This window comes from Micromonospora sp. WMMD1155, from assembly GCF_029581275.1.
Lineage (GTDB): Bacteria > Actinomycetota > Actinomycetes > Mycobacteriales > Micromonosporaceae > Micromonospora.
Genome location: NZ_CP120742.1, coordinates 4,320,105 through 4,781,477, shown reverse-complemented (window position 1 = coordinate 4,781,477; position 461,373 = coordinate 4,320,105). Strand labels below are relative to the sequence as shown.

The 461,373-nt window shown below is 72.4% G+C and carries 416 protein-coding genes, 2 tRNA genes, 1 other RNA gene and 4 pseudogenes (2 of these 423 running past the window's edge); 162 read left to right on the top strand and 261 right to left on the bottom strand.

Going from position 1 to position 461,373, the window contains the following annotated elements:
* The 3 genes in view from O7617_RS22070 to O7617_RS22060 are tightly spaced (at most 2 nt apart) and all read right to left on the bottom strand, a layout consistent with a single transcriptional unit that may run on beyond the window.
* A protein-coding gene (locus O7617_RS22070; protein WP_282257855.1) for a prenyltransferase/squalene oxidase repeat-containing protein crosses the window boundary here: on the bottom strand, positions 1–1,166 show its 5' portion. Its footprint begins 448 nt before the window's first position; the window shows 1,166 of its 1,614 coding nt (coding positions 1–1,166); it begins with the start codon at positions 1,164–1,166; the stop codon falls past the left edge of the window.
* Positions 1,163–2,065, bottom strand: coding sequence for a terpene synthase (locus O7617_RS22065; RefSeq protein WP_282257854.1), 903 nt, complete (start codon positions 2,063–2,065; stop codon positions 1,163–1,165). The genes O7617_RS22070 and O7617_RS22065 overlap by 4 nt, the downstream gene beginning before the upstream one ends.
* Before the next feature lie 2 nt (positions 2,066–2,067).
* The gene (locus O7617_RS22060) at positions 2,068–3,357 is read right to left on the bottom strand and encodes a cytochrome P450 (RefSeq protein WP_282264832.1); all 1,290 of its coding nucleotides are present in this window, start codon (positions 3,355–3,357) and stop codon (positions 2,068–2,070) included.
* Positions 3,358–3,819: 462 nt separating this feature from the next.
* Between O7617_RS22060 and O7617_RS22055 the strand changes: the two genes are divergently transcribed.
* Positions 3,820–4,068: a DUF2630 family protein gene (locus O7617_RS22055; RefSeq protein WP_088988578.1), complete on the top strand. Its 249-nt coding sequence runs from the start codon at positions 3,820–3,822 to the stop codon at positions 4,066–4,068.
* A 103-nt stretch (positions 4,069–4,171) separates the two neighbouring features.
* Here the strand turns inward: O7617_RS22055 and O7617_RS22050 are convergent, their stop codons facing one another.
* From O7617_RS22050 to O7617_RS22040, 3 genes are all read right to left on the bottom strand, one after another.
* Complete coding sequence (locus O7617_RS22050; protein WP_282257852.1) at positions 4,172–5,104, bottom strand: RIO1 family regulatory kinase/ATPase; 933 nt, start codon at positions 5,102–5,104, stop codon at positions 4,172–4,174.
* Positions 5,105–5,609: 505 nt separating this feature from the next.
* Positions 5,610–6,254, bottom strand: a complete 645-nt coding sequence (locus O7617_RS22045; protein ID WP_282257850.1) for an HAD family hydrolase — start codon at positions 6,252–6,254, stop codon at positions 5,610–5,612.
* Positions 6,255–6,319: 65 nt separating this feature from the next.
* Complete coding sequence (locus tag O7617_RS22040; RefSeq protein ID WP_282257849.1) at positions 6,320–7,180, bottom strand: carbon-nitrogen hydrolase family protein; 861 nt, start codon at positions 7,178–7,180, stop codon at positions 6,320–6,322.
* A gap of 77 nt (positions 7,181–7,257) precedes the next feature.
* On the opposite strand from O7617_RS22040, the gene O7617_RS22035 reads away from it, so the two are divergent.
* The 6 genes from O7617_RS22035 to mug all read left to right on the top strand — a co-directional run bounded on the left by O7617_RS22035 (position 7,258) and on the right by mug (position 11,693).
* Positions 7,258–7,830: a TetR/AcrR family transcriptional regulator gene (locus O7617_RS22035; RefSeq protein WP_030337284.1), complete on the top strand. Its 573-nt coding sequence runs from the start codon at positions 7,258–7,260 to the stop codon at positions 7,828–7,830.
* 81 nt (positions 7,831–7,911) lie between these two features.
* Complete coding sequence (locus tag O7617_RS22030; protein ID WP_282257848.1) at positions 7,912–8,835, top strand: TIGR04222 domain-containing membrane protein; 924 nt, start codon at positions 7,912–7,914, stop codon at positions 8,833–8,835.
* Positions 8,832–9,650 (top strand): DUF692 domain-containing protein, encoded by an 819-nt coding sequence (locus O7617_RS22025; RefSeq protein ID WP_282257847.1) that lies wholly within the window; start codon positions 8,832–8,834, stop codon positions 9,648–9,650. The genes O7617_RS22030 and O7617_RS22025 overlap by 4 nt, the downstream gene beginning before the upstream one ends.
* Complete coding sequence (locus tag O7617_RS22020; RefSeq protein WP_282257846.1) at positions 9,647–10,186, top strand: hypothetical protein; 540 nt, start codon at positions 9,647–9,649, stop codon at positions 10,184–10,186. Before O7617_RS22025 ends, O7617_RS22020 begins: the two co-directional genes overlap by 4 nt.
* Positions 10,177–10,938 (top strand): SDR family oxidoreductase, encoded by a 762-nt coding sequence (locus O7617_RS22015; protein WP_282257845.1) that lies wholly within the window; start codon positions 10,177–10,179, stop codon positions 10,936–10,938. Before O7617_RS22020 ends, O7617_RS22015 begins: the two co-directional genes overlap by 10 nt.
* Before the next feature lie 143 nt (positions 10,939–11,081).
* Positions 11,082–11,693, top strand: coding sequence for a G/U mismatch-specific DNA glycosylase (gene mug, locus O7617_RS22010; protein WP_282264831.1), 612 nt, complete (start codon positions 11,082–11,084; stop codon positions 11,691–11,693).
* Between the two features lie 19 nt (positions 11,694–11,712).
* On the opposite strand, the gene O7617_RS22005 is transcribed toward mug, so the two are convergent.
* From O7617_RS22005 to O7617_RS21990, 4 genes are all read right to left on the bottom strand, one after another.
* Entirely contained in the window at positions 11,713–14,256 is a 2,544-nt protein-coding gene (locus O7617_RS22005) for a DUF6493 family protein (RefSeq protein ID WP_282257843.1), read from the bottom strand.
* 147 nt (positions 14,257–14,403) lie between these two features.
* Positions 14,404–16,380: an ABC transporter ATP-binding protein gene (locus tag O7617_RS22000; RefSeq protein WP_282264830.1), complete on the bottom strand. Its 1,977-nt coding sequence runs from the start codon at positions 16,378–16,380 to the stop codon at positions 14,404–14,406.
* 114 nt (positions 16,381–16,494) lie between these two features.
* The gene (locus O7617_RS21995) at positions 16,495–17,262 is read right to left on the bottom strand and encodes an enoyl-CoA hydratase/isomerase family protein (protein WP_282257842.1); all 768 of its coding nucleotides are present in this window, start codon (positions 17,260–17,262) and stop codon (positions 16,495–16,497) included.
* 46 nt (positions 17,263–17,308) lie between these two features.
* Positions 17,309–17,536 carry a helix-turn-helix domain-containing protein gene (locus O7617_RS21990; protein WP_007462679.1) on the bottom strand — a complete coding sequence of 76 codons (228 nt, stop codon included), beginning with the start codon at positions 17,534–17,536 and terminating at the stop codon, positions 17,309–17,311.
* Between the two features lie 216 nt (positions 17,537–17,752).
* On the opposite strand from O7617_RS21990, the gene O7617_RS21985 reads away from it, so the two are divergent.
* Positions 17,753–17,968, top strand: a complete 216-nt coding sequence (locus tag O7617_RS21985; RefSeq protein ID WP_282257841.1) for a hypothetical protein — start codon at positions 17,753–17,755, stop codon at positions 17,966–17,968.
* An 83-nt stretch (positions 17,969–18,051) separates the two neighbouring features.
* On the opposite strand, the gene O7617_RS21980 is transcribed toward O7617_RS21985, so the two are convergent.
* Positions 18,052–19,656 carry an ABC-F family ATP-binding cassette domain-containing protein gene (locus tag O7617_RS21980; protein WP_282257840.1) on the bottom strand — a complete coding sequence of 535 codons (1,605 nt, stop codon included), beginning with the start codon at positions 19,654–19,656 and terminating at the stop codon, positions 18,052–18,054.
* 264 nt (positions 19,657–19,920) lie between these two features.
* Between O7617_RS21980 and O7617_RS21975 the strand changes: the two genes are divergently transcribed.
* On the top strand, positions 19,921–20,844 hold the full coding sequence (locus O7617_RS21975) for a neutral zinc metallopeptidase (protein ID WP_282257839.1): 924 nt from the start codon (positions 19,921–19,923) through the stop codon (positions 20,842–20,844).
* Between the two features lie 53 nt (positions 20,845–20,897).
* Here O7617_RS21975 and O7617_RS21970 read toward each other — a convergent pair whose 3' ends face one another.
* The 13 genes from O7617_RS21970 to O7617_RS21910 all read right to left on the bottom strand — a co-directional run bounded on the left by O7617_RS21970 (position 20,898) and on the right by O7617_RS21910 (position 31,133).
* Positions 20,898–21,263 (bottom strand): SgcJ/EcaC family oxidoreductase, encoded by a 366-nt coding sequence (locus O7617_RS21970; protein WP_282257837.1) that lies wholly within the window; start codon positions 21,261–21,263, stop codon positions 20,898–20,900.
* A 2-nt stretch (positions 21,264–21,265) separates the two neighbouring features.
* Positions 21,266–21,577: a muconolactone Delta-isomerase family protein gene (locus O7617_RS21965; protein ID WP_282257835.1), complete on the bottom strand. Its 312-nt coding sequence runs from the start codon at positions 21,575–21,577 to the stop codon at positions 21,266–21,268.
* A gap of 72 nt (positions 21,578–21,649) precedes the next feature.
* Positions 21,650–22,303, bottom strand: a complete 654-nt coding sequence (locus O7617_RS21960) for an acVLRF1 family peptidyl-tRNA hydrolase (protein ID WP_282257834.1) — start codon at positions 22,301–22,303, stop codon at positions 21,650–21,652.
* A gap of 37 nt (positions 22,304–22,340) precedes the next feature.
* Complete coding sequence (locus tag O7617_RS21955) at positions 22,341–22,973, bottom strand: LysE family transporter (protein WP_282257833.1); 633 nt, start codon at positions 22,971–22,973, stop codon at positions 22,341–22,343.
* A gap of 413 nt (positions 22,974–23,386) precedes the next feature.
* Complete coding sequence (locus O7617_RS21950) at positions 23,387–23,995, bottom strand: TIGR03086 family metal-binding protein (RefSeq protein WP_282257832.1); 609 nt, start codon at positions 23,993–23,995, stop codon at positions 23,387–23,389.
* Positions 23,996–24,187: 192 nt separating this feature from the next.
* Positions 24,188–24,652: a metal-sulfur cluster assembly factor gene (locus O7617_RS21945; protein ID WP_282257831.1), complete on the bottom strand. Its 465-nt coding sequence runs from the start codon at positions 24,650–24,652 to the stop codon at positions 24,188–24,190.
* Between the two features lie 185 nt (positions 24,653–24,837).
* Positions 24,838–25,311 carry a Fe-S cluster assembly sulfur transfer protein SufU gene (sufU, locus tag O7617_RS21940; RefSeq protein ID WP_282264829.1) on the bottom strand — a complete coding sequence of 158 codons (474 nt, stop codon included), beginning with the start codon at positions 25,309–25,311 and terminating at the stop codon, positions 24,838–24,840.
* A 2-nt stretch (positions 25,312–25,313) separates the two neighbouring features.
* Positions 25,314–26,648, bottom strand: coding sequence for a cysteine desulfurase (locus O7617_RS21935; protein WP_282257830.1), 1,335 nt, complete (start codon positions 26,646–26,648; stop codon positions 25,314–25,316).
* A 20-nt stretch (positions 26,649–26,668) separates the two neighbouring features.
* Positions 26,669–27,442 carry a Fe-S cluster assembly ATPase SufC gene (gene sufC, locus O7617_RS21930; RefSeq protein WP_282257829.1) on the bottom strand — a complete coding sequence of 258 codons (774 nt, stop codon included), beginning with the start codon at positions 27,440–27,442 and terminating at the stop codon, positions 26,669–26,671.
* Positions 27,442–27,768, bottom strand: coding sequence for a non-heme iron oxygenase ferredoxin subunit (locus tag O7617_RS21925; protein ID WP_282257828.1), 327 nt, complete (start codon positions 27,766–27,768; stop codon positions 27,442–27,444). The genes sufC and O7617_RS21925 overlap by 1 nt, the downstream gene beginning before the upstream one ends.
* Positions 27,768–28,913, bottom strand: a complete 1,146-nt coding sequence (gene sufD / locus O7617_RS21920; protein WP_282257827.1) for a Fe-S cluster assembly protein SufD — start codon at positions 28,911–28,913, stop codon at positions 27,768–27,770. The genes O7617_RS21925 and sufD overlap by 1 nt, the downstream gene beginning before the upstream one ends.
* An 88-nt stretch (positions 28,914–29,001) precedes the next feature.
* Positions 29,002–30,432 (bottom strand): Fe-S cluster assembly protein SufB, encoded by a 1,431-nt coding sequence (gene sufB / locus O7617_RS21915; RefSeq protein WP_282257826.1) that lies wholly within the window; start codon positions 30,430–30,432, stop codon positions 29,002–29,004.
* Positions 30,429–31,133 (bottom strand): ArsR family transcriptional regulator, encoded by a 705-nt coding sequence (locus tag O7617_RS21910; RefSeq protein WP_282264828.1) that lies wholly within the window; start codon positions 31,131–31,133, stop codon positions 30,429–30,431. Before O7617_RS21910 ends, sufB begins: the two co-directional genes overlap by 4 nt.
* A 200-nt stretch (positions 31,134–31,333) precedes the next feature.
* On the opposite strand from O7617_RS21910, the gene O7617_RS21905 reads away from it, so the two are divergent.
* Positions 31,334–32,284 carry a COX15/CtaA family protein gene (locus O7617_RS21905; protein WP_282257825.1) on the top strand — a complete coding sequence of 317 codons (951 nt, stop codon included), beginning with the start codon at positions 31,334–31,336 and terminating at the stop codon, positions 32,282–32,284.
* A 410-nt stretch (positions 32,285–32,694) separates the two neighbouring features.
* Here O7617_RS21905 and O7617_RS21900 read toward each other — a convergent pair whose 3' ends face one another.
* From O7617_RS21900 to O7617_RS21890, 3 genes are all read right to left on the bottom strand, one after another.
* Positions 32,695–33,615, bottom strand: coding sequence for a hypothetical protein (locus O7617_RS21900; RefSeq protein WP_282257824.1), 921 nt, complete (start codon positions 33,613–33,615; stop codon positions 32,695–32,697).
* A 13-nt stretch (positions 33,616–33,628) separates the two neighbouring features.
* On the bottom strand, positions 33,629–33,964 hold the full coding sequence (locus tag O7617_RS21895) for a hypothetical protein (RefSeq protein ID WP_088988554.1): 336 nt from the start codon (positions 33,962–33,964) through the stop codon (positions 33,629–33,631).
* Between the two features lie 388 nt (positions 33,965–34,352).
* Positions 34,353–35,306 (bottom strand): heme o synthase, encoded by a 954-nt coding sequence (locus O7617_RS21890; protein ID WP_282257823.1) that lies wholly within the window; start codon positions 35,304–35,306, stop codon positions 34,353–34,355.
* Between the two features lie 266 nt (positions 35,307–35,572).
* On the opposite strand from O7617_RS21890, the gene tkt reads away from it, so the two are divergent.
* From tkt to pgl, 6 genes are all read left to right on the top strand, one after another.
* Positions 35,573–37,711 (top strand): transketolase, encoded by a 2,139-nt coding sequence (tkt, locus tag O7617_RS21885; protein WP_282257821.1) that lies wholly within the window; start codon positions 35,573–35,575, stop codon positions 37,709–37,711.
* 15 nt (positions 37,712–37,726) lie between these two features.
* On the top strand, positions 37,727–38,902 hold the full coding sequence (gene tal, locus O7617_RS21880) for a transaldolase (protein WP_282257820.1): 1,176 nt from the start codon (positions 37,727–37,729) through the stop codon (positions 38,900–38,902).
* Between the two features lie 67 nt (positions 38,903–38,969).
* On the top strand, positions 38,970–40,619 hold the full coding sequence (locus O7617_RS21875; RefSeq protein ID WP_282257819.1) for a glucose-6-phosphate isomerase: 1,650 nt from the start codon (positions 38,970–38,972) through the stop codon (positions 40,617–40,619).
* A gap of 158 nt (positions 40,620–40,777) precedes the next feature.
* Positions 40,778–42,292 carry a glucose-6-phosphate dehydrogenase gene (gene zwf / locus O7617_RS21870; protein ID WP_282257818.1) on the top strand — a complete coding sequence of 505 codons (1,515 nt, stop codon included), beginning with the start codon at positions 40,778–40,780 and terminating at the stop codon, positions 42,290–42,292.
* Entirely contained in the window at positions 42,289–43,305 is a 1,017-nt protein-coding gene (locus tag O7617_RS21865) for a glucose-6-phosphate dehydrogenase assembly protein OpcA (protein WP_282257817.1), read from the top strand. The genes zwf and O7617_RS21865 overlap by 4 nt, the downstream gene beginning before the upstream one ends.
* A 129-nt stretch (positions 43,306–43,434) precedes the next feature.
* Positions 43,435–44,205, top strand: coding sequence for a 6-phosphogluconolactonase (gene pgl / locus O7617_RS21860; RefSeq protein ID WP_282257816.1), 771 nt, complete (start codon positions 43,435–43,437; stop codon positions 44,203–44,205).
* Positions 44,206–44,261: 56 nt separating this feature from the next.
* Here pgl and O7617_RS21855 read toward each other — a convergent pair whose 3' ends face one another.
* The 8 genes from O7617_RS21855 to rapZ all read right to left on the bottom strand — a co-directional run bounded on the left by O7617_RS21855 (position 44,262) and on the right by rapZ (position 51,459).
* Positions 44,262–44,603, bottom strand: coding sequence for an RNA polymerase-binding protein RbpA (locus O7617_RS21855; protein WP_282257815.1), 342 nt, complete (start codon positions 44,601–44,603; stop codon positions 44,262–44,264).
* Positions 44,604–44,745: 142 nt separating this feature from the next.
* Positions 44,746–45,006, bottom strand: coding sequence for a preprotein translocase subunit SecG (gene secG / locus O7617_RS21850; RefSeq protein WP_030337344.1), 261 nt, complete (start codon positions 45,004–45,006; stop codon positions 44,746–44,748).
* A gap of 96 nt (positions 45,007–45,102) precedes the next feature.
* Positions 45,103–45,894, bottom strand: coding sequence for a triose-phosphate isomerase (gene tpiA / locus O7617_RS21845; protein WP_282257813.1), 792 nt, complete (start codon positions 45,892–45,894; stop codon positions 45,103–45,105).
* The gene (locus O7617_RS21840) at positions 45,895–47,094 is read right to left on the bottom strand and encodes a phosphoglycerate kinase (protein ID WP_282257812.1); all 1,200 of its coding nucleotides are present in this window, start codon (positions 47,092–47,094) and stop codon (positions 45,895–45,897) included.
* The gene (gene gap / locus O7617_RS21835) at positions 47,091–48,095 is read right to left on the bottom strand and encodes a type I glyceraldehyde-3-phosphate dehydrogenase (protein ID WP_088988543.1); all 1,005 of its coding nucleotides are present in this window, start codon (positions 48,093–48,095) and stop codon (positions 47,091–47,093) included. The genes O7617_RS21840 and gap overlap by 4 nt, the downstream gene beginning before the upstream one ends.
* Positions 48,096–48,358: 263 nt before the next feature.
* Positions 48,359–49,339: a DNA-binding protein WhiA gene (gene whiA, locus O7617_RS21830; RefSeq protein WP_030337350.1), complete on the bottom strand. Its 981-nt coding sequence runs from the start codon at positions 49,337–49,339 to the stop codon at positions 48,359–48,361.
* Positions 49,340–49,393: 54 nt separating this feature from the next.
* Positions 49,394–50,560 carry a 2-phospho-L-lactate transferase CofD family protein gene (locus O7617_RS21825; protein ID WP_282257806.1) on the bottom strand — a complete coding sequence of 389 codons (1,167 nt, stop codon included), beginning with the start codon at positions 50,558–50,560 and terminating at the stop codon, positions 49,394–49,396.
* Entirely contained in the window at positions 50,557–51,459 is a 903-nt protein-coding gene (rapZ, locus tag O7617_RS21820; protein WP_282264827.1) for an RNase adapter RapZ, read from the bottom strand. The genes O7617_RS21825 and rapZ overlap by 4 nt, the downstream gene beginning before the upstream one ends.
* Positions 51,460–51,736: 277 nt before the next feature.
* Between rapZ and recQ the strand changes: the two genes are divergently transcribed.
* Positions 51,737–53,578, top strand: coding sequence for a DNA helicase RecQ (gene recQ / locus O7617_RS21815; protein ID WP_282257805.1), 1,842 nt, complete (start codon positions 51,737–51,739; stop codon positions 53,576–53,578).
* 57 nt (positions 53,579–53,635) lie between these two features.
* Here recQ and O7617_RS21810 read toward each other — a convergent pair whose 3' ends face one another.
* The 5 genes from O7617_RS21810 to rsgA form a co-directional block, all read right to left on the bottom strand.
* Entirely contained in the window at positions 53,636–54,289 is a 654-nt protein-coding gene (locus O7617_RS21810; RefSeq protein ID WP_282257804.1) for a C39 family peptidase, read from the bottom strand.
* Between the two features lie 950 nt (positions 54,290–55,239).
* Positions 55,240–57,228 (bottom strand): excinuclease ABC subunit UvrC, encoded by a 1,989-nt coding sequence (gene uvrC / locus O7617_RS21805; RefSeq protein ID WP_282257799.1) that lies wholly within the window; start codon positions 57,226–57,228, stop codon positions 55,240–55,242.
* Positions 57,229–57,505: 277 nt separating this feature from the next.
* On the bottom strand, positions 57,506–57,988 hold the full coding sequence (locus O7617_RS21800) for a Rieske (2Fe-2S) protein (RefSeq protein ID WP_282257798.1): 483 nt from the start codon (positions 57,986–57,988) through the stop codon (positions 57,506–57,508).
* Positions 57,989–58,176: 188 nt separating this feature from the next.
* Positions 58,177–61,122 carry an excinuclease ABC subunit UvrA gene (gene uvrA, locus O7617_RS21795; RefSeq protein WP_282257796.1) on the bottom strand — a complete coding sequence of 982 codons (2,946 nt, stop codon included), beginning with the start codon at positions 61,120–61,122 and terminating at the stop codon, positions 58,177–58,179.
* A gap of 306 nt (positions 61,123–61,428) precedes the next feature.
* Positions 61,429–62,499, bottom strand: a complete 1,071-nt coding sequence (gene rsgA / locus O7617_RS21790) for a ribosome small subunit-dependent GTPase A (protein WP_282257794.1) — start codon at positions 62,497–62,499, stop codon at positions 61,429–61,431.
* Positions 62,500–62,677: 178 nt separating this feature from the next.
* Here rsgA and O7617_RS21785 point away from each other — a divergent pair, with 178 nt between their 5' ends.
* A complete protein-coding gene (locus tag O7617_RS21785; protein WP_282257792.1) occupies positions 62,678–63,394 on the top strand; it encodes a maleylpyruvate isomerase family mycothiol-dependent enzyme in 717 nt (238 codons plus the stop codon).
* 6 nt (positions 63,395–63,400) lie between these two features.
* The gene (locus tag O7617_RS21780) at positions 63,401–64,054 is read left to right on the top strand and encodes an MBL fold metallo-hydrolase (protein WP_282257790.1); all 654 of its coding nucleotides are present in this window, start codon (positions 63,401–63,403) and stop codon (positions 64,052–64,054) included.
* A gap of 186 nt (positions 64,055–64,240) precedes the next feature.
* Here the strand turns inward: O7617_RS21780 and O7617_RS21775 are convergent, their stop codons facing one another.
* The gene (locus O7617_RS21775; RefSeq protein WP_282257787.1) at positions 64,241–64,849 is read right to left on the bottom strand and encodes a VTT domain-containing protein; all 609 of its coding nucleotides are present in this window, start codon (positions 64,847–64,849) and stop codon (positions 64,241–64,243) included.
* Between the two features lie 101 nt (positions 64,850–64,950).
* The gene (locus O7617_RS21770; RefSeq protein WP_282257785.1) at positions 64,951–65,646 is read right to left on the bottom strand and encodes a 50S ribosomal protein L11 methyltransferase; all 696 of its coding nucleotides are present in this window, start codon (positions 65,644–65,646) and stop codon (positions 64,951–64,953) included.
* Between the two features lie 172 nt (positions 65,647–65,818).
* Between O7617_RS21770 and O7617_RS21765 the strand changes: the two genes are divergently transcribed.
* Complete coding sequence (locus O7617_RS21765) at positions 65,819–66,022, top strand: cold-shock protein (protein ID WP_007072071.1); 204 nt, start codon at positions 65,819–65,821, stop codon at positions 66,020–66,022.
* A gap of 48 nt (positions 66,023–66,070) precedes the next feature.
* Here O7617_RS21765 and O7617_RS21760 read toward each other — a convergent pair whose 3' ends face one another.
* The 5 genes from O7617_RS21760 to O7617_RS21740 all read right to left on the bottom strand — a co-directional run bounded on the left by O7617_RS21760 (position 66,071) and on the right by O7617_RS21740 (position 71,252).
* On the bottom strand, positions 66,071–67,351 hold the full coding sequence (locus tag O7617_RS21760; protein ID WP_282257782.1) for an MFS transporter: 1,281 nt from the start codon (positions 67,349–67,351) through the stop codon (positions 66,071–66,073).
* Positions 67,348–67,923, bottom strand: coding sequence for a metalloregulator ArsR/SmtB family transcription factor (locus O7617_RS21755; protein ID WP_282257780.1), 576 nt, complete (start codon positions 67,921–67,923; stop codon positions 67,348–67,350). Before O7617_RS21755 ends, O7617_RS21760 begins: the two co-directional genes overlap by 4 nt.
* A gap of 107 nt (positions 67,924–68,030) precedes the next feature.
* Positions 68,031–68,903 (bottom strand): hypothetical protein, encoded by an 873-nt coding sequence (locus O7617_RS21750; RefSeq protein ID WP_282257778.1) that lies wholly within the window; start codon positions 68,901–68,903, stop codon positions 68,031–68,033.
* A gap of 159 nt (positions 68,904–69,062) precedes the next feature.
* Positions 69,063–70,733, bottom strand: coding sequence for a CocE/NonD family hydrolase (locus O7617_RS21745; protein WP_282257775.1), 1,671 nt, complete (start codon positions 70,731–70,733; stop codon positions 69,063–69,065).
* A 3-nt stretch (positions 70,734–70,736) separates the two neighbouring features.
* A complete protein-coding gene (locus O7617_RS21740; protein ID WP_282264826.1) occupies positions 70,737–71,252 on the bottom strand; it encodes a MarR family transcriptional regulator in 516 nt (171 codons plus the stop codon).
* 126 nt (positions 71,253–71,378) lie between these two features.
* On the opposite strand from O7617_RS21740, the gene O7617_RS21735 reads away from it, so the two are divergent.
* On the top strand, positions 71,379–73,505 hold the full coding sequence (locus O7617_RS21735) for an efflux RND transporter permease subunit (protein ID WP_282257773.1): 2,127 nt from the start codon (positions 71,379–71,381) through the stop codon (positions 73,503–73,505).
* A gap of 48 nt (positions 73,506–73,553) precedes the next feature.
* On the opposite strand, the gene O7617_RS21730 is transcribed toward O7617_RS21735, so the two are convergent.
* Both O7617_RS21730 and O7617_RS21725 read right to left on the bottom strand, forming a co-directional pair.
* Complete coding sequence (locus O7617_RS21730) at positions 73,554–74,435, bottom strand: lytic transglycosylase domain-containing protein (protein WP_282257771.1); 882 nt, start codon at positions 74,433–74,435, stop codon at positions 73,554–73,556.
* A 33-nt stretch (positions 74,436–74,468) separates the two neighbouring features.
* Positions 74,469–75,872, bottom strand: coding sequence for a DedA family protein (locus O7617_RS21725; protein WP_282257769.1), 1,404 nt, complete (start codon positions 75,870–75,872; stop codon positions 74,469–74,471).
* Between the two features lie 133 nt (positions 75,873–76,005).
* On the opposite strand from O7617_RS21725, the gene typA reads away from it, so the two are divergent.
* The 3 genes from typA (at position 76,006) to O7617_RS21710 (ending at position 80,118) form a co-directional block, all read left to right on the top strand.
* Positions 76,006–77,874 (top strand): translational GTPase TypA, encoded by a 1,869-nt coding sequence (gene typA / locus O7617_RS21720; protein WP_282257767.1) that lies wholly within the window; start codon positions 76,006–76,008, stop codon positions 77,872–77,874.
* 111 nt (positions 77,875–77,985) lie between these two features.
* On the top strand, positions 77,986–78,828 hold the full coding sequence (locus O7617_RS21715) for a serine hydrolase (protein ID WP_282257765.1): 843 nt from the start codon (positions 77,986–77,988) through the stop codon (positions 78,826–78,828).
* A 234-nt stretch (positions 78,829–79,062) separates the two neighbouring features.
* Complete coding sequence (locus O7617_RS21710; RefSeq protein WP_282257763.1) at positions 79,063–80,118, top strand: IS110 family transposase; 1,056 nt, start codon at positions 79,063–79,065, stop codon at positions 80,116–80,118.
* A 25-nt stretch (positions 80,119–80,143) separates the two neighbouring features.
* On the opposite strand, the gene O7617_RS21705 is transcribed toward O7617_RS21710, so the two are convergent.
* Positions 80,144–80,941: a tyrosine-protein phosphatase gene (locus O7617_RS21705; RefSeq protein ID WP_282257759.1), complete on the bottom strand. Its 798-nt coding sequence runs from the start codon at positions 80,939–80,941 to the stop codon at positions 80,144–80,146.
* 44 nt (positions 80,942–80,985) lie between these two features.
* Here O7617_RS21705 and O7617_RS21700 point away from each other — a divergent pair, with 44 nt between their 5' ends.
* Both O7617_RS21700 and O7617_RS21695 read left to right on the top strand, forming a co-directional pair.
* On the top strand, positions 80,986–82,083 hold the full coding sequence (locus O7617_RS21700) for a dipeptide epimerase (RefSeq protein WP_282257757.1): 1,098 nt from the start codon (positions 80,986–80,988) through the stop codon (positions 82,081–82,083).
* 60 nt (positions 82,084–82,143) lie between these two features.
* Complete coding sequence (locus tag O7617_RS21695; protein ID WP_282257755.1) at positions 82,144–83,067, top strand: NlpC/P60 family protein; 924 nt, start codon at positions 82,144–82,146, stop codon at positions 83,065–83,067.
* A gap of 76 nt (positions 83,068–83,143) precedes the next feature.
* Here O7617_RS21695 and O7617_RS21690 read toward each other — a convergent pair whose 3' ends face one another.
* Positions 83,144–84,142 carry a TerC family protein gene (locus O7617_RS21690; protein WP_282257753.1) on the bottom strand — a complete coding sequence of 333 codons (999 nt, stop codon included), beginning with the start codon at positions 84,140–84,142 and terminating at the stop codon, positions 83,144–83,146.
* A 475-nt stretch (positions 84,143–84,617) separates the two neighbouring features.
* Between O7617_RS21690 and O7617_RS21685 the strand changes: the two genes are divergently transcribed.
* Positions 84,618–84,911, top strand: a complete 294-nt coding sequence (locus O7617_RS21685; protein WP_282257751.1) for an antibiotic biosynthesis monooxygenase family protein — start codon at positions 84,618–84,620, stop codon at positions 84,909–84,911.
* Between the two features lie 122 nt (positions 84,912–85,033).
* Here O7617_RS21685 and O7617_RS21680 read toward each other — a convergent pair whose 3' ends face one another.
* Positions 85,034–85,891 carry a helix-turn-helix transcriptional regulator gene (locus O7617_RS21680; protein WP_282257749.1) on the bottom strand — a complete coding sequence of 286 codons (858 nt, stop codon included), beginning with the start codon at positions 85,889–85,891 and terminating at the stop codon, positions 85,034–85,036.
* A gap of 1,000 nt (positions 85,892–86,891) precedes the next feature.
* Positions 86,892–89,000 (bottom strand): excinuclease ABC subunit UvrB, encoded by a 2,109-nt coding sequence (gene uvrB, locus O7617_RS21675; protein WP_282257748.1) that lies wholly within the window; start codon positions 88,998–89,000, stop codon positions 86,892–86,894.
* A gap of 299 nt (positions 89,001–89,299) precedes the next feature.
* On the opposite strand from uvrB, the gene O7617_RS21670 reads away from it, so the two are divergent.
* A complete protein-coding gene (locus tag O7617_RS21670; protein WP_282257747.1) occupies positions 89,300–91,255 on the top strand; it encodes a hypothetical protein in 1,956 nt (651 codons plus the stop codon).
* Between the two features lie 10 nt (positions 91,256–91,265).
* Here the strand turns inward: O7617_RS21670 and coaE are convergent, their stop codons facing one another.
* Both coaE and rpsA read right to left on the bottom strand, forming a co-directional pair.
* Positions 91,266–92,447 (bottom strand): dephospho-CoA kinase, encoded by a 1,182-nt coding sequence (gene coaE / locus O7617_RS21665; protein ID WP_282257746.1) that lies wholly within the window; start codon positions 92,445–92,447, stop codon positions 91,266–91,268.
* Between the two features lie 252 nt (positions 92,448–92,699).
* Positions 92,700–94,319: a 30S ribosomal protein S1 gene (rpsA, locus tag O7617_RS21660; protein ID WP_208744961.1), complete on the bottom strand. Its 1,620-nt coding sequence runs from the start codon at positions 94,317–94,319 to the stop codon at positions 92,700–92,702.
* Positions 94,320–94,670: 351 nt separating this feature from the next.
* Between rpsA and O7617_RS21655 the strand changes: the two genes are divergently transcribed.
* From O7617_RS21655 to O7617_RS21645, 3 genes and pseudogenes are all read left to right on the top strand, one after another.
* Positions 94,671–95,477, top strand: a complete 807-nt coding sequence (locus O7617_RS21655) for a class I SAM-dependent methyltransferase (RefSeq protein ID WP_282257741.1) — start codon at positions 94,671–94,673, stop codon at positions 95,475–95,477.
* A 67-nt stretch (positions 95,478–95,544) separates the two neighbouring features.
* A complete protein-coding gene (locus O7617_RS21650) occupies positions 95,545–95,763 on the top strand; it encodes a DUF2945 domain-containing protein (RefSeq protein WP_282257739.1) in 219 nt (72 codons plus the stop codon).
* Positions 95,750–96,097 (top strand): annotated as a pseudogene (locus O7617_RS21645) (DUF3140 domain-containing protein); the annotation flags it as partial. The gene O7617_RS21650 and the pseudogene O7617_RS21645, both read left to right, overlap by 14 nt.
* Positions 96,098–96,506: 409 nt before the next feature.
* Here O7617_RS21645 and polA read toward each other — a convergent pair.
* From polA to O7617_RS21605, 8 genes are all read right to left on the bottom strand, one after another.
* Positions 96,507–99,206 (bottom strand): DNA polymerase I, encoded by a 2,700-nt coding sequence (gene polA / locus O7617_RS21640; protein ID WP_282257737.1) that lies wholly within the window; start codon positions 99,204–99,206, stop codon positions 96,507–96,509.
* A 185-nt stretch (positions 99,207–99,391) separates the two neighbouring features.
* A complete protein-coding gene (locus tag O7617_RS21635) occupies positions 99,392–100,105 on the bottom strand; it encodes an ABC transporter ATP-binding protein (protein ID WP_269683167.1) in 714 nt (237 codons plus the stop codon).
* On the bottom strand, positions 100,092–101,033 hold the full coding sequence (locus O7617_RS21630) for an ABC transporter ATP-binding protein (RefSeq protein WP_282257733.1): 942 nt from the start codon (positions 101,031–101,033) through the stop codon (positions 100,092–100,094). The genes O7617_RS21635 and O7617_RS21630 overlap by 14 nt, the downstream gene beginning before the upstream one ends.
* Positions 101,026–102,204 carry a branched-chain amino acid ABC transporter permease gene (locus tag O7617_RS21625; RefSeq protein ID WP_282257731.1) on the bottom strand — a complete coding sequence of 393 codons (1,179 nt, stop codon included), beginning with the start codon at positions 102,202–102,204 and terminating at the stop codon, positions 101,026–101,028. Before O7617_RS21625 ends, O7617_RS21630 begins: the two co-directional genes overlap by 8 nt.
* Positions 102,201–103,184 carry a branched-chain amino acid ABC transporter permease gene (locus tag O7617_RS21620; protein ID WP_282257729.1) on the bottom strand — a complete coding sequence of 328 codons (984 nt, stop codon included), beginning with the start codon at positions 103,182–103,184 and terminating at the stop codon, positions 102,201–102,203. The genes O7617_RS21625 and O7617_RS21620 overlap by 4 nt, the downstream gene beginning before the upstream one ends.
* Positions 103,185–103,251: 67 nt before the next feature.
* Complete coding sequence (locus tag O7617_RS21615) at positions 103,252–104,403, bottom strand: branched-chain amino acid ABC transporter substrate-binding protein (RefSeq protein ID WP_282257727.1); 1,152 nt, start codon at positions 104,401–104,403, stop codon at positions 103,252–103,254.
* 354 nt (positions 104,404–104,757) lie between these two features.
* Positions 104,758–105,936, bottom strand: a complete 1,179-nt coding sequence (locus tag O7617_RS21610; RefSeq protein ID WP_282257725.1) for a hypothetical protein — start codon at positions 105,934–105,936, stop codon at positions 104,758–104,760.
* A 60-nt stretch (positions 105,937–105,996) separates the two neighbouring features.
* On the bottom strand, positions 105,997–106,620 hold the full coding sequence (locus O7617_RS21605) for a response regulator (RefSeq protein WP_088951901.1): 624 nt from the start codon (positions 106,618–106,620) through the stop codon (positions 105,997–105,999).
* Between the two features lie 105 nt (positions 106,621–106,725).
* On the opposite strand from O7617_RS21605, the gene O7617_RS21600 reads away from it, so the two are divergent.
* The 3 genes from O7617_RS21600 (at position 106,726) to O7617_RS21590 (ending at position 108,318) form a co-directional block, all read left to right on the top strand.
* Positions 106,726–106,802: transfer RNA gene (locus O7617_RS21600), tRNA-Leu, on the top strand.
* A gap of 299 nt (positions 106,803–107,101) precedes the next feature.
* Positions 107,102–107,584, top strand: coding sequence for a hypothetical protein (locus O7617_RS21595; RefSeq protein WP_282257723.1), 483 nt, complete (start codon positions 107,102–107,104; stop codon positions 107,582–107,584).
* A gap of 83 nt (positions 107,585–107,667) precedes the next feature.
* Positions 107,668–108,318, top strand: a complete 651-nt coding sequence (locus O7617_RS21590; RefSeq protein ID WP_282257721.1) for an NAD-dependent epimerase/dehydratase family protein — start codon at positions 107,668–107,670, stop codon at positions 108,316–108,318.
* Here the strand turns inward: O7617_RS21590 and O7617_RS21585 are convergent, their stop codons facing one another.
* Positions 108,319–109,497 carry a PLP-dependent aspartate aminotransferase family protein gene (locus tag O7617_RS21585; protein WP_282257719.1) on the bottom strand — a complete coding sequence of 393 codons (1,179 nt, stop codon included), beginning with the start codon at positions 109,495–109,497 and terminating at the stop codon, positions 108,319–108,321.
* Positions 109,498–109,580: 83 nt separating this feature from the next.
* Between O7617_RS21585 and O7617_RS21580 the strand changes: the two genes are divergently transcribed.
* Positions 109,581–110,060: an Lrp/AsnC family transcriptional regulator gene (locus O7617_RS21580; RefSeq protein ID WP_282257717.1), complete on the top strand. Its 480-nt coding sequence runs from the start codon at positions 109,581–109,583 to the stop codon at positions 110,058–110,060.
* 12 nt (positions 110,061–110,072) lie between these two features.
* Complete coding sequence (locus O7617_RS21575) at positions 110,073–111,116, top strand: LLM class flavin-dependent oxidoreductase (protein ID WP_282257715.1); 1,044 nt, start codon at positions 110,073–110,075, stop codon at positions 111,114–111,116.
* Positions 111,117–111,316: 200 nt separating this feature from the next.
* On the opposite strand, the gene O7617_RS21570 is transcribed toward O7617_RS21575, so the two are convergent.
* Positions 111,317–113,551, bottom strand: coding sequence for a cellulose binding domain-containing protein (locus O7617_RS21570; RefSeq protein WP_282257713.1), 2,235 nt, complete (start codon positions 113,549–113,551; stop codon positions 111,317–111,319).
* Positions 113,552–113,794: 243 nt separating this feature from the next.
* Here O7617_RS21570 and O7617_RS21565 point away from each other — a divergent pair, with 243 nt between their 5' ends.
* Entirely contained in the window at positions 113,795–115,234 is a 1,440-nt protein-coding gene (locus tag O7617_RS21565; protein WP_282257712.1) for a pyridoxal-dependent decarboxylase, read from the top strand.
* A 914-nt stretch (positions 115,235–116,148) separates the two neighbouring features.
* Here O7617_RS21565 and O7617_RS21560 read toward each other — a convergent pair.
* A complete protein-coding gene (locus O7617_RS21560) occupies positions 116,149–117,135 on the bottom strand; it encodes a sulfite exporter TauE/SafE family protein (RefSeq protein ID WP_282257710.1) in 987 nt (328 codons plus the stop codon).
* 598 nt (positions 117,136–117,733) lie between these two features.
* Positions 117,734–118,198 (bottom strand): Rrf2 family transcriptional regulator, encoded by a 465-nt coding sequence (locus O7617_RS21555; RefSeq protein ID WP_282257708.1) that lies wholly within the window; start codon positions 118,196–118,198, stop codon positions 117,734–117,736.
* A 348-nt stretch (positions 118,199–118,546) separates the two neighbouring features.
* Between O7617_RS21555 and O7617_RS21550 the strand changes: the two genes are divergently transcribed.
* On the top strand, positions 118,547–119,215 hold the full coding sequence (locus O7617_RS21550; protein WP_282257706.1) for a YceI family protein: 669 nt from the start codon (positions 118,547–118,549) through the stop codon (positions 119,213–119,215).
* A gap of 44 nt (positions 119,216–119,259) precedes the next feature.
* On the opposite strand, the gene O7617_RS21545 is transcribed toward O7617_RS21550, so the two are convergent.
* The 4 genes from O7617_RS21545 to O7617_RS21530 all read right to left on the bottom strand — a co-directional run bounded on the left by O7617_RS21545 (position 119,260) and on the right by O7617_RS21530 (position 123,669).
* Positions 119,260–120,144, bottom strand: a complete 885-nt coding sequence (locus O7617_RS21545) for an acyl-CoA thioesterase II (protein WP_282257704.1) — start codon at positions 120,142–120,144, stop codon at positions 119,260–119,262.
* Complete coding sequence (gene pyk, locus O7617_RS21540) at positions 120,141–121,589, bottom strand: pyruvate kinase (RefSeq protein ID WP_282257702.1); 1,449 nt, start codon at positions 121,587–121,589, stop codon at positions 120,141–120,143. The genes O7617_RS21545 and pyk overlap by 4 nt, the downstream gene beginning before the upstream one ends.
* Before the next feature lie 205 nt (positions 121,590–121,794).
* Positions 121,795–123,171 carry an FAD-dependent oxidoreductase gene (locus O7617_RS21535; protein ID WP_282257700.1) on the bottom strand — a complete coding sequence of 459 codons (1,377 nt, stop codon included), beginning with the start codon at positions 123,169–123,171 and terminating at the stop codon, positions 121,795–121,797.
* 132 nt (positions 123,172–123,303) lie between these two features.
* A complete protein-coding gene (locus tag O7617_RS21530; RefSeq protein ID WP_282257698.1) occupies positions 123,304–123,669 on the bottom strand; it encodes a YciI family protein in 366 nt (121 codons plus the stop codon).
* A 175-nt stretch (positions 123,670–123,844) separates the two neighbouring features.
* On the opposite strand from O7617_RS21530, the gene O7617_RS21525 reads away from it, so the two are divergent.
* Positions 123,845–124,717, top strand: coding sequence for an aldo/keto reductase (locus O7617_RS21525; protein ID WP_282257696.1), 873 nt, complete (start codon positions 123,845–123,847; stop codon positions 124,715–124,717).
* A gap of 52 nt (positions 124,718–124,769) precedes the next feature.
* Here O7617_RS21525 and O7617_RS21520 read toward each other — a convergent pair whose 3' ends face one another.
* From O7617_RS21520 to O7617_RS21510, 3 genes are all read right to left on the bottom strand, one after another.
* Positions 124,770–125,162, bottom strand: a complete 393-nt coding sequence (locus O7617_RS21520; protein ID WP_282257694.1) for a hypothetical protein — start codon at positions 125,160–125,162, stop codon at positions 124,770–124,772.
* Positions 125,163–125,176: 14 nt separating this feature from the next.
* Positions 125,177–127,384, bottom strand: coding sequence for a M48 family metalloprotease (locus tag O7617_RS21515; RefSeq protein ID WP_282257692.1), 2,208 nt, complete (start codon positions 127,382–127,384; stop codon positions 125,177–125,179).
* A 172-nt stretch (positions 127,385–127,556) separates the two neighbouring features.
* Positions 127,557–128,327, bottom strand: a complete 771-nt coding sequence (locus tag O7617_RS21510; RefSeq protein WP_282257690.1) for an alpha/beta fold hydrolase — start codon at positions 128,325–128,327, stop codon at positions 127,557–127,559.
* A gap of 231 nt (positions 128,328–128,558) precedes the next feature.
* Between O7617_RS21510 and O7617_RS21505 the strand changes: the two genes are divergently transcribed.
* Entirely contained in the window at positions 128,559–129,917 is a 1,359-nt protein-coding gene (locus tag O7617_RS21505; RefSeq protein ID WP_282257688.1) for a pentapeptide repeat-containing protein, read from the top strand.
* Between the two features lie 11 nt (positions 129,918–129,928).
* On the opposite strand, the gene O7617_RS21500 is transcribed toward O7617_RS21505, so the two are convergent.
* On the bottom strand, positions 129,929–130,510 hold the full coding sequence (locus O7617_RS21500) for a TetR/AcrR family transcriptional regulator (RefSeq protein WP_282257686.1): 582 nt from the start codon (positions 130,508–130,510) through the stop codon (positions 129,929–129,931).
* 220 nt (positions 130,511–130,730) lie between these two features.
* On the opposite strand from O7617_RS21500, the gene O7617_RS21495 reads away from it, so the two are divergent.
* On the top strand, positions 130,731–132,197 hold the full coding sequence (locus O7617_RS21495) for an MFS transporter (protein ID WP_282257684.1): 1,467 nt from the start codon (positions 130,731–130,733) through the stop codon (positions 132,195–132,197).
* Positions 132,198–132,251: 54 nt separating this feature from the next.
* Here O7617_RS21495 and O7617_RS21490 read toward each other — a convergent pair whose 3' ends face one another.
* Positions 132,252–132,884, bottom strand: coding sequence for a TetR/AcrR family transcriptional regulator (locus O7617_RS21490; protein WP_282257682.1), 633 nt, complete (start codon positions 132,882–132,884; stop codon positions 132,252–132,254).
* A gap of 59 nt (positions 132,885–132,943) precedes the next feature.
* On the opposite strand from O7617_RS21490, the gene O7617_RS21485 reads away from it, so the two are divergent.
* From O7617_RS21485 to O7617_RS21475, 3 genes are all read left to right on the top strand, one after another.
* On the top strand, positions 132,944–133,234 hold the full coding sequence (locus O7617_RS21485; protein ID WP_282257681.1) for an antibiotic biosynthesis monooxygenase: 291 nt from the start codon (positions 132,944–132,946) through the stop codon (positions 133,232–133,234).
* A 154-nt stretch (positions 133,235–133,388) separates the two neighbouring features.
* Positions 133,389–134,366, top strand: coding sequence for an SEC-C domain-containing protein (locus O7617_RS21480; RefSeq protein ID WP_282257678.1), 978 nt, complete (start codon positions 133,389–133,391; stop codon positions 134,364–134,366).
* Between the two features lie 33 nt (positions 134,367–134,399).
* Entirely contained in the window at positions 134,400–134,858 is a 459-nt protein-coding gene (locus tag O7617_RS21475) for a nitroreductase family deazaflavin-dependent oxidoreductase (protein ID WP_282257676.1), read from the top strand.
* On the opposite strand, the gene O7617_RS21470 is transcribed toward O7617_RS21475, so the two are convergent.
* The 6 genes from O7617_RS21470 to O7617_RS21445 all read right to left on the bottom strand — a co-directional run bounded on the left by O7617_RS21470 (position 134,839) and on the right by O7617_RS21445 (position 137,582).
* Positions 134,839–135,168 (bottom strand): hypothetical protein, encoded by a 330-nt coding sequence (locus O7617_RS21470; RefSeq protein WP_282264825.1) that lies wholly within the window; start codon positions 135,166–135,168, stop codon positions 134,839–134,841. The two genes, O7617_RS21475 and O7617_RS21470, sit on opposite strands and share 20 nt — an antisense overlap.
* 71 nt (positions 135,169–135,239) lie before the next feature.
* Positions 135,240–135,551 (bottom strand): hypothetical protein, encoded by a 312-nt coding sequence (locus tag O7617_RS21465; RefSeq protein WP_282257674.1) that lies wholly within the window; start codon positions 135,549–135,551, stop codon positions 135,240–135,242.
* A 73-nt stretch (positions 135,552–135,624) separates the two neighbouring features.
* A complete protein-coding gene (locus tag O7617_RS21460) occupies positions 135,625–136,116 on the bottom strand; it encodes a hypothetical protein (RefSeq protein ID WP_282264824.1) in 492 nt (163 codons plus the stop codon).
* Positions 136,116–136,562 carry a hypothetical protein gene (locus tag O7617_RS21455; protein ID WP_282257672.1) on the bottom strand — a complete coding sequence of 149 codons (447 nt, stop codon included), beginning with the start codon at positions 136,560–136,562 and terminating at the stop codon, positions 136,116–136,118. The genes O7617_RS21460 and O7617_RS21455 overlap by 1 nt, the downstream gene beginning before the upstream one ends.
* Positions 136,563–136,901: 339 nt before the next feature.
* Positions 136,902–137,165, bottom strand: a complete 264-nt coding sequence (locus O7617_RS21450; protein ID WP_210911725.1) for a DUF6244 family protein — start codon at positions 137,163–137,165, stop codon at positions 136,902–136,904.
* Between the two features lie 198 nt (positions 137,166–137,363).
* Positions 137,364–137,582, bottom strand: coding sequence for a winged helix-turn-helix domain-containing protein (locus O7617_RS21445; protein ID WP_282257668.1), 219 nt, complete (start codon positions 137,580–137,582; stop codon positions 137,364–137,366).
* 329 nt (positions 137,583–137,911) lie between these two features.
* Here O7617_RS21445 and O7617_RS21440 point away from each other — a divergent pair, with 329 nt between their 5' ends.
* From O7617_RS21440 to O7617_RS21425, 4 genes are read left to right on the top strand one after another with little or no spacing between them, the layout of a single operon-like run.
* The gene (locus tag O7617_RS21440) at positions 137,912–138,067 is read left to right on the top strand and encodes a hypothetical protein (RefSeq protein ID WP_282257666.1); all 156 of its coding nucleotides are present in this window, start codon (positions 137,912–137,914) and stop codon (positions 138,065–138,067) included.
* Positions 138,064–138,744: a hypothetical protein gene (locus O7617_RS21435; protein WP_282257664.1), complete on the top strand. Its 681-nt coding sequence runs from the start codon at positions 138,064–138,066 to the stop codon at positions 138,742–138,744. The genes O7617_RS21440 and O7617_RS21435 overlap by 4 nt, the downstream gene beginning before the upstream one ends.
* Positions 138,738–139,286 carry a hypothetical protein gene (locus tag O7617_RS21430; protein ID WP_282257663.1) on the top strand — a complete coding sequence of 183 codons (549 nt, stop codon included), beginning with the start codon at positions 138,738–138,740 and terminating at the stop codon, positions 139,284–139,286. Before O7617_RS21435 ends, O7617_RS21430 begins: the two co-directional genes overlap by 7 nt.
* Positions 139,283–139,792, top strand: coding sequence for a hypothetical protein (locus O7617_RS21425; protein ID WP_282257662.1), 510 nt, complete (start codon positions 139,283–139,285; stop codon positions 139,790–139,792). The genes O7617_RS21430 and O7617_RS21425 overlap by 4 nt, the downstream gene beginning before the upstream one ends.
* Positions 139,793–139,857: 65 nt before the next feature.
* Here the strand turns inward: O7617_RS21425 and O7617_RS21420 are convergent, their stop codons facing one another.
* Positions 139,858–140,517: a hypothetical protein gene (locus tag O7617_RS21420; RefSeq protein ID WP_282257661.1), complete on the bottom strand. Its 660-nt coding sequence runs from the start codon at positions 140,515–140,517 to the stop codon at positions 139,858–139,860.
* A gap of 218 nt (positions 140,518–140,735) precedes the next feature.
* Between O7617_RS21420 and O7617_RS21415 the strand changes: the two genes are divergently transcribed.
* Positions 140,736–143,288, top strand: coding sequence for an NACHT domain-containing protein (locus O7617_RS21415; RefSeq protein ID WP_282257659.1), 2,553 nt, complete (start codon positions 140,736–140,738; stop codon positions 143,286–143,288).
* Here the strand turns inward: O7617_RS21415 and O7617_RS21410 are convergent.
* The 4 genes from O7617_RS21410 to O7617_RS21395 all read right to left on the bottom strand — a co-directional run bounded on the left by O7617_RS21410 (position 143,278) and on the right by O7617_RS21395 (position 151,149).
* Positions 143,278–144,504 carry a hypothetical protein gene (locus tag O7617_RS21410; protein ID WP_282257657.1) on the bottom strand — a complete coding sequence of 409 codons (1,227 nt, stop codon included), beginning with the start codon at positions 144,502–144,504 and terminating at the stop codon, positions 143,278–143,280. The two genes, O7617_RS21415 and O7617_RS21410, sit on opposite strands and share 11 nt — an antisense overlap.
* A gap of 467 nt (positions 144,505–144,971) precedes the next feature.
* Positions 144,972–145,829, bottom strand: coding sequence for a hypothetical protein (locus tag O7617_RS21405; RefSeq protein WP_282257656.1), 858 nt, complete (start codon positions 145,827–145,829; stop codon positions 144,972–144,974).
* Entirely contained in the window at positions 145,826–148,354 is a 2,529-nt protein-coding gene (locus O7617_RS21400; protein ID WP_282257655.1) for an FtsK/SpoIIIE domain-containing protein, read from the bottom strand. Before O7617_RS21400 ends, O7617_RS21405 begins: the two co-directional genes overlap by 4 nt.
* Before the next feature lie 98 nt (positions 148,355–148,452).
* A complete protein-coding gene (locus tag O7617_RS21395) occupies positions 148,453–151,149 on the bottom strand; it encodes a hypothetical protein (RefSeq protein WP_282257654.1) in 2,697 nt (898 codons plus the stop codon).
* A 144-nt stretch (positions 151,150–151,293) separates the two neighbouring features.
* On the opposite strand from O7617_RS21395, the gene O7617_RS21390 reads away from it, so the two are divergent.
* Positions 151,294–152,826, top strand: coding sequence for a M1 family metallopeptidase (locus O7617_RS21390; RefSeq protein ID WP_282257653.1), 1,533 nt, complete (start codon positions 151,294–151,296; stop codon positions 152,824–152,826).
* A 54-nt stretch (positions 152,827–152,880) separates the two neighbouring features.
* Here O7617_RS21390 and O7617_RS21385 read toward each other — a convergent pair whose 3' ends face one another.
* From O7617_RS21385 to gltB, 3 genes are all read right to left on the bottom strand, one after another.
* Complete coding sequence (locus O7617_RS21385) at positions 152,881–154,272, bottom strand: MFS transporter (RefSeq protein ID WP_282257651.1); 1,392 nt, start codon at positions 154,270–154,272, stop codon at positions 152,881–152,883.
* A 176-nt stretch (positions 154,273–154,448) separates the two neighbouring features.
* Entirely contained in the window at positions 154,449–155,969 is a 1,521-nt protein-coding gene (locus O7617_RS21380; RefSeq protein ID WP_282257649.1) for a glutamate synthase subunit beta, read from the bottom strand.
* Positions 155,962–160,638, bottom strand: a complete 4,677-nt coding sequence (gene gltB / locus O7617_RS21375) for a glutamate synthase large subunit (protein WP_282264823.1) — start codon at positions 160,636–160,638, stop codon at positions 155,962–155,964. Before gltB ends, O7617_RS21380 begins: the two co-directional genes overlap by 8 nt.
* Before the next feature lie 165 nt (positions 160,639–160,803).
* Here gltB and O7617_RS21370 point away from each other — a divergent pair, with 165 nt between their 5' ends.
* Positions 160,804–161,649 carry a GNAT family N-acetyltransferase gene (locus tag O7617_RS21370; RefSeq protein ID WP_282257646.1) on the top strand — a complete coding sequence of 282 codons (846 nt, stop codon included), beginning with the start codon at positions 160,804–160,806 and terminating at the stop codon, positions 161,647–161,649.
* A gap of 415 nt (positions 161,650–162,064) precedes the next feature.
* Here the strand turns inward: O7617_RS21370 and O7617_RS21365 are convergent, their stop codons facing one another.
* Together O7617_RS21365 and lgt are read right to left on the bottom strand one after the other, a co-directional pair.
* Positions 162,065–163,252 (bottom strand): FAD-dependent monooxygenase, encoded by a 1,188-nt coding sequence (locus tag O7617_RS21365; protein ID WP_282257645.1) that lies wholly within the window; start codon positions 163,250–163,252, stop codon positions 162,065–162,067.
* Positions 163,253–163,267: 15 nt separating this feature from the next.
* Complete coding sequence (gene lgt, locus O7617_RS21360) at positions 163,268–164,500, bottom strand: prolipoprotein diacylglyceryl transferase (protein WP_282257644.1); 1,233 nt, start codon at positions 164,498–164,500, stop codon at positions 163,268–163,270.
* A gap of 102 nt (positions 164,501–164,602) precedes the next feature.
* Between lgt and O7617_RS21355 the strand changes: the two genes are divergently transcribed.
* Positions 164,603–165,169 (top strand): NUDIX hydrolase, encoded by a 567-nt coding sequence (locus O7617_RS21355; protein WP_282257643.1) that lies wholly within the window; start codon positions 164,603–164,605, stop codon positions 165,167–165,169.
* 85 nt (positions 165,170–165,254) lie between these two features.
* On the opposite strand, the gene trpA is transcribed toward O7617_RS21355, so the two are convergent.
* The 3 genes from trpA to trpC are packed head-to-tail and all read right to left on the bottom strand — an operon-like array spanning position 165,255 to position 168,140.
* The gene (trpA, locus tag O7617_RS21350) at positions 165,255–166,058 is read right to left on the bottom strand and encodes a tryptophan synthase subunit alpha (protein ID WP_282257642.1); all 804 of its coding nucleotides are present in this window, start codon (positions 166,056–166,058) and stop codon (positions 165,255–165,257) included.
* Position 166,059: 1 nt separating this feature from the next.
* On the bottom strand, positions 166,060–167,298 hold the full coding sequence (gene trpB / locus O7617_RS21345; protein ID WP_282257641.1) for a tryptophan synthase subunit beta: 1,239 nt from the start codon (positions 167,296–167,298) through the stop codon (positions 166,060–166,062).
* Between the two features lie 38 nt (positions 167,299–167,336).
* Positions 167,337–168,140, bottom strand: a complete 804-nt coding sequence (trpC, locus tag O7617_RS21340) for an indole-3-glycerol phosphate synthase TrpC (RefSeq protein WP_172862221.1) — start codon at positions 168,138–168,140, stop codon at positions 167,337–167,339.
* A 485-nt stretch (positions 168,141–168,625) separates the two neighbouring features.
* Here trpC and O7617_RS21335 point away from each other — a divergent pair, with 485 nt between their 5' ends.
* Complete coding sequence (locus O7617_RS21335; protein WP_282257640.1) at positions 168,626–168,895, top strand: hypothetical protein; 270 nt, start codon at positions 168,626–168,628, stop codon at positions 168,893–168,895.
* A gap of 17 nt (positions 168,896–168,912) precedes the next feature.
* Here O7617_RS21335 and O7617_RS21330 read toward each other — a convergent pair whose 3' ends face one another.
* The 4 genes and pseudogenes from O7617_RS21330 to O7617_RS21315 form a co-directional block, all read right to left on the bottom strand.
* The gene (locus O7617_RS21330) at positions 168,913–169,506 is read right to left on the bottom strand and encodes a Trp biosynthesis-associated membrane protein (protein WP_282257639.1); all 594 of its coding nucleotides are present in this window, start codon (positions 169,504–169,506) and stop codon (positions 168,913–168,915) included.
* 55 nt (positions 169,507–169,561) lie between these two features.
* Complete coding sequence (locus O7617_RS21325) at positions 169,562–171,115, bottom strand: anthranilate synthase component I (protein WP_282257637.1); 1,554 nt, start codon at positions 171,113–171,115, stop codon at positions 169,562–169,564.
* On the bottom strand, positions 171,112–171,543 hold the full coding sequence (hisI, locus tag O7617_RS21320; RefSeq protein ID WP_282264822.1) for a phosphoribosyl-AMP cyclohydrolase: 432 nt from the start codon (positions 171,541–171,543) through the stop codon (positions 171,112–171,114). The genes O7617_RS21325 and hisI overlap by 4 nt, the downstream gene beginning before the upstream one ends.
* A gap of 180 nt (positions 171,544–171,723) precedes the next feature.
* Positions 171,724–172,047, bottom strand: a pseudogene (locus O7617_RS21315) (phosphoribosyl-AMP cyclohydrolase); the annotation flags it as partial.
* A gap of 552 nt (positions 172,048–172,599) precedes the next feature.
* Between O7617_RS21315 and O7617_RS21310 the strand changes: the two are divergent.
* The 3 genes from O7617_RS21310 to O7617_RS21300 all read left to right on the top strand — a co-directional run bounded on the left by O7617_RS21310 (position 172,600) and on the right by O7617_RS21300 (position 174,766).
* Positions 172,600–173,355 carry an ABC transporter ATP-binding protein gene (locus O7617_RS21310; RefSeq protein ID WP_282257635.1) on the top strand — a complete coding sequence of 252 codons (756 nt, stop codon included), beginning with the start codon at positions 172,600–172,602 and terminating at the stop codon, positions 173,353–173,355.
* Positions 173,352–174,107, top strand: coding sequence for an ABC transporter permease (locus tag O7617_RS21305; protein ID WP_282257633.1), 756 nt, complete (start codon positions 173,352–173,354; stop codon positions 174,105–174,107). The genes O7617_RS21310 and O7617_RS21305 overlap by 4 nt, the downstream gene beginning before the upstream one ends.
* A gap of 62 nt (positions 174,108–174,169) precedes the next feature.
* Positions 174,170–174,766 carry a TetR family transcriptional regulator gene (locus O7617_RS21300; RefSeq protein ID WP_282257631.1) on the top strand — a complete coding sequence of 199 codons (597 nt, stop codon included), beginning with the start codon at positions 174,170–174,172 and terminating at the stop codon, positions 174,764–174,766.
* 186 nt (positions 174,767–174,952) lie between these two features.
* Here O7617_RS21300 and O7617_RS21295 read toward each other — a convergent pair whose 3' ends face one another.
* From O7617_RS21295 to O7617_RS21285, 3 genes are all read right to left on the bottom strand, one after another.
* Positions 174,953–175,702, bottom strand: coding sequence for a DUF2470 domain-containing protein (locus O7617_RS21295; protein ID WP_282257629.1), 750 nt, complete (start codon positions 175,700–175,702; stop codon positions 174,953–174,955).
* 87 nt (positions 175,703–175,789) lie between these two features.
* Positions 175,790–177,571, bottom strand: coding sequence for an ABC transporter ATP-binding protein (locus O7617_RS21290; RefSeq protein ID WP_282257628.1), 1,782 nt, complete (start codon positions 177,569–177,571; stop codon positions 175,790–175,792).
* Positions 177,568–179,451 (bottom strand): ABC transporter ATP-binding protein, encoded by a 1,884-nt coding sequence (locus O7617_RS21285; RefSeq protein WP_282257627.1) that lies wholly within the window; start codon positions 179,449–179,451, stop codon positions 177,568–177,570. Before O7617_RS21285 ends, O7617_RS21290 begins: the two co-directional genes overlap by 4 nt.
* Before the next feature lie 163 nt (positions 179,452–179,614).
* Here O7617_RS21285 and O7617_RS21280 point away from each other — a divergent pair, with 163 nt between their 5' ends.
* The 3 genes from O7617_RS21280 to O7617_RS21270 all read left to right on the top strand — a co-directional run bounded on the left by O7617_RS21280 (position 179,615) and on the right by O7617_RS21270 (position 183,284).
* Entirely contained in the window at positions 179,615–180,244 is a 630-nt protein-coding gene (locus O7617_RS21280; RefSeq protein WP_282257626.1) for a TIGR03085 family metal-binding protein, read from the top strand.
* A gap of 199 nt (positions 180,245–180,443) precedes the next feature.
* Positions 180,444–181,319 carry a terpene synthase gene (locus tag O7617_RS21275; protein WP_282257625.1) on the top strand — a complete coding sequence of 292 codons (876 nt, stop codon included), beginning with the start codon at positions 180,444–180,446 and terminating at the stop codon, positions 181,317–181,319.
* Between the two features lie 138 nt (positions 181,320–181,457).
* Entirely contained in the window at positions 181,458–183,284 is a 1,827-nt protein-coding gene (locus tag O7617_RS21270; RefSeq protein ID WP_282257623.1) for a long-chain fatty acid--CoA ligase, read from the top strand.
* Between the two features lie 121 nt (positions 183,285–183,405).
* Here the strand turns inward: O7617_RS21270 and O7617_RS21265 are convergent, their stop codons facing one another.
* On the bottom strand, positions 183,406–184,857 hold the full coding sequence (locus O7617_RS21265; protein ID WP_282257621.1) for a PLP-dependent aminotransferase family protein: 1,452 nt from the start codon (positions 184,855–184,857) through the stop codon (positions 183,406–183,408).
* Between the two features lie 58 nt (positions 184,858–184,915).
* Here O7617_RS21265 and O7617_RS21260 point away from each other — a divergent pair, with 58 nt between their 5' ends.
* On the top strand, positions 184,916–185,623 hold the full coding sequence (locus O7617_RS21260) for a hypothetical protein (protein ID WP_282257620.1): 708 nt from the start codon (positions 184,916–184,918) through the stop codon (positions 185,621–185,623).
* A gap of 102 nt (positions 185,624–185,725) precedes the next feature.
* Positions 185,726–186,187 carry a hypothetical protein gene (locus O7617_RS21255; protein ID WP_282257619.1) on the top strand — a complete coding sequence of 154 codons (462 nt, stop codon included), beginning with the start codon at positions 185,726–185,728 and terminating at the stop codon, positions 186,185–186,187.
* A 6-nt stretch (positions 186,188–186,193) separates the two neighbouring features.
* Here O7617_RS21255 and hisF read toward each other — a convergent pair whose 3' ends face one another.
* From hisF to hisD, 12 genes are all read right to left on the bottom strand, one after another.
* Positions 186,194–186,961: an imidazole glycerol phosphate synthase subunit HisF gene (hisF, locus tag O7617_RS21250; protein ID WP_282257618.1), complete on the bottom strand. Its 768-nt coding sequence runs from the start codon at positions 186,959–186,961 to the stop codon at positions 186,194–186,196.
* A 73-nt stretch (positions 186,962–187,034) separates the two neighbouring features.
* Positions 187,035–188,033 (bottom strand): NADP-dependent oxidoreductase, encoded by a 999-nt coding sequence (locus O7617_RS21245; protein ID WP_282257616.1) that lies wholly within the window; start codon positions 188,031–188,033, stop codon positions 187,035–187,037.
* Between the two features lie 45 nt (positions 188,034–188,078).
* Positions 188,079–188,510, bottom strand: coding sequence for an organic hydroperoxide resistance protein (locus tag O7617_RS21240; protein ID WP_282264821.1), 432 nt, complete (start codon positions 188,508–188,510; stop codon positions 188,079–188,081).
* 5 nt (positions 188,511–188,515) lie between these two features.
* Entirely contained in the window at positions 188,516–188,962 is a 447-nt protein-coding gene (locus O7617_RS21235) for a MarR family transcriptional regulator (protein ID WP_282257615.1), read from the bottom strand.
* 72 nt (positions 188,963–189,034) lie between these two features.
* Entirely contained in the window at positions 189,035–189,424 is a 390-nt protein-coding gene (locus O7617_RS21230) for a RidA family protein (protein ID WP_282257614.1), read from the bottom strand.
* Positions 189,421–190,146 (bottom strand): bifunctional 1-(5-phosphoribosyl)-5-((5-phosphoribosylamino)methylideneamino)imidazole-4-carboxamide isomerase/phosphoribosylanthranilate isomerase PriA, encoded by a 726-nt coding sequence (gene priA / locus O7617_RS21225; protein ID WP_282257611.1) that lies wholly within the window; start codon positions 190,144–190,146, stop codon positions 189,421–189,423. Before priA ends, O7617_RS21230 begins: the two co-directional genes overlap by 4 nt.
* Before the next feature lie 14 nt (positions 190,147–190,160).
* Complete coding sequence (locus O7617_RS21220; protein ID WP_282257610.1) at positions 190,161–190,484, bottom strand: hypothetical protein; 324 nt, start codon at positions 190,482–190,484, stop codon at positions 190,161–190,163.
* Positions 190,485–190,520: 36 nt separating this feature from the next.
* Entirely contained in the window at positions 190,521–191,153 is a 633-nt protein-coding gene (hisH, locus tag O7617_RS21215; protein ID WP_282257608.1) for an imidazole glycerol phosphate synthase subunit HisH, read from the bottom strand.
* Positions 191,150–191,323, bottom strand: coding sequence for a hypothetical protein (locus O7617_RS21210; protein ID WP_282257607.1), 174 nt, complete (start codon positions 191,321–191,323; stop codon positions 191,150–191,152). Before O7617_RS21210 ends, hisH begins: the two co-directional genes overlap by 4 nt.
* A gap of 117 nt (positions 191,324–191,440) precedes the next feature.
* Positions 191,441–192,052: an imidazoleglycerol-phosphate dehydratase HisB gene (gene hisB / locus O7617_RS21205; RefSeq protein ID WP_145779744.1), complete on the bottom strand. Its 612-nt coding sequence runs from the start codon at positions 192,050–192,052 to the stop codon at positions 191,441–191,443.
* A 99-nt stretch (positions 192,053–192,151) separates the two neighbouring features.
* Positions 192,152–193,240, bottom strand: a complete 1,089-nt coding sequence (locus O7617_RS21200) for a histidinol-phosphate transaminase (protein ID WP_282257605.1) — start codon at positions 193,238–193,240, stop codon at positions 192,152–192,154.
* Positions 193,237–194,559 (bottom strand): histidinol dehydrogenase, encoded by a 1,323-nt coding sequence (gene hisD, locus O7617_RS21195; protein ID WP_282257604.1) that lies wholly within the window; start codon positions 194,557–194,559, stop codon positions 193,237–193,239. Before hisD ends, O7617_RS21200 begins: the two co-directional genes overlap by 4 nt.
* Positions 194,560–194,665: 106 nt before the next feature.
* Here hisD and O7617_RS21190 point away from each other — a divergent pair, with 106 nt between their 5' ends.
* Entirely contained in the window at positions 194,666–195,370 is a 705-nt protein-coding gene (locus O7617_RS21190) for an LON peptidase substrate-binding domain-containing protein (protein ID WP_282257603.1), read from the top strand.
* Here the strand turns inward: O7617_RS21190 and O7617_RS21185 are convergent.
* From O7617_RS21185 to mraZ, 25 genes and pseudogenes are all read right to left on the bottom strand, one after another.
* Positions 195,285–196,202 (bottom strand): DUF2567 domain-containing protein, encoded by a 918-nt coding sequence (locus O7617_RS21185; RefSeq protein ID WP_348774143.1) that lies wholly within the window; start codon positions 196,200–196,202, stop codon positions 195,285–195,287. The genes O7617_RS21190 and O7617_RS21185 overlap by 86 nt on opposite strands.
* Positions 196,203–196,258: 56 nt before the next feature.
* Complete coding sequence (locus O7617_RS21180; protein ID WP_282257601.1) at positions 196,259–197,986, bottom strand: ATPase; 1,728 nt, start codon at positions 197,984–197,986, stop codon at positions 196,259–196,261.
* A gap of 74 nt (positions 197,987–198,060) precedes the next feature.
* On the bottom strand, positions 198,061–199,089 hold the full coding sequence (locus O7617_RS21175) for a hypothetical protein (RefSeq protein ID WP_282257600.1): 1,029 nt from the start codon (positions 199,087–199,089) through the stop codon (positions 198,061–198,063).
* A 42-nt stretch (positions 199,090–199,131) separates the two neighbouring features.
* Positions 199,132–200,076, bottom strand: coding sequence for an RluA family pseudouridine synthase (locus O7617_RS21170; RefSeq protein WP_088988423.1), 945 nt, complete (start codon positions 200,074–200,076; stop codon positions 199,132–199,134).
* The gene (lspA, locus tag O7617_RS21165) at positions 200,073–200,687 is read right to left on the bottom strand and encodes a signal peptidase II (protein WP_282257599.1); all 615 of its coding nucleotides are present in this window, start codon (positions 200,685–200,687) and stop codon (positions 200,073–200,075) included. The genes O7617_RS21170 and lspA overlap by 4 nt, the downstream gene beginning before the upstream one ends.
* Before the next feature lie 64 nt (positions 200,688–200,751).
* Positions 200,752–201,171, bottom strand: a complete 420-nt coding sequence (locus O7617_RS21160; RefSeq protein WP_124770807.1) for a TraR/DksA C4-type zinc finger protein — start codon at positions 201,169–201,171, stop codon at positions 200,752–200,754.
* Between the two features lie 228 nt (positions 201,172–201,399).
* Complete coding sequence (locus tag O7617_RS21155; RefSeq protein ID WP_282257598.1) at positions 201,400–202,899, bottom strand: potassium/proton antiporter; 1,500 nt, start codon at positions 202,897–202,899, stop codon at positions 201,400–201,402.
* A gap of 22 nt (positions 202,900–202,921) precedes the next feature.
* Positions 202,922–203,227, bottom strand: coding sequence for a DUF167 domain-containing protein (locus O7617_RS21150; RefSeq protein WP_282257597.1), 306 nt, complete (start codon positions 203,225–203,227; stop codon positions 202,922–202,924).
* A 10-nt stretch (positions 203,228–203,237) separates the two neighbouring features.
* Positions 203,238–204,008: a hypothetical protein gene (locus O7617_RS21145; RefSeq protein ID WP_282257595.1), complete on the bottom strand. Its 771-nt coding sequence runs from the start codon at positions 204,006–204,008 to the stop codon at positions 203,238–203,240.
* Positions 204,009–204,088: 80 nt separating this feature from the next.
* A complete protein-coding gene (locus tag O7617_RS21140; RefSeq protein WP_088988417.1) occupies positions 204,089–204,895 on the bottom strand; it encodes a DivIVA domain-containing protein in 807 nt (268 codons plus the stop codon).
* A gap of 44 nt (positions 204,896–204,939) precedes the next feature.
* Entirely contained in the window at positions 204,940–205,245 is a 306-nt protein-coding gene (locus O7617_RS21135) for a YggT family protein (RefSeq protein WP_030334503.1), read from the bottom strand.
* Positions 205,246–205,275: 30 nt separating this feature from the next.
* Positions 205,276–205,968, bottom strand: a complete 693-nt coding sequence (sepF, locus tag O7617_RS21130; protein ID WP_282257591.1) for a cell division protein SepF — start codon at positions 205,966–205,968, stop codon at positions 205,276–205,278.
* Positions 205,969–206,158: 190 nt separating this feature from the next.
* Positions 206,159–206,902: a YggS family pyridoxal phosphate-dependent enzyme gene (locus O7617_RS21125; protein WP_282257590.1), complete on the bottom strand. Its 744-nt coding sequence runs from the start codon at positions 206,900–206,902 to the stop codon at positions 206,159–206,161.
* A gap of 9 nt (positions 206,903–206,911) precedes the next feature.
* Entirely contained in the window at positions 206,912–208,027 is a 1,116-nt protein-coding gene (ftsZ, locus tag O7617_RS21120) for a cell division protein FtsZ (RefSeq protein WP_282257589.1), read from the bottom strand.
* A 246-nt stretch (positions 208,028–208,273) separates the two neighbouring features.
* A complete protein-coding gene (locus O7617_RS21115; protein WP_282257588.1) occupies positions 208,274–209,092 on the bottom strand; it encodes an FtsQ-type POTRA domain-containing protein in 819 nt (272 codons plus the stop codon).
* Positions 209,089–210,645 (bottom strand): UDP-N-acetylmuramate--L-alanine ligase, encoded by a 1,557-nt coding sequence (murC, locus tag O7617_RS21110; RefSeq protein ID WP_282257587.1) that lies wholly within the window; start codon positions 210,643–210,645, stop codon positions 209,089–209,091. Before murC ends, O7617_RS21115 begins: the two co-directional genes overlap by 4 nt.
* Positions 210,642–211,748 (bottom strand): undecaprenyldiphospho-muramoylpentapeptide beta-N-acetylglucosaminyltransferase, encoded by a 1,107-nt coding sequence (gene murG / locus O7617_RS21105; protein WP_282257585.1) that lies wholly within the window; start codon positions 211,746–211,748, stop codon positions 210,642–210,644. Before murG ends, murC begins: the two co-directional genes overlap by 4 nt.
* The gene (locus tag O7617_RS21100; protein ID WP_282264819.1) at positions 211,748–213,193 is read right to left on the bottom strand and encodes a putative peptidoglycan glycosyltransferase FtsW; all 1,446 of its coding nucleotides are present in this window, start codon (positions 213,191–213,193) and stop codon (positions 211,748–211,750) included. The genes murG and O7617_RS21100 overlap by 1 nt, the downstream gene beginning before the upstream one ends.
* A gap of 376 nt (positions 213,194–213,569) precedes the next feature.
* Positions 213,570–214,694, bottom strand: a complete 1,125-nt coding sequence (mraY, locus tag O7617_RS21095; protein WP_282257582.1) for a phospho-N-acetylmuramoyl-pentapeptide-transferase — start codon at positions 214,692–214,694, stop codon at positions 213,570–213,572.
* Positions 214,691–216,091, bottom strand: coding sequence for a UDP-N-acetylmuramoyl-tripeptide--D-alanyl-D-alanine ligase (murF, locus tag O7617_RS21090; RefSeq protein WP_282257581.1), 1,401 nt, complete (start codon positions 216,089–216,091; stop codon positions 214,691–214,693). The genes mraY and murF overlap by 4 nt, the downstream gene beginning before the upstream one ends.
* On the bottom strand, positions 216,088–217,650 hold the full coding sequence (locus tag O7617_RS21085; protein WP_282257580.1) for a UDP-N-acetylmuramoyl-L-alanyl-D-glutamate--2,6-diaminopimelate ligase: 1,563 nt from the start codon (positions 217,648–217,650) through the stop codon (positions 216,088–216,090). The genes murF and O7617_RS21085 overlap by 4 nt, the downstream gene beginning before the upstream one ends.
* A gap of 52 nt (positions 217,651–217,702) precedes the next feature.
* A complete protein-coding gene (locus O7617_RS21080; protein WP_282257579.1) occupies positions 217,703–219,910 on the bottom strand; it encodes a penicillin-binding transpeptidase domain-containing protein in 2,208 nt (735 codons plus the stop codon).
* A gap of 3 nt (positions 219,911–219,913) precedes the next feature.
* Positions 219,914–220,516 carry a hypothetical protein gene (locus O7617_RS21075; protein WP_282257578.1) on the bottom strand — a complete coding sequence of 201 codons (603 nt, stop codon included), beginning with the start codon at positions 220,514–220,516 and terminating at the stop codon, positions 219,914–219,916.
* Positions 220,506–221,615 (bottom strand): annotated as a pseudogene (rsmH, locus tag O7617_RS21070) (16S rRNA (cytosine(1402)-N(4))-methyltransferase RsmH). The gene O7617_RS21075 and the pseudogene rsmH overlap by 11 nt, the downstream one beginning before the upstream one ends.
* Before the next feature lie 205 nt (positions 221,616–221,820).
* On the bottom strand, positions 221,821–222,252 hold the full coding sequence (gene mraZ, locus O7617_RS21065) for a division/cell wall cluster transcriptional repressor MraZ (protein ID WP_030488958.1): 432 nt from the start codon (positions 222,250–222,252) through the stop codon (positions 221,821–221,823).
* Between the two features lie 355 nt (positions 222,253–222,607).
* Here mraZ and O7617_RS21060 point away from each other — a divergent pair, with 355 nt between their 5' ends.
* From O7617_RS21060 to O7617_RS21050, 3 genes are read left to right on the top strand one after another with little or no spacing between them, the layout of a single operon-like run.
* Positions 222,608–223,855, top strand: a complete 1,248-nt coding sequence (locus O7617_RS21060) for a MurT ligase domain-containing protein (RefSeq protein ID WP_282264818.1) — start codon at positions 222,608–222,610, stop codon at positions 223,853–223,855.
* A complete protein-coding gene (locus O7617_RS21055) occupies positions 223,845–224,564 on the top strand; it encodes a glutamine amidotransferase (RefSeq protein ID WP_282257576.1) in 720 nt (239 codons plus the stop codon). The genes O7617_RS21060 and O7617_RS21055 overlap by 11 nt, the downstream gene beginning before the upstream one ends.
* Positions 224,561–225,244, top strand: coding sequence for a VTT domain-containing protein (locus tag O7617_RS21050; RefSeq protein WP_282257574.1), 684 nt, complete (start codon positions 224,561–224,563; stop codon positions 225,242–225,244). The genes O7617_RS21055 and O7617_RS21050 overlap by 4 nt, the downstream gene beginning before the upstream one ends.
* A 304-nt stretch (positions 225,245–225,548) precedes the next feature.
* Here O7617_RS21050 and leuS read toward each other — a convergent pair whose 3' ends face one another.
* Positions 225,549–228,389, bottom strand: coding sequence for a leucine--tRNA ligase (gene leuS, locus O7617_RS21045; protein ID WP_282257573.1), 2,841 nt, complete (start codon positions 228,387–228,389; stop codon positions 225,549–225,551).
* Positions 228,390–228,793: 404 nt separating this feature from the next.
* Here leuS and O7617_RS21040 point away from each other — a divergent pair, with 404 nt between their 5' ends.
* From O7617_RS21040 to O7617_RS21030, 3 genes are read left to right on the top strand one after another with little or no spacing between them, the layout of a single operon-like run.
* Positions 228,794–229,846 carry a MoxR family ATPase gene (locus tag O7617_RS21040; RefSeq protein ID WP_088988401.1) on the top strand — a complete coding sequence of 351 codons (1,053 nt, stop codon included), beginning with the start codon at positions 228,794–228,796 and terminating at the stop codon, positions 229,844–229,846.
* 1 nt (position 229,847) lies between these two features.
* Positions 229,848–231,146 carry a DUF58 domain-containing protein gene (locus O7617_RS21035; RefSeq protein ID WP_282257563.1) on the top strand — a complete coding sequence of 433 codons (1,299 nt, stop codon included), beginning with the start codon at positions 229,848–229,850 and terminating at the stop codon, positions 231,144–231,146.
* Positions 231,147–231,162: 16 nt separating this feature from the next.
* Entirely contained in the window at positions 231,163–233,631 is a 2,469-nt protein-coding gene (locus tag O7617_RS21030; protein WP_282257561.1) for a DUF3488 and transglutaminase-like domain-containing protein, read from the top strand.
* A 465-nt stretch (positions 233,632–234,096) separates the two neighbouring features.
* Here the strand turns inward: O7617_RS21030 and O7617_RS21025 are convergent, their stop codons facing one another.
* The 9 genes from O7617_RS21025 to O7617_RS20985 form a co-directional block, all read right to left on the bottom strand.
* Complete coding sequence (locus O7617_RS21025; RefSeq protein WP_030334542.1) at positions 234,097–234,495, bottom strand: DUF3040 domain-containing protein; 399 nt, start codon at positions 234,493–234,495, stop codon at positions 234,097–234,099.
* A 116-nt stretch (positions 234,496–234,611) separates the two neighbouring features.
* Positions 234,612–235,871 (bottom strand): DNA polymerase IV, encoded by a 1,260-nt coding sequence (locus tag O7617_RS21020; RefSeq protein ID WP_282257557.1) that lies wholly within the window; start codon positions 235,869–235,871, stop codon positions 234,612–234,614.
* Positions 235,872–235,933: 62 nt separating this feature from the next.
* A complete protein-coding gene (locus O7617_RS21015) occupies positions 235,934–237,100 on the bottom strand; it encodes a nucleotide pyrophosphatase/phosphodiesterase family protein (protein WP_282257556.1) in 1,167 nt (388 codons plus the stop codon).
* Positions 237,097–237,873 (bottom strand): methyltransferase domain-containing protein, encoded by a 777-nt coding sequence (locus O7617_RS21010; protein WP_282257555.1) that lies wholly within the window; start codon positions 237,871–237,873, stop codon positions 237,097–237,099. The genes O7617_RS21015 and O7617_RS21010 overlap by 4 nt, the downstream gene beginning before the upstream one ends.
* Positions 237,874–237,937: 64 nt before the next feature.
* Positions 237,938–238,111 carry a hypothetical protein gene (locus O7617_RS21005; protein WP_282264940.1) on the bottom strand — a complete coding sequence of 58 codons (174 nt, stop codon included), beginning with the start codon at positions 238,109–238,111 and terminating at the stop codon, positions 237,938–237,940.
* Between the two features lie 96 nt (positions 238,112–238,207).
* Complete coding sequence (locus O7617_RS21000) at positions 238,208–241,615, bottom strand: error-prone DNA polymerase (protein WP_282257554.1); 3,408 nt, start codon at positions 241,613–241,615, stop codon at positions 238,208–238,210.
* 135 nt (positions 241,616–241,750) lie between these two features.
* Complete coding sequence (locus tag O7617_RS20995) at positions 241,751–243,511, bottom strand: DNA polymerase Y family protein (RefSeq protein ID WP_348774198.1); 1,761 nt, start codon at positions 243,509–243,511, stop codon at positions 241,751–241,753.
* Positions 243,512–243,558: 47 nt separating this feature from the next.
* A complete protein-coding gene (locus O7617_RS20990) occupies positions 243,559–244,284 on the bottom strand; it encodes a hypothetical protein (protein WP_282257551.1) in 726 nt (241 codons plus the stop codon).
* Between the two features lie 102 nt (positions 244,285–244,386).
* Positions 244,387–244,836 (bottom strand): SAV_6107 family HEPN domain-containing protein, encoded by a 450-nt coding sequence (locus O7617_RS20985; RefSeq protein ID WP_282257550.1) that lies wholly within the window; start codon positions 244,834–244,836, stop codon positions 244,387–244,389.
* A 520-nt stretch (positions 244,837–245,356) separates the two neighbouring features.
* On the opposite strand from O7617_RS20985, the gene O7617_RS20980 reads away from it, so the two are divergent.
* From O7617_RS20980 to crtI, 5 genes are read left to right on the top strand one after another with little or no spacing between them, the layout of a single operon-like run.
* Positions 245,357–246,094: a monooxygenase gene (locus O7617_RS20980; RefSeq protein ID WP_282257549.1), complete on the top strand. Its 738-nt coding sequence runs from the start codon at positions 245,357–245,359 to the stop codon at positions 246,092–246,094.
* Positions 246,091–246,642 (top strand): GNAT family N-acetyltransferase, encoded by a 552-nt coding sequence (locus O7617_RS20975; RefSeq protein WP_282257548.1) that lies wholly within the window; start codon positions 246,091–246,093, stop codon positions 246,640–246,642. Before O7617_RS20980 ends, O7617_RS20975 begins: the two co-directional genes overlap by 4 nt.
* Positions 246,639–247,694: a carotenoid biosynthesis protein gene (locus tag O7617_RS20970; RefSeq protein WP_282257547.1), complete on the top strand. Its 1,056-nt coding sequence runs from the start codon at positions 246,639–246,641 to the stop codon at positions 247,692–247,694. Before O7617_RS20975 ends, O7617_RS20970 begins: the two co-directional genes overlap by 4 nt.
* Entirely contained in the window at positions 247,691–248,818 is a 1,128-nt protein-coding gene (locus tag O7617_RS20965) for a glycosyltransferase family 2 protein (protein ID WP_282257546.1), read from the top strand. The genes O7617_RS20970 and O7617_RS20965 overlap by 4 nt, the downstream gene beginning before the upstream one ends.
* Positions 248,819–248,830: 12 nt before the next feature.
* Entirely contained in the window at positions 248,831–250,318 is a 1,488-nt protein-coding gene (gene crtI, locus O7617_RS20960) for a phytoene desaturase family protein (protein WP_282257545.1), read from the top strand.
* Between the two features lie 25 nt (positions 250,319–250,343).
* On the opposite strand, the gene O7617_RS20955 is transcribed toward crtI, so the two are convergent.
* Entirely contained in the window at positions 250,344–251,057 is a 714-nt protein-coding gene (locus O7617_RS20955) for a CDP-alcohol phosphatidyltransferase family protein (protein WP_282257544.1), read from the bottom strand.
* A gap of 21 nt (positions 251,058–251,078) precedes the next feature.
* Positions 251,079–251,996 carry a methylenetetrahydrofolate reductase [NAD(P)H] gene (gene metF / locus O7617_RS20950; RefSeq protein ID WP_282257542.1) on the bottom strand — a complete coding sequence of 306 codons (918 nt, stop codon included), beginning with the start codon at positions 251,994–251,996 and terminating at the stop codon, positions 251,079–251,081.
* A gap of 238 nt (positions 251,997–252,234) precedes the next feature.
* Here metF and O7617_RS20945 point away from each other — a divergent pair, with 238 nt between their 5' ends.
* On the top strand, positions 252,235–252,633 hold the full coding sequence (locus tag O7617_RS20945; protein ID WP_282257541.1) for a helix-turn-helix domain-containing protein: 399 nt from the start codon (positions 252,235–252,237) through the stop codon (positions 252,631–252,633).
* Positions 252,634–252,643: 10 nt separating this feature from the next.
* Positions 252,644–253,726, top strand: a complete 1,083-nt coding sequence (locus O7617_RS20940; protein ID WP_282257540.1) for a polyprenyl synthetase family protein — start codon at positions 252,644–252,646, stop codon at positions 253,724–253,726.
* Between the two features lie 168 nt (positions 253,727–253,894).
* Here O7617_RS20940 and O7617_RS20935 read toward each other — a convergent pair whose 3' ends face one another.
* Together O7617_RS20935 and O7617_RS20930 are read right to left on the bottom strand one after the other, a co-directional pair.
* Positions 253,895–254,257: an Rv2175c family DNA-binding protein gene (locus tag O7617_RS20935; RefSeq protein WP_269683816.1), complete on the bottom strand. Its 363-nt coding sequence runs from the start codon at positions 254,255–254,257 to the stop codon at positions 253,895–253,897.
* A gap of 23 nt (positions 254,258–254,280) precedes the next feature.
* Positions 254,281–254,430 (bottom strand): hypothetical protein, encoded by a 150-nt coding sequence (locus tag O7617_RS20930; RefSeq protein WP_282257538.1) that lies wholly within the window; start codon positions 254,428–254,430, stop codon positions 254,281–254,283.
* A 42-nt stretch (positions 254,431–254,472) separates the two neighbouring features.
* Between O7617_RS20930 and pknB the strand changes: the two genes are divergently transcribed.
* Both pknB and O7617_RS20920 read left to right on the top strand, forming a co-directional pair.
* Positions 254,473–256,461 carry a Stk1 family PASTA domain-containing Ser/Thr kinase gene (gene pknB, locus O7617_RS20925; protein ID WP_282257537.1) on the top strand — a complete coding sequence of 663 codons (1,989 nt, stop codon included), beginning with the start codon at positions 254,473–254,475 and terminating at the stop codon, positions 256,459–256,461.
* Positions 256,461–257,327: a deoxyribonuclease IV gene (locus O7617_RS20920; RefSeq protein ID WP_282257536.1), complete on the top strand. Its 867-nt coding sequence runs from the start codon at positions 256,461–256,463 to the stop codon at positions 257,325–257,327. Before pknB ends, O7617_RS20920 begins: the two co-directional genes overlap by 1 nt.
* A gap of 113 nt (positions 257,328–257,440) precedes the next feature.
* On the opposite strand, the gene O7617_RS20915 is transcribed toward O7617_RS20920, so the two are convergent.
* The 4 genes from O7617_RS20915 to O7617_RS20900 all read right to left on the bottom strand — a co-directional run bounded on the left by O7617_RS20915 (position 257,441) and on the right by O7617_RS20900 (position 262,492).
* Positions 257,441–258,475 (bottom strand): GntG family PLP-dependent aldolase, encoded by a 1,035-nt coding sequence (locus O7617_RS20915; protein WP_282257535.1) that lies wholly within the window; start codon positions 258,473–258,475, stop codon positions 257,441–257,443.
* Between the two features lie 199 nt (positions 258,476–258,674).
* A complete protein-coding gene (locus O7617_RS20910; RefSeq protein ID WP_278140811.1) occupies positions 258,675–260,081 on the bottom strand; it encodes a 3-deoxy-7-phosphoheptulonate synthase class II in 1,407 nt (468 codons plus the stop codon).
* 87 nt (positions 260,082–260,168) lie between these two features.
* Positions 260,169–260,684 carry a hypothetical protein gene (locus O7617_RS20905; protein WP_282264817.1) on the bottom strand — a complete coding sequence of 172 codons (516 nt, stop codon included), beginning with the start codon at positions 260,682–260,684 and terminating at the stop codon, positions 260,169–260,171.
* 182 nt (positions 260,685–260,866) lie between these two features.
* The gene (locus O7617_RS20900) at positions 260,867–262,492 is read right to left on the bottom strand and encodes a glycosyl hydrolase family 18 protein (RefSeq protein ID WP_282257534.1); all 1,626 of its coding nucleotides are present in this window, start codon (positions 262,490–262,492) and stop codon (positions 260,867–260,869) included.
* Positions 262,493–262,648: 156 nt separating this feature from the next.
* On the opposite strand from O7617_RS20900, the gene O7617_RS20895 reads away from it, so the two are divergent.
* Positions 262,649–263,137 carry a glutathione peroxidase gene (locus O7617_RS20895; RefSeq protein ID WP_282257533.1) on the top strand — a complete coding sequence of 163 codons (489 nt, stop codon included), beginning with the start codon at positions 262,649–262,651 and terminating at the stop codon, positions 263,135–263,137.
* Positions 263,138–263,424: 287 nt separating this feature from the next.
* Positions 263,425–264,099: an NADPH-dependent F420 reductase gene (locus O7617_RS20890; RefSeq protein ID WP_282257532.1), complete on the top strand. Its 675-nt coding sequence runs from the start codon at positions 263,425–263,427 to the stop codon at positions 264,097–264,099.
* A gap of 28 nt (positions 264,100–264,127) precedes the next feature.
* On the opposite strand, the gene O7617_RS20885 is transcribed toward O7617_RS20890, so the two are convergent.
* Entirely contained in the window at positions 264,128–265,729 is a 1,602-nt protein-coding gene (locus O7617_RS20885; protein WP_282257531.1) for a glycosyltransferase 87 family protein, read from the bottom strand.
* A 69-nt stretch (positions 265,730–265,798) separates the two neighbouring features.
* A complete protein-coding gene (locus O7617_RS20880; RefSeq protein ID WP_282257530.1) occupies positions 265,799–266,344 on the bottom strand; it encodes a hypothetical protein in 546 nt (181 codons plus the stop codon).
* 100 nt (positions 266,345–266,444) lie between these two features.
* Here O7617_RS20880 and O7617_RS20875 point away from each other — a divergent pair, with 100 nt between their 5' ends.
* From O7617_RS20875 to O7617_RS20865, 3 genes are all read left to right on the top strand, one after another.
* Positions 266,445–267,116: a methyltransferase domain-containing protein gene (locus tag O7617_RS20875; protein WP_282257529.1), complete on the top strand. Its 672-nt coding sequence runs from the start codon at positions 266,445–266,447 to the stop codon at positions 267,114–267,116.
* 106 nt (positions 267,117–267,222) lie between these two features.
* Positions 267,223–268,092 (top strand): DUF4397 domain-containing protein, encoded by an 870-nt coding sequence (locus tag O7617_RS20870; protein ID WP_282257528.1) that lies wholly within the window; start codon positions 267,223–267,225, stop codon positions 268,090–268,092.
* Positions 268,089–268,766 carry a class F sortase gene (locus O7617_RS20865; RefSeq protein WP_282257527.1) on the top strand — a complete coding sequence of 226 codons (678 nt, stop codon included), beginning with the start codon at positions 268,089–268,091 and terminating at the stop codon, positions 268,764–268,766. The genes O7617_RS20870 and O7617_RS20865 overlap by 4 nt, the downstream gene beginning before the upstream one ends.
* A gap of 384 nt (positions 268,767–269,150) precedes the next feature.
* On the opposite strand, the gene O7617_RS20860 is transcribed toward O7617_RS20865, so the two are convergent.
* From O7617_RS20860 to O7617_RS20840, 5 genes are all read right to left on the bottom strand, one after another.
* Positions 269,151–269,501 carry a DUF2203 domain-containing protein gene (locus O7617_RS20860; protein ID WP_088988371.1) on the bottom strand — a complete coding sequence of 117 codons (351 nt, stop codon included), beginning with the start codon at positions 269,499–269,501 and terminating at the stop codon, positions 269,151–269,153.
* A 162-nt stretch (positions 269,502–269,663) separates the two neighbouring features.
* Positions 269,664–270,482: a pyrroline-5-carboxylate reductase gene (proC, locus tag O7617_RS20855; protein WP_088988370.1), complete on the bottom strand. Its 819-nt coding sequence runs from the start codon at positions 270,480–270,482 to the stop codon at positions 269,664–269,666.
* Between the two features lie 71 nt (positions 270,483–270,553).
* Positions 270,554–271,582 (bottom strand): 6-phosphofructokinase, encoded by a 1,029-nt coding sequence (locus O7617_RS20850; RefSeq protein ID WP_282257526.1) that lies wholly within the window; start codon positions 271,580–271,582, stop codon positions 270,554–270,556.
* A gap of 159 nt (positions 271,583–271,741) precedes the next feature.
* On the bottom strand, positions 271,742–272,245 hold the full coding sequence (locus tag O7617_RS20845; RefSeq protein ID WP_282257525.1) for a pyridoxamine 5'-phosphate oxidase family protein: 504 nt from the start codon (positions 272,243–272,245) through the stop codon (positions 271,742–271,744).
* A 78-nt stretch (positions 272,246–272,323) separates the two neighbouring features.
* Positions 272,324–272,821 (bottom strand): polyadenylate-specific 3'-exoribonuclease AS, encoded by a 498-nt coding sequence (locus O7617_RS20840; protein WP_282264816.1) that lies wholly within the window; start codon positions 272,819–272,821, stop codon positions 272,324–272,326.
* Between the two features lie 220 nt (positions 272,822–273,041).
* Between O7617_RS20840 and O7617_RS20835 the strand changes: the two genes are divergently transcribed.
* A complete protein-coding gene (locus O7617_RS20835) occupies positions 273,042–273,734 on the top strand; it encodes a Crp/Fnr family transcriptional regulator (protein ID WP_007463121.1) in 693 nt (230 codons plus the stop codon).
* A gap of 124 nt (positions 273,735–273,858) precedes the next feature.
* On the opposite strand, the gene O7617_RS20830 is transcribed toward O7617_RS20835, so the two are convergent.
* On the bottom strand, positions 273,859–274,026 hold the full coding sequence (locus O7617_RS20830; RefSeq protein ID WP_282257524.1) for a hypothetical protein: 168 nt from the start codon (positions 274,024–274,026) through the stop codon (positions 273,859–273,861).
* 200 nt (positions 274,027–274,226) lie between these two features.
* Between O7617_RS20830 and O7617_RS20825 the strand changes: the two genes are divergently transcribed.
* Entirely contained in the window at positions 274,227–275,447 is a 1,221-nt protein-coding gene (locus tag O7617_RS20825; RefSeq protein WP_282257523.1) for an MFS transporter, read from the top strand.
* 56 nt (positions 275,448–275,503) lie between these two features.
* Here the strand turns inward: O7617_RS20825 and O7617_RS20820 are convergent, their stop codons facing one another.
* Positions 275,504–275,761: a hypothetical protein gene (locus tag O7617_RS20820; RefSeq protein ID WP_282257521.1), complete on the bottom strand. Its 258-nt coding sequence runs from the start codon at positions 275,759–275,761 to the stop codon at positions 275,504–275,506.
* A gap of 131 nt (positions 275,762–275,892) precedes the next feature.
* Between O7617_RS20820 and O7617_RS20815 the strand changes: the two genes are divergently transcribed.
* Positions 275,893–279,372: an adenylate/guanylate cyclase domain-containing protein gene (locus O7617_RS20815; RefSeq protein WP_348774197.1), complete on the top strand. Its 3,480-nt coding sequence runs from the start codon at positions 275,893–275,895 to the stop codon at positions 279,370–279,372.
* A gap of 28 nt (positions 279,373–279,400) precedes the next feature.
* Here the strand turns inward: O7617_RS20815 and O7617_RS20810 are convergent, their stop codons facing one another.
* Positions 279,401–280,090 carry a lysophospholipid acyltransferase family protein gene (locus tag O7617_RS20810; RefSeq protein ID WP_282257520.1) on the bottom strand — a complete coding sequence of 230 codons (690 nt, stop codon included), beginning with the start codon at positions 280,088–280,090 and terminating at the stop codon, positions 279,401–279,403.
* 517 nt (positions 280,091–280,607) lie between these two features.
* On the opposite strand from O7617_RS20810, the gene O7617_RS20805 reads away from it, so the two are divergent.
* Positions 280,608–281,453, top strand: a complete 846-nt coding sequence (locus O7617_RS20805; RefSeq protein ID WP_282257519.1) for a DUF308 domain-containing protein — start codon at positions 280,608–280,610, stop codon at positions 281,451–281,453.
* Positions 281,454–281,611: 158 nt separating this feature from the next.
* The gene (locus O7617_RS20800) at positions 281,612–283,108 is read left to right on the top strand and encodes a trehalose-6-phosphate synthase (protein WP_282257518.1); all 1,497 of its coding nucleotides are present in this window, start codon (positions 281,612–281,614) and stop codon (positions 283,106–283,108) included.
* Positions 283,109–283,117: 9 nt separating this feature from the next.
* Here O7617_RS20800 and O7617_RS20795 read toward each other — a convergent pair whose 3' ends face one another.
* The 6 genes from O7617_RS20795 to O7617_RS20770 form a co-directional block, all read right to left on the bottom strand.
* A complete protein-coding gene (locus O7617_RS20795; protein ID WP_282264814.1) occupies positions 283,118–283,912 on the bottom strand; it encodes an alpha/beta fold hydrolase in 795 nt (264 codons plus the stop codon).
* Positions 283,913–283,926: 14 nt separating this feature from the next.
* Positions 283,927–285,336 carry an NAD(P)-binding domain-containing protein gene (locus O7617_RS20790; RefSeq protein WP_282257517.1) on the bottom strand — a complete coding sequence of 470 codons (1,410 nt, stop codon included), beginning with the start codon at positions 285,334–285,336 and terminating at the stop codon, positions 283,927–283,929.
* Positions 285,337–285,451: 115 nt separating this feature from the next.
* Positions 285,452–286,159, bottom strand: coding sequence for an endonuclease/exonuclease/phosphatase family protein (locus O7617_RS20785; RefSeq protein WP_282264813.1), 708 nt, complete (start codon positions 286,157–286,159; stop codon positions 285,452–285,454).
* Positions 286,156–287,103: an ROK family glucokinase gene (locus O7617_RS20780; RefSeq protein ID WP_282257516.1), complete on the bottom strand. Its 948-nt coding sequence runs from the start codon at positions 287,101–287,103 to the stop codon at positions 286,156–286,158. The genes O7617_RS20785 and O7617_RS20780 overlap by 4 nt, the downstream gene beginning before the upstream one ends.
* Positions 287,104–287,177: 74 nt before the next feature.
* A complete protein-coding gene (locus O7617_RS20775) occupies positions 287,178–287,882 on the bottom strand; it encodes a hypothetical protein (RefSeq protein ID WP_282257515.1) in 705 nt (234 codons plus the stop codon).
* Between the two features lie 31 nt (positions 287,883–287,913).
* Complete coding sequence (locus O7617_RS20770) at positions 287,914–288,369, bottom strand: SRPBCC family protein (protein WP_282257513.1); 456 nt, start codon at positions 288,367–288,369, stop codon at positions 287,914–287,916.
* A gap of 162 nt (positions 288,370–288,531) precedes the next feature.
* On the opposite strand from O7617_RS20770, the gene O7617_RS20765 reads away from it, so the two are divergent.
* The 7 genes from O7617_RS20765 to O7617_RS20735 all read left to right on the top strand — a co-directional run bounded on the left by O7617_RS20765 (position 288,532) and on the right by O7617_RS20735 (position 296,924).
* Entirely contained in the window at positions 288,532–290,346 is a 1,815-nt protein-coding gene (locus O7617_RS20765; protein ID WP_282257512.1) for a long-chain fatty acid--CoA ligase, read from the top strand.
* A 14-nt stretch (positions 290,347–290,360) separates the two neighbouring features.
* Positions 290,361–292,052 (top strand): GAF domain-containing sensor histidine kinase, encoded by a 1,692-nt coding sequence (locus O7617_RS20760; RefSeq protein ID WP_282257511.1) that lies wholly within the window; start codon positions 290,361–290,363, stop codon positions 292,050–292,052.
* Positions 292,053–292,059: 7 nt separating this feature from the next.
* Positions 292,060–292,728 (top strand): response regulator transcription factor, encoded by a 669-nt coding sequence (locus O7617_RS20755; RefSeq protein WP_007072219.1) that lies wholly within the window; start codon positions 292,060–292,062, stop codon positions 292,726–292,728.
* A gap of 190 nt (positions 292,729–292,918) precedes the next feature.
* Positions 292,919–293,728: an SAM-dependent methyltransferase gene (locus tag O7617_RS20750; protein WP_282257510.1), complete on the top strand. Its 810-nt coding sequence runs from the start codon at positions 292,919–292,921 to the stop codon at positions 293,726–293,728.
* Between the two features lie 79 nt (positions 293,729–293,807).
* Positions 293,808–295,466 (top strand): bifunctional diguanylate cyclase/phosphodiesterase, encoded by a 1,659-nt coding sequence (locus O7617_RS20745; RefSeq protein ID WP_282264812.1) that lies wholly within the window; start codon positions 293,808–293,810, stop codon positions 295,464–295,466.
* A 191-nt stretch (positions 295,467–295,657) separates the two neighbouring features.
* Complete coding sequence (locus O7617_RS20740; RefSeq protein WP_282257509.1) at positions 295,658–296,242, top strand: TetR/AcrR family transcriptional regulator; 585 nt, start codon at positions 295,658–295,660, stop codon at positions 296,240–296,242.
* A 19-nt stretch (positions 296,243–296,261) separates the two neighbouring features.
* Entirely contained in the window at positions 296,262–296,924 is a 663-nt protein-coding gene (locus O7617_RS20735) for a lysophospholipid acyltransferase family protein (protein ID WP_282257508.1), read from the top strand.
* Between the two features lie 9 nt (positions 296,925–296,933).
* On the opposite strand, the gene O7617_RS20730 is transcribed toward O7617_RS20735, so the two are convergent.
* From O7617_RS20730 to O7617_RS20710, 5 genes are all read right to left on the bottom strand, one after another.
* The gene (locus O7617_RS20730) at positions 296,934–298,058 is read right to left on the bottom strand and encodes a glycosyltransferase family 4 protein (RefSeq protein ID WP_282257506.1); all 1,125 of its coding nucleotides are present in this window, start codon (positions 298,056–298,058) and stop codon (positions 296,934–296,936) included.
* Positions 298,055–299,314: a M48 family metallopeptidase gene (locus O7617_RS20725; protein WP_282257505.1), complete on the bottom strand. Its 1,260-nt coding sequence runs from the start codon at positions 299,312–299,314 to the stop codon at positions 298,055–298,057. The genes O7617_RS20730 and O7617_RS20725 overlap by 4 nt, the downstream gene beginning before the upstream one ends.
* 309 nt (positions 299,315–299,623) lie before the next feature.
* Positions 299,624–299,842: a hypothetical protein gene (locus tag O7617_RS20720; protein ID WP_282257504.1), complete on the bottom strand. Its 219-nt coding sequence runs from the start codon at positions 299,840–299,842 to the stop codon at positions 299,624–299,626.
* Positions 299,843–300,094: 252 nt separating this feature from the next.
* Complete coding sequence (locus O7617_RS20715; protein WP_282257503.1) at positions 300,095–300,814, bottom strand: DinB family protein; 720 nt, start codon at positions 300,812–300,814, stop codon at positions 300,095–300,097.
* A gap of 68 nt (positions 300,815–300,882) precedes the next feature.
* Positions 300,883–302,337, bottom strand: a complete 1,455-nt coding sequence (locus O7617_RS20710) for an NYN domain-containing protein (protein WP_282257502.1) — start codon at positions 302,335–302,337, stop codon at positions 300,883–300,885.
* Positions 302,338–302,464: 127 nt separating this feature from the next.
* Here O7617_RS20710 and O7617_RS20705 point away from each other — a divergent pair, with 127 nt between their 5' ends.
* The 5 genes from O7617_RS20705 to O7617_RS20685 all read left to right on the top strand — a co-directional run bounded on the left by O7617_RS20705 (position 302,465) and on the right by O7617_RS20685 (position 307,982).
* Positions 302,465–304,219, top strand: coding sequence for a DEDD exonuclease domain-containing protein (locus tag O7617_RS20705; RefSeq protein ID WP_282257501.1), 1,755 nt, complete (start codon positions 302,465–302,467; stop codon positions 304,217–304,219).
* 127 nt (positions 304,220–304,346) lie between these two features.
* The gene (locus O7617_RS20700; RefSeq protein ID WP_282264811.1) at positions 304,347–306,143 is read left to right on the top strand and encodes an HD domain-containing protein; all 1,797 of its coding nucleotides are present in this window, start codon (positions 304,347–304,349) and stop codon (positions 306,141–306,143) included.
* Between the two features lie 54 nt (positions 306,144–306,197).
* Positions 306,198–306,740, top strand: a complete 543-nt coding sequence (locus tag O7617_RS20695) for an NUDIX domain-containing protein (RefSeq protein WP_282257500.1) — start codon at positions 306,198–306,200, stop codon at positions 306,738–306,740.
* Positions 306,737–307,606: a sugar phosphate nucleotidyltransferase gene (locus O7617_RS20690; RefSeq protein WP_282257499.1), complete on the top strand. Its 870-nt coding sequence runs from the start codon at positions 306,737–306,739 to the stop codon at positions 307,604–307,606. Before O7617_RS20695 ends, O7617_RS20690 begins: the two co-directional genes overlap by 4 nt.
* Positions 307,607–307,694: 88 nt before the next feature.
* On the top strand, positions 307,695–307,982 hold the full coding sequence (locus O7617_RS20685) for an Lrp/AsnC ligand binding domain-containing protein (protein WP_282257498.1): 288 nt from the start codon (positions 307,695–307,697) through the stop codon (positions 307,980–307,982).
* 81 nt (positions 307,983–308,063) lie between these two features.
* Here O7617_RS20685 and O7617_RS20680 read toward each other — a convergent pair whose 3' ends face one another.
* The 5 genes from O7617_RS20680 to O7617_RS20660 form a co-directional block, all read right to left on the bottom strand.
* The gene (locus tag O7617_RS20680; RefSeq protein WP_282257497.1) at positions 308,064–308,750 is read right to left on the bottom strand and encodes a DUF4142 domain-containing protein; all 687 of its coding nucleotides are present in this window, start codon (positions 308,748–308,750) and stop codon (positions 308,064–308,066) included.
* Between the two features lie 193 nt (positions 308,751–308,943).
* Positions 308,944–310,575: a ubiquinol-cytochrome c reductase cytochrome b subunit gene (locus O7617_RS20675; protein ID WP_282257496.1), complete on the bottom strand. Its 1,632-nt coding sequence runs from the start codon at positions 310,573–310,575 to the stop codon at positions 308,944–308,946.
* A complete protein-coding gene (locus O7617_RS20670) occupies positions 310,572–311,660 on the bottom strand; it encodes a Rieske 2Fe-2S domain-containing protein (RefSeq protein WP_282257495.1) in 1,089 nt (362 codons plus the stop codon). Before O7617_RS20670 ends, O7617_RS20675 begins: the two co-directional genes overlap by 4 nt.
* Before the next feature lie 64 nt (positions 311,661–311,724).
* On the bottom strand, positions 311,725–312,561 hold the full coding sequence (locus O7617_RS20665) for a cytochrome c (RefSeq protein WP_091407516.1): 837 nt from the start codon (positions 312,559–312,561) through the stop codon (positions 311,725–311,727).
* 70 nt (positions 312,562–312,631) lie between these two features.
* Positions 312,632–313,231, bottom strand: a complete 600-nt coding sequence (locus O7617_RS20660) for a heme-copper oxidase subunit III (protein ID WP_238642380.1) — start codon at positions 313,229–313,231, stop codon at positions 312,632–312,634.
* Positions 313,232–313,330: 99 nt separating this feature from the next.
* Here O7617_RS20660 and O7617_RS20655 point away from each other — a divergent pair, with 99 nt between their 5' ends.
* From O7617_RS20655 to O7617_RS20640, 4 genes are all read left to right on the top strand, one after another.
* Positions 313,331–314,260, top strand: a complete 930-nt coding sequence (locus O7617_RS20655) for a cytochrome c oxidase assembly protein (protein ID WP_282264810.1) — start codon at positions 313,331–313,333, stop codon at positions 314,258–314,260.
* 108 nt (positions 314,261–314,368) lie between these two features.
* Positions 314,369–314,764, top strand: coding sequence for a hypothetical protein (locus tag O7617_RS20650; RefSeq protein ID WP_088988339.1), 396 nt, complete (start codon positions 314,369–314,371; stop codon positions 314,762–314,764).
* Between the two features lie 91 nt (positions 314,765–314,855).
* A complete protein-coding gene (gene trpD, locus O7617_RS20645) occupies positions 314,856–315,902 on the top strand; it encodes an anthranilate phosphoribosyltransferase (RefSeq protein WP_282257486.1) in 1,047 nt (348 codons plus the stop codon).
* Between the two features lie 376 nt (positions 315,903–316,278).
* The gene (locus tag O7617_RS20640; RefSeq protein ID WP_282257485.1) at positions 316,279–316,482 is read left to right on the top strand and encodes a hypothetical protein; all 204 of its coding nucleotides are present in this window, start codon (positions 316,279–316,281) and stop codon (positions 316,480–316,482) included.
* A gap of 637 nt (positions 316,483–317,119) precedes the next feature.
* Here the strand turns inward: O7617_RS20640 and O7617_RS20635 are convergent.
* Together O7617_RS20635 and coxB are read right to left on the bottom strand one after the other, a co-directional pair.
* Positions 317,120–317,545 (bottom strand): cytochrome c oxidase subunit 4, encoded by a 426-nt coding sequence (locus O7617_RS20635; protein ID WP_282257484.1) that lies wholly within the window; start codon positions 317,543–317,545, stop codon positions 317,120–317,122.
* Positions 317,546–317,554: 9 nt separating this feature from the next.
* On the bottom strand, positions 317,555–318,526 hold the full coding sequence (gene coxB / locus O7617_RS20630; protein ID WP_282257482.1) for a cytochrome c oxidase subunit II: 972 nt from the start codon (positions 318,524–318,526) through the stop codon (positions 317,555–317,557).
* Between the two features lie 170 nt (positions 318,527–318,696).
* On the opposite strand from coxB, the gene O7617_RS20625 reads away from it, so the two are divergent.
* Positions 318,697–319,848 carry an aminotransferase class V-fold PLP-dependent enzyme gene (locus tag O7617_RS20625; protein ID WP_282257481.1) on the top strand — a complete coding sequence of 384 codons (1,152 nt, stop codon included), beginning with the start codon at positions 318,697–318,699 and terminating at the stop codon, positions 319,846–319,848.
* Complete coding sequence (locus tag O7617_RS20620; RefSeq protein ID WP_282257480.1) at positions 319,845–320,078, top strand: sulfurtransferase TusA family protein; 234 nt, start codon at positions 319,845–319,847, stop codon at positions 320,076–320,078. The genes O7617_RS20625 and O7617_RS20620 overlap by 4 nt, the downstream gene beginning before the upstream one ends.
* 30 nt (positions 320,079–320,108) lie before the next feature.
* Here O7617_RS20620 and O7617_RS20615 read toward each other — a convergent pair whose 3' ends face one another.
* The 3 genes from O7617_RS20615 to O7617_RS20605 form a co-directional block, all read right to left on the bottom strand.
* Complete coding sequence (locus O7617_RS20615) at positions 320,109–321,086, bottom strand: carbohydrate kinase family protein (protein WP_282257479.1); 978 nt, start codon at positions 321,084–321,086, stop codon at positions 320,109–320,111.
* A gap of 171 nt (positions 321,087–321,257) precedes the next feature.
* A complete protein-coding gene (erpA, locus tag O7617_RS20610) occupies positions 321,258–321,626 on the bottom strand; it encodes an iron-sulfur cluster insertion protein ErpA (protein ID WP_282257478.1) in 369 nt (122 codons plus the stop codon).
* A gap of 172 nt (positions 321,627–321,798) precedes the next feature.
* Positions 321,799–322,935: a glycerate kinase gene (locus tag O7617_RS20605; protein ID WP_282264809.1), complete on the bottom strand. Its 1,137-nt coding sequence runs from the start codon at positions 322,933–322,935 to the stop codon at positions 321,799–321,801.
* Positions 322,936–323,002: 67 nt separating this feature from the next.
* Between O7617_RS20605 and nadA the strand changes: the two genes are divergently transcribed.
* The 5 genes from nadA (at position 323,003) to O7617_RS20580 (ending at position 332,655) form a co-directional block, all read left to right on the top strand.
* Positions 323,003–324,202 (top strand): quinolinate synthase NadA, encoded by a 1,200-nt coding sequence (gene nadA, locus O7617_RS20600; protein WP_282257477.1) that lies wholly within the window; start codon positions 323,003–323,005, stop codon positions 324,200–324,202.
* Positions 324,203–324,414: 212 nt separating this feature from the next.
* The gene (murA, locus tag O7617_RS20595) at positions 324,415–325,770 is read left to right on the top strand and encodes a UDP-N-acetylglucosamine 1-carboxyvinyltransferase (RefSeq protein WP_030337972.1); all 1,356 of its coding nucleotides are present in this window, start codon (positions 324,415–324,417) and stop codon (positions 325,768–325,770) included.
* A 72-nt stretch (positions 325,771–325,842) separates the two neighbouring features.
* Positions 325,843–326,439, top strand: a complete 597-nt coding sequence (locus tag O7617_RS20590) for a DUF3043 domain-containing protein (protein WP_282257476.1) — start codon at positions 325,843–325,845, stop codon at positions 326,437–326,439.
* Positions 326,440–326,953: 514 nt separating this feature from the next.
* A complete protein-coding gene (locus tag O7617_RS20585; protein ID WP_282257475.1) occupies positions 326,954–331,612 on the top strand; it encodes a WG repeat-containing protein in 4,659 nt (1,552 codons plus the stop codon).
* Positions 331,613–331,656: 44 nt separating this feature from the next.
* The gene (locus O7617_RS20580) at positions 331,657–332,655 is read left to right on the top strand and encodes an aldo/keto reductase family protein (RefSeq protein WP_282257474.1); all 999 of its coding nucleotides are present in this window, start codon (positions 331,657–331,659) and stop codon (positions 332,653–332,655) included.
* Positions 332,656–332,761: 106 nt separating this feature from the next.
* On the opposite strand, the gene O7617_RS20575 is transcribed toward O7617_RS20580, so the two are convergent.
* Both O7617_RS20575 and O7617_RS20570 read right to left on the bottom strand, forming a co-directional pair.
* Entirely contained in the window at positions 332,762–333,559 is a 798-nt protein-coding gene (locus O7617_RS20575; RefSeq protein WP_282257473.1) for a site-2 protease family protein, read from the bottom strand.
* Positions 333,559–333,759 carry a hypothetical protein gene (locus tag O7617_RS20570; RefSeq protein ID WP_088988327.1) on the bottom strand — a complete coding sequence of 67 codons (201 nt, stop codon included), beginning with the start codon at positions 333,757–333,759 and terminating at the stop codon, positions 333,559–333,561. Before O7617_RS20570 ends, O7617_RS20575 begins: the two co-directional genes overlap by 1 nt.
* A 144-nt stretch (positions 333,760–333,903) precedes the next feature.
* Here O7617_RS20570 and O7617_RS33480 point away from each other — a divergent pair, with 144 nt between their 5' ends.
* The 4 genes from O7617_RS33480 (at position 333,904) to O7617_RS20550 (ending at position 340,087) form a co-directional block, all read left to right on the top strand.
* Positions 333,904–335,775, top strand: coding sequence for a protein kinase (locus O7617_RS33480; protein ID WP_348774142.1), 1,872 nt, complete (start codon positions 333,904–333,906; stop codon positions 335,773–335,775).
* A gap of 274 nt (positions 335,776–336,049) precedes the next feature.
* Positions 336,050–337,969 (top strand): bifunctional adenosylcobinamide kinase/adenosylcobinamide-phosphate guanylyltransferase, encoded by a 1,920-nt coding sequence (locus O7617_RS20560; protein ID WP_282257472.1) that lies wholly within the window; start codon positions 336,050–336,052, stop codon positions 337,967–337,969.
* A complete protein-coding gene (locus O7617_RS20555; RefSeq protein WP_282257470.1) occupies positions 337,959–338,732 on the top strand; it encodes an adenosylcobinamide-GDP ribazoletransferase in 774 nt (257 codons plus the stop codon). The genes O7617_RS20560 and O7617_RS20555 overlap by 11 nt, the downstream gene beginning before the upstream one ends.
* 65 nt (positions 338,733–338,797) lie before the next feature.
* Positions 338,798–340,087, top strand: coding sequence for a DUF2314 domain-containing protein (locus tag O7617_RS20550; RefSeq protein WP_282257468.1), 1,290 nt, complete (start codon positions 338,798–338,800; stop codon positions 340,085–340,087).
* Positions 340,088–340,249: 162 nt separating this feature from the next.
* Here the strand turns inward: O7617_RS20550 and gcvT are convergent, their stop codons facing one another.
* Positions 340,250–341,380: a glycine cleavage system aminomethyltransferase GcvT gene (gene gcvT, locus O7617_RS20545; RefSeq protein ID WP_282257466.1), complete on the bottom strand. Its 1,131-nt coding sequence runs from the start codon at positions 341,378–341,380 to the stop codon at positions 340,250–340,252.
* Positions 341,381–341,542: 162 nt separating this feature from the next.
* Between gcvT and O7617_RS20540 the strand changes: the two genes are divergently transcribed.
* Positions 341,543–343,117: a leucyl aminopeptidase gene (locus tag O7617_RS20540; protein WP_282257464.1), complete on the top strand. Its 1,575-nt coding sequence runs from the start codon at positions 341,543–341,545 to the stop codon at positions 343,115–343,117.
* Between the two features lie 47 nt (positions 343,118–343,164).
* On the opposite strand, the gene O7617_RS20535 is transcribed toward O7617_RS20540, so the two are convergent.
* A complete protein-coding gene (locus tag O7617_RS20535) occupies positions 343,165–343,494 on the bottom strand; it encodes a hypothetical protein (RefSeq protein ID WP_145785515.1) in 330 nt (109 codons plus the stop codon).
* A gap of 179 nt (positions 343,495–343,673) precedes the next feature.
* Between O7617_RS20535 and lpdA the strand changes: the two genes are divergently transcribed.
* A complete protein-coding gene (lpdA, locus tag O7617_RS20530; protein ID WP_282257460.1) occupies positions 343,674–345,065 on the top strand; it encodes a dihydrolipoyl dehydrogenase in 1,392 nt (463 codons plus the stop codon).
* Positions 345,066–345,130: 65 nt separating this feature from the next.
* A complete protein-coding gene (gene sucB, locus O7617_RS20525) occupies positions 345,131–346,969 on the top strand; it encodes a 2-oxoglutarate dehydrogenase, E2 component, dihydrolipoamide succinyltransferase (protein WP_282257459.1) in 1,839 nt (612 codons plus the stop codon).
* Between the two features lie 64 nt (positions 346,970–347,033).
* Here sucB and O7617_RS20520 read toward each other — a convergent pair whose 3' ends face one another.
* Positions 347,034–347,969, bottom strand: a complete 936-nt coding sequence (locus O7617_RS20520) for an SDR family NAD(P)-dependent oxidoreductase (protein ID WP_282257457.1) — start codon at positions 347,967–347,969, stop codon at positions 347,034–347,036.
* A gap of 154 nt (positions 347,970–348,123) precedes the next feature.
* Between O7617_RS20520 and O7617_RS20515 the strand changes: the two genes are divergently transcribed.
* Positions 348,124–349,461 (top strand): low temperature requirement protein A, encoded by a 1,338-nt coding sequence (locus tag O7617_RS20515; protein ID WP_282257456.1) that lies wholly within the window; start codon positions 348,124–348,126, stop codon positions 349,459–349,461.
* A 127-nt stretch (positions 349,462–349,588) separates the two neighbouring features.
* On the top strand, positions 349,589–350,068 hold the full coding sequence (locus tag O7617_RS20510) for a hemerythrin domain-containing protein (RefSeq protein WP_282257454.1): 480 nt from the start codon (positions 349,589–349,591) through the stop codon (positions 350,066–350,068).
* Between the two features lie 88 nt (positions 350,069–350,156).
* On the opposite strand, the gene O7617_RS20505 is transcribed toward O7617_RS20510, so the two are convergent.
* Positions 350,157–350,531: a MerR family transcriptional regulator gene (locus tag O7617_RS20505; protein WP_282257452.1), complete on the bottom strand. Its 375-nt coding sequence runs from the start codon at positions 350,529–350,531 to the stop codon at positions 350,157–350,159.
* 56 nt (positions 350,532–350,587) lie between these two features.
* On the opposite strand from O7617_RS20505, the gene O7617_RS20500 reads away from it, so the two are divergent.
* Positions 350,588–351,577, top strand: coding sequence for an aldo/keto reductase (locus O7617_RS20500; protein WP_282257451.1), 990 nt, complete (start codon positions 350,588–350,590; stop codon positions 351,575–351,577).
* 45 nt (positions 351,578–351,622) lie between these two features.
* A complete protein-coding gene (locus O7617_RS20495) occupies positions 351,623–352,522 on the top strand; it encodes a TIGR01777 family oxidoreductase (RefSeq protein WP_282257450.1) in 900 nt (299 codons plus the stop codon).
* Positions 352,523–352,616: 94 nt separating this feature from the next.
* Here O7617_RS20495 and O7617_RS20490 read toward each other — a convergent pair whose 3' ends face one another.
* A complete protein-coding gene (locus tag O7617_RS20490; RefSeq protein WP_282257449.1) occupies positions 352,617–353,858 on the bottom strand; it encodes a PHB depolymerase family esterase in 1,242 nt (413 codons plus the stop codon).
* A 211-nt stretch (positions 353,859–354,069) separates the two neighbouring features.
* Here O7617_RS20490 and O7617_RS20485 point away from each other — a divergent pair, with 211 nt between their 5' ends.
* The 3 genes from O7617_RS20485 (at position 354,070) to lipB (ending at position 358,008) form a co-directional block, all read left to right on the top strand.
* On the top strand, positions 354,070–355,902 hold the full coding sequence (locus O7617_RS20485; protein WP_282257448.1) for a DUF2079 domain-containing protein: 1,833 nt from the start codon (positions 354,070–354,072) through the stop codon (positions 355,900–355,902).
* Between the two features lie 65 nt (positions 355,903–355,967).
* Complete coding sequence (locus O7617_RS20480; RefSeq protein ID WP_282257447.1) at positions 355,968–357,269, top strand: hypothetical protein; 1,302 nt, start codon at positions 355,968–355,970, stop codon at positions 357,267–357,269.
* 97 nt (positions 357,270–357,366) lie between these two features.
* On the top strand, positions 357,367–358,008 hold the full coding sequence (lipB, locus tag O7617_RS20475; protein ID WP_282257446.1) for a lipoyl(octanoyl) transferase LipB: 642 nt from the start codon (positions 357,367–357,369) through the stop codon (positions 358,006–358,008).
* Positions 358,009–358,029: 21 nt separating this feature from the next.
* Here lipB and aspS read toward each other — a convergent pair whose 3' ends face one another.
* Positions 358,030–359,316: an aspartate--tRNA(Asn) ligase gene (aspS, locus tag O7617_RS20470; RefSeq protein WP_282257445.1), complete on the bottom strand. Its 1,287-nt coding sequence runs from the start codon at positions 359,314–359,316 to the stop codon at positions 358,030–358,032.
* Between the two features lie 439 nt (positions 359,317–359,755).
* Here aspS and lipA point away from each other — a divergent pair, with 439 nt between their 5' ends.
* Positions 359,756–360,751 carry a lipoyl synthase gene (lipA, locus tag O7617_RS20465; protein ID WP_145779627.1) on the top strand — a complete coding sequence of 332 codons (996 nt, stop codon included), beginning with the start codon at positions 359,756–359,758 and terminating at the stop codon, positions 360,749–360,751.
* Between the two features lie 53 nt (positions 360,752–360,804).
* Positions 360,805–362,433: a hypothetical protein gene (locus tag O7617_RS20460; protein ID WP_282257444.1), complete on the top strand. Its 1,629-nt coding sequence runs from the start codon at positions 360,805–360,807 to the stop codon at positions 362,431–362,433.
* A 163-nt stretch (positions 362,434–362,596) separates the two neighbouring features.
* Here the strand turns inward: O7617_RS20460 and O7617_RS20455 are convergent, their stop codons facing one another.
* On the bottom strand, positions 362,597–365,494 hold the full coding sequence (locus O7617_RS20455; RefSeq protein ID WP_282257442.1) for a helix-turn-helix transcriptional regulator: 2,898 nt from the start codon (positions 365,492–365,494) through the stop codon (positions 362,597–362,599).
* Positions 365,495–365,616: 122 nt separating this feature from the next.
* Positions 365,617–365,787 carry a hypothetical protein gene (locus O7617_RS20450; RefSeq protein ID WP_282257440.1) on the bottom strand — a complete coding sequence of 57 codons (171 nt, stop codon included), beginning with the start codon at positions 365,785–365,787 and terminating at the stop codon, positions 365,617–365,619.
* A gap of 207 nt (positions 365,788–365,994) precedes the next feature.
* On the opposite strand from O7617_RS20450, the gene O7617_RS20445 reads away from it, so the two are divergent.
* On the top strand, positions 365,995–366,681 hold the full coding sequence (locus O7617_RS20445) for a DUF4191 domain-containing protein (RefSeq protein ID WP_088988305.1): 687 nt from the start codon (positions 365,995–365,997) through the stop codon (positions 366,679–366,681).
* 525 nt (positions 366,682–367,206) lie between these two features.
* On the opposite strand, the gene O7617_RS20440 is transcribed toward O7617_RS20445, so the two are convergent.
* Positions 367,207–367,605 carry an RDD family protein gene (locus O7617_RS20440; RefSeq protein WP_282257438.1) on the bottom strand — a complete coding sequence of 133 codons (399 nt, stop codon included), beginning with the start codon at positions 367,603–367,605 and terminating at the stop codon, positions 367,207–367,209.
* Between the two features lie 262 nt (positions 367,606–367,867).
* On the opposite strand from O7617_RS20440, the gene glnA (O7617_RS20435) reads away from it, so the two are divergent.
* From glnA (O7617_RS20435) to O7617_RS20425, 3 genes are all read left to right on the top strand, one after another.
* The gene (gene glnA, locus O7617_RS20435; protein ID WP_278140896.1) at positions 367,868–369,292 is read left to right on the top strand and encodes a type I glutamate--ammonia ligase; all 1,425 of its coding nucleotides are present in this window, start codon (positions 367,868–367,870) and stop codon (positions 369,290–369,292) included.
* A gap of 105 nt (positions 369,293–369,397) precedes the next feature.
* Positions 369,398–369,763 carry a PadR family transcriptional regulator gene (locus tag O7617_RS20430; protein ID WP_282257434.1) on the top strand — a complete coding sequence of 122 codons (366 nt, stop codon included), beginning with the start codon at positions 369,398–369,400 and terminating at the stop codon, positions 369,761–369,763.
* Positions 369,760–370,752 (top strand): hypothetical protein, encoded by a 993-nt coding sequence (locus tag O7617_RS20425; RefSeq protein WP_282257433.1) that lies wholly within the window; start codon positions 369,760–369,762, stop codon positions 370,750–370,752. The genes O7617_RS20430 and O7617_RS20425 overlap by 4 nt, the downstream gene beginning before the upstream one ends.
* A 68-nt stretch (positions 370,753–370,820) precedes the next feature.
* Here O7617_RS20425 and mptB (O7617_RS20420) read toward each other — a convergent pair whose 3' ends face one another.
* The 5 genes from mptB (O7617_RS20420) to O7617_RS20400 form a co-directional block, all read right to left on the bottom strand.
* Positions 370,821–372,356 carry a polyprenol phosphomannose-dependent alpha 1,6 mannosyltransferase MptB gene (gene mptB / locus O7617_RS20420; protein ID WP_282257432.1) on the bottom strand — a complete coding sequence of 512 codons (1,536 nt, stop codon included), beginning with the start codon at positions 372,354–372,356 and terminating at the stop codon, positions 370,821–370,823.
* Between the two features lie 97 nt (positions 372,357–372,453).
* Positions 372,454–373,854: a polyprenol phosphomannose-dependent alpha 1,6 mannosyltransferase MptB gene (gene mptB, locus O7617_RS20415; protein ID WP_282257431.1), complete on the bottom strand. Its 1,401-nt coding sequence runs from the start codon at positions 373,852–373,854 to the stop codon at positions 372,454–372,456.
* Between the two features lie 48 nt (positions 373,855–373,902).
* Positions 373,903–375,519: a hypothetical protein gene (locus O7617_RS20410; protein ID WP_282257430.1), complete on the bottom strand. Its 1,617-nt coding sequence runs from the start codon at positions 375,517–375,519 to the stop codon at positions 373,903–373,905.
* The gene (locus O7617_RS20405; protein WP_282257429.1) at positions 375,512–378,664 is read right to left on the bottom strand and encodes a bifunctional [glutamine synthetase] adenylyltransferase/[glutamine synthetase]-adenylyl-L-tyrosine phosphorylase; all 3,153 of its coding nucleotides are present in this window, start codon (positions 378,662–378,664) and stop codon (positions 375,512–375,514) included. The genes O7617_RS20410 and O7617_RS20405 overlap by 8 nt, the downstream gene beginning before the upstream one ends.
* Entirely contained in the window at positions 378,664–379,431 is a 768-nt protein-coding gene (locus O7617_RS20400) for a type 1 glutamine amidotransferase (RefSeq protein ID WP_282257428.1), read from the bottom strand. Before O7617_RS20400 ends, O7617_RS20405 begins: the two co-directional genes overlap by 1 nt.
* An 89-nt stretch (positions 379,432–379,520) precedes the next feature.
* On the opposite strand from O7617_RS20400, the gene O7617_RS20395 reads away from it, so the two are divergent.
* A complete protein-coding gene (locus O7617_RS20395; protein WP_282257427.1) occupies positions 379,521–380,474 on the top strand; it encodes an LD-carboxypeptidase in 954 nt (317 codons plus the stop codon).
* On the opposite strand, the gene O7617_RS20390 is transcribed toward O7617_RS20395, so the two are convergent.
* Positions 380,475–381,422, bottom strand: coding sequence for a virginiamycin B lyase (locus tag O7617_RS20390; protein ID WP_282257426.1), 948 nt, complete (start codon positions 381,420–381,422; stop codon positions 380,475–380,477).
* Positions 381,423–381,606: 184 nt separating this feature from the next.
* On the opposite strand from O7617_RS20390, the gene O7617_RS20385 reads away from it, so the two are divergent.
* A complete protein-coding gene (locus O7617_RS20385) occupies positions 381,607–382,062 on the top strand; it encodes a hypothetical protein (protein WP_282264808.1) in 456 nt (151 codons plus the stop codon).
* A gap of 409 nt (positions 382,063–382,471) precedes the next feature.
* On the opposite strand, the gene O7617_RS20380 is transcribed toward O7617_RS20385, so the two are convergent.
* Together O7617_RS20380 and glnA (O7617_RS20375) are read right to left on the bottom strand one after the other, a co-directional pair.
* Positions 382,472–382,897 (bottom strand): DUF350 domain-containing protein, encoded by a 426-nt coding sequence (locus O7617_RS20380; protein ID WP_196919021.1) that lies wholly within the window; start codon positions 382,895–382,897, stop codon positions 382,472–382,474.
* Between the two features lie 87 nt (positions 382,898–382,984).
* On the bottom strand, positions 382,985–384,334 hold the full coding sequence (gene glnA, locus O7617_RS20375) for a type I glutamate--ammonia ligase (RefSeq protein WP_282257423.1): 1,350 nt from the start codon (positions 384,332–384,334) through the stop codon (positions 382,985–382,987).
* Positions 384,335–384,618: 284 nt separating this feature from the next.
* On the opposite strand from glnA (O7617_RS20375), the gene O7617_RS20370 reads away from it, so the two are divergent.
* Both O7617_RS20370 and panB read left to right on the top strand, forming a co-directional pair.
* The gene (locus O7617_RS20370) at positions 384,619–386,376 is read left to right on the top strand and encodes an NAD+ synthase (protein ID WP_282257421.1); all 1,758 of its coding nucleotides are present in this window, start codon (positions 384,619–384,621) and stop codon (positions 386,374–386,376) included.
* 210 nt (positions 386,377–386,586) lie between these two features.
* Positions 386,587–387,432, top strand: a complete 846-nt coding sequence (gene panB, locus O7617_RS20365) for a 3-methyl-2-oxobutanoate hydroxymethyltransferase (protein ID WP_282257419.1) — start codon at positions 386,587–386,589, stop codon at positions 387,430–387,432.
* 117 nt (positions 387,433–387,549) lie between these two features.
* On the opposite strand, the gene npdG is transcribed toward panB, so the two are convergent.
* The 4 genes from npdG to O7617_RS20345 all read right to left on the bottom strand — a co-directional run bounded on the left by npdG (position 387,550) and on the right by O7617_RS20345 (position 391,255).
* Positions 387,550–388,248, bottom strand: a complete 699-nt coding sequence (gene npdG, locus O7617_RS20360) for an NADPH-dependent F420 reductase (RefSeq protein WP_282257417.1) — start codon at positions 388,246–388,248, stop codon at positions 387,550–387,552.
* Positions 388,249–388,416: 168 nt separating this feature from the next.
* Positions 388,417–389,847, bottom strand: coding sequence for an RNB domain-containing ribonuclease (locus O7617_RS20355; protein ID WP_282257415.1), 1,431 nt, complete (start codon positions 389,845–389,847; stop codon positions 388,417–388,419).
* 66 nt (positions 389,848–389,913) lie between these two features.
* Positions 389,914–390,972 carry a hypothetical protein gene (locus tag O7617_RS20350; RefSeq protein ID WP_282257414.1) on the bottom strand — a complete coding sequence of 353 codons (1,059 nt, stop codon included), beginning with the start codon at positions 390,970–390,972 and terminating at the stop codon, positions 389,914–389,916.
* 79 nt (positions 390,973–391,051) lie between these two features.
* Positions 391,052–391,255 carry a hypothetical protein gene (locus tag O7617_RS20345; RefSeq protein ID WP_109820768.1) on the bottom strand — a complete coding sequence of 68 codons (204 nt, stop codon included), beginning with the start codon at positions 391,253–391,255 and terminating at the stop codon, positions 391,052–391,054.
* A gap of 317 nt (positions 391,256–391,572) precedes the next feature.
* Here O7617_RS20345 and O7617_RS20340 point away from each other — a divergent pair, with 317 nt between their 5' ends.
* Both O7617_RS20340 and O7617_RS20335 read left to right on the top strand, forming a co-directional pair.
* The gene (locus O7617_RS20340; RefSeq protein ID WP_282257413.1) at positions 391,573–392,727 is read left to right on the top strand and encodes a M48 family metallopeptidase; all 1,155 of its coding nucleotides are present in this window, start codon (positions 391,573–391,575) and stop codon (positions 392,725–392,727) included.
* A gap of 59 nt (positions 392,728–392,786) precedes the next feature.
* Positions 392,787–393,284 (top strand): NUDIX domain-containing protein, encoded by a 498-nt coding sequence (locus O7617_RS20335; RefSeq protein ID WP_269682966.1) that lies wholly within the window; start codon positions 392,787–392,789, stop codon positions 393,282–393,284.
* Positions 393,285–393,287: 3 nt separating this feature from the next.
* On the opposite strand, the gene O7617_RS20330 is transcribed toward O7617_RS20335, so the two are convergent.
* The 4 genes from O7617_RS20330 to O7617_RS20315 all read right to left on the bottom strand — a co-directional run bounded on the left by O7617_RS20330 (position 393,288) and on the right by O7617_RS20315 (position 395,734).
* Positions 393,288–393,731: a hypothetical protein gene (locus tag O7617_RS20330; protein WP_282257411.1), complete on the bottom strand. Its 444-nt coding sequence runs from the start codon at positions 393,729–393,731 to the stop codon at positions 393,288–393,290.
* A 96-nt stretch (positions 393,732–393,827) separates the two neighbouring features.
* The gene (locus tag O7617_RS20325) at positions 393,828–394,160 is read right to left on the bottom strand and encodes a PadR family transcriptional regulator (RefSeq protein WP_282257410.1); all 333 of its coding nucleotides are present in this window, start codon (positions 394,158–394,160) and stop codon (positions 393,828–393,830) included.
* Between the two features lie 20 nt (positions 394,161–394,180).
* Complete coding sequence (locus tag O7617_RS20320; protein WP_282257409.1) at positions 394,181–395,053, bottom strand: AraC family transcriptional regulator; 873 nt, start codon at positions 395,051–395,053, stop codon at positions 394,181–394,183.
* 105 nt (positions 395,054–395,158) lie between these two features.
* Entirely contained in the window at positions 395,159–395,734 is a 576-nt protein-coding gene (locus O7617_RS20315) for a GNAT family N-acetyltransferase (protein ID WP_282257408.1), read from the bottom strand.
* Positions 395,735–395,799: 65 nt separating this feature from the next.
* On the opposite strand from O7617_RS20315, the gene O7617_RS20310 reads away from it, so the two are divergent.
* Entirely contained in the window at positions 395,800–396,672 is an 873-nt protein-coding gene (locus tag O7617_RS20310) for a transglutaminase domain-containing protein (protein WP_282257407.1), read from the top strand.
* A 23-nt stretch (positions 396,673–396,695) separates the two neighbouring features.
* On the opposite strand, the gene O7617_RS20305 is transcribed toward O7617_RS20310, so the two are convergent.
* The 3 genes from O7617_RS20305 to O7617_RS20295 all read right to left on the bottom strand — a co-directional run bounded on the left by O7617_RS20305 (position 396,696) and on the right by O7617_RS20295 (position 399,823).
* Positions 396,696–397,637, bottom strand: coding sequence for a redoxin domain-containing protein (locus O7617_RS20305; RefSeq protein WP_282257406.1), 942 nt, complete (start codon positions 397,635–397,637; stop codon positions 396,696–396,698).
* Positions 397,638–398,864, bottom strand: coding sequence for an epoxide hydrolase family protein (locus O7617_RS20300; protein ID WP_282257405.1), 1,227 nt, complete (start codon positions 398,862–398,864; stop codon positions 397,638–397,640).
* A 134-nt stretch (positions 398,865–398,998) separates the two neighbouring features.
* Positions 398,999–399,823, bottom strand: a complete 825-nt coding sequence (locus tag O7617_RS20295; protein ID WP_282257404.1) for an SDR family oxidoreductase — start codon at positions 399,821–399,823, stop codon at positions 398,999–399,001.
* 125 nt (positions 399,824–399,948) lie between these two features.
* Between O7617_RS20295 and O7617_RS20290 the strand changes: the two genes are divergently transcribed.
* Together O7617_RS20290 and O7617_RS20285 are read left to right on the top strand one after the other, a co-directional pair.
* Positions 399,949–400,551: a TetR/AcrR family transcriptional regulator gene (locus tag O7617_RS20290; protein WP_282257403.1), complete on the top strand. Its 603-nt coding sequence runs from the start codon at positions 399,949–399,951 to the stop codon at positions 400,549–400,551.
* 44 nt (positions 400,552–400,595) lie between these two features.
* The gene (locus O7617_RS20285; RefSeq protein WP_282257402.1) at positions 400,596–401,519 is read left to right on the top strand and encodes an expansin EXLX1 family cellulose-binding protein; all 924 of its coding nucleotides are present in this window, start codon (positions 400,596–400,598) and stop codon (positions 401,517–401,519) included.
* Positions 401,520–401,642: 123 nt separating this feature from the next.
* Here the strand turns inward: O7617_RS20285 and O7617_RS20280 are convergent, their stop codons facing one another.
* The 3 genes from O7617_RS20280 to O7617_RS20270 all read right to left on the bottom strand — a co-directional run bounded on the left by O7617_RS20280 (position 401,643) and on the right by O7617_RS20270 (position 403,145).
* Positions 401,643–402,173 carry a hypothetical protein gene (locus tag O7617_RS20280; RefSeq protein WP_282257401.1) on the bottom strand — a complete coding sequence of 177 codons (531 nt, stop codon included), beginning with the start codon at positions 402,171–402,173 and terminating at the stop codon, positions 401,643–401,645.
* Between the two features lie 214 nt (positions 402,174–402,387).
* Positions 402,388–402,795 carry a MerR family transcriptional regulator gene (locus O7617_RS20275; protein WP_282257400.1) on the bottom strand — a complete coding sequence of 136 codons (408 nt, stop codon included), beginning with the start codon at positions 402,793–402,795 and terminating at the stop codon, positions 402,388–402,390.
* On the bottom strand, positions 402,792–403,145 hold the full coding sequence (locus O7617_RS20270; RefSeq protein WP_282257399.1) for a hypothetical protein: 354 nt from the start codon (positions 403,143–403,145) through the stop codon (positions 402,792–402,794). The genes O7617_RS20275 and O7617_RS20270 overlap by 4 nt, the downstream gene beginning before the upstream one ends.
* A 178-nt stretch (positions 403,146–403,323) precedes the next feature.
* Here O7617_RS20270 and O7617_RS20265 point away from each other — a divergent pair, with 178 nt between their 5' ends.
* Complete coding sequence (locus tag O7617_RS20265) at positions 403,324–403,479, top strand: hypothetical protein (protein ID WP_282257398.1); 156 nt, start codon at positions 403,324–403,326, stop codon at positions 403,477–403,479.
* A gap of 54 nt (positions 403,480–403,533) precedes the next feature.
* Here O7617_RS20265 and O7617_RS20260 read toward each other — a convergent pair whose 3' ends face one another.
* Positions 403,534–403,791, bottom strand: coding sequence for a hypothetical protein (locus O7617_RS20260; RefSeq protein ID WP_282257397.1), 258 nt, complete (start codon positions 403,789–403,791; stop codon positions 403,534–403,536).
* The gene (locus tag O7617_RS20255; RefSeq protein WP_282257396.1) at positions 403,788–404,036 is read right to left on the bottom strand and encodes a hypothetical protein; all 249 of its coding nucleotides are present in this window, start codon (positions 404,034–404,036) and stop codon (positions 403,788–403,790) included. The genes O7617_RS20260 and O7617_RS20255 overlap by 4 nt, the downstream gene beginning before the upstream one ends.
* A gap of 342 nt (positions 404,037–404,378) precedes the next feature.
* Between O7617_RS20255 and O7617_RS20250 the strand changes: the two genes are divergently transcribed.
* A complete protein-coding gene (locus O7617_RS20250; RefSeq protein ID WP_282257395.1) occupies positions 404,379–405,185 on the top strand; it encodes a helix-turn-helix transcriptional regulator in 807 nt (268 codons plus the stop codon).
* Positions 405,172–405,363 carry a DUF397 domain-containing protein gene (locus tag O7617_RS20245; protein ID WP_282257393.1) on the top strand — a complete coding sequence of 64 codons (192 nt, stop codon included), beginning with the start codon at positions 405,172–405,174 and terminating at the stop codon, positions 405,361–405,363. The genes O7617_RS20250 and O7617_RS20245 overlap by 14 nt, the downstream gene beginning before the upstream one ends.
* A 128-nt stretch (positions 405,364–405,491) precedes the next feature.
* Here O7617_RS20245 and O7617_RS20240 read toward each other — a convergent pair whose 3' ends face one another.
* From O7617_RS20240 to rnpB, 5 genes are all read right to left on the bottom strand, one after another.
* Positions 405,492–405,668: a hypothetical protein gene (locus tag O7617_RS20240; RefSeq protein WP_282257391.1), complete on the bottom strand. Its 177-nt coding sequence runs from the start codon at positions 405,666–405,668 to the stop codon at positions 405,492–405,494.
* Between the two features lie 90 nt (positions 405,669–405,758).
* Positions 405,759–406,730, bottom strand: coding sequence for an ABC transporter permease subunit (locus O7617_RS20235; RefSeq protein WP_282257390.1), 972 nt, complete (start codon positions 406,728–406,730; stop codon positions 405,759–405,761).
* Positions 406,727–407,626, bottom strand: a complete 900-nt coding sequence (locus O7617_RS20230) for an ABC transporter ATP-binding protein (RefSeq protein ID WP_282257389.1) — start codon at positions 407,624–407,626, stop codon at positions 406,727–406,729. The genes O7617_RS20235 and O7617_RS20230 overlap by 4 nt, the downstream gene beginning before the upstream one ends.
* Positions 407,623–408,018 carry a GntR family transcriptional regulator gene (locus tag O7617_RS20225; protein ID WP_282257388.1) on the bottom strand — a complete coding sequence of 132 codons (396 nt, stop codon included), beginning with the start codon at positions 408,016–408,018 and terminating at the stop codon, positions 407,623–407,625. The genes O7617_RS20230 and O7617_RS20225 overlap by 4 nt, the downstream gene beginning before the upstream one ends.
* A gap of 175 nt (positions 408,019–408,193) precedes the next feature.
* Positions 408,194–408,610: RNase P RNA component class A (gene rnpB, locus O7617_RS20220), an RNA gene on the bottom strand.
* Between the two features lie 127 nt (positions 408,611–408,737).
* On the opposite strand from rnpB, the gene O7617_RS20215 reads away from it, so the two are divergent.
* On the top strand, positions 408,738–409,499 hold the full coding sequence (locus O7617_RS20215) for a sulfite exporter TauE/SafE family protein (RefSeq protein WP_282257387.1): 762 nt from the start codon (positions 408,738–408,740) through the stop codon (positions 409,497–409,499).
* Positions 409,500–409,730: 231 nt separating this feature from the next.
* On the opposite strand, the gene O7617_RS20210 is transcribed toward O7617_RS20215, so the two are convergent.
* Complete coding sequence (locus O7617_RS20210) at positions 409,731–410,963, bottom strand: MFS transporter (RefSeq protein WP_282257386.1); 1,233 nt, start codon at positions 410,961–410,963, stop codon at positions 409,731–409,733.
* A 54-nt stretch (positions 410,964–411,017) separates the two neighbouring features.
* Here O7617_RS20210 and O7617_RS20205 point away from each other — a divergent pair, with 54 nt between their 5' ends.
* A complete protein-coding gene (locus O7617_RS20205) occupies positions 411,018–411,476 on the top strand; it encodes a MarR family transcriptional regulator (RefSeq protein ID WP_282257385.1) in 459 nt (152 codons plus the stop codon).
* 163 nt (positions 411,477–411,639) lie between these two features.
* Here O7617_RS20205 and O7617_RS20200 read toward each other — a convergent pair whose 3' ends face one another.
* The 7 genes from O7617_RS20200 to O7617_RS20170 all read right to left on the bottom strand — a co-directional run bounded on the left by O7617_RS20200 (position 411,640) and on the right by O7617_RS20170 (position 418,382).
* Positions 411,640–413,289 carry a sodium:solute symporter gene (locus O7617_RS20200; RefSeq protein WP_282257384.1) on the bottom strand — a complete coding sequence of 550 codons (1,650 nt, stop codon included), beginning with the start codon at positions 413,287–413,289 and terminating at the stop codon, positions 411,640–411,642.
* Positions 413,289–413,531 carry a DUF3311 domain-containing protein gene (locus O7617_RS20195; RefSeq protein ID WP_282257383.1) on the bottom strand — a complete coding sequence of 81 codons (243 nt, stop codon included), beginning with the start codon at positions 413,529–413,531 and terminating at the stop codon, positions 413,289–413,291. The genes O7617_RS20200 and O7617_RS20195 overlap by 1 nt, the downstream gene beginning before the upstream one ends.
* 153 nt (positions 413,532–413,684) lie before the next feature.
* A complete protein-coding gene (locus O7617_RS20190) occupies positions 413,685–414,839 on the bottom strand; it encodes a bifunctional RNase H/acid phosphatase (RefSeq protein ID WP_282257382.1) in 1,155 nt (384 codons plus the stop codon).
* A gap of 3 nt (positions 414,840–414,842) precedes the next feature.
* The gene (locus O7617_RS20185) at positions 414,843–415,580 is read right to left on the bottom strand and encodes a C4-type zinc ribbon domain-containing protein (protein ID WP_282257380.1); all 738 of its coding nucleotides are present in this window, start codon (positions 415,578–415,580) and stop codon (positions 414,843–414,845) included.
* A complete protein-coding gene (locus tag O7617_RS20180; protein WP_282264807.1) occupies positions 415,577–416,407 on the bottom strand; it encodes a Nif3-like dinuclear metal center hexameric protein in 831 nt (276 codons plus the stop codon). The genes O7617_RS20185 and O7617_RS20180 overlap by 4 nt, the downstream gene beginning before the upstream one ends.
* 156 nt (positions 416,408–416,563) lie before the next feature.
* Positions 416,564–417,136 carry a flavoprotein gene (locus O7617_RS20175; protein ID WP_282257379.1) on the bottom strand — a complete coding sequence of 191 codons (573 nt, stop codon included), beginning with the start codon at positions 417,134–417,136 and terminating at the stop codon, positions 416,564–416,566.
* Between the two features lie 16 nt (positions 417,137–417,152).
* Complete coding sequence (locus tag O7617_RS20170; protein WP_282257378.1) at positions 417,153–418,382, bottom strand: helix-turn-helix domain-containing protein; 1,230 nt, start codon at positions 418,380–418,382, stop codon at positions 417,153–417,155.
* Between the two features lie 237 nt (positions 418,383–418,619).
* Here O7617_RS20170 and O7617_RS20165 point away from each other — a divergent pair, with 237 nt between their 5' ends.
* Positions 418,620–419,300, top strand: coding sequence for a bifunctional DNA primase/polymerase (locus O7617_RS20165; RefSeq protein WP_282257376.1), 681 nt, complete (start codon positions 418,620–418,622; stop codon positions 419,298–419,300).
* 265 nt (positions 419,301–419,565) lie between these two features.
* On the opposite strand, the gene O7617_RS20160 is transcribed toward O7617_RS20165, so the two are convergent.
* The 5 genes from O7617_RS20160 to O7617_RS20140 are packed head-to-tail and all read right to left on the bottom strand — an operon-like array spanning position 419,566 to position 425,841.
* Positions 419,566–420,288 (bottom strand): FAD:protein FMN transferase, encoded by a 723-nt coding sequence (locus O7617_RS20160; RefSeq protein WP_282264806.1) that lies wholly within the window; start codon positions 420,286–420,288, stop codon positions 419,566–419,568.
* 49 nt (positions 420,289–420,337) lie between these two features.
* Positions 420,338–420,937 (bottom strand): FMN-binding protein, encoded by a 600-nt coding sequence (locus tag O7617_RS20155; RefSeq protein ID WP_282257374.1) that lies wholly within the window; start codon positions 420,935–420,937, stop codon positions 420,338–420,340.
* Positions 420,938–420,950: 13 nt separating this feature from the next.
* Positions 420,951–422,369: a ferredoxin reductase family protein gene (locus O7617_RS20150; protein ID WP_282257372.1), complete on the bottom strand. Its 1,419-nt coding sequence runs from the start codon at positions 422,367–422,369 to the stop codon at positions 420,951–420,953.
* A complete protein-coding gene (locus tag O7617_RS20145) occupies positions 422,366–423,748 on the bottom strand; it encodes a DUF1501 domain-containing protein (protein ID WP_282257369.1) in 1,383 nt (460 codons plus the stop codon). The genes O7617_RS20150 and O7617_RS20145 overlap by 4 nt, the downstream gene beginning before the upstream one ends.
* Positions 423,749–423,756: 8 nt before the next feature.
* Entirely contained in the window at positions 423,757–425,841 is a 2,085-nt protein-coding gene (locus tag O7617_RS20140; RefSeq protein ID WP_282257367.1) for a DUF1800 family protein, read from the bottom strand.
* Positions 425,842–426,307: 466 nt separating this feature from the next.
* Here O7617_RS20140 and O7617_RS20135 point away from each other — a divergent pair, with 466 nt between their 5' ends.
* Positions 426,308–426,565, top strand: a complete 258-nt coding sequence (locus O7617_RS20135; protein ID WP_088988248.1) for a DUF3040 domain-containing protein — start codon at positions 426,308–426,310, stop codon at positions 426,563–426,565.
* A gap of 4 nt (positions 426,566–426,569) precedes the next feature.
* Here the strand turns inward: O7617_RS20135 and O7617_RS20130 are convergent, their stop codons facing one another.
* The 3 genes from O7617_RS20130 to O7617_RS20120 form a co-directional block, all read right to left on the bottom strand.
* Positions 426,570–427,478 (bottom strand): SWIM zinc finger family protein, encoded by a 909-nt coding sequence (locus tag O7617_RS20130; RefSeq protein ID WP_282257366.1) that lies wholly within the window; start codon positions 427,476–427,478, stop codon positions 426,570–426,572.
* Complete coding sequence (locus O7617_RS20125; RefSeq protein WP_282257365.1) at positions 427,475–430,816, bottom strand: DEAD/DEAH box helicase; 3,342 nt, start codon at positions 430,814–430,816, stop codon at positions 427,475–427,477. The genes O7617_RS20130 and O7617_RS20125 overlap by 4 nt, the downstream gene beginning before the upstream one ends.
* Positions 430,817–431,141: 325 nt before the next feature.
* Complete coding sequence (locus O7617_RS20120) at positions 431,142–431,660, bottom strand: DinB family protein (protein ID WP_282257363.1); 519 nt, start codon at positions 431,658–431,660, stop codon at positions 431,142–431,144.
* Between the two features lie 82 nt (positions 431,661–431,742).
* Here O7617_RS20120 and O7617_RS20115 point away from each other — a divergent pair, with 82 nt between their 5' ends.
* A complete protein-coding gene (locus O7617_RS20115) occupies positions 431,743–431,949 on the top strand; it encodes a hypothetical protein (RefSeq protein WP_282257362.1) in 207 nt (68 codons plus the stop codon).
* 10 nt (positions 431,950–431,959) lie between these two features.
* On the opposite strand, the gene O7617_RS20110 is transcribed toward O7617_RS20115, so the two are convergent.
* Entirely contained in the window at positions 431,960–433,102 is a 1,143-nt protein-coding gene (locus tag O7617_RS20110; protein WP_282257360.1) for a polysaccharide pyruvyl transferase family protein, read from the bottom strand.
* Positions 433,103–433,194: 92 nt separating this feature from the next.
* Positions 433,195–433,674 carry an N-acetyltransferase gene (locus O7617_RS20105; RefSeq protein WP_282257359.1) on the bottom strand — a complete coding sequence of 160 codons (480 nt, stop codon included), beginning with the start codon at positions 433,672–433,674 and terminating at the stop codon, positions 433,195–433,197.
* 121 nt (positions 433,675–433,795) lie between these two features.
* Here O7617_RS20105 and O7617_RS20100 point away from each other — a divergent pair, with 121 nt between their 5' ends.
* Positions 433,796–434,989 (top strand): glycosyltransferase, encoded by a 1,194-nt coding sequence (locus O7617_RS20100; protein ID WP_282257358.1) that lies wholly within the window; start codon positions 433,796–433,798, stop codon positions 434,987–434,989.
* Positions 434,986–435,588, top strand: coding sequence for a Pr6Pr family membrane protein (locus O7617_RS20095; RefSeq protein WP_282257356.1), 603 nt, complete (start codon positions 434,986–434,988; stop codon positions 435,586–435,588). Before O7617_RS20100 ends, O7617_RS20095 begins: the two co-directional genes overlap by 4 nt.
* A gap of 12 nt (positions 435,589–435,600) precedes the next feature.
* On the opposite strand, the gene O7617_RS20090 is transcribed toward O7617_RS20095, so the two are convergent.
* The 8 genes from O7617_RS20090 to O7617_RS20055 all read right to left on the bottom strand — a co-directional run bounded on the left by O7617_RS20090 (position 435,601) and on the right by O7617_RS20055 (position 441,879).
* Complete coding sequence (locus O7617_RS20090) at positions 435,601–436,236, bottom strand: HAD-IA family hydrolase (RefSeq protein ID WP_282257355.1); 636 nt, start codon at positions 436,234–436,236, stop codon at positions 435,601–435,603.
* A 131-nt stretch (positions 436,237–436,367) separates the two neighbouring features.
* A complete protein-coding gene (locus O7617_RS20085; RefSeq protein WP_282257354.1) occupies positions 436,368–436,916 on the bottom strand; it encodes a hypothetical protein in 549 nt (182 codons plus the stop codon).
* 7 nt (positions 436,917–436,923) lie between these two features.
* Entirely contained in the window at positions 436,924–437,496 is a 573-nt protein-coding gene (locus O7617_RS20080) for a DinB family protein (protein ID WP_282257353.1), read from the bottom strand.
* A gap of 126 nt (positions 437,497–437,622) precedes the next feature.
* Positions 437,623–437,694: transfer RNA gene (locus O7617_RS20075), tRNA-Val, on the bottom strand.
* A 77-nt stretch (positions 437,695–437,771) separates the two neighbouring features.
* Positions 437,772–438,236: a peroxiredoxin gene (locus O7617_RS20070; RefSeq protein ID WP_282257352.1), complete on the bottom strand. Its 465-nt coding sequence runs from the start codon at positions 438,234–438,236 to the stop codon at positions 437,772–437,774.
* 88 nt (positions 438,237–438,324) lie between these two features.
* Positions 438,325–438,762, bottom strand: a complete 438-nt coding sequence (locus O7617_RS20065; RefSeq protein ID WP_007463483.1) for a DUF3052 domain-containing protein — start codon at positions 438,760–438,762, stop codon at positions 438,325–438,327.
* A gap of 111 nt (positions 438,763–438,873) precedes the next feature.
* Positions 438,874–441,423: a thiamine pyrophosphate-dependent enzyme gene (locus tag O7617_RS20060; RefSeq protein WP_282257350.1), complete on the bottom strand. Its 2,550-nt coding sequence runs from the start codon at positions 441,421–441,423 to the stop codon at positions 438,874–438,876.
* 51 nt (positions 441,424–441,474) lie between these two features.
* The gene (locus tag O7617_RS20055) at positions 441,475–441,879 is read right to left on the bottom strand and encodes a MarR family transcriptional regulator (protein WP_282264805.1); all 405 of its coding nucleotides are present in this window, start codon (positions 441,877–441,879) and stop codon (positions 441,475–441,477) included.
* A gap of 327 nt (positions 441,880–442,206) precedes the next feature.
* Between O7617_RS20055 and O7617_RS20050 the strand changes: the two genes are divergently transcribed.
* Positions 442,207–443,850 (top strand): alkaline phosphatase D family protein, encoded by a 1,644-nt coding sequence (locus O7617_RS20050; protein ID WP_282257349.1) that lies wholly within the window; start codon positions 442,207–442,209, stop codon positions 443,848–443,850.
* A gap of 98 nt (positions 443,851–443,948) precedes the next feature.
* On the opposite strand, the gene O7617_RS20045 is transcribed toward O7617_RS20050, so the two are convergent.
* Together O7617_RS20045 and O7617_RS20040 are read right to left on the bottom strand one after the other, a co-directional pair.
* A complete protein-coding gene (locus O7617_RS20045; RefSeq protein ID WP_282257348.1) occupies positions 443,949–444,353 on the bottom strand; it encodes a YjbQ family protein in 405 nt (134 codons plus the stop codon).
* A gap of 86 nt (positions 444,354–444,439) precedes the next feature.
* On the bottom strand, positions 444,440–444,868 hold the full coding sequence (locus tag O7617_RS20040) for a hypothetical protein (RefSeq protein ID WP_282257347.1): 429 nt from the start codon (positions 444,866–444,868) through the stop codon (positions 444,440–444,442).
* Between the two features lie 178 nt (positions 444,869–445,046).
* Here O7617_RS20040 and aceE point away from each other — a divergent pair, with 178 nt between their 5' ends.
* Positions 445,047–447,785, top strand: coding sequence for a pyruvate dehydrogenase (acetyl-transferring), homodimeric type (gene aceE, locus O7617_RS20035; protein ID WP_348774141.1), 2,739 nt, complete (start codon positions 445,047–445,049; stop codon positions 447,783–447,785).
* A 156-nt stretch (positions 447,786–447,941) separates the two neighbouring features.
* On the opposite strand, the gene O7617_RS20030 is transcribed toward aceE, so the two are convergent.
* Complete coding sequence (locus tag O7617_RS20030; RefSeq protein ID WP_088988232.1) at positions 447,942–448,388, bottom strand: SRPBCC domain-containing protein; 447 nt, start codon at positions 448,386–448,388, stop codon at positions 447,942–447,944.
* Positions 448,389–448,576: 188 nt separating this feature from the next.
* On the opposite strand from O7617_RS20030, the gene O7617_RS20025 reads away from it, so the two are divergent.
* From O7617_RS20025 to gltX, 3 genes are read left to right on the top strand one after another with little or no spacing between them, the layout of a single operon-like run.
* A complete protein-coding gene (locus O7617_RS20025; protein ID WP_282257346.1) occupies positions 448,577–449,926 on the top strand; it encodes a GH1 family beta-glucosidase in 1,350 nt (449 codons plus the stop codon).
* Entirely contained in the window at positions 449,923–451,200 is a 1,278-nt protein-coding gene (locus tag O7617_RS20020; RefSeq protein WP_282257345.1) for an MFS transporter, read from the top strand. The genes O7617_RS20025 and O7617_RS20020 overlap by 4 nt, the downstream gene beginning before the upstream one ends.
* A gap of 50 nt (positions 451,201–451,250) precedes the next feature.
* The gene (gltX, locus tag O7617_RS20015) at positions 451,251–452,660 is read left to right on the top strand and encodes a glutamate--tRNA ligase (RefSeq protein ID WP_282257344.1); all 1,410 of its coding nucleotides are present in this window, start codon (positions 451,251–451,253) and stop codon (positions 452,658–452,660) included.
* A 122-nt stretch (positions 452,661–452,782) separates the two neighbouring features.
* Here the strand turns inward: gltX and O7617_RS20010 are convergent, their stop codons facing one another.
* A complete protein-coding gene (locus O7617_RS20010; RefSeq protein ID WP_282257343.1) occupies positions 452,783–453,385 on the bottom strand; it encodes a copper resistance CopC family protein in 603 nt (200 codons plus the stop codon).
* Between the two features lie 253 nt (positions 453,386–453,638).
* On the opposite strand from O7617_RS20010, the gene O7617_RS20005 reads away from it, so the two are divergent.
* Positions 453,639–454,289: a hypothetical protein gene (locus O7617_RS20005; protein ID WP_282257342.1), complete on the top strand. Its 651-nt coding sequence runs from the start codon at positions 453,639–453,641 to the stop codon at positions 454,287–454,289.
* A gap of 113 nt (positions 454,290–454,402) precedes the next feature.
* Here O7617_RS20005 and O7617_RS20000 read toward each other — a convergent pair whose 3' ends face one another.
* Together O7617_RS20000 and pyrE are read right to left on the bottom strand one after the other, a co-directional pair.
* Positions 454,403–454,768 carry a hypothetical protein gene (locus O7617_RS20000; protein WP_282257341.1) on the bottom strand — a complete coding sequence of 122 codons (366 nt, stop codon included), beginning with the start codon at positions 454,766–454,768 and terminating at the stop codon, positions 454,403–454,405.
* Between the two features lie 196 nt (positions 454,769–454,964).
* On the bottom strand, positions 454,965–455,507 hold the full coding sequence (pyrE, locus tag O7617_RS19995; protein ID WP_282257340.1) for an orotate phosphoribosyltransferase: 543 nt from the start codon (positions 455,505–455,507) through the stop codon (positions 454,965–454,967).
* Positions 455,508–455,626: 119 nt separating this feature from the next.
* Between pyrE and O7617_RS19990 the strand changes: the two genes are divergently transcribed.
* The 7 genes and pseudogenes from O7617_RS19990 to fabF all read left to right on the top strand — a co-directional run.
* Positions 455,627–456,832: a histidine kinase gene (locus tag O7617_RS19990; protein WP_282257339.1), complete on the top strand. Its 1,206-nt coding sequence runs from the start codon at positions 455,627–455,629 to the stop codon at positions 456,830–456,832.
* Entirely contained in the window at positions 456,829–457,506 is a 678-nt protein-coding gene (locus O7617_RS19985; protein WP_282257338.1) for a response regulator transcription factor, read from the top strand. The genes O7617_RS19990 and O7617_RS19985 overlap by 4 nt, the downstream gene beginning before the upstream one ends.
* A 21-nt stretch (positions 457,507–457,527) precedes the next feature.
* Entirely contained in the window at positions 457,528–458,829 is a 1,302-nt protein-coding gene (locus O7617_RS19980; protein WP_282257337.1) for a helix-turn-helix domain-containing protein, read from the top strand.
* A 78-nt stretch (positions 458,830–458,907) separates the two neighbouring features.
* Positions 458,908–459,816: pseudogene (locus O7617_RS19975) on the top strand (ACP S-malonyltransferase); the annotation flags it as partial.
* Between the two features lie 14 nt (positions 459,817–459,830).
* Positions 459,831–460,775 (top strand): beta-ketoacyl-ACP synthase III, encoded by a 945-nt coding sequence (locus O7617_RS19970; protein WP_282257335.1) that lies wholly within the window; start codon positions 459,831–459,833, stop codon positions 460,773–460,775.
* An 84-nt stretch (positions 460,776–460,859) separates the two neighbouring features.
* Positions 460,860–461,099 carry an acyl carrier protein gene (locus O7617_RS19965; protein ID WP_053653162.1) on the top strand — a complete coding sequence of 80 codons (240 nt, stop codon included), beginning with the start codon at positions 460,860–460,862 and terminating at the stop codon, positions 461,097–461,099.
* 2 nt (positions 461,100–461,101) lie between these two features.
* Positions 461,102–461,373: the 5' end (the start) of a beta-ketoacyl-ACP synthase II gene (gene fabF / locus O7617_RS19960; RefSeq protein ID WP_282257334.1), read on the top strand. 955 nt of this gene lie beyond the right edge of the window; 272 of the gene's 1,227 nt are visible here — the first part of the coding sequence; it begins with the start codon at positions 461,102–461,104; its stop codon lies off the right edge, out of view.

The following is a 461,373-nucleotide window of genomic DNA, read 5'->3' as shown; positions in this document are numbered from 1 at the left end:
CGATCGAGCAGCCATCCGGTGAGCCGGCGCAGCACGGGCGCCGGGGACGGGCCGCCGACGCCGACGCACCGACCGAACGCCTCCAACACGTGCGCGTTGGTGGTCACCGACGAGCCGTCCTCGCCCTGCCAGGTGCCGAAGTGCTCACCGGCGTCGAAGCGGCCCAGGCACGACGGATCGGCGGGGTGACCCAGGAGGGCCAGCGCGTACAACGTCACGGCCGTCGTGTCGGCGTCGGTGGGCAGCCCCGGGCCGGTGGCCGCACCGTCGGGTCCCAGCGCGTCGCGCAGCCCGGCGAGCAGCTCCGGCGGCACCGTCGGGAACACACCGGCCCGCGCGAGGGTGCTCAGCACCCACGCCCGTTCGAACACGGTGATCGGAGTGGCACACGGAACCGCTCCACCGTGCTCGTCGGCTGCCCGGATGAGGTAGTCCAGCGTGGCGGATTGAGTACCGTCGGGGTCGCCGAGCCACGCGGCGGTGGCGGCCGGCGAGGCTCCGACCGGGCCGGCGGCGGTGGCGGTGACACCTGCCGCACCCCGGGCGGCCGGGCCGAGGACCTCCAACGCATGCAGCAGCTTGGGCGTAATCGGCCGACCGGACCCCAGCAGCAGGCGTACCCGGTCGAGCCGCTGCCGGTCCAGGGCGTCGGGCATCGCCGGCGCGCCGACGCCTCGCCAGTGGACCAACCGCGTCGGCGGGTCGGCGAGGTGGTCGGCGATCCGGTCGACGAGTGCCGGAACGATCAGGTCCGCGGCCGGCAGGTCCGGCACGGGGTGGGTCGCCGGGCCGGTCGCCCGGTCGAACAGCAGTCGAAGTCCACGATCGACGGCATCGGACACCGCCTCGGGAGACCAGCCCGCCGGTTCGTCGCGCAGCAACGTCGCGAGCAGCCCCTCCACGGCGCTCAGGGTGGGCACCAGCGCGTACCCGTCCGGCCCGCCCCAGCCGCCGTCCGGGCGCTGCCCGGCGAGCAGGTACCGGATCCGGTCGGCGTGGCGTGGCAGCCAGGGGGCCAGGGAGACCAGACGGGCGGTCTCGTACGGCGAGGCGGACGTACGGCCGTACGGGTGCCGGCTCAGCTCGGCGATCACCTCGGTGACGTCGCGCGCCGGCCCGCGATCTCTGGACGCCCCGGTGTCCTGGACCAAGGCCCCGGTGCTCACGACACTCCCCAGAAGTCGGTGCTCCGGTAGAAGCCGGTGGTGTAGCCGAGCTGTCGGGTCAGGTACGCCGCCTCCCTCGGGCAGTCGACCCGCAACTCCTCCAGCAGGTCGGTCGCCTCCGCGACCAGGCGCTTCAGTTCCTGTTCCACGACTGACCGGTCGTCCACCAGCATGATCGCGTTCAGGTCGCCCCAGCGAAGGTCCCGCTCGTACGTACTCAGGTCGTTGACCAGTCGAAGAGCGCGTTGCACCGCGTCACTCACGATGACCAGCCGGTCGAGCGCGGCCTCCGTCTCGGCCGCGCCGGTCCGGATCCATTGCAGAACGTTCACGAGAGTGCTGGCCAGGTTGTCCGCGTTGTCCAGGTACTCGGCGAGGCTGGGCCGCGCTCGGAGGTCGTCGCCCATCGCCGTCTTCCACTGCCACTCCTGCCGCATGGCCAGCAGGCTTCGACGGGCCGCCGCCCGCCATGCCCCACCCAGCCGGTCGAATGCGGGCGCGGCAGCCAGGTCGTCGTGGAGAGCAGCGAGGAACCGTTGCAGTGGCTCGTCGGCCGACGGCGGTTCACCGTCGGCCACCCGAAGCTGCCCCTGCACCAGCCGGTCGAGCTCGGCGGCGGAGGTGGCCAGCCGGTCCACCTGCCAGTCCAGCGCGAACACCCAGAGCACGGCCCGATTGGTCAGTCGCAGCTCGGCGGCCGCACACCAGGGCGCGCTGAACGCGGTGACCAGCGCGATGGTGCTGGTCAGAGCGCCGTCGAAGGGCCCTTCCGCGAAAAGGTCCGGGTGCGCGGTCAGACACCGTTGCAGGTCACGTTGCCCCTGGGCGGCGAGGGCACAGACGCGCCCGTGCTCGGCGGCCTGCTGGAGGTCGTCGCTGATCGCAGATCGTTGTGCCACTGCTAGGCCAGGGCCGGTTGCCGATGGGGGGTGAGCAGCAGCGGCACCCGTTCCCGTGGTCGCAGCGACGCCGCCAGTTTCGCCGACGGCATCCCGGGCGTGCAGAGTCGGTACCGGAATCGGCTGAGCAGGGTCGCCACGATCAGTGGCGCCTCGAGCTGGAAGAGGTACTGACCGATGCACTGGTGAGCGCCGCCACCGAACGGGTAGTAGGCGTAGCGGTGAGCGCGCCGGGGAGCGTCGGGCGCGAAGCGTTCCGGGTCGAACACCTCCGGCCGGTCCCAGAAGCGGGCCAACCGCTGGGTCACGTACGGGCTCAGGATGATCGTGCTGCCGGCCCTGACCCGGGTGCCGTCGATGACGTCGTCGGCGACGGCGGTGCGGGGCACCAACCAGCCGGACGGGTAGGCACGCAGGAGCTCGTCCAGCACCATCCGCAGGTAGCGCAGCTCGCCGAGCTGTTTCTTGTCGATCACGTCGTCGGGGCCGACCACGCGATCGATCTCCTCGTAGAGCCGCGCGGCGACGTCGGGCTGTTGCTCCAGCAGCGGGAAGAGCCAGGTGAGCACGACGTACGTGGTCTCGGTCGTGGTGGCGAACATCGACACCAGATCGTCGCGTACCCGCTGCTCGTCGAGTCTGCGGCCGTGTGCGTCACGGGCCCGGGCCAGCGACGCGACGATGTCGTCGCCCTCGTCGTCCTCGGCTCGCGCGGCATGGACCAGCGGCAGCAGGATGTCGTCGATGTTCCGGACCGCCTGGCGGAAGGCGCGGTCCCCGGGCATCGGCACGGCGTCCGGCATGAACGGGGTGAGCAGCCGGAAGCGCAGCGCGTTGGCCACGGTGTCCTGTTCCGCGACGACCCGTACGGCGTCGGCGACGGTGATCCGGTCGCCGAAGAAGACCTTGATGACGGCCTGGCAGATGATCCGGGAGATCTCGTCGGCCGCGTCGACCGGTTGGCCGTTGCGGGCCGGGAGTTTCAGGTCGTCGACCGCATCGCTGATCGCCCGGCTCAGATCGCCGATCGCGGCGTCGAGCCGTTTCGGGGTGAAGTGGACCTGGAGCCGCCGTCGGCTCGCCTCCCACTGTGGCCCCTCGGAGAGGATGCCGTCACCGCCGAGCTTCTTGACCGACTGCCAGAGCATGCTGTCGCCGGCCCGGGTGTAGTTGGCGGCGTTGTCACGGAGCACGTGCTGGACGTGTGCGGGCTCGGTGACCAGGTACGGGCGGATGGTGCCGAGGTTCAGTCGCACGATCCGCCCGGGTGCCGAGTCGGCCAGCCCGACCATCGTGCCCAGTGGATCACGGAGCAACCCGGGTAACGTCCGCCGAAGGGTGGCCACGTGTGGATCACGGTGGGTCGGCATGGTCGGCTCAGTCATCGTTCACCTGCACGGGTCCGTCCTCTCCGGTGGCACCGCACTGCGGGTCGCGCTTCGTGCTGCCTCGGCGATGGCGCGTGACCATCAGGCAGAGCTTCGCATTCGCGAATCCGCTTCACCAGCAGGCGGATCGGGGAGACTTTTCGCTCAGGCCGGGTGATTTGTGCCTTTGATCCGGACGGGCAAGGCCCATCCACGAGAATCCCGCAGGTGGTGCCCCCGTGATGAGCACCGCGTGAGGCCATCCGGACGGAGAGTGAAAAATGGCACATTGACGCGTCGGCGTCGGTGTGATCCAGGCTGACGACCGGAACACAAGCGGCTGACGAATCCAGGCGTTTCCGGGGCCGCTGTGCCAGGCTCAGGAGCATGGACGACAAGACCATCCTGAACCGGATCTCCGAGCTGGTCGACGAGGAACACAAGCTGCGTGCCGAGGCGCAGGCCCACGAGTCGGGCACCGCGGGCGAGGCCAGCGAGCGACTGCGCGCCCTGGAGGAGTCCCTCGACCAGTGCTGGGACCTGCTGCGCCGCCGACGGGCCGCCCGGGACACCCACGGCGACCCGGACGCGCAGGGCGAACGCCCCAAGCCCGAGGTGGAGCGCTACCTGCAGTGACGGCACAGCGGGTCGGGCGGTTCGACCGCCCGACCCGCTCCGATCAGCGCAGCGCAGCGCAGCGCAGCCCCGCTCCGATCAGCGCAGCCCCGCCTCGCTCCGATCAGCGCAGCCCCGCCTCGCGGAGCAACTCACCGGTCAACGTGCCGGGATCGGTCTGCTCGGCGGGCAGCCCCCGAGCCGCGAACCAGGCCCCGACCACCCGCACGTCACGTGCCAGGAACTCCGGACCCTGCGGGTTGGCCACCACGTCGACCACCTGCGGCAGGTCGATCACGACCAGCCGCCCCCGGTGCACGAGCAGGTTGTACGGCGACAGGTCACCGTGCGCGTAGCCCGCCCGGGCCAACACCCGCAGCGCCTCCACGAGTTGCGCCCACAGGTCGCGCAGCTCGGCCGGGTCGGGCCGCAGCTGAGCCAGTCGGGGCGCGGCCTGCCCCGACTCGGCGTCGCCGACGAACTCCAACATCAGCTCGGTGCCCCGTAGCTGCACCGGGTACGGCACGGCGATCCGGTCGTGCCCGGCCCCGATCTCCCAGAGCCGGGCCAGAGCCGCGAACTCCGCCGCCGCCCACTGCCCGGCGATCATCTGCCGACCGAACGCCGTGCGCCCGGCCATCGCCCGGTTCTCCCGGGACCGACGCACCCGACGCCCCTCCAGATAACCGGCGTCGCGGTGGAACAACCGGTGCTCGGGATCCCGGTAGCGTTTGACCGCCAGCAGACAGGACCGGTCGGTGTCGGGCACGGCCCGGCGGACCAGGTGGACGTCCGCCTCCTTGCCCGTCTTCAGCACACCCAACTCGGTGTCCCGGGCGGCCAACTCGGTGACCAGCCAGGCTGGGTGCGGCTCCGGCCCGTGCACGGCGTCGTCCCAGGACGACCAGTGGTCGCCGGTGTCCGGATCGGGCTCGCCGTCCGGGTCGGCGGGCGGCTCGGTGGGCCGCCCGCGCTTCAGGAACTGTGGTTCGTCGTCGTCGAAGCGGCTCTTGCCGCGGCTCCGGCGCTCCAGCGCCGGGAAGTCGTGATCGCGCACTGTGGTGAGGTTCCCTTGGTCGAGGCTGAGCTAGGCGGCTGGAATCGACCTGCGAAGACGGTCATGACCGACCTCCTCTCCTCGACCGGGCCCACGCCCGGGACGCACCATGCGCAGGACCACTCTCAGGGCCACGCGACACCCGGTCAACCGAATTACCGCCGACCGCACGCCGGTGCGTCGCGACCGCCCCGCCCCGCTCCCCTGCCTCGCTCCCCCGCCCCGCCTCGCCCCGAACCGCCCCGCCCCGAACCGCCCCGCCCCGCCCCGCCCCGCCCCGAACCGCCCCGTCCCGTCCCGTCCCGTCCCGTCCCGTCCCGTCCCGTCCTCGGGCATGATCCGCACAACAACCCTGATGTTGCTGCCTCCAGGCGCGTGGAGGCAGCAACATCAGGGAAACTGCGCGGGCACAGCGCGGGCGCGCCGGGCACAGCGCGGGCGCGCCGGGCACAGCGCGGGCGCGCCGGGCACAGCGCGGGCGCAGCCCGCGCGGACAGGACCGCCCTCAGCGGGCCAGTACGGTGGCGACGGCGGCGATCAGCCCGTCCACGGTGTGGCTCGGCGCGAACCGCACGTCCGACCAGGTACGTCCCCGGTGCAGCCAGACACTCGGCAGCCCGACGGCGGCCGCGCCACCGATGTCCGCCTCCGGGCTGTCGCCGACCACCCAGGCGCCGCGCAGCGGCATCCGGACCCGCTGGGCGGCGAGCGCGAAGATCCTCGGGTTGGGCTTGCTGACGCCGGCCTCCTCGGAGATCACCCAGTCCGCGACGTACCGGTCCAGGCCGGTCTGGCGAATCTTGGCGTCCTCGACGCGTACCGTGCCGTTGCAGACCACCACCGGCACCCACCCGGCGTCGTCGGCGATCCGCAGCGCGCAGGCGGTCAACGAGTCGAGCCGGGTCTGCGCCACCACCCCGTCGTGCAACTCCTCCACCAGGTCGATCGAGGGGATGCGCAGCTCGTAGCGGTCCCGGATGGCATCGGCGAGATCCCACCGGTCGGTCAGACCGTCGGCGTCGATCGAGACCAGCCAGTCGATGTCGGTGTGGGGCGCGCCGATGCCGGCCAGGAAGCGCTCACCCCAGCGGCGGAACGGCCCGGCCCGATCCAGCAGGGTGTTGTCCAGGTCCAGCAGGAGCAGTGGCACTCGGGCACCCTACGGGACCGACGTGTCCGCCAACAGAGCCGGCGGGTTTCGACCTCACGACGTGCTCAGCCGGACATCGACACCCGGGCCCCGCCCTGGTCCGGCAGTCGATCGGCGAGCATCGAATGGGCCGTCCGGGTGGCCGCGAGCACGGCGGGCTCCAGCGTCGCCACGAGCACAGCGGTGCCCTCGTCAGCGCCCCGCGCCAGCACCCGGCCCTCGGGGTCGTAGACCGCCGCGCCGCCGTTGAACCGCCAGGGGTCGTCGCCGCCGACGGCGTTGGCGAAGACCACGAACATCGTGTTGTCCAGGGCTCGCGCGGCGTAGTAGAGGTCCCGGCGGTGCTCGGAGCCGGCCAGGTATCCGCTGGGGCACAGGTAACCGTGTGCGCCGTCGAGTGCGGCGGCCCGCCCGTGCTCGGGGAAACAGCCGTCGTAGCAGATGCCGAGGCCGAGCCGCCATCCGTCGACGAGCAACGTGGCACCGCGACCGCCGGCGCTGAACAGCTCGCTCTCGTCACCCCACAGCTGCTGCTTGTCGTACCCCACCCGGACCGCGCCGGTGCGGCCCACCACGAGCGCGCCGATGGTCCGGCGTCGGTCCTGGTGGCGGACGGCGGCGCCGACCACGACGGTGACGCCGGCCTCGCGCGCCGCGTCGCGCAGCGGGTCCAGGCGGGCGTCCGCGACGACCCCGGCCGGGTCGGCCGCGATGTCCGTGCCGGCCGGGTCGGCGGCGAGGGTCGGCGGGTGGTACGCGCACAGGAACAGCTCCGGCAGGACGGCCACCCGGGCACCCCGCTCAGCGGCCCGGCGGACGAGGTCGGCGGCGAGGAGTGCGTTGCCGACGACGTCACCTGGAGTCGGAGTGGCCTGGATGGTGGCCACGGTCAGCGGAGCGGTGGGGACGGTCTGCGGCGGGGTCACCGGGCGATGGTAATCGGCGGACTCCCAAGCCGTACGTACGGTTTGCGTGACCCGGGGTGACCTGCAACGATCGACGCGTGCCCAGAGTAAGTCAGGACCAGCTCGACGCGCGCCGGCAGGAGATCCTCGCCGCGGCCCGGGCGTGTTTCGCCCGGCTCGGCTACGAGGGGGCGACCGTCCGCCGCCTCGAGGAGGCCACCGGCCTGTCCCGTGGCGCCATCTTCCACCACTTCCGGGACAAGGACTCGCTCTTCCTGGCCGTCGCCGAGGACGACGCCGCGGCCATGGTCGAGACGGTGGCCCGCAACGGTCTGGTGCAGGTGATGCGGGACCTGCTCGCCCGCGCCGTCTCCCCGGACACCACCGGCTGGCTGGGCAGCCAACTGGAGGTCTCCCGCCGCCTGCGCACCGACCCGGCGTTCGCCAAGCGCTGGGCCGAGCGGTCTGCGGCGATCGCCGAGGCGACCCGCGACCGGCTGGCCCGCCAGCGCGACGCCGGGGTGCTGCGCGAGGACGTCCCGATCGACGTGCTGGCCCAGTTCCTGGAACTGGCCTACGACGGTCTGGTGCTGCACCTGGCCATGGGGCGGCCGGCCGGCGACCTGGGCCCGGTGCTCGACCTCGTGGAGGAGGCGGTCCGCCGCCACTGAGTGCGCGGACAGCGGTCTGTCGACCGTGGCGAGGCTGCTCCACAATGGGGCCGCGGATCCCTCCGGTGACAGGAGCAGTCGATGATCGTTCACGCCGCGTCCGGCGACACCTGGGGCGTCTCCGGCCCGACTTTCCTCCGGTTCTACCTGGTGGCAGCCGCCCTGGTGGTGGCCGTCGCGGTCTACCACCGGGTCCGGCTGGCCGCCGGGTCGACGACCGCCCCGACCGCCGATGCACTCGGGCCGCAGCAGGTCGCGTACCTCAACGGTGGGCCTCGGCTCGCCGTCCACGCCGCGCTCGGCGGCCTCCGTGGCAGCGGCGCGATCGGCGTACGACCGGACCGCCGACTGACCACAGCGGGTGCCGCGCCCACCGGGCTCACCCCACTGGAGCAGGCCGTCCACTGGGCCGCGCACCAGCACGCCCGGGTCGCGGACCTGCCGAAGGACGAGCGCGTACGCGCCGCGCTGGACCGACTCCGCGACGGCCTGGAGCACCGAGGGCTGCTGAACACCGACGCGCAGCGGGCGCGTGCCCGCCTCTGGACCACGCTCCTGATCGGCCTGCTGGGTCTCGGCGTCTTCCGATTCGTCTCCGGCCTGTTCAACGGTCAGCCGGTCGGCTACCTGCTGCTGACCCTGGTGACGCTCCTGATCGTCACGCTGGTGCTCCGTCGGGCCCCCGCGCTCACCCGGGCCGGTCGGGCGGCGCTGCGCGGCGTGCGCCGCGAGCACACCCACCTCGCTCCGGCGTCCGCGCCGGCCTACGCCACCTACGGGGCGGCCGGTGCGGCGATGGGTGTGGCCCTGTACGGCACCGCCTCGCTCTGGGCACTCGACCCGGGCTTCGCCGAGCAGGCCGAGATCCAGCGCCAGGCCGCCTCCGGCAGTGGCTGGAGCGGAGGCGGCGACGGGTCGTCGGGCGGCGGCGAGAGTTCCGGCTCGGACGGTGGCAGCTCCTGCGGTGGCGGGGGCGGATGCGGCGGCGGGGGGTGCGGCGGATGACCGGCCCGTCCGGGGTCGGCATCGGCTGGCGTCCGGAGATCGCGGGTTTCGTGGCCGAGCTGCCCGGGCTGCGGTTCGTGGAGGTGGTGGCCGAGTCGGTGCCCGCGTCCGGGCCGCTCCCGCCGGGTCTGGCCCGGCTGCGGGAGCGCGCGGTGACCGTCGTACCCCATGGGGTGCGGCTCTCCCTCGGCGGCGCCGAGCCGGTCGACCCGGCCCGGGTCGCCCACCTGGCCGCGGTGGCGCACCGCGTCGACGCCCCGCTGGTCAGCGAGCACATCGCGTTCGTCCGGGCCGGTGGCCTGGAGGCCGGGCACCTGCTGCCGCTGCCGCGCAGCCGGGAGGCGGTCGACGCGGTCTGCGCCAACGTGGCACGGGCCCAGGCCGAACTGCCGGTGCCGATCGCGCTGGAACCGATCGCCGCGCTGGTCGACTGGCCCGACGACGAGTTGGACGAGGCGGACTTCCTCACCGAGATCCTCGACCGGACCGGGGCGTTGTTGCTCTTGGACGTCGCCAACGCGCACGCCAACGCCCGCAACCGGGGCACCGACCCGCTCGCGTTGCTGGACCGACTGCCGCTGGAGCGGGTGGCGTACGCCCACGTGGCCGGCGGCGCCGAACACGGCGGCTTCTACCACGACACCCACACCGACCCGGTTCCTCCGGAGGTGCTGGAGCTGGTGGGCGCGCTCTGCGCCCGACGGCGACCACCGGCGCTGTTGCTGGAACGCGACGGCCACTACCCGCCGGCCGCCGTCCTCCGCGCCGAACTGGACGCCCTGTCCGCCACCGCCGGCTTTCCGGCCGTGACATGACCGACGACGACGGCACCTCCCCGCCCCGGGCGGGGCTGGCCGAACGGCAGGCCGAACTGGTCGCGGCGCTGGTCGCCGGGGGCCCGCCGCCGCCGGGTTTCGCCCCGGGGCCGCTGGCCGCCGCCCGGGCCGCGCTGCTGCGCAAACGGGCCGGTGACGTGGCCCGGCACTGGCCGCTCCTCGCCGCCGGCCTCGGCGCGGGATGGTCGACGACCTTCGCCGGCTGGGCCGCGGGGCGACCCACCACCGGGTCGCTGCGCGACGGCTGGGACCTGGCCCGCACGCTGCGCGACCAGCACGCGCTTCCCCCGTCGGCCGCCGAGGAGCTGGCCGCCCGGGAGGCCAGCCTGCGCTACAACGGGCGTTCCGCGCCACGTCCGCGCCGGTCGCCGGCGGTGGGCCGCGCCGGCGGGGCCGTGGCGGTGCAGATCGGCGGCCGGGTACGCCTGCTGCGCGCCGCTCCGCGCCCCACGACGACGGCCACCGTCGCTGGCGACGACGTACCGGATGCGGCAGGATCGAGCTTATGGATCTAGGGCTGACCGACCACGTGTACGTCCTCACCGGCGCCTCCCGCGGGCTGGGCTTCGCGACCGCGCAGTGCCTGGTCGCCGACGGGGCACGGGTGGTCCTCTCGGCCCGTGACCCGGACGCCGTGGCCGCCGCCGCGAAGCAGCTCGGCGGCCCGGAGCATGCCGTGGGGCTGACCGCCGACCTGGCCGACCCGGAGACCCCGGACCAGCTCGTCGCGGCGGCCCGGGAGCACTTCGGTCGGCTCGACGGCGCGTTGATCTCGGTCGGCGGCCCGCCGGCCGGCAACGCGGCGGCGATCAGCGACGAGCAGTGGCGGCTGTCCTTCGAGACCGTCTTCCTGGGCACCATCCGCGCGGTCCGCACGATCGCCGCCGCGCTGCCCGAGGGCGGCGCGATCGGGTTGGTGCTCTCCACCTCGGCCCGGGGTCCGGTGCCCGGCCTCGGCATCTCCAACGGTCTGCGGCCCGGTCTGGTCGGTGCGGCCAAGGACATCGCCGACGACTACGGCCCCCGCGGAGTCCGGGTGGTCGGGCTGCTGCCCGGCCGGATCCTGACCGACCGCAACCGGGAGCTGTTCGCCGCCACCGGCGACCCGGAGCGCGCCCGCGCCGACGTCGAGGCCAGCATCCCGCTTCGCCGCCTCGGTGACCCGGGCGAGTTCGGTCGGGTGGCCGCGTTCGTGCTCTCCCCCGCCGCGAGCTACCTCACCGGCATCACCGTGCCGGTCGACGGCGGCGCGCTGCGCGGGCTGTGACGCCAGGCCGGGCCGCGCGGCCCGGTGCACCGGGTGAGCCGGCCGATCCGGTGCGGCCCGGTTCACCGGGTGAGCCGGCCGGTCCGGTGCGGCTCGGTTCGGCCGACGATGCCGACCCGGTTCGAGCCCGCGCTGCCGACGCGGTGACGCCCGACCCGGTTCGAGCCCGCGCTGCCGGCGGCCATCCTCGACCGACCCGGGCGGAGCTGGCCGCCGCCGCGGACCGGACCATCCCCGACGTCCTCGCGCCGGGCCTGGAGGTGCTCTTCGTCGGCATCAACCCCGGGCTCTGGTCGGCCGCCACCGGGTGGCATTTCGCCCGACCCGGCAACCGGTTCTGGCCGGCGCTGCACGCGGGCGGCTTCACCCCGCGACTGTTGCATCCGAGCGAGCAGGACGAGCTGCCCGCCCACGGGCTCGGCATCACCAACATGGCCGCCCGGGCCAGCGCCCGCGCCGACGAGCTGAGCACCGAGGAACTGCTCGCCGGTGCGGCGATCCTGGCCGACACGGTGGCCCGCCACCGGCCGCGCTGGGTGGCGGTGGTGGGGGTGACCGCGTACCGGATCGGTTTTCAACGGCCGAAGGCCGCCTTCGGGCCGCAACCGGAGACGTTGGGCGATGCCCGGCTCTGGGTGCTGCCCAACCCGAGCGGCCTGAACGCGCACTTCACCCCGGTCACGCTCGGGCTGGCGTTCGCCGAGTTGCGGGTGGCGGCGGAGCTGCCGGACCGCCGCACGCCAACGACCACCTGACCGGCGCCGGCCGGGCGGGTCAGCCGGTCGACGCGGCGCGCAGCCGGCGGGCCTCCTTCACCAACCGGCTCGTGCCGCCGCGCGCCGCCACGTCGGCCAGCCCCGGCAGCTCGATGTGGACGCCTGTCGCGCCGGCCGCCTCGGTGGCCAGGGCGAGCAGGTCGGGCGTGCCACGGGGCGCGGTCGGCGCGGCCAGCAACGGCGGTAGCGCGGCGGCGAGGAGCCGCCACACACTCAGCCGGGCACCGGCCGCGATCGCGTCCCGCAGCGGGTTCACCGCCCGGGTCAGCGTCACCTGGTTGTCCGCCGCCAGCGCACCCACCCGCCCGCCGACGCCCGGGGCGTCCAGCTCACCGGCGGCCGCCAGGATCAGGAGGGCGTCGAGGGCGGCGACCCGGTCCGCCTCGTGTCGGGCGCAGAGCCCGTACGCCAGCGCCAGGTCGAGTGCCGGCCCGCCGACGCCGGTGCACTCGGCGAGCCGCGGCAGCACTGCGCCGAACCCTTCGGCGTCCTCCTGCGCCCCGCTGGCGACACCGGGCAGCAGGCGAGCGGCGACCAGACCCCGATGCCCCGGCAGCAGCGCCGGCCACAGGTCACTCCAGTCGGCGGGCCCCTGCCCGACCAGGCGCACCGACACGGTGAGCAGGCCGATCGGGTCGGCCACGCCCTCCGGCGGGGTGGTGGCGACGACGGTACGCCGCACCGGCAGGCGGTCGTAGCCGTAGTCGAACCCGTGGCGGCGCTCGCGTCGGCCGACCGTGACCACCTGCTGCACGGGTGCCGGTAGGGCGTCCCCGCGCAGCCAGCCGGCCAGTTCGTCGCCGGCCGGTGTGCCGAGCGCCGCGGCGCGGCTCGCCAGAGCGTCGTCCACGCCGACGGGCACCCGCAGCAGGGCCTGGGTGAGATCCCACCGCCAGGCGGGCCGGCCGCCGAGCGCGACGAGCCGCTCGTAGAGCACCGCCGGGTCGACGGCCCCGGTGACCGACGTCGGAGCGGCCAGCAGCCCGGGATCGTCCGAGCCGTCCATCCGTTGGCCGATCTCGGCGAGTCGGGCGCAGTAGAGCCGCGAGATCGGAGACTGCGTGGACGACTCGTCCGTCGACCGGCGCCGGAAGAGGCGGTCCCTCCAGGTCACCGACTGGCCGAGGATGCGGGACCACTGCTCACGCCGTCGCTGAGCCTCCGTCGGCGCGGCCGCGGCCAGCAGCACCCCGTTGAACTGGGCCCGGACGTTGGACACCGCCGACCTGCCGTCGTGCCCCCGGATCTCCGCGCGGCGCACCACCGGCGACAGGGCAGCCGCCAACCGGTCCTGCTCGCGGGTGGCCAACCGGGCCAGGCCATCGAGGACCCGCTCCAGCGTCAGCGCAGGCCACTCCTGGCCGAGCAACCCGGTGACCTCCTCCACCAGCTCGTCCACGTCGGTGATCGGTGGCGGCGCGAGTGCGGGCGGCACCGGTGGCGGCAGCTCGTCGCCGGGCACCGCGACGGTGGCCGTGGCAGCCGGACGATGGCCGTGCCGCTGCGCCAGGGCCAGCGCGCGGTCGCGCAGGTCGGCGGAGGGCTGGGCGACACCCGACGCCAGGGCCTCGGCGATGCCGGCCGTCCGGTCGGGGTGCTGCCGGACCAGTCGGTCCAACCAGGACAACTGAGCCCGCACCAGCGCCTTCTCCGGCCGACCCAGCACGACCCGCGCGGTGTCCAACACCGAGTCGAGGTCCAGGTCGCCGTCCGCGTCGCGTAGCGCCCGCTGGGCCAGGCCGGCGACCGGCCCCGGCGCGTCGGCGAGCAACCGCAGATACGCGCTCGCCCGCGCCGTCACCTCTCCCGGCGTGGGCGCCACCAGGTCGTGCAGGGCGATGAACGGCCGCAACGCGGTCGGCCGATCGCCGCGCAGCAGCCGGCCGAGAACCCCGTCGAGCAGCGTCGACCGGTCCAGTCGGCCCTCGGTCGCCAGCGCCGCCAACGCCGGCGGCACGCCCTGCCCGGCGCCGTTGAACGTCAGGTCGGTGCCGATCCCGTCGACCTCGAACAGTCGGGGCAGCAGCGTGTCCAGGAACGGGTCGGCGCGGAGCCGGTCGACGAGGGACTGCGGCCGGCTCTCGAAGCGCGCCATCCACAACGACTGCGCCCATCCGGCGACGAACGCGTCAGCCGTGGGGGGCGGTGCCTTCTCGGCCAGCAGCAGCCCGGCGACGAAGTGCCAACCGTCCCACGAGCGACTGCGGGGCAACCGCTCGGCCAGCCGGTACGCCACCTCGGCCAACCAGGGCACGCCCCGCAGGCGGGCCGCCTCGACGACCGGCTGCGGGTCGGCGTTACCCAGCTCGACCGACCGCCGGCCGAGCAGGGTCGCGGTCTTGGTGGCGGTGCTCAACGTGCCCACCGCGGCCACCGCCAGGGCGGTCGCCTGCTTGTCCGCCCACCAGGTGTCGCGTCGACGTCGGACGTGGGCCGTCAGCTCGTCGCCGAGCGCCCGGCGGGCCGGCTCGTCGAGTGTGCTCAGCAGCTCACCGACGGCGGCCACGTGACCGAGGCTCAGGCACCTGAGGAAGTGCGTCACACCGCCACCTCCGCGACGGCGGGCACGGTGGGCGGCAGCGGGCTTCGGCACCTCGACATGGCGCACACCGTAGAGCAACCGACCGACATGCGATCGACCGTGAACGGCCGGCCGGGGCCCAGTCGACCGTGAACGGCCGCTCGGGGCTCAGTTCGCGGCGGCCGGTGGCAGCACCTCGTCGGCGCGGTAGGTGCCCAGCGGCATGACCACCGGCTCGGGCCCGGTGGCGTCGACGAACGGGGTGGGCGAGTCGGCGACAGCGAACTGGGTCCGGTACAGCTCGGCGTAGAGCCCGCCGACGGCCACCAGCTCGTCGTGCCGGCCCCGCTCGACGATCCGCCCGCCGTCGAGGACCAGGATCTGGTCGGCGTCGCGCACGGTGGAGAGCCGGTGCGCGATCACCAGGGCGGTCCGCCCGGTCAACGCCACCGCCAACGCCCGTTGCACAGCCGCTTCGCTCTCCGAATCGAGGTGGGCGGTCGCCTCGTCGAGGATCACGATCGACGGCGCCTTGAGCAGCAGCCGGGCGATCGCGATGCGCTGCTTCTCACCGCCGGAGAACCGGTAGCCGCGTTCCCCGACGGTGGTGTCCAGACCGTCGGGCAGTGCCCGGACCAGGTCGGCCACCTGAGCGCCGGCCAACGCGGCCCATATCTCGTCGTCGGTGGCGTCGGGCTTGGCATAGCGCAGGTTCTCGGCGATCGTCTCGTGGAACAGGTGCGAATCCTGGGTGACGACGCCGATCTCGTCGCGCAGGGACGCCAACGTCGCGTCGCGTACGTCCACCCCACCGACCAGCACCTGGCCGTCGCTGACGTCGTAGATCCGGGAGATGAGCATCGACAACGTCGACTTGCCCGCGCCGGACGGGCCGACCAGCGCGACCATCTGCCCCGGCTCAACGCTGAACGAGACACCCTTGAGCACCGGCTCGTTGACGGTGCGGTCGAGCGTCGCGACCTCCTCCAGCGAGGCCAGCGAGACCTCGGCGGCGCTCGGGTAGCGGAACCGCACGTCGCGGAAGTCGACCCGACCGGCCCCCCGGGGCACCGGCACCGCGTCCGGCTTCTCCACGATGCCCGGCTTGAGGTCGAGCACCTCGAAGACCCGGTCGAACGAGACCAGGGCGCTCATCACGTCCACCCGGACGTTGGAGAGCGCGGTGAGCGGACCGTACAGCCGGGTGAGCAGCAACGCGAGCGTCACGACCGTGCCCGCGCTGACGCCACCGGTGACCGCGAGCCAACCGCCGAGGCCGTAGGTGAGCGCCTGCGCCAGCGAGGCCACCAGCAGCATCGCCACGAAGAACGTGCGGGAGTACATGGCGGACTGGATGCCGATGTCACGGACCCGTTCGGCCCGGCCGGCGAACCGGCGCGCCTCGATCTCGGGCTGGCCGAAGAGCTTGACCAGCAGCGCCCCGGCCACCCCGAACCGCTCGGTCATCGTCGCGTTCATCTTGGCGTCGAGGTTGTACGCCTCCCGGGTGATGTCGGCCAGCCGCCGACCGACCCGGCGGGCCGGGATGATGAAGATCGGCAACAGCACCAACGAGAGCGCGGTGATCTGCCAGGAGAGGGTGAACATCACCGCGGCGGTGAGCACCAGTTGGATGACGTTGCTGACCACACCGGACAGGGTGGAGGTGAACGCCCGCTGGGCGCCGAGCACGTCGTTGTTGAGCCTGCTGACCAGAGCACCGGTCTGGGTACGCGTGAAGAACTGCAACGGCATCCGCTGCACGTGGTCGTAGACCCGGGTGCGCAGGTTGAAGATGATGCCCTCGCCGATCCGGGCGGAATACCACCGCTGGGCGAGGGAGAGCAACGCGTCGGCGACTGCCAGCGCGGCGATGAACAGGGCCAGCCGCACCACGAGCCGGCCCGCCTCGGCGCCGCCCCGGTTGATCGCGTTGATCACGTCACCGGCGAGCACCGGGGTGGCCACGCCGATGACGGCGGCCAACACGACGGTGGCCAGGAAGACGACGATGTCACGCCGGTAGGGCCGGGCGAAGGCGACGATGCGGCGGGCCACGCCGCGCTTGAGCCGGTGGGTGGCGACCTCGTCCTGGTTGCGCATGGACCGGAGCATGCTCCACCCGGCCATGCCGCCTCCGGACATCGGGTTGGACATCGCTCACCTCCGGGTCGTCGGGCAGACCGCGTCGTCAGGTCAATTCTCCCGACGACTGTGACAACCTCGGTCGTAACCCGGATCTTCCCGTGCGGTCCTTACCTATTCTCCGCTGCCGGCCAGGTCGCGGAGCCGACGGGTCTGTGCCTCCCGCTCGGCGCGCTGCTGGTCGGCGTGCGATCGCCCAGCCGCGCCGGCGAGCAACGCCTTGATCTCCACCACCGCGTCCCGGGACCCGGCGAGCAGACCGGCGGTCAGGTCTTGGACCGCGCCGTCCAACTCGGCCGGAGGCACGACGAGGGTGGCCAGCCCGATCCGGTCCGCCTCGGCGGCGTCCAACCGACGGCCGGTCGCGCAGATCTCCAGCGCGCGGGCGTAGCCGACGAGCTCGACGAGGCGTTTCGTGCCGGCCAGGTCCGGCACCAGGCCCAGGGTCACCTCGGCCATCGACAGTCTCGCGTCGGCGGCAAGAACACGCAGGTCACAGGCGAGCGCGAGCTGAAAGCCCGCACCGATCGCGTGGCCCTGCACGGCGGCGACCGAGATGACGTCCGGGCGGTGCAGCCAGGTGAAGCCGGCCTGGAACTCCGCGATGCGTTCGGCACACTCCTGCTCGGGCAGGGCGGCCAGCTCCGCGAACGAGCCCGGGCCGGAAGCACCGGCGACCGCGAGGTCGAGGCCCGCGGAGAAGGCACGCCCCTCGCCCCGGACCACTACCACCCGCACGTCGCCGGGCAGGTCGCGGGAGAAGTCGCTCATCGCCCGCCACATCGAAGGCGTCTGGGCATTGAGCACGTCGGGCCGGCACAACGTCACCGTGGCAACCGGCCCGTCGCAGGTCAGCCGAACCCCGGTCGCCTCGGCGGTCACCGGACGGCCCGGGGCGCGGCGCTGGTGGACGACGCTGAGGGGCGGGTCACGCCTTCTTGCGGCGTCGGGCACCACCGCGCTGACGCAGCTGCACCCCGGACTCGGTGAGCACTCGGTGGATGAACCCGTAGGAACGGCCGGTCGAGGCCGCCAACGCGCGGATGCTTTCCCCCGAGGTGTACCGCTTTACCAGGTCCTTGGCGAGCGTCTGACGCTCGGCTCCGACGATCCGGCGACCTTTCTCAGTGCTGGTGGCTGTGCCAGTGGCTGCCATACTGTGTCCTCACGTCCCAGACTGTGCGGTTCGGATACGGTCCCACCTATTAGACCGCCTCGGACGATCATGCGCCAGATATCAACTCTTCGCCAACCGACACGCTATGCAATGTCAGCTTCCCGATAGAGTGATCCTGGCAATCGGTCGCGTCCGGCCCTCCGGACGTACCCCCCGCAGGCCCCGGCCGCCGCCGACGAGCCGTAACCTGCCGTCGTGATCGACCTGTTCAGCACGGCGGCCGGAGCGGCGGTGGTCTTCGCCGCGACCGACATCGACGACATCGTCACTCTGACGCTGTTCTTCGTCGCGGCGCGCACGACCGGCCGTCCCCGCCCGTGGCAGATTGTCGCCGGCCAATACGTCGGTATCGCTGCGCTCGCGCCGGCCACTGGCTGGTGCCGACGATCTTCATCGGCATCGGCGTGGTGATCCTGGTCAGCTCCGGTGTCGTCGGCCGACTGGTCGACCTGCTCGGCTGAGAACGCGGCCGAGCGTCGGCGGGCGGGACGCGGTCAGGCCAGCTCGACCAGTTCGAGCAGGTCGTCGCTCCAGGCGTCCTCGTCGCCGTCGGGCAGCAGGATCGCCCGGTCCGGCTTGAGCGCGAGCACCGCCCCCGGGTCGTGGGTGACGAGGACGATCGCGCCCGGGTAGTTGGCGATCGCGTCGAGCACCTGCTCCCGGCTGACCGGGTCGAGGTTGTTCGTCGGCTCGTCCAGCAGCAGCACGTTGGCACCGGAACAGACCAGCGTGGACAGCGCCAGCCGGGTCTTCTCACCACCGGAGAGCACCCCGGCCGGCTTGTTCACGTCGTCACCGGAGAAGAGGAACGCACCGAGGATCTTGCGCAGGTCGGTGTCGGACTGCTCGACGGCGGCGGCGCGCATGTTCTCCAGCACGGTCCGCTCCACGTCCAGCGTCTCGTGCTCCTGGGCGTAGTAGCCCAGCCGCAGGCCGTGACCCGCGTGCACCTCGCCGGTGTCCGGGCTGAGCAGCCCGCCGAGCATCCGCAGCAGCGTCGTCTTGCCGGCGCCGTTGAGCCCCAGGATGGCCACCCGGGAACCCCGGTCCACGGCCACGTTGACGTCGGTGAAGATCTCCAGCGAGCCGTACGACTTGGACAGGCCGGTCGCGGTGAGCGGGGTCTTGCCGCAGGGAGCCGGGCTGGGGAAACGCACCTTGGCCACCCGGTCGGCGACGCGTACCTCCTCCAGGCCGGAGATCAGCTTCTCGGCGCGGCGGGCCATGTTCTGCGCGGCCACCGTCTTCGTCGCCTTGGCCCGCATCTTGTCGGCCTGCGCCATCAGCGCGCCGGCCTTCTTCTCCGCGTTGGCCCGCTCCCGACGGCGACGCCGCTCGTCGGTCTCGCGCGCCTCCAGGTACGCCTTCCAGCCCAGGTTGTAGACGTCGACGACGGAACGGGTGGCGTCGAGGAACCAGACCTTGTTGACCACCGACTCCAGCAGGGCGCCGTCGTGGGAGATCACGATCAGGCCGCCCTTGTGGTTGGCGAGGAAACCACGCAGCCAGGTGATCGAGTCGGCGTCGAGGTGGTTGGTCGGCTCGTCCAGCAGCAGGATGCCGCCGCCGTTCTCACCGGCGTCGCGGAACAGGATCCGGGCCAGCTCGATGCGCCGCCGCTGACCGCCGGAGAGCGTGCCGATGGTCTGCGCGAGCGCCCGGTCCGGTAGGCCGAGGTTGGCGCAGATCCGGGCGGCCTCGGCCTCGGCGGCGTACCCGCCCAGGGCCGCGAACTGGTCCTCCAGCGCGCCGTAGCGACGGACCAGCTTGTCGTCGGCGTTCTCGGCGAGCTGCTCCTCGATCTCCTTCATCTGCGCCATCAGCACGTCCAGGCCGCGCGCCGACAGCACCCGGTCGCGGCCGGTCACCTCCAGGTCACCCGTACGCGGGTCCTGTGGCAGGTAGCCGATGGCGCTGCGCTGGTCGATCTGACCGGCGTACGGCTGCCCCTCGCCGGCGAGCACCTTCAACGTGGTGGTCTTGCCGGCGCCGTTGCGACCGACCAGGCCGATCCGGTCACCGGGCTGCACCCGCAGCGTGGTGTCGGACAGCAGGATGCGGGAACCGGCACGCAGTTCCAGGCCGGTGGCAGTGATCATGGTGTCGGGCTCGCTCTCGGGGTCTGGAAGGCTGACTCGGGGCACGCGAAACGGCCGGCGGGCTCAAGAGGCCCGACGGCGCGGGGCGGTTCAGCCTTCGCAGCGCAGCACCCGACAAGTGTACCGGGCGCGCACGGACGGCCCGCTCGGATTACCGATCAAGATCATCGGGTACCGGAACGCCTGTCCGGACCGCGTCCGGCATTTCGAGCGACAGAACGCTACACAGACGACATTCACGGACATACGGCGATCGGGGTCAGCATGGAACTCAACGAGCGGGCCGAACTCGACACCTCCCAGGTCAACGACCGGGGCCGGGGAGGTGGGGCGGGCGGCGGCATCGGCATCCCCCTGCCCGGCGGAGGCGGACGCGGTGGGCTGATCGGCATCGTCGTCGCCGTGCTGGTCGCGCTGCTCGGCGGCGGGTTCGGTCTGAACGCGATGACCGACGGCGAGGACGGCGGGCAGGCCGGTGGCGGCGCCGACCTGGAGCAGGTGTGCTCGCGCGACAACGCCCAGCGCTTCGACGACATCCGTTGCCGCAACCTGCTCTACGTCAACAGCATCCAGGCGTACTGGGAGAAGGCGTACCCGGAGCTGGGCAACGGCCAGTACGAGCCGACCGACACCAACTACTTCCAGGCCGCGGTGAACACCGGCTGCGGGCAGGCCGACTCGGGTGTCGGCCCGTTCTACTGCCCGGCCGACCGGCAGGTGTACATCGACCTCAGCTTCTACGACGAGCTGGCCTCCCGGTTCGGGGCGAAGGGCGAGTTCGCCCAGCCCTACGTGCTCGCCCACGAGTACGGGCACCACGTCCAGAACCTGCTCGGCACCAACGCCAAGGCCGGCCAGGGCGACCAGAGCGGCCCCCGCTCCGCCTCGGTGCGGCTGGAGTTGCAGGCCGACTGCTACGCCGGCGCCTGGGCCAAGAACGCCACCGAGAGCAAGGACAAGACCGGTCAGGAACCGCTGTTCACGTCGATCACCGAGACCGACATCAAGGAGGCCCTGGTGGCCGCCGAGGCGATCGGTGACGACAGCATCCAGGAACGCTCCGGCGGGCAGGTCAACCCCGACTCGTTCACCCACGGCACCTCGGAACAGCGGCAGCGCTGGTTCCGGCAGGGCTTCGACAGCGGCACCCCGAAGACCTGCGACACCTTCGGCACCGACCAGCTCTGACCGCTCCCCGCCCGACCCGACCCGCCCCGTCAGCGCCGATCACGCTGGCGGGGCTAGTCGAGCTTGGAGACCTGGTAGTGCGCGATCAGCCAGTCGTGGTCGACCCGCCGCACGAACACGGCGAGGTGCACGCTCAGGGCAGGACGGTCGGTGAAGCCGAACCGCACATCCAGGTAACCGAGGACCAGGTCGTCGGCGAACCGGCGGACCTCCCGGATGTCGTACCCGGCGGTCAGGCCGAGCGGCTGCGAGGCGTAGTACGCGGCGACCCCCGCCCGGCCGACGGAGTACGGGCGCAGCCCCTGGAAGATCGCGTCCTCGGTGAAGGACGACGCGACGCGCTCCGGCTCGTGGGCGTCGACCGCCGACGCCCACCGGTCCAGGACGCTCCGCAGGATCTCCACCTCGCTGCTGGCCATGGTCACCTCCCCGGCTGCCGGGGCGGCTGACCCGGGTCGTTGGGGTGCGGTGTCAGCGGCGTGACGCTCTCCCGACGCCACGCCCGCAACGGCATCGACGCGAGCACCGTCTCCAGGGCACCGGCGTCGTCGGCCTGGAACAGCCCCCACGTACGCCACTCCCCCGGCGCCAGCGGCGGTCGCCACAAGCGGAGGAGACTGCCCTGCGCCGTCAGCTCGGCCGAACGCGCCGCCTCACGCGCCCGCATCGCGGCCACCTCGTCCTCCGACGTGCCCTCGGGCACCGTCGTCACCATGTCCACCAGAAACTCCACGTGCCCATCCTCCGTCCGGTGGCGCGGCGGCAGGCCGGGAACCCCGTTCTGCGTGGTGGTCGTCTCCCGCCCTCAGCCGGGTTCCGGGTCGCGCAGCCGAATGTGCACCGCCCGCGCCGCCGTCACCGCCGCGACGAGCACCGCGTGCCGGGGTTCCGGCACGTCGAGCAGCCGATCCGCGCGCAGCGGCACGAGCGGGGCCAACCGCCGGTCGGCCAGCACGGTGTCCACCGCCCGCCGATCCCCGCCGCAGACCACCGCGGTCAGCCTCGCCACCTCCGGCAGCAGCAGCCGTACGGCCAGGTCGGCCGCGTCACCCATGGCAGCCTTCGCCTGGTTGTCACGCCGCCGCGCGAACCGCTGCTGCGACCACCCGCCGGCGGCGGTGCGCCCCTGCACGTAGCGGCTGTCCACCTTGGAGACGACCAGGTCGCCCCCGTCGGCCACGCCGACGGCCACCGCACCCTTACGGGCCAGCAGCAGGCCGATCCGGCGGGGCGCGACGGCGGCGGCCACGAAACCGGCGACGTCGTCGCCGACCGGAGCCCCCGGTGGGGCGTACAACTCGGCGGTGGACCCGTCGTCGGCGGTGAGCAGCAGCCCGTACTCCCGCGTGGTGGTGGTGTGCGGGCCGTGCCGCTCGGCGAAGCCCTCGACCCAGCGGCCGACACGGGCGGGGTCGACCTCCACCCAGCGGCCACCGCCGGCTGCGGGTCGACTGGTCACCGCCCGACCGTACGGCACGGCCCGGTATGCCCGGTGCTCAGCCCGGCAGCAGCGCGAGCACCGCCAGCGCGGCGATCAGCGCGCTGGAGACCAGACCGGTGACCAGCCGCCCGCGCGGACTGCTCAACGCCCGCCCGACCACGGTGCCGCCACCGGCGATGAGCAACTGCCAACTCGCCGACGCGAGGAACACGCCCGCCACGAACAGTGCCGCCGGGAGCAGGCCCGCGTCGGTGGTGTCCGGGCGACCGAGCACCAACGCGACGAAGTAGAGGACGGTCGCCGGGTTCAGCAGGGTCAACCCGAGCAGCGCCGCGTAGGCCCGCCCCGGAGTGCCCAGGCCCCGACCGGCCCGTGCCGTCGGCGTCGCTTTCGAACGGTGGGCGGCCCAGGTCCGCCGGAGGCCGTGCGCGGCGAGCCCCAGCAGCACCACGGCCGCCACCACCCGCAGCGGCCCGGCGACCGGCGCGATGATCCCGGCCAGGCTCGCGCCGCCCAGCGCGGCGACCGCCGCGTACAGGCCGTCCGCCGTCGCCACCGCGAGGGCCGCCGCCGCGCCGACCCGGAACGAGGTACGGGCACTGAGCCCCAGGATGAGGATCGCGATCGCGCCGACCGGGATGGCGACACCGTAACCGGCCACCAGGCCGGCGAGGAACGCCCCGCTCACGGCCGTCGGTGGCGGATCGAGGCTCGCCCCGGAACCGGCCGCTGTCGACGCACGGCAGTCGCCGCACGGACAGGGACCTGCATCGGGTACGCCTCAATCACACCGGCATCCTGCGGGCCGAACCCCCACCCCCGCCACCGGTTTTCGCCCCGCGCCCCGCGCCCCGCGCCCCGCGCCCCGCGCCAAGATCCTCACAATATCGGGGATGTTGCTGCCTCAGACACGCGGGACACAGCAACATCCCCGATGTTGCTCGGATCTTGACGAGGAGGCACCCGGCGCGGGCACGCCGCCCCACGCCGCACCGTCAAGATCGTGCTTGAACCAGGATGTAGTGGCCTCGGCGAGCCGCCGAGGCCACTACATCAATGGTCGAGCACGATCATGGGGTTGAACGGGCCTCGTCGGGCCGGTCAGCGTTTCCCGGCCGACCACCGGGGGTCGCGGCCGAGGTAGGCGAGCAGGACGCCGACCTCGTCGGCCTCCGGGTCGGTGGTGATCGCCGGGGCGTACGCGCCGTAGTTCCGCAGCGGTTCGACGATCTGCCGGGCGACCACCAGCAGGGGGCGGGCCAGGTCCTCGCCTAGCGGGGACGCCTGACCGGTGGCCGTCGCGATGTCCCAGGCGTGCACCGCGGCGTCGAGGGCGCACGCGACGGCGCCGACGGGAGCCGGCAACGTGCCCTGGGGCAGCGGCGTGGGCACCTGCGGGTCGTCGTCGGCGACACTCGCCCAGGCGCGGGCGGAGGCGTCGAGAGCGGCGCGCAGGTCGACCACCTTGTCACCCTCGATCCGGCCGGAGGGCGCGAACGGGTCCTCCGTCGGCCCCGGGCCGCCGACGATCGCCGAGGCGAAGGCGAGCTGGTCACCCGTCGCGTGCTGGAGAACCTGGGTGACCGTCCACTGGTCGCACGGGGTGGGTCGGTCCCAGGCGTCGGCCGGTACGCCCTCGACGGCCGTCCGGAGTGCCTTGTGCGCCTCGCCGAGCACGATCCGCCACTGCGCCGCTGCCATCTCGCTCATCGTCCTGGCCTCTCCGTCAATCCCGTCAGACGAACGATCCCGCCCGCCTGCGGAGCGGAATGTTCCGCTCCGCTTCACTGTCATCAGCCTAGCAGACCGGAACGATCCGTTCCACAAGTGAGGCCGACGAATGTGAGAAAGCAATCGAGCGCGGCACCCCGACGGGGTACCGCGCTCGAAGGACGGGATCGCTCAGACGTTGAAACCGAGGGAACGAAGCTGGTCCCGACCCTCGTCAGTGATCTTGTCCGGGCCCCACGGCGGCAGCCACACCCAGTTGATCCGGATGTCGTTGACCAGGCCGCCTCCGGGACCGGTGGTCAGTGCCTGCCGAGCCTGGTCCTCGATCACGTCGGTCAACGGGCACGCCGCCGAGGTGAGCGTCATGTCCAGGGTGGCGACGTTCTCGTCGTCGACGTGCACGCCGTACACCAGACCCAGGTCGACCACGTTGATGCCCAGCTCCGGGTCGACGACGTCCTTCATCGCCTCCTCGATGTCGGCGATCATGGCCTTGCTGACGCCGCCCGCCGGGGTGCCGGCGTCGCCGGCCTCCGGCGTCGCGGCACCGTCGGTCGTCGCGGCGTCGGTCTGCGGTGCCGCGGTGGCGTCACCGGCCTCCGGCGTCGCCGCAGTTGCCGTGTTCTCGCTGTTCATGCCATCACTCCGCTTCGCTCCGTGCCGCCACCGGGCAGCACTGCGCTGCACCAATTGTCCGCTCGCTCAAGCCAACGCACCGCTCCCGCGGCGCCGTGCGGCACCGACGCTTCGCTCGCTCATGCCATCCGCTCCGCCGCGCCGTGAGGCCGCACCGCACCGACGACTCGCTCGCTGACGTTCGCTCACGCCGTCACCTCCGGGTTGACGCCCACGCCGGCACGTGCCGCCGCGTCCTTGAACGCCATCCACGGCAGCAGCGCGCACTTGACCCGGGCGGGGTAGCGGGCCACGCCCGCGAAGGCCACCCCGTCGCCGAGCACGTCCTCGTCCGGCGTGACCTGGCCACGTCCGGACATCAACTCCACGAACGCCTCGTGCACCTCGAATGCTTCCCCGGCGCCCCGACCACGCAGCAACTCGTGCAGGACACTCGCCGAGGCCTGGCTGATCGAGCAGCCCATCCCGTCGTACGAGATGTCGTGCAGGACCGTGCCGTCGGTGGCCACCCGGACGGTGACCTCGTCGCCGCAGGTCGGATTGACGTGGTGCGCCTCCGCGACCCGGTCCCCCGCGTCGTCGGCGTCGCGCAGGCCACGCCCGTGCGGGTGCTTGTAGTGATCCAGGATGATCTCCTGGTAGAGCTGGTCGAGCTGCACCATCAGTCGAACACCTTCCGCACCTGCTCCAGACCGGCCACCAGAGCGTCGATCTCCTCGGTGGTGGTGTAGAGGTAGAACGAGGCCCGGGTCATGGCCGGGACGCCGAATCGGCTGCACACCGGCTTGGCGCAATGGTGACCCACCCGCACCTGCACGCCGAGCGAGTCGAGCACCTGCCCCACGTCGTGCGGGTGGACGTCACCGACCGCGAACGAGATCGTGCCGCCCCGACCCACCGGCACGGTCGGGCCGAAGATCCGCAGGTCCGGCACCGAACCGAGGGCGTCCAGCGCGTACGCCGTCAGCTCCTTCTCGTGCCACTGGATGGCCCGCATCCCGACGCCGGTCAGGTAGTCCACCGCCGCACCCAGCGCGACCGCCTCGGCGATCGGCGGCGTGCCCGCCTCGAACCGGGCCGGCGGCGCGGCGAACGTCGAGCGGCCCATGGTGACCGTCTCGATCATCGAGCCGCCGCCCATCACCGGCGGCATGGCCGCCAGCAGGTCACCCCGACCCCAGAGCACACCGATCCCGGTCGGGCCACACATCTTGTGACCGGTGAACACGATGTAGTCGGCGTCCAGGTCGACCACGTCGATGGGCAGGTGCGGCACCGACTGGGAGCAGTCCAGCAGCAGCAGCGCGCCCACCTCACGGACCCGGGCGGTGATCCGGGCGGTGGCGTTGATCGTGCCCAGGATGTTGGACGTGTGCACCAACGAGACGATCTTCGTCCGTTCGGTGACCAGGTCCTCCAGGCCCGACTCGTCCAGCCGACCCTGGTCGGTGACCGGGAACCAGCGCAGGGTCGCGCCGGTCCGCTCGCAGAGTAGCTGCCAGGGAACGATGTTCGAGTGGTGCTCCATCTCGGAGATCACCACCTCGTCGCCGGGGCCGAGCCGGAACCGGTCGTCCGTCTCGCGGGACGGAGCAGCCAGCGGAGAGGCGTCCGGGCGCAGCGAGGCATTGGAGAAGGCGTACGCCACGATGTTGATCGCCTCGGTGGAGTTCTTGGTGAACACCACCTCGTCGACGCTCGGCGCGTTGATGAACGCGGCGACCTTCGCCCGCGCCCCCTCGTACGCCTCGGTGGCCTCGGTGCCCAGGGTGTGCACCGAGCGCGAGACGTTGGCGTTGTGCCGCACGTAGTGCTCGTCGAGCACGTCGAGCACCTGGCGCGGTTTGTGGGAGGTGTTGGCGCTGTCGAGGTAGACCAGTGGGTGCCCGTTGATCTCCCGATCGAGGATCGGGAAGTCGGCGCGCACCCGAGCCACGTCGAAACGCGGCACGTCGTCGTACTGCGGCATCCCCTCGGGGATCGCGATGCTGGTCATCTCGGCAGCGCCTCTCCCGCTCAGGCCCGGGCCGTGCCGGCCCCGGCGGCGTACCGCTCGTAGCCCTCGGCCTCGAGCTTGTCGGCCAGCTCCGGGCCGCCCTGCTCGACGATCCGGCCGGCGACGAAGACGTGCACGAAGTCCGGCTTGATGTAGCGCAGGATCCGCGTGTAGTGGGTGATCAGGAGCACGCCGGTGTCGCCGGTGTCGCGGACCCGGTTGACGCCCTCGCTGACCACGCGCAGCGCGTCCACGTCGAGGCCCGAGTCGGTCTCGTCGAGGATCGCGACCTTCGGCTTGAGCAGCTCCAACTGGACGATCTCGTGCCGCTTCTTCTCACCACCGGAGAAGCCCTCGTTGACGTTGCGCTGGGCGAACGCCGGGTCCATCTGCAGGCGCTCCATCGCGCCGCGCAGCTCGCCACCCCAGGTGCGCAGCTTGGGGGCCTCGCCGTCGATGGCGGTCTTCGCGGTGCGCAGGAAGTTCGCCACCGAGACGCCGGGGACCTCGACCGGGTACTGCATGGCCAGGAAGAGGCCGGCGCGGGCCCGCTCGTCGACCGTCATGGCCAGCACGTCCTCGCCGTCGAGGGTCACCGTGCCGCCGGTGATCTCGTACTTGGGGTGACCGGCGATCGAGTACGCCAGGGTGGACTTGCCGGAGCCGTTCGGCCCCATGATCGCGTGGGTCTCACCGGAGCGGACGGTCAGGTCGACGCCGGCCAGGATCGGCTTGAGCTCACCCTCGGGCAGCTTGACCGACACCTTCAGGTCGCGGATCTCCAGGGTGCTCATTATCGGGTCACTCCATTACTCGGCGTCAGGCTGAGGTAGATGTCGCCGTCGCGGACGTCGACGGGGTAGACGGGGACTGGTTCGGTGGCGGGCAACCCGCTCGGCTCGCCGGTGCGCAGGTCGAAACGCGAACCGTGCAACCAGCATTCGAGCGTGCAGCCGTCGACCTCACCCTCGGAGAGGGCGACCGCGGCGTGCGAACACTCGTCGTACGCGGCGTAGAACCGACCGTCCTCGCCGTGCACGAGGGCGATCGGGGTGCCGTCGACGTCCACGCTGATCGCGGTGCCCTTCGGCACGTCCTCGACGGAGCAGATCCGGATCATCAGGCGCCGGCCTTGGTCAGCCGGGCCTCGATCGCCTCGCCGAGACGCTCACGCAGCGACTCCACCGGAATCTTGTTGATCACCTCGGCGAAGAAACCACGGACCACCAGGCGACGGGCCTCGCCCTCCGGGATACCCCGGGCCATCAGGTAGAACAACTGCTCGTCGTCGAAGCGGCCGGTCGCGCTGGCATGGCCGGCGCCGGCGATCTCGCCGGTCTCGATCTCCAGATTGGGTACGGAGTCCGCCCGCGCGCCGTCGGTGAGCAGCAGGTTCCGGTTGATCTCGTACGTGTCGGTGCCGGTCGCCTCGGCCTGGATCAGCACGTCGCCCACCCAGACGGTGTGCGCGTCCTCGCCCTGCAGGGCACCCCGGTAGCCGACGTAGCTGCGGCAGTCCGGAACGTTGTGGTCGACCAACTGCCGGTGCTCCAGGTGCTGGCCGGAGTCGGCGAAGTAGACGCCGTACAGCTCGGCCTCGCCACCCCGACCCGTGTATTCCACGCTGGTGAACTGCCGGACCAGGTCACCGCCGAGGGAGACCTGGATGTGCACGACCCTGGCGTCCCGGCCCAGCTTGACCTTCAGGTGCTGGGCCTGGACCGCGTCGTCGGCCCAGTCGGCGATCGTGACCAGGGTCAGCTTCGCGCCGTCGGCGACCAGCACCTCGACGTTGTCGGCCAGGGTGGCCGACCCGACGTGCTCCACCACCAGTGTCGTCTCGGCGAAGCGGCCCACCTCGACGAAGGTGTGCCCGAACGCCGGCTGCTCGGCACCCGTACCGACCACCCGCAGGCGCACCGGCTCACCGAGCACCGCCTCCGGGGCGACCCGCACCAGCAGGGTGTCGGTGGCGGCGCCGTAGGCCAGCGCGCTGACCCGGTCCACCGGGGTCAGCACGCTTCCGACCCGCTCGTCGTCGCGGCCGACCCGGGTGATCGTCACGCCCTCGGGCAGGTCGTCGTGCTCGTGCCGGACCACGCCGGTCGCGGCCGGCGCCTCGGCCACCAGACCGCGGAGGCGCTTGAGCGGGGTGAAACGCCAGTCCTCCTCCAGGCCGGTGAGGGCCGGGAAGTCGGCGACGTCGTACGAGCGCAGCGCCTGCGACTTGGTGCTGGGCGGCGGCGCGGAAGCCTGGGTAGTCATCTCTTCCTTGGTCTGTCTGTTCCGTGACGACGAGTGGGGCCTGGTGTGGCGGGCCGATATCGCAGGCCCGCCACGGGACGGGACGGCGTCAGCCGACCGCGCCCTCCATCTGCAGCTCGATCAGACGGTTGAGCTCCAGCGCGTACTCCATCGGGAGCTCCTTGGCGATCGGCTCGATGAAGCCGCGCACGATCATGGCCATCGCCTCGTCCTCGCTCAGGCCCCGGCTCATCAGGTAGAAGAGCTGGTCATCGCTGATCTTGGAGACGGTCGCCTCGTGCCCCATCGCCACGTCGTCCTCGCGGATGTCGACGTACGGGTAGGTGTCCGAGCGGGAGATGGTGTCGACCAGCAGTGCGTCGCACTTGACAGTGCTCCGGCTGTGGTGCGAACCCTCCAGCACCTGGACCAGACCCCGGTACGAGGTCCGGCCGCCGCCACGGGCGATCGACTTCGACACGATGGTGCTGCTCGTGTGGGGCGCCGCGTGCACCATCTTGGCGCCCGCGTCCTGGTGCTGGCCCTCGCCGGCCATCGCCACCGAGAGCACCTCACCCTTGGCGTGCTCACCGGTCATGTAGACCGCCGGGTACTTCATCGTCACCTTGGAGCCGATGTTGCCGTCGACCCACTCCATGGTCGCGCCTTCGTGGCAGACGGCGCGCTTGGTGACCAGGTTGTAGACGTTGTTCGACCAGTTCTGGATGGTCGTGTACCGGCAGCGCGCGTTCTTCTTGACGATGATCTCCACGACCGCGCTGTGCAGCGAGTCGGAGGAGTAGAGCGGCGCGGTGCAGCCCTCGACGTAGTGCACGTACGCACCCTCGTCGACGATGATCAGCGTCCGCTCGAACTGGCCCATGTTCTCCGTGTTGATCCGGAAGTAGGCCTGCAGCGGGATCTCCACGTGCACGCCCTTCGGCACGTAGATGAACGAGCCACCGGACCACACGGAGGTGTTCAGCGCGGCGAACTTGTTGTCGCCGACCGGGATCACCGTGCCGAAGTACTCCTTGAAGATGTCCTCGTGCTCGCGCAGCGCCGTGTCGGTGTCCAGGAAGACGACGCCCTGCTCCTCGAGATCCTCGCGGATCTTGTGGTAGACGACCTCGGACTCGTACTGCGCCGCGACACCGGCGACCAGCCGCTGCTTCTCCGCCTCCGGGATGCCCAGCCGGTCGTAGGTGTTCTTGATGTCCTCCGGCAGGTCCTCCCAGCTGGTGGCCTGCTTCTCGGTCGACCGCACGAAGTACTTGATGTTGTCGAAGTCGATCCCGGTGAGGTCCGCGCCCCACGCCGGCATCGGCTTGCGGCCGAACAGCCGCAGGCCCTTCAGGCGCAGGTCGAGCATCCACTCCGGCTCGTTCTTCTTGGCCGAGATGTCCCGCACCACCGCCTCGCTGATGCCGCGCTGGGCAGCCGCCCCGGCGGCGTCCGGGTCGGACCAGCCGTACTCGTACCGGCCCAGGGCGGCGAGCTGCTCTTCCTGGGTCAGGGGCTGGACGATCTGCTCGGTCATCTATCTGTCCTCACAGTGGTGACGGGATTACCGGATTGAACACGGCCCGGCTGGGTCGGGATGTGCGTGGTGCACACCCCGTCGCCGTGCGCGATGGTGGCCAGGCGCTGCACGTGGGTGCCGACCAGACGGGAGATCACCGCGGTCTCGGCCTCGCACAGCTGGGGAAACTCGGCGGCCACGTGCGCCACCGGGCAGTGGTGCTGGCAGAGCTGACCGCCGGAGGCGATCGTGGTCGCGTTGGCAGCGTAACCCTCGGCGGTCAGCGCCGCGGCGAGTGCCTCGGCACGCGCGAGAGGGTCGTCGCCGGCGTCCTCCATCGCCGCTCGGCAGCGGGATTCGAGAGCGGAGACCTGCTCGGCGGCGAACGCCTCCACCGCGCCCGAACCGCCGCTACGGGCGATCCACCGCAAGGCGGCGGTGGCCATGTTGTCGTAGTGGTGTGTGCCACAGCGGACCCGGCCCGCCTCGGTCAACATGAACACCTTGGCCGGACGCCCCCGGCCGCGGCTGCCCTGCACGGTCTGCTCGCGGGCATGCACGTCACCGTCGGCGAGCATCGCGTCCAGGTGTCGGCGGATCGCCGCCGGGCTGAGCCCGAGGGCCACGCCGAGCTGCGCGGCCGTGGTGGGCCCCTGCTCCAGCAGCAACTGGGTGACCCGGTCCCGGGTGGAGATCTCGGCCGCCGTGGCCCCCGGCATGCTCGTGACGGGCGCCGACGTGGGCGCACCGACAGCCGGACCGGCCGTCGGCTGCTGCCCGGAGAGCGCCGCCGCGTTTTTCACAACGCCAACGTTACGTAATTACCCGGACTGTCGCAAACCCGGGTCCCGGTGATCCGAACCACCGCGTCGGCGGAGTCGGACGAACCTCAATCACTACAGTGCGTAGGATTTGCGCCGTGAACCGAATCGCCCGTCCGGTCTCCGGCATCCTGCTGCGCCGCCTCGCGCTCGCCTCGATCATCGCGAACGTCGGGATCGTCGTCACCGGCGGGGCCGTCCGGCTGACCGCCTCGGGCCTCGGCTGCCCCACCTGGCCCCGGTGCACCGACGATTCCTACGTCACCACGCCCGAGATGGGCGTGTACGGGGTGATCGAGTTCGGCAACCGGATGCTGACCTTCGCGGTGGGCCTCATCGCGCTGGCCACCCTGCTGGCCGTGCTGGCGCACCGACCCCGCCGACCCGGGCTCCTCCCACTGGCCGTAGCGGTCTTCCTGGGCATTCCCGCCCAGGCGGTGGTCGGCGGGATCACCGTGCTCACCAACCTCAACCCGTGGGTGGTCGGGCTGCACTTCCTGGCCTCGATGGCGGTGATCGCCGCCGCGTACGCCCTCTGGCGGCGCGTCGGCGACCCGGACGGCCCGACCGTCGCCGTGGTGCCCGCGCCGCTGCGCACCCTCGCTCGGATCACCACCGGCGTCACCGTCGCGGTACTGGTCATCGGCACCTGGGTGACCGGCAGCGGCCCGCACGCCGGCGACCACGGCGCCGCCCGCAACGGGCTCGATCCCGAGACGATCTCGCAGGTGCACGCGGACGGTGTCTTCCTGCTGATCGGTCTCTCGGTGGCCCTGATCTTCGCGTTCCGCGCCGTCGGCGCTCAGCGCGCCACCCGCGCCGCGATCGTCCTGATCGCCGTCGAGCTGGGTCAGGGCGTGATCGGCTTCGTGCAGTACTTCACCCACGTGCCGGCACTCCTGGTCGGCGCGCACATGCTCGGCTCGTGCCTGGTGCTGCTGGCCACCCTGTCCGTGCAGTGGTCCACCCGGGAACGCCGGCCGGTCGCCCCGACCCCCTCCCAGGCCACCCCCTCCGACGCGACCACCCCGGTCCCGGTCACCGCCTGACGACACCCCCAGGGATCCCGGCCCGCGCCCCGCGCCCCGCGCCCCGCGCCCCGCGCCCCGCGCCCCGCGCCCCGCGCCCCGCGCCCCGCGCCCCGCGCCCCGCGCCCCGCGCCAAGATCCTCACAACATCAGGGATGTTGCTGCCTCAGACACGCGGGACACAGCAACAACCCCGATACTGCGCGGATCTTGACCACGAACGGCGGATCTTGACCACGAACGGCGGATCTTGGCGACGAACGCCGTCGCCGGCCGCCCGGGGGCGGTTGGGGACGCCCGCAACCGTCAAGGTCACGCTCGAACCAGGATGTAGTGGCCTCGGCGGCGCGCCGACGCCACTACATCGATGATCGAGCACGATCTGCGCTCCGCACCCGACCACCCTGCCCGAGAAACGAGGAAAGGAAGGGTCAGCCGCGGCGGGCCAGGTGGGTGGTGATCGCGTCGGCGAGGCGGTCGGGGGCTTCGTCCGCGTACCCGATGAAGAGGGACGGTTCGGTCAACTCCAGCTCGACCAGGACCGGCTCGCCGGCCGGGCCCGGAATGAGGTCGACCCGGGCGTAGAGGAGCTGTCGGGTGCCGCCGGGCACGGTGGCGAGGGTCTTCTCGGCCACCGCGAGTTGGTCGGGGCGGGCGGCACGGGAGGTGATCTCCTCCGCCTTGTAGAGCCCGTCCGGGCCCAGGTCCGGGCCGGTCAGCATCGGGCCCTTGCGGATCGCGTGGCTGAACGCGAGCCCGTCCGGGCCGGCGAGGAAGAGCAGTGCCGTCTCGCCCTCGGTGTCGACGGCACGCAGGTACGGCTGGACCATGGTCACCCGGCCGGCGTCGGAGAGCCGGCGGACGTGCGCGGCGGCGAGGTCCCGGTGCTCCGGGTCGGTCAGGTCGTACCGGCCGGTGTCCTGGCTGCCGGCGCTGACCGCGGGCTTGAGCACGTACTCGCCGGTCTCGGCGGGCGGCTTCCAGGTCTCCCCCGGCTCGATCCACGACGTCGGTACGGTCGGCACCCCGGCGGCGCTCAGCTCGGCGAGATAGTGCTTGTCGGTGTTCCAGCGGACCACCTCGGCCGGGTTGACCAGGGTCGGGACGGTTGCCGCCCAGGCGACGAACTCGTCGCGGCGTAGCGCGTAGTCCCACGGTGAACGGAGTACGACGAGGTCGTAGGAGGACCAGTCGACGTCAGCGTCGTCCCACACCGCGGTCTCCACGGTGACGCCACGGGCGGTGAGCGGGGCGAGTACCAGGCGGTCGTCCGGGTCGAGGTCGACCAGGTCGGCACAGGTGACGAGAGCGACCCGGGGTTCCCCCCGGGTCGACTGGTGGTGGGTGGTCAATTCAGGTGTCTATTCAGCGGGCCATCGTGCGTCGGGCCATCGACCGCCAGAGGTCGTTGCTCGGGCGCATCTGGTCCATCAGTTCACGCTCCCAGGCGTTCTCGACGGCTACTCCCGCCTTGGCGCACGCCTCCCGGGCGGTGACGGTGTCGTCGGCGAACTGGTCGCCCCACTCACCGTCGGCACCGACCAGGACGATCCGCGCGCCGCGCTTGCCGACGTACTCGATGACCGCCTTCGCGCCGCCGTGTCCAGCGGCGAACGCCTTGAGACCCGCAACGAGGCCCTGGGGCGTCTGCTCGCCGGCGGTCTGCTCAGCCGTCAGCGTCGTATCGGAACCATCTGCCATGACGCGAAGCCTAAGCAGACTCGCACCCTCCCGGGCGAGAACCATGAACCTTTTGTGATGCCAATTACCTACAGGTTTAAGGCTGACCACAGACTTGCTGTCCGCTTATATACCGACTTTTAAGCCTAAACCGCGTCGACATTTGGCCGCTCAACCGCCCCAGGTTGAGCCCATACGACTCATGTTGAAAGTTACTCTGATGTGACGTTAAACCGGGACAACTCATCCACGTCCATGATTAATCACGTGATCAACGGCCTCGATCGCCGCCCGCCGGGCCGCACCCACGAACGGCCGCACCAGACCAGCGCCGCACGAGTCAGACCAGGGAGCGAACCAGGCCGGCGCGGCGCGGGTCCAGACCGGCGCCGCGCAGGCCGCCGATCGGTCAGATCAGCGCGTCGAGCGCGACGGCCACGAAAACGATCGTGAGGTACGTCGTCGACCAGTGGAACAGCCGCATCGGCTTGACCGCCTCGCCGCGCGTCGCGCGCCGGCACAGCTTGTGCGCCTCGACCAGGAAGACGGCACCCACCACCAGGGTCGGCACCCCGTAGATCGCGCTGAGCCCCAGCGGCCAGACGGCCAGGGACGTGAGCACCGTGAGCCACGCGAAGATCAGGATCTCGGCGTTGACCCGTCGGGTCGACGCCACCACCGGCAGCATCGGGATGCCGGCGCGTGCGTAGTCGTCCTTGTACTTCATGGCGAGGGGGTAGAAGTGCGGCATCTGCCAGAAGAAGACCACCGCGAAGAGCCCCCAAGCGGCGGGTGCCAGCGATCCGGTCACCGCCGCCCACCCGATCAGGACCGGGGCCGCCCCGCAGGCGCCACCCCAGAACGTGTTCGTCGGGGTGGACCGCTTGAGCCACAGGGTGTAGACGAGGTCGTAGTAGGCGATCGCCGCGAGGGTCAACCCGGCGGCCAGCAGGTTGGTGAACGCCGCCATCAGGGCGACCGACACCGCCGCCAGCACCAGACCGAAGATCAGCGCGCTCCGCGGCGACACCGTGTGCGCCGGCAACGGACGACGCTTGGTACGCCGCATCAACTGGTCGATGTCCCGGTCGATGTAGCAGTTGAGCACGCTGGCCGCGCCGGCGGCGAGCGAGCCACCGATCAGCACGACGGCCATCAGCCACAGCGACGGGAGCCCGCCCTCGGCGAGCATCATCGCCGGGATGGTGGTGACCAGCAGCAGCTCGACGATCCGCGGCTTGGTGAGCGCCACGTACGCCGAGATGACCGCGCGTACGTCCCGCCGGGCCACCGGGCCCTCGGCCGCCCGCGCCGGGCGCGACCCGGCCGGGTTGCTCGCGGGGCGCTCGGTGATCATGCTCACGGATTGCCACCTTCCGGCATTGGCACGGGGAGATTCGGAAATGTCGGGCCCGTTCGGGTCCGCACACCGACCCACACACTACGCGTCGTCGTTTTGGCTGCCCGGCCGACCCGACAACGGTGCGGACGGTCACACCACCGAGGTCAACCGCGCATCTGGATCGTCACGTAGCGCACACCATGCGCAGATCCCTGGGCGCACGTTTAGGCACGCTCGATAAGGTCATCGGTGAGGGTTCCGCCCATCTGCCGAGGAGCACAACCATCGTGGCTGCCAAACGACCCGAGCACTCCGCACTGAACTGGTCCGACCTCGATCGCCGGGCCGTCGACACCGTCCGCGTACTGGCCATGGATGCCGTGGAGAAATCCGGCAACGGCCACCCGGGCACCGCGATGAGCCTCGCGCCCGCGGCCTATCTTCTCTTCAACCGCGTCATGCGGCACAACCCGGCCGACCCGAACTGGCCCGGCCGGGACCGCTTCGTCCTCTCCGCCGGGCACTCCAGCCTGACGCTCTACATCCAGTTGTTCCTGTCCGGCTACCCGCTGAGCCTGGACGACCTGAAGTCGCTGCGGCAGTGGGGCTCGCAGACGCCGGGTCACCCGGAGCACGGGCACACGCCGGGTGTGGAGACCACCACCGGCCCGCTCGGGCAGGGCCTGGGCAACGCGGTCGGCATGGCCATGGCGGCCCGCCGCGAGCGCGGCCTGTTCGATCCCGAGGCCGAGCCGGGCGCGTCGGTCTTCGACCACGACATCTGGTGCATCGTCTCCGACGGCGACATCGAGGAGGGCATCAGCCACGAGGCCAGCGCCCTCGCCGGGCACCAGCAGCTGGGCAACCTCACGGTGATCTACGACGACAACGAGATCTCCATCGAGGACGACACCCGCATCGCCAAGAGCGAGGACGTGGCCGCCCGCTACGAGGCGTACGGCTGGCACGTGCAGACCGTCGACTGGCGCAACGGCGACGCCGACCAGGGCGACTACCACGAGGACGCCGAGGCGTTGTACGCGGCGCTGGTGGCCGCCAAGGCGGAGACCGCCCGCCCCTCCTTCATCGCGCTGCGCACCATCATCGGTTTCCCCGCGCCCAACAAGCAGAACACCGGCAAGATCCACGGTTCGGCGCTCGGCGCCGACGAGGTGAAGGCCACCAAGCGGATCCTCGGCTTCGACCCGGAGCAGACCTTCCAGGTCGACGAGGAGGTGCTCGCCCACGCCCGCACCGTGATGGGCCGCGGCTCCGACGCTCAGCAGGAGTGGACCACCTCGTTCGACGCGTGGAAGAAGGCCAACCCGGAGCGCGCCGCGCTCTACGAGCGGATCGCCGGCCGCGTACTCCCCGACGGCTGGACCGACGCGCTGCCGGTCTTCCCGGCCGACGCCAAGGGCGTGGCCACCCGGGCCGCCTCGGGCAAGGTGCTGGAGGCCCTGGCGCCGGTGCTCCCGGAGCTGTGGGGCGGCTCGGCCGACCTGGCCGAGAGCAACAACACCACGATGAAGGGCGAGCCGTCGTTCATCCCGGCCGCGCACGCCACCAAGGACTTCCCCGGCCACGAGTACGGCCGCACGCTGCACTTCGGCATTCGTGAGCACGCCATGGGAGCGATCCTCAACGGCATCGCCCTGCACGGTGGCACCCGCCCGTACGGCGGCACGTTCCTGGTGTTCAGCGACTACATGCGTCCGTCGGTGCGGCTGGCCGCGCTGATGAAGCTGCCGGTGGCCTACGTCTGGACGCACGACTCGATCGGTCTCGGCGAGGACGGCCCGACCCACCAGCCGGTGGAGCACCTGACCGCGCTGCGCGCCATCCCGGGGCTGGACGTGGTCCGCCCGGCGGACGCCAACGAGACGGCCTGGGCGTGGCGGCTGGCGCTGGAGCACACCGACCGGCCCACCGCGCTGGCGCTGAGCCGGCAGGCGCTCCCGACCCTGGACCGGGACGTGCTGGGTGCCGCGGACGGCGTGGCCAAGGGCGGTTACGTGCTGGCCGAGGCGTCCAACGGCAAGCCTCAGGTGATCATCATCGGCACCGGTTCCGAGGTGCAGCTCGCGCTGACCGCCCGGGAGCGGCTGGAGGCGGACGGCACCCCGACCCGGGTCGTGTCGATGCCCTGCCAGGAGTGGTTCTTCGAGCAGGACGAGGCGTACCGGGAGTCGGTTCTGCCACGCGGGGTAAAGGCACGGGTGAGCGTGGAGGCGGGCATCGCGATGTCCTGGCGCGGCATCGTCGGTGACCTCGGCGAAAGCGTCAGCCTGGAGCACTACGGGGCGAGTGCGCCGCACACCGTGCTCTTCGAGCAGTTCGGGTTCACCCCGGACCGGATCGTGGCGGCGGCGCACGCCTCGCTGGCCCGGGTGGGCGACATCACCGGTTTCACGACCGGCAACTGAGGGAGCGTGGACGGCATGACCGACAAGCTGAATGAGCTCACCGCCGCGGGCGTGGCGGTCTGGCTCGACGACCTTTCCCGGGTACGACTGAGCTCCGGCGGGCTGGACCAGCTCCGCCGTGAGAAGCACGTGGCCGGTGTCACCACCAACCCGACGATCTTCGCGAAGGCACTCAGCGACGCCGACGAGTACAACTGGCAGCTCCGCGACCTCGCCACCCGTGGCGTGGACGTGGAAGAGGCGGTACGCATGCTCACCACGTACGACGTGCGGTGGGCCTGCGACGTGATGCGCCCGTCGTACGACGGCAGCGCGGGCGTCGACGGTCGGGTCTCGATCGAGGTGGACCCGCGCAGCGCCCACGACGCGGACAAGACGGTCGCCGAGGCCAAGGCGCTGTGGTGGCTGGTCGACCGGCCCAACCTCTACATCAAGATCCCGGCCACCGAGGAGGGCCTGTCGGCGATCACCGACACCCTCGCCGAGGGGATCAGCGTCAACGTGACGCTGATCTTCGGTCTGGACCGCTACTCGGCGGTCATGGAGGCGTTCCTCGCCGGTCTGGAGCAGGCCAAGGCCAACGGTCACGACCTGTCGAAGATCGGCTCGGTCGCGTCGTTCTTCGTCTCCCGGGTCGACTCCGAGGTCGACAAGAGGCTGGAGAAGATCGGCTCGGACCAGGCCAAGGCGCTGCGCGGCAAGGCCGCCGTGGCGAACGCCCAGCTGGCGTACGAGCGCTACACCGAGGTCTTCTCCTCGGACCGGTGGAAGGCGCTCGCCGCCGCCGGCGCACACCCGCAGCGGCCGCTGTGGGCGTCCACGTCGACGAAGAACCCGGACTACCGCGACGTCATCTACGTCGAGGAGCTGATCGCCGACGGCACCGTCAACACCATGCCGGAGTCGGTCATCCACGCGTACGCCGATCATGGCGAGACCCGCGGCGACACCGTCACCGGCTCCTACGACGCGGCCCGGCAGGTCTTCGCGGACCTGGAGTCGGTCGGGGTGGACATGGCCGACGTGATCGCCACCCTGGAGCGCGAGGGCGTGGAGAAGTTCGAGGCCAGTTGGCAGGAGCTGCTCGACGGCGTCAGCAAGTCGCTGAAGGCCGCCGCGAAGGGCACCGGCGCGCCGAACAAGGCCGCCAAGGACAACGCGAAGGCCGCCGAGAAGGCCGGTGGCGCATGAGCGAGCGAATCAGCAGGCTCAGCGCGCAGGCGCCTCATGACGGCACGCAGCGAAGCGGAGTGACGGCATGAGCGACCTGCTTGCGGGGCCGGTGGAGGCAGCCGCCGGGCTCGCCGTGTACGGCGCGGACGCGGTCGACAAGGCCGCGCCCGCCTCGACCCGCGACGCCCTGGTGAAGTCCGGCGTTCCGGGCAAGCTGGCCGGTAAGGACGCCAGCCTGTGGGGTCCGGACGCCGAGGCCGAGGCGAAGATCCGGCTGGGCTGGGTGGACACCCACCGGCGCAGCCGGGAGCTGCTGGCGCAGCTCGCCGAGCTGAAGGCGGAGCTGGCCGATCTGGATCACGTGGTGCTCGCCGGGATGGGCGGCTCGTCGCTGGCCCCCGAGGTGATCACCCGGACGCTGGGGCGCCCGCTGACGGTGCTGGACACCACCGACCCGGGTCAGGTCCGGGCGGCGCTCGGTGACCGGCTGGAGCGCACCGTCGTGGTGGTGGCGAGCAAGTCCGGGTCGACGGTGGAGACCGACAGCCACCGACGTGCCTACTGGCAGGCGTTCCTGGACGCCGGGATGACCGAGGCGGAGGCCGGCCGGCACTTCGTCATCGTCACCGACCCGGGTTCGCCGTTGGAGGCCACCGCGGCCGAGATGGGCGCGTTCACCGTGCTCGCCGACCCGAACGTCGGCGGCCGGTACTCGGCGCTGACGGCGTTCGGTCTGGTGCCCTCGGCGCTGGCCGGGGTCGAGGTCGCGGAACTGCTCGACCAGGCCGACGCGCTGGCCGCGTCGCTCGGCGCCGACCAGAACAACCCGGCGCTCGCGCTGGGCGCCGCCCTGGGCGCGGCGGCGACGCTGGCCCGGGACAAGGTCGCCCTGCTCTCCGACGGCACCGGCATCGACGGGCTCGGCGACTGGGCCGAGCAGTTGATCGCCGAGTCCACCGGCAAGGCCGGGGTGGGCATCCTCCCGGTGGTCGTGGAGTCCCCGCAGAGCCCCGGCGCCACCGGGTCGGACGTGCTGACCGTCAGCTACGGCGGCGCGCTCGCCGCGGGCGACGTGCCGGGCGGCGGCGCCAACCCGGACGTGGCCGTCAACGGTCCGCTGGGCGCGCAGTTCCTGGCCTGGGAGTACGCGACCGCGGTGGCCGGTGTGGTGCTCGGCATCGACCCGTTCAACCAGCCCAACGTCACCGAGTCCAAGGAGAACACCAACAAGATCCTGGCTTCGGGCCTGCCGGCGGAGACGCCGTCGTTCACCGAGGGCGCGATCGAGGTGTACGCCCCGCAGGGCGCTCCCGGGGACCTGGCCGGCGTGCTGCGCTGGCTGCTGGACGGGCTGGGCGACGACGGTTACCTCGCGGTGATGGCGTACCTCGACCGGTTCGCCGACGCCGACGCGGCCCGGCTGCGGCCGCTGCTGGCCCAGGCGGGCGGTCGGCCGGTCACCTTCGGTTGGGGGCCGCGGTTCCTGCACTCGACCGGCCAGTACCACAAGGGTGGCCCGCAGGTGGGCAGCTACCTCCAGGTGACCGGCGCGGTGGCCGAGGACCTGGAGGTGCCGGGCAAGCCGTACACCTTCGGTGAGTTGCAGGCGGCGCAGGCCGCCGGTGACCGGCAGGCTCTCGCCGGTCGGGAGCGGCCGGTGCTGCGGCTGCACCTGACCGACCGTGCGGCCGGTGTCGCTCAACTGCTCGACGCCGCCGGTGATCTGCGCGCGTGAGGATGGACGACGTGACTGAAGCGGAAGCGAGGGGGCACCGTGAGCGCGAGGAGTGAGCCGGGGTTGCGAGCCCCGCAGTCGCGAACCGAGTTGGCTCCGTGAGCGCGAATAGTGAGCCGGGGTTGCGAGCCCCGCAGTCGCGAGTCGAAAGTGGCTCGGTGAACCCGCTGCGCGACCCACAGGACCGCCGGTTGCCCCGGATCCCGGAGCCCTGCGCTCTGGTGATCTTCGGGGTGACCGGCGACCTGGCCCGCAAGAAGCTGCTCCCCGCGGTCTACGACCTGGCCAACCGGGGGCTGCTACCGCCCGGGTTCGTGGTGCTCGGCTTCGCGCGCCGCGACTGGGGTGACGGCGACTTCGAAACCCTCGCGTGTGAGGCGGCGCGCAAGCACGCCCGCACCCCGTGGCGGGACGAGGTGTGGGCACGGCTGGCCGGCAACATCAAGTTCGTCGGCGGCTCGTTCGACGACGACGCGGCCTTCGACCACCTCGCCTCGACGCTGGACGACCTGCGACAGACCCACGGCATCACCGGCAACGCGGCGTTCTACTTCTCCATCCCGCCGGCCGCGTTCCCCGTCGTGCTCAAGCAGTTGGCCCGCACCGGGATGGCCGACAACCAGAAGTCCGGCGGGTGGCGTCGGGTCGTGGTGGAGAAGCCGTTCGGCAACGACCTGCCGTCGGCGAAGGCGCTCAACGACCTCGTCGACGACGTGTTCACCCGGGAGGACGTCTTCCGGATCGACCACTACCTGGGCAAGGAGACGGTCCAGAACATCCTCGCCCTGCGGTTCGCCAACAACCTGTTCGAGCCGCTGTGGAACTCGCAGTACGTCGACTCGGTGCAGATCACCATGGCCGAGGACGTCGGCATCGGCACCCGCGCCGGCTTCTACGACACCGTCGGCACCGCCCGCGACGTGCTCCAGAACCACCTGCTGCAACTGCTCGCCCTGGTCGCGATGGAGGAGCCGACCAGCTTCGACGCCGACGAGATCCGGGCCGAGAAGCTGAAGGTGCTCAAGGCGATCACCCTGCCCAAGGACGTGGCCCGGGACACCGTGCGCGGCCAGTACCTGCCCGGCTGGGTGGGCGGCGAACGGGCGGTCGGCTACCGGGAGGAGCAGGACGTTCCCGCCGACTCCACGACGGAGACGTACGTGGCGGTGCGGCTGGGCATCCAGAACCGGCGCTGGGCCGAGGTGCCGTTCTACATCCGGGCCGGTAAGCGGCTGCCCCGGCGGGTCACCGAGGTCGCCATCATGTTCAAGAAGGCGCCGCACCTGCCGTTCAACGACGCCGACATGGAGTCGCTGGGCAACAACCAACTGGTCATCCGGGTGCAGCCGGACGAGGGCGTGGTGCTCAAGTTCGGGTCGAAGGTGCCGGGCACGACGATGGAGGTCCGCGACATCGCGATGGACTTCCAGTACGGCGAGGCGTTCACCGAGTCCAGCCCGGAGGCGTACGAACGCCTCGTCCTGGACGTGTTGATCGGCGACCGCACCCTGTTCCCGGACGCCGCCGAGGTCGAGCAGAGCTGGCAGGTGATCGACCCGTTGGAGCACGCCTGGGAGGGCACCACGCCGGAGCCGTACCGGGCCGGTGAGTGGGGGCCACGGGCCTCCGACGAGATGCTGGCCCGTGAGGGCCGCGCTTGGAGACGAGCATGATCGGGCTGTGGGACACCACCGGCAACGAGGTGGTCAAGGCGCTCGCCGCCGAGCGGCGCAGTGCCGGCGGAGTGGCCAGTGGCATGGCGCTCACCCTCATCGTGGTCGTCGACGAGAAGCGGGTTCGGGAGGCGGAGGCGGCGGCGACGATCGCCGCCGCCGCACACCCGTGCCGGCTGGTGGTCGTGGTCCGCTCCGACATCGAGCGGGACCGCAACCGGCTCGACGCGGAGATCGTCGTCGGCGGGCGGCTCGGCCCGTGCGAGGCGGTGGTCACCCGGATGTACGGTCGGCTGGCCCTGCACGCCGAGTCGGTCGTGATGCCGCTGCTCGTCCCCGACGTGCCGGTGGTCACCTGGTGGCACGGGGAACCGCCGGCGGAGATCGCCACCGACTTCCTCGGGGTGGTCGCCGACCGGCGGATCACCGACGCGGCGCAGGCCGCCGACCCGTTGGAGGCGCTGCGGCAGCGGGCCCGGGACTACGCCCCGGGCGACACCGACCTGGCGTGGACCCGGATCACCCCGTGGCGGACGCTCGTCGCCGGGGCGTTCGACACGACCAGCGAGCAGATCACCGAGGCGACGGTCGTCGCCCCACCCACCGACCCGACTGCCGCGCTGATGATCGGTTGGCTGTCCAGCCGGCTGGGCATCACCCCGCGCCGGGTGGACACCAACGAGTTCCCCCGGATGCGGGAGGTGCAGTTGAGCTGCGCCAACGGCGACCAGCTCACGCTGACCCGCGAGGACAGCATGGCTGTGTTCCGGCGTACGGGCCAGGACGACCGGGCCCTGCCGCTGGTCCGCCGCCCGCTCGGTGACGAGTTGGCCGAGGAGCTGCGCCGCCTGGACGCCGACCAGGTGTACGCGGAGGCGCTCGGTGCGACGGTCGGGCTGCGGGGGTTGGAGCAGCGTCCCGCGCAGCGGGTGCACGTGTGGAAGGATCCGGCCACCGCACGGCGCGCGGAGGCCGGGGTCACCGCGCACACCGGCACGAGCGGCGAGGGCTGATCCACCACCGGCACGACGTCGGGGCAGGGCCGGGTCACGACCGGGTCCTGCCCCGAAACCTCCGGGCGCATCCGCCCGGGCACGACGCGATTACGGCCGCTCGGCGGTCGGGAAACGAAGGCGCATCCCATGAGTGAGGCGAGTGTCGCCGTCCACGCCGACGCCGACCTGCTGGCGCAGGCCGTGGCCGCCCGGTTGTTGGTGAAGCTGCTCGACGCGCAGGCCGATCGGGGTGAGGCGTCGGTGGTGCTCACCGGCGGTCGGATCGCCGCGGCCGTCTACCGGGCGGTGGCGACGCTGCCGGCCCGCGACGCGGTGGACTGGTCCCGGGTCGACGTCTGGTGGGGTGACGAGCGGTTCCTGCCCGCCGGTGACCCGGACCGCAACGAGACCCAGGCCCGGGCCGCCCTGCTGGACGTGGTGCCGCTCGACCCGGCCCGGGTGCACCCGATGCCGGCGTCCGACGGCCCGACCGGCAACGACCCCGAGGCGGCCGCGGCGGCGTACGCCGAGGAGTTGGCGCGCGCCGCCCGACCCGGGCACGCCACGCTGCCGCACTTCGACGTGCTGATGCTGGGTGTCGGCGAGGACGGGCACGTGGCCTCGGTCTTCCCGGAGCACCCGGTGCACTACGACACCCGTCCGTGCAGCGCGGTGCGGGGCAGCCCGAAGCCGCCCTCGGTGCGGACCACGCTCACCCTGCCGACGATCAACACCGCCGACGAGGTCTGGCTGGTCGCCGGGGGCGCCGACAAGGCCCGCGCGGTGGGCATGGCGTTGGCCGGTGCCGGGCCGGTGCAGTTGCCCGCCGCCGGGGTGCACGGCGTGAGCCGTACCCGCTGGCTGCTGGACCGGGCCGCCGCAGCCGACGTACCCGCCCGCTTCCGCAGCCTGCGATAGCCGCGGCGGCGGAGCAGCCGTTGGCGGCGGCGGAGCCGTTGGCGGCGGCGGAGCCGTTACTCGCCGCGGCGGCGGCGGAGCGCGGCGAGTGCCTCGGCCAGCAGCGCCTCGCCCTCCTCGGCGGTGCGCCGCTCCTTCACGTACGCCAGGTGGCTCTTGTACGGTTCGGCGCGGACCCGGCCCGGCGGGTTCTGCGCGTCCCGCCCGGCCGGTAGGCCGCAGCGGGGGCAGTCCCACAGGCCCGGCGGTTCGGCGTCCGCGGCGATCCGGATGTCGGTCCGGTGGTCGTTGCGGCACCAGTAGGTGACGTCCTGTCGGGGGGCGGGTTGGTGCCGCTCGTCGGGGCGCACGGGTGCGGACCCGACGCGGGCGCCACGGATGACGTTGCCACTCGGCACGGCTGCTCGCTCCTGTCGTCGGAGGGGACCCGCCGTCGTCGAGGGGGGTGCGCGGCGGGCGACGCGGTGCAGCGGAGAAAAGCCTGCGCGCGGCCCGTCGAGTGACGGACCGCGCGCAGATTGTACGACTAGACGCGCTCGCTCAGGCGCCGCTGTTCATTTGCAGGCGGAGCCAGAGCCCGAGACCGACGATGGCGGCGAACCAGACGACGCTCACCAGAACGGTGTAACGGTCCAGGTTCTTCTCCGCCACCGACGACCCGGCGAGGCTGGAGCTGACGCCACCGCCGAACATGCTCGACAGGCCGCCGCCCTTGCCGCGGTGCAGCAGGATCAGCAGCGTGAGCAGGATGCTCGTGATGACCAGCAACACGATCAACGTGTATGCGAACCAGATCGGCATGGCTGGGGTCAGTTCCTCTCGTAACGGTCCTCGCCCGGTCTGATCGGGCACGGCGGCACCGACCGGCGGACGGGCGGTGTCCAGGATACCGAGCGATCAGCGAGCGATGTGCTCCGGGAACCGGCAGATTTGCGCGAACTCCTCCGCGTCCAGGCTGGCGCCCCCCACCAGGCCCCCGTCCACGTCCGGCTGGGCCATGATCGAGGCGACGTTGGACGCCTTGACCGAGCCGCCGTAGAGGACCCGGACCTGGTCGGCGGTGTCCTGGCCGAAGCGCTCCGCCAGTCGCTGCCGGACCGCCCCGCACACCTCCTGGGCGTCCTCCGGGGTCGCGGTCTTGCCGGTGCCGATCGCCCAGACCGGCTCGTACGCGATCACGACCTGCCGCACCTGCTCGGGCGTGAGGCCGGCGAGGCCCCCGTCGAGCTGGTCGGCGCAGTGCGCCACGTGGGTGCCCTGCTCGCGGACGTCCAGCCCCTCCCCCACGCAGAGGATCGGGGTCAGGCCGTGCGTCAGCGCCGCCTTCACCTTGGCGTTGACGACGGTGTCGTCCTCGTGGTGGTAGGCCCGCCGCTCGGAGTGCCCGACCACCACGTACGTGCAACCGAGCTTGGCCAGCAGCGGGCCGGAGATGTCCCCGGTGTACGCGCCGGACGCGTGCGGGGAGAGGTCCTGCCCGCCGTAGCCGATCAGCAGCTTGTCGCCGTCCACCGCGGTCTGCACGGTACGCAGGTCGGTGAAGGGCGGCAGCACGACCGTCTCGACCTCGGTGAGCTGCTTCTCGGTGAGGCTCGCGGCCAGCTTCTGCACCAGCAGGTTGGCCTCGAGGTGGCTGAGGTTCATCTTCCAGTTGCCGGCCATCAGCGGCCGACGGGTCGTGCTCGACATTCAGTTCTCCAGGGCCGCGATGCCGGGGAGGGTCTTGCCCTCGAGGTATTCCAGGGAGGCGCCGCCGCCCGTGGAGATGTGCCCGAAGGACGACTCGTCCAGCCCCAGGGCACGGACCGCCGCCGCCGAGTCACCGCCACCGACGACGCTGAACGCGTCGGCCTTGGTGATCGCCTCGGCGATCCCCCGGGTGCCCGCCGCGAAGGCCGCCATCTCGAACACGCCCATCGGGCCGTTCCAGAAGATCGTCTTCGCCTGGGACAACGCGGCGCTGAAGCCGGCAACCGTCTCCGGGCCGACGTCCAGACCGAGCCGGTGGCTCGGGATGCCGTCCACGCGGACCGTGTCGTGCGCGGCGTCCGGGGCGAACGCGTCCGCGACCACCACGTCGACCGGGAGCAGGATCTTGCCGTCGGCCCGCTCCAGCAGGTTGCGGCAGGTGTCGACCATGTCCTTCTCCAGCAGCGAGGTGCCCACCTCCAGGCCCTGGGCCTTGAGGAAGGTGAAGCACATCCCGCCGCCGATGAGCAGCCGGTCGACAGTGGGCAGCAGCGCCTCGATCACGGCGAGCTTGTCGGACACCTTCGACCCGCCGAGCACCACCACGTACGGACGCTCGGGGTCACCGGTGAGCTTGGACAGCACCTCGACCTCACGCAGCACCAGTCGGCCCGCGACGTGCGGCAACCGGGCCGGCACGTCGTAGACACTGGCGTGCTTGCGGTGCACCGCACCGAAGGCGTCGTCCACATAAGCGTCACCGAACGCGGCGAGCTGGTCGGCGAACGCGCCCCGCTCGGCCTCGTCCTTGCTGGTCTCACCCGCGTTGAAACGCAGGTTCTCCAGCAGGGCGACCTGGCCGTCGGCCAGGCCCGCGACGGTGGAACGAGCCGACTCACCGACGGTGTCGGTGGCGAAGTGCACCGGAGCGCCGAGCAGCTCACCGAGCCGCCCGGCGACCGGGCTCAGGCTGAACTGCGGGTCCGGCGCGCCCTTCGGGCGGCCCAGGTGCGAGCAGACGACCACCTTCGCGCCGGCCTCGACCAGCGCACCCAGGGTCGGCAGCACCGCGCGGATCCGGCCGTCGTCGGTGATGTCACCGGTCTGCTTGTCGAGCGGGACGTTCAGGTCGGCGCGCACCAGCACGCGCCGACCCGACACCCCCTCGGCGAGCAGGTCGTCGAGGGTCCGGATGCTCACAGCGAGGAACCCACCAGCTTGACCAGGTCGACCAGGCGGTTGGAGTAGCCCCACTCGTTGTCGTACCAGCCGACGACCTTGACCTGGTTGCCGACGACCTTGGTCAGCGGCGCGTCGAAGATGCACGACGCCGGGTCGGTGACGATGTCGGTGGAGACGATCGGGTCCTCGTTGTAGACCAGGATGCCCTTGAGCGGGCCGTCCGCGGCGGCCTTCAGCGCGGCGTTGACCTCGTCCACGGTGGTCTCGCGACCCACGTTGACGGTGAGGTCGGTGACCGAGCCGGTCGGGATCGGCACCCGCAGGGCGTACCCGTCGAGCTTGCCCTTGAGGTCCGGCAGGACCAGGCCGATCGCCTTCGCGGCGCCGGTGGAGGTCGGCACGATGTTCAGGGCGGCGGCCCGGGCCCGACGCAGGTCCGAGTGCGGCGCGTCCTGCAGGTTCTGGTCCTGGGTGTACGCGTGGATCGTCGTCATCAGACCGTGCTGGATGCCGAACGTGTCGTGCAGGACCTTCGCCATCGGCGCGAGGCAGTTGGTGGTGCACGACGCGTTGGAGATGATGGTGTGCTTCGCCGGGTCGTAGGTGTCGTGGTTGACACCCATGACGACGGTCACGTCCTCGTTCTTCGCCGGGGCGGAGATGATGACCTTCTTGGCCCCGCCGTCGACGTGCGCCTTGGCCTTGGTGGCGTCGGTGAAGAAGCCGGTCGACTCGATGACGACGTCGGCGCCGACCTCGCCCCATGGCAGCTTCGACGGGTCCTTCTCGGCGTACGCCTTGATGGTCTTGCCACCGACGGTGATCTCGTCGGCGGTGGCCTTCACCTCGTAGGGCAGGCGGCCCAGGATGCTGTCGTACTTGAGCAGGTGGGCGAGCGTGCCGTTGTCGGTCAGGTCGTTCACCGCCACGACCTCGATGTCGGCGTCGGACGCCAGCACTGCCCGGAAGAAGTTACGGCCGATTCGGCCGAAGCCGTTGATGCCAACCCGGATGGTCACAGGTCCCATCTCCTCGCGTTCTGGTCTGCCGGCCTCAGACAACGGGCCGGCGGAGTGGTGTGCGCCGACCGTTGGAGCCGGCCGTTGACGGTTCGTCTCGGCCACCCCGCCGCGGTCTGAGGACCTTGACCGCCCGAGGCGGTGTGCACGACGAGGAGTGCCTGTGTCGGCCCCCTTGCCGTACGCAGCGACCTTATCCGAGCGTGCGAGACCACGCTGCGCCGGGTCGTGCCCCGGACGCACCGTGCGGCCTTACCGTCCTATCAGACCACGAGCATGTCGGGCGTGACTGCCGCTTCGGTATCCGGGATGCCGAGGTCCCGGGCTCGCTTGTCGGCCAGCGCCAGAAGTCGGCGGATCCGTCCGGCGATGGCGTCCTTGGTCAGCGGGGGGTCGGCCAGTGCGCCCAACTCCTCCAGCGACGCCTGCCGGTGCTCCAGGCGCAGCCGCCCGGCGTCGGTCAGGTGGTTGGGCGCCTCGTCGGCGAGGATCTCCAGGGCACGGGTGACCCGGGCGGCGGCGGCGACGGCCGCCCGCGCCGAGCGGCGCAGGTTGGCGTCGTCGAAGTTGGCGAGCCGGTTGGCGGTGGCCCGCACCTCGCGGCGTACCCGACGCTCCTCCCAGGCCAGCACGCTGGAGTGCGCGCCGATCCGGGTGAGCAGCGCGGCGATCGCGTCGCCGTCCTTGACGACCACCCGGTCCACCCCGCGTACCTCACGGTTCTTCGCGGTGATGCCGATCCGGCGGGCCGCGCCGACCAGCGCCAACGCCGACTCCGGCCCCGGGCAGGTGATCTCCAGCGCACTGGAGCGGCCGGGCTCGGTGAGCGAGCCGTGGGCCATGAACGCGCCCCGCCAGGCGGAGACGGCGCAGCAGACGTTCGCCGCGACCACGTGCGGGGGCAGCCCGCGCACCGGGCGGCCCCGCACGTCGAGCAGGCCGGTCTGCCGGGCGAGGGCCTCGCCGTCCTTGACCACCCGCACGATGAAGTGGCTGCCCTTGCGCAGCCCGCCGGAGGCCAGCACGTGGATCTCGCTGGGGTAGCCGTAGACCTCGGCGATCTCCCGGCGCAACCGCCGGGCCACCGCCCCGGTGTCCAGTTCCGCCTCCACCACCACACGGCCGGAGACGATGTGCAGGCCGCCGGCGAAGCGCAGCAGCGCGGCCATCTCCGCCCGCCGGCAGCAGGGCTTGGGCACGTCGACCCGACTCAGCTCGTCCTTGACCGCGGCCGTCATCGCCATTGTGCGTCCCCTCACGGACCTGTTCCGGCGTGTCGCCGGAGATTACGTACGTGTCTAACGATCGGCGCCCAGGACAGGCACCAGTGCGGCGCCCAGGGCAGCCGGATCATGGCGGGGGGTGCCACCGGTGACGGCGACGGAGGCGAGGACCAGGCGGGCACCCAGCGATTCTGCCGCACGTTCGACCGGTTCGGGGTCACCCACCGCCTTGGCGTCGGCGAGCACGAGATCCACCTTCAGCTCGGGCAGGTACCAGTGCAGAGCCGCGAGGTGGTCGGCGACGGAGAGCCCGAGGGTCTCCTTCTCCGCGGCGAGGTTCAGCGTGACCAACCGCCGCGCCGAGGTGGACACGATCGCGTCGGCCACCTGCGGCACCAACAGGTGCGGCAGCACGCTCGTGTACCAACTGCCCGGTCCGAAGATCAACCAGTCCGCCGCCATGATCGCCTCGATCACCTCGGCGCAGGCGGGTGGGGCGGCGGGCGTGAGGCGCAGCGACTCGACCCGCCCGGTGGTGACCGCCACCTGGTGTTGGCCGCGCACGGTGCGCACCTCGTCCGGGGCGGCCGGGTCGATCCCGCGGACCTGCGCCTCGATGCCGACCGGCTGCCGGGACATCGGCAGCACCCGGCCGACCGCGCCGAGCATCGCTCCGGCGTGGTCCAGCGCGGCCACCGGGTCGCCGAGCAGCTCCATGAGACCGCAGAGCACCAGGTTGCCGACCGCGTGCCCGGTCAGCCCGTCGACGCGGGCCGCCTCCGGACCTTCGCCTCGGGCGTCGGAGTCACGGCCGCCGGCCCCCGCGCCCCGGTCGGGGGCACGGCCGCCGGTCGAGGCTGAGTCCCGGTCGGAATCGCGACCGCCGCCGGTCGCCGCGTCCCGGTCGGGGGCACGGCCGCCGCCGGTCGTCGCCGGGTCCGGGTCGGCTTCGCCGAGCGGGGGTACGCCGGCCGGCACGGCGGCGAAGCGGTGCTGGAACAGCCCAGCGCTGCGCCGGGTCGCCGGGTGGTCCCCGGCCAGTGCCACCAGCGCCTGGCGCAGATCACCCGGGGGCAGACCGCCACGCTCGGCGCGCAGCCGACCACTGGAGCCGCCGTCGTCTCCGACGGTGACCACCGCGGTGATGTCGAGGTCGAGTTCGGGGGCGCAGTGCCGCAGCGCGCGCAACGAGGCGGACAGCCCGTGCCCGCCGCCGAACGCCACCACCCGCCGGGCCGTCATTCGCGCCCCAGGTCGCGGTGCTGGGCGTTGGCCGCCAGCCCGGAGTGGCGCAGCCGCCCGGCCAACTCCTCGGCGATGGCGACGCTGCGGTGCTTGCCGCCGGTGCAGCCCACGGCGACCGTCAGGTACCGCTTGCCCTCCCGCTCGAAGCCGGTGGTGGTGGCGTTGACCAGGTCGGCGTACGAGGCGACGAAGGCGTCCGCGCCCTCCTGCCCGAGCACGTACGCGCTGACCGCCTCCTCCCGCCCGGTGTGCTCGCGCAACTCCGGCACCCAGTACGGGTTGGGCAGGAACCGGGCGTCCAGCACGAAGTCGGCGTCCGGCGGAAGGCCGTACTTGAATCCGAAGGACAGCACGGTGACCCGCAGCCGGCGCGCGTCCTCGCCGCCGAACAGCTCCTCGATGCGACGGCGGAGCTGGTTGACGTTCAGGTGGCTGGTGTCGATGATCACGTCGGCCTGGTCCCGGGCCTCTTCGAGCAGCCCACGCTCGACGGCGATGCCGTCGGCCAGTCGCCCGTCCCCCTGCAACGGGTGGGAACGGCGGACGCTCTCGAACCGCCGGATCAGCACCTCGTCGTCGGCGTCGACGAAGACCACCCGGGGTGAGAACCCGCGTTCCTTCAGCTCGCGGATCGCCCCGGCCAGGTCGGTGGAGAAGGCCCGCGACCGCACGTCCAGCACCATCGCGGTACGCCGGGCCGCGCCGCCGGCCTTGACCGCCAACTCGGCCATGTCCAGCATCAACGCCTGCGGCAGGTTGTCGACGACGTAGTAGCCGACGTTCTCCAACGCCCTGGCGACCGTGCTGCGGCCACCGCCGGAGAGCCCGGTGACCACCACGAGTGTGGTCTCCGACTCCGTCGTCGACTGCCCGTCGACCGCATCCGGGTCGTCGATCCGGTCACCGACTGTGCGCGCCTCGCTCACCCGTACCCCCAAGCCGTGGCGCCGTGGCCGCCTTTGGCCGCGATTGGTCAATCAGCGACTCTATCCCGCTTCCGGGCCCAGTCCGCGCACCCGGCACGGCCTGCCACCCTCCACCCTCGATGACGATCAGTGACCATGGACGCGCTCTTGGCGATCTTCGCAGGCCAGACCGGGCGACCGGCGGGTCACGGTCACCGCCCGGGTGCGCCGGGCGGGCGCTGTCGGGGTCGGCTCGTAGACTCCCCGGATGGCCTCCCCCACCGACCTGCGGCCCGAGGGCGCGTTGCCGGTGCTGCGCCGGGTGTTCGGCTACGACGCCTTCCGCGGCTTCCAGCAGGACGTGATCGACCATGTGGTCGACGGCGGCGACGCGCTGGTGTTGATGCCCACCGGTGGCGGCAAGTCCCTGTGCTACCAGATCCCGGCGCTGGTCCGCGAGGGCGTCGCGGTCGTCGTGTCCCCGCTGATCGCCCTCATGCAGGACCAGGTCGACGCGCTCACCGCGGTCGGCGTCCGCGCCGGGTTCCTCAACTCGACCCAGAGCATGGACGCCCGACGCCGGGTCGAGGCCGCCTTCGTCGCCGGCGAGCTGGACCTGCTCTACCTCGCCCCGGAGGCGCTCGGCGTCCGCTCCACGCTGGCCCTGCTGGACCGGGGGCGCATCTCCCTGTTCGCGATCGACGAGGCGCACTGCGTGTCCCAGTGGGGGCACGACTTCCGCCCCGACTACCTGGCGCTGTCGATGCTGCACGAACGCTGGCCGCAGGTGCCACGGATCGCGCTGACCGCCACCGCGACCAGCGCCACCCGCACCGAGATCGCCAGCCGGCTCAAGCTCGACGACGCCCGCCACTTCGTGGCCAGCTTCGACCGGCCCAACATCCAGTACCGGATCGTCCCCAAGCGGGAGCCCCGCAAGCAACTGCTGGCGTTGCTGCGCGACGAGCACCCGGGCGACGCCGGGATCGTCTACTGCCTGTCCCGGGCCTCCGTCGACAAGACCGCGGAGCTCCTGGTCGCCAACGGGGTGACCGCACTGCCGTACCACGCGGGTCTGGACGCGGCCACCCGCGCCGCCAACCAGCAACGCTTCCTGCGCGAGGACGGCCTGGTCATGGTCGCCACGATCGCCTTCGGCATGGGCATCGACAAGCCCGACGTCCGCTTCGTCGCCCACCTCGACCTGCCCAAGTCCGTCGAGGGCTACTACCAGGAGACCGGCCGCGCCGGACGCGACGGCCTGCCGTCCACCGCGTGGCTCGCGTACGGGCTGCAGGACGTGGTCCAGCAACGCAAGATGATCGAGACGTCGGACGGCGACCTCGCCCACCGCCGCAACCTCGCCGCCCACCTGGACGCGATGCTCGCCCTCTGCGAGACGGTGCGGTGCCGGCGCGTCCAACTGCTCGAATACTTCGGCGAGACGTCCACCCCCGCCTGCGGCAACTGCGACACCTGCCTCAGCCCGCCGGAGTCCTGGGACGGCACCGTCGCCGCCCAGAAACTGCTCTCCACGGTCTTCCGCCTCGACCGTGAGCGCAACCAGCGCTTCGGCGCGGGGCACTGCATCGACATCCTGCTCGGCAAACACAATGACAAGATCAGCCAGTACGGCCACGACTCGCTGACCGTGTTCGGCATCGGCTCCGAGCTGAGCGAGGCGGAGTGGAGGGGTGTCGTCCGGCAGTTGCTCGCCGAGGGGCTGCTCGCCGTGGAGGGCGACTACGGCACGCTCGCGTTGACCGACGCCAGCGCCGACGTGCTGGGCCGACGCCGCACGGTCACGATGCGCCGCGAGCCGGAGAGGCCCACGTCGAGCCGCTCGTCGAAGCCGCGCGGCTCGGCCACCGTCGTCGCCGAGCTGACCCCGGCCGCCGCGTCGGTCTTCGAGCGCCTGCGCGGCTGGCGGGCGACCACCGCCAAAGAGCAGGGCGTTCCGGCGTACGTGATCTTCCACGACGCCACGCTTCGACAGATCGCCAGCGACGCGCCGAGCACGCTCGCCGAACTGTCCCGCGTCAGCGGGGTCGGCGAGAACAAGCTCGCCAAGTACGGCGAGCAAATCCTGGCCGTGCTCGCCACCGACTGAGACACGGCGAAGGGCCGGGCCCCGTGGTGGGGTCCGGCCCTTCGGTGTGTCTACGGCTTAGCTGGTGGCGTAGCCGCGGGTGGCGATCCAGTCGGCGAGGTGCTCGACGGTGACCTCGTACGAGGCGGTGTTCGGGTCGGCGGAGTCGGCGATCTTGACGATGTCGCCGTTGTCGCGGTAGCCGACCACGCTGATGTAGTGCCCACCCTCGAAGGAGTGGATACCACCGTCGGTGTCAGTGGTGGTGCCGGCGATGTTGGCGACCACGGCCCGGCCGTCGTCGACGGTGCGGACGATGTCGGCGCGCAGCTTGTCGGTCTGCTTGTCGTCGGCCTTCGGGGTGCTGATCTCGACGGAGTGGTAGGCGTCGTTCTTGCCGGTCTCCTTGTTCAGCACCGGGGTGATGTCGTTGATGGAGTTCGTGCCGGCCTCGGTGGTGCCCATCTCCTTGGCCATGGCGTCCACGCTGATGTCCTTGCCCTGCACACTCAGGGCGTTACGGGCGGCGGCGGGGCCGCAGTAGTAGAAGTTCGGCTGGGCCTCGTAGCGCACACCCAACTCCCGCTCACCACTCTTACGATCCTGCGTCTGCGTGGTGGGCTTGGCATCCGACATCGCATACGCCGCGGTCACGGGGCCGGCGATGGCACCACCGGTGAACGCGAGGCCAGCAGCGGTCAGAGCAGTCTTCCGGATCAGATCGGTACGCATGATGGCGTGCTCCTCTGCATCGGGGGTGCACGGCACGCCCGGGGGGTGGACGTGCCGCACGTGCAAGGGGGGAAGCTCAGCTGCCCGGCGGCCCTACAGGGCCGGCATCGGGACCACATGTAACCAGGTGGGGCGGCGACTCATTCCGCCGCCGAGCGCCGGCCGGATGATGCCCGGCCTGCGCCAGGGGATGTAACCGGGTCCGGCGGCACATTCATTCCGCCGAGCCAGGGGAACGTAACCGGCTGCGGCGGCCAGTCATTGCGCCGGCCTCCCGGCCCGTTGTGTTCCGGGGGTGTAACCCAGGCGACCTGCCGGGTGTTCCCGGCGGCTGCCGCTCACCACGACCCAGCGTCGCGGCCGTGCCAGGTATAACGGCCCCGCCCGGCCCCCGATTCCGCCGCCCGGGTGACCCCCACCACCGGACAAACCTCGCGTAGAGCGCGATCATCCCGGCCGGTGCGCGGTGCACTCGCCTTGATCCACTCGGGTTTGGCGAAAGCGCGGTATCCAAGTGCCGGGGATACCCCGACTTCCACGAAACCGAGTGGATCAACCCGCCGCGCCGGCGACGTGCGGTCTGCGCGCCCCGTAGCGACTCGGGTCTTCGTGAAGGCCCCGCCCCGCGTGCGAGGTTTCGTCCGACTTGACAAGGTATGGGATCACCGTCCCACGCCCCGACCCGACCACGCGGCCCGACCAACCAGCCCAACCGTCCCGGCTACGCGGCCCGGCCAACAAGAGATCGTGCTCGAACCAGGAAACAGTCCCCTTGGCGCGTCGGCGAAGCCACTACAACCTGGATCGAGCACGATCATCCAGGAAGCGACCTGACACCACGAACCGGCGCACCGTGCGCACGACCCTGATAGCGCGGGGAGACTGCTGCCTCACTCCGACGCCTAATCAGCGCTTACCTCGATGTTGCCCGGATCCGTCGAAAGGCGGTGTCAGGTTGTCGGGTTCGACTCTGCGGACTCGTCGGCCTTCGTGCCGGTGTCGAGGGCGGCGAGGATCGCCTCGGCGGTACGCCGGCCCACACCGGGCACTTCGGTGATCTCCTCGACTGTCGCGGCGGAGAGTCGCTTGAGTGAGCCGAAGTGTCGTAGCAGCGCCTTGCGGCGTACCTCCCCGAGGCCGGGCACGTGGTCGAGCGCCGACTCGGTCATCCGCTTCGACCGGCGTTGCCGGTGGAAGGTGATGGCGAACCGGTGGGCCTCGTCGCGGACCCGTTGCAGCAGGTAGAGACCCTCCGAGGTGCGCGGCAGGATGACCGGGAACTCGTCGTCGGGAAGCCACACCTCCTCCAGCCGCTTGGCGAGCCCGCACAGCGCCACGTCGTCGATGCCCAGGTCGGCGAGGGCCTGCGCGGCGGCGGCGACCTGCGGGGCGCCGCCGTCGACGACGACCAACTGCGGCGGGTACGCGAACTTCCGCGGCCGGCCGGTGGTCGGATCGATCAGGACACCCACCTGCGGCTCAGCCGTCTCGTCCGGGGTGGTCGGGTCGTCGGCGGACTCGACCCCCACCTCACCCGTCTCGGCCCGTGCATCCAGGTAGCGGGCGAAGCGACGGCGCAACACCTCGGACATCGCGGAGAGGTCGTCGGTGGCGCCACGGACGATGAACCGCCGGTATTCGCTCTTGCGGGGCAGGCCGTCTTCGAAGACCACCATGCTGGCCACCACGTCGGTGCCCTGGATCTGGGAGATGTCGAAGCACTCGATGCGCAGGGGTGAGGTGCTCATGCCCAGCGCCTCGCTGATCTCGTCCAACGCCTTGCCGCGGGTGGTCAGGTCACCGGAGCGCTTGAGCTTGTGCCGGGCCAGCGCGTCCTTGGCGTTGCGCTCGACGGTCTCCATCAGCGCGCGCTTGTCACCGCGCTGCGGCACCCGCAGCGACACCCGGCTGCCCCGGTGGCTGGAGAGCCACTCCGCCAGCGCGTCGGCGTCGGCGGGCAGCTCGGGCACCAGCAACTCCCGGGGGACGTCGGCTTCGCCGTGCTCGCCCCCGTACACCTGGGTGCAGAAGTGATGGACCAGGTCACCGGTGGTCAGGTCCTCGGTCTTCTCCACCACCCAGCCGCGCTGGCCCCGGACCCGGCCGTCGCGGACGTGGAAGACCTGCACTGCCGCTTCGAGGGGGTCGTCGGCGAACGCGACCACGTCGGCGTCGGTGCCGTCGCCCAACACCACGGTCTGCTTCTCCATGGCCCGGCGCAGCGCGGCGACGTCGTCGCGCAGTCGGGCGGCCCGCTCGAACTCGAGTTGCTCGCTCGCCTCGAGCATCTCGCGCTCGATCTTGCGGACCATGGTGTCGGTGCGACCGGCCATGAAGTCGCAGAACCCGTCGACGATGGCGCGGTGTTCGTCGGCGGAGACGGTGCCGACGCACGGCGCCGAGCACTTGCCGATGTAGCCGAGCAGGCAGGGACGGCCGACCTGACCAGCCCGCTTGAAGACACCCGCGGAGCACGTCCGGGCGGGGAACACCCGCAGCAGCAGGTCGAGGGTCTCCCGGATGGCCCAGGCGTGCGAGTACGGACCGAAGTAGCGCACTCCCTTGCGCTTGGCACCGCGCATCACCTGCAGCCGGGGGTATTCCTCGTTGAGGGTGACGGCCAGATAGGGGTACGACTTGTCGTCGCGGTAGCGGACGTTGAACCGCGGGTCGTACTGCTTGATCCAGGTGAACTCCTGTTGGAGCGCCTCGACCTCGGTGGCGACGGTGATCCAGTCCACCGACTCGGCGGTGGTGACCATCTGACGGGTGCGCTCGTGCAGGTTCCACACGTCGCCGAAGTAGGAGTTGAGCCGACTGCGCAGGTTCCTCGCCTTGCCGACGTAGATCACCCGGCCGGTGCCGTCGCGGAAGCGGTAGACCCCCGGTAGCTCCGGGATGGTGCCGGGCGCGGGGCGGTAGGTCGAGGGGTCAGCCACGCCAGCAAGCCTAGTCCGCAGCACCGACAGCCCAGCCCAAGCTCTAGATCGACTCGGCTTCCGGGATGTCGGGGTGTCGGTCCGTCACGGACACCCCGACATCCCGAGACACGAGTCGATCACGCGGCAGGACCGACCGGCGCGGCCGAACCACGGCCGGGACCAGCGCGCACGGCCGCGCACCACGGCACCGACCGATTCGCGCGGCCGACACGGTAGGACCGGCTCGCGTGGCCCCGCACCACGGCAGGACCGGCGGCCGGCCTCACCGCTCCGGTCAGGCCAGCGAGATCTGGTCCCCGGTGACCTTGATGTCCTTCGGCGGCAGCGGCTTGGTGGCCGGACCGGCCTTCACCGAGCCGTCCTCGATCGAGAACTTGCTGCCGTGGCAGGTGCAGTTGATGGTGCCGCCGTCGACGTTCGACACCGGGCAGTTCTGGTGCGTACAGATCGGGCTGAAGCCCTTGAACTCGCCGGCCGTGGGCTGGGTGATGACCACGCCCTCGGCGGCGAGGATCTTGCCGCCGCCGACCGGGATGTCGGCGGTGGTGGCCAGCGACTGGGCGTTCTGCCGGTCGCCGCCGCCCGCGTCGCCGGTGCTGGGCACGGCCGGACCGCCACTGGTGGGGGTGTCGCTGCCGCTGCCGTCGTCGCTGCCGCAGGCCGCCAGGACGACGGCCGCGCCGACTGCCCCGACGCCGGTGAGCAGGGTGCGACGTGTTTGCGTACCCGGACCGGTCAGCGCCTGATCGTCACTCATGCCTCGCCTCTCTCTAGCCCGCTGCCGGTCAGAAGCCGGCCACACTTCTCCACACGGGCAACTGTGCCGGATGGTTCATCGCGGCATCCGTCCGACCCCGGAAACGGGACGGGGCGGTCCCGGACCGCCCCGCTCCATGTGCCCGGACGGGCGCGCAACAACCCGCGATCCCCGGGGAAGCTGCCGGGTCAGCGCGCTCCGGCCGGCACCTTTCGGCTCGCCCGCGCCTTGGTCGTGCCGTTGGCCTTGGCGGCGCGGTTGGTGGCGGCGGCCGCGCCCTTGGCCGCGCCGTCGAGCTTGAGCACCTGGCGCAGGAACTCGCCGGTGTGGCTCTCGGCCACCTCGGCGACCTCCTCCGGGGTGCCGGTGGCGAGCACCGTGCCGCCCCGGTGACCGCCCTCCGGACCCATGTCGATCAGCCAGTCGGCGGACTTGATCACGTCGAGGTTGTGCTCGATGGTGATCACCGTGTTGCCCTTGTCGACGAGCCCTTCGAGCACCATCAGCAGCTTGCGGATGTCCTCGAAGTGCAGACCGGTGGTCGGCTCGTCGAGCACGTAGACCGTCCGCCCGGTGGAGCGCTTCTGCAGCTCGGACGCGAGCTTGACCCGCTGCGCCTCGCCACCGGAGAGGGTGGGGGCGGGCTGACCGAGGCGTACGTAGCCCAGGCCGACGTCGACGAGGGTCTTGAGGTGCCGGTGGATGGCCGGGATGGCGGAGAAGAACTCGGCGGCCTCCTCGATCGGCATCTCCAGCACGTCCGAGACGGTCTTGCCCTTGTAGTGCACCTCGAGGGTCTCCCTGTTGTACCGGGCGCCCTTGCAGACCTCGCAGGGGACGTACACGTCGGGCAGGAAGTTCATCTCGATCTTGATGGTGCCGTCGCCGGAGCACGCCTCGCAGCGCCCGCCCTTGACGTTGAACGAGAACCGACCCGGACCGTACCCGCGGACCTTCGCCTCGGTGGTCTCGGCGAAGAGCTTGCGGACGTGGTCCCACACCCCGGTGTAGGTGGCCGGGTTGGAGCGCGGCGTACGACCGATCGGCGACTGGTCCACGCCGACGACCTTGTCGACGTGCTCCAGACCGGAGACCCGGGTGTGTCGGCCGGGCACCAGCCGGGCGCCGTTGATCTGGTTGGCCAGCACCGCGTACAGGATGTCGTTGACAAGCGTCGACTTGCCCGAGCCGCTGACCCCGGTGACCGCGATCAGTTGGCCCAGCGGGAACGAGACGGTGAGGTTGCGCAGGTTGTGCTCCCGCGCCCCGTGCACCACCAACTCCCGGGCCGGGTCCGGTGCGCGACGGGTCGACGGTGTCGGGATCGACCGACGACCGGACAGGTACGCCCCGGTGATCGACTCCTTGTTCTTCAGCAGCGCGGGCACCGAGCCGCTGTGCACGATCTCGCCGCCGTGCTCACCGGCGCCCGGCCCGATGTCGACGATCCAGTCCGCGACGCGGATGGTGTCCTCGTCGTGCTCCACCACGATCAGCGTGTTGCCCAGCCCGCGAAGCCGGACCAGGGTCTCGATCAGCCGGTGGTTGTCGCGTTGGTGCAGCCCGATCGACGGCTCGTCGAGCACGTAGAGCACGCCCACCAGGCCGGAGCCGATCTGGGTGGCGAGGCGGATGCGCTGCGCCTCGCCGCCGGACAGGGTGCCGGCCGGCCGGTCCAGGGAGAGGTAGTCCAGACCGACGTCGAGCAGGAACCGCAGCCGGGCGTTGATCTCCTTCAGGACCCGCTCCGCGATCAGCTTCTGCCGGTCGCTCAGCTCGATGCCGGCGAGCAGGTCGGCGCACTCCCCCACGGAGAGGTTGCAGACCTCGGCGATGCTCTTGCCCGCGAGGGTGACCGCGAGCACCTCGGGCTTGAGCCGGGCGCCCCCGCACGCCGCGCACGGCACGTCGCGCATGTAGCCCTCGTACTTGTCGCGGGACCACTCGGACTCGGTGTCGGAGTGCCGGCGCTCGATCCACTGCACCACGCCCTCGAAGCCGGTGTAGTAGGAGCGCTCGCGACCGTACTTGTTGCGGTAGCGCACGTGCACCTGGTCGTCGGAGCCGTGCAGGATCGTCTTCTGGGCCCGCGCCGGCAACGCCCGCCACGGGGTGTCGACGTCGAAGTGCTGGGCCTCGCCGAGCGCCTCCAAGAGGCGCAGGAAGTATTCCAGGTTGTGCCCGGTGGACCAGGGTTGGATCGCGCCCTCGCGCAGGCTGCGCTCGGGGTCGGGGATCAGCAGCTCCGGGTCGACCTCCTTCTTGGTGCCCAGGCCGGTGCACTCCGGGCAGGCGCCGTACGGCGCGTTGAAGGAGAAGACCCGGGGTTCGAGGTCCTCGATGGCGAGCGGGTGGTCGTTGGGGCAGGCGAGGTGCTCGGAGTAGCGGCGCTCCCGGTCCGGGTCGTCCTCCGGGAGGTCGACGAAGTCGAGCAGCACCAGGCCGCTGGAGAGACCCAGCGCCGCCTCGACCGAGTCGGTCAGCCGCTGCTTGGCGCTGGGCTTGACGGTGAGCCGGTCGATCACCACCTCGATGGTGTGCTTCTCCTGCTTCTTGAGCTTCGGTGGCTCGGTCAGCGGGTAGACCACGCCGTCGACCCGGGCCCGGGCGTAGCCCTTGGCCTGCAACTCGGCGAAGAGGTCGACGTACTCACCCTTGCGGCCCCGGATGACCGGCGCGAGCACCATGAACTTGGTGCCCTCGGTCATCGCGAGGACCCGGTCGACGATCTGCTGGGGGCTCTGCCGGGAGATGCGCTCGCCACAGACCGGGCAGTGCGGCTCGCCGATGCGGGCGAAGAGCAGGCGGAGGTAGTCGTAGACCTCGGTGATGGTGCCGACGGTCGAGCGCGGGTTGCGCGAGGTGGACTTCTGGTCGATCGAGACGGCGGGGCTCAGGCCCTCGATGAAGTCGACGTCTGGCTTGTCCATCTGGCCGAGGAACTGCCGGGCGTACGACGAGAGCGACTCGACGTAGCGGCGCTGACCCTCGGCGAAGATCGTGTCGAAGGCCAGGCTCGACTTGCCCGACCCGGACAGCCCGGTGAAAACGATGAGTGCGTCCCGGGGCAGGTCGAGACTGACGTCACGCAGATTGTGCTCGCGCGCGCCACGGATGATCAGTCGGTCGGCCACGGTGCGTGTACTCCCGGGAGAAGACGAAGCGAAGAATGTGTCCCGCTCTGGGTGATTTGAGCGGTCGTACGGGCGCGCAGAACACGCCTCGGCAACTCTAGCCCCGAGGTACGACACTTTCCCCCGCCGGCACATTCCCCCAGGTCAGCCCGATCAGCCGCGGTGAGTCAGACCCACATCGGCGCCCGGCCGAGGCGGTCGGCCCGAACCGAGCGGCAGCCCGCCGGCCACACCGAGCGCGAGGCTCAGCGCGACCGGCGGGGCCGGCCCCGGCGTCGAGAGCTGACGACGACCGGGGAGCCCAGGTCAGTAGCCGCCGGGCCTCGGCGGACGGGCCGCCCGGCGTCGGGCCGACCGCCAGCCGCCGCGCCGCTCCGCCGCCACCCGCGCCTCCCGCCGTCGACTCTCGTGGGCCACCTCTCCCTGTAGCCGCCGCCAACTCTCCCACCGCCGGGTGGAGAGTTCGCCGGTGTGCAGCGCCTCCCGGACCGCGCAGGCGGGCTCGCCGTCGTGCCCGCAGTCGGCGTACCGGCAACCCTCGGCCAGCCCGGCGATGTCGGCGAACGCCCGGTCGAGCCCGGCCGCGCCGTCGAGCAGGCCGACAGCGCGTACGCCGGGCGTGTCGATCACCGCACCCCCGCCGGGGATCGGTACGAGGGCCCGCCACGTCGTGGTGTGCCGGCCCTTGCCGTCGACCCGGCGGATCGCCTGCGTGGGCATCGTCACGGTGCCGGCGAGGGCGTTGACCAGGCTCGACTTGCCCGCGCCGGAGGGCCCGAGCAGGCCGAGCGTGCGGCCCGGGGTGACCTCGGCGCGCAGCGGGTCCAGCCCGACGCCCCGCTCGGCGCTGACCGGCAGCACCGGCACCCCGGGTGCGACAGCCGCGAGTTGCCGGGCCAGCGCGGCCGGGTCGGCCGCGAGGTCGGCCTTGGTCAGCACGACCAGCGGCCGGGCGCCGGACTCGTGGGCCAGGGACAGCAGCCGTTCGATGCGCCCCACGTCCGGCTCGGGGTGCACCGGCTCCACCACGGCGGCGGCGTCGAGGTTGGCGGCCAGCACCTGCCCGCTGGCGTCCTTGCCGGCGGTACGCCGGATCAGCGCGCTCCGGCGCGGCAGCACCACCTCGACGGTGACGCGACCGTCCGGCCAGTGGGTGAGCAGTACCCAGTCACCGGCGCAGGGTAGGGCGGACGGATCCCGGGCGGCGGCGGCCAACACCGTCCCGCCCAGGCTGGCCCGGATCGGGCCGGTCGCGGTGAGCACCGTGCAGACCCCCCGGTCCACGCGGGCCACCCGACCCGGGTGGTGCTCGCCGCGTCGCTCGGCGTACGCCGCTCGCTCGGCGTCCCAGCCGAGGGTGGTCAAATCGATCGTCATGGCATCCTCATCGGTGTCGAAGCTGGTGATGGCGGAACACGCGTGCCACGTCCGGCATGATCACCACCTCCGTCCGATGTCCCGGTGCCGCGTCTGCCGCTGACGGTAGGTCCCGCGCCGACGCGCCGAAAGCGATTTCCCCGGCGACGCCGCGGTGGCGGACCGCTAGGGTCGACGGGTGACCACGGATCCGCTGTTGCTGATGGGCGAGGTGGACGCGGCCACCAGCCGGCTGCTGCGTACCGCCGCTTCTTTCGACGAGGCGGACCTGGCCGCGGCGTCGCTGCTGCCGGGCTGGACGCGCGGCCACGTGCTGGCGCATCTGGCGCGCAACGCGGACGGCTTCGTGAACCTGCTCACCTCGGCGCGCACCGGGCAGGACCGGCCGATGTACGCCTCGTTGGAGGTCCGCAACGCGGACATCGAGGCCGGATCGGGCCGTCCGCCCGCCGAGCACCTGGACGACCTGCGGCGCAGCGCGGACCTCTTCGCCGAGGCGGTCGCGGCGATGCCGGCCGAGGCGTGGGCGGCGACGGTGCAGGCGCGTCTGGGCCCGTGGCCGGCGGCGCTGCTGGTCTGGGGTCGCCTGCGCGAGATCGAGGTGCACCACCTCGACCTGGCCGCCGGCTACCGGGCCGCCGACTGGTCGGCCACGTTCACCCAACGGCTGCTGCGCGAGGCGGCGAGCCACCACGCCATGGCGCCGACACCGCCCTCGATGGTGCTGCGCCTCGACGGCAGCGAGCACGACGTGGTGATCGGTGACCGTGACGGCGCCCCGATCGTCGCCGGTCCCGCCCCCGACCTCGCCGCCTGGCTGATCGGCCGCGCCGACGGCGCCCCGCTCTCCGTCACCCCTGACGGTCCCCTGCCTACTCCACCGGAATGGATCTGAAACGTCATGACATACAGCGGAGACGTCACCCCCGGCGGAGCGCCGGCGGTACGCGAGCTGGACGGGCTCACCATCAGCAAGCTGTCGGTGGGCCCGATGGACAACAACGCCTACCTGCTGCGCTGCACGAGCACCGGTGACCAGGTGCTGATCGACGCCGCCAACGAGGCGCCCCGGCTGCTGGAGTTGGTCGGCGACGGCGGGCTCACCGCCGTGGTGACGACCCACCAGCACATGGATCACTGGGTGGCGCTGGAGGAGGTGGTCGCCAAGACCGGCGCCCGGGCCCTGGTGCACGCCGAGGACGCGGCCGGGCTGCCGATCGAGGCGGAGCGTCTGTCCGATGGCGACACCGTGCCGGTGGGCGACTGCGCGCTGGAGGTCATCCACGTCAAGGGGCACACCCCGGGTTCGATCGCGCTGCTCTACCGCGACCCGGCCGGCACGCCGCACCTCTTCACCGGGGACAGCCTCTTCCCCGGTGGCGTGGGAAACACGGACAAGGACCCGGAGCGCTTCGCCGCGCTGATCGACGACGTCGAACACAAGCTGTTCGACCGCCTCCCCGACGACACCTGGTTCTACCCGGGCCACGGCAAGGACAGCACCCTGGGCGCGGAACGCCCCGCCCTCCCCCAGTGGAAAGCCAGAGGCTGGTAACAACCAGAGAACCCGACGTCGACCGGCAACCACCAAAGATCAAAACCCACCGGCGGGGCGGCACGACCAGACGCAGGTCGACCACGACGGGGGCGGGGGCCCGCCGTGCCCGGCGCAGGGATCAAGCCTGACCGCCCGGAGCCGGGCACGGCGGGCCCCCGCCCCACCACCGCGACCACCCGAAGATCAAGAAGCCACAGCAAACAGCCGCCGCCGCGCCCCCAGCAACACGACGGAAGCCAGCACCAGCCCGACCCCCATCGTGATCACCAGCGGGCTGGGCTCACCGGGCAGCAGCCCGGCGACGGACCGCGCCGCGGTGCCCAGCGCGAGGTAGAGACCGGCCCAGGCGGCCGCGCCGAGCGTGGCGCATCCCAGGAATCGGCGGTACGACATCCGCAGCCCACCGGCGGCCAGCGGAAGCAGCGCGTTGAACACGGGCAGGAACGGCGCGACGATCATCATCCGGCCGCCGCCACGACGCAGGATGCCCTCCGCCGCCGCCCAGCGTGCCTCGCCGATCCAGTCGCCGATCCGGCTGTGTCGGAGCTGCTCGGCGTAGCGGCGACCGACCAGGAAACTCAGCGACCAGCCGGCCAGGCAGCCGACCAGGACGGCGGCGAAGGTGGCCAGCCCGGTGGACGGGCGGCCCACCCCGACGGCGGCGAGGATCGCCACGTCGCCGGGGACCAGGACACCCAGCAGGGGTACGGCATCGAAGAGCATGACGAGCCCGAGCGAGCCCATAAGCAGCAGAACAGGCAGTTCTCCGATCTGGGCCAGCCATTGCGTCATGCCTCGTACGCTATGACCGCCGCACCACTTCGGACATCCGGTCGATGCCCCCACCGATCCCTGGCTTCCGTCTCGGGGTCACCCTGAGGCGTCGAGGACGCTCACCCGGGTCGCAGCACCTGCACTCGGCGTGGTGACGGGTCGACCGACGGTTCGGTGGTGGGCACCGGATAGTCGGCGAGCACCGTCAGCCGGTCCGCCGGCAGGTGTTCCCGGCCGGGATCACCGACCAGCACGTCGGCGCCCGTGGCGGCGATCCGTTCCAGGAACGGCAGCACCCGGTCGGCCATCGCACGGTCGTAGAAGACGTCCCCGGCGACGACCAGGTCGGCCTCCGCGTCGACGCGGTCGAGCAGGTCGTCTCCGACGGCGTCGACGGCGACCTGGTTGGCTCGCGCGTTAAGGGTGACAGCGGCGACGGCGTACGGGTCGATGTCGTTGGCGATCACCTGCGTGGCGCCGGCCAGCGCGGCGGCGATGGCGACCAGTCCCGACCCGGCGGCGAGGTCGAGCACCCGGCGACCGGCGGCCAGCTCCGGGTGGTCCAGGAGGTGACGGGCCAGTGCCTGACCTCCGGCCCAGGCGGACGCCCAGTAGGGGGCCGGCAGGGCGTGTCCGGCGGTGGCCTCCATCCGGGCCCACCAGACGATCGCGTCCTCGGCCAGGTGCAGCCGCACCTCGGGGACGAACGGGGTGGGGACCAGCCGGAGCCGGTCCAGGCCGCCGCCGGGAGCGTCGATTTCGCGCTCCAGCTCGGTCAGCGCGTCGGCTGCGGCACCCGTCATCGGCGCAAGCATGCCCCAGGAGGGCGGGCTCCGGGTGTGCTTTCGCGTGCCGGCGCGCAGAGTTCACTCGAAGACCTACGGCACTTCGGCCAGCAGATCGGGGTTTCGCCCGTTACTGTCGAACAGGTACGGGCGATCATCGGCCGAAGGCCGATGGTCAGCCGCTTTGAACAGGGAGAGATGCATGGCAACCGGCACGGTTAAGTGGTTCAACTCGGAAAAGGGCTTCGGCTTCATCGAGCAGGACGGTGGAGGGCCGGACGTGTTCGTCCACTACTCCGCCATCGCGACGAGCGGCTACCGGGAGCTCAACGAGGGCCAGAAGGTCGAGTTCGAGGTGACCCAGGGGCAGAAGGGTCCGCAGGCGGACAACGTCCGCCCGATGTAGCTCCGTGCCGGTGACGGCGGCCGCTTTCCGGCCGCCGTCGCAGCGCACTCAAGACGCCACCGGGGCGGCGGGCAGGTCCCGCCGCCTCCGGATCGGCCCGACCAACAGGATCAGCGGGGTGAACGCCTGCCAGGCGGTCATCACGAACACTGCTGTCGCGACGCCGTAGCGCGCGCCGATCACACCGGCCAGCACGGCCGCCATCGGGATCGTGCCGTAGTTGAGCAGCTGCATGCTCACCGTCACCCGGCCCAGCAGGTGGTGCGGGGTGTAGGTCTGCCGGAAGGCGCCTTTGACCACGTTGCCGACGGCCACGCCGAGGCCGATCAGCACGCCACCGAGCGCTGGCCAGGTCAGCCCGGTGCCGGGCGCGGCCAGCGGGATGAGCAGGGCCGGCGGGCCGGCGAGCACCCCACCGATCAGCAGGGCCCGCGCGGTCCCCCAGCGCCGGCCGACCCGGGTGGCCACCAGCGCCCCGATGATGCCTCCGATGCTCATCACCCCGACCAGCGCGCCGACCAGACCGGGTTCGAGGCGCAGTTCGCGGACCAGGAAGACCACCAGGACGGCCTGGTAGCCGCTCAGCCCGAGGTTGCTGGCCGCACCGAAGGCCGTCAGCACCCGCAGGTACGGGTCCCGGACGACGAAGCGCAGCCCCTCGGCGATGTCCTGACGCAGGGACCGGGATCGGTCCCGCCGACGTACGCGTGGTTCACGGGTGCGGATCCGCAGCAGCAGCGCCGCCGAGGCGAGGAACGTGAGCGCGTCCAGCAGCAGGGCGGCGACGGCACCGGTGAGCTGGGCGATCAGGCCGGCGAGGCCGGGCCCGACGACGTGGCTCACGGTCTGCGTCGCCTGGAGCTTCGCGTTGCCCTCGGGTAACTGCTCGGGTCGCAGCAGCACCGGCAGGTAGACCTGGTCTGCGGTCTCGAAGAAGACCCGCGCGGCGCCGGCGCTGAGGGCGACCACCAGCAGGTGGGCGACGGTGAGCCAGCCCAGCACGGCGGCGAGGGGCACACTGAGGAAGGCCGACGCGCAGAACAGGTCGCACACCACCATCACCGATCGGCGGGGCAGCCGGTCCACCCACGCTCCGGCGGGCAGGCCGATCAGCAGCCAGGGCAGCCAGGCCGCGGCGGTGAGCACCGCGACCTGGAAGGTGCCGGCGTCGAGGACGGCGACCGCGACCAGGGGCAGCGCGACGGTGGTGACGTTGCTGCCGACGCTGCTGACCGCCTGACCGGCCCAGAGCAGCCGGAAGTCGCGGTGCCGCAGCAACCCGCCGGTCGGCTGGACGCCGAACTGCTGCTCGCGGGTGGCGGTCGTCACGGTCGGGCCGGTACGCCGTGGACGAACAGGAAGACCGGTCGGCGTTCGGCGTCGTCGTCGGGCAGGTCCCGGTCGGCCCAGCGGGTGAGGACGTCGTTCAGTTCGTGGCTCAGCTGGGCCAGTTCGCCCGGCGTGAGGTGCAGCCAGCGGTCGGTGGAGAACGGCGCGTCCTCCCAGGTTGCCCGGGTGGCTTCGTCGGTGGCGTGCCAGGCGCGAGCCAGGGCGACGTGCCGGTCGAGGTTGAGCGAGGTGGCGGCGTCGGCGACCACCTGGGCGGCCGGGTCGGTGTCGAAGTCGGCGGTGGACCAGCTCAGCCTCCTGCTGACCAGCCGCCACCACCGCTCACGCCGGTCCCGGGCCAGCTCGGGGGCCTCGGTGACCAGGTCCGCCGCGGCGAGGACCTTGAGGTGGTGGCTGACGTTCGCCGGTGCCTGGTCGGTGCGCTCGGCGAGCAGGCCGACCGTCGAGGGGCCGTGCACCTTGAGCACGTCCATCAGGCGGCGGCGAAGCGGGTGGGCCATGGCGGCCAGTGCCCGCGAGTCGGTGATCTGGCGTACGTCGGGGCTCTCCATGGCCCCACCATGCCATTCGCAAGACTTGTTGCGCAATGGTCATTGCCCAACGATCGTTGCGGAAGTGTGGAGAGGGGCGGCCCGGCGGCTACGGGCCGCCCCTCCGCTCAGGCGACCAGCCGGCGGGCCAGCTCGTCGGCGACCTGTTTGGCGATGGTGGGTGGGATGGCCGCGGCGATCTTCTCCGGGGTCAGCGAGGCCAGCACGCCCTGGACGATCGCCGCCTCGTCGGTGAAGTCCTTCGCGGCCAGTGCGTTGAGCGTGGCCTGCAGGTCGGTGAGCTGCTTCGTCATCGCCTGCAGGTTCCAGTTGCCGTTGACCGGGGCGCCGGTGTCGTCCCGCCCCTCCGCCATTCGGGTGTAGATCTGTCCGATCGGGTTACGGCCGTCCAGCACGGTGAGGTTCTTGTGGACGGTCGCCAGCCAGTTGTGCTCTTCGGGGGTCATGTCGTCGTCCTCCAGGAGTCCGATGGAGCTGAGGTAGCGGCGGAACAATGGCCGCTGGTCGCGGCCCGCCTTGATGGCGTCACGAAAGAAGCTGAAGTGCGTGTGCCAGCGGTGCGAACTGTCGCCGGTGCTGCGTTTGCCGAGGCGGTCCCACCGCTTCACGGTGGAGCCGTCGGGGCTGTAGATGATCTCGCGGATGTCCCGGGTGTCGGCCGCGTTCGCGGCGCACTGCGCCACGCACCAGACCGAGAAGCTGGGCAGGGTGTTCGAACGGCCACCGGAGCGGACGTCGAACTGGCCGACGTCGAGCGCCGCCGCGTCGAGGGTCAGGCCGGCCCGGTCCCGGGGTGACTCGACCACCGAGTAGTCGCCTGCGACGACCCGGTCCGAGCCGCAGTGGTAGCCGCCCCGGTGGGACGGGTCGCCGACGATGCCGACCTCCGCCGGCTCCAGGTCGTCCGGGCCGGGGGCGTTGTCGAGGTGAGTGAGGAGCAGACTTCGAAGGGCCAACAGATTTGCCGGGGCCCGGGTCATGGGGTCCCCCTCTCAACGGGAACGGGGACCGGGCACGACGTCACACCGCGTACGCGGTGCTGGGCTTCGGGCGAGCCCGGTCTGCTGGTGCACGGCGCCGGGCGTTGGCTCAACCATAGCCCGCAATTCCGGTGAATGCCCAGCTCAGACGGGCTCTGTTCAGATTGGAGCCGACGCCGGGGCAGAGTGGACGATCGGCAACAGCAGCGCCGAGGGGTGCGCCGGGTCGTGCAGAACCTGCCGCCATCCGGCACGCAGCGTCACCGCCGTACCGAGGGGTTCACCGGTGCCGGTGTTGCGCGCCCAGCGGGGATGGGCGCCACCGGCGACCTGCACCCGCAGTCGGTGTCCGGCGGCGAACCGGTAGGCGGTCGGCCAGAGCGGCACCGGCACCCGCAGCACGCCGTCGGGGCCGGCCGGAAAGCGCTCCGGCGTGACCCGTACCAGACCGTCGCACACGTTCCACGAGCGACCTCGACGGTCCACGTCGCACAGTCGCACGAAGACGTCCAGGTGCGACAGCTCGGAGCGGATGTGAATCTCGGCGCGGACCGGGCCGATCACCTCGACCGGCGCGGTCAGCGGGGCGCTGGTGTAGGTCAGCACGTCGGGGCGGGCCTCGACGTGCCGGTTGTCCACCGGACCGGCGCGCTGGGCGACGAGCAGCGGCCCACCCACCGACGGGGTCGGGTCGGCCGGGTCGTACCGGAACTCGTCCGGGGCCGACCCGACCGGCGGGCGCACCGCCAGCTCCCCACCCGGATGCAGGTGCCACGCGGTCTGCGCCGCCGAGGGCGGCCAGTCGGGTAGGTCCCGCCATCCGCCGCCGGGGCCGGTGACGTAGATGCGCACGGGCGGCCGGGACGGGACGGGCGAGCGCGGCGCGGCGGTGAGGTGCTCGTCGAGCCAGGCCAGTCCCTCGCGCAGGGCGGCCGCGAACAGGCCGGGGCTGCCGTGCGTCCACGGGCCGATCACCAGGCGCGGCTGCGCTCCGGTGGTGCGCAGCGTGGCGTAGTCGTCGAGCTGGGCGGGCAGGAAGATGTCGTGCCAGCCGCTGACCATGGCCACCGGCGCCCGCACCCGGGCCACCCGGTCGGCGAAGACCCGGGTCCGCCAGTAGACGGCACCCGGATCGTGGTGGCGCAGCCACTCCTGGAAGAAGGGGATGGTCACGCCGGTGGCCACCCGGTCGGCGTCGGCCAACGGCAGGTGCCGCAGCGCGGCGACGAGCCGGGGTTGCCCACGCTTGAGCTCCCACTGCCGGGCCGGCCACGGCACGGTCTGTGCGTGCAGCAACTCCGCCCAGGTCAGCACCGTGTCCAGGGCGAAGGACTCCCCCGCGTACGTCGAGTCCCGGGTGGCCGACGCGGTCACCACCGCGACCATCGCGCGCAGGTCCTCGTCGGCGTCGGCGGCCAGCGCCCACTGCGCGAAGCCCTGGTAGCTGACCCCGAACATGCCGAGCCGGCCGGCCCACCACTGTTGGCGGCGCAGCCAGTCCAGGGTGTCCACTCCGTCGTCGCGCTCGTGCACGAGCGGCGCGAACGTGCCGCCGGAGCCGTCGGTGCCCCGGCACGCCTGGATGACCGCGTGCCGGCCCCGGGCGGCGAGCAGCCGGCCGAGCAGCCGCAGCGGTCCACCCCGCCCGTACGGGGTGCGGATCAGCACGGTCGGCGCGTCCCGGGCCGCCGGGGCGTAGTGGTCGGTGCGCAGCACCACACCGTCGCGGGCCCGGACCGGGATGTCGCGGGTGACCCGCACCGGGCCGGGTCGGGTGGGTGGTAGCCGCAGCGCGGCGGCGGCGAGGCGGGCGAGGAGCCGGTCCGGCACCGGTCAGCCCGTCGGGCGGCGGGGCGGCTCGGGGCGGGCGGCGCGTACCGCGTCCCGATGGTCCCGCAGCGACTCGCCCATGTCGGCCAGGAACCGGTGCACGATCTCCAGCTCGTCGTCGCCGAAGCGGTCCATCACCGTGTCGGTACGCGCGCCGAGGGGCTGGAAGAACTCCATGGCGAGGGCGGCTCCCTGGTCGGCGTAGTGCAGCAGCACCTTGCGCCGGTCGACGGTGTCCCGGTCCCGGCGGATGTGACCGGCCCGCTCGAGCCGGTCGATCAGGGCGGTGACCGAGCCGGAGGAGAGGTTGAGCTGCTCACCGAGGCGGCCGGGGGTGATCGGCTCACCGAGCAGTTCGGCGTCCATCACGGCGATCAACGCCTGGAGGTCGGTCGGGTTGAGCCCGTGCAGGTTGGCGAAGGCGTGGCCGACCTGCTGGGCGTCCGACGCGTACCGCCGGAGGTTGTTGGTGATCTCCGCGACCAGCTGCTCGCGGCGCGTGTCGCGCCGCCGGTACATGCCGTGAGTCGCCACCTCGCGCCGCTTTCCCCCGTCGTCCGTCTCTCGGGTTGCAGCATAGAACAGCCGTCGATAATCTCGATCATCGAGATACTCGACTCCCGAAGGACCCCGAGGTCAATCCTGATGTCTGTGTTCACCAGAGTCGCCCGAGGCCGGTTGGCCGCCTGGCTCACCGTGGCCGCGGCGATCGTCGTCGCCGCGATCGTCTTCGGGACACCCCAGCCGGACAACCCGGCACCGGTCTCGGCCACCGGCCTGTCCGCGCAGTGGCAGTCGACCCAGGTGCAGCGCCTCCAGGACCAGCTGCCCGCGAGCGACGTGCAGCCGGCCATCGTGGTGGTCAGCCGCGGCGACGGTGGCGCGCTGAGCGAGGCCGACCGGGCGAGCGTCGACACCCGCGCCGGCGAGCTGCGCCGCTTCGCGGCGGGCGGCCGGGTCAGCCCCGCCCAGGTCTCCCCGGACGGCACCGTCGCCCTGGTCGTCGTACCGGTCGACACCGCCGGCGGGCAGGAGGCCGTCACCGCGACGGTGACCGACCTGCGCGACGCGCTGTCGGACCTGCCCGACGGGCTGAGTGCCGACGTGACCGGCGCACCCGCCTTCACGGCCGACCTCTCCTCGGTGTTCGACGGCGCCGACATCACCCTGCTCGCGGTGACCGCCGCCGTCGTGGCGGTGCTCCTGCTGATCACCTACCGCAGCCCGTTCCTGTGGATCGTGCCGCTGGTCGTGGTCGCGGCGACCGAGCAGCTCACCCTGCGCGCGGTGGACACCATCGTCCCGGCCGTCGGCATCAACCTCCAGCAGGGCCAGGTCACCGGCATCGCCAGCGTGCTGGTCTTCGGCGCCGCCACCGACTACGCCCTGCTGCTCATCGCCCGGTACCGGGAGGAGCTGCGGCGTACGGAGGACCGCTTCGCGGCGATGCGCGCCGCGCTGCGCCGCACCGCCGAGCCGATCCTGGCCAGCGGTGGCACCGTGGTCCTCGGCGTCCTCACCCTGCTGCTCAGCGAGCAGGAGACCAACCGGGCACTGGCGGTGGCCTGCGCCACCGGTGTGGTCTTCGCCATGCTCTCGGCCCTGTTCGTGCTCCCCGCCGTCCTGGTGCTGTTCGGCAGGGGCCTGTTCTGGCCGTTCGTCCCGCGCGTCGGGGGCCCGGCCCGGGAGGGACGGCTCTGGGGTCGGCTCGGCGCGGCCGTGGAACGCCGTCCGGTGGTGGTCGCGGTGCTGGCCACCGTCCTGCTGGGTGGTCTGGCCCTGGGTGGGCTCGGGATCCGCACCGGCCTGTCCGAGACCGAGCAGTTCCGGGCCGAGCCCGAGGCGGTGACCGGGGCGCAGACGCTGGCCCGGGCGTTCCCCGCCGGCAGCACCCAACCGGTGGCCGTGCTCACCACCCCGGGCGCGGTGGGGGCGGTCACCGACGCCGCCGCCGCCGTGCCCGGCGTCGCCTCGGCGCGCCCCGGCGACGCCGGTGCGGCGGTGGCCCAGGTCGACGTGGTCCTGGAGGCCGAGCCGGGCACCACCGCCTCGGACCGCGCGATCGAGGCGTTGCGGGCGGCGGTCGCCGCCGTTCCCGACTCCGCTCCCCCGGCCGTCGCCGGCGCCGACGCGCCGTCCGGGGCGATCGTCGGTGGCTCCGTGGCCGCCACGTACGACTCGGACGAGGCCAACGACCGCGACCTGCGACTGATCCTGCCGATCATCCTGCTGCTGGTCGGCGCGGTGCTGGTGCTCCTGCTCCGCGGGCTGCTCGCGCCGCTGCTGCTGGTGCTCACCGTGATCGCGTCGTTCTTCGCCAGCCTCGGCGCGGCGTGGCTGCTCTTCGACCACGTGCTGGACTTCCCGGCGCTCGACAGCGGCGTCCTGCTGCTCGCCTTCGTGTTCCTGGTGGCGCTCGGCGTGGACTACAACATCTTCCTGGTCACCCGGGCCCGGGAGGACGCCCGCAGCGTGGGCACCCGGGAGGGCATGCTCTCCGCCCTGCGGGTCACCGGCGGCGTGATCACCAGCGCCGGGGTGCTACTCGCCGCGGTGTTCGCCGTGCTCGGCGTGCTGCCGCTGATCACGCTGACCCAGATCGGCATCATCGTCTGCATCGGTGTCCTGCTGGACACCCTGCTGGTCCGCACGGTCGTGGTGCCGGCGCTGGCGTTCCTGCTCGGCGAACGCTTCTGGTGGCCCGGCCGGATCACCCGGGAGCCTTCCGCGGACGTCCCGGCGTCGCCGGAGCCGGTCGCCGCCCGCGACTGACCGACAGCCGCGACGGGGCCGTGGCGACACCGTCACGGCCCCGTCGGGTCAGTAGTCCAGGCAGACGCACTCGGTCATCAGCGCGCGCACGTTGCGCACGTACGACGGGTTGGGGATGGCCAGCGGCCTCCCCTCCTGCGCCACCGCCCCGTGCCCGTAGTTGTACGCGGCGATCACCGCGTTGAGCAGGCAGGAGTTCAGCTCGGTGGTGCACAGGGCCGGGTCGAGGCGGAAGTCGGACTCGAAGTACATGTCGCCGATGTACTTCGTGGCCCAGGCCAGGTAGGTGGCGCCCAGGTAGGCGTTGTCCCGGTAGGCGTCGATCTCGTAGCTCTTGTCGAACCGCTGGTTCATCCAGGTCGCGGTGGCCGGCATCACCTGCATCAGCCCGACGCCGCCGTCGCAGGCGTAGATGTTGGACTGCCAGCCGCTCTCCTGCCAGGCGGTGGCCTTGAGCAGGTTGAGCGGGATCTTGATGTCCGGTGCGGAGGACGGCCAGTAGGTGCGGCCGGCCGCGTCGGTCAGCGCCGCCTTCACCTCGGCCCGGGTCGCCTGGCTGCCCTTGTAGCTCGGCTTGCAGGAACTCGGCGCGGGCTTCGGTGGTGCCGGCGGGACCTGCGTCTCGGTGGGCGGCTTCGCCACCGCGAGGGGCTTCGTCGCGGTGCGGGTCGGCTTCTTGGTCGCCTTCTTCGTCGGCGTCGGGGTCGCGCTGCGACTCGGAGCCGAGCCCATCGACTCCACCGCGCTCGCCGACGGGCTCGGCTCCCCGGTGGCCTCGTCGGCGGGGGCGTCGTTCGGCGCGTCGGTGAGCGCCACCGGAGCCGCCTGGTCCTGCGGGCGCTCCCCCTTGTCGGCGCAGCCGACCAGCATGGCCGCCACCAGGAACCCGGCGAGCACCACGGCGCCCCACCGACCGGTCCGTCGAATCATGCCGCTGCCTCCCCGTGTGACCGTCGCCGCACCCTAGCAAGGTTCGACCGGGCTGCGGTGTCCCTGCGACGGCGGCCGGGCCTGGTCCGCCGGCTGCTCCAACTCCCGCACCGCACGGTCCCGGGTGGCCCACGCCACCATGAACACCACCGTCCACAGCACCCCGAGCAGCACGGCCGCGGCGGTCCCGCTCGCCGTGTCCAGGCCCAGGTAGAGCCGCGCGCCTCCGATCCCGAGCACCCCCGCCGCGGCGGCCGTCCAGGCGGCCACCGCCACCGGCCAGCGGGCGCCCCGGGACACCAGCCAGGCCAGGGTGCAGAAGCTCGCCGCGACCACGGCGTTCTGGGTCGGCAGCGGGGCGGACCCGCCGCCCTGCGGCCCGGTCAACTCGGCCACCACGGCCAGCACCACCAACGGCACGAACGCGCCCACCGTGCCGACCACGCTGAGCAGGTCCGTGCGCCAGGGCCGGCTGCGCCACGCCAGCACCGCCGCCACCAGCGCCACCAGCAGGATCAGCACCGACCCTCGTACCACCGACACCAGGACCGTCGTGGCGTCGGCGGCATCGGGGGTACGCCGCGCGGCGAACCAGCCCGCGATGGCGCCGTCCAGCGCGGCCAGGCCACTGTTGCGTACCGCCAGGGCCAGCAGACCGGCGATGGCGAGCCCGGCGCAGAAGAGCAGCAGAAGCCCGGCGGCCAGGTTGAGCAGCAGCGTCCACGCCGGGCCGATCCGCATGGCCACCAGGAAGAACAGCACCCCGTACCGCGCCGTGAGCCAGCGCACCGGGGGTAACGCGCCCGCCCGGGACAGCAACGCGCGTGCCGGGTCGGGGTTGCGACCCAACCATCTGCCGGCGAGCACCACGGCCAACAGCCCGGCCAGCAGCACCAGCGCCGCGCCGGTGGCCCGGCCGAGCAACCGAGAAACCGTGTCGTACGACTCACCGGCGAGGTGGCCGAGCAGGACCGAGCCGCCCACCCAGGTCACCACCCCGGCCAGGTTCCACAGCACGAACCGCCGGTACGGCATGCCGGCCGCGCCGGCCAACCGGGGCACCAACGTGCGGGCGAAGGCCACCCACCGGGCCGCGAGCACCCCCCGCCCCCCGAGCCGGGCGAGCATGGCGTCGGCCCGGGCCCACCGCTCAGGCCCGACCCGGTGACCCAGCCCGGCGCGCAGCCGGGGGCCGTACCGCCGTCCGGCGCGGAAGGCCAGCCCATCCCCGACGACCGCCGCGGCGATCATCGCGAGCAACGCCGGCCCGAGGCGCAAGGTACCGTTATAGGTGAGGAAGCCGACGAGCAGCAGGGTAGCCTCACCCGGCACGAGCAGGCCGAAGATCACCGCGGTCTCGCCCGCCACGATCAGCGCGGCGACCAGGTAGATCCACAGGGTGGGCAGACTCTGCACCCAGGTCAGCAGGTCGTGCACTCAGGCCCCCGGGACACGGGAGCCAGCATGCCAGCCGGGAGAACCACCGGCACAGCAGTTTCACCATAGATCAGGGGCACCTGGGGGTGACCCCGACGCGGCCTGCGCGAGCGCAGGCGGAAGGATAGAGGGTATGCAGCTTCGCACCGACCTCCGCAACGTCGCCATCATCGCTCACGTCGACCACGGCAAGACCACCCTGGTCGACGCCATGTTGCGGCAGGCCGGCGCGTACGGCGCACGCGGCGAGACGACCGAGCGGGTGATGGACTCCGGTGACCTGGAGCGGGAGAAGGGCATCACGATCCTCGCCAAGAACACCGGCGTGCGGTACCTGCCGGCGGACGGCTCCGACCCGGTCACCATCAACATCATCGACACCCCCGGCCACGCCGACTTCGGCGGCGAGGTGGAGCGCGGCCTCACCATGGTCGACGGCGTCGTCCTGCTCGTCGACGCGAGCGAGGGCCCGCTGCCGCAGACCCGCTTCGTGCTCCGCAAGGCGCTGCGGGCCCGGATGCCGATCATCCTGGTGATCAACAAAGTGGACCGGCCGGACGCCCGGATCAAGGAGGTCGTGGACGACACCTACGAGCTCTTCCTCGACCTGGACGCCGACGAGGAGCAGATCGACTTCCCGATCGTCTACGCCTGCGCCCGCGACGGCATCGCCTCGCTGACCCAGCCCGCCGACGGCTCGGTGCCCGACGACAGCACCTCCCTGGAGCCGCTGTTCCGCACCCTGCTGGACACCATCCCGGCCCCCGCGTACGAGGACGGCGCCCCCCTGCAGGCGCACGTCACCAACCTCGACGCCTCGCCGTTCCTCGGCCGACTGGCGCTGTGCCGGGTCCGCCAGGGCACCATCAGCAAGGGCCAGACGGTCGCCTGGTGCCGCACCGACGGCAGCACCCAGCGGGTCCGCATCTCCGAGATGCTGATGACCGAAGGCCTGGAGCGCAAGCCGGCCGAGACCGCCGGCCCGGGCGACATCATCGCGGTCGCCGGCATCCCGGAGATCATGATCGGTGAGACGCTGGCCGACGTGGAGAACCCGGTGGCGCTGCCGCTGATCACCGTCGACGAGCCGGCCATCTCGATGACCATCGGCACCAACACCTCGCCGCTGGTCGGCAAGGTCAAGGGCTCCAAGGTCACCGCCCGGATGGTGAAGGACCGGCTCGACAAGGAGCTGATCGGCAACGTGTCGCTGCGGGTGCTGCCCACCGAGCGCCCGGACGCCTGGGAGGTGCAGGGCCGCGGCGAGCTGGCGCTGGCCATCCTGGTCGAGCAGATGCGCCGGGAGAGCTACGAGCTGACCGTCGGCAAGCCGCAGGTCGTCACCAAGGAGATCGACGGCAAGACCTGCGAGCCGGTCGAGCGGCTGACCATCGACGCCCCGGAGGAATACCTGGGCGCGATCACCCAGCTCCTCGCCACCCGCAAGGGCCGGATGGAGCAGCTGGTCAACCACGGCACCGGCTGGATCCGGATGGAGTGGCTGGTCCCGGCGCGCGGCCTGATCGGCTTCCGCACCGAGTTCCTCACCGACACCCGGGGCACCGGCATCCTGCACCACGTCTTCGAGTCGTACGAGCCGTGGTTCGGCGAGCTGCGCACCCGCAACAACGGCTCGCTCGTCGCCGACCGGTCCGGCGCGGTCACCGCGTTCGCGATGATCAACCTGCAGGAGCGCGGCCAGCTCTTCGTCGAGCCGACCACCGAGGTGTACGAGGGCATGATCGTCGGGGAGAACTCCCGCTCCGACGACATGGACGTCAACATCACCAAGGAGAAGAAGCTCACCAACATGCGGGCGTCGACCTCCGACGAGACCGAGAAGCTGATCCCGCCGCGCAAGCTGTCGCTGGAGCAGGCGCTGGAGTTCTGCCGCGAGGACGAGTGCGTCGAGGTCACCCCGACCGCGGTACGCATCCGCAAGGTGGTGCTCGACCAGCAGCAGCGGGGCCGCGCCGCCGCCCGCCGCAAGCACGCCAACTGACCCACCAGCACCCGGCACCGGGCGCGTCGGCCGCTTCCGGCCGGCGCGCCCGTCCGTCTCCCCACCCGGGTACGCGGGCCCGCCCGCCCTTGATCCGCTACGGTCACCGGCATGACCTGGGATGATCTCGATGCCCGTCTGGACCGGGTGCCCGGCACCGTCTCGGCGTACGTGGGCCGACTCGACGCGCCGCCGACCTGGACCCGGCACCCGGACGCCGCCCACTACGCCGCCAGCACCATGAAGGTGGCGGTGCTCGCCGCGCTGCACCGCGCCGCCGACGCCGGCGAACTGGACCTGGACGCCCCGGTCCCGGTGGTCAACGAGTTCGACTCCGCCCAGCCCGGCGCGCCCCGGTTCACCTGCGCGCAGCCCTACGACAACGACGACGCGGTCTGGGACCGGGTGGGCGGCACGGCACCGCTGCGGTGGCTGGCCGACCGGATGATCGTGCGGTCCAGCAACCTGGCCACCAACCTGGTGATCGGACACGTCGGGCTGCCCGCGGTGGCGCAGGTGTGGGCGTCGACCGGTGCCCGCAACAGCGTCACCGGCCGGGGCATCGAGGACTTCGCCGCCCGCGAGGCCGGCATCACCAACACCGTCACCGCCGCCGACCTGGCCGCCCTGCTCGGCGCGCTCGCCTCCGGCGCGAACTCCCCCGGCCCGCTCGCCACGCCCGCCGCGTGCGCCGCCATGCTGGACGTCCTGTTCGCTCAGGAACACCGCGAGGACCTGGCCGCCGGTCTGCCCGAGGGCACCCGCATCGCGCACAAGAACGGGTGGGTACGCGGGGTCCGGCACGGCGTCGGCGTGGTGCTGCCCGACGACGCCCCGCCGTACCTGATCGCCGTCTGCACCACCACCGACCCGGACGACGGGGTCGACGACGACGCCTGCCTGCTGATCGCGGACGTCTCCGCCCGGGTCTGGGCCGCCCGCCACGACCTCTGACAGTGAGGATGTAGGAGCGGATCACCCGGCTGGTCTGACTCAGCCTCTGACTGACGTTGGCGTCTTCTAGCGGATTCGTCGGCCTGTCCGGGTGACCCGTTCCTGCACTCACCTGCGGGGCGTTCGTGACCTGATAGGAGCCTGTGCAAGAGGTCCCATCACTGTCCTGTCCGCCCGTCCCGGCGGTGCGTGCCGACCCTGTTCGGTGCAAGCGAGAGGGACGACGGTTTCAGCATGGCAGCCAGGAAGCGTCAGGTCACAGGCGGAGTCGATACCCACGGCAAGACTCATCACGCGGCGGCGGTTGATCAGGCCGGCCGGATTCTGGGTGATCAGGAGTTCCCGGCTACCACCGCCGGCTACCAGCTCCTGCTGGCCTGGCTGCGGGGGTTCGGTGCGGTGGTGAAGGTAGGCGTGGAAGGCACCGGCACCTACGGCGCCGGACTTGCCCGCTTCCTCACCGCTCGTGGCATCGCCCTGGTCGAGGTCGACCGCCCCGATCGGCGGGCCCGCCGCGCCAAAGGTAAGTCCGACCCCTTGGACGCGCTCGCCGCTGCCCGCGCGGCCCTGTCCGGGCAGGCCAACGGCACACCCAAGACCCGCACCGGCCCCGTCGAAGCCATCCGCGCCCTGCGGGTCGCCCGACGCGGAGCGGTCAAGGCCCGCACCGCTGCCCTCAACCAGCTGCACGGGCTGATCGCCTCCGCGCCCGACACGCTGCGCCAAGAACTCAACGGTCCGGCAACGACACTCGTCAACCGATGCGCCGCACTGCCCGTCAACGAGACCCGGCTCACCGACCCTGTGGAAGCCACCAAGGCGGCCCTGGCCGTGATCGCCACCCGGATCCAGACCCTGACCACCGAGATCAACCAGGCCGATCGCCGGCTACGACCCGTCGTCGCCCGCACCGCCCCACACCTGAGCGCCGTCTATGGCGTCGGCCCCGACGTCGCCGGACAGCTCCTGACCACCGCCGGCGACAACCCCGACCGGCTGCGTTCCGACGCCGCCCTGGCCCACCTCTGCGGAGCCGCACCCATCCCCGCCAGCAGCGGACGCACCGATCGGCACCGCCTCAACCGCGGCGGCGATAGAGCCGCCAACTCAGCCCTGCACACCATCGCCCTGGTCCGCATGCGCTACGACCCCCGCACCCGCGCCTACGTCGACAAACGCACCAAACAAGGACTCAACAAAAAAGAGATCATGCGCTGCCTCAAGCGCTACATCGTCCGCGAGGTCCACACCGCCCTCCTCGCCGACTTCACCGCCCTCAACACCCCTTGACTTCTATAGGAGCATCCCGAGCCGATCACTCCAACAGCTGCGCCCGCAGCGCCCCGATGTCCCCGTCGGTCAACCCCAACCCGTCGCGCAGGTACGCGTCGAACGAGCCGTGCACCCGGCGCACCTCGTCGTAACCGGCGTCGAGGTACTCGGCGCGGACCTCCAGCACCGGCAGCACCGCGTCGACGTCCAGTCCGGGCTGCCGCCGTCGCATCGCCTCGACGATCACCGCGCGCAGACTGTCGGTCAGCTCGTTGTTGCGCAGGTAGTCGGCGCGGATCGCCGCCTCGTCCACCCCGAGCGCCGTCAACAGGATGACGGTGAGCCAGCCGGTGCGGTCCTTGCCGGCGGAGCAGTGGTAGACCATCGGCAGGTTCTCCGCCCGACCGGCCAGCCGGACCGCCTCGGCGAAGCCGACCCGGGCCGACTCACCGGTGACGAACCACCGGTAGATCGCCGCCATCGCCCCCGCCGTGCCCTGCCGGGCCAGTTCCGCGTACGCGTTCAGGTCGTGGCCGAGCAGCACCGCCGAGACGTACGTGAAGACGGGGTGCTCCGGGTCGTGCACCGGCAGGCACACCACCCGTGTCTCACCGGCGAGCCGGTCGGCCGGGGCCACCGCGATCTCCGAGCCGTCCCGGAGGTCGACCACGCACGCCGGCCCCAGCTTCGCCAGCACCGGCAGGTCCTCGTCGGTGAGCCGCCCCAACGCGGGAGTACGGATCAGCTGCCCCACCCGGACCCGCCGCCCGCCCGCGCCGACCAGCCCGCCCAGCTCACGCGCGTTCGGTGCGCCCACCAACTCCCAGCCCTGCCCGGTCATCCGGTCTCCCCTCCCGCCGTGCGCCTGCGTATAGGGTGCCCGACATGACGATCTCGGAGGTACGCACCCACCGGGTTTCCGCCCCCTTACACACCCCGTTCGTCACCGCGCTGCGTCGGGCCACCACAGTGGACACCCTGGTCGTCGAACTGGTCGACTCCGACGGCCGGTCCGGCTTCGGCGAGGCGCCCCAGGTGTGGCAGGTCACCGGGGCGTCGGTCGCCGGCGCGGGGGCCTGCGTCCGCGAACTGCTCGGCCCGCAGTTGATCGGGCGTGACCCGGACGACCTGGTGACCCGTTGCGCCGAGGTGCAGCGCGCCGTGGCCGGCAACGAGGCGGCGAAGGCGGCGGTGGACGTCGCGCTGCACGACCTCGCCGCCCGCCGGCTGGGCGTACCCCTGGCGCGGTTGCTCGGCGGCACCACCCTGCGGGTGCCGACGGACGTCACGCTGGCGGCCGGCGACGCGGTGGACCTGGCGGCGGCGGCCCGGCAGCGGCGGGCCGACGGCTTCGGCGTGCTCAAGTTGAAGGTCGGTACCGACGCGAGCGGCGACCTGGACCGGGTGCGGGCCGTCCGCGCGGCCGTCGGGCCGGAGGTCCGGATCCGGCTGGACGCCAACCAGGGGTGGACGCCCCGGGAGGCGGTCCGGGTGATCCGGGGCATCGAGGACTCCGGGCTCGACGTGGAGTTGGTCGAGCAGCCGGTGGCCCGCTGGGACCTGGACGGGCTGGCCTGGGTCAGCGACCGGGTCTCCGTGCCCATCCTGGCCGACGAGGCGGTCTTCGGGGTCCGTGACCTGGTGGAGGTGATCCGCCGCCGGGCCGCCGACCTGGTCAACGTCAAGCTGGCCAAGTGCGGCGGGCTGCACCCGGCGCGTACCCTCCTCGACCTGGCCACCGCCCACGGCCTCGGCACGGTGGTCGGCTCGATGATGGAGAGTCAGGTCGGCATCGGGGCGGCGGCGAGCCTGGTCGCCGCGTACGGCACCACGGCGGTCCCCGACCTGGACGCCGCCTGGTGGCTGGCCTGGTCGCCGGTGCAGGGCGGCATCCGGTACGAGGGGGCGACAGTGGTGCTGCCGAGCGCCCCTGGCCTGGGCATCTCCGGCCTGGCTGAAGCAAAGGTGCAGGCGAACGGTTGATGATCGTTGGTTTTCTTCATAGGGTTCCCCCTGGACAGCCGACACGATCTGGGGGTTGACGTGGAGCTGCAACCGGGCCGTGAGGCCGTCGTCCGGGTCGCGGTGGCAACCCTGTGGACCTCCCCCGAGGCGGTCCGTCCGGTCGACCGCCCGGCACTGACCGCCCGCGCCGACATCCTGGCCTGGGTCTCCGGGATGAACACCGACCAGCAGGTCGGCGACTGCGTGCTGAGCCAACTCCTGCTCGGCGAGCGGGTCCTCGTCAGCGAGCTGCGCCCGGACGGCTGGGCCCGGGTCGTCGCCGTCGAGCAGCCCGCCGCCAAGCTCGACCCGCGCGGCTACCCGGGATGGCTGCCCACCGAGCAACTGACGGCCGTCGACCCGGCCGCCACCGGCACCGAACCGCCGCTGGTCGTGGACACCACCGTCACCGGGCTGCACGCCGCCCCCGGCGGTCCGGTGGTGCTGCCCGGCGTCGTCGTCGGCACCCGCCTCGTCCCCGCCGGCCCGGTACGCGACGACTGGCGGCCGGTACACGTGCCCGGCCGGGCCGGGCCGCTCTGGCTGCCCGACGACCACCTCGTCGCGACGCCCGCCGCCGCGCCGAGCGCCGAGCAGGCGCTCGCGGTGGCGCAGCGACTGCTGGACGTGATCTACATCTGGGGTGGCCTCTCCGCACACGGCATCGACTGCTCCGGCCTGGTGCACCTGGCCTGGCGGCGGCTCGGGGTGCTGCTACCCCGCGACGCCGACGACCAGGCCGCCGCCACCACCCCGCTGACGTTGGGCGCGGAACGCCCCGGCGACCTCTACTTCTTCGCCCGCCCCGGCCGCAAGATCCATCACATCGGCATCGTCACCGCCCCACCCGGAGACGGGAGCGAGCGGCGGATGCTGCACGCCTGCTACCGCCGCCGGCGGGTCGTCGAGGAGCCGCTGCCAGCCGACCGGACGGCCACCCTGGTGGGAGCACACCGGGTCTGACCGGCCGGGCGCGTTCCCGCACCCGGCCGGCTTTCCACCGCTCCGGCCGTCGCCTCGACCACGTCGGCGCGACGGGTCAGCGGCGAGCGTCGACCAACTCGCGGCGTCGGTCCCGGGAGGACTTGATCAGGCTGGCGGCGGTGGCGACGCCCAGCGTGCCGAGGATGACCAGCAGCGACAGCCAGATCGGGATGTGCGGCGCCCAACCGACGTGCTCACCGCCGTTGATGAACGGCAGGTTGTTGTCGGCCAACGCCTCCAGCACCAGCTTGACGCCGATGAAGCCGAGCACCACGGCCAGGCCGTAGCTCAGGTAGATCAACCGGTCGAGCAGGCCACCGAGCAGGAAGTACAGCTGCCGAAGACCCATCAACGCGAAAACGTTCGCGGTGAAGACCAGGTACGGCTCCTGGGTGATGCCGAAGATCGCCGGGATCGAGTCCAGGGCGAAGATCAGGTCGGTGGTGCCGATCGCGATCATCACGATCAGCATCGGGGTGAACAACCGCTTGCCGGCCACGTGGGTGGTGAGCTTCGCGCCGTCGTAGTCCTTGGAGATCGGCAGCGCCTTGCGGCTCCACCGGATCAGCACGTTCTCGGAGAACTCGTCCTCGTCCGGCTCGCCCTGCCGGGCCAGGTTCACCGCCGTGTAGATCAGGAACGCGCCGAAGATGTAGAACACCCAGGAGAACTGCGAGATCAACGCGGCACCGGCGGCGATGAACCCGCCCCGCATCACCAGCGCCAGCACGATGCCGACGAGCAGCACCTTCTGCTGGTACTGCCGGGGCACACCGAAGCGAGCCATGATGATCACGAAGACGAAGAGGTTGTCCACCGAGAGGCTGTACTCGGTGAGCCAACCCGTGTAGAACTGCCCGGCCGAACTGGCACCGGAGGTCAACCACACACCGGCGCCGAAGAGCAGGGCGAGACCGACGTAGAAGGCGACCCAGAGGCTCGACTCCCGCACACTCGGCTCGTGCGGGCGCCGACCAATGATCAACAGGTCGACGAGCAGGACCGCAGTCAGTGCGACAAGCGTCCCCGCCCACACCAATCCGGACACGTCCAACGTTCATTCCTCCGGCAGACACGCGGCGTCGGGCACACCGTACGCCTCCGGAGGGGCCGGTGTGCCGCTGTCGCTCACTCTGGTGACTGTCGGAGGTCTCTTCCGCCGCCACCCGTCACCGGGAGGCGACCAACGGGGCCGGGTCGGGACGCCGTGGTTCCGACGACCGACCGTGCTGACGACTCCGTTGCGGGGGAATACTCCCCTCCTCGGTGACCATTGTTGCCCACCACCGCGCGTGATCACACCCCGGGCGGTCGGTGGTCCCGGACACGCGTCACACCCGCCAGGTTTCCTAGGAGGCTAGGCCCTGTCGAGTACGACGATCGGGTCGGCGAGGGTGCCCGTCGACTCGGCGCCGACCACCATCCGCCGGACGAACCCGATGATCACGAGGCCGCCCTGGGGGCAGCCTCCAGGCTGGAACAGACCCCGGGACGCCAGCGCCCCCGCCCGCCGTGGGAGGCTTTCCGACATGGTGCTCGAAGTCGCGCTGATCGACGTACTACCCGGCCACGAGGACGCGTTCGCCGCCGCCTACGCCGAGGGTCACCCGGTGCTCGCCGGTGCGACCGGCTGCCGGTCCGTGCGGATGACGCGGGGCATCGAGTCCCCGACCCGCTTCGTGCTGCTCGTCGAATGGGACTCGGTCGAGGCCCACGAGGACAACTTCCGCGCCACCGCACGCTTCGAGCGGTGGCGTGCGTTGATCGGGCCGCACTTCGCCGGGCCGCCCGTGGTCGAGCACTTCCTCGACGTACCGGCCTGAGCGTCGCTGTCGTACCCCGGGCTCGCTGTCGTACCCCTCGGTTATCGTGCCCGCGCACGCGCCGGCCGCCGGTCCCGACGGGCTCGGGGGCGCCGGGCCCGGTGGCCGCGCGGCACGACGTGCTACTCGCCGACGCGGCGGGCCAGCACGGTGACCGTCTCCTCCGGTGACAACGCAGCCGCCAGCAGCGCCTCGGTCATCCGCTGGTAACGGTCGACGTCGAGCACGGTGGCCAACCGCACGTCGGTGGTCAACGCCTCGAGCATCACCGTCCGCGGGTCCGCCGGGTCCGGAAAGGCATAGCAGGAGTACGGCGTGAGCGGGTGCAACCCGCCACCGGCCACGCCACGGGGCAGCAGCCGCACCGTCACGTGCGACAGCCCGGTCACGGCCACCAGGTGCCGCAACTGTTCACGCCAGACCGCCTCGGGCAGGTCGCCCGGGTCGCAGACCGCCTCGGCGAGCACCGCCGTGTAGCGCGGCGGGTAGGCCCGCCGCAACACCTCCTGCCGCAGCGCCCGGGCGCGCACCTCGGCCTCCACGTCCACCTCGGGCGTGAGCTGCGCGCTGGCCGTGACCAGCACCCGGGCGTACGCGGGCGTCTGGAGCAGCCCCGGCACGACCGACGGCTGATACTCGACGATGTCGGCCGCACCCGCCTCCAACTCGGCGTAGGTGCGCTGCCGTTCACTCATCTCGCCCAGCGTCTTCCACCAGCCGCGACTGGTGGCCGCGTCCCGGGCGATCACGATCAGCGCCTCACGGGCAGGCGAGGGAACCTTGTAGATGTCCAGCAGATCGAGCACGTCGGCGAGGTCAGGACGACTCTGACCCAACTCGATGCGGGACAACTTCGACGTCGAGGCCCACCCCAGCCGGTCGCAGACCTGCTCCAGGGTCAGCGCCTCGCGCCGGCGTAGCTGGCGCAGCTCTGCGCCCAGACGTGCACGTCGAATGACAGGACTTGTCGGTAGCGGCATCCCGGCCTCCCCACCGAGGGAGAGTACGCAGGACGATCACCCAGTGCAATAGGTTGCTCGCAGACCGCAATCAGGGCATCCGGTGCCGCCGCCGACTCAGACCAGAGAATCCGCCGAAATCGCCGCCCCGCGCCCCGCGCCCCGCGCCCCGCGCCCCGCGCCCCGCGCCCCGCGCCCCGCGCCCCGCGCCCCGCGCCCCGCGCCCCGCGCCCCGCGCCCCGCGCCCCGCGCCCCGCGCCCCGCGCCCCGCGCCCCGCGCCCCGCGCCCCGCGCCCCGCGCCAAGATCCTCACAACATCGGGGATGTTGCTGCCTCCGACACGCGGGACACAGCAACATCCCCGATACTGCGCGGATCTTGGCGACGAACACCTGGTGTGGGGCGGCCTGACCGCTGGCGTGAAGGCGTCGTCGGTGGGGTCAGAATGGTGAGGCCGGCGCCGGTGGGCGATACCACTCACGGCCCCTATGGAGCTGATGTCGCAGACGATTCACCCACCGTCAAAGAGGCTCGGTCGAGGAGCTGATGTCGCAGACGATATGGCCGTCAAGCGAGGTTCGTCGCGGAACGGCCGGAGGGCGAGCCGAAGAGAGGGCCGGAGGCCGGTCGAGGAACGACCGTAAGGGCGGCCGCCTGGCGGGGCCGATGCGTGGCCGTGATGCCACAAACGATTCAGCTCCAAAGGCTCCCACCACCGACACAACTCCGAACCCGCCACCGACTGCCAGCCAACGCCTACCACCCAACGCCTGTCCGCCGGCTTCCGACAGTCAGCCCACGCCCGCCCACCAGCCGACGCCCGTCCGCCAGCCAGGCGCCCGGCCGTCAGGGCGCTCCGTGCTGCGCCGGTCGATCACGCCCAGCTAAGCGCCCGCACGCACCCAGGAATCGGGCCACCCGACGACGGCGGCCTCGCAGGCCGATGCCGTTCAGCCCACCCGTCGCATGCCTCGACCGCCGACGCCCGAGCGGGCGCTGGTTGTCGCCGAACGGCCGGCCGTCACTTCACGCCGGCGGCGTCCATGCCACGTAGCTCCTTCTTCAGGTCGGAGACCTCGTCGCGAATCCGAGCCGCCAGCTCGAACTGCAGCTCGCGGGCGGCGGCCAGCATCTGGTCGTTGAGATCCTGGATCAGCTGGGCGAGGTCGGCGCGGGCCATCCCCTCGCGCGAGGTGGTGGCAGCGGCGGACCGACTCCGGCTGCGGGTCTCCTTGACCGGCGCCTTGCCCCGGGAGAGCTGACGCACCGCTCCCCCGACCCGGGAGTTCTCGGTGTCCTCCGCCTCGCGGTAGATGTCGTCCAGGATGTCGTGGATCTTCTTCCGCAGCGGCTCCGGGCTGATGCCGTTGGCCTCGTTGTGCGCGATCTGCTTGGCCCGCCGCCGGTCGGTCTCGTCGATCGCTGCCGCCATCGACGGGGTGATCTTGTCGGCGTACATGTGCACCTGGCCGGAGACGTTACGGGCCGCCCGCCCGATGGTCTGGATCAGCGACCGCCCGCTGCGCAGGAAGCCCTCCTTGTCGGCGTCGAGGATCGCCACCAGCGACACCTCGGGCAGGTCCAGACCCTCGCGGAGCAGGTTGATGCCGACCAGCACGTCGTAGTCGCCCTTGCGCAGCTCGCGAAGCAGCTCCACCCGGCGCAACGTGTCGACCTCGGAGTGCAGGTAACGCACCCGGATGCCGTTCTCCAGGAGGTAGTCGGACAGATCCTCGGCCATCTTCTTGGTCAGCGTGGTGACCAGCACCCGCTCGTCGCGGTCGGTCCGGAGCTTGATCTCGTGCATCAGGTCGTCGATCTGGCCCTTGGTCGGCTTGATCACGACCTCCGGGTCGACCAGACCGGTGGGCCGGATGACCTGCTCGACGAACTCGCCCTGGGCCTGCTCCATCTCCCAGGTGCCGGGAGTCGCGGACAGGAAGACCATCTGGCCGACGCGCTCCAGGAACTCGTCGAAGCGCAACGGCCGGTTGTCGGCCGCGCTGGGCAGCCGGAAGCCGTGGTCGATGAGCATCCGCTTGCGGGACGCGTCGCCCTCGTACATGCCGCCGATCTGCGGGATCGTCACGTGCGACTCGTCGACCACGGTGAGGAAGTCGTCGGGGAAGTAGTCGAGCAGGCAGTGCGGCGGGCTGCCGGGCAACCGCCCGTCCATGTGCATCGAGTAGTTCTCGATGCCGGAGCAGAAGCCCACCTGCCGCATCATCTCGATGTCGTAGGTGGTGCGCATCCGCAACCGCTGCGCCTCCAGCAGCTTGCCCTGCCGCTCCAACTCGGCGAGGCGTTCGGCCAGCTCCGCCTCGATGTCACGGATCGCCCGCTCCATCCGCTCCGGACCGGCCGCGTAGTGCGTCGCCGGGAAGATCACCAGCTGGTCGACCTCGCGGACGACGTCACCTGTCAACGGGTTGAGGTAGTAGAGCTTCTCCACCTCGTCGCCGAACAGCTCGACGCGGACGGCCAGCTCCTCGTACGCCGGGATGATCTCCAGCGTGTCGCCGCGGACCCGGAAGGTGCCGCGCTGGAAGGCCATGTCGTTGCGGGTGTACTGGATGTCGACCAGCCGGCGCAGCAACTGGTCACGGTCGAGCTCCTGGCCGACCTGCACCTTCACCGCCCGGTCGAGGTATTCCTCCGGGGTGCCCAGGCCGTAGATCGCCGAGACGGTCGCCACCACGATCACGTCGCGGCGGGTGAGCAGCGACATGGTGGCCGAGTGCCGCAGCCGCTCGACCTCCTCGTTGATCGAGGAGTCCTTCTCGATGTAGGTGTCGGTCTGCGGGATGTAAGCCTCGGGCTGGTAGTAGTCGTAGTACGAGACGAAGTATTCGACCGCGTTGTGCGGCAGTAGCTCGCTGAACTCCTTGGCCAGCTGCGCGGCGAGCGTCTTGTTGGGGGCGAGCACCAGGGTCGGACGCTGCAACCGCTCGACCAGCCACGCCGTGGTGGCGCTCTTGCCGGTGCCGGTCGCGCCGAGCAGCACCGTGTTACGGTCGCCGCGCCGGACCCGGCGCGCAAGCTCGTCGATGGCGGCCGGTTGGTCGCCGGCCGGCTGGAACTCACTGACGACCTGGAAGCGGCTGTCGAGCCGGGGAATGTCGAGCGCCATACCGTCAACGGTACGCCGGAGGTCCGACAGGAACGGCCGTCACGCCAGGTACGTGATCAGCTTCAATATTCCCATTGTGTGGCCCATGTCACCGGGACTACCCTCTTCGTGTAGGCCGCTCGCGGCGGCCGACCGGGCCGGTGGCCAGGCCGTCATCACGGCCGGCCGCCCCCGGCACTGCGGTCGCAGCACCCGGCTCGTCCGGCGTGCGCACCCGTGTGGTCGCGCTCGAGGCGCAGACCGGCCGCCGCGAGCGCCCCTGCTCGTCACCCCGGTGCCTCCCCGCCCGTTTCATCTCCGTGGACACCTCTGCGACCCCGACTCCCGACACCACGCCCCGTCGGAACACCGACCACGACGCCGACGCCGGGGACGCACGCCGAGCCGCCACGCGCGACACCGACGCCGGGAACGCACGCCAAGCCACCACCACGCGCGACACCGACCCCGGGGACGCGCGACGAGCCACCACGCGCAACACCGACGCCGGGGACGCACGCCGAGCCACCACGCGCAACACCGACGCCAAACGCACGCGCCGGTCCGCCACCTCCCGCAGTGCCGACCTCGCGCGGCCGCCCTTTGACGCCGAGGTCAGGCCGACCACCAGCCGAGCCGCTCCCGCCCGACAGGCCGACCGGGGCCGGGCCGCTCCCGCCCGACAGGCCGACCGGGGCCGAGCCGCTCCCGCCCGATCGGCCGACCGGGGCCGAGCCGCCGCGCGCCGGACCGCCACCGGGCGAGGCACCGGGCCGACCGGGGCCGCCCCCGGTGACGACACCACCGCTTCCGGCGTCGACCCGGCGGTCGCGTCCGGCAGGGCCTCGGCCGGTCGCCGTCGGCGTACCCTGCTGCTGCTTCTCGCGCTGACCGCGGTGACGTCGGCGGCGGCGCTGGTGCTCGGGCTGTTGAGCTGGGCGCCCGACCCGCCCGACCCGCCCGACCCGCCCGAGCCGGCCCGGCCGCTCACCGTCGCCGAGGGCGAGCGGCTGGCCGCCGTGCGGGTCACGAACCTGCGGGACCTACGCGCCGGGGTCCGTGTCACCGCCGGCGTCGACGCCGCCCGGGTCGAGTTGGTGGGTTGGGTGGACTGGTCGCGGTCACTGCTCTACCTCGACGTGGGTGGGCCGGGCGCGGGTGCCGAGCGTGGGCTGGTGCAGAGGGTGGGCCCGGTCCTGGTGGTCCGGCCCGACCCGGCGGCCGTACCCACTCCCGCCGCGCCGCCCCTGGTGCCTCCGGCGGACCGTTGGCGGTTGCACCGCCTGGCACCTGGCACGAACCTGGCACCGGTTCTCGACCTGCTCCTGCGCCTCGCCGCCGATCGCCCGGACGCGACCCAGGCGGTGCCGGGCGGCGGGGCGCGCTGGGTCGCCCGGGAGACGGTGGCCGCCGGCCCCGTGGACGTCCTCCAGGCGTCGCTGCCCGGGACACCAGCCCCCGATCCGGCACCGGGCAGCACCGCCGGTTCGGCCAACGCTGACACGGGCGCCGACGCGGACGGGCAGACCCGGTACTGGCTCGACCAGGATGCCCGCCTGCACAAACTGGTGACCAGGCTGCCGGGCGTCGGCCCGGTCACGGTGGTCCTCAACCGGGCGGACCGGCCGACCCTGCACCCGGTGGACGCACTCGGCGGCCGACCCGGGCTGCCGCGCGCGCTGACCGACGCCGAACGCCGTCGACTGGAGCGCCTGCCCGCCCGGTTGACGGCGCAGGGCGGTGCCACGGTGACGCTGACCGCACCCGTGGGCACGGACACGAACCTGCGCGGCGCCGGCTGGGTGAGCTGGACCAGGCGTACCGCGTACCTCGTGGTCGCCGACCTGGGTGTGCCGGAGCGCCGGACCCTGCTGCGGCGCGACACCACCGGTCTGGCCCGGGTGGACCTGCCCGCGGGCGCCGCCGGTGGCGGCACCGCGGAGGCTCCCGAACGGCCGCCGCTGCCGCCCCCGGCCGGGCCGTGGCGGGTCACCCGACCCGGTGGGGACGCCCTGAGCGTGCTCGTCGACGCGGCGGTGGCCGCCGGCTCGGTCGGAGCACGCGGTACGGCGGTGCGGGTACGGGAGGACGTCGCCGACCGCCGGACCGTGGACGTCATCGAGGTGGGCCCGCCCGACGGGCGGTTGCGCTACTGGATCGACCGGGACGGGTCGCTACGCCGGCTGGAACTGCACACCGACGCCGACGCGTGGGCTCAACTGGATCTCCGTCCCGCCGTGGTGCCGCGGCTGGCCGCCGCCTCTCGCCCTCGTTGATCCGTGCCGCTCAGGGCCGCCAGCCGGTCTGCTCGGCCCACTGCTCAGCCCGCAGGTACTCCTCGTCGAACCACGGATCGCTGGCCGTGCCCGAGACGCCGACCTCCGGTGCCGCGTCGGCCAGGTCCCGCTTGAACATCAGGTAGGCGGCCCGCTGGTCCGGGTCGGCACGCAGGTGGTCGCGCATCATCAGGGCGTAACGCCAGCCCGGTGAGTCGGCCACCCGGACGTGCAGGCGAACCGGGCGGGCCGGGTCCGCGCTGCCGTGCAACCTCTTCTCCCACCGGGCACTGCCGGCCGGGCGCGGGTCGTCCCACCACTGCCCCGGCACCCGGGGGAACCCGGCGTTCGCCAGCCGGTCGGCCAGGGCACCATCGGCGTCGGCGAGGCTGGAGACGGCGACCTGCACGTCGATCACGTCCTGGGCGGCGAGGCCGGGCACCGCGGTCGCGCCGATGTGGTCGATCCGCAGGGCGTCCGCGCCGAGCGCGTGTCGGATGCGGGCGGCCAGCCGCGCGTACTGCTCCGGCCACGTCGCGTCGGCGTCAGCCCGGTCGACCCGACCGGGCGGGACCACCCGCCGCTCGCGCAGATTGTCCTCGTAGGGCAGCAGCCGCCGCCCCCAGAGCGCGTCCACGGCGTCGTGCAGGGCCGCCAGGCTGCCGTCGTTGGTCAGCACCACGTCGGCTACGGCCCGCCGACGGGCGTCGTCGGCCTGGGCGGCCATCCGCCGCTCGGCCTCCGCGCGGCCCATCCCCCGGTCACGCGCCAGCCGTTCCAGTCGCGTCGGCACGGCCGTCTGCACCACGACCACCAGGTGGTACGTGGGCGCGAGCCCCACCTCGACCAGGAGCGGTACGTCGTTGACGACGATCGAGTCGGGTGCCGCGGCGGCGGTCAGCTCGGCGGTCCGGGCCCGAACCCGAGGGTGGGTGATCGACTCGAGCCTCCGGCGCGCCGCCTCGTCGGCGAACACCAGTGCGCCCAGTGCGGGCCGGTCCAACGCGCCGTCGGCGTCCAGCACCTCGTCGGAGAACGCGGCGACGATCTCGGCCAGCCCGTCCGTGCCCGGTGCCACGACCTCCCGCGCCACCTGGTCGGCGTCGATGAGCACCGCGCCCCGCTCGACCAGCCGTGCGGCCACCGCGCTCTTGCCCGACCCGATCCCGCCGGTCAACCCCACTCTCAACACCCGACCAGTCAACCGGATGCCCAACCCCACCAGCAAACCCGCCCACCCGACCAACCCGGCCCGCCCGAGGTCCGCCTGGCACAGGGCGGCGCGGCGTCGCACGGGGCGGGGCGGCGCGGCGTCGCACGGGGCGGGGCGGCGCGGCGTCGCACGGGGCGGCGCGGCCCACGACAGGGCAGCCCGCTCACGGCGAAGGCCCCGCCCCCGGCGATCCGAAGATCGCGGGGACGGGGCCCGTCGTCGTTCAGCGGGTCACTTACCGCCGGCGAGCTTCTCCCGCAGTGCGGCGAGCGCCTCGTCGGTGGCCAGCGTGCCGGCCGGCTCCTCGGCCTGCCGGCTCGGGGCCGGGCTGGACGAGGAGGTGGTACCACCGCCGCCACCGGCAGCGGCCGGGACGGCCGGGGCCGGGTTGGCAGCGGCCTCGGCGTCGGCGGCCCGAGAGGTCTGCACCTGCTTGGTGTGGGCCTCCCAGCGCTGACGAGCCTCGGCGTACTGGTTCTCCCAGGTCTCGCGCTGCTTGTCGTAGCCCTCGAGCCACTCGCCCGTCTCCGGGTCGAAGCCCTCCGGGTAGATGTAGTTGCCCTCGGTGTCGTACGTCGCGGCCATGCCGTAGAGGGTCGGGTCGAAGTGCTCCTCGCCCTCGACGAAGCCCTCGTTGGCCTGCTTGAGCGACAGCGAGATCCGGCGACGCTCCAGGTCGATGTCGATGACCTTGACCATGACCTCGGAGCCGACCTGGACGACCTGCTCCGGGATCTCCACGTGGCGCTCGGCCAGCTCGGAGATGTGGACCAGGCCCTCGATGCCGTCGTCGACGCGGACGAACGCACCGAACGGAACCAGCTTGGTGACCTTACCCGGCACGATCTGCTGGATCGCGTGGGTGCGGGCGAACTGCCGCCACGGGTCCTCCTGGGTCGCCTTCAGCGACAGCGAGACCCGCTCGCGGTCCAGGTCGACGTCCAGGACCTCGACCTCGACCTCCTGGCCCACCTCGACGACCTCGGACGGGTGGTCGATGTGCTTCCAGGACAGCTCGGAGACGTGCACCAGACCGTCGACGCCACCGAGGTCCACGAACGCGCCGAAGTTGACGATCGAGGACACGACGCCCTTGCGGACCTGGCCCTTCTGCAGCTTGTTGAGGAACTCGGTGCGCACCTCGGACTGCGTCTGCTCGAGCCAGGCCCGGCGGGACAGGACCACGTTGTTGCGGTTCTTGTCCAGCTCGATGATCTTGGCTTCGAGCTCCCGCCCGACGTACGGCTGCAGGTCGCGCACACGACGCATCTCGACCAGCGACGCGGGCAGGAAGCCGCGCAGCCCGATGTCGAGGATGAGGCCGCCCTTGACCACCTCGATGACCGAACCGCGGACGACGCCGTCCTCGTCCTTGATCTTCTCGATCGTGCCCCAGGCCCGCTCGTACTGCGCCCGCTTCTTGGAGAGGATCAGACGCCCCTCCTTGTCCTCCTTCTGGAGGACCAGGGCCTCGATGTGGTCACCAACCGTCACAACCTCGGCGGGGTCCACGTCGTGCTTGATCGACAACTCCCGAGAGGGGATGACGCCCTCGGTCTTGTAGCCGATGTCGAGCAGGACCTCGTCCCGATCGACCTTGACGACGGTGCCTTCGACAATGTCGCCGTCGTTGAAGTACTTGATGGTCTCGTCGATCGCGGCGAGGAAAGCCTCCTCGGAACCGAGATCGTCGTGGGTGACCCGGGTGGCGCTCGAGGGGGCCTCGATGCTGCTCGTCATGTGGGCGGTTGCTCCGGTCGGTGGGTTGTCACAGCAGGCTGGTGTCGCGGTGACCTGTTCGCGCCAGCGGATCCGTCGCCGGGCACACCGAACGATCGCTAGTGAGATCATGATGTGGCTCCGTCGACCGCGCACCTGCTCCCTGCCGAGGCAACGCGATCCGCGAGCGCATCGTCTAGCCTACCGTGCGCATTACCACAGCGTGCAAGCCCTCCCGGCTTCTCTACGTGCGGTGACCTGCGAAAGGCGAACAATCACCCGGAAACGACCCCTGCTGTCTCGTGCGTCACAGCAGCCACACCGACCCCCGCCGGACGAGTGTCGGGCGCCGGTCATCGCTTGATCGACTCGGGCTCACCGGGAGCCCGGCGGGTCCCCGCGACCGGGCCTCGACGAGGTGCCGCTCGAATCTCGGCCGCGCCGCCGCACCCGACGCGGCGGGGAGGGCCTAGCGTGGGCGCCGTGGATGACGACAGCCGGGTCACCCGGCGCCGGGTGGGTGACGCGGAGACCCGTCGGGCCAACCGTGGCTGGTGGGACACCGACGCCGACGACTACCAGGCCGAGCACGGCGCGTTCCTCGGCGACGTCGACTTCGTCTGGTGCCCGGAGGGGCTCCGCGAGGCCGACGCCCGCCTGCTCGGCGAGCTGCCCGGACGGCGCGTGCTGGAGGTCGGCTGCGGCGCGGCGGCCGCTGCCCGCTGGCTCGCCACCCAGGGCGCCCGGCCGATCGCCTTCGACCTGTCCGCCGGCATGTTGCGGCACGCCGCCAAGGCCGCCGACGACACCGGGGTACGCGTACCGCTGGTGCAGGCCGACGCCCTCGCCCTGCCGTTCGCCGACCGGTCGTTCGACCTCGCCTGCACCGCGTTCGGCGCGATCCCGTTCGTGGACGACTCGGCGACCCTGCACGCCGAGGTGCACCGGGTCCTGCGCCCCGGCGGACGATGGGTGTTCTCGGTGACCCACCCGATGCGGTGGATCTTCCTGGACGATCCGGGCGAGCGCGGGTTGACCGCCGTGCACTCGTACTTCGACCGTTCCCCGTACGTGGAGCAGGACGAATCCGGCGTGGCGACCTACGTCGAGCAGCACCGTACGCTCGGCGACCGGGTCCGGGAGCTGGTCGGGGCCGGCTTCCGGCTGGTGGACCTGGTGGAGCCCGAGTGGCCGGAGGGGCACGAGGGCATCTGGGGGCAGTGGAGCCCACTGCGCGGGAGACTCTTTCCCGGTACGGCCATCTTCGTCACCGAGAAGCCCGCCGCCTGAGCGCGTCGCGCCTATGGTCCGACCTGCCGTAGCCGTTTCGCCGCACCGGCGTCGGGTAGCCGAGGGCATGGCCGAACAGAGATTCCACAAGGGCGACCATGTCTCCTGGTCGGCCCACGGAAGCCGCGCGTACGGCGTGGTGCGGGAGACCATCACCGAGCGGACCCGGATCCGGGGGCGAGCCGTGAACGCGTCGCCCGACGACCCGCAGTACCGGGTCCGCAGTGACGGAACGGGCCGCGACGTGGCCCACCGCCCCGAGGCGCTGCGCCATGAGCAGGGCTGACGACCAGGGCCGGGACACCTACCGGGAGTTCACCGAGGCGGTGAACATGAAGCCCGGCGAGCTGTCGTCCTGGCTGGAGACCGACGAGTCGAAGCAGGTCGGCTGGCACAAGGGCGGTCGTTCCGGTGGCGGCGAGTCCGTCGGGCACGAGTCCGGCCGGAAGATCATCAACCTGTTGCGCCGTAAACGCAGCGATCTGTCCGAGGGCGACTACAAGCACATGCGCAAGGTGGTCGGCTACGTACGCCGGCACATGGCGCAGCGCCCCTCCGGCAACATCCGCGACACCAAGTGGCGCTGGTCCCTGATGAACTGGGGCCACGACCCGATGAAGTAGCGCACCGGGCCGATACGTCGCGGGCCCCTGCAGCAAGATCCGCACAACTTCGCTGAAGGTGCTGCCTCAGAACGCCACGACCCAGCACTTTCCCCGAAGTTGCGCAGATCATGAGGCGGGGGACGGGTTCATGACACCTACGGCCGCGACAAGGACGACCAGGTCAGGGTTCCGGGGCAGCCCGACCCGCGCAGGGATCAAGCCTGACCGCCCGGAGCGGGGCGGCGCGCAGGGATCAAGCCTGACCGCCCGGAGCGGGGCGGCGCGCAGGGATCAAGCCTGACCGCCCGGAGCGGGGCGGCGCGCAGGGATCAAGCCTGACCGCCCGGAGCGGGGCGGGCTGCCCAGCAACCCGCCCACCGCAACGGGCCAGGCTGCCCCGCAACCCGCCCACCGCGATCAAGACCTAGTGATCGGCGCTGTTCCAGTCCCGGCCTTCGCCGACCGAGACCTCCAGCGGCACCGACAGCGGGTACGCGCCGCCCATCTCGTGGCGGACCAGTGCCTCCAACGCCTCCCGCTCACCGGGGGCGACCTCGAAGACCAACTCGTCGTGCACCTGCAGCAGCATGCGCGAGCGCAGCCCGGCTTCGCCGAGGGCGGTGTCGACGTGCAGCATCGCGACCTTGATGATGTCGGCCGCGGAGCCCTGGATGGGGGCGTTGAGCGCCATCCGCTCGGCGATGTCGCGGCGCTGCCGGTTGTCGCTGACCAGGTCGGGCAGGTAGCGGCGACGACCCAGGATGGTCGAGGTGTAGCCGTCCTGGCGGGCTCGGGCGACGACCTGCTGGAGGTAGTCACGCACCCCGCCGAAGCCGGCGAAGTAGTTCTCCATCAGCCCGCGCGCCTCTTCGGTGCTGATGCTGAGCTGCTGGGACAGGCCGAACGCGCTGAGCCCGTACGCCAGGCCGTAGTTCATGGCCTTGATCTTGCGGCGCTGGTCGGCGGTGACCTCGTCGAGTGGCACCCCGAAGACCGACGAGGCGGTGGCGGCGTGGAAGTCGGCACCGGAGTTGAAGGCGTCGATGAGTGCGTCGTCCGACGACAGGTGCGCCATGATGCGCATCTCGATCTGGCTGTAGTCGGCGGTGAGCAGGCACTCGTAGCCCTCCCCCACCACGAAGGCCCGGCGGATGCGCCGCCCCTCCTCGGTGCGGATCGGGATGTTCTGCAGGTTGGGTTCGGTGGAGGAGAGCCGACCGGTGGCGGCCACCGTCTGGTTGAAGGTGGTGTGGATCCGGCCGTCGTCGGAGACCGACTTGAGCAGACCGTCCACCGTCGACTTGAGCTTGGCCACGTCGCGGTGGCGCAGCAGATGCGCCAGCACCGGGTGCGGCTGCTGGGCGTAGAGCCACTGCAGGGCGTCGGCGTCGGTGGTGTAGCCCGTCTTGATCTTCTTGGTCTTCGGCAGGCCCAGCTCGGTGAAGAGGATCTCCTGCAACTGCTTGGGTGAGCCGAGGTTGAACTCGCGACCCACCGCCTCGTACGCGCCCTGCGCGGCGGCCTTCACCTCGGCGGCGAAGTGCGCCTCCAACTCGGACAGGTAGTGGGTGTCGGCGGCGATGCCGGTGCTCTCCATGGCGGCCAGCACGCGCATCAACGGCAGCTCCACCCCGGCCATCAGCCGGGCGGACTGCTCGCCGTCGCGGGACAACTCGGCGTCGATCGCGTCGGCCAGGTCGAGAGTGGCCCGGGCCTGGAGCATCAGGTTCTGCTCGGCGATGCCCTCGTCGCCCAGCCCGTCAAGGGTGAGCTGACCGGACTCCGGCACATCGACCCGCAGCTCGCGGTGCAGGTAGCGCAGCGCCAGGTCGGTGAGGTCGTAGGAGCGCTGGTCGGGGCGAGCCAGGTAGGCGGCGATCTGGGTGTCGCGGACGATGCCGGCGAGTTGCCAGCCGTGCGCGGCGCAGGCCAGCACCGCCGGTTTGCTGTCGTGCAGCACCTTGGGGCGCTGCGCGTCGGCCAACCATGCGGCCAGGGCGCCCTCGTCGGTCGGGTCGAGCCGCGCCGGGTCGACCCAGGCCGCCGCGCCACCGGCGGTGGCCAGCGCCAGGCCGGTGATGGAGGCGGTGTGTCGGCGGTTGACGCCGGTGTCGAGCTTGACCGCCAGCCCGACCGGGGTGCCGGTCGGGGCGTGCGTGCCCAGCCAGCCGGCCAGCGCGCCCGCCTCCGTGAGCACCTCGCCGGCCAGGTCGAACCCGGACTCGGCCTCCGGCTCGACCGCCTCCAGGTATTGGTAGAGGCGGTCACGCAGGATGCGGAACTCGAGGGTGTCGAAGACCTGGTGCACGGCCTCGCGGTCCCACCCGGTCCAACGGGTGTCCTCCGGGCGCAGCGGCAACTCCAGGTCGGAGACCAGCCGGTTGATCTCGTAGTTGCGGATCACGTCGGCGAGGCGCTCGCGCAGGCTGTCGCCGGCCTTGCCCTTGATCTCGTCGGCGCGGGCGATCACGCCCTCCACCCCGCCGTAGGTGGTGATCCACTTGGCTGCGGTCTTCGGGCCGACGCCGGGGATGCCGGGCAGGTTGTCACTGGACTCCCCGACGAGAGCGGCCAGGTCCCGGTACTGCTGCGGGCCGACGCCGTACTTCGCCTCGATCGCCGCCGGATCCATCCGGGCCAGGTCGGAGACGCCCTTGCGCGGGTAGAGGACGGTGATCTGGTCGTCGACCAACTGGAAGGCATCCCGGTCACCGCTGCTGATCAGCACCGACATGCCCTGGTCGCGGGCCTGGCAGGCGAGGGTGGCGATGACGTCGTCGGCCTCGAAGCCCTCCTTCTCCACCACCGGGATCTGGAGCGCGGCCAGGACCTCCTTGACCAGGCTGACCTGGCCCTTGAAGTCGTTCGGGGTCTCGCTGCGGCCGGCCTTGTACTCCGCGTACTGCTCGGTGCGGAAGGAACGGCGGGAGACGTCGAAGGCCACCACGATGTGGGTGGGCTGCTCGTCGCGCAGGACGTTGATCAGCATCGACGTGAAGCCGTACACCGCGTTCGTCGGCTGACCCGTCGTGGTGGAGAAGTTCTCCACGGGAAGGGCGAAGAAGGCCCGGTATGCCATGGAATGTCCGTCGACGAGAAGCAGGCGCGGCGTCGTAGCTGTCACGGCAGCGACTCTAGCCCGTCGCACCGACATCCCTGGTCGGCGGCACCGGGTGACACGACGCGGAAACGACGCGCGACCGGCGGCCGACCACCGGCCACCCCACCAGCGACGCCACGACGACGGGCGCCCCGAACGCCGACGGCCGGCCACCCCACCAGGGGGTGACCGGCCGCCGCTCGGATGGCTCAGGCCACGCCGAGGTACGCCTCCTTGACCGACGGATCGTGCAGCAGGTCCTGACCGGACCCCTCCTTCACGATCCGACCGGTCTCCAGCACGTAGCCGCGGTGTGCCCGCGACAGCGCCTGCTGGGCGTTCTGCTCCACCAGCAGGATGGTGGTGCCCTGCTGATTGATCTCCGTGATGATGTCGAAGATCTGCCGAATGACCAGCGGAGCCAGACCCATCGACGGCTCGTCGAGCAGCAGCAGCTTCGGACGGCTCATCAGCGCCCGACCGACGGCGAGCATCTGCTGCTCGCCGCCGGAGAGCGTGCCACCGGCCTGCTTGCGCCGCTCGGCCAGCCGCGGGAAGAGGCCCAGCACCCGGTCCAGGTCGGCGGCGATGCCGGCGGAGTCCCGCCGGGTGTACGCCCCCATGTCCAGGTTCTCCATCACCGTCATGCCCGGGAAGATCTGCCGGCCCTCCGGCGACTGACACAGCCCCCGGACCACCCGCAGGTCGGCCCGGAGCTTGCTGATGTCCTCACCGTTGAAGGTGATCTTCCCCTCGGACAGCGACCGGGTCCCGGAGATGGCCCGCATCGTGGTGGTCTTGCCGGCGCCGTTCGCGCCGATCAGGGCCACCACCTCACCCTCGTTGACGGTGAGGCTGATCCCGTGCAGCGCCTCGATCCGACCGTAGGCGACGGCGACGTTCTCCAACTCAAGCAGCGTCATCGGCGGACTCCCCCAGGTACGCGGCGATCACCTTCGGATCGCGGCTGACCTCCGCGGGCGCACCCTCGGCGATCTTGCGGCCGAACTCCAGCACCACGATCCGATCCGTGACACCCATGACCAGCCGCATGTCGTGCTCGATGAGCAGCACGGTCAGGCCCATGTCCCGGATCTTGCGAATCAGGGTGAGGAGTTCCTCCTTCTCCGCCGGGTTGAAGCCGGCGGCCGGCTCGTCCAGGCAGATCAGCTTCGGCTCGGTGGCCAGCGCGCGGGCGATCTCCAAGCGGCGCTGGTAGCCGTACGGCAGGTTGCGCGCCTCGTCGTTGGCCCGGTCGGCGATGCCGACGAAACGCAGCAACTCCAGCGCCTTGGCCTCGGCCGCCCGCTCCTCCAGGATGTGTCGGGACAACCCGAACGTCTTGGCGAACGACCGGCGCGTCTCCTGCCACGTCCGCTGGATGCCCGCCTCGGCGGTCACCTGCGGCAACTCGTGCGGCTTCGCCTTCTTCCGCGGCAACCGGAAGAGCGCCCCGGGCACGCTGGTCTTGTGCCGGGAGTCCGTACCGACCATGACGTTCTCCAGAGCCGTCATCTCCGGGAAGAGACGGATGTTCTGGAACGTCCGGGAGATGCCCAACTGGCTGATCTGGTGCGGCTTGCGGCCGGTCACCTTCTGGCCGCGGAACAGGACCGCCCCCGAGGTCGGCTTGTAGACCCCGGTCATCACGTTGAAGCTGGTGGTCTTGCCCGCGCCGTTCGGCCCGATGAGGCCGAGGATCTCGCCCTCGTAGATCTGGAAATTGATCTTGTCGAGGGCGACCACGCCACCGAAGCGCAGCGTGACGTCGTCGACTTCGAGCAACACCGACCGAGGTCCGGGCTGCGCCGGGATCTTCGGCGCGGACGTGCTGGTGGTCTGGTCAGACATGAGCGGGCGCCTCCTCTGCCTCCGACGCGCGGTCCTTCAACTCGCGGGCTCGCCGCCGGCTCGGGATCAGACCCTGCGGACGCAGAATCATCACCAGCACCATGGCCAGGCCGAAGACCAACCACCGGTAGTCGGCGAAGTCGCGGAACCGTTCCGGCAGGTACGCCAGCAGCACCGCGCCGAGCGAGACACCGAGCATGTTGCCGGAGCCACCGACCACGACCATCGCGACGAAGAGGATCGAGAGGTTCGCGTTGAACTGGGTCGGGTCGATGAACGCGTTCCGGCTGCCGAACAGGAAGCCGGACAGGCCACCGAGCGCCGCGCCCATGGCGAACGCCCACAGCTTGAACTTGAACGGGTACACGCCCATCACCGCGGCGGCGTCCTCGTCCTCGCGAACCGCCAGCCAGGCGCGGCCCACCCGGCTGTGCTCCAACCGACGGACCAGGATCACCATCAGCAGGACGAAGGTGATCGCCAACCAGTACCACGGCTTCGCATCGATCAGACCGAAGACCTTGTTGTCCGCCGAGGGCGGACCCTCCGGGCCGGGAATGGCCGAGATACCCACCGGACCGTTGGTGACACCGGTGGCGTTGCGGGCCACGATCCGGATGATCTCACCGAAGCCGAGCGTCACGATCGCGAGGTAGTCACCGCGCAGCCGAAGCGTCGGCCAACCCAGCAGCACCCCGGAGATCATCGTCAGCACGATCGCGATCAGGAGACAGATGCCCCAGGTCACGGCCCACGTCGGCGGCAGGTCGAACTCCTGCTGGATCCACTTGACCACCGGCGAGTTCACCGAACCGAACAGCGCCACGCTGTACGCGCCGATGGCGAAGAAGCCGATGTAGCCGAGGTCGAGCAGACCGGCGAGGCCGACCACCACGTTCAGACCGATCGCGACCAGCACGTAGATGGCGCAGACGAAGAGCACGCCCGCCCAGTTGTTGCCGCCCTCGATCGAGTCGGTACGCAGATCGTTCAGGCCCGGGATCATCAGACCGCCGGGCAACTTGCCCAGGTACGGCAGGGAGTAGATGAAGACGAGCAGCGCCACCACACCGATGGCCTTCTGCCACTTCGGCAGCGCCCGCCAGCGCTCGCCGACCGAGTTCAGGAAACCGACCCGGCGGCGGTCCGCGGTGCGAATCTTGTCGATCATGCGCGGGCCCTCCCGAGCGACTCACCCAACAGGCCGGTGGGCCGGAACATCAGCACCACGATCAGCACCACGAAGGCGATGACGTCCTCCCAGTTGGACGCGAAGAGCGTCGCGCCGTAGACCTCGACGACGCCCAGGAAGAGGCCACCCAACAGCGCGCCGCGCAGGTTGCCGATGCCGCCGAGCACCGCGGCGGTGAACGCCTTCAGGCCGAGCACGAAGCCGATGCTGTTCTGGGTGAAGCCGAACCGCATGCTCCACAACAGAGCCGCGGCGCCGGCCATGATGCCACCGAGCACGAAGATCAGCATGATCACGCGCTCCTGGTTGACGCCCATCAGCGCGGCGGTCTCCGGGTTCTGGGCCACCGCCCGCACACCCCGGCCGTACCGGGTGCGGTTGATGAACCAGTCCAGCAACGCCATCATCGCCACGGCCGCGACGAAGACGATCAGCTGGATGTTCGTGATCGCGGTGTTGCCGATGGTGAACAGGGTCTCCTGCTGGATGATCGTCGGCATACCGACGATCTGGCGGGGCCGACCGAACACGTCCGGCAACACGCCACCGAGCAGCTCCGGCAGCACCTGCCCGAAGAGCTCCACGAAGACCAGTGACAGACCGATCGCGGTGATCAGGAAGATCAGCGGAGGGGCGTTCTTGCGTCGCAGTGGTCGATACGCGACCCGCTCGAGCGCCAGGGCCGTGCCGCCGGAGGCGACCGCCGCGACGACCAGACCGAGCACCAGGAACAGGATCGCCTGGCCGATGGGTGGGTTATTTTGCACGCCGATCTGGTTCCAGAGGATCAGCACCGCGAAGGTACCGACCATGAACACCTCGGAGTGCGCGAAGTTGATCAGGCGAAGGACGCCGTAGACGAGGGTGTAGCCAAGGGCGATCAGGGCATAGATGGCGCCCTTGGACAGGCCGTCGACCGTGTGCTGGCCGAGATGGCCGATCAGTTCATCGAAATGCACCGGGGGTCTCCTTGAATCGAGTGCGGCCGGGGTGAGACACCCCGGCCGCACTCCATTTCGTGGGGCGTCAGCTGAGCTTGAGCTCCTGCAGCGGCTCGATGGCCTCGCCCTTGATCTGGTAGGCCCAGATGACGACCTTCGTCGGGTCGACGTCGCCCTTGGCGTCGAACTTGATGTACTTCGACACGCCCTGCTTGTCGTACGACTTCACGAACGCCAGGATGTCCGCCCGGGTCTTCTTGCCGGCCTTGAAGGCGTCCAGGTAGATCGTCGCGCCGTCGAAGCCCTCGGCGCCGTAGGAGCCCGGCGGGATGCCGAACTTCTTCTGGTAGTCGGCGGAGAAGGTGCCGCCGGCCTTGTCGGCCGGGAGGCACGGGCAGGTGATGATCGCGCCCTCGGCGCCACCGGAGGCGCCCTTCGGGAACGCGGTGTCGTAGAGACCGTCCGGGCCGACGAACTTGGCGTTGACGCCGGCGGCACGCATCTGCTTCACCAGCGGAGCGGCCTCACGGGTGTAACCGCCGTAGAAGACGAAGTCCGCCTGCGCGGCCTTGATCTTGGAGACGGTGGCGTCGAACTGCGTCTGCCGCTCCTGGATCTTGTCCTTGTTCACGACCAGCGGGCCGAGCTGCTTGCCCAGCTCGTCGGTGATGCCGGCGCCGTAGGCGCTGGCGTCGTCGACCATGAAGACCTTCTGCGCGTTCTGGGACTTCAGGTAGCTCGCCACCGCACCGGCCTGCGTGCCGTCGTTGCCGACCACGCGGTAGAAGGACGTGTTGCCCTTCTGGGTCAGGTCCGTCCGGGTCGCCGAGGGGCTGACCATCGCCAGGCCGGCGGCCTGGTAGATCGGCATCGTCGCGTCCGACTCACCGGAGAAGTGACCACCGATGACACCGAGGAACGAGTTGTCGCCCGCGATCTGGTTCGCGAACGGGGTCGCCACCGCGGGGTCACCCTGGGTGTCGAACGGCTGCATGGTGACCTTGCAGTCCGGGTTCGCCGCGTTGAACTGCTCCACGGCGAGGTTCGCGCCGTTCAGCGACGGGATCACCAGACCCGCGTTGTCACCCGTGAACGCGCCGAAGATCGCGATCTTGCCACCGCAGTCACCCGACGCGGTCCCACCCTCGCCGCCACCGGAATCCTGGCAACCAGCCGCGACCACCAGGGTCGCGGCGAGCGCAACGGTGCCCAGCGCCCGTACATAGCTTCGCCTCACGGCTTCCTGACCTCCTCCAGATGCGACCCGGCTGACCCGAAGCGACGGCGACAGCAGCAGACCGCAATTCCACCCACCCCGCAGGGACGCCCCCTGCGTTACGGCTCGTGATGGCGGAGCGTACCGACACCGCATACCGTCCCGGAAGGCCTGAACGCGGGGTCTGCGAAACCGTTACGAAGACGTGGGCAATCTTGTCGATGTCCGTCACAGGTGAATCGGCCAGACGGTCCTTAAGCCCACGCCCCGGTCGAATACCACCCACGCTCACACGGGCCGCTTCAAGCCGATGAACAGCGCCCTGAGCAGCGGGAACAGCGTGATCGGGGCGGGCCGGCACAGCAGAGTCGACTTTCAGACCCCGGACCCGTTCGCCCACCACAGCCCGGCCCGGGTGCCGTCGTCCGCAGCCAACCACCACCGGTCACCAACCGCCACCAGCGTCACGTCCCGGTCGACGCCCGCCGGCACGTCGAGTGGCAGCGCGGCCTCCCGCCACGACCCACCACGATCCGCCGACACCCACACCGAATGCCGCGCCCCGTCGACCACCGCGGCGAACAGCCGATCGCCCGACGACACCAGCGACGCCACCGCCGGCACCCCCGCGCCGGCCCGCCGCCCGAACGTCCCGGCCGCCACCCAGCCCGCCGCCTCCTGCCGCCACGCGCCGAACGTCCCGCCACGCAGGCCGACCGCCACCGGCACCCCGCCGACCAGCGTCACCCGCTGCAACTCCTCGTACTCCGAACCGCCCGGCAGCACCGTGCGCCGCCACGACCGCCCATCCGGCGACGACCAGAACGCCGGGTCCCGGTCGATCCGACCGGCCGGCAGGAGACCACCCACCGCCAGCCAACCCGCCGACGTCGCCACCGAGTCGAACGCCCAGGTCACGCCCACCGGATCACTGGCCAACTCCGGCGCACCCTCGACCAGCGTGAACTCCGCCGCGTCCGGCGAACCCACCCAGGAGGCCGCCCCCGCCGAACGGTTGCCGACGATCAACCAACCCTGGGGACCAGCCGTCAGGCGCGACACGTTCACCGCCGTCGGCCCGCCGTACGTCTCGAACGACGCCTGCACCTCGACCAGCGCGCCGTCGGCCACCTGTCGCCACGTGCTCACCCGCGGATAGCCGTGCGCCCCACCGACCTTCGCGCCGATCAGCGCCGCCTTCCCATCCCGGCAGGCCACCGACAGGAACACGTTCTGCCGACCGTAGAACGATTCCGGACGCACCGGCAGCACCGTCCAGGTCGTACCGTCCACACTGGTCCAGGCCGCCGGACGCGTGCCGCCCTCGGCGTCGACGACGCCACCGACCACGAACCACCGGCCCGCGCATGCGGCCGCGTCGCGTACCACCGGACGCCCCGCACCGCCCGGCGGCGCCGGCAGCGTCAGCGGTTGCCAGGCCGGTCGCGACGCCGACGCGGGAGGCGTCGTCGGCGGGCCGCCGCCCGACCCGTCGCACCCGGCGAGCGCCAGCGTGAAGAGGCCGAACACCGCGATCACCCGTCGGACGGACACGCGTCGATGCTAACCACCGGAAGTCACGCCCGGCGGCCCCGCGCGGGCCGGATCAGGCGCTCAGACGGTGGGCTGCTGCGACACCTCGCCGCCGGCGGTCTCCGCGAGAATCCGCTCGGCGACCTCCTTCATGGTCATCCGGTGGTCCATCGCCGTGCGCTGGATCCACTTGAACGCCTGCGGCTCGGTCATCCCGTAGGTCGTCATCAGCGCACCCTTGGCCCGCTCCACCGCCTTACGGATCTCCAGACGGTCGGTCAGGCTCGCGACCTCCGCCTCCAGGGCCGCGACCTCCGAGTAGCGCGACAGCGCGATCTCCACCGCCGGGACCAGGTCGCTCTTCTGGAAGGGCTTCACGAGGTACGCCATCGCGCCCGCCGCCCGCGCCCGCTCCACCAGGTCACGCTGGCTGAACGCGGTCAGGATGATCACCGGGGCGATCCGCGCGCCGGCGATGCGCTCGGCGGCGGCCAGCCCGTCCATGATCGGCATCTTGATGTCGAGGATGACCAGATCGGGCTTCAGCTCCTCGGCGAGGCGGACGGCTGTCTCGCCGTCACCGGCCTCCCCCACCACCTCGTAACCCTCTTCGACAAGCATCTCGGCGAGGTCCAGCCGGATCAGCGCCTCGTCCTCGGCGATCAGTACGCGCCTGCGCTCGGTATCCGTCGGCATCTCAGCCACCAGCCCTACCCCCACCAGTCATAAGCCGACACCAACCCGACCGGGTGTCGCCGCCCTCAGCGTAGTAGGTAACCTATGGGAGGCCACCAGAGCATTCGGCCAAGCGTCCCCGTATTCCAACCGGCAGAGAAGCGGAGCTCAAACCTCCGACAGTGTGGGTTCGAATCCCACCGGGGGCACCAAAAGCGTCGTACGGCTGTTCCAAAATCGTCGGGTGCATCCACCTGAACTACGCAATCGTGCGCGGCAGCAGCACCTCGGCGGCACTACGGTCGCCGAGGTTGCCAGACGTCTGAGACTTCCGTATGCGACGGTCAGGGACTGGTGCAAGCACCAGGTCGAGCCGAGAAGGTCCAGCAGCGAGCTTCGTTGCTTCCGATGCCGGCCCGAGGTCAAGAATCAGACAGATCCCTCTGCGTACCTCTACCTGCTCGGTCTCTACCTGGGAGACGGGCATCTCGTCATCTCCGCACGTGTGCCGGTGCTGCGCATCGCTTGCAGCAGCAGTTGGCCGGGCTTGATCGAGGCGTGCGACATCAGCATGCGGCAGGTGCTCGCGGCGAAGGTCCAGCGCGTCCAGCAGCCCGGTTGCGTCAGCGTGCAGAGTTCCGGCAAGCACTGGCCATGCCTGCTTCCCCAGCATGGTCCCGGCAAGAAACACGAACGTCCGATCGTTCTCGCCGGTTGGCAACGGGACATCGTCGCGACGCATCCGGGTGACTTCCTCCGCGGCCTGTTCCACTCCGACGGCTGCCGTTTCGCCAACCGGGTGACAGTGCGCGGCAAGGCGTACGTCTACCCGCGTTACATGTTCGTCAACGAGTCGGCCGACATCATGGGGCTCTGCCAGTGGGGCCTCGACCTGCTCGGCATCGCTTGGCGGATGAACCGGCGCAACTCGCTGTCGGTGGCGCGACGCGACGCGGTCGTCGCGCTGGACCGGCACGTCGGCCCGAAGTCCTGACCGGTACCGCGCGGATCACGCCGACCGTGGGAGCCTGGCTGACGATCACGGCGAAACGCGGGTGACGACAGAGGTGGGTGCTGATGCGAGTGGCGATCTTCGGTGCGACCGGCATGGTCGGCCAGGGCGTGTTGCGGGAGGCGCTGCTCGCCGAGGACGTGCGGGAGGTGCTCACCGTCGGCCGCAGGCCGACCGGTCAGCGGGATCCGAAGCTGCGGGAGCTGACCGTCGCGGACGTGGGCGACCTGGCGTCGGTGCGCGCCGACCTGACCGGCGTGGACGCGTGTTTCTACTGCCTGGGCGTGTCCTCGCTCGGTCTGGACGAGGCGGCGTACACCACTGTGAGTTACGACTACCCCCTCGCCGCGGCGCGGTTGCTGGCCGAGGTGAGTCCGCGGGTCACGTTCGTCTACGTCTCCGGTGTCGGCACCGACTCGACCGGGCAGGGCCGGGTGATGTGGGCGCGGGTCAAGGGCCGCACCGAGAACGCGATCATGGAGCTGCTGCCCAACGGCTACGCGGCGCGGCCGGGGTTCATCCAGCCGACCCACGGGGCGGTGTCGCGGACCCGGGCGTACCGGATCGGGTACGCGGTGACGCGTCCGCTGTTCCCGGTGTTGCGGCGGTTGTTGCCGAACCACGTCACCACGACGGACGGGATCGGTCGGGCGATGCTGCGGGTGGCCCGGGAGGGTTCGCCGACGCGGGTGCTGGGCAACCGCGAGCTGCGCTGATCAGGCGATCGCGTCGAGCGCCTGGGCGAGGTCGGCGCGCAGGTCCTCGGGGTCTTCGAGCCCGACCGAGAGGCGCAGCAGCGCGGCGTCGGGTTTCGCGTCGCCCTCGACCGGCCGGTGGGTGAGCGAGGCCGGGTGCTGGATGAGGGTGTCGACGCCGCCGAGCGAGACCGCGTGGGTGATGAGCTGGCAGGCGCCGGCGACGGTCGCCGCGGCGGGTGCGCCGCCGCGTACCTCGAAGGCGAGCAGGCTGCCGGGTCCGGCCATCTGGCGGCCGACCAGCGCCGCCGGGTCGTGCGTCGAGGGGTGGTGCACCCGGTGTACGGCGGGGTGGTCGGCGAGCCAGCCGGCGAGTTTCTCGGCGGTGGCCTGTTGGGCGCGGACCCGCAGTGGCAGGGTTTGCAGGCCGCGGTGCAGGAGGTAGCCGCCGAGCGGGTGCAGGATCGCGCCGGTGACCGCGCGGACCTGCCGTAGGCGCGCGGCCCAGTCGGCGTCGCAGGCGACGACACCGGCGAGCACGTCGCCGTGTCCGCCGATGCTCTTGGTGGCGCTGTGCAGGACGAGGGTGGCGCCGTGCCGGGCGGGTTGTTGCAGCACGGGGGTGGCGACGGTGTTGTCGACCAGCAGTGGGACGTCGCCGGCCTGCGCGGCGAGGGCGGCGATGTCGACCAGGTCGACTGTGGGGTTGGCGGGTGTCTCGACGACGACCAGGGCGGTGTCGGGTCGGACGGCGGCGGCGACCTCGTCGGGTCGCGCCCAGGTGACTGTGGTGCCGAGCAGCCCGCTGGCGAGGACGTGGTCGGTGCCGCCGTAGAGGGGGCGGACGGCGACGACGTGCCGGCGGTCGTCGCGGGTGGCGGCGAGCACGGTGGCGGTGAGGGCGGCCATGCCGCTGGCGAAGGCGACGGCCTGGGCGGTGCCCTCCAGTGCGGCGAGGGCGGTTTCGAAGCGGGCGACGGTGGGGTTCCAGAGCCGCTGGTAGACGGCGCTGCCGTCGGCGGGGAGGGTGCCGCCGGTGGCGAGCTGCTCGTATGCGGCGCCGCCGTCGTCGACCGAGGGCAGCGGGTTGGTGGTGGAGAGGTCGATGGGTGGCACGTGCACGCCGAGGGCGCGTAGGTCGTCGCGGCCGGCGTGTACGGCCCGGGTGTCCACCGTCGTCATGCCCGTAGCGTCGAACATCTACCAATGAACAGGCAATGCTTCGGCAGATCATTCTGTCGATCGGCCTGGTTTCGGTGATGGATTCGGGCGAGGATGGCCGAATGTCTCCTGAGCCGAACGATGTGCGGCCGTATCCGGCCCTGGACGAGGTGGACCGCGCGATCCTCGCCGAACTGGCCGCGGACGGTCGCCTGCCGAACAACGCCCTCGCCGAGCGGGTGGGGGTCGCGCCGTCGACGTGTCTGACCCGTACCCGGGCGCTGCGTGAGCGGGGCGCGATCCGTGGTTTCCACGCGGAGGTGGATCCGGCCGCGCTCGGTCTGCCGTTGCAGGCGTTGGTGTCGGTGCGGCTGACCGCGCACGAGCGGGCGGCGGTGGACGCGTTCCGGGCCCGGTCGGTGCGACTGCCGGGGGTGGTGTCGGTGTTCCACGTGGCCGGCGCGGACGACTACGTGCTGCACGTTCGGGCGGCGTCGGGTGACGCGTTACGGGACTTCGTGCTGGATCACCTGGCTGTCGATCCGGTGGTGCAGCACACGCAGACCAGCCTGATCTTCGAGCAGGCACGCGGGATGGGTTGACCGGCGGTCGGAATGAACGGGCAGGCCGGGGAGTTGGCACACCGTGTGATCACCGTACCGTTGTCTGTTCTTGATCTTGCTCCGGTCGCCAAGGGCACCACCGTCGGCGCGGCCCTGGAGGCCACCACCGAGCTGGCGCGACGCACCGAGGAACTGGGCTACCACCGGTTCTGGGTGGCCGAGCACCACAACATGCCGGCGATCGCCAGCTCGGCTCCGGCGGTGCTGCTGGCCCACCTCGCCGCGAACACCTCGACGATCCGCCTCGGTTCGGGTGGGGTGATGTTGCCCAACCACGCGCCGCTGGTGGTGGCCGAGCAGTTCGGCACCCTCGAAGCGCTGCACCCCGGTCGGATCGACCTGGGCATCGGCCGGGCGCCGGGCACCGACCAGGTGACCGCGCTGGCGTTGCGGCGCACCATGGAGGGCCTGTCCGCGGAGCACTTCCCGCGCGAGCTGGCGGACCTGATGAACTACTTCAGCGGGGAGAAGCCGGGGCAGATCATCGCCATGCCGGGTCGGGGTGCGCAGCCGGCCGTGTGGCTGCTGGGCTCCAGCGGCTTCAGCGCTCAACTCGCCGGGCTGCTCGGTCTGCCGTTCTCGTTCGCGCACCACTTCAGCTCGGCGAACACCCTGCCGGCGCTGGCCCTGTACCGGCAGCACTTCCGGCCGTCGCAGTGGTTGGACGAGCCGTACGCGATGGTGGCGGTCAACGCGGTGTGCGCCGAGACCGACGAGCGGGCCGAGTGGCTGGCCGGGCCGAGCGCGTTGTCGTTCCTGAAGCTGCGCTCCGGGCGGCCCGAGCCGCTGTCGACGCCCGACGAGGCGGCGGCGTACCCGTACTCCGAGGTCGAGAGGGAGTTCGTCCTGCAACGCCGCGACGGGCAGGCGATGGGCTCACCGGAGACGGTACGCCGGCAGCTGACCGAGCTGGTGGAGCGCACCGGCGCGGACGAGCTGATGCTGACCACACTGGTGTACGACGTCGCCGACCGGGTGCGGTCGTACGAGCTGATCGCCGAGCAGGTGGCGGGCGGTCTGCGCCGGACGGCGTGAAACACGATCTTCACGTCAGCGTCACTCCGCCGACCCGGACGGTGCCTAATGTTGGTTCCGGTGGTGGTACGGCACTCTCGGTCGGGACGGGTCGAGAGTGCCGCGGTGTGGCGCACCGGGCCGGAGCTGAGCGGATTCCGCGGCTGCGGCCCGGTGCCTGCCACCTTAGGCGACCCGGTCCGGGACCGCCAGGGGTCAGATCAGCGTAGGTGGATGTTCGGCGTGGGCGGGCTGCTGCCCATCCCGTTGCCGATGAAGAACCCTGGGTGCGGCGGCTGGTTGTAGGCGGTGTTCTGCCAGGCGATGGCCACCCGGTACTGCGGGTCGTGCATCAGGGTGTAGAGCCGGACGTTGGTCGGGGTGGGTGTGCTGTAGATGCGCAACGCCCGGCTGTCGGTGGTCCGCCAGATCACCTCTTCACGCCAGTCACCGAGGATGTCGCCGGAGAGCGCCGGCGTGGACTTGGTGCCGTTGTTGGAGGCCACCCCGCTGCCGTCGAGCAGCCGGGTCTCGCCGCCGGTGCCGTACTTGTCGATCTTCGTGCCGTCCAGCAGCTCCCGCACCGGGTCGCCGTCCCACCAGGCGAGGAAGTTCGCCGACGACGGCTTACGGCCGATGTTCTGCCCCCTGGTGTCGGCCAGCCCGGAGGCCGCCGACGACCACGACTCCGCCCCGGGGCTGCCCGCCCAGATGTCCGCCGAGACGCCCCGACCGTTGTCGCCGGAGGCCGGCGTGGACCAGAGCACCCGACCGGTACGGGCGTCGGCGAAGTAGGAGCTGGGCTTGCTGCCGTCCTCGTCGACCTTGAACACCTCCAGGCCGGAGCGGCTCGGGTCGAGGTCCCCGACGTGCAGGGCGTCGCCGTGCCCGTTGCCGGTTGAGTGCAGGAGCCGACCGTTGTCGTCGATGGTGGCCGCGCCGTACACGATCTCCTGACGGCCGTCGCCGTCGACGTCGGCGACGGAGAGCTGGTGGTTGCCCTGACCGGCGGCGGCGCCGTTACCCGACGAGTTCGAGTCGAACGTCCAGCGCTTGGTCAGGGTGCCGTTGCGGAGGTCCCAGGCCGCGATCACCGCACGCGTGTAGTAACCCCGGGCCATGATCAGTGAAGGGCGCTGTCCGTCCAGGTACGCGGTGCCGGCGAGGAAGCGGTCCACCCGGTTGCCGTACGAGTCGCCCCAGGACGACACGGTACCGCGCGGCGGATCGTAGGCGACCGTGGAGAGGATCGCGCCGGTCTGACCGTTGAACATGGTCAGGTACTCCGGGCCGCTGAGCACGTAACCGCTGGAGTTGCGGTGGTCCGCCGACGAGGACCCGATGACCTGACCGGTGCCGGAACGGGTGCCGTCGGCGGTCTTCATGGCCACCTCGGCGCTGCCGTCACCGTCGTAGTCGTACACCTGGAACTGGGTGTAGTGGGCGCCCGCCCGGATGTTGCGGCCCAGGTCGACCCGCCACAACCGGGTGCCGGTGAGGGTGTACGCGTCGACGTAGACGTTGCCGGTGTAGCCGGACTGGGAGTTGTCCTTGGCGTTCGACGGCTCCCACTTGAGCACGATCTCGTAGGTGCCGTCACCGTTCAGGTCACCGACCGAGGCGTCGTTGGCGCTGTACGTGTAACTCTCGCCGCTGGGCGTGCTGCCGCCGGCCGGAACCTGCAACGGCACGTCCAGGTAACCCGCGCCGAACTGCAGCGCCGGTGCCGACGCCGCCTGCTCGACACCGCCGACGACGGCCCGCACGGTGTACGCCGAGCCGGCCGCCGCTCCGCTGTCGAGGTAGTTGGTGGCGCCGGTGATCGGGCTGGCGTTGACCCTGGTGGAGCCCCGGTAGAGGTTGAACGACACGGCGGAGTTCTCGGTGCCGAGCAGCCGCCAGGAGACCAGGTTGGCGCTGCCGGAGCGGACGCTGATCAGGCCCCGGTCCAGGTTCTCCATCTGCAGCCCCCCGCCGGTCGGGGGCGGCGTGGTGGGCGGTGGTGTGGTCGGAGGCGGGGTGGTGGGCTCGCCGGTGGGCGGGGCGCCGGTGCAGACGGTGCCGTTGAGCGTGAAGCTGCTCGGCACCGGGTTGCTGCCGGTCCACGAACCGTTGAACCCGAACGAGGCGGAGCCGTTCGTGGCGAGGCTCGCGTTGTGGTCGACGTTGCGGGCGGTGACCTGGGCGCCGGACTGCGTGACGACGGCGTTCCACGCCTGGGTGACCTGCTGGCCGGCGGCGTACGACCAGGTGAGGGCCCACCCGTTGACCGGGTCGCCGAGGTTGGTGACGGCGACGTTGGCACCGAAGCCGCCCTGCCACTGGTTCGTGATCTGGTAGTCGACGCGGCAGCCGACGGCCGCGGCCGAGGCGGCGACCGTGGCGAGGGTGCCGGTCACGACGGCGGCGGCCGTCGTACCGGCGAGCAGGATCAGCCGATGTCTGGACGGGTGCATGAGCTGCCTCCGGGGATCCGGTGACGACCGCTGTGGCCCACTGGCCCGGCCCGGGGAGCACAGTGGATCGGCCCGGCCGCGGCGGCGGCGGACGGCGGTCTGATCGGGGGTGAACGCCCTGGAACTCACGGATCCGACTCAAGCCGCATCGTAGGGCAAGCGCTTTCCGCTCCGCAATATCGACGTCCGTCACCGCGATTCCGGGTCTTGCGTCCACGATCGATGCCTGATCAACTCGTTGGGGTGACCGCTGCACACATGGACCCCGACGAGTTCCGCCGCGCCGGCCACGCCGTCGTCGACTGGATCGCCGACTACTGGGCGACAGTCGGGCAACAGCCGGTCGCCCCGTCCGACCCGCCCGGCACTGTCGCCGCCGCCCTCCCCACCACGCCACCCACCACGGGCGGCGAACCGGTCGAGGCGGTCCTCGCCGACCTGGACGCGATCGTCGTACCGGGGTTGACCCACTGGCAGCACCCGAGCTTCTTCGGCTACTTCCCGGCCAACACCTCCGGCCCCAGCGTGCTCGGCGACCTGGTCAGCTCCGGGCTCGGCGTGCAGGGCATGCTCTGGGCCACCAGCCCCGCCAGCACCGAGTTGGAGACGGTGTTGATGGACTGGCTGGCGCACCTGCTGGACCTGCCGCAGCAGTTCCGTTCCAGCGGCAGAGGCGGCGGCGTCATCCAGGACTCCGCCTCCTCGGCCACCCTGGTGGCCACCCTCGCCGCTCTGCACCGGGCCAGCGGGGGCCGCTGGCGCGAGACCGGCATCGACCGACGCTACCGCGCCTACACGTCCACCCACGGGCACTCCTCCATCGAGAAGGCCGTCCGGATCGCCGGACTGGGCAGCGACGGGGTCCGCACGATCGACGTGGACCCGGCCACCCAGGCGATGCTGCCCGCCGCGCTACGCGCCGCCATCGAAGCCGACCTCGCCGCCGGAGACGTACCGGCCGTCGTGGTGGCCACCATCGGCACCACCTCCACCACCGCCGTCGACCCGATACCGGAGATCGGGGCCATCTGCGCGGAGTACGGCATCTGGCTGCACGTCGACGCCGCGTACGCGGGCGCCGCCGCCGTCTGCCCCGAACTGCGGTGGTCACACGCCGGCCTGGAGTACGCCGATTCGTACTGCTTCGACCCGCACAAGTGGCTGCTCACCGGCTTCGACTGCGACGCGTTCTGGGTGGCCGACCGGGCCGAGCTGATCGAGGCGCTGACCGTGCTTCCAGAGTTCCTCCGCAACGCGGCCTCCGACTCCGGCGCGGTGATCGACTACCGCGACTGGCAGGTGCCGCTGGGCCGACGTTTCCGGGCCCTGAAGCTGTGGTTCGTGCTGCGCTGGTACGGCGCCGAAGGACTGCAGGCACACATCCGCTCCGGCGTGCGGCTCGCCGAACGGTTCGCCGAACAGGTTCGCTCCGACGACCGGTTCGAGCTGGCGGCCGCGCACCCGTTCGCGCTTGTCTGCTTCCGGCTACGCGCCGACGACGACGTCAACGCCGCACTGCTGACCTCGGTGAACGCCACCGGACGCGTCCACCTGACGCACACCCGAATCGCCGGCCGCTACACGCTGCGGATGGCCATCGGCTCCCCGCAGACCACCGACAAGCACGTCGACGACGCCTGGACCCTGCTCGCCACCACGGCCCAAGATCTTCTCAACCGCTGACCCGCGCCCCGCCCCCGCAGACACCCCGTGCCCCGCCGCGCCGTCGCCCGCCGCGCCGTCGCCCGCCGCGCCGCGCCCCGTCGCCCGCCGCAGACGCCCCGCCTCCCGTCGCCGCGCCCCGCGCCCCGCGTCCCGCGCCCCGCGTCCCGCGTCCCGCGTCCCGCGTCCCGCGTCCCGCGTCCCGCGTCCCGCGTCCCGCGTCCCGCGTCCCGCGTCCCGCGCCCCGCGCCCCGCGCCCCGCGCCCCGCGCCCCGCGCCCCGCGCCCCGCGCCCCGCGCCCCGCGCCCCGCGCCCCGCGCCCCGCGCCCCGCGCCCCGCGCCCCGCGCCCCGCGCCCCGCGCCCCGCGCCCCGCGCCCCGCGCCCCGCGCCAAGATCCTCACAACATCAGGGATGTTGCTGCCTCAGACACGCGGGACACAGCAACAACCCTGATGTTGCGCGGATCTTGACCACGAACCCGTCGCGCGGCCGACCGGGAGCAGGTCGAACGCCGGCAACCGTCAAGGTCACGCTCGAACCAGGATGTAGTGGCCACGAAGCGCCGGGATACCACTACATCCTGGATCTTGCGCGATCTTGGCGAGGAGCGCCTGGCGGAAAGGTCAGCCGTGACCGTTGGGGCCCGGTGACGGGTGCGCCCGTCGACCGAGCACGCGCCCGTCGACCGAGCACGCGGGCGGGGACGAGCGCGGGGACAGGGACGGGCACGCGCGGGGACGAGCGCGGAGACAGGGACGGGGACGCGGGCGGGGACGCGGGCGGGGACGCGGGCGGGGACGAGCGCGGGGACGCGGGCGGGGACGCGGGCGGGGACGCGGGCGGGAACGGGGACGAGCACGCGGGGACGAGCGCGGGGACGCGGGCGGGAACGGGGACGAGCACGCGGGGACGAGCACGCGGGCGGGGGTGGGGTTCAGCGTGGGTGAGGCGTACCCGATGGGGTCAGATCGGCCGGGACCACGACGGCGGCGGCAGCGCCGACGAGGGCGGCCGGGGCGGGCGCGGGAGAGGCGTTCGCCGCCGCGGCTTCCTCGGCGCGGGACTGCCGGGTTCGGCGCAGGGCCCGCACGGCCAGCACCAGGGCGGCAAGCCAGCCGACGGCCAGCAGTGCGTACAGGATGGGGCGGACAGGTCCGTCGAGTTCGGCGGAACGGATCAGGGTGCGGGCATTGGTCAACACGATCACGCCGCCGATCGCCGCGCCGAGCAGTTGGGCGGGCACGATTCGTACCAGCCAGGCGGCCAGCGGGGCGGCGATGAGTCCGCCGACCAGCAGCGCGGCGACGGTGGGCAGCAGGAACCCCTCGGTGCCCAGCCCGATGAGGAACCCGACACTGGCCGCGCCGGCCACGACGAACTCGGCGGTGTCCACCGAGCCGATCACCTTGCGGGGCTCCATGCGGCCGGACACCAGCAGCGCCGGGGTGGCCACCGGGCCCCACCCACCGCCGCCGGTCGCGTCGACGAAGCCGGCGACCAGGCCGAGTGGGCCGAGAAAGCGACCGCGGAGCCGCCCGCCGACCCGACCGGTGCGCAGCGGTCGGGCGAAGCGGACCAGCAGGTACGCGCCGAGGGCGAAGAGGATGCCGGCCATCCACGGCGCGGCGGCCTCGGTGGAGATCGAGCTGAGCAGGGTGGCGCCGGCGAAGGCCCCGATCGCGCCGGGCAGGGCGATGCGGGTCACCACTCGCCAGTCGACGTTGCCGAACCGCCAGTGAGCGACCCCGGCGGCGAGCGTGGTGCCGATCTCGGCCAGGTGCACCGACGCCGAGGCGGCAGCCGGGGCGACTCCGGCGACCAACAGCAGCGTGGACGAGGTCAGCCCGTACGCCATGCCGAGCGAACCATCGATCAACTGCGCGACGAGCCCGACCAGAGCGAGGACCAGTAGCTTGCGCACGAGCGCCCCCTGACTTTTCGGTATCTCCTATCGACTTGGTCGACAATGCGGCACGGGGCAGCCAGGGTCAAGCCCCCGATCGGTGGATGGGACGCCGACGTGTGGCGCACGCCGACGCAACCCTCTGATCACCGATGCGGATGAGGGTGGCGGCCTCGATGTGGGTGTGCGTGGGAGGACTGATCACGCTGGACCGCGCGACACAGTGCGGGCACGGCGATTTCCGCCGCCTCGCCCACCGAACGCTTTACCACCGGAAGATCTTGGACAGTTACCGTTCAGCGCGGCACAGTTCAGCGCGGACGGAAACCGTCCAAGATCTCGCCGCAACGGCACCAGAGCCGGTCGGCGGGACCTGAGCGACCTGTTCGGCGGGCCGGACGACTCAGCGCGCCGACCCAGCAGGCCGGCGGACGCCGGAACGACAGACGCCGAGACGACGAACGGCGAGACGACCCCGCGCACCCGCACCGACAACGGCGCCCGGCGGACGGCGAGACTGACCAGCTCGACGTGATGAACCCGACAGCGGCACAGCAGGGACAGCGGGCGCGACGCGGCAGGACACCATCGCGCCCTGGCGGGGAACGGGCGAAGCTCAGGTCCAGGCGCGCGGGTCGGCCACCAACTCGGTGACCCGTGCGGGCAGGGTGCCTGCGGCCACGTCGGCGACGCTCACCAGTTCGAGGATTTCGCGTTCGCTCGCCCGCAGCGCGATCCAGACTTCCTGCAGCGCCCGGGCCGGGCCGTGGTAGCCGAGTTGTTCCGGGCGCTGGCCGCGTACGTGTGCGAGGGGCCCGTCGATCACCCGGATGACGTCGGCGAGGGAGATCTCCTCGGCCGGGCGGGCCAGCCAGTAGCCGCCCTCCGGGCCACGCTGGGCGTGCACGATGCCGCCGCGCCGCAGCTGGAGCAGGATGCTCTCCAGGAACTTCGGTGGGATCTCCTGAGCTCGAGCGATCTGGTCGGCGGTGACCGGGCGGCCGCGCCCGGGACCGCTGGCCGTCGCGGCGAGTTCGGCGGCCGCGCGGAGGGCGTAGTCGACCCGGGCGGAGAGGCGCATGCCGGCAAGGTTAGTCGCTGGTCAACCAGGCGGGCAGGCGACCCTCGGCCGATCGGACACACACCGATCGGAACGGGCACCGGTCGGGCGCTCCGCGGTTGCTACCGGGAACCGATGAGAGGCCCCGCCGGCAGCGGCGACGGCCACCGCCGGGGATGCGCACAGCACACCGACCGAGGCCACCGCCGGGGACGGGTGAGCTGCCTCATGATCCACCGAACGGTGGGGGCCGAAATGCGGTTCGGGAGCCTCCTTATGCTGGGCGGGAGTACGACTGTCTGGCCGTTTACCCGACCGCCGGCAAGATATTGATAAACGCCCGGGCACCCTCGGGGGGAAGGCACCACGATGACCGATACCGCGACACGTAACTGGGATGGCATGACCATCCCGGTGGCCGGCACCTATCATCTCGATCAGGCGCACAAGCGGATCGGTTTCCTGTCCCGGCACATGATGGTGAGCCCGGTACGCGGCGAGTTCGCCGAGGCCAGCGCACAGGTCTTCGTGGCGGAGGATCCGCTGCTCTCCTCGGTCACGGCGACCATCATGTCGGCCAGCATCACCACCGGGAGCGGTGACCGGGACACGCATCTCAAGAGCGCCGACTTCCTCGACGTGGAGCGTTATCCCACCCTCGAATATCGAAGCACCGGCATCAAATGGCAGGGTAACGACAACCCGATATTCCAGTGGGCCCGGCTGCGCAACCACCGGCTGGCCGGACGAGGCCGGAGTCACATTGTTCCGCCGCAGTCCGACGGCATTCCCGGACGATTCGTCCTCACGGGTGAGTTGACGGTGAAGGGGATCACCCGGGCTGTGGACCTGGAGGTGAACTTCGGCGGCGCACGTCAGGATCCGTACGGGCAGAACATCTTCGGGTTCAGCGCGACGGCCGAGATCAACCGCGAGGACTACGGTCTGCTGTGGAACGTCGTCCTGGAGAGCGGCGGGGTGCTGGTCGGTAAGACGGTGCAGATCGAGATCGCCGGCGAGGCGATCCACCAGGGCTGACTCTCGTCATCCCCGCCACGGGCCGGGCGGGGATGACGAGGGGGTCAGGCCCCGACGCGGCGCAGCAGACCCTCCTGGACGGCGCTGGCGATCTGCTGGCCGTCGGTGGTGAACATCCGGCCGGTGGCCAATCCGCGGGCCCCGGACGCCGACGGGCTCAGGCAGTCGTAGAGGAACCACTCGTCGGCGCGGAAGGGCCGGTGGAACCACAGGGCGTGGTCCAGGCTCGCGCCGACGAGCCCGCCCGGCCCCCACACCTCACCGTGCGCGGAGAGCACCGAGTCGAGCAGGGTGAGATCCGAGGCGTAGGTGAGCGCGCAGGCGTGCAGCAGCGGATCGTCGGGCAGTTTGCCGTCGATGCGCATCCAGACCCGCTGGTGCGGGTCGGCGGGCCGGTCACCGGGGCGCACCCAGCCGGGCTCCCCCACGTAACGCACGTCGATCGGTCGCGGGATCTGACCCCACATGCCGAGCCGCTCCGGGTAGCGGGCGAGCCGGTCGGCCATCGTCGGCACGTCCTGCGGCAGGGGTACGTCCAGCGGGGCGGTGACCTGGTGGTCCAGGCCTTCCTCGGCCCGCTGGAAGGACGCCGACATGAAGAAGATCGGCTTGCCGTGCTGCAGCGCCACCGAACGGCGCACCGAGAACGACCGTCCGTCGCGGATGTTCTCCACCTGGTACTCGATCGGTTCGACCGGGTCGCCGGGGCGCACGAAGTAGCCGTGCAGGGAGTGCACGAACCGCTCCGGGTCGACGGTGCGGCCGGCGGCGACCAGGGCCTGACCGGCGACCTGGCCGCCGTACACCCGTTGTGGGCCGACCGGAGGGCTCATCCCCCGGAAGGCCATCTCGCCGGTCGGGTCGAGGTCCAGCACTTCCAGGAGCTGGTCCACGGCGGCCTGGCCGACCGCGACCCGACCGTCGCTCACTGCAGGGCCCGCGCCGACGCCGCGTCGACCAGCGAACCGAGCTGGTGTACGCGCAGCGTGTTGGTCGAGCCGGGGGTGCCGGGCGGGCTGCCCGCCACGATCACCACGTAGTCACCGGGGTTGGCCCGGTTGAGGCCGAGCAGCGCCTGGTCGACCTGACGGAACATGTCGTCGGTGTGCTGCACGAACGGCATCAGGAAGGTCTCCACGCCCCAGGTGAGGGCGAGCTGGTCGCGCACCTCGGGGACCGGCGTGAAGGCCAGCAGCGGCAGGTCGCAGTGCAGGCGGGACAGCCGTCGGACGGTGTCGCCGGTCTGCGAGAAGGCGACCAGCGCCTTGGCGTTGATGGCCCGGGCGATCGACGAGGCGGCGACGGTGAGCGCGCCACCGTGGGTACGCGGGTCGTGCTGCAGACGGGGAACGCCGATCGAGCCGGACTCGGTGGTCGTCACGATCTTGGCCATGGTGCTGACGGTCAGCACCGGGTACTTGCCGACGCTGGTCTCGCCGGAGAGCATCACGGCGTCCGCGCCGTCGAGCACGGCGTTGGCGACGTCGGAGGCCTCCGCGCGGGTGGGGCGGGAATTCTCGATCATGGAGTCGAGCATCTGGGTGGCCACGATGACGGGCTTGGCGTTCTCGCGGCACAGCTGCACGGCACGCTTCTGCACCAGGGGGACCTGGTCCAGCGGCATCTCGACGCCGAGGTCACCGCGGGCGACCATGACGCCGTCGAAGGCCAGCACGATGGCCTCGAGCTCGTCCACCGCCTCCGGCTTCTCGACCTTGGCCAGCACCGGGCGGAACACGCCCTCCTCGGCCATGATGCCGTGCACGAGCTTGATGTCCTCCGCCGAGCGGACGAAGGAGAGCGCGACCAGGTCGACGCCGAGCCCGAGGGAGAAGCGCAGGTCCTCGGCGTCCTTGTCCGACATGGCGGGCACGCTGACCGCCACGTTGGGCAGCGAGACGCCCTTGTTGTTGGAGACCGGGCCGCCCTCGGTGACGAGGCAGCGGATGTCGTTGCCGGTGACGTCGCTGACCTCGACGGCGACGCGGCCGTCGTCGATCAGCAGCCGGTCTCCGGGCTTCACCTCGTGCGGCAGCTTGGTGTAGGTGCAGGAGACCCGCTCCTTGGTGCCGAGGATGTCGTCGCCGGTGATCACGACCGAGTCGCCGGTGCGCCACTCGTGCGGGCCGTCGGCGAACTTGCCGAGGCGGATCTTGGGGCCCTGGAGGTCGGCGAGGACGGCCACCGGCTTACCTGCCGCCTCGGACGCCTCCCGGACCAGTCGATAGACCGCCTCGTGGTCGGCGTGGCTGCCGTGGCTGAAGTTGAGCCTCGCCACGTTCATGCCGGCCTCGACGAGACCCCGGATGCGCTCCGGGGACGAGGTGGCGGGACCAAGAGTGCAGACGATCTTCGCGCGGCGTGTCACGCCCATCAGGCTAGTCTCTCCTTCAGGTCGGACTCGGGACCGACCCATTGCAGGCAGCGGAACATGTGTCCAACGACGCGCGGCGCGCGTCGGGCCGACGGGCGGAACCACGCCGGGAACGTTGTGGCGACGGGCAACAGCGACCGCGCGCCGGGAATCGTACGCCTCCGGTGACGTGCGCTGTCGGGGTGCTCCCGGCGGCGGCCTGCCATCAGTGCGCCGACGGGGGCAGGGTGGGCACCGCGGTGAGCAGCTCACGGGGGTCGTAACGGTGCTTGGCGCGGCGCAGCCGCGGCCAGTTCGCGCCGTAGGCGAGCCGGACCCGGTCGGTCTCCTCGGGGGCGAGCAGGTTGGGGTAACCGCCGGGCAGGGCGTGCGGGGCGAGCCCCGTCGAGGTGCGCTCGGCCCAGTCGCGGTGCGGCTCGGCCGAATCGCCGGGCGCCCACACCGCGATGATCTCGGCGAGCAGGTGCTCGGTGCGCAGCCCGAACGCCGTGTCGGCCCGCCGGACCCGGGTGGCCGCACCGTGGAAGTGGTGCACGGCCAGCGCGGAGAACGGCGAGCTGACCTGCCGGGCGGCGTCGACGACCACGTCCACGGCGCGGTCGGTGAGCGCGGGAAGCCAGCGGGTGCGCAGCAGGTAGTGGTTGCCGTCGACCATTCCGCCGTCGAACATCCGCAGGGCGTCCGCGTACGGCATCGGGGCGATCTGGTCGACCAGCGGGGTGCCCAGGGCACGTAGTCGGTCCATCCACGGCAGCCCGGCGTCCAGGTCCGGGCCGCTGTGAAAGGGGCAGACGAAGATCACCGGTTCGCCGGCCGGGCCGGGCAGGAAACCGGTCATCACGGTCAGCTCGTCCGGGGCCTCGGCGACCAGCGCGCCGTAGCCGCGCAGCACGTCCGGCGCCTCGGCCAGCGGAAACATGATCATGCCGGCCAGCACGGCGGGCAGCCGGTGCGCCCGGAAGCGCAGCTCGGTCACGATGCCGAGGTTCCCGCCACCGCCGCGCAACGCCCAGTACAGCTCGGCGTCGTGCCGGGCGTCGGCGGTGACCCGACGGCCGTCGGCGAGGACCACCTCCGCACCGAGCAGGTTGTCCACGGTCAGCCCGAACCGGCCGCCCAGCGGGCCGTACCCGCCGGCGAGGCTGAGCCCGGCCATGCCCACGGCGTCGACCACACCGGTGGGCACCACCAGGTCGTACGGGCGGGCGGCGGCGAGCAGCCCGGCGGCCGTGGTGCCGCCGCCGACCGTCACCGTGGCCGTGTCCGGGTCCACCCGGACGGCCCGCAATCCGGTCAGGTCGAGCACCAGCCCGCCGTCGCGCAGGGCCCGACCGGCCCAGTCGTGCCCGCCGGAGCGGACCGACAGGGGCAGGTGGCACCGGGCGGTGATGCGGACGGCGTCGGCCACCTCGTCGGCGTCCCGGCAGTGCGCGACCAGGGCGGGCGCGCGCTGGACCGCGCCGTTCCAGAGCCGGGTGGTGGCGGCGTACTCGGGATCGCCCGGCTCGTGCAGCCGGTCGCCGAGCAGGGCCCGCAGTCGGGCGGTGGCCGTCGCGACATCACCGGTGGCGGCGGAGCTCATGGCGACTCCTCGACCGGGGCCGATCGATGGCTCCGGGTGCGCCCCGGCGGCGGCCCTCGCTGGGGGCGACCGTAGCACCGCAGGGCCGCCGAGCGCCGTCACCATCACGACAGCCGCCGATTGACCGGCCAGTCAGCTCCCGGCCTTGACCAGCGGAAACTCCAGAGACCCGGCCGGGCAGAGGAAGGTCAGCACGTCCACCCGGTACAGCCCGGCCTGCACCGCCGGGTCGGCCTCCAGCACGCTGCGCACGTCCTCGACGCTGCCGGTGCGGGCGAGCCCGAAGCCGATCGGGGGCTCCGGGTTGCTCGTCGTCCCGTCGATCGAGCCGGAGACCAGGATGATGCCGCGTCGCTGCAACGCCTGCATGTGCTCGGCGTGCTCGGCCTGCAACCGCTGCACGGTCTCGGCGGGCAGCACCCGCCCGGCCGCGCCGGGGTAGAGCACGATGCACTCGTACGTGTCGAGCGCGAAGTCGACCTGCGGCACTCCCGCCATGGGTGCTCCCTTCGCCGTCGCACCGGTTCGCACCGGCCCCGGTCAGCGTCGCACGTACGCGGTGGCCGTACCCGTCGCTTCCAGGCAACCGGAGTCGGCGGGCCGGCGACGTGTCCGGCCACACAGTCGGCGGGCCGGCGGTGTCACGGCCGGATTCCAGGGGATGATCTGCCCCATGGCGACAAACATCAGTGAGCAGCCCGCTAAGGCGTCCGGCACGTACCGCATCGGTGGCGACGTCACCGTCAACCGGCTCGGCTACGGGGCGATGCAGATCACCGGTCCGGGTGTCTGGGGAGACCCGAAGGACCCGGCGGAGGCGGTCCGGGTGCTGCGCCGCGCGGTCGAGCTGGGCGTGACGTTCATCGACACCGCCGACTCGTACGGGCCGTTCGTCTCGGAGTTGCTGATCCGGGAGGCCCTGCACCCGTACGCCGATGACCTGGTCATCGCGACCAAGGGTGGGTTCACCCGGTCCGGGCCGGGCGACTGGCGGGTGGTGGGCCGCCCGGAGTACCTGCGTCAGCAGTGTGAGCTGAGCCTGCGCCACCTCGGCCTGGACAGCATCCCGCTCTATCAACTGCACCGGATCGACCCGAAGGTGCCGCTCGCCGACCAGCTCGGTGAGCTGGCCCTGTTGCAGCAGGAGGGAAAGATCCAGCACATCGGGCTGTCCGAGGTCAGCGTCGCGCAGATCGAGGAGTCCCGGGCGATCACCACGATCGCGTCGGTGCAGAACCTGTACAACCTCGCCAACCGCAGCGCCGAGGACGTGCTGGAGTACTGCGAGCGCAACGACCTCGCGTTCATCCCGTGGTACCCGATCGCCACCGGTGAGCTGGCCCGCCCGGGCGGCCCGCTGGACGCGATCTCCAGCGCGCACGGCGCGTCGCCCGTACAGCTCGCGCTGGCCTGGCTGCTGCGTCGCTCGCCGGTCATGCTGCCGATCCCCGGTACGTCGTCGGTGGCGCACCTGGAGGAGAACGTGGGCGCGGCCGACGTGCGGCTCACCGACGACGAGTTCGAGGCGCTCGCCAAGGCGAGCTGACCCCCGGCCGGTCCGGACGCCCGCCGGCACCGAGCCACCGGACGCCGCCGACTCAGTCGGCGGCGTCCGGACCGGGCTCCCGGGCGGCCCGCAGCGCCTCGGTCGCCTGAGCCAGCAGGCGCGCGGAATCGGTGCGCCCGCTCACCTGGAGTTCCACCTCGGTGTCCCCCGTCTGGATCCGGATGCTGGCCTCGGTGCGCTGCTGGTCGACCCAGGTCTGCAACAGGTTGAACAGACCGGGCAGCAGACCCTGGGCCAGCACCGCGATGATCACCGCGTCGCTGAAGCCCGGTCGGCCCCCACCACCGCCGGCCTGGCGGACCACCGGCCGGTACTCCGGGCGGCGGTGGATCCAGGTCAGCAGGTCGACCGACGGCTGCTGTCGCTGCCGGGGGTTGATGGTCAGCCGTACGGGCAGCCGGGCCGCGGCGTCGCTGTCGGTCACGGTGGGTCTCCCGGTCAGTCGTCGGAGGCGGGTCGGAAGGTGACGGTGTCGCCGTCGGCGGTGGCGACGCCGGTGACGGTCAGCGCGTTGTCGTCGGTGAACGGCGAGCTGGTGCCGAAGTACGTGGTGGTGCCGCTGACCTGCACCCGGCCCTGGCCCTGCAGCGGCGTGGCCACCCGGGCGCTGCTCGGGCCGGTCAGCTCGACGGTGACCTTCGGGTATTCCAGGATCTTCCAGGTGATCTTCTGCGCGGACCCGCCGTAGTAGCGGAACGGGCAACCGGGTGGTGCGGCGACCGTCTGCTTGGCGCACTCGTCCAGCCAGGCGCGGACCCGGGCGTCGACGGCCTCGGTCGCCGCCGGCTTGAGCACCGGGGTCAGTTGCAGGGTGGCGGCGCCCTGCCCCGGTACGGCCAGCACCGTCGTGCTCGGCGTCTCACTGAGCGCGCTGGACGGGCCGGTGGCGGTGTAGGCACCGGGCAGCAGCACCAGCGGCGGCCCCTCGGTGGCGACCGGCAACTCCACCCCGTTGAGCTTCACCCCGGGGTCGGCGATCGACGGGTGGAGCGAGATCGGCCCACCGGTCAACCGCCAACCGCGGAACAGACCGGCGGTGGCCTCCTGGTCGCGCTCCAGCGTGAGGGTGGCGGTCTGCGGCGCGTCGGCCAGCCGGTACGCCACGGTGGCCGTCGCCTTGTCGCCGTCGCGCTCCAGCGAGCTGACCTCGACGTCGGTCGGTGGTTGGTAGCCGTCGCCGCGCAGCAGTCGACCGAGCCGTTCGGTGTCGGTGCCGGCGCCCTGGTCGGTCAGGTAGCCGAGCGCGGCCTCGCTGTCCCGGTCGGCGAGCGCGCCGAAAAAGCCCTCGACCGCCGTCTGGGGGCGGAAGAACGCCCACTGCACCGCGCTGAGCCCACCGGCGCCGAGGCAGGCGACCAGGGCGAGGACACCCACCAGCAGCCAGGTGCGGCGGCTCCCGACCGGGCCGGGTTGGTTGAACAGTCGCTCGACGGTGACCGGCTCGGCCACCCCGACGGGCGCGCCGGTCGGCGTCGCCCGTTCCAGCGCGTCGAGCCGGAGTTCGTGCGGCGGGTGGGTGGCGCAGACCGCCTCGTCCCAACCGCTGCGGCCGGTCTCGAAGGACAGCCGCCGTTCCAGGATGCGCCGCATCCCGTCGACGTGCCCGGTGAGCACGGCACCCAGGTCGGCCCGGTACTCCGCCGCCCGGACGTCCCGGGCGTGCAGCGGCAGCACCACGTACCGCATGGTGAGCAGCACCGGCCAGAAGAACAGGAAGACCACGAAGTTGGTGGCCGGATGAGGGAACGTCCGCATCAGCCAGGTCGGCAGGGCGTGCGCGAGGGTGAGCGGCAAGCCGACGCCACGCACGAAGGCGCTGGTGACCTCGTCACCGGTGCGCCAGTGCACCAGCTCGTGACTGAGCAGCGCGGCGATCTCGTCGTCGGCCTCGGTGAGCACCGCGGTGGTGACCACGACGTGCCGGGCGTACGTGCGGGCGTTGCTCAGGACGGGGTCGTCCTCCATGAGTAGCCGCGGCACGCTGGGCAGGCCGAGCCGTCGCGCGCAGTCGTCGAGCACGGGTCGCAGCCGCGCGGCCTCGCGACGGCTGGGTTGGCGGGCGCCGGAGACGACGAGCAGTCGCGGTTCCAGCAGCACCCGGTAGAGCGTGTAGAGGACCCCGATCAGCGCGGCCGCGACGACGGTGCCGAGCAGACCGGTGACCACCGTGAAGGGCCCGTCACCCGCACCCAGCCAGGGCAGCACCAGCACGCTGAGGAAGCCGACGACGAAGCCGACGGCGAAGCCCGCGACACCGCCGAGAACCCCGCCGGAGCGGCTCAGGAACGACTCCAGCAGGGAGCCGATCAGCGGCGCGTCGCGGAGCACCTGTGGCACCTGGTCGTCCGCGCCGAGACCGCCGGCGAAGAGGCCGACGATGCCGAAGCTGAGGCCGCCCCAGAAGGCCAGGAGGAGCGCCACCGGCAGGTAGAACCAGGTGGCGACGAAGGCGCCCAGCACACCGCGCCAGTCCCGCAGGATCCCGGCGCGCAGCCAGACCAGCGCGCTGGGATAACCCGGTGGGCGGTCGGTCAACCCACCGACGGTCGACGGCGGGTCGGCCGCCGGTGGTTCGGCGGCTCGGACGTCGAGCTGCGGCACGGTCGGCGGGGTGTTCTCCGGCGGCATGGTGTGCGGCTCGGTCATGCGCGCTGCTCCTTCGCGAAGGTCACTTCCTCTGTCGTCAGTGGACAGCCGCAGCAGGCTATCGAGGACGTCTGATGTCTGCCACATCCTTTCCCGGCAACGTCGGGCAACCGACAGTCACCCGTCCACGACTGTGGGGGTGGTCCCGGCGGGACCACCCCCACGGGCCGGGTCAGAGCGCGAGGCAGTTGGGCCGCACCGGGCCGTCGACCAGGGCGCCACGCACGATGCTGTACGCCGTGCCGTCGAGCACCAGGCCGAGGTGCCCCACCACCCGCAGCGGGCAGTACGACTGGATCAACACGTTCGTCGCACCGTCGTTGACGACGGCGTTGCCGGTCGGCCGGACCAGCTCGTCCTGCAGGGTGCGGATGGTGGTGTAGCGCACCGCGCCCGGGGTGTCGTCCCCGGCGTTGAGGTCGGCGAGGAAGGCCGAGCCGATGGTCATCTGTTGGCAGGCCACGATGCCGGCGCAGCTGCCGAGTCCGAGGAACGCCACGATGTTGGCGACGTAGGTGCCGTACTGCGGGGTGCCCAGGCTGACGTAACGGCCGACGGTGGCCGTGCCGCCGAGCCGCTTGAGGTAGTAGCGGCTGACCAGGCCACCTTCGGAGTGGGCGACGACGTCCACCGTCGAGGCGCCGGTGCCGGCGCGCACCTGGTCGACGTAGGTGGCGAACGCGCGGGCGGAGGTGGGGATGTCGCCCAGGCCCAGCCCGGGCAGTTGGTAGACGAAGGCGCGGTAGCCGTCGGCGCGCAGCCGGGCGGCGATCGGCTCGTACGCGACGGCGACGCCACTGAGCCCGCCGACCACGATCACGGGGTTGGCGGCGGCGGTCGGGGCAGCGGTCGGTACGGCGGGGGCGGCGGTCGCCGTGCCGGCGGACGCGATCAGGGCGGCGACGGCGACGGACACGACGAGGACGGTCTTTCGGAGCAGCATGGCTGCACCTCCGGGGGGAGGCACCCGGCGAACCGGGCAGGTGGGTGGGGGTGTCCGGTCGACCGTGCGACGATCATCCCCGCAACGATTCGGCAACGTCAATGACTTGTTACGCGCCGGTAACCCGTTGTTCCGCCGAGGGTGCAAACCGGCAATTCGCCTGCTCTCCACATCGGACGGCGGGTTGTTGCGTACCCCCGGGTCGGGCCGTCGAAATGGCATGCTGTGGCCGTGTCCACGGACGAACCCCCCGAGCGCCGGCTACGGGTGATGCCCTGGTGGCTGGTCCTGGTCGGTCTGCTGATCGCCGCCGTCCTGGGCTGGCTGGTGCTGGACCTGCTCCTCACCGAGGCGGACCGGGCCGGTCAGCCGGACACCCGGGCCACGCTGCGCATCAACGCGATCCGCACCGGCCTGACCGTGGTGGCCGGCACCGGCGGAGGGCTCGCCCTGCTGCTGGCCGCCCGCCGGCAGTGGATCACCGAACGCGCCCAGCGACACCAGGAGAACGTCGCCGCCCGGGATCAGAGCCACCGGGACCGGGTTCAGGCGCACGCCGAGTCGGTGGCCGAGGCCGCGCAGCGCCACCAGGACCGGCAGTCCTCAGCCGCCGAGCACGACGCGGCGGAACGGCGGCTGACCGAGCTCTACACCCGGGCGGTGGAGCTGCTCGGCAACGACAGCGCGGCGGTACGCCTCGGTGGCCTGCACGCGCTGGAACGCCTCGGCCAGGACAATCCGGGGCAGCGCACGACGATCGCGGCGGTGCTCTGCGCGTACCTGCGGATGCCGGCGCCCGACGACGAGCCGCGCGAGACGGAGGTCCGGCGCACCGCGCAGCGCGTCCTCACCCGGCACCTGCGTGCGGACGACGCGGCCCACTGGCCGGAGCTGACGCTCGACCTGGTCGGCGCCCGGCTGGTCGACTTCGACGCCGCCGGCTGCACGCTCGTCGACGCGAACTTCACCGGCGCGGTGTTCACCGGCACGACCACCTTCGCGGGCGCGACGGCGCGGGGGCGTCTCCTGCTCGGGGCGGCGACCTTCGGCGACGTGATCTTCGAGGGCCTCACGGCCGACGGCGAGGTCGTGCTGGACGGGGTTCGGGGCGTCGGCCAGGCCGGCTTCGACGGGGCCGCCTTCACCGGTGGCCTGTCCTGCCGGCGAGCCGGCTTCGCCGGCCAGACCTCGTTCCGCCGGACGACCTTCGGCCAGCCCACCAGCTTCGACGCGACGCGCTTCGAGGACGCCGTCACGTTCCGGGAGGCCGCCTTCGACGGCGCCCTGTCGATGGAGCACACCGAGTTCGGGCGGTCGGCCACCTTCTACTCCGTCCGCTTCACGAACATGGCGCTGTTCCGCTGGACGGTGTTCGGCGCGGAGGCGCTGTTCGACAGGGCCCGCTTCGCCGACGCCGCGAACTTCGGCCGAGCCCGCTTCCACAGCATGGCGAGCTTCCGCGACACCCAGTTCAGCCGACCACCACAGGTGGAGCAGGCCCGGGCGATGGTCGACGCCGGTCACCGCTGGCCGGCGGGCACGGTGACCGAACGCCTCGACGACGAGTGGCTACTGCTCGTCGACAGCTGACCGGGCGGCGGTCAGCTCGACGCGGCGGGCGGGCGCAGCCCGTCCAGGGCCACGCCGAGCACCCGGTCGCGCTGCTCCGGGGACGGGAACTGCGCCATGGTGAGGCCACTGATCAGCCGCACCACGTCGTCGAACCCGATGTCGTCACGGACCACGCGGGCGGCCTGGGCCCGGCGCATGAGCGGTTCACCGGCGGCGTAGATCTCCGTCCGGCAGCTCTGGAAGATCTCGGAGTCGTGCAGCAGATGCTCGGCGAGCGCCCGCTTGGTGGCGACGTACGCGACGAAGCGGTGCAGCCAGGCGACCAGCGCGTCCCACGGTGCCAGCTCGGCCAGGTCCTCGGCGGAGCGGCTCAACGCCCGGACCTCCTCGACGTAGACCGCCTCGAACAGGTGCCGTCGGCTGGGGAAGTTGCGGTAGAGCGTGCCGATGCCCACCCCGGCCCGCCGGGCCACGTCCTCCAACGAGGCGGCGGCGCCGTTCTCGGCGAACGCCTCACGGGCAGCGGCGATCAGGGAGTCGTAGTTGCGCCGCGCATCGGCCCGCTTGGGCCGCTGGGCGAAGACCTCGGGCGCCTGCCCCGTGCTGCTCATGACGTGCGTCACCTCAACCTGGTTGCATCCGGAGGCATCCCTCCGCTAGCTTAGTGGAGGCACCCCTCCGGAATCGCCGGAGGCCTGCCTCCGGTTAGCTTACCTCGGGACCCGCACGATCGCCGCCTGGCCACCCCGATCGCCCGGACCCGACAAGCCCGCCCGCCAGAGACGACGGGTGACACACCTCCCTCCGTACCGTTATCAGGAGTCTTCTCTCGTGGCAGTGACCTCCCGACGCAGCTCGCGTCGGCTCACCTTCACCGTGCTCGCGGCCGGCGCCGGGTTCTTCGCGATGCTCCAGTCGCTGATCACCCCGGTGCTGCCGACCATCCAGCAGGACCTGCACACCTCCCAGAACACCGTGACCTGGGTGCTCACCGCCTACCTGCTCTCGGCGTCGATCTTCACGCCGATCCTCGGGCGGGTCGGCGACATGGTCGGCAAGGAGCGGATGCTCGTCGCCTCGCTCGCCGCGCTCGCCCTCGGCTGCCTGGTGGCCGCCATCGCCCCGAACATCGGCGTCCTCATCGTCGCCCGCGTCGTGCAGGGCATCGGCGGCGCGGTCTTCCCGCTGTCGTTCGGCATCATCCGGGACGAGTTCCCGGCCGCCCGGGTCTCCTCGGCCGTCGGCGCCATCTCGGCGATCGTCGCGGCGGGCGGTGGCCTGGGCATCGTGCTGGCCGGCCCGATCGTCGCCGCGCTGGACTACCGGTGGCTGTTCTGGATCCCGATGGTCGTGGTGGGCCTGACCGCCGTCGCCGCCCACCTGTTCATTCCCGAGTCGCCGGTCCGCACCCCCGGACGCATCGACTGGCGCGCCACGCTGCTGCTCTCCGGCTGGCTGGTCGCGCTGCTGCTGCCGATCAGCCAGGGCGCGGCCTGGGGCTGGACCTCCACCCGGGTGGTCGGCCTGCTCGCGCTCGCCGTGGTGCTGCTGGCCGGCTGGCTGGTCGCCGAGGTGCGCTCGGCCAACCCGCTGATCGACATGCGGATGATGCGCCTGCCCGGCGTGTGGACCACCAACCTGGTCGCCCTGCTCTACGGCGCGTCGATGTTCTCCGTGTACGCCTTCCTCCCCCAGTTCGTGCAGACCCCGGCCACCGCCGGCTACGGCTTCGGCGCCAGCATCAGCCAGGCCGGTCTGCTCATGCTGCCGATGCTCGTCGCGATGTTCGTCGCCGGCCTCGTCGCCGGCCGCCTCCAGGCCGTCTTCAGCGCCAAGGCGCAGCTCGCGTCCGGTGCCGCGTTCAACGTGGCCGCGTCCGCCATGCTGGCCACCGCCCACGACACCCGCTGGGAGGTCGCCGTCGCCGGTGGCCTGGCCGGTCTCGGCATCGGCCTGGCCTTCGCGTCGATGGCCAACCTGATCGTCGCCAGCGTGCCCGCCAGCCAGACCGGCGTGGCCACCGGCATGAACGCCAACATCCGCACCATCGGCGGCGCGATCGGCGCGGCCGTGGTCAGTGGCGTGATCACCGCCCACCCGCAGGCCAGCGGCCTGCCCCGGGAGGCCGACTTCACGATGGGGTTTCTCCTCCTCACCGCGATCGCCGTCGCGGCCACCCTCGCGGCCCTGGCCGTCCCGTCCGCCCGGCGGGCGTCGGCCGGTCGCGGGCCGTCCACCGCGACGATCGTCGAGTCGGAGCTAGCCGGCGAGTTCGCCACCATGCCCGCGACCCGCTGAGGTTCGTCGGTCGGTCGGAGCCCGGGACGGTCAGCCGTCCCGGGCTCCGGCGCGTCAGGTGACGCAGAGCTGGGCGCGCAGGGTGGCGAAAGCCCACTCCGACCAGCGCTGCGGCGACCACCCCCGCTCCCGTACCAGGACCAGGTAGAGCTCCGGGCCGAGCAGGGCGTAGAGCACGTCGGCAGCCTGCGCGACGGACACGTCGGTACGCGCCCCCGGCTTGGTCATCAGCGACGTCGCGGCGGCCTCGTGCACCACGTACCGGGGATCGATCTCCGGGGGCCAGATCGCGGCGACCTCGGCGTCCGTCGCGACGGCGGCATCGAGCATCCGCATGATCGGCGCCACCCGGTCCAGCACCGCCATGGTGCCGTCGACGTGCGCGCGCAACTGCTCCTGCGCCGTCCCGGCAGCCATGGCGGCCCGAAACCACTGCCGGTCCATGGTGGCCACCGGCTCGTCGTCCCCGGCCACCGTGACATCGATCAGCTCTTTGAGCAGTGTGCGCTTGTTGCCGAAGGCGAAGTAGATCGTCTGCACCGCCACCTGGGCTGCCGCCGCCACGTCCTGAAGATTCGTCGCGCCGTAGCCGCGCTCGACGAACAACTCCCGCGCGGCCGCCAGGATCTTCTGCCGGGTTTGTCGCGCCTTCTGGCTGCGTAGTCCCAAGCCCTTGACATCGCTCATGCGAGAGATTATCTCTAGAACAAGTTACTAGAAGTCAACTCTAGAGAGGAACTACAGCGATGTCTCTGCTCGTGATCACACGCTTCACCGCCGACCCCGCTCACGCCGAGCAGGTGCCCACCCGCCACGCCGACCTCGTGTCGGCCACCCGGGCGGCCGTCGGCGGCCCGCTCGAGGCCCGCCTCGGCCGCGTCGACGAGCGGCAGTGGGTGGGCGTGTGGCGGTGGGAGTCGGCCGAGCAGCTGGCGGCGGCACGGGAGGTGACACCGGGCAGCGCCGCCGGCACGGCGGCGTTCGCGCTGGCCATCGACCCCACCGCCGAGGAGGTCCAGCTCGTCGACGAACGCTGATCCGTTGACACGACCGGCGCCGGTCGGCCGGGCCCGGCCGGCGCCGGGTGCGGCAGTGTCGGGTGCGGCAGTGTCGGGTGCGGCTGCGCCGGGTGCGGCGGTGTCGGAGCTAGGCTGGCCGCCTGCGCCCATCAGCCGTCGTCAGGATGTGTCCATGCCGGAACTGTTGACCGCCGACCGCATCGAGCAGATCGGCGCCCTGGGCCCGGGAAGCCCTGACCCGGCCGCGCTGGTCGCCGAACTGGTGGGCGCCGTCGACGAGGGGCGGGTCGCGGACCCCGCCGACACCGGGTTCGCCCTGCTGGTCGCCGCGGACATCCTGGAGCAGGCCGGCGACCGCGCCGACGCGCTCGCCCTGGCCACCCGCGCCATCGCCGAACAGCCCGACGAGGACGCGTACCCCCGGGCGGTGCGCGGCGGCCTGCTGCTACGCCTCGGCCGTACCGACGAGGGTCTGGCCGAGCTGACCGCGCTACGCCCGCTGCTGGAGACCCACCCCGACGCCGCGTACCTGATCGACGAGTTGGTCGAATCCGACCACACCGAGACGGCGCTGGAGTGGCTGACCGGGGCACTCGACGCGATCCTGGAACGGACCCGCACCCACCAACACGAGTCCGAGGACGCCCAGGACGAGGCCGCCGCCATGATCTTCGGCCTGACCCAGCAACGGCACGACCTGCGCGAGGACCTGGGTCTGCCGCACGACGAGTACGACAACCTCGCCGACCGGCTGCGCGCCGCCAGCGACCACGCGCTCGACGCCCTGGACGACGGCCCGGCGACGCTGCTGTTCTGGCCGAAGGCGGAGTTCGACGCGCTGCTGGTGCGCTGGTCGGCGCTCGCCGAGAGCTACCCGCCCACCTGGGACGAACACCGCGCCAACCTCGAACGCGCCCTCGTCGAGGCTTCCGGGCTGGGCGGCGCCGACCTGGGCGTGGTCACGGGCACGGTCGCGGGCCTGGCGGCCTTCGCCGGCGTCGACCCCATTGACGAGGAAACCCTCGACGAGTACGCCGACAGCCTCGACGAGGCCGGCGTGACCGCCTGGCCACCCGGCCGCAACGACCTCTGCTGGTGCGGGTCCGGCACCAAGTACAAGAAGTGCTGCCTGCCCCGCTCGCGCGGCTGACCGTCCTGTCACCCTTCCCGAGGAGGCAATCCCTTGACCGAGCAGGATCAGCACGAGACGGTCGAGGACAGCCCGGTCGGCTGGGTCGCCAGCCACATCCGGCGCTACGTGCAGACCGACGGCGCGGACGGCGGCACCTTCCACGGCGTACCCTCGCTGCTTCTCACCACCCGCGGACGCCGCAGCGGCACACTGCGCCGCACCGCGCTGATGTACGGACGCGACGGCGACGACCACCTGCTGGTGGCGTCCAACGGCGGGGCGGACAAGCACCCGGCCTGGTACCTGAACCTGAGCGCCGACCCGACCGTGGAGGTCCAGGTCGACGCGGAGCGGTTCGTCGGCCGGGCCCGCACGGCGACCGCCGAGGAGCGCGTCCGGCTGTGGCCGGTGATGACGAAGGTCTTCCCTACCTACGCGCGCTACCAGAAGGGGACCGAGCGGGAGATTCCCCTGGTCATCATCGAACGCACTAGTGAGGGAAGCGGATGACCGGAAGGTCGCCGCCGTCGCCGTACGCCTTACCTTCGCTGGTCAGCACGGAGGCGTCGTGCTCCAGGACAGCCATCACGGCGGCGGCCAGGTCAACCCGACCGGTGACAACCCGCCAGTACGCCAACTCCTGCCAGCCCTCGCCCCAGGTCGGCAACACCGCGCAGGCGGGACGTTCGAGCAGTCGGTGCAGCACCGCCCGATCACCCGGGTCGTCCACCACCGCCAGCACCTCGGCCGCGACCACCGCCGGAACGCCGAACCGCACCCCATCCTGGGCGACCTCGTGGATGGGTTCAGCGACATCCATCGACCCAGCCACGTAGGCGAGCAGCGCGGACCGGTCCAGTATCAGCCGGACCGCCGGCGCGTCGGGACCCGTCACGCCGCCGATGCCTGACTGCCAGAGCCGTCGAGCATCTCCGCTGCCGCACGGCGGGAACGGTCCCGAAGTGCGGCGCGTCGACCAGAGGACCATTCCTGCTCGACCTGGGCGCGCTGGGCCCTGGCCCGGGCCTGGCCCTCCGCCGACACGGTCATCCCCCGGCGGGCCAACTCGGCGTCGAGATCCTCCGCACGCATCCGTGCCCGGATCGTGTCGACCACGTACGCGCTGGCGTTGGGCTCACGCTCCAGGCGCTCCGCCACGTCTTGCGGAAGCGAGAACGACTTCTTGCTCACCGATCCGGTCATACCAGGGAGCCTACCGAATCGCACCACCGATCGTCAGCGACACGCAGGGTCACCGCATTCTGACGCCGCCCGCTCAGGTCTCCTTGTTCGGGGCGGGCGGTTCGTCTGAGTCCGACGGGCTGGCGGGACCTGCTGCGGCTGCGGTAATTCCCAGCGCAGTCGGCCGCAGAGTGTCCACAGTCAACCGCTCCGGATCGAGTAGCAGGTCGACTGCCACCCCGGGCGTGGTTAGCCAGAACGCTTCGGCGGTGCCGATGAGGCCGGGACCCTCGCCGTGCTGAAACTCAGTGAACGCCTCGTCAGCAGGATCGCGCTCGTGGTACTCGGCCAGGAAGTCGCGTAACTCGGCGAGGTTACCCAGCCGATCGCCCCGGAGCACGTGCACTCGCAGGTCGACTCGGTGGCCGTCCTCGACCTGGCGCTCCCAGACCCGCGTAGAGACAGTGACGTCCTCCCACTCGGAAGCGAAGTCCGAGACCAGGTCACCGACGCTCGCCGGCACGAAGCTGATGCGAAAGCCGTCCAGGGACCCGCCGTCCCTGGCATGGGAATCAGGCGCGCCCATCACCCGGCCGCCTCGATCGCCGCCTCCACCTTGTCCAGATAGTCGAACCACCACTCCCCCTCGTCTTTCGGACGCAGCGACAGGAGACTCGCCGCCACAACGAAGGCAAGAACGACTGCGCTGCCGGCTGGTAGCACTCCCGACAGCGGTCGACCGGTCAGCACGGCACTGAGGAAGGCTTCGACTTCACCAGCGGTTACGGAAGTCCAGGCCTCGGCCTCGGCAACCTCGGCCGCCAACTCCCGTATTTGGGGTAGTGATGGTTTTCCCGCGCAGATGTCAGCACTGACGAAGGCAGAGATAGAGATGAGCAGTTCCATGGCCGACCGCCGCGTTGGCTCGTCGGAGAACGTCTTCAGTGCCTCGTCAAATTTGCCCGGCTGCCGCTTGACGGCCCAGTGCAACGCGTCGCGGACGAGCTGCTCGACTCGCTCATCGATCTTCAACTGAACCTCCGTCGTTCTGCGATCTCGCCTTGTAAGCCTTGAGGGATCCCCAGGTGGCTACCGCCCCGAGCACGACGCCGGCTACTGCCTTCGGCAGAGCTGGCAGGAACTCTGAGACGGTCGCCCACGCTGTCGCCGCCGATGAACCACCAACAGCAATCGCCTCCGCGCTGACTTTCTTGCGCCGTGTGGGCGGAGGCGCTTCCCGTCCCTCTCGACTACGTGCAACGCGTCGTCCGTCGCGGTCGGCCAATGCCGCTGCCGAAGGTGGAATCGCAGGTCGCAAGGTGATGTCCGCCGCTGCGGGTGGTTGGCGGGTTGTGCTGCCACCACCCGTGGTCAGTTTCCCAGCGCTCGGACCTTGGCGATCGTCTCCTGGACGTGCTGCTTGGCCGGCTCGCCACCCTGCGACGCCTGCGCCAGCGCCTGACGGTACGCGTCGATCATGCCGACCAGCGGACCCGCAGCCACACCTTCCAGGGCACCGGCGACGAGTGCCCGCGCCTCGGCGGCGTCCTGCGCCGCCGCTGCGGTCTTGGCCTTCGCCTCGTCCAGCTTCTGCGACGCCGCCGCCAACCTCGCGATGATCTGTGCCGCGCTCACGCGCACCTCCCCGTGGTCGACCATCGCCTCCACCACCGCACCGGCGGAGACCACAAGGGAGCGTACGAAATCCGCGCACCGAGCGCGACCACGCGATTGCGTATCGCGGCCCCCGCAGCGCTAGATCTTGGAAGATTTCGGCCCTTCCAGGGGCGCTTTCCTTCCAAGATCTCAAGACCTGCGCGAAGGCCGAGACGGTTAGCGCTCGGCGACGAACACTCCAAGCCCGTGAACGCCCTGCACCCAACCTTGGGTCTGAAGGACCAGGATGGCCTGCCGGACCACGGTCGTTGAGACGCCATGCTGAGCCTTGAGCTGCATCGTGGACGGCAACTGGTCCCCCGGCGCGAGTTCTCCCGACTCAATCTGGCTCCGGATGTGATCCGCGAGCTGTTCCCACTTCGGTTTGACGGGCATATGGACTCCCAGGTCTGCCCCGCCATTTGATCACGCGCAACTACTCATGACAAGTAACGTGTTGTCACGCTTGCTATCTGTGACTAGTTGTGTAAAGCTCCAATCGACCGGCTCCCAGGTCTGCAAACCCGGAGCTGGTTCTTCCCCACCCGCGCAGAGAGCGCCCGGTCGGTCGGTCCCCCCGTTCGGCCGGGCGTGCCGGGGCGTGCCCGCACGCCGCCCCGACGGCAAGAGCCTGAGCAAGGAGACCGACCCGACGGGAGCCCTCGATGCCCGATCGACCCGACGAACGCCCAACCGATCCCCCACCTGGACAACGTCACCGCTTCGTGTCCGATCAGGACGTGGAGGACGCCGACGACACGCTCTTCGCCCATCCTCCCCGCGTGGTGCGCCGCTGGTTGTGTGGCTGCGGAGCGGACTACCCGTGCGCCGATGTGCGCTTCGCCCTCCTGATGAAGTCCGCCGCGGAGGCGGGCGAATGACCGTCGGCACCGTGGACGAGCTGCGCGACGCCTGGTTGGCGACGATCGCCGCCGCCGACCGGGCCGGTGCACAGTTACACGGGGCAGGGCCTCCCGGTCGACGGTTGCCCTGGCAGGACGCGGTCACCGAGTGCTGGCGGGCGTTGAGCCTGGTCTACGCCGGATTGGCCGGGGATCGGCACTCCCCTGCGGGCTCGGCCGGCGAGCTGCTCGCCGACCTGAGAGCGGCACGGGTGGACGCGGATCGGGCCGCCGTGTCGGCGGCCCGGGTCCGATGGCGGTTGGCGGCGGCCGAGGACCGGCTGCGGCGTACCCGAAGCGTCGCCGACGTGGTCGCGGCCGGACACTTCGCTGGGGCCATCACCCGGTTGGACCTGGTGAGTGCCCGGCTCGCGGTCGGCAGCCGCCGGATCGACCAGTCGGTGGCGGCGCTGATCAGTGTGCTGGCGGCACCGCCGGTACGCAGCGGTGGCACCGCGACCAACGGCGACACCCACCGGGCGGACAGCACCACAAGCGACAACCGCATCGCCAGCGACGCCGGAGGCGAAAACCCCGAAAGCGACAGGGTCCGCGCCGAGCAGATCGCCCACGGCTGCCACGCGGCGAGCGCCCTGGTGGCCAGGAGACATCGACGGCGGAGGGCACCAATGATGAGCAGAGGGCGACGATGGTGACTGAATCGCACGCGGCGCTACGAGGTCTGCTGACCGGGCGGCTGCGGGGCCACGAACGGCGGTTGCGCCGGTTCACCGAGCGGGACTGGCGGCGGTACGGCGATCTACTGGCCGGTGCGCTGCTGGTGGCGGTGCGGCGGCGGTTCGTCGCGGGGCAGGATCGGGCCCCGGTGATCCGGTTCGTGGCGTCCGCGCGGGAACGCTACGACGCCGGCGGGCACGACGTCGACCCGGTGTTGGCCGAGGCGCTGGTCTGGGCGGCACTCGGCGAGCGCCCACCGGTGCCCGACAGCGCGGCGGCGGTCGTCGCCCGGACGGTGCTGCTGCTCGGGCTCCTTGAGGACGAAGGTCTCACCGACGGCGAACGCGACGAGATCCTCACTGCCGCCGCGCAGGCCGTCGACGCCTCGACACAGGACGCCGAACGGCACAGGACCGACACCTCCACCAAGCCTTCGCGGGGCGGCGCCGGGACGGGAAGCGCCGTAGAGTCCGCGGACGGCGAGGGTGACGGCCGACGCGGGATGGGGGCGGCAACGTGACAGCTGCGGGTACGCCCGGCCGACGTCGGTTGGCTCTCGCCGCCGGGTTGGGCGGTGGTCTCGTGCTGCTGCTGGCCCTCCTGCTCGCGACCGGCATCCGCGAGAGGCCCGCACCCGAAGCCGCATCCGAACCGGCGGCTCCGCCGGGCCAGGTCACCCGGGACTGCGTCGTGCGGCTCAAGGGCCAGGAGGCGGCGGCGCTGTTCCTGCGGGACATTCCGGCGGACCGCTGGGGAGAGCCGGTACGGGGAACCGTTTCGACGTTCAGTGAGCCGTACGTGCTCTGGCTCTTCGACGCCGAGTGCCGTCCACACCGGGCGGTCGAGCTGCCGCCGCGGACCACTCGCACGTTCACCGCCCAGGTGGGCCAGGTCTGGTACTACGCCGAAGCGTCAGCGAAGCAACCCGGCGAGGGCTGCGCTTGCCGCGTCTTCGGTCTGTCCACCACGGAGCAGCAATTCAACGACACCGGACGCCTCAGCTACCGCAGCGATCAGCCGGGATGATCGACACGACATCGCCGACGTCGGGGCATCCCCAGGACGCTCCGACGTCCGCGGAACCGCGTGGATCACGCCGCTGAGGGCGGCCCGTTCTGCGCCCGGTTGATCAGGTCGTGCAACGGCTTGGTGCCGCTGCCGACCATCACACCCGTCACGATGGCGTCGATCCAGACCGCCACCCCGTTCCAGTCGCTACCCGCTACGGCGTGCAGGATGTAGAACCCGCCGGCGCTGGACGCCACAGTGGCCAGCCCGCTCGCGAGACCCCACGCGACGATCGTGCGGTTCCCCTTCGCCCGGGCCGCCGTGGCCGTGGCCGCGGCGACCGCCTCGCGGTCGGCGTCGGTCGGGCCGTCGGTCCGGGCGTCCGCCTCGGCCACCGTTCGTGCCAACGCGGCCTCGGCGGCACGTCCGGGCAGCCAGCGTGAGAACGGTTCCAGGATCCGTTCGACAGCCGCGGCGAACACCAGGAGGGTGAGGAAGACAGCCGTGGAGTCCTCCGGCTGGATCTTCGCGGCGGAGATACCGCTACGCCAGATCGCCCAGGCTGCGACGGCTCCGGCGGCGATCAGCCCGAACCCCGCCAGCACCGCCCCGGGACCGGCCTGCTGCGATGCCGCGACGACGGTCAGCCCCGACTCCTGATCTGCTCGTGGCGTGGCCGCCTCGACCGCCGCGCCGTCCCGACGGGATTCCACCTCGACGGTGGTGGACGCCTGTCCCTGCACTGTCCTGCCCAACCTTTCGACCCGCCGTTCACCGAGACATCGAGGCGTGCACCTCGCGCTCCCGAACGACTGCGCACCCACGGCGCTCGGGGCGGGAGATTACGGCACCAATGTGGACGCTGCGACACTCGGGTGTGCGGCAACCCCGGCGGCGGTTCCCGGGGAACCACACAGCCACCCGGCGAGTCGTGACCAAGCCGTCACGCTTCGTGACAGCGATGACGGACCATTGGTACGTGGACCTGCGGGAGTGGCTGAACAACGCGTTCAACGTGATCCAGGGAGCCGAGGTGCTCATCAGCGCCGGGGTGGCCGCGGTGGCGATGTCCGGCTGGCTGGTTCGACGGATGAGCCGGCTCCGACGGGGTGCTCCCGAGGAGCGGTACCGCCGGTGGTTCGTCGAGGAGTACCGGGTGTACAACCCGTACCTTGCGGCACCGGAGACACTGCGGCTCGAACGGACCCTGGTGCCGTTGTTCGTCACCGAGGACGGGCAGCCGGACCGCGCCGCCGACGCGGCCGAGCGGATCGCCGATCGCACCGGGCACGTCGTGCTCCTCGGTGACGCCGGGTCCGGCAAGACGACGACGCTCAAGGCGTTCGGGATCGCGGCGCTGGGCGGTGTCGACGGTCGCGGCGGGACGGGTCGGGACCGGGAGGTGCCGTTCCTGGTGCCGGTGCGGCTGCTGCGTGGCGTCGTGCAACCCGGGGCGCTCACCGACTACATCCTCGCGCTGCTGCGGTCGCAGAAGGGGCTCGCCCTGACCAGGGAGGAGGCCGACCAGTTCCTCGCCCAGGTGTTGCAGCAGCGGCGTTGCGTCGTGTTGCTCGACGGGCTGGACGAGGTGACGCCGACGACGTACGCGGCAGTGCGGGACGAGGTGTACCGGTTCCTCGACGACCACACACCGGAGCTGCCGACCGCCAACGCCCGGATCGTCATCACCTGCCGGCGGCTCACGTTCCTGCGGATCGCCGAGGACTGGCAGGCGGAGCGGTTCGGCGCGCACCGCAGTTACGCGCTGGCACCGCTGCGGGACACCGAGATCCTCGCCTACCTGCGGGCCTTCCCGGACCGCTTCCCGGACGTCGACGGGCCGCAGCGGTTCCTGCAGCAACTCCGCTCCTCGGGCACGTTGGGCCTGCACCGCAATCCGCTGGTCCTGTCGATGTCGGTGGGCCTGTACGCGGGCCGCAAGTTTCCCGCCATCGCGCACTCCACCGCCCGGCTGTACGACGAGATGATCGACGAGATGCTCGGCCGGCACAGCTTCCGGGCCGACGGCCTCACCACCGCTGTGAACGAGTTCGACCAGGCCGACAAGCTGCGGGTGCTGCGGGAGTTCGCTTTGTCGGCGGCGCTCGGCCCGCAGGGCTTCGGACCGTTCAGCCGGTTGGCGCTGGTCGAGTTCGGGTCGGCGACCGGTGACCGGCTACGGCAGAACATCGACGGCCGGGCCGACGAGTTCGTCGACGAGATCATCGACCGGTCCGGGCTGCTCAGCCGGGTCGTCGACGGGCAGTACGAGTTCGTGCACCGCTCGTTGCAGGAGCACCTGGTCGCCGCCGAACTGCTCCGCCAGGGCGACGACGGCCTGCGGCTGCTGCGGGAGCGGGTGATGGAGCGCGAGTGGCGTCGGGTGGTGCTCTTCTACACGGCCGTCGCGGACCAGTCGGTCGTCACGGGTTTCATCGGGGAACTGGCCGACATCGACCCGGTGCTCGCCTGCGCCTGTCTGGCCGGGGCGGACTGCCTCAACCCGGTCGGGTTCGCCGTACTCGATCGGATGGCCGAACCACTGCGTGACCCGGCGCCCGCGGTGATGCTCCCCGCCCTGGCGGCGGTCCTGAGCGCCGCCGCGTCCCCACGGGCGGCGATCCGCGACTCCGCACGCGACCAGGCGTTCACCTGGTTGACGAAGGTCGCGGGCGGGGCGGACGCGGCGGACGCACTCGGGGGCACCCACGAGACGCTGCTCGACGTGATGACGATGCTGGTAGAACGGCTGGGTGAAAGCTCGGTCAGCCGTTCCATGGTCGTCCGGCTGGTCACCGTCGTACCGGACGATCCGCGGTTCGTCGAACCGTTGTGGCGGTGTCTCCGTACCGCCGAGGGTGCCGCCGCCGACGACCAGTCGCTCGTGGCGCTGGTCGACCGACTGCTCCGGCTCGCCACCGACCCGGCGTGTTTCGCGGCGTTGCAGCGCCAACCAGCCGCACACCCCGGGTTCGCCACCGCGCTCCTGCGGCAGCAGGTGTACCCGTTCCGGCGCGGGCTGGACCGACAGTCGAACCTGGTGACGCTGCTGTGTTGGGCTCAGGAGATCGGGCTGGCCGCGCCGGACGTCAACCGCTTCCTGGCGGCCAAGGCCACCGACCCGGCCCGGTGGGCGAGCCTTGAAGCGGACCGGCGTCACCAGTCCGCGTCGGCCGTCGTCCCGGTGTTCCGGGCCCAGCGGGTCGACCGGCACCGGGCCGAACGGGCGACCGGCGCGCTGCTGGCGGTGCTCTCGGTCGCGGCGCTCGTCGCGGTCGGGTGGGACCTGGCCCGAGAACCCGGGGTGCTGAGCCCGGTCGTCGGCACCGCGATGGTCGTGCTGGCGGCGGCGGAGCTGGGGTTGGCGCTGACCATGCTCGGGTTCCAGCCGCAGCTCGGGATGCGCAGGGTGCGGCTGTGGCGGCCCAACGAGTGGGTCGATGCCTACGAGGACCCGCGCAGCCGACACTGGCTGGTGCCCGACGCCGGTGACGGCTCCGGCGTCACCGGGTGAGGTAGGGCTGCACGTCGGCCGGCAGTCGGGGGCCGGTCCGGCCGAGTTGCCGGTACGCCACGACCTTGCCGGTGGCCCGCCCGTCGCCGTTCGCCCGCAGGCCGAACGACAGGGTGCCGGACGCGCCGTGGACCTGGTGCGCCAGCGCGAGGTTGCCGAACTGGGTCTGCACGTCGGCGACGCCCGGAACGCTGTTGCCCAGGGCAGCCACCCGGATCGCCCGGACGGCGCTCGCCACGGCGTCGTGGTGCATCATCGCGTACCCGTCGTTGAGGGAGTCGTCGCGGAAACCCGCGTCGCGGTGCGCCTTGAGGAAGTCCGCGAAGCCGTCCGGTGTGCCGGGTCGGTTGGCGACCCAGGCCGGTGCGTCTGCCGAGGAGGCCCAGATGACCGACACGTTGGCCTCGTCCAGCAGACCCACCTGCTGAGGCGTGAGCTGGAATCCGGTGGCACCGACCATGATGGTCAGCGGATGTTTGCGGCAGCTGCGCACCTTCAGCGCCTCGGCGAAGCTCGGGAAGTCGGCGACGCGGCCGGCGAAGAACACCGTGTCTGTTTGCAGGCGTGGGTCGACGACCGCGTTGCACAGGTTCAACACCACCGGAGTGAAGACGTTCGGGGTGGCGGGGCTGTCGACCGTCCCGCCGTTGAACGGAGGCGAACCGGTCTTGATGTGGTCCCTCAGCACCTCGGTGAACGCCGCCGTCAACGTCCGCGGGTACGGGTCGTCGTTCTGGTCGGCGACGATCATGCCGCTGCGCAGGGGCAGCACGTCGCGCTGCTTGTCCAGGAGATCCTTCAACGCCAAGGCGTAGTCCATGTTGCTCGGTGACACGCTGTGGAACGTCGGGTACGAGACCGCGTTGAAGTCCGTCGCCGAGGTGACCGCCCCGACCATCGGGATGCCGACGTCCCGCGCCGACAGCTTCGCCGCCACGTCCTTGCTGCCCTGGAAGCTGGAGCCGAGACCGACGACCGCGACCAGCGGGTTCTCGGCAGTGCGCAGGGCCGCGATCTGGTCCACGAGCTCGACGTGGAACGGCTGCCGACTGCCCTGGTTGACCAGTAGCAGCTGCACGGCAGGCGCGTTCTTGTCGCCGAAGGCGGACGAGCTGTTGGCCCTCTGCAGGGCCGCGTACGCGCCCTGCAGACTGAACCTGATCTGGTCGAGGGACATCGCCGAGGCGGCCGGCGGGCGGGCCACGCTCAGCGGCACCAACAAAACGATCCGGACGTAGCGCGAAGAGCTCTTCTCAACCTCTCGGTTAACGGCCATGATTTTGTCGGCGACCGGCCTTATTGCGGGATCCAGCGTGGCACTGTCGGTTATCAGACCAAGGCACTCGTCCGTTTCCGCGGTCAAAATCCCCGGGCAGGCATTCGCGGTCGCGGTCGGCCTACCGGCTGGCGGTGGATCTGGTTCGCGCTGCTTGAGGACGAGCACGCCGACGAGCGCGAGCAACGCGAGGGCAATCACCCCGGCGAGCACGAACCGTAGAGCATTCGTTCCGGCCCAACGAATCACCGGACCTCCTCATCGCGCGCGAACTGCGTGTCTGGGCATCGACTATAACCACAGCCACAACGCTCGACTGACCTGAAGTCGCACGTGAATAATTCACGCGTGCGACACGGCGAACGCCCTCGGAATCGGCCCGGCGCAAATGACAGAAATTGCAGGTCTCAGCGCAGGCCGCGAACCAGCAGCAGATAAGCGCAGTAGGCCATCGGCACCAGCAGGAAACAGATCAGGAACCCGAGCGGCAGATATCGCGGCGGGGTCCCGGCGACCATCGCGGGCCTCCCCCACCGGCCCAGCACCAGGTACCCACCGAAGAACGCCACCGCCGGAAGCCCCGCGCAGATCCACGCGCCGAGCGTGAATCCGTCGACCAGACCGACCCCGGAGGCGAGCACCAGGGCCAGCACCAGCACCCCGGCGGCGGCCCCACACCCGGCGTAGACGGCGACGGCCCGCGCCAGCGGTGACCACGTCGGTAGCAGCGCCGGTCGCTGGGCCAGCACCTCGGCCTGCTGCCCGTGCCGGTCGGCCTCGTCGGCCATCCGCCGGGCCAACTCCAACTCGACCGTCGGGTCGACCGTCGCCGCGCGCTGCGTGGGCACCCCGGCGCCCGGCGCGCTCACCGCCGTCGGCAACGCCAGCCGCGCCTCCCCCGCCGGCAGCTCGGGGTACGCCCCGACCCCCGGCCGCCCCGGCACGCCGGCTGCGCCGGCGACTCCCCCGTCCCCGGTTCCGGGTGGGCCGGACGAAGCCGACGCGGCGCTGGACGGTGCGCCGGGTGGGGGTGGGGCCGACCCGACGCCGGACGGTGCGCCGGGTGGCGGTTGGTCCACGCCGATCGCACGGCCGAGCTGGTCGAGGCGGTGCCCCTGAGCGGTCAGCCGCTGCTGGAGATAGTCGACGGCGGCGTGCAGGTCGCGGCGGCGCGCGGCCTCGGTGGCGGCGTGCTGTTCACCGGCACGACGCTGCTCGGAGAGCTGTCGGGCCAGCGCGGCGTACTCCTCGAAGGACACTGTCACCGCTCCCCGTCCGATTCGTGCCCGTCGCCGGCGAACGGGACGATCAGCCGGGTGCGCTGGTCGTGCCGGTCGATCAGCAGTGCCCGGTCGGCGCGGGGGGTGTAGGCGAGGTCGTGTGTCCCGAGGTGCAGCGCCAACTCGGCGCCGGGCACGTTGAGGGCGACCAGGCAGGCGACGTCGTCGCGGTTCTGGGTGCCGCCGAGGTCGTCGGCGAGGCGACGCAGCCCGCGCCACCAGCCGAGCAGGTGCACCCCCTGCCCGGGGCCCTGGCGCAGGAGTGCGCGCAGGTCGTCCAGGCCGGAGCGGAACGTGCTCGGGTCGGTGGCCCCGAGAACCGGCGCGGCGGCGTCCATGCCGAACACCACCAGGTACTCGCGGCCGTCGGGTTCGGCCGCCAGGGCGGCGATCCGGTCGCGCAGCCCGGCCGCGTCGAGTCGCGACACCTGGTGGCCGGCCGTCCGCAGGATCGCCTCGGTGTCGTCGGCGACCGGATCGGCGGCGGTGACCAGGGAGGCCACCTGGAAGCGGGCGTCACCGGGAGCGTGTTGGCGGGCCAGGCTCACCGTCGCGGCACGCAGCACGTCCGCGCCGGTCGGCGCGGTGCCCACCACGGCGAGGTGCCGGCCGGGGGTCGCGTCCATCAGGAACAGGGCGGTGGTGCCGTGCACGTCGACGGTCCGGCCGACCAGGGCCATCGGACGGCGGCCACCGGGACGCAGCCCGGCGAAGGTCGGGTCGTTCTCGACGCGTGCGGCCTCGTACCCCTTGAAGACCGCCGGTGCCCGCGAACCCGGTGGGCGGGCCTGCCACAGCTCGTGGCGCAACGCGGCGAGGTCCGCGGCGGCGGCGTGCGCGTCGGGAAACCGCAGCACGGTGTCGGCGCCGACCGCCCCGGCGGCGGTGTTGATGACGGCGGAGCCGATCGGCAGGGCCGAGGCGGAGTCGTTGAGCTGGTCGAGCACCCCACCCCCGCCGGGCAACGCCACCCGCAACGCGAACTGCCCGAAGATCGCCTCGGCCCGGCCGTAGAGGGCCTCGATGCCGGTCATGCTCTGGCTGGCCAGCACCAGGTGGATGCCGTATGAGCGGCCCTTGCGGGCCAACTCCTCCAGCAGGTCCACGGATTCGCGGGCCAACGCGTCGTTACCGGCGAGCAGCACATGGAACTCGTCGACGACCGCCACGATGCGGGGCAGCGGGTTGTCCCGGGGTAGGTCGGCGAGCTTGGTGACACCGTGTCGCTTGAGCGCGGTGGCCCGGCGTTGCGCCTCCCGGCGCAGCTCCCGCAGAACGGCGAGGCCGTACTCGCGGTCGGATTCGATGCCGACGGCTCGGGCGTGCGGCAGCCAGGACGGGTCCCGGCCGGTGGGCACGAACTCGGTGAAGCTCACGCCTTCCTTGAAGTCGAGCAGGTAGAGCTGCAACTCGGCCGGCGAGTAGCGGGCGGCCAGCCCGTAGAGGACGTCGAGGAGGAAGACGGTCTTGCCCGCGCCGGTGCGCCCGCCGACCAGCCAGTGCGGGGTGGCGTCGTCGAAGGCGAGCGTCAGCGCGGCGGTGCCGGCCCGGCCGATCACCGTCCGCAGACCGTTGCCGGCGGACTCGGCCCACCGCCGCTCGGGCAGCAGGTCGGTGAAGGGCAACGCGTCGGCGCGTCGGGTGGCGGCCCCGAGGTGCTCGGCGAGCGCGCGTACCGAGGCGGGCGGCGGGTCACCGTCGAGCAGCACGGGCGCGGCGAGCCCACTGCCGTCGGCGCTGAACGGGGTGCCGGGCGGGTCGCCGACGTGCGCGTACCCCTGGTCGAGCCGGATCGCGGTGGTGCCGCCCAGCGGCGGTGGGGTCTCGCCGGGCAGCCGGGACGGGTGGCCGGTGAGCAGGACGCAGACGGCGGCGGCCGGACCGGCGTGGGTGAGCGCGGCGAGCCGGGCCAGCTCGCGTGGCGGTGGTGCGGCGGTGGCGACCACCACCAGGAGGTGCCGGGCGGTAGGCTGACCGTGCTGCGCGGCCCGGGCGTGCTGCTCCGCGGCGTCGAGCAGCGCGGTCACCTCGGCTTCACCGGTGGCCGGTGGGTCGAGCACCCCGGCGTCGAGCAGGGGGCGCAACGGGCCGAAGGTGGCGCCCAGCGCGGCCGTGTCGATGCCGGCGACCCGGACCTGACCCGGTGGTGCGGTGGCGACCAGCCGCAGCACCAACGCCCGCAGCAACCCGGCGACCAGTGGGTCGCGGGCGTCCGTGTCGACGGCCAGGTGGTGACCGCCGCCGAGCGGGACGAGCACCGGGAAGTCACCGTCCGGGGTGGACGCGGCGCCGATGCGCACCGCGGCCGGCTCGTCGGTCAGCGGCGTGACGCCCGGAGCGGGAGTGGCCAGGGCGCTGCCGAGACGGGCGAGTCGGGTCACCAGGTCGTCGACCCCGGCCGGGGCGGCGGCGGTCGCCGTGCCGAGCGCGTTGCGGGCATTGTCCAGATGCGCCCGGGCCGCCCGGTGGGAGTTGACCGCCTGCCCGTACGCCGACGCGAGCCTGCCCACCCTCTGCCCCCAACGCCGACGGCCGCCTGGTCCCAGGAACCCTAACGGACGCCGGTGGCACCGGGACAGTCCTGCCAGGACGTGTCACGCCCGCTCTGTCAGGCGGGCCCGCACGGCACCGGCTCGGCGGTGTCGGCCAACCCGCAGCGGAACACCTCCACCGGCGCCGTGACCACGTCCGGCACCTGCTCCACCCGCAGCAGGGCCAGCCGTTTGTCGACCGGCTCCCCCGAGTCGGGGGTGAACCGGATCAGCCCGGCCACCCCCGGGTAACCCTGGCTGGCGTTCTGCCGGAGCACCTCCGCGTGCACGGCGACCGGGTTGACCGACGTCGGCTCCCACCGTTGGCGCGGGTCGGCGTGGTGCAGCCGGGCGGCGAGGCTCTCCACCGCGCGGATCATCATCATCGCCGCGTCGTAGGCGAGGCTGACCCGCTCGCCGACCTGGTGCTCGGAGCCCGGTCGGCAGCGTGGCGGGTCGAGCAGGTCGTCGGCCTGGATCCAGGCCAGGAAACTGGCCCGCGCGTCGTCCCGTCGGTCCTGGGCGGCCCTCAACGCGGCGCAGGTGGCCAGGGCCGCCTTGGAGACGTACGTGACGGGCAGGTTGCTGGGGGCTGCGACGCGCAGCCCGGGATTGGCCATGTAGCGGTTGACCGAGTCGTCGGCGACGAGGTGCCGGGGCGGGTTGCCGCCGCACTCGCGCAACGCCCGCAGGAAACCGTGGAACTCCGACCACCGGCCCGCGTAGAAGAGCAGGCCGGGGTAGCCGCACTCGTCGATCAGCCGGGCACCGGTGCTCCACTTTTCGAGGCGCGTCATCCGGGGACCGAACCGTTGCCGGAGCCCGTCGACGAGCGTACCCACGTACAGGTCCTCGGTGAGCGTGCTGCCCTCCAGCGTCGTGTAGTAGACGTGCGCCTCGTCGACCTTCAGCACCTGTTGGGCGTACGCGTCGACCATCTCCACCTGGTCGGCGTTGGGCGCGGAGATCTGCAGGTAGAGGCGGGAGTTCGCGTCCATCCGATCGGCGGAGAGCGTGGGCGCCAGCACCGGCAGCCCGACCCGGTTCAACTCGCGCAGCGCGCGGGCGGTGCTCGTCCGACTCTCCACCAGACCGACCACCCCGACCACGGTGGGGTCGTCCGCGGCCAACTCGGCGAGCATCGCCACGGCCCGGTCCGCATAGATCATCTGCCGGCCGCCGTTGGCCACCACGATCCGCAGCAGCGCCGCGCCGTTGGCGCCGGCCGACTCTTTCAGCAACGCGTACTGGGCGGTGGCCATGCCTTCGAGCTCCTCGCGCTCGGAGACGTAGGACTCCTCGTCGGCGCGGGTCAGGTTGCCGGTCAGCGTGCCCAGGTAGACCAGGGTCAGGAAGGGTCGGCGTCGGTCGCTGCGCTGCCAGACCTCCTCGGCGGCGCGGTTCTGCGCGAAGATCCGCCGCTGGATGGTCCGCAGCCCGTCCTGGCCCGGGTCGTTGTTGAACACCTGGGCGGCGCTGTCGCTGTAGCCGATACATTCGTCGCGGGCGACCACTTCGACCGACACCCGGCCGCCGGTCAGCGAGGGGTGGCAACCCGGCCCCCACCGGCTGCCCACCCAGACGCCCAGCGCCGCGACCAGCACCAGGCAGAGCGCCGCCGGCAGGAAACGCCGCGACCACCAGGGCGGGTCGGGCGCGGAGAACGGCCGGACGCCGCCCCGCGACGGTGGGCCGGTGTCGGTGTCGTCGGGGCGCAACGCCACGAGCCAGGCGGCCTGGCGGCGCAGCCGCCGCATCTCCGGCAACGCCTCGGCCCACTCGTCGTACGCCTCGTCGGCCTCGGTCAACGGGTGCGGCTCGGGCAGTTCCGGCGGCGGTTGCCCGCCGGACACGACGATCAGCAGCGGGTCGTTGCGGCCCGTCTCGGTGCGGACGTCGCCGACCAGACGCACCAGTTCGCCGCCGACGTTGCCGGGCGCGACGTGGTCGATCAGCAGCACCGGGTACGCGGTGCGCCGCCAGTCCGACGGGCGCCACGGCCGACGCTGGTACGCCTGCCGCAGGTCCTCCAGGAACGCGTGCAGCAGCAGCTTGTTGACCTGGTCGGGTTGCTCGCCGTCCCGCCACCCGGCGGTGAGGCGCTCGGCGAAGCCGAGGAACGTGACCGACTGCCGGGGCGCGAGGTACTGCTGGCGCATGAACCAGTTGTAGTGTCGCCCGAGCACCGGCACCCGGCCGGAGACGGCGGCCCGGAAGAGCACCCCCGGCACCGCGCGGCGGACCAGCCAGAGCAGCACCTGCGAGACGATGCTGACCGCGTCACCGCCGCTGGGCGGCGCCTCCGGCGCACGAGTGCCCCGGCGGTCGCGCAGCCGGCGGACCAGGGCCGCGCGGCTGTCGTCGGCGTCGACGCCGAAGCTGAGGCTCTGGTGCATCAGCCAGTCGGCGAGCGGGTAGTGCCGAAAGCGCAGCCGGGCGGCGCCGAACGCCTCCAGGGAGAGCTGCCGGTGCAGCTCACGCAGCAGCGCCGAGACGTCCCCGGCGCCCGGCGGCACGTCGGCGTCCACCACCGCGTGCGGCACCCGCCGCCGTGGGCCCTGACCGAGGAACCGGCGCAGCGGCGTCATCAGGTCCGACGTGTCCGAGCGGACCAGCCACAGCAGCGGCAGCCGGCGGTCGCCACGGCGGGGTCGCCGCAGCAGCCGGGCGAGCAACGTGAAGAACTCCAACCCGCCGGCAGGCAGCCGCTCCCGACCACCTGTGGCCTGCCGTTGGCCGATCAACTCCCGCTTGGGCACCTCGGACCGCCGCACGCGTCACCTCCGATCCACACAGTGTGACCTTGCCGAGCAAGACACACCAGAGATCGACGCCGATCGGCGGTGTCACGGGCGGCGACGTTCACAGTTGTCGATTAGGTTGGCGTGGCGAACACCCCGATGGAGGGAGTCCACCCCGTGCGACGAGCACTCACGGCGGCCACCGCCGCCCTGACCCTCACCACCGCCGGCACCATGCTCGCCGGCACCCCCGGCCAGGCGGCCCCGACGGGCTGGGGCCGACCGGTCGTCACCGCCGCGCCGCAACCCGGCGCGTCCGGCCTGGGCGACACCTACTTCCCCGACTACGGCAACGGCGGCTACGACGTCGAGCACTACGACGTCCGGCTGCGCTACGACCCGGCCACCGACCTGCTCACCGGCACCACCACCATCCTCGCCACCGCCACCCAGGACCTCTCGACGTTCAATCTGGACTTCCTGCTCGACGTCGAGTCGGTCCGGGTCAACGGCTGGGCGGCGACCACCAGCACCGCCGGCGTCCACGAGGTGGTGGTCACCCCGGCCCGCACGGTGACCCGGGGGCAGCAGCTCACCATCGTGGTGCGCTACTCCGGCGTCCCGTCGGAGACCCTGGTCGGCGGCTACACCGGCTGGACGCGGACCGACGACGGCGCGCTCGCCGTCAACGAGCCCGAGGCGGCGTGGTGGTGGTTCCCCAGCAACGACCACCCCCTGGACAAGGCCACCTTCGACATCTCGGTGTCGGTGCCCACCGGGGTCGAGGTGATCAGCAACGGCGTGCAGCCGAGGCCACCGGCGGCCGAGGCCGGCAACCGCACCCGCTGGATCTGGCGGACCACCTCCCCCACGGCCACCTACCTGGCCTTCCTGGCCATCGGCCAGTACGACATCGTCACCGACACCACCCCGGGCGGCCAGCCGGTCGTCAACGCGTACAGCACCTCACTGGGCGCCCTCGGGCCGGCCGCGCGGGCCAGCATCGAGCGGACCGCCGAGATCGTCGACTGGTGCAGCGGGATCTTCGGGCCGTACCCGTTCGAGGCGCAGGGTGGCGTGGCCGGACCGGTCGACGGCATCGGCTTCGCGCTGGAGACGCAGACCCGACCGGTGTACGGGCCGGGCTTCTGGCGGCGCGGCGCCAACACGTACGTGGTGGTGCACGAGAACGCCCACCAGTGGTTCGGTGACTCGGTCTCGGTGGCCGAGTGGCGACACATCTGGCTCAACGAGGGTTTCGCCTCGTACGCCGAGTGGCTGTGGTCGGAGGAGCAGGGTGAGGGCACCGCGCAGGAGGTGTTCGACTTCGTCTATGACAGCTACCCGGCCGACGACGAGTTCTGGCAGGTGCTGCCCGGTGACCCGGGTGCCGGCCGGATCTTCGACGACGCCGTCTACGACCGGGGTGCGATGACGTTGCACCAGCTCCGGCTGGCCGTGGGCGACGACGCGTTCTTCGAGATCCTGCCCGCCTGGGCCACCGAGCACCGGTACGGCAACGGCACCGTCGCGCAGTTCCAGGCGCTGGCCGAGCGGATCTCCGGGCTGGACCTGGACGACCTGTTCACCGCCTGGCTCTTCACCGCCGGCCGCCCCGACGTGGCCGGCGCCGCCCGCAAGGCCGCCCCGCCGACCGAGCCGAAGTCCTGGGCCAAGATCCGCGAGACCCATGCCCTGATGTCCCACTAATCCCCACCCACCCCCGGCCCCGCCCGCGCCCCGGGGCGGGGCGGGGGCGCTTTCTCAGCGGCGGGGCAGGGATCCGGCGGTGGCCAACTCGGGAAGCCGGATCGGGCCCGAGGGAACACCGTCGGCGGGCGCGATCACACACACCGCCCCGGTGGGGCGGACGATGCGGGCGGCCCTAAACGCCACCCGTCGTACCGGATGGCGTGGCCGGGGCGCGACCAGCGGGGCTGTCGCCGCGCGGGCCTGCTGACGGTCGAGGGCGACCGCCGCCGCGACCGTGGCGATCGTCGCGGCGGTTCCGGCGAGGACGAGCGTCTGGCGCGGCCCGGCGTACTCGGCGAGCCAGCCGAGCAGCGGGGCACCGACCGCGGCGGAGACCGAGCCGGTGACCGCCAGGGCGGCGAGCACCCGGCCGCGCATCGCGGCGTCGGTGTCGAGTTGGGCGCGGGTACCGACGGTGGTGTCGATGACCACCGCGGCGGCGGCGATCGGCAGGATCACCGCCGCGAAGCTCACGGTCCCCGGGGCGAGCCCGGCGACGATCTGCAACCCGCTGGCGAGCAGGCCGGCGACGACGAGCGTCCGGTAGCCCAGGGACCGGCGGCGGGCCGCGACGAGTGCGCCGACCACCGTTCCGATCGCGAACACGGTGGACAGGACGCCGTAGCCGGAAGCGCCGGCGTTCAGCGGGCCGTCGCTCATCGCCGCCATCGTCACCTGGTAGTTGCGGCCCAGACTGCCGAGCACGAACGACAGGGCGAGCGCGACGAGCAGCACCGGTTGCCGGCGTAGGTAGGCGAACCCGGCCCGTACGCCGCCGCGGGTCGCACCGGCGGCGGCCACCGCCACGCCGGTCACGGCCCCCGGGCGGACGGCGAACAGCGCCACCACCACGGCGGCGAAGCTCGCCGCGTTGATGCCGAACAGCAGGGCGGGGCCGACTGCGGCCACCACGAGGGCGCCGAGGCTCATGCCGAGGATGCGCCCGGCGGAGTTGGAGAGCGAACCGAGCGCCAGGGCGTTGCCGAGGGTCTCCCGGTCGACGAGGGTGGAGGCCCAGCGCCCCATCACCGGCCCCTCGATCGCCGAGACGGCACCGGTGGCCAGGGAGATCGCGAAGATCAGCGGGAGCCCGCCGAAACCGGTCAGGGCGACCGCGCCCAGTCCGGCGGCGAGCGCCGCGTGGGTCACCTGGGCCGCGATCAGCAACGGGCGGGCCGGCAGACGGTCGGCCAGCACACCTCCCCAGACGCTGAGCAGCAGGGTGGGTGCCGCCTGGAGCAGCACGGCGAAGCCCATGGACGTCGCCGAACCGGTCTCCTTCAGGACGTACCAGTTGACTCCGAGGACCTGCATCCAGGTGCCGATGACGGAGACGAACCCGGCGAGCGCCCAGATGCGGTAGTTGCGATGGCGCAGCGCGGCGAAGGTGGCACCCGTGGCCACGACGGACCTCCAGCGATCGGCGGCATGATCATTCAGGCCGATCGCGGCGCGGCTCGGCAGCCGACAAGTCTTGCCACCTTAAACCTGTTTGCCCACATTTGTGAGCGGCTTCACCAGCGGGAATGCCCCGGCCGGTGTGGCAGCAGCCTGCCGCACCGGCCGGACACCCCAACGGGTCAGCGGGCGGCCAGAGCCTGCGCTGCCGGGCCGACCGGGGCCGGTAGCGCACCGACACCGCCGAGGTACGCGTGGATCGCGGCGGCCGCCGCACGCCCCTCGGCGATGGCCCAGACGATCAGCGAAGCGCCCCGGTGCATGTCACCCGCGACGAACACCCCGTCGGCGTCGGTCTGCCAGTCGTCGCGGGCGTCGACCGCGCCCCGCGGGTTGCGGGTCACCCCGAACTGCTCCAGCAGCGGCTGCCGCTCGGTGCCCTCGAAACCGATCGCCAGCAACACCAGATCCGCCGGCAGCTCCCGCTCGGAGCCCGGTACCACGGTGACGATGCGCCGACCGTCGCGCTTCTCGACGGTCACCTCGGCGATCCGCACCGCCCGCACCTGGCCGGTGCCGTCGTCCACGAACTCCTGCACCGCCACGGCGAAGACCCGCTCGCCGCCCTCCTCGTGCGCCGGGTAGCTGCGCAGGACCCACGGCCACGTCGGCCACGGATCCCGTGCCTCGTCGCGCTCCTGGGGAGGCTGCGGGTACAGGTCGAGCTGGTGCACGCCCGCGGCGCCCTGGCGGTGCGCGACGCCGAGGCAGTCGGCTGCCGTGTCGCCACCACCGATGATCACCACGTGCTTGCCGGCCGCGTCGATCGGGCTGCCGTCGGGCAGCACCGCCGGCGCCAGCCGGCGCTCGCCGGCCTCCTCGGTGGTCGCGGTGGCGACCGCGCGATTCGCCGCGACCAGGTGCGCCATCGCCTGGTGTACGCCCCGAAGCGCCCGCCCCGGGGTCTCCGGAGTGTCCCGGCCCTGCAACGCGCCGCAGGCCAACAGCACCGCGTCGTGCTCGGCGCGCAACTGCTCGGCGGTGACGTCCACCCCGACGTTCACACCGGTACGGAAGCGCACCCCCTCGGCGGCGAGCTGGGCCAACCGGGCGTCGATGTGCCGCTTCTCCAACTTGAAGTCGGGGATGCCGTACCGGAGCAGACCACCGATCGCGTCGTCCCGCTCGTACACCGTCACCGCGTGACCGGCGCGGGCCAACTGCTGGGCGGCGGCGAGACCGGCGGGCCCGGAGCCGACGACGGCCACCGACCGGCCGGACGGCGCCGGCACCGGGCGGGGCGTGAACCCGCGCGCCGCGGCGGCGTCGGCGATCTCCACCTCGACCTGCTTGATGGTCACCGGCTGACCGCCGGAGATGCCGAGCACGCAGGCCGCCTCGCAGGGCGCCGGACAGAGCCGACCGGTGAACTCCGGGAAGTTGTTGGTGGCGTGCAACGACTCCACCGCGGCGTCCCAGTTGCCGGTACGCACCAGGTCGTTCCAGTCCGGGATGCGGTTGCCCAGTGGGCAGCCGTCGTGGCAGAACGGGATGCCGCAGTCCATGCAGCGCGTGGCCTGCTCACGGACCAACTCCTCGCCGGCCGGCGGGTAGACCTCACGCCAGTCGCTGATCCGCACCGACACCGGACGGCGGGCCGGCAGCCGCCGGTCGTAGCGCAGGAAACCGTTCGGGTCAGGCACGTGCCACCTCCTGGGCCGCCACCCGCGGGGCGGGCGGCGCGGCCGGCGCGCTGAGCGCGCCCATCACCGCGTCGTCGACGTCGCGGCCGGCGGCTTCGGCGGCCCGCATGATCTCCAGCACCCGGCGGTAGTCGCGGGGCACCACGGCGGTGAACTCGGCCACCGCCTCCGGCCAGCGCTTGAGCAGCTCCTCGGCGACCGACGAGCCGGTCTCGGCCACGTGCCGCTGGATCAGCTCGTGCAGCAAGGACTGCTCCTGCTCGCCCAGCGGCGCCAGGTCCACCAGTTCGGTGTTGACCCGCGCACGGTCCAGGTGGTGCACGTACGCCGTACCGCCGGACATGCCGGCCGCGAAGTTACGGCCGGTCGCACCCAGCACCACGACCGTGCCGCCGGTCATGTACTCGCAACCGTGGTCGCCGACGCCCTCGACCACGGCCACCGCGCCGGAGTTGCGGACCGCGAACCGCTCCCCCACCCGGCCGCGCAGGAAGACCTCGCCCGCCGTGGCTCCGTACAGGATGGTGTTGCCGGCGATGATCTGATCCTCGGCCCGCCGACCCGGCTCGGCGTCGGGGTCGAGGAACGGCGCGGCGGCGTCCGGACGGACGACGACCCGCCCACCGGAGAGGCCCTTGCCCACGTAGTCGTTGGCGTCGCCGTGCAGCCGCAGGGTGACCCCGCGCGGCAGGAACGCGCCGAACGACTGCCCGGCCGTGCCGTGCAGCACGAACTCGATCGTGTCGTCCGGGAGGCCGGCGCCGCCGAAGCGGCGGGTGACCTCCCCGCCGAGCATCGCGCCGACGCTGCGGTGCTCGTTGCGCACCGCCACCTCGACCCGGACCGGCGCCCGTTCCGACAGCGCCGGACGGGCCAGCGCGATCAGCTCGTTGTCCAGGGCCTGCTCCAGGCCGTGGTCCTGGGCGCGCACCCCGCGTCGGGCCGCACCGGCGGGCAGCTCCGGCAGGTGCAGGACGGGTGCCAGGTCCAGCCCGTGGGCCTTCCAGTGCGTCAGGGCCGGGGCCACATCGAGCAACTCGGACTGCCCGATCGCCTCCTCGATCGACCGCAGACCCAGCTCGGCCAGGTAACCCCGGACCTCCTCGGCGAGGAAGAGGAAGAAGTTCTCCACGAACTCCGGGGTGCCGGTGAACCGCTCCCGCAGGACCGGGTTCTGGGTGGCGATGCCGACCGGGCAGGTGTCCAGGTGGCAGACCCGCATCATCACGCAGCCGGCGACGATCAGCGGCGCGGTCGCGAAACCGAACTCCTCCGCGCCGAGCAGCGCCGCGACCAGCACGTCCCGGCCGGTCTTGAGCTGACCGTCGACCTGGACGGTGACCCGGTCGCGCAGCTTGTTGAGCAACAGCGTCTGCTGCGCCTCGGCCAGCCCCAGCTCCCACGGGGTGCCCGCGTGCTTGAGCGAGTTCATCGGGGACGCGCCGGTGCCGCCGTCGTGGCCGGAGATCAGGATGACGTCGGCCTTGAGCTTCGCCACCCCGGCGGCGACGGTGCCGACACCGACCTCGCTGACCAGCTTGACGTGCACCCGGGCCGCCGGGTTGACGCACTTCAGGTCGTGGACGAGCTGGGCCAGGTCCTCGATGGAGTAGATGTCGTGGTGCGGCGGCGGGGAGATCAGACCGACGCCGGGGGTGGCGTGCCGGGTACGGGCGATCCACGGCCAGACCTTGTTGCCGGGCAGCTGACCACCCTCACCCGGCTTCGCGCCCTGGGCCATCTTGATCTGGAGGTCGTCGGCGTTGACCAGGTATTCGCTGGTCACGCCGAAGCGACCGCTGGCGATCTGCTTGACCGACGAGCGACGGGCCGGGTCGTGCAGGCGTTCGACGTCCTCGCCGCCCTCACCGGTGTTGGACTTGCCGCCGAGACGGTTCATCGCGATGGCCAGCGTCTCGTGCGCCTCCGCGGAGATCGACCCGTACGACATGGCGCCGGTGGCGAACCGCTTGACGATCTCGGAGGCCGGCTCGACCTCCTCGATCGGCACCGCCGGGCGGACCCCGGTCCGCAGGGTGAACAGCCCGCGCAGCGAACCGGCCTGCGCGGCGAGCGCGTCGACCTTCGCGGTGTACTCGCGGAAGACGTCGTACTGCCGGCTGCGGGTGGCGTGCTGCAGCAGGAAGACCGTCTCCGGGTTGAACAGGTGCAGCTCACCCTCGCGACGCCACTGGTACTCGCCGCCGACCTCCAACCGGTCGGAGGCGGCGGTGCCCGCGGCCGGCCAGGCCAGCGCGTGCCGGGCGGCCACCTCGGCGTGTACGCCCGCGAGGCCCACCCCGCCGATGCGGCTGGGGGTGCCCCGGAAGTAGCGCTCGACCAGCCGGGTGTCCAGACCGACCGCCTCGAAGACCTGCGCCCCGCAGTACGAGGAGACCGTCGAGATGCCCATCTTCGACATGATCTTCAGGACGCCCTTGCCGAGCGCCTTGGCATAGTTACGCACTGCGGCGGCGGGCTCGACGCCGGCCAGCGCGCCGGTAGCGATCATGTCCTCGACGGACTCGAACGCCAGGTACGGGTTGACCGCCGCCGCGCCGTAGCCGATCAGGACCGCCGCGTGGTGCACCTCCCGGCAGTCGCCGGACTCCACGATCAACGCCGCCTGCGTCCGGGTCTGCTCGCGCACCAGGTGCTGGTGCACCGCGGCGGTGAGCAGCAGCGACGGGATCGGTGCCAGGTCGGCGTTGGAGTCCCGGTCGGAGAGCACCAGGATCCGGACGCCGTCCTCGATCGCCTCGGAGACGTGCCGACAGATCTCGGTCAGCCGCGCCTTGATCCCGGCGGCGCCCTCCCGGACGCGGTACAGCCCGGACACCCGGACCGCCTTGAAGCCGGGCAGGTCGCCGTCCTCGTCGATGGAGAGGATCTTCGCCAGCTCGTCGTTGTCGAGGATCGGGTGCGGCAGCACGATCTGCCGGCAGCTCGCCGCACCCGGGTCGAGCAGGTTGCCCTCCGGCCCGATGGTCGACGCCAGGCTGGTCACCAACTCTTCCCGGATGGCGTCCAACGGCGGGTTGGTGACCTGGGCGAAGAGTTGGTGGAAGTAGTCGTAGAGCAGTCGTGGCCGGGTGGACAGCGGCGCGATCGGAGTGTCCGTACCCATCGAACCGAGCGGCTCGGCGCCGGTGCGGGCCATCGGCCCGATGAGAATCTTCAGCTCCTCCTCGGTGTAACCGAAGGTCTGCTGGCGGCGACGCACCGAGTCGTGGGTGTAGACGGTGTGCGCGCGGGCCGGCAGGTCGCCCAGCTCGATCAGCCCCGCGTGCAGCCACTCCTCGTACGGCTGAGCGGCGGCCAGCTCGGACTTGATCTCCTCGTCGTGCACGATCCGACCGGCGACGGTGTCGACCAGGAACATCTTCCCCGGCTGGAGTCGCCCCTTCGCGACCACGTGAGCCGGGTCGAGGTCGAGCACGCCCGCCTCGGAACCGAGCACGACGAGGCCGTCGTCGGTCTGCCACCAGCGCCCCGGACGCAGCCCGTTGCGGTCCAGCACCGCGCCGACGATCTCGCCGTCGGTGAACGCCACCGAGGCGGGACCGTCCCACGGCTCCATGAGGCTGGCGTGGAAGCGGTAGAAGGCGCGCTTGGCCGGCTCCATGCCGGGGTCGTTCTCCCACGCCTCGGGGATCATCATGAGCACCGCGTGCGGCAGGCTCCGCCCCGCCAGGTGCAGCAACTCCAGGACCTCGTCGAAGTTCGCCGAGTCGGAGGCGCCGGGCGTACACACCGGGAACACCCGCCGGATGTTGCCCGGCACGTTCGGCGAGCGCAGCAGCGCCTCGCGGGCCTGCATCCAGTTGCGGTTGCCGCGGATCGTGTTGATCTCGCCGTTGTGGGCGATGAACCGGTACGGGTGGGCCAGCGGCCAGGACGGGAACGTGTTGGTGGAGAAGCGCGAGTGCACCAACGCGATCGCGCTGTCGATCCGCTCGTCACGCAGGTCCGGGTAGAACGCCGGCAACTGGTCGGGGGTGAGCATTCCCTTGTAGACCATGGTGCGGCTGGACAGCGACGGGAAGTACGCCGGCACACCCCGCTCGGCGGTCTCCCGCTCGGCCTGTTTGCGCAGGCTGAACGCCACCCGGTCCAGCTCGATGCCGTGCAGCGGCGAACCGGCCGGCCCCTCGGGCGCGTCGGTGAGCCGGCGCGCGGCCAGGAAGAGCTGCCGGACCCGGGGCATCGCCGCCAGGGCCGTCTCGCCGAGATCGCTGCTGTCGATCGGCACATCCCGCCAGCCGAGCAGGTCGGCCCCCTCGACCAGCGCGTACTTCTCGACCACCTGCCGGGCACGCGCCTCGGCGGCGTCGTCGTCGGGGAGGAAGACCAGCCCCGTCGCGTACTCGCCGGCCGGGGGAAGCGCGACGTCGGCCACCGCGCGCAGGAACGCGTCGGGGACCTGGATCATGATGCCCGCGCCGTCGCCGGTGTTCGGCTCCGCGCCCCGGGCACCGCGATGGTCCAGCCGACACAGGGCACCGAGCCCATTGGCGACGACCGCGTGGGAACGCCTGCCGTGCAGGTCCGCCACGAACGCCACACCGCAGGCGTCGTGCTCCTGCGCGGGGTCGTAGAGCCCCTGGGCGGACGGGCGGGGATCGGGCATCGGGGACGCCTGCGGGCTGTGCGGGTACGGCTGTGTCATATCCGCGTACGGCTGAGCCACCGGGCCTCCTGTCGTCACTCAGGTTGGATCATGGTGGGGACGACGTCGGCCCGTGGGTCTATTGAGTCTACGTTAGGGCGACGCTCGCACGGCCACCTGAGATTGATCACACCGTCCACTGGCTGGGACGTGTAGTCTCGCGCGGTGGATCCGCTCAACAAACACGTCTTCGACCGGTTGGAACGTTTCTACGACGCGGTGCCCCGCGACGTCGCCGGTGCGGAGGACCATGGCGGGTTGGTGCTGTTCGTCCGCGAGGGCAACGGTTGGCCGTTCTACGCCCGTCCCCGGCTCGACGCCACCGGACCACCGTCGCTGGCCGACGTGACGGCGGTCCGCGAACGGCAACGGAAGCTGGGCCTGCCGGAAGCCTTCGAGTGGGTGCACGAGACGACCCCTGAGCTGCTGGCGGTCGCGCGCTCGGCAGGGCTGCACGTGCTGGAGGCACCGCTGATGGTGCTCGACCCGACCGAGCTGCCCGACCCGGCGACCCTGTCCGACGTGGCGGTACGGGTGCTGGCCGCCGACTCCCCCGACTTCGCCGCCGACGTCGCCGCCCGACGGGCGGTGGCCGCCGTGTCGTTCGCCGCCGCCGGCACCGCGACCGGAGAGGCGGGCCCGGCCGAGCGGGACGCCGCCGTCACCGAACTCGAACTCGCCGCACTCGACGAGGAACGCGCCCGCATCGCCGACGGCCGACGGATCTCCGCACTGGCCGGCACGCCGACCGAGGGCGCGCTGGCCAGCGGCATGGCCATGCGGGTCGACGACGTCGCGGAGATCGCCGGGGTGGCCACCCTGCCGGCCGCCCGGCGACGCGGGCTGGGCGCCGCACTTACCGCCACCCTCGCCCGGGAACTCCTCGCGGCCGGCACCGACCTGGTCTTCCTCTCCGCCGGCAGCGAGGACATCGCTCGCGTCTACCTGCGGGTCGGCTTCCGCCGCATCGGCACCGCCTGCATCGCCGAACCCGCGGCCCTGATCCCCTGATCCCTGACTCCGCACCCCGCACCCCGCACCCCGCACCCCGCACCCCGCACCCCGCACCCCGCACCCCGCACCCCGCACCCCGCACCCCGCACCCCGCACCAAGATCCGAGCAACTTCCCTGTTCTTGCTGCCTGCGACGCGCCGGAGGCAGCAACATCTCTGATGTTGCGCGGATCTCCCGACGGAGAGGGCTCGCGAGAGGCAGACACGACGGCGACGGGCGACCGGCACCGAGGCCCGGACCGGGCCGCATAGACCGAGGCGCGACAGGAACCAACCCCACCCCTCGACCCTCCCGATCATGGAGTTGTGGTGCCGGTTAAGGAGGGTTTTGCCATCCTCCGTCTACCACCACAACTCCATGATCGATGGGGGCACGAGGGTGCGAGCGGCGGGCCAGGGTGGGGTGGGATGGTCAGGTGGGGGGACGCCACTGGGCGGCGGACGCGGCGGCGCTGGAGAGCAGTCGGGAGTTGATCGTGCCCAGGGCGGCGTCGCGGGCGCGCAGCGCCAACCGGCCACGGGCCTGGAGCACCGCCGACATCCGCCGCGTCTGCCGAACCACTGTCGCGGCGCGTGGGCGACGCACCCGGTCGTACGCCTGAACGGCGTCGGGCAGCCGCGCCTCGCGGAGCAGGGAGGCGAGCGTGGCGGCGTCCTCGAAGGCGAGGCAGGCGCCCTGCCCGAGGTGCGGCGGCATGGCGTGCGCCGCGTCGCCGAGCAGCACCACCCCTCCCGGCCCGGCCGGGAAGCCGTACGAGCGGGGCAGCGGACGCAGCTCGCGGACCTCCTGCTGGACCAGGTCGGAGGGGTCGGTGGCGTCGAGCAGCGCGCTGATCGGGTCGGGCCAGCCCGAGTACCAGCGCCGCAGCAGGGCGAGCTGGGTCTCCGGTGGTTCGGGGCGGGGCGCGCCCGCGGCGGTGGCCACCCAGTAGATGCCACCCCGGGTGGAACCACCCGACGAGCCGCGCTCGCCCAACGACGCCGCCACGAACCGGTAGCCCGCGCCGAGGATCTCACCGGCCAGCGGTTGATCGTCGGGTAGGCGAGGCGCCTTGTACCAGGGGATGACGGCGCGCCAGGCGGCACACCCGGAGCTGACCACCCGGGATTCGGGGGCGAGTTGGCGGCGGATGCCGCTGTCCGTGCCGTCGGCCGCGACCACCAGGTCGACCTCGATGGTCTGTCGCCCGTCGCTGACCGCGGGTCGTTGACCGGGCTCGACCCGGACGTGGCGCACGGTCACGCCGGTCCGCAGGTCGACCCGCTCGCCGAGGCCGGCGATCAACGCGTCGTGCAGGTCCTCGCGGTGCACCACCACCGGCATCCGGTCGGCGGGGACGGGCCGGGGCTGCACGAGCCAGTGCCCGTCCGGGCGGCGGACCCCGCCGTCGGGAAGCGGAGTGGCGATGGCGGCCAGACCCGCGCCGAGCCCGAGGGCTTGCAGCGCGCGGACACCGTTGGGCCAGAGCACGACGGCGGTCGGCTCGGGCCGGACCCGTTCGGCGCGCTCCATCAGGGTGACCGTCCAGCCGGAGCGGGCCAGCGCGCCGGCCACCGCGAGGCCACCCACCCCGGCGCCGACCACCACCGCGCTTCGCATCGGTTACGCCCCCGCTCAGCTGTCCCGGTCGGCGGGCCGCGCGCCGGCGGCGTCAGCCCGATCGGCGGGCCGGGTGCCGGCGACGTCAGCCCCGTCTGCGGGCCGCGTGCTCGTGACGTCGGCACGGTCGGCTGACGACTCGTCCGCCGGGTCGTGGGACGACGGCCCGTCGACGGCCGCCTCGCCGGTGCGGATCTCGTCGGTGCGGGTCTCGTCGGCGCCGGGCTCCGGCGGTACGACGCCGGTCTCCTGCCAGGCGGCGTACTGCTCCTCGCTGACCACCCGGTAGCCCTCCGGCGCGGCAGCCCGCGTGGGGGTCTCCCGCTCGGACAGGTCCACCTGGGACAGGTCGGACGCGGTGGGCGGAGTCGGCGTCGCCGTCGCGCCGAGCGGGATCAGGAACTCCTGCGGGCCGCGCACCCGCACGAAGTAGATCAACCCGCCGAGGAAGACCAGCGCGGCGGTCCAGACGTTGAGCCGGACGCCGAGGATCTGGTTCGCCTCGTCGGTGCGCATCAGCTCGATCCAGAACCGGCCGGCGGTGTAGCCCATGACGTAGAGCGCGAAGGCCCGACCCCGACCCAGCTTGAGCCGACGGTCGAGGACGAGGACCAGGGCGGCCACGCCGAGGTTCCACAGCAGCTCGTAGAGGAACGTCGGCTGGTACAGGCCCGGTTCGAGGATCGGCTGCCCGGCGTCGTCGCGCAGCGCGTGCCCCGGGTTGTCCGGGTCCATCCGGTGGATCTCCAGGCCCCACGGCAGTGTGGTACGCGCGCCGAACAGCTCGTTGTTGAACCAGTTGCCGAGCCGGCCGACCGCCTGGGCCAGCGGCAGCCCCGGCGCCAGCGCGTCGGCCACCACCCCGAACGGGATGCCGAGCTGTCGGGCCGCGATCCACGCCCCGACCGCGCCGCCGGCGACCGCGCCCCAGATGCCGAGACCACCCTCCCAGATGGCGAACGCCTTCAACGGCTCACCACCGGCGCCGAAGTACTTCTCCGGTGAGGTGATCACGTGGTAGATCCGGGCGCCGATGATGCCGGCGGGCACCGCCCAGACGGCGATGTCGAGCACCGCGCCGGGCGCGACGCCGCGCTGCCGCAGCCGGCGCTCCGTCACCCAGCAGGCCAGCACGATGCCGGCGATGATGCAGAGCGCGTAGGCCCGGATCGGCACCGGCCCGAGCTGCCAGACCGCGGTGCTGGGGCTGGGCAGGGCCGCCTGGGGGGACAGCGAGGCGAGGGTCACGGGTGCACACGCTACCGCTGCACACCCCCACCGCGGCACCCCGGGCCGCCGGAGCCCGCAACTCGGTGACTTCTGGTTTGCACCCCCGTACGCTCTTTGTCCATGAGCGCGCTCACCTGGGCGGTCGCCGCTGTCGTCACCGACGACACCGGCCGGGTGCTGCTCTGCCGGCAGAGCCGGGGTACGCGCCGCCACGCGCTGCCCGGTGGACGGCTACGTCCGGCGGAGAGCCCGGTAGGGGCGGCGCTGCGGGACATCCGCGCGGAGACCGGCTGGGACATCGAGTTGGTCGACCTGGTCGGTGTCTATCACCTGACCGGCCCGCCGGTGGAAACCCTGGCCGGGCGCGCCGCTCCACTGCCGGACGTACTCGTGCACGTGTTCCGGGCCCGCGCGGCCGGGGTCCGACCCGCCGCCGACCCCGCACCCGGCTGCCGGTTGACCTGGCACTCCCCCGGGGCGCTACCCGGTGCGGTCACCCCGCTCACCCGGGCCGCCGTCACCGACGCGACCGCCGGTCGCTCCGGCGTGCTCCGCGAGGTGCCCTGCGTACCCGGTGCCGTCGCCTCCGCGCCCCTGCCGGCGGCTCGCCCGGCCGAGGAGGGCCGCCCAGCCGGCACCCTCGCCGCCGCGCCACATGCGATTGAGCGGTATACCTCTGGGTCATAAATATGACTCACAGGTATACCGCTCAACAGACAGACATGCCCCGCGCTGCGCGCCGGCCGGCCACAGGGGCCCAGCGCGGACGGGTTCAGCGGGTGGGGTTGCGGACACCCTCGGCGAGTTCGGCGCTGAGCGTGCGCAGGGCGGCCAGCCCGTCGGCCTCGGTGGGCGCGTCGAGCAGGCACCGGACCAGGGCGCTGCCGACGATCACCCCGTCGGCGTACCCGGCGACGGTGCCGGCCTGCGCGCCGGTGCCCACCCCGAGGCCCACACCGATCGGCAGGTCGGTGACCGCGCGGGTCCGGGAGACGAGCGTCGGGGCGGCGTCCGAGGTACGCGCCCGGGCACCGGTCACTCCCATCACCGCTGTCGCGTAGACGAAGCCACGGCAGTGCTGCACCGTCATCGCCAGCCGGGCGTCGGTGGACGACGGCGAGACCAGGAACGTGCGGTCCAGTCCGTGCGCGTCCGAGGCGGCCAGCCACTCGTCGGCCTCGTCCGGAATCAGGTCCGGGGTGATCAGACCGGTGCCACCAGCGGAGGCGAGGTCACGGGCGAAGACGTCCACGCCGTACCGCTCGACCGGGTTCCAGTAGGTCATGGTGACCACCGGTGCGCCGGTGGCGGCCACCGCCTCGATGATGCGCATGGTGTCCGCGGTGCGGACGCCCCCGGCCAGGGCGATGTCACTGGCCCGCTGGATCACCGGCCCGTCCATCACCGGGTCGGAGTAGGGGATCTCCACCTCGATGACGTCCACGCCGGCCTCGACCATGGCGGTCATCGCGGCGATGCTGCCCTCGACGCTCGGGAAACCGGCCGGCATGCAGCCGACCAGCAGTGCCCGCCCGTCGGCGCGGGCCTTGTCGAAGGCCAGCCCGATCCGGCTCATCTCACCGCTCCTTGTCGAGGATGCCGAAGTAGTCACCGGCGGTGTGCACGTCCTTGTCGCCCCGCCCGGAGAGGTTGACCACGATGGTGGGCTCCCGGCCCAGCTCGGCGGCGAGCTTCGGGGCCAGCGCCACGGTGCCGGCGAGCGCGTGCGCGCTCTCGATCGCCGGGATGATCCCCTCGGTGCGGCAGAGCAGCTCGAACGCGGCCATCGCCTCGTCGTCGGTGACCGGCAGGTAGGTGGCCCGACCGGTGTCGTGCAGCCAGGCGTGCTCGGGCCCGACGCCCGGGTAGTCCAGACCGGCGGAGATCGAGTGCGACTCCAGGGTCTGCCCGTCGGCGTCCTGCAGCACGTACGTCCGGGTGCCGTGCAGCACGCCGGCCGAACCGCCGGTGATGCTCGCCGCGTGCCGGCCGGTGGTCACCCCGTCGCCGCCGGCCTCGAAGCCGTACAGCCGCACGTCGTCGTCGCCGACGAAGGCGTGGAAGATGCCCAACGCGTTGGACCCACCACCCACGCAGGCGGTCACCGCGTCGGGCAACGCGCCGGTGAGGTCCAGGCACTGCTGGCGCGCCTCGTCACCGATGCCCCGGACGAAGTCGCGGACCATCGCCGGGAACGGGTGCGGGCCGGCGGCGGTGCCGATCAGGTAGTGCGTCTCGTCGACGTTGGCCACCCAGTCGCGCATCGCCTCGTTCATGGCGTCCTTGAGGGTGCGCGAACCATTGGTGACCGGCACGACGGTGGCGCCGAGCATCCGCATCCGGGCCACGTTCAGCGCCTGCCGCTCGGTGTCGACCTGGCCCATGTAGACCACGCACTCCAGGTCGAACAGGGCGGCGGCGGTCGCGGTGGCCACACCGTGCTGGCCGGCGCCGGTCTCCGCGATCACCCTGGTCTTGCCCATCCGCTTGGTGAGCAGCGCCTGGCCGAGCACGTTGCGCACCTTGTGCGCGCCGGTGTGGTTGAGGTCCTCGCGCTTGAGCAGCACCCGCGCGCCGACCTCCGCGGAGAACCGCCGGGCCTCGTAGAGCAGCGACGGGGTGCCCGCGTAGTCACGCAGCAGCGCCCCGAACTCGGCCCGGAAGGACTCGTCCGCCATCGCGGCCCGCCACGCCCCGTCGAGCTCGTCCAGCGCGGCCACCAGGGCCTCGGGAACGAACCGACCGCCGAAGCGGCCGAAGTGGCCGGCGGAGTCGGGCTGCGGGCCGGCCACCGGGGCCAGCGCGTCGGCGCTCATCGGAAATCCTCTCGGTGGGGCGTCACGTCGGTGCGGGATCAGCGCACCGGCCGGGGCGTTGCCGGGTGGTTGCCCGCGTTGACCAACTCGGCGACCGCCTCGCGGGGGCTCTTCTGGGTGACCAGGCCCTCGCCCACGAGCACCGCGTCGGCGCCCGCGGAGGCGTACCGGATCAGGTCGTGCGGGCCACGCACGCCGGACTCGGCGATCTTGACGACGCTGCTGGGCAGGCCGGGCGCGATCCGCTCGAACACCGACCGGTCGACCTCAAGGGTACGCAGGTCACGGGCGTTGACGCCGATCACCTGCGCGCCGGCCTCCAGAGCCCGGTCGGCCTCTTCCTCGTCATGCACCTCGACCAGCGCGGTCATCCCGAGCGACTCGATCCGCTCCAGCAGACCCATCAGCACGTTCTGCTCGAGGGCGGCGACGATCAGCAGGACCAGGTCCGCGCCGTGCGCCCGCGCCTCGTGCACCTGGTAGCTGGAGACCACGAAGTCCTTGCGCAGCACCGGCACCGTCACGGCGGCGCGGACGGCCGCCAGGTCGTCCAGCGAGCCGCCGAACCAGCGCCCCTCGGTCAGCACACTGATCGCCCGCGCCCCACCGGCCGCGTAGTCGACGGCGAGATCGGCCGGATCGGCGATCTCGGCCAGTCGACCCTTGGACGGCGACGAACGCTTCACCTCGGCGATCACGGCCACCCCGGGCTTGCGCAGCGCCGCGTACGCGTCCAGCGGCGGCGGCGCGGCCGCCGCCAGTTCACGGATCCGCTCCAGCGGAACCTGCTCCTGGCGTCGGGCGACGTCCTCGCGCACGCCGGCCAGAATCTCGTCGAGCACGCTTACGGACGCTGCCTGACCGGCCTCGTCCCCCTCCGCGTGCGCATGCTCAGCAGTCACCAACGGACTCCCCTCTCCGGGCGTCATGGGCCGATGCTAGGGGCAACCGACCGACGCCGAATGGCGGGGGTATGGCGCTGCTCACGAAAAGGGCTGCGGCATAATGGCCGACTTGCCGTGAACGGTGTGTCACGCAGCGCCACCTCCGGTATCGACCGCCGTCACACGGTACGAGGCCTCACGGCCACGGTCGCACCGGGCCGATCCATCGATCATGCCACCAGTCGCCGGTCGGCGCGCGGCGACAACAACGTCGATCGATGTTGTGAGCAAGCTCAAGGTCGGACGGACCGCCCTGGTCACGCCCCAGGCGCGACAGTTGACCGGGCGGTCACCGCGGCGAAACCTCGGCCGACGAACATCGTCCTCGGGCAGACTCAACGGCGCGCCTGCCCGACCGTCGCAACTCCTCGTGCGAGGTGACCATGAGCATGTCCGAGCCGCAGCCGACCAACGGGTTGACCACCCTCTCACGGACAGTGGCGTCGCTCGCCGTCGGCGTGGTGCACACCGTCGAGCGCGCGGTGGTCGGCGAAGGACGAATGCGGACCGCACGCGGCAACGCCTGGGAGGCCGTCTGCGCCGACCGAGCCCGCGCCGACCAACGCGCCGAGCTGAACCGCCTGGTGGCCGAGTTGACCGCCACCCGCGCCGCCGGCCACCGAGCACAGCGCGAGCGTCAGCCGGTCGGCTGACCCCGCCGGCCGACGTCTCAGTCGGCCGTCGGGTCCTCGCCCCGGTCCAACGCGTCCCACGCCTCCGTGGTCCGCCGCCCGGCCAGCGGAGCCGACGAACCCTCCGGGCCGACCGGCGCGGGCTCCGGGCCCGAGCGCGCCGGCCGTTCGTACCGAGCGCCCATCGCCGGCCAACCGCCGCCCCGCACCGCCGTCCACCAACCCCCGGCGGCGGCCAGCAACCCGCCGACCAGGCAGAGCGCCGGCCACTGCCGGCTCACCGAACCACCCACGTCGGCGACCAGCCCGTAACCGCCACCGGCAGCCACCGCCAGACCCAACACGCCGAGCAGCCCGCCGAGCACCCGCCGCACCCGGCCCCGGGTGGCCAGCACCGCACCACCACCCGCCAACGCCACCACAGCCAACGCCGGCAACCACGGCAACAGGCCCGCGCCGCTGCGGGTGTCCCGCACCGGCGGCAGCGGCGCCGGGCGTACCGTCAACTCCACCGACCAACTCCGCGTCGCAGCCCACAAGGCCAGGCCGGCACCGACCAGACACAGCAGGACGGAGTACGTCAACTCGCGCCGCCCCACACCGGACCGCTCCCCCGCACCCCTCGCGCTCACCGAGCCGGCCTTTCGTTCGCGACTGCGGGGCTCCGCTGCGCTGCACTCCTCGCGCTCACCGGGCCGGCCTCAGTGTTTCGGCCGCCGCGATCGCCGCCAGCACCGCAGCGGCCTTGTTCCGCGTCTCCTGGTCCTCGGCGGCCGGGTCCGAGTCGGCGACCACCCCCGCCCCGGCCTGCACGTAGGCGCGGCCGTCGCGGATGAGCGCGGTCCGGATGGCGATCGCCATGTCCAGGTCACCGCCGAAGCCGAAGTAGCCGACAGTGCCGCCGTACAGACCACGGCGGACCGGCTCCAACTCCTCGATGATCTCCATGGCCCGGACCTTCGGCGCACCGGACAGGGTGCCCGCCGGGAAGGTCGCGGCGAGCGCGTCGAAGGCCGTCTGGTCGTCACGCAGGGTGCCGGTGACGGTGGAGACGATGTGCATGACGTGGCTGTACCGCTCGATGGTGGCGAACTCGGGCACCTCCACGCTGCCCGGCCGGCACACCCGGCCCAGGTCGTTGCGGCCCAGGTCGACGAGCATCACGTGCTCGGCCCGTTCCTTCGGGTCGGCGAGCAGCTCGGCGGCGAGCGCGGCGTCGGCGGCGGGGGTGCCGCCGCGCGGCCGGGTGCCGGCGATCGGGTGCAGCAGCGCCCGCCGTCGCCCGTCCTCGGCGGCGGTGACCTTCAGGTGCGCCTCCGGTGACGAACCGACGATGTCGAACCCGTCGAAGCGCAGCAGGTACATGTACGGGCTCGGGTTGCTGGTGCGCAGCACTCGGTACACGTCCAACGGGTCGGCGTGGATCGGTCGCTCGAACCGCTGCGACAGCACGATCTGGAAGCACTCACCGGCCCGGATCGCCTCCTTGGCCGCCTCCACCGCCTTCGGGTACCCGTCGGCGGGGGTCCGGCAGAGCACCTCCCCGACCGGCGGACGCTCGACCGTGGAGATCATCGGCGGGATGGGCCGGGACAGCGCGGTGGTCATCGCGTCCAGCCGGCCCACCGCGTGGTGGTACGCGGCGGCGACCTGCGGGGCGCGGTCCGGGGCGTCCACCGGTGGCAGCACCGCGTTGGCGACCAGGATCGCCGAACCGTCGTAGTGGTCGAGCACCACCAGGTCGGTGGCGAGCATCATGCCCAGCTCCGGCACGCCCAGGTCGTTCTCGGTCAGCTCGGGCAACCGTTCGAAGCGGCGGATCAGGTCGTACCCCAGGTAGCCGACCATGCCCCCGGTCAACGGCGGCAGCCCGTCGGTCGGATCGCCGACCGGGCCGGCCAGGGCCGCCACCGTCTCCCGCAGCACCCGCACCGGGTCACCCTCGGTGGGCAGCCCGGCGGGCGGCCGGCCGAGCCAGGTCGCCACGCCGTCCCGCTCGACGAGGGTCGCGCTGCTGCGTACGCCGATGAAGGAGTAGCGCGACCAGGCCATGCCGGCGGACCCGACGCCCTGCTCGGCGGACTCCAACAGGAACGTGCCCGGCCCTCCGGCCAACTTCCGGTAGACGCCCACCGGGGTCTCCGCGTCGGCCAGCAGGCGTCGGGTGACCGGCACCACCCGCCAGCGGGCGGCCGACTCGGTGAAGCCGGCCAGGTCCGGGCTGACCGCGCCGTCGGTCACGGCTGGGCCTGGGTGGTGACGGGCAGCTCGGTGAAGAAGCAGGTCCGGTGGCCGGTGTGGCAGGCGGCGCCGACCTGGTCCACGCTCACCAGCAGCGCGTCCCCGTCGCAGTCCAGGGCGACCGAGCGGACGTACTGGTGGTGCCCGGAGGTGGCCCCCTTGACCCAGTACTCGCGGCGGCTGCGCGACCAGTACGTCGCGCGGCCGGTGGTGAGGGTGCGGTGCAGCGCCTCGTCGTCCATCCAGGCGACCATCAGCACCTCGCCGGAGTCGTGCGCACGGACCACGGCGGCGACCAGACCGTCGGCACTGCGGCGCAGTCGGGCCGCGATGGCCGGGTCGAGCCGGGACGGGCGAGCCGGCTCGGAGGTCACCGGGTCGCTCGGATCGCTGGGAACGCCGGTCACCGGCGCGTCAGGTACGGGCACAGTGACCAATTGTCCCGCACGCGGCGCGGGTACCGGCGACCGCTCCCGCCCGGGCTGTGGCGGAGGCCCGACGGGTCGGGCCAACTGGGCCACATAGCGGTCCAGGCGGCCGTCGACCAGGGCGGCCGCCAGGTCGACTCCGGCGGTGTCGGCGATCTCCTCGGCGTACGGCCGGATCAACGGCAACGTGCCGGCGACCAGCCGCACCGCGGCGGCCCACAGCGCGCTGGTGGCGCCCGGGCGCAGCCCGAGGCAGAGCAGCATGTCGGCCCGGTACCCGGGTGGGGCCACCGGCAGTTCCAGGGCCGCCGCGAAGGCCGCCCGACGGGAGTGCACCCGTACCGAGGGGTTGGCCGGGCGCAGCACCGACGGGCAGAGGCGGGCCAGGTCGGCGACGGCGAGCCGGACCCCGAGGCGGTCGTTGACGGCTCGGGCCGAGGCGGCCTTACCGAGCGTGGCGATCAGTTCCTCGAGTCGGGGTGGTTCGGCGGGCTGACAGAGCACCGGCAGGTCGATTCGGGGCCGCCAGTGCGGGTCGGCCCAGAGCAGCCGGGCCGGCGTGGTGACCGGCAGCCCGAACGCCCAGTCGGCCGGTTCGCCGAGTCGGTGCACCCAGGAGCGGACGTCGCGGGCGGCCACCGAGACGTGGGTGACGCGGCCTGCGGTTTCGGTCAGGTAGGCACGTCGGGCGGCGTACGGGGTCCCACCGCCGACGAGCACGTCGAGGTCGACGTCGCTGTGCGCGGTGGCGGCGCGGCGGGCGTGACTGCCGCGCAGCAGGATGCCGACGACCGGCCGCTCGGCGGCCTGCCGCAACCGCGCGGCCCAGTCCTCGAGAAAACCGCTGTCCGGTAACGGAGGGTGACCCACCGCGCCATCGTGCCGTACGTCCGATCAGCGCGCAATGCCCGTTGGCGGACTCGGTGTCCGGTCCGAGCCTACTGCCCGTTCTCATGCTGCGCGTGACGAACTGTGCGGTGCGACGCGTTGCGTCGGGACCAGTATTTCATCTAGCGTTGAGTTCAACGGATGATGAGTTTCCTGTGGAGGTGCGCGATGGACGACGCGATAGCCGTCCGGGGCCTGGTCGTCGACCGGGGCGGGCGGCGGGTGCTGGACGGCATCAGTTGCCACGTCCCGCGCGGTGCCGTCACCGGCCTGCTCGGCCCCAGCGGCAGCGGCAAGACCACGTTCATGCGGGCGGTGGTCGGGGTGCAGGTGGTCAGCGGCGGGACGATCACCGTGTTGGGCCAGCCGGCGGGCACCCCGACCCTTCGGCACCGGGTGGGCTACCTGACCCAGGCGCCGAGCGTCTACGCCGACCTGACCGTGCGGGAGAACGCCCGGTACTTCGCGGCCCTGTACGGCCGAGGTCGGGTCGAGGCCGACCGGGCGGTCCGCGACGTCGGGCTGGCCGAGGCGGCCGGTCAACTGGTCGGCACCCTCTCCGGCGGCCAGCGCAGCCGGGCCTCCCTGGCCTGCGCGCTGGTCGGAGAACCGGAGCTGGTCATCCTCGACGAGCCGACCGTCGGTCAGGACCCGGTGCTGCGGGCCGACCTGTGGGCCCGGTTCCACGCGATGGCCGCGGCCGGCACCACCCTGCTGGTGTCGAGCCACGTCATGGACGAGGCGGCCCGCTGCGACCGGCTCCTGCTGATCCGTCAGGGGCGGCTGATCGCCGACGACAGCCCGGCCGCCGTCCGCGCCGCCGCCGGCGTGGACGACCTCGACGAGGCGTTCCTGCGCCTGATCCGGGCTGGCGAGGCGACTCCGGCCACCATGGACGCGACCAACGGACAGGAGCGGTCGTGAACCCCCGGATCCTGGCGGCCACCACCGGCCGCATCCTGCGTCAGCTCCGGCACGACCGGCGGACCATCGCGCTGCTCGTGGTGGTGCCGGCGGCCCTGCTCACCCTGGTCTACTTCATGTACGCCGACCAGCCCACCCCGCCCGGCCAACCGACGACGTTCGACCGGATCGCGCTGGTGATGCTGGGCATCTTCCCCTTTGTGATCATGTTCCTGGTGACCAGCATCGCGATGCTGCGGGAACGCACCTCCGGCACGTTGGAGCGGCTGCTCACCACACCACTGGGCAAGCTCGACCTGCTCTTCGCGTACGGCATCGCGTTCGGGCTGGCCGCCGCCGTGCAGGCCGTGGTCGCCGCCGGGGTGGCGTACTGGATCTTCGGTCTGGAGACCGCCGGCAGCATCGGGCTGGTGATCGGCATCGCCGTCGTCGACGCCGTGCTCGGCGTCGCCCTCGGGCTGCTGTGCAGCGCCTTCGCCCGCACCGAGTTCCAGGCAGTACAGTTCCTGCCAGTCGTGGTGGTCCCCCAACTGCTGCTCTGCGGGCTGTTCGTGGCCCGCGACCAGATGGCCGGTTGGCTCCAGGCGCTCAGCAACGCCTTCCCCCTGTCGTACGCCATCGAGGCGTTGCAGGAGGTCGGCGCCCACGCCGAGCCCACCGGCCGGATGTGGCGGGACGTGGCGGTGGTGGTCGGGGCGGTGGTGCTGGCACTGGTGCTCGCGGCGGCCACCCTGCGGCGGCGCAGCGGCTGAGACCGCGGCAGCCGTGGGCCGACCGGCCCACGGCTGCCAGGTGGACGAGACGAAGGGCGGCGATGACGCGGCGGACCGGCCGACGACCCGGCAACCCGGACACCCGGGAGGCGATCCTCGACGCCGCGCGCACGACGTTCGCGGAGCGCGGCTTCGACTCCGCGTCCATCCGCGCCATCGCCGGCACGGCGGGTGTCGACCCCGCGCTGGTGCACCACTACTTCGGCAGCAAGGACCAGCTCTTCCTCACCGCGATGAACATCCCGGTCGACCCGGCCCAGGTGGTGCCGACGGTGCTCGCCGGTGACCGGGACGGTGCCGGTGAGCGCCTGGTGCGCACCTTCCTCGGCGTCTGGGACTCCCCCGCCGGCAGTGCCGCGCAGGCTCTACTGCGTTCCGCCGTGAGCAACGAGTGGACCGCCCGGCTGCTGCGTGAGTTCGTCACCACCCAGATCCTGCGCCGGGTACTCGAACAGCTCGACGTCGACCCGGCCCAGCTGCCGCTACGTGGTTCGCTGGTGGCCACCCAGATGATCGGCCTGGCGATGATGCGATACGTGGTGCGCCTGGAGCCGGTCGCGTCGGCGGACCCGGAAACCCTGGTCGCGACGGTCGGGCCGACCATTCAGCGGTACCTCACCGGGCCGCTGCCGGCCTGAGGTCCGAGCACCTTCCCAACCCTGCTGGCCCGCGACGTCCCCGCCGTGATCCACTCCGGTTCGGCGAACTCGCGGTATCCGAGCGCCAGGGACACCCCCACATCGGCGAACCCGAGTGGATCAAGCCCGGCCAGCGCGGCGCTGGCGCGACAGCCCGGCCAGCGCGGCGCGGGCGCCACAGCCCGATCAGCGCGGCGGGCGGGCACCGGCCGGGAGCCGCAGCGGCGGCAGCAGCCCCGGCAGGTCGGCCGGGTCGACCACCGGGTCGGGGAAGGCCAGTCGGACCCGACGCCGGGAACCGGGTCGACCGAGGGCGACCACCAGCCCGTAGCGGTCGATGCGCACCACCCGGGGCGCCCCGCCCGGAGCCTGCTCGGTCAGCCCGAGCTGCCGACGCAGGTAGTCGGTGACCTGGCCGCTGTCGCCCTCGGCGAGGTCGGCCAGCAGGCGCGCCTCGACCGGGTGCACCGGGTCCGGCTCGGCCTCGGCGTACTCCCCCGGGTCGACCCGGTGCACGACCCCGGCCCGCTCCCAGCGGACCTCGACCACCTCGAAGCGGAACAGCCGGAAGCGGGTGCCCAGGTCGAGCAGGTCACCGGTCGGCTCCACCACGGCGAAGTCGACAGCCGCCCGACGGGCCTCGTCGCCGTGCAGCTCGGCCGCCCAACCGGACACCCACGCCCGACCCAGGCCGGGCGCGCCCGCGGCGGGTGGCAGGTCGAGCACGTCGAGCACCACCGCCACGTCGCTGCCCCCGGCCACCGGTTGCAGGGCGGCGGCCAGATGGCTGGCCACCGGCACCAACAGCAGCACCCGCCCGTCCGGGTCGGTCACGTGCCGGGCATGGTGCGGGCCCGGCCGGTGGGCCAGGTGGACGAGACCGGGCAGGCGCCCGGCGACGAGGGTACGGACGATCTCGGCGGGGTTGGGCCGCATGGGCGCGACCTCCTTCAAAGGTTAGGCTTACCTAAGCCGGAGCCTAGAGCACCTGACCGTCGACGTCCACCACACCGGAACACCACATCACCTGGTCTGCTCCAGCCACGAGGCGTAGAGCAGGCCGTAGACCGAGTCGGCGTCACGCACCAGCTCGTCGTGCGGACCCCGCTGCACCACCCGACCCCGATCCACCACGATCACCTCGTCGGCCGCCTGCGCCGTGGAGAGCCGGTGCGCGATGGCGAGGGTGGTCCGCCCCCGGGTGACCGCGTCCAGGGTGCGCTGCAACCGCACCTCCGTCGCCGGGTCCACCGCGCTGGTCGCCTCGTCCAGCACCAGCAGGTCCGGATCGGCCACGTACGCGCGGGCCAACGCCACCAACTGCCGCTCCCCGACGCTCAGCGCCTCACCACGCTCACCGACCGGCGTGTCCAGACCCGCCGGCAGACCCCCCAACCAGTCAGACAGGCCCAACTCCGTGAAGGCCACGACCAACTGCTCGTCGGTCAACTCCGGCCGGGCGAACCGGACGTTGTCCCCCACCGACGCATCGAACAGGAACCCGTCCTGCGGCACCATCACCACCCGGGACCGCAACGAGTCGAACCGCACCTGCGCCAACGGAACCCCGGACAGCAACACCGCACCGTCCGACGGGTCCATCAGCCGGGTCAACAACTTCGCGAAGGTGGTCTTCCCGCTGCCCGTCTCGCCGACCACCGCCACCCGGCTCTTCGCCGCGATCTCCAGGTCGATGTCGTGCAGCACCGGCGGGCCACCCGGGTACGCGAACCGCACACCCGCGAAGCGGATGTCCAACGGCCCACCCGGCAACTCCCGGCCCTGCTCCCCCGGGTCCGCCACGTCCGGGGCGACGTCCAACACGTCCAGCACCCGACGCCAGCCCGCGATCGCGTTCTGCGCCTCGTTGAGCACCTCGGTGGCGATCTGCACCGGCTGGATGAAGAGCGTCACCAGGAACAGGAACGCCGTCAACTGGCCGATCGACAACGTCCCGCCCACGCCGAGTGTCACACCGAGCGCCACCACACCGGCCAACGCCAGCCCCGCCGCCAGCTCACCCACCGAACTGCCCACGATGCTGATCCGGATCGCCCGCTGCTGCGCCAACCGCTGCTTGTCGATGGCCTCGTCCAGCCGCCGCTCGGTGCGCCCCGCGATGCCGTAGGCCCGGATCACCGGCGCGCCCACCACGCTCTCGCCGATCGCGCCGAGCAACGTTCCGGTGCGCTGCCGCACCGTCGCGTACGCCGTCGCGAGCCGCAGTTGCAACTGCCGGATCACGAACACCGCCGGCAGGAACGCGGCCAACACCACAAGGGTCAACTGCCAGGAGTACGCCAGCATCACGGCAGTCGTGACCACCAGCTGACCGAGGTTGACCAGCAGGATCACCCCACCCCACTGGAGGAACTGGGTGATCTGGTCGACGTCGCTGGTCACCCGAGAGACCAACGACCCACGCCGCTCCGACTGCTGGTGCAACATCGACAGGTCGTGCACGTGCCGGAACGCCCGCGTCCGCACGTTCGCCAACGCCGTCTCGCTCACCGTGAACAGTCGGCGCATCATCAGGTAACCGCAGAGCGTCGTGATCGCCAGGATCGCCGCGGTGATCCCCACGACCGACCACAGCACGCCGAACCTCAAACCACCGACGATGCCCCGGTCGATGCCCTGCTGGACGGCGACCGGCACCGCCACCCGGCCCACCATGTAGACCAACGCCAGGGCCAACGTGCCGGCCAGACCGGTCCGCAGCTCCGGCGACAACGCCAATCCCCGACGCAGGGTCTGCCAGGTCGTCTCCTCCCGCGTGCCGCCCGCATCCGTAGAAGTCGTCACCGGTCCACCTCGATTTCCAGGCCCGAGGGCAGCGGCGCGACGTCGTCGCCGTACGGACTCTCCTGCGCGCGTTCGACCTCGGCCTGCTCGTAGGCGGTCACCAGGTCGACGTAGCCCGGCACGGTGGCCAGCAACTCGCTGTGGGTGCCCCGGGCGACCACCCGCCCCTGCTCCACGTAGATGACCTCGTCGGCGAGCGCGATGGTGGCCCGCCGGTACGCCACCACCAGGATCGACGCCACCGGCACACCCGGCTCGGCCGACGACGACCGCAGCCCGGCCAGGATGGCCGCCTCCACCCGGGGGTCCACCGCGCTCGTCGCGTCGTCGAGCACCAGCAGGCGCGGGCGGCCCGCCAGGGCGCGCGCCAGGGTGAGCCGCTGCCGCTGCCCACCGGAGAGCGAGGTGCCCCGCTCGCCGACCATGGTGTCCAGACCGTCGGGCAGCGCCGCGACGAACCCGTCCGCCTCGGCGAGCCGCAGCGCCGCCCAGACGGCCTCGTCGTCGATGCCCGGCCGGTCCAACGCGATGTTGGCGCGCACCGTGTCGTCGAAGACGAACGGCACCTGGGCGACCAGCGCCACCGTGCCGGCCAGCGACTCGGCGGTCAGCTCGCGGACGTCCACCCCGTCCAGGGTGACGACGCCGGTGTCCGGGTCGACGAGGCGCACCGCCAGCGAGGCGATCGTCGACTTACCGGCGCCGGTCGGCCCGACCAGGGCCACCGTCCGACCGGCCGGCACGGTGAAGCCGACCTCGCCGAGGACCTGCGCGCCGGGCTGGTGCGCCTCGGCCGGCGGGTAGGAGAAGTGCACGTCGCTGAAGGTGAGAGCGGCCGGGGCGGAACCGGCCGGGTCGAGCACGCGCTGCCCGTACGGCATCTCACCGGTGGCGTCGAGCACCCGGCGGACCCGGTCCCAGCCGGCGACGCTGCGCGGCAGCTCGGCCAGGACCCAACCGATGGCCCGCACCGGGAAGGCCAGCACGGTGAAGAGAAAGGCCACGCTCACCAGCTCGGTCACGCTCACCGCGCCCTGGCGCAGCCGGAACGCCCCGACCACCAGCACGGCGAGGGTGCCGAGGCTGGGCAGGGTCTCCAACAGCGGGTCGAAGACGCCGCGCAGCCGACCGACCGCGATCAACGAGTCGCGCAGCTCGCCGGCGCGGCCCGCGAACCGGGCGGTCTCCTGCGCCTCGCGACCCATCGTCTTGACCACCAGGGCGCCGTCGAAGCTCTCGTGGGCGATGCCGCTGACCTCGGCGCGCAGCCGCTGGGCCCGGGCCTGCCGGGGCGCCATCCGGCGGGAGTAGACGACGTTGAGGGCGAACAGCGCGGGGAAGACCGCCAGGCCGACCAGGGCGAGCGCCCAGTCGGTGGCGAAGAGCGACACGATCGCGCCGACCAGCATCACCAGCGTGCCGACGGCGAAGGGCAGCGGCGCGATCGGGTACCAGGCCGCCTCCACGTCGGAGTTGGCGTTGGACAGCAACGTGCCGGTGGAGTTGCGGTGGTGCCACGACAGCGGCAGCTCCAGGTACCGGCGGGTGACCCGGCGGCGGTAGGACGCCTGGAGGCGGTACTGCATGTAGCCGGCCCCGAGCCGGCGGCCGACGATGCCGGCCACCCGCAGCACGCTGATCCCGAACAACGCCGTCGCGGCCAGCGCGAGGGTGCCCGCGCCCACCTCGCCGCGCTCGATGGCCGGGAGCGCCACCTCGCCGATGACCGTCCCGACGACCCGCGCGCTGACGATGATCATTCCGCCGAAGAGCACGCTGCCGACGACCGCCACCGCGAAGATCCGTGGCTGCTCGCGAATGGCCTGCCGCAGGACCCCCAGTCCTCGACTGAGCACGTCCCGACTTGTCCTGCTCGCCACGCTCTCCCCCGCCGTAAGCGTCAATTATCTCCCTCATCCTTACCGGTCCGGGCCGGCACCGCCGACCCCGACCGGATATGTCGACCGTCACGTAGCGGACGGCGGCGTCGTCCCCGGCATCCGCCGCCGCGCGCCGACGGGTCGCCGGGCCTACGATCAGCCCATGCCCCGGTACGCCCGAGCCGAGCGCGAGGCGCTGGCCGATCTCCTGCTGGCCCTCGGGCCGGACGCCCCGACGATCAACGAGGGCTGGGCGACCCGTGACCTCGCCGCGCACCTGGTGCTGCGGGAACGTCGCCCGGACGCGGCCGGGGGGATCGTGCTGCCGCCGCTGCGCGGCTACGCCGAGAAGGTCCGTCGGCGACTCGCCGCGCGGCCCTATCCCGACCTGGTCGCACAGGTCCGCCGCCCGCCGCTCTGGAGCCCGGTCAGCAATCCGGTGACCGACGAACCGGCCAACCTGATGGAGTTCTTCATCCACCACGAGGACGTCCGCCGGGCCGGCTCCGGCTGGCAGCCGCGGGACCTGCCCGCCGACCTGCAGGGCGCGCTGTGGAGGCGGGCCAGCTCGATGGCGCGGTTGGCGCTGCGCCGCTTCCCGGCGGACCTCTACGTGCAGGCGCCCGGGCACGGTGAGCTGTCCGTCGGTCGAGGGGGCGAGCGGTTGCGGGTGGTCGGCCCTCCGGCGGAGCTGGTCCTGTTCCTCTCCGGTCGCCAACGGGTGGCCCGGGTCCAGCTGGACGGCCCTGCGGAGGCGGCACGACGGCTTCGTGCCGCCCGCCTGGGAATGTGACCGTCTGTACCTAAACGGACACGAAACAGGTGTGGAATTCCCCACACCCAACGAAACATGCAGATACCTCCTCCCGTACGCTTCACCGCGCCGCTCCGCGCCGGGCGGCACGAAGTGGGGGCGCACTGTGCGGAGTTTCGCGATTTCGGCGCTGCGGGAGCCCCCGTTCTCCGCGGGGCGCCATGGCGCCACGGAGCAGGTGGCAAGCGAGAGCGTCGAGTGGGCGCGCACGTTCGGGTTGGTCGACTCCAGCGAACGTGTGCGTCGACTGCAGGGAGCCGACGCCGCCGGGCTGTCCGGGCGGGCCTGCCCGGACGGCTCGATCGACGGGCTACGACTGCTCACCGACCTGATCAGCTGGCTCTTCGTGATGGACGACGCCTGCGACGAGGACGGCCTCGGCGCCGACCCGGCCAGGCTGGGTCCGGCGATCAGCACGCTGCTCGACGTGTTGGACCGCTACGGTGACCCGGATGTCCCGCCGCCCGCCGTCGGGCCGCTCGGTGACGCGCTGCACGACCTGTGCCGCCGGACTCGGCTGCACGACCACGCGGCCCTGCTGCTGCGCTTCGTCAGCCAGATGCGCCAGTACCTGCTGGCGCTGCTCTGGGAGGCGACCAACCGGGAGCGCCGGCGCGTGCCCGACGTGGCGGAGTACGTACAGCTGCGCCGGCACATCGGTGGGGTGCATCCCTGCCTCACGCTCACCGACCTGGCGTCGGCACGGCCTCCCGGGTCGGCCCAGCGCGCCGACCCGGCGCTGCTCGCCCTGGATCTGCTGGCGGTGGACCTGGTCTGCTGGTGCAACGACCTCTTCTCCTACGGCAAGGAGAGTCGGGCCGACCCGGACGCGCACAATCTGGTGACGGTGATCGCCCAGGACGGCGACGCCGACGAGCAGGCCGCGCTGCGGGCCGCGGCCAACCGGTTCAACCAGGGCCTGGCGGATTATCTGGACGCCGAGGAGGCGCTGCTGTCCAATGGCAACGACGAGGTACGTCTCGCGCTGGCCGCCCGGCGCAACTGGGTGCGGGCCACCTACGACTGGTCAGTCGTGGCTGCCCGGTACGCCTGATTCCGCAGTACCGGTCGGTGGGTTGGGACGGCCGGACGATCACCGGGGCTAGCCGATGCACGGTGGCAGGCAATACTCTTCGGTAACCATCATGACGTGACGCCCGTCACGCCACCACCCCCGAAGGCGGCTACAGCGATGGCTCTCGATGTACCGTACCGCTCCATCCCGGACATGTTCCTCAAGCGTGTGACGGCCACCCCCGACCGGAACGCGTTTGCGTCCCCGACCCCCGACGACGCGGGGCCTGCATGGCTGACCTGGGAGCAGGTCGGCCAGCGTGCCAAAGCGGTCGCCGCCGGCCTGCACGGCCTGGGCGTCGGCCAGGAGGACCCGGTCGCGATCCTCGCCAACACCCGGCTGGACTGGGTGATCGCCGACCTCGGCATCATGTGTGCCGGCGGCGCGACGACCACCGTCTACCCGACCACCGAGCCGGCCGACGCGACGTACATCATCGCCGACTCCGGGTCGAAGGTGCTCTTCGCGGAGAACCCGACCCAGGCCGCGAAGATCGCCGGCGCCGACCTGCCCGCGCTGACCCACGTGGTGCTCCTCGACGGTGCCGCCGACCCGACCGCCGCGATTCCGCAGTTGACGCTCGCCGAGTTGGAGGAACGCGGCACCCGCGCGCTGGCCGCCGAACCGGATCTGATCGACATGCTGGTGGCCGGCATCGGCCCGGAGCACCTCGCCACGCTGATCTACACCTCCGGCACCACCGGTCGCCCCAAGGGCGTCGAGCTGCTGCACGGCGGCTGGTGCTGGGAGGCCGTGGCGCAGGCCGAGGTCGGGCTGCTACGCGACGACGACCTGCAGTACCTGTGGCTGCCGTTGGCCCACTCGTTCGGCAAGACGCTGCTCTGCGGCGCCATCCACGTCGGCCTGCCCACCTACGTCGACGGGCGGGTGGAAAAGCTCGTCGACCTGCTGTCGGTGATCCGTCCGACGCTGATGTGCGGCGCGCCCCGGGTGTTCGAGAAGGTCTACAACCGGGCGGTGACCACCGCGCAGGGCGCGGGCGGCGCGAAGGCGAAGATCTTCGCCTGGGGCGTCCAGGTCGGTAAGGAGAAGGTCGCCCTGGAGCAGGCCGGAAAGCCGGTGCCGGGCGGGTTGAAGCTGCGCTACGGGCTGGCCGAGAAGCTGGTGTTCAGCAAGCTCCAGGCCCGCCTCGGCGGTCGGATGCGGGTGCTGGTGTCCGGCGCCGCCCCGCTGAGCCCCGAGATCGCCACCTTCTTCGCCGCGGCGAACCTGCCGATCAGCGAGGGCTACGGCCTGACCGAGACCAGCGCCGGCAACTTCGTCAACCCGCCCTCGGGGCTGCGGATCGGCACGGTGGGCCGGGCCATGGGTGACCTGGAGTGCCGGATCGACACCGACGGGGAGATCCTGGTGCGTGGTCGGCCGGTGATGCGCGGCTACCACAACCTGCCGGAGGAGACCGCAGCCGCGTTCACCGACGACGGCTTCTTCCGCACCGGCGACATCGGCAGCCTCGACGAGCAGGGCTACCTGCGGATCACCGACCGCAAGAAGGACCTGGTCAAGACCTCGGGCGGCAAGTACATCGCACCGTCGCACATCGAGGGGATGTTCAAGGCCATCTGCCCGTACACCTCGCAGGCGGTCGTCGTCGGTCAGGCCCGCAACTTCTGCACGATGCTGGTGACGCTGGACCCGGACGCGATCCGGGGCTGGGTCGCCGGTGGGCCGCTGGAGGGGCGCAGCTACGGCGAGATCGTCGCGTCGCCGGAGGCCCGGGCGATGGTCGAGGAGTACGTCGCCCAGCTCAACGCGAAGCTCAACCGCTGGGAGACGATCAAGAAGGTGGCCATCCTGCCGCGCGATCTGACGATCGAGGACGGCGAGATCACCCCGTCGCTCAAGATCAAGCGTCGTGGCGTGGAGAGCAACTTCGCCGCCCAGATCGAGGAGATGTACGCGGGCACGCTCGCCGAGCTGTGAGGAGTGGCCGACGGCCCCGTACCCGGGCGGGTACGGGGCCGTCGGCCTCCGCCACGGCGCTGCTGCGGCCGTCGGCCTTCGGCGCGGCGCTGCTGCGGCCGTCGGCCTTCGGCGTCCGGGCTCAGGCGATGACGGTGGGCTCGCGCCACCGTTGCCGGCCGGACCGGTCCAGGTCGTAGCGGACCGCCGCGATCCGCCCCACCGCCTCCACCAGGTCCGCGGCGGGCAGGGTGAACGGCAGCCGCAGGAACCGCTCCAGGGTGCCGTCCAGGCCGAACCGGGGGCCGGGTGCCAGTCGTACGCCGACCTCCTCGGCGGCCCGGGCCAACGCGCTGGAGACCGGGCCGTCCAACTCGGCCCAGAGCGTCACGCCGCCCCGGGGCACGGTCACCCGCCAGTCCGGCAACCGTTGCGCCAGCGCGCCGAGCAGGGCGTCGCGTTGGGCGGCCAACGTGACGCGTCGGTCGGTGACGATCGCGTCAGCGTGGGCGAGCAGGTGCACCGCCACCAGTTGGTCCAGCACCGGGCTGGCCATGTCCACCCCGACCCGCACGGCGGCCAGCCGCTGCACCTGCGGCGCGGAGGCGCGCACCCAGCCGATCCGCAGACCACCCCAGTAGGGCTTGCTCATCCCGCCGATGCTGATCACGCGGCTGTGCCGGTCGTACACGCCGACCGGTGGTGGCACCTCGGTGCCGTCCAGCGGCAGGTCCACGAAGGATTCGTCGACGACCAGGTCGGTGCCCACCGCGTGGGCGGCGGCCACCACCCGCTCGCGGAGCGCGGCGGGCATCAGGTGCCCGGTCGGGTTCTGGAACTCCGGAATCAGGTAGGCCAGCTTGGGCCGGGTCTGCCGGAGGCTGCCCAGCAGCAGGTCGGAATCCCAGCCGTCGGCGGCCAGACCGTGGGTGGTGATCCGGGCCCGTCGCCCGGCCAGCGCGGCGAGCGCGTTGGGGTAGGTCGGGGACTCGACCAGCACACTGCCTCCCGGGGCCAGGGCGAGGCGCAGCACCAGGTCCAGGGCGTGCTGGGTGCCGCTGGTGACCATGATCTGGTCGGCCGAGGTGGGCAGCCCCCGGGCGGTGTACCCGTCGGCCACCGCTGCGCGCAGCTCGATGATGCCGGTCGGGTGGTAACCGGCTCCGCCCAGGTAGCGGGGCAGGTCCTCGGCGGCGGCCCGGGCCGCGTCCAGCAGTTGCGGTGGGGCGGCCGGTGCGGCGGCGCCGAGGTCGATCATGTCCTGGTCGTCGAGCGGGGTCCACAGGCCGGTGCTGGCGACCCGGTGGTTGCCGGGCAGCATCGTCCAGCTACCCGCGCCCCGGCGGCTGGCCAGGTGCCCGGTCTCGCGCAGGTGCCGGTACGCGGCGGTGACCGTGGTCCGGCTGATCCGCAGCGCCTCGGCCAGCTCCCGTTCGGCGGGGAGGCGGACGCCCAGCGGCAGGCGACCGTCGGCGAGCAGACCGCGCACCGCACCGGCCAGGGCGGCGTAGTCGGGGCTGCGTCGGCGGCCCGGGAGGGCATGCCACTGCCCGAGCAGGCGAGCCAATTGGACTCCTCGCACCTGACCAGTCATGCCACTCCCCCGATATTGGCTTCTCTTACGACGAGGATTGGCACCTAGGGTGGCATGCATGGCATTGCTTGGCAATCTGCGGCACCGGCCGGTTCGACGGTTGGTCCAGCTCTACCTCGGGCTCGGCCTGTACGGCGTCAGCATGGCCCTGATGGTCCGCTCCGACCTGGGCCTCGACCCGTGGGACGTGTTTCACCAGGGCCTCTCCAAGCTGACGGGGCTCTCGTTCGGCACCGTCACCATCGGCGTCGGCGCGCTGGTGCTGCTGCTCTGGATCCCGCTGCGGCAACGGCCCGGCCTCGGCACGGTCAGCAACGTCGTGGTGATCGGCCTGGTCGTGGATGCCACTCTGGCCCTGCTGCCCGCCGGTGGTCCGCTCGGCGTCCGGCTGGCACTGTTGATCAGCGGGATCGTCGCCAACGGCGCCGCCACCGGCCTCTACCTCGGCGCCCGGCTGGGCCCCGGCCCCCGGGACGGGCTGATGACCGGCTTCGTGGCCCGTCGGCCCGGCTGGTCGATCCGGCTGGTGCGCACCGCCATCGAGGTCACCGTGCTGGCGCTGGGCTGGCTGCTCGGCGGCACCGTCGGCCTGGGCACCGTCGCGTACGCGCTGGCCATCGGCCCGTTGGCGCAGTTCTTCATCCCGCTGTTCGCCGTGCCCGAGGCCGCGCCCGACCAGGCCGCAGCGGCCGACGACGCGCCCGGCAGGGCCGCAGCGGCCGATCCGGCACCCGGCGGCGCCGCACCGGTCGCCCCCACCGGCTGAACTCTCACCGACCGTTCGCGAGCCGACACGCGGTGGTGCTCCACAGTGTTCAGATGGAGGGTGGGTGTTCCCTTCCGGGACGCGCGCCGTCATCATCTCCTCATGGGGGAGAACGGTTGGCGCTGGACGGACGCCTGGATCTTCGTGTCGCTGGTGATCGCGAGTGGTGCCGGTCGGCACCGTCGGTCGGCGACGAGCAGACGGCCGGAGGGCGTCCGCCTGACCGACGTGCTCTCCACCGCTGACCACCTCAACCACACGATCCCGCAGCGGCACGAGGTGGAAGCCGCGGTCCAGCGGCTGGTCGGCGCCGGGCTGGTCAGCGTCGCCGACGGTTGGTTCCGGATCACCGCAGAGGGTGAGCAGCTCTGGCGTACCCGCCCGCGGGCGGGTGTGGCGACCATGGTGGACACCGTGCAGGGGGTGCTGACCCGTCGACACGCGCCCGGCAGCGCCGACTGGAACCTGGACGAGGCCGACCACGCGGCGGCCGTCCAGGAGTACGCGGTTCGGTCCATCCCGACGCCCCGCCGATCCCCGGAGGGGCACTCCGGGGGGCACTGAAACGGCTCAGCGCACCGGGTGACCGCTGTCGCGCAACGCGTCCTTGACCTGGGCCACGGTCAGCTCGCCGAAGTGGAAGACGCTGGCGGCGAGCACCGCGTCCGCCCCGGCGCCGATCGCGGGCGGAAAGTGGGCCACCTCGCCGGCACCGCCACTGGCCACCACCGGCACGTCCACCACCGCTCGTACCGCGGCGATCAGCTCCAGGTCGAAGCCGGCCTTGGTGCCGTCGGCGTCCATCGAGTTGAGCAGGATCTCTCCCGCGCCCAGCTCGGCGCTCCGGGCCGCCCACCGCACGGCGTCCATCCCGGTGCCGCGCCGGCCGCCGTGGGTGGTGACCTCGAAGCCGCTGGGCGTGGTGCCGTCCGGGGCCCGGCGTACGTCGAGGGAGAGCACGAGCACCTGCCGGCCGAACCGGTCGGCGATCTCGGCGATCAGCTCCGGACGGGCGATCGCGGCGGTGTTCACGCCCACCTTGTCCGCCCCGGCACGCAGCAGGGTGTCCACGTCGGCGACCTGGCGGACCCCACCGCCGACGGTCAGTGGGATGAACACCGACTCGGCGGTGCGACGCACCACGTCGAGCATGGTGCCCCGGTCGCTCGACGACGCGGTGACGTCGAGGAAGGTCAGCTCGTCCGCGCCCGCCCGGTCGTACGCGGCGGCCAACTCCACCGGGTCGCCGGCGTCACGCAGGTCGAGGAAGTTGACCCCCTTGACCACCCGTCCGGCGTCCACGTCCAGACAGGGGATCACCCGTACCGCCACCGTCATGCCGCGAGCCTATCCTCCGTGCGCGGCACGGCGGTCGACCCGTTCGGGTCGACCGCCGTGGGAGAGGCCGGCGTCACACGCGGACGAGCATCTTGCCCAGGTTCTCGCCGCGCAGGAGGCCGAGGAAGGCCGTCGGAGCGTTCTCGATGCCGTCCACGATCGTCTCGTCGTAGGACAGCGTGCCGTCGCGCAGCCAGCCGGCGACGTCGCGGACGAACGCCGGACGCACGGCGTTGTGGTCGTTGACCAGGAAGCCGCGGAGGGTGAGCCGCTTGCCGATGACCAGCGCGAGGTTGCGCGGGGCGGCCGGCGGCTCGGTGTCGTTGTACTGCGCGATCATGCCGCAGATGGCGACCCGGCCGTGCAGGTTCATGGCGGAGATCGCCGCCTCCAGGTGGTCGCCGCCGACGTTGTCGAAGTACACGTCGACGCCGTCCGGGGCGGCCGTCCGCAGCGAGTCGCGGACCGGCCCGTCGTGGTAGTCGAAGGCGGCGTCGAAGCCCAGGGCCCGCAGCCGCTCGACCTTGGCCGCCGACCCGGCACTGCCGACGACCCGCCCGGCGCCCTTGAGCTTGGCGATCTGGCCGACCAGACTGCCGACCGCCCCGGCCGCGGCGGAGACGAACACCGTCTCGCCGGGCTTCATCGCGGCCACCTCCAGCAGCCCGGCGTACGCGGTCAGCCCGGTCATGCCCAGCACGCTCAGGTACGCGCTGACCGGGGCGATGCTCGGGTCGACCGGCCGGGCGGCGGTGGCGTCGAGCAGCGCGTACTCCCGCCAGCCCAGCCCGTGCAGGACGGTGGCCCCGACGGCGATGTCCGCCGCCTCACTGGCCACCACCTCGCCGACCGCGGCACCGTCGAGCGGCGCGTCGAGGGCGTACGGCGCGACGTACGACTTGACGTCGTTCATCCGTCCCCGCATGTACGGGTCGACGGACAGGTACTGGTTGCGGACCACGATCTGGCCCGGCCCCGGCGTCGGGACGTCGGCCTCGACGAGCCGGAAATTGTCGTCGGTGGGCCAGCCCTCGGGGCGGCTGGCCAGGTGGATCTCACGGTTGCTGGTCACGGGGTGGTCGTCCTCTCGTCCGCGGTGGGTTGCCGGGGGCGCGGGTCAGGCCGCCAGGGCCTCGCGGACGGTCAGGGCGACGTCGATGTTGCCGCGGGTGGCGTTCGAGTAGGGGCAGACCTGGTGGGCCTGCTCGACCAACTGCTCGGCGACCTCGCGGGGCACGGCGGGCAGGTCGACGACGAGCTGCACGGTGAGCCCGAAGCCACCGCTGCCGTTCGGGCCGATCCCCACCTCGGCGGCGACCACGGAGCCGCTCACGTCGGCCTTGGCCCGACGGGCCACCACCCGAAGGGCGCTGTGGAAGCAGGCCGCGTAGCCGGCGGCGAAGAGCTGCTCCGGGTTGGCCGCGCCGCCGGCGCCACCCATCTCCTTCGGCACGGCCAGGTCGAGCGCGAGGGTGCCGTCGGAGGTCTCGACGTGGCCGTCCCGGCCGTCGCCGCTCGCGGTCGCTGACGCGGTGTAGAGGACCTGCATGATGGTCACTGCTCCTTCTGTCGGTGGATGGTGTCGGCGACCTGGGTGAGGGTGTCGCGCAGCGCGACCAGCTCGGCGATGCCCAGCCCGGTGGCCTGGGCGACGCACATCGGGACGTGGTCGACCTGTCGGCGCAGGGCGCGGCCCTGCTCGGTGAGGCCCACCTCGACCCGCCGCTCGTCGTGGGTCGACCGTCGGCGGACCACCAGCCCCGCCCCCTCCAGCCGCTTGAGCAGTGGGGAGAGCGTGCCGGAGTCCAGCCGCAGCTCGGTGCCCAGCTCGGACACCGTGCGGGGGTCGTCGGGGCGCTCCCAGAGCACCAGCAGCACCAGGTACTGCGGGTAGGTCAACCCGAACTCGTCGAGGATCGGCCGGTAGACGTCGGTGAGGGCGCGCGACGCGCTGTAGAGCGCGAAGCACACCTGCCGGCGCAGCACCAGGTCATCGGTCACCGTTGAACCGTAGTCCACAATTAAGTTGTGCACAACCTAATCGGGCCGACCGTGGCTCGGCCGGGCACACCCTCAGCGATCGCCGAGGTACGCCTCCAACTCCACCTCGACCAGGTGCTCCGGGTCCAGCAGACCGGCCACCACCACCAGGGTCGCCGCCGGCCGGACGGCTCCGAAGACCACGTTGTGCGCCCGGCCCACCTCGTCCGCGTGCCGCCGGTCGGTCACGTACATCCTGGTCCGCACCACGTCACCCGGCTCCACACCGACCTCGGCCAACGCGTCCAGGCCGATCCGCAGCGCCTGCGCGGTCTGCGCGGCGGCGTCACCGACGTGCACCACCCGACCGTCGACAGTCGCCGTGCAGCCGGCCGTCCAGGCCCGGTCACCGGCCCGGACCACCCGGGAATAGCCGTAGCTCTGCTCCCAGGGGCCACCCGACCCCAACCGGGTGACGGTCACGCCTCGGCCAGGGTCCGCAGCGCCTCGGACACCGTGAAGGCGCCCGCGTAGAGCGCCTTACCGGCGATCACACCCTCCACTCCCACCGACTCCAGGGTCGCCAACGCCCGCAGGTCGTCCAGCGTGGACACCCCACCGGAGGCGATCACCGGCCGGTCGGTACGAGCACACACCTCACGCAGCAGATCCAGGTTCGGCCCGCGCATCGTGCCGTCCTTGGTGATGTCGGTGACCACGTACCGACTCGCGCCCGCCTTGTCCAACCGCTCCAGCACCTCGTAGAGGTCGCCGCCGTCGCGGGTCCAACCCCGCGCGGACAGGGTCCGACCCCGCACGTCCAACCCGATGGCCACCCGGTCGCCGTACTCGCCGACCACCCGGTCACACCACACCGGGTCCTCCAGGGCGGCCGTGCCGATGTTCACCCGGGCCGCACCGGTGCCCAACGCCGCGCGCAACGACTCGTCGTCGCGGATGCCACCCGACAGCTCGACCTTCACGTCCAACTGGCGCACCACCTCGGCGAGCAGGTGCGCGTTGGTGCCCCGCCCGAACGCCGCGTCCAGGTCGACCAGGTGGATCCACTCCGCGCCGTCCCGCTGCCAGGCCAGCGCCGCATCCAACGGGTCGCCGTAGACGCTCTCGCTTCCGAGGGCGCCCTGCACGAGCCGGACGGCCCGGCCGTCGGCGACATCCACGGCGGGTAACAGGGTCAGGCTCAACGTCATCTCCTCGATCAGCTACGACGGTCCAGGGCGATCACCACGATCGCCGGCAGTACGAGCAGCAAGAGCACGATCAACGCGACACGCAACGCCACATTGTCGACGAACGTCCAGATCAGAATCAGCGCCGCGCCGGTGAGCAGCACGATCGCCGCCCGCTCACCCCGGGTGTGCCGGGCCAGCCGACCCGAGCGGCCCCGCCGCACCTGCGGCGTCAACCGACGGACCACAGCGCGTCGGCGCTGCCGGCGAGCCACCTTCCGCTGCCGGACCGCCCGCTCCCTGGCCTGCTCCGCCTCCCGCTCCGCCCTCCGGCGGGCCCGCTCCCGGCTCACCGCGACGCACCCGCGTCGGGCACCGGGCCACGACGCTCAACCACCGCTGGGCAACGTGGCGAGCCAGTTGCGCAGCAGCGCGGCACCGGTGTCGGCGGACTTCTCCGGGTGGAACTGGGCCGCCGAGAGCGGGCCGCGCTCCACCGCGGCGACGAAATCCACGTCGTGGTGGGCGGTGGTCACGGTGGCACCGGCAGCGGCCAGCGCCACCGGATCCCCCACCGCGTACGAGTGGACGAAGTAGAACCGGCTCTGCTCCGGCAACCCGGCGAAGAGCACCGACTCCCCCGGCGCCCGGACCGTGTTCCAGCCCATGTGCGGCAGCCGCCGGGCGGCCAACCGGGTCACGCCACCGGGCAGCAACCCGAGCCCCTTGGACACCACACCGTGCTCCTCGCCGTACTCGAAGAGCACCTGCATGCCCACGCAGATCCCCAGCACCGGTCGGCCCGCCGCCACCCGCTCGGCGATCACCGGGCCGGCGCCCAACGCCTCGATCCCGGCCATGCACGCCGCGTACGCGCCCACCCCCGGCACCACCAGGCCATCCGCGGCGGCCGCCGCGGACAGGTCGTCGGTCACCCGCACGTCCGCTCCGGCGGCGGCCAACGCCCGCTCCGCCGACCGCAGGTTGCCCGAGCCGTAGTCGAGCACCACCACGTCGCTCATGCGTCAGACCCCGGCAACAGCCACAACACCCCACCGACCGTGGCGAGCACCGCGAGCAACGCGGTGACGCCCACCACGCCCTTCGACGCGCCCTGGCGGTACAGCGACCACACGCCACCCACCAACACCCCGGCCAGGATCAACAACAACGTCGGCAACACGGCGCCCATCAGAGCCACCCGCCATTCGCGACTGCGGGGCTCCGCTCCGCTGCACTCCTCGCGCTCATCAGTTCCACCCGCCATTCGCGACTGCGGGGCTCCGCTCCGCTGCACTCCTCGCGCTCATCAGAGCGCACCCTTCGTGCTGGGGATCGCACCGGCCGCGCGCGGGTCGATCGAGGTGGCCTCGCGCAACGCCCGGGAGACCGCCTTGAACTGCGCCTCCACCACGTGGTGCGCGTCCGGGTGACCGCCCGGCCGGGCCGCCCGCAGCACGTCGACGTGCAGCGTGACCCGGGCCGCCTGCCCGAAGGACTCCCAGATGTGCCGGGTCATGCTCGTCGCGTACACCGGCCCGATGTACGGGGCCAGAACCGGCTCGTCGTGCACCACGTACGGCCGACCGGACAGGTCCACCGCGGCCCGGACCAGCACCTCGTCCATCGGCACGGTCGCCGAACCGTACCGTCGGATGCCGGCCTTGTCGCCCAACGCCTGGTCGAACGCGGCACCCAGGGCGAGCGCGGTGTCCTCGATCGTGTGGTGCGCGTCGATCTCCAGGTCACCCACCGTGCGCACGGTCAGGTCGAAGCCGCCGTGCCGGGCGATCTGGTGCAGCATGTGGTCGTAGAAGCCCACGCCGGTGCTGATCTCGGCGGCGCCGGTGCCGTCGAGGTCGATCTCGACGAGGACCTTGGTCTCCTTGGTGATCCGCTCCACCCGGGCGGTCCGGCTCATCGCTGTGCAACCTTTCGTTCACGACTGCGGGGCTCGCAAAACCGGCTCACTCCTCGCGCTCACCGGGCCTGCCGGTTCGCGACTGCGGGGCTCGCACGCTCACTCCTCGCGCTCCCCTGTCACAGTCTTTATTGCGGTAAGGAAGGCGTCGGTCTCGGCGGCGGTGCCCGCGGTCACCCGCAGCCAACCGGGCAGACCGACGTCCCGGACCAGCACGCCCTGGGCCAGCAGGGCCTTCCAGACCGTGGCCTGGTCGCCGCCCACCTCGAAGAGCACGAAGTTGGCGTCACTGTCGGCGACCCGGAACCCGCGCTCGCGCAACGTCGCCACGATCCGGTCCCGCTGCGCCATGATCGCGCTCACCGTACCGAGAAGGGCGTCGCGGTGGGTCACCGCCGCCCGCGCGGCGGCCTGGGTGAGTGCGGACAGGTGGTACGGCAGTCGGACGAGCTGCACCGCCTCCACCACCGCCGGGTCGGCGGCCAGGTAACCCAGCCGCCCACCGGCGAAGCCGAACGCCTTGCTCATCGTGCGGCTGACCACCAGCCGGGGGTGGCCGGGCAGCACCGCGAGGGCACTGACCGTCCCGGGTCGGGCGAACTCGGCGTACGCCTCGTCGACCACCACCATGCCCGGCGCGACGTCGAGCACCGCGGCGATCACCGCCGGATCGAGTGCCGTGCCGGTGGGGTTGTTCGGCGAGCAGAGGAAGACCACGTCCGGCTGGTGCTCGCGGACCTGGGCGACCGCCTCCTCGGCGGTCAACCCGAAGTCGACGCCACGCGCGGCGGGCACCCACCGGGTGCCGGTGCCCAACGCCAACAGCGGGTGCATCGAGTACGCCGGAACGAAGCCGAGAGCGCTGCGCCCCGGCCCACCGAACGCCTGGAGCAACTGCTGCTGGATCTCGTTGGAGCCGTTGGCCGCCCACACCTGCTCGACGGTGAGCCCGTGACCGAGATACTCGGCCAGGTCGGCGCGGAGCGCCACCGCGTCCCGGTCCGGGTAGCGGTTCAACTCACGCAGTTCGGCCGCGAGCGCCTTGCCGATCGCCTCGACCACCGGCTCCGGCACCGGGTAGGAGTTCTCGTTGGTGTTGAGCCGCACCGGCACGTCCAACTGCGGCGCCCCGTACGGCGACAGCCCCCGCAGGTCATCGCGGATCGGCAGGTCGTCAAGGCTGCTCACGCCGCCCCCTCCGGGAAGCGCGCCTGGACCGCCTGGCCGTGCGCGGGCAGGTCCTCGACAGTCGCCAGGGTGACCACGTGCGGGGCCACATCCCGCAGCGCGGCCTCGGTGTACTCGATCAGGTGCACGCCGCGCAGGAACGACTGCACCGACAGACCGGAGGAGTGCCGGGCGCAGCCGCCGGTGGGCAGCACGTGGTTGGACCCGGCGCAGTAGTCGCCGAGCGACACCGGCGACCAGGCGCCCACGAAGATCGCCCCAGCGTTGCGTACCCGCAGCGCCCACTCCCGGGCGTCGGCCGTCTGGATCTCCAGGTGCTCGGCCGCGTACGCGTCGACCACCCGCAGCCCCGCCTCCAGGTCGTCGACGAGCACCACGCCGCTCTGCTCGCCGGTCAGCGCGGTGGTCACCCGCTCGGCGTGCTTGGTCGCCGGCACCTGCCGGGCCAGCTCCCGCTCGACCGCCTCGACCAGCGTCGGCGACGGGGTGACCAGCACGCTCGCGGCCAGCGGGTCGTGCTCGGCCTGACTGATCAGGTCGGCGGCCACGTGCGCCGGGTCGGCCGTGTCGTCGGCCAGGATGGCGATCTCGGTCGGCCCGGCCTCGGCGTCGATGCCGACCACGCCCCGCAGCAACCGCTTGGCGGCGGTCACCCAGATGTTGCCCGGGCCGGTGATCAGGTCGACCGGGTCGCACCGCAGCTCACCCGCGGGGTCGACCGCCGCGCCGTACGCCAGCATCGCCACCGCCTGGGCGCCGCCCACGGCGTACACCTCGTCGACACCGAGCAGCGCGCACGCGGCGAGCACCCGGGCGTCGGGCAGACCACCGTTGTCCTTCTGCGGCGGGCTGGCCACCACCAGCGACCGCACGCCCGCCGCCTGGGCGGGAACGACGTTCATCACCACCGTCGACGGGTACATCGCCAGGCCGCCGGGCACGTAGAGGCCGACCCGGTCGACCGGCAGCCACCGCTCGGTGACCGTGCCGCCGGGCACCACCTGCGTGACGTGGTCGGTGCGCCGCTGGTCGGCGTGCACCCGGCGGGCCCGGCTGATCGACTCCAGCAGCGCGGCGCGCACAGCCGGGTCGAGCACCCCCTCGGCCTCGGCGATCGCCTCGACCGGCACCCGCAGCACCTCCGGGGAGATGCCGTCGAACCGCTCGCTGGCCTCCCGGATCGCCGGGTAACCATGCTCGCGGACCGCCTCCACCAGCGGTCGGATCCGCTCGACGGCGACCGACACGTCGAGCTGGGCACGGGGCAGCAGGCGGCGCGGGTCTCCGAGACCGTTGCGCAGGTCGATCCGGTTCAGCACCCTTGCGAGTCTAGGCGGCCCGCCCGCGACGCACCCGAGCCGCCCGTACGCCGGGACGGTGAGCCGGGCCACGCCCACCGGGGCGAGATTGGTTAGGCTCGACCATGTGACCGCACGGCTGCCGGTGTTCCCGCTCGCAACGGTGCTCTTTCCCGGGCTGGTGCTGCCGCTGCACATCTTCGAGGAGCGCTACCGGGCACTGGTCCGACACCTCGTCGACCTGCCCGAGGGTGCGCCCCGCGAGTTCGGTGTGGTGGCCATCCAGGCCGGGTGGGAGGTCGCGCCCGCCGGTCCCGGTGCCCGCGCGACGGCGGGCGTCGGCGACGTCACCCTGCACGAGGTGGGCTGCACCGCCGAGCTGCGGCAGGTGACCGAGCTGGCCGACGGTGGCTTCGACATCGTCACGGTCGGCCGTCGCCGGTTCCGGATCGCCGAGGTCGACGACGACGCGGCTCCCTACCTGACCGCCGACGTCGAGTGGCTGCCCGACCCGTCCGGGCCGGACGAGGTCGCCGACCTGTTGGCCGCCCGGGTGATCGCGGTGTTCCGGCAGTACCTGGGGCTGATCCGCCCCGACCCGGAGGAGATCTCCGAGCAGCTGCCGGAGGACCCGACCGTGCTGTCGCATCTGGTGGCGGCGACCGCGGCGCTCACCGTCGACGACCGGCAACGGCTGCTGGCCATCGACGACACCGCCGCGCGGCTCCGCGCCGAGCTGCGACTGCTCAACCGCGAGGCGGCTCTGCTGCGTCAGGTGCGGGCGGTTCCGGTGCCGTTGGCGGAACTGGCGTCCCCGCCGACACCCAACTGAGCCCCGGCTCGGGCTCCGGGCGCAGGCCCGGCCACCGCGACCAGCCGGCCAGCAGGGTGTACGTGATCGCGGCGCCGAACGCCGGCAACAGCAGGTTGCCGTGGGGCACCGGCAGGACACCGAGCAACCAGTCGACCCCACCGGCCCGCAGGTCGGCGGGTTTGGTGAAGGACTGCCCGGCCGGGGCGGTGGCCAGCATCCGGTCGAAGGTGGCCAGGCCGATCCGCCGTCCCACCTGCCAGGCCACCGGCGCGGCGGCCAACGCGCCGAGGACGGCGGCGAGCAGCCCGACCGGGCCGCGCCGACGTCGCAGCACGAACCACAGGGCGAGCGCCACCAGCAACCCGAAGGCCAGCCCGAGCAGACTGAACCATCCGTCTGCGGCGATGGGCTGCTCCGGTTGCGGGTCGGCGTAGATCGCCCCCTCGGCGGTCTTGAGCACCGGCGTGTCCGGCGCGAACGCGGCCCAGATCAGCCCGAACGGGACACCCAGGACGGCCACGGCGAGCACACTGGCCAGCACCGTCGCCACGGTGCGCGCCGGACGACGCGGCTCGTCGAAGGTCAACTCCAACGAACTCTGGTACGCGGCCGAGGCCGGGGCGTCGCCCGGACCGTACCCGTGCGGTGGTGCGAGTGGGTGGGTGTCCGACTGCGGCCCGGCCTCCGACTGCGGCCCGGCCTCCGGCTGCGGCCCGGGCGGCTGCTCCGCCTGCGGCGGCGCTCCGGCCCCCTGCTCGGTCTGCGGCGAGTCCGCGCTCGGTGTGCGGGCTGGCGCGGGTCGGTCGGGCTCGTCGACGGGCCGCGTGGGGTCGGGGTTGTCCGGGCTCACCCGATGATCCTCTCAGGCCCGGTCGACGGCTGGGGCTCCGGTGGCGGCACACCAGCTCACCGGGCGAAGGGCTCCACCATCATCGCCGCCGCCCGCAACCACGCCTGCCGGGTCTCCGGCTGGAGCTGGTGGTATTCGATGGACGCCCCGGTCTCCAGCGCCGGGTCGTAGGGCACCACCGCCACTCCACGGGTGCGGGTGGCGAAGTGCCTCTCCAGGTCGTCCTGCAGCGGCGAGCGACCCGGGGTCGGGCAGGAGATGAGGGTGACGGCGTTGTCCGCCAACTCCCCCATGCCCTCCTCGTGCAGCAGGTCGAGCATCCAGTCCGCGCTGAACGCCGCGTCCTCCCGCGGCACCGTCGTCACCACCAACTGGTCGGCGGCCTGCATCACGGTGCGCCAGTTGGGGCTCTCCACGTTGTTGCCGGTGTCGACGCAGACCACGTCGTGGGTGCGCCGCAGCAGCTCCAACACCCGCCGGACGGTGAACTGGTCCAGTCGTTGGGCGAAGCGCGGGCTCTCCTCGCCGGCCAGCACGTCGTACGAGCCGTCGGAGGCGTGCCGCAGGTAGTCGTCCAGCCGACCCAGCAGGGTGTCGCCCTCGAGGATCTCGATCTGGGCCAGGTCGGTGACGAGGTGCCGGATCGTCCGGGCGTGCCGGGCGCTGCCTGCCCGCAGCCCGAGGGTGCCACGCAGCTCGTTGTCGTCCCAGGCCAGCACGCCCTGCCCCCGCACGCTGCCGACGGTGGCCGCGGCGAGCACGGTGGCGGTGGTCTTGTGCACCCCGCCCTTGGGATTGGCGAAGGCGAGCACCCGGGGAGTGCCCAGATCCCGCCGGAGCACCCCGTTGGCTCGTTCCTGCTCCTGGTCGACGCCCTGCGGGCGCCACTCGATCCGGGCCGGGTAGGCACGTTCGACGACCGCCGAACCGACCGACGGGGTCGGCGGCGCGACCGGTGGTGGCACGACCGGCGCGGCGGGTGGCGCTGCGACCGGCGGGGGCGACGGCACGGCGACCGGATAACCGGTCTCCGGCTGGTAGCCGGTCTCCAGCAGGGCGTACCGCGACTCCACCGGCGGGTCGTTCGGCCGGTAGCCGTTGTCCAGCAACGCGTACCGCGACTGACCGGGGTCGGGGACGGCCGGCGGCGGCTCGGGTTCGGTCCGGTACGTCGGCTCGGCCCGATAGTCCGGCTCGGCCCGGTAACCGGGCTCGGGCCGGTACGCCGGCTCAGCCGGGTAGCCGGGCTCGGCCCGGTAACCCGGCTCCGCCCGATAGCCCGGGTCGGGGCGATAGGTCGGCTCGGCGCGGTACGCGGGCTCCGCCCGATAGTCCGGCTCGGTCCGGAAGCCGGGCTCGGACCGGTAGCCCGGCTCCGTCCGGTACGCCGGGTCCGACCGGTAGTCCGGCTCCGCCCGGTACGCGGGGTCCGCCCGGTAGTCCGGCTCAGTTCGGTACGCGGGGTCCGCCCGGTAACCCGGCTCGGCCCGGTAGGCGGGGTCGACGCGGTAGGTCGCCTCGGCCCGGTAGTCGGGCTCCGCGCCGTACGACAGATCGGCTGGATGCCCGATGGCCGGTGCCCGCCCGGCGTAGCCGTTGGGGGCCGCGCGCCGTGGCAGCGGGTCCGGCGGCGCGTCGTCGGCACGCCGGTCCGGCTCGGTCTGCTCCGCGCCGCGACCGCCCAGCCGGGCGCGGTCCAACAACGCACGCCACCGCGGCGCTGGTTCGGCCGGCCGGCCCCAGCCGGTCTCACTGCCCTCCACGGCCCGCCCTCCCAGCGCCATCGATCTCCGTCTGACAGGCTACGAACCAAACCCTATTCGGACCACACCTCGGAGCGCACACCAGCCGACGCAGATCACGACGACGCGGGCGACGGCGGTTCGGCACCGGCGCTGTCCGGGGAGGTGGTGATGCTCGGCGGGGGCGGCTCGGTCGGCCCGGGCGTCGACGGCGCGGGCGACGGAATCGTGACGACTGGTGCGGGTTCCGACGATTCGCCCACCGATGCCAGCGGCGCGGGCGCGGGTGGGGTCGACCGCACGGGACCGTCCGGGGTCGACGCCGGACTCGGCCCGGTGTCGGCCGGCGGGCGCACCACGTCGCGCTGCTCGGGCAGTGGTGGCGTGAACACCGTGCGGTCCAGCCGGTACACCTCGGGGGCGGGGTCGACCGCCCGGACGTCGGCTCGGGTCGCCACACCGCGTAGCGCCTCCGGCACGGCACGCACCACGGCGGCGTAGACGCAGGCACAGCCACTCCGGTACGCCGCCGCCTCGGCGGTCGCCACCTCGGCGCCACTGACGTAGCGGTCCCGCAGCTCCCGCTCGGCCGCCCCGTCACCGTCGACCGCGGTGGCTCGGGCCCGGTAGTCGGCGGCTTCGGCGTCCTTGCGGGCCGCCACCTCCTCCATCCCGGCGACCACGTCGTCCGGCACCCGCAGCGCGGGAATCCGGACGATCTCGGTCTGCCGCCCGGGCAGCGGCACCCGCCCGAAGACGGTGGAGACCCCGACGTCGCCCAGCACCGCCGCCAGGCGCTGCGGCGGCAGGTACTCGGTCAGCGTGACGAGTGCGTACGTCCCGTTCCCGCCGGACGAGGCGGACCCGGAGAGCGCGGCCAGGTCGTCGGCGGCGGACCGCAGGTAGCCGGGAACGGAGTCGCCGTCGGTCACACCGACCCGGGTCACCTCGCCCACCGTCCGGTCGCCCACCGGCGCGTCGTCGGCAGCCCAGACCGCGGTGCCCAGGACAGCCGCCGCGGAGAGCACGGCGGCCCAACTGAGCACCCCGGACCGCGCCGACCGGTCGCCGAGCCGGGCCACGGCCCGGGTCAGCTGCGGCAGCAGCCGCTGGTCCAGCTGCCGCAGCAGGTTGCCGGCGCGCACGGGCGGGATCCCCTCGTCGGATCGGTGTCGGGCGGTCGCCGCTCAGTCACGCAGGATCTGGAGCGCACGGTCCAGGTCGTCAGGGTAGTCGCTGACGAACCGGACCTCGTCCCCCGTTCGGGGGTGCAGAAAGCTCAGTTCGCGGGCGTGCAACCACTGTCGGGCCAGACCGAGACGGGCCGAGAGGGTGGGGTCGGCGCCGTAGGTCAGATCACCCACGCAGGGGTGCCGCAGGGTGGAGAAGTGGACCCGGATCTGGTGGGTCCGACCGGTCTCCAGCCGGACGTCGACCAGGCTCGCCGCCGGGAACGCCTCCAGGGTGTCGTAGTGGGTGATGCTCGGCTTGCCGCCGGACACCACCGCCCAGCGGTAGTCGTGGGTGGGGTGCCTGTCGATCGGCGCGTCCACCGTCCCGCGCAGCGGGTCCAGGTGACCCTGCACCACCGCGTGGTAGCCCTTGTCCACCTCGCGGTACTTGAAGGCCCGCTTCAACGCCGTGTAGGCCTGTTCGCTCTTGGCGACCACCATGATCCCGGTGGTCCCCACGTCGAGCCGGTGCACCACGCCCTGGCGCTCGGCGGCGCCACTGGTGGAGATGCGGTGCCCGATCGCGGCGAGGCCGCCGATCACCGTCGGGCCGGTCCACCCGGGGCTCGGGTGGGCCGCCACCCCCACCGGCTTGTCGACCACCACGATGTCGTCGTCGGCGTAGACGACCCGCAGGCCGGGCACCGCCTGCGGCACCACCGTCGGTGGCGCGACCGGGGCCGGCAACGTGACGTCCAGCCAGGACCCGGCCTTCACCTTGTGCGAGTTGGGCCGGGCGCTGCCGTCGACCAGCGCGTCCCCGGCATCCACCAGGGCCGCGGCGGCGGTGCGGGAGAGCCCGAACAGGCGGGACACGGCCTGGTCCAGTCGCATGCCGTCGAGGCCGTCCGGCACCGGCAGGGAACGGTGGTCGCCGCCGGCGGCGAATGCGGAGGTCATGCCCGCTCCCGCTGGTCGGCGCCCTGGGCGGCGTCGGTCTCGGCCGGGTCGCCGTCGCGGCCGGCCCGCCCGCCGTCACGCTGGCGGCCGGTCAACTCCAACAGCACGGCCAGCAGTACGCCGCAGACCAGCGAGCTGTCCGCCAGGTTGAACACCGGCCACACCTGGCCGTACGGGTCGAACAGGCTGATCATGTCGACCACGTGCCCGTGGAAGGGCGCGGGTGCCCGGAAGATCCGGTCGACGAGGTTGCCCAGCGCGCCACCCAGCACCAGGCCGAGGGAGATCGCCCAGGGCAGTGAGCGCAGTCGCAGTGCCATCCAGACGATCCAGCCGACCACACCGATGGTGATCAGCGGGAAGACCCAGGTGTGGTCCGCCCCGATGCTCCAGGCGGCGCCGCTGTTGCGGGTCAGGCTCAGGTAGACGAACCCGCCGAGCAGTCGGACCGGCTCCCGGTCGGTCAACGCGGCCAGCGCGAGGTGCTTGGTGACCAGGTCGGCCAGCAGGGCCACCAGGGCGACTCCGGCGAGAATCGCGACGGCCCGAGGTCGGCGTGTGCCGCCACCCGGGTCGGTGCGGCCGGGTTCGGCGGACGGTACTGCGGTCATGCGCTCCCCATCGACAGTCTCGGCGGTGATCGCTCACCGTCTCATCGCCGCCGGGGAACGGACCTCAGCGCCGTTCCTCCAGCTGCTTGCACGTCACACACTGGGTGGCCGACGGGAATGCGGCGAGGCGCTCGACCGGGATCGGGTTGCCGCACCGCTCGCACCAGCCGTAACCACCCTCGTCGAGGCGCTCCAGCGCGCGCTCCACCTGCGTGATCCGTTCCAGGATGCTGTTGGCGAGAGAGATCTCCTGCTCCCGCTCGAGCGTCTTGGTGCCCGTGTCGGCCTGGTCGTCCCCGGCCGAGTCGGTCAGCCGGTCGCGCTGCAGCTCGGTGATCTCGCTCAGCGTCTGATCGTACTCGGCGCGGAGCTCGTCCCGCCGCGCCGCCAACGCCGCCCGGATCTTCTCGGTCTCCGCAGTGCTCCGGGTGGCCTTGGCCACCGGCTTACGCCCGGCGGTCCTGGTGTCGGCTGGCTTAGCCATGGGTCGCTCCCTCGGCCGGGGAGCCGCGTGGTTAGCGGCATCCTGGTCAGGGGGCGCCGACCAAGGCGTCCCCTAATGGACGAAAAGGGGCGCACGGCGACGTTGGCCGCGCACTCCGGAGGTTGGCAAGAATACGGAACGTACAGGCGTCCGACAACGTGCCGCACCGTCGCACCGCTCAACAGCCCCTAGCCCCTGCCAAACTGGGGCAAAGGGAACGCTAGCAGATCAACCAGGCACCTCATCACCGTGTTCGCCAAACCACCGGGCCAACCGACCCCGCCGACTGACCGCCCGCAACCTCCGTTCGGCGGCGTCCCGCACCCCGGCGGTCGCCACGATCAACAGGCTGTCGCCGGTCTTCAGACGGGTGTCCGGCGCGGGCACGAAACCGACCCCGTCGCGCAGCACCAACGTCACCGACGCACCCAACGGCAGCCGCAGTTCGTCGACGTGCACGCCGGCCAACCGCGAGCCCGGCGGCACCTCCACCTGGAGCAGGTCCGCGCGCATCCGCTCCAGCGGGGCGGTCTCCACGTGGATCTCGGCGGCCTCGGTCGGCGCGGTCACCCCCAACCGACGGGCGAACGGCCCCAGGGCCCCGGCCTGCACCAGCGTGAAGATCACCACCAGCACGAAGACCACGTCGAAGAGACGCTCCGCACCGGGCACCCGCTCGGAGAGCGGAATGGTGGCCAGCACGATCGGCACCGCCCCGCGCAGCCCCGCCCAGGACAGGAACGCCTGTTCGCGGAGGCCGACCCGGAACGGCAACGCCGAGACGGCCACCGACAACGGCCTAGCCAGCAGCACCAGGGCCAGCCCCGCGACCACCGCGGGCAGCACCGCCGAGGCCAGCCGACCCGGTGAGGCCAGCAACCCGAGCAGCACGAACAGCCCGATCTGGGCGAGCCACGCGAGCCCGTCCGCGAAACCCAGGATCGCCTGCCGGTGCGACAACCGGGCGTTACCCAGCAGCACCCCGGCCACGTAGACGGCGAGGAAACCCGAGGCGTGCAGCACCGCTCCGGCGGCGTACGCCAACACGGTGATGCCCACCGCGGCGATCGGATAGAGACCGGCCGACGGCAACGCCGCCCGACGCAGCGCCCAGGTGCCCGCCACACCGGCGCCCACGCCCACCGCCGCGCCCACGCCCAGCTCGTAGCAGACCAACCCGGCCTCATACCACCACGGATGCGCCCAGCCCTCGTGAGACAGCAGCACCACCAGCAGCACCACCGGGGCGTCGTTCATGCCCGACTCGGCCTCCAGGGTGGCCACCAGCCGGGGCGGCAACCGCAGCCGGCGCAGGGTGGCGAAGACGGCCGCCGCGTCGGTAGACGACAGCACGGCCCCGTAGAGCAACGCCAACCGCCAGTCCAACCCCAACAGAAGGTGTACGGCGACACCGACCACCACGATGCTCACGATCACGCCGACCGTGGAGAGCGCCGAGGCCAGCCCGAGCACCGGCCGTAGCGTGGTCCACCGGGCGGTGAGACCACCCTCGGCGATGATCACGATCAGAGCGCAGAAGCCGAGCGCCCGGGTCAGCTCGACGTCGTCGAAGCGGATGCCCAGCCCGCCCTCGCCGATCGCCACGCCCAGCGCCAGGTAGACGAGGAGGCTGGGCACGCCGAGGCGGGTGGACAGCCGCACCGCACCGACGGCTACCAGCAGCACGGCCGCACCGAGCAGCAGCGCGATGTCCAACCCGGGTGTCACGGCTGCCTGGCCTGGGCGTTCCTCACTCGGCGGATCCGTCGCGCAGTCGGCGCAGCAGCGCGGGCAGCTCCGGCGTGGGCCGGTCGACGAGGAAGAGCTTGTCCCGGCTGGCCGCGCCGGCGCGCAGCGACACCGCGGCCGGCCGAAGCCCCAGGGCGGCTGCCAACGCCCGGCGGGCCGCCTCGGTCGCCCGCCCGTCGACGGCTGGGTCGTGCACGGCGATCACCAGGGCCGGCCCGTGTGGACCGTCGAAGCGCCCACCCACCCGGCCCCGGGAGGCGCCTGGCTTCACCCGTACCGCGACGGTGAGCGTCTCCTGCGCGGGCACCGGCGCCGCTTCAGATCGGCCGGACGTCGGCGAGCAGGGCGGTGGCCGGCGCGCAGTGCGCGCAGGGGGTGAAACCGAGTTCGACGGCCTCGGCGACCGGCAGCTCCTCGGGCACCCGGTCGGCGAGGTAGCGGCAGCTGGCGAGGTGGTAGCGGGGGTGACCGTCGACCACCTGCACGGCGTCGGGGAGTCGCGCCACCCGGGCCGCCTCGGCGGGGGTGACCGACTGCTCCGCCGGCTCGTCGGACACCGGGCGGCCGTCGTGGAGGGCGCCGTCGGTCGATGTCGCGGACGGCGACGCGGGACTGACCGGCCGGGCGGGAGCGGACACGCCGTCGGCCGTCGTCACGAACGGCGCAGCGTCGGCCCGGGAGCCGAACGGCGCGGCGTCGTCGAACGGCGCGGCATCGTCGGCCCGGGAGCCGAACGGCGGCTCATCGTCGACCGGCGGCTCGGGTGGTTGCCGCCACCCGGTGCCGCCGGTACCGACCGTCGTGGGCACGTGCTGGACCGGCACCTCCGGCTCGGCCAGCGGCGGCCCGTACGCGGAACCCGTGGCCTGGCTGGCCGTGCGGGGTCCGTCGGGGTGTCGCCGGCTGGTCCGATCGGGATCCACCGTCGCGCGGTTGGCGGCTGCCTGGCGGGCGCCCACCACCAACGCCACGGCGGCCAGCAGACTGGCCGCGATTGAAATGATCAGCAGGAAGCTGGACCCACCGGCCAGGCCGAGCACCAGGAGGACCACCGCGACGAGGATGAGCAGGAGACTTGCGACTATCACGGCTCACCCCCGCCGCGTCGTACCGCCAAGGCGGGGCCGGCGACCGTCACCATTGTCGGAGACCGATCGCCGGCCGGTGCTCAGCGTCCGGCTTCGAGGGCGCCGGAGCGCCCGCCGCCACCGTACGAACCGGCGAGGCCCGCGGCGGCCAGCCCGTTGCCGCCGGCGACCCGGCCGGCTTCGGAGCGGGTCATCTCGGCTTCGAGGCCCTGGCCGCGACCGTCGAGGTCCCGCAGCTGGCTCTCCAGGTACGCCTTGAGCCGGGTGCGGTACTCACGCTCGAACTGCTTGAGCTCCTCGATGTGCTTCTGCAGGGCGGTGCGCTTGGCGTCCAGGCCGCCCATGGCCTCCTGGTGCCGCTGGCGGGCGTCCCGCTCGAGGGCGTCAGCCTTCGCGCGTGCCTCCCGGGTCACCTCCTCGGCCTTGCTGCGAGCCTCGGACAGCAGGCTGTCGGCCTCGCGGCGGGCGTCGGACACGTGGTCGTCGGCGGTGCGCTGAGCCATCATCAGCACGCGCAGGGCCTGCTGCTCGCCGTCACCGGTGACCCCTGCGGGGCCGCCGGTCGTGCGGACCTGCTCCAGCTCGGCCTGCATCGCGCGGGCGGCCTGCTCGGCCGCCGACTTGTCGCGCTGCACCCGGTCCAGCTGGGCCTTGACGTCGTTGAGCTCCGCCGCCAGTCGGGCGTCGCCGCCGGGGCCCGCGGGGGCGCCGCCACGGCCGCCGCGCTCCACCTGGGCGCGCAGCTCGTTGTTCTCCTCGATGAGACGGGCGAGCTCGCGCTCGACCTCGTCGAGGAAGGCGTCGACCTCTTCCTCGTCATACCCCCGCTTGCCGATCGGCGGCTTTTTGAAGGCGACGTTGTGGACGTCGGCCGGGGTCAGCGGCATCGAAACTCCTCGGGTCAGTTGCGGCCGCGAAAGCGCGTCGGTCATCAGGCAGATGCCCTGATCGACGGCCCTAACACGAACTCCATCAGCACGAACAGGATAACCAGGAGCACAAGGGAGGCCAGGTCGATGCTCACGGTACCAATTCGCAGCGGAGGGATCACACGCCTCAACGCGTTGAGAGGGGGATCAGTGACGCTCCACACGGATTCCAATCCTGCCGATGCGCCGCGCCCCGGTTGCCAGCGCCGGCCGTACTGCAGGACGGCGCTCAACACGAACCGGGACAGGAGAAGGAGCAGGAAGACATAAAGGATCAGGTACAGCACTTGCAGTAAGATCGACAACACGGTCAGCGACGTCCCTCGGGTCGGGCGGGGTCAACTCAGGCTGAAAAAACCGCCCTCAGCGATCTTGGCCTTGTCCTCAGCGGTGACCTGGACATTAGCCGGTGAGAGCAGGAACACCCGATTGGTCACGCGCTCGATCGTACCGCGCAGGCCGAACGCCAGACCGGCGGCGAAGTCCACCAGACGGCGGGCATCGGCCTCATCCATCTCGGTGAGATTGATGATCACCGGAACCCCGTCGCGGAAGTGCTCACCGATCGTGCGCGCCTCGCGGTAGGTGGTCGGGTGCAGCGTCGTGATCTGGTACCGCTGCTCCTCCTCGGGCAACGCCCGCTCACGTGCCGTGACCTGCGGCGCGAGGGCCAGGTTGTCGCGGGTGTGGTAGGTCAGCGCGCCGGAGGTCTCACCGGCCGACGACCGGGTGATCGACCGGACGCTGGACCGCTCGATCCGCTCCGGACGCTCGCCGTCACCACGCTCGGACTCACCCAACCGCGCGCTCGTGCGCTCGGAGAGCCGCCCCCGCTCGCTGACCCGCGGCCGGGGAGCAGGCGGCTCCTCGGTGTCGTCCTCGTCCTCGTCGGCGAACTCCTCGGCGTACCGGCTCTGCCGGTAACGCGACTCGCGGTAGCCACCCTTGTCGTAGCCACCGTCGTCGTAGGCCCGCTCGTCGTCTTCCTCGACCAGACCGAGCCAGACCCCCGCCTTGCGCAGTGCACCCATCCCGCGCCCTTCCGTCCGCCGTGCGGCACGCGCCCCCGTGCCATGTCGCCCGTCGCGAGTGGACAACCATGCCCATCGGACCGAGACGGCAATCCCCCGGCGCGCGATTCGCGTCGCGCGCCACGACCCCCGACCAGGAGACGCCGCCTCTGAAACAACACTGATGTAATTTGCATGTCTCGCGGTCAGGCTACCGCAGCGTGGAACGCATTCCGAGCAACGCGCTACCGACGCGGACATGTGTCGCGCCATATCGGATCGCGACCTCGAAATCGCCACTCATCCCCGCGGACAGCTCTGTCGCTCCCGGGTGGATGCGCCGAAACACGTCGGCAACCTCGGCGAGGCCGGCGAATGCCCGCTCCGGTTCCCAACCCAGCGGTGCGACCGCCATGAGGCCGACCAGACGCAGCCCGGACGCGTCGGCCACCGCCTCGGCCACCGGCTCCAGCCCGGCGCCCGGATCGGCCGACCCGGGCAACGCCCCGCCCCGGGCCGCGTCGCCGTCGATGCTCACCTGGACCAGGACGTCGAGCGGCGACTCCCGGTCGGCGGTCGCGGTGGCCAACGCCCGGGCCAGCCGGACACTGTCGACGGAGTGCACCACGTCGGCGTACCGGACCACCGAGCGGGCCTTGTTGCGCTGCAACTGACCGATGAAATGCCACCGGGGACGCACCCCGGCCGCCGCCACCTCGGCGGCCTTGACGGCCGCCTCCTGGTCGCGGTTCTCCCCCATGTCGGTCACCCCGAGCCCGGCCAACGCCAACACGTCGCCGGCCGGGTAGGTCTTGGTCACCGCGATCATCGTGACGTCGGCGCGGTCCCGTCCGGCCAGCGCGCAGGCGTCGGCGATCCGGGACCGCACCTGAGTGAGGCCGGCCGCGATCTCGGCGTGCCGTTCCGGCCGCACCGTGGCTGAGCTGTCGGTCATCGGCGCTGCTCAGGAACCGTTCTTGAGGAAGTCGGGAACGTCCACGTCGTCGAAGAGCACGCGGCGCGGCGACTGCGCCGGAGCCGGATTGGTCGCCGGTGCCGACACCGGCGTGCTCTGCGGCGCCGGCTGGTTGGTGTTGGTCTTGCGGGTCGGCTCGGCCGCCTTGTACGCGGGCGTACCGCCGTCGAAGCCCGCCGCGATGACCGTCACCCGCACCTCGTCGCCGAGCGCGTCGTCGATCACCGCACCGAAGATGATGTTGGCGTCCGGGTGGGCCGCGTCGGTGACCAGCTGGGCGGCGTCGTTGATCTCGAACAGGCCGAGGTCGGAACCGCCGGCGATGGAGAGCAGCACGCCGCGCGCGCCGTCCATGCTCTGCTCCAGCAGCGGGCTGGAGATGGCCGCCTCGGCCGCCTCCACCGCGCGGTTCTCACCGCGGGCGCTGCCGATGCCCATCAACGCGCTGCCGGCGCCGCTCATCACGCTCTTGACGTCGGCGAAGTCCAGGTTGATCAGACCCGGGGTGGTGATCAGGTCGGTGATGCCCTGCACACCGGAGAGCAGCACCTGGTCGGCCGTGCGGAACGCGTCCATCATGCTGATGTTGCGGTCGCCCAGGGCCAGCAGCCGGTCGTTCGGGATCACGATCAGCGTGTCGCACTGGTTGCGGAGTTCGTCTATCCCCGACTCGGCCTGCACCTGACGGCGCTTGCCCTCGAAGGAGAACGGGCGGGTCACCACACCGATCGTCAGCGCGCCGAGCTTGCGCGCGATGTTGGCCACCACGGGCGCGCCACCGGTGCCGGTGCCGCCGCCCTCACCGCAGGTCACGAAGACCATGTCGGCGCCCTTGAGCACCTCCTCGATCTCGTCGCGGTGGTCCTCGGCGGCGTTCTTGCCGACGTCCGGGTTGGCCCCGGCGCCCAGGCCGCGGGTCAACTCCCGGCCGACGTCGAGCTTCACGTCGGCGTCACTCATCAGCAGCGCCTGCGCATCGGTGTTGATCGCGATGAACTCGACGCCCTTGAGCCCAACCTCGATCATCCGGTTGACGGCGTTGACGCCGCCGCCCCCGATGCCGACGACCTTGATGACCGCCAGGTAGTTGTGCGGAGGTGTCATCTCCGGTCCTTTCCTTCGAGATTGGCTTCGGCCGACCGGGTACGGCGTGGCCAGACCAGCGGCCGACGACAGCTGTCACCAGCGAGGATCAGGGGTGAACCCTCACCCTCTACTAGAGGCTTACAGTTATGTCAACCACTGAACCTCTTCGGGGCAACGTAAGCGCCACCACGCCATGAGCCAAGGACCCGCCCGGCGTGTCGCCGGGCGGAGCGCAACGGGTCACGGCGTCACGCGCTTCCCGGTTCACCGGAAGGTCACCACGTCCGGCGCGCTCACGTCGATCCGATCGGCGTCCTGGTCGAGCAGCGCGGTGGCCACCCGCGCCTTGTCGGTGCCCCGCGTCGCGTCGCCCCAGACCACCGTCCGGTCCCCCTTCAGCCGCAGGGTGATCCGGGCCAACCCTTCCACGTTCACGTCCACCACCTCGGCGCGCAGCTGCGGGGTCAACGCCACGAGCACCTCCAGCCCGGCGCGGGTGCCCGGGTCGTCGGCGGCCGGCCGGCCCACCGTCACCTGGGGCAACTCGGCGGGTCGTCGATCCACCGTGCGGAACGCCACCCCGCTGCGGTCGATCAGGGCGAACCCCTGCCCCTGCGGCACCGCCGCCACCGGAGTCCGCTCGGTCACCCGCACCACGAGCGTGCCGGGCCAGTCCCGGGACACGGTGGCCCGCTCCACCGGGGCCAGCGCGCCGACGCGACGGGCGGCGGCGGCCAGGTCCACCCGGGCCAGCGGCACCCCGTCCGGCACCGCCACCGCGTCGTGAACCTGCACCGGGGTCACCAGATCGGCACCCTCGACCCGTACCTCCCGCACACCGAACAGCCCGGTGCCGAGCACCGTCCAGGCGACCAGCCCGGCCAGCGCCAGCACCCCGGCGGCCACCGCCCAGGGCAGTGCGGCGCGCATCCGGCGCTGCCGGGCCCGGGCCATGAACCGGCGGGTCGAGGGCGGAACGGCGTCCCGACCGGCCCGGACGAGTTGCCAACGCCGGGCCGGACCACGGCGCGGTACGCCGCCGTCGCCGGCGCTGGTCCGCCCTCGGGCCGGCCCGGGACTCATCCGGCCGTGGGCGCAGTGCCGCCGGGGGCGGCGGTGCCACCGAGGGCCGCACCGTCGCCGCCGGCCGTGGCCCCACCCGGCACCGGATCACCGAGCACCGGGGCGGCGCCCACCGGGTCGACCGTCGCGGAGCCGGCCGGCCGCTCCCCCAGCGCGGCCAGCAACTCGTCGCCCATCAGCGAGATCGGCGGGGCACCCATGGTCACCACCACGTCCCCCGGGCGGGCCCGACGGGCCACCTCGACCGGCGCGGCCTCCCACGAGTCGACGAAGACCTTGCGGTCGGCGGGCAGGTCCACCGCCGCGATCAGCGCCGCCGAGCCCTCGCCGGGCTGGCGCAGCTCGCCCGGCCCGAAGACCTCCAGCAGGACCACCTCGTCGGCGATGGCGAGGGCCTCCGCGATCTCCGCCTGGTTGTCGCGGGTGCGGTACAGCCGGTACGGCTGGAAGACGACGATCAACCGCCCGTCCCCGGCCACCTCGCGCAGCGTCTGCAACGCCAGCGTCATCGACGTCGGATGGTAGGCGTACTCGTCGTAGACCAGCACGCCGTCCGCGACACCCTTGCGCTCGAAGCGCCGTCGCACCCCGGGAAAGACCGCCAGCGCGGCCTCCGCCGCCTCCAGGGGCAACTCCAGGAGGTACGCGGCCAGCACCGCGGAGGCGCTGTTGAGCCCCATGTGCCGCCCCGGCACCGGCAGCCGGAACTCGCCCAGCGACCGGCCGTCGATGGCGGCCAGGTAGCGCACCCCACGCGCCGAGGAGGAGATCTCGGTCAACCGCAGGTCGGCGTCGGCGGCCTCGCCGTAGGTGAACACCCGCCGCCCCTCGGCGCGAAGGCTCTCGGCCAGCCGTCGACCGCCCGCGTCGTCGGCGCAGGTGATGATGAACCCGGCCGGGTCGGTGAGGCGCGCGAACTCGACGAACGCCGCCTCCAGCGTCGCGTAGTCGCCGTAGGTGTTCAGGTGGTCCGCCTCGACGTTGGTGATGATCGAGACGTACGGGCGGTAGATCAGGAACGAGCGGTCGCTCTCGTCCGCCTCGACCACGAAGTGCTCGCCGGTGCCGTGGTGGGCGCCCGAGCCGACCTCGGAGATCTCGCCGCCGATCACGAAGGACGGGTCCACCCCGGCCTGCTGCAACACCATCGTCACCATCGACGTGGTGGTGGTCTTCCCGTGCGTGCCGGCCACCGCGATCGCCCGGCGACCGGTCATCGCCGCGGCCAACGCCTCGGAGCGGTGCAGCACCCGCAGGCCGCGCCGACGCGCCTCGACCAGCTCCAGGTGGTCCTGCGGGATGGCCGAGGAGTAGACGACGGTGTCGACGCCGTCGAGGTTGGTCGTCTCGTGGCTGAGGTAGATGGTGCCGCCGAGCGCCCGCAGCCCGGCGAGCGAGGGCCACTCCCGCAGATCGCTGCCGGACACCCGGATGCCCCGGGTGAGCAGCAGCCGGGCCACGCCGAGCATGCCCACCCCACCGACCCCGATCAGATGGACCGTGCCCAGATCCTCGGCGGTGAGCGTGCCGGCCGGGGTGAACTGCGCGGTCATCGAGCCACCGCCTGCAGCACGAAGGAGCGCAGCGCCTCGTCACCGTCCCGTCGCCCGTACCTCGCCGCGGCGGCGCCCATCCCCTGCAACCGCTGCGGGTCGCGGATGAGCGGGATGACGGTGCGCTCCAGCCAGTCCGGGGTGAGTTCGGCGTCGTCGACCAGGATCCCGCCGCCGGCCTCCACCACGGGCAGGGCGTTGCGCCGCTGCTCCTGGTTGCTGTGCGGGTACGGCACGTAGATCGTCGGCAGCCCGATCGCGGAGACCTCGGCGACGGTCATCGCGCCGCCCCGGGCCAGCATCAGGTCGGCCGCGGCGTAGCCCAGCTCCATCTCGGACAGGTACGGCAGGGTCACGTACGGCACGGGCAGGTCGGTGGGGATCGGCACCGGCTCGTTGCGGGCGCCCATCACGTGCAGCACCTGCACGCCGTTGCGGGCCAACTCCTTGGCCGCCCCGGACACCGCCAGGTTGATCGAGCGGGCGCCCGACGAGCCGCCGGAGACGAAGAGCACCGGCAGGTCCGGGCGGAGCCCGAAGTGGGCGCGGGCGGCGTTGCGAAGCGCGTACCGGTCCAGTGCGGCGATGCTGCGGCGCAGCGGCACCCCGACGATGGTGGCGTCGCGCAGCGACTCGGCCTGGCTCGGCTGGTGCGGGAAGCCGACGGCGACGTTCTTGGTGAACTTCATTCCGAGCCGGTTGGCCACGCCCGGCGGCACGTTCACCTCGTGGATCACCATGGGCATCTCCCGACGCCAGGCGGCCAGGTAGGCCGGCACCGAGACGTACCCGCCGAAGCCGACGACCACGTCGGCCTTCACCTCGTCGATCACCTTGCCCGCGGCGCGCGCCGCGGTCCACATCCGGCCCGGGGTACGGACCAGGTTCATGTTGACCGACCGGGGCAGCTGGTACGCCGGGATCGGCCGCAGATCGTAGCCCTGTGGCGGGATCAGGTCGTTCTCCATGCCGCGTGGTGTGCCGAGGCAGGTGATCCGGACGCCCGGGTCGTGTCGGCGCAGGCAGTCGGCGAAGGCGAGCAGCGGGTAGACGTGCCCCCCGGTGCCACCTCCCGCGAGCACCACCGAACGCAGCGGACCCATCAGCGTCTCCTCTCGCTCGCCGTACCCTGACGGCTCCGGCCCTGCCGGACACCGCGCGGTGCGGCCTGGTCGTCCTTCCGTCGCTCCCGCGACCGGGGCACGGGCCCTCGGGCCGCCGGTGGCGTCGCCGGTCGGCGGCGCCGGCCGGGAAGCGGCGGCAACGGGGCCCAGAGTAGTCGGACCCACCGGGCCGGCGGACGGGCATGCAGTGCTCTGGCCGCATCGGGTTCGGCGCGGGCGAAGGACGCCAGCATGCCGATGCCCGCCAACGTCACCACCAGGGCACTTCCGCCGTCGGAGATGAACGGCAGCGGCAGGCCGGTGATCGGCAGCAGCCCGACCACCCCACCGATGTTGATCACGGCTTGGCTGACCAGCCAGGTGGTCACCGCGGCGGCGGCGAGCCGCCGGAACGGGTCGTCGACCCGGCGGGCGATCCGCAACCCGGTGTACGCGAGGACGGCGAACAGGGCGAGCACCACCGCACAGCCGATCACGCCCAACTCCTCGGCGATGATCGCGAAGATGAAGTCGTTGTGCGCCTCGGGCAGCCAGTCCCACTTCAGGCTGCCCTTGCCCAACCCGACGCCGAACCAGCCGCCGTGCTCGATGGCCAGCCGCCCCTGGTAGAACTGGAGGCACCCGTCGAGCTTGCAGGTCTCCGGGTCCGGCGGGCTGAAGAACATGGCCAGCCGGGCGAGGCGGTAGTTGTCCGCGCCGCGCTCGCCGGAGCCGGCACCGAGCGAGGCCACCGCGACGAGCAGGCCGACACCGAGCAGCCCGACCACGGTCAGCACGCCGAAGACCCGCATCCGGACGCCGGCGGCCCAGAGCAGCCCCACCACCAGGGCGAGCAGGCAGAGCATCGTGCCGACGTCGTTGTAACCGACAAGCACGAAGAGCAGGCCCATCACCGGGAAGAGCGGGGTGGCCAACTCCCGCCACCAACCCAACGCGGCACCCTTGCGGGCGATCAGGTGCGCGCCCCACAACACCAGCGCGAACTTGGCCAGCTCCGAGGGCTGCACCTGGATTCCGCCGATGAACAGCCAGAGCAGCCGCGCCTCGATCGGGCCGATCCGGGCGGAGTCCTGGTGGGTCAGCCGGGCGTAGGCGAGCAGCAGGTTGAGCAGGAGCAACAGCCCGATCGAGGCGAACAGCAGCGGCCGGCCCAGCGACCGGTAGGTGCTGGCGGGCAGCCGTTGGCAGGCCCAGAACGCCCCGATGCCGATCACCGCGAAGATGGCCTGCTTGGTCACCGACGCCGAGGCGTTGCCGTCCTCGGCGTAGTCCTTCACGCTGGTCGCCGAGAAGACCATGGTCAACCCGATCAGCAGCAGCAGGCCGGCACAGGACAGCAGCAGGTAGTAGGAGGCGAGCGGCCGGTCCAGCAGGCCGCGCAACGCGGCGAGCCCGGCGGCCCCGTCCAGCCCGCGCAGCGGCACCGCCGGTGGCGGTTCCGCCGTGCGTGGCGCCCCGCCCGGTTCCGGGCCGCGGGCGTCGTCCGGCGGCGCCCCGGCCTCCGCGGTACGTGCCGAGGCCGCTGACCGTCGCGGTCGGTTGGTTGTCCTGTCGTCGGTGCCTGGTTCCTCCCCCACCCCGACATCATCACCGCTAGCCACGCCCGGCGAGCCCACAACGAGACCCCCGGCGTGTCGGACCGCGAAGATCCGCACGACATCGGGGAAATTGCCGCCTCAGAGCACGCCGAGACAGCAACGTCGCCGACGTTGCGCGGATCTTGGGCAGGCGCAGCCCCGGGCGCCGGGGCGTCCGGGGCGGGGCCGAGGGTCGGGGATCGGCGGGAGGCCGGGGTGCGGGTCAGGTCATGTTGGCCAGGAACTCGCTGTAGAACAGGCCCAGGGCGATGGCCACGCCGATTCCCGCGATGATCCAGAAACGCACCACGATGTTGACCTCGCTCCAGCCGGCCAACTCGAAGTGGTGCTGAAGCGGAGACATCCGGAAGACCCGTTTGCCGGTGGTCTTGAAGGAGATGATCTGGATCACCACGGACATCGTGATGATCACGAAGAGCCCACCGATGATCGGCAGCAGCAGGATGGTGCGGGTGGACATCGCCATGCCGGCGATCAGGCCGCCCAGCCCCAACGCTCCGGTGTCACCCATGAAGATCCGCGCCGGGGACGTGTTCCACCACAGGAAGCCCACACAGGCCCCGGCCGCCGCCCCGGCTATCAGCGCGATCTCCAGCGGGTCGCGGACCTCGTAGCAGTACGGCTGGGTGTAGCTCGGGTCGGCGCACCAGTGCCGGTACTGCCAGAACGCGATAAGCGCGTACGCGGCGAGCACCATGACCGACGCGCCGGTGGCCAGACCGTCCAGACCGTCGGTGAGGTTCACGCCGTTCGTCGCGGCCATCACCACGAAGATGAAGATGATCACCGCGCCGACCTTGCTGACCTCCAGGAAGTCGATGTCCCGGATGAAGCTCAGCGTGGTGCTGCCCACGGTCTCGGTGTTCGTCGCCCTACCCGTGGCGTCGGTCATCGTGCTCGGGAACCACAGCGCGATCACCCCGAAGACCGCGCCGACCAGGATCTGGCCGAGCAGCTTGCCCCGCTTGTTGAGGCCGGCGCTGTTGCGCTTGCGCACCTTGAGGAAGTCGTCGATGAAGCCCACCGCGCCGGAGAAGACCATCAGCCCCAGCAGCACCAACGCCGTGATGGTCGGCTCCACCTGGGCGATCTGGGCGTCCGGCAGGGTGGTCAGCGCCAGGTGCCCGGCCACGTACGCGATGACCGTGGCCAGGATGAAGACCACGCCGCCCATCGTCGGCGTGCCCTTCTTGCCCTGGTGCATGGCCGGGCCCTCGGCCCGGATCGGCTGGCCGGCCTTCAGCCGGGTGAACACCTTGATCGCGATCGGGGTGCAGAAGAGCGAGACGATGAAGGCCACCCCGACGGCGACGATGACCGCCCTCATCGGCCGGCCTCCCCGGCGGCGGCGTCGGCGCGCAGGGCGTCGGCCACCTCCCAGGTCCGATACCGGGAGCCCTTGACCAGGACGACGTCACCCGGTCGTAGTTCGCTCCGCAGCACCTCGACGGCCGCTGCCTGATCGGTGAGCAGCACCGACTCTCCTCCCCAGTTCGCTACCGCTGTCGCGCCTTCGTGGATCGGCGCAGCCGGCTCACCCACCACGAGGAGCCGGTCGACACCCAGTTCGGCGGCGAGTCGACCGACCTCGGCGTGGCCGTCCCGCTCGAACGGGCCCAGCTCGGCCATGTAACCGAGCACCGCGACGGTACGCCGCCCCTGGCCGATGCCGGCCAGCGCCCGCACCGCCACCGCCATCGAGGCCGGGTTGGCGTTGTACGAGTCGTCGATGACCGTCACCCCGTCGGGCCGGTCGAAGACGTCCATCCGCCGGGTCGAGACCAGGCCCAGCTCACCGAGGGCCGTGGCCAGCTCCGCCAGCGGCATGCCCAGCTCCCGGGCGACCGCCGCCGCGGCGAGCGTGTTACCGACCTGGTGGCGGCCGGTCAGACCGAGCCGCACCGGCACGCGCCCCTCCGGGGTGACCAGGGTGTACGACGGGTGCCCCCGCTCGTCCAACGTGACGTCCTCGGCGCGTACGTCGGCGTCCGACGCCTCGCCGTAGCGGACCACCCGGGCCTCGGTGCGGCTCGCCATCGCGGCCACCCGGGGGTCGTCGGCGTTCAGCACGGCCAGTCCGTCGGCCGGCAGGGCCTCGACCAGCTCGCCCTTGGCCAGCGCGATGTTGTCCTGCGAACCGAATTCGCCGATGTGCGACGTGCCGACGTTGAGCACCACGGAGATCCGCGGCGGCACCAGCTCGCACAGGTAGCGCACGTGCCCGATCCCGCGGGCGCCCTTCTCCATCACCAGGTAGCGGGTGTTCGGTCCGGCCTGCAGGGCGGTGTACGGGTGACCCAGTTCGTTGTTGAACGAGCCGGGCGGCGCCACCGTGGCCCCGAGCCGGGCGGTGAGCTGGCCGATCAGGTCCTTGGTGGTGGTCTTGCCGGAGGAGCCGGTCACACCGACCACGGTCAGGTCGGGGAGCCGGTCCACCGCGGCGCGGGCCAACCGGCCCATCGCGGTCAGCGCGTCGTCGACCAGCACCATCGGCACCCCGGGCACCTCGCGGCTGCCCAGCACCGCCACCGCGCCGGCCTCGATCGCCGTCGCCGCGTAGTCGTGCCCGTCGACCTTCTCCCCGGGGAATGCCACGAAGAGCGACCCCGGACCCACCTTGCGCGAGTCGAACTCGACGCTGCCGGTGACGGTGGCGGCCGGGTCGGCGGCGACGAGCCGCCCCTCGACGGCGGCGGCCACCTCGGCCAGGCTCAACGCGATCATCGCTGACCCGCCGGGTCCTCGAAGCGGGCCCGCAGCGCGGCGGCCAACTCGATGCTGTCGTCGAACGGGAACACCTCGCCCGCCACCTCCTGGCCCCGCTCGTGCCCCTTGCCGAGCAGCGCGATCACGTCACCCGGCTCGGCCAACCGGACCGCCTCGTCGATCGCGGCGCGGCGGCCCGCCACCTCCACGATCCGGGCGGCGGTGGCGGCCCGGTACGCCCCGGCGAGTACCTCGGCGCGGATCTCCGCCGGGTCCTCGGTACGCGGGTTGTCGTCGGTCACCAGCACCACGTCGGCTCCCTCCGCCGCGGCGGCGCCCATCACCGGCCGCTTGCCCCGGTCCCGGTCCCCGCCGGCGCCGATCACACAGATCAGCCGACCGGCGCTCAGCTCCCGCAGCGCGGCCAGCGCGGCCACTATCGCGTCCGACTTGTGTGCGTAGTCGACGACGCCGCGTACCGGGGCGGTGACGTCGACCAGTTGCAGGCGACCCGGCACGCCACCGCAGGCGGCCACGCCGTCCGCCGCGGTCTGCGGGGCCACCCCGGCGCCGACCAGCGCGGCGATCGCCAGCAGCGCGTTCGCCACGTTGTGCCGCCCGGGCAACGCCACCCCGCCGGACAGGACCACGCCGTCCGGGCCGTGCGCGGTGAACCGCTGGGCGTACCCCTCGCCGCTCACGCCGTCGGCCCACCAGGTCGCGCCCTGGTCGCCGGCCGCCGAGTAGGTGACGGTGGCCGGCTTGTACAGCGACTTGAGGGCGGGGTCGTCGTGGTTGAGCACCTCGACCGCGCACCGCCCGTCGAAGAGCTGGGCCTTGGCGGCGAAGTAGTCGTCGCTGTCGGCGTGGAAGTCCAGGTGGTCGGAGCCGAAGTTGGTGTAGCCGCCGACGGCGAACCGCACACCACCCACCCGGCCCATGGCCAGCGCGTGGCTGGAGACCTCCATGACCACCGCCGTCACCCCCCGCTCGCGGGCGGTGGCCAGCATGGCGTGCAGGTCGGTCGCCTCCGGGGTGGTACGCACGCTGTCGATCACCAGGTCACCGAGGCGCGTCTCCACCGTGCCGATCAGCCCGGTGGTGTGGCCGGCGGCCCGCAGCCCCGACTCGACCAGGTACGCGGTGGACGTCTTCCCGGCGGTGCCGGTGATCCCGATGACGGTCAGGTCGGCGGTCGGGTCCCCGTACACGGCCGAGGCCAGCTCGCCGAGAACGGCACGCGGGTCGGGCACCACCAGGACCGGCAGACCGCTGCCGGCGGCCGTCTCCGCACCCGCCGGGTCGGTCAGCACTGCCACGGCACCCGCTTCGGCGGCACCGGCGGCGAACTCCGCGCCGTGCCGACGGGCACCGGGCAGGGCCGCGTACAGGTCGCCGGGGTGGACCTCGCCGCTGGCGTGGGTGGCCCCGGTGACGAGCACCGCGGCGGCGTCCGCCGGGAGGTCGACGGCGAGTCGGACGGCAAGATCACCGAGCCGGACTCCGGTCACGGTACGTGGACGTGGATTGCCGGGCACGGCGTCAGACCCTACCCGGTCGTCCGGTTCCGGCCGCACAGCCGCCCCGGTGGTTCGTCGGCACTCACCGATGATGTCCCGCCGTCGCTGCTCAGCGCGGATAGACAGTGAACTTGGGTGCGGAACCGCCGGTGGACGGCGGCACGCGGTAGTGACGCAGAGTGAACTGCATCATGTCGCGGAACGCCGGCCCGGCGATCGCCGCGCCGTTGGATTTGGGCGCGTACGCGAAGACCGCGATGACGTACCGGGGGTTCTCGGCGGGGGCCATCCCGATGAACGAGGACACCTCACCGGGCTGCTTCTTGCCGTCCACCAGCCGCCAGCCGGTGCCGGTCTTGCCCGCGACCCGGTAGCCGGGGACGGCGGCGGCCAGGCCGGTGGCGTTGTCGACGGTGGTGACCGCCTCCAGCATGGTGCGCAACGCCGCCGCGTTCTGCGGGCTGAGCACCGACCGGGTCACCGGCGCCGGTGTGGGGGTGCGCTTGCCGTCCGGGCCGATCACCTCCTTGACCAGGTGCGGCTGCACGTACGTGCCGTTGTTGGCGATGGCGGCGTACGCGGCGGCCATCTGCAACGGAGTGGCGTCGACGCTGTGCCCGATCGGCACCGACCCGTACGACGACCCGCTCCACTCGTCGGCCGGCAGCAACCGCCCGCTGGCCTCCCCCGGCATACCCTCGCCGGTGGGCTTGCCCAGCCCGAACCGCCTCTGGTAGTCGATCAACCGGTCCCGGCCGAGCTTGTCGGCGATGGTGATCGTGCCGACGTTCGACGAGTAGGCGAGCATCCCCGGGATGCTCATCCGCTTGCCGTCGGCGGGGTGGGTGTCGGGGAACCAGGTGTCGCCCTTCTTGATGGCGTTGGCGATGGGCAGCGTGGTGTCCGGCGTGATGACGCCCTCCTGCAACGCCGCGCCGAAGGTGATCGCCTTGTGGATCGATCCGGGGTCGACGACGAAACTCGTCGCCGCGTCCTCCCGGGCGACCGGGTCGCTCGACAACGGTTTCGCCGCGCTGTAGGTGGGATTGCTGGCCTGGGCCAGCACCGCGCCGGAGGGGATCTCGATGATCACGGCCGCGCCGGTGCCACCGGGCGCCTGGGCCATGCCCGCGCTGAGGATCTGCTGGGTGCGGAACTGAAGGTCACGGTCGATGGTGAGGGCCAGCGAGCTGCCCGGCTTCGCGGGGATGGTCCGGCTGTAGCCGCCCGGGATCGGCGCGGCGAGGTCGCGGCGGCCGGCCTCGTACACCCGCTTGCCGTCCTGCCCGGCGAGCACGTCGTCGAAGCGGGCCTCGAGACCCTCCAGCCCGGCCATGTCCTGGCTGGTGAAGCCGATCAGGTTGGCCGCCAGGTCGCCGCCGGGCACGTCGCGGCGTTCGTCGCGGTGCACCCCGATGCCGGGCAGTTCGAGCGCCTGCACCTGCTTGGCGGTCGCGATCTCCACACCCCGGGCCAGGTACGCGAACCGCGACTCGACGCCGTTCTCCAGCTTGCGGGGCTTCATCAGCTCGACCAGCTTCGACGCTGGGATGCCGAGTAACGGGGAGAGCGCCTTCGCAGTGCCGGGCGGGTCCTCGACCTCTGTCGGGTCGACCGAGACGTACCGCGCCTCGACGCTGCGGGCCAGCGGCGCGCCGGTGGTGTCGTAGATCGCCCCGCGCGGCGCGGGTAGCTCGACAGTGCGGGTGCGGTCGGCGGTGCCGCCGCCGGCGTACGCCGGGGCGTCGACCGCCTGAAGGAAGATCAGCCGGATTCCGATGCTGGCGAACAGCGTCAGGGCCAGCGCGGTGCCCAGCCGCAGCCGCAGCCGCGAGTCGGCCAGCTTCGGCGGGCGCGGAGGTTTGCGCGACGGGCGGCGGGCCACCGGCCGGTCGGCGCGGCGCGGCGCACGTGGCGTGGTCCGACGGCGCGGCGCGGGCTCGTCCACACCCGGAGCACGCGGGGTACGCGGGGAGACGGTGCGCACGACGCCGCCGCGCCCGGCCGCCGGGGCGTCGCGTCGGCCGGAACGCGCGGCGGCCCGGCCGCCGTCGAGCACCTGCAACGCCGGCCGGAACGGATCGCCGGAGCGGGTGCTGCGCGGCGTACGACGCTGCTCGGCGCCGCCACCGCGAGCCGCCGTGCCGCGGTCCTCGCGGACGGTCCGACCCCTCGGGGTGTACGCCCGAGCGCCGGAGATACCCCCGATCCCGGGCTCACCGGTGCGCGGCTCGTCGTCGGCGGGCCTGGCCTCACGCGAAGAACCGCGCCGGGCCCCCTTCGGGTCCCGGCGCGGCTCGTCCGACCTCGGTGGCACCGGTCAGCCTCCCGTGCCCTGGCTGGTCACCGACCGCTGGCCGGTGGCGGGCTGCGGCACCTCCAGCGTCTTGCCGTCCGGCAGCCGGATGTAGCCCGGCTCGCCGGCGTCCACCAGGCCCAGCCGCCGCGCCTCGGCGGTCAGGTTGCCCGGCGCCTCGGCCTCGGCGATCTGCTTGTCCAGTTGCTGCTTCTCCAGGTCCAGTCGAGCCTGCTGCTGCTGCAACCGCTCCAACCGGAACGCGTTCTCATTGATCTTGGTGTTGACCGCCAGGATGCCCAGCACCCCGCCGACCACCAGCACCACGATCAGCGCCGCGAACGGCGCACGCGGCACCGACACCGGCGGTGGTGGCGCCACCCGCAGCCGGGGCGGGCGCGCGCCGCCGGCAGCGCCGGCCTTCTCGACCGGCCGCAGCGCGGCGGTGCCCTGAGTGGGGAACTCGCGCGCCCCCCGGGCGCGAGTCTCCCCCTGCCGGTTCACTCGATCGATGCGTGGCGTACCGTTTCCGAGGCGCGGAGCCCGCTCCGCCGCGGTCCGGCCCCCCGACCGCGGTGCGCGCTGCTCGCCGCCGGCGTACCGGCGGTCGCGCTTGTCAATGCTCATGTCCCTCCCCCTCAACATCCGTCCCTCTGCCGTCCCGGTGCCCCTGACCCCCCACGGATCAGGCGGACCCCGTGCCCGGTTGGTGCATTCCCTTCACCCGTCGGCGAGACCGTTCGCGGTCGGTCCGCCCCTGCTCCGTCGCGTTCGGGTCGAGTCGTTCCGCTGCCCGAAGCCGCACCGAGGCGGCCCGCGGGTTCGCGGCGACCTCCGCCTCCCCGGGTAGTTCGGCGCCCCGGCTGAGCAGCCGGAACGTCGGACCCGACCCGGGAAGCTCGACCGGGAGGTCGACCGGGCCCTTACTGCGAACCCGGTCCGCGAGCGCCGCCTTGGTGAGCCGGTCCTCCAACGAGTGGTAGGACAGGACCACCATGCGACCGCCCACGGTCAGTGCGTCGAGTGCGGATGGCAACGCTGTCTCCAGCGCTGCCAGTTCTCTGTTTACCTCGATCCGTAAAGCCTGAAACGTTCTCTTTGCCGGGTGTCCGCCCGTTCGTCGGGCTGGTGCCGGAATCGACTCCCGAACCAGCTCCGCCAACCGCGCGGAGGAGGTGATCCGGCCGCGTTCCCGCTCCCGCAGGATCGCCGAGGCGATCCGGCCGGCGAACTTCTCCTCGCCGTAGACCCGCAGCACCCGGGCCAGGTCCGGGTGGGCGTAGGTGTTGACCACCTCTTCGGCGGTCACCCCCCGGGTCTGGTCCATCCGCATGTCCAGTGGCGCGTCCTGGGCGTACGCGAACCCGCGGTCGGGCGCGTCCAACTGCAACGACGAGACGCCCAGATCGAACAGGATCCCGTCGATGCCCGGATAGCCCAGCCGGTCCAGTACCTCCGGAAGCTCGTCGTAGACGGCGTGCTCCAGGTGCACCCGATCGGCGAACCGAGCCAGTCGGACCCGCGCGTGGGCGAGCGCCTCGGTGTCCCGGTCGAGCCCGATCAGGACCGTCTCCGGATGCGCCTCCAGCACCGCCTCGGCGTGCCCGGCCAGACCGAGCGTCGCGTCGACGTAGACCGTCCGGCCGCCTCGACCCAGCGCGGGGGCCAACAGCTCGAGACAGCGCTCGAGCAGCACCGGCACGTGCGTGCCGCGCAACTCCCCCATGGTGACCCCCACTGGTTGAAACGTCCGTTCTTCTCGTGCGCCTGTCGTCGGACGGCGCTGCCGTCGTACCGCCAGATCCCCATCCGCTCCCGCCGGACACCGGACTCGCACCCGATGACTGGATCGTGCGCCTGGCACCGGGGAAGGGATGCCAGGAACTCGAAAGCGGCTGGAGATCTCGCAGTACGTCGGGCGCCGTTCCGCCCTACAGACCGCCGGGCAGCACCCCCTCCTCGATGTCGGCGAAGTCGTCTTCGCTCTCGGCGAGGTAGGTCTCCCAGGCGACCTTGTCCCAGATCTCCACCCGCGTGCTCGCGCCGATCACCACCAGCTCGCGGTCCAGCGCGGCGTACGCCCGCAGGTGGGCTGGAATGGTCACCCGACCCTGTTTGTCCGGAACCTCGTCGTGCGCGCTGGCGAAGAAGACCCGGCTGTAGGCCCGGGCCGCCTTGTGCGTCATCGGCTGCGCGCGCAACTGCTCCGCGATCCGCTGGAACTCGGGGGTGGGGAAGACGTAGAGGCAGCGCTCCTGCCCTTTGGTGACCACAACACCCCCCGCCAGCTCGTCTCGGAACTTGGCCGGAAGGATCAGCCGGCCCTTTTCGTCCAGGCGTGGAGTGTGGGTGCCGAGAAACACGGCCCTACCCCCCTTGCCCCTGAGCGGCGTTCGCGGCGCCGCTGACCCCCCGGGCCGGTGAGCCCTCCCGGCCTCACCATTGGTCCCCACTCTACTCCACTTCCCTCCACCTGCAACCAGATTCGCCCGCGTGGCGCGCTCCACCCGAGGGCAAAACCGCACGTCACGAGGGGTGGAGCGGAGTGGAGGGCCGCGGCGGTCCCCCGGCGTGGTCCGCTTTCCGACATAGATCGACTCTGTCCGGTGGAGGCGTGACCGGCCGCCCGCACAGCCGCCACGGCCGAACGGTTCACCGTCGGCGGCGATCTGGCGGGGCGGGCGGTCCGGTAACCTCGCTCGCGTGACGGACGCGAAAATGCCCCTACGGGCCAAGGTGGCCAGCTCCGTGTCACGGACCGCCGCGGCGCTCTCGCGGGCGGCCGGCCGTGGCGACGGTTCGGTGATCGGTGGCTGGATCGGCCTGAAGATCGACCCGGACCTGCTGGCCCACCTGTCGGCCGGGCGTGCGATCGCGCTCGTCTCCGGCACCAACGGCAAGACCACCACCACCCGGTTGACCTCCGCCGCGGTCGGCGTGCTCGGCCGGGTCGCCACCAACTCGTTCGGCGCCAACATGCCCACCGGGCACACCTCGGCGCTGGCGAAGGCCGGCAGCACCCCGTACGCGGTGCTCGAGGTCGACGAGCACTACCTCGCCCAGGTGCTGGAGGCGACCGAGCCGCACGTGGTCGCGCTGCTCAACCTCTCCCGCGACCAGCTCGACCGCGCCAAGGAGGTCGCCATGATGGCGCAGCTCTGGCGCGCGGCCCTGGTCCGGCACGCCGACGTCCGGGTGGTGGCCAACGCCGACGACCCGATGGTGGTCTGGGCCGCCACGCCGCCGGGCGACCCCGCCCGCGGCATCAACCCGCCGCACGTGACCTGGTTCAGCGCCGGTCAGCGCTGGCACGACGACTCGTGGGTCTGCCCGGAGTGCGGCTCCACCATCGCGCGCTCCGGCGACCAGTGGTGGTGCACCGGTTGCGCGCTGCGCCGACCGGAGCCGCAGTGGGTCGTCGAGGACGAGGGGGTGCTCGACCCCACCGGCGCCTGGCACAAGGTCTCCCTGCAACTGCCCGGCAAGGTCAACGTCGGCAACGCGGCGACCGCGCTGGCCGTGGCCGCCGAGTTCGGTGTCCGTCCGGTGGACGCGGTGTCCCGCCTCGGCATCGTCACCTCGGTCGCCGGCCGCTACGCGCAGGTCGACAAGGACGGGCGCAACATCCGGCTGCTGCTGGCCAAGAACCCGGCCAGCTGGCTGGAGGCGTTCGACATGGCCGACAACGCGCCGACACTGCTCTCCATCAACGCGCGCGACCCCGACGGCCTCGACACGTCCTGGCTCTTCGACGTCGACTTCGCCCCGCTCCGCGGCCGGCAGGTGTTGATCACCGGTGACCGGGCATTCGACCTGGCGGTTCGGCTGGACGTCAACGACGTGCCCTTCCAGCACGTCCGCACGTTCGAGGACGCCATCCGGTCGGTTCCGCCCGGGCGGCTCGAGGTCATCGCGAACTACACCGCGTTCCAGGACATCCGAGCGGAGTTGGACCGTGTCATCTGAGAGCCTGCGTATCGTCTGGATCTACCCCGACCTGCTGTCCACCTACGGCGACCGGGGCAACGCCCTGATCCTCGCCCGCCGAGCCCGCCAACGCGGCATGCCGGTCGAGGTGGTCGAGGTGCGCTCCGACCAGAAACTGCCCTCGACAGCCGACATCTACCTGGTCGGCGGCGGCGAGGACGGCCCGCAGGCGCTGGGCGCGCAGCGGCTGATCGCCGACGGCGGTCTGCACCGGGCGGTCGCCCAGGGCTCGGTCGTGTTCGGCGTCTGCGCCGGTTACCAGTTGCTCGGCACCTCCTTCTTCGCCAAGGGCGTGCAGTGCCGTGGCCTGGAGTTGCTCGACCTGCAGTCCGACCGGGGCGAGAGCCGGGCCGTGGGCGAGCTGGCCGGTGAGATCGACCCCCGGCTGGGTCTGCCCCCGCTGACCGGTTTCGAGAACCACGGTGGCCGCACCCACCTCGGCCCCGAGGTCTCCCCGCTGGCCCGGATCACCGCCGGGATCGGCAACGACGGCACCACCGAGGGCGCCTGGCGCGGCAAGCTGCTGGGCACCTACTCGCACGGCCCGGCGCTCGCCCGCAACCCGGCGCTCGCCGACCTGCTGCTGCGATGGGCCACCGGCGCGCACCAGCTCCCGCCGCTCGACGACACCTGGTCGGACCGGCTCCGCAACGAGCGCCGCTCCGCAGTGGCCGCCGCCCGGGCATGATCCGCGCCGTCCGACGGCTGCTCCGGCAGCCGTCGGCCGTCCGGTTCGCCCTGCTCGTGCTCCTGATCGGCGGTTGCGGGCTGCTGCTGCTCCTGGTCCCCCGGCCGGATCCGGAGCACCTTCCGCTGCTGGCCGACAAGCTGGGCGATTTCGCCCCGGTGGCGGCGATCCTCGGGGGTGCGCTGCTGCTCGTCGCGCTGGTCCCCCGGACCTTCATCACGCTCGCCGCCGGCGCGATCTTCGGCCCGCTGGAAGGCGCCGCGTACGCCCTGGGCGCCGCGTTGGTGGCCGCCGCGATCGGGTTCACAGTCGGTCGCCTGCTCGGCCGGGAGTTCGTGGCCGAACGGGTCCGTGGTCGCCTGGCCCGCCTCGACGGTTGGTTCGCCCGGCAGAGCGTGTTCGGTGTGGTCACCGTCCGACTGCTGCCGATCGCCGGCTTCGGTCTGGTCAGCTACGGCTACGGCACGACCGGTGCCCGGGTGCTGCCGTTCCTGGCCGGCAGCGTGATCGCGTCCGCGCCGACCGCGTTCGGCTATGCGGCGATCGGCGCGGCGGTCAGCTCACCCGGCCAGATCAACTGGTACGCCGCCGCCCCGGCCAGCCTCGGCCTGATCGCCAGCGTGGTGCTCGTCCACCAGTGGTGGCGCGCCGAACGCCGCCGACGACGGATGCCGGTCTGACCCGGCACCGAACCGCACGGAAACCCCCGCGCCTCACGCCCTCGCGCCCCGAGCCTCGCGCCCTCACGGCCCCGCGCCCCGCGCCCCGCGCCCCGCGCCCCGCGCCCCGCGCCCCGCGCCCCGCGCCCCGCGCCCAAGATCGTCACAACATCGGGGATGTTGCTGCTTGCGGCGTGCGGGAGGCAGCAACATCGGAGATGTTGCTGCCTCCCTGCGGAGGGCGGGAGAGCCGGGGGGCGGGGGGACGAGGGCGGGGGGCGGGGGGACGAGGGCGGGGCGGGGGGCGGGGACGGGACGGCGATCGTCAGGCGACCACGGAGACCATTCGGCCCGCGACGACGATGACCTTGCGCGGCTCCTTGCCGGCCAGGGTCGCGGCCACCGCGTCCAGGGCCGCTGTACGGACGGTCTCCTCGGAGGCGTCGGCGGGGACCTCGACGCGGCCACGGACCTTGCCGTTGACCTGCACCGGGTAGGTCACCGTGTCGGCCACCAGCAGCGCCGGGTCGGCGGACGGGAAGTCCACGTACGTCAGCGAGGTGTCGTGGCCCAGCTTGCGCCACAGCTCCTCGGCCAGGTGCGGGGCGAACGGCGCCACCATCAGCACCAGCGGCTCGGCCACCTCGCGGGGCGTGGCCGACAGGCCGGTCAGCCCGTTGGTCAGCTGGATCAGCTTGGCGATCGCGGTGTTGAACCGGATGCCGTCCATGTCGCCACGGACCCCGTCGATCACCTTGTGCAGCAGCCGACGGGTCGCCTCGTCGGCCGGGTCGTCGGTGATCCGCAGCGCGCCGGTCTGCTCGTCGACGACGGCCCGCCACACCCGCTGCAGGAACCGGTACGACCCGACCACCGCGCGGGTCTCCCAGGGGCGGGACACCTCCAGCGGGCCCATCGACATCTCGTACACCCGGAAGGTGTCCGCGCCGTACGCGGCGCACATGTCGTCGGGGGTCACCACGTTCTTCAGCGACTTGCCCATCTTGCCGTACTCGCGGTTGACCACCAGGTCTTCCAGGTAGTACGCGCCGTCGCGCTCGACCACGTCCTCGGCCTGCACGTAGCTGCCGCGCGAGTCGGTGTAGGCGTACGCCTGGATCATGCCCTGGTTGAACAGCTTGCGGAACGGCTCGAACGACGACACGTGGCCCAGGTCGAACAGCACCTTGTGCCAGAAGCGCGCGTACAGCAGGTGCAGCACGGCGTGCTCGGCGCCACCGACGTACAGGTCGGTGCCGCCGCAGTCACCGTCGCCGCGCGGGCCCATCCAGTAGCGCTCGTTCTCGGCGTCGACGAACCGGTCGCCGTTCGTCGGGTCCAGGTAGCGCAGCTCGTACCAGCAGGAACCGGCCCACTGCGGCATCACGTTGGTCTCGCGGGTGTAGCGCTTCGGCCCGTCACCCAGGTCCAGCTCGACCTCGACCCAGTCGCGCCGCCGCGACAGCGGGGTCTCCGGGTTGCTGTCGGCGTCGTCGGCGGCGAACGTCTTCGGCGAGAAGTCGTCCACCTCCGGCAGCTCGACCGGCAGCATCTCCTCCGGCAGGGCGATGGCCGCGCCGGTCTCGTCGTAGACGATGGGGAACGGCTCACCCCAGTAGCGCTGCCGGGAGAACAGCCAGTCCCGCAGCCGGTAGGTGACCGCGCCGGTGCCGTGCCCGTTCGCCTCCAGCCAGCTGATGATCGCCGCCTTGGCGTCGGCGACCCCCAGCCCGTTCAGGTCCAGGCCGCGGTCGGGCGCGGCGCTGTTGATCGCCGGGCCGTCGCCGGTGTACGCCTTGCCGTCGAAGCCCTCCGCCGGCTGCACGGTACGCACGATGGGCAGCTCGAAGACCTCGGCGAACGCCCAGTCCCGCTCGTCCTGGGCCGGCACCGCCATGATCGCGCCGGTGCCGTAGCCGGCCAGCACGTAGTCCGCGATGAAGATCGGGATCTGCCCGCCGGTGACCGGGTTGGTGGCGTACGCGCCGATGAAGACGCCGGTCTTCTCCTTGGTGTCGGACTGTCGCTCGACGTCGGTCTTGGCCGCCGCCGCCTTGCGGTACGCCTCGACGGCCGCCCGGGGGGTGGTGTGCCCGCCGGTCCAGGCGTCCCGCGTCCCGTCCGGCCAGGTGGCCGGCGCCAGCGTGTCGACCAGGTCGTGCTCGGGCGCCAGCACCATGTAGGTGGCCCCGAAGATCGTGTCCGGGCGGGTCGTGAACACCCGCACGGGCGCGGCGGCGGTCGGGAAGTCGATGTGCGCGCCCTGGGAGCGGCCGATCCAGTTGCGCTGCATCAGCTTGATCGGCTCGGGCCAGTCCAGGCTGTCCAGGTCGTCCAGCAGCCGGTCACCGTACGCGGTGATCCGCATCATCCACTGCTTCAGGTTGCGCTTGAAGACCGGGAAGTTGCCCCGCTCGGACCGGCCGTCGGCGGTGACCTCCTCGTTGGCCAGCACGGTGCCCAGGCCCGGGCACCAGTTCACCGGGGCCTGCGAGACGTACGCCAGGCGGTGGTCGTCGACGACCTGGCGGCGCTCCGCGACGCTCAGCTCGGCCCAGGCCCGGCCGTCCGGGGTGGGTCGGTTGCCGCCCTCGAACTCGGCGATCAGCTCGGCGATCGGGCGGGCCCGGCCGGCGTCGCGGTCGTACCAGGAGTTGAAGACCTGCAGGAAGATCCACTGGGTCCAGCGGTAGAAGTCGGTGTCGATCGTCGCCACCGAACGGCGCTCGTCGTGGGCCAGGCCCAGCCGACGCAGCTGCGCCTTGTACCGCTCGATGTTGGCCACCGTGGTGGTCCGGGGGTGCGTGCCGGTCTGCACCGCGTACTGCTCGGCGGGCAGGCCGAACGCGTCGAAGCCCATCGCGTGCAGCACGTTGTGGCCGGCCATCCGCTGGTAACGGGCGTAGCAGTCGGTGCCGATGTAGCCCAGCGGGTGACCGACGTGCAGGCCGGCACCGGACGGGTACGGGAACATGTCCAGCACGTACAGCTTCTCCGCGCCGGCGCGCGGGTGGGTCGGATCGGCCAGCGGGCCGGTCGGGTTCGGCGCGTGGAAGGTGCCCTCGCGCGCCCAGGTGTCCTGCCAACGGATCTCGATCTCGTTGGCCAGGGCCGCGGTGTACCGGAACGGGGGGATGTCGTCCGCCGGTGCGGCTGCCTCGCTCATCGTCTCTCCTCGCTTCGCTTCGCTTCGTCTCGGCACCACCGGGCCGGGCCGGCGGCGGGCACAAAAAAGCCCCTCGCGCAGGAGGGGCCGCCGTGCTGTCGCTGCGTTCAGCGCATCAGCACGGCCCGGTAAGAAGCAGGAAGACTCCGGCCATGTCCCGCAGTGTACCTCGCCCACGGCTCGGCCTGCCCGCCCCCGGCCGAGGTCGTACCCGAGCCCCGGGCCGGCGAATATTCCGGGGCGTAACCGACGGACTACCTGCGGGGGTCGGCGATAACGACAAACATGGTTAGCCTGAGAGACCAGTGAGATTCCTGCGGCAAACGAGGCTCGACGTCGCGAACCCAACGGCGGGTCCAGGTGCTCTAGTCAGAGCTGCCGTGACGGCGACGAGGAGGAGGCCCGTGACACAACAGACCTGGGACGAGGTGGGCGGCCTACTGCCGCACGACGAGTTCCGCGCCGCCAGCGAGGCCATCGTGGCCAACATCGAGCAGGTCATCGAGGGTAAGACCGCCACCGTGCGGCTCGCCCTGGCCGTCCTGCTCGCCGAGGGTCACCTCCTGATCGAAGACGTCCCGGGTGTCGGCAAGACCAAACTGGCCAAGGCCCTCGCGCGGTCCATCGACTGCACCGTGCGGCGGATCCAGTTCACCCCCGACCTGCTGCCCAGCGACGTGACCGGCGTCAGCGTCTACAACCAGGAGACGCACGACTTCGAGTTCCGCCCCGGTGCCGTGTTCGCCAACCTGGTGGTCGGTGACGAGATCAACCGGGCCTCACCGAAGACCCAGTCGGCGTTGCTGGAGTGCATGGAGGAACGGCAGGTCACCGTCGACGGCGTGACCTACCAGCTGCAGACCCCGTTCATGGTCATCGCCACCCAGAACCCGATCGAGATGGAGGGGACGTACCCGCTCCCCGAGGCGCAGCGCGACCGCTTCACCGCCCGCATCGCGATGGGCTACCCGGACGTCAACGCCGAGTTGGCCATGCTCGACGGGCACGGCGCGACCGACCCGCTGCACGAGCTGCGCCCGGTGTCCGACGCGAACATCGTCCGGCAGCTCATCTCGACCGTCCGGCAGGTGCACGTCGCGGACGCGGTCAAGCAGTACGCCATCGACCTGGTCACCGCCACCCGCGAGGCCCCGGACCTGCGGCTCGGCGCCTCCCCCCGGGCGACCCTGCAACTGCTGCGCACCGCCCGAGCGGTCGCCGCCCTGGAGGGTCGCGACTACGTCCTCCCGGACGACCTGCAGGCCCTGGCGGTGCCGGTGCTCGCGCACCGGATCATTCCGACGGCCGACGCGCAGCTCGCCCGCCGCACCACCGACGCGATCGTCTCCGAGCTGGTGCACCGCCTTCCCCTGCCGCACGACCGGCAGCGCAACCCGTACGACACTCGGCCCGCCACCGGTAACGGCCGCGCGCCCTACGAGCCGCGGAGGCCGTGACGTGCGTGCCGGGCTGCGCGGGCTGACCACCCGCGGGCGCTCCTTCCTCGCCGCCGCGCTCGCGGCGGCGATCTCGGCCGCCATCCTCGGCGAGAAGGACCTGCTGCGGGTGGCGGTGCTGTTGGCCATCCTCCCGTTGCTGGCCGCGGCCTACGTCGGGCGCAGCCGCTACAAGCTCGCCTGCAACCGGTCCCTGGATCCACACCGGGTTCCCGTCGGCGCCAACTCCCGCGTGGTGCTGCGCCTGCAGAACCTCTCCCGGCTGCCGACCGGCACCCTTCTCCTGGAGGACCGGCTGCCCTACGCGCTGGGTAGCCGGCCCCGGGTGGTTTTGGAGCGGCTCGGCGCGCACCAGGCCACCTCCGTGGCGTACACGGTGCGGGCCGACGTGCGGGGTCGCTACGACGTGGGCCCGCTGGTGGTCCGGATGACCGACCCGTTCGGCCTGTGCGAGCTCACCCGGTCCTTCCCCAGCACCGACCACCTGACGGTCATCCCGCAGGTCACCCCGCTGCCGTCGGTGCGGCTCCCCGGGGAGTACGCGGGCAGTGGCGACAGCCGGGCCCGGTCCGTGGCGGTGCACGGCGAGGACGACGCGGCGACCCGGGAGTACCGGCGCGGCGACGACCTGCGCCGGGTGCACTGGAAGTCCACCGCCCGCACCGGCGAGCTGATGGTGCGTCGCGAGGAGCAGCCGTGGGAGAGCCGGGCCACCGTCGTCCTGGACACCCGGGCGTACGGCCACCGGGGCGAGGGGCCGACGGCCAGCTTCGAGTGGTCCGTCTCCGCCGCCGCGAGCATCGCCGTCCACCTGCGTCAGGCCGGTTACAAGTTGCGTCTGGTCACCGGTTCCGGGGTGGACGTGGACGCCTCGGAGGCCGGCGGTGACGGGGCCCTGCTCGACCATCTCGCGGAGGTCCGGCTGGATCAACGCGCCGAGGTGACCGACCTCGTGCAACAGGTCCGCCAACGCTCCGACGGCGGCCTGATCATCGGGCTGTTCGGCACGGTGAGCGTGACCGAGGCCGAGCTGCTGGCCGGGTTGCGCGGCAACGGTGCCACCTGTGTGGGGTTCCTGCTGAACAGCTCGACCTGGCTCAGCCTGCCGGAGAAGGCCCGGGCCGAGGCCGAGCACGCGCACGGCACCGCCGTCCTCGCCATGGTGCGCAGCGGCTGGCGGGTGGTCGGAGTCGACCACGGCAGCCGGCTGCCCGCGCTGTGGCCGCAGGCCGGTCGGGGCTCCCAGGGCTTCGCCCTGCGCGCCGCGCTGGCCGAGACGGTGGCCGGCGGCGTGCGATGAACGGAAGGTTCCCCTCATGAGCGCCAGTCGCAACATCGGTGCGGTGGCGGCCGCGGCGACTCTGCTGGCGGCCGCGCCGCTGTCGGCCATCTTCGAGAGTTGGACGTGGCTGATCGAGTCCGTCATCGCGGTCGCGGTGGTGGCCGGGGTGGCCGCGTTGACCAGGCTCGCCCGAGCCCCGCTGTGGGGTCAGGTGCTGGGCATGCTCGCCGGCCTGGTCCTCGCCCTGACCTGGTTGTTCCCCAGCGGCGCGGAGCTGTTCGCCGTCCTGCCCACGCCGAGCACGTTCGCGCACTTCAGCGAGCTGGTCGCCGGGTCCGCACAGGACATGCGGTCGTACGGCGTCGAGGTTCCCGACACCGACCCGCTGCTGTTCATCACCGTGCTCGGCGTCGCCGGGGTGGCCGTCCTCGTCGACGTCCTGGCCGTCGGGCTGCGCCGGCCCGCGCTGGCGGGGCTGCCGATGCTCGCCATCTACTCGGTGCCGGTGGCCGTCTACGTCGACAGCGTCCCCCCGGTGCCGTTCGTGGTTGGCGCCGCCGGTTACCTCTGGCTGCTGGTCACCGACAACGTCGACCGCGTACGCCGGTTCGGGCGACGGTTCACCGGTGACGGCCGCGACATCGACGTGTGGGAGGCATCGCCGCTGGCGTCCGCCGGTCGCCGGCTCGCGGTGATCGGGGTTGCCGTGGCGGTGGTCCTGCCCCTGGCGGTGCCGGGCATGACCGGTGGGATGCTCGACAGCCTCAGCCGGGGGTCGGGAAACGGCACCGGGAACGGCACCGGCTCGGGCGGCACGTCGGGGCGGATCGACCTGTTCGCGTCGCTCGCCGGCCAGCTCAACCAGTCGCAGGTGTTCGACATGGTCAAGGTCACCACCACCGAGGCGAACCCGTTCTACCTGCGGTACGCCGTCGCCGACGAGCTGCGTCCGGTGGGTTTCCTGGCGCGTAGCCCGAGCGGCCGGCCGGCCAACCGGGACCTGCCGGACCCGGCCGACCGGGCCGGGCGGGGCGTGCAGCGCACCACCTACCGGGCGACCGTCGAGGTCACCAAGAGCCTGAGCATGGCGCTGATGCCGGTGTACGCCGAGCCGGTGCGCACCGAGGACCTCAGCTCCAACTGGCTGTACGACCCCAACCAGCAGATCGTCTTCTCCAACCGGGAGAACTCCCGGGGCCGTAAGTACTCCTTCGACTACGTCCGCTCGACGTACACCCCGGCGGTGTTGCGGGCCGCGCCGCCGCTTCCGGCGGAGCACCCGGTACGCCGGCAGATGACCGCCACCCCCGACCGGGTGCCCGAGGTGGACGAGCTGGTCAAGGGGTTGATCCAGGGCAAGCGCACCGACTACGACCGGGTGCTGGCGATCTACCAGCACTTCTCGGCGGACAACGGGTTCAAGTACCGGCTCAGCACCGAGAGCGGCAGCAGCGGGCAGGACATCGTCAACTTCCTGACCAACAAGGTCGGCTACTGCCAGCAGTACGCGGCGTCGATGGCCTGGTTGGTCCGCGCCGCAGGCATCCCGGCCCGGGTGGCGTTCGGGTTCACCAACGGCAGCAACCGGGACGGTGACACGTTCACCCTGACCAACCTCAACCTGCACGCCTGGACCGAGGTCTTCTTCGACGGCGTCGGTTGGGTGCCCTTCGACGCCACCCCGGCGTACGGGGTGCCCGGCTCCACCCGATCGGCCTGGGCACCGGACATCGACGCGCCGGAGCCGTCGACGCCGGGCACCGGTGTCACTGACACTCCGACCGGCCCCGAGGCGTCGGCTGAGCCGACGGGGCCGGACAACGCGGACCGGGAGATCGACGAGGGGTTCTCCTCCGGCGGTTCGACCCCCGAGGACCAGCCACCGGTCTGGCCCTGGTGGGCGGCGGGCCTGTTGGCCCTGCTGGCCCTCCTCGCGGTGCCTGCGCTGCGCCGGCTCGCGCTGCGACGTCGGCGGGGCGGGAGGCCGAGCGCCACCGTGGCCGCCACCGTTCTGGACGACGGCACCGAGCCGGGTGGCCGTGCGGTGGTGGTCACCGCGGACGCCGACCGTGCCCGCGCCGACGCACACGCCGCGTGGGCGGAGCTGCTCGACACTCTGGTGGACTTCCGGGTTCCGGTCGATCTGACCGAGACGCCCAGGGCGACAGCGGACCGGCTCGTCCGGGACACGCTCGACGACGCCGCGGCGGTGGAGTCGGCACGACTGCTCGGCAGGGCGGAGGAGCGGGCCCGGTACGCGCGGGATCCGCTGACCGGTGAGCCGCTGTCGCCGGCACTCCGTACGGTCCGTGGGGCGCTCGCCACGCGGGCGGACCGACGGACCCGTCTGCTCGCCGCGGTGTTGCCGCCGTCGGTGCTGATGCGGTGGAGGACCGGCCTGGCGGACACCTCCAGCCGAATGGTGGCGTTGACCGGGCGGGCCCGGTACCAGCTGCTGCGCTGGAACCCCCGTCGGCTGTTGGCGGACCGGGCGGCGCGCTGACGACCGTCCGTCGATGATTCGGGGCGGCGGCCCACCGCCGCCGCCCCACCGTCTGGACGGCATGCCCGGGCCGACGCGCGGATCGTTGATCGCCTCCACTTCGGCGATGTGGGGGTGTCCGGCGGACGGAATGCCACCACCTCGCCGACCTGGAGTCGATCATCGTGCGGTACCGCCCGAGACGCCAGGTCGCGACGCACGCCGCGCCGGGACGGGCCCCGGGCACGCCGGGCCGGGACGGGCCCCGAGCACGCCGGGCCGGGACGGGCCCCGAGCACGCCGGGCCGGGACGGGCCCCGAGCACGCCGGGCCGGGCACGAGGCACGCGGGCACTCCGGGCAACGAGGCCCGCGGGCACTCCGGGCAACGAGGCCCGCAGGCAGGCGGGCACGACAAGGGTCGCCGGGAGTGCACCCGGCGACCTCCTCGTCGCGGTGTCCGGCCCGCCTCAGCGGCGGGGTCGGCTCACCTGTGCCCCTCCGGGCGCTGCCGCCACCTGTCCTCCATGCGGTCCAGGATCGACGACCGGCGACCGGATCGGCCACCGCGGGGGCGACGACGACTCGTCGTGCCGCCCACCACGTGCAGGTCGGGTGACTGCGCCCGTCGGTGCGACTGCACCGCGAACGCGGCCGACGCCAACATGACGACGAAGCCCGCCACCGCCAGCGGTGGAGTCTTGATCACCGCGCCATAGACCAGTAGAGCCAAGCCAGCGATGATGACGCCGGCGGCGACGAGCAGGCGACGCCGCGCGTGAAAGCGCGGATCGCTGGCGCGCACGGCCGAGGCGAATTTGGGGTCCTCGGCAAGCGACCGCTCGATCTGCTCGAACAGCCGCTGCTCGTGCTCCGAGAGCGGCACGGCACTCCTCCCCGGTCACGTTGGTCGGGCCCACTCGGGCCGACAGACCGTGGCAGCCAACCGGCTGCTTAGCCGCAAGTCTACGAGGGGGGTCGCGCGTCGGAAAGCGGGACGACCTACGGGTGGGGTGGATTTTCCTTTCGACGGGTCTCACGGTCGCCCATCAGACTGGCCGGACCTATGACGGACCGCCCGAAACGGGCAGCGGCGGCGTCGGCGGCAGCTTCCGCTTCGCGCCAGCCACGCTCAGGCGCGCCGAGGGTGAGTTGCCGGGGAGCACCCTGTGCCGGGGCGAGCCCTTCGACCCGGACACCGACCAGTCGGATCCGCTCGCCCGGGTCCAGTGCGGTGTAGAGCGCCCAGACCGTGTCGAACATCTCCCGGGCGGTGTCGGTGGGCACGTCGAGGGTGCGGGAGCGACTGACGGTGCGGAAGTCGGCCAGCCGGACCTTGAGCGCGACGGTGCGCCCGACCTGCCCGGAACCCCGCAACCGGACACCGACCTTGGCGCTGAGCGCGAGCAACGCACGGCGGATCTCCAACGGATCGGACACGTCGACGTCGAAGGTCACCTCGGCGCCGATCGACTTGTCGACGTGCTCCGGGCTGACCGCACGCGGGTCCCGTCCCCAGGCCAGCTCGTGCAGGTGCGCCGCCGAGGCGGCACCGACCGCGCGCCGGAGCATGCCCACCGGCGCCTCGGCGAGGTCGCCGACGGTGGCCAGACCCAGCCGGCGCAGCGCCTCGGCGGCGCGCTCCCCCACCCCCCACAACGCGTCCACCGGAAGCGGGTGCAGGAAGTCGAGCACCTGCCCCGGCGGCACGACCAGAAGGCCGTCCGGTTTGGCCCGGGTGGAGCCCAGCTTGGCCACGAACTTGCTCGGGGCCACCCCCACCGAGCAGGTGAGCGCCTGCTCCTCGGCGACCCGGCGGCGGATCAGACGGGCGATGGTGGCCGGGGACCCGAAGAGCCGACGGGCGCCGGTCACGTCGAGGAACGCCTCGTCGAGGGAGAGCGGCTCGACCAGTGGGGTGACGTCCCGGAAGATCTGCATGACCGCCCGCGACGCGGCGCTGTAGGCGGTGAAGTCCGGTGGCAGGTAGACCGCGTGCGGGCAGCGGGCCCGGGCCTGACTGGTCGGCATCGCGCTGCGCACCCCGAACCGACGGGCCTCGTAGCTGGCGGAGCTGACCACCCCGCGGGGCCCGACGCCGCCGACGATCACCGGCCGGCCGCGCAGCTCGGGTCGGCGGCGCACCTCGACGGCGGCGAAGAACGCGTCCATGTCGACGTGCAGGATCGGGCTGGCGGAGTCGTCGGCGTCCGGCCCGAAGCGCGGATCGTCGCCCCGGGGCAACGACTGGCTGCGGCCCATCCCGGCAGGTTAACCCGGGGGTACGACACCACCAGCCACCAGTGGGCCGGACCTCACCCCGGTCAGCCGCGGACGACCAGCAGCGGCACGGTCAGCTCGACGGCGGTGTCCGACCCGTGGTACGCGACGAGCTTCGACGCCATCGGCCGCTCGGTGCGGGTGGCCATGACCGCGTACGTGTCGTTGCAGGTCACCACGACGTCACCGATCCGGGCCAGATGCTCCTCGGGCACCGGACCGAACCAGCCGGTGGCCACCGCCTCCTCCCGGGTGCGGACCCGGGCGGCGTCGCCCAGCACCTCCGACCAGGCGGCCAGCACGTCGTCCGTCGCGCCCGCCTCGACGTGCAGGTAGCGGACCCGGGCCTCACCGGCCACCAGCCGCACCCCGGCGCGCAGCCGTGGGTCGGTGTCCAGGTCGAAGCGGTGTTCGGCGGGTACGTCGAGCTGACCGTGGTCAGCGGTCACCAGCAGCGCCGCGTCCGGCGGCAGCCCGTCGACCAGCCGGGCGAGCAGAGTGTCCACCTCGGCGGCGGCGATCCGCCAGGGCTCCGAGTCGACGCCGTAGACGTGGCCGTACCGGTCCAGGTCGGCGTGGTAGCCGGAGACCAGTGTCGGCCCGGAGCCGGTGGCCAGCGCGGCCAGCATGGCGGCGGCCACCGCCGCACCGCCGGCGGCGCCCCGGAAGTCGCCACCCCGGTTGGCGGCCACCGTCAACCCGCTGCCACCGAACTCCGGCCGACTCACCACGGTCACCGCCACACCGGCGGCGCGGGCACGCTCCAGTTGGGTGGTGACCGGCTGCCAGGTCAGCGGCGGCGGGTCGGCGGCCCAGTCGGTGTGGGTGAGCACCCGGTCGGTGCCGGGCACCCGCACGGTGAAGCCGAGCACCCCGTGCGCGCCGGGCGCGACGCCGGTGCCCAACGACACCAGACTGGTCGGGGTGGTGGACGGGAAACCGGCGATGAGCGGCCGGGCCACCGTCGCCGCGAGCCCGGCGAGGGTCGGCGCGTACGGCGCGGCGGTCGGCAACTGGTACCACCCGAGCCCGTCGACCAGCAGCACGGCCACCCGGCGTACCCCCGCCAGGGCGGGGACGAGCCCGAGCGGGTCGGCCGAGCCGGGGACGCCCAGCACGGCGAGCGCACTGGGCAGCACGTCGGCGAGACGGCCGCCACCGTGATCCGGCCCGAGGACCGCCAGCGGCGCCCCGGCTGGTGCGTCGCTCATGCCGGCCGGCGGGCGAACAGGTGCAGTTGGGCGGCCAGGTCCCGGTACGGCGGCTGGGCGGCCAACGCGCGTTCCAACTCGACCAGGGCGGCGGGCTGCCCGTCGGCGACCGCGGCCGGCAGCAGGTCGGCCAGCACGCGTACCCCGTGGATCTCCTCGACCACGAGGCCGGCGGCGCCGAGCAGCGCGGAGGCGCTCGCGGTGTCGTAGCGTCGCCGCAGGGTGTCCCGCGGCCCGGCGGCGCCGTCCGGGTCGGTGGCCAGCGTGGCCGCGACGTCGAGGTGACCGTTCATCGCGCGGCCCAGCACGGCGGCGGCCCGACCGGCCACCAGCACACTGGCCGCGCCGCCGGGACGCAGCGCGGTGGCCAGCGCCGCCACCACGGACGCCGGGTCGTCGACCACCTCCAGCACGGCGTGGCAGAGCACCAGGTCGACGCCGGCCGGCTCGACCAGCCCGGCGAGGGCGTCGCCGTCGCCCTGCACGGCGGCGATCCGGTCCGCCACGCCGGCCTCGGCGGCCCGGCGGGTGAGCGCGGCGAGCGCGTCGGGGCTGGCGTCGACAACGGTGACCCGGTGCCCGGCGCGGGCCAGGGGGACGGCGAAACCACCGGTGCCGCCGCCCACGTCCAGCACGGTGAGCTCGGCGTCGCCGCGCCGGTCCAGTTCGGCGCGGAGCACCGACCAGATCACGGCGGTACGGGGGGTCAGCGGCGGCCCGGCGAACCGGCCTCGGGTCTGCTCCACCCGGTCGAGCCTAGTCACCCGGTCCATCCCCGGTGCGGGCGTGTGGCGGGCGCACCCGCCACCCGTCCGGTCGGCCTGCGGTGCCGGTCGGTCAGGACTCGGTGCCCTCGACCTCGTCCTCCGCCCGGGACCGGCGCTCGTTGGCCACCGGGCCGTTGGTCACCTCGTACTCGCGGGGGTCGGCGAGGTGCGACGGCACCCAGGTCGCACCCAGCCGGGTCCGCCGGGCGTTCGCGATTCCACCGGTGTACGCGTGATTCCCCATCACTGTCACTCCCCCTCACGGATCACGGGCCACTCTGCCCGCTCGGGGACGAGTCTCCCGCCCACCGCCGCAGGAAACCGTAATGTGGATCACTAATCAGCGGAAGTCACGGGAGGCGGGACTGACCGGTGGCTCGATGGCGTCCAGCCGATCGGCCACCAGGTTGGTCACCCCCTCGTGTCGCTGCAACCGCCCCCGGACCACCAGCGCGGCGCTGCTCCGGGCCACCCGCCGGTAGCGCTGCCACAACCCCGGCGAGCAGGTGACGTTGAGCATCCCCGTCTCGTCCTCCAGGTTGAGGAAGGTCACGCCGCCCGCGGTCGCCGGGCGTTGCCGGTGGGTGACGATGCCACCGACCCGGATCCGCTGCCCCGGCTCCACCCGACCGAGCCGGGCGATCGGCACCGCGCCGAGCACGTCGAGCTGACCCCGGATGAACCGGGCCGGGTGGCTCTCCGGCGACAGCCCGGTGGCCCACACGTCGGCGACCAGCCGGTCCACCGCCTCCATCCCGGGCAGCGTGGGCGCCGCCGCGCCGGTCACCGTGCCGGGCAGCCGGCCCGGCCGGTCCTGGGCCGCCGCCCCGGCGGCCCACAGCGCCTCCCGCCGGGTCAGCCCGAAACAGGCGAAGGCGTCCGCGGTGGCCAGCGCCTCCAACTGCGCGGCGGTCAGGCCGACCCGCCGGGCCAGGTCAGGCATGTCCCGGTACGCCCCACCGGCCGTCCGCTCGGCCTCGATCCGTTCGGCCATGTCGGCGCCGAGGGTCCGTACGCTGGACAGGCCGAGCCGGACGGCGGGACCGCCCAGCCCCCAGGCGTGCGGCGGCTCCCCCGGCCCGCTGCCCCACCGGGTCTCCGGGGTGGACTCCAGCACCGCCGACGCCGCGCTGGCGTTGATGTCCGGACGACGGACCTCCACCCCGTGCCGGCGGGCGTCGTCGGCCAGGGTCTGCGGAGAGTAGAACCCCATCGGCTGGGCGTTGAGCAGCGCCGCCAGGAACGCCGCCGGGTGGTAACGCTTGAGCCAGGAGCTGGCGTACACCAGGTAGGCGAAGCTCATCGCGTGGCTCTCCGGGAAGCCGTAGCTGGCGAACGCGGTGAGCTTGCGGTAGACGTCGTCGGCCAGCTCACCCGTGATGCCCCGCTCGGCCATCCCGGCGTAGAGCCGATCGGCGATCCGGCTCATCCGCTCGACCGACCGTTTGGCGCCCATCGCCCGGCGCAACTGGTCGGCCTCGGCCGCGTCGAAGCCGGCCAGGTCGATGGCGAGCTGCATCAACTGCTCCTGGAACAGCGGCACACCCAGGGTCTTCTCCAACGCGTTACGCATCAGCGGATGCGCGAAGGTCACCGGCTCCTGGCCGTTCTTGCGCCTGATGAACGGGTGCACCGAACCGCCCTGGATCGGGCCGGGCCGGATCAGCGCCACCTCGACCACCAGGTCGTAGAACTCGCGGGGCTTGAGCCGGGGCAGGGTCGCCATCTGGGCGCGGCTCTCCACCTGGAACACGCCCACCGAGTCGGCCCGGCAGAGCATGTCGTAGACCTCCGGGTCGTCCAGCGTCATGTCACCGAGGTCGAGGCTCTCGCCGATCATGTCGTAGCCGTAGTGCAGCGCGGAGAGCATGCCCAGGCCGAGCAGGTCGAACTTGACCAGGCCGACCGCCGCGCAGTCGTCCTTGTCCCACTGGAGCACGCTGCGCCCGGGCATCCGCCCCCACTCCACCGGGCAGACCTCGATCACCGGACGGTCGCAGATCACCATGCCGCCGGAGTGGATGCCCAGGTGCCGGGGGAACGTCTGCAACTCGTTGGCGTACTCCACCACCTGCTCGGGGATGTTCTCGACGTCGACCGTGGCGACCGAACCCCACCTGTCGATCTGCTTGCTCCAGGCGTCCTGCTGCCCCGGCGAGTAACCGAACGCCTTGGCCACGTCCCGTACCGCCGAGCGGGGCCGGTAGGAGATGACGTTGGCGACCTGGGCGGCGTGCTCCCGGCCGTAGCGGGTGTAGACGTGCTGGATGACCTCCTCCCGACGGTCGGACTCGATGTCCACGTCGATGTCGGGTGGGCCGTCCCGTTCCGGGGCGAGGAACCGCTCGAAGAGCAGCCGGTGCCGGACCGCGTCCACATTGGTGATCCGCAACGCGTAGCAGACCGCCGAGTTGGCCGCCGAACCCCGGCCCTGGCAGTAGATGTCCTGCTCGCGGCAGAACGTGACGATGTCGTAGACCACCAGGAAGTAACCGGGGAAGCCCAACTCCTCGATCATGTTCAGCTCGTGGTCGAGCTGCGCGTACGCCGTCGGGTGCGCCTGCGGAGGGCCGTACCGCTCGCGTGCCCCGTCGGCGGTCAGCTTCCGCAACCAGCTCATCTCCGTGTGCCCCGGCGGCACCGGGTACGCCGGTAGCTGCGGCGCGACCAGTTGCAGGTCGAAGGCCAACTCGGCGCCGAACTCGGCGGCTCGCGCCACCGCACCCGGGTACGCGGCGAACCGGGCCGCCATCTCCGCACCGCTGCGCAGGTGGGCGGTGGCCGCCGCGGGCAACCAGCCGTCGATCTCGTCCAGGCTGCGCCGGGCCCGGACGGCGGCGACGGTGGTGGCCAGTCGCCGTCGGCCGGGGCTGGCGTAGTGCACGTTGTTGCTGGCCACCGTCGGCAGCCCGGCCGCGGCGGCCAGCTCGGCGAGCGCGTCGTTGCGGTCGGCGTCGACCGGGTGGCCGTGGTCGGTCAGCTCCACCGCCACCGTCTCCACGCCGAAGAGCGCGGTCAGCCGGTCCAACTCGCGGGCCGCCGCGTCCACCCCCTCGGTGAGCAGCGCACCCGGCACGTGCCCCTTGCGGCAACCGGTCAGCACCAGCACGTGATCCTTCAGCTCGGCGGCGACCTCCTCCAACTCCCCGTAGACCGGGCGGCCCTTCTCCCCGCCGCGCAACTGGGCGCGGGCGATGGTGGCGGCCAGCCGGGCGTACCCCTCGTGGCCGTGCGCGAGCACCAGCAGGTGCGCGCCGTGCGGGTCGGGTTCGCCGTTCTGCGGTCCGGGCAGCCCGAGGGACAGCTCCGCGCCGAAGATGGTCGGCAGGCCCAGCGTGCGGGCCGCCTCGGCGAAGCGGACCACACCGTAGAAACCGTCGTGGTCGGTGACGGCCAGCGCGGTGAGCCCCAGGCGGGCCGCCTCCTCGGCCAACTCCTCGGGGTGGCTGGCGCCGTCGAGGAAGCTGAAGTTGGTGTGCGCGTGCAGCTCCGCGTAGGGCACCACCCCGTCGGGACGGGTCAGCTCCGGCGGTTGGTACTGCTCGCGGCGACGACTCCAGGCCGGGGAGTCGCCACCGTCGGCGTCCACGGCGAGCGGGTCCACCACGTGCAGGTGCCGCTCCTCGCGCGACCACCCGCCGCCCGACCCACCACCGGCCCGCTTGCCGTCGGCCCGCTTGCCGTCGGCCCGCCCGGAGAGCACCCGCTCCAGCTCCGACCAGGGCATCTTCGGATTGTGGAAGCTCATCAGACCGTCCCCATACCGCCCACAACCGGCTTGATCCACTCGACGTCATGGAAACCGGGGTGTCCGAAGAGGCGGGATACCCCGGTTTGCAGGATGTCGAGTCGATCAAGATCTGGATGGCACCGAGCGGATCGCTCAGTCATAGATCGCCTCCACCAGCCACTGCCCGGCCTCGACGGCGAGCAGCAGAGCAGTGCCGTCGGCGAGACAGACCTGGAACCGGGCCCGCCGCCGCGCCTCGGCCGGAGCCCACCACCGCTCGTCCACCGGCCACGGGCCGGCCCAGCCGACGATCTCCGCCGGCCGACCGGTGCCGACCACCAGTCGGGCGGGCGGGGCGCTCACCGCCAGCCGCGCGCTGATCACCACCGCCTCGCCGGCGGTGTCGTGCACGGTCGCCACGAGTGGGCTCGGCAGCACCACCGCCGGCGAGGGCCGCGGCAGCCGACCGGGCCACGGCGGCACTCCGCCCTCACCGCGACCAGCCGCCCGCCCCATGCCCGCAGCCCGGCCGACGCCCGCAGCCTGGCCGGCATCGGCAGCGCCGCCAGCGCCCCCAGCTCGGCCGGCGCCCGCAGCCTGGCCGGCATCGGCAGCGCCGCCAGCGCCCCCAGCTCGGCCGGCGCCCGCAGCCTGGCCGGCATCGGCAGCGCCGCCAGCGCCCCCAGCTCGGCTGGCGCCCGCAGTGGTCGGTTCGCCGGGCAGCGGTGGCGGGCCGGGGCGGGCCGGAAGGCGTTCGTCACCCCACGGCACCAGTCGCACCTGGTCGGCCGGGGAGCGCCCACCACCGAGCACCGCGGTGACCACCGCCTCCGGCCCGAGGATGCCCTGCACACGGCTCAACGCCCGGTGTGCTCGCTCCCGCTCCTCACCGGTCTCCCCCCACAGGCCTGCCTGCAGACCGGCCTGGGCGATCACCCCGTCCGGGATCAGTCGCAGCCGGATGATGCCGGCCGTCGGTCGGGCCGGCCGGGCGCCGGTGCGGCCACTGCTGCCGGAGAGCCAACCGTCGAGCTGCCAGCGCACCCGGTCGGCGATGGCCGCGGCGGTGAGCAGACCGTCGTGCCGCCACACCCGGTGCAACTCCTGCCCGTGCTCGGTGACCGCCTCGATGCCGAGCCGGGTGCAGGCCAGCCCGTGCCCGGCCAGGCTCTCATGCAACTGCTCGGCCAGCGCCCGGGCCACGAACGCCGCCACGTCGACCCGGTCGATCGGCTCGTCGTGCTCGGCGGTCACCGTCAGGTCGGCCGGCGGTTGCCGGACTGCGAGCGGGCGGTGGTCCCGCCCGGCGGCCAGCCGATGGGCCAGCGCACCGTCGAACCCGAACCGGGCCAGCACGTCACCAGCCGGCAGCGCGGCGAAGTCACCGAGGGTACGCACACCGAGCCGACGCAGCAGGTCGGCCAGCGCCGAGCGGCCGAGCGCCTCGACCGGTAGCCCGGACAGGAACTCCGGTGTGCCACCCGGTGCCACCACCCGACCGGCGCGCGCGGCCAACCCGGCCGCGAACACCCCGTCGGCGATGCCGACCTGACTCTCCACCAGACACGACTGGGCGACGTGCTCGATGATCCGCTCGGCGGCCGCCTCCTCGCCACCGAGGTAACGGCTCGGCCCTCGGGCGGCCACCGCACAGGCACCCGGACGGACCACCTCGACGCCGGCGACCAACTCCTCCACCGCGGCGACCACCGGCTCGAACGCCCGGGTGTCCCGACCCGGGTCGTAGTCCACGACGGTGAGCTGCGGGCACCGACCCTGCGCCTCCCGTCTGCGCAGCCCTCGGCGCACCCCCTCGGCACGGGCCCGCTCCGAGCAGGCGACCACCCGGTTGGCGTGCAGCACGGCGACCGGGCCGGTCGCCGGCACCCCGTCGACGATCTCGGCGGCGAGCACCGGCCAGTCCGGACACCACAGCAGCAGAGTCCGTGCCGGCGATCCGGTCACTCCCGACCGACCAGGGCGAGTGACGCGGTCGGGCGGCCCGCCGTCGACGGTTTCGGACGGGGGATCACCCGGGTCAGCCCGTCACCCGGTAGCCAGACCTTGATCTCCTTCGGCCGGGCGGCTGCCCCACGCCCACGCGCCGAGACGGTGACCTCCCGGCGGCGCAACCGCCCCCGGCCAGGCCCGAGCCCTTCCCAGACGCCACGGACCACCTGCAGCGTCACGTCCGCACCGTCCCACCGGCCGTACGGGACGAGCACACTGCCGCGCTGCCGCGCCCGGGCGGCCAACCGGGTGGCGACCGAGGCGGAGACCGTGGCCGGCACGGCGGTGACCACGACGTCCACCCCGTCGATCAGCGCGGCGACCACCGTGGCCCACTCGGGGCCGGGGTTCGGCACCAGGGCCAGCCGGTCCAGGGCGATGCCCAGCTCGGCGGCCGCGCCCGCACCGAACGTGGGCACCCCGACGACGGCGCACCACGAACCGGCCCGGGACGCCTCGGCGAGCAGGGCCAGCATCAGCGAGGTGCCACCGCTGCGTTGGGGCTGGCCGGCGGCGACCGCGATGGTGCTGCCCCGGCGTAGACCCCGATTGGGCAGCAGACCGGTCAGCTCGGGCACCACCGGCAGCACCCGGTGACCGCCGACCTGGCCCGGCGTGCTCGCCGGACGCACCAGGTCGGCCAGTGCGGCGGAACCGACCACCGTGCGGCCCGCCATTGGACCAACTCCCCCGTCGTTGCTGTGGATCAGATCAGGATCGGCACGCCGTGCCACCGGCCGCCCGGCTCCCCCCGCGGGGCGGTCGGTGGCACGGCGGGATCAGGCGGCGAGACCGTCCAGGGCCGGCTGGTGGGCCACGCCGAGCGCGGTCTCCACCACCGTGACGAACTGTTCGGCGGCACGCAGCAGATCGTCTGCCTCCCGGGCGCTGACCACCCGGGGGATGCCGGCCTCGGCGGCGGCGCGCTTGCCGGCACCGGCGGCGAAGAAGCGGGACCACTCGTCGAGCTCCGGAGCGACGGCGCAGAGGAGGACCCAGACGCTGGTGATCCGGTTGCGTCGACTCGGAGCGGGTCGGGCACGGGCGGCGAGCAGGGCGGCCGCCGCACGCAGCGCCGCCAGGTGGGCAGCCGCGTAGCGCAGACCGTCAGGTCGGGTCTGGCCGGCCTCGACCAGCCCACGTCGGGCCAACGTGAGGAGTTGGGCGGGGGTGCGGTGCGGCAGCACGTGCGCCGGCACCGTCGGTGCCTGAGCCGGGTTGGTCGGCATGGGTGTCTCCTCCACATGGCCGGGGCGTCGCCCCGGCGCGCTGGTGCCGCCGGCGAGACGCCGAGGTCGGGTGGTGCGGAGGAAGACGCACCGGGTGTGGCCGGCCGGGTGTGGACGCTTCCCCACACCACACCCGGCCGGCGTACCGGCGGGTTCGTCGCCCGCCGCCCGGGGGTCGTGGGCGGCGGGCGACGATCCTGCCTGTCGGGACCAGGCTCGCGACTGCCTGGAAACCCAGGTGCGGCCCGCGGAGCCGCACCGCCGGGGCTGGCGCCGCGAAACACCGCGCTCCGGCTGGTTGGAACGAGCGTTCGAGGCAATCGAACACTCGTTCTAACTGCTGCTGACAGTACACCTCCCCTCCGACGAAAATGCAACGTGTGACGCGCTGGACGTGCCGGCCGAGCGAACCAGAGTGAGCCGGCACCCACCGAACCGGGAAGAATGGCCCCATGCAGCCACACCCGAACGTACGAACGGTGCCGGACACGCCCGCCGCCGGCAGCCCCGCCGAGGTGGCGTGAGCACCGCACCGGAGCTGGTCACGCTGCACGTGTGGAGGACCTCCCGCGGCGCGCTGCCCCGGGCGCTGACCCGGATGGCGGTGGACCCCCGCCGGCTGCGCGCCCTCCCCGGCGCCCGGTTCGGCAAACTGCTGGGCACCGGGACCGGCACCGGGTTCGGGCCGGGCGACGCCGACCTGACCCGGTGGGCGGCGCTCACCGTCTGGGATTCCCCCGCAGCCGCCGCCGACTTCGACGACTCGACGGTCGGACGCGCCTGGGCCCGCATCGCCCGCGCCTCCGCCCGGGTCGACCTGCGCCCGCTGACCAGCCGGGGCGAGTGGTCCGGTCAGCGGCCGTTCGGCGACCCGCCGGGCGGCCGGGTCACCGGCCCGGTGCTGGCGCTGACCCGGGCCCGGCTGCGGGCCCGCCGGGCGGCCACCTTCTGGCGGGCGATCCCCCCGGTGGCCGCCGCCCTGCGCGACGCGCCCGGGCTGCTGGCCCGCTTCGGGGTCGGGGAGGCGCCGCTGGGTTGGCAGGGCACGGTGAGCGTGTGGCGCGACCCGACGGACCTGGTGGCGTTCGCGTACCGTCACCCGGAGCACCGGGCGGCGATCATGCGAACCCCCACCGAGGGTTGGTACGCCGAGGAACTGTTCGCCCGGTTCGAGGTACGCGACGTGGTCGGCGACCCGTCGGTGCTCGGGTGGGTCGCCGACGGCGGCCCGGCAACGGTGAAGGGTGGACGGGCATGAGGTTGGTGCGCTGGACGCCGGACGATCTCGTCCGGCGGCTGGACGACGTGGTGGCCGTCTACGGCGAGGCGATGGGTTACCGCACCGACCTGCTGGAGGCCCGGCGCGGCTACATCGCCACCCACGTCCGCCGTCCGGGTTTCCGGGCGGTCGCCAGCCTGACCAGCGAGGGTCACCTCGCCGGCTTCGGCTACGGCTACCTGGGCGCCTCCGGCCAGTGGTGGCACGACCAGGTGTACCGAGCGCTGGACGCACCGACCCGTCAACGCTGGCTCACCCACTGCTTCGAGGTGGTCGAGCTGCACGTCCGGCCGCCGGCGCAGGGGCACGGTCTGGGCACCGGGCAGCTGCGCGCGTTGCTCGGCATGGCCGAGGGTGACACCACGCTGCTGTCCACCCCGGAGGCCGACGAGCAGACCTCACGGGCCTGGCGGTTGTACCGGCGCTTCGGTTTCGTCGACGTGCTGCGCAACTTCCACTTCCCCGGCGACGAGCGGCCGTTCGGCGTCCTCGGTCGGGATCTGCCCCTCGAACCACCGGCGTCATGACCCGGCGGATCTCCTGGGCGCTGCTCGCCGTCCTGGTGCTCGCCCAGATCTGCTACCCGCTCACCACCGGCGCCACCAGGGCCGGGCTCACCGTGGCCACCGTCGTGCTCGGTTGGCTGCTCTCGGTCGGCCACGCGCTGCTCAGCCGGGGCCCGCGGGTCGCGGCGACGCTGGTCGCGGTGGCCACCGGCGGCGGGTTCGCGATCGAGGCGATCGGGGTGGCCACCGGTGTGCCGTTCGGCAGCTACGACTACTCCGGCGAGCTGGGCCCCAAACTGGCCGGGGTGCCGCTGATCATTCCGCTGGCCTGGACCTGGATGGCCTGGCCGGCCTGGCTGGCCGCGGTCCGCCTCACCGGCGGCGGCACGTCGACAACCGCCGACACGGCGACAACCGCCGACACGGCGACAACCGCCGACACGGCGACAACCGCCGACACGGCGGCAACCGCCGACACGGCGGCAACCGCCGACACGGCGGCAACCGCCGACACGGCGGCAACCGCCGACACGGCGGCAAGCGGCGACACGGCGGCAAGCGGCGACACGGCGGCAAGCGGCGGCACGGCGGCAACCGGCAGTGGCGGGTCGACGGTCGGTCGATGGGTGGGACGGATCGCGCTGGCCACCGTCGGGCTGGCCGCCTGGGACCTCTTCCTCGATCCGCAGATGGTGGCCGAGGGCTACTGGGTCTGGCGCGACGCCACCCCGGCGTTGCCCGGTCTGCCCGGCATCCCGGTCAGCAACTACCTGGGCTGGCTGCTCTTCGCGGTGCTGATGATGAGCGCGCTCCGCCCGCTGGCCGGGCCGACCGCCGAGCGCACCGACCGGCGGGACCACCCGATGGCCGCGCTCTACCTGTGGACGTACTTCTCCAGCATCCTGGCCCACGCCGTCTTCCTCGACCTGCCCGCCTCGGCCCTCTGGGGCGCCGCCGGCATGTCGGTGACCGCGATACCGCTGGCGGTGACACTGCTGCGCGCCCGCCGGGCTCGGGAGACCCCCCAGGAGGACCAGCAGCCGCACCGGCCCGGCGTCGACGCGACCCGATGACCGTCCTGCTCGCCCTGCTCGTCGCGGTCGCCGCGTTGACCGGGCACACCTGGCTCAACGCCGCCCGCTGGCTGCGCCGGCCCTCCGACCGGCCCACCGCCGTCGACGAGTCGGTGACCGTGCTGCTGCCGCTGCGCGACGAGGCCGCCCGGGTCACCCCCTGCCTGCGCTCCCTGCTCGCCCAGCGCGGCGTACCCGGGCTGCGTGTCGTGGTCCTCGACGACGGGTCCACCGACGGCACCGCCGACGTGGTCCGCGCGGTGGCCGGCGACGACCCCCGGGTCACGCTGCTCACCGGGGTCGCCCCGCCACCGGGCTGGCTGGGCAAGCCGCACGCCTGCTGGCAGCTGGCCACCCGGGCCGACCCCGAAGCCACCGCGCTGGTCTTCGTGGACGCCGACGTGGTGCTCGCCCCGCACGCCGTGGCCGCCGCCGTCACCGAGCTGCGCGCCGCCCGCGCGACGCTGCTGTCGCCGTACCCCCGGATCGTGGTGGCGACCGCGGCCGACCGGCTGGTGCAGCCGCTGCTGCAGTGGCTCTGGCTGACCTTCCTGCCGCTGCGGGCGATGGAGCGCTCGTCGCGGCCGTCGCTGGCCGCGGCGGGCGGCCAGTTCCTGGTGGTGGACCGGGCCGGCTACACCGCCGCCGGCGGGCACGCCGCGGTCGCCGACAAGATCCTGGAGGACGTCGAGCTGGCCCGGGCGGTCAAGCGGGCCGGTGGGCGGATCGCCCTGGCCGACGGCTCCCGGCTGGCCGGCTGCCGGATGTACGACGACTGGCCGCAGTTGCGCGACGGGTACTCGAAGTCGCTCTGGGCGTCGTTCGGGCACCCGGGCGCGGCGGCGGCCGTGGTGGCGGCGCTGCTGCTGCTCTACACCGCCCCGCCGCTGATCGCGCTGGTGGGTGTGGCGGCCGGCGCGCCGGTGGTGGCCGCCGTGGGCCTGGCCGGCTACCTGCTCGGGGTGGCCGGGCGGGTGCTCACCGCCCGGGCGACCGGGGGGCGGTGGTGGCCCGACGCGCTCGCACACCCCGTGTCGGTCGTGGTCCTCGGCTGGTTGACGCTGCGGTCGTACCATCTGCGAAAGCGACGTCGCCTGACCTGGCGGGGCCGCCCGGTCAGCTAGGGAGGGCGCGGCATGGCGCGGATCGTGGTCGTCGGCGCCGGGGTGGGTGGCCTCGCCACCGCCGCCCGGCTGGCCGCCACCGGGCACCAGGTGACCGTCTTCGAACGGGCCGACACGGTCGGCGGCAAACTCGGCCGGTACGCGCACGACACCCCGGCCGGCTCGTTCCACTTCGACACCGGGCCGAGCCTGCTCACCCTGCCCGAGGTGTTCCACGACCTGTTCGAGGCGACCGGGGCCAAGCTCGACGAATACCTGGACCTGGTCCCGCTGGACCCGATCGTCCGGCACGTCTTCCCCGGCGGCGGCCCGCCCCTGGACTCGTGCGCCGACCCGGTGGAGTTCGCCACGAGGATCGGCGCCGCCTTCGGTGACCGGGCGGCGGCCGACTGGCAGCGGCTGTGGCGTCGGGCCGCGCGGGTGTGGAACGCCTCCTCGCGGGACATCCTGCGCCGTGCCGTCGACTCCCCCCGCGACCTCGCCTCGCTGGCCTGGCGGGTCGGTGACCTGGCCGCCATCGCCCCGGGCCGCACCCTGCGCGGCCTGGGCCGCCGACACCTGTCCGACCCTCGGCTGCGGATGCTGCTGGACCGCTACGCCACCTACACCGGGGCCGACCCACGCCGGGCGCCGGCGGCGTTGGTCGCCGTCCCGTACGCCGAGCTGACCTTCGGTGGCTGGTACCTGCGCGGCGGGTTGGGCACCCTCGCCGACGCGCTGCTCACCCGCTGTCTGGACCTGGGCGTGGTCGTGCAGACCGACGCCACCGTCACCCGGATCGACGCCACCGGCGGCCGGGTGCACGGGGTACGCCTCGCCGGTGTCGGCGCGCCGGTGCCCGCCGACGTGGTGGTGGCCAACGTGGACGCCCTCACCGTCTACCGTGACCTGCTGCCGCACCCGGGTCGGCTGGCCGCGCTGACCGACCGCAGCCTCGCCGGTTTCGTGCTGCTGCTCGGCGTCTCCGGCAGCACCGGGCTGGCCCACCACAACGTCTTCTTCCCCGACGACTACGACGCCGAGTTCGACGCGGTCTTCGGCGACCCGGGGAGCGGCGTACGAGCCCGGCCGGCGGCCGACCCGACGGTGTTCGTCACCGTGGCCGACGACCCGATGGTCCGCCCGGCCGGGCACGAGGCATGGTTCGTGCTGGTCAACGCCCCTCGACAGGGCACCGCGGCGGGCGCTGTCGACTGGCGACGCCCGGGGCTGGCCGACGCGTACGCCGATCGGGTCCTGGAGGTGCTGGCGCGGCGCGGCGTGGACGTCCGCGACCGGGTGCTGTTCCGCGAGGTCCGTACCCCGGCCGACCTGGACGTGGCGACCGGCGCGCCGGGTGGCTCGATCTACGGCACCGCCGGTGGGTTGCTCCGCCCCGCCAACCGGGGCCCGGCGAACGGGTTGTGGCTGGTGGGTGGCTCCACCCACCCGGGCGGCGGGCTGCCGATGGTGACCCTGTCCGCGCAGATCGTCGCCGACGAGATCGGCCCCGCCTGGTAGCGCTGCTCAGCCGGCGGTCGGGGCCTCAGCCGGCGTCGAGCAGGGCGCGGCGGATGGTGGACAGTAACTGCCCCAGGCCGAAGCCGGCCAACAGCACCCACACCGCGGTCGCCATGGTGATGGTGCCGGCGGCCAGGTCCGGCTCGATCAGCCCGGCCAGCCCGGCGACCAGCAGCCCGGCCAGCGCCACCGAGACCCGGGTGGGGCGCTCGCCCACTGTCACCGCGCCGATGTCACGCATGCCGGCGGCGACCGCCCGGGCCCGGACGTACTCGTGCAGCCAGGACAGCGCGCCGCCCGCGACGACAAGCCCGCCGGGCGCGCCGACCAGCCAGAACGCCAGCAACCACGCCACCTCACCGAGCCGGTCGGCGACCGAGTCGTAGACGTAGCCGAGCCGGGTGGTGCGGTCGGTGGCGACCGCCACCGCGCCGTCCACGCTGTCCGCCACGGCGGCGAGCAACACGAACAACGCGCCGAGGAAGAGGCCGTTCCCCGGCCGGGTCACCAGCAACGGTACGCAGAAGCAGAGCACCACCCCGGCCACGGTGACCGCGGTGGGGCTGATCCGCAGCCGACCCAGCACATACCCCACGTGGTACGCGAATCGCAGCCAGGCGCGCACCACCGGCGCCGCGACCCGAGGGTCGAACCCGCCGTGCAACCGCGCCCAGGCCGTGGCGTACTGATCCCAGTTCAGCTGTGTGCCCACCTGGGGATCAACCGTCGTGCCGGGCATCAGGTGTCGCAGGACCAGCGTTCACACCCGCGCGTCGACCTTCAGGTTCTGCCAGACCTCACGGGTGGCCGTGGACCGGTTGAGGGTGATGAAGTGGATTCCCGGCACGCCCTCGTCCAGCAGTCGGCGGCACATCTCGCTGGCCTGCTCGACGCCGAGCCGGCGGACGGCCTCCGGGTCGTCGGCGACGCGTTCGAAGCGGGCCGCCAGCGCCGGCGGGAAGGGCGCCCCGGACAGTTGCACGGACCGCTCGATGGTGCCGATCTGGGTCACCGGCATCACCCCGGCCAGGATCGGGGTGTCACAGCCGGCGGCGGCCACCCGGTCCCGCAGCCGCAGGTAGTCGTCGGCGTCGAAGAACATCTGCGTGATCGCGAACGCCGCGCCGGCCCGGCACTTGCGGACGAACTGCGCGGTGTCGCTGGCCACGTCGGGCGAGCGGGGATGCTTGTACGGGAAGGCCGCCACGCCGACGCTGAAGTCGCCGGAGTCACGCACCAGGCGGACCAGGTCCTCGGCGTAGTCCACGCCCTCGGGGTGGCGGATCCACTCGCCGCCCGGGTTGCCCGGGGGGTCGCCGCGCACGGCCAGCACGTTGCGCACCCCGACCCCGGCGAGCCGGCCGACCACGTGTCGCAGCTCGGCGACGGAGTGGTTGACCGCGGTCAGGTGCGCCATCGGCAGCAGGGTGGTCTCGGTGGCGATCCGCTCGGTCACCGCCACCGTGGTGTCCCGGGTCGAGCCGCCCGCACCGTACGTGATCGACACGAACGACGGACGCAGCGACTCCAGCTCGCGGATGGCCTGCCAGAGCAGTTGCTCTCCCGCCTCGGTCTTGGGCGGGAAGAACTCGAACGAGAAGGTGGGCTGACGCTCGCGGATGAGCTCCCCGATCGCCGGCTGCGGATTGGGGAGTACCGAGGGAAGACCGAGCGCCACGACCCGACTCTAGCGGGCGAGGCCGGGACGACCCAGACACTTCCCACCCGGTGACCGGTGTCGCGCCGTACGCCCGGCCGGTGGGCGCGAGGGCGTCGTACCCCCGGGGTAGGAATGAGTGGCGTGGGAGGGGCGGCGGGGGCGGCCCCGGGCCCGTGCGGGGGTCAGCAACCGAACGGTGACGTCCGTCCGCCCGGTGGAGTGGGTCGTCACCGCCCGACGCCCGCCAGGAGGACCTGTGCCCGCACCCGCATCGCCACGCTCCGGGCAGCTCGGGCCGCTGTTGGTCAGCTGCCGACTGGCCCGTGGCTGGAGCCAGCAGCGCGCCGCCGCCGAGTTGTGTGCCGCCGCCGGGGTGCCGACGTTGAGCCGGCACGAGGTGTCCCGCTGGGAACGACAGCGCCGGGTGCCCGGCGGGTTCTGGCTCGGCTGGCTCGCCGTCGTCCTGGACGTGCCGTTGGTGGTGCTCGCCGAGGCCGCCGCAGTCACCCGCCGGGCCGTCCCGACACGCGCCACCCGAGCCACCGGACCGGGCCGCGCCCCTCGGGCCGGCGCGGCGGCGGCGGGCCGCACCGGTCCCCGCCGCACCGCCGGGACCACGCGTGGCGGTGGCGCGCGGGCGGTGGGGACCGGCTAGCGTCGGGGGCGTGACCCACGCTGCTCCCGTGTCTCCCGTCGACCGCGCCGACCTGCGGCAGCGGGTCGACAAGGCCCTCACCGAGTTCCTGGCCCGTCAACGGGCCCGGCTCACCGCCGTGGACGACGCGCTGGTCCCGGTGGCCGAGGCGATCGAGGCATTCGTGCTCGGTGGCGGCAAGCGGTTGCGTCCGGCGTTCGCGTACTGGGGGTTCCGGGGCGCCGGCGGAGTCGACGGCGAACCGGTGCTCGCCGCCCTGGCCTCGTTGGAGTTCGTCCAGGCCAGCGCCCTGATGCACGACGACCTGATGGACCGCTCCGACACCCGCCGTGGTGAGCCGGCGGTGCACCGGCGGTTCGCCGCCCGGCACCGGCGGGCCGGCTGGGGTGGTGACCCGGACAGCTTCGGCGACGCCGCGGCTCTCCTGCTGGGCGACCTCTGCCTGGTCTGGTCCGACGAGCTGCTGCACTCCGCGGGGCTGGACCCGTGGGTCCTGGCCCGGGCCCGGCCGGTCTTCGACGAGATGCGCACCGAGGTCACCGTCGGCCAGTATCTCGACGTGCTGACGCAGGCCACCGGGGACACCTCGGTGGAACGGGCCGGCAAGGTCGCCCGGTACAAGTCGGCGAAGTACACGGTCGAACGTCCACTGCTGCTCGGTGCGGCGCTGGCCGACGCGACGGCCGACGTGCGGACGGCCTACTCGGCGTACGGGCTGCCGCTGGGCGAGGCGTTCCAGCTCCGCGACGACGTGCTGGGAGTCTTCGGTGACCCGGCCCTGACCGGGAAGCCGGCCGGGGACGACCTGCGCGAGGGCAAGCGCACCTACCTGGTGGCGGCCGCCCTGGAGACCACCGACGACGCGGGCCGCGAGCTGCTGCTCGGCCGGCTCGGCGACCCGGAGTTGGACGAGCAGGGGGTGGCCCGGCTGCGCGAGCTGATCACCGCGAGCGGGGCTCTCGCCCGTACCGAGCAGCGGATCGTCACGCTCACCGACGCCGCCCTGGCCGCCCTGACCGCCGTCGACCTCGACACCGAGGCCCGCCAGACCCTGGTGGACCTAGCCATAGCCGCAACCCGCCGAGCCGACTAACCCCAGCCCCCTTCCCGGCCCCTCTTCCCGGCCCCCCTTCCCGGCCCCTCTTCCCGGCCCCCTTCCCGGCCCCTCTTCCCGGTCGATCATGAGGTTGGCGGCGTCCGCAGCGGCGTGTCGCGCCGCTAACCTCATGATCGACGGGGGGCGGCGAGGGAGGGGGTCGGTTCAGAAGCCTTCGGCTTGGGCTCTGCGCTTCACCTCGCGGGCCTGGTCGCCGGAGAGGGCGGCGGCCGGGGTGTTCCCGGGGAGGGTGTCGTCAGGCTCGTAGAGCCAGCGTAGGGCGGCCTCGTCGTCGTAGCCGTTGTCGGAGAGCAGGTTGAGCACACCGGGCAGGTGCTTGAGCACCGTCTGGTTGGCGACCAGGTCCGCCGGGATGCGGCGGACGCCGTCGCGGCGGACCGCCAGCAATTCACGGTCGCGGATCATCTGGTGCACCTTGCTGATCGACACGTCGAGACGCTCGGCGACGTCGGGCAGGGTCAGCCAGCCGGCCGGGTCGGTTGGTCCGGCGAGTTCCGGGCCGGGCACGGCCTGGTCGGGTACGGATTCGGTCACCCGACCACCCTGCCACGCCGCCGCCACGACGAGCCACCGGCACCCCGGACAGCCGATCGGAGCCCTCGCTCGTACGCGCCGCTGACCAGCGGACGAGGGGCGGCGAGCGCGGCGGGACGAACCAGTTCGGCGTTCGGCTGTAGCATCCTGTTCAACCTTCACCCCTTGGACACATAGACTCCCTGCCGATGGACACTCAGGTCGCCGACACGTTGCTGGGCTCGCTGATCGACGGGCGCTACCGCATTCGCGGTCGCGTGGCCCGTGGTGGCATGGCGACCGTGTACACCGCCACCGACGAGCGTCTCGAGCGCACCGTCGCCGTGAAGATCATTCATCCGACCCAGGCGCCCGAGGCCCGGGCCCGGATCGCCAACTTCGTGGCTCGGTTCACCGACGAGGCGAAGACCATCGCGCGGCTGACCCACCCGAACGTGGTGGCCGTCTACGACCAGGGCACCCACGCCGGCCTGCCGTACCTGGTGATGGAGTACGTCCGCGGCCGCACCCTGCGCGACGTGCTGGCCGAGCGCCGCCGGCTCAACCCGGACGAGGCGTTGGCCATCGCCGAGCAGATGCTCGCCGCGATCGCCGCCGCGCACCGGTCGGGTCTGGTGCACCGCGACGTCAAGCCGGAGAACGTGCTGGTCGCCGAGGCACCCACCGGTGGCGTGGCCAACCTGGTCGACAGCGTCGTCAAGGTGGCCGACTTCGGCCTGGCCCGGGCGGTCGAGGCGAGCGCCGACGACGAGCAGGGCAACCAACTGATGGCCACCGTGGCGTACGTCGCCCCGGAGCTGGTCACCGAGGGCCGCGCCGATCCCCGTACCGACGTCTACTCGGCGGGCATCGTGCTGTTCGAGATGCTCACCGGCCGCGTCCCGTACGACGGGGACCGCCCGGTCGACGTCGCCTGGCAGCACGTCGACAGGGACGTGCCGGCACCTTCGACGCTGGTGCCCGGCCTGCCACCGGTCCTCGACGACCTGGTGCAGCGCGCCACCCGACGTGATCCCAGTGCCCGGCCCGCCGACGCCGGAGCACTGCTGACCGAGGTTCAGACGGCCCGGGAACGCCTGGGTGACGGCAACACCCACACCGCGGTGCTCCGTCCGGTGAGCGGCGACGCGCCCCTGTCGCAGCCGACCATGGTGGTCGCGACGGTCCGGCCGCCCGACCGCCCGGCCTGGGCGCGGCTGCCCGAGGGCGGCGGCAACCAGGGCGGCGGTCGACGTCGGGCCGCTCCGGAACCCGCGGAGGGCCTGGGGTCCCGGCTCGCCGCACTGCGGGGCACGCTGATGGCGAGTCCGCGTGGCCGGTTGGCCGTCGCGGCCGTGGTGGTGACGCTGGGTCTGGTGGCCGCGATCGGTGGCTGGTGGTTCGGTGTCGGGCGTTACACGACCGCCCCGCAGCTGGTGAGTTTGAGCAACGCCGAGGCGCAGGCGCAGGCCGACCGGGCCGGGCTCGTCCTGGAGTACGGCGAGCCGCGCTTCGACGAGAAGGCACCGAAGGACAGCGTGCTGGAGCAGACCCCGGGCTCGACCTCCAAGATCGTCAAGGGTGGCACGATCACGCTGACCCTGTCCCTGGGCCCGGAACGCTTCCCGGTGCCGGACGTGATCGGCAAGGAGTTCGAGCTCGCCGAGGCGGATCTGGTCAACGTGAAGCTGGTGGTGGCCAAGGGCGCCGCCCGCTACGACGACACCCTGCCGGCGGGCGTCGTGCTGGACACCTCCCCCAAGGTGGGCACCGAGGTCAAACCCGGCGCGAAGATCACCCTCATCCTGAGCCGGGGCAGGGCGCCGGTGACGGTGCCGAATCTGGTCGGCAAGAGCCTGACCGAAGCCCGCACCACCCTGGCCCAGCTCAACCTGACCCTGGTCGAGACCTACAAGGAGTCGGACAAGCCCAAGGACGAGATCCTCGGCCAGAGCCCGGCCGACGGCGCCGGCGTGGAGAAGGGCACCCAGGTCAAGTTGGACGTCAGCAAGGGCCCACCGGCGATCGTCATGCCCCGGGTGATCGACCTGCCGTGCCAGCAGGCCAAGCAGGCGTTGGAGGGCCAGGGCTTCCCGGTGACGGCCCTGATCAACCCGAACGCCACGGTCCGGATCCAGGCACCGGGCGAGAACTCGCAGGTGCCGCCGGGCACCCCGGTCACCCTCACGTGCTTCTGATGTCGGCGGTCACCTCGCGTCCGGTGGGCGCGCACACTCCGACCTCCGGCGGGTTGGCCAGGGCCGCCCTGCCGTACGCGGACGCGACCGGCGCGCGGGTGGTGCAGGTCTACGTCTCCAACTCGCGGGGCTGGGCGCTGCCCGACGGTGACCCCGCGCAGGACGCCCTGTTCCGCGACGGCTGCGCCGAGCGGGGCATTCCGGCGTTCATCCACGCCTCGCTGCTGGTCAACCTCGGCTCACCCACCCCGGCCACGGTCGAGAAGTCGACCCGGACGCTGGCGCACGCGCTGCGTCGCGGCGTGGCGATCGGCGCTCAGGCGGTGGTGTTCCACGCGGGCAGTTCGGTGGACGAGGGGCACGCCGAGGCAGCGATGCGACAGGTCCGCGAGGAGTTGCTGCCGCTGCTCGACTGGGCCGCCGCCGCCGGTGGGCCGATGCTGCTGGTCGAGCCGAGCGCGGGCGGGGGCCGGTCGCTCGCCTCGCGGGTGGAGCAGCTCGGCCCGTACCTGGACGCGGTGGACCGGCACCCCATGCTCGGGGTCTGCTTCGACACCTGCCACGCCTGGGCCGCCGGCCACGACCTGGCGGTCGAGGGCGGTATGACGGCGACCCTGGACACGCTGGTGGCCACCGTCGGTGCGGACCGGCTACGGCTGGTCCACGCCAACGACTCGAAGGACCTGTGCGGCTCCACCCGGGACCGGCACGAGAACATCGGCAAGGGCACCATCGGCGAGCCGGCCTTCGCCGAGCTGATGACGCATCCCGCCACCGCCGGCGTACCCCTGGTCGTGGAGACCCCGAGTGAGAAGCAGATCGGCCACGCCGCCGACATCCAGACCCTCACCCGCCTGCACCCCTGACCCCGCCTCCACGCCGCCGATCTTCGTTGATCAAGAGGTTTGCGTCATCCGGACGCCGGAATCTGACGCAAACCTCTTGATCAACACCAGGAGGCGGGCCGGGCCCCGCGGGGTCAGGACGCTGCCAGGATTCGGGGTAGGGCTTCGACCGCGTGGTCGATGTCGGCGTCGCTGACGCCCAGGTGGGTGACCAGGCGGGCGGTACGGGGGCCGAGCACCGAGATGAGGACGCCCTCGGCCCGCGCGACGGCCGCCAGGGCACGCGCGTCCAGGGCGTGCTTGGTCAGGTCCAGCGCGACCAGGTTGGTGCGGGCAGGGGTGGCCAGCACCCCGAACGGCGCGACCGCCTCGGCGAGCCGGGCCGCCTTGGCGTGGTCGTCGGCCAGCCGGTCGACGTGGTGTGCCAGCGCGTACCGCCCGGCGGCGGCGAGGATGCCGGCCTGACGCATGCCGCCGCCCATCCGCTTGCGGATCAGCCGGGCTCGCTCGATCTTGTCGGCGCTGCCCACCACCAGCGAGCCGACCGGGGCGCCGAGGCCCTTGGAGAGGCACACCGACAGCGTGTCGAAGAGCCGACCGTACTCGATCAGGGGCACCCCGTCCGCGACGTGCGCGTGCCAGATCCGGGCGCCGTCGCAGTGCACCGCCACGCCCGCCTCGTCGGCGACCCCACGCAGATCCCGCAGGGTGGCCAGCGGAATCACCCCGCCGCCGCCCCGGTTGTGGGTCTGCTCCACGGCGATCGCGCGGGTGGGAACGGCGAAGAAGCCGTCCGGCCGGATCATCCCGGCCACCGCCTCCGGGTCGATGTCCGCGCCGACGGCGGGCCACGTCCGCGAGGAGATCCCGCCGTACGCGGCGGCGGCCCCGACCTCGTACGTGACCACGTGCGCGTCCGCGTCGCAGAGCAGCTCGTCACCCGGCGACACCAGCAGTTGCAGGGCGATCTGGTTGGCCATCGACCCGCTCGGGGCGAACAGCGCGGCCTCGTGCCCGAACAGGGCGGCGACCTCGGCTTCGAGGGCGTTGACTGTCGGGTCCTCGCCGTAGACGTCGTCACCCACCTCTGCGGTGGCCATCGCCTCCCGCATCCCGGCGGTGGGTCGGGTCACCGTGTCGGACCGCAGGTCCACGAACTGGTCAGCCACTGTCATCCTTCCGACCGCCGGTTGCGGGTCTCGCACACCTGGTCACGGTCATTCTTCTCGGCTGCGGCAGAGGGGCCCCGGCCTCAGCCGCTGTCATTCTTCCGGCCGCCGACTGCGGGGCTCGCAAGCTCACTCCTCGCGTCAGCCGCTGTCATTCTTCCGGCCGCCGACTGCGGGGCTCGCAAGCTCACTCCTCGCGTCAGCCGCGGAGCATCTCGGCCACGAGGAAGGCCAACTCCAACGACTGCTGGGTGTTCAGACGCGGGTCGCAGGCGGTTTCGTAGCGGTCGGGCAGGTCGAGGTCCTCGATGCCCTGCGCGCCGCCGAGGCACTCGGTGACGTCCTCGCCGGTCAACTCGACGTGCAGACCGCCCGGGTGGGTGTCCAGCCCACGATGCACCTCGAAGTAGCCGAGCACCTCGTCGACGATGCGGTCGAAGTGCCGGGTCTTGTAGCCGTTGGACGACTCGTGCGTGTTGCCGTGCATCGGGTCGCACTGCCAGACCACCTTGGCGCCGGCGGCGGTGACCTTGGCGACGATCGGCGGCAGGGCGTCGCGCACCCGGTGATTGCCCATCCGGCTGATCAGGGTGAGCCGACCGGGGATGTTGTCCGGGTTGAGCTTCTCGCACAGCTCGATCGCCTCGTCCGGGGACGTGGTCGGGCCGAGCTTCACGCCGATCGGGTTGGCGATGCGGGAGATGAAGTCGATGTGCGCGCCACTGATCTGCCGGGTGCGCTCGCCGATCCAGAGGAAGTGCCCGGAGAGCCCGTACGCCCGACGGTCGGAGACCCGGGTGAGCGCCCGGTCGTACTCCAGGGCGAGGGCCTCGTGGGAGCAGTAGAGCGTGACGGTACGCAGCGCCTCGTCGTCGGTCATCCCGCAGGCGCGGATGAACGCCAGCGCCCGGTCGATCTCCCGGGCGATCGCCTCGTAGCGCTCCCCCGCCGGGGAGTTCTTCACGAAGCCCTTGTTCCAGTCGTGCACCGCGTGCAGGTCGGCGAGCCCACCGGCGAGGTACGCCCGGAGCATGTTCATCGCCGCCGCCGAGTTGGCGTACGCCCGGATCATGCGTTGCGGGTCGGCGACCCGGGCGGCCGGGTCGGCCTCCAGCGAGTTGATCATGTCGCCGCGGTACGCGGGCAGGCCGCGCGCGTCGGTCGGCAGCGAGCGGGGCTTGGTGTACTGCCCGGCCACCCGGGCGACCTTGACCACCGGCAGCGACGCGCCGTAGGTGAGCACGATCGCCATCTGGAGCAGGGTGCGGGCGTTGGCCAGCAGGTGGCTCTCGGTGTTGTCGGCGAACGTCTCGGCGCAGTCACCGCCCTGCAGCAGGAACGCCTTGCCCTCGCAGACCAGGGCGAGCTTCTGCCGGAGCTGGTCCACCTCGTAGGGCGCGACGACCGACGGCACCGTGTCGAGGACCTTGCAGACCTCGGCGACGGCGGCCGGGTCGGACCACGGCGGAACCTGCTCACGGGGCAGCTCCCGCCATCGGTCCAGGCCGAGCGCGGCGTCCTCGGCGGAGTCGACAGTCGGTCGGCTGGTCTGCAGACCGGGGCTACCCACCCCGGGATGGCTCAGCTGATGCCACTCATGGCGCATGACAGAAAGCGTACGGCGACGGTCGGGGTGACCGGGCGGCGAGGGGGACGGTTCCGGCAGGTGGGAGATCAATCCGTCGGGCGCTGGTCAGGACGGGGGCGTGAGGACGGCACCGCCCGGCGTCGGGCCGGCGGTCGGAGTTCCGCCCGGCGCCTCCCCGGCGATGCACCAGTCGCCTCCGTCCCGGGTGACGGTGAACAGCAGCGGCCGTTTGACGGCGCGCTTACCGGAGGTGACCGAGACCGAGACGCTGACCTCCTGCCCGAACGGGCCGGGCCGGATGTCGGTGATGGCCGCCTCGGGCACCTGGAAGTGGTCGGCGAAGTCCCCGTTGGGCCCGGTGGCGCCCAGGTCGAAGCCGTCGTGCAGGAGAGCGCAGAGCTGGCTCCTACCGGCGGCGACGTCCTTCGCGGTCATCGCGTCGAGGTACGCCTGCACCCGCTCCCGGGAGCGGGTGGTGGCCTCCTCGGCGGGGGCGCGTGCGGGCTTGGCCGCGGGCCCCTCCTCCTCGGCGTCGCCGCCGATGCCACAGCCGCCCAGGATGACGGGCAGCAGCACCAGCCCGGCGGCGGTCGCCGCCAGCCTGCGGTGGGTCGAGCGCATGACCACCTCCGTCGTCGGTGCCATCGAGACCTGCCGAGCCGGGAGTCTGCCACATCGAGCTGGGCCGGCCCAACGACGGCGGCCCGGCCGACGCTGGGCGTCGACCGGGCCGCCGGTCTCACGGGCGGGGAGGGACGGTGCGGGCCCCTCCCCGCCGTGTGGGTGGTGCGTCGGCCCTCGGCTCAGCCGAGACCGCCCTTGATGGCGCCGATCAGCTCGCCGTTGCTGGTGTCACCGGAGAGCTCCCAGAAGAACGCGCCACCGAGGCCCTGGTTGTTCGCGTACGTCATCTTGCCGTTGATGGTCGACGGGGTGTCGTAGCTCCACCAGTTGCTGCCGCACTTGGCGTACGCGGTGCCGGCGATCGTGCCGGTGGCCGGGCAGGTGTTCTTGAGGACCTTGTAGTCCTCGATGCCCGCCTCGTAGGTGCCCGGTGCCGCGCCGGTGGCGCTGCCGCCCGGTGCGGCCTGGGTGACCCCGGTCCAGCCACGGCCGTAGAAGCCGATGCCGAGCAGCAGCTTGTTGGCCGGGATGCCCTTGCTCTTGAGCTTCTGGATCGCGGCGTCGGAGTTGAAGCCCTGCTGCGGGATGCCGGTGTACGAGGTGAGCGGCGAGTGCGGCGCCGTCGGCCCCTGCGCGGCGAAGGCCCCGAAGTAGTCGTAGGTCATCGGCATCAGCCAGTTGAGGTTGCCGATCGCGCCGGCGTAGTCGGTGGCGTCGATCTTGCCGCCGTTGCTGCCGTCCGCGGTGATCGCGGCGGTGACCAGGGCGCTGGACCCGAACCTCGACCGCAGGGCGCTGATCACGTTCTTGAACGCGTTCGGGCCGCTGCTGTCGCAGGTCAGGCCACAGGCGTTCGGGTACTCCCAGTCGACGTCGATGCCGTCGAAGACGTCCGCCCAGCGCGGGTCCTCGACCAGGTTGTAGCAGCTCTCCGCGAAGGCGGCGGGATTCTGCGCGGCCTGGGTGAAGCCGCCGGACCAGGTCCAACCGCCGAACGACCAGATCACCTTGAGGTGCGGGTTCATCTGCTTGAGCTTGCGCAGCTGGTTGAAGCTGCCCCGCAGCGGCTGGTCCCAGGTGTCGGCCACGCCGTCCACGCTGTCCGCGGCCGTGTACGCCTTCTCGTAGTCGGCGTAGCTGTCACCGATCGAGCAGCGACCGCCGGTGGTGTTGCCGAAGGCGTACAGGATGTGGGTCAGCTTGGCGGCCGAGCCGCTGGTCTGGATGTTCTTGACGTGGTAGTTGCGGCCGTACACGCCCCACTCGGCGAAGTAGCCGACGACCTTCTTGCCACCGGTGTTCGGCGGCGGCGTGGTCGGCGGGGTCGTCGTGGGCGGAGTGGTGGTCGGCGGGGTGGTGGTCGGTGGCGTCGTGGTCGGCGGGGTGGTGGTCGGCGGGGTGGTGCCGCCACCGCACGCCGCGCCGTTGATGGTGCAGTTCAGCGGGGCCTTGTACGCGCCGGTGCCGTTGTAGCCCCAGCTGAACGAGGCGCCCGGGGCGATGCCACCGGCCCAGCTCTTCTTGACCGCGACGTAGTGGTTACCGCTGCTGGTGACGTCGGCGTCCCAGGCGCTGCTGATGGTGGTGCCCGACGGCAGGTCGAACTCGATGCGCCAGGTGCTGATGGTGGCACTCGATCCGTTGGTGACGGTCACCCTCGTCTCGTGACCGGTCCCCCAGTCCTGCGCCTTGGTGAAGGTGGTGGTGACCGTGCCGGCGCCGAACGCGGTGGTGACCGGCACCGCTGCGACGGTCACGGCGACCACGGCACCGGCCCAGAGGGCCCGGCGGAGCGATCTTTTCATGAGGCGTCTCCCGAACTGTTAGGAAACTTTCCAAAAGAGATGGTGAGACGGTACTCACGGCGTCATCAATTCGTCAAGATGTCCATGTTTCGATTTCTCCTGGTGCGTGGAGTGCCCTTGCCCGGCCCGTCGGTGGCCGGCGCGTAGCCTCCCCCCATGACCGTCTTCGACATCCCGATCGACGCCCTCAACGGCGGCCCCGCCGACCTGGCCCGTTACCGCGGCAAGGCGTTGCTGATCGTGAACGTGGCCTCCCGTTGCGGCCTCACCCCGCAGTACGCCGGCCTGCAGAAACTCGCCGACCGCTACGCCGATCGCGGCCTGGTGGTGCTCGGTGTGCCGTGCAACCAGTTCGCCGGGCAGGAGCCGGGCAGCGCCGCCGAGATCAGCGAGTTCTGCCAGGTCAACTATGGAGTCACCTTCCCACTGACCGAGAAGGTCGACGTCAACGGCACCGCCCGGCACCCGCTCTACGCCGCGCTTGTGGACACTGCGGACGCCGACGGGCACACCGGGGACGTCCGGTGGAACTTCGAGAAGTTCCTTATCGCCCCGGACGGCACCGTGGCGGCCCGGTTCGCCCCCACTGTCGAGCCCACCGCGGACGAGGTGCGCATCGCCATCGAGAAGACCCTCCCCGCCTGACCCCGGAGCGTGTTGATCAAGAGGTTTGCGTCAATTCAGCGCCCCCTTCTGACGCAAACCTCTTGATCAACACGTCGGAGCCGCCGTCGCTGACCGGCATGAGCAGTACGTTGGGCAGGACGGGCTCGACAGCCGGCGGAGCAGCGCCGGCTGGCGCAGGACAGCCGGCGGGGCGCTGACAACGGGTCGCGGGGCGCTGGCGTGTCGGTCCGGCGCAGCCGGGTAGCCCGAAATACCCATCACGTCGGTGGGGAATGCGGCACGGGCGGGCGGAGTTGGGGACGAGCATGACAACTGTGGGACTGATCGGCAGCGGCCACATCGGCGGCACCGTCGCACGACTGGCCGTCGACGCCGGCTACGACGTGGTGCTGAGCAACTCGCGAGGCCCGGAGACCCTCACCGACCTGGTCGACGCCCTCGGCGGGCACGCCAGCGCCGGCACGGCGGAGGACGCGGCGCGCGTGGGCGACCTGGTGGTGGTCAGCGTGCCGCTGAAGGCATACCGCGCGGTGCCCGTGGAGCCGCTGGCCGGCAAGGTCGTCATCGACACCAACAACTACTACCCGCAGCGCGACGGGAACCTTCCGGAGCTGGACAGCGGCGAGACCACCAGCAGCGAACTGCTCCAGCGACACCTACCGGAGTCGCGGGTGGTCAAGGTCTTCAACAACATCTACTTCGCGGCCCTGGCCGCGCTGGCCCGGCCGACAGGTGCGGCCGACCGCAGCGCCCTCGCCATCGCCGGTGACGACGAGGCCGCGAAGGCCGAGGTGACGGCCTTCCTCGACCGGATCGGCTACGACGCCGTCGACGTGGGCTCCCTCGCCGAGGGATGGCGCTACCAGCCCGACACCCCGGCGTACGGCACGCTCTACTCCGCCTCGCCGACCGACTGGCAGCACCCGGCCCCGGGCGGCGCCGACGAGTTGCGCGCCGCTCTGGCCGCCGCCACCCGCTGAGCGCCGCCGCCACCCTCACGACGGTCGCCTACCGGGTGGCCGTCCGGAGGGCGGCGGCGAGTTCGTCGTCGTAGCTCGCGAGCGGTCGACCGTTCGAGGCGTACGCGACGAGTCGCCCCTGCGCCATGCTCGCCGAACGGAACGAGAACGTGCGGCTCCCCGGGTACGCGTCGAGCAGCGGAATGACCCGGGGCGGCCCGCCCGGGGCGGAGAAGTATTCCAGTCGGGTCACCTGTGCGGAGACCACACCGTTGACCCGCACCTTGGTCTTCTCGGCCCGGGTGCCGAAGGTGACCGGCGCGTCGGTGCCGTAGGCGGCGCACTCGACCGGGCCACGGCAGACGAAGAAGTATCGCGGGTTGACCACGTCATCGAGGGCGTAGGCCTTGAAGGTCGGATCCGCACCGGCGGGCAACGGCTGCACCGCGAAGAACGCGACAGCCACCGTGGCGGTCACGCCCACCCGCAACCATCCCCGTCCGCCCGCCGCCCGGCGGTGCGTTCGAGTGGCGGCGACCGCGACGCCACCGAAGCCGACCAGGCACAGCACGCCCACCCCGATCGCGCGGGCGTTCTCGAAGAGGAACTGCACCCCCGGCCGTGTCGACACCGGGCCGAGAACCGCACCCAGCGAGACGACCATCGCGGCGAGCAGCGCTCCCCCGGCTGCCCGCTGGGTGACGCCGGACGCGCCGATCAGCAGCATGGCGGCGAGCACCGGCCACACCTGGTGGTGGGTCCAGGACACCGGGGACGCGGCGACGGTGGCGCAGCCGACGAGCACCGCCGCGTGCCCGGGGCGGCCCTGTCGCGTCAACTGTCGCGCCCGCAGCAGCGCCGCCGCACAGACGAGCGTCACCAGGGCGGCCCAGAGCACCGGCAACGTCGTCTCGGCCACGCCGACGCGCAGCAGCATCCCGTGCACCGACTGGTTGCCCAGCGACGCCAGGTTGCCGATCCGCGAGGTCTGCCGCACCGCCTCGGTCCAGTACGTCCAACTCTCGCCGGGCAGCACGATCCCGGCGACCACCGCGCACGCCAGGAACGTCGCCACCGCCCGGCCCGCGTCGCGGTAGCGGCCCGTGGCGAGGAAGTAGACGACGAACAGCAACGGGGTCAGCTTGATCGCCGACGCGACCCCGACCAGGATCCCGCGCAGCCGGGGCGGGACCAGGCCCATCCCGTCGAGCAGGGCCATCAGCACGATGAAGATGCTGACCTGACCGAAGCGCAGGTTGCTCTGCACCGGTGCGGAGAGCATCAGCACCGTGGCCGCGACCGCCACCACGAGCGGCCGCCGGGACTGCCGGGTGGTCAACGCGACACCGACCGCCCCGGCGACGGCGACGACCGCCGCGCAGGTCGCCACCAGCCAGATCCCCTGGAGTACGCCCTCACTCACGACGGTGATCGGACCCAGCACGAGTGCCGCGAACGGCGGATAGGTGAACGGGCCCCCGTTCTCCGCCGCGTACTCGTACAGCGGCCGGCCGGCACGCAGGTCGGTCAGCGCCCCGTAGTAGATGTGCAGGTCGGAGAGGCGGTCCGGTCGACTCAGGACGAGCACACAGGACACCAGCGCGACGACGACGAAGGTCGCCCACACCAGCGCCACCCGGCGATCCCGCATCGCCCGAGAATAGGCGACCGGCGTGGTCCCGGTGGGCCCGGTCACGGCCGGCGTGGGGCTTCAGCGGGGTCAGGTCGTGGGGTCGGGCGTCGGCTCTTCCGCGACGCCGGCCATCCGGTGCGCCAGTTCGACGCGCAGCCGGTGGAGGTTCGGCGTGACGGCGACCACTGACAGGTGGACCTCCTGCGAGTTCCGCCCGCGCGCCCGGTTCCACACGCCCACCCGACCCCAATCCCAGCGGTCCAGCACCGGCCGGGTCCGATCCCGATCGGCGATGTCGACGATCAGGGTCGGGCTGATCCGGCCGCGTACCTCGGCTCGGGTCAGATCGGCCCAGTCGACCTGCACCGTCCCGCCGGCAGGCAGGGTCAGTTCGAGGAAGTCGCGGGTCAGCCGAATTGGCAGCCCACCTTGATGTCGCAGTTGCACGGGGTAGCGGATCGCCGCCAGCAGAAGTATCGGCCCGTGCGGAAGCGGGTGGTACCAGGCGTTGCCGAACGCGACGCTGAGCAACGCGAAGGCCGGCAGGACCACAAGTCCCGCGCAGGCCACCCGGGCCAGCACCCGCCAGCGGGATCGTCGGAACCAGGTGTCGCCTGCATCGACCTTCGTCACCACTGCTGTTCAGTAGCCACACGTGAGCGAACGCAAACGCCCACTTCTGCCCCCGGAAGAACGGCTTTCCCGGGTGGGCGCCGACTCGTAGCCTCGGCCGATGGGGACGACGAGCACACCGGCGTACGACGCCCACGCGGACTGGTACGAGGGCTACATCTCCGGCAGCGGCGACTACCTGCGGCGGGTGCACGCGACCGTGGCGGACCTGCTCGGCGCGGGCGAGGGTCGCTGCCTCGACATCTGCTGCGGCACCGGTGCGCACGCTCCGGTGCTGACTGGTCTGGGTTGGACGCCGGTGGGCGTGGACCTGTCCGGCGGGCAGTTGCGGCACGCGCGAGGACGGTTGCCGGCGGCCAGGGGTGACGCGGGTGCCCTGCCGGTCGCCGACGCGTCGCTGCCGGCCGCGATGTGCGTGCTGGCCAGCACCGACCTGCCCGACTACCCGGCAGTGCTGCGCGAGGTCGCCCGGGTGCTGCGTCCCGGCGGGCGGTTCGTCCACATGGGTGTGCACCCGTGTTTCGTGGGCGCGTTCGCCGACTGGAGTAAGCATCCGCGTGTCGTCGTCGACGCCCGGTACGCCGATCGGTCGCACAGCTTCGACAGTTGGAACGTCACCGGCGTACGGGTACGGGTGGGTGCCTGGCACATCCCCATCTCCGACCTTGTCAACGCGACAGTGGACGCCGGCCTCCGACTGGTCCGGGTCGTCGAGGCGGGCCGGGGCGGAGTCCCGGACCTGCTCGGCCTCCTCGCCATCCGAGATCGGTAGCGGCAGCGGCAAAAACATCGACGTGGCAACTTGCGCCTCAGTCCCGTAAACGGGACCCTGTCTCTGGGTTGTGTCCCGCTCACCGAAAGTGCTTTCCGGAGGCGACATGCACACGCTCCGTACCGTGCCCCGCCGGCTGCTGGCCGGCTCCGGCGCGCTCCTGCTCGGCACCGCCCTCGCTGCCACCGGCGTCCCGGTTCCGGCCGGTGCCGCGACGGCCGTGGACACCGTCGGATACGTCCGGCTCGCCCACCTCTCCCCCGACACCCCGGCCGTCGACGTCTACCTGGCCGCGCCGGGCACCGCGAAACCGCGGGTCTTCCCCGGGGTCGGCTACGGCGTGGTCTCCGACTATCTGGAGCTGGCACCCGGACGGTACGCGGTGGCGATGCGCGAGGCCGGCGCCCCCGCGAGCGATCCCCCGGTGCTCACCACCGAGGTCGCGGTGACCAGCGGTGACGCCTTCACGGTGGCCGGTGTGGGACGGCACGCCGACCTCGGCCTACGGGTGCTCAACGACGACCTCAGCGCCCCCACCGACGGCCGCGCCAAGGTGCGGGTCGTGCAGGCGTCCGTGCGCACCCCGATACTCGACGTGGCCGCCGCCGACGGCCCGAAGATCGCCGACGGGGTGCAGTTCGCGACGACGACCGACTACCAGCAGGTCGAGCCGGGCACGTGGCGGCTGAAGCTGACCGGTGCCGGTGGCCCGAGCACCGACGCGGAGGTGCGCCTCACCGGCGGCGCGGTCTACTCGCTGCTGGTGCTCGACGGCAGGCAGGGCGGGCTCACCGCCGAGCTGCGCCGCGACGCCGAGGGCGGCACCGTCGTCCCCGCCGGTGGGGTGGACACCGGCGCCGGCGGCACCGCCCGCGCCGGGCTCGACGCGTACCCCCTGGTGGCCGGCGGTCTGGCTGCGGCGGCCGGGGTGGTGGCGCTGCTGCTCTGGCGTCGGCGGCGGCGCACCGCCTGGTGAGCGCCGGGCCGGGCCCGTCGATCCGGCGGCACCGCGACCGCCGGGTGCCGCTGGCCGCGCTGCTCGCGGCCGGCGCGGCGGTGGGCCTCGCCGCCGGCACCGGGGTCGGGCTGGCCGACACCGGCCCGGCGCCGCCGGTCGCGAGCTGGCACCCCGGCTGCACCGACGACTGCCCGTCGGTGGCCGCCGCGCCCACCCCACAGGGACCACCCACTCGGGTACGCGTACCGCGCATCGGCGTCGACTCCACGCTCACGGTGCTGGGCCTGGACCAGTCCGGGGTGCTGGTCCCGCCCGCCGACTTCGACACCGCCGGCTGGTACGGCGGCGGTCCGGCACCCGGAGACACCGGCCCGGCCGTGCTCGCCGGGCATCTCGACTCCCGGCGCGGCCCGGCGGTCTTCGCCCGACTCGGCGAGCTGCGGCCCGGCGACCGGGTGGAGGTGTGGCGCGGCGGGCAGCGGTTGGCGTTCCGGGTGACCGGGTCGCTGCGCACCCGCAAGGACCGGTTCCCGACCTCCGTGGTGTACGGGCCGACGCCCAACCCGGAGCTGCGCCTGGTCACCTGCGGGGGTGCCTTCGATCGGCGAAGTGGGCACTACCGGGACAACGTCGTGGTGTTCGCGGTGGCCGAGACACCCGGCCCGGTCCTGCCGAAGCCCGCGACGGGCTGAGCCGCACCGCGCCTGATCCGCGTCAGCGTCGGCGGCGGTCCAGCCCCACCGCGCCTGATCCGCCTCAGCGTCGGCGGCGGAACGAGCCGCACCGGGCTTGATCCACTCGAGGTCGCCGATTTGGCGGTATCCCCGCGCTCGGATACCCCGTTTTCGGCGACCTCGAGTGGATCAAGGCGGGACGGCGGGGCAGGTCGGCGGCAGGGCGCGGCGGGCTGAGCCGCGCCCTGCTAGATCAACACGGGTTCAAGGAGCCCGGGGTGTCCGCCGCGCTCGGATACCGCGCTTTCCGTGAACGCGAGTGGATCAAGGCCGGCAGCGCGGCCGGACACGACGCCAGGGCGGACACGACGCCAGGGCGGACACGACGCCAGGGCGGGTGCGTCAGAGTGGGCGGCGGCCGGCGAAGCCGCACTCGGCCCGGTGGTACCAGCGCACGTCGGAGTCGCCCTCCAGCCAGCACCAGAGCACCGCGCGGCCCTCCCGCTCGCCGGGGAAGTCGAGCAGCACCGGAGCGATGCCCTTGACCTGGATGTCGTGCTGGTGCAACTCGTCGACGACGGCGTGCAGCCGGGCCTCCAGCCCCTTCACCTCGGCCAGCCCGCCGAGGGCACTGACGCCGTGGTCGGCGAGGTCGGCGCGCAGTTCGGCCAGGTCGGCCCGGACCCGGATCAACTCGTCGACGCGCGGTTGCAGCGTGGCCACCAGGTGCCGGGCCTGGGCGAGTGTGAACACCGCGCCAGTATGCGCCACGCCCCGCTCCGCCACGAGCCCGGAACGCTCGGCCGCCCGCACCGCCGCGCGCCCGAAGAGCTCAACCGGCCCGTCCGGAACACCGGATCGGCCCGTCGGCACGCGTTCGGAACACCAGACCGGCCCGCCACGCGCGAAGAAGGCTCAGTCGGCCTGCGCCGCCAGCTCACGGGCGCGGTCGCGGGCGGCCTCCAGCGCGGCGAGCAGCGCGGCGCGTACGCCGTGCTTCTCCAACTCGCGGATGGCGGAGATGGTGGTGCCGGCGGGCGAGGTGACCGCCTCGCGCAGTTTCACCGGGTGCTCGCTGGAGTCGCGCAGCATCACCGCGGACCCGATCGCGGTCTGCACGATCAGCTCGTGGGCCACCTGCCGGGGCAGCCCGAGCAGGATCCCCGCGTCGATCATGGCTTCGACCAGCAGGTAGAAGTAGGCGGGGCCGGAGCCGGAGAGCGCGGTGACGGCGTCCTGCTGCGACTCGGGCACCCGGATCGTCTGACCGAGCGGCTTGAACATCTCCTCGGCCAACGCCAGATGGGCACCGGTGGCGTACGCGCCCGCCGAGATCGCGGTCATGGCCTCGTCGACGAGCGCCGGGGTGTTGGTCATCACCCGGACCACGGGGGTGCCGTCGGGCAGCCGACGGCTGAAGAAGCTGGTGGGCAGGCCGGCGCAGAGCGAGATGACGAGCTTGTCGGCCGGCACCTTGGGGCCGATCTCGTCGAGCAGCGCTGCCGCGTCCTGCGGCTTGACCGAGACCGCGAGCACCGCCGCCTCGTCCACCGCCGTCAGGTTGTCGACCACCCGTACGCCGTAGCGGGCGGTCAGCTCCTCGGCGCGCGCCGGGCGGCGGGCGGTGGCCAGCAGCTTGTCCACGGGCCATCCCGAGCGCAGCAGCCCGGAGAGCATCAGCTCACCGATCTTGCCCGCGCCGATCACCGCGACCGTGTGCACCCCGGCTGACATCTCGGTCGTACCCCCTCGCGTCGGGTCGCGGCGCGGCGGACCCGCAGGCCCGCCGCGCCGCCGACCGTCGATCAGCTGCCGAAGAAGACCTCGGCCTCGGCGTACCGCTCCAGCGGCACGGTCTTCAGCTCGCGGGTCGCCTCGGCGAGGGGCACCCGGACGATGTCGGTGCTCTGCATCGCGACCATCTTGCCCCAGTCGGCCTCGTTGACCGCGTCGATGGCCTGCAGGCCCAGGCGGGTGGCGAGCACCCGGTCGAAGGCGGTCGGGGTGCCACCGCGCTGGATGTGGCCGAGCACCACCGTGCGGGCCTCCTTGCCGGTCTTGGCCTCCAGCTGCTCGGCGAGCCACTGGCCGATGCCGCCGAGGCGGACGTGGCCGAACGCGTCGAGCTCCTGGTTGTGCAGCACCATCTGGCCGTCGAGCGGCTGGGCGCCTTCGGCGACCACGACGATCGGGGCGTACTGGTGCTGGAAGCGCTTCTCGACGTAGCCGGCCACCTGCTCGACGTCGAACTGCCGCTCGGGCAGCAGGATCACGTTGGCGCCGCCGGCCAGGCCGGCGTGCAGGGCGATCCAGCCGGCGTGCCGGCCCATGACCTCGACGACCAGGGTGCGGTGGTGGCTCTCCGCGGTGGTGTGCAGGCGGTCGATGGCCTCCATCGCGATGTTGACCGCGGTGTCGAAGCCGAAGGTGTAGTCGGTGGCGCCGAGGTCGTTGTCGATCGTCTTCGGCACGCCGACGACGTTGACGCCCAGCTCGTGCAGCTTGGTGGCGACGCCGAGGGTGTCCTCGCCGCCGATCGCGATGAGCGCGTCCACGCCCTGCTCGGCGAGGTTGTCCTTGATCCGCTCGACGCCGTTCTCGATCTTGAACGGGTTGGTCCGGGACGAGCCGAGGATGGTGCCGCCGCGGGGCAGGATGCCGCGGACGTCGGCGATGCCCAGCGGGCGGGTCAGACCCTCCAGCGGGCCCTTCCAACCGTCCCGGAAGCCCACGAACTCGTGACCGTAGGTGGCGACACCCTTACGGACCACCGCCCGGATGACCGCATTGAGGCCGGGGCAGTCGCCGCCGCCGGTGAGCACGCCGATACGCATGATCCGTCATCCTCCTGGAGCATCAGGTAAAGCCCGATTTGCCCCAGGGTATGTGTCAGGTCAGACCATCGGCGCCGTTGCCGGCCCGGGGCGGGCCGTCACTGCGAACTGTAGTCGGCCCGCAGGTACGGCGACAGCGCGCCCCGGTGGCGACCCGGCTCAGAAGGTCACCTCGTGGTTCTCGCCGGCCTTCGGTGGGCGGCCGGTGACCGCGGCCTTCGCGTAGCCGAGGAGGTTGACCACCGTGCTGCCCGGCGAGTCCCAGTACTCGGCGGAGGTGGCGTGCACCTTGATCAGCGTGAGGCCCGGGGTGTCCAGCCCGCCGGGGAACCAGGCCTTGAGCAGTGGGTTCCACAGCCGTTCGGCCCGGGCCCGGTCGAGCCCCTCGGTGGCGGTCCCGGAGATCGACACCCAGGCGTGGTGCTTCTGGTCGGAGAAGGCGACGTTGACCTCCGGGTTCACCCGGAGCTGCCGGACCTTGGCGGAGTCGGAGTAGGCGAAGAACCACAGGTCGCCGTCGAACTCGGCCTCCTGGAGCCCCATCGGCCGGCTCACCTGCCGACCGTCCAGAGCGATCGTGGTGAGCATGCAGATCCGAGCGGCCCGGGCCAGCTCGGTGATCCGGGCACGGGATTCCGCGGCGCTGGTCGGCTCGTTGGTCATGGCACTCTCCTCCGCTTCGGTTCGCCGAACCGATGCCCGGGACAGAACCGGTCAAACCTACGGCGGTACGACCGGCGGTCAGCGGGTCGTCATCGCCCGCCAGCGCGCCAGGTTGTGCCGGGCGTCGACCAGAGCGTCGTGCCGGGCGGCGTCCGCCTCCGGCAGGGTGGGCCGACCCCGGTCGTCCCAGAGCTGCCGCAGCTCCTTGGTGTAGCGGGGGATCCTCCGGGGCAGCGCCGGCATCGCGCCCCAGAGCTGGGCGAGCACCACGTGGTCGTACGCGGCGTACCAGGCCCACAGCTCCAACTGCTCCCCCGGCCGGTCCCGGATCGGCTCGACCAGGAAGTCGTACAGGTCGTCGCGGATGCGCTCCCGCGACCGCCAGGCCCGATCCGCCGGGGAGGGCAGCTTGTCCAGGACGTTGCGGCGGACCCAGGGCACGGCGCGGGAGTCGTCGAACTCGGTGGAGACCGCGTAGAACTCGCGGCCGTACTCGTCGACGACACCGATCGAGACGAGGTCGACCGTCGTGCCGTCCTCGATGAACTCGCAGTCGTAGAAGTAGCGGTAGACCATTCCGGCCATCCTCGCCCACCGCCGCGCGACCCCGCCCGGCGGGGGTCCAGCTCGCGACGGTCACGGAAGTGCTTCGAGGGGTGTACAGCAAGCGACCGGACCGTCATGATCTGATGTGTACCGCTACCGGACGCCGAATCGGTGTCAGTTCACCTTGTCAGGGCCATGAGGTTCACCCGGTGAGCGAGTTTGTGGTCCGTGACCGGGGAGGGGTTGGGCCGTGGAGATGCGCCTGCCGGAGCCGGGTGACGCGCTCACGGGTGTCGAGATGTTCGCCGGGTTGGAGCCCGAGGTACGGCAGCGGGTCATCGCCGCCGCTGTTCCGCGCACCTACCGCAAGGGCCAGCTGCTCTTCGTGGAGAACGACCCGGGCGAGTCGCTGATCGTGCTGCGCCGTGGCGCGGTGGCGGTCTTCCGCACGGCGCCGACCGGCGAACGCGCCGTGTTGTCGGTGATCCGACCACCGGACGTGCTCGGCGAGGTCTCCCTGCTCGACGCGTCCACCCGGTCCGCATCGGCCGAGGCCATCGAGGACTGCGCCGCGCTCGCACTCTCCCGGGGCGCGTTCATGGAACTGGTGCACTCCAACCCCCGCATCCTGGACGCGGTGATGCGCTCGCTGGGCGGGCTGATCCGCCGCCTCACCGAGCAGAACGCCGACCACGTCTTCCTCGACCTGCCCGGCCGGGTGGCCAAGACGCTGGTCCGGTTGGCCGGCGAGAGCCAGGCACCGATGATCACGATCGAGCTCAACCAGAGCCAGTTGGCCGAGATGGCCGGCGGTTCCCGGCAGAGCGTCAACCAGGCGATCGGCTCGTTCGCCAGCCGCGGCTGGCTGCGTACCGAGGGGCGACGGATCGTGGTGACCGACGTGGCCGCCCTGCGCCGCCGTGCCGGCATGAACGACCGCTGACCGACCCGGTCCGGGTTCGTCGCCGAGCAGGCGTCCGATGTGGGCGGCTGCCGCCCGTACGCACGGCTGCGCCGGCTGCCAGTGGCAGCCGGCGTCACCGTGCTCGCGGTTCAGCGGGTCGGGCTCAACGGGTCGGGCCGAGCCAGCGGGTCGCACCCGGCCACCGGGCCGCGGTCGACTGGTAGCCGGGGCCCGCCCAGAAACCCGGTCCGGCCCAGAAACCCGGTCCAGCCCAGATGCCCGGTCCGGCCCAGCCGCTCGCGGTCGTGGTGGTCGTCGTCGTGGTCGCCATGTCATCTCCCCGATCGATGGGTGGTGCCTGTCTGCCATGACGCTACGACGTGAAGCAGTAGTTCAAAATAGGACAAATCGACATGAATCACTGGCTGAAGGGCGGTTGTCGGCCTCCACACCGCACTGACAAGGTTGCCGCGCCCACCCCTGTTCCAGGGCCCGCGCCGACATACCCGCAGCAGTGAGGAGCCACCGGTCATGTCATTACTCCGCGGCAATGTCGCATTTCGTCGGTACTGGTCGGCGCGCCTGGTGTCGTACACCGGTGACCAGCTGGCCCGGACGGCGCTGTTGATCGCCGTCTACGACCGGCACGGCGGTGCCGCGGTCGCCCTGCTGCTGCTCGCCTCGACGGTCCCCCGGCTGCTCGGCCCGTTGCTCGGCGCCCTGGCCGACCGGTTCGACCAGCGCCGGCTGATGATCGGTTGCGACACCGCACAGGCGTTGACCTACCTCGCCGTCGCGCTGCTCGCACCGCCCCTGCCCGTCCTACTGGCGCTGATCACCGCGGCCACCACGGCCGCCACCGCGTTCACCCCGGCCGGGCGCAGCCTGCTGCCCCGCCTGGTCGAGCGTGAGCAACTGCCGGCGGCGAACGCGCAACTCGCGACGGGCGTCAACATCGGCATCGCCGCCGGGCCGGCGGTCGGCGGCCTTCTGCTGGCGACCCTCGGGCTGACCACCACACTGCTCGTGGACGCGGCGACCTTCGTGCTCTCGGCACTGCTCATCGGCGGGGTCCGGACGCTCTCGGCGACCACGACGACCCGCCGGTCCGAATCGCTGCACAGCGTGCTGCGGGAAGGGCTGCGGGTGGTCCGCGGACACCGCGTCGTCCGCGCGGTGTCGGTCGGATTCCTGGTGATGGTGGCCTTCGCCGCGCTGGACAACCTCGCCATCGTCCCCCTCGGACGCGCCGAACTGGGCGCCACCGAGGCGACGATCGGTTTGCTGGGCACCGCCTACGGCGTCGGCATGGTGCTCGGTCCCATGTGTCTCGCGAGAACCGGCGTACGCATCCGGATGGACCTCGTCCTCTACGGCGCGCTGCTCGCGCTCGGCGTCGGCACGCTGGTGACCGGCCTCAGCCCGGTGATCGCGCTGGTCATCACGGGCCAGGCGGTGGCCGGCATCGGCGCCGGCTGGCACAACGTCGCCGCCGACACCCTCATCCAGCAGAACGTGCCGGCCGACCGGCTCGGCGTGGTGTTCGGCACCGTCTACATGTTCCCGTACGCGGCGGAGGCGCTGGCCTACGCCGTCGGCGCACCGCTGCTGGCGGCGGCCGGGCCACGATGGGTGCTGGTCATCTCGGGGTTGGGTGTGCTGGCCACCCTGGGGCTGATCGCTCCCCTGCTCACCCGGGCCCTGGGACTACGGCTGCCCGTGCCGGGCAGGTTCGCACCGGCCAACGGGTGAGGCTGCCCAACGGGTGCGGCCGGCGGACCACTGGGCCGCCGGCCGCACCCGGGCGATCAGTTCTCCTTGCTGTCGGCCGGCGGCGCACCCGGCCCCGGGCCGATCTTCTTCGGGTCGGTCGGCTTTCCGGCCGTGGACGTGCTCGACGAGGTGGTCGTGGTCTCCCCCGACCCACCCGACTGACCCTCAGGCTCTTCCACCATGCCCTGCTCCTCCAGTTCGGCAAGAGTGGCCGCATCGACGTCGATCGTGTCGCCCGGCGCCCATGACGTGCCACCCGGATCGGTCCACGAGGCGGACAGTCGTACCTGCACGGCACTCTCCCTGATATGAAACTTCCTGGTACGGAACAGTAGCCCCGACCGATCGATGACGTTGCCCGTCCGCACGTCGGGTACCCGACTAGGCGGGCGGGGCGCGATACTGACCTCTTTCGCCCACGGAGCTGACCATCGACCTCAAGTGTGGACACTGCGCACGCGCAGCCGGGCCGGACGACCGCTTCTGCGGCGGGTGTGGCCAGCCGCTCGGGGTCACCTGTGCGCACTGCGGGCACGCCAACAGCACCGAGGTCAACTTCTGCACCGCCTGTGGTCAGCCACTTCGCGATCACGTCGTGGTGGTGCAGGAGGACCGGCGTCAGGTCAGCGTGCTCTTCGTCGACATCGTGGACTTCACCCGGTACGCGGAGCGGGCCGACCCGGAGCAGGCCCGCAGCCTGCAGCAGGGCTACTTCGCCACCGTGCGCCGGATCGTGCACCAGTACGGCGGCGTCGTCGAGAAGTACATCGGCGACGCGGCGATGGCGCTGTTCGGCGCGCCGGTGGCCACCGACAACGACGCGCTGCGGTGCGTCCGCGCCGGTCTGGAGCTGCAACGGAGCCTGGCCCGGCAGCCCGCCGGTCCGCAGCCGCCGCTGGGCTTCCGGGTCGGCATCGCGACCGGCGAGGCTCTGGTCGACCTCTCGGCGACCCGCGACGGCGGGCAGGCCTTCGTGACCGGAGACGTGGTCAACACGGCCTCCCGGTTGCAGGCGTTCGCGCCGCCGGGCGGTGTCGTCGTCGACGAGAGCACCTGGTCGGCCACCCGACACGAGATGGAGTACGCGGACCAACCACCGGTCACCCTGCGCGGCCGGTCCGCGGTGAGCCGGATCTGGTTGGCCGTCCAGGTGCGACCACATCGGGATCCGCGGGCCGTCGAGTTGACCCCGATGGTGGACCGGGAGCACGAGCGTGGCCTGCTGGTCAACGCGCTGCACCGGATGGTGACCGAGCGGACCTCCCAGTTGGTGACGGTGTTCGGCCCGGCCGGTGTGGGCAAGAGTCGACTGCTGCGCGAGCTGGCGCGGCACGCCGCCAGCCTGCCCGGGCCGCCGATCACCTGGCTCGTCGGGCAGTGCCCACCGTTCGGCGAGAACGTCACCTGGGCCGCACTGTCGGACATCGTCAAGACCTGGGTGGGCGTGCCGGAGGTCGACGACGCAGCCGCGCTACGCGAACAGCTGCGGGCCCGGCTGGGGCAGCTCGCCGACCCGCACGCGACCCGGCTGGCCGAGGCGCTCGGGCCGCTGATCGGCGTACCCGGCGAGCGGCTCACCCCGGGCGAGACCGAGGCCGCCTGGCGGCGGTTCCTGCTCGCCCTGGCGACCACCGGGCCGACCGTGCTGGTCTTCGAGGACATGCACTGGGCCGACCAGGCGATGCTCACCTTCGTCGAGCAGTTGGGTGCGTCAGCCCGTGGCGTACCGCTGCTGGTCGTCGCGACCGCCCGGCCCGAACTGAGGGAACGGCACCCGGCCTGGACCGGGACGATCAGCGGCGCGATGTCGATTTCCGTGCCGCCGATGCACGACACCGACATCGACACGCTCTACTCGCTGCTGCTCGGACAGGCCACGCTGCCCTCCAGCTCCCGTACCCCGCTGATCGAGTTCGCCGACGGCAACCCGCTCTACGCCCAGGAGTACGCCCGCATGCTGCTGGACGGGGGCCTGCTCGACACCGTCGGCTCCGCCGCCCGCCTCGACCTCGACGGCGGCGCGGAGATGCCCCGCACGGTGCAGGCGGTCATCGCCAACCGGCTCGACCTGCTGGACCCGGCCGACCGGGCGGTGCTCCAGGCCGCCGCAGTGGTCGGCGTGCAGTTCTGGGCCGCGCCGGTGGCGACGGCGCTGGGGCGGCCGGTGGAGTGGGTGGAGCGTGCGCTGGACCGGCTGCAACGCCGCGACCTGGTGTATGAGCAGAGCACGTCGACGATGCCCGGCCAGTCCGAGTACCGGTTCCGGCACATCCTGGTGCGCGACGTCTGCTACCAGCGGCTACCGAGGGCCGAGCGGGTGCTGCGCCACCAACGCACCGCCGACTGGATGGCGCAACTCGCCGACGGCCGGCAGTACGACCTGGCCGAAGTGCTGGCCAACCATCGCTGGGCGGCCCACGAGATCGCCCGGACCGTCGGGCTGGACACCGCCCCCTACGCTCCGGCGGCGCGGGCCGCGCTGCACCGGGCGGCCCGCCGGGCGTACGAGCTGCACGCGCTGGACACCGCCGCCGCGCTGGTCGGCCGGGCGCTGACCCTGGACGTCGGGCCGGACCCGGCGTTGGAGCTGTTCGACGCCGAGCTGGCGTTCTATCGGGACGGGGACGCCTTCCTGGTGCAGGGCGGCACCGACACCCTCACCCGGTTGGCCGAGCGGCTCACCGTGAGCGGCGACCGGACGGGTGCGGCACGCGCCTGGACGCTGCTCGCCACCGCCGCGTGGAGTCGGGCCGACCGTTCGGCGACCCTGCGCTGCCTGGACGAGGCGATCGGCATCTACGGCGACCTGCCGGACAGCCAGGAGAAGGCGGGTGCCCTGCTGGAGCTGGCCCGGGTGCACATGCTCAACGCGGAGACCGAGCCGGCGTGCACCGCGGCGCGGGCGGCAGCGGCCCTGGCCGAGCGCCTCCAGCTACGGGAGGTCCAGGCCAACGCGCGGATCACCCTGGCCGTGGCGCGCTACCTGGCCGGTGCCGCGTCGGCGTTCCCAGAGCTGACGGAGGTGACCGAGCACTGCCGGGTGGAACGGCTGACCAGTCGACGTCGGGCGGTGCAGAACCTGGCCTGGGCGTTGCAGGAGGAGGGTGACCTGGCCGGCTCGGCCCGGTTGGTCGACGAGCAGCTCACCCTCGACCTGGGCGGTGAGCACAGCCTGGCCACCAGCTTCGCCGACCAGTGGGCGCGGTCGTACTACGCCGGTGACTGGACGGCGGCGCTGGCGATGGCGGCGGAGTCGACCCGCCGGCCGACTGCGGAGTGGGACCTGCACATCGTGGCGGTCTCGGGCTGGATGCGTGGGCTGGCCGGCGCCGAGCCGGGTGTGGCTACCGGGCCGGACGAATCCGGTGCGGACCTCATCGAGCAGGCGCTGGACGCGGCGCGGCGCAGTGGATTCCACCGGGTGCTGCGGTCCACCCTGGCGCACGCCGCGCTCTGCCGCGCGGTGCAGGGCCGCCGGGCCGAGGCGATGGCGCTGCTCACCGAGTTGGACGAGGACTGGCGGCGGACCCGGATGATCCCGTTCGCCGAGTGGGTGCCGGCCGTCGGGCACGTCGCCGGGGTGCTCGGCGCGGACGCGGCCCGGCTGGTCCGGGAGATGCTCGACCATTCGCCCCGGACGACCCCGTGGGCTCGCGCCGCCGGTCAGGTCGCCGACGCCACGCTGGCCCGGCACACCGGGGACCAGGCAACCGCCGCCAGCCTGTTGCGGTCGGCGGCGGCGAGCTACGCCCGGATGACCGATGTGACCGACGAGATCATCACGCTGGCACTGGCGGTCGGCCCGCTGAACGAGATCGACCCACCGGCCGCCGCGGCGGCCCGCGCCCGCCTGCACGAGTTCGCCACCCGTCATCACGCCCCCGCCCTGCTCCACCTGCCCTGACCGTCGACCGGGCCGGCGCGGGCAGTGGTCAGGCGGCCACCGCCGCCACGGGCTCCTTGAGCTTCTGCGCGTAGACGTCGACGTACTCCCGGCCGGAGAGCTCCATCACCTCGTACATGACCTCGTCGGTGACCGCGCGCTCGACGAACCGGTCGCCGGCCAGGCCCGCGTAGCGGGAGAAGTCCAGGGGCGCGCCGAAGCGGACCCGCACCTGGCCGACCCGCGGGAGGAGCCGGCCGGGCGGCTGGAGTTCGTCGGCGTTGAGCATCGCCACCGGCACCACCACCGCCCCGCTCTCCAGGGCGAGCCGGGCCACGCCGGTCTTGCCCCGGTAGAGCCGCCCGTCCGGGGATCGGGTGCCCTCGGGGTAGATGCCGGCCACTCCCCGAGCGCGCAGCACCCGCAACTGGGTGTCCAGGGCGGCGCGGGCGGCCTGACCGCCGGAGCGGTCCACCGGGATGGTCCCGGTGCCGACGAAGAACATCTTCATCAGCCGGCCCTTGATCCCCTTGCCGGTGAAGTACTCCGCCTTGGCCACGAAGGTGACCCTCCGCGAAACGATCAACGGGATGAAGATCGAGTCGAAGAAGGAGAGGTGGTTGCTGGCCAGGATCACCGGGCCGGTCGCCGGCACGTGGTGCAGGCCCTCCACCTGTGGGCGGAAGATCAGCTTGAGCAGCGGACCGAGGAGCACGTACTTCAACAGCCAGTAGAGCACCGGCGTCCTTTCCCGTGGTGTGCCCGCGACCGCGTCAGGCCCGGGGACGCGGCCGCCAGGCCGCCGCCGCGAACCTGCCTTCCGACCCGGTTCGAGTGAACGGGTCGACATTCATCTAGGTGATCCTCTCAGAGGAGAGCCACTTCCGGCTCGTCGAGTGCGGGCTTGATCCACTCGGTTTCGCCGATGTGGGGGCATCCCTGGCGCTGGGATACCGCGAGTTCGCCGAACCGGGGTCACCGCAGTGCCGGGTCGACACTCGCGCCGGCAGGTCGGCGGGCGGCGCACGGCGTGGCGGGGCGCCCGGCGTCGACGATCACCGAGATCGCACGTCTCGCGCAAGAACGGACAAAGGACCCCCGCCGCGACCTGCGGCGGTAGCCGTGACTTTGGAAGACGCGACACAACGCACTCCCGGAACCATGCCCTGACGTGTCACGATTCAGAGCACGGCGTGCCGTCGGGCGCCGAGGGGCAGGGGTGGCCGCGCCGGAAGGCGCGTTAAGGGGGAGTCCGGGTGTCAGCGGGTGGGGCCCGCCGGGGACGGCGGGACAACGGGCTCGACGCGAACGAGTACGCCGTCGTCGGCGATGTCGATCCGCGCGTCGGTGAGCACCTGCTCGACGTGCTGGCCGCCGGTGGGATCGCCGCCTACCTCCAGCCCTCCGCCGACCTCAACCCGGTCACCCGCACCACCACCGTTCCGGCCCGGCCGGTCGACCGGCTCTACGTCGACCGCTCGCATCTGACCACCGCACGGGACTACCTCACCCAGCTCGCCGACGAGGCCGCTCCGGAGCAGCCGCCGGCCCGCGACGAACCGGACATCGACGCCGAGTGGGCGCGGATCGTGGCCGGCTTCCACACCACCTCGTCGACCGACGAGCACCCGTGGCCGGCGTCGGAGAACATCGAGGAGCGGGACGAGCCGACGGCTGGTCCGCTGACCCGATCCGGGGCGGACGAGCCGGGCCCGACCGCCACCGACGTCCGCCGGATGCCGTCCGCGACCGATATCTCGGGCATCTCGGTCGGTCGCGGCGCTCGCCCGGACGAACCATCGCTGCTGGACGGGCTGGACACCTTCGGCGCCGACCTGCCCGACGACGAGGACGACGACGAGGGCTACCACCCGCCCCCACCGCCGCCGTTGCCGAAGGTCAGCAAGTACGCGGTGGTCGGCGTGCTCGGCGTGGTCATCGGGTTCGTGCTCTTCCTCTTCCCGTGGCTGCTCCCGGTGGACCGGTCGGCGGTCACCCTGTTCGGGTTCACCGGCATCCTGGCCGGTTTCGTCACGCTGATCTGGCGGCTGCGCCCCGGCGACGAGGACGAGGACGACCCGGACAACGGCGCCGTCGTCTGACCCTCGCCCGCATTCCGGGACGGCAGCGACCTGCCGATGCCGTAACAGTGGTGTAACTTACTGTCAGTAGGAATACCGCTGTACGTCACTTACCCCGCTGACTGACCGGTTTTCCCTTGCTCGTGGCGGTCAGTCCTCTGCTGATCGGAATGCCCGAGATGCGACAGAGTTCCCTCGTGGTGGTCGCCAACCGCCTTCCCATCGACGACAGCCAGGCCCCCGACGGGGCCTGCGAGTGGCGGCGCAGCCCGGGTGGGCTGGTCAGCGCGCTACACCCGCTCCTGCGGCACACCCCGGCGACCTGGGTCGGCTGGGCCGGCGGCACCGGGCCCGCCCCCACCCTGCCGGACGTGGACGGCGTACGGATGCACACCGTCGCGCTCAGCGCGGAAGACCTGCGCGACCACTACGAGGGGTTCGCCAACGCGACCCTCTGGCCGCTCTACCACGACGCCGTGGAGCAGCCGGAGCACCACCGGCGGTGGTGGGAGGCGTACCAGCGGGTCAACCAGCGGTTCGCCGAGGCGACCGCCCAGGTGGCCGAGCCGGGAGCGGTGGTCTGGGTGCAGGATTACCACCTGCAACTGGTTCCCGGTCAGCTCCGCGCGCTCCGCCCCGACCTGCGCATCGGGTTCTTCCTGCACGTGCCGTTCCCGCCGCCGGAGCTGTTCATGCAGCTCCCCCGCCGTGCCGAGCTGCTGCGCGGCATGCTCGGCGCCGACCTGGTCGGCTTCCAGCGGGCTCAGGCGGCGCACAACTTCGCCCAACTGGTGACCCGGGTGCTGGAGCTGCCCGCCACCGACCGGCGGATCGGCGTCGACGACCGGGTCGTCCGCATCGGCGCGTTCCCGGTCTCCATCGACACCGCCGAGATGGCCGCGCTCGCCGCCCGACCGGACGTGGCCGCCCGCGCCCACCGCCTGCGGCAGGACCTCGGCGACCCTCGACAGGTCATCCTCAGCGTGGACCGGATGGACTACACCAAGGGCATCGAGCAGCGCCTCAAGGCGTACAGCGAACTGCTCGCCGCCGGCGACGTCAAGGTCCGCGACACCGTGCTGGTGCAGGTCGCCATGCCGAGCCGGGAACGCGTCGGCCAGTACCAGATCCTGCGGGAGCGCATCGAACGCGAGGTGGGCCGGATCAACGGCGAGTTCGGCCGCGTCGGCGAGCCGGCGATCCACTACCTCACCCAACCCTTCGACCGGGCCGAGCTGGCCGCCCTCTACCGGGTCGCCGACGTGATGGCGGTGACCCCGCTGCGGGACGGGATGAACCTGGTCGCCAAGGAGTACGTGGCCGCCCGGGTGGACGACGACGGTGCGCTGCTGCTCAGCGAGTTCGCCGGCACCGCCGCCGAGCTGTCCCAGGCGTACCTGGTCAACCCGCACGACCTGGAGGGGCTCAAGCAGGGTCTCCGCGCGGCGCTGCGGGCCGGCCCGGAGGACGTCACCCAGCGGATGCGGGCCATGCGCGCCCACCTGCAGCAGCACGACATCCGGGCCTGGGCCCGCTCCTACCTGCGCGCCGTGGACGAGGGCGGCGCCCTGGTCAGCCGCCTGTCCGGCACCGACGCGAACGCCGACGGCGCAGCCCGGGTGCCCCGACCCGCCACTCCCGCCGGCAGCCCGGCGGCCCACCAGGCCGGCGGCTGACCGCCCGCCTCAGTGCGCGGCGGGCTCCTTCTCCAACCAGTCCAGGATCGCGTCGATCGGCTCCGCCCAGCGCGCGTCCAGCATCAGATCGTGACCCATGCCGGGGAAGAGCAGCGGGGCCGAGCCGTACCGGCGGGCCACCCGGGTCAACGTCGACGCCGGCACCACCCGGTCGTCCGGGCTGCCCAACACCAGCACCGGCGGCGCGCCCACGGCCGGCTCGGCCTCCGGCTCGCTCAGCAGCGTCCACTGCGCCCGCCGGCTGGCCCGACCGAGCCGCCCGACGTGCCGTCGCGCCTCCTCGTCGGGCAGCTCGCGACTGAACAACTGCCCACGGTTGAGCCGCAACGGCCCGCCGAACACCGCCGGCAGCGTGCCCGCCGGGTTACGACGCAGCGCCGCGCCCAGCACTCCCCAACCGCCGAAGACCGGCGCCACCAGCACCGCGCCCCGCGCCGGGTAGCGGGCCAACGCGTGCGCCACGACCAGCGCCCCGGCGCCGTGCCCCACCAGCACCGTCTGCCGTGGCAGGCTCGCGGCCACCTGGACCACGTCATGGGTGTACGCGCGCAGCGTCGCCTCCGGCGCGGGCTCGCTGCCGCCGTGCCCCCGCAGGCTCACCGCGTACGCCGGGAAGCCCCGCGACGCCGCGTGCCCCAGCCAGTGCTCGGCGAACGCCCACGCGCCGTGCCCGAAGCCGGGCACGAAGAGCAGCGGCGGACGCCCCTCCTCGTGCTCGGGCAGCGCGCTGAGCACCTCCCGCCGAACCGGCCGGACCGGACGTGACCACTCCCGGCCCCGCATGATCCGCAGCTCGGTCACTTGCCCTCCAGGTCGACTAGGGCGCGCTGGACGGCGCGCAGGTAGTCGGCGTGGCCGACCTCGAACCAGTGCCGGCTGCTCTCCTTGACCTGCCCGGAGTAGCGCTCCCCGGCCCGCTCCCGCACCCGCTGGGCGAACGCGGCGGCCCGCTCCGGCCGGTCCCGGCGGGCCTGGAGCACTCGGGCGAAGAGCACGGTCTGCCAGTGCGACAGGGTGAACAACCCGGAATCCGGCTGGACCAGGCCGGCGACCGCCAGCGTCGGGTGCCCCGGGGTGAACGCGTTGAGCCACAGGGTGGGCCGACCCGCCCCCGCGCTGTCGCCGAACACCGACGCGTCGAGGAACTCGAAGCGCGGCAGGTAGCCGGTGGCGAAGATGACCACCTCGGGGTCGATCTCGCGGCCGTCGGCCAACTCCACGGCGTACGGGTGGAACCGGGCGATGTCCGGCACCGGGCCGATCCCACCGTGGCCCACGTAGTAGACGAGCTGGCTGTTGGCGATCGGGTGCGTCTCGTACACGCGGTGGTCGGGCTTGGGCAGGCCGAAGCGGGTCAGGTCGCCCACGGTCAGCCGCAGCGTCCAGTGGTAGAGCCACTGCCGCACCCGCAGCGGCACCCGCAGCGCCAGCAGCCTGTCGTTGATCTGGTCGGCGGGGCGGCCCAGCACGTACTTCGGTGCGTACCAGTAGCCGCGCCGGGTGGAGTGCCAGCAGCGCGACGCCTGCTGGGCGGCCTCGACGGCGATGTCGCACCCGGTGTTGCCGGCACCGACCACCAGCACCCGCTTACCGCGCAACTGCGCCGGGTCCTTGTAGGACGAGGCGTGCATGATCTCGCCGCGGAACTCCTCCAGCCCCTCGTAGCGGGGCAGCTTCGGCGACCAGTTGTGACCGTTGGCGATCACCACCGCGGCGTACCGGGAGGTGCGCTCCGGGCCGTACCCGCCGGTGGAGCGGGTGGTCACGTCCCACCGCTCCCCGGGAGCGGGCTCGACCCGGACGACCTCGGTGCCGAACCAGATGTGCGAGCGCAGGTCGAAGTGGTCGGCGTACCGCTCGAAGTAGGACAGCAGCTGACTGTGGTGCGGGTAGTCCGGCCAGGAGTCCGGCATCGGGAAGTCGGGGAACTGGGTGAACGGCTTCGACGAGATCAGGTGGGTGCTGGCGTACACCGGGCTGCGGTCGTGCCGCCAGTTCCAGGCGCCGCCGACGCCGGTCTCCCGCTCGTAACAGTCCACGCCGAACCCGTGCTCACGCAGGTTCTTGATGGCCGTCAGGCCGCTGGCCCCGGCCCCGATGACGCAGACCGTCTCGCCCCGGTCGGAGACCGGGTGACCGTCGCCGCTGCTCAGCGCCGACGGGATCGCCTCCGGATCGGGCCGGCCGTGGTCGGTGGAGGTGGACACCGAAACATCTCCTTTTGGTACGGCAGGCGTGCCGGTCGCCGCGAAATCCTCTCCACAACGACGCCGGATGTCCAGTCCCGCCGTGCCGACATCGACTGTCGCGCCGACGCCGGGGTCAGTCGACGGCGGGCAGCAGCAGGTCGACCAGCACCGGGAAGTGGTCGCTGGCGCGGCGGGTCTGCGGAGTGTCCACCACGTCGTAGTCGACCACGCTGATCCGCGGGTCGACGAAGAGCGCGTCGATGCGTCGGCGCGGTTCGCGGCAGGAGTAGGTGAGCCGGTCCGCCCGGTCGGCCGCCACCGCGGCGTCGGTCAACCCGCTCGACACGGTCGCCCAGGCCGGGCCGTCCGGGCCCTCGTTGAGGTCCGCCCCGGCCAGGACCGGGCTGGTCGCCGCGTCGAGGCCCCGCTTGAACTCGGCGGCCTGCGCCGGCCGTTCGGCCGGGTCGGTGGACAGGTGCGAGCCGGCGAGGGTGAACCGGGCGCCGGCCACCCGGCAGTCGGCGTACGCGGCGCCGCGCAGGTGCCGGCCGGGGGTGAGCGGGAAGCGTTGGCACCGGGTGGCCTGCACCTGGACCCGCAGGCTGGTCAACAGCAGGTTGCCCAGCGCCGGCAGCCCACCGGCGGCGACCACCAGGCCGAACGACTCGGCCAACGTGGCGGACTTCTGCCGCCACCGGAACCGGCGTGGCCCCTCCTGCACGATCACCACGTCCGGCTTCGCGGCCCGGACCACCGCCGCCAGCGCGGCGGTGTCGTCGCGCTGGCTGTGGATGTTGTACGACACCACCCGCAGCGGCACGCCCATCCCGAGCCGCCTCAGATCCGGCGGGCCAGGTCGGCCGCGCCGATCACCCCGGCGCTGTTGCCCAACTCCGCCGGGAGTACCTCGGCCACCGGCAGGCGACCACGCTGGGCGAGCGCGTCGACGTACGAGCGGCGCGTCGGGCCGAGCAGCAGGTCACCGGCATCGATCACACCGCCGCCGACGACCAGGGTCTGCGGGTCGAGGATCTGCGCCATGTCGGCGAGGCTGGTGCCCAGCCACCGACCGATCTGCGCGAACGCCTCGGCGGAGATCGGGTCGCCGTCCTGGGCGGCGGCGGTCACCATCGGACCGGTGATCGCCTCGGCCTCACCGCCGGCCAACTCCAGCAGTGCGGTGGCCCGGTTGGGCTCCTGGCGGGCGCCGGCGCGGGCGAAGCGTACGAGGGCGCTGCCGCTGGCGTACTGCTCGATGCAGCCCAGCCGGCCGCAGCCGCACTGGTGCCCGTCCGGAACCGCCAGCATGTGGCCCAGTTCGGCGGCGATGCCGTGCGCCCCGCGCATCAGCTCGCCGCCGAGGACGACGCCGCCGCCCACGCCGGTGCCGATGGTGAACATGATCATGGAGTCGTCGGCGGCGCGGGCCGCGCCGTACCGGAACTCGGCCCAGGCGGCCACGTTCCCGTCGTTCTCCACAATCACCGGAAGCCCGGTGGCCTTGCCGACGTACTCGCGCAGCGGTTCGTCGCGCCAGGCCAGGTTGGGGGCGAAGAGCACCGTCGACCGACTGGCGTCGATCCAGCCGGCCGCACCGATCCCGACGGCCTCGATCGTCCGGCCCGCGGCCAGCTCCGCGACCAGGTCGATGATGACGTCGCGGGTCTTGCCGACGTCATCGGCGGGAGTGTCCCGTCGGGTCTGTACGAGGACCGTGCCGGTCTCGTCCACGACACCGCCGGCCACCTTCGTGCCACCGACGTCGACTCCGATGGTCAGCGTCACCGCTGCCGCCCCCCTCTGCTGCTGTCCGGCCCGCGCCCGGCGGCGTGCCGGTCCGGGTCGGGATGTCCCGCGCTTCAGGCGCCGTCGCCCGATGCTTCCGCGCCGGAGTCGTCGGGCACCCGCGAGGCGGGCACCACGGGACGGGTGGTCGGTGCCGGTACGGTCGCCGACCCGGCCTCGTCGACGGGTGGTGCGGCGGCCGGGGCGAGTGGATTCGCCGTCCGGGTGGCGACCGACCAGACATCCCGTTCCGGCGCCGGCTGAGAATCATGCCCGGTGCGGGTGGCATCGCGCCACACGTGCTCGTCGTCGGCCGCGGCCGACGGCTCGCGGACGGTCGGCTCCGGCAGCACGTCGTCGGTGCTCGCGGCGGGTGCCGGCGACGTGCGGGTAGGTGGTTCGGTCGTCGACTCGGCGGGGTTCGCCGAGGGCGACTCCGGCGGGGAGAACGCGCGGAGCAGGCTGGCGACGCCCGCCGCGAGGTCTCCGGCGCCGGTCGCGAGACGTTCGGCGAATTCCGGACTCGGGTCACGCAACGCGGCGATGCTCCGACAGACCGGGCAGACGCAGCATTCGGGCGATCCGGTGGCGAAAGCGCCACCGGAGCCGGGACGCCTGTCGGGGCCGCCACTGTGACCGAGGACACCGGCCAGCACCCCGCCCAGGGAGCCGAGCCCGCCGCCCGCCGAGCCCGCGGAGGCCAGTCGCGCCCCTGCGAGCAGGGTGGCGACCAGCCGCTCCGCCTCTTCCCGGGCCGAACCCGGATCCGTTCCGCCCACCCTCGGCTCCTCTACCGTGCCACCGGACACGTCACTGCGCCGCACCTGTTGCTTCTACCCGGCGCTTGAGCTGCTTCAACGCGGTGTCCATGATCATCTTCTCGGCTTTGCGCCGAAACATCCCGAGCATCCCCACCGACAGGTCGACCTCCAGGGTGTAGGTCACCGTGGTGCTGCCGTCCGGGTTGCCCACCAGGTCGTACGAACCGCGCTGGCTCTTCTGCATCTTCGAGGGGGCGACCAGGTGCCACTCGATCCGGGACAGGTCCTCGGCGTACTCGTAGGCGAGCACGTACTCGTCGGCCATCACCCCGGCGTCGATGGTGAAGCGCACCTGGCTGGCGTAGCCGTCCTCGTACTCCTCGACGACCTCGGCGCGGCGCACCGCGTCGGTCCACTCGGGGTAGCGCGCGAAGTCGCAGATGACCGCCGTCACCCGGTCCGGTGCGGCGCCGATGATGATCGACTGGGTGGAGGAGTCCGCCATGGGGGGAGGCTACCCGGCGCGCACCGCCGGCACGCCGCGCCGCCCCCGGCGGTGTCCGGCACCGGGCGTTGACCGGGTGCCCTAGCTCACCGGGTAGGTTTCGACACAACCGACGCCCGCCGTGGCGTCCGGCCCGGCCAGTGCGAGCACGAAGGAGTGCAGGTGCGCGAGTTCTCCGTCCCGCCGATCGTCACCGTTGGCGACGCGGCCAACCTCACCGATCCGGTCTGGGACAACGCCGAGGTCGCGCCCGACGCCGTCCAGTTCGCCCGCCCCGTCCCGCACGCCGACGGCACCGTCACCACCTGGACCGACGTGACCTGCCTCCAGTTCCGCGACGAGGTGGCCGCCGTGGCCCGTGGGCTGGTCGCCGCCGGCATCGAGCCGGGCGTCCGGGTCGGCCTGATGAGCCGCACCCGCTACGAGTGGACGCTGCTGGACTACGCCATCTGGGCCGTCGGCGCGGTCACCGTGCCGATCTACGAGACGTCCAGCGCCGAACAGGCCGCGTGGATCCTCGAAGACTCCAACGCGGTGGGCGTCGTGGTGGAGACGGAGGCGCACGCCGACCTGGTCGCCGGCGTCCGGCACCGGCTGCCCGAGCTGAACCACGTCTGGCAGATCGACGGCGGCGCGGTCGGCGAGCTGGTCACGACCGGCGCCGAGGCCGAGCCGGCCGAGGTCGAGCGGCGACGCAAGGCCGTCCGCGCCGACGACCTCGCCACGATCATCTACACCAGCGGCACCACCGGCCGGCCCAAGGGCTGCGTGCTCACCCACCGCAACATGTACGCCGACGTCGCGAACGCGGTGCCGGTGCTGCCGAACCTGTTCAACGCCGGCGCGTCCACCCTGCTGTTCCTCCCCCTGGCGCACGCCTTCGCCCGGCTGATCCAGATCGGCGTCGTCCAGGCGCGGGCCACCATGGCGCACTGCGCCGACACCAAGAACCTGGTCGCCGAGTTGCAGGCGTTCCGGCCGACCTTCGTGCTCTCCGTACCCCGGGTGTTCGAGAAGGTCTACAACGGGGCCAAGCAGAAGGCCGAGGCGGACGGCAAGGGCGGCATCTTCGCCCGCGCGGAGCAGGTCGCCATCGCGTACAGCGAGGCTCTGGAGACCCGGGGCGGCCCCGGCCTGGCCCTGCGCGCCCAACACGCGGTCTTCGACCGGCTGGTCTACCGCAAGCTGCGCGCCGCGCTCGGTGGGCGATGCCGGGACGCGATCTCCGGCGGCGCGCCGCTCGGCGCCCGGCTCGGTCACTTCTTCCGGGGCATCGGCGTGACGGTCCTGGAGGGCTACGGCCTCACCGAGACCTCGCCCGCCGCCGCGGCGAACCTGCCCACCGGCACCCGGATCGGCACCGTCGGCCGCCCGCTGCCCGGCGTGACCGTCCGCATCGAGGACGACGGCGAGATCCTGATCTCCGGCGAGCTGGTCTTCCAGGGCTACTGGCGCAACGAGACGGCGACCGCCGAGACGATCAGCTCCGACGGGTGGTTCCGCACCGGCGACCTGGGCGACCTCGACGCCGACGGTTACCTGAGCATCACCGGCCGCAAGAAGGAGCTGATCGTCACCGCCGGTGGCAAGAACGTCGCCCCGGCGGTGCTGGAGGACCTGGTCCGGGCGCACCCGTTGATCAGTCAGTGTGTCGTCGTCGGTGACGCCAAGCCGTTCATCGCGGCACTGGTCACGGTCGACGAGGAGGCGCTGCCGGCCTGGCTGGAGGGCGCCGGCATGCCCGCCGACACCCCGGTCGGGCAACTGCGCGAGCACGAGGGCCTGCGCAGGGAGATCCAGGCCGCGATCGACACCGCGAACCAGGCCGTCTCCAAGGCCGAGGCGATCAAGGTGTTCCGGGTCCTCCCCCGCGACTTCACCGAGGCGACCGGCGAGTTGACCCCGTCGCTCAAGGTCAAGCGCCAGGTCGTCCACAAGACGTACGCGGCGGAGATCGCCGATATCTACCGAGGCTGACTACCATCCGTCACGTGCCCGCATCCACAGCCACCGCACCGCACCCGCATCCCCTCGCCGCGGCCGCCCGCCTGGTGATGCTGGCGTTGATCGCCGTCCTGACCCTGTTCGCCACCCGTGACGTCACCCAGCTGTGGTGGGTCGCGTTGCTGGCGGTGGCCGGGCTGCCGTCCCTGCTGGCCCCCCAGCACCGGCTGGTCGCGCCGCTGAGCAGGGTGGCGGAGGTGGTGGTCCTGGGCCTGGCCGCGAGCCACGTGGCGGCGGTCGCGTCGATCGGCGGCACCGTCGACGGGCTCGGCGCCTCGGCGATGCTGCCGTACCTGGCGGTCCCGGTGACCGTCACCGCGCTGCGTCGCCGCTTCCGGGAGGGCTCCGCCCTGCTCGCTGTCACGGCCGCCGCGTTGCTGGTCAGCGGTGCCCTGACCACTGTCGGCGGCGAGATCCAGCTCAGCCAGCCGGGTTACCTCGCGGTCTGCGCGCAGTGGCTGATCCTGGCGGCTCTCGGGCTCTACGCGGCCGGCACCCTGCACCGCGTCATGGCCGTGCGCGGCGAGGGCAAACCCCAGCCGTACGCCGAGGCCACCCGCCTGCTGACCCAGCTGCGGACGGTGGCCCGGCAGCTGCCCGGGGCCACCCTCGACCCGGGTGGCATCTCCGAGCACCTCCTGGAGGAGTTGCGCACGGTGGCCCAGGCCGACCGGGGGGCGGTGCTCTCGGCCAGCGGCGGCGGCCGACTCGTGGTGCTCGCCCAGGCCGGTGTCGACCGGGTGGACTGGGAGACGACGCTGGACGCGGACTCGGCGATCGCCGACGCGTGGGCCAGCCAGCAGGCCACGACGGCCGCGCGGTCCCAGTCGCGCTCGCACCGCGGCGGTGACGTGTCCGCGCTGATCGTCCCGCTGGTCGCCGGGGTACGCACGGTGGGGCTGGTGGTGCTGGAGGCGGACGCCGCGCAGGCGTACCCGCCGCCGGTGGTGTCCCGGGTGACGGCGCTGACCCGCCCGGCCGCGCTGCGGCTGGAGGCGGCGCTGCTGTTCGACGAGGTCCGTTCGCTGGCCACCAACGAGGAACGGCAGCGGCTGGCCCGGGAGATCCACGACGGGGTGGCGCAGGAGTTGGTGATGGTCGGCTACGGCATCGACAACGCCATGGCCACCGTCTTCGACGACGCGGACGAGACCGCCGAGGCCCTGCGTACGCTGCGCGCCGAGGTGACCCGGGTGATCCAGGAACTGCGGCTGAGCCTCTTCGAGCTACGCAGCGAGGTGGACCGGCAGGGCGGGCTGGCCGCGGCGATCGCCGAGTACGCACGCACCGTGGGCGCGTCCGGCGGGCTGCGCGTACACCTGTCGTTGGACGAGTCCACCGCCCGGCTGCCGGCGGCCACCGAGGCCGAGTTGCTGCGCATCGCCCAGGAGGCGGTGACCAACGCTCGCAAGCACGCCGGAGCCTCGAATTTGTGGGTCACCTGTGAGGTCGACCCCCCGTACGCGCAAATAGAAGTGTCGGATGACGGTCAGGGGATGGCTGACCAGCGCCCCGACGGACGGTACGGTCTTGCGATCATGGCCGAGAGGGCGGAACGTATCCGGGGCCGGTTGGAGATCAGGCCGCGGCAACCCAGCGGCACGACCGTGGCGGTGGTTCTCGGTTCCTCGTCCCGGCGCGACAACGTGCGCGACAGCGCAGCACCAGAAGGGGAGTAACCCGAGGATGACCACAAGTCCGACACCGGCCACCCGCACCAAGGTCCTCCTTGTCGACGATCATGACCTGATTCGCAAGGGTCTGCGGCACGCCTTCGAGCGCGACCGTCAGTTCGAGGTCGTCGGTGAGGCGGCCACGGCGGCGGAGGGGGTCCGCCAGGCCGGCGCCCTGCAGCCGGACGTGGTGATCATGGATCTGCGGCTGCCCGACGGCAGCGGCCTGGAGGCCACCCGCGCGCTGCGCAAGTCCAGCGCGTCGATGGGCATCGTGGTGCTGACCATGTACGCCGGCGACGACCAGCTCTTCGGCGCCCTGGAGGCCGGCGCGAGCGCCTTCGTGCCGAAGACCGCCCCGGCCGACGAGGTGGTGGCCGCCGCGCGGCACGCCGCCTCCTCCCCCAGCGCGTTCACGGCCGCCGACCTGGCCGAGGCGATGAAGCGCCGGCTCGCCCCGTCCGGCCCGCAGTTGTCGCCCCGGGAGGGGCAGGTGCTGCGGCTGCTCGCCGACGGGATGAGCGTGGCGGGCATCGCGAAGCAGTTGTTCGTCAGCGAGTCCACGGCCAAGACGCACATCTCGAAGCTCTACGAGAAGCTCGGGGCGGCCAACCGGGCTCAGGCGTTGATGACCGCGCTTCGGCTCGGCCTGCTCGAGGCACCGGACGCGCCCAAGTTCTGACCTGCCCCCGCTCGTCGAGCGGGACGGGATGTCTCGACGGTCCGCGCCGGCTTCGGCCCGGCGCGGACCGTCGCGCATCGACCGACGTCGGCGGGGAACCTCCGCCGCGCTATGGTCTGGCGTGCGTGGCGGGTGCACAATACCCGCGCGGGCGACGTCGCCCGCGTCGAGGATTTCGAGGGGTTGACGCATGCAGCGGCCGGACTGGGCACCCGACACCATCGACATCGAGCGCCCGAGCGTGGCCCGGATGTACGACTACTACCTCGGTGGCTCGCACAACTTCGCCGCCGACCGGGCCGCGGCGCAGGCGATGGTCGCGGCGGTGCCCGAGGCGCCGTTGATGGCCCAGGCCAACCGGGCGTTCCTGCGCCGGGCCGTGCACCACCTCGCCGAGGCGGGGATCCGGCAGTTCCTGGACATCGGCTCGGGCATCCCGACCGTCGGCAACGTGCACGAGATCGCCCAGCGGCTCGACCCGCAGTCGCGGGTGGTCTACGTGGACGTCGACCCGGTGGCGGTGGCGCACAGCCGCGAGATCCTCGCCGGCAACGAACGGGCGGTGGTGGTGCAGGAGGACCTGCGACGCCCGGAGGCGATCCTGACCCACCCGGACGTCCGTAAGCTGCTCGACCTGAGCGAGCCGGTCGCCGTGATGGTCGTCGCCGTCCTGCACTTCGTCTCCGACGACGACCGGCCGGCGGAGCTGCTGCGGACCCTGCGCGACGCACTGGCCCCCGGCAGCTACCTCGTGCTCTCGCAGGCCAGCGATGACGGCCGCAGCGAGGACGAACGGGCCGAGGCGGAGCGGGTCTACCAGCGCACCGACAACCCTCTGTGGGTGCGCAGCCGCGCCGAACTGACCGCGCTCTTCGACGGGTTCGAGTTGCTCGACCCTGGCGTGGTCTGGGTGCCCGAGTGGCGACCGGACACTCCGGAGAGCGCCGAGGACGCCGAACGCGCGGTCTTCATGGGCGGTGTCGGGCGGCTCGGTGGCTGAGCCGCCCGGGGTGACCTCCCACCCGGGCACGTTCGCCCGCGCCTGGGCCAAGGCGGTCTCCGGGACCAGCTATCTGCCGATGACGCAGGCCCAGCTGGAAACGCTTCTGGACCGGCTCACCGGCGAACTGGCCGGCGCGTTGCTGACCGAGCCGTTCGACGTGCGTGCCGGGCACCGGGTCGGCACCGAGCTGGTCGCCGCGCACATCGCCTCCGCGGAGGGGCTCGGGCGTACCGTCGAGGTCATCCAGCTCCGCCTGGTGCGCGACCTCGGTCTGGTCGCCGAGGACGTCGAGGACCGGATGGCTCGGCTGCTCGCGGCCGTGGCGACCGGCTACGCCCGCGCGCTGCGCGACCGGACGCTCGACGAGCAGGAGTCGATCCGCCGGGCGGCGATGAGGGCTCGTACGCAGGCCGAACGGGCGTTGCGGGCCAGCGAGGCCCGGTTCCGCCACCAGGCCACCCACGACCCGCTCACCGCCCTGCCCAACCGCACGCTGTTCACCGAGCGGCTCGCCGCCGCCCTGAACGAGCCGGGCCGGGGAGCGCAGCGGGTCGGGGTGTGCTTCCTGGATCTGGATCGCTTCAAGGTCGTGAACGACACCCTGGGGCACCAGGTGGGCGACCAACTGCTGGTCACCGTCGCCGAACGACTGTCCAAGGCCATGGGTCAGCACCTGGTGGCCCGGCTCGGCGGCGACGAGTTCGTCATCCTGGTGGAGCACAGCGGCGGCACCGACTCCATGGTGACGGTGGCCGAGACCGCGCTGGCCGCGGTGGGCACACCGGCCCTGGTGGACGGGCACGAGCTGCAGATCTCGGCGAGCATCGGCATCGTCGAGCGTCAGGTGGCCGGGGCCAATCCCAGTGACCTGATGCGCGCCGCCGACAGCACCCTGCACTGGGCGAAGGCCGCCGGTGGGGCCCGCTGGGCCCTCTACGACGCCGAGCGCAACCAACGTGAACTGGCCCGCTACGCGTTGTCCGCCGCCATTCCGGCAGCCCTGGAGCGGGGTGAGTTCTACCTCGACTACCAGCCACTGACCTCACTGCGCGACGGCAGCCTGGTCGGGGTCGAGGCGCTGGTCCGCTGGCGGCACCCGGAGCTCGGGGTGCTGCGACCGGACAGCTTCATCGGGTTGGCCGAGGAGACCGGCCTGATCGTGCAGCTCGGCGGGTGGGTGCTGGCCGAGGCGTGCCGGGAGGCGGAGGCCTGGTCCGCCGGTGGCGCGGCAGCCCCGTTCGTCAGCGTCAACCTGGCGGTACGCCAGGTGCACCGGCCAGGGCTGGTGCAGGAGGTCCGCGCGTTGCTGCGCCAGACCGGCCTGCCTCCGGAGCGGCTGCAACTGGAGATCACCGAGAGCACGATGATGAGCACCGCCGAGGAGCCGGTACGCGCCCTGCGGGTCCTCGCCGACCTCGGGGTACGCATCGCCATCGACGACTTCGGCACCGGTTACAGCAACCTGGCGTACCTGCGGGACCTACCGGTGACCGAGCTGAAGGTGGCCGGGGAGTTCGTGGCCGGCCTGCGGTCGCCGTCGGTGGGCCGTACCGACGAACGGATCCTCGCCTCGCTCGTCTCGCTGGCGCACGCGCTGGACCTGACCGTCACCGCCGAAGGGGTGGAGACCGCCGGGCAGGCCGAACGGCTGCGCGCGATCGGCTGCGACGCCGCCCAGGGCTGGCACTTCGGCCGCCCGGCCCCCGCCGACCGCATCCTGGCCCGCATCCGCTGACCCGTCCGGCCGTCGGCGGCGGGTGTTCCTCGTCAAGATCCGCGCAACATCAGGTTTGTTGGTGTCTCCCGCGCGGCTGAGGCAGCAGTATCGCTGATGGTGTGAAGACATAGGGCGCGAGATCCCGGCCCACGCCGCACCGACACCAACGCGGCGTAGACGGCGTCTACGCCGTCTGGTAGACAGTGTCTATGGATGTGGACGAGACCGGGTTGCGGGCGCGACTGGTGGCCGCCGGAGTCGACCTGGTGCTGAGCGAGGGCCAGTCGGCGGTGTCGCTGCGGGAGATCGCCCGTCGCGCCGGCGTCTCGCACGGCGCACCCCGCCGCTACTTCCCGACCCACGTCGACCTGCTCTCCGCCATCGCCCGCGAGGGCTTCGCGGACCTCACCGCCCGGGTCGAGAAGACGATGCGCGACGTCGACCCGGACCCGCGTACCCGATTGACCGCGCTGGCCCGGACGTACCTCGACTTCGCCGCGGCCCATCGCGGCATGTTCGAGTTGATGTTCCGCCACGACCTGCTGGACAGCGGCCGGCTTCGGCTGCGGGAGACGAGCCTCCCGCTGTTCGCCGTGCTGGCCGACCTGGTGGCCCAGGTACGCCGACCGACCGACGCGCCCGCGCCGGTGCTCGCCGGCGCGCTCTGGGCCAACCTGCACGGCATCGCCCAACTCTGGGCCTGGGGCAGCCTGCCGTTGGCCACCGGCGCCACCGACGACGATGCCCTGCTGCGCGCCACGCTCGACGCCCACCTCGGCCCGACCCCCACCTGACCCCGCCTCCGGAGGACACGTGCCCCTGCTGTACGACCTCACCAAGCTGACCGTCGGCACCGCACTGCGTCTGGGCTGGCGGCCTCACGTGGAAGGGCTGGAGCATCTGCCCCGTCGCGGCGGCGCGATCCTCGCCGGCAACCACCTCTCCGTCGCCGACGAGTTGTTCCTCGTCACCGCGACGCCCCGACATGTGACGTTCTGGGCCAAGGCGGAGTACTTCACCGGCCGCGGTCCGGGCGGCTGGCTCAACCGCCGGATCGTCGCCGGCATGGGCGCCATCCGGGTCGACCGCGCCGACGGTCGGGCCGCCCTGCGCGCCCTCGACGCCGCCGTACCGGTGCTGCGCTCCGGCGGCCTCGTCGCCGTCTATCCGGAGGGCACCCGTTCCCCCGACGGACGGCTCTACCGGGGTCGGGTCGGGATGACCAGGCTGGCCCGCGACGCCGAGGTGCCCATCATCCCGGTCGGCGTCGTCGGCACCGCCGAGGTGCTGCCGGTCGACGCGCGACTGCCCCGCCGCCACCCGGTCACGCTGCGGTTCGGCCCACCCATCCCGGTCGCCGACCGGATCACCGGGCCCCGCGACATCAGGACGATCACCGACGAGGTGATGGCCGCGATCCAGAAGCTGACCGGCCAGGAGTACGTGCCGCGCTACGCCCCGCCCCGGGAGAGCTGAGGGCGCCGGTCAGCCGGCGAGCAGTGCCGCCATCCGTTCCGCCTGCGCCTCCCAGCGCCATTCGCGCTCCACCCACGCCCGGCCGGCGGCACCCAACTGGCGGGCCAGGTCCCGGTCGGCGAGCAGCCGGGAGACCCGGTCGGCGAGCTGGGCGACGTCCCGGCCATGGACGACGTAGCCGGTCTCGCCCTCACGGACCGCGTCCGGCGCGCCCCCGGAGTCACCGGCCACCACCGGCAGGCCGGTCGCGGACGCCTCCAGGTAGACGATGCCCAGCCCTTCGACGTCGAGCCCACGGTTGCGGGTGCGGCACGGCATCGCGTAGACGTCGCCGGCCGCGTAGTGCGCCGGCAACTCGGCCGACGGCACCGAGCCGGTGAACACCACGTCCCGTTCCACACCGGTCTGCCGGGCCAGCTTCTCCAGGGTGGCCCGGTACGGTCCACCGCCGACGATCAGCAGCGCCGCGTCCGGCACCCGACGGCGGATCTCCGGCAGTGCCCGGATCAGCATGTCCTGGCCCTTGCGCGGCACCAACCGGGACACACAGACCACCACCGGCCGATCGGTCAACCCGAGCCGAGCCCGGACCGGCTCACCGTCCACCGTCGGGTGGTAGGTGTCCACGTCGACGCCGGGCGCCAACCGGCGCAGCTCAGTCACCCCGTCGAGCACCCGGGCCAGCCGGCTGCGGGTGTACTCACCGAGGTAGGTGGTGACGTCCACACCCCGACCGATGCGCCGCAGCGCCGGCCGGGCAGCCGGCAACGCCGCCCAACCGACCTCGTGGCCGTGGGTCTGCGCCACCACCCGGCGTACGCCCGCGCGTCGGCGCAGACCGGCCGCGAGCAGCCCCAACGGGGCCGCCGCGCCGAACCACACCGTGTCGCAGTCGTACGCGCGAGCCAGCCGCGCCGCCCGTCGGGCGATCAACGGGGTCGGCAGCAGCACCCGGGTGCGTTCCCGGATCACCTCGAACGGCTGGTCGGCGTCGAACTTCGCCGACCCTCGCCAGTTGGACGCGTACACCACCACCGAGCCGGCCGGTTGCCGCACCGCGAGGTTGTGCACGAAGGACTGGATCCCGCCGGGGCGGGGCGGGAAGTCGTTGGTGATCAGCAGTGTGCGACTCATCGACCGGCCTCCCGGGCGTACGCGCGGGCGGCGGCCATCCGCTCCACTGTGGACGGGTGCGAGGCCGAGTAGAGGTATTCCCAGCGCGGCGGGTCGGGGTCGCCGAGATTGACCGAGCCGAGCCGCCGCTGCATCGACTCGAAGGCATCCGGGTCACCGGTGAGCGCGAGAGCGTGCGCGTCGGCCCGTGCCTCCACCCGCCTCGACATCAACGCCTGCACCGGCGCGGCCACCAACCCGGCCACCGTGACCAGGGCCAACAGCAGGGGAAACGCTCTCGGATGGGCGACCGAGTCGACACCGGCCAGCCGCAGCAGCGGCCCCCACGAGCCGAGCAGGTAGAGCGCCACCACCGCGGCGGCGGCTCCCAGCGCCCCGGTCAGCGTGCCGACCGCCACGTCGGAATCCTTGGCGTGCCCCAACTCGTGCGCCACCACTGCGGTCACCTCGGCCGGTGTCGCCTCGGTCAGCAACGTGTCGTAGACGACCACGCGCCGGGTCGGGCCGAGACCGGAGACGTACGCGTTGACCGCCTTGGTGCGGCGGGAGGCATCGGCGACCAGCACGTCACGCACCGGCACCCCGTCCCGGGCGGCCATGCTCATCAGCTCGGTGCGCAGCGGCCCCTGCTCCATCGGCGTGAACCGGTTGAACACCGGCTCTACCAGCACCGGCAGCACGAACGACAGCAGGATCACCAGCACTGCCGCGCCGCCCGCGCCGAACGCCCACCACCAGCGCGGCGCGAGCCGGATGACCGCGTAGAAGCCGAACAGCGCCACCGCGCCGATCACCGCGCTGACCGCGTACGACTTGAGCAGGTCGACCGCCCAGCCGCTCCAACCGTTGGTGCTCAGCCCGTAGCGGGTGAGCACGCTCTGCCGCCAGGCGGCGAACGGAAGTGTCACCAGGTCGGCGACGAGCACCACGGCCAGCCCGCCGAGCACGGCCTGCGCGGCCCAGTGCCCACCGAAGGGCCGGCCCGCCAGTTCGATCAGGCGGCTGCCCAGCGGGGTGAGCCCGAGCGCGAGGGCGACCAGCAGCCCGACGGCGAGCGCGGTGTAGCTGCCGGGGCGCAACGCGGACCGGAACTCCCGCCCCCTGGCCACCTGCTCGGCCGGCAGGTCACGCAGCGCCGCGAGCTGGTCGGCCCGGGGCGCCGGCGGTCGGTGCCAGGGGATGAGCAGCGCGGCGATCACGACCAACGCGACGGTCAACCCGGCCAGGGCCAGCAGCGCCCACCCGCGCGGGGTCACCGCGACACCGCCCGGGGGGCCGGGTCGCCGCCACCGAACGCAGCGCCGCCGACAGCCGTGCCGTCGTCGCGTCGTACCCCGCTCATCCCGCCGCTCCTCCCGCCGTGACCGCCCATCCTATGGCCCGCGAAAGGCGCGCATCGGGCGCGGTGTCGCGCTCGGCCACCCGGTGCCCGGCGCGACAAACCATGGCGCGCGGTGCCGCCCTCAGGCCACCCGGCGACCCGGCGCGACCACGATGGCCGCGCGGTGCCGCCCCCAGGCCACCCGGCGACCCGGCGCGACCACGATGGCCGTGCGGTGCCGCTCTCAGGCCACCCGGCGGGTGGCCCGGCGGCCGGTGGTGGCGCGGTGCGCGGGCACCTCCAGCACCTCCACGTCGAAACCGGCCCGGGCGAGCACCTCGATCGCCTCCACCTCGGCGGCGACCAGCCCGGCCGCCGGGGACGTGTCGTCGAACAGGGCGGCCAGCAGGCAGCCGGAACAGTCGTCACCCCGCCTCGCGCACCCGTCGCAGTCGATGAGCATGAACGCCTCCTGGATCGCTCGCGGCGGGCAGTCGACGCCTTGTCGTCGCCACCTGAGCACCGTCGGTCACATCGACGCTAACCACCGGGTACGACAGAACCGTCGCCACCGACCCGTTGCGGGCGAGATCCCCTCCAGATCAGCGATATCGGGGTAACCCGACCACCCGGACACCGCGACATCGGCGATCTGGCGTGGATCATCCGTCAACGCCGACAGGTCCGCGGGGACGGTGACGAGGGCCCGGCCTGGTCAGCCCTGCGCGTCGAGATCCCGCAGCGCGAAGCGGAGGTGCTGCCACTCCTCGTTGAGAATCACGTGAAGGCAGCGCCGGACGGACACGATGTGCTCCGGCCACCACGCGCTCGGCCGAGACTCGGCGAGCAGGTCCGGCGTGACGGTCGCGAGGAAATCGCGCACCATGGCCTGGCGCTCGGCCCGCACCCGGAGGACCACCTCGAAGGTCGGCTGCTCCGTGGCGAAGACCGACATGTCGAAGCCGTCGGTCTCATACTCGACGTGCGACTGACCGAGCGGGTGGAACGGCTGCGGCAGGCGCAGGATCGCCTTGCCCAACCACGCGTCGGCGGCGAACACGAGATGACGCAGCGTCTGCGCGAACGACCACTCGCCGTCGATCGACACGTCGACCGCGCCCTCGGGCATGGCGAGGACCCGGTCGACCGCCGCCGCCCAGGCTCGTTCGGCCGCCGCCCACCCCGCCCGGAGATCGGCGGGTTCGCCGGCCTGCCTGAGGTCGCGGCCGGGGAACCGCCGGTCGAGCTCGGCCTCGACGAGCGGCACGACGTCGACACCGTTGACCAGGAGCGTGCCCTCGGCCAGCCATGGCGCGTCGATGTGCAGACCGTCCACGTCGACGCCACGCATCACCGCGCCCGCGAGTGTCGAGCGGTTGAACCGTGCTTCCCGCAGATCCTTGTCGACGAAGACCTTCACGTCCTCCGGCACCATCGCGCCTCCCATCCCCGTGGTCGCGGCGATGCTAACGCTCAGGTCCGACACGCGCCGGCAACGCGCGGTCAGGAGCGGGCGAGCCGCCGCAGCAGCGAGTCCGCGCCCAGCGGGTAGGCGCCGTGCCGGCGTACCCCGTCGGCGACCTCGCGGTCGGAGGACACCACGACCACCGGGCGGCCGGCCGGCTCGGCACGGACCAGCCGCCGGATCAGCTCGTCGGCGGTCTCGCCCTTGCGGGAGAAGAGCACCCGAACGCCGCGCGGCGCGGGTGGCAGCCCGTGCATCCGCTCGGCGCCGTCGAAGACGACGGTGACCTCGTCGCCGGTCTGCGCGGCGATGCCGCCGAGCCCGGTGATCAGGCGTTTGCGCTGCTGCTCCAGGGACATCTCGCCGAAGCCGCGCTTGGTGACGTTGTAGCCGTCGACCACCAGGTGTGCCCGGGGCAGGGCGAGCAACTGGTCGAGCCGGGCCGGGTCGTCGGTGTCGCGGGCGCGGGCGGCCGGGTTGGCCGGTGCGGTGCCCGGCTGCTCGGCGAACGCGTCGGCCACGAAGTCGGCGGGGAGTTTGTCCACCGGGTCGAGTGCCAGCTCCCGGCGCAGGCCGACGGCGGCCTGGCCGATGGTCTCCAGCAGCAGCCACAGCCGGGCGTCGTCGACCGAACGCGCCTCCTTGGCACTCGCCCGGGCCACCCCGGCGGCGGCCTCCGCCTCGGCCAACCGGGCCCGGGCCCGGCGTAGCTCGGCGTCCACGTCGGCGCTGGCCCGTGCGGCCCGGCCACGCTCGGTGGCCAGCAACTCGGTGGCCTTGCGCTCGCGGGCCTGGGTCTCCCGCAGGGTACGGGCGACCTGCCGGGACTCCTCGCGGAGCTGTCCCAACTCCTCACGGACGCGGGCCAACTCGTCGCGCAGTTTCTCCGCCTCGACCCGTGCCACCGCCCGGTCGTGCTCGGCGCGGGTGGCGCGCTGCTCGGCCTCCCGGACCAGTTCGGCGACGACCGCGCTGTCCGCCTCGGCGCGAACGGCGGCGCCGCTGGCGTCGATCAGCTCCCGCCAGCCACGCGGGCGGGCGAGGTACGCCAGAGCGGCGACCTCGACCGGGTCGGCGGCGGCGGGCGCGGTGCCCTCGACGACGGCGGCTCCGAGGTCACCGGCGTCGGCCAGGACGCGGGCGGTGACCCGCTGCCGGAACAGCGGGTCGGCGGTGAGCTGGGCGGCGATGACGGGCGCGCCGAGCCGGGCCCGCCGGTTGGGGGCGAACTTGGCGACCCGGCGCAGCGGCACCGGCACCTCGTCGGCGGGCAGCGTGGGCAGCACCGCGGCGGTCAGCGTCACGATCCGCTGCCGGACCGGCTCGGGCAACGTCGGCTCCGGCTCGACGGCGCCGCCGTCAGCGGTAGCCGTCGGGTCGGATGCGTCGGATGTCTCGCTGACTACGTTGTCGTCCGGGTTGCCCGAGGCCCCGTCGAGCGCGACCAGATCCTCTTCTGGGAGGTGGTCGTCGTGCGGCTCGGCGAGGGGCATGTGGCAAGTCTCCCACCGCGAGCGGGCCCACCGCCCGGTGAGTGAGCCGATCTCTCATCCTAGCCCCATGGTGACTGGTGGGGCGCATGCGACGGGAGTGTCGGACCAGGGCGCTAGCGTGCCGCCGATGGCACAGGCGGAGTACGTCCAGGAGTCCCTCGCTGGTCTCGACCCGGCGGTGGGTGGGGTCGACCCGGCGCTGCCGCTCTACGCGACCACCTTCGTGGTGGTCGACCTGGAGACCACCGGCGGCGCGCCGGACGGCGGCGGCATCACCGAGATAGGCGCGGTGAAGGTGCGCGGCGGTGAGCAGCTGGGTGTGCTCGCCACGCTGGTCAACCCGGGTCAGCCGATCCCGCCGTTCATCACCGTGCTGACCGGGATCACCCAGGCGATGCTGCTGCCGGCGCCGCCGATCGAGCAGGTGCTGCCGAGCTTCCTGGAGTTCATCGCCGACGCGGTGCTGGTGGCCCACAACGCCCCGTACGACGTGGGGTTCCTCAAGGCCGCCTGCGCCAAGCACGGCTACCGGTGGCCCAACCCCCGGGTGCTGGACACGGCGGCCCTGGCCCGCCGGGTGCTGACCCGCGACGAGGTGCCCAACCGCAAGCTGGGTACGCTCGCCGCTTACTTCCGCACCACCACCCAGCCCACCCACCGGGCTCTGGACGACGCCAAGGCCACCGTCGACGTGCTGCACGGGCTGATCGGTCGGCTCGGCGGCCACCGGGTGGACACGGTCGGCGACGCCATCGAGTTCGCCCGGGCGGTCAGCCCGACGCAGCGCCGCAAACGGCACCTGGCCGAGGGGCTGCCCAAGGTGCCGGGGGTCTACATCTTCCGGGCCGCCGACGACCGTCCGCTCTACGTGGGCACCTCCGTCGACATCGCGACCCGGGTGCGCAGCTACTTCACCGCCGGGGAGAAGCGGGCCCGGATCTCCGAGATGCTGGCCGCCGCCGAGCGGGTCGAGGCGGTGGAGTGCGCGCACTCGTTGGAGGCGGAGGTCCGGGAGTTGCGGCTGATCGCCGCGCACGCCCCGCCGTACAACCGACGGTCGAAATACCCGGAGCGGATGGTCTGGCTCAAACTGACCGACGGTCCGTACCCCCGGTTGTCGATCGTCCGTGACCTCTCCCCCACCGACACCGCGTACCTCGGGCCGTTCACCTCCCGGCGCGCCGCGGAGCTGGCCGCCGCCGGGTTCCACGACGCGGTGCCGCTGCGCCAGTGCACACACCGGCTCTCGCTACGCACCGTGACGCCGGCGTGCGCGCTGGCCGAGCTGGGCCGCTGCCCGGCACCCTGCGAACACAAGATCACCCCCGAGGAGTACGACCACCGCGCCGCGCAGCCGTTCCGCACCGCCACGGCCGCCGACCCCCAGCCGGTGGTGGACGCGTTGCTCGCCCGGATCGACGTGCTCTCGGCCGACCAGCGTTACGAGGACGCGGCGGTGGTGCGGTCCCGACTGGCCGCGGTGCTGCGGGCCACGGTGCGGATGCAGCGGTTGGCCGCGCTGACCGGGATCGTCGAGCTGGCCGCCGCACGACCCGCCGCGCGAGGTGGCTGGGAGTTGGCGCTGGTCCGGCACGGTCGGCTGGCCGGTGCCGGGGTGTCTCCGCCGGGTGCCCACCCGCGGCCCACGTTGACCGCCATCCGGGCCACCGCCGAGACGGTGTCGGGTGGGCACGGCCCGGTGCCGGCCGCCACGGCGGAGGAGTCCGAGCGGATCCTGTCCTGGTTGGAACGACCGGAGACCCGGCTGGTGGAGATGTCCTCCGGTTGGTCCTCGCCGGCCGGTGGGGCGGGGCGGTTCCGTGACCTGCTGGCGAAGGCCGAGAACGGCTCGTCCCAGCAACTCTCGACCGAACGCTCATGACCAACTGACCGATCGGACTACGTCGACTCGCTTAGGCTGTTAGAGAAGTGCAGTCCTGCCCGATTCGTGGGCCTGCTCCCGCCGCCGGCCTCCGGCGGTGTGGAGCCGGGGTGAGGAGGTGTCCCTCGTGGACGTCGACGCCGGACACGGCGCCGCCCTGGGGGGCGCCCTTCCGACACAGCCGGGCGAGCTGCCGCTCGCCCGCCGGCTGCGGTCGTTGCTCAGCTGGCCGACCACCGACTCCGACCCGGTCACCCACCTGGTGCGCACCCACCGGGGGATCCACGCCGGCACCGACCCCGCGGTGCTGCGCCGGGCGTACACGATCGCGGAGAACATGCACCGCGGGCAGTTCCGCAAGAGCGGGGAGCCGTACATCACCCATCCCCTCGCGGTGGCGCAGATCTGCGCCGAGCTGGGCATGGACTCCACGACCCTGGTCGCCGCGCTGCTGCACGACACGGTGGAGGACACCCGCTACACCCTCCAGGCGCTCTCCGAGGATTTCGGCGGTGAGGTGGCCCACCTGGTCGACGGGGTGACCAAGTTCGACAAGGCGTTCTACGGCAAGGCCGCCGAGGCGGAGACGATCCGCAAGATGATCGTGGCCGCCGCGAAGGACGTCCGGGTGCTGATCATCAAGCTGGCCGACCGGCTGCACAACATGCGCACCCTCGGGGTCCGCTCGGCCTCCTCCCGGGAACGGATCGCCCGCAAGACCCAGGAGGTGCTGGTCCCGCTCTGTGACCGGCTGGGCATCCAGACCCTCAAGCGCGAGTTGGACGACGTGGTGCTGCTGCACCTGGAGCCCGACGAGCACGCCCGGCTGGCCCGACACGTGCACGACCGACCGGGGTGGGACGCGTACCTCGACTCGGTGGTCGCCCGGGCCCGGGTCGCGCTCAAACGCAGCCGGGTCGACGCCGAGGTCAGTCCTCGTCCCCGGCACCTCTACTCGATCTGGAAGGACACCATCGCCGGCAACCACACGGCTCCGTACGACCTGCCCCGCATCGTGGTGGTCGTCGACGGCCCGGCGACCGACTGTTACGCCGCGTTGGGCGCGATCCACGGCACGTGGCGACCGATCCCCGGCCGTTTCAAGGACTTCATCGCCTCACCGAAGAACAACCTCTACCGGTCGCTGCACACGAGCGTCTGCGGCCCGCAGGACCGCACCGTCGAGGTGCTGATCCGCACCGAGGAGATGCACCGCTCGGCCGAGTACGGCATCGCCGCCGACTTCCGCTTCCCGCGCTCGGGCAACAGCGGCAGCGCGGCGGCCCGCGCGGAGCAGTTGGACTGGCTGCGCCGGGTGCTCGACTGGGAGCCGGACGCCGCCGACCCGGCGCAGTTCTACGAGTCGCTGCGCTGCGACCTCGCCGAGGGCCAGATCCAGGTCTTCGCCGACGGGCAGCAGGTCGTGCTGCCGGCCGGTGCGACCCCCGTCGACCTGGCGTACGAGCTGGGCAACGAGCGGGGTGATCACTGCCTGGCCGCCCGGATCAACGGTCGGCTGGCCCCGCTCAGCTCGGAGCTGGACGAGGGCGACGTGGTCGAGATCTTCACCGAGAGTGACGGCGACAACGGGTTCGAGGCCGGGGTGGCGCCACGCGGCCCCCGCCGGGAGTGGCTCAGTTTCGTCAAGTCCCCCAACGCGCAGATGCAGATCAACAGGTGGTTCGCCGAGCACACCGAGCCGGGCATCACGATCAGCGACAAGGTCCGCCTCGGGCGGGCCACCATCGGGCTCGCCCTCCGGCAGCACAACCGCGGCCTCGCCAGTGACCTGCCCCTGTTGCGCCTCTCCGAGGAGTTGGGCTACCCCGACCTGGAGACCATGCTGGTCGCCGTCTTCGACCGGGTGATCGAACCGGACACCGTGGTACGCCAGCTCATCGACCTGGTCGACCATCGACAGTGACCCGGGCCGGCCCCGGCGCGTCCGAAGGACATTCGTGACCACTAGCCTGGAGTCATGATCCCCCGCTCCCGCGCCACCGGTCGGGCCATCTTCTACCAGGCCTTCTACCGAATGCCGCTGCCGGTGCGTCGGCGGCTGGTCCGGCTGGCCGTGCCCAAGTACATCGTCGGCGCGGTCACCCTGGTCCGCGACGCCGAGGCGACGGGCGCGGGCCGCCTGCTGATGCTGCGCCAGCCACCCGGCAAGGGTTGGTCCCTCCCCGCCGGCCTGCTGAACCGCGGCGAGGCCCCGGTGGCGGGGGCGGCCCGGGAGCTGTTCGAGGAATCCGGCATCCGGCTCCCCCCGTCGCGGCTGCGCCCGGCCACGCCGAACGCGATCGTGCACGCCAAGGGCTGGGTGGACATGGTCTTCGAGACCGAGGTGCCGGCGTCCACCACCGAGCTGACCGTCGACGGCGGTGAGGTCTTCGAGGCCGCCTGGCACCCGCTCGACGACCTGCCCAAGCTGACCTGGCCGACCGCCCGGCTGCTCGCCTACTACGACATCGGGCCGCTGGCCGGGCAGTTCCCGCCACCGGTCCCGGACGACCTGCCATGACCGGCGCGGCGGGCGTGCCGGCGGAGCTGTGCGCGGTGGTGCTCGCCGCCGGCGAGGGCACCCGACTGCGCCCGCTCACCGAACAGGTCCCGAAGGCACTCTGCCCGGTGGGCAACGTGCCGCTGCTCGACCGCGCGTTGGCCCGGACGGCCGGGCTGGGCCTGACCGGTCCGGAGCGGGTCGCGGTGAACGCCTGCTACCTCGGCGACCAGGTCGTCGCGCACGTCGGTGACCGCGCGCACCTGTCCGTCGAGGTGGGCGACCCGCTGGGCACCGCGGGCGGGGTGGCCAACCTGCGGGACTGGATCGACGGACGGCCGGTGCTGGTCGGCAACGCCGACGCGTACCTCGCCGACCCGGCGGCCGCGCCCGGCCGAGACGTGGCCGCCCTGCTCGACGGCTGGAACGGGTACACCGTTCGTCTGCTGGGCCGGCCCGCCGCGAACCCGACGGCGCCGGGCACCTTCGACGGGCACTGCTTCACCGGCTTCTCGCTGTTGCCCTGGCGACTGGTCCGCGACCTGCCGGTCGTCGTCTCCGACCTGGTCCACGCCGTCTGGCGCCCGGCGGAGGCGGCAGGCGCCCTGGAGGTGGTGCCCTATCCGGGCACCTTCTTCGACACCGGCACCCCGCCCGACTACCTGGCGGCCAACCTGCACGCGGCGGCCGGCGGCACCCTCGTCGACCCCACCGCGACGGTCACCGGCCGCTGCGTGGAGGCGGTGATCGGCGCGGGCGCACAGGTCGACGGCGACGTGCTGCGCGGCGTGGTGTGGCCGGGCGCGACGGTCCGTGACGGGGAACGGCTGGTCGACGCCGTCCGGTTCGGCGACGGCCGCACCGTGCCCGCCGCCGCCTACAGGTAGCCCGACGGCTCTGGTCGGCAGCCCTCGCTCGGCCCGGCCGGAAAACATCTAGCATGGGCGACGACGCCGACGAACGGAGAAATGTCCCGTGATCACCGCGATCGTGCTGATCGACTGCGCCACCGACGCGATCCCCGAGGTGGCCGAGACCCTGGCCAACCTCCCCGGCGTGAGCGAGGTCTACTCGGTGGCCGGGCACGTCGACCTCATCGCCATCGTCCGGGTCCGCGAGTTCGACCAGATCGCCCAGGTCATCGCGGGCAGCATCTCCAAGGTGCCGGGAGTGCTCAACACCGAGTCGCACATCGCGTTCCGCGCGTACTCCCAGCACGACCTGGAGGAGGCGTTCGCGATCGGCCTGGCCGGCGCCGACTGACCTGCCCGCCCGTTCGGGGCTCACCGCACGCACGGCGGCCGGTCCACCGCTCGGGTGGACCGGCCGTCTGCTGTCGCTACGTCAGCTCTCGCTGGGAGCCGGCGTCTCGGTGGTGCCGCCGCCCGGGGCCTCGGTGTTGCCACCCGGAGCCGGCGACTCGGTGCCGGTGCCGCCCGGAGCCGGCGACTCGGTGCCCCCGGTGACGCCCGGGCTGGGCGTACCGCTGGCGCTGGTCTGCGGAACCGGGATGCCCAACTGGTTGGCGAGCTGCACCAGCTCGTCGTAGTGCGCCTGCAGCGTCGGCAGGGCGGTCTGGGCCAACTGGACCACCGACTGCTCGGAGCCCTGCGAGATCTCCGTCTGGGTGGCCTGGATGGCCTGGACGTGACCGGCCAGCTCACTGGTCACCCAGAGCCGGTCGAACTCCGCACCGCTGGCGTTGTTCAGCTGGTCGATGACCGCCTGCTGGTCGGCGGTTGGCTCGTTCGGCAGTTCCACGTTGAGCTGGGACGCGGTCTGCTGCACCGTCTGGTCCAGCTGGGTGTGGTCGGTCTTGAACATCGCACCCAGGTCCTTGACCCCCTGGTTCTGGCCCTTCTGCTGGGCCAGGTCACCGGCGGTGATCTCGAACAGGTTGACCTGGTGAACCGCCTGCAGGTACTGGGTGTCCTGCGTCGACGGCTGTGCCGCGGCCTGCGCGGCCGCGGCCGGCGCGACGCCGACCAGTACCAGCGCGGCCAACAGGCCGAGGCGTTTGATACCCAACATGCTTCCCCCCCTTGAGACGTTGGACCGCTCGGATACCCGGCTCACCGGGGTTATTCCTGCGATCGCCCGGCGCGCGGGGTCGGCCGGTCCTACCGTGGCCGTCCGACTCCGCCTCGGATGGGCGTCGGGTACGGAAACGACGTGACGCCCGCCGGAAGACCGGCGGGCGTCACGTGACGGTGCGATCGGGCGATCAGCGACGGCTCTCGCCGCTGCCGATCTCCTCGCGCTCGGGTCGGGGCTCGACCGGCGGGTGCCCCGGCGAGACCGGTGCCTCGACCGGCTTCTCGATCGGGTAGAAGAAGCCCCGGATGGCCGGCCCGAGGGCACCCAGCCGGTTCATCTTCTTCGGAACGACCCAGCCGACGTAGTCCAGCTGGCCGTGACCGTCGGCGTGCCCGTTGGACGCGCTGAGCGGCTGGTGCACCTCGACGAACCGGCCGTCCGGCAGGCGCCGGATGATGCCGGTCTCCACGCCGTGCGCGAGCACCTCCCGGTCGTGCTGCTGCAGACCCAGGCAGAGCCGGTACGTGACGTAGTACGCCAGCGGTGGGAGCACCAGCAGACCGATCCGGCCGGCCCAGGTCATCGCGTTCAGACTGATCTGGAACTTGTCGGCGATCACGTCGTTGGCGCCGGAGAGCGTCAGCACGATGTAGAACGCGACGGCCATCGCGCCGACGGCGGTGCGGGCCGGAGCGTCCCGGGGCCGCTCGAGCAGGTTGTGGCTCTGGTAGTCCTTGCGCTGCCGCGCTTCCAGGAACGGATACATGGTCGACAGACCGACCAGGATGCCCGGCAACACGACAGTCGGCCAGAACAGCGGCGGAATCACGTACCCGTCACCGATCGGGATGGGGATCTCCCAGGCCGGCATGAGTCGGGTCGAGCCGTCGAGGAACATGACGTACCAGTCGGGCTGGCTGGCGGCGGACACCACCCACGCCTCGTACGGGCCGAACAGCCAGATCGGGTTGATCTGGAACAGGCCGCCCATCAGCGCGATGACGCCGAAGACGACCATGAAGAAGCCGCCCTGCTTCAGCGCGTACCGCGGGAACATCCGCTCGCCGACCACGTTGTTGTTGGTCCGACCGGGGCCGGGCCACTGGGTGTGCTTCTGCTTGAAGACCAGCCCCAGGTGGACGCTGATCAGCGCGACCAGCAGGCCCGGGATGAGCAGCACGTGGGCGATGAAGAACCGGCTGATGATGATCGTGCCCGGGAACTCGCCGCCGAAGACCGACGAGGTCACCCAGGAGCCGATCACCGGGATGGACAGCATGATCGCCGAGGCGATCCGCAGGCCGGTGCCGGAGAGGCCGTCGTCCGGCAGCGAGTAGCCGGTGAAGCCGGCCAGGAAGCCGACCCAGAACAGCAGCGAACCGATGATCCAGTTGGTCTCGCGCGGCTTGCGGAAGGCGCCGGTGAAGAAGACCCGCAGCATGTGCACGACGATCGCGGCCATGAACAGCAACGCCGCCCAGTGGTGCATCTGCCGCATCACCAGACCACCGCGGACGTCGAACGAGATGTCCAGGCTGGAGGCGTACGCGGCGGACATCGGGGTGCCCTGCAACGGCGCGTAGCTGCCGTCGTAGACCACCTCGGTCATCGCCGGCTCGAAGAAGAAGGTGAGGAACACACCGGTCAGCAGCAGCACGATGAACGAGAACAGCGCGATCTCGCCGAGCAGGAACGACCAGTGGTCCGGGAAGACCTTGTTCAGCAGCTTGCGCAGCGGAGTGGCCACCGCGAAGCGGTCGTCCACTCCCACCGCGGCCTTGCCCGGCGTCGCCGCCAGGTCCAACTTTCGACGCTTCACGGCCGCTCCCAGAAGTCAGGCCCGACGGTCTCGGTGTAGTCGGACTTCGCCACGAAGAAGCCCTCGGAGTCCACCTCGATCGGCAACTGCGGCAGTCGCCGGCTGGCAGGGCCGAAGACAGGCGTGGCGTTGTTGGTGATGAGGAACTGGGACTGGTGGCACGGGCAGAGCAACCGGTTGGTCTGCTGCTCGTACAGGCTGGCAGGGCAGCCGGCGTGCGTGCAGATCTTGGAGAAGGCCGCGTAGTTGCCCCACATGTAGTCGCCGTGGCCGATGCCTTCGTTGGCCCGACGCGACTCCTGCGCGTCGGAGTCGCGGAGGTGGATCAGCAGCGTCGGCGAGTCGGCGTGCTTGTTGCTCACGCCGTGATCGATGCCGGGGAAGACGGTCAGCTGGCCACCGGCGCTGATGTCCTCCGGACGGACCGGACGACCATCCTCGCGGACCAGGCGGATCAGCTCGCCGCCCTCGGCCGGAGCGAACCCGGTGGTGAACATCTGGTTGTTCTTGTGCGGCTGCGAGATCAGACCGCCGACCAGCGGGGCGGCGGCGACCGCGGCGACCGGCGCGAGACCGGCCAGCAGCGAGATGCCCAACAGCGGGCGACGCTTCACACCCAGCTCATCGGCCATGTAGAGCATGGTCTGGCCGGTGATCGTACGGCCTTCCTCGTCCACCTGGCCCTCGTGCCGGTCCTGGATCGAGACCTCCTTGGGCAGCAACTTCTTGCCCCAGGTCAGGATGCCGAAGCCGACGGCGAGCAACGCCACGCCGAGAGTGAGACCGAGCAGCGGGGTGTAGAACTTGTCGCCGCCACGGCCGGCCTCGTACTGCCACGGCCACCAGATGTAGATGGCCAGGAAGGCGGTCGCGGCCAGACCGGTGATCAGGAAGAACCCGGCGACCACCCGGGTCAGCCGACGCTCCGCCTTGGTGCCGGGCAGCACCTGCGGCTCGTAGTGGACGATCTCGATGTCGTCCCGCCGCGCACCCTCACGAACGATGTCGAACCGGGTCAGCTTGGGGTCGTTCACGTCGAGCGGCTCCCGGCCCTGCGGGGCCTGGTGCTCGGTGTGGGTGCTCATGCCGTCACCTCGCTACGGGTGGTGCCCAACAGCACCACGGCACTGAAACTGAGTATCCGCTCGGTCACGACTTGCCCGCAATCCACAGGCTGGCGAAGACGAGCGCCACGATGCCGACCAGGAAGATCGCCAGACCCTCGGTCGAGGGGCCGTACCGCCCGAGGTTGAAGCCGCCCGGGTCCTGGTCGTGCTTCAGCGTCTCCTGGATGTAGGCGATGATGTCGGCCTTCTGCTCCGGCCGGAGCTGGTTGTCGCCGAACACCGGCATGTTCTGCGGGCCGCTCAGCATCGCCGCGTAGATCTGACGGTCGGTCGCGGGGTGCAGGCTCGGGGCGAACTTGCCCGAGGAGAGCGCGCCGCCGCCACCGCCGAACGCGTGGCACTGCGAGCAGTTGATCCGGAACAGCTCACCGCCGGCCGCGATGTTGCCGTCCTCACGGAGGTCGTCGCCCTCGGGCACGACCGGGCCGCCACCCAGCTCCTGGATGTACTGGGCCAGCTGACGGGTCTGCTCGTCGGTGAAGACGGGGGGCTTGCGGTGGGCCTGGGCCTCCTGGCGGGCCAGCGGCATCCGCCCGGAGCTGACCTGGAACTCGACCGAGGCCGCGCCGACGCCGATCAGGCTCGGCCCGCGGCCCTCGACACCCTGGGCGTTGCGGCCGTGGCAGGTCACACAGCTCACGTCGAACAGCGCCTTGCCCTCGGCGGCGGCGCCGGTCAGCTGCGGGTTGTCCTGCGCCTGGGCACCCGGGGCGAAGACGGTGTAGGCGCCGCCGGCGAGCATCAGCGCGGCGATCAGCCGGACCGCGGCGCCCAGCCGGCGGCGGCCCCTGCTGCGCGCGGCGGGCCGCTCGCGCAACCGCGCGAGCAGACCGCGTCGGCGGTCGTTGTCAGAAGTCATGAGCGGTGTCCTTAACCGGTTGGACCTGTCTCAGGGGACGGAGCAGCAGTACGGAACGTGACGCGCAAGATCACTGAAGCCAGTAGATCATGGCGTACAGCCCGATCCACACGACGTCGACGAAGTGCCAGTAGTACGACACGACGATCGCCGAGGTCGCCTGCGCCGGGGTGAACCGGCCCATGGTCGTACGGACCATGAAGATGATGAAGGCGATCAGACCGCCGGTCACGTGCAGGCCGTGGAAGCCGGTGGTCAGGTAGAACACCGACCCGTAACCGTCTTCGTTGATCTTGACGCCGTCGGCGACCAGGTGCCGGTACTCGTTCAGCTGGCCGAGCACGAAGATCAGGCCCATCACGAAGGTGACGGTGAACCAGCGCCGGAGCGCGTGCACGTCACCCTTCTCCGCCGCGAAGACGCCGAGCTGGCACGTCACCGAGGACAGCACCAGGATCACCGTGAAGGTGGTCGCGTACGGGATGTTCAGCGCCTCGGTGTGCTTCTCCCACTGCTCCGGCGCAGCCGCGCGGATCGAGAAGTACATCGCGAACAGCGCCGCGAAGAACATGAGTTCGCTGGAGAGCCACACGATCGTCCCGACGCTGACCATGTTGGGTCGGGTCAGAGAGTGGATCCGGCTCTTGTCAATGGCTGGGGCCGCAGTCACGCCGTCATTATTGCCCCTGACCGGGGCCGGCGATCAGCGGGGTGGCAAACGTGCGCCTTCCGTGGCCCGAGCGTCAGGGTCCGGTTCGCCTGGCCTAGCCTGAAAAGCGTGCTGCACGTCGATCCGATCTTCGCCGCCACCTCGACACCGCCGCCGTTCACCGTCGGCGCGGTGCTCACCGAGACCCGGCTGGACAGCTGGCTGGCCCTCGGCCTGGTGCTCGCCGCCGGCCTGTACCTCTACGGGGTGTACCGGCTGCGCCTGCGCGGCGACCGCTGGCCGATCGTCCGTACCGTCTTCTTCCTCGGCCCCGGCCTGGGCGGCATCGCCCTGGTCACGGTCAGCGGGCTGCACGCGTACGACACCGCGCTGCTGTCCGTGCACATGATCCAGCACATGGTGCTGTCGATGGTGGCGCCGATCTTCCTGGCGCTGGGCGCGCCGATGACCCTCGCCCTGCGCACCCTGCCGGTCGGGCCGCGCAAACGGCTGCTGGCGATCGTGCACAGCCGGATCGCCCGGGTCTACAGCTTCCCGCTGGTGGCGTTCGCCATCTTCGTGGTCAACCCGTTCGTGCTGTACTTCAGCGACCTGTACCGCTACACCCTCGAACACGCCTGGGCGCACGAGCTGGTGCACGCCCATTTCATCATGACCGGCTGCGTGTTCTTCTGGCCGCTGCTCGGGCTCGACCCGCTGCCCGGCCGGTGGCCGTACCCGGCTCGCGCACTGCTGATGCTGCTCTCCGTGCCGTTCCACACCGTGCTCGGTCTCACCATCATGCAGAGCAGCACGCTCTTCGGCGGCGACTGGTACCCCTCGCTCAACCTCGGCTGGGTCGACCCCTGGCAGGACCAGGTGGTCGCCGGCGGCATCCTCTGGGCCGGTGGCGAATTCGTCAGTGTGACCATGCTCGCGGTGCTGGTGGTCCAGTGGGTCAAGCAGTCCGAGCGCGAGGCCCGCCGGGTCGACCGCGAGCTGGACCGCCAGGAGGCCCGCGAACGCGCCGCCGACGCCGCGGCCGCCTGAGCTGCCCGGACGGTACGCCCCGACGCGCGGCGGCGGGCGGGATGTCGGCTACGTCACGCCGACCGGTACGATCGGCGGGCAGCTACCAGGTGAAAGCGGAAGGTCGGCATGAGCGATCGTCTTTGTACCGTCCTGCTCTACAGCGACGACCCGCAGGTCCGTGACCGGATGCGGTTGGCCGTCGGCACCCGTCCCGCGCCCGGGCTGCAGATCGAGTTCGTCGACGCCTCGACCTACGCGGAGACCATCCGGCTGGTCGACGACTACGAGATCGACCTCCTGCTGCTCGACGGCGAGGCCAGCCCCGGTGGCGGCATCGGCATCGCCCGGCAGATCAAGGACGACCGGGACGACGCTCCCCCGACCTGCCTCGTGATCGCCCGCGCCGCCGACCGATGGCTCGCCGCGTACGCCGAGGTCGACGCCACGCTGGTGCACCCGCTCGACCCGGTTACCACCGGCGGGACGGTGGCCGAGCTGCTGCGGACGCACGCACCCGCCTGACGTCCCCCACGCTCACCGGCACCGTCACGGCGCCGGACCAGCCGGCGCCCGTTCCAGCCCACCCGCACTTCGTACGCTCGGGAGGCCCGCCATGGGCGATCGGACCTGGCCCAACCTGCTCAACTCGCTGCTGCGCGGCGAGGAACTGTCCACCGCCGACACTGCCTGGGCGATGGACGAGATCATGACCGGCTCGGCGACCTCGGCCCAGATCGCCGGCTTCGCCGTGGCGCTGCGGGCCAAGGGCGAGACCCCGGCCGAGCTGGGCGGCCTGGTGCAGGCGATGCTGGGCCGCTCCGTCCCGGTGGTGCTCTCCGACGACCTGCGCGACACCGCGCTCGACGTGGTCGGCACCGGCGGTGACCTCGCCCACACGGTGAACATCTCCACGATGACCGCGCTGGTGGTCGCCGGCGCGGGCGTCCGCGTCGTCAAGCACGGCAACCGGGCCGCCTCCTCGCTGTGCGGCACCGCCGACCTGCTGGAATTCCTCGGCATCCCGCTGGACCTCGGCCCGGAGCAGGTGGCCCGCTGTGTCGAGGAGGCCGGCATCGGGTTCTGCTTCGCGGCCCGGTTCCACCCCGGGATGCGGCACGCCGGTCCGGTCCGCCGAGAGGTGGGCGTGCCCACCTTCTTCAACTTCCTCGGCCCACTGACCAACCCGGCCCGCCCCCGCGCCGGAGCGGTCGGCTGCTTCGACTCCCGGATGGCCCCGGTGATGGCCGGCGTCTTCGCCGCCCGCGGTGACTCGGCGATCGTGATGCGCGGCGAGGACGGTTTGGACGAGTTCACCACCGCCGCGCCGACCCGGGTCTGGGTGGCCCAGGGCGGCACCGTACGCGAAGCCGTGCTGGACGCCACGGACCTGGGGGTACCCCGGGCCACCCTCGGTGACCTGCGCGGCGGTGACGCCGCGTACAACGCCGACGTGGCCCGTCGTCTCCTCGCCGGCGAGACCGGCCCGGTCCGGGACGCCGTACTGGTCAACGCGGCAGCGGCGCTGGCGACCCAGGGCCCGTTGGACGGTGACCTGACCGAGGCACTCCGCGCCGGCCTGGACCGCGCCGCCGAGTCGATCGACTCGGGCGCTGCCGCCGCGACCCTCGATCGCTGGGTCAAGGCCGCCACCGCCGCCTGACCAGCCACGACGGCGCCGGCGTCACGGCGGTCTCCCCCGGCGTCACGGCGGTCTCCCCCGGCGTCACGGCGGTCTCCCCCGGCGTCACGGCGGTCTCCCCCGGCGTCACGGCGGGCCTCCCCCGGCGTCACGGCGATTGATCGACTCGGGTTCCTTGAAACTGCGGTGTCCTCGCGCTGAGACACCGCGTCATCAAGGAACCCGAGTGGATCATCCGTCCTGTGCTGCGGTGCGATCGTTCAGCAGCCGACGCAGGACCTCCGGACGGAGATTTGTCGGACCCGCGTCGAAAACTACAGGCGAGTAGTTCTCCGCTCCTGTCCGTGCGTCGCTGTCGCATCCGGGGGCGGTTCGCCTGGAGTGAGAGGAGACGCCGGTGTCGCACCGCGAGCTCTACTGCGACGTCTGCGAGGGTGTGGCACCGTTCGAGGCTCCGCCCTGCGTCGACGGCCACGGCATCGACTGTCCCGAGCTGGTCTGCACCGACTGTGGTGCCGCCGTGATGATCGCCACCTTCATCGCCCCGGTCCCCCGGTTGGCCGAAGGCCGACGTCACCGACCCACCCGCCGCGCCGCCTGACCTCGTCACCGACCCACCCGCCGCGCCGCCTGACCTCGTCACCGACCCACCCGCCGCGCCGCCTGACCTCGTCACCGACCCACCCGCCGCGCCGCCTGACCTCATCACCGACCCACCCGCCGCGCCGCCTGACCTCATCACCGACCCACCCGCCGCGCCGCCTGACCTCATCACCGACCCACCCGCCGCGCCGCCTGACCTCATTACCGACCCACCCGCCGCGCCGCCTGACCTCGTCACCGACCCACCCGCCGCGCCGCCTGACCTCATCACCGACCCACCCGCCGCGCCGCCTGACCTCATCACCGACCCACCCGCCGCGCCGCCTGACCTCATCACCGACCCACCCGCCGCGCCGCCTGACCTCAACCGGCCGACTCCCGCCGTGGCCCTCGATTTGATCAACACCAGGTCACCGATCTGGCGGCATCCCGCCGCGCGGTGACCGCCACCTCGCCGATGTGGAGTCGATCATCCGGCGCGACGGCACGTCAGCACACCCAGACGGCCGTGACCGCCTCGCCAGGGCCGGTCCGGGGCTGACCTGGGAGCCAGGCCGTGGACCAGCCGCGACGCGAGCACGACGAAGGCCCGCTCCCCACCTGGGGAACGGGCCTTCGCGGTGGACCGGGTCCGGTCAGTGCTCGGCGGTGCGCCGGGTGCCGCTGTAGTACTCGAACAGCAACCCGCAGGCGGCGAAGACGACCGCCACCAGGCCGGCACCGATCAGCCAGTACTGCCAGAACACCATGCCGAGCGCGGCGATCGCGGCGGCCAGCGCCAGGCCGAACGGCCAGTAGCTACCGGGGCTGAAGAAGCCGACCTCGCCGGCGCCGTCTGCAATTTCGGCGTCCGGGCGGTCCTCCGGGCGCAGGTCGATCCGGCGGGAGACGAACCAGAAGAAGCCACCGCACATCGAGCAGAGCAGGAACGACAGGAGCAGGGCGACGGTTCCGACCCACTCGACGCCGCCCGCCTCACCGTGGGTCCAGGCGCCGTAGAGGATGGTGGCACCGAAGAGGAACACGGCGATGATCAGGAAGATACGCCACTCGGTCTTCATGCCGCTGCCTCAGCTTCCCGTACGGGCCGGAACGTCGTCCGGGTTGAAGTTGTCCTGCGTCCGCCGGGTGTCGAACGGGCGCGTGGTCTCCGCGTACGGCTCCTCACCGATCTCGGCCAGCGCCTCCTGGGTGGACTTGCCGCCCTGCTTGGCCGCCAGGAACCGGTCGTACTTCTCCGGCGAGACCACCCGCAGCTCGAAGTTCATGAACGCGTGGTAGCTGCCGCACAGCTCGGCGCAGCGGCCGACGTAGGCGCCCTCGGCGTCCAGGCTGGAGACCTCGAACACGTTGCGGATCTTGCCCGGCATGACGTCCCGCTTGAACAGCAGCTCCGGCACCCAGAACGAGTGGATGACGTCGCGGCTGGTCTCCTCGAACCGGATCGACCGGTTGGTCGGAAGCACCAGCACCGGGATGACCTCGCTGGTGCCCAGGGTCGACGCCGTGGTGTTGGCGTCCGGGCCCTGGCCGTCGCGGTAGTTGAACTGCCAGTTCCACTTGAAGGCGACGACCTCGACCGTGACGTCCGGGTTCTTCGACAGCTTGTCGACGTCGGTCTGCACGATCGCCGTGTAGTAGAAGAGCACGGAGACGATCAGGATCGGCGCGATGGTGTAGAGGAACTCCATCGGCAGGTTGTAGCGGGTCTGCACCGGCAGCGCGTTGCCACGCTTGCGGTAGCGCACGACACACCAGAAGATCAGGCCCCACACGAAGACGCCGACGGCGAGCGCGGCGATGCAGGAGGCGATCCACAGGTCGTACATCCGCTTGGACTCCGGCGTGATGCCGCCCTGCGGCCAGCCGAAGCCGTGGAACGTCTGCCCCACGTCACAGCCCGTGAGCAGAACCAGCAGCGCCACGCCACCGAGACCGAGCCCGGCCAACCGACCAGCACCACGCCCCCGGCGTCCACCAACCCCCGGGGAAGCACTGTGCCGTACGGCCGACGGCCGTACCTCCGAACTCCTTGCGACCACCTGGTCCTGCCTCCCTAGCGCGCCGCGGTGCGTCTTTCCTCAGCACCGACGGCAAAGGCGTCACCGACGGTCGCAGATTACTCGACCATGACGGACTCGACCGTGGTGGGGTCACTGTCCGCCCCCATCGGGGGGATCCCGGGCATACCGCCGCGATAGCGTAGTGATCTGTGAGCGCATCCCCGGTCTACCTGGACGCGGCGACGGCGGCGCCGATGCATCCGGTCGCGCGGCAGGCGTTGCTGGCCGCTCTCGACGACGGTTGGGCGGACCCGGGCAAGCTGTACACGCAGGCCCGTCGGGCCCGGCAACTCCTCGACGCCGCCCGCGAGGCCACCGCGCTGACGCTCGGTGTCCGCGCCGACGAGGTGTCCTTCACCTCCAGTGGTACGACCGCGGCGCACGGCGCGGTGCTCGGGAGCCTGGCCGGGCGGCGTCGGGTCGGGTCGACCCTGGTGCACTCGGCGATCGAGCACTCGGCGGTGCTGCACGCGGCGGAGCGGCAGGTGGCAGCGGGTGGTACGGCGGTGAGTGTGCCGGTCGACCGGTCGGGTCGGCTGGATCTGGCCGCATGGTCGACTGCCGTACGCCAACCCGGAGTGGCGTTGGCGTCTCTGATCACGGCCAGTCACGAGGTGGGGACCGTGCAACCGGTCGCCGAGGCGGCGGCTGTCTGTGCGGAGGTGGGGGTGCCGCTGTACGTGGACGCCGCGCAGTCGGTCGCCCGGGTGCCGCTTCCGGCCGGTTGGTCGGTGCTCAGCGCGAGCGCCCACAAGTGGGGCGGCCCACCGGGCGTGGGGGTGCTGGCGGTCCGTAAGGGCGCCCGCTGGGAGTCGCCCTGGCCGGCCGATGAGCGGGAGAGCGGGCGTACCCCCGGGGTGGTGAACCTCCCGGCGGTGGTGGCGGCGGCGGCGAGCCTGCGGGCGGCGGCGGCCGACGCGGCGGCCGAGGCGGCCCGGCTGGCTCCGCTGGTGGACCGGATCCGGGCGCGGGTCGCGGCGGAGGTGCCGGACGTGGAGGTGGTCGGCGATCCGGTGCTCCGGCTGCCGCATCTGGTCACCTTCTCGTGCCTGTACGTCGACGGTGAGACGTTGCTGCACGCGCTGGACCGGCGAGGTTTCGCTGTTTCGTCTGGTTCGTCCTGCACCTCGTCCACGCTGCGCCCCTCGCACGTGCTGGAGGCGATGGGGGTGCTCTCGCACGGGAACGTGCGGGTCAGCCTGCACCGGGAGACGACCGAGGCGGACGTCGAGCGGTTCCTCGGTGAGTTGCCGACGATCGTGGCCGAGTTGCGTGCCGACGCCGGGGTGGTGGGGTTGTGACGATGCCGGACCAGGTCATCGACTGCCGGGGGCAGCGTTGCCCGCTGCCCGTGATCGCGGCCGCCCGGCGGTTGCCGCAGGTGCCGGTGGGAACCGTGATCCGGGTGCTCGCCGACGACCCGGCGGCGGCCGTCGACATCCCCGCCTGGTGCCGGATGCGCGGCCACGAGTTCCTGGGCGCGGTCACCGGCCCCGAAGGCCCCGCCTACGACGTCCGCCGCTCCCACTGAGGCCACGCGTCCGGCCAGACGCGTCGGCGGCTACGGCAGGAGGTGGGCGCGGACCTCGTCGGCGGCGGTGTCGCCGTACGACTCGGCGAGCCGCTTGACGAACAGGTCGGGGCGGACGTCGTACTCCTGCGTTCCGACGGTCTCCAGGACCAGCGTGGCGAGCAGCGAGCCGACCTGAGCCGCCCGCTCCAGGCCGACGCCCCAGGAGAGCGCGGTGAAGAAGCCGGCCCGGAAGGCGTCGCCGACACCCGTCGGGTCGACCGCCCGGATCTCCCGCGCGATCGGTACGTGGATCGGGTCGATGCCCCGGCCGACGATCTCCACACCGTGCTTGCCCAGCGTGGTGACCCGCACCTTGACCAGGTCCAGCAACTGGTCGTCGGTCAGCTGCGCCTTGCTCTGCAGCAGTGACTTCTCGTAGTCGTTGGTCATCAGGTACTCGGCGCCCTCGATCAGCGCCACCACGTCCTCGCCACCCATCCGGGCGAGCTGCTGCGACGGGTCGGCGGCGAACGCGTACCCGCGGGTGCGGCACTCGGCCGAGTGGCGCAGCATCGCCTCGGGGTCGTTGGCGCTGACCAGCACCAGGTCCAGGCCGCCGAGGCGGTCGGCGACCGGCGCCAACTCGATGTTGCGGGCCTCGCTCATCGCGCCGGCGTAGAACGACGCGATCTGGCACATGTCCGTGTCGGTGGTGCAGACGAACCGGGCGGTGTGCGCGACCTCGCTGATGTGCACCGAGTCGCAGTCCACGCCGTGGCGCTCCAGCCAGGAGCGGTAGTCGGCGAAGTCGGCACCCACCGCGCCGAGCAGCACCGGGCGCAACCCCAGCTGGCCCATGCCGAAGCAGATGTTCGCCGCCACGCCACCGCGGCGGAGCACCAGGTCGTCCACCAGGAAGGAGAGGGACACCTTGTGCAGCTGATCGGCGATGAGTTGGTCGGCGAAGCGACCGGGGAAGCTCATCAGGTGATCGGTGGCGATCGAGCCGGTGACGGCGATCTTCATGTCAACCCTCGGGGTCGGGAGCAGGGCGCGGTCAGCCTACCGGCCCGGCAACCCGACGGTGACCAGTCGGTCGGACAACGGCCACCATGTCGTCACGAGCGGATCGGAACCGCCACGACGACGGGGCCGTCCCGAAGGACGGCCCCGTCGTCGTGGTGCGTGGTGCGTGACTCAGTTGAACGAGTCACCGCAGGCGCACGAGTTGCCCGCGTTGGGGTTGTCGATGGTGAAGCCCTGGGCGTCGATCCGGTCGGCGAAGTCGATCGTCGCGCCGGCGAGGTAGGGGGCGCTCATCCGGTCGACGACGACCTCGACACCGCCGAAGTCGGTGACGACATCACCGTCGAGCGAACGCTCGTCGAAGAAGAGCTGGTACCGCAGGCCGGAGCAGCCGCCCGGCTGCACGGCTACGCGGAGCCGCAGGTCGTCGCGGCCCTCCTGCTCGATCAGGGCCTTGACCTTCTGCGCCGCGACGTCGGTGAGGACGACGGAAGTAGGGGCCTGGGCCTCGGTCGACTCGGTCTGCGCTGGCGTGGTCACGTGGAAGTCTCCCTGCGCGGTTTGGGTCCGGACGCACTGGCCAACGCCGCACGCCGTCCAGTGATTCCCGGTTGTGGTCCTCAACCGATCGTACGCCGCCTCGGCCGGACGCACCCGGGTGGCGTGACGCCCGCCGCAGGTCGGCCCGGTCGGGCGCGCTGTCGGAACCCGCTCAGCGGCTCCACTGCCGGGCCAGCCGGGCGCCCAACTCGCGTAAACCCTCGGCGGGTCGGCTCAGCGCGGCGTCGAGCCCGCCGCCGGACTCGCCACCGAAGTGCTCGACCAGGCTGTACGCGTCGGTGACTCCCGCCGAGGCGGCCTCCCGCCGACCGGTGCTCACCTGCCCGGCCACCACCACACACGGGACGCCCCGGTCCCGGGCCGCCCCGGCCACCCCGGCGACCACCTTGCCGCGCAACGACTGGTGGTCGAACGACCCCTCACCGGTGATCACCAGGTCGGCGGTGTCCAGCGCGGCGTCCAGCCGGGTGGCCCGGGTGACCAGGCCGATGCCCGACTCGCAGCCACCCCCCAGGGCGAGCAGCGCCGCACCGATGCCGCCGGCGGCGCCGCCCCCGGGCAGCGTGCCGAGCCCCGCCGGGCAGCCGATCAGGTCCCGCTGCAGAACCTCCGCGAAACGCTCCAACGCGGCGTCGAGCAGCAGCACGTCGGCACGGTCGGCGCCCTTCTGCGGGCCGAACACGTTGCTCGCGCCGTGCAGGCCGAGCAGGGGGTTGTCCACGTCGGTGGCCGCGACGAGGCGGACACCCCGCAGCCGGGGCACACCGTCCACGGCGTCGACTGCGGCGAGCGCCGCCCCGCCGTACGGGAGCGCGGCACCACCGGCGTCGAGTGGTGTGACGCCGAGCGCGGCGAGCATGCCGGCCCCGGCGTCGTTGGTGCCGGAGCCACCCAGCCCGATCACCACCGTCCGGGCGCCGCTCTCCACCGCCGCGGTCACCAACAGCCCCAGCCCGTACGAGGTGGTGGTCTTCGGGTCGCGTTCGGTCGCGGAGAGCAGGTGCAGGCCGCACGCCTGGGCGCTCTCCAGGTATGCGGTGCCGTCGGTGGTGAGCAGGATCTCACCGGTCACCGGCCGCCCCAGCGGGTCGACCGTCGACACCGGCATGCGCCGGCCACCGAGTGCTTCGGCGAGCACCTGCACGAAGCCCGGCCCGCCGTCGGCGAGCGGCCGGATCAGCAGATCGTCGCCCTGGGCGACGGACCGCCAGCCGTCGGCCACCGCGGCGGCCACCTCCGGTGCGGGCAGGGTGCCGGCGAACTTGTCCGGGCAGAGCAGCACGCGCATGCCGAGCAGTGTGGCAGCCCACACCGAGGGAAGCTGCGGCGCGCTCGCGCTGTGGGACCATGGCTAGGTGACTTCGACCTGGGTGGAACCCTCCAACACGGCGACGGCTCTGCTGCTGCTCGGCCGGGGCAGCGACCCCGACACCGAGCGTGGCGTGGAGTGTCCGGGCGACCTGCCGGCGCCCAGCGACCCGGATCTGGTGGCTCGTGCCACGGCCGCGAAGGCGAAGCTGGGCAGCAAGGTCTTCGTGCTGGGGCACCACTACCAGCGCGACGAGGTGATCCAGTTCGCCGACGTGACCGGCGACTCGTTCAAGCTGGCCCGGGAGGCCGCCGCCCGCCCGGACGCGGAGTACATCGTCTTCTGTGGCGTGCACTTCATGGCCGAGAGCGCCGACATCCTCACCACCGACGCGCAGCGGGTGATCCTGCCCGATCTGGCCGCCGGCTGTTCGATGGCGGACATGGCCGTCCTCGGGCAGGTCGAGGCCGCCTGGGACACGCTCACCCAGTTGGGCATCGCCGCCGAGACCGTGCCGGTGACGTACATGAACTCGTCGGCCGACATCAAGGGCTTCGTCGGCCGCAACGGCGGCGTGGTGTGCACCTCCTCCAACGCCAAGCGCGCCCTGGACTGGGCGTTCGAGCAGGGGCAGAAGGTGCTCTTCCTGCCCGACCAGCACCTGGGCCGCAATACGGCGGTGCTGGAGATGGGCCTGTCGCTCGACGACTGCGTGCTCTACGACCCGCACAAGCCGAACGGCGGGCTCACCCCGGAGCAGTTGCGTGACGCCAAGATGATCCTCTGGCGGGGGCACTGCTCGGTGCACGGTCGGTTCACGCTGGACAGCGTCAACGACGTCCGCGAGCGGGTGCCCGGGGTCAACGTCCTGGTCCACCCGGAGTGCCGGCACGAGGTCGTCACCGCCTCCGACCACGTGGGCTCGACGGAATACATCATCAAGACCATCGAGGCGGCTCCGGCCGGTTCGGCGTGGGCGCTCGGCACCGAGCTGAACCTGGTCCGCCGGCTCGCGCTGGCCCACCCGGACAAGCAGATCATGTTCCTGGACAAGGCCGTCTGCTACTGCTCGACGATGAACCGGATCGATCTGCCGCACCTGGTCTGGGCCCTTGAGGAGCTGGTCGCGGGCCGGGTCGTCAACCAGATCACGGTGGACGCCGACACCGCGCACCACGCTCGGGTCGCGCTGGACCAGATGCTCGCCCTGCCCGGTGCGGACACCCCACCGCCGACTGCGCCCTGATCACATTCAGTAACGCCCTTGGTACGCAAAAGTGCCGGATCACCGATTAATGCCACACACGCCGATGTGACCGAGTCCTTTCTCGTCACCGAGGGCTATGCTGCCGGAGCGACGACACAAGCGGGCCGTTTCGACATGGCCGCATCCGGGGTAGCGACGACGTTCAGGCGCCCCACCATCAACACGGCAGCACCGACGCGCTGGAGGTTGCGTTGACCGACGACGTCCTGGTTGTGCACGGAGGCACTCCGCTCGAAGGGCGGATCCGCGTGCGCGGCGCGAAGAACCTGGTTTCGAAGGCGATGGTCGCCGCGCTCCTGGGTGACAGCCCGAGCCGACTGTTCGACGTGCCGAAGATCCGTGACGTCGAGGTGGTCCGGGGTCTGCTCGGTCTGCACGGCGTCAAGGTCACCGACGGCACCGAGGACGGCGAGCTCGTCTTCGACCCGGCGAACGTGGAGAGCGCCAGCACCGACCAGATCAATGTGCACGCCGGGTCCAGCCGTATCCCGATCCTGTTCTGCGGCCCCCTGCTGCACCGGCTCGGGCACGCGTTCATCCCGGACCTGGGCGGCTGCCACATCGGCCCGCGCCCGATCGACTTCCACCTGCAGGCGCTGCGTGAGTTCGGCGCCACCGTCGACAAGCGGCCCGAGGGTCTGCACCTGTCCGCCCCGAACGGGCTGCACGGCACCAAGTTCGCCCTGCCGTACCCGAGCGTCGGCGCGACCGAGCAGGTGCTGCTGACCGCGGTGATGGCCGAGGGTGTCACCGAGCTGCGCAACGCCGCGGTGGAGCCGGAGATCATCGACCTGATCTGCATCCTGCAGAAGATGGGCGCGATCATCAAGGTCCACACCGACCGGGTGATCGAGATCCAGGGCGTGCCGAAGCTGCACGGCTACACCCACCGGCCCATCCCGGACCGGATCGAGGCGGCGAGCTGGGCGGCCGCCGCCCTGGCCACCCGTGGTCACGTCGAGGTGCTCGGCGCACAGCAGGCCGACATGATGACCTTCCTGAACATCTTCCGGTCGGTCGGCGGCGAGTACGAGGTCACCGACGCCCGTGCGCCGAAGCTGGGCGACCCGGGCCAGGAGGGCGGCATCCGCTTCTGGCACCCGGGCGGCGAGCTGAACGCGGTGGCGCTGGAGACCGACGTGCACCCCGGCTTCATGACCGACTGGCAACAGCCGCTGGTCGTGGCGCTCACCCAGGCCCGCGGCCTGTCGATCGTCCACGAGACGGTCTACGAGCAGCGGCTCGGCTACACCGAGGCGCTCAACTCGATGGGCGCCAACATCCAGGTCTACCGGGACTGCCTCGGCGGCACCCCGTGCCGCTTCGGCCGGCGTAACTTCAAGCACTCCGCGGTGATCGCCGGGCCGAGCAAGCTGCACGCCGCCGACCTGGTCATCCCGGACCTGCGCGCCGGTTTCAGCCACCTGATCGCGGCGCTCGCGGCCGAGGGCACCTCCCGGGTGTACGGCGTCGACCTGATCAACCGGGGCTACGAGGACTTCGAGGCGAAGCTCGCCGACCTGGGCGCGCACGCCGAGCGTCCGTAAGGCCCGACACACTCTTCACGCCCGGTGCACCGCGATGTGCACCGGGCGTGGGACGTTGGCTACCCTTGCCGCGTGCCGTCGCTCTTTCGCCGTAAGTCCACCGACCTCGTCGACGAGGCCGTCTCCTCGGTGCCCACCCCCGAGGAGACCGCCGAGCGTCCCCGGGGCTACACCCCGGCCAAGGGTCGGGAGACTCCCAAGCGGCCGACCGTCGGTCGCCGGCCGGCCGGCCCCACCCGCCCCCTCACGAAGGAGGAGGAGCGGGAGCGCCGCCGCCAACTGCGCGCCGAGGCCGCATCGGAGTTCCGCCGCGAGGGTGGCCCCCGCGACCGCGGCCCGGAGCGACTGCTGGCCCGTAACGTGGTCGACTCCCGGCGTACCGTCGGCACCTGGTTCTTCGGCGGCGCCTTGATCGTGCTGATCGGGTCGAACGCGGCCATGCCGGCACCGGTTCGGTTGATCTCCAACCTGCTCTGGGGCGCGTTGGCGCTCGGTGTGGTCGTCGACTCGGTGCTGATCTGCCGCAAGATCGGCAAGCTGGTCCGGGAACGGTTCCCGAAGACCGACCAGCGGATGGGGTCGCTCTACCTGTACGCGGTCATGCGGTCGATCACGTTCCGCCGGATGCGTGCCCCGGCCCCCCGGGTCAAGCTCGGCGAGAAGGTCTGACACCGACTCCCCACCCACTGCAAGAGCTACGAAACTGCCGCCTCGGTCGCTTCCGAGGCGGCAGTTTCGTAGTTCGGCGTGGGCCGCACCGCTGCGATCGCTCCCACCGGGGCGCGGCGGCCGTTCGCGGTAACGCGCGGCGTACCGCCGGAGCCGGACGGCCTTCAGGTGGGGTATGGTCGAGGACCAGATTCGGTTATAGGGTCAAATGTCCGAAACCAATGGGATAACGTTTGCGCCCATGGGCGGCACCACAGTGGCGGTGAGCGAGCCCACGCCGTTACCCTCCATCCGCAGCCACGGGCAGCCGGAACGGGCGACCTGACCGGCACGCGAAGCTCCAGCGCGACAATTTGCAACGAGGTGACAACGCCGTGAGCGAGCGGACGCGAGCCGGCCACCGGGGCGTGGCAGGCGGCGACCGGACGCCCGGGGGTCACCCGTTCGCGGCTGGGCACAACTCACCTCCGTCGAATATCGGCCGAGTGGCCGGGTGCGGCGACGGGCTCGACGGATGAACGGCCGTTACGACGACCGGTGGCCGGACCCCAACGAACCGTCCTGGGTGGTCGAACCGACAACCGAGTGGCATCCCCAGTTCCCCGGCCAGCGCTACCCCGGCGACATCGGCGCGCTCCACCAGCCGCCGCCGCGCGGCCGTGCCACGGTGACCGGCCGGGCCGAGGTCCCGCCGCTGGCACCGACCCGTCCCGACGGCACCTACCTCGGCCGGTCCTGGGCCGACGAGCCGCCGGCGGACCCGACACCACACGGCCGGTCCTGGGTGGACGACGGCCCGGGCGAGACACCCACCTACGGTCGACCCCGGGGCGACGTCGACGGATCCGCCTACGGGCGTTCCGACAGCGCCGAGTCCCGCACCTACGACCACGAGCCGTACCGCCGGCCACTACCGGAACCGCCCCGACGCGACGAACGCCGATCGCCCGAGACGGACCGGCGTACCGCCTGGTCCGAGCGGCGTCCCGCGGACGAGCGGGGACCGGCGCGGGAAGCCGCCTGGCACCGGGACCAGCCCGCCTCCGAGCGGTACGACAGCCGACGCCCGCGGCAGGAGCCCACCGAACGGGACCGGGGATACCGCGGCACACCGCCGGTGTCCCCGGCGCCCCGGCCCGACGTCGGCTGGATGCCCGAACCGGACGACGCACCGCGTCGTCGAGGCGCACCGGACCGCACGGCCGCCGGTTACGAGCGGCACCCCGCAGACGGGTACGCCGACCGACCCGCCCGGGAGAGCCACAGCCGCGCCACTGACGACCGGCACACCGACGGCGCCGACCCGTGGGCGTCCGGGGACGGCCGCACGCGGTACCGCGCCGACGGGTACCCGGACCGCACCGCCGACGACGTCCGTCGCCCGGAGCGCCGCTACCGCGCGGACGAGGGGTACGAGGCGGCACCGGCACCCAACGGTGGACGACGGCGTCGGCCCGAGCCGGACATGCCCGAACCACCCCACCGCGACGACGAGTGGCGACGTCCCGACACCGACCCGCACCGGCAGCAGCCCCGCGAGGCGGCCGCCCGCGCCGAGGCGTACCCGGAGCGGCGTTCCCGCGAGGAGGCCCGCCCGGACGCCTACCGCGAGAACGGCCGCCGTGAGGACGGGCACCGCGAGAACGGATACCGGGAGCCTCGGCCCAGCCAGCGACCCGACGGCACCCTGCCCTGGCCACCACCGGGCCCGCTGCGTCCGGACCGCACCCGCGAGCAGAGCCACCGCACCGAGCCGTACCGCCCCGCTGACCCGTACCGACCCACCGACCCACAGCGCATGCCGGACCCGTACCGCGCGGAGCCGGGCCGATCCGCGCCGTCGGAGCGGCCGCCGGCCCGCCCGGACGAGCGACCGGCGACGGGCCCCTCCCGGTACGAGGAGCGGCCCGTGCGGCCCGCGGCGACGGCTCCACCCGCACCGCCGTCGTCGGGCCGTGCCACACCCGTCGCGCCGGTCACCCCGGATCGGCCGGTGTCGCCCGCGCCGGTGTCCCCCGCCTCGCCCGTCTCCCCGGCGGCGCCCGTCTCCCCCGCCGCGCCCGTCTCCCCCGCCGCGTCCGTGTCCCCCGCCGCGCCCGGCCGGGACCGCCCGGTGTCGGCCGCCCCCGTCTCCCCGGCCAGTGGTGTGCCCGTCTCGGGCCCACCCGCCGCACGGCTACGACTGGAGTACCTGCCGGCGCCGGTGGACCCGCCACACGTCGCCGACCGGTCGGAGGTCACGCCGACACCCGAGCGCCGGGCGGCGGCCGAACCACCGACTTCCTACGCGCAGCCCGCGCCCCCGCCGCGTTACCCCGGTCCGGACGTCGACGACCGCCCAGTGGACCAGCGCCCCTACTCCCCCGACCGGCCGCACACGCCGGAACGGCCCGACGCACGGCAGTGGCCGGTCTCGCCGGAGCGTCCCGGTCCCCCGCAGGCGCCGACCTCGACGGAACGGCCGGTCGCGTCGGAACGACCGATCCCGGTGGCGGACAGCCGCCCGCCGGTCGCACCGCCGCCCGCCTGGCAGGTCCAGAGCCCACCGGCCGACCGAGCCGCGCCGAACCCGGGCATCCCGACCCCGGCGGCCCAGGATCCCCGTGTGGAGGACGTCGAACCGGCGCTCCCACCGGCCCCCGGCACGCCGCGCCGTTACGTACCCCCGCCGCCCTCGGACGGGCCGGTGACACCCCTTCGGGAGCCGGACGGTGTTCCCGGGACCCGCGGGCCGGCCGCCTGGTTCAGCCCCGCTCAGCAGGTCGAGCCCGAACCGACCGAGCCGGCATCCGACGACACGTCGACCACCGACGACATGCCGACCTCCGACGACCTCGACGTCGCCGCCGCATCCGGCACGACCGGGCACATCCCGTCGACACCGACAACCCACGACCACGACCGGCCAGCCGACGAGCCCACCGGCGGGTCGACCTCGACCGACGCCCCCGAGCCGGTCTCCGAGCCGCCCGCCGACGGGGCGCCCACCTGGGCGGACGACCTGGCCGACGATCCACCACCGCCCGCCGAGCCGGCCGCGGCAGACGGCGACAACCGGCCCGTCTCCGGCGTACCCGCCACTGCGACGCCGTACCACCAGCCCGAACCGGTCACCGCTCACCCCGTCGAGCGCGTCACCCAGGTCGAGCGGGAGCCGGTGGACGAGGCCGCCCCGCGCGACCACCGGTGGGACGGTGTGGACGGTCCGAGCACCAGTGGACCGGCGGACGTGTCTCGGGCCGACGACTGGCCGACCGACGCCGCGCCGTCGGCGCATCCCGAGACGGCGGACGACGAGGCGTTCGAACCCGTGTCGGCCCCTCCCGCGTCTCCGGTCTCCGTGCCGCCCGCGCCACCGCAGACGACCGCCCCGACACCCGTGTCGGCCGTGCCCGTCTCCGCACCGCCGGCGTCACCCGCGCCCCCGCACCCGGCCGCCGCAGCACCGGTCTCCGCACCACCCGCGTCTCCGGTCTCCGCGGAGCCCGTGTCCGCGCCGCCGGCTCCCGCAGCACCCGTGTCCGCGCCCACGGAGCCGGCCTTCCTGTCACCCGTGTCGGCACCGCCGGCCTTCTCCGCGCCCACCTCGGCGGCACCGGTCTCCGCACCGCCGGTATCCGCACCGCCCGCGTCGGTGATGCCGACCTCCGCACCACCCCTCCCGACCTCCGCACCACCCGCGTCGGTGATGCCGACGTCCGCGCCACCCCTCCCGACCTCCGCACCGCCCGCCTCGGTCACGCCGACCTCCGCACCACCCCTCCCGACCTCCGCACCACCCGCCTCGGCCGTCCCTGGGCCCAGGAGCGGCGGGGACGCCATGCCGGTGTCCGCACCACCCGCCGAGGCCGCGCCGGTCGCCGCCCGCCCGTCGCTGGCCGACCCGGGTGACCCGGAGCAGGTCCTCGCGGCGTACCGCTGGGGGCTGGACCCGGTCACGTTGCGCGAGGAGTTGACGGAACCGGACGATCTGCGGGCCATCCGGCGACGTCTGACCGAGAAGTTGGGTTCGGCCGTCGACAACCGGGCCCGCGCCCGGCTGCTCAGCCTCCGGGCGGTGACGTCACGGATCCTCGGTGACCTGGACGACGCGTTGGCCGACGGTCGACTCGCCCTCACCTACGCCGAGGCGACGGGTGAGCTGCGCCGGACCGCGTTGGCCCAGGCCAGGTTGGCCCACGTCCTGCGGTGGCGTGGCGACTTCGCCGAGGCCGACCAACTCTTCGCCCAGGCCAACTCGGTCGAGCTACCCGACCGGCTGCGGGCCGCGCTGCACGAGCACGCCGGACGGTCGTGTTACGACCAGGGGCGGCTCATGGAGGCCTGCGAGCACTTCGAGGACGCGCTCGACCTGCGCGGGGCCGGTGACGCCGAACTGTTGGGCCGGATCCGGGTGGCCCTCGACGCGGTCGCCGTCCGGGCCTCGGCGGACGGCTTCGGGCCGTACCCCCGGGGTCGTGACGAGGTGCTCGACCGTGACCGACCCCCGGTGCCGGAACGCGACGGGCAGCTGTGGGGTTACACCGGCCCGGACGGCGACCTGGTCATCCCCGCCCGGTACGCCGAGGCGCAACCGTTCCACGACGGGCTGGCCTGGGTCCGCCGACCGGACACCGACCGGTGGTCGCTGATCAACCTGCTCGGCACGACGGTGATCCCGCCGTCCTTCCGGGCGGCGCACCCGTTCAGCGACGGGCTGGCCTGGGTGGTCGGTGACGGCGGTTGGACGGCGATCGACGCGACCGGCACGGTGCAGGTCCCGCCCAACTTCGCCGAGGTACGGCCGTTCCGCCGCGGGCTGGCCCCGGTCCGCCGCGAGGGGTGGGGCGCGGTCGACCGGACCGGCCGGATGGTCGTGCCCACCCGCTACCACGGGTTCGTCACCGAGTTGGCCGACGGCCGGCAGGTCGACGGGTTCACCGAGGAAGGGCTCGCGGTCGTCGACGTGGCCGGACGGCGCGGCGTGGTGGACCGCACCGGTACGGTGCTGGTCCCCCCGGCGCATCCGGTGCTGGTCATCCACCCGGTGGCGTTCCTGGTGGCCACCGACACCGGGCGGTGGGGTGCGCTGGACCGGCGCGGCGCGGCACTGATCGACCCGGTGCACCGCGACCGCGCGGAGGTGCTGGCGGAGATCGACCGGCTACTCACCGACGCCAATCCCGTGCTGTGAGTGGCCGGTCGACGTTAGTGATCTAGCGGAGTTAGGGTCGGTACATGGAATTCCGACACCTGGGCCGTTCCGGCCTGCTGGTCAGCGAAATCTCGTACGGCAACTGGATCACGCACGGTTCCCAGGTCGAGGAGGACGCGGCCTTCGCCTGCGTCCGCGCCGCCCTCGACGCGGGAATCACCACCTTCGACACCGCCGACGTGTACGCGGGCACCCGGGCCGAGGACGTGCTCGGCCGGGCGTTGCAGAACGAGCGCCGCGAGGGGCTGGAGATCTTCACCAAGGTCTACTGGCCGACCGGGCCGGGCCGCAACGACCGTGGCCTCTCCCGCAAGCACATCATGGAGTCGATCAACGGCTCGCTGCGCCGGCTGCGCACCGACTACGTGGACCTCTACCAGGCCCACCGGTACGACTACAGCACCCCGCTGGAAGAGACGATGGAGGCGTTCGCCGACGTCGTGCACTCCGGCAAGGCGCACTACATCGGAGTCTCCGAGTGGACCGCCGAGCAGCTGCGTGCCGCCCACCCGCTCGCCCGGGAGCTGCACATCCCGCTGGTCTCCAACCAACCCCAGTACTCGATGCTGTGGCGGGTCATCGAGACCGAGGTCGTGCCGGCCAGCGAGGAGCTGGGCATCGGGCAGATCGTCTGGTCGCCGATGGCGCAGGGTGTGCTCTCCGGCAAGTACCTGCCGGGTCAGCCGCCGCCGGCCGGCTCCCGCGCCACCGACGAGAAGTCCGGTGCGGGTTTCATCTCCCGGTTCATGAACGACGAGGTGCTCACCCGGGTGCAGCGGCTCAAGCCCCTCGCGGAGCAGGCCGGGCTCAGCATGGCCCAGCTCGCGGTGGCGTGGGTCCTGCAGAACCCGAACGTCTCGTCGGCGATCATCGGCGCGTCCCGCCCCGAGCAGGTGCACGACAACGTGAAGGCGGCCGGGGTGAAGCTCGACGCCGAGCTGCTCAAGGCGATCGACGAGATCGTCGAGCCGGTCACCGAGCGGGACCCGGCGAAGACCGAGTCCCCCGCGCAGCGTCCCTGACGCCGATCCGGCCCGGTCGGCGCGGCACAGTCGCGCCGACCGGGTCGGAACAGCTCAGCCCCGACCCGGCCAGGGTCCGCTCAGCTTCCACCCGGTCAGGGTCGGCTCAGCTCTGCCAGAAGCGGATCAGGTCGAGGCCGGTGGCGTAGAGCCACGACGGCAGACCGAGCAGGTCACCGACCGCGAAGACCGCGTCGAAGAACCAGCCGCCGATACGCGGGTTCCACAGCAGCGCGAAGAGCAGGATGAAGCCGTACGGGGCGAACAGGTCGTACATCTTGCGCCACTGCGGGTTGAGCCACGGCTGGATCATGTTGCCGCCGTCCAGGCCGGGCACCGGCAACAGGTTGAGCACGCTGGCGGTGAGCTGGAGGAAGGCGAGCAGCGCCACCCCGGCCCAGAACTCCACCGGGCCACCCGACTGGGTGCCGAAGCGTACCGCCGCCACCAGCACCAGCGTGAACACGACGTTGGTGGCCGGGCCGGCGAGGCTGACCAGGGTGTGCCGTAGGCGGCCCGGGATGGCGTGCCGGTCCACCCAGACCGCACCGCCGGGCAGGCCGATGCCACCGAGCAGCACCACCACCACCGGCAGCACGATCGACAGCAGCGGGTGGGTGTACTTCAACGGGTTGAGCGTCAGGTAGCCCCGGTGGGCGATGTCCCGGTCGCCGGCCCGGTAGGCCACCACCGCGTGGGCGTACTCGTGCAGGCACAGCGACACCAGCCAGCCGGACACCACGAAGAGGAACACGTTGAACCGGACGTTGCCGTAACCGTTCCAGGCCAGCACCCCGCTGACCGCGAAGAGGGCGACCAGGCCGAGGAAGACCGGGCTGGGCCGCAACGCCGCCCTGGGCACACCGAGGACCAGCCCGTCGGCGCCCGGCCGGTCGTAGGCCATCACTCGGCCGTGGGCAGCAGGCTCATCCGGTACTCCACCCGGTCGTCCTCGACGAGCGCGACCGAGGTGACGCCGGACGTCGCGAGCTCCCGCCAGGTCTGACCGATCCAGGATTCGGCGTCGGCCTGGCTGCCGAACGACTCCGCCGGTCCCTCGACCGTCTGGCCGTCCGTGCCCTCGTACCGCCAGCTCCACGCCATGCCGCGTCTCCCCTCGCCGCTGAAGTCCCCGTGGGACGAACCCTCGCCAGCGTAGTCGGCCCGGCGCGCAACGGCCCCTCGCTGCCCCCGGCAGGACCCCGCAGGCGGATCAATTCGATCGAGGCCGACCGGTACGGTGGCCCGGTGTTGACTCGGGGAGTGCTGCTCGGCGACCGGTACCGGCTGGGCGAGCGGGTGGCGACGGGCGGGATGGGCGCGGTCTGGCGCGGCACGGACGTGCTGCTGGAACGCGAGGTGGCGGTGAAGGTGCTGCTCCCGTCGCTGGTCGCCGATCAGGAGTTCACCGCCCGCTTCCGGGCCGAGGCACGGATGCTGGCCGCGCTGCGGCATCCCGGCGTGGTCCCGGTGCACGACGTGGGGCAGGCCGCGCTCGCCGACGGCAGCCGGGTCGACTACCTGGTGATGGAGTACGTCGAGGGCGAGCCGCTGTCGGCCCGGGTGCGCGCGGCGGGGCGGCTGGACGCGGCCACCACGATGTCGGTTCTTTCCCAAGCCGCGGACGCGCTGCACACCGCGCACCTCGCCGGCATCGTGCACCGGGACGTGAAGCCGGGCAACCTGTTGGTCAAGGCCGACGGCACCGTGGTGCTGGTCGACTTCGGCATCGCCCGGTCCCGGGACATGGCCGGGCTGACCGCCGCGAACATGGTGCTCGGCACCGCCTCGTACATGTCCCCCGAACAGGCCACCGGGCAGCCGGTCTCGGCCGCCACCGACGTCTACGCGCTCGGCGCGGTGGCGTACTTCTGCCTGGCCGGGCAGCCGCCCTTCCACGGTGACAACCCCCTCGCGGTGGCGCTGCGGCAGGCCCAGGAGACGCCTCCACCGCTGCCGCCGGACACCCCACCGGCGGTCGCCGCGGTGGTGGCTCGCGCGCTGGGCAAGCGCCCCGAGGAGCGGTTCGGCAGCGCCGCCGAGCTGGCGGCGGCCGCCGCCGACGCGCGTGACTCGACGCTGGCGAGCATCCCGGTCTCGGCTCGCCCACCGTGGGCGGTCGCCGCACCGCTCGCCCCGGGCGTCCCGGCCGCCGCGCCGCCTGCCGTCCCGGCCTCCACGCCGCCGTCCGCCCCGGCCCCCGCCACTCCCGGCGACCTGGTTCCCGCGCCGCCGGCCGGCCTGGCTTCCGCGCCGCCGGCCGGCCCGGCTTCCGCCCCGTCGGTTGCGGCGACGCCGCCCGCCGGGTCGGTGTCGGCAGGGCCTGCCGCTCCACGCACAGCGGCGAACGTCGCGGTCGAGGCGACGACCGAGCCGAAGCCGACCCGGGCGGACGCGGTCGGGATCGGGCCGGTGGGCCGACGCCGTCCGCTGCTGGTCGGGGCCGGGGCGGTCGTCCTCGTCGCGCTTGTCGTCGCGGTGGCCGTGGTGGCGCTCCGGCCCGAGGCGAAGCCGGGTTCCGCGGACCAGCCACCCGCGCTGGCCGGCGAGTCGGCGGCGGTCACCGACGCACCGCTGTCGCCCGGGGACGCGAGCGCCACCGGGCCTCGACCCAGCGGTACGCCGGACGCCACCCGCACCGCGACGGCCGACCCGAGCGGATCTCCGACCGACGCGACGACCAGCGCCGGGCCGGACCGGACCATCGGCGCGCCGGGCAGCACGCCGACGGGTACGACCAGCAGCCGACCGACTCCCGGCCGCACCCCGTCGAGCCGACCCAACCCGTACACGGCGGCACAGGCGTGCGGCAGCGGCTACCAGGTGATCGACTCGGCGACGCTGACCGGCACCGACGGGCAGCGCAAGGGTCGGGTCTTCCTGCTGTACTACTCGGGCACCGGCACGAACTGCGTGGTCACCCTCAAGGACACGGCGGTCGGCACGAAGTCGGCGGTCTCCGCGTACCTGGAGGTGCAGGGGCGGGCCCGGAGCACCGACAGCGGGTCGTTCGACTACTACGCCGGGCCGGTGAAGGCCGGCGCCGCCGGGACGTGCGTGAAGTGGGGCGGTGCCACCGGCGGGGTCAGCTATGGCAGCGGCTTCGAACACTGCGACTGATCATCGCCGGCCGCGCCGGTGGTTCCCGTCGACGCGCCACCTCGCGGGAGTCGGCAGGGTAGATCTTGGACACTTTCCGTTACGCACAGTTACGCGAGCACGGTAAGTGTCCACGATTGCCCAGCGGCGGCGGGTGCACCGGCCCCCGGGGGCGCGCCGCATCCGGGGCAGGAACCTGGACGCTTTCCCGCAATGGTCGCGGAACGGGCTGTTGATCTTCGCTAGGGTCGGGGCGACGTGCCCAGCCCCGAAGGATGAGAACTAAGGTACGGGCATGTCCGTAGAGGGGTGGAACACCGTCCTGGTGCTCGGCGGTATCCGGTCTGGCAAGTCCGAGTTCGCCGAGTCCCTGGTCACCGACGCGCCGGTGGTCCGCTATGTCGCCACCGCGCCCGAGGGCGACCCGGAGGACACCGAGTGGGCGACGCGGTTGGCGACGCACCGCGCCCGCCGCCCGGGCAGTTGGACCACCGAGGAGACCTCCGCTGATCCACGCCGGTTGGCCGACGTGCTCGCGTCCGCGGAGCCCAACGAGACGCTGCTCGTCGACGACCTGGGCGGTTGGGTGACGGTGCTGCTCGACCCGGACCACCAGCCCGCCGACGACGTGGCGACGATCGCCGAGCTGGCCGACGCGCTGCGCACCTGCTCGGCGCGGGTGGTGCTGGTGAGCCCCGAGGTCGGGCTGTCGCTGGTGCCGACCACCCCGCTCGGCCGGGCGTTCACCGACGCGTTGGGCGCGGCCAACCGCGCGGTCGCCGACGCCTGCGACGCGGTGGTGCTCGTCGTCGCCGGCCAGCCCGTCTGGCTGAAGCCGGTCGCCGCCCCGGAGGCCCCCGCTGCCGCCACCCCGATCGCCACGGCGGCCTCAGCTCCCGCCGGCACCGCGGCACCGGTCGTGCCGACACTGGCCGACGCCGACGACATCCCCGAGGTGCAGCTGCCCGACGTGTTGACCCACACGCCGCCCGCCGCACCCGCCCAGGAGCCCGGCAACCCCTGGGCCGCGCCCACCATGGCGCTACCGATGGTGGCCACCGGGCTGATCATCCAGCCGGGCATGGAGCTGCCGATGCCCGACGAGTACGCGGGCCCGCAGGCGGTTGACCGGCTGGCCACGCTCGACGTTCCGGGCGCCGGGCTGGGTGTGCTGGACCGGGTGGTCGGGTTCGCCGCCGCCACCCAGGGCACCTCGACCCCGCAGGCGTGGGGCTCGGTGCGGGTGTTGCTGCTGCACGGCGACCACGCCGGCGGCGGCTCGGCCGGTGCCGTCGCCGGTGAGTCGGCGCGCCGGGCCGCGCAGGCCCGCGCCGGCCAGGGCGCGTTGGCGCGATTGGCCGCCGAGAACGGCGCCAGCCTCCAGGTGGTGGACGTACCCGCCTCCGCAGCGATGGAGGACGAGCCGGCGTTGACGCTCGACCAGGTCGAGTCCGCACTGCGCTACGGCTGGCGGTTGGCCGAACAGGCGGCCGACGCCGGCGTACGACTGCTGGTTCTGGGTGCCTGCGGAGCCGGCACCGAGGCGGCGGCCGCGGCGGTGCTCGCGGCCACCGCCGGTGCGGAGCCGCCCACCGTGCTGGGCCGGGTGATCACCGACTCCGGTGAGATCGACGACGCGGCGTGGATGGTCCGCTGCGCGGCGGTACGCGACGCCCTGCACCGCACCCGCCGCTCGTCGCGCGGGGCGAAGGACATCCTGGCCGAGCTGGGCGGCGGCGACGTGGCGGTGGCCACCGGCGTGCTGCTCGGCGCCACCGCCCGCCGGGTGCCGGTGCTGCTCGACGGGCCGGTCGGCGTCGCCGCCGGCATGGTCAGCCGCGACCTGGCCGGGCAGGCACGGCACTGGTGCCTGCTCGCCGACCACGGGGGGCACCCGGCGGTGCGACTCGCCGCCGACGTGCTGGGTCTCACCCCGCTGCTCGACCTGCGGCTGGATCTCGGCGAGGGCGCCAACGCGCTGGTCGCGCTCCCGCTGCTGCGTTCGGTGCTGGCGTTGTCCGCCGCGCTGCCGGTGCACCCGTCACTCGGCGGCGGCGAGCCGACCCCGAACGTCGACGAGCCGAGCCACCTCGACGCGAGCGACACCGACCCGGACGGCACCGAGCCCGACTTCGCCGAGCCGGAACCGGCCGGGCCGGGTCCGGCCAGCGCCGGGGCGGACGACCAGCCGGCGTCGGGCTGGCGTGCCGGCTGAGTCGCGGCTCCTCGCCGGGGCCCGGCTGGCGATCACCACGTTCACCACGCTGCCGGTACGGGCCGGACGGATCGACCGCCCGGTCGCCGGCACCGCGATGGCCCTCGCACCGGCTGTCGGCGCGCTGCTCGGCGCGCTGCTGGCCGGAGTGCTGCTGCTGAGCGGCGCGTTCGCCCCACCACTGGTGGCCGCCGGTGTGACCGTCGGCGCCTCCGCGCTGCTCACCCGGGGGCTGCACCTGGACGGGCTCGCCGACACCGTGGACGCGCTCGGCTCGTACCGGCGGGGCGCAGCCGCTTTGGAGGTCATGAAGAAGCCGGACGTCGGCCCGTTCGGGGTGGTCGCCCTGGTGGTCGTACTCCTGGTGCAGGCCGCGGCGCTCGCCGACCTGGCCGGGCGGTCCTGGCCGGCGTGTCTCGCGGCGGTGGTGACGGCGACCGCCGCCGGGCGGTTCGGCGTCACAGTGGCCTGCCGTCGGGGCGTGCCGGCGGCCCGACCCGACGGGCTGGGAGCGCTCGTGGCCGGCACCGTCGGCCCGTCGGCCCTGGCCGTCGGCGCGGTCGCCGTCGCGCTGCTGGCGGTGCCCGCGGTGCCGGGCCGCCCGTGGCAGGGGCCGCTGGCCGTCGTCGCGGCGCTCGCCGTCGCGCTACCGCTGCTGACGCACGTGGTACGCCGACTCGGCGGGATCACCGGGGACGTCCTCGGGGCGACCGTCGAGGTGGTCACCACGCTGGTCTACCTGGGTCTGGTGCTGTCCGGCTGAACCGGGCACGACCGGCCGGGTAGCGTTCGGCTCGACAGCACCAGCACGGCCACCGGGGGAACCCCATGCTCATCACTGACGACTTCCTGCCCGTACCGGTGCCGGAGTCGCTCAGCGCGACCTACCTGGTGCCGATGACCGGGCTGCCGAAGGTCAGCGCGAAGACCGCGGTGGCGGCGCTGACCGGCCGGCTGGCCGAGCCGGTGCACGGCCTGGCCCGGCAGATGCTGGACAGCCCGCTGATGAGCGTCGACACCCGGCCGATCAGCGAGTTCCCGGAGCTTCCGCCGGACCTGCTCACCGCGTTCGGCGCCACTGAGGAGCAGTTGGCCCGCCTGGCCGCGGCGACCCACCTGGTGGTCGTGCAGGCCGAGTACCGGCCGGGTTGGCCGCCCGCGCACGAGTGGGCGGCCCGCGCGGTAGCGGCCGCCGTGGCGGAGTCCGTCGGCGGCGACGTGGTGGACGTCTTCGGCCTGCAGTTCCTCGACCCGGCGACCGCGTTGCGTTCACTCCCCGACGAGCAGGGCCGCATCCGGCTGGTCGACTGGGTGCTGGTGCCGTACTCGTCGGACACCGAGGGGTTGTGGTTCACCACCAAGGGGCTGCGGCGCTTCGGGCTGCTGGAGTTGCAGACCCAGGGGGTGCCGGACCACCTCACCCGCGCCTGGGGTGCGGTGATGACGGGGGCGGCCCGGCGGCTGCTGCGGGACTGGACCGACGGGCTCACCGGCGAGGAGGTGCCCGCGTTCGTGCAGTTGCCGGTGCTCGCCACGGTCACCGGGCACGACATCGCGGTGGCGTACGGCAACCCGGAGCAGCACGGCGCGACCGCCCCGGTGCTGCTGCGCCTGGAGTTGGACCCGGCGACCGACCCGGAGGCCGACTCGTTCCTCAGCCTGCGCCCGCCGGCCGGGCACCCCGGTCCGGACGGCCGCTACTACGCCGCCGCCTGCGCGACCCTGTTCTCCGGGATCCAGCCGGACGTGCGCTACGCCCGCTCGGGTGACGCGATGAGCCGGGCGGTCGCCACCGCCCGCGCCGAGCTGGGTGACGCGCGGGCCCGCTTCGTGGCCGGGCAACTGCCCGCCGAGTCGCAGTTGGTGGTGAAGTACGGCCTACCGGGCGACGACGGCCCGGAGTACGTCTGGGCGGGCGTGACCTCCTGGGAGGCGCCGGAACGGATCGTCGGCGTGAGCGCCAGCGACGCCGCCACCGACCCGACGGTCCGCATCGGCGCGCCGGTGGTGGTGGAGGCGACCGACGTCGTCGACTGGGCGGTCCTGGACGCCACGGGCGTCATCCAGGGCGGCTGGACCCAAGCGGTCCTGGACGCAGGCGAACCCCCCACCCCCTAACCCTGACCCTGACCCCCACCCGGCTCCCACCCCCTCCCACCCCTCCCACCCCTCCCACCCCGTTGATCATGAGGTTGACGGGCCGTTGAGAGATCAACGCCCCCGTCAACCTCATGATCAACGCCGGGTGGGGTGGGTGGGGGTGGGAGGGGTGGGTGCGGGTCAGCGGACTGAGGGGGTTACGAAGGGGGGCTTGGTCAGGGTCAGGGGTGCTCGGCGGCCCCGGATGTCGATCTCGACCTGGTCGCCGTCGGTGAGGTCGGCGTCGGTGTCGACGAGGGCCAGCGCGATGCCCTGCTTCCTCGTCGGGCTGAAGGTGCCGCTGGTGACCACGCCGACCTGGGTGTCGCCGACGTGCAGGGTCATCCCGGGCCGCGGGATGGCCCGGTCGACGGCCACCAGGCCGCGCAGCGTACGCCGGGGGCCGGCGGCCTTCTCGGCGAGCAGCGCGTCGCGACCCCAGAAGGCAGGCTTGCCCCAGCCGACCGCCCAGCCGGAGCGGGCCTGCACCGGGCTGATGTCCAGGGAGAGGTCCTGCCCGTGCAGCGGGTAGCCCATCTCGGTGCGCAGCGTGTCACGGGCGGCCAGCCCGCAGGCGCGCAGCCCGAACGTCGCGCCGACAGCGAAGAGCGCGTCCCACACCGCGACCGCGTGCTCCGCCGGCACCACCAGCTCGTAGCCCAGCTCACCGGTGTAGCCGGTACGGCAGACGGTCAACTCCACCCCGGCCAGGCTCGCCGCCGAGAAGCTCATGTAGTCGTGCTCGGTCGGCAGGTCGAGGGCGGCCAGCAACTCGGCCGAGCGGGGGCCCTGCACGGCCAGTACGGCGTACGCCTCGTGCTCGTCGGTGACGGTGACCTGCGCGGGCGCGGCGGCGCGCAACCGGCGCACCACCTCGGCGGTGTTCGCGGCGTTCGGGATGAGGAAGACGTGGTCGTCGGCGTACAGGTAGGCGATGATGTCGTCCACCACACCGCCGGTGGCGTCGTCGCAGCAGAGCGTGTACTGCGCCCGGCCGGGGCCGATCCGGCCCAGGTCGTTGCTGAGGCAGGCGTTCACGAAGTCCGCCGCGCCCGGCCCGCTCACCCGGGCCTTGCCCAGGTGCGACACGTCGAAGACCCCGACCGCCGTCCGGACCGCGGTGTGCTCCTTGAGTACGCCGCCGCCGGCGTACTCCAGCGGCATCTCCCAACCGCCGAAGGGAGCGAACTTGGCACCGGCGGCGGTGTGCCGCTCGTGCAGCGGGGAACGTCGCAGCCGGGTCGCGGCGGCGGCGGAGGTCACGTCGGTCATGGGTGGCAACTTACCGGGGGCAACGTGGCTGGTTAGCATCGGCGGGAGCCCGCTGACGCTGTCGGCGGGACAACCATCACGTCCGGCGGGTAGGTTCCGCCGGAGACCTTCACCGCCGGTACGCGACGCCGCGACCGGCCCGGCCCGCCCGGAGTAGCTTCAGTGACATCACCCCGCACCACCAACCTGAGCCTGGTCGACACCGACCCGGCCGAGCTCGCCGTCGACGCGATCGTCATCGGCCTGCACAGCCAGACCGGAGAGCAGGGCGCCACCAGCGGCCTCGCCGGCACCCTGCTGCTCGCCAGCGGCGCGGAGAGCATCGCCGCCGCCTTCGACGGCACGTTGACCGAGACCCTCGCGCTGCTCGGCGCGACGGGCGGGCCGGGTGAGGTCGTCAAGCTGGCCACGTTGGGCACCGTGACCGCCCCGCTGGTCGTCGCTGTCGGGCTCGGCCCGGAGCCGTCGGGTGCCGCCCCGGCTCCGGAGACGCTGCGCCGGGCCTCCGGTGCGGCGGTCCGGGCCCTGGCCGGCGCGCCGAAGGTCGCGTTGGCGCTGCCGCTGCCGGACGACGCGGACACGTCGGCGGAGCTGCGCGCGGTCGCCGAGGGTGCGCTGCTCGGCGGGTACCGGTTCGCCGGTTACAAGACCCGCCCCCAGCCGACCCGGCGGGAGCCGGTGGCCGAGGTGCTCATCGCGGTGCCGGACGCCGGCGACGCGGTCGCCCAGGCGGAGGTCACCCGGGCGCAGGCGGTGACGGGCGCGGTCCGGGTGAGCCGGGACTGGGTGAACACCGCGCCGAACGAGCTGCGGCCTCCGTCGTTCGCCGACGCGGTCGCCGAGGCCGCCCAGGCGGCGGGGCTGGCCGTCGAGGTGCTGGACGAGGCGGCGCTCGTCGCCGGTGGGTACGGCGGCATCGTCGCGGTCGGGCAGGGTTCGGAGGCTCCGCCGCGGTTGGTGAAGCTCACCTACACCCCGGGGAACGGCGGCAACGGCAAGCGGGTCGCGCTGGTCGGCAAGGGGATCACCTTCGACACCGGCGGCATCTCGATCAAGCCGGCGCAGGGCATGTGGGAGATGAAGTCCGACATGGCGGGCGCGGCTGCGGTCGGCGCGGCCATGCTGGCGATCGCCGCGCTGAAGCCGTCGGTGGCGGTCAGCGGCTACCTGCCGATGGCGGAGAACATGCCGTCGGGTGCCAGCTACCGGCCGGGTGACGTGATCACCATGTTCAACGGCAAGCGGGTGGAGGTGCTCAACACCGACGCCGAGGGCCGCATGGTGCTCGGCGACGCGATGGCCCGCGCCTGCGCGGACGGCACCGACTACCTGTTCGAGACCTCCACCCTGACCGGCGGTCAGGTCATCGCGCTGGGTAAGCGGATGGCCGGTGTGATGGGCACCCCTGAGCTGTGCGAGCGGGTCCAGGCGGTCGGGGACGCGGTCGGCGAGCCGGCCTGGCCGATGCCGCTGCCCGACGACGTGCGCAAGGGCATGGATTCCGACGTGGCGGACATCTCGCAGGTCAACGCCGGGATGGACCGCGCCGGTCACATGCTGCAGGGCGGCGTGTTCCTGCGCGAGTTCGTCACCGACGACGTGGCCTGGGCGCACATCGACATCGCGGGGCCGGGCTACCACTCCGGTGAGCCGACCGGCTACTGGACCAAGGGCGGCACCGGTGTCCCGGTCCGCACCCTGGTGCAGCTCGTCGAGGACATCGCGGCCAACGGCTGACGGATCCGACAGCGAGGGCCCCCGGTCGATGCCGGGGGCCCTCGCTGTCAGTACCGCTCGGGGCGACGTTTGCGGCGCTCGTTGAAGTCGCGCATCCGCTGCGGGTAGCCCATCAGCCGCACGTCGTAGACCGGGATGCCCATCCGGTACGCGAAGCGCCGTGCGCCGTCCGGACCGTCGATGCGCCGGCGGGTCCACTCACCGTCGTCGGCGATCAGGATGACCGTGGTCTCCGTCACCGTCGTGCGGGGCTCGATGAACGCCTCGACGCCGCGCCGACTCCGGATGAAGTTCTCCAGATGGTCCAGATCACCGCGGTCGGCGGCACGGTCATGGCTCGGCACAGCCGTCTGCTTGCGGCGCCGGAACAACCCCACCGGTTCTCTCCCCCAGCTGTATGTCATCGACAACGGTGCCAAGGGTACGTGTCGATGACGTGTCGTTGGGCACCTCGGTACGCACCCTGCGCCCGGTGGTGACAAGATGACCGAGGTGGGGTGTGTCCGTGTTACAACCCCGTGACCCCCGATGCAGCGACGCGACCTGGGAGTTGGACGTGAGCGAGCCGAACGAAGCGACCTTCGACATCGTCATTCTCGGAGGTGGCAGCGGCGGCTACGCGACCGCGCTGCGCGCCGCCCAGCTGGACCTCTCCGTCGCGCTGGTCGAGAAGGGCAAGCTCGGCGGGACCTGCCTGCACAACGGCTGCATCCCGACGAAGGCTCTGCTACACGCCGCCGAGATCGCCGACCAGACCCGCGAGTCCGAGCAGTTCGGTGTGAAGACCGAGCTGGTCGGCATCGACATGGCCGGGGTCAACTCGTACAAGGACGGCGTGATCTCCCGCCTCTACAAGGGCCTGCAGGGCCTCATCGGCGGCTCGAAGAACATCACCGTCGTCACCGGCGCCGGCAAGCTGGTCGGCAAGAACGTGGTCGAGGTGGACGGCAAGCGCTACACCGGCCGCAACATCGTGTTGGCCTCCGGCTCGTACGCGAAGAGCCTGCCCGGCCTGGAGGTCGACGGCGAGCGGATCATCACCAGCGACCACGCCCTCACGATGGACCGGGTGCCGTCGTCGGTGATCGTGCTCGGCGGTGGCGTGATCGGCGTCGAGTTCGCCAGCGTCTGGAAGTCCTTCGGCGTGGACGTGACGATCGTCGAGGCGCTGCCCCGACTGGTCGCCGCCGAGGACGAGGAGTCGTCGAAGGCGCTGGAGCGGGCGTTCCGCAAGCGGAAGATCAACTTCAAGGTCGGCAAGCCGTTCGAGAAGGTCGAGAAGACCGAGAACGGCGTCAAGCTGACCATCCAGGGCGGCGAGACCGTCGAGGCCGAGCTGCTGCTGGTCGCCGTCGGTCGCGGCCCGAACACCGCCGACCTCGGGTACGAGGAGCAGGGCGTCAAGATGGACCGCGGCTACGTGCTGACCGACGAGCGGCTGCGCACCAGCGTGCCGAACGTCTACGCGGTCGGCGACATCGTGCCCGGCCTCCAGCTCGCGCACCGGGGCTTCCAGCAGGGCATCTTCGTGGCCGAGGAGATCGCCGGGCAGACCCCGGCCGCGATCGACGAGGTCGGCATCCCGCGCGTCACCTACTGCGACCCGGAGCTGGCGTCGGTTGGCCTGACCGAGGCGAAGGCCAAGGAGCAGTACGGCGCCGACAAGGTCACGTCGTACAACTACAACCTGGGTGGCAACGGCAAGAGCCAGATCCTCAAGACCACCGGCTTCGTGAAGCTGGTCCGGGTGGAGGACGGCCCGGTCGTCGGCGTACACATGGTCGGCGCCCGGGTGGGTGAGCTGATCGGTGAGGCGCAGCTCATCTACAACTGGGAGGCCTACCCGGCCGAGGTCGCCCAGCTCGTGCACGCCCACCCGACCCAGAACGAGGCCCTGGGCGAGGCGCACCTGGCCCTCGCCGGCAAGCCGCTGCACGCGCACGCCTGACAATCAACCGCGGCGTCCGGCGACGGGCGAAGATCCCACCAGGGGAATGAAGGAGTCTGGAGAAAATGCCGGTATCGGTCACCATGCCTCGGCTCGGCGAGAGCGTCACCGAGGGCACCGTCACTCGCTGGCTCAAGCAGGAGGGCGACACGGTCGAGGTCGACGAGCCCCTGCTCGAAGTCTCCACCGACAAGGTCGACACCGAGATCCCGTCGCCCGCTGCGGGCGTGCTGAGCCGGATCGTGGTCGGTGAGGACGAGACCGCCGAGGTCGGCAGCGAGCTCGCTGTCATCGCCGGTGAGGGCGAGTCCGCCGCCGGCGGCGGCGAGGCCACTCCGCAGGAGCAGGCCCCGGCCGAGGCGGTCGAGCCGGCCGCCGAGCCGACGGCCGCCGCCGAGGGCACCGCCGACCAGGTGGCCCAGGACGAGGCCCCGGCCGAGGCGCCGGCTCCGGCCGCCGCCTCGTCGGGCGAGGGCACCGCGGTGAAGATGCCGGCCCTGGGCGAGAGCGTCACCGAGGGTACGGTCACCCGCTGGCTCAAGCAGGTCGGCGAGACCATCGAGGTCGACGAGCCGCTGCTGGAGGTCTCCACCGACAAGGTGGACACCGAGATCCCGTCCCCGGTCGCCGGCACGGTGCTGGAGATCAAGGTCGCCGAGGACGAGACCGCCGCGGTCGGCGCCGACCTGGCGATCATCGGTGTCGCCGGCGGGACCCCCGCGCAGGCGAAGCCCGAGCCGAAGCCCGAGCCCCAGGCGGAGGCCAAGCCGGAGCCGAAGGCCGAGCCGAAGCCGGAGCCGAAGGTCCAGGAGCCGACGCCGGGCATGTCGTACAACGAGCCGGCTGCGGAGACGGAGAGTTCGGCCCAGCCGGCGAAGACCGAGCAGGCCGCGCAGCCGGCCGCTGCCGCCTCGACGCCGCCGCGTCCGTCCGCGCCCGCGCAGGGTGGCGGCGAGGAGGCCGCCGGCTACGTCACTCCGCTGGTGCGCAAGCTCGCCGCCGAGCACGGTGTGGACCTGTCCTCGCTCAACGGCACCGGCGTGGGTGGCCGGATCCGCAAGCAGGACGTGCTGGAGGCTGCCGAGAAGGCGAAGGCCGCTCCCGCTCCCGCCGCCGCACCGGCCGCCGCTCCGTCGGCGGCTGCGGCCAAGCCGGCCGCCAAGCCGCAGCCCAGCGGCAAGCGGGGCACTGTCGAGAAGCTGCCGCGCATCCGCAAGGCCATCGCGACCCGGCTGCACGAGTCGCTGCACGAGATGGCGCAGCTCACCACCGTGGTCGAGGTGGACGTCACCCGGATCGCGAAGCTGCGGGCCCAGGCGAAGGACTCCTTCGTGCAGCGCCACGGCGTGAAGCTGTCCTTCCTGCCGTTCTTCGCGCTCGCGGCGATCGAGGCGCTGCAGACGTACCCGATCGTCAACGCCCGGATGGATCTCGAAGGCGGGACGATCACCTACCCGGAGGCCGAGCACCTCGGCATCGCCGTGGACACCGAGCGTGGGCTGTTGACGCCGGTCATCCACAACGCCGGTGACCTCAACCTGGGCGGCATCGCCAAGCGGGTCGCCGACCTGGCCGAGCGCACCCGGACCAACAAGATCAGCCCGGACGAGATCGCCGGGGCGACCTTCACGCTCACCAACACGGGCAGCCGGGGTGCGCTCTTCGACACCCCGATCGTGCCGTCGCCGCAGTCGGCGATGCTCGGCACGGGTGCCGTCGTCAAGCGCCCGGTCGTGGTCAACGACCCGGAGCTGGGCGAGGTCGTCGCGGTCCGGTCGATGGTCTACCTGGCCCTGTCCTACGACCACCGACTGATCGACGGTGCCGACGCGGCCCGCTTCCTGACCGCGGTCAAGGAGCGGCTGGAGGCCGGCAACTTCGAGTCGGAGCTGGGCCTGGCCTGATCCGCCTGCACGCCGAAAGGGGCGCCCCGGTCGATGACCGGGGCGCCCCTTTCCGTTGTCGTGGTCAGCTCTTGAGCAGGGCGGTGGAGACCTGCCAGAGCCGCTCGGCGGCCTCCGGGTCCAGCGCGTAGTCGGCGACCCCGGTCCGCTGACCCGGTTGGGCGGGGGCGGCTTCCTGGCAGTTCTCGAAGTAGCGCCCGCCCACCTCGTCGAGCAGTGGTGACGCGGCGACCAGCACGGAGGTGGCGGCGCCCTGCTCGACTGTCTTCCAGGCCGCCGCGTTGCCGCTGCGCAAGCGGGTCAGCTCCTCCTCGCTGACGTAGCGCTGCAGGTTGGTCCGGATCGCGCCGGGCATCAGCGAGTTGGCGAAGATGCCGTCGTCGGACCAGCGCCGGGTCGCCTCCACGGCGAACAGCACGTTGGCCGTCTTGGACTGCCCGTACGCCTGCCACGGCTCGTACTCCCGGTGGTCGTACTGGATGTCCTCGAAGACCACCGGTGAGCGCAGGTGGGCGGCGGAGCTGACCGAGACGATCCGGGCCCCGTCCCCGGCCGCGAGCGCCGGGCGGAGCCCGTTGGCGAGCGCGAAGTGCCCCAGGTGGTTGGTGGCGAACTGCATCTCCCAGCCCTGCGGCGTGCGGGACAGGGGCGCGGCCATGATGCCGGCGTTGTTGACCAGGATGTGCAGCGGGCCGTCCCAGTTGGCGACGAAGTCGGCGATCGAATCCTGGTCGGCGAGGTCGAGCGGGGCGACCAGGACGCGGTCGTTGCCGGTGGTGCCGATGATGTCGTCGGCGGCCTTCTGCCCGGCGTCGAGGTTGCGGACGGCCAGGGTGACCTCCGCTCCGGCGCTGGCCAGAGCGCGGGCGGTCTCCACGCCGATGCCGGACGACCCACCGGTCACGATCGCCCGCCGCCGGACGAGGTCGACGCCCTGGATCACGTCCATGGCGGTGGAGTGCGGGGTGAACGAGGTGGTGATCGGCTTGTTCGTGGTCATGATCCATCCTTGTCCGGGGTGGGTGGGACCGACCGGCCCGCTGGCGTAGGCGGCAGTCCGGGTGGTTTCCCGGCCCGGGCCGGAGGTAACCCGGGATGCCCCGGCCATCGCTGTTCGCCCCTCCGACCAGCCCGGACGCTGCCAGAGTGGGGGCGTGGGCGGTCACCGGCGGCGTGGGCAACTGGGACCGGCCGTCCCGATCGCCCCCGGCGCCCGGGTCGACAAGTTCGAAGTCTTCTTCGACCTCGTCTTCGTCTTCTCGTTCTTCATCATCACCCGGGCGACGGCCGCGAACATCACCGGCCGGCAACTGTTGCACGCCGCTCTGGTGCTCGCCGTGCTCTGGTGGATCTGGGTGGTGCACAGCCTGGTCGCCACCCGGGTCCGGCTCGGCGAGGGCTACGTCCCGGTGCTCATGGTGATCGCGATGGTGGCCCTGTTCGCGTTCGCGTTGGCGCTGCCCCAGGCGTTCAGTGATCCGAAGGGCAGCACGGCGGGCCCGATGCTCGTCGCCATCAGCTACGTCGTGGTCCGGGCCGTCCACATGATCCTCTACCAGCACGTGGTGCGGGACAGCCCGCAGGAACGCCGGCAACTGCGGCGCTTCGCCCCGGAGTTGGCGGTGAGCATCGTGCTGCTGCTGGCCGCCGCGTTGATCCCGCCGCAGATCGCCGACCCGGACGACGCCGCCCTGGTCCGCGACGGCTTGTGGATCACCGTGGTGGTGGTGCAGTACGCCACCGGCTTCATCGTCGGCACCTGGGGCTGGGGGGTGACCAGCGCCGAGCACTGGACGGAGCGCTACGACCTCATCCTGATCATCGCGCTGGGCGAGTCCATCATCTCCACGGGGGTGGGCGGCAACCTGCTCGGCAAGCCGGTGACCTGGCCGGCGGTGGCCGCCGCCGCGCTCGGCATCGTGATCACCGCCGCCCTCTGGTGGGCGCACTTCGACTTCATCGGCCCGGCCGCCCGGATCGCCCTGCACGCGGCGGAGGGCGCCCCCCGCGTGGCGATGGCCCGCGACGCGTACGCGTACGCGTACCTGCCGATGATCGCCGGGGTGATCCTCTTCTCGATCGGCAACGAGCAGATGCTGCACAAGATCACCGATCCGGCCGGCGGGATCGCCGAGAAGATCGAGGGGCCGGCGGTGCCGATGCTCTTCGGTGGGCTGATCTGCTACTTCGCTGTCAACCTGCTGTTCCAGCTGCGTACCCTGCACACCGTCAGCTGGACCCGGGTCGGCGTCATCGTGGTGCTCGCAGCCGCCCTCCCGATCGGTCAGCACCTGCCGGTACTGTGCACGCTCATCCTCGCCACGCTTATCTGTGTGGGCCTGGTGGCCGTGGAGGTGCTGGTGATGTCGCAGTCCCGGCACGCGCTGCGGTCCGCCGTCTTCCAGGAGCGGACCACCCACGAGGCGCACGAGGCGGCCTGGCGTGCGCGCTGGCACGACGTCCCGGAGAGCGACGAGCCGACGGGTCCCTAAGCGGCGGACCCCGGTGACAGGGCGGCACCGGCCCGTCCGGTCGGGATAGACTCCGGCGCAGCGTCGCGGTGCACCCGGCACGAAGGCCGCCGTGGGCATGGAGGCGCGGGGACAGCATGGGACGAACGTGCACCCGACCGGTTCACCGGCCGACCGGCTCGCCGCCGTCGGCAATCAGATGATCGAGATCCACCTCTGGCTCAGCGCGGAGCTGGCCCGTCTCCGGGCAAGCCTCGGCACCCCGTCGCGTGACCTGCGAGCACACTGTCTGACCTTCTGCACCGCCCTGGGTCGACACCACACCGGTGAGGACACCGGCGCGTTCCGGCTGCTGGCCGAGCAGGCCCCCGAACTGCGTCCGGTCATCGCCAACCTGATCACCGACCACGAGGTGGTGGCGGGGATCCTGGGGCGGGTCGAGGCGTTGCTGGCCGGTGACGTGGCAGTGCCGGTCGAGCAGGTACGCGGTGAGCTGGACGGCTTGGCCGCGCTGCTGGAGTCGCACTTCCGCTACGAGGAGAAGCGACTGGTCACCGCCCTGAACGCGCTCACCGGTCGACCCGGGACAGCCGAGGACCTCCTCGGCCTGACCGTGCCGCCCGGCTGAGCCGTGATCGACTCCGGATCGCCGATGTGGCGGGGTCACCGACCGCGGGACACCGCCACATCGGCACAGCTGCCGGTGCCGACCACCGTCACGACGGCTCCGGGCCGGGCAGCCGCTCGTAGTAGCGGATCTTCGCCCGGAGGTGCTCGTACTGGCGCTGCAGCAGGTCCATCTGCTCCTCGACCCGTACCGCGTGGTGTTGCAGCAGCTCACGACGCTCGTCGGCGGTGTGTTCACCCGCGCGGGCCAGTTGCGCGTAGCGGCGCATCTGCGCGATCGGCATCCCGGTGTCGCGCAGGCACCGGAACAGCTCCAGCCAGCCGAGGTCGTCGTCGGTGAAGACCCGCTGCCCACCGGCCGTCCGCTCCACGTCGGCGAGCAGGCCGATCTTCTCGTAGTACCGCAGGGTGTCCAGGCTGAAGCCGCTGCGGCGGGCGGCCTCCGAGGGGGCGTAACCGCTCATGTCGCGGAATCGTAGTGCTTGACCTGGAGCGCGCTCCAGGTTGGAGGGTGGAGCGCATGACGATGACACGAACGCTGGGACGCAGCGGCATCGAGGTGAGCGCGATCGGGATGGGGTGCTGGGCCATCGGTGGCCCGCTCTGGGGCGACGACCGACAGCCCTTCGGCTGGGGCGAGGTGGACGACGACGAGTCGATCCGCACCATCCACCGCGCGCTCGACCTCGGGGTGACCCTGTTCGACACGGCCAGCAACTACGGCGCGGGGCACAGCGAGCGGATCCTCGGTCGGGCCCTGGCCGGCCGACGGGACGGCGTGGTGATCGCCACGAAGTTCGGCAACGTCAGCGAGGAGGCCACCCGGCGCGCGCTCGGCACCGACGCCAGCCCGGCCTTCGCGGTACGCAGCCTGGAAGACTCGCTGCGCCGGCTCGGCACCGACCACGTCGACCTGTACCAACTGCACATCAACGAGCTGCCGGTGCCCGCCGCGCTCGATCTGGTCGACACCCTGGAGGCCCTGGTCGACCAGGGCAAGATCCGGGCGTACGGCTGGAGCACCGACGAACCGGCCTCGGCGGAGGCGTTCGCTGCCGCCGGCCCGCACTGTGCCGCCATCCAACACGACGAGTCGGTGCTGCGGGACAACGCGGCGGTGCTGGCGGTCTGCGACACCCACGACCTGGCCAGCCTCAACCGTGGGCCACTGGCGATGGGCCTGCTCACCGGGTCGACGCGGGCGGTCGGGACGGACGACGTGCGCGGGCGGGCGCCGGAGTGGTTGGACTGGTTCACCGACGGCCGACCGACGCCCCGCTGGGCGACCCGCGTCGAACAGGTCCGCGCGGCGCTCACCGCCGACGGGCGGACGCTCGCGCAGGGCGCGTTGGGCTGGCTGCTGGCCCGCAGCCCGCGTACGGTGCCGATCCCCGGCCTGCGCACCGTGGCGCAGGCCGACGAGAACCTGGCCACCCTGGAGCTCGGGCCGCTCGACGCCGACGCGTACGCCGAGGTGGAGCGTCTGCTCGCCGATCTGCGCCCCGCCTGAGCCCACCGGGCATCCACCGACGGCGTTCTGGACGAAGATGGGGGTATGCGGATCCTTCTGGCCGGCGCGTCCGGCTTCCTCGGTACCCGGCTGGCCGACCGGTTCGCGGCGGACGGGCACGACGTCACCCGGCTGGTCCGTCGGGCACCGCGGGGTCCTCAGGAGCGGCGCTGGGACCCGGCGGCCGCGCAGCTCGACCCGGCCGTGGCCGCCGAGGCGGACGCGGTGGTCAACCTGGCCGGCGCGGGCGTCGGCGACAAGCGCTGGAACGACGACTACCGGCGGTTGATCCGCACCAGCCGGGCGGACAGCACCACCACACTGGCGACCACCATCGCCGGGCTCCCCGCCGCCGACCGCCCCCGGGTGCTGCTCAACTCCTCGGCCGTCGGGTGGTACGGCAACACCGGCGACCGGGCGGTCGAGGAGGACGCGCCGGCCGGTGAGGGCTTCCTGGCCGACGTCTGCCGGGTGTGGGAGGCCGCGACCCGACCGGCCGAGGACGCCGGGGTACGCGTCGTACGGCTGCGTACCGGCCTGCCGCTGGACCGCGACGGTGGTCTGCTCAAACCGCAGTTGCTGCCGTTCAAGTTGGGCATCGCCGGTCGGCTGGGCAGCGGCCGGCAGTGGCTGCCGTGGATCTCGATGGAGGACTGGCTGGACGCGGCCCGTTTCCTGCTGGACCGCGACGACATCTCCGGCCCGGTCAACGTGGTGGGGCCGAACCCGGTGACGAACGCCGAGTTCACCAGCGAGCTGGCCCGGCAGCTGCACCGGCCGGCGATCATCCCGATCCCCGCGCTGGCGCTCAAGGTCGTCCTCGGCGGCTTCGCCCACGAGGCCCTCACCAGCACCCGGGTCCTCCCCGGCGTCCTGACGAGAGCCGGCTACCGCTACCAGCACCCTGATCTGCCCGGCGCACTGCGCGCAGCCCTGACCCCCTGACCACCCGCCACAATCGGCGTTGATCAAGAGGTTTGCGTCAGATTTCGGCTTCCTGATGACGCAAACCTCTTGATCAACAGGGGCAGGGGTGGGGTCAGCAGCCGATCACCCAGTAGTTGGGGCCGGTCTGCTTGAGGGCGCTGGTGTAGAAGGTGTTGTAGAGGCCCATCCGCTGGTTGGAGCCGTTGGCGTAGGCGTAGCCACCGGACTGGTACGCCCGGCCGGCCGCCACGTGCGCGTAGTTGCTGGCGGTCACACAGGTCGCCGGCACGGTCGGGGTGGGCGTCGGGGTCGGGGTCGGCGTGACGGTCGGAGTCGGGGTCGGGGTGACGGTCGGGGTGGGGGTCGGGCCGGTGCCGCCGCCGTTCAGGCCGAAGAAGAGCGCGTCCCGGTACGTCGAGCAGATGGTGTCCAGGAAGTACGCCGCAGCGGTGCCGCACTGGTCCGCGCCCGAGCCCGGGTCGACCGGCGTCCCGTGGCCCATCCCGGAGACCCGGTAGAGGCGCACGTCGTCGTTGCCGTACACCTCGAGGGTCGTGTTGCCGGGAAGCGACGACGTGCTGCTCGGGGTCTGCGAGACGCCCCGCACGTTGGTCCACTGGTCGCGGGACTCGGTGCCGTTGAGCGGCGTGACGGTGGTGTCCGAGGTGCCGTGCCAGATGGCCACCCGGGGGCGCGGGCCGGTGTAGCCGGAGTACGCGCCGCGCACCAGGTCACCCCAGGCGGCCGGGGTCTTGTCCGCGCCCGGGTTCATGCAGCTGAACGCGTTGACCATGCTGGTGGCGCAGCGGTACGGGATGCCCGCGATGATCGACCCGGCGGCGAAGACGTCCGGGTAGGTGGCGAGCATGACGGCGCTCATCGCCCCACCGGCGGAGAGGCCGCTGACGTAGACCCGGGAGCCGTTCACGCCGAAGTTGGCCTTGGCGTGGTCGACCATCTGCTTGATCGACAGCGCCTCGCCCTGGCCTCGGGTGGTGTCCCCGGCCTCGAAGAAGTTGAAGCAGGAGTTGGCGTTGTTGCCGGACGGCTGCTGGGCGACGATCAGGGCGAACTTCCACTGGTCGGCGTACTTCTGCCAACCCGAGTTGGCGAAGTAGCCGGAGGCGTTCTGGACGCACCCGTGCAGCAGGACGACGGCCGGGGAGTTGGCCGGCAGGTTGTCCGGGCGGTAGGCGTACATGGCGAGGTTGCCCGGGTTGGAGCCGAACCCGGTGACCTGGGTGAGGGTGGCGGCCTGGGCGGGTGCGGCGACGGCGAACGCTCCGACCAGGGCGAGGGCGAGCCCGGCGATGGCGCCGGTCAGCCGGGTGAGGGTGGACGAGGAGCGGCGCACGGCAGCCTCCTGAGGGGCGGACTGTGAACTGGGTCACTGTCGAATTGCCGAGACGTTACGACGATGTGTCGCCGTTATGACATGGGGCACACTCACACATTTACGGCGACCGCTGTGTACGCCGAACCAGCGACCGCCGCCGCCGAAGGGGAAGCCACCACAACCGCCGGTCTGACCGGCGTGTCCAGGTCCGGTTGGTAACGTCCGCTGCGTGCCGTCCTCCCCGTCGCTGGCCACCGGGCCCGCACCAGCGTCACCGCCACGTGTCGTCCGGGACCGCCGGGCCGACCTGATCGTCGCGCTGGTGGCGCTCGCGCTCGCCGTCTGGGTGACGAGCGGGCTGTGGCGGGACCCGAACACCCGCACGATCACCGCCAACTCCAGCGACCAGGCTCTCTTCGAGTGGCTGCTGGCCTTCGGCGGGCACGCGGTCACCCACGGCGACAACCCGCTCTTCACCTACCTGATCAACGTCCCGGACGGCGTGAACCTCGCGGTCAACACCTCGATCACGGTGTACGCGGTGGTGTTCGCCCCGCTCACGTTCCTCATCGGGCCGCCGGCGACGTTCCTGGTGATCCTCACCCTGAACCTGTTCGCCACCGCGCTGGCCTGGTACTGGTTCCTCTCCCGGCACCTGGTCCGCAGCCGGCTGGCCGCCGGGATCGGTGCCCTGTTCATCGCCTACTCCCCCGGCATGGTGTCGCACGCCAACGCCCACCTGAACTGGACCGCCGGTTGGCTGGTGCCGCTGCTGGTCTGGCGGCTGTTCGCGCTGCGCCGGGCGGGGCACTGGCTGCGCGACGGGGTGATCCTCGGCGTGCTGGTCGCGGTGGCCTTCTCAATCGCCGCCGAAGGGCTCTTCTTCACCGCGCTGGCGCTCGGGGTGTTCGTCGCCGTCTGGGCGCTGCACCCGGCCAACCGCGCCGAGGCACGCGCCGTGCTGCCCGACTTCCTGCGCGGGCTCGGGGTGACCGCCGTGGTCGCCGGTGTGCTGCTGTCGTACCCGCTGTGGTTGCACTTCGCCGGGCCGCAACGGTTCCACGGCACCGGTTTCGACCCCGTGATCCATTCCGAGGACATCGCGGCGTTCGCCGCCTTCCCGCGCCGCTCGCTGGCCGGTGAGGCGGGGCTCGGCACCTCGCTCGCGCCGAACCCGACGGAGGAGAACTCCTTCTTCGGCATCCCGCTGCTGATCCTCACCGTGATCTGCTTCGTCGCGCTCTGGCGACGGGCCGACGCGAACCGCCGGGCCACCCTCTGGGCGCTGGGCGCCCTGGCGCTGATCTTCTCGGTGCTCTCCTTCGGCCCGGTCGCCAAGGTCGACGGGCGTCGCACCGACCTGCCCATGCCGTTCGACGTGCTCGGTCAGCTTCCCGTGGTGAACGCCGCGCTGCCCGCCCGGCTGGCCCTGATCGTCGCGCCGGTGATCGGGCTGGTGCTGGCGTACGCCGTCGACCAGCTGCGCACCGCACCACCCCGGTACCGCCCCACGGAGCTGGCCTGGGTGATCGGGTTCGCGGCGGCCCTGGTGCCGTTGCTGCCCACCCCGCTGCTGACCGACGAGCGGGAACCGATCCCGCGGTTCATCACGTCCGGCACCTGGCGGGAGTACGTCTCACCGGACGGGGTGCTGACCCCGGTGCCGCTGACCGTGGACATCTACCCGGACGGCCAGCGCTGGCAGGCGTACGCGTTGTCGCACCGGCAGGGCGAGTTCGCGATCCCCGGCGGTTTCTTCCTCGGCCCCGGAGGGCCGGACGGGCGTGGCCGGATCGGTCCGGTCCCGCGCACCCTGAGCGCCCTGATGGACCAGGCCGGTCGCACCGGCCTGGTGCCGATCATCACCGACGGGACCATCCAGGCGGTCCAGTCGGACCTACGGCACTGGCGGATCGAGACGGTGGTGCTCGCCGACGAGGTGCACGGCGCGAAGTTCGAGGTCGACGAGGAGGCGCTACGGCGTACCGGCGTCGCCCTGTTCGGCGAACCGCAACGGGTCGACGACGTCTGGCTCTGGCGCATCCCGCCCGCCGACCGGTAGACCGCGCCACGCTATCGACCGGGGCATCGTAACCGGTCGGGATCGCGTCTAATGGGGTGATGCGAATGACCGGTGGGCGATGGCGACGCGCGGTCGTGGGCGCCGTCGCGCTGGTCCTCGTCGCGCTCAGCGCTCCAACGGCCACGGCCGCTGACAGCATCGCCACGGTCGTGGGCGGCGCCGTCACCGACGGCACGGCCGACGGAGGCACTGTCACCGACCGCACGGCCGGGGTGCTGCCGAGCCGGGTGCGCGATCCGTGGCTGTGGCAGGCCACCGTGGGGCAACGCCCGGCCGGTCCGGCCGCGCTGGTGTTCTTCACCGACCGCACCCGCTATTTCGAGTCGACCGGCGTGCTGGTCGACCGGGACGGCGCCTACCGGCTCATCCCGATCGGCATGGCGGAGGGGCACGGGCTGCTCTCCCCCGACGGGCGCCACTACCTGCGGCCACAGTCCGGCGAGTTGCTGGACCTCACCACCGGTCAGCAGCGCCGCACAGTGAAACCCGGGCTGCACCCGTTCGCCTGGTCACCGGATGGGCGACGCGTGCTCGGCACCCGCAGCAACGACGACCACGTCATCAGCTACGGGCCGGACAATCAGCAGCTCAACGACCCGGAGAAGCCCGACGACCTGCTCGTCGTCGATCCGCGCGGGGGCAGCGAGCAGGTGGTCGCGGCCGGCACCTTCGCCGCCCACGACGGGGCGGCCTGGTCACCCGATGGCGACCTGGTGGCGGTCACCGGCCCGCCCGACGTGCCCGCTCGGCTCGCCGAACGCCAGCGACTCGTGGTCCTGGACCCGACCGCTGGCGGTCCTCGCTGGCAGGTCGACCTGGGCGACCGGCGGATACTGGCCGGCCCCGCCGCCTGGCATCCGGACGGCCGGCGGCTCGCGCTGCTCGCCTTCGACGGCTGCGCCGGGCCCAGGTGCACGGCCGAGCAGCTGGCGGCGCGCAGCTGGCGGATCGAGTTCCTGGACACGGCCACCGGTCAGGCGGTCGGCCGGGCCCTACCGGCCGGCACCTCGGTCAGCGGGCTCGTCGGCTGGCGCGGCGACGACCCGCTCCTGCGGTATGTCACCAGGACGGAGGCGGACACGGACCGGCAGGCCACTCTCGCCGCGCTGTCGCCCGAGGGCGGTCGCGAGGTGCTGGTGACCACGCCGGTCGGGTCGACCGACCTGATGGTGCCGGGCGACCTTCTGACCCGGGCCGCGTTCGGTGGGCCGGAGCCCCGACCGTCACCGTTCGCCGCCCCGCTCTGGGTCTACCTGGCAGTGGCCGCGCCGATGCTGCTCGTGATCGCTCTCGTCGTCCGCCGGACCCGCCGCCGTCGCGCTGCGACGGGCCCCGCTCCGGCGTGACGACGCGCCGCCGAGTGGCAGCGCGACCGACATGACGTGGCCCTGGTGAGGCGGCTCACCAGGGATGATCGCCCCGGACGGGACTAGGCTGGTTGCCGTGACAACGACGACCCCCGGCCTGACGGCCGTCCGTGCCGGTCTGCTCGACTACCAGGCCGCCTGGGACGAGCAGCGGAGCCTGCACGAGTCGGTGGTGGCGGGCGAGCGCGGCGACACGGTGCTGCTGCTGGAGCACCCGAGCGTCTACACGGCGGGCAAGCGCACCGAACCGTGGGACCGGCCCGTGGACGGCACTCCGGTCGTCGACGTGGACCGCGGCGGCAAGATCACCTGGCACGGGCCGGGGCAGCTCGTCGGTTACCCGATCCTGCGCCTGCCGGACCCGGTGGACGTGGTCGCCTACGTGCGCCGGACCGAAGAGCTGCTCATCGACGTGTGCGCGGAGTTCGGGCTGACCGCCGGCCGGGTCGAGGGGCGCAGTGGGGTCTGGGTGCCCGCTGACGACCGGGGGCCGGCCCGCAAGGTGGCGGCCATCGGCATCCGGGTGGCCCGGGGCGTCACCCTGCACGGCTTCTCGATCAACTGTGACTGCGACCTGACGTACTTCGACCGGATCGTGCCGTGCGGCATCCGGGACGCGGGCGTCACCTCGCTCACCGCCGAGCTGGGCCGCCCGATCACCGTCGCCGACGTGCTGCCGGTGGTCGAGCGCCGGCTGTCCACCCTGATCGACATCTGAGCGCACAGCCGGCGCACGGCCCTACGGCGTCAGGCGGTGCAGGTCGCGCGGGAACGCGGTGACCTCCCGGACGTTGGCCGCGCCGACCAGGCGGGCGACGAAGCGTTCCAGGCCGATGGCGAAGCCACCGTGCGGTGGCATGCCGTGCCGGAACGCGTCCAGATATCCGGCGTACGGCTCGGTCGGCTCGCCCCGGGCCGCCAACGCCGCCAGGTAGTCGGCGTGCCGGTGCAACCGCTGCCCGCCGGTGACCAGTTCCAGGCCACGGAAGAGCAGGTCGAAACCGTTCGAGTACGCGGGCCGCGCCGGGTCGGGGTGGGTGTAGAACGGTCGCTTCGCCATCGGGTAGCCGGTGACGAAGAGGAAGTCCGAGCCGTGTTCGCGGCGGGCCCACCCGCCCAGCGCCCGCTCGTGGGCGGGCGCGAGGTCCGGCTCGTCGGCGGGCGCACCGGCGATCGCCAGCGCCTCGGTGAAGTGCACCGCCGGGATCTCCGCCGGCACGACCGGCACGTCGACGCCGAGCGTGGTCAGCGCGGCCCCGGCCCGTTCAGCCACCGTGTCCAGCATCCCGGCCACCGTGTCGCGCAGCACCCGCATCACGTCGGAGTGGTCGGCGACGAAACCCAGCTCCGCGTCGAGCGAGGTGTACTGCGCGAGGTGCCGGACGGTGTCGTGCGGCTCGGCCCGGAAGACCGGCCCCACCTCGTAGACCCGTTCGAAGACACCGACCATCAGTTGCTTGTAGAACTGCGGTGACTGGGCCAGGTACGCGGGCGCGCCGAACCAGTCCAGCGCGAAGACGTTCGCCCCGCTCTCGGTGGAGGAGCCGACGATCTTCGGGGTGTGGATCTCCACGAACCGCTGGGCGTCGAGGGCGGCCCGGAACCCGGCCACCGCCGCCGCCGAGATCCGCAACGCGGACGACCGGGTGGGGTGTCGCAGCGCGGTGGGCGCGTTGTCCAACTGGGTGGGCAGGCTCGCGGTGAGCGCCGGCCGGTACAGGTCGAACGGTGGCGGCACGGCGGGCGGCCCGAGTGGACGTACCGTCGGGTCGGTCAGCTCGACCCCGGCGGGCGCCGTGTCGTTCGCGGTGACCTTGGCGGTGACCTCGACGACCGTCTCCTCGGTGAGTTTCTCCAGGTCGGCGCGGACGGCCGGGTCGGTGACGACCACCTGGGCCAGGCCGGTGGCGTCGCGCACGATCAGGAAGGCCACCGACTTGAGCAGTCGACGGCGGTGCACCCAGCCGGCGACGCGCACGGTCTCGCCGATCCGGGCGGGCAGGTGGTGGGACAGGGTTCGTTGCATGGCGGACTCCTCGGTCGATCGCCACGCGCCGCCGCCCGGGGGCGGCGAAGCGTCGCGTCAGCCCCAGGGAGGTGTGGGCGAGCGGGATCCTCGCGGTGCCACCACACCTTCACCCCCGCCGTAGCGGGGGCCTCGTTCGTCGCCTGGTGACCGGGGCCAGCCGGGCGGGCTCTACTAGGCGTTCGCCGTTCTGCCCGCAGCTCGGGAGGGTCTTCGCGCACCGGCGCCAGACCGCCTCTCAGCACCGGCGGCTCTCTGGACTGGCGGGTCGGCGCGCTACTCGGCTCCGTCGTCGCTGTTGGCGCCGACCGTAGCACCCGAAACCCTCTCGTGTGACGCCCATTTTCGACATGCCGGTGTCCGGCGTCACAACATCTGGGGCGTGACGCCGGTCGCCCGACGCACATAGACACCCGCCGTCCGGCGTAGGCTCGTTTTCGTGACGATCGAGCACTCCGCGCCGACGACCGGCCAGGCAGCGCGTACCGCAACGGCGGCCCCCGAGGGGCGGCGTCTGCTGCGGATCGAGGCGCGCAACGCCGAGACGCCGATCGAGCGCAAACCGCCATGGATCAAGGTCAAGGCCAAGATGGGGCCGGAGTACACCCAGCTGCGCGGGCTCGTCTCGCGCGAAGGGCTGCACACCGTCTGCCAGGAGGCCGGCTGCCCCAACATCTACGAGTGCTGGGAAGACCGGGAAGCCACCTTCCTCATCGGTGGTGACCAGTGCACCCGACGCTGTGACTTCTGCCAGATCGACACCGGCAAGCCGGCCGAGTTCGACGCCGACGAACCCCGCCGCGTGGCCGAGTCGGTGGTCTCGATGGGGCTGCGGTACGCGACGATCACCGGTGTCGCCCGCGACGACCTGCCCGACGGCGGCGCCTGGCTGTACGCCGAGACCGTCCGGCAGATCCACGCCCTCCAGCCCGGCTGCGGCGTCGAGCTGCTGATCCCGGACTTCAACGCCGTTCCCGAGCAGCTGGCCGAGGTCTTCGGTTCCCGGCCGGAGGTGCTGGCCCACAACGTGGAGACCGTGCCGCGCATCTTCAAGCGCATCCGCCCGGCCTTCCGCTACGACCGTTCGTTGGACGTGATCCGGCAGGCCCGGGCCGACGGCCTGGTCACCAAGAGCAACCTCATCCTGGGCATGGGCGAGGAGCGGGCCGAGGTCTCGCAGGCGCTGCGCGACCTGCACGACGCCGGCTGTGAGCTGATCACCATCACCCAGTACCTGCGCCCCTCCCCCCGGCACCACCCGGTGACCCGCTGGGTCAAGCCGGAGGAGTTCGTCGAGCTGCGCGAGGAGGCCGAGGAGATCGGCTTCGCCGGGGTGATGAGCGGGCCGCTGGTGCGCTCGTCGTACCGGGCCGGTCGGCTCTACCAGCAGGCCATCGACGCCCGCGCCGCCGCGTCGGTCGTCACCGCCGGCTGACCCACCGGCAGCGCCGCACGGACCGTGCGGCGCCCGGGTGTCATGATCGTGCGATGACCACCGGGGTACGCGAGCAGCCGCGCGACGCTGGTCGTCCGCGGCCCGCCACGCGCCTCGGACCGGCCGGTTGGCTCACCGCGGCGGCGGTGCTCGCCGGGGTCGGTCACCGGCTCTGGCTGCTGGCCCACGCGACACCTCCGACGAACAGCGACGAGGCCACCATGGGGCTGGCCGCGCTGCACATCGCCCGGGGCGAGGGCTTCCCGGTCTGGTTCTACGGGCAGCAGTACATGGGCACGCTGGAGGCGTACCTGGCCGCGCCGGTGTTCGCGGTGGCCGGTGGGCCGTCGCTGTTCGGTCTGCGACTGCCCACGCTGCTGCTGTACGTGGTGTTCCTGCTGCTGGCCTGGCGGTTGACGCTGCGACTGACCGGGGACCGGTGGTTCGGGCTGCTGGTGGTGGCACTGCTGGCGCTCGGCTCCGACCGGATCGTCAAGAACCAGCTCATCGCCGGTGGCGGGTACCCCGAGATGAACGCGGCCGGGGTGGCGCTGGCCGTACTCGCCGTGGACCTGGCCGCCGGCCGACCCGGGAGGCGACCGGCCCGCTGGGCGGCCTGGGGATTCCTGGCCGGCCTGATGCTCTGGGTCGACCCACTCGTGCTGCCGTACGTGGTGGCGACCGGGGCGGTGCTCGTCGGGTTCCGCCGGCAGGAGCTGCGGGGTGCGGCCGGGACGCTGCTCGGGGCGGCGGCCCTGCTGGGTGCGGCTCCGCTGCTGCTGCACAGCCTGCTGAACGGACGGAACCCGCTGCACGCGGTGCTCGCCGCCAGCGGCGCCGACACCACCGCGGGCTGGGCGGACCGCCTGCACGGCGGCCTGCTGCTCGGCCCGCCGCTGGGCATGGGTTTCTGCGACCCCGGGCGGTGCGCCACCTGGCAACTCTGGTGGGCGTTCGCCCTGCCGCTGCTGCTGGCCGTCGGCGGCGTCACCGCCTGGCGGGCCCTACGCCGCCCGCCGACCCCACCGGCGGCCACCATGGTCCTGCCGCACCGGGTGGCGGCGGCGACCTCGCTGGCGCTCGTGCTGGCCGCGGTGGCGACGCTCGGCGCGTACACGGTGAGCAGTTCCGCCGGGCTCACCCCGGTGGAGAGTTCCCGGTACCTGTCCTGCCTGCTCATCTCCGTGCCGGCGCTGCTCTGGCCGGTGTGGACGGTGGCCCGGCACCGACCTCCGGCGGCGTCCGGCCCGCGCGGCGTCGGACGGACACTGGCCCGGCCGGTCGCGGTGGCACTGCTCGCCGCCACCCTGGGCACCGCCGCACACGCCACCTGGCGGGCGGCGCAGACCGCGTCGGCGACCCGGGCGGCCGAGGCCCGGCACGCCGAGTTGGTCAGCACCCTGCGCGGACTCGGCGTACGGGAGGTGCGCGCCGACTACTGGACCTGCAACCGGCTCACTTTCGCCAGCGCGGAGCAGGTGGTGTGCGCTGTCGTCGACGACGCGCTGCGCCCCGGTTTCGACCGCTACCCGGCCTACCGGCGGGAGGTGGACGCCGCGGTGGCACCGGCCTGGGTCGCACCGACCGGCTCGCCGCTGGCGGCCACGCTGGACGTACGGCAACGCGCGGGCAGCCTCGACCTGGTCACGATCGACGGCTGGCGGATCTACCTGCCCCGGTGATCTTGCGCGTCTGACGCATCGCGCGGTGGCTCTCGCTCCGTGCGGTGCGGGGTCGCGCGTCAACGCGGCCCGGCGGTGGCGGTCAGCTTCAGCGCGGCCCGGCGGTCAGCGCGGCCCGGCGGTGGCGGTCAGCGTCAGCGCGGCCCGGCAATGGCGGTCAGCGTCAGCGGGGCCCGGCGGTTTCGGTGAGCAGGCCGAGGCGGTGCGCCAACGCGGCGGCCTCCCCGCGGTTGGTCACGTCCAGCTTCGCGATGATCCGGGACACGTGCACGCTTGCCGTCTTCGGGGAGATGAACAGCCGCTCGGCGATCCGGCTGTTGCTGTGCCCCTCGGCGACCAGTCGCAGCACCTCCCGCTCGCGGGCGGTCAGCAGATCCGCGCCGACCCCGCCCTGCCCCGGGGTGCGCAGGCCGACCCGCCGGGCCAGGGTGGCCGCCGCCTCGACGAGCGGCACCGCCCCCAGGCGCCGACCGATCTCGGTGGCCTCGGTGATCGCCGCCGCCGTCTCGTCGCGCTCCCCCGTCGCGGCTGCCGCCTCGGCCAGCGCCAGCAACGCGCGGCCCAGCGGATAGGGCTGCCCGTCGGCCCGCCACGCGTCGACCGCCGTACGCCAGGCCGGCAACGCGCGATCACCGACCGCGAGCAGCGCGGTGACCTGGGCGGCGTGTGCCCGGGCCGCCGGGTGCCGGGCGGGCAGGTCGGCGGCGAGCGCCCCGGCCGCCCCGGACAGGTCGCGGTCACCCACCCGCGCGGCGGTTCGCGCGACAGCGCTGAGCACCGGCCAGCCTTCGCGGGGAAGCTGCGGCAGGCTCTCGTCGGCCACCGCGACGCCTGCCGCACGGACCGCCTCGACCTTGTCGTCCGCCGCCAACGCCGCCTCGATCGCCAGCTCGTGCAGCGGCAACCTGTGGTTCGGCCACAGGTAGGGCCGATTGAGGAAGGCGAGCGCCCGGTCGACCACCTCGTCGGCGCCGGGGCGGGCGCGAGCCAGCCGCAGTCCGGCGCTCAACTGGAGCCAGTGCAGCGCGGTGACACCGGACAGGTCGATCCGGGCGGCCTCCGCGCACACCGCCTCCGCCTCGTCCCACCGACCCAACGCGATCAACGCCTCGGCCCGGTTGGACAACAGGTACGCCCCGGTGGAACGGCTGATCCCCACCCGCCGCGCTTCGGTCACGCCGGCCTCGGCTGCCTGCGCGGACTCGGCGTACCGGCCCAGCTCGCAGAGCATGTCCGACTCGAACACCAGCGCGAGCACCAGGGCCGGGGCGTCCCCCGCCGCACGGGCAGCGGCGGCCGCCCGGCCCAACTCGACCAGCCCCCCGGTCAGGTCCCGCTCGCCGTGGCACAGCAGTGCGATCCGCGTCGACAGCAGGGCGGAGTGCGCGCCGGGCGCCTCGGCGTCGTCGGCGGCCTCGGCGGCGACCCGGGCCGCCTTCTGCGGGTCGATCTTGACCAGGTGCGCGGCGATCTCGGCCAGCAGCCGGGCCCGCTCCGCGCTCTGCGGGCTGGCCGACGCCAGCCGGTACGCCTCGTCCAGCTCCCGGCCACCGTCACTCTTGCCGAGCAGGGCCATCAGTCGGCCGCTCTGGTCCAGCAGGCGGGCGGCCCGCAGCGGCGCGGCGTCGGCGTCCACCTCGGCCAGTCCAGCCCGGGTCAGGGTCTTGGCCCGGCTGAAGTCGCCGGCGGTGACCGCCGCGTCCAGGGTCTGCTCCAGCAACGCCAGGTGGTCCATGCCGAGCAGGTAGGCGGCGTCGGGCACCAACTCCCACAGCTCCAACGCCCGCTCCAGCAGCCGGCGCTGCTCGGCGTACGCGTACCGCTCGGCGGCGGCGCACGCCGCGACCTTCGCGGCGACGAGCGCACGCGGGTGATCGTGCGCCGCGTGCCAGTGGTGGGCGATCTCGGCGGGGGCCCGCCCGGCGGCGACCAGGTGCGGCTGCGCCTCGATCGCGGCGGCGAAGCGGGCGTGCAGCCGGGCGTGCTCGCCGGGCAGCAACTCGTCGTGTACGGCCTCGCGGACCAGCGCGTGCCGGAACTCGTAGTCACCGTCGCGGTCGGCCACCACCAGCTGGGCGGCGACGGCGGCGCGCAGCGCCTCCTCCAGCTCGACGTCGGGCAACCCGGCGACCTCGGCGATCAGGTCGTGGGCGAACCGGGTGCCGCCCGCGGCCGCGATGCGCAGCACCCGCTGGGCCGGTTCGGGGAGGCGCTCCACCCGGGCCAACAGCAGGTCCCGCAACGTTTCCGGGAGCGCAGCGCAGCCCACCGGGTCACCGGCGACGGCCAACTCCTCGATGAAGAACGGGTTGCCCTGGGTCCGGTCGTGGACATCGTCGACGGCACGGGTGTGCGGCTCGGCGCCGAGCAGGTCGGCGAGGATCGCCGCGGTGCCGTCACGGTCCAGTCGGCCCAGCTCGACCCGCTCCACACCGCGCGCCCGGTCCAGTTCGGCGAGGTACGGACGCAGCGGGTGCCCGCGCTGCAACTCGTCGGTGCGGTACGTGCAGACCAACAGCAGCCGACCCGGCCGGGCCGCCCTGACGAGGAAGCCGATCAGGTCCCGGGTGGAACGGTCGGCCCAGTGCAGGTCCTCGATGATCAGGACCAGCGGGCAGGCGTCGGCGAGCCGCTGGAACAACTCGGCGACCAGATCGAACAGGTAGCCGCGGGGGGCGTCACCCAGCGGCACGGCACGCGGGCCGGTCAGCGCCGCTGACGCCCGGCCCAACTCCGGTAGCAGCGGGGCGAACTCCGCCTCGTAGCCGGCGAAGACCTCGGGACCGTCGGCCCGCAGCACCGAGCGCAGAGCAGCGGCGAACGGCGCGAACGGCAACCCCGCCTCGCCCAACTCCAGGCACTGGCCGACCAGGACCCGCACCCCGCCGTCACCGGCCCCGCTGCCGAACTCCTCCAGCAGCCGCGTCTTACCCACACCCGCCTCGCCCCCGACCAGCACAGTGGTCGGCTCGCCCGCCCGGGCGCGGCCCAGCGCGTCCCGCAGTGCCGCGAGCTCGCGTTGGCGGCCGACGAGGACTGAGCTGGCGGTGCGTACGGTCACAGGTTCGAGCATGCCACGCCCGCCCGCAGCGCCCGCCCCGCCGATCGGCCGGTGTCCGGGCGGCGGGGCGGGTTCGAGTCGATCACCCGGCTCGGTCCGGCCGGCCGGCTTGGCGGGGGCGGTCACCGGCGGGCGTCGGCGGTGCGGCCGGACTGCCTGCGCCGCCCCAGCCAACCTTTACTGACCGGCCGGGACAGCGACCGGGCGAGCCGTTCCGCAGCCGCCTCGGCGCGCAACTCGGCGGAGTGGGAGCGGTGCAGGGTGAGCAGGAATTCTGCGTCGTTGCCGAACATGTCGGGCTCCTTCGTCGCGTCGTCGTCTTCTGCTGACGACTCTTCGCGCGAAGGCCCCACCCGGGCATGGGCAGGACGCCTCATCTTCCCGACCGGCACCCTCCTTACCCGTCCGGTCCGGGCGCCTGAGGCGACGTAAGGTACTCAGTCGGCCCAGCACCCGGACGCGGATCAACGGGGCAGGCGGCGACCACTAGACTCTGCGGCATGGCAAAGCCCCAGGAGAAGGTCTCGTTCGGCCAGCGGCTGAAGCAGATCGGGATGGTGTTCCAGTTCACCGCCAAGCAGGACCGGTGGTTCGCGCCGCTGGTCGCCGCGGCGGTGCTGCTCCCGCTCGCCCTCACCGTGGTCGCGGTCATCTTCTGGGGCTGGATCTGGCTGCCGCTGGGCATCCTGTTCATCCTGCTCGCCGTGCTGATCGTGCTCAACCTGCGGTCCAACAAGGCGATGATGAACGCCGCCGAGGGGCAGCCCGGCGCGGCGGCGCAGATCATGGAGAACATGCGCGGCGACTGGCGGGTGACCCCGGCGGTCAGCTCCACCACCCAGATGGACATGGTTCACCTGGTGATCGGTCGCCCGGGCGTGATCCTGCTGGCCGAGGGCAACCCGCAGCGGGTGCGCGGCCTGCTCGGGCAGGAGAAGCGGCGGCTGGCCAAGGTGATCGGCTCCGCCCCCCTGCACGACTACGTGATCGGGCAGCAGGAGGGCGAGCTGCCCATCCGCAAGCTCCGGACCACGCTGCTGCGCCTCCCCCGCGCGCTCTCCGGCAAGGACGTCAACTCGCTGGACAAGCGGCTCAAGGCACTCACCGCCCGGCCGCAGATGCCCAAGGGCGCGATCCCGAAGAACATGCGGCCGCCAGGCGCCTTCCGCCAGTCGCGGGGCCGCTGACCCCTTCGGCCGTACGCCGAGAAGAGCCGGACCCGCACGGGCCCGGCTCTTTCGCGTCGTGGCCCCGGAGAGGGACGCCACCCGTCGCGCGCACCCGCCTGTCACCCCGGCCTGACGCCCGTCCCGGAGGCCCGTCCGCTTGTCGCACCTGGCCCAGCCGCCCGTCGCCCGTCGCCCGTCGCCCGTCGCCCGTCGCCCGTCGCCCGTCGCCCGTCGCCCGTCGCCCGTCGCCCGTCGCCCGTCGCCCGTCGCCCGTCGCCAAGATCCGAGCAACTTCCCTGATGTTGCTGCCTGCGACACGCGGGAGACACCAACATCCCTGATGTTGCTCGGATCTTGGTGCGCGGCGCGGGCGGCGCAGGCGGCGCAGACGCGGACGGCGCAGACCCGGGCGCGGTCATGATCGTGCTCGAACCTGGTTGTAGTGGTCTCAGTGACGTGTGGATGCCACCACATCAAGGATCGAGGGCGATCTTGGGAGCGCTGAGGCTGGCTCGGTCGCCTTAGCGGGCGCAGAGGGTCGGTTCAGCCGCGGGGCGCGTCGACGATGACCGAGTCGGCGAGGCGGTCGTGCAGGCCCCGGCGGTGCTCGTCCATGATCAGCGCGGGGACGACGAGGGCCAGCAGCAGGCCCCGGATCAGCCCTCGGAGGATCCCGATCCGCCCGCCGTCGTGCCAGTTCACGCAGCGGATCTTCGTGATGTACATGCCGGGCGTCTGGGCGAACAGCCCGAGGAAGAAGCCGTAGACCAGTACCAGCACGAGCACCGGCGCCCAACCGTCGCGTACCGGGTCGGCGAAGAAGTTGGACACCAGCAGGCAGAGCACCCAGTCGATGATCAGCGCCCCGAACCGTCGCCCGAGGGTCGGCGGGGTGAAGGTGGGGTCGGTGGCCGGCGCTGCCGGGGCGTGCGGATTGGTCACAGCGGTCAAGGGTATCCGCGCCGTGACGAGGGCTTGCCGAGTGTCGCCGCCACTGCGTGCCGATTCAGGCCAAACACATCAGATGTCACTAGACTGGCACAGTCGGTACGGCGTTCGCAGCGGACCGAGGCGTCGACCGGAGCGTCGCTGACGCTGCGCGAGGGACGTAACACGGCAGAAACAACGGAGACACGGCCGGGCAACCCCCCGGCCCTAGCGTCGCCAGAAGCCTAGCCACCCAGTGGACGTGCCAGGAGGATGTGTGTTCGCCAATCCCGAGGAACTGCTGCGATACCTCAAGAACGAGGACGTGAAGTTCGTCGACGTTCGGTTCTGTGACCTTCCCGGCGTGATGCAGCACTTCAACCTGCCGGTCGAGTCCGTCAACGACGACCTCTTCACCGACGGCCTCGCGTTCGACGGTTCGTCGATCCGCGGTTTCCAGGCGATCCACGAGTCGGACATGCTCCTGCTCCCGGATGTCGCCACCGCGTTCATCGACCCGTTCCGCGCGCAGAAGACTCTTGCGCTCAACTTCTTCATCCACGACCCGTTCACCCGCGAGGCGTACACCCGCGACCCGCGCAACGTGGCGAAGAAGGCCGAGGCGTACCTCGCGGCCAGCGGCATCGCCGACACCGCGTACTTCGGCGCCGAGGCGGAGTTCTACATCTTCGACTCGATCCGCCACGAGACCTCGGCGAACCAGTCGTTCTACTACATCGACTCGATCGAGGGCGCGTGGAACACCGGCCGCGAGGAGGAGGGCGGCAACCGGGGCTACAAGACCGCCTACAAGGGCGGCTACTTCCCGGTCCCGCCGGTCGACCACTACGCCGACCTGCGTGACTCGATCGTGCGCCGGCTCGTCGACACCGGCTTCACCGTGGAGCGTTCGCACCACGAGGTCGGCACCGCCGGCCAGGCCGAGATCAACTACAAGTTCTCGACGCTGCTGCACGCCGGTGACCAGCTCCAGCTCTTCAAGTACATCGTGAAGAACGAGGCGTGGGCCAACGGCAAGACCGCCACCTTCATGCCCAAGCCGCTCTTCGGTGACAACGGCTCCGGCATGCACACCCACCAGAGCCTCTGGCTCAACGGTGAGCCGCTGTTCTACGACGAGACCGGTTACGCCGGCCTGTCCGACACCGCCCGCTGGTACATCGGCGGTCTGCTGCACCACGCCCCGTCGTTGCTGGCCTTCACCAACCCGACGGTCAACTCGTACCGTCGCCTGGTGCCGGGCTTCGAGGCGCCGGTCAACCTGGTCTACTCGCAGCGCAACCGGTCGGCCTGCACCCGCATCCCGGTCACCGGCAGCAACCCGAAGGCCAAGCGCGTCGAGTTCCGCGTCCCGGACCCGTCGGCCAACGTCTACCTGGCCTTCTCCGCCATGATGATGGCCGGCCTGGACGGCATCAAGAGCAAGATCGAGCCGCCGACGCCGATCGACAAGGACCTCTACGACCTCCCGCCGGAGGAGTGGGGCGACGTCAAGCAGGTGCCGGGCTCGCTGCCGGCGGTGCTCGACTCGCTCGAGGCCGACCACGACTACCTGCTCGACGGTGGCGTCTTCACCCCCGACCTGATCTCCACCTGGGTCGACTGGAAGCGCGCCAACGAGGTCGACCCGGTGCGCCTGCGCCCGACCCCGCACGAATTCGCCATGTACTACGACTGCTGAGCAGTCACTCGTACACCGGCCGGGCCGGCTCCGCGATCGCGGAACCGGCCCGGCTCGCTGTGCGCCGCCCCCCGGCATACCTTCGCGTCCGATACATTGCTCCCTGTGGACACGCCTCTACGCGAACCGACCTTCTTGATCCTCACCGCGCTGGCCGCCCAGCCGATGCACGGCTACGGGCTGATCGGTGAGGTCGCCGCCCTCTCCGACAACCGCGTGTCGCTCCGCCCCGGGACGCTCTACGGTGCGCTCGACCGACTCGTCGACGCCGGCCTCGTCGAGGTCGACCGGGAAGAGGTGGTGGACGGCCGAATGCGCCGCTACTACCGCCTCTCCACCAGCGGCGAGACAACGCTGAGCAGCGAGACCGAGCGGCTGCGCCGCAACGTCGAAGCCGCCACCAGCCGGTTGTCCAAGCGCTCTCGGGCCAGCCTCCCGACCATTCCGCGCACGGCCGGAGGTATGGCGTGAACGACCTGGAACGCCGCTACCTCCGGCTGCTGCGCGCGTACCCCACCGACTACCGGCGCGCCCGCGGCGCCGAGATCGTCGGTACCTACCTCGACCTGGCCACCCCTGGCCAACGCTGGCCGACGCCGGCGGACGCCGCGGACCTGGTGCGCGGCGGCCTCCGCCAGCGGCTGCGGGCCGCGGGCGTCACCGGCCTGATCCCGGGGGTACGCCTCGCGGCGCTGCTGGCTCTGGTCACCGCGAGCGCTCTCGCCGGCGTCTGGGGTACGGCAGAGCTGCATCCACCGCCCGCGGAGTGGGGCGTCCCCCACGTCGGCCCGTTCGTCTCGCTCGGTGTCGTCACGTGGGCGGCGTGGCTGCTGGCGGCGGTGGTGATCGCCGTCGCGCCGAGCCGGGTCGCCCGGTGGGCCATCACCCTCGCGCTCCTGCTCACGATTGCGCTGCCGTCGGTGGCCGCGGCGCTCGACGCACTCCGACCGCCGCTGATGGTGCTGCTGCCGCAGGTGGTCCTCGGCCTGCTGGGGCTCGCCCTGCCCGACCGATCCTCCCGGGCGATCCGCCTCGCGCCCGCGCTGTCCGCACTGTCGGCGGTGATGGCGACGGAATTCCTGGTGGGCCTGGACCCGGGTTTCCTCTACTACGGCGCCACCCTGGAGATCTTCCTGCCCACCGTCGGCGGAGTGTTGCTGGTCGTCGGGGCTCTGCTGGCCATGGGGCTGGCACTGGGCGGGGACACCCGCGGCGGCTGGGCGCTCGTCACACTGCTCACCCCCGCCGGCTTCCTGGCGGTGCCCGGCCTGGCCGACAGCTTCGGCCCGGCGTACGGCCCCATCACCTTCACCGAACTGGCAGTGACCGCCGTCGTCGTCGCGGTAGCCGGTCCGGCCGTACTGCTCCTGACCGTCCTGTTCCGCTCCCACCAAACCCGAACCCCCCAACCCCCCGAACAACAGTGCCCCACCTGCGGCGCGCGGACGAGCGCGAGGTGACCCCACGACGGTGACGATCATGAGGTTGGCGAGGCGTTCCGTCCGGATCAGCCCCGTCAACCTCATGATCATCCAGGTCGACTGCGGCGGCGGGTGGCGCGGAGGAGGACGGTCAGGAGCAGCGCGGTCATCGCCAGCGCGCCGGGTGCCTTGGTGAAGCGGGCCAGGTTCGTGCCGTCCGGCAGGGCCAGGAAGGCCGCCACGGCGGCCGGGAGCGCGTACCACGTCGTCCGTAGGGCGGTCAGCGCGAGCAGCGCGAGGGGCCAGGTCGCGTACCAGGGGTGGAAGACCGGGGACAGCACGACGGTGGCGACCAGCGCCAGCGCCGCACCGCGCAGCGCCACCCGGGGACGCGCCACCTCGAACCGCACCGGCGCGACCTGAGCCCGGCCATCGATCGCAACCGGGGTGTCGTCCAGCCGGCGCAGGGTCCGCCAGGACCGCCACCAGAGCACCACCAGCAACCCGGCGAGGAGCAGCAGGGCGGCCGCCCGCACCACCGGTACGGCCTGCGGGTCCCGACCGACCAGCGCGCCGACGTAGTCCACCACGAACCCGACGGCGGTGGGTGGCGACGTCCACTGCTCGGAGTCGCCGCTGTGCGTCAGCCCGCCCACCCAGCCGAAGCCGAGACCGGACAGCGCCGAGGTGACCAGCACCGCGCCGACGAGCCCTCCGGCCAGCCAACCGCTGTCGCGCAGCAACGCCCGCAGCGTGTACGGGCGCCGCATCCCGGCCAGCACGGCGAACGGCACCACCACCACGGCGGTGGCCTTCACCGTGACCGCCAGCCCGAGCAGCCCTCCGGCCAGCGGCAACCCTCCAGCCAGCAGCAGCCCTCCGGCCAGCGGCAACCCTCCGGCCAGCGGCAGCGCCCCGGGCCGACCCGGTCGCCGGATCGCCACCAGCAGCCCGCAGAGCAGCAGACCCAGCATCACGGCGTCGTTGTGCGCCCCGGCCACCAGGTGTACGCCGACCAGCGGCCCGGCCAGCGCCAGCCAGGCTGCCCGCCCTGTCGGCACCCCGGCGGCACGGGCCAGACCGGGCAGACAGAGCGCGGCCAGCACCAACCCCGCCACGGCGATGACCCGCAGCGCCACGATCGTGCCGGTCAACCCGCCACCGAGGTCGACCGCGAGCGCGGCGAGCAGGACGAACACCGGCCCGTACGGTGCCGGGGTGTCCCGCCAGATCGGCGCGACGGTGTCCAGCCACGGGCAGCCCGCCGCCGCCACCCCCACCGCGTACGGGTCGACGCCGTGCGCGTACGTCCAGCCCTGGCAGGCGTACGAGTAGACGTCCCGGCTGCCCAGCGGAGGCGCGAGCAGCAGTGGCAGCGCCCACAGCCCGGCGGTGACGTACGCCCATCGGGTCGACGGGGCACCGTCGCGCAACGACCACCACGCGCCGACCAGCAGCACGGTGCCGAGCAGCCAGCAGGTCAGCGTCGCCGGATCGTCCGGGGCTCGCCAGATCGACGCCGGTGTCGCGCCGAACGGGGTGTCTGGTAGCGCGCCGCCGAGGTATCCGGCCACGGCGAGCAGGATCGCGCCGGCCAGCCCGACGTACCGCGCTCCCGAGGCCGCCACCGGACCAGCAGCCACCGAACCAGCCGGGCCGCGCGAACCAGCCGGGCCGCGCGAGCCAGGCGGGCCAGACGAACCAGGCGGGCCGGGAGCGGTCACCGGCGCACCTTCCCCCTCAGTCGACGGCGACCGGCTGACGGGTCGCCCGAGCCGACCGTACCAACCGGACGACCACGACGATCACCAACAGCGTCATCAGCGGCGCCCCGACCGTCTTGGTGTAGCGGGGCAGGCCGGTGCCGTCCGGCAGGATCAGGAACGACGCGACCAGGGCGACCACGAGGAACCATCCGGTACGCCGGGCGGTGGCGGCCAGCACGAACAGCGGCCACGTCCAGTACCAGGGATGCACCACCGGGGCGAGCGCGACGGTGACGGCGAGCGCCAGGCCGGCGTAGAACAGCGGGTCCCGGGTGCGGGCCCGCCACCAGAGCCAGACGAGCAGGACGGCCAGCAGCACCACGGCGATCCCGCGCGTCACCGGCAACGCGTCGACGTGACCGCCGAACGGCACCGCGAGGTAGCCGATCGTCTGCCCGACGGCGGTGGGTGGGGAGGTCCAGGCGATGGCGGCACCGCCCTGGGAGAGCCCGCCGATCCAGCCGAAGTCCAGCCCACCGGCGACCGTCACTCCCACGACGGTGGCGACGGCACCGCCGACCACCCATCCGCCGTCACGGATCAGCGTCCGGATCCGGTACGGCCCGGCGGTCGCCGCCAACGCGGCGAACGGGACCACCACCACGGAGGTGACCTTGATCGCCACGGCGATGCCGAGGAGCAGCCCGCCGACCAGGAGCATTCCGCGCCGACCCGGGTTCGAGGCCACCACGGCCAGCCCTCCGACCAGCGCGGCGAGCATCAGCACGTCGTTGTGGGGGCCGCCGATCAGGTGCGTGGCGACCAGCGGGCAGCCGAGCGCCAGCCACACCGCCCGTCGGGCGGGCACCCCGGCCCGGCGGGCCAGCACCGGCAGCGCCCACGCGGTCAGCGCCACGCCGACCAGGGACAGGGCCCGGAACAGCACGACGCTGGCGTTCAGCGACCCGGTGACCTCGACCACCGCACCCGCGATGAGGACGAACAGCGGCCCGTACGGCGCCGGGGTGTCCCGCCAGATGACGGAGACGGTGTCCAGCCAGGGGCAGGGCAACGCGGAGACGCCGTGCTCGTACGGGCTGATGCCACCGGCGAAGCTGGCACCCTGGCAGGCGTACGCGTACACGTCGCGGCTGCCGAACGGGGGCGCGACGAGCAGCGGCAGCAGCCACAGCCCCACGGTGACCAGCGCCCAGCGGGTCGACGGCACCGCGTCGCGCAGAGCCCACCAGGCGTACGCCAGCAGGCCGGTGCCGACCAGCCAGGCGGCCAGGACCAGTGGCCCGTGGGGGCCCTGCCAGATGCTGACCGGGGTGCTGCGCAGCGGGCCGCTCGGGAACGCGCCGCCGAGGAACGCGGACAGCGCGAGCAGCGTCGAGCCGACCAGGCCGGTCCAGCGCGCGAGGTGGGGAGGCACGCCCGACATGCTGCCAGCCCTCGGGTCGGAGGGCGACGGCAGGCACCGTCAGCAGTGCTCGGCCGGTGCCAGGTCGCTGCTGATCGTGTAGTCGCCGGCCGCGCGGACCCGCACCTCGGTCCACCCGTCCGCACCGGGGCGCAGGCAGCCGTCCGGGCCGCTCAGCGACAGCCACCGCGACCAGCGCACCCGCACCGGCACGTCGCCGGGCGCGGCGGTCAACCGCACCGAGCCCCGGTCGGAGGCGACGAGCCGGCCCGGTACGCCGACCAGCGGCGTCGGGTCGGCCACGGCGTACAGCCGCCAGGTCGCATCACGCCAGACCTCCCGCAGGTACGGCAGGCCGGCGCGGATCAACGCGGCCTCGTCCCGACCCCACCGGTCGGCGGGGGCGTCCGGTGCGACGGCCACGTAGGTCACCGCCTCGTCGTGGAGCCACCGCTCGTAGGTCTGCGCGTTCAGGGTGCCGTCGTAGAACAGCGCGTTGCGGTCGCTGTCGACCTGACGTTCCCAGCCACGGGCCAACGGCACGGTCGGGGGCAGGTACGCCGACTCCCAGTGGTCGCGCAGCGGCACCACCTCGACCCGTCCGACGGGTTGCCGCCGGTGCAGTTCGTCGACGAGCGGTCGGTGGAACGCCGGGGCGCTCTCCGGCGCACCGGCCCGGGTGACGTCGCTCGTCATCACCGGCGACTGCCACCACACCGTGGCGGCGAGCAGCCCGGCCAGCCACGGGCCGGGCAGCGGGGCGTACCCGGCCAGCACGGGCAGCGCGAAGAGCAGCGGCAGGCGCAGCGCGTTGGACCCGATGGGGCTGGGCACGTAGTAGGCCCCGACCAGGAGCAGGACGGTGAGCGCCGCGCCGACCCGCAGCACCCGGCGGCGTCGCGGCAGCAGGACCGCCACCAGCACGGCGAGCGCGACGTTGATCCGCATCGACTCGGCCGAGTACGGCTGGGTGCCGCCGTTGCCGAAGAGGAGCGCGATCGGCGCGAGCGTGACCGCCGGGGCCAGGGCCAGGACGAGACCCTCCGCCAGTGGACCCTCCGCCCGCCACCCACCCGCCAGCGGGCGGCCCGGTCCGTCGCCGCGCCGCAGGGCGGCCAGCAGCAACGCCGCACCGGCCAGCCCGGTGAACAGGCCGGCGACCGGGCTCGCCGCCGTCGCCAGGGCGGCGCAGACCGCGGCCAGCGCCAACCGGAGCGGACGTGGCGGGCGTTCCGTGCTGACGGCGCAGAGCGCCACCAATCCGAACGTCAGCCCGACCGCGAAGGTGATCCGTCCGCTCGCCAGGTTGCCGACGAGGACCACGGCGCCGAGGACACCGGCCAGCAGCGGCCGTCGGGCCCGGTTCCGGGCGAACAGCCACGCCAGCGCGAACGCGCCGAGCACCGCGGCGACGGCCCCCAGTGGACGCACCCCGACCAACGCACCCAGCCGGGCTGTGAACAGGCTGTAGCCGTACTGGTTGACGCCGCCGTACCAGCCGAGGTCGAGCGGCGTCGCACCGTACCGGTCGGCGAACTCGGCGCGGGCCACCTGCGCCGCGAGGTCGGTGCCCATCCGGGGCGCGACCAGGAACGCGACGGCGAGCACCAGCGCGACCCCGGTCGCCGCCGCCCAGCCGGTGCGCCGCCCGAACGGGCGGGGCGACGCGTCAGGCATTGAGGACCCGTTCGGTAGCGGCCCGGGAACGACGACCGACGCGCAGGTACTCGTCGAGGAACTCCCCCGGGTCGTCGCGGCCGAGCAGCCGGACCACACCGGCCAGCTCCACCCCGTGCCGGGGCAGCTGGTCGCCGGCCCGACCCCGGACCAGCATCAACGCGTTGCGGACCTGCGCGGCCAGGGACCACCCGGCGGCCATCTCGGCGGCGTCCGCCGGGTCGATCAGGCCGGCCCGCTCGGCCGCCGCGAGAGCGTCGAGGGTACGCGTGCCGCGCAGCGCCGGGTTCGCCCCGGCGTGCCGGAGCTGGACGAGCTGCACCGCCCACTCCACGTCGGCCAGGGCACCGCGACCCAGTTTGGTGTGGGTGGCCGGGTCGGCGCCCCGGGGCAGCCGCTCGGTCTCCACCCGGGCCTTGATCCGCCGGATCTCGACGACCTGCTCGCGGGTCAGCCCGTCGGCCGGGTACCGCACCGGGTCGATCATCGCCTCGAACTCGGCGCCCAGACCCGCGTCGCCGCAGACGAACCGGGCGCGCAGCAACGCCTGCGCCTCCCACACCCGCGACCAGCGGGCGTAGTACGCCGAATAGGCGGCGAGGCTGCGCACCAGCGGACCCTGCCGGCCCTCCGGGCGCAGGTCGGCGTCGACGCCCAGCGGCGGGTCCGGGGCGGGCACCCCGAGCAACCGGCGCAGTTCCTCGGCTATCGCGTGCGCGGCGGCGCTGGCGGCGCTCTCGCTGACCCCGGCGGGCGGGTCGTAGACGAAGAGCACGTCGGCGTCGGAGAGGTAGTTCGACTCGTACCCGCCGAGCCGTCCCATGCCGATCACCGCGAACCGCAGCCCCTCCGGCGCGGGCTGGCTGGCCCGGGCGGCGCGCAGCGCGGCGGCCAGGGTGGCGTCGGTGACGTCGGCGAGCGCCGTGCCGACCTCGGTGATGTCGGCCAGCCCGGGGGCGGGCCGGTTCGCGCCGTCCGGTCGGGTGGGGGTGGGCGCGAGCGCGCCCGCCCGGCAGAGCAGGTCGGCGCAGGCCACCCGGACCAGCTCCCGACGTCGCAGCGCGCGCACCGCACCGGCCGCCTCGACCGGATCGGTGTGCCGGGCCGCCGCCGCGAGGAACCCCTCCCGGAGCACGTCGGATGAGCGCGGGGCCAGCTCGTTCTCCTCGGCCAGCAGCCGCAGGGCCTCCGGGTCGCGGGCGAGCAGGTCGGCGACGTACCGGGACAGCGCGAGGACCCGGGCCAGCCGGCGGGCGACCGGGCCGCCGTCGCGCAGCAGCCGCAGGTACCAGGGGGTGCTGCCGAGCTTGTCGGAGACCTTGCGGTAGTTGAGCAGCCCTCGGTCCGGCTCCGGCGCGTCGGCGAACTCGCTCAACAGCACCGGCAGCAGGGTCCGCTGGATGGCCGCCGTGCGGCTCACCCCGCCGGTGAGCGCCTGGAGGTGCCGCAGCGCCCCGGCCGGGTCGGCGAAACCGAGGATCTCCAACCGGTTCCGGGCCGCCTCGGGGGTGAGCCGCAGCCCGTCGGCCGGCACCCGGGCCACCGACTCCAGCAGCGGCCGGTAGAGCAGTTTGGCGTGCAGCCGGCGTACCTCGGTGGCGTGGGTGACCCACTCGGCCCGGAAGCTCTCCACGGCGCTGCGCCCCGGCGTGGCCGTGAAACCCAGCGCGGCGGCGAGCCAGCGCAGCGCGCCCGGCTCGGTCGGCACGGTGTGGGTGCGACGGAGGCCCTGGAGTTGCAGCCGGTGCTCGACGCCGCGCAGGAAGCGGTAGCCGCGCAGCAGCGCCTCGCCGTCGGCGCGACCGACGTAGCCGCCGGCGACGAGCGCGCGCAGCGCCGGGATGGTGCCCGGCTCCCGCAGCGTCTCGTCGCCGCGACCGTGCACGAGTTGCAGCAACTGGACGGCGAACTCGATGTCGCGCAGCCCGCCGGGGCCGCGTTTGATCTCGCGTTCCAGCTCCTTCGGCGGGATGTTGTCGATGATCCGGCGGCGCATGGCGCGCACGTCCTCGACCGCCTCGGGCCGTTCGGCCGCCCGCCACACCAGTGGCGCGAGCTGGTCGATCCACTCCTGGGCCAGCGGCAGGTCACCGGCGGCCGGGCGGGCCTTGAGCAGCGCCTGGAACTCCCAGGTGCGCGCCCACCGCCGGTAGTAGGCGAGGTGGCTGGCGAGGGTCCGCACCAGCGGGCCCCGGTTGCCCTCGGGGCGCAGCGCGGCGTCCACCGGCCAGGCGACCATCCCGCAGACGGAGATCAGCCGGGTCGCCACCTGGGTCGCGGCGGACAGGTCGGCGTCCTCGGCGGCGACGAAGATGACGTCCACGTCGGAGACGTAGTTCAGCTCGCCACCGCCGCACTTGCCCATCGCCACCACCGCGAGCCGGGGCCGCTCGGTGCCGTCCGCCAGTTCGGCGACAGCGATCTCGTACGCGGCGGCGAGCGTCGCGTCGGCAAGCGCGGAGAGCGCGGCCATCGTCTGCTCCAGGCCGCGGCCACCGGTCAGGTCCGCCGCGGCGATCCGCAGCAACGCCAACCGGTACGCGGTGCGCAGCGCCGCCACCGGGTTGCCGCCGTCGGTCACCTCCAGCCGCCCTTCGGCAACGGGGGCGAGCCCGTCCGGGGCGGTACGCAGGGTCAGGCAGTGCTCGGGGTTCGCCACCAGGTGGTCGCCGAGCGCCGACGACGCGCCCAGCACGGCGATGAGTCGCCGCCGCAGCCCGGGGTCGGCGTGCAGCTCCGCCAGCAGCGGAGGGTACGCGTCGCCGCCGCTGCCGCCCGGTGTCCCGGCACCGCTGCCGCCACCTCGCGCACTGGTGCCGCTGCCGCCACCTCGCGCACTGGTGCCGCTGCCGCTGCCCGGCACACTGGCACGGCTGCCGCCGCCCGGCGCGTTGGTGCCGTCGGTCCGCCTCGCGGCCTCGACGATGCGGTGCAGTTGGCGCAGGGCCAGATCCGGGTCGGCGGCCCGGGACAGCGCGGCGAGCAGTTCCCCGGCCGGCTCGTCGGTCGGCTCCTGCTCCTCCGGCCGCCACAGCCGCAGCCCGTCCGGGCCGAGAAGGTCCGCGGCGCGCGCGCCGCCGTCGCCCTCCGCGGTGCCGAACCCGTACCGGGCGAGCCGCCCCGGCGTCCTGGTCGGCCGGCTCATCAGTGCCCGAGCAGCGGCAGGCCGCGCCGCGTCACGCTGTCGTCCAACTCGCCGAGCGCCAGCGCGGCGAACCGGGCGGCGAACGGCTGCCAGACCTCCTCGATGTCGGCCAACACCGAGGCGCAGGCCGCCACCACCAACTCCGGGTCGTAGCCCAGCTCGGCGAGTTGGGCCGAGTCGGTCGACCAGTCGGCGATCATCGCGGCGTCGCACTCGATGTGGAACTGCAGACCCCAGGCCCGGTCACCGAGCCGGAACGCCTGGTGCGGGTAACGGGTCGACGCGGCCAGCAGGGTCGCGCCCCGGGGCAGCTCGGTGATCTCGTCGACGTGCCAATGGAGCACGTCCGGGATCAACGGCACGTACCGGAACAGTGGGTCGCTCTCGGCGGCGTCGCGCCGGCCCACCACGCCGGGGCCGATCTCCGGCCCGGACGGGCTGCGCTCGACCAGCCCGGCGTGCGCGGTGGCGAGCAGCTGCGCGCCCAGGCAGACGGCCAGGGTCGGCACCCGGTGCCGGACCGCCTTGCGCAACAGGCCCTCCACGGCCGGGAACCAGGGCGCGCCGGGCGAGCCGTCCGGCAGCGGGTACGCCTGCTGTTCGCCGCCGAGCACCACCAGCGCCGCGTACCCCTCCAGGTCGGCGGGGAGCTCGTCGCCGGCGTGCGGGCGGACCACCCACAACTCCAGCCCCGCCTCGGTCAGCCACTCGCCCAGCCGGCGGGCGTCGTCGGTCGGGTCGTTCTCGATCACCAGCGCGGTTGCCACCCGTCGAGGCTAGCGGGTACGCCACCCCGTGCCACGCCCTGCCACGGACCAGCGTGCCCGTGCTGGTGGGATCGTTAGGCTCTGCGGTTGTGATCAGCGAGCACACCACCGCCGCCGTCCGCCCACCCGTGCTGGTGCCCGGTGACGCCGTGCTGCTGGTGTCGCCGTCCGGGCCGACCTCGCCGGAGCGGGTGGCCCGGGGCATGGAGTTGCTGGTCGGTTGGGGTCTGCGCCCGGTGCCGGCCCCGAACGCGTACGCCCGCCACGGCTACCTCGCCGGCACCGACGAGCTGCGCGCCGCCGACCTGAACGCGGCCTTCGCCGATCCGGAGATCCGGGGGGTGATCTGCACCCGGGGCGGGTACGGCGTCCAGCGGATCGTGGACGCCGTCGACATGGCCGCCGTCCGCCGCGACCCGAAGGTGGTGGCCGGTTTCTCGGACATCACCGCCCTGCAGTTCGCGTTGTGGCGGGGCGCCCGGCTGGCCGGGGTGCATGGCCCGGGGGCGGCCTGGCGCGACGAGCGGACCCCGCTGCGCTCCGCCGAGTCCCTGCACGCGGCGCTGATGACGACCGAACCGGTGTCGATCAGTGCGGTGCCCACCGAGGAGACGTTCGACGTCCGCGTGCCGGGTCACGCCACCGGCACCCTGCTCGGCGGCAACCTGTGCATGATCGCCGCGTCGATCGGCACACCGGACCTGCCCGACCTGACCGGTGCGGTGCTGTTGATCGAGGATGTGCAGGAGCCCCCGTACAAGGTCGACCGGATGCTCACCCACCTCCGTCGGGCCGGCGCGTTGGACGGCCTGGCCGGGGTGGCGGTCGGGCAGTTCACCGACTGCGGCGACGGCTGGGACACCACGATCGTGGACGTGCTCACCGAACGCCTCGGCGACCTGGGCGTACCGGTCCTCGGCGGCCTCCCCATCGGCCACGGCAAAGACCAACTGACGGTCCCGGTGGGCACCCGAGCGACCATCAACACCGAAACCGGAACCCTGACGGTGGCCCCCGCCGTCTCCCCCCGTCTCCCCCGGTGATCAAGAGGTTTGCGTCAATTCCGGCCCGGATCCTGACGCAAACCTCTTGATCACCGAGGACTGGGCGGGGTGGGGCAGGTGGGCTACCGCGCCGATTTCCAGGGCGGCCCAGACGCCGTCGGCGGTGCGGGTGATGCCGTGTGGCTCGGCATCGGGGGTGGGCAGGTCGTGAGCGTCGATCCGGCCGGTCGGATCGAGGTGGCCGATCCGGTTGGCGCCCCACTCGGTGAACCACACGCCGCCCGCCGGGTCGGCCACGATCGCGTGCGGCCGGGCCGCACGGTCCGGTAGCGGGAACTCGACGATCTCGCCGTCCGGGGTGATCCGGCCGAGCTGACCGGCGGCGATCTCCACGAACCAGACCGCCCCGTCGGCGCCGAGGGTGATGCCGACCGGTCCGGCGTTCGCGGTGGGCAGCGGATGCACCGTGACCCGACCGTCGAGGTCGATGCGGCCGATCGCGTTCGCCTGGTTGAGGGTGAACCAGAGCGCCTGATCCGCCCCGGCGGTGATCATCGAGGCGAACCCGCCGGTCACCGGCAGCGGGAACACGGTGACAGTGCCGTCGGTGTCGACCCGGCCGATCGTGTCGGAGGTCATCCCGGCGTACCAGAGCGCGCCGTCGGCTCCGGTGGCGATGCCGTCCGGTCCGCTGCCCGCGGGTAGGGCGACAGTGCGCTGCTCGCCGTCGAGGCTGATCCGACCGATCCGGTCGTCGCCGGAGCGGGTGAACCAGAGCGCGTCGTCCGGCCCGGCCGTGATGATCAAGGGGCGACCGCCGGCCGGATCAAGCGGATGGGTACGGACCGTGCCGTCCGCCCCCAGGCGGGCGATCGCTCCGGCGTGGACCAGCGTCAGCCACAACGCGCCGTCGGGGCCAGCCGTGATGCCGTACGGGCCCGCTCCCGGCGCGACGAGCGGTATCTCCCGAATGTCGACGGTCGTCACGTGCGGTGTCCTTCCGTGGTCGGATCGCCCACCCTGACCGGTACGGCCAGCGCTCCACAACCGACTTCGTCCGCCACCCGCCGCGATTGTCAGCCCGCTGACAGGATCGCCACGGCTTCCACCCAGACTGCCCGGTCACTGTCGGTGACGACCCTGCACGATGACCGAACCTCTGGAGGACAGCATGTCCCGCACCATCCGTAGGAAGCACCTGCTGGCCGGCCTGGCCACCGCCGGGGTCCTCGGCGTGGGGATCGCGGCCCCGACGATCGCGTTCGCCGCGGACACCCCCACCCCGGCGCCGAGCGCCAGCACCGCCCCGGGCCCCGGCGCTAAGGCCGACCGGCAGGGAGAGTTCGCCGAGGCGCTCGCCAAGGAGCTGGGCGTGCCCACCGACAAGGTGACCGCCGCCCTGGAGAAGGTCCGCGAGCAGCACCGGCCGGCCGATCGGCCGCAGCGCCCCTCCGGCGAGGACCGCAAGGCCGCGCTCAAGGAGCGGCTGGACCAGGCCGTCAAGGATGGCAAGCTCACCCAGGAGCAGGCCGACGCCATCACCAAGGCCGTCGAGGCCGGCGTCTTCCCCGGCGGTCACCGTGGGTGGGGCCACCACGGCGGCCCGGCGGGTACGCCCGGCAAGTGAGCCCCCGGCGCCCGTGATCCACTCCGTTTCGCCGATGTGGCGGTGTCCCTAAGCGGGGACCCCGCCACATCGGCGATCTGGGTGTCGATCACCGCCGTGCACCTCCGGGCCGGGCCCCTCCGGGGCCGGCCGATCGCCGGGGAACGGCCGACCGCCCGGGGGCGGAGGCGTCAGTTCTGGCCGGGCGGCGGCGTGAACACGCCGAGGTGGTTGCCGGCCGGGTCGAGCAGGTGGGCGAGGGTGAACCCGCTCGGCGCCGTACGCGCCGCGACCAGCACCTTGCCACCGGCCGCCTCGGCCCGCCGACACGTCGGTTCATGCCCGGCACGCTACGACCGGGGTACGACGCCCGCGCGCACCTCGACCGGCCGGAGATCGTGGACCGGAACCGCCACGCCTGCGCGCGTCGTCAGGCGATGCAGGCGCAGACGATCAGTGCGGCCCCGAAGTGGGTGGCGGCGCTGACCCGGGCCGCCGGGTGCGGCTCGGGTGAGCAGATGACCTCGCCGAGCTTGCCCGGGGTGAGCAGGTCCAGCACGACGAAGGCCAGCGCCATGATGGCCAGGCCGACCAGCCCGAAGACCACGGTGGAGGCGAGCCCCTTGCCGAAGTCGCTGTAGCTGGTCAGGATCGCGGTGAAGACGATCCCGGCGATGCCGAGCTGGTTGGCGGCGAGCAACAGCCCGGCGTTGGCGTTGCGGTCGACCCAGATCAGGTCCCGCAGCCGGCCCGGGGTCAGCAGGTCGACCAGCCCGAACCCGGCCGCCATGAGCCCGACGCCCACGATCCCGAACACGACGCTCTGCCAGGCACCGCTGAGCAGATCCTCCAGCACCGACTGCCTCCCGACTCTCCGCCCGGAGGGGTACCGGCGCGGTGATCGAGACGATAGCGGCAGGGCGCAACCGCGTCAGCCCCGCCGCTACAGCGCCAGGTAACGCTGCCGCTCGTACGGGGTGACCTCGCGGCGGTACTGCTCCCACTCGGCCCGCTTGTTGCGCAGGAAGAAGTCGAAGACGTGCTCGCCGAGCACCTCGGCGACCAGCTCGGACTCGGCCATCACGTCGATCGCCTCGGCCAGGTTCTCCGGCAGCGCCTCGTAGCCCATCGCACGCCGTTCCGCGCTGGTCAGCGCCCAGACGTCGTCCTCGGCGCCGGGCGGCAGCTCGTACCCCTCCTCGATGCCCTTCAGGCCGGCACCGAGCAGCACCGCGAAGGCGAGGTACGGGTTGGTCGCCGAGTCCAGCGAGCGGACCTCGACCCGGGCCGAGTTGGGCTTGCCGTACGCGGGCACGCGGACCAGCGCGGACCGGTTGAGGTGACCCCAGCAGACGTACGCCGGGCTCTCGGTGATGCGGTCCGGCAGGTGCTGCGGGAAGAGCCGCTTGTACGAGTTGACCCACTGGTTGGTGACCGCCGTGTACTCCCGGGCGTGCACCAGCAGGCCGGCGATGAACGACTTCGCCACCTTGGAGAGCTTCATCGGGTCGCCGGAGTCGTGGAAGGCGTTGCGCTCCCCCTCGAACAGCGACAGGTGGGTGTGCATGCCACTGCCCGGCTGGTCGGTGAAGGGCTTCGGCATGAAGCTGGCCTGCACGCCGGTGGAGAGCGCCACCTCCTTGACCACGTGCCGGAAGGTCATGATGTTGTCGGCGGTGGTCAGCGCGTCGGCGTAGCGCAGGTCGATCTCCTGCTGGCCGGGGGCGACCTCGTGGTGGCTGAACTCCACCGAGATGCCGATGCGCTCCAGCGCCAGCACGCCCTGACGGCGGAAGTCGCGGGCCACCGCGTGGGTGGTGTGCTCGAAGTAGCCGCCGGTGTCGACCGGGGTGGGCAGCGAGCCGTCCTGCGGGCCGTTCTCCAGCAGGAAGAACTCGATCTCCGGGTGGGTGTAGAAGGTGAAGCCCTTCTCGGCGGCCTTGGACAGGGCCCGGCGCAGCACGTGCCGGGGGTCGGCCCAGGAGGGCCCGCCGTCGGGCAGCAGGATGTCGCAGAACATCCGGGCGCTCTCGCCGCTGACCCCGCCCTCGAACGGGAAGACCTGGAAGGTGGTCGGGTCGGGCATGGCCACCATGTCCGATTCGAAGACCCGGGCGAAGCCCTCGATCGCCGAGCCGTCGAAGCCGATGCCCTCCTCGAAGGCGGCCTCCAGCTCCGCTGGCGCCACCGAGACGCTCTTGAGCGTGCCCAGCACGTCGGTGAACCACAGCCGGACGAACCGGATGTCCCGCTCTTCCAGCGTCCGGAGGACGAACTCCTGCTGACGGTCCACTTCCCCAACCCCTCGCGACACTCATTTGTCCGCATTGGCCGGGCTGCACCCGGCCTGATCGCCCAGTCTTCCCGGGCCTGGTTACGCAGACGTTACGCGAACCGCCGCCGGCCGTCCCCTCACCTCCCGCCCCACAGGCGTGCGCCCTGCCGTCGAAGAACCCCGTGCCCTGCTGCTCGGGGGGCCCGCGGCCGCACCGCCCGGCGGACGCGTCCGTCGCAGCGTGGCGGCCATCTCGTCCGAGGGGTGGGATTCAGCCGCCGAGGCTGGGGCAAGATGAGGACATGCCCACCCTGCGTCTCGCCCTGTCCCAGGTCAACCCGAGCGTCGGCGACATCGCCGGCAACGCCGACCTGGTCCGCAGCTGGACTCGCCAGGCCGCCGATGCCGGCGCCCAGTTGGTGCTCTTCCCGGAGCTGATGCTGACCGGTTACCCGGTCGAGGACCTGGTCTTCCGGCGCTCCTTCGTGGCCGCGTCCCGGGCCGCCGTGGAGCGGCTCGCGGCCGACCTCGCCACCGACGGGCTCGGCGACGTGCCGGTCGTGGTCGGCTACCTGGACGCCGACGGGCCGCCGCAGGTCAGTGGGGACGCCGAGCCGGGCCGGGGGGCCCGTAACGCCGCCGCGCTGCTGCACAGGGGCACCGTCGCCGCCCGCTACTTCAAGCACCACCTGCCCAACTACGGCGTCTTCGACGAGGACCGCTACTTCGTCTCCGGGGACGCGCTGACCGTGGTGCGGATCGGCGGGGTGGACGTCGCGCTGACCATCTGCGAGGACCTGTGGCAGGCCGGGGGCCCGTTCGCCGCCGCCCGGCGCGCGGGCGTCGGCCTCGTGGTCAACATCAACGGCTCGCCGTACGAGCTGAACAAGGACGACATCCGGCTGCCGCTGGTGCGCCGCCGGGCCGCCGAGGCGGGTGCCGCCATCGCGTACGTGAACATGATCGGCGGCCAGGACGAACTGGTCTTCGAGGGTGACTCGATGATCGTCAGCGCGGACGGTGACCTGCTCACCCGGGCTCCCCAGTTCGTCGAGCACCTGCTCGTGCACGACGTCGACCTGCCGACCGCCACCGACCTGCCGACCGGCGAGTCCGTCGCGGACGGCATGCGGATCGTCCGCAGCACCCTCGACGGGATTCCGGCCGCGCCGACCGGCCCGGCCGCCACCGGCGGTCTGATCGAGCCGGTGGCCGACGAGGCCGAGGTGTGGCAGGCGCTGGTCCTCGGTCTGCGCGACTACGTCAACAAGAACCGGTTCCCGTCGGTGGTCCTCGGTCTCTCCGGCGGCATCGACTCGGCGGTGGTGGCCGCGTTGGCCGTCGACGCCCTCGGACCGGACCGGGTGGTCGGAGTGTCGCTGCCCAGCCAGCACTCCTCCGAGCACTCCCGGGAGGACGCCGCGGACCTGGCCAAGCGCACCGGCCTGGACTACCGGGTCGAACCGATCCAGCCGATGGTGGACGGGTTCCTGGCCAACCTGTCGCTGTCCGGCCTGGCCGTGGAGAATCTGCAGGCCCGGGTTCGTGGCGTGATCCTGATGGCGCTGTCGAACCAGGAGGGCCACCTGGTGCTGACCACCGGCAACAAGAGTGAGCTGGCGGTCGGCTACTCCACCCTGTACGGCGACTCGGTGGGCGGCTTCAACCCGGTCAAGGACGTCTGGAAGACGTTGATCTGGCGACTCGCCAAGTGGCGCAACACCGACGCGGCCCGGCGCGGCGAGACCCCGCCGATCCCGGAGAACTCGATCGGGAAGCCGCCGAGCGCCGAGCTGAGCCCGGGGCAGCTCGACAGCGACAGCCTGCCCGAGTACGACGTGCTGGACCCGATCCTGATCGGCTACGTCGACGGCGACCTCGGCCGCGACGGGCTGGTCGAGTCGGGCCACGACCCGGCGGTGGTGGACAAGGTGCTGCGGCTGGTGGATACCGCCGAGTACAAGCGACGGCAGTCCGCGCCGGGCACGAAGATCTCGATGAAGGCGTTCGGTCGGGACCGCCGTCTGCCGATCACCAACCGGTGGCGCGAGCGCGGCTGAGCCGTACACCGTGGGGTGTCGGGTCGGTGGCACGACCCGACACCGCCCCGCGGCACTGCCCGCGACGGCCTCGCGGCTCTGCCGCCGACGGCCTCGCGTCGCGGTGGAGTGACATCTTGCACTGGGCCCTGCCATCGCCCCGTCTCGCGGTGCGACGATCGCGACTGAACCCGGGGACCGCGCACGCGGCCTCGAGGAAGGGAGACAGAGATGGTGGAGTCCACTCCGAACGAGGTGACCGCGCTCTACGGGGGCCCGGCCACCCGACGGGTCCGCACCCGGGACCTGATCGCCGCCAAGGAACGCGGTGAGCGGTGGCCGATGCTCACCTCGTACGACCAGTACACGGCGTCGATCTTCGACCAGGCCGGCGTCCCGGTGCTGCTGGTCGGCGACTCGGCCGCGAACAACGTGTTCGGCTACGAGACGACCCTGCCGATCACCGCCGACGAGCTGCTTCCGCTGGTGCGGGCCGTGGTGCGGGCGACCCGGCAGTCGCTGATCGTGGGTGACCTGCCGTTCGGCTCCTACGAGGAGGGGCCCGGCCAGGCGCTGCGCACCGCCGTCCGGTTCATGAAGGAGGGCGGCTGCCACGCGGTGAAGCTGGAGGGTGGCCGTCGCTGCGCCGCGCAGATCGCCGCGATCGTCGGCGCCGGCATTCCGGTGATGGCGCACATCGGCTTCACCCCGCAGAGCGAACACACCCTGGGCGGCTACCGCGTGCAGGGCCGGGGCGACGCCGCCGACGAGGTGCTCGCCGACGCACGGGCGGTGGCGGAGGCGGGCGCGTTCGCGGTGGTGCTGGAGATGGTGCCCGGCGAGGTGGCCAAGCGGATCACCAACGAGCTGCCGGTCCCGACGGTGGGCATCGGCGCCGGCCCGGACACCGACGCGCAGGTGCTGGTCTGGCAGGACATGGCCGGCCTGCGCACCGGGAAGACGCCACGCTTCGTCAAGCGGTACGCGGACCTGGCCGGGGCCCTCACCGACGCCACCCGCCGTTTCGCCGACGAGGTCCGGGGTGGCGAGTTCCCCGCCGCCGAACACACCTTCTAGTCCAGCAGGAGCCGTGATCGACTCGGGTTCGCCGATGTCGGGGTATCCCCGGCACCGGGACACCGCGATATCACCGAACCCGAGTGGATCACGGCGATCGTCGGACCGGGAACCCGGTCAGACGTCGGTGACGCGGATGCCGGCGTGTGCCTTGTAGCGCTTGTTGATGGCGATCAGGTTGGCGGTGAACGCCTCGACCTGGTGGGCGTTGCGCAGCCGACCGGCGTAGATGCCGCGCATCCCCGGGATCCGGGCGGCGAGCGCACCCACGATGCCGACGAGTTCGCGGTCCTCGGTGCAGATCAGCACGTCCAGGTCGATCCGGTCGACCTCCGGGTCGGCCAGCAGCGGGGCGCTGACGTGGTTGAACGCCGCGCAGACCCGGGAGTCGGGCAGGAGCGCGGCGGCCTGCTGCACGGCGCTGCCCTCGGCGACGGTCAGCGCGTACGGGCCCTGCTTGTCGAAGCCGAGCGGGTTGACGCAGTCGACGACGATCCGACCGGCGAGCGGCTCGGCGAGGGCGGCGACGGTGGCGGCGTGCCCGTCCCACGGCACCGCGATGATCACCACGTCGCTGCGCCGGGCCACCTCGTCGTTGGCCGCGCCGGTGACACCGGCGTCGGCCGGCACGCCCGGCAGCGCGGCGATCTCGGCGGCGGACTCGGCGGCCCGCTCCGCGTTGCGGGAACCGATCAGCACCGTCTGCCCGGCCCGCGCGAACCGGTAGGCCAGGCCCCGCCCCTGGTCGCCGGTGCCACCGATGATGCCGACCGTCAGCCCGGACACGTCGGGGAGCGTGCTCGCGTCGTATGCCATGCGGTCATCCTCGCAAACCGTCCGGCCCGGCACCGCGTCAGGCCGTCGAGGTCAGGCCGGCTCGGGCGGCTCGGACCGTCCGGCCCGGCACCGCGTCAGGCCGTCGAGGTCAGGCCGGCTCGGGCCCTCCGGCCCGCAAGCGCGTCAGGCCGCCGCCGGACGGCTCGGTCAGGCCAACTCGAACAGGACGGTGCGGGCCGCCGGGTCGGCGGTGACCAGGCGGACCCGGACCCGTTCGCCGAGCGGCAGTCGCCCGAGGCAGCGGGCGCGTACCGGCGGCTCGTCCAGGGCCACGGTGCCGCCCGGCGGTCGGGGACGGGACCGACCGTTGGGCGGGGCGTCGACGTCGAGGACCGCCGCGTCGAAGGTTTCGCCCACCCGGTGCTCCAACACCGCGGCCTCGGCCAGGTCGACCGCGCCCCGGGCCGCCGCCGAGGCGGTCCGGTCGGTGCTCGCCATCACCTCCGGCAGCCGGGGCAACGCGGCACGGAGCCAGTCGGGCACCGGCCGGTCCTCGTGCAGCGCCAGGCAGACCTCGGTGGCGTACCGGTCGGCCAGGCGTCGCAACGGCGCCGTGACGTGGGCGTACGCGGCTGCCACACCGCCGTGCTCCGGCTGCTCCGGCACCGTCCCGTCGAAGGCGGTGTACGCGGCACCGCGCATCAACTCGGCCGCCTGGTCGATGAAAGCGGCGGCGCGCGGCTGGGCGGGGTCCAGACCGGCGATCACCTGACCCGGGCCCATCTCCTCCGGCCAGTGCACGCCCAGCGGTGCGGCGGCGGCCCGTAGCCGCTGCACCGCCTCCGGCTTGGGAGCCGGCATGGTCCGCAGCAACCCGATGCGGCCGGCCAGCATGATGTCGGCGGCGGCCATCCCGGTCAGCAGGGAGATCTGGGCGTTGTGCTCCTCCATGGGCACCGGCGCGCGCAGCACCAGCCGCCAGCCCTCGCCGTCGGGTTCCAGGTCCTGCTCGGGCAGCGGCAGGTTGATCGCGCCGCGACGCAACCCACGGGCGGTCAACAGGTCGCCGATCTCCGGCAACAGCGCGATCGGGTCGGGTAGTCGACCGGCCTCGGCCGCCGCCTGCACCCCGGCGTAGTCGAGTTTGGCGCGGCTGCGGACCATGGCGCGTTCCAGTTCGACAGCCACGGTGCCGCCGTCGGCGTCCAGGTCGATCGTCCAGATCACCGCGGCCCGGTCGTCGTCGGGCAGCAGACTGGCGGCGCCCTCGCTGAGGGTGTGGGGGTGCAGCGGCACGTTCCCGTCGGGCAGGTAGATCGTCTGCCCCCGCCGCCAGGTCTCCGCCTCCAACGCGCCGCCCGGCCTGACGTGCGCGGCGACGTCGGCGATCGCGTACCGCACCCGGTAACCCCCACCGGGACGGCGGGCGAGGTGCATCGCCTGGTCCAGGTCCCGGGAGGTCGCCGGGTCGACGGTGACGAACGGTACGTCGGTGCGGTCGACGGGCGGACGAGGCGGCGCGCCCGCCGCCTCGTCCGCCTCACGCTGGGCGTCGGGCGGGAACTCCTCGGGCAGGCCGAGTTCGCGGCGCAGCGCGCCGAAGTCGATGCGGGGCGCGAGTACGCGTCGGATGACCACGGGTCAATCCTGACAGCGCCGCCGGTGATCCGCTTCCGGTGACCGGCCGAGATGTCCGCGGCCCGCTCAGCCGGTGGCCTTCCGGGCGGTGCTGCGCGTACCCCGGGGGGCGGTGGCGCGGGCGGCGACCGGGCGGGCCGGTGACTTGCGGGCGGTGACCTTGCGGGCCGGGGCCTTGGCGGCGACGGTCCTCTTCGCCGGTGCCTTCTTCGCCGCCGCCTTGCGCGCGGTCGTCGATGAGGTGCCGGTCACCTTTGCGGCGGGGGCCTTCTTCGCCGGGGCCTTGCGAGCGCCACCGCTGGGTCGGGTGGACGCGGCCTTCTTCGCCGGGGCCTTCTTGACGGCGGCCTTCGTGACGGCCGTCTTCTTCGCCGCCGTCTTCTTGACGGCGGACGCCTTCGCCGCCGTCTTCCGCGCCGGTGCCTTCGCCGCTGTCGCGGTCTTCCGCGCCGGTGCCTTGGCCGCGGTGGCGGTCTTGCGGGCCGGCGCCTTCGCCGCGGTGGCGGTCTTGCGGGCCGGCGCCTTCGCCGCGGTCGCGGTCTTCCGCGCCGTTGCCCTCGTCGCGGTGGCGGTCTTGCGGGCCGGCGCCTTCGCCGCGGCGGTGGTCTTCTTCGCCGCCGAGGTGGTGGTCCTCTTCGCGGCGCTCACCGTCTTCTTCGCGGCACCGGTGGTCTTCTTCGCCGTACCCGTCGTCTTCTTCGCGGCGGCGGTGGTCTTCTTCGCGGTCGCGGTGCTCTTGCGCGTCGCGGGCCGCGTCGAGGGCCGCGACGCGGCGGCGGTGGAGGTGCGAGATGCCGGGGCCCGCTTCGCCGCGGCCGTCGTCGTGCGGGTCGTGGTCTTCTTCGCCGGGGCCTTCTTGGCCGTGCTCGTCGTGGTGGTCCTGCTCGTCGTGGTGGCCTTCTTCGCGGGGGCCTTCTTGGCCGCCGTGGTGGTCTTCTTGGCCGGGGCACGCCCCGCGCCGCCGGCCGCCTTGCGCGCCGGGGCCTTCGCCGCCGTCGCACCCGCGGTGGACTTGCGGACGGGGGTGGTCCGGCTCGCCGCCGTGTTCCGCTCCGCCGCGGCGGTCTTCTTCGCGGTGGTACGTCGGGCAGTCGGACGGGTGGTGGCCTGCTGTGCTTCGGCCATCGTGGTTCCCTCCTCGGGGACGTGCTCTCGCGTGCGTCGCGGAGCACGAAATGCCTCGGCGCGAGCCGTCCCGCGCCGCCTATCTGTCCTCCCCGGCCCAACGAGCGTCCTCGGCATCCCACGCCTCGTTCCGCTCCTGCACTCGTTGCAGGGCGTTCTCCGCGTCGGCCGCCGAGTCGTACGGGCCGAGTACGTGCTTCGCCGGACACACGTCGGCGTCCGTCTCGACCCGGTGATGCCGGGTGCACCAGTAGAACTGCCCACCACGTCCGCTGTCGCTCATGGGAATCACTGTGCACCGCGATCCGGCCGGCCGCCACCGGATCGCACAAGTCGCCGACCCTCTCCACAGTAGATATGCAGGGCGTTCGTCGGGCCGGAACAGCAAAAGAAGCCCAGGCCGGGACACTTTTCCCACCGCCGACCTTCGGCTGAACGGCCAGTTCCGGCGTACGACGTACCTGGTGCAGGATCGTCCCCGTGATCAACACGGTGACCGGTACGGGGGCGTGCCCGGGGTGTGGGGCCACGACGAGATCCGTACGCGACGCCGTGCCCTGGTGCCCCAGTTGCGAGTGGAATCTGAACACATACGACCCGGTGCGGCGGGAACGCGAGTTCGGCTGGACCTGGGTCGACAGGTGGACCTACCGGATGGCGTTCCGGGCGACCACGCGGCAGTTCACCGAGTTGGCCGGGCGACCGCTGGGCGCCAACGGGTCCAATCGCGCCCGAACGCTTACCGCGTTGGTGTCCCTGGTGCTCGTCGCGGGGGTGCTCGCGCTCGCGGTGACCGGTGTGTGGCTGACCGTGGCGTTTCCGTTTCCCAACCTGGCGATCCTGCCCGGTGTCGTGATGGTGGGTCTGGCGATCGCGCTGCGGCCTCGCTTCGGTCGGCTCGACCCGGACCTGGAGGTGCTCTCCCGGGACCGGGCACCGGAGTTGTTCGCGCTGATCGACGAGGTGACCACCGTGATCGGGGCGCCGACGCCCGACGTGGTCGGCGTCGACGGCGAGCTCAACGCGTACGCGGGCGCGGTCGGCCTGCGGCGACGAAAGGTGCTGTGCCTCGGGCTGCCGCTGTGGGGTTCGCTCACCGCCGGTGAGCGGGTGGCGTTGCTCGGCCACGAGTTGGGCCACTTCGTCAACGGTGACCCGCGTCGGGGCCTGCTCACGCAGCCCGCGTTCACCATGCTCGGCTCCGCGGCGGACCTGTTCCGGCCGGTGCAGACCGGCGGCGGTGGTGGGCTGGTGGAGATGGTGGGCGACGCGCTGGGTCGGGCGTTCCAGTGGGTGGTGTCCCGGGTGCTGTTCGTCGGTCACCTGGTGTTGGTGAGTGTGGCGCTGCGGGACAGCCAACGGGCCGAGTACCTCGCCGACGAACTCTCCGCCCGGGTGGCCGGTTCGGCTGGCGCGACCGAGTTGCTCGACGCGTTGCTCAGCGCAGAGTCGATGGCGCTGGCGGTGCGCCGGGAGACCCGGGCGGGGCACGGCCCGGACCGGTGGCGTTCGGCGTTGGCCGAGGCCCGCGCCGCGAACGCCGATCGGCTGCCGCTGCTGCGCCAACTGTCGGTCCGCGACGAGGCGTCGCTGTTCGCCGCCCACCCGCCGACCGGACTGCGTCGCCGGATGCTCACCGACCGACAGTGGCAGGACCCCTCGGTGGTGCTCACCGAGGCCCGCATGGAACAGATCGACGCCGAGCTCGTCCGGGAGTACGAGCGCTTCCGCCGTACCGTCAGCTGGTCGGCCTGATCCCCGACGTGCCGTGACGGGGCGGCGCCGGCCGGTGGGGTCGTGCCTATGATCGCCGGATGGGAACACCGGACTACATCGTGGGCATGCGCAAGCATGTCGGGCACGACCTGCTCTGGCTGCCCAGCGTGAGCGCGGTGGTCCGCAACGACGCCGGTGAGCTGCTGCTCGGTCAGCGGGCCGACGACGGCCGCTGGTCGGTGATCAGTGGTTTCGTCGAGCCGGGCGAACAGCCGGCCGCCGCGCTGGTCCGTGAGGTGCGGGAGGAGACCGGTCTGGAGGTCGCGCCGGTGCGGTTGTCCAGCGCCGTCTCGCACCCGCACACCTATCCCAACGGGGACCGCTGCGAATACCTGAACCTGGGCTTCCTGTGCCGGCTGGTGTCCGGCACCGCCCGGGTCAACGACGACGAGTCGTTGGCCGTCGGGTGGTTCCCGGTGGACCGGCTGCCCGAGTTGGACAAGCACGCCCTGCTGGTCCTCGCCTACGCGCTGCGCGAGAACCAGGTCGCCGGTTACCTGGAGCCGGGCACCACCTGGGACGACGTACCCGACTGAGGTTCACACCGGGGTCGCCGCGAGGGCGACCTGCTCGGCGGGGGCCGACCGGGCCGCCCGGATGGTGTACGCGAGCGCGTAGGGCGAGCAGGCCAGATAGAACATCGGCTCCACGAGCACCTCGTCGGCGATCAGGAAGATCTTCCAACGGGTCGGCCGGGGCAGGCCGAAGTTCCAGTCGGTCAGGCAGGAGAAGAGCCACAGCGGTGCCGAGATCCGGTCGACGGAGTCTCCCGCCGTGGCCTCGATCACGGGGCCGGAGCCGGGCATGTCGTCGGGGTCGAGGGTGTACCCGGCCAGGGCCATGACCGCACCGATGGGGAGCACCACCCCGAGCGCGATTCGCAGCGGACCGCCGAGCGCGGTGTGCCGGGCCCAGCGTGCGGCGTGCACCGCGAGGAGCACCGCCGATCCGGTGGTCAACAGCGACCAGAGCGGCAGTTGCACCTGAGGCGGCGGCCCATTCGCGGCGCAGGTCGTCGCGGACGTCGACCGACCAGCGGCGGGCGGCCAGCTCCAACAGCAACTCGGCGACCCGTCGGCTCACCATGCCGGCGCTCCGGTCGGCTCGGTGCCGCCCCACGATGGACGGCCGTCGGGGATCGCGGCTCGCAGGTCGGCTAGCGCCTGCCGGGCCCGCGTCACCCCGACGGCGGTGAGCCGGTAGTAGCGGCGGGCCGGCCGACCGGCCGCGACGGGGTCGATCTCCTCCCAGTCGGCGGCCAGCCAGCCGGCCTCGGTGAGCCGGTGCAGCACCGGGTAGAGGGTGCCGCTGGGCAGGTCGGTCATGCGCATCAGGTCCAGCCCGTAGCGCTGCGCGTCGGGTTCGGCGAGCAGCGCCGCGAGCACCTTGGCCACCGGAATGGTCATCCGCATCCGACCACTGTATCGGAACTCTACATAGGGGTGGGTACCCGTTCGACGGGAATCCACAGCTCGGCGTCCGCCTCGGTGCCGTCCGCGGAGACCCGGACCCGGGAGATCTCCGGTCCGGGTCGGCTGCGGTACGGGTTGGACGGGAACCACTGGGTGAACACGTCCCGCCACAGGAACTGCACCGCCTGGGGGAACGCGCCCGAGGTGGTGAACACCGCCCAGGTGCCCGCCGCCACCGGCAGCGCATCCAGGTCCTCCGGCGGTACGGCACCGGTCACCACTCCGTGCCAGTAGTCCAACTCGGTGCCCTCGGCCCGACTGTCGGCGAGGTTGTCACTGACGTTGACGATCCCCTTCGGCTCCTGGTCGGAGAGCGCCTCGATCCGCTCGGTCGTCTCCTGGTCGATGCCCTTGATGAACGCCACGATCGCCGGGTTCATCCCCTCGTGCACCAGCGGCACCCGAGCCTTGCGCCCCACCAGCGCGAACGCGTCCTTGTCGACGATCCGGTACTCCATACTGCCGCTCCCTTCGACGGTGAGTCGGAAGGACATCCGGGGCTGGGCACGCAGCGCCGCCCCCGTACGCCGAGCCTCTCCGGGCCCCACGCCGTGCACGGCGTGGAACGCCCGGGCGAACGCCTCGGTCGACCCGTAGCCGTAGTGCACCGCGACGTCGAGCAACGTCCGCTCCCCCGCCAGCACGTCCGCCCCGGCGACGGTGAGCCGACGCCGACGGATGTACTCCGACAGCGGCATCCCGGCCAGCGCGGAGAACAGCCGCCGGAAGTGGTACTCCGACGTCAGCGCGATCCGCGCCAGCTCGGCCACCTCGATCTTCCGGTCGAGGTGCCGCTCGATGTACGTCATGGCTTCGTTGAGCCGCTCCAGCACCAGGATCTCCTTCCCTTTCCAGCAGCCACGCTAGGCGGGAGGGCAGGTGGTCGACCCGACATCCGGTGCCCACATCGGTCGGGTCGACCCGGCGCGCCGGTCCCGCTAGCGGGGTGGCTGTTGCATGATCCAGGTGGGTACCGGCTCCGACAGCGTGCCCAGCACCTCCCAGCCGGCCCGGCGGTACAGGTCGACGTTGCCCGGGTTGCTGGTCTCCAGGATCGCCGGAAGCCCCTCGGCGGCGGCGCGATCCAACCCGGCCCGCATGACGGCCCGGCCCCAGCCGCGTCCGGCGCTGTCCGGGTGGGTGCCCAGCACACCGAGATACCAGAACGGGTACGTCGGCAGGGCGGCGTGCATCGTGTCGTCGTAGCCCTGGACCCGGGCCCGCACGTCGGCCGGGTAGGGAGCGTCCGTCGGCGACCCGTGCGCGGCAGCCGGTTGCCCGGCCGGCGGGTCCCAGAGGGCGACCGACGCGCCGCCGCCGATCGTCCAGATGGACGACAGGTGCACCCGCTTGTCGAAGAGGTTCCCGAAGAAGGTGGCGGCGTATCGCGGGTAGGTGTCGTCGTCGGGGAAGAGGTGGCGCAGGATGGGATCCTTCACGAACGCGGCGACCAGGCAATCGACAACCGCCTCGCGGTCTGCCGGGGTGGCGATGGTGATCTCGGGCGTCGTCATGAGATTGACGATATTGCAGGCCGAGCGGCCCCACCGACCCCGGCGCGGGACGGCAGACTCGTCGCATGAGCATCGATGACTACCGTCAGCACTCCCCGTACAGCGATCCCGGTCGGCACGCCGCGCTGCTCGACGCCGTCCCAGCCGACATCGCCTCGGTGGCGGCCACCGTCCGCAATGTGATCGTCCACTACCGCGCCGGTGGGGTCGAGTTGCCCCCCGACCGGCTCGAAGAGGTCAACTGTCGCTGGGTGGACCGCATCCTCGACACCGACCAGTCCCGCTTCCCGCTGCCCCTGGCCGCCGAGCGGCCGGCCGTGGACCGGGTGGCCGGCTGCTGCCGGGACCACACGCTGCTCTCCGTCGCGGTGCTGCGTCAGCACGGCATTCCCAGCCGCAGCCGGGTCGGTTTCGCCTCGTACTTCGCTCCCGACTGGCACCACGACCACGTGCTGGTGGAGTACTGGAACGGCCACCGGTGGGTCTGGGCCGACCCGGAGCTCGACCCGGCCGGTGACTGGGGGTTCGACGGTTACGACATCGACCCGAAGGCCGGGCTGTTCGACTCGGCGGCGCGGGTGTGGTCGGCGTTCCGGGCCGGGACGATCGACCCCGACCGCTACGGCGTCAGCCCGGAGCTTCCGTTCCGAGGCGACTGGTTCATCCACGACTACGTCCTGATCGAACTGGCCCATCGGCAGAAGGACGAGTTGCTGCTCTGGGACGGCTTCGGTGCGATGACCGAGGATCTCGCCACCGCCGACCTCACGCTGGTGGACGAGATCGCCGCGTTGCTGCTCGCCGCCGACGACGGGGACGAGGCGGCGGAGAAGGCCCTCGCCGACCGGTACGCCGGCGACGCCCGGCTCCGTCCCGGGCCGCGGGTGCACTGCCTGTCGCCGGTCTCCGACACGGTCAGCGTCGACCTGCGTCGCTGAGCGGCCCGGATCCGACACACGTACTACCCGAAGGTGAAGGCGTACGCGGCCGCGTCGGGCTCGCCGAACGTGACCTCCAGGGTCCGCTCGCGGACCGCGCCGTCCTGGCGTACGAGCTGGTAGAGGCGACCGTCCTGAAGCACCCCGTGGCCGTCGGCGTCGACGTCGACGCCGTGCGACGGGCCGGGCGCCTCCCCGTCGAGGAGCACCCGGAACGGGATCGACCGTCCCGGCACGGGGCCCAGCACGAGGTGGGCGTCACGGGCGTGGAACCGGAAGGCGATGCTGCCACCGGCCTGGTCGACCGTGACGCTCTCCGCGCCGATCGTCCAGTCCCCCGCCAGCGCCCACTGGTTGAGACCCAGGCGCTCGGGCAGGTGGTAGGCGCGACGTTCGTCGAGCGCCGGGCCGTCCGGCGACGCGAAGTGTTCGCCGCGACTGAAACCGAGGTACGTCTCGGGCGTCCGCAGGTCGTCCCAGTCGGCCTCCGCCTCCGGCCCGACCCCGTCGACGGGTACGGGGTCCCGCTCGATGCCGAGCAGGTGTTGCAGCGTCCGCTCGGACTGCTCGTAGCGCCCCTCGCCGAAGTGCTCGTCGCGGATGACCCCGTCGGTGTCGACGAAGTAGAGCGCCGGCCAGTAGTGGTTGTCGAAGGCCCGCCAGATCGCGTAGTCGTTGTCGACGGCGACCGGGTAGTCGATCGACCGCGCCTCGACCGCGCGGCGCACCTGGTCGACGTCGTGCTCGAACGAGAACTCCGGCGTGTGCACCCCGACGACGACCAGCCCGTCGTCGCGGTACGCCTGCGACCAGGCCCGAACGTACGGCTCCTGGCGTAGCCAGTTGATGCAGGTCAGCGTCCAGAAGTTGACCAGGACGACGCGCCCGCGCAGGTCGGCGGGGTCGAGTGGCTCGGAGTTGAGCCACTCGACCGCCCCGTTCAGCGGGGGCAGGTGCACGGCCATCTACCGCAGCGACCGGAAGGCGGTCCGAAGCTCCTCGGAGAAGATCTTCGGCTGTTCCCAGGCCGCGAAGTGCCCGCCGACGTCGAGCTTGTTGTAGTAGATGAGATTGGAGTACGCCTGCTCGGCCCAGCTCTGCGGTGCCTCGTACAGCTCGTCGGGGAAGACGCTGACCGCGACCGGGATCTTGACGCCCTTGGCGGCGAAGAACGAGAGCTTGTTCTCCGCGTACAGCCGGGACGCGGAGACCGCGGTGTTCGTCAGCCAGTAGAGCGAGATGTTGTCCAGGATGTCGTCACGGGTCAGGCCCGCCTTGGCACCGTCGAAGACCTGCGCGATCAGCGCGAGGCTCTTGGCGTCGTGGTCGAGCAGGAAGGACGCCAGACCGACCGGGGAGTCCGCCAGCCCGGTGAGCGTCTGCGGACGCGTCGCCATCATCAGGGCGTACGCGACGTGCTTCCAGACGTAGTTGGCCTCCTCGGCGGCACGCATCTCGTCGGCGGAGAGACCGGACGGCAGTGAGCCCATGGCGTTGTTCGCGCCGGTGGTGTCGCCCTGGAACAGCAGGTCGATCTCGGGTGGGATCGCGCCGGGCATGTTGGTGTGGATGCCGAGCAGTTCCGGGGGCGCCTGGAGGCCCATCTGGTCCACGATGACCGCACCCCAGTCGCCGCCCTGCGCGACGAACCGCGTGTAGCCGAGGCGCTTCATCAACTCGGTCCAGGCGGTGGCGATCTTCTGCGGGCTCCAGCCCGACTCGGTCGGCTTGCCGGAGAAGCCGTGCCCGGGAAGCGACGGGATCACCAGGTGGAAGGCGTCGGACGCGCTCGCGCCGTGGGCGGTGGGATCGGTGAGCGGTTCGATGATCTTCATCTGCTCGATCACCGAACCGGGCCAGCCGTGGGTGACGATGAGCGGCAGCGCGTCCTCGTGCTTCGAACGTACGTGGATGAAATGGATGTCCACTCCGTCGATCGTCGTCATGAACTGCGGCAGGGCGTTCAGTCGTGCCTCGACCTTGCGCCAGTCGTACTCCTTCTCCCAATAACGGGCGACGGCCTGAATGGTCCCGAGTGGCACGCCCTGCGACTGGTCGTCCACCGTTTCCTTGTCCGGCCACCGGGTCGCCTTGATGCGCCTCTTCAGGTCGTCGAGGTCGGCCTGGGGAATGTCGACCGAGAACGGCCGAATCTCCGTGGTGCCGGGACGGGTCTTGGTTTTGACAGCCATGCGGGTTCCTCTCCGACTAGGTTTGCGCCCTGCGAGGAGAATTCATGCGCCTGTGCGCCATTTCCGAAATGGGCACGCCGCCGCCATATTCGGAGCCTAGAACGGTGCGCCCCCGGCCCGTGGCGATACGGTGCTCAGGGCGCTGCGACGGCCTTCTCGGCGGCTCGACTGACCTGCTCCCAGCCCGCCCAGGTGTCCATCCGCCGTCGGGAGATGTCGAACGCGAGGTCGTACACCATGCTTCCGAGCAGGAGCCGCAGCGGCGGGTCGTCGCTGTCGACGAGTCGTAGCAACGCTTCGGCCGCGAGCCTGGGCTCGCTGTCGACCGAGCCTTCCGCCCACTGTCGTTCCAGTTCGGCGCGCAGTGGCGCGTACGCCTCCAACGGGGTGGTGGCGGCGATGCTGGTGTAGAGGTCGGTCCAGTATCCGCCCGGCTGCACGATGCTGACCGTGATGTCGAAGGCCGCCGCCTCCATGGCCAGGGCCTCGCTCATGCCCTCCAGGGCGAACTTGCTCGCGCTGTACATGCCGGTGCTCGGGAAACCACCGAGCGCGGCGATGCTGGACACCTGCACGATGTGGCCGGACCGCTGGGCCCGCAGGTGCGGAAGCACGGCCTGACCGACCCAGAGCGCGCCGAAGAAGTTCACCTCGAACTGGGCGCGCGCCTCGGCCTCGGTGAACTCCTCGACCATGCCCATGGACATGGTGCCGGCGTTGTTGACGACGATGTCGAGCCGCCCGAAGTGCGCCACGGCGGTGTCCACCGCGGTGCTGACCGCCGCCCGGTCGGTCACGTCGAGGGGCAGGGTCAGCAGCCGGTCGGCGTGCCGCTCGTCGAAGTCGGCGGCGGCGATGCTGCGGGACGCGGCGACCACCCGGTCGCCCCGGTCGAGGGCGGCGTCGGCGAAGGCACGGCCCAGGCCACGGCTGGCGCCGGTGATGAACCAGGTACGCATGACAATCTCCCCATCGGTTCTCGCGAGACGAGACGGTCCGTCTCGTTACGGCCAGAAGGCTAACTCCCGGTGGTGCCGCCGTCAAGACGAGACGGTCCGTCTCGTCGCTGGTATCGTCTCGGGCCATGACGCCCAACACGGCCCGCCGCAACGAGACGTCACGGCGCGCCATCCTCACCGCGGCCTTCGACCTGCTCCAGGAGATCGGGTACGCGAAGGTCAGCATCGAGGGCATCGCCACCCGGGCCGGGGTCGGCAAGCAGACCATCTACCGCTGGTGGCCGTCGAAGGGCGCGGTCATCTTCGACGCCTTCCTCCTGCTCAGCGAGGGCACCGAGGGCGAGCCACCGACGTTGCCGGACACCGGTGACCTGGCCGCGGACCTCAGCCTGGTGCTCCGCGCCACCGTCGAGGAGATGAACGATCCCCGGTACGAGCAACCGATGCGCGCCCTCGCCACCGAGATAACGCTCGACCCCGAGTTGGCAGCCGCGTACGCGCAACGGTTGGACGGGCCGTTGCGGGAGGCCAAACGGCAACGCCTTCGCAGTGCCCAGCAGGCCGGGCAACTCGCCGACGACCTCGACCTCGACGTGGCGGTGGACCTGATCTGGGGGCCGGTGCTGAACAGGTGGCTCTACCGCAGCGGTCCGCTCACCACCGAGTACGCCGACCAGGTCGTCACCACCGCCCTTGACGGGTTGCGACCCCGTAGACCCGGCGAGTGACCGTCTTTGCGTGACCGTAGCCCGGTGCGGCAACATCAGGCGCCGTGACGGCACCAGGCACGGACCCCGAGAACGACACCCCGGCCAGCACACCCCGGATGAGTCGGCGGACCCGGCACTGGCTGGTCGGCGCCGGCCTCACCGCCCTGGCCGCCACCCTCGGCATCACCCTCGCCGTACGCGGCGGCGCCACCCCGGCCTGCGCCGCGCCCCCGTCGGGGAACACCGTCCACAAGGGAAAGGCCAGCTTCTACGACGCGGGTCGCTCCGGTGGCAACTGCTCCTTTCCCGGCCCGCCCGCGGACCGGCTCTACGTGGCCCTCGGCTCGTCGCAGTACTCGAAGGGAGCGGCCTGCGGCAGCTACCTGGACGTGACCGGCCCGAAGGGCACCGTCCGGGTCATGGTCATGGACCAGTGCGGCGGCTGCGGGCCGACGAAGATCGACCTCTCCACCGAGGCGTTCACCCGGATCGCCGACCGGTCGCAGGGCATCGCGTCAGTGACGTACCGGGCGGCACTCAACCCGCCGCTCGACGGCGGGCTCACCTTCCGGATCAAGGGCGGCGCCTCGCAGTGGTGGTTCGCCGTCCAGGTCGGCAACCACGGCAACCCGCTGCGCTCGGTCGAGGCGAAGGGGACCAGCGGCGGCTTCCGCAAGGCGATCCGCCAGACCGACAACTACTGGACCGTCGAGGGTGGGCTCGGCCCCGGGCCGTTCAGCATCAAGGTCACCGACGTGTACGGGCACCGGGCGACCGCCACCGGCATCCGGATGGTCACCAAGCAGGTGCAACGCAGCACGGTGTCCCTCGTCAGCCCGGCCACGCCGAGCAGCTCACCCTCGCCGTCTCCCCCGGCCTCGCCCTCGGCCCCGTCCTCACCGAGCGCCGCCCCGCCCTCGCCCGCGCCGACGGCGACAGTCGAAGCGCTCGCCGGGCCCGCCCCGCTCGGCAGCGCGCGCTGCTGACCCGATACGCCGAGGACTCCGGCTCGTAACGGCTCGCACGCCGTGCGCCCGCGAGTCGGCGGCGGGCCGAGCCGGCGACCACCGCGCAGAGACGGTCCGAGCGCCACGGCCCATCAGCACTGGTCAGCATTCGTCCTTTGCGAGGCTCGCGAACTCCTCCATGGACACGGTCCGCTGCTCGTCGAGGTTGTCCACGACCTCGGTGATCAGAACAGATCCGGGCCGCAGGTCCGCCACCTCAGCGAACCGGAAGCTCACCGCGTGCGAGGTGAAGCTGCTGTCATCGGCGACTCCGTACATCCGGAAGGCCTCGTCCGGGTCAGGGGCCGGATCAGGTGGGAACCCCTCCAGGCGCACCCCGGTCGGCGAGGTGGCGGCACGCGGCACGGCATACCGTTGTCGCATCCAGGAGGGCTGACTCTGGGAGGCCACCGTGCCGGACGGCGAGGGCGAGACCGAGCGTTTCTCGGCAAGGAGGATGACGCTGCCTGGTGGTCGGTCCGCGCACCAGGACAGAACCGCGAAGGGCTGACCGTCGGCGTCCACGGTCAGGCCGGTGACGGCCTTGATCACAGGAGTGCAACCGGTCGCCCCGGCCAGCACGAGCATCGCAACGATCAGCGAAGCGCTGATCCGCCGCGCCTTCATCAGCATCTGAATCGCCACACCCCGACGGTCGCAGCACCACGTCAATCTCCGACCCCGCCCACGTCACAGACTGATGACGGTTGGTGACCCGTTGCTGACTCCTTGCCCTTCGTTTGAGTTCGAGCACACCCGGCCACGTTCGGGGCCGTCTGGTGGGCGGCTCGTGTCTGCCGGGTCAACGCGCGGCGGTGAACCGGCGCGCGATCGACCTTCGATCCGTTCACTCGGCGAAGGGCAGCGGGCAGCAGGAGGTCCCGGCGCAGGCGATCAGGTCGTCGCAACCGGCCGAGATGGCGGCCCGCAGGGTGTCGCGGGTGACGGTCAGGTCCGCCCGCTTCTGCTCTACCTCGATCAGCTTGTCGCTGGCACGTGCCTGTAGACCAGCGCCGGACCGCCGATTCCGGACGGCGTCGAGCAGGTCGGCGACCTCGTTGAGAGTGAAACCCAGACGTTGCGCGGTCTTGATGACTCGCAGCAGGGTGACCGTCTCGGTCGGGTAGAGCCGGTGCCCGCCCGGTGACCGCTGCGGCGGATCGAGCAGGCCCCGACGCTCGTAGTAGCGCAGCGTCTGCTGGTTGACTCCGGCCGCGTCGGCCAGTTGCCCGCTGCGCAGTCCCGGTCCGGTCACCGATGGTCCCGAACAGACACGGCCCGCTTGACGAGGGCGTCGAGCACGTCGACGTGGGCCGCCGGCACCCGAACGTCCAGTAACAGCGACTTCCCGTCAGGCCGGGAGAGGCCGAAGGTGAAGAACGAGCAGCAGGACGACTCCCGGGTTGTCAGGTCCCGCGCCGCCTCTTCGACCTGCGTACCGCCGTCGAGATGGAACCGCAGATGCTGGGCCGACAGCCGATCGAGGCCGCGCACGGCCTCCGCGAAGAACTGGTCGAACTCGGCGAGCCGCAGCGGCCGCTCAGCCGTCGGCAGGGTGCAGTCCTCCGGCACCCAGGCGTCGTCCGTCGCGATGTGGTCACTCATAGCCCGACGGTAAGCCCGTACCTACGTATCGGTTGCAAGCCCGAGAGCCTCACAGCGGTGCGCCTGCCATACGGGTGCGGCAGGCGGCGAAAGAGAGCCGGAAGACGGCACGAAGCAGCTCACCGTCCGCTACGCCAACAGCACCGGCGGCGACGGCCAGAACGCCCGCACCCTGACGGTGCGGGTCGACGGCGACGCCGGTCGCACGCTGACCATGCCGCCCACCACGAACTGGGACACCTGGAGCCTGGCCAGCGGCAAGACGTACCGGGGCGGCACCACGCAGACCATCACCACCACGCTGGACACCATGCCGGTGTTCAAGAAGCACTGAGGTTCCAGGGATCAAGACACCGGCCGGGTAGGGTGACCCACCCGGCCGGTGTCCTCAGGTCCAACGTCGAGGCCGCCGGGCCAGCGACAGCCACCCGAGGAACCGGGCGTGCAGCGCGGCCAGGTCCGGGCGCAGCCCCAGCCCGTACCCGTCGTCGATCGCCTCCTGCATCGACGCGGCCAGGTAGAACGCCAGCGCGATCGAATGACCGTAGAACTCGGCCGCCAGGTCGAGCCGAGCCGGACCGCACGGCCAGGGCGCGGCGCAGTTGCGGCACAACCACGCCGGGCGCATCGGCAGGTGCGGGGTCATCCGACCCGCACCGGACGCCGACGGCGTTCGGTCGGCAGGGCCTGCGTCCGCACGCCCGCCCGCATCACGAACAACTCGCGCCGCGCGACCGCGTCGCCCGCCGCGTTCAGCTGGTAACCCTCGATCCAGACCCAACCGTGGTACGTGTGCCGCTCCGGCAACTCGCGGATGACGCGCACGAAGATCGGGCGCAGGAACTGCACACTCGCCGCGGTGCTCAGGTAGACCACGTCACCGGCCGTCATCGTCCCGATCACCGCAACCCCCAGGGGTACGCGACAGCGCGGCTCGCCTGCGGTCGGCTCGCTGGTTTCGGCTCGGGCCTCTCGGGCTTGTCGTCGGGCACGCTCTCCCCCTCGGTGCCGTTGGGAGGGGGCCGCTCCCGTGAGTGCTCGCCCATCGGAAGCGGCCCCGCTACGAACGCGACCGCCGGTCTCGTGGTCCTACCAGCCGCGCCGCCTGGTGACACTCTGCTGTGGAGACCACTACGCTCGGAAGGCGTTCCAGGCGTCCGGGCCGGAGCTGGCCGGACCGGCCCGAGGCGTGTGGCACCTCGGGTAGTCGATCTCCGATGTGAGGAGCGTTGAATGGCTGACGTGCCGAGTCCACTCGCGGACTTCGTCGTGAGCGAGATCCGCCGCGCTCGCGGGGCGTCCGGGATGACGCAGGAGTCGTTCGGCCGGGCGGCGGGCTTCAGCGCCTCACACGTCAGCGCCGTGGAGAGCGGCACCCGGGCGCTGACGATCGACTTCATCAAGGGCGCTGATCGGGCGTTGAAGAACGGCGGACTCTTCGAGCGCCTGGCGACGAAGTTCGGCGCGCCGTCGTGGTTCCTGCCCTGGCTGGACGCGGAACGGGGCGCGACGCAGCTTCGCTACTTCGAACCCAACCTGATCCCCGGCCTCCTACAGGTGGAGCACTACGCTCGCACGGTCCTGCGAACCGTGGAAACCCTCACCGACGAGGAGGTCGAGCAGCGGGTTGAGGCGCGAATGAACCGGCAAGCGATCCTCACCGGACAGCACCGCCCACAGTTTGTCGCCGTGCTGGACGAAGCCGCGATACGTCGAACGGGCGACGGCCTCGGCGGGATCATGGCCCAGCAGGTCGCCCACCTGGTCGCGATGGCCGAACTTCCGCACGTTCACGTCCATGTCATCCCGATCGCGAGCGGCCTGCACATCGGGCTGTCCGGACCGTTCGCGCTGGCTCGGTCCAGCGAGGGCGTGTGGGTCGGCCACCTCGAAAACCAGCTTGGCGGGGAGGTCATCGACAAGGACGATGAGGTGGCTACGCTTCAGGCAAGGTGGGAGAGCGTCCGGAACGAGGCGCTACCTCGCCGGCAGTCCATCGACCTGCTGAAGGAAGTTGGGAGCCATCATGGACCTCAGTAACGCCCGGTGGCGCAAGTCCACCCGCAGCGGCGCGAGCGGCGGGAACTGCGTCGAGGTGGCAAGCAACCTGCCCGGTCTCGTGGCTGTCCGTGACTCGAAAGACGCCGCTGGCCCGTCCTTGACCTTCGCCCCAGCGGCCTGGGCCGCCTTCGTCGCCCAGGTCACCGAGCGGCCCTAACCGCCGCAACGCACCACGTCTCATTCGGTGGCTCGAAGAGCCCCAATCCCGTAGCCGGGGCAGCGATCGACTCTCCGACGAACGGCCCGGGTGCGACCGGGACGGCTCGTCCCGGTCGCACCGACGGATCAGGTGTTGATGGCGCCCATCATGGTGGTGGCGGTGTTGCCGCGCGCGGCGCGTTCTCCGGCGGCCGCCGCCTCCTCCGGGGTGGCGCCACGAGCCATCGCCCTGGCCACAGCCTCGGAACGCTGCTGTTCGATCTTCTCCCTGCGCCTCTTCGTGAACCGGCTCCAGATAGACATGAGCCAGTTCTTCCCGGAGGCCGGAGGTGGCAAACCGGTCGAGTAACCGCCTGGCAACCGTCTCGCTCCCACCGCCCGTCCCCGGGGCGCCTAGATGATGCGGCGTCGTAGCCGCCACACCACCACACCGATCAGGGCCGCCGCGACGGCGACGAACAGGGACGCCTCGATGAGCTGGAAGGTCCAGAACCGGTCGGCCGGGTGGTAGACCCCGAACTGCTGGACGCCCCGCGCGTGCAGGAACTGGTTGAGGTTGGTGCCGGCCCGGTCGGCGGCATCCTCCAGCTCGTAGTACTCGGTCGAGTTCAGCCTGCGCCCGGCGGCGTCTGCGTAGCCGTGTTCGATAACCCAGTCCGCGAAGCCGGTCCCGGGCCGGTGCCCCGCCTGGTCCTTCCCGACGGGGATCGGCTCCATGGTGGTGAGCGGGGTGGCGTACGCGGGACGGGCCACCAGCGCCACCGACATCCGGGCGGCGAGGAACGCCCCGAACGCGACGCCGAACGCGGGCAGGCTGCGCCGCAGGATCGCCCCGGCGGCGGTGGCGACGCCGAACGCGAACAGGGCGTACGCCACCGGCACGAGTCCCTCCAGGTCGAAGGCGTCGTACTGGAACCGCCCCTCCCACACGTCGAACGGCTGACGGAACCAGGTGAGCACCGCCGTGAACATCCCGGTGAGCGCGACGGTGACGCCGGCCAGTGCCGCGAGCTTGGCCGCCAGCCAGCGCATCCGCGGCACGGCTTGCGTCCAGGCGAGCTGCCAGGTGCCGTCCTCCAGTTCCCGCGCGAGCAGCGGCGCACCGAGGAACGCGCCGATGACGACGGGGACCAGATAGAAGGCCGCCAGAAGGTTCTCGACGTACCCGTACTCCTCGTCAAGCCGACGGAAGGAGGCCGTGCACGCCTCAGTGACACCGGCCTCCCCCGCACACCGGGCGGGACCGCCGGGGAACAGGTCGTGGGCCTGCGCCCCGAGCACCAGCAGGGCGACGCCGAACAGGCCGACGAGCAGCCCCAGAACGCCGACCTCGGTCCGGTGCTGCCGCCAGATCAGCCACGTCATGCCGCCACCCCCGACGTGACCGGAGCGCTCGACTCGGACGGCCGACGCAGGTACGCCATCACCAGGTCCTCCAACGCGACCGGCTGGGGCTGCCACCCGGGCGCGGCCGGGATCGCGCCGTCGCGTACCAGCAGGGTGGTGTGCCGGTCGCTGTGGACGGCCTGCACGACGCCGGCGGCCCGGTCGAGGTCGTTGGCCGTGCGCGGGCCGACGAGCAGCCGGTGCTCGGCGAGGAGGGTGTCGATGTCACCGGAGAGCGTGACCCGGCCGTCGTTGAGCACGACCAGGTGATCGCAGACGCGCTCCAGCTCGTGCACGACGTGGGAGGAGAACAGGACGGTCACCCCGCCTTCGGCCACCGCGCCCATGAGGACCTGCAGGAACTCGTGCCGGGCCAGCGGGTCGAGACTGGCCACCGGCTCGTCGAGGACGAGCAGGTCCGGCCGCTTCGCCAGGGCCAGAGCCAACGCGACCTGGGCCTGCTGCCCGCCGGAGAGCGTGCCGACCCTACGGTCGAGCGGGATGCCCAGCTTCGCCAGCCGACGCTCGGCCAATCCCTGGTCGAACCGCAGGTTGCAGGCCCGGCCGAAGCGGAGCATCTCGGCCACGGTGAAGCGCTTGTACAGCGGGTGGTCCTGGGCCAGGTAGCCGACCCGGGACAGAGTCTGCGAGGTGCTGGCGGTGACGTCGTGGCCGAGGACCTCCACCCTGCCGGTGCTCGGCGCCAGCAACCCGACGGCCATGCGCAGCAGCGTGGTCTTGCCCGCGCCGTTCGGCCCGACCAGGGCGATCACGCCGCCCGCAGGCAGGGCCAGGGTGCAGTCCCGCAGCGCCCAACCCTTCCGGTACCGCTTGCCCAGACCGTCCGCGCGCAGCGCGAACTCGGTCGCCGTCATGCCACGTCCTCGTTCCTCGTCTGCTGGTGGACGGAGGCGAAAAGCGCGTTGACCGCCTGCTCGTCGAGGCCGGTCGCGTAGGCGCGGCGCAGCCAGGTCGTCAGGCCGCGGCGCAGCGACGTGTACGTCGAAGCCGACATCACGGCCGACTGCTGTTCGTTGACGAACGTGCCCTGGCCGGGACGGCCGGTGACCAAGTCCTCCTGCTCCATCTGCCGGTACGCCTTGGCGACGGTGTTCGGATTGATCGCCAGGTCCTCGACCACCTCGCGGATGAGCGGGAGGCGGTCACCGGGTTGGAGGAAGCCCAGCAGCACCGCCTGGCGGACCTGCTGGACGAGTTGCAGGTACGGCGGCACGCCGGAGTGGGTGTCGAGCCGGAAGACGAACACGGGAGCCCCTTACTGCTTTCCTAGTACCATAGTAAAGCGGTAAGTCGCTGGTCAAGATAGCCGAAGCGGCTGCGGCCAGGGCGTCAAGCACCGCCCGAGGCTGACCATGAACGATCATCGGCAACCGAACATGAACAGCTCAGAGCCGTGATCACGGCTCTGAGCTGGTGGGCGACGGACGAGTCGACCTGTACGCCGGATTCTGTGCGCGACGCGTACCCCAAAGGGGTTCGCGTCGGCGGCGGCCATCCATCTCGGCCTGCCGTTGCCGGCAGGCTCTAGCGGCCTACCCGCAGACATCGGGCGGGCAGCCCTCAAGCGTCTGCGCCGGGTCGTCATCTTGCGGTGACGGCCCTTGCTTGGCCTTGCTCCGGGTGGGGTTTACCGAGCCACCCCGGTCACCCGGGGTGCTGGTGGGCTCTTACCCCACCGTTTCACCCTTACCGTCCCCGTTGGGGTCGGCGGTCTGTTTTCTGTGGCACTGTCCCGCGGGTCGCCCCGGGTTGCCGTTAACAACCACCCTGCCCTGTGGAGTCCGGACGTTCCTCGGCGGCGGGCCGGAGCCCGCCGACGCGACCGCCCGGTCGACTCGTCCGTCGCGCTCTCATCCTAACGACGAGCGTGCTGCCGGTATTGCCGCCCCGCCTGGGCAAGATCGCGCAGCTCAATGGCGGTCCGGCGGAGTCGCCTCGGAGGGCGACGGCTAGCCTCGTGGGGCTATGGATCTCTCCCACGCCGCGCTGCTGCTCGCCGCCGGTCTCGCCGCTGGCACTGTCAACGCGGTGGCCGGTGGGGGCTCGTTGATCACCTTTCCGGCGATGCTCGCGGTCGGGTTGCCCCCGGTGCCGGCGAACGTCAGCAACTCCGTCGCCGTCTTCCCCGGGTACGTGGCCAGCGTGGCGGGCAGCCGGCAGGACCTGCCACGCCCCCGTGCCCTGGCCACGCTGGTGCCGACCACGATCGTCGGCACGATCCTCGGGGCGTTGCTGCTGCTGGCCACCCCGGCCCGCGCGTTCGAGCTGGTCGTACCCTTTCTGGTTCTCGGCGCGACAGCGGTCCTGGCCTTCCAGGACCCGCTGCGCCGCCTGGTCGGTCACCCCCGGGACCTGTCGCCACGCCAGCGGACGGTCGCGGTGCAGACGATGGTCGCGCTCGGCGCGGTGTACGGCGGGTACTTCGGCGCGGCCCTGGGGGTGATGCTGGTCGCCGGGTTGGCCCTGGTGCTGGACGCGACCCTGGCGCGGGTGAGCGCGATCAAGAATCTGCTCTCGGCCGTGGTCGGGTTGACCACGCTCGTGATTTTCGCCCTGTTCGGCCCGCTGAACTGGGCGGCGGTCGCGGTGGTCGCGCCCGCCACCCTCATCGGGGGGTACGCGGGTGCCCGGCTCGTCCGTCGGCTGCCGCCGGTGGTGCTCAAGACGATGATCGTGGTGTTCGGTACGACGATCGGCCTCTACCTGCTCTACCGCGCCCTGGCCTGAGGGCGTCCACCCCGCCCGCCCCGGCGTCGACGCGCAAGATCCGAGCAACATCGGGGATGTTGCTGCCTCAGCGAGCCCGGAGGCAGCAACATCCCCGAAAGTGCGCGGATCTTGGGACGGGCGCGCGGGGCGGGCGCGCGGGGCGGGCGCGCGGGGCGGGCGCGCGGGGCGGGCGCGCGGGGCGGGCGGGCGGGGCGGGCGGGCGGGGCGGGCGGCGCGAGCCCGCGGCACTCAGTAGGCCTCGCCTACCGGCTCTTCGGCGGTGTTCTCGGCACCGGCGGCGGCGCGGTTCCAGCGGGACCAGAGGACCCGCTCGCCGTAGCCGGCGGCCATCACGTGCGCGAAGGCCAGGTAGACGAGGACACCGACGGCGAGCACCCCGAGGCCGACCCAGAACGGCAGGGCCGGCGAGTGTTCGGCGAGCTTGCCGGAGATGATCGGTGCCGGTGCGGCGGCACCCCAGCGGACCAGGTTGAACGCGCCGGTGGCGACCCGCCGGTCGGTGGAGCCGAGCCCGAGGGCCAGGTCGGTGAGGTTGGCGTTGGCCATCCCCATGCAGAGTCCGGCGAGCACCAGCACGACGAGCGACTCGGCGGTGCCGGTGGAGGTGGCGAAGAGGACCATGCAGACCAGCAGCCCGGCGATGGCCACGCCGACGGTCTGCACGGCGCCGATGCGGTGGGCCAGCCGGTGGCCGATCACCAGGATGCCGGCGGCCAGACCGAGACCCCAGCCGGTGAAGGCCAGCCCCAGCGGGATGATGTCCAGCTTGAGGAAGAGCGGCGTGTAGCCGAGGACCACGAAGAACACGAAGTTGTACGCGGCGGTCACCGCACAGAGGGCGATGAACGCCGGCCGGCGGAAGGTGGCGAAGATCTGGCCGACGCGTACCGGGGGCTGCCGGTTGGCGGGTTCGCGGAGCTTGCGGGAGGCCACGCCGAGGGCGAGGACCATGAAGACGCCGCAGACGAAGAACGGCAGCCGCCAGGTGACCTCGCCGAGCAGGCCGCCGATGAGTGGGCCGACGGCGAAGCCGAGTCCGAGGGCGGTCTCGAAGAGGCCGACCACCCACTCCCGGTCGACGGCCAGGTTGACCAGCACCACCATGGCGGTGGCGAAGAACATCGCGTTGCCCAGCCCCCAGACGCCACGCAGCACGGAGAGCTGCACGATGGTGTCGCTGAACGAGGCGAGGATCGCGGCGACGCCGACCACCGAGACACCCGTGATGAGCACCGGCTTGAAGCCGAACCGGCCGCTGGCCAGCGTCGCCGGGATCATGCCGACGGCCATGACCGCGATGTACGCGGTGAACAGCAACTCGACCTGCCAGGCGGTGACGCCGATCGCGTCGCCGATGGCGGGCAGGATCGGGTCGACGACGGCGATGCCGGCGATGGCGAGGAAGGCCACCAGTGTGGTGGCGTAGATGGCACTGCGGTTCGGTTCGGAACGCCGATCCACTCCGACTCCTCAGATAGCTGTATTGTACAGATACTTATTCTGTATCATACAGCTATGAGCGACGACCACGAGATCACCCTGGGGCACATCGAGACCGAGGTGGCCCTGCTGATGCGCTTCGGTGAGGCCACCCGGCGGGCCACCGGCACCGCCGAGCACCGGGTGCTCGACCGGGCGGCGTACGTGATCCTGCGGCACCTGGACAACGCCGGCCCGCAGAACGTCTCCGCGCTCGCCGCCCAACTCAACCTGGACGGCTCGACAGTGACCCGGCAGGTGTCCGCGCTCCAACGGGACGGCCTGATCACCCGTACCCCGGACCCGTCCGACGGCCGAGGCACCGTCATCTCCGCCACCACCGCGGGGCTGCAACGGATGGCGGCGGTGCGGTCCGCGCGAACCCGGCTCTACGGCGACATGCTGGCCGACTGGAGCCCCGAGGACCGGGAAACCCTGGCGCGGTTGCTGGGTCGCCTCAACCAGGCCCTGGTGAACCGCAACCGCCGCCGCTGACCACGCGCGGCGGTGTCGTGGTGGGGCGATCTCGGCGCATGATTCGTTTGCGACATCAGCTCGACAGCGTCTGAAACCACCTCACCGCCCCGCGACGACGACGGCCCTGGACACAGATACGCCCGGGCACCGACCGGCGTCGGTGCCCGGGCGTACCCAGCGGTCAGGCGACCGGTTCGCGGGCCGAGTCGGCGTCGCGGTCGGTGCCGGGGGTGACCCGGGGGTCGCCCTCGTCGGCGAAGTAGTCGTCCGATTCGGTGCCGTCGACGCCCTCGGCCACCTTCGCGGCCCGTACGGCGAGGGTCACCAGCGCGGCGACGGCCAGGTTGACCGCCACCGCCACGATGCCGACGTAGATCGTCTTGGTGGTGTCGAACCCGAACTCCGAGAGCGGGAACGCCGAGCCACCGAAGTGCTTCCGGGTCGGGCTGGCCACCTGGTAGAGCATCCACATGCCCAACCCCATGCCGACCACCCAACCGGTGATCAGGCCGGCGCGGTGGAACCACCTGGTGTAGAGGCCCAGCGCCACCGCCGGCAGCGTCTGGAGGATGATCACGCCGCCGATCAGCTGGAGGTCGATGGAGAACTGCGGGTCGAGGAAGACGATGCAGGCCACCGCGCCGACCTTCACCACCAGCGAGGTGATCTTCGAGACGTTGGCCTCCTGGGCCGGTGAGGCGTCCCGCTTCAGGTACTCCTTGTAGATGTTGCGGGTGAACAGGTTCGCCGCCGCGATCGACATGATCGCCGCCGGCACCAGCGCGCCGATGCCGATCGCCGCGTACGCGACACCGGCGAACCAGTCCGGGAACTGCTGGTCGAACAGCAACGGCACGACCGTGTTGTTGTCCACCGACCCGGCCGAGTTGCCCGGCAGCGGCTTCACACCGGCCGCGATGGCCATGTAGCCGAGCAGGGCGATCAACCCGAGCAGCAGGCTGTACGCGGGCAGCGCCGACATGTTCCGCTTGATCACGTCGCGGTTCCGGCTGGCCAGCACACCGGTGATGCTGTGCGGGTAGAGGAAGAGCGCCAACGCCGAGCCGAACGCCAACGTGACGTACTGGAGTTGGTTGTTGCCGTTGAGCAGGATGCCGTCGTTCGGGTTGGGCGAGGCGTCGAACTTCGCGTCCGCGGCGGCGAAGATGTCCCCCCAACCGCCCAGCTTGTACGGCAGGTAGATGACCGCCACCAGGATGACGATGTAGATCAGGCTGTCCTTGACGAACGCGATGAGCGCCGGTGCGCGCAGACCCGACTGGTACGTGTACGCGGCCAGGATCGCGAACGCGATGATGATCGGCAGGTGCCGGGCCAGCGCGTTGTCGCCGGTGACCCCCATCGTCTTGAGCACCGCCTCGATGCCGACCAGCTGCAACGCGATGTACGGCATGGTGGCCACGATGCCGGTGATCGCGATCAGCAGCGCCAGCACCGGCGAGTCGAAGCGCTTACGGACGAAGTCGGCAGGCGTGACGAACCCGTGCCGGTGCGACACCGACCAGAGCCGGACCAGCACCAGGAACACCAACGGATAGATCACGATGGTGTACGGCACGGCGAAGAACCCGGCCGCCCCCGCGCCGAACATCAGGGCCGGCACCGCCACGAAGGTGTACGCGGTGTAGAGGTCGCCGCCGACCAGGAACCAGGTGATCCAGCCGCCGAAGCTGCGCCCGCCCAGGCCCCACTCGTCCAGGTGCGCCATGTCCTTCGGGGCCCGCCAGCGGGCGGCCACGAAACCCATCGCGCTGACCAGGAGGAACAGCAGCGTGAAGACGATGATCTCGGTGAGGTGATCCCGCCACATCAGCGACCTCCACGCTTCTTGGTCATTTGGTACACCAGCGTCGTGGTGCCGACGCCGAGCAGGATGAACGCCAGTTGCAGCCAGTAGAAGCGCGGAAACCCGAAGACCCGGGGCGAGTCGGCGTTGAAGAAGGCCGGGACCAGCGGCACCACGATGGGAATGAAGAGCAACCAGTTCCAGGGGCTGTGGTCCTTCGCCCTGGTCGGCGCCGTGGTGGGCGCCTCCGGTTCCGGTGCAGCCATCTGACACACCTCCGGGGAGTCGAGGCTCTCGATGTAACGGCCGGAGGCTACGACTTTGTGACGGCCGTCACGCGGCCCGATCGGAGGGTGCTGCGCCGAACGGCCGGTCGGCTGCGCCGAACGGCGCGACCGACCAGCCGACTGGTGAACGGCTCAGAGGCCGGCGAGGTGGGAGGTGTCGTTGACGGTGCGGACGGCGACGCCGCCGTCGGGCCACATGTCGAGCACCGAGATCCCGGCCGCGTCCAGGAAGAGTCGGTGCAGGAACCCGTCGCCGGCGGCGAGGGCGTCGCGCAGCACCAGCTTGATCGGCGAGACGTGCGAGACGAGCACCACGGTCTCCCCGGGGTACGCGGTGAGCAGCCCCGCCACGACGCGCTGGGCGCGTTCGGCGACGTGGGTGAACGACTCCCCGCCCGGCGGGGCGACCCGGGGTGAGGCGAGCCAGGCGTCCATCTCCCCCGGCCACCCCTCGCGTACCTCGGCGAAGGTGCGCCCCTCCCACTGGCCGAAGTCGCACTCGATCAGGTCGTCCTCGGTACGCACCGGCACGTCACCGAGCGCGGCGGCGATCGCCGCCGCGGTGGCCGTACACCGGGACAGCGGTGAGCTGAGCACGGCCGCGACGGTCGGGGCCAGCGCGGCCACCCTCGTGGCGGTTTCGCGGACCTGGGCCCGGCCCTTCTCGGACAGCGGCACGTCGCCGCGCCCGGAGTAGCGGCGCTGCTCGGTGTACTCGGTCTCGCCGTGCCGGACCAGGATCAGCCGGGTGGCGGTGAAGGTCGGCCGGGGCTCCCAGGACGCCGGGGCGGTCGCCGGGTCACTGCCGACCGCTGGGGCGGTCGCCGGGTCACTGCCGACCGCCGGGGCGGCGGCGCCGGTCGACGTGGGTCGGCCGGCGGCGGCGTCCATGGCGGCGTTGGCGAGCGCGTCGGCGTGCCGGTTCTGGTCCCGGGGAATCCAGGCGAACCGGACCGCGGCGAAGCGGCCGACCAGCCCGGCCGCCTGGGCGGCGAGGGGTCGCAGGCCGGGGTGCTTGATCTGCCACCGGCCGCACATCTGCTCGACCACCAGCTTGGAGTCCATCCGGACGTCCACCTCGCTGGCGCCCACCTCGGCGGCGGCGGTCAGCCCGGCGATCAACCCCTGGTACTCGGCGACGTTGTTGGTCGCCGTGCCGAGCGACTCGGAGCGCTCGGCGAGCACCTCGCCGGTCTCCGGGTCACGGACCACCGCGCCGTAGCCGGCGGGGCCGGGATTGCCCCGGGACCCGCCGTCGGCCTCGACGGTGACGACGCGCGGCGCCACGACCTACAGACCCGACTCGTTGGTGCGGACCATGATCCGTCGGCAGTCCTCGCAGCGGACCACGTCGTCCGGGGCGGCCCCGCGGATCCGGGCCAGGTCGGCGCCGGACAGCTCCAACCGGCACCCGCCGCAGCGCCCGGCGGTGAGCAGCGCGGCGCCCAGCCCGGTGTCCTCGCGGATCTTGTCGTAGAGCTTGACCAGGTCGGCAGGAAGGTCGGCGGCGAGCGGCTGACGGGCCCCGCGCTTGAACTCCTCCTCCTTGGCGATCTCGGCCATCGCCTCGTCGCGGCGCTGCTCGGTGGCGGCCCGCTTGTCGCGGGCGTCGGCCAACCGCTGCTCCACCCCGTCGAGGACGCCCTGCGCGGTCTCCCGCTGCTCCATCAGCTCCAGCTCGGCGTCCTCCAGGTCGCTCTGCCGCCGGTTCAGCGAGACCAGCTCGTGCTGGAGCGCCTCCAACTCGCGGGCCGGACCGGTGCCGGCGGCCAGCCGGTTCTCGTCCTTCTCCTTACGGGCCCGGACCTGCTCGACGTCCTTCTCCATCCGGGCGATGTCCCGGTCCAGGTCGTCGACGGCCACCTGGGCGCGGACCCGCTCGTCCTCCAACGCCGACAACTCCCGGGCCAGCGCCTCCAACTCGGCCCGCTCGGGCAGCGACCGCCGACGGTGGGCGAGCTGGGCGAGGTTGGTGTCGATCGCCTGGAGGTCGAGCAGGCGGCGCTGCACCTGAGGGTCAGCCTTCACGGTCGGGGCTCCTTGTCGTCCACAACGGGTGCGGCGGCGTGCACTGTCCACGGGTCGGTATCCAGGTCGGACACCAGCGTCTCGACGCCCGGCGCCTCCCGGAGGAGGGCGGCCAGGTCGTCCAGCCACGGTCGTTCGGTCGCCCAGTGGGCGGCGTCGAGCAGGGCGGGACCATCGGCGGCGAGGTGCTCGCCGGCCGGGTGGTGCCGCAGGTCGGCGGTGAGGAAGGCGTCCACCCCGGCGGCGGTCGCGGCGCCGAGGAAACCGTCCCCCGACCCGCCGCTGACGGCGAGGGTACGAACCATACGCCGGGGATCGCCCGCAGCGCGAACTCCCCAGGACGTGACGGGAAGCACGGCGGCGGCGTGCCGGGTCAGCTCGGCGAGGGTCATCGGCTGGGGCAGCTCGCCGACCCGGCCGAAGCCCCGGTCGTCGCCGTGGGCGGGCGAGCCGGGCGCGGGACGCGCCAGCGGGCGCAGCCCGGTCAGCCCGAACCGGGCGGCGAGGGCGTCGGAGACGCCGGGGGCGGCCACGTCGGCGTTGGTATGCGCCGCGTAGAGCGCCACACCGGCCCGGATCAGGTCGTGGATGATCCGCCCCTTGAAGGTCGTCGGAGCGACCGACGAGACGCCACGCAGCAGCAGAGGGTGGTGCGAGACGATCATGTCCACGTCGGCGGCCAGCGCCTCGGCGACCGTCTCGGGCACCACGTCGACCACACAGAGCACCCGGCGCACCGGCGCGGACGGCTCGCCGAGCACCAGGCCCACCCGGTCCCACTCCTCGGCCCAGGCCGCCGGGAAACGCCGTTCCAGCTCGGCCACCACGTCGGCCACCGTGGGCGCGGATCCGCTTGTGCTCACGGCGGGCCAGCTTACCGGCGCGAGGGCCCTCGGGCGGTGACGCCCGCCCGGCCGCGTCGACCCGAAGCGCCGGGCCGCGTTTCCCGAGGCGGTCGTCCGGGCCTGCCGGTCCTGGTGAGCCTAGGCGGCGTTCGCGGCGACGGTGTGCAACGCCGCCAGGGGCTTCGCCCACGGGAAGGCGGACAGGTGCTGCTCCCCCGTGCCCGGCGGGTGCAACGCGACGACGTGATCACCGAAGAGCACCGTGACACCCCACTCGGCCAGCCGCGCCACCCCGGCCCGGAACGCCGGGTGGGCGGCCATCGCCACGTTGGTGTACGGCACCGCCACGATCGGGATGCCCTTGCCCTGCGCCTCGACCAGCAGGCCGAGCGCGAGGGTGTCGGCGATGCCCGCCGCCCACTTGTTGACCGTGTTGACGGTGGCCGGGCAGACGATCATGGCGTCGGCGGGCGGCAGCACGTCCGGGTCACCCGGATTCTTGTAGTGCGTCCGCACCGGATGGCCGGTCTGCCGGGCCAGTGCCGACTGGTCGACGAACTTCGCGCCGTCCGGCGTGGTGACCACGCAGACGTCCCAACCATCCTGTTGGGCGAGGTCGACCAGGAGGCCGACGTGCCGTGCCAGCGGTGAGCCGCAGGCGATGACGTAGAGCACCTCACGGTGCCCGCTGGTGCGCGGTGAACCGGCCATCAGACCGGCTCCGCGCTCATACCCCTACTCCCATGTGCTCAGCCAACTCCGCTACCGGAGAAGGCGGCGCACCACGTGTGCGACGAAGGATGTCCGACATCACCTCGTGCGCGATCGGCCGGCAGCGGATCTCCGACGGGGCGAGCCGGTCGCCGAGCAGCAGCATCTCGCCGGCGTTGGCCACGTCGCCCATCTGGGCGTAGCCACGGGCGATGTCGAGCAGGTGGTGGGCGCGGCGTTCGGGCAGCAGGGCGTTGAAGGCGGGCTCCGCGATGCGGAGCCGGTGCACCTCCACGGCCCGACCACCGTCGCCCAACTCGACGGCGGCGGCGGCCCGGTGCAACTCGACATTGGTCGGACCGAAGGACGTCCAGTAGTGGTTGTGGTCGCCGCCGAGCAGGGTGGCGGCCTCCTGCGCACAGTTGATGAGGTCGTCGACGCTCGCCGTGTCGCCGATCCGCGAGGCGGCCATCGCACCCTGGAGCAGCAGCATCCCGTAGACGGAGAGCCGGGCCGGGGAGACATCGTTGCCGCCACCCGGGGCCAGCCGGTTGGCGATCTGGACGTTCAGCTCCAACGCGGGCCGGGCCCGACCCATCGCGACCAGCGCGTTGCAGACCCGGGTGGTGGCGATCCCGGCCAGCAGCGGGTCGTCGGCCCGCTGGGCCACCGCCATCGACCGGTCGGCGGCCAGCCAGGCGAGCTCGCACTCGCCGAGTTTACGCAGCACCGACGAGGCGATCTGGTAGACCTGCCCGAGCAGGTGCGCCGCCTCGACGCCCCGGTCCCCGCCGTACGCGGCGTCGGCCGCCTGGGCGTCGCGCAGCAGCTTGGGCAGCGCCCGGGTGAGCATCCCGTAGCGGCCGTACTGGTAGGTGAGCCAGGCGTGGTTGACGGCCTTGCGCATGTCGTCCAGCGGCGGCGGCGAGGGCGCCGCGTCGAAGTAGGCGCTCATCGAGTCGTAACGCTCCAGCGCCGCCCGGATCTCCTGCACCTCGATCTGGTCGATGCAGTTCAACGCGTCGGTGCGGCGCTCCGGGTCCTTGCCCATGAGGAGTTGGACGTCCACCTGGAGGATGTCGGCGATCTCGTAGAGGACGGAGAACTTATCCAACCGGCGGACGCCGCGTTCGACCTTGTCCACCCAGCTCTTCGACTTGCCCAGCCGGTCCGCGAAGACCTGCTGCGACATCTTGCGCCGTCCGCGCCAGTAGGCGACCCGCCGTCCTATGGGTAGCTCGTCCATCTCCCCATCCTCCCCTGCGCGACGACCGATCGAGTCGAAGCGATGTCCCCGGGCGCGGCGGCCTTCATTCACTTTCACGTTTCCGCTGGTCGCACACGATGTACGTCAGCCGGACAGCCAGTCCTCGTACTTTTCGTGCAAGTTGCACGAGCCGTTCGTCAACCTCAACGATCGTGGGTTACGGCAGTGACGGTGCTCGACATGGGACCTGGCGAACGCCGGGCCCGAGGAGGGGAGATGGCACACATGTGGGGGAATGTCGGACCGCGCGTCGTCGAACTGTCGCCGCTGGAACGCGTCCGGCTGCGCCGGGTCGCCATGCGGTACGCCGCACACGGCTGGCAGGTCACCCCGGGGGCCTGTCTGGCCCGCAGTCGCTTCGTCTGCGGCCGGGCCGGCTGTCCCACGGTGGGCTGCCACCCCGCCCTGGAGAACTGGGAACTGGCCGCCAGCGCCGACCCGGCCCGGGTGGCGACCTGGTGGCGCAGCCGCCCGCACGGGGTGCTGCTGCCCACCGGCCGGGCCTTCGACGTGTTGGAGGTGCCCACCCACCTCGGACGGCTCGTGCTCGACGCGGTGCGGATCCACCCGGCCGGCACCGGCGTACGCGGACCGGTGCTGGCCACGCCCACCGGGCGGTGGATGTTCCTGGTCCGCCCCGGCGACCCGCTGCGGCCGGAGTTGGAGCACTGCTTCCACGTGGTCCGGCACGGACCGGGCTCGTGGATCCCCGCACCACCCACCCGGCTGCCCGAGGGGACGGTCCGCTGGGCGGTCGCCCCCGAGCAGGCCCGCTGGCGACTTCCGGATTCGTACCTCGTGCAGAACACGTTGATCGGGGCGCTACGCGCCACCGGGGTGACGCTCACCCCCGACCTGGTGCCCGGTCACCTGCCGCTGCCCCGACGAGGAATGTGAAGAAGACGCCCCGTCCGACGATCCATCCGGTGACCGACAGCGTCGCCGGGGCGCGGGTCCTCGTTGACAGGGGGACGGCGCGAGCGCGCGCCACGATCGGGGGAGACATGTCCACGAACGACAGAGCGTCCCATCCGGGCGGCACCGAACCGCCCCGACGCGGCCACCGACGACACGGCTGGGCCGGCACCCGACCGTCCGGCTCGCGCCCCGGCCGCCCCCGCCCCACCGGTTCCCGCCCGGCCGGCACCCACCGCCCGATCCGCTAGTCGGTCAGCGGGATGTCGGCGGAGTAGTAGTGGCGGGCGTCGTCGGTGACGACGGCGTGGGTGTGGTCGTCCAGGCGATCCAGCCAGCCGCGACCGGCGGTTCCCATGGCCAGGGCGGCGGTGGCGTACGCGTCGGCAACCCCGAGGTCGGTGCCGACGACGGTCACCGAGCGAAGCCCGCCGGCCGGCGCGCCCCGGCGCGGGTCCAGCACGTGCCGACCCCGCTCGTAGACCCCGGAGGTGGCCACGGCCAGATCGGTCCCGGTGAGCACCAGGCAGGTCGCCATCGCGTCCCACGGGTGCCGGATGCCGATCCGCCACGGCTCCCCGGAGGGCGACATCCCGCGTACGCGCACGTCGCCGCCGGCGTTCACGCAGTGGTTCGCGGCACCGGCGGCGAGCAGCCGGTCCGAGGCGACCTGCGCTGCCCAGCCCTTCACGAAACCGGACGGGTCGAGCCGCCCGGTGGCGTACGCGTCGAAGAACCCGTCGGTGACGCCCCACAGGTCGGCGCAGGTCTCCAGCACGAACCGCAGGTCCGCCGACGCCTCGGAGAGCAGCACCTCACCCCGGTCGAAGCGGCACACCTCGCTGTCCGGCTGGTACGTGCTGAAGCGGGCGTCCACCTCGCGCATCCAGGCGAAGACGTCGTCCGCCAGCTCACCCGCCCGTGCCGGTGGCAGGTCGTCGGCGAGGTCCACCGTGATCGCCGTACCCATGATCTGCTCGACCCGGCAGAGACCCGGTCGGGTCAGCGCGGTCGACACGTCAGAACGCCTGCTCGATGGCGGACCGCAGCGACTGCTTGTAGGAGTTGCTGGTCTCGGTGGCACCGGAGACGGTGTTGAGGTTGGCGTTCTGCTTCCGCACCACCTCCCCGCCGGTGCCGTCGTACGCGTTGCTGACGTCGCTGCTGTGGATGTCGGATTCGCCGCCGCTGGGCAGCGATAACGCGACGGCCTCGACGATCCGGTTGCCGGAGACCACGATCTGCACCTGCACGTACCCGTACTCGTTGTCGAAGCCGGCTCCGGTGACCCGGCGGTTGGTCGACTGGGGTGGCTTGGTGGTGCGTGGCGCGCTCGGGGCCTTGGTGGTCTTGGTGGCCGACGGGCGGGCGGTGGTCTTGCCGGGCTTGGGCGACACCGGCGCGTCGGCGCTCCTGGACGGCGTCGCCGCGCCGTCCGCCGGGTCGGTGCCCGGCGCGTTCGGGTCGGCGCCCGGGTCGACGACCTGCCCGGTGGGGTCGACCGGTTGGACGGTCGGCAGGTTCTGGGCGACCTGGTTGGTGGCCGGGGAGCCCTTGAAGACGACCAGCGCGGTGGTGCTGGCGGCCAGGCCGGTGATCGCGAGGAACGCGCGACGCATGGGGGTGCCCTTCCTACAGCTCGAACGTGGCCAGGTGGATCTGCCGCCGGGGCACACCGGCACGGCGCAGCGCGCGCACCGACTGTTCCACCAGCCCGGGTGGCCCGCACAGGTAGACGTCGCGCCGGGCCACGTCGGGCACCAGCTGACGCAACCCGTCCGGGCTGATCAGCTGGCGGGGGCCGGGGTCGTCGCGGGAGCCGATGACGTACCAGACGGAGGTGTCCCGTTCCTGGGCCAGCCAGTCCAGCTCCCGGCTGAGCAGCACGTCGGCCGGGGTGCGGGCCCGGTAGATCAGGGCGGCGCCCGGGGGCAGTTCCTCCAACATGGCCCGGATCGGCGTGATGCCGCTGCCGCCGGCGATCAGCAGGGCCCGCTCCCGGACCCGGTGCGCGGCGGTGAAGGTGCCCGACGGGCCCTGCGCCCAGACCCGGGTGCCCTGCTCCAGGTCGCGCAGGTCCGCGGTGTGCGCGCCGACGACCTTGACGGTGAGCCGCAGCCAGCGACCGTTCGCGGCGGCGGAGACGGAGAACGGGTGCGACTGCCACCAGCAACCTCGGGTGAGGAAGCGCCAGCGGAAGTACTGGCCACCGAGCATCGTCAGCCGACCGAGGCGCTCACCGGTGAGGTAGATGGAGATGGTGTCCGGGCTCTCCGCGACCACGTCGGCGACCCGCAGCTTGTACCGCAGGTTGAACGCCAGTGGCGCGATCACCCGCCCCCAGAGCAGGGCGGCGACCACCAGCAGGTAGAGCGCGATCCAGCCGGTACGCACCGGACCGGGCTTGTACAACTGGGCGCCGTGGGTGAACTGGTGGCCGAAGCCGAGCAGCAGGACCAGGTAGCTGGACAGGTGCAGCGCGTGCCACAGCTCGTAGGGCAACGCCCGCCGGATCGCCCGGACACTGCTGAAGCCGACCAGCATCATGATGCCGGTGGCGACGAACGCCGAGACCATGTCCTCGTAGTCGCCGAGCAGCGTGCCGACCTCGGCGATTATCGACTGGTTCCGCAGGTCCGCGTAGCCGACGAGGATCAGCGACAGGTGCGCCAGCACGGCGACCAGCAGCGTCGCCCCGACGTCGCGGTGCCAGCGGGCCATCTGCTCGCCGCCGATCCAGCGTTCCAGCACGGGCAGCCGGCTCATCATCAGCACCTGCACCAGCAGCAGGTAGCCGGCGATCAGGCCGGTGATCCGGCCCGCCGCCGTGACGGTGGCCGCGGTGCTGCGCAACGAACCGGCGGGGGTGCCCAACCACCACGGCAGCACACTGGCGACCAGGCCGACCAGGAGCAGCACGCCCAGCAGCCGTCGGCCGCCGGGTCCGCGCCGGTCCGGGATCTGCGGGGGTACGGGGGCAGCCGACCGGCCGCCGTGCCGGGACGAGGTCCCGGTACGACGGCCGGCGGCGTGGGTGTGCGGGTACGTCACGCGTACAGCTTCATCGGGGCGTACTTCTGGCGGGGGAAGACCTTCTGGACCTCGGCGTTGGTGAGCCCGAACCGGCCCTGTGCCACCGCGCCGTAGACGTTGAACATGTTGTTGTACTCCGGCACGTCACCGGAGTCCAGCTTGTCCAGCCCGTTCCAGGTGCCCAGCAGGGAGCCGGCCAGCTTCTTGCCGGAGAGCACCGTGACCACGCCACCGTGCCCGTGGTCGGTGCCGCCGGTGTTGGAGCCGACCCGGCGGCCGAACTCGCTGGACACCATGATCGTCACGTCGGCGGCCTGCGGACCGAGGTCGGTGAAGAAGGCCGCCATGGCCTTGGCCAGTTCGTTCAACCGGCGGTGCAGTTGGCCACCCGCACTGGTGCCCTGGTTCTCGTGGGTGTCGTAGCCACCCATGCCGACCGTGGCGACCCGGACGTTGGCGCCACCCTTGATCAGCTGGGCGAGCTGCTTGAACGCGTTCCCGACGCCCTCGTACGTGACGCCCTCGACCGGCTCGTACGGCTTGGCGGCGAGCTTCTGGGCGGTGGCCAGCGCGCCCATGCCCTCCTGCACGGCCTCCTCGACCGGGTGGTTGATCCCGGTGAAGAGCCCCTTGATGGCCTTCTCGGTGGCCGCCCGGTACTTCTCGTCGCCGTTGAGCCGCAACGATCCGACGCTGTTCAGCGACAACGCGCCGTTGTTGCCGACCAGCGAGCGGGGCAGCGTGCTGCCGATGCCGACGCTGCGGAACGCGGTGCCCTTGCCCAGGTTGTCGACCAGACCGTCCAGCCAGCCCCGACCACCGGTCTCGTTGGGCAGTCCGCCCAGGTTGCAGGCGTCCGCGGCCTGGAAGTGGCTGCGCGACAGCCGCTCGTCCGAGACGCCCGGGATGAAGCCGAGCTGGCCGGCGGTGAGCCACTTCTCCAGCGGCTTGAACGCGCTGGTCAGCTTGAACCCGCGGCCCAGGGCCAACGAGTCGTTGCCGAGCAGCAGGTCGGGGCGGGCCTTGCTGAGCACCGGGTCGTTGTCCGGTGCGACCAGGCTCAGCCCGTCCAGCCCGCCGTAGAGGAAGACGTGGATCAGGGTGCCGGTCTTGGTCGCCGCGAACGACGCCGACGTGGTGACGAACTGGGCCGTGGCCAGGGCGGTGGCGGTGGCCGCGGCACCCGCGACGAAGGTCCGCCGGGTGACGCCGCGACCGTCCTGCTGGGCCTCCTCCAGGTTCTCGAGAGTGCGGTAGCGGTCCAGCTCGGCGGCGTTCTCGGCGGCGACGATGTCCGCCTCCGCGCGCAGCATCGCCTCGGCCGGGTTGTCGGCCAGCCGCCGCACGTCGGGGCATTCGGGGTGCAGGGGGAAAGAGTTGTACACAGTCTTCTCCATCGGGTGCCTCACCGGAGGTGGTGCTGGGGGGAAGCGAGGATCGCCCGCGCGACGGCGGTGATGGCCCCGTTGAACGTGGCGTCGACCTTGGCGGTGGCCGCGACGCCGGCGACACCGAGGATCAGGTTCTTCTCCCGGGTGCTCAGCTTCTGGCCCACCAGGCGCATCGAGAGCGCGTCCACGTACGCCCCGGCGGTGGCCGGCGGCTTGGCGACCAGCTTCTCCGGCGCCGTGTACGTGAAGGTGGTGCGGTAGCCGGCGAGGATCTCGCCCGCCTCGTTCCAGCCGTTGACCATGGTGCCGGCCGACGTCCAGGCGACGTAGACGTCCGGGTAGCCGTCCGGGGTGGGGTGTCCCATCGGGAACTGGCCCAACTCGCGCAGCTTGTCGTGGATCTGCCGCAGGCCCCGCGCGTACGGGGTGCGCTTGTTGTCGCCGTTGTTGTGCTTCGGCGACGCCTCCGGCGAGACGCCCAGGGTGCGGTACGTGGCGACCAGGTACTCCATCGGGCGGCGCACCTTCTGGCCCACGGCGGCCCAGAACTCGGTGGAGCAGAACATCGCCATCAGCACCGGCTTGATCAGGCCGTTGTTGGAGGTGTAGACCTTGGCCAGCCGGTCCACCAGGGACTTCGGCGGAGTGTCCGAGACGAACCGGGTCGCCAGGCTCTGCGCCACGTACTTGGCCGTCGACGGGTGCAGCGCGATGTAGGTGATGTACGCGTCGATCGCCGCGTCGGCCTTCTTCGGGTCCGACGAGTTGTTCGCGTGGGTGAAGCCGAGGATCTTCACCTTGCCGACGTAGTGCTGCTCGGGCCTGAAGACGTACTTGCCGTCCTTGTCGATGCCACGGCCGGTCTGCAGCATGGCGGCCTGGCGGACGTCCGGCTCCTTGTAGCCGCCGTCGACGCCGACCGAGTACAGCTCGAGGTTCTCCCGGGCGAGGTTCTCGTTGATCGCGTCCTTGCGGGAGTCCTTCTGGTTCAGGTAGATCAGCAGCGCGGGGTGCTTGTTCGCCGCGATCAGCATCTCCGGGTAGCTGCCCAGCGCGTGCTTACGCACGACGTCCTGGTCGAACGAGTTGCGGTAGACCTCGCCACCGTCGAAGTCGGCCGCCACGTGCAGGAAGTCGTTCCAGAAGTCGACCATCACCTCGAAGAGTTGGCGCTTCGACCAGATCTGCCGGGCGATGGTCGCGTCGACCATCTCCCGCTCCGGCTGGGCGCCCTGCTCGTTGAGCTGGTCCCGCTGGGTCCGCAACTGCTGCACGCTGAGCTTCTGGGTGGGCAGCTCGGCGAGCTTCAGCTCGGCCTTGCTCGGCGCGATCTTGTCCGGGTCCAACTGGGCGCGGACCCAGGCGTCGATGCCCTGCTTCTTGATGTCGGCGACGACCTCGGGGGTGGGCCCGAAGGTGGCCCGGCGGGCCAGGTGCAGGATCGGGTCCTTGGCCAGCACCGTCTTCACCGTCACCTCGGTCGCCGCGGCGGCGGCGGCCGGGCCGGAGAGGATCCGTCCACCGGCCGGCGCGTTCTTCTTCAGCGCCTCACCGGCCCGGGAGCCCATGTAGCTCTCGTTCTGCTCGGTGTAGGTACGCACCGTGCTGGGCTGCTGGCCACTGGGCCGTGCGGCGGTGCCGTCGGTGACCGTGCTGCCGGTGGCGTCACCGGCCACCTCGTCACCGAAGATGCCGCGGAGCTGCGGGGTCATGGCGAGCGCCGCGCCACCGGCGACGACGGCGGCGGTGCCGCCGAGGGCCACCATCGCCTTGCGCCGGCCGACCCTGGGGCCCGACTCGTCGTCGTCCAGAGTGGGCAGTCCGGTGCCGGGCCGCGCCGCTACCTGGTGACCGAGCCCTTCCGGGCCGACCCACTGCGGCCCGCGCGGGGCGGGCTGCCCGGCGTACGCGTAACCCTCGCCGTACTGCTCACGGGGGTCGGCCGGTGCGGGGTAGCCGCCCTGGTAGGGGTGGGGCGAGTCGTACCCGTAGGGCGCGGACGCGTTGGGGTCGCCGTAGCCGTCCGCGTTGTGGTGCTGGCGTCCGTCCCAACCGCGGTCGTCCCGCGGTTGACGTGGTGGCACATTCTGGTCGGCCATGTACCAATCCCGATTTCTGATGAGCGCCGGAAGCTGCGACCGGGCAGGTGCGGCAGGTGCGGCGACTGTTGCCTGAGGGGAGTTGCTACGGCAAGGTAACCAAGCCCCCGGGGCCCTTCAAGGTGGGCCGAACACCCTCCCGAGGGCACTTAAGACAGCGTTCAGTGCGGCTTCTGCGCCGGTCGGCGGGGCGGGGACGGGCGCAGACCTTCTCAGCAGGGCGGACGTGCGGCGGCCGGGTACGGACCGGACCACACCGCCGTACGCGCCACTTTCCGCGTCGTTCACGACCACAGACAAACTTAAGGTTCAGGTAAGCCGGACATGAGGTGACCTCACGATGGTCTGCGCGCTCGACGTCACCGGGCCTCGCGAGGAGGAAAAGTAGCTGCAGCAGGCGAGCGTGAGCCGGCACCACAGCGGGTATGCCGCCGAACCGCTGAACGCGTGAGGGGAAGGCAGCGCCATGCTCAGCAAAGAGGATCAGCGCAGGTTCGACCAGATCACCCGTCAGCTCCGGGAGAGCGACCCGGCATTCTTCAAGCGGCTGGACCACCGGGTCCGGGCCCGCAGGGGCCGCTACCTGATGTTGTTGACCATCGTGCTGTGGGCGTCGCTGCCGGCGATAGCCGTGTTCGCCGGTCGGCTGACCGGTGCGATCTGCGCGGTGGTGCTGGTGGCGAACGCGGCCATCATGTGGCGGTTCCGCCGCCGCTGGACGTGACGGCTCACCTGCCGTCCGGGCCGAACGCCCGGTACGCGCGGCGCAACCGTTCGAGCATTCCGGGGCCCCCGATGGCGGGTGCCGGCGCGCCGAGCTGGCGGAGCAGCAGGTCGGGGGCGGTCACCAGTCGAGGCGGCTGGTCCGGCAACGGCACCGGCGGCAGCCAGAACCGGTCCACCGCCTCCGGTAGCGGAGTCGTCGACAGTCCGACGAGCGCGCGGGCCGCGCCGACCGGCGCCACGGTCGACGGGCCACCGTCCGATTCGGACGGTGGGTCCACCGCCTCGGGCAGCGCGACGGCGCCGGTGGCCTGCACCCGCCGGGCGCGCAGCTCGTCCAGCAGCTCCGCACGGGACCGACCACGCCAGTGCAGCAACTCGAACGGGTCCGCGTCGAACGCCTCGGCCAGCAGGTAGAACGTCGCCGCCAGGTGTTTGCACGGGACGGCGAAGTCGGGGCAGTTGCAGCGTTGGGTCAGCTCGTCCACAGCGGCCGGGAACAGCGGCGCCCCGGCGGCGCCGAACAACTCCTCCAGCTCGTCGGGGAGGTCTCCGGCGAGCAGTCGGGCGCTGAAGAACGCCTGCCCGGCCAACTCCTCCTCGATCCGGGACCAGAGCGCGGCCGGGAACGGCCGCAGTGCGATGGACACCTGGTACGGCTTCGGGCGGGAGCCCTGCACCACGGCGCTGACCCGGCCGGGTGCGATGTCGAGCGTCAGCACCTGGCCGGCACGTGCGTAGGAACGACCTCGGGTCAACCGGGTGCCCAGCGCGAACGACTCCAGCACCTCCAGGAAACGCCGGGACCACCAGGAGCGCCCGATGGCACCCCGCGCGCTGCGCGCCCGCAGACCCCCGTCGACGCGGCGGGGGCGCCCGTAGTCGGCGAACCGGTCGGTGCCGGGCTCGCTCACTCCACCACCGCCCCGGCCTCCAGGGCGAACAACTCCCGCAACTGGCCGGTGGACAGCTCGGTGATCCACTGCTCGCCGGTGCCCACGACCCGCTCGGCGAGGGCGCGCTTGTCGTTGATCATCGCGGCGACCTTCTCCTCCACGGTGCCCGCGCAGACGAACTTGCGGACCTGCACCCGACGGCGCTGCCCGATCCGGAACGCCCGGTCGGTGGCCTGGTCCTCCACCGCCGGGTTCCACCACCGGTCCACGTGCACCACGTGGTTGGCCGCGGTCAAGGTGAGGCCGGTGCCGCCGGCCTTCAGGGAGAGGACGAACAGCGCCGGGCCCTCCGCCGACTGGAAACGCTGCACCATGGCGTCCCGCTCGGCCTTCCCGAGCCCGCCGTGCAGGAACAGCACCTCCCGGCCGAACCGAGCCGACAGGTGACCGCGCAACATCGCGCCGAACTCGGCGTACTGGGTGAACAGCAGCGCCTTCTCCCCCGCCGCAAGCACCTCCTCCAGGATCTCGGTCAGCCGGGCCAGCTTGCCGGAGCGCCCCTCCAACGCCGAACCGTCGCGCAGCAACTGGGCCGGGTGGTTGCAGACCTGCTTGAGCCGGGTCATGGTGGCCAGCACCAGACCGCGTCGCTCGATGCCGTCGCTGCTCTCGATCCGGGCGAGCATGTCGTCGACCACCACCCGGTAGAGCGCTGCCTGCTCGGCGGTGAGGTTGCAGAGCACCTCCATCTCCAACTTCTCCGGCAGGTCCGAGATGATCGACGAGTCGGTCTTGAGTCGACGCAACACGAACGGGCCGGTGATCCGGCGCAGCCGCTCGGCCGCCTCGGCGTCGCCGTTGCGTTCGATCGGCTCGGCGAACCTCTTACGGAACGTCGCCGCCGGCCCGAGCAGGCCCGGGTTGACGAACTGCATGATCGACCAGAGGTCGGCGAGCCGGTTCTCCACCGGCGTACCGGTCACCGCCACCCGCTGCCGCGCGGGCAACGCACGGACCGCCTCGGCCTGCCGGGTCGACGCGTTCTTGATCGCCTGCGCCTCGTCCACGACCACCCGGTGCCAGTCGATGCCGGCCAAGTCGGCGGCGTCGCGGGCGGCCACCGAGTAGGTGGTGAGGACCAGGTCCGCGCCGTGCGCGGCCGCGGTGAACTCCGCCCCCCGCGCCCGCTCCGCCCCATGGTGTACGTGCACCCGCAGCGTCGGCGTGAACCGGGCCGCCTCCCGCTGCCAGTTGCCGACCAGCGACATCGGACAGACCAGCAGGGTCGGCCCGGCGTCCGGTGGGTCCCCGGCGAGCAACGCGAGCAGCTGCACCGTCTTGCCCAACCCCATGTCGTCGGCGAGCACGCCGCCCAACCCGAGCGAGCGCAGGAACGCCAACCACGCCAAACCCCGCTGCTGGTACGGCCGCAGCGTCCCCTGGAAGCTCGGCGGCGGCTCCAGCGGGGTGAGCCGCCGCTCGACCGCACCGGCGAGCAGGTCACCCAGCGCCCCGTCGGCGGTCACCTCCAACACCGGTAGCGCGCCGGTGGCCTCGCCGTCGGCCAGCCCGAGGCGGAGCAGGTCGGCGACCGTCAACTCACCGGAGGACCGGAGCAGGCGCAGACCGGCGGCGAGCCGCCCCGGGTCCAGCTCCACCCACCGGCCACGCAACCGCACCAGCGGGGTCTTCAGCTCGGCCAACTCCGCCAACTCCTCGGCGGACAGCGGCTGGTCGCCGAGGGCGATCTCCCAGCGGTAGTCCACCAGGGCGTCCAGGCCGACACCGGCGTCGGCGCCACTCACCGTGCCGGGCGCGGTACGGCTGCGGGCGCGCAGGCGGGCGCCGAGCCGCGCCGACGGGCGCTGCCACCAGGACGGCAGCAGCACCCCGAACCCGGCCGCGTGCAGCACCGGTGCGCCCTCGCTGAGGAACCGGTGCGCCCCCTCGACGTCGAGCTGCATCACCTCCGGAGCGGCGGTACGCAGTGCCGCGTCCAGGTCCGGCCAGAGCCGACTGGCCCGCCCCAACTCGGCGAGCAGTGTCTCCTGCGGGTTGCCCGTACGCCCGGTCAGGCCGCCGAGGGTCTGCGGTGCCCGCCAGACCTGGCCGGCGTCGACGTGCAGGCCGGGCTCGTCGGCCGCCTGCAACCCGAACTCCAACCGCCACCGCGCAGCGCCGGAGGACTCGACCGATGCCGGCACGATGTCTCCCGGTGCCGGGCGGGTGGCCAGGATCGGCTCGGTGACCTCGTCCGGAGCCGGCTCCACCAGCCGGAAACTGGCCCGCACCGGGCCGCCGGCGGCGTCCCGCTGCCAGACGTTCAGCTCGTCGCGGAGGGTGGCCAACGCCGTGGCGTCGACTGTGAAATCTCGCTGCGGACCGGTGAGCGCCGCCAGCCAGGCCGGTGCCGGACCACCCGGCCGCAGCCCCCGGGACAGCGTGGTGGTCGCCAGCGCGGCCCGCGCGGCGGCGTCGGTCAGCGCGTCGAGCGCATCCGCTACCACCTCGGCCGCCGTCAGCTCACGCCCGCCCGCACCACCGGCCACCCTGGCAGCGCCGGGCAGGTCGACGGCGGCGGGGCCCGTGGCAGCCGGGCTCGCGGTGGTCGGGGTGGAGGGCAGAGCGGGGGCGGGGTGCGGCGGGGCGGCGGCGACGTCGGGCCGCACGACGGCGGCCCGGGCGGCGGGTGGTAGGGCCAGCGCCAACGATCGCGCCCACGCGGCGTCGGTGCCGGTCAGCAGCGGACGCCAGACCGCCCGCGCCGACACCTGCGCGGCACCGCCCGACGAAGCCCCTGCCGCCGGGATGCTCGCGGACGGGACAGGCGGCGCGGTGGTGCTCGGCGGCGAGACGGTCGCCGGGGTAGGGCTCGCCGACGTCGCGCTGACGCCGGGCAGGACGCGGCCACGGGTCACCAGGTCGGCGGCGAAGTCTGCCAGCTCGGCGAGGTGACGCAGGGTTGCCCCGGGCACCGCCGGGAGGTCGTCCAGGGCGCGTAGCAGCGACAGCGCGTCGTCTGGGGCGTACACCAGGACGGGAACGCGCCACCCGGCGAGGGTGAGCCGCCCGCGGGTCGCGGGTGCGACGGTGGCCCGGATCAGTTCGGGTGAGTCGGTCGGCGCGCCCGCCCGGGTGGGCAGGGTGAGCAGCGCGGTGTCCGGCCGGGTCGGCTCGGCGGCGTCGGCGAGGACGGCGGCCAGGTCAACGTGCCCGGCGGCGAACGGGTGTGGGCGGTCCCGGGCTGGTCGGCCCGAGCGCGGAGCGGGAATCGGGGCGGTGCTGTCCTCGGCCCACACGGCGAGGCTGCCGGTCGAGCCGTCGCCGGGCGACCACAGCCCGTGGATGACCAGCACCTACTCCCCCTCGTCGCCGCCCGCGCCCCAGAATAGGCGGCCCGCCGGGTCCTGCGTCCGCAGCCACCGCCGAACCGGCTCGCCGTACGGCGCGCACCGGCATCGTGGCGGACCCGCTTGCGTGATCGACACGACTTCGCCGATATCGCGGTATCCACGTCGGTCGGACACCCCGACATCAGCGAACTCGTGTTGATCTTGGCCACGCGAGGCGCGCGAGGCCCACGCGAGGCGCGCGAGGCGCCCGAGACGCGCGAGGCGCGCGAGGCGCGCGAGGCCCACGCGAGGCGCGCGAGGCCCACGCGAGGCCCGCGACGGCCGGGGGTCAGATCGCGCCGCACTCGCCGTCGGTCAGCTCGCGCAGGATGTCGGCGTGACCCGCGTGGCGGGCCGTTTCCTCGATCATGTGCACCAGGATCCAGCGCAGCGACACCTGACCGAGCTGCGGGTGCGGCACCACGTGGTCGAGGTCGAAGCTCGCGGCGACGGCCCGGGATCGGGCGCAGGCCCGCTCGTACGCCTCGACGAGCGCGGCGACGGTCTCCTGCTCGCCGAGGACGAAGCTGGCCACCGCGTCCTCTTCCGAGGTCAGGTAGACGTCGCCGGGCTCGGGCGCCAGCAGGGTCGGGAACCAGTTCCGCTCGACCAGGGTCAGGTGCTTGACCAGCCCGGCGAGCGTGGTGGCCGAGGGCACCAACCGACGGCCGGCGTCGGCGTCGGACAGACCGCGCAGCTTGCGCAGCAGCACCCCACGGTGTAAGTCGAGGAATGATTCCAGCACGGCACGCTCGTCGCCGGTGCGGGCGAGCACCGGACCGAGCGACGGATCGATCGTCTGCTCCATCCGCCGACCCTAGCCACGAAGCGGCTCCCCCGCTGCCCCGCTATCCGCTGCGGACCGGCGGCACGGCGGGCAGGATGGGCGCATGGCTTCATCCGTGCAGATCCTGCTCGTCGGCGGCACGGCGGACGGGCAGACCATCACCGTCGAGCTGGACAGCAACGGCCGCCCGCCGCTGACCCATCACCACGTCGGCGCGGGTGGGCTCGCCGACGCGCAGATCTACGAGTTGGAGACCGCTCGGGAGGAGGCCCGCGAGTGGCGCTACCGGTGGACCGGCCCGGCGGTCTGACCGCGTCGACTCAGACCCGGGTGAGGGTCTGGCTGCGCAGGCTCTCCAACACGCCCCGGGTGACCTCCGAGGTGCCCCTTGCCTGATCGCACACCTCGGCCACCCGTCGCGCGGTGCCCTCGGCGCGTTGCTCCCGCTCGTCCCACAGCCGGTCGACCTCGGCCAGCAGCGGCCCCTCAACCTCCCGCTCCACGCCGCGCAGGGCCGGCACGCCGAGCCGTTGGGCCAGGTCGAAGACCTTGCCGGCGTACGGCAGGGGCAGGAACGGTGTGCCGACCATCGCCGCGAAGATCAGGAAGTGCAGGCGCATGCCCACGGCGAGGTCGAAGTGGCGCATCAGCCCGAGGATCTGCTGCGGCGAGTAGGTGCCGTGCAGGATCCGACCCCGGTCGGCGGCGACCATGTGCGACAGCACCCCGTGGGCGTGCCGGATGTCGTCGCGTTCCATGGGTACGAACAGCACGTACGCGTCGATCCGGTGCACCAGGAAGTCGCCGATCTGGGCGAGCAGCCGGTGGTAACCGTCCACGTCCAGCCGTTCGGCGGCCCGTCCCGGTTCCCGCACGCTGATCCCCACCAGCCGCTGGCCGACCGGAATCCCCTCCTCGGCCAGCAGGTGGGCCGGGAACTCCTCCGGTTGCAGGAGGAACGCCGGGTCCGCGGTGACGGTGATCGGGTTGAGTAGCCCGGCCTCCTCCAGCACCATCCGGGACTCCTGGTCCCGCACTGTCACCTGGACCGCGCTGGACAGCGTCTCCCGGACCATGCCGGTGTCCACCGCCTCGCCCAGCGGCCCGACCCCCACCGCGTACGTGATCAGTGGCAGGCCCCGCTCCTGGGCGACCCGGACCACCCGCAGGTAGCGGCGGGCCTCCCGGTCGTAGAGGATGCCTCCCCCGCCCAGGATGAGCAGGTCGAGCTGGGCGAGGACCAGCGCGGAGTCGGTACGGCTGACGCCCTCCCAGGGCACCGCCTCGACGTCCGGATGGGCGGCCCGGGTGTGCTCCGGGTTACGGGAGAAGACGATGATCCGGGCGTTGGGTTCCTGCGTGCGCAGGTCGGTGAGCAGGCCGGTCAGGATCGCCTCGTCGCCGAGGTTTCGCCCGCCGTACGAGCCGAGCACACCGATGGTCAGTCCGCCGCCGTGCGTCATCCGTCGCTCCTCCCCAGGTGCGGTCCGCGCCGGTTTCCCGCTGGGCAGGTGAACAGTCCTGCCGGAGGGACCGGTCCCGACGGCTCGCCGACTCAGCCCACCGGGTCGATCCGCTTCGCCATCTGCTGGGACGTCACCTCGAACCCCAGACTGCGGTAGAGACCGATCGCCACGGTGTTCGTCCCGAAGACGTTCAACCCCAACTCGGGTACGCCGAGCTGGGCGAGTTCGGCCTCGATGAGCTGGATCATCCGCCGTGCGTGACCGCGCCCCTGGTGCTCCGGATGCACCTCGATGTTGTGGATCCAGGCCTGGCGCGAACCGGTCGCCGCCGGCAGGGTCACCCAGATCCAGCCGACCTCGGTGTCGTCGACACGGCCCACCCGCAGCAGTGCCCAGTCGGTCGCCGCGCCCGCCGGCAGCGACTCCCGGATCTGCTCGACCGACCGCTCGCGGGCCGCCTCCGGGCTCAACCCTCGATGTGCCACCAGGTCCTCGGCGTACCCCTGCTCCAACGGCCCCCGCAACCGGGCCAGCTCCGGTGCCGTCATCGGCGTCAACGTCAACTCCACCGCGGCTCCCCCTCGTCGTCGCCAGCGGACAGTGCAGCAGAACCGACCCGGACGGCGCCACCCGGCCCCGCGCGGTCGCGGACGCGACGGAGGGGGTGCGCGGGCCCACCATGATGGCGACGTGCGCATCGCCCACGTCAGCGACAGCCACCTCGACAACCCGGAGGGGGTGGCGACCTCGGTCGGCACCGCCGTGGCGCTGCTGCGCGCCGCCGGGCACCGGGTCGTGCTGCACTGCCCGGGCCCCCTGCGACGTCGCCGCCGACCGGGTGAGGTGCCCTCGCTGGCGGTGCCGACCCGCCCCTACCGGCTGGCGGTGCCCCGGTCGCCGGACGCACCGGCGGACGTGGTGCACGTGCACACCACCGGCCCGCTCGGCGTCGCCGGCCTGCGGTGGGCCGCCGCTCGGGGCGTACCGACCGTGCTGACCTGGCACACCGACCTGGTCGCGTACGCGGCGCACTACCCGGAGATCCCGATCGGGGCCGCGTACGCGGGCCTGCGGCTGGGCCTGCGGTGGGGCGCGCGGGACCTGTGGGCCCTCTGCCGTCCCGGACCGGACCGGCAGACCCGACTGGCGGAGCTGGGGCGGTGCCTGCTGGCGCACACCAGCGTCCTGATCGCCCCCTCGGTGAAGACCGCGACGATGATGGCGGCGATGGCGGGGCGTACCCCGATCGTGGTCCTGCCGACCCCGGCCGCCGCGCCGCGCGCCGATGCCGATGACCGGCGGCGGCTACGGGCCCGGCTGGGCATCCCGGCGGACGCGCCGGTGCTGCTCGCGGTGGGCCGGGCCACGCCGGAGAAGAACCCGGAGCTGCTGCTCGCCGCGTTCGCCCAGGTCCGCCGGACGTTGCCGGCCGCTCACCTGGTGCTGCTGGGTGCCCGACGGAACCGGCTCGCGATCCGCCGGGTGGCCCACCGATACGGGGTGGCCGGCGCGGTGCGCCTGCTGCGCCCGGTACCGCACGACCGGGTCGGCGCCCACTACCGGGCCGCGGACGTGCTCGCGTTCACCTCCACCACCGACACCCAGGGCCTGGTGCTGTCCGAGGCCGAAGCGTACGGACTGCCGGTGGCCATGGTGGACACCGCGCTGGTGCAGCGGCCGGGCACCGGCGCCGCCCGGCCGGTCGCCGAACCCACCGCTGCGGCGTACGGCGCGTTGTTGACCCGGCTGCTGACCGACAGCGACCTGCGCGCGCAGGTGATCCGGGACGGCCGGGCGGCGGTGGCGGCCTGGTCCGGGGAGCGCTACCTGGCCGAGCTGGTCAGGCTGTACGAGGCGCTGCCCCCGGTGGAGGCGACCCCGTGACGGGGGACGTCACCCGGGCCCTGCGGTTGGGCACGGCCGCGGTGGTGGCCGTCGGGCTGGTCCTCGCGCTGGTCGCCGCCCGCGACGATCCCGTCGAGCTGCTCTTCTACTTCACCGTGCAGGTCGACCTGGCCTACCTGGTGGTGTTGCTGGCCGGTGGCGGTGACCGGTTGCGGACCGCGCTCACCGTCTACCTCGTCGGCACCGCAGTCGTCTTCGTCCTGGTGCTGGCCAACCCGTGGAGCCGCTACGCCATGGTGGCGAACGCCGACGCCCGGGGGACGATCTCCGACGCCGCCAACCTGCTGCTGCACGTCGTGGCGCCGCCACTGGCCGCCGCCCACTGGCTGAGCCGTCGACCCCGGGTCGCGCTGCGCCCGGCGTACGCGGTCGGCCTGCTCGGCTATCCGCTGGTGTGGCTGACCGTCATCCTGGTCCGGGGCGCCCTCGGCGGGGCCGAGGACCGCTACCTCTACCCGTTCCTCGACGTGCCCCGACTGGGCTATCCCACTGTCGCCCTCAACGCCGTGCTCTTCGCCGTCAGTCTGCTGGTGATCGCCCTGACCGCCGTCCATCTGACCCGCCGTCGGACACGATGAGGCAGCTGCCCGTCAGGGTGCGGTCGGCGTCGACTCCAGGTGACGCGCCAGCTGCGCCAGGTCGTGCAGACGCAGATCGCCGTCGAGTCCCTTCAACGCGGCGGTCAGTGCGCCGGCCGCCCGCCCGGCTCGCAAGCCGACCTCGGCGTCCTCCACGACCAGGCACCGCGCAACGGGTACGCCGAGCAGGGCGGCGGCCCGCAGGTAGCCCTCCGGGTCCGGTTTGCCGACCCGCACGTCCTCGACCGTGACCAGCACCGGAGCGACGATCCCGGCCGCGCCGAGCCGCGCTTGAGCCAGCCGGGCGTCGGCGCTGGTCACCACGGCCCAGGGCAGCCTTGACCGGGCCAGGGTGTCCAGGAGTTCGCGCGTTCCGGGGGTGGCGACCACGTCGGACAGGTCGTCGTACTGCAACGCGAGCTGCCGTGCCGCCGCGGTGGCGACCGCGTGGTCGTCGACGTCGGGCAACAGCCGGCGGATGGTCCGGTCGGCGGGGCTGCCGTGCGCGATGGCCAGCGCCGCTGCCGGGTCGACCGCGTACTCGGCCGCCCACCGTTTCCAGGCCCGCTCGACGGCCGCGTCCGAGTCGACCAGGGTGCCGTCCATGTCGAACAGCACCGCGCCGATGCCCGCCAGTTCCACGCTCACGCTCCCCCTGTTGCTCGCCCGCCGCACGAACCACCCTCTCCCACCTCCATGATCCGCACAACGTCGGTGATCCTGCGGTCTCGCCGACGGCCGAGGCAGCACTATCGGTGAAGTTGCCCGGATCTTGAACGTCAGGCGTCGGCGTTCAACACCGGGCGTACCGCGTCGACGAACGCGATCCGATGCTTCGTTCGTGTCTCGATCGCGGTGATCCAACGCTCCCGGTGCCGCTCGCGCAGCGGCGTCGCGGCGTCGCCCGGCTCGTCGCGGAAGCGGCGCTGGTCGGCGTACTCCAGGGTGAGGCTGGTCAGCACGGACCGGGCCACCGAGTCCACAGCCGCCGGGCCCTCCAGCAACACCAGGTTGTACGCCTCGTCCACGGCGCGCATCGCCGCGTACGCCTCGTCGTAGCCGGGCACCGGCTCACTCCCGCCGACGTCGAGCCACCGCCGGTCCAACTGCCGGTACGCCTGGTCGCAGGCGCTCAGGAACCCGACATACGCGTCCCGCCGCAGCTCGTCCCGGCGCGTCGCCCGGCGCTCGACGCTCTCCTGGCGGGCGACGGTGAGTTGATGGGCGAGTTGCCGGCGGGTGCTGAGCGCGCCGACCAACCCGGTCAGGCCGGCGGCGGCCAACGTGGACAGAGAGGTGATCAGCGCGACGGCGACGGTGTCCTGCACCCGCCCATCATGGCGTGAGCGGGACGGCCGGCCCGGGCGGGTCCTCCCCGGTGAGCCCGTCCACCGACTCGCGGATCAGGTCGGCGTGACCGACGTGCCGGGCGTACTCCTCGATCAGGTCGACGAGAATCCGCCGCAGGCTCGGCACCCGGCCGTCGGGCCACTCGCCCCGGGCCAACTGCTCCGGTCCGGCGTCGGTCAGTAGCTCGGTCACGATGGTGCGGGAGCGGGCCACCGAATCCCGCCAGAGCGTGTAGAGCTGCTCCGGGGTGTCCTCGGCGGCTGACCGCCAGTCCCAGCCCGGGTTCGCCTCCCAGTCGACGGTGTCCCAGGGTGCGCCGGGCGAGCGCCCGGCCAGCTTCAGCGAGAAGTAGAGGCTCTCGACGAGGGCGAGGTGCTTGAGCAGCCCGCCCAGGGTGATCGACGACGGGCCGAGCGTCGCCCGCAGCCCGTCGGCGTCGAGCCCACCGGTCTTCCACGCGAAGGTCGCGCGCTGGCGCTCCAGGGAGCCCAGCAGAGTGGCGGTCTCGTCACCCGCGATCGGCGGTTCGGGGTGACCGTGCTCGTCTGCGTTGGTCATGGTGATCGAGGCTAACGAGCCGCCCGAGGGAGGTCCATCCCCGCGCGGACACGAATAGCGTTCCCCGGGTGGTTCGGCTGGACCGCACGCTCGTCACGGCGGTCGAGGACTGACGGTGGTGAAGGGTGGGCGCGGCAGGTTTCGAACCTGCGACCCCTCGCTTGTAAGGCGAGTGCTCTCCCACTGAGCTACGCGCCCGGATCGCCCGTACGGCGGGCCGGTGGCTGGCAAGCTTACCCTGCCCGCCACCGACCCGGGTGCACGGCGTACCCCGATCAGACGGTCACTTCGGCGATGGCCTTGCGCCAGCCCTGCTGGTCGCGGGCCGTGCCCGGGCTGCTCATTTCGGCGAAGCGGACCACGCCGGTCTTGTCGATGACGAAGGTGCCCCGATTGGCGACGCCGGCGCTGTCGTCGAAGACCCCGTACGCCCGGGCGACACCGCCGTGCGGCCAGAAGTCGGCCAGCATGGGGAACCGGTAGCCCTCGCGGTCGGCCCAGACCTTGTGGCTGTAGACCGAGTCGACGCTGACCGTCAACACCTGGACGTCGTCGTTCTCGTACACGTCGAGGTTGTCCCGCACCTCGTGCAGCTCGCCCTGGCAGGTGCCGGTGAACGCGAGCGGGTAGAAGACCAGCAGGACGGCACGCCGACCCCGGAAGGCCGAGAGCCGGACTTCCTGGTTGTTCTGGTCCTTGAGCACGAAGTCCGGCGCCTCGGCGCCGACCTCGATGGGCATGCGAACCCTCCTCGGCTCGGTCAGGGAGACGGCACCGGCGCGCCACCCGGCGGCGGTGCGGGCCACCGGGTGCGCGAAGCGGCGGAGGCTACTTCTTGGCCTTAGCCCCTCGCCGCAGCACCAGACGTGCTCCGCTCCAGTCCCGGCCGGCGTTGACGGTCGAGGTCTGCTGAAGGCCGGCGGTGGGCGCGGACTCCGCGACCTCGCTCGGCTCGACGTGCCCGTCACGCCCCGCCTTCGGGGTGAGGAGCCACACGACCCCGTTGTCGGCCAGCGGGCCGAGGGCATCGACGAGAAGCTCGAAGAGATCACCGTCGCCGTCGCGGTACCAGACCAGCACCGCGTCGACCACCTCGTCGGTGTCCTCGTCGACCAGATCTCCACAGCGGTCGGTCAGGGCGTCTCGGAGATCCTGGTCGACGTCGTCGTCGTACCCCATCTCCATGACGACCATCCCCGGTTCGATCCCGAACCGGTCCGCCAGGCTGCGTACCCCGTCGGCGGCCTGACCAGCGGTCGCGCTCACTGTCGCGTGCCTCCTCATCTCGTCCCTGCTCGCGGCGTCGGTGCGACGCCGTCAGGCAAGTCCACACAGTTGTCGGTCCCTGCGCAAGTGGCGCACCGGGTGGAACGGAATTTACCGTGCCAGCAGCGTACGGGCACCGTCGGTAATGGCGTCCATGGAGACCAGAACATGACGTGCTGCCGGACCTAATGGTACAAACGAGTCAACTCCCGCGACTCGCCGCGCGGCACCGACATATCCGGCGTCGACCAGAGCGGCGATCACACCTTCGCCGACCCCGCCGGAACGGCGGGTCTCGTCCACGACCAGCACCCGGCCCGTCGCCGAGGACTCGCGGATGATGTCGGCCACCGGCAGCGGGGCCAGCCAGCGCAGGTCCACGACCCGGGTGCCGACCCCCTCCTCGGCGAGGACGGCCGCGGCGCGCAGCGACATCCGCACGCCGTTGCCGAAGGTGATGATGGTCAGGTCGTCCGCCGAGCCGACCCGGTAGACCCGGGCCCGACCGATCGGCACGTGCCCGGCGACCCACGCCCCCGGCTCCGGGTAGCCGGCCAGCCACTCCCCGTCACCGTCGGCGTACAGGTCACGGGTGTGGTAGAGCGCGATCGGCTCCAGGAACACGCACACACTGCCGTCCACCGCCGCGCTGGCCAGGCAGGTCCGCAGCATGGGCGCGGCGTCGTCCGGGCGCGCCGGCACCGCGACCACCAGACCGGGCACATCCCGGAGTACGGCCACCGAGTTGTCGTTGTGGAAGTGCCCGCCGAACCCCTCCTGGTACGCCAGCCCGGCCACCCGCACGACCATCGGGTTGCGGAACGCCCCCTGCGAGAAGAACCGCATCGTGGCCGCCTCGCCACGGAGCTGGTCCTCGGCGTTGTGCAGGTACGCCAGATACTGGATCTCCGGCACCGGCAGCATCCCGGCCAGCCCCGCACCCAGCCCCAGCCCCAACACCGACGTCTCGTCCAGCAGGGTGTCGAAGACCCGGGCCGGGCCGAAACGGTCCCGCAGCCCCTTCGTCACCCCGTACACGCCGCCCTTGGCGGCCACGTCCTCGCCGAACACCGCCATCTGCGGATGATCGAGCATCCCGTCGGCGAGCGCGGCGTTGATGCTCTGCGCCAGGGTCAGCGGACCGGTCAGCTCCGGCGGCTTGCCACCGAACGCCTCCGCGCGGGCTGCCGCGCCCGGACCGCCGGCCCGCGCCGCGGCGTCGGCCACCGCCCGCGCCACCCGCACCGGACGGCGGGGCGCCAGCGCCGACACCACGTCGGCCGCCGACGCCAGCTTCGGCTCGCCCAGCACCTCCTCGGCCAACCGGCGTACCTGCCAGCCGGTCTCGTCGTACCGCGCCAGCAGTTCCTCGCCGGTCGCCACCCCGGCGTCGACGAGCAGCCGCGCGGTCGCGACCACCGGGTCGCGGTCCAGGTCCTCGGCCAGCTCGGCCGGGCTGCGGTACGCCGACTCCGCGTCCGCCCCGGCGTGCCCCATCAGGCGGACGGTGCGCAGGTGCAGCACCGCCGGACGACGGTTGCGGCGTACCCAGGCCGCGGCCTCCGCCGCCACCTCGTACGTCCGCACGGGGTCGGCCCCGTCCGCGCTGAAGTAGCGGATGCCCGGCTTGGCGCGCAGGGTCGCCTCGACCCAGCCCTCCGGTGACCGGACGCTGATGCCCAGCCCGTTGTCCTCGCAGACGAAGAGCACCGGGATGCGCAGACCGGCGTGGTCGTACCACCCGGCGGTGTTGAACGCCGCGGTGGCGCTGGCATGGTTGACCGAGGCGTCCCCGAACGAGCACACCACTATCGCGTCCGGCGGCCACGGGACGTGCGCGACGCCCGCGCCGCTGCCGACCCGAACCCCGCCTCCGGTACGCCGACCGGCGCTGTCCAGTCGGCGCAGCCGCTCCACGGCCAGCCCCATCCCGACCGCCCGGGGCAGGTGCGAGGCGATCGTGGAGGTGGTCGGCACCACGGCCAGGTCGGCCCGACCGAACACCTTGTGCCGACCACCGGCGATCGGCTCCTCGCTGGAAGCGACCATCCCGCGCAGCACGTCCCGGGCCGCGTCCGCGTACGCGTCGAACCCGCCGCCGCTCGTCGAGGCCGGCGCGGGCCCGGACGGGTCGCTGTCGGCGGTCGACTCGGCGTCGGCGGTCCGCGCCGGATCGGTGCTCGGCCCCCGGTCGCTGTAGGTCACCGGACCGGCGGTCGACGCCGGGTCGCCGGTCGGCTCCGGGCCGGCGGACGAGCCCGAGTCGCCGGTCGGCTCAGGGCCGGCGGACGAGCCCGGGTCGCTCGGCGCCGCGGCGGCGGCCTGGGCGGCACGGAGGCAGTAGAAGGCACCGGAACGGTAGTGCAGCAGCGCCGGATCGGTGGGGCGCAGCGCGGCGGCGACCGCGACGTTCCCCTCGTGCCCGGCCGAACCGATCGTGTAGAAACCCTCTCCGAAGCTGCGCAGCCAGCGACCCGCCAGGTCGAGCTGCCGGCTGGTCACCTGCGCGTCGAACAGGTCCAGCACCTGCGCGCCGGTCAGTGGGGCGTCGTCGGTGACCGGGTCTGCGGGGTCACGCCGACGCTCCGCGGCAGGCAGCGCCGCCAGCGTCTCCCGGAAGCGGTCGTCGAGGTCTTGCGGGGTGGTCACGTCGCACAGCATTACCGACGGGAGGCCCGGTCGCCCAGCGGGACACGGCCGCCGCGGGCCGACTCACTCCGGACCGCAGGGCTCCAGGCGACCACCGTCGGACACCTTCCAGACCAGGTCACGAAGGGTACGCAGCTCCCCGTCGGTCAGCCCGGACAGGAGTCGGGAGTCGGACATCGCCCTGGCCACCCGATCCCGTTCGACGCGGCCCTTCTCGGTCACCACCAACGTCTTCTGCCGGCGGTCCGCCGGGTCGGTGCGTCGCTCGACCAACCCCGCCTGCTCCAGCTTGTCGACAAGCACCGTCACGTTCGACCGGTCGCAGCCCAGTTGGCCGGCGAGATCCCGGGCTGGCAGCGGGCGGTCCGGGTCCAGCTCGCGCAACGCCCGAGCCGTTGCCGGAGTCAGCCCCAACTCGGCGAACGCGGAGCCCTGCTGGTGTCGTAGGGCGTCGCTGACGTGGGCCATCCGGCGCAGCACATCGGCGGCGAGACCAGCCCGGTCCACCGGTCCACCTGCTACGGAACCCACCTCCTGCCCCACGGCCACATCGTACGCACCGGCGCCGGTCGTCCAGGTCAGCGATCAGGTTCGGCACGACGACCGGACGGGCATCGTCGGTCACGGCCCGGCCGCCGGATCACCCTCGGACGGCGGATCGGGGGTCGGTACGCATCGACAGCGGCCAGCGGTGTTCGACTGCCGGCGACGAGTAGGGCCACTCACTGTCACCTGTCGGCCACCGGGGCTCGCGAGGCTCCCGGAGTCACGAAGATCGGACTCTGGGGAGGATTCGTGTCACTGTCCCGACGTACCATCCTGTTGTCCGGCGCGGTCGGCGCCGCGGGCGCGGTCACCGGCTTGCCGGCGGCGGCCGGCGCGGCGGCGGGTCGACCGCTGGCCTTTCCGTTCACCCTCGGTGTGGCCTCTGGCGACCCCGACCACGACGGGTTCGTGTTGTGGACCCGCCTGGCCCCGCAGCCACTGGCCGAGGACGGCCTCGGCGGCATGCCGGACCGCGACGTGCCGGTGCACTGGGAGTTGGCCGCCGACGAGCGGTTCCGGCACGTGGTGCGCCGCGGGGTGGCGATCGCCCGCACCCGCTCGGCGCACAGCGTGCACGTCGAGTTGGCCGGCCTGCTGCCCGGGCGCGAATACTTCTACCGGTTCCGGGCCGAGCGCCATGTCTCGCCGACCGGACGCACCCGCACCGCCCCGGCTCCGTGGAGCATGCCGGCCGCCCTGGCGATGGGCTTCGCCTCCTGCTCCCAGTACGAGCACGGCTACTTCACCGCCTACCGGCGGCTGGCCGAGACCGAGCCGGAGCTGATCCTGCACCTGGGCGACTACCAGTACGAGTACGCCCCGGACACGTACAACGTCCCCGGTGGCAACCCGCGTGACCACGAGGGCCCGGAGACCCGGACGCTGGCCAACTACCGGCAGCGGCACGCCCAGTACAAGACCGACGCCGACCTGCAGGCCGCACACGCGGTGGCGCCGTGGGCGGTGGTGTTCGACGACCACGAGGTGGAGAACAACTGGGCCGACGAGGTGCCTGAGGCGACGGACCCGGAGTTCCCCGCGCGGCGGGCGGCGGCGTTCCAGGCGTACTACGAAAACATGCCGCTGCGACGCACGTCGATCCCCCGCGGCATCGACATGCAGCTCTACCGGCGGGTGCGCTGGGGGCGGCTGGCCACGTTCCACATGCTCGACACCCGGCAGTACCGCGACGACCAGGCCTGCGGCGACGGCTACCGGGACTGCGCGGCGGCAAGCGACCCGGCCCGGTCGATCACCGGGGCCGCGCAGGAGGCGTGGCTGCTGGACGGCTTCCGTCGCTCGGACGCCCAGTGGGACATTCTGGGCCAGCAGGTCTTCTTCGCCCAACGGGACAACAACTCCGGCCCGCTCACCGTCACCAGCATGGACGCCTGGGACGGCTACGTCGCCTCCCGGGACCGCATCACCCGAGGTTGGTTGGCTGCCGGGGTACGCAACCCGGTGGTGCTGACCGGCGACGTGCACGCGCACTGGGCCAGCGATCTCAAGCTGGACTACGCCGACCCGACCTCACGCACCGTCGGCACCGAACTGGTCTGCTCCTCGATCACCTCGACGGGTGACGGCGCGGACTCGGCGGCCGGCTCGCACCCGTGGTTCGCGTTCAACCCGCACCTGCGCTTCCAGAACAACCTGCGGGGGTACGTGCGCACCACGATCACCCCGGGACAGCTCACCGCCGACTTCGACGTGCTGCCGTACGTCAGCCGGCCGGGCGCGCCCGCGTACACCCGGGCCTCGTTCGTGATCGAGGACCGCGTGCCCGGCCTGCACCAGACGGCGGACAACCCGGTCCCGTCGGCGGCCCGCAGCGCCACGCCGTTCACGGACCCCGGCCAGCAGACCGTCGACCAGGAGACCGCCCGCCCGTAACCCGCCCGACGCGTCACGATCCTCGAACGGCGGCGCCTCGCTCTGGTCGAGGCGCCACCGTTCGAGGGACGCCGCGCGGATCGTGACGCGGGCGGCCGTCAGCCGGGGAGGAAGGAGAAACGGACCTGCCGGGTCGGGTTGTCGCCGTTGGTGTCGACGAGGCAGATCGACTGCCAGGTGCCGAGCGCGAGCCGACCGGCCAGTACCGGCAGCGTCGCGTACGGCGGGACGAACGCCGGGAGCACGTGGTCGCGGCCGTGGCCGGGCGAGCCGTGCCGGTGCCGCCAGCGGTCCTCGGTGGGTAGCAGGTCGTCCAACGCGCTGAGTAGATCGTCGTCGGACCCCGACCCGGTCTCGATGATCGCCACACCGGCGGTGGCGTGCGGCACGAAGACGTGCAGCAGTCCGTCGCCCGCACCGGAGACGAACTGCTGGGCCTCCGCGGTGATGTCGCGGACGGCCGGGCGGGACCCGGTCTGGACGGTGATGACGTCGCTGCGCATACCCCGCATTCTGCCGTAGCGGCGGGTCCCGAACCGCCGCCGCTACCGACCGGGTCAGCGGCGCTGCCGGGCCGGCCGGTGCGGGGTCAGGAGCCGCCGCCACCGCCACCGGAGTCACCGCCGCCACCGGACCAGCCGCCGCCGGAGTCACCGCTGGACCAGCCCCAGCCGGAGTCACCGCTGGTGCCGCCGACGGACTCCGTACCGCCGGAGGTCTCGCCGTCGCGCTGGCGGTTGACGTGCCACTCGCTGCCGACGTCGCCGGTCGGCCCCGGGTAGACGCGGTGGCCGCTCTCGTCGGTGTCCGGACGGCGGCGGCCGGACCCGCCCGGTTGCCGGGCCGCGCGGGCCGTGTCACGGAGCAGGACTGCTCCGAGCACGGCCACGAGGGCGCCGATGGCCACCAGTCCCACCAACGCCGCCTCGCCGGAGGCGACTTGGACGACGCCGACCACCAGGCCCGCGACCCCGGCAACGATCATGGTCGCGGCGACCGCGACATGGCGCCTGTTCATGTCCGCAACGGTAGGAGTGGCGAGCAAACCGCCCAGAGTTCCCCGCGTCGTCGCGCTAAGTTACCGGCGAGTACCTGTGTTCAGCATCGCGTCGAGGGCACCTAGGCGTGACGGCAGGTGCCACCAGGGGGCAGGATGGCGCTAGAGACCTATCCCACACACAACCGAGGGAACGCCTGTGGCTACGGAACGCAAGCGCCCGGTGATCAGCGACGGCCTACCGAGCCAGCTTCCGGACATCGACCCTGAAGAGACAAGCGAATGGGTCGAGTCGCTTGACGGTGTCATCGACGAGCGCGGTGCCAAACGTGCCCGCTACGTCATGCTGCGCCTGCTGGAGCGGGCCCGTGAGCGCCAGGTCGGGGTTCCGCCCCTGACCACCACCGATTACATCAACACCATCCCGTCGGAGCGCGAACCGTGGTTCCCGGGTGACGAGCACGTCGAGCGGCGGATCCGGGCGTACGTCCGGTGGAACGCCGCCATGCTGGTGCACCGGGCACAGCGCCCGGAGATCGGCGTCGGCGGGCACATCTCGACCTTCGCCAGCTCGGCGTCGCTGTACGAGGTGGGCTTCAACCACTTCTTCCGCGGCAAGAACCACCCGGGCGGTGGCGACCACATCTTCTACCAGGGTCACGCCTCCCCCGGCATGTACGCGCGGGCGTTCCTGGAGGGGCGGCTCAGCGAGCACCAGCTCGACGGGTTCCGCCAGGAGTTGTCGCACCCCGGCGGCGGGCTGCCGTCTTACCCGCACCCGCGGCTGATGCCGGACTTCTGGGAGTTCCCCACCGTCTCGATGGGCCTCGGCGGTCTGAACGCGATCTACCAGGCCCGGTTCAACAGGTACCTGCAGCACCGCGGCATCAAGGACACCTCGCAGCAGCACGTGTGGGCGTTCCTGGGCGACGGTGAGATGGACGAGCCGGAGACGCTGGGCGCCATCGGCGTGGCCGCCCGCGAGGAGCTGGACAACCTCACCTTCGTGATCAACTGCAACCTGCAGCGGCTGGACGGCCCGGTCCGGGGCAACGGCAAGGTCATGCAGGAGCTGGAGGCGTTCTTCCGGGGTGCCGGCTGGAACGTGATCAAGGTCGTGTGGGGTCGCGAGTGGGACCCGCTGCTCGCCGCGGACACCGACGGCGCGCTGGTCAACCTCATGAACACCACGACCGACGGCGACTACCAGACCTACAAGGCGGAGTCGGGCGCGTACGTGCGGGAGCACTTCTTCGGGCGCGACGCGCGCACCCGCAAGATGGTCGAACCGCTCAGCGACGACGAGATCTGGAACCTCAAGCGGGGTGGGCACGACTACCGCAAGCTCTACGCGGCCTACAAGGCGGCCACCGAGCACACCGGTCAGCCGACCGTCATCCTGGCGAAGACGATCAAGGGCTGGACGCTCGGCTCGCACTTCGAGGGCCGCAACGCGACCCACCAGATGAAGAAGCTGACGCTGGAGGACCTGAAGACCTTCCGCGACCGGCTCTACCTGGACATCCCGGACTCGGCGCTGGAGGAGAACCCCTACCTGCCGCCGTACTACAACCCGGGTGAGAAGTCCGACGAGATCCAATACCTGAAGGAGCGGCGCGAGCAGCTCGGCGGCTACCTGCCGTCCCGGCGGACCAGCACCAAGCGGCTGACCATCCCCGGTCCGGAGCGGTTCGCCGACGTCAAGCGCGGCTCGGGCAAGCAGAAGGTCGCCACCACGATGGCCTTCGTCCGCCTGCTCAAGGACATCATGAAGGACAAGGAGTTCGGCAAGCGCTGGGTGCCGATCATCCCGGACGAGGCCCGTACCTTCGGCCTCGACTCGATCTTCCCCACCGCGAAGATCTACTCGCCGCACGGCCAGCGCTACACGTCGGTCGACCGGGAGCTGTTCCTGTCGTACAAGGAGTCGACGACCGGGCAGATCCTGCACGAGGGGATCAACGAGGCCGGTTCGGTGGCCTCGTTCACGGCGGCGGGCTCGGCGTACGCCACCCACGACGAGCCGATGATCCCGATGTACATCTTCTACTCGATGTTCGGGTTCCAGCGGACCGCCGACGGGCTGTGGGCGGCTGCCGACCAGATGGCGCGGGGCTTCCTGCTGGGCGCCACGGCTGGGCGCACCACGCTCAACGGTGAGGGCCTCCAGCACGAGGACGGCCACTCGCTGCTGCTCGCCGCCACCAACCCGGCGGTGGTCGCGTACGACCCGGCGTTCTCGTTCGAGATCGCGCACATCATGGAGCAGGGCCTGCACCGGATGTACGGGGACGCGCAGGAGAACGTCTTCTACTACCTGACGGTCTACAACGAGCCGATCCTGCAGCCGGCCGAGCCGGCCGGGGTGGACGTGGAGGGCCTGCTCAAGGGCATCTACCGCTACTCCCCGGCGCCGGAGGTCGACGGCCCGAAGGCCAACGTGCTCGCCTCCGGCACCGGCATGCAGTGGGCACTCAAGGCCCAGCAGCTGCTCGCCCAGGACTGGGGGGTGGCCGCCGACGTGTGGTCGGTGACCTCCTGGACCGAGCTGCGCCGCGACGCGGTGGAGACCGAGGAGTACAACCTCCTCAACCCGGGCGCCGAGGCGAAGATCCCGTACATCCAGCAGAAGCTGGCCGACGCGGACGGCCCGAAGGTCGCGGTCAGCGACTGGATGCGGGCCGTACCGGACCTGATCGCCCGGTGGGTGCCCGGCGACTACACGTCGCTCGGCACCGACGGCTTCGGCATGTCGGACACCCGGCACGCGCTGCGCCGGCACTTCCACGTCGACGCCGAGTCGATCGTCGTCGCCACGCTGCGGCAGCTCGCCCGTAGCGGCGCGGTGGCGGCCACCGTACCGGCGGAGGCTGCGAAGAAGTACGCGATCGACGACGTCAACGCCGCCCCGGTCGGGGAGACCGGCGGCGACAGCTGACCCGCGTCACGATCGAGGAAGGGCCCGGCGCACACGCGCCGGGCCCTTTTTCCGGTACCGCTCACGCCCGGAAGCCGGGAGCGGCGGTGGGCCGGGGTCCCTGGCGGGGATCCGGACCACCGCCGTCGCGGGTGGCGCCGGGAGGATGGGCTCTCGTCAGCCGACGGCGGCCAGGTCGGTGAGCCGGGCCAGCGAGTCCTCCAGGTCGGCGCCGACCCGACGCAGTCCGAGGCGCAGCAGGGCGGCCTTGACGGGCCCGGCCGGCCAACGGACGACGATGAGCCGCACGATGGTCCCGCCCTCCTCCTCGTCGGTGGTGAGCTGGACGTAGATCTCGGTGCGCGCCTCCGCCCGAGAGCCGGCCCCCTTGGCCCGTTCCCGCCAGCCGATCAGCGTCGGCTCCTGGTAGGCGATCACCTCGGCCTCATGCGCCGAGCCGCGCCCCGCCTGGACCAGCTGCCGCCGGCCGAAGCCCTCTCCCGAGAGCACTTCGGCCGCGCGGACCCCCGCCAGCCAGGCCGGCAACTGCTCGGCCCGCTGGACGACATCCCAGACAACTTCGATCGGCGCCGCCACGTGCGCACTGCGTTCAACGAGGATCATTTTCCGTCTTCCTCCGGTGAGGACATCCCACGATATCGGCACTCTATGCGCTAAATCGGACTTACCTGGACGGGTTTGGAAAAAGACACGCCGATCAGCCATTGCGGATAGCGCCAGAGCGGCCTATGGCGCATTCATCGAGAGCGCTCTAAAGTCCCGAACACGTTTCACGTTGACCGGGAGGGCGCATGTCGAGAGCACCGTTGCCCCAGTTCCCCACCGGCTTCCGCTGGGGCGTCTCCACCTCGGCCCACCAGATCGAGGGCGCCACCACAGTCGGCGGACGCGGTCCGTCCATCTGGGACACGTTCGCGCACTCGCCAGGCCGGATCGGCGACGGCAGCACGGGTGCGGTGGCCTGCGACCACTACCACCGGCACGCCGAGGACGTCGCGCTGCTGGGCGGGCTGGGCGTCTCCGACTACCGGTTCTCCATCGCCTGGCCCCGGGTGCAGCCCACCGGGACCGGCCCGGCCAACGCGCCCGGCCTGGACTTCTACGACCGCCTGGTGGACGACCTGCTGGCCGCCGGCGTCGACCCGGTGGCGACCCTCTACCACTGGGACCTGCCCCAACCCCTCGAAGACGCCGGCGGCTGGCTGCACCGCGACACCGCCGCCCGGTTCGCCGACTACGCCGACCTCACCGCCGCCCGACTCGGCGACCGGGTCCGGCTCTGGATCACCCTGAACGAGCCGTTCATCCACATGAGCATGGGGTACGGGATGGGCGTACACGCCCCCGGCCGGATGCTGCTCTTCGACGCCTTCCCGGCCGCCCACCACCAACTGCTCGGGCACGGTCTCGCGGTGGCCGCGCTGCGGACCCACACCGGCAGCCCGGTGGCGATCGCCAACAACTACTCCCCGGTGCGGGTGCTCGGCGACGGTGACGCCGACCGGGCCGCCGGGGAGGCGTACGAGGCGCTGCACAACCGGCTCTTCACCGATCCGCTGCTGGGCCGCGGCTACCCGGAACTGCCCGGCCTCGACCCGGGCATCGTCCACCCCGGCGACCTCGACACGATCGCCGCACCGATCGACGTCCTCGGGGTGAACTACTACAACCCCACGGGGGTACGCGCCGCCGAGGAGGGTTCTCCCCTCCCGTTCGACCTCGTCCCGCTGGACGGCTACCCGCGCACCGCCTTCGACTGGCCGGTGGCCCCGGACGGGCTGCACGAGCTGCTCGGCTGGCTGCGGGACACCTACCGGGACGCGCTGCCACCCATCGAGATCACCGAGAGCGGGTGCGCGTACGACGACGCGCCGGACGCGGACGGGCGGGTGGCCGACCCGCAGCGGATCGCGTACCTCGACGGGCACCTACGGGCGGTACGGGCCGCCATCGACGACGGGGTCGACGTACGCGGGTACTTCGTCTGGTCACTGCTGGACAACTGGGAGTGGGCCGAGGGGTTCACCAAACGCTTCGGCCTCGTGCACGTCGACTACGCCACGCAGACCCGTACCCCGAAGTCGTCGTACACCTGGCTGCGCGACGTCATCGCGGCCAGCCGGCCGGGGTCGGCGCGGTGACCACGGTCGACCCGACGCCGGCGTCGCTGCCGGCGGCGCTCGCCGAGCCGACGGTGCCGGTGCGGCGCGGCTGGATCGGGCTGATCTTCGCCGCCAACCTCGGCGTCTGGATGGCGTTCTTCACGCCCATCCAGGTGCTGCTGCCCCAGCAGATCGAGCAGATCGCGCCCGGCGACAAGGAGAACATGCTGGCCGTGGTCACCGGCCTCGGCGCGCTGGCGGCGGTGCTCGCCAACCCCCTGGCCGGCGCGTTCTCCGACCGGACCTGCCTGCGGGTGGCCGGCCGCGAGTTCGGTCGCCGACACGTCTGGACCGCGGGTGGGGCGGTGCTCGGGGCGGCGGCCCTGGTGCTGCTGGCCCAGCAGCGGACCATCCTCGGGGTCGCCCTCGGCTGGGTCGCCGCCCAGGTCTGCTTCAACGCGATGCTCGCCAGCCTCACCGCAGCCATCCCGGACCGGGTTCCGGTGGCGCAGCGCGGCGGCGTCTCGGGTTGGGTGGGCATCCCGCAGGCGCTCGGGCTGGTGCTCGGCGCGGTGCTGGTCACCGCCGTGGTCACCGGCAACGCCGCCGGTTACCTGACCATCGCCGTGGCCATCCTGCTGTTGTCGCTACCGTTCGCGCTGCTCACTCCTGACGAGCCGCTGCCGCGTACGCATCGGCAGGCGGTGCGCGCGCGGACGCTGCTGGCCTCGATGTGGATCAACCCGCGTCGGCACCCGGACTTCGCCTGGGCCTGGATCACCCGGTTCCTGGTCCAGCTCGGCAACGCCCTGGGCACCCTCTACCTGCTGTACTTCCTCACCGACGGGGTGCGCCACCCCGACCCCGAGGGCTCGTTGCTGGTGCTGATCCTGCTCTACACGCTCGGCATGATGCTGACGGCGGTGGTCGCCGGCCGGATGTCGGACCGCTCCGGCCGCCGCAAGATCTACGTGATCGCGTCCGGCGTGATCATGGCGGTGGCGGCGTTGCTGCTCGCTGTCGCGCCGGTCTGGCCGATGGCGATCGTCGCCGCGCTGCTGCTCGGCGCGGGCTACGGCGTCTACCTCTCGGTGGACGCCGCGCTGATCACGCAGGTGCTGCCCCGGGCCACCGACCGGGCCAAGGACCTGGGCGTCATCAACATCGCGAACTCGGCACCGCAGGTCCTCGGCCCGGCGCTCTCCGCCCCGCTCGTGGTGTACCTGGGCGGCTACCCCACGCTCTACGCCGTCACGGCGGTGGTCACCCTGATCGGCAGCGCGTTGGTCGTCAAGATCCGCTCGGTGCCCTGAGTCAGGGGGCCGTGGCGGAAACCCGTCGACGCTCGCCGTAGGCTGGGGGCGTGACGGTACGTGTGCGCTTCGCCCCTTCCCCGACCGGTATGTTCCACGTCGGCGGCGCCCGCTCGGCGCTGCAGAACTGGATCTACGCCAGGCAGCAGGGCGGGGTGTTCGTGCTGCGAATCGAGGACACCGACGCGGCACGCAACAAGCCCGAGTGGACCGAGGGCATCCTCTCCGCGCTGGACTGGATCGGCATCTCCCGGGGCAGCTACGAGGGCCCGTACTTCCAGTCGGAGAACGCCGGTGAGCACCGGGCCGCCGCCGCCCGGCTCTACGAGTCGGGCCGCGCGTACTACTGCGACTGCACCCGGGAGGACGTGCAGGCCCGCACCGGCTCGCAGTACCAGGGCTACGACGGCTACCACCGCGACCGCGGCCTCGGCCCGGGGCCGGGGCACGCGCTGCGCTTCCGCACGCCCGACGAGGGCGCCACGGTGGTGGTCGACCTGATCCGCGGCGAGCCCACCTTCGAGAACAAGCTCATCGAGGACTTCGTCATCGCCCGGGGCGACGGGTCGCCCGTCTTCCTGCTGGCCAACGTCGTCGACGACATGACCATGGGGATCACCCACGTGATCCGGGCCGAGGAGCACCTACCCAACACCCCCAAGCAGCAGTTGCTCTGGGAGGCCCTCGGGGTCAAACCGCCGATCTGGGCGCACGTGCCCGTGGTGGTCAACGAGAAGCGGCAGAAGCTCTCCAAGCGGCGCGACAAGGTCGCCCTGGAGGCGTACCGCGAGGAGGGCTACCTCGCCGGTGCGATGCGCAACTACCTGATGCTGCTCGGCTGGGCCCCCTCCGGCGACCGGGAGATCGTGCCCTGGTCGGTGATCGAGGACGAGTTCCGGCTCGACGAGGTCAACCCCTCCCCCGCGTTCTTCGACGAGAAGAAGCTGCGCGCGTTCAACGGCGAGTACATCCGCGCCCTCCCGGTTGCCGAGTTCGTCGACGCCTGCCAGCCGTGGCTGACCGGCACCGGGACCATCGCGCCACCGCCGTGGCAGCCCGAGGAGTTCGACGCCGACGCGTTCGCCGCTGTCGCGCCGCTGGCCCAGACGCGGATCGCGGTGCTCAGCGAGATCGTGTCGAACGTCGACTTCCTCTTCCTCGCCTCGCCGTTGATCGACGAGGCCGCGTGGACCAAGACGATGAAGGACGGCTCCGCCGAGTTGCTCGACGACGCCGTCGCGGCGTTCGAGGCGCTGGAGTCCTGGGATGCCGAGTCGCTGAAGTCGACGTTGGAGGCGGTCGGTGCCGAGCGTGGCCTCAAGCTCGGCAAGACGCAGGCACCGGTGCGGGTCGCGGTCACCGGCCGCACCGTGGGCCTGCCGCTGTTCGAGTCGCTGGAGGTGCTCGGTCGCGAGCGCACTCTGACCCGAATCCGCGCCGCCCGCCTCCGCCTGGTCTGACCCCGGGCACCGACGCCCGCGCCGTCGCCGGACGCCGGCCGGTCAGGCTGGTGCCCGGCCGGTCAGGCTGGCGCCCGGCCGGTCAGGCTGGCGCCCGGCCGGTCAGGCTGGCGCCCGGCCGGTCAGCGGCGGCGGGCTCGGCGGCGCCGCTGCAACCAGACGACGAGCGTGCCCACCAGCAGAGCCGCCCCGACCGTCCATAGCCAACCGCGCACCTGGCTGCTCTCCTGCGCGGCCGGCAGCGGGCTGCCCGCCGCGGTGGCGACCGGCGTCGCGGACGACGTCCCTTCGGCGGTCGGACTCGCGGCGGCGGCCGGGGCGGTGCCGTCAACGGTCGGGGTGGCCGACGGCGAGGCGGACGGGTCGGCGGCGGTGCCGGTCGTGAGGGTGAACCTCACTTCACCCTTCACCGGGTGCCCGTCGGAGGACGCGAGCTGGTAGCCCACGATGTAGAGCCCCGCCGCCGCCGGCTTGAACGGCACCCGTACCCGGCTGCCGTCGAAGACGGGTGGGCCGCCAGCGACCACATTGTCCGGCCCCGTTATTGTGATCTTCGTCGTTGCCGGTGCCGGCTTGGCGAGGAACCGCAGCTCGATCCGGGCGGGTGCCGTCGCCACCTTGGCACCGTCACGCGGGTCGCTGCCGGTCAGCGAGTTGTGCGCCGCCGCCGGCGTCGGCGGCGCCAGAAACGACACACCGAACGCCACGCCGAGCACCACTGGCACTACCCGCGCCGTACGTGTAACCCTGCCCCCCATGAACCCCTCCGTAAGGGTACGATCCGCCCGCTGATCAAACGGCTCCTCATTAGTCGAGCCGAGATCGCAGATAGTTCCAATTACTGCTCCACTTGCTGCAACTCATCGACGTTCCCCGGAGTCTGTAAAGATGACCCCGACCCTCCGGTCGGCGTCGTACCGGCAGACCGGTCCGGACGACACGAACGATGCCATCCATCGAACGGGGCGAGGAGGCGGGATGGTCCGACAGATGAGGCGGTTGGCCGCCGTGCTGGCGGGCGCGCTGGCGACGGCGCTGCTGTCACTCGGCACCGCCGGCCCGGCCTCGGCCGCGCCGAAGCCCGCACCCGCCGGAGTGGACATCACCGGCGTGGGGTTGTCCGCACCGTTGCAGTTACGAGCGGAGACGCAGCCCGCCCACGTGGGCGCGGTCATCGACCAGGTCAACTTCCTCTCCGGCACCGGCATGGCCAAGGGCCCGAAAGCCGCCGACCTCGGTCCGAAGTACACGGTCGTGGTGCTCGCCGGGGACACCCCGAAGCAGACCTACGACCTCTATCCCAAGGCGGTCGGTGGCCCCCGGGTCTACCGGCCGGCGAAGCAGCCGGACGGCCGCAAGACCAGCGCCGGTTGGTTCCTGGGTCGACTCAGCATGTCCGAGACCCTGCGCACCGCCGGCGTGCCGCTGGAGCGGCAGTTCGACACGGTCAGCGGCGGCGTGGGCGGCGGCGAGCGGGTGCTCCCGGAGGACACGCTCGACCCCGCCAAGGATCTCGACGAGGCGCTCGGCGACCTGCAACGACTGCTGCTGCTCAACGTCGGGGTGATGCTGACCATCACGGTCGGCCTCGCCGGGATCGCCCTGCTGATCCGGCGCCGCACGCGCTGACCAGCCGCACGCGCTGGTCGACCGCGCCTGCCGGTCAACCGCACGCGCTGACTGGCCGTGCCCGCTGAACAGCGGCAGCCGCACCCGCCGGTCAGCGGCGGGCGGTGATCAGGTCAGCACCAGCGGCGGGGTGGGCGTTCGCGGCGGGTGGCCCGCGGACGCGGCCGGACCGGGCCGTGCCGATGCGCCCCGGCCCAGCCGGGAAGTTCGCTGAGGCAACCAGCCGGGACGTCGACGTCGGGCTCACCGAGGGCGGCGGGCTCGCCGGAACGCTGACGCGGTAGCGGGGTCTCGTCGTCGGCCCGACCGGCGGGCGGCTCCCCCGGGTGCAGCCGTCGGTCCAGGGCGTCAACCTCACCACCGACGAATGGCGCACCGCCGACCGACCGGCGGTGCTTGCCGGCCGGCTGCGGGTCGTGGTGCCCCGGACGGCAGGGCTCGCCCTGGGCACAGCCGTGCTCGGCCTCCCCGTGCGCCATCCCCGGTCTCCTCACGTTCGTCTCACCCCGGGTGCCCCCCGACGTGCCCTGTCACCGTACTGGCCGGGCCCGACGGGCCGCGCACGGCGTACCCGGGCGACCAGTGCGCAGCACGGTGAGCGCGGACGCCGGTCGCCCAGTTCACAGCGTCTTCTCGCGTCGTTCACCCCGGCGTCGCGACCGGCCGGTTCGACGGTCAGCGGGTGCGGTGAGCCTCCAGGTCCGCTCGGGTGAAGAGCGCCCGCAGGGCCACCCCGTGATCGGCGAGCGCCTGCGCCCCACCCTCGGCCCGGTCGATGACACAGAGGGCATGCTCCACCCGGGCACCCGACTCGCGTAGTTGTCCGGTCGAGACGGCCACCTGACCGCCGGAGGTGACCACGTCCTCGACCACGAGCACCCGCCGACCGGCCAAATCGGCCCCCTCGGCCAACCGGGCCGTCCCGTACGGCTTGGCGCTCTTGCGGACGAAGGCGCAGGGCAGCCCGGTGTGCCGAGCGAGCGCGGTCACCACCGGGATCCCGCCCATCTCCAACCCGGCGAGCACCTCGGTGTCCGTCGGAACGAGGGGTGCCAGTTGGGCGGCGACCCGGTCCAACAGGCGCGGGTCCGCCTCGAACCGGTACTTGTCGAAGTACTCGTCGGCGGTCCGCCCGGAGCGGAGCACGAAGGTGCCGGTCAGCCGGCAGGTCGCGTCGATCTCACGGGCCAGCGCGGCCCGGACGTCCAGATCAGTCATGATGATCATTCTGCGGTCGGCCTGACGCTTTCCGCGTACCCCTTTCGGCGCATGGCGGGGGTGGCGGCGTCCTCCCCCGGTCGGAGTCCGAGCGGGTGCGGCTGTGGTGGGATCAGGGCATGCGTCCGCCACCGTGGCTCGGCTCCGGCACCCGCGGCCGGGACCTGGCGCTGGCCGGGGCGTCGCTGGCCGGTGGGCTGGTGCTGTGGACCCTCGGCTGGCAACCGCAGATCCGCCCGCACCCGGACGTGCCCGCGGTCCTGTTCCTGCCGCCGCTGCTGGCGATGTGCGTCGCCGTGGGCCTGCGCCTCGTCGCCCCGCGCGCCAGCCTCGCCGTCGGCACGACGGCGGTGGTGGTGGACATCGCCCTCGGTGGCTCGCTGGGGACGATCCTGATCTACACCCAGGTGCTCTACGACGCCTGCGTCTACGGCCCACCCCGGCTGTGGCGGTGGCTGCTGCGGGCGACCATCGGGCTGAGCGTGATCGGTGCGGTCGTCGGCGTGGTCCTCACCGACGAGTGGAGCGGGGTGGCCGTCGGGGTGCTGGTGGTGCTCGTCGGCCTGCTGCCGGTCCTGACCGGGATCAGCGTACGGCAGTACCGCGACCAGGCTGCCGCCGAACGGGCCCGGGCCGAGCAGACCGCCCGCCTGGTCGAGTTGGACCGGCGGCAGGCGGTCAGCGCGGAACGCGCCCGGATGGCCCGGGAGCTGCACGACGTGGTCGCCAACCACCTCAGCGCGGTGGCGATCCACGCCACCGCCGTGCTGTCCGTGCCCGGGTTGGATCGCGGTCAGGTCGAGGCTGCCTTGCGGGTGATCCGGGAGAGCAGCGTGCAGGGCCTGGCGGAGATGCGTCAGATGATCGAGGTGCTCCGGGAGCCGGGTGCCGGGGGCGGACCGGGCCCGGCGGGTGACGGCGTGGCGATGCCGGAGTCGGTCAGCGCCCGGCTCGCCGAGACGGACGAGCTGGTCGAGCGGGTCCGGGCTGCCGGCCTCGCGGTGCGGGTACGCACCGACGGCGCGCCGAGCCCGCTGCCGGTGGGGGTGGACCTCGCCGCGTACCGGATCGTGCAGGAGTCGCTGACCAACGCGCTCAAGCACGGCACGGGTGAGGCGGACCTGACGATCGCGTACCGACCGGCGGAGGTGGTGCTGACCGTGGAGAACCCGGTGCGCCGCGACGGGGCCGGGCTACCCGGCGCCGGGGCCGGGCTGATCGGGATGCGGGAACGCGCCACCCTGCTGGCCGGCCGGTTCAGCGCCGGCCCGCACGACGGCCGCTGGCAGGTCCGCGCCGCGCTGCCCATCGGGGAGGGCGGATGAGCGACGCGGTGGCGACGGTACGGGTGGTGCTCGCGGACGACCAGCCCGCGGTACGGGCCGGACTGTCCCTGATCCTGGGTGGTTCGCCGGGGATCGAGGTGGTCGGCGAGGCGGCCGACGGCGACGAGGCGGTGCGGTTGTGCCGGGAGTTGCGCCCGGACGTGGCGGTGCTGGACGTCCGGATGCCCCGCCGGGACGGGATCTCCGCGACCCGGGAGATCGTCACCGACGTGCTCGCCGACGTGCTGGTGCTCACCACCTTCGACCTCGACGAGTACGTCTTCGGGGCGTTGCGGGCCGGCGCGGCCGGGTTCCTGTTGAAGGACACCGACGCCGACGGCCTGGTGGACGCGGTGCGTACGGTGGCGCGGGGCGACGGGTTCATCGCTCCCGCGGTCACCCGGCGCTTGATCGCCGCCTTCGCGGCCACCACGCCGAGCGCGTCGGCCGACACCCGGGCCGCGTCGGACACCCTCACTCCGCGCGAGCGGGACGTACTGGCCTGCCTCGGTCTGGGCCTGTCCAACCAGCAGATCGCCGACCGGCTGGCGCTGGCGGAGAGCACCACCAAGACGCACGTGAGCCGGATCCTGGCGAAGCTGGGCCTGCGGAGCCGAGTGCAGGCCGCGATCCTGGCCCAGGAGTTGGGCCTGCCCACTCCCCCGCACCCGTGAGCCCCGCTGACCGGTCCCGACGTGGATGGCCTGCTCAGAACGTGTCAGGCTAGGGCGGTGAGTACGCCGGGCGGTGGAGAACTGTCGGCCACGCTGCGCCGGATCGAACGTTCGGCGGGGGCGTTGGCCACCTCCAGCGTGGCCCGGATGGACGAGACCCTGCCGTGGTTCCGGGCGTTACCGGCCGACCAGCGCTCCTGGGTGATGCTGGTGGCCCAGGCGGGTGCCCGATCGCTGGTGCAGTGGTTGCAGGACGGCGGCGGCACCGCGGACAGCACCCAGGAGGTCTCGGACGAGGTCTTCGCCGCCGCTCCGCAGGCGCTGGCCCGGTCGATCACCCTCCAACAGACCGTGGCGTTGATCAAGGTGACCATCGACGTGGTCGAGGAGCAGGTGTCGCACCTGGCCGCCGAGGGCGAGGAGCAGCAACTCCGCGAGGCGGTGTTGCGCTTCTCCCGGGAGATCGCGTTCGCCGCCGCCCGGGTGTACGCGCGGGCCGCCGAGTCCCGTGGTGCCTGGGACGCCCGGTTGCAGGCCCTGCTCGTCGACGCGCTGCTGCGCGGTGACTCGCCGGACGTGCTGGCCAGTCGGGCCGCAGCGCTCGGCTGGGCGGACGCGCCGCCGGTGGCGGTGGCGGTCGGTCGGTCGCCCGGCGGGGAGGTCTCCGCGGTGCTGCACGTGGTGTACCGGCAGGCCCGCCGGATCGGCGTGGAGGTGATCGGCGGTGTGCACGGCGACCGGCTGGTGATCGTGTTGGGTGGCGCGGCGGACCCGATGACCGCCACCGCCACGTTGCTGAGCGCGTTCGGCGACGGTCCGGTGGTGGTCGGTCCGGCCGTGCCGAGCCTGGACGAGGCCACCGAGTCGGCGCGGGCGGCGCTGTCCGGTTTCCGAGCGGCGCCGGCGTGGCCCAGCGCTCCCCGGCCGGTGCCGGCCGCCGACCTGTTGCCGGAGCGGGCGCTCGCGGGCGACGCCGAGGCGCGTCGACGGTTGCGGCACGACGTGTACGCGACGCTGGTGCGCGCCGGTGGCGAACTGCTGGCGACCCTGGACGCGTTCCTCGCCGCCGGTGGCACGCTGGAGAGCGCGGCGCGCGCCCTGTTCGTCCACCCGAACACCGTGCGGTACCGGTTGCGGCGCATCGCCGAGGTGACCGGCTTCTCGCCGTTGTCCCCTCGGGACGCGTTCGCCCTCCAGGTCGCGCTGACCGTGGGCCGGTTGGATCCGGTCGCCCCGCCCGCCGCACCCGTCCCGACTCAGACAATGACCCCGGCCGCCCGGAAAACCGCTCAAAACGAGGATGATCCCCGCCGATCTTTGTAGGAAACCTCCAAAGGCACTAGTGCGGTTTGGTCGGGGGCGGCACAGCATTACCCGCGCGTATCCGGGAGAGTCATAGGCGTGCTCGCCGTACTTAGTCCCGGCCAGGGTTCCCAGAAACCCGGCTTCCTGACCCCCTGGCTCGACCTGACCGGCACCGAGGCGCGTCTGCGCGAGTGGTCCGCGTTGGCCGGGGTCGACCTGCTGCACCTGGGCACCGAGGCCGACGCCGACGAGATCAAGGACACCGCTCGCACCCAGCCGCTGCTGGTCGCCGCCGCGCTGCTCGCCGGCGAGCAGCTGCCGCTGGACGACGTCGCGCTCACCGCCGGCCACAGCGTCGGCGAGTTGGGTGCCGCCGCCCTGGCCGGTGTGCTGACGCCCGAAGCCGCGATCAGCCTCGCCGGCGTCCGCGGCCGGGAGATGGCAGCCGCGTGCGCGCTGGAGCCGACCGGCATGGCCGCGGTGCTCGGCGGCGACCCCGACGAGGTGCTCGCCGCGATCGAGACGCACGGGCTGTACCCGGGCAACCGCAACGGTGCCGGGCAGATCGTCGCCGCCGGCTCGCTGGAGGGGCTCGACAAGCTCGCCGCCGAGCCGCCCGCGCGGACCCGGATCATCCGACTCAAGGTGGCCGGAGCCTTCCACACCCCGTACATGGCCCCGGCCGAGACCGCGCTCGCCTCGGTCGCCGCCGAGATCACCCCCGCCGACCCGGCCCGCCTCCTGCTGTCGAACCTCGACGGCACGGCTGTCGACAACGGTGCCGAGATGGTGCAGCGCCTCGTGCGTCAGGTCACCGCGCCGGTGCGGTGGGACCTGTGCATGCGTACGCTGGCCGACCTCGGGGTCACCGGCGTGATCGAATTGCCACCGGCCGGCACTCTCGCCGGGCTGGTGAAGCGGGACCTCAAGGGCGACGGCGCCCCGGAGATCGTCACCCTGAACACCCCGGACGACCTGCCGGCCGCACGGGACCTGATCGCCCGCATCGGAGGTCGCTCATGACTGGCAGTCGCATCGTCTCGATGGGGCACTACCAACCCTCCCGGGTGGTGACCAACGACGACATCGCCCAGCTCGTCGACACCAACGACGAGTGGATCCGGGACCGGGTCGGCATCGTCAGCCGGCGGATCGCCGACACCGAGACGGTGGCCGACATGGCCGCCGCCGCCGCCGGCAAGGCGCTGGCCAACTCGGGCCTGACCGCCGCCGACATCGACCTGGTCGTGGTGGCCACCTGCACCTCCGTCGACCGCAGCCCCAACGTGGCCTGCCGGGTCGCCGCCAAGCTGGGCATCGCCGCGCCGGGCGCGTTCGACGTCAACACGGCCTGCTCCGGCTTCGCGTACGCGCTGGGCACCGTCGACCACGCCATCCGGGCCGGTGCCTCGCGCAACGCGATCGTCATCGGCGCGGAGAAGCTGTCCGACTTCACCGACTGGACCGACCGCTCCACCTGCATCATCTTCGCCGACGGTGCCGGCGCGGCGGTGGTCTCCGCCACCGCTGACGACGAGCCGGCCGGGATCGGACCGGTGGTCTGGGGTTCGGTGCCGGAGAAGAGCGACGCGGTCCGCATCGAGGGTTGGCGCCCGTACGTCCAGCAGGAGGGGCAGGCGGTGTTCCGCTGGGCCACCACCGCGCTGGCGCCGCTCGCGCTGCAGGCCTGCGAGCGGGCCGGGGTGGCCCCGTCGGAGCTGGCCGCGTTCGTGCCGCACCAGGCCAACGCCCGGATCATCGACGGGATCGCCAAGCGGCTCAACATCCCCAACGCGATCGTCGCGAAGGACATCGTCGAGTCCGGCAACACCTCTGCGGCGAGCGTTCCGCTGGCCCTGTCCAAGCTCGTCGAGCGCCGGGAGGTGCCCTCGGGCGCGCCGGTGCTGCTGTTCGGGTTCGGCGGCGGCCTGACCTACGCCGGTCAGGTCGTCCGCTGCCCCTGATGACCCCCTCGGGCGCGGACGCGTCCAGGAGTGGCGGTCGGCGACGCCGCCCGCCGGAAACCCCGATGAAAGGAACCAACCGCAATGACCCGTGACGAGATCACCACCGGCCTCGCCGAGATCCTCGAAGAGGTTGCCGGGGTGAACCCGGACGACGTTGCCGAGGGGAAGTCCTTCACCGACGACCTCGATGTCGACTCGCTCTCCATGGTGGAGGTCGTGGTCGCCGCCGAGGAGAAGTTCGGCGTCAAGATCCCGGACAACGAGGTGCAGAACCTCAAGACCGTCGGTGACGCCGTCAGCTACATCGAGGCGCAGTCCTGATCATGAGTCGTCCTGACGTCGTCGTCACCGGGCTCGGCGCGACGACCCCGCTTGGCGGGGACGTCGCGTCGACCTGGGACGCCATGCTCGCCGGCCGCTCCGGGGTGAGTGCCCTCACCCAGGAGTGGGCCGCGCAACTGCCGGTCCGGATCGCCGCCCAGTTGGCCGTGGAGCCGTCCGAGGTGCTGGACCGGGTCCGACTGCGCCGCCTGGACCGCTCCGAGGCGATCGCGATCATCGCGGCGCAGCAGGCCTGGGCCGACGCCGGTCTCGC

Bases quoted from the DNA above. Each gene is read 5' to 3' on its own strand.
- O7617_RS22060 (WP_282264832.1), bottom strand. From the start codon at position 3,357: ATGGTCGGGCTGGCCGACTCGGCACCCGGGCGGATCGTGCGACTGAAC.
- O7617_RS22055 (WP_088988578.1), top strand. From the start codon at position 3,820: ATGGACGACAAGACCATCCTGAACCGGATCTCCGAGCTGGTCGACGAG.
- O7617_RS22030 (WP_282257848.1), top strand. From the start codon at position 7,912: ATGATCGTTCACGCCGCGTCCGGCGACACCTGGGGCGTCTCCGGCCCG.
- O7617_RS22025 (WP_282257847.1), top strand. From the start codon at position 8,832: ATGACCGGCCCGTCCGGGGTCGGCATCGGCTGGCGTCCGGAGATCGCG.
- O7617_RS22020 (WP_282257846.1), top strand. From the start codon at position 9,647: ATGACCGACGACGACGGCACCTCCCCGCCCCGGGCGGGGCTGGCCGAA.
- O7617_RS22015 (WP_282257845.1), top strand. From the start codon at position 10,177: ATGGATCTAGGGCTGACCGACCACGTGTACGTCCTCACCGGCGCCTCC.
- O7617_RS22000 (WP_282264830.1), bottom strand. From the start codon at position 16,380: ATGTCCGGAGGCGGCATGGCCGGGTGGAGCATGCTCCGGTCCATGCGC.
- O7617_RS21990 (WP_007462679.1), bottom strand. From the start codon at position 17,536: ATGGCAGCCACTGGCACAGCCACCAGCACTGAGAAAGGTCGCCGGATC.
- O7617_RS21980 (WP_282257840.1), bottom strand. From the start codon at position 19,656: ATGATCACTGCCACCGGCCTGGAACTGCGTGCCGGTTCCCGCATCCTG.
- O7617_RS21975 (WP_282257839.1), top strand. From the start codon at position 19,921: ATGGAACTCAACGAGCGGGCCGAACTCGACACCTCCCAGGTCAACGAC.
- O7617_RS21970 (WP_282257837.1), bottom strand. From the start codon at position 21,263: ATGGCCAGCAGCGAGGTGGAGATCCTGCGGAGCGTCCTGGACCGGTGG.
- O7617_RS21950 (WP_282257832.1), bottom strand. From the start codon at position 23,995: ATGAGCGAGATGGCAGCGGCGCAGTGGCGGATCGTGCTCGGCGAGGCG.
- O7617_RS21945 (WP_282257831.1), bottom strand. From the start codon at position 24,652: ATGAACAGCGAGAACACGGCAACTGCGGCGACGCCGGAGGCCGGTGAC.
- O7617_RS21935 (WP_282257830.1), bottom strand. From the start codon at position 26,648: ATGACCAGCATCGCGATCCCCGAGGGGATGCCGCAGTACGACGACGTG.
- sufC (WP_282257829.1), bottom strand. From the start codon at position 27,442: ATGAGCACCCTGGAGATCCGCGACCTGAAGGTGTCGGTCAAGCTGCCC.
- O7617_RS21925 (WP_282257828.1), bottom strand. From the start codon at position 27,768: ATGATCCGGATCTGCTCCGTCGAGGACGTGCCGAAGGGCACCGCGATC.
- sufD (WP_282257827.1), bottom strand. From the start codon at position 28,913: ATGACTACCCAGGCTTCCGCGCCGCCGCCCAGCACCAAGTCGCAGGCG.
- sufB (WP_282257826.1), bottom strand. From the start codon at position 30,432: ATGACCGAGCAGATCGTCCAGCCCCTGACCCAGGAAGAGCAGCTCGCC.
- O7617_RS21910 (WP_282264828.1), bottom strand. From the start codon at position 31,133: ATGCCGGGGGCCACGGCGGCCGAGATCTCCACCCGGGACCGGGTCACC.
- O7617_RS21895 (WP_088988554.1), bottom strand. From the start codon at position 33,964: ATGGCAGATGGTTCCGATACGACGCTGACGGCTGAGCAGACCGCCGGC.
- tal (WP_282257820.1), top strand. From the start codon at position 37,727: ATGACCGACAAGCTGAATGAGCTCACCGCCGCGGGCGTGGCGGTCTGG.
- O7617_RS21875 (WP_282257819.1), top strand. From the start codon at position 38,970: ATGAGCGACCTGCTTGCGGGGCCGGTGGAGGCAGCCGCCGGGCTCGCC.
- O7617_RS21865 (WP_282257817.1), top strand. From the start codon at position 42,289: ATGATCGGGCTGTGGGACACCACCGGCAACGAGGTGGTCAAGGCGCTC.
- pgl (WP_282257816.1), top strand. From the start codon at position 43,435: ATGAGTGAGGCGAGTGTCGCCGTCCACGCCGACGCCGACCTGCTGGCG.
- secG (WP_030337344.1), bottom strand. From the start codon at position 45,006: ATGCCGATCTGGTTCGCATACACGTTGATCGTGTTGCTGGTCATCACG.
- tpiA (WP_282257813.1), bottom strand. From the start codon at position 45,894: ATGTCGAGCACGACCCGTCGGCCGCTGATGGCCGGCAACTGGAAGATG.
- whiA (WP_030337350.1), bottom strand. From the start codon at position 49,339: ATGGCGATGACGGCCGCGGTCAAGGACGAGCTGAGTCGGGTCGACGTG.
- O7617_RS21825 (WP_282257806.1), bottom strand. From the start codon at position 50,560: ATGACGGCCCGGCGGGTGGTGGCGTTCGGCGGCGGGCACGGGCTGTCC.
- recQ (WP_282257805.1), top strand. From the start codon at position 51,737: ATGGCCTCCCCCACCGACCTGCGGCCCGAGGGCGCGTTGCCGGTGCTG.
- O7617_RS21810 (WP_282257804.1), bottom strand. From the start codon at position 54,289: ATGCGTACCGATCTGATCCGGAAGACTGCTCTGACCGCTGCTGGCCTC.
- O7617_RS21800 (WP_282257798.1), bottom strand. From the start codon at position 57,988: ATGAGTGACGATCAGGCGCTGACCGGTCCGGGTACGCAAACACGTCGC.
- rsgA (WP_282257794.1), bottom strand. From the start codon at position 62,499: ATGACGATCGATTTGACCACCCTCGGCTGGGACGCCGAGCGAGCGGCG.
- O7617_RS21780 (WP_282257790.1), top strand. From the start codon at position 63,401: ATGACATACAGCGGAGACGTCACCCCCGGCGGAGCGCCGGCGGTACGC.
- O7617_RS21775 (WP_282257787.1), bottom strand. From the start codon at position 64,849: ATGACGCAATGGCTGGCCCAGATCGGAGAACTGCCTGTTCTGCTGCTT.
- O7617_RS21770 (WP_282257785.1), bottom strand. From the start codon at position 65,646: ATGCTTGCGCCGATGACGGGTGCCGCAGCCGACGCGCTGACCGAGCTG.
- O7617_RS21765 (WP_007072071.1), top strand. From the start codon at position 65,819: ATGGCAACCGGCACGGTTAAGTGGTTCAACTCGGAAAAGGGCTTCGGC.
- O7617_RS21755 (WP_282257780.1), bottom strand. From the start codon at position 67,923: ATGGAGAGCCCCGACGTACGCCAGATCACCGACTCGCGGGCACTGGCC.
- O7617_RS21750 (WP_282257778.1), bottom strand. From the start codon at position 68,903: ATGACCCGGGCCCCGGCAAATCTGTTGGCCCTTCGAAGTCTGCTCCTC.
- O7617_RS21740 (WP_282264826.1), bottom strand. From the start codon at position 71,252: ATGTACCGGCGGCGCGACACGCGCCGCGAGCAGCTGGTCGCGGAGATC.
- O7617_RS21735 (WP_282257773.1), top strand. From the start codon at position 71,379: ATGTCTGTGTTCACCAGAGTCGCCCGAGGCCGGTTGGCCGCCTGGCTC.
- O7617_RS21730 (WP_282257771.1), bottom strand. From the start codon at position 74,435: ATGATTCGACGGACCGGTCGGTGGGGCGCCGTGGTGCTCGCCGGGTTC.
- typA (WP_282257767.1), top strand. From the start codon at position 76,006: ATGCAGCTTCGCACCGACCTCCGCAACGTCGCCATCATCGCTCACGTC.
- O7617_RS21715 (WP_282257765.1), top strand. From the start codon at position 77,986: ATGACCTGGGATGATCTCGATGCCCGTCTGGACCGGGTGCCCGGCACC.
- O7617_RS21710 (WP_282257763.1), top strand. From the start codon at position 79,063: ATGGCAGCCAGGAAGCGTCAGGTCACAGGCGGAGTCGATACCCACGGC.
- O7617_RS21705 (WP_282257759.1), bottom strand. From the start codon at position 80,941: ATGACCGGGCAGGGCTGGGAGTTGGTGGGCGCACCGAACGCGCGTGAG.
- O7617_RS21700 (WP_282257757.1), top strand. From the start codon at position 80,986: ATGACGATCTCGGAGGTACGCACCCACCGGGTTTCCGCCCCCTTACAC.
- O7617_RS21685 (WP_282257751.1), top strand. From the start codon at position 84,618: ATGGTGCTCGAAGTCGCGCTGATCGACGTACTACCCGGCCACGAGGAC.
- O7617_RS21680 (WP_282257749.1), bottom strand. From the start codon at position 85,891: ATGCCGCTACCGACAAGTCCTGTCATTCGACGTGCACGTCTGGGCGCA.
- uvrB (WP_282257748.1), bottom strand. From the start codon at position 89,000: ATGGCGCTCGACATTCCCCGGCTCGACAGCCGCTTCCAGGTCGTCAGT.
- rpsA (WP_208744961.1), bottom strand. From the start codon at position 94,319: ATGATCTCACTAGCGATCGTTCGGTGTGCCCGGCGACGGATCCGCTGG.
- O7617_RS21650 (WP_282257739.1), top strand. From the start codon at position 95,545: ATGGCCGAACAGAGATTCCACAAGGGCGACCATGTCTCCTGGTCGGCC.
- O7617_RS21635 (WP_269683167.1), bottom strand. From the start codon at position 100,105: ATGACGCTGCTTGAGTTGGAGAACGTCGCCGTCGCCTACGGTCGGATC.
- O7617_RS21630 (WP_282257733.1), bottom strand. From the start codon at position 101,033: ATGTCTGACCAGACCACCAGCACGTCCGCGCCGAAGATCCCGGCGCAG.
- O7617_RS21625 (WP_282257731.1), bottom strand. From the start codon at position 102,204: ATGATCGACAAGATTCGCACCGCGGACCGCCGCCGGGTCGGTTTCCTG.
- O7617_RS21590 (WP_282257721.1), top strand. From the start codon at position 107,668: ATGCGAGTGGCGATCTTCGGTGCGACCGGCATGGTCGGCCAGGGCGTG.
- O7617_RS21585 (WP_282257719.1), bottom strand. From the start codon at position 109,497: ATGTTCGACGCTACGGGCATGACGACGGTGGACACCCGGGCCGTACAC.
- O7617_RS21580 (WP_282257717.1), top strand. From the start codon at position 109,581: ATGTCTCCTGAGCCGAACGATGTGCGGCCGTATCCGGCCCTGGACGAG.
- O7617_RS21575 (WP_282257715.1), top strand. From the start codon at position 110,073: ATGAACGGGCAGGCCGGGGAGTTGGCACACCGTGTGATCACCGTACCG.
- O7617_RS21570 (WP_282257713.1), bottom strand. From the start codon at position 113,551: ATGCACCCGTCCAGACATCGGCTGATCCTGCTCGCCGGTACGACGGCC.
- O7617_RS21555 (WP_282257708.1), bottom strand. From the start codon at position 118,198: ATGCGCCTCTCCGCCCGGGTCGACTACGCCCTCCGCGCGGCCGCCGAA.
- O7617_RS21550 (WP_282257706.1), top strand. From the start codon at position 118,547: ATGACCGATACCGCGACACGTAACTGGGATGGCATGACCATCCCGGTG.
- pyk (WP_282257702.1), bottom strand. From the start codon at position 121,589: ATGGGCGTGACACGCCGCGCGAAGATCGTCTGCACTCTTGGTCCCGCC.
- O7617_RS21535 (WP_282257700.1), bottom strand. From the start codon at position 123,171: ATGAGCTCCGCCGCCACCGGTGATGTCGCGACGGCCACCGCCCGACTG.
- O7617_RS21530 (WP_282257698.1), bottom strand. From the start codon at position 123,669: ATGGCGGGAGTGCCGCAGGTCGACTTCGCGCTCGACACGTACGAGTGC.
- O7617_RS21525 (WP_282257696.1), top strand. From the start codon at position 123,845: ATGGCGACAAACATCAGTGAGCAGCCCGCTAAGGCGTCCGGCACGTAC.
- O7617_RS21515 (WP_282257692.1), bottom strand. From the start codon at position 127,384: ATGACCGAGCCGCACACCATGCCGCCGGAGAACACCCCGCCGACCGTG.
- O7617_RS21510 (WP_282257690.1), bottom strand. From the start codon at position 128,327: ATGCTGCTCCGAAAGACCGTCCTCGTCGTGTCCGTCGCCGTCGCCGCC.
- O7617_RS21500 (WP_282257686.1), bottom strand. From the start codon at position 130,510: ATGAGCAGCACGGGGCAGGCGCCCGAGGTCTTCGCCCAGCGGCCCAAG.
- O7617_RS21490 (WP_282257682.1), bottom strand. From the start codon at position 132,884: ATGAGCGATGTCAAGGGCTTGGGACTACGCAGCCAGAAGGCGCGACAA.
- O7617_RS21485 (WP_282257681.1), top strand. From the start codon at position 132,944: ATGTCTCTGCTCGTGATCACACGCTTCACCGCCGACCCCGCTCACGCC.
- O7617_RS21480 (WP_282257678.1), top strand. From the start codon at position 133,389: ATGCCGGAACTGTTGACCGCCGACCGCATCGAGCAGATCGGCGCCCTG.
- O7617_RS21470 (WP_282264825.1), bottom strand. From the start codon at position 135,168: ATGGATGTCGCTGAACCCATCCACGAGGTCGCCCAGGATGGGGTGCGG.
- O7617_RS21465 (WP_282257674.1), bottom strand. From the start codon at position 135,551: ATGACCGGATCGGTGAGCAAGAAGTCGTTCTCGCTTCCGCAAGACGTG.
- O7617_RS21460 (WP_282264824.1), bottom strand. From the start codon at position 136,116: ATGGGCGCGCCTGATTCCCATGCCAGGGACGGCGGGTCCCTGGACGGC.
- O7617_RS21445 (WP_282257668.1), bottom strand. From the start codon at position 137,582: ATGCCCGTCAAACCGAAGTGGGAACAGCTCGCGGATCACATCCGGAGC.
- O7617_RS21435 (WP_282257664.1), top strand. From the start codon at position 138,064: ATGACCGTCGGCACCGTGGACGAGCTGCGCGACGCCTGGTTGGCGACG.
- O7617_RS21430 (WP_282257663.1), top strand. From the start codon at position 138,738: ATGGTGACTGAATCGCACGCGGCGCTACGAGGTCTGCTGACCGGGCGG.
- O7617_RS21415 (WP_282257659.1), top strand. From the start codon at position 140,736: ATGACGGACCATTGGTACGTGGACCTGCGGGAGTGGCTGAACAACGCG.
- gltB (WP_282264823.1), bottom strand. From the start codon at position 160,638: ATGACACAGCCGTACCCGCACAGCCCGCAGGCGTCCCCGATGCCCGAT.
- O7617_RS21365 (WP_282257645.1), bottom strand. From the start codon at position 163,252: ATGCGAAGCGCGGTGGTGGTCGGCGCCGGGGTGGGTGGCCTCGCGGTG.
- O7617_RS21355 (WP_282257643.1), top strand. From the start codon at position 164,603: ATGAGCGCGCTCACCTGGGCGGTCGCCGCTGTCGTCACCGACGACACC.
- trpA (WP_282257642.1), bottom strand. From the start codon at position 166,058: ATGAGCCGGATCGGGCTGGCCTTCGACAAGGCCCGCGCCGACGGGCGG.
- trpB (WP_282257641.1), bottom strand. From the start codon at position 167,298: ATGAGCGCCGACGCGCTGGCCCCGGTGGCCGGCCCGCAGCCCGACTCC.
- O7617_RS21335 (WP_282257640.1), top strand. From the start codon at position 168,626: ATGAGCATGTCCGAGCCGCAGCCGACCAACGGGTTGACCACCCTCTCA.
- O7617_RS21310 (WP_282257635.1), top strand. From the start codon at position 172,600: ATGGACGACGCGATAGCCGTCCGGGGCCTGGTCGTCGACCGGGGCGGG.
- O7617_RS21300 (WP_282257631.1), top strand. From the start codon at position 174,170: ATGACGCGGCGGACCGGCCGACGACCCGGCAACCCGGACACCCGGGAG.
- O7617_RS21295 (WP_282257629.1), bottom strand. From the start codon at position 175,702: ATGCGGCCCAACCCCGCCGAGATCGTCCGTACCCTCGTCGCCGGGCGC.
- O7617_RS21280 (WP_282257626.1), top strand. From the start codon at position 179,615: ATGCCCCGGTACGCCCGAGCCGAGCGCGAGGCGCTGGCCGATCTCCTG.
- O7617_RS21270 (WP_282257623.1), top strand. From the start codon at position 181,458: ATGGCTCTCGATGTACCGTACCGCTCCATCCCGGACATGTTCCTCAAG.
- O7617_RS21265 (WP_282257621.1), bottom strand. From the start codon at position 184,857: ATGACTGGTCAGGTGCGAGGAGTCCAATTGGCTCGCCTGCTCGGGCAG.
- O7617_RS21260 (WP_282257620.1), top strand. From the start codon at position 184,916: ATGGCATTGCTTGGCAATCTGCGGCACCGGCCGGTTCGACGGTTGGTC.
- O7617_RS21255 (WP_282257619.1), top strand. From the start codon at position 185,726: ATGGGGGAGAACGGTTGGCGCTGGACGGACGCCTGGATCTTCGTGTCG.
- hisF (WP_282257618.1), bottom strand. From the start codon at position 186,961: ATGACGGTGGCGGTACGGGTGATCCCCTGTCTGGACGTGGACGCCGGA.
- O7617_RS21240 (WP_282264821.1), bottom strand. From the start codon at position 188,510: ATGCAGGTCCTCTACACCGCGTCAGCGACCGCGAGCGGCGACGGCCGG.
- hisH (WP_282257608.1), bottom strand. From the start codon at position 191,153: ATGAGCGACGTGGTGGTGCTCGACTACGGCTCGGGCAACCTGCGGTCG.
- O7617_RS21210 (WP_282257607.1), bottom strand. From the start codon at position 191,323: ATGGGCGCCGTGTTGCCGACGTTGTTGTTGATCCTGGCCGGGGTGTTG.
- hisB (WP_145779744.1), bottom strand. From the start codon at position 192,052: ATGAGCCGGACCGCCCGGGTGGAGCGGATCACCAAGGAGACCAAGGTC.
- O7617_RS21180 (WP_282257601.1), bottom strand. From the start codon at position 197,986: ATGGCGCTGGGAGGGCGGGCCGTGGAGGGCAGTGAGACCGGCTGGGGC.
- O7617_RS21170 (WP_088988423.1), bottom strand. From the start codon at position 200,076: ATGACCTCCGCATTCGCCGCCGGCGGCGACCACCGTTCCCTGCCGGTG.
- lspA (WP_282257599.1), bottom strand. From the start codon at position 200,687: ATGACCGCAGTACCGTCCGCCGAACCCGGCCGCACCGACCCGGGTGGC.
- O7617_RS21160 (WP_124770807.1), bottom strand. From the start codon at position 201,171: ATGGCTAAGCCAGCCGACACCAGGACCGCCGGGCGTAAGCCGGTGGCC.
- O7617_RS21140 (WP_088988417.1), bottom strand. From the start codon at position 204,895: ATGCCGCTGACCCCGGCCGACGTCCACAACGTCGCCTTCAAAAAGCCG.
- sepF (WP_282257591.1), bottom strand. From the start codon at position 205,968: ATGGGTGCACTGCGCAAGGCGGGGGTCTGGCTCGGTCTGGTCGAGGAA.
- O7617_RS21125 (WP_282257590.1), bottom strand. From the start codon at position 206,902: ATGACCGACAGCTCAGCCACGGTGCGGCCGGAACGGCACGCCGAGATC.
- ftsZ (WP_282257589.1), bottom strand. From the start codon at position 208,027: ATGACACCTCCGCACAACTACCTGGCGGTCATCAAGGTCGTCGGCATC.
- O7617_RS21115 (WP_282257588.1), bottom strand. From the start codon at position 209,092: ATGAGTCCCGGGCCGGCCCGAGGGCGGACCAGCGCCGGCGACGGCGGC.
- murC (WP_282257587.1), bottom strand. From the start codon at position 210,645: ATGACCGCGCAGTTCACCCCGGCCGGCACGCTCACCGCCGAGGATCTG.
- murG (WP_282257585.1), bottom strand. From the start codon at position 211,748: ATGGGTCCGCTGCGTTCGGTGGTGCTCGCGGGAGGTGGCACCGGGGGG.
- mraY (WP_282257582.1), bottom strand. From the start codon at position 214,694: ATGAGGGCGGTCATCGTCGCCGTCGGGGTGGCCTTCATCGTCTCGCTC.
- murF (WP_282257581.1), bottom strand. From the start codon at position 216,091: ATGATCGCGTTGAGCCTGGCCGAGGTGGCCGCCGCCGTCGAGGGGCGG.
- O7617_RS21075 (WP_282257578.1), bottom strand. From the start codon at position 220,516: ATGAGCATTGACAAGCGCGACCGCCGGTACGCCGGCGGCGAGCAGCGC.
- O7617_RS21060 (WP_282264818.1), top strand. From the start codon at position 222,608: ATGCCCCTACGGGCCAAGGTGGCCAGCTCCGTGTCACGGACCGCCGCG.
- O7617_RS21050 (WP_282257574.1), top strand. From the start codon at position 224,561: ATGATCCGCGCCGTCCGACGGCTGCTCCGGCAGCCGTCGGCCGTCCGG.
- leuS (WP_282257573.1), bottom strand. From the start codon at position 228,389: ATGAGCGAGGCAGCCGCACCGGCGGACGACATCCCCCCGTTCCGGTAC.
- O7617_RS21030 (WP_282257561.1), top strand. From the start codon at position 231,163: ATGAGCGCCAGTCGCAACATCGGTGCGGTGGCGGCCGCGGCGACTCTG.
- O7617_RS21020 (WP_282257557.1), bottom strand. From the start codon at position 235,871: ATGGGCCGCAGCCAGTCGTTGCCCCGGGGCGACGATCCGCGCTTCGGG.
- O7617_RS21015 (WP_282257556.1), bottom strand. From the start codon at position 237,100: ATGAGCGACGCACCAGCCGGGGCGCCGCTGGCGGTCCTCGGGCCGGAT.
- O7617_RS21010 (WP_282257555.1), bottom strand. From the start codon at position 237,873: ATGGACCGGGTGACTAGGCTCGACCGGGTGGAGCAGACCCGAGGCCGG.
- O7617_RS21005 (WP_282264940.1), bottom strand. From the start codon at position 238,111: ATGGGGAATCACGCGTACACCGGTGGAATCGCGAACGCCCGGCGGACC.
- O7617_RS21000 (WP_282257554.1), bottom strand. From the start codon at position 241,615: ATGAGCTTCCACAATCCGAAGATGCCCTGGTCGGAGCTGGAGCGGGTG.
- O7617_RS20990 (WP_282257551.1), bottom strand. From the start codon at position 244,284: ATGGCGGGCCGCACGGTGGTCGGTTCCGCCGCACTGGCCGACCTGGTG.
- O7617_RS20985 (WP_282257550.1), bottom strand. From the start codon at position 244,836: ATGCCGACCAACCCGGCTCAGGCACCGACGGTGCCGGCGCACGTGCTG.
- O7617_RS20975 (WP_282257548.1), top strand. From the start codon at position 246,091: ATGAGGTTGGTGCGCTGGACGCCGGACGATCTCGTCCGGCGGCTGGAC.
- O7617_RS20970 (WP_282257547.1), top strand. From the start codon at position 246,639: ATGACCCGGCGGATCTCCTGGGCGCTGCTCGCCGTCCTGGTGCTCGCC.
- O7617_RS20965 (WP_282257546.1), top strand. From the start codon at position 247,691: ATGACCGTCCTGCTCGCCCTGCTCGTCGCGGTCGCCGCGTTGACCGGG.
- crtI (WP_282257545.1), top strand. From the start codon at position 248,831: ATGGCGCGGATCGTGGTCGTCGGCGCCGGGGTGGGTGGCCTCGCCACC.
- O7617_RS20955 (WP_282257544.1), bottom strand. From the start codon at position 251,057: ATGCCCGGCACGACGGTTGATCCCCAGGTGGGCACACAGCTGAACTGG.
- O7617_RS20930 (WP_282257538.1), bottom strand. From the start codon at position 254,430: ATGCTACAGCCGAACGCCGAACTGGTTCGTCCCGCCGCGCTCGCCGCC.
- pknB (WP_282257537.1), top strand. From the start codon at position 254,473: ATGGACACTCAGGTCGCCGACACGTTGCTGGGCTCGCTGATCGACGGG.
- O7617_RS20920 (WP_282257536.1), top strand. From the start codon at position 256,461: ATGTCGGCGGTCACCTCGCGTCCGGTGGGCGCGCACACTCCGACCTCC.
- O7617_RS20910 (WP_278140811.1), bottom strand. From the start codon at position 260,081: ATGCGCCATGAGTGGCATCAGCTGAGCCATCCCGGGGTGGGTAGCCCC.
- O7617_RS20905 (WP_282264817.1), bottom strand. From the start codon at position 260,684: ATGCGCTCGACCCACCGCAGGCTGGCGGCGACCGCCGCCGGGCTGGTG.
- O7617_RS20900 (WP_282257534.1), bottom strand. From the start codon at position 262,492: ATGAAAAGATCGCTCCGCCGGGCCCTCTGGGCCGGTGCCGTGGTCGCC.
- O7617_RS20895 (WP_282257533.1), top strand. From the start codon at position 262,649: ATGACCGTCTTCGACATCCCGATCGACGCCCTCAACGGCGGCCCCGCC.
- O7617_RS20890 (WP_282257532.1), top strand. From the start codon at position 263,425: ATGACAACTGTGGGACTGATCGGCAGCGGCCACATCGGCGGCACCGTC.
- O7617_RS20885 (WP_282257531.1), bottom strand. From the start codon at position 265,729: ATGCGGGATCGCCGGGTGGCGCTGGTGTGGGCGACCTTCGTCGTCGTC.
- O7617_RS20875 (WP_282257529.1), top strand. From the start codon at position 266,445: ATGGGGACGACGAGCACACCGGCGTACGACGCCCACGCGGACTGGTAC.
- O7617_RS20870 (WP_282257528.1), top strand. From the start codon at position 267,223: ATGCACACGCTCCGTACCGTGCCCCGCCGGCTGCTGGCCGGCTCCGGC.
- proC (WP_088988370.1), bottom strand. From the start codon at position 270,482: ATGTCAGCCGGGGTGCACACGGTCGCGGTGATCGGCGCGGGCAAGATC.
- O7617_RS20850 (WP_282257526.1), bottom strand. From the start codon at position 271,582: ATGCGTATCGGCGTGCTCACCGGCGGCGGCGACTGCCCCGGCCTCAAT.
- O7617_RS20845 (WP_282257525.1), bottom strand. From the start codon at position 272,245: ATGACCAACGAGCCGACCAGCGCCGCGGAATCCCGTGCCCGGATCACC.
- O7617_RS20840 (WP_282264816.1), bottom strand. From the start codon at position 272,821: ATGGTCTACCGCTACTTCTACGACTGCGAGTTCATCGAGGACGGCACG.
- O7617_RS20830 (WP_282257524.1), bottom strand. From the start codon at position 274,026: ATGGCGACCACGACGACGACCACCACGACCGCGAGCGGCTGGGCCGGA.
- O7617_RS20825 (WP_282257523.1), top strand. From the start codon at position 274,227: ATGTCATTACTCCGCGGCAATGTCGCATTTCGTCGGTACTGGTCGGCG.
- O7617_RS20800 (WP_282257518.1), top strand. From the start codon at position 281,612: ATGCGACAGAGTTCCCTCGTGGTGGTCGCCAACCGCCTTCCCATCGAC.
- O7617_RS20795 (WP_282264814.1), bottom strand. From the start codon at position 283,912: ATGCGGGGCCGGGAGTGGTCACGTCCGGTCCGGCCGGTTCGGCGGGAG.
- O7617_RS20770 (WP_282257513.1), bottom strand. From the start codon at position 288,369: ATGGCGGACTCCTCCACCCAGTCGATCATCATCGGCGCCGCACCGGAC.
- O7617_RS20755 (WP_007072219.1), top strand. From the start codon at position 292,060: ATGACCACAAGTCCGACACCGGCCACCCGCACCAAGGTCCTCCTTGTC.
- O7617_RS20750 (WP_282257510.1), top strand. From the start codon at position 292,919: ATGCAGCGGCCGGACTGGGCACCCGACACCATCGACATCGAGCGCCCG.
- O7617_RS20745 (WP_282264812.1), top strand. From the start codon at position 293,808: ATGACGCAGGCCCAGCTGGAAACGCTTCTGGACCGGCTCACCGGCGAA.
- O7617_RS20740 (WP_282257509.1), top strand. From the start codon at position 295,658: ATGGATGTGGACGAGACCGGGTTGCGGGCGCGACTGGTGGCCGCCGGA.
- O7617_RS20730 (WP_282257506.1), bottom strand. From the start codon at position 298,058: ATGAGTCGCACACTGCTGATCACCAACGACTTCCCGCCCCGCCCCGGC.
- O7617_RS20720 (WP_282257504.1), bottom strand. From the start codon at position 299,842: ATGCTCATCGACTGCGACGGGTGCGCGAGGCGGGGTGACGACTGTTCC.
- O7617_RS20715 (WP_282257503.1), bottom strand. From the start codon at position 300,814: ATGGTGCCGGAGGACGTGAAGGTCTTCGTCGACAAGGATCTGCGGGAA.
- O7617_RS20710 (WP_282257502.1), bottom strand. From the start codon at position 302,337: ATGCCCCTCGCCGAGCCGCACGACGACCACCTCCCAGAAGAGGATCTG.
- O7617_RS20705 (WP_282257501.1), top strand. From the start codon at position 302,465: ATGGCACAGGCGGAGTACGTCCAGGAGTCCCTCGCTGGTCTCGACCCG.
- O7617_RS20695 (WP_282257500.1), top strand. From the start codon at position 306,198: ATGATCCCCCGCTCCCGCGCCACCGGTCGGGCCATCTTCTACCAGGCC.
- O7617_RS20690 (WP_282257499.1), top strand. From the start codon at position 306,737: ATGACCGGCGCGGCGGGCGTGCCGGCGGAGCTGTGCGCGGTGGTGCTC.
- O7617_RS20680 (WP_282257497.1), bottom strand. From the start codon at position 308,750: ATGTTGGGTATCAAACGCCTCGGCCTGTTGGCCGCGCTGGTACTGGTC.
- O7617_RS20670 (WP_282257495.1), bottom strand. From the start codon at position 311,660: ATGAGCACCCACACCGAGCACCAGGCCCCGCAGGGCCGGGAGCCGCTC.
- O7617_RS20665 (WP_091407516.1), bottom strand. From the start codon at position 312,561: ATGACTTCTGACAACGACCGCCGACGCGGTCTGCTCGCGCGGTTGCGC.
- O7617_RS20650 (WP_088988339.1), top strand. From the start codon at position 314,369: ATGAGCGATCGTCTTTGTACCGTCCTGCTCTACAGCGACGACCCGCAG.
- trpD (WP_282257486.1), top strand. From the start codon at position 314,856: ATGGGCGATCGGACCTGGCCCAACCTGCTCAACTCGCTGCTGCGCGGC.
- O7617_RS20635 (WP_282257484.1), bottom strand. From the start codon at position 317,545: ATGAAGACCGAGTGGCGTATCTTCCTGATCATCGCCGTGTTCCTCTTC.
- O7617_RS20615 (WP_282257479.1), bottom strand. From the start codon at position 321,086: ATGAAGATCGCCGTCACCGGCTCGATCGCCACCGATCACCTGATGAGC.
- O7617_RS20605 (WP_282264809.1), bottom strand. From the start codon at position 322,935: ATGCGCGTGCTGCTCTGCCCGGACAAGTTCGCCGGCACCCTGCCCGCA.
- O7617_RS20585 (WP_282257475.1), top strand. From the start codon at position 326,954: ATGAACGGCCGTTACGACGACCGGTGGCCGGACCCCAACGAACCGTCC.
- O7617_RS20580 (WP_282257474.1), top strand. From the start codon at position 331,657: ATGGAATTCCGACACCTGGGCCGTTCCGGCCTGCTGGTCAGCGAAATC.
- O7617_RS20575 (WP_282257473.1), bottom strand. From the start codon at position 333,559: ATGGCCTACGACCGGCCGGGCGCCGACGGGCTGGTCCTCGGTGTGCCC.
- O7617_RS20570 (WP_088988327.1), bottom strand. From the start codon at position 333,759: ATGGCGTGGAGCTGGCGGTACGAGGGCACGGACGGCCAGACGGTCGAG.
- O7617_RS20560 (WP_282257472.1), top strand. From the start codon at position 336,050: ATGTCCGTAGAGGGGTGGAACACCGTCCTGGTGCTCGGCGGTATCCGG.
- O7617_RS20550 (WP_282257468.1), top strand. From the start codon at position 338,798: ATGCTCATCACTGACGACTTCCTGCCCGTACCGGTGCCGGAGTCGCTC.
- gcvT (WP_282257466.1), bottom strand. From the start codon at position 341,380: ATGACCGACGTGACCTCCGCCGCCGCCGCGACCCGGCTGCGACGTTCC.
- sucB (WP_282257459.1), top strand. From the start codon at position 345,131: ATGCCGGTATCGGTCACCATGCCTCGGCTCGGCGAGAGCGTCACCGAG.
- O7617_RS20520 (WP_282257457.1), bottom strand. From the start codon at position 347,969: ATGACCACGAACAAGCCGATCACCACCTCGTTCACCCCGCACTCCACC.
- O7617_RS20505 (WP_282257452.1), bottom strand. From the start codon at position 350,531: ATGAGCGGTTACGCCCCCTCGGAGGCCGCCCGCCGCAGCGGCTTCAGC.
- O7617_RS20500 (WP_282257451.1), top strand. From the start codon at position 350,588: ATGACGATGACACGAACGCTGGGACGCAGCGGCATCGAGGTGAGCGCG.
- O7617_RS20495 (WP_282257450.1), top strand. From the start codon at position 351,623: ATGCGGATCCTTCTGGCCGGCGCGTCCGGCTTCCTCGGTACCCGGCTG.
- O7617_RS20480 (WP_282257447.1), top strand. From the start codon at position 355,968: ATGACCGGTGGGCGATGGCGACGCGCGGTCGTGGGCGCCGTCGCGCTG.
- aspS (WP_282257445.1), bottom strand. From the start codon at position 359,316: ATGCAACGAACCCTGTCCCACCACCTGCCCGCCCGGATCGGCGAGACC.
- O7617_RS20460 (WP_282257444.1), top strand. From the start codon at position 360,805: ATGACCACCGGGGTACGCGAGCAGCCGCGCGACGCTGGTCGTCCGCGG.
- O7617_RS20450 (WP_282257440.1), bottom strand. From the start codon at position 365,787: ATGTTCGGCAACGACGCAGAATTCCTGCTCACCCTGCACCGCTCCCAC.
- O7617_RS20445 (WP_088988305.1), top strand. From the start codon at position 365,995: ATGGCAAAGCCCCAGGAGAAGGTCTCGTTCGGCCAGCGGCTGAAGCAG.
- O7617_RS20410 (WP_282257430.1), bottom strand. From the start codon at position 375,519: ATGCCTGACGCGTCGCCCCGCCCGTTCGGGCGGCGCACCGGCTGGGCG.
- O7617_RS20405 (WP_282257429.1), bottom strand. From the start codon at position 378,664: ATGAGCCGGCCGACCAGGACGCCGGGGCGGCTCGCCCGGTACGGGTTC.
- O7617_RS20385 (WP_282264808.1), top strand. From the start codon at position 381,607: ATGTCCCGCACCATCCGTAGGAAGCACCTGCTGGCCGGCCTGGCCACC.
- O7617_RS20370 (WP_282257421.1), top strand. From the start codon at position 384,619: ATGCCCACCCTGCGTCTCGCCCTGTCCCAGGTCAACCCGAGCGTCGGC.
- panB (WP_282257419.1), top strand. From the start codon at position 386,587: ATGGTGGAGTCCACTCCGAACGAGGTGACCGCGCTCTACGGGGGCCCG.
- npdG (WP_282257417.1), bottom strand. From the start codon at position 388,248: ATGGCATACGACGCGAGCACGCTCCCCGACGTGTCCGGGCTGACGGTC.
- O7617_RS20350 (WP_282257414.1), bottom strand. From the start codon at position 390,972: ATGGCCGAAGCACAGCAGGCCACCACCCGTCCGACTGCCCGACGTACC.
- O7617_RS20345 (WP_109820768.1), bottom strand. From the start codon at position 391,255: ATGAGCGACAGCGGACGTGGTGGGCAGTTCTACTGGTGCACCCGGCAT.
- O7617_RS20335 (WP_269682966.1), top strand. From the start codon at position 392,787: ATGGGAACACCGGACTACATCGTGGGCATGCGCAAGCATGTCGGGCAC.
- O7617_RS20325 (WP_282257410.1), bottom strand. From the start codon at position 394,160: ATGCGGATGACCATTCCGGTGGCCAAGGTGCTCGCGGCGCTGCTCGCC.
- O7617_RS20315 (WP_282257408.1), bottom strand. From the start codon at position 395,734: ATGACGACGCCCGAGATCACCATCGCCACCCCGGCAGACCGCGAGGCG.
- O7617_RS20310 (WP_282257407.1), top strand. From the start codon at position 395,800: ATGAGCATCGATGACTACCGTCAGCACTCCCCGTACAGCGATCCCGGT.
- O7617_RS20305 (WP_282257406.1), bottom strand. From the start codon at position 397,637: ATGGCCGTGCACCTGCCCCCGCTGAACGGGGCGGTCGAGTGGCTCAAC.
- O7617_RS20300 (WP_282257405.1), bottom strand. From the start codon at position 398,864: ATGGCTGTCAAAACCAAGACCCGTCCCGGCACCACGGAGATTCGGCCG.
- O7617_RS20295 (WP_282257404.1), bottom strand. From the start codon at position 399,823: ATGCGTACCTGGTTCATCACCGGCGCCAGCCGTGGCCTGGGCCGTGCC.
- O7617_RS20290 (WP_282257403.1), top strand. From the start codon at position 399,949: ATGACGCCCAACACGGCCCGCCGCAACGAGACGTCACGGCGCGCCATC.
- O7617_RS20280 (WP_282257401.1), bottom strand. From the start codon at position 402,173: ATGCTGATGAAGGCGCGGCGGATCAGCGCTTCGCTGATCGTTGCGATG.
- O7617_RS20270 (WP_282257399.1), bottom strand. From the start codon at position 403,145: ATGAGTGACCACATCGCGACGGACGACGCCTGGGTGCCGGAGGACTGC.
- O7617_RS20260 (WP_282257397.1), bottom strand. From the start codon at position 403,791: ATGACCCCGCACCTGCCGATGCGCCCGGCGTGGTTGTGCCGCAACTGC.
- O7617_RS20255 (WP_282257396.1), bottom strand. From the start codon at position 404,036: ATGACGGCCGGTGACGTGGTCTACCTGAGCACCGCGGCGAGTGTGCAG.
- O7617_RS20250 (WP_282257395.1), top strand. From the start codon at position 404,379: ATGGCTGACGTGCCGAGTCCACTCGCGGACTTCGTCGTGAGCGAGATC.
- O7617_RS20245 (WP_282257393.1), top strand. From the start codon at position 405,172: ATGGACCTCAGTAACGCCCGGTGGCGCAAGTCCACCCGCAGCGGCGCG.
- O7617_RS20240 (WP_282257391.1), bottom strand. From the start codon at position 405,668: ATGTCTATCTGGAGCCGGTTCACGAAGAGGCGCAGGGAGAAGATCGAA.
- O7617_RS20235 (WP_282257390.1), bottom strand. From the start codon at position 406,730: ATGACGTGGCTGATCTGGCGGCAGCACCGGACCGAGGTCGGCGTTCTG.
- O7617_RS20230 (WP_282257389.1), bottom strand. From the start codon at position 407,626: ATGACGGCGACCGAGTTCGCGCTGCGCGCGGACGGTCTGGGCAAGCGG.
- O7617_RS20215 (WP_282257387.1), top strand. From the start codon at position 408,738: ATGGATCTCTCCCACGCCGCGCTGCTGCTCGCCGCCGGTCTCGCCGCT.
- O7617_RS20205 (WP_282257385.1), top strand. From the start codon at position 411,018: ATGAGCGACGACCACGAGATCACCCTGGGGCACATCGAGACCGAGGTG.
- O7617_RS20200 (WP_282257384.1), bottom strand. From the start codon at position 413,289: ATGTGGCGGGATCACCTCACCGAGATCATCGTCTTCACGCTGCTGTTC.
- O7617_RS20195 (WP_282257383.1), bottom strand. From the start codon at position 413,531: ATGGCTGCACCGGAACCGGAGGCGCCCACCACGGCGCCGACCAGGGCG.
- O7617_RS20175 (WP_282257379.1), bottom strand. From the start codon at position 417,136: ATGGCCGGTTCACCGCGCACCAGCGGGCACCGTGAGGTGCTCTACGTC.
- O7617_RS20170 (WP_282257378.1), bottom strand. From the start codon at position 418,382: ATGGACGAGCTACCCATAGGACGGCGGGTCGCCTACTGGCGCGGACGG.
- O7617_RS20165 (WP_282257376.1), top strand. From the start codon at position 418,620: ATGGCACACATGTGGGGGAATGTCGGACCGCGCGTCGTCGAACTGTCG.
- O7617_RS20160 (WP_282264806.1), bottom strand. From the start codon at position 420,288: ATGGGTACGGCGATCACGGTGGACCTCGCCGACGACCTGCCACCGGCA.
- O7617_RS20155 (WP_282257374.1), bottom strand. From the start codon at position 420,937: ATGCGTCGCGCGTTCCTCGCGATCACCGGCCTGGCCGCCAGCACCACC.
- O7617_RS20145 (WP_282257369.1), bottom strand. From the start codon at position 423,748: ATGGAGAAGACTGTGTACAACTCTTTCCCCCTGCACCCCGAATGCCCC.
- O7617_RS20140 (WP_282257367.1), bottom strand. From the start codon at position 425,841: ATGGCCGACCAGAATGTGCCACCACGTCAACCGCGGGACGACCGCGGT.
- O7617_RS20135 (WP_088988248.1), top strand. From the start codon at position 426,308: ATGCTCAGCAAAGAGGATCAGCGCAGGTTCGACCAGATCACCCGTCAG.
- O7617_RS20120 (WP_282257363.1), bottom strand. From the start codon at position 431,660: ATGGAGCAGACGATCGATCCGTCGCTCGGTCCGGTGCTCGCCCGCACC.
- O7617_RS20115 (WP_282257362.1), top strand. From the start codon at position 431,743: ATGGCTTCATCCGTGCAGATCCTGCTCGTCGGCGGCACGGCGGACGGG.
- O7617_RS20110 (WP_282257360.1), bottom strand. From the start codon at position 433,102: ATGACGCACGGCGGCGGACTGACCATCGGTGTGCTCGGCTCGTACGGC.
- O7617_RS20080 (WP_282257353.1), bottom strand. From the start codon at position 437,496: ATGACCAACGCAGACGAGCACGGTCACCCCGAACCGCCGATCGCGGGT.
- O7617_RS20070 (WP_282257352.1), bottom strand. From the start codon at position 438,236: ATGCCCATCGAGGTCGGCGCCGAGGCGCCGGACTTCGTGCTCAAGGAC.
- O7617_RS20060 (WP_282257350.1), bottom strand. From the start codon at position 441,423: ATGCTGTGCGACGTGACCACCCCGCAAGACCTCGACGACCGCTTCCGG.
- O7617_RS20055 (WP_282264805.1), bottom strand. From the start codon at position 441,879: ATGGCCCACGTCAGCGACGCCCTACGACACCAGCAGGGCTCCGCGTTC.
- O7617_RS20045 (WP_282257348.1), bottom strand. From the start codon at position 444,353: ATGCGCAGCGACGTCATCACCGTCCAGACCGGGTCCCGCCCGGCCGTC.
- O7617_RS20040 (WP_282257347.1), bottom strand. From the start codon at position 444,868: ATGAACAGGCGCCATGTCGCGGTCGCCGCGACCATGATCGTTGCCGGG.
- O7617_RS20030 (WP_088988232.1), bottom strand. From the start codon at position 448,388: ATGATCCTCGTTGAACGCAGTGCGCACGTGGCGGCGCCGATCGAAGTT.
- O7617_RS20025 (WP_282257346.1), top strand. From the start codon at position 448,577: ATGTCGAGAGCACCGTTGCCCCAGTTCCCCACCGGCTTCCGCTGGGGC.
- O7617_RS20005 (WP_282257342.1), top strand. From the start codon at position 453,639: ATGGTCCGACAGATGAGGCGGTTGGCCGCCGTGCTGGCGGGCGCGCTG.
- O7617_RS20000 (WP_282257341.1), bottom strand. From the start codon at position 454,768: ATGGCGCACGGGGAGGCCGAGCACGGCTGTGCCCAGGGCGAGCCCTGC.
- pyrE (WP_282257340.1), bottom strand. From the start codon at position 455,507: ATGACTGATCTGGACGTCCGGGCCGCGCTGGCCCGTGAGATCGACGCG.
- O7617_RS19990 (WP_282257339.1), top strand. From the start codon at position 455,627: ATGCGTCCGCCACCGTGGCTCGGCTCCGGCACCCGCGGCCGGGACCTG.
- O7617_RS19985 (WP_282257338.1), top strand. From the start codon at position 456,829: ATGAGCGACGCGGTGGCGACGGTACGGGTGGTGCTCGCGGACGACCAG.
- O7617_RS19970 (WP_282257335.1), top strand. From the start codon at position 459,831: ATGACTGGCAGTCGCATCGTCTCGATGGGGCACTACCAACCCTCCCGG.
- O7617_RS19965 (WP_053653162.1), top strand. From the start codon at position 460,860: ATGACCCGTGACGAGATCACCACCGGCCTCGCCGAGATCCTCGAAGAG.